Below are 461,373 nucleotides of genomic sequence, written 5' to 3' on the forward strand. Positions count from 1 at the left end.
AGGGTTGCCCGCAAAGTTGGTCGCCATCCAGCCATTTTCCGCCATCCAGCTAAATAGCCCCGTAGCGACTTCTCCAGAGAAAAGCGCCGCGAACCAATCTCCGGGGATATGATCCTGAACTCCCCCCACCTGAGTACGTCCTGTCAACAACCGACTAGTACCGATAGCCAAACCACGCAGAATGAACAGGAAGCCCAGAGTAACGATAAATGATGGCAACCCAGTTTTATTGACCAGATTGCCGTTAATCCAGCCCACCAGCCCCGCACAGGCGAACGCCAATAAAATGGCGGCCCATAGTGGCCAGCCATACTCCACCGCAGGAATAGCAATCAGAATGCCTGCCAGGCCAATCATTGAACCAATCGAAAGGTCGAACTCCCCGCCGATCATCAGCAATGCAGCCGCCGTGGCGATAATGCCGAGCTGAGCGGCGACTTCAAGAAAATTAATAATACCTGCTGGGGTAAACATCCCAGTGCCGCTGGAAGCAGCGATAAAAAAGGCAAGCACCAACACGGCACCGGCCAAAGCCCCCAGCTCTGGTCGATTAAGCGCCTTCTTCCAGAAAGAGACTCTCTGGATACGCTCATCTTGATCAGCCGCTGCTGGCGCAACCGATTGCTTCGTTTCAGTGGAATTCATGGCGATCGACTCCCAAGGCTCGACACCGTCGAGCCTTTTCCGATTAGCTCGTTATCAACGGATGCCCTGGCTACTCAGCTCAATGACCTGTGCTGCGTTTTCCTGAGTGACAAATCCTGGGCCGGTGGCAACATCCCCTGCGGGTAGTAGACCGTTCTTGACGAACTGATCTAGGAACATGACAGGCAAGTAGCCCTGCATGTACTGCTGTTGGTCAATCGCAAAGTTCAGCTCACCCGCATCCAAGGCTTCTAAAATACCGGGTGAAAGATCAAAGGTACCGAGGGTGAACATATCGGTAGCTCCCTGCTCACGCATGGCCTGAATCATCGGTTCAGCAGCCAATGCCCCCAAGGTCAGTACACCACGCACATCACTGTTCTCGTTGAGGTAAGCGACAATGGCATTGCGAATGTTGGTGGGGTCGTAGGTCGTCGCTAGCTGCTCCGCATTGCCGTCAAAACCCTCGACAAAGCCATCGCAGCGCTGATCAAGTCCCTGGTTTCCTTGTTCATGGTTAACGCAGACGCCTTTCTCGACGCCCATTTCTTGCATGCGTTCAGCAGCCTGCTTGCCTGCTTCGTATTCACTCTGCCCGATGTGCAGGCGGGCACCATAATCCCTCGCCACGTCGCCACCGGAGTTAATAGTGATCACTGGAATGCCGTTATCGACCGCATTTTGGACAGCGCCGCCCAGGGCATTTTCGTCGGTAAAAGAGAGGATCAAGCCATCGGGGTTAGAGGCTACCGCTGCCTCTACAAGTTGCTGCATTTTGGCCATATCAAAGGTAGACGGTGCACGGTACTCCAGCTCAGCGCCTACGAGATCCGCGGCCGCCTCTGCGCCGTTTTTCACCACTGACCAGAAAGGATCAGAGGGGACACCGTGGGTCACCATGACGAATCGGCTCGCGTCTTGCTGCGGTTCTTGTGCTAGTGCGGCTCCTGCCATTAATGCCGTGGTGGCGGCAGTAGCTAGAAGCCATTGAGATAGACATGCCATAAATAATTCCTCATAACGTTATCGTTGTTGGAAGGGAAGTGGCATTAAATGCCTTGGCGCTATGGAATATAGATTCCAAATAGTAATTACTGCAAATTATTTATTCTATACTTTGGTATAAATGGAATATTTATTCCACTCAACTAGACTGCATAGCAACTAGTAATTTCGCCTACTACTGATAACCCGTAGTGCATTAGCAAATGGGTGCTAAATGGGCCAACGCGAAGGAATTTGTATGCCTCAACCGCCACAAAGCTACCGTGAGCTGGAAACGCTTATCACTGCCGAATACGCCACTTTAAGCAAACGTTTGCAGCAAACAGCCCGTTTTATGCTTGATCACCCCCAAGAAGTTGCTTTAGCGACCGTGGCCAAAATTGCCGAACAGGCGGATGTCACTCCATCCACATTAATTCGCTTGGCCAATAGTTTGGGCTTTAAGGGCTTTTCAGAAATGCAGCAGCTGTTTCGCAGCCGCCTAGTCGATGAGTTGCCTAACTACACCGAGCGAATTCGCGCGGTACGCAGCGCCACCGGAGAAACACCGGATAGCACCCAGCTGTTATGGGAGTTCGCTGACGCCAACCGTGCCGTGCTTGAGCAGCTTCCCAGCCGCATTAATCCAGAGAGCCTGGAAAAAGCGTTAGATATTTTTGAGAAGGCGCACGCCATTCATGTGATGGGCGCAAGACGCAGCTTCATGATCGCCAGCTACATGACCTATGCCTTAGCGCATGTGGATAAGCCTGCGCTGTTGGTCAATGGTTTGGGCGGGATGTACGGCGAGCAGCTGCGCGCCATGAGCCAACACGACGCTCTGCTAACGATTAGCTTTTCTCCCTATGCCGAAGAGAGCCAAAAAGCCTGCGAAGACGCCCATCAGCGCGGTCTACCTAGTGTAGTGATTACCGATTCGAACCTTAGCCCACTGGCCCGCTTCGCGGATGTCGTCTTCGTGGTCAACGAAGCCGAAGTAAAAAGTTTCCGTAGTTTGACCGCGTCGCTCTGCTTGACCCAGACCTTGGCGATTGCCCTGGGCGTGCGGCAAGACAAAAAACGCAAGGCCTAAACAACCAAAGCAAGCAAACCAACAGCAAAAACAAAATAGGAGAGCTTATGAAACTCGCACTCATCGGCGCTGGACGTATCGGCAAGGTGCATGCCCAGGCCATTTATTCACACCCGGACGTAACCCTGGCCGCCGTGGCTGATTTTCATCAGCCTGCCGCAGAAACACTGGCCAAGCAGTACGCTAGCCGAGCGGCCTCTGTGGATGAAATCTTCGCGGATGACACCGTTGACGCGGTGCTGATTGCTTCAAGCACGCCCACTCACGCGGAGTATCTAGAAAGGGCTGCCCGCGCGGGTAAGGCGGTTCTGTGCGAAAAACCCATCGCCCTGGATCTAGCCCGCACTCGCGATGCCCTTCAAGTACTTAGCGAACACCCGGTGACCTGCGCATTAGGCTTTAACCGCCGCCACGATCCTCAGTTTTCGGCACTGAAAAAAGCGATTACCGAAGGGCGTATTGGCGCACTTGAAACGCTGACGATTATTAGCCGCGACCCCTCTCCCCCGCCTGCCGAGTACGTGGCTGAGTCCGGCGGCCTATTCCGCGACATGATGATTCATGACCTCGATATGGCCCGCTGGCTGCTCGATGAACCCATCGAAAGTGTCTTTGCCGTCGGCAGTAGCATCATCGACCCAGCGATTGGTGAAGCAGGCGATGTGGATACCGCCATGGTCACCCTTACCACCGCCAGTGGAAAGCTGTGCCAAATTAGCAACTCTCGACGTGCCAACTACGGCTACGACCAGCGTATTGAAGTCTTTGGCAGCCTAGGCATGCTGCAGGCCCAGAACGAGAGTGATACCCGGCTACGCTTTACCGGCGAGGCAGGGCAAGTGGAGGAGAAACCCAAGTGGTTCTTCCTGGAGCGTTATGCCGAGGCTTATCGATTAGAGATTGGCGACTTTGTCGAAGCTTGGCGAGAAAAGCGCGCCCCTCTAGCAGGCGCCCAAGATGGCCTAGAGGCGTTGCGCTTAGCCGACGCAGCGGAGCGCTCATTGCGGGAAGGTCGCAAAATCCTGCTTCAGGCTGATTCCAACCTTAATAAATAAAGGAGCAACGTATGGCTTCCCTACTGGTACGCCCCACCGCCCCAGATGCCCAGGGCACCGTGATTGACGTTACCCCTGAATCTGCTGGCTGGACGCACGTTGGCTTTCGGGTGCATAAACTCGCCAAGGGCCAGCGCCTGGAGGCCAGCAGCGATGATCAGGAAGTGTGCCTGGTGCTGCTCACCGGTCGCGCCACGGTAACCTGCGGCGAGCACCGCTTTGAAGATATCGGCCAGCGCATGGATATATTTGAACAGACCCCGCCCTATGCGGTTTACCTGCCTGACCATGTTAGCTACGCTGTGGAAGCGACAACGGACTTAGAGCTAGCCGTGTGCGCCGCCCCTGGGCATGGCAATCACGCCCCAAGGCTGATCGCGCCTAACAGCATCAAGCAGAGCACTCGTGGCCAGGGCACCAACACCCGCCATGTTCACGATATTCTGCCGGAAACCGAGCCCGCCGATAGCCTGCTGGTCGTCGAAGTATTCACACCCGCGGGCAATTGGTCGAGCTACCCGCCACACAAACACGATGTGGATAACTTACCCCAGGAATCACTCCTGGAAGAAACCTACTACCACCGCATTAACCCTGAACAAGGGTTCGCCTTTCAGCGCGTTTACACCGATGACCGCAGCCTTGATGAAACCATGGCGGTGGAAAACGGCTGCTGTGTGTTGGTACCCAAGGGCTACCACCCTGTGGGCGCCTCTCATGGCTACTCGCTTTACTACTTAAATGTGATGGCGGGGCCTAAGCGGGCATGGAAATTCCACAACGACCCGGATCACGAATGGCTAATGAACGCTGGATAGATCGACACTTCGCCCGCTAACGTTTATCTAATGCTATGCTAACTGGCCCCGCCGATGCGGGGCTTTTTTGTACATTACCTTTAATAAAAGACCATAGAGGCCCTATGCTCCCCGACTACTCCGCCATCGCCTGGTTGTTAATTGCATTTTCCGTTTACCTGACCGGCGTTTCAAAAGGTGGCTTTGCGGGTGGTTTTGGCACGCTCTCGGTACCGCTAATGGCGCTGGCGATCAGCCCCGCCCAGGCAGCGGGCTTACTACTGCCGCTACTGCTGGTGATGGACGTGTTTGCGGTGAAAGCATGGTGGGGCAAGCAGGACGCCACCGAGGTCTGGCGCTTTGTGCCGGGGCTGTTTATCGGCGTGACGGTAGGGACGCTGCTGTTTGGCAGTTTGAGTGAACAGGGCTTACGCCTGACTCTCGGCGTGATCACCCTGCTGTTCGCCGCTTACATGCTGCTCAAGCCCGTTGCCAAGAAACCGATCTCCCCCCGTTGGGCTTTGCCAGCGGCAAGCGTTTGCGGCTTTACCAGCTTTATGGCTCATGCGGGCGCGCCGCCGCTAAACGTTTATCTACTGCCGCGCAAACTATCGAAAGAGACCTTTATTGCCACCTGTGCGGTGACCTTTGCCGTAGTCAACGTGATCAAGCTAGTGCCCTATATGTGGCTTGGCGAAATCAACGTCACCAGCGCCTGGGCATCGCTGCTGCTCGTACCCATCGCCTGGATCGGTGTACGCAACGGCCTATGGCTGCAAAGCCGCGTCAACGAAACGCTGTTTTACCGTTTGGTGATTTTTGCCATGTTTTTAGTCGGTTTTAATCTGATTTGGCAGGCGCTGAAATAGGGTGGGATTCAGTACGGAGTGCAGCTCATTTTTCATACGATCATCCTTTAAGCGTTTAAGCTGTAAGACATCGCTTAAATTTTTGTAAGAGATCTCTTACAAACGTGTAAGAGATCCCTGTCACTTGCCCTCCAGGCCTTGCTCTCTGGCCCCGGCCCGCTACCCTGATCGTTTCTCAGTTACTTGATCCAAGGAGCGGCGCGATGGCAGACGGCACAGGCCTACAGTTTACCCTGACCCTACCCGGGGCCGATGATACCGCCGTGGTACGTTTTACCCATCGCGAGGCGCTGTCTGAGCCGTTTTCGCTCTCGGTTGAGTTTGCCAGCCGCACCCACGACCTGTCGCCCAGCGACTGCTTGGATCAAAACGCCACCCTGACCATTTGGCAGGACGGCGAGCCGCTGCGCCGGGTGCACGGGGTGATAACAGAGCTTCACCGGGGCGATCGTGGGCATCGGCGCAGCTTCTATCGGGTGGAGATTCGCCCGGCGCTGTGGCGGTTATCGCTGCGCCATAATTCGCGGATCTTTCATGACACCTCGCCCTATGACGCCATCAACACCCTGGCCAGCGAGCGCGGCCTGACCGATATCGGCTTTGCTACCACCCGCACGCCCTTGGATCGTGAGTATTTGGTGCAGTACCGGGAGACCGACCTGGCCTTTATCGAGCGTTTAGCCGCCGAAGAGGGCTGCTTCTATTTTCATGAATTTGAAAATGCCGAAGGTGGTAAACACCAGCTGGTGTTTGCCGATGCCACGGTGGTGCTGCCCAGCGTGGGCGAGCGCACCTACCACAGTCGCGCCGGGGGCACGCCGCCCCGACGCCACCTGCGTAAATTGCGTCAGGCCAACCGGGTGCGCCCTGCTTCGGCGATGCTCAAGGACTACACCTTTAAAAACCCGCCCTATGCGCAGATCCACGAGCACCTCGCTCCCAACTTGGGCGAACACGCCCAGCGGGAGGATTACGAGCACTTTGACTACCCCGGCCGCTATAAGAAGGACGCGTCCGGTAAGCCCTTTACCCGCCACCGCTTAGAGTCCCTGCGCGCCGACGCCACCACCGCTGAAGCGGAGAGTGATCTGCCTGAGCTCGCCCCCGGCGTCTGCTTTACCCTCACCGACCACGATATCGATAGCCTTAACCAAGCATGGCAGGTGGTCTCGGTGGTTCACCACGGCGAGCAGCCCCAGGCCCTGGAAGAGGACGGTATGGCGCGGGGTGGTAATGGGAGTGGAGCCAGCTCAGCGCAAGCAGGCGAGCTGATGACCCGCTACCACAACGACGTAGTGATCATGCCCCGGGATCAGACCTTTCGTCCGGTGCCCAACCCCAAGCCGCGGGTCGACGGCCCCCAGGTGGCCTTTGTGGTCGGCCCCGAAGGCGAGGAGATCTACTGCGACGAACACGGCCGGGTCAAGGTGCAGTTTCCCTGGGATCGTTATGCTGATCCTGATGAGACCGCCAGCTGTTGGATACGGGTCGCCCAGGGTTGGGCAGGCGGCGGCTACGGCAGCATGGCGATCCCGCGGATCGGCCATGAGGTCATTGTCTCGTTTTTAGAGGGCGACCCCGATCAACCGCTGGTCACTGGGCGCACTTACCACGCGGTGAATACCCCGCCCTACCCGCTGCCGGAGCACAAGACCCGCACGGTGATCCGCACCCAAAGCCATAAGTCGGAAGGCTTTAACGAACTGCGCTTTGAGGACGCCACCGGCGAAGAGCAGATCTGGCTCCACGCTCAGAAAGACCTGGAGCTGCTCACCCTTAACGACCGCACCGAGGAGATCCGCCGCGATAGCCACCTTAAGCTCCACCGCAACCGCTTGAGCGAAATCCATAACGACGACCACCTCACCGTACACGGCAAGCGCTACACCCAGATCAAGGGCGATGACCACCTCCAGGTCGATCAAACCCGCCATGAGGTCTACGGCGAGGCGCAGTTGGTCGAGACCGGCCGCGAGCTGCACCACAAGGCGGGCAGCCAGATCGTGTTGGAAGCGGGGAGCGAAATCACCCTGAAAGCCGGGGGGAGCTTTATCAAGCTCGACCCCGGCGGGGTGACCATTGTGGGCCCCCAGGTCAAGATCAACTCCGGCGGTAGCCCCGGGCGTGGCCAGGGCCACGCCATTGTACTGCCCCGCTTACCCTTTGAAGCCGAGCCCGAGGAGAGCGAGGACGTCACCCTCGAACCGCACCAGACGCCGCTGCTGAGCAGTGAGATTGCCGCGGCGACCCCGCTAGCACTGGACGATATCGATATCACCGATGGCCTGGCCGACGACTGCAGCGCCTGCCAACCCGCGGTGGGTAGCCCGGTGAACCCGCTGCTGGGCGCCAAGCTGCTGCCCGCAGAGACCGACTTTGCCCTCCCGGCGCCACGGCCGTTTGTGTTTAGCCGTGGCTACCTCTCCAGTAACGAACAAATAGGTGCCCTGGGTCAGGGCTGGTCACTCCCAGGCGAGTCCCTGGCAATTACCCTTAACGACGACGCCTGTATTGTCCATGATGCTCAGGGTCGTGCGATTACCTTTGGGCCACTGGCCCCCGGTCAGGCGCGCTTCTCGCCCACCGAACAGCTGTGGATTCGCCGTGGCGGTGCCTCAGTCGATGAAGAGAGCAACGCGCCCCGCTGGCAAGCTCTGGATGAGACATTGCGCAATGATCCTGAGCGTATCGTCCTTAGCGATGCCAGCGGCTTGTATTATGTCTTCGCGGATAATGCCTCTTCTGCGACAGAAAGCGCTGCTGCTGATTCCGGCCGCTGGCCCTTAATCGAAGAGCGCGACCGCAATGGCTACACCACCCAGTACCGCTGGGAGGGTGGTCTATTGGTGCGGGTCATCGACAGCGCCCAGCGCCACTACCAGCTGGTTTACGATGGCTTGCTACCCGCCATGCAGGACGATACCGGGCAACGCTTAACCGGCGTTAAGCTGGTGCAAGCCCACGACGGCGAAGCAGCGGACGAGTGGTTGGTACGCTACTCCTATAGTCCCGCCGGCGACCTGATTGCGGTACGCCACCGCCACGGCGAGGTAGTGCGGGAGTTTGAGTGGCAAGACCATATGCTCACCGCCCACCGGGTACCTGGGGGCATGGAAGCCCACTACACCTGGGATCGCCACGCCCCGGATGGTCGCGTGGTGGGCCAGCAGGAAGCCGGCGGTTTAGCGCGGACGTACAGCTACCAAGTGGATCACACCCTGGTCACCGACAGCCTGGGCCGGGAGGAGCGCTACCACTTTGTGGGCAGCGGCCCCGGCCGCCGCTGGACGGCCCACACCCGCGCCGACGGCTCGCGCATTGAGTTCCGCTATGATCGTGCGGGCCTCAAGGTAGCGACGGTAGATCCGCTGGGTCACGAGACGCTGATTGAACGGGATGACCACGGGCAAGTGATTGCACAGACCGGCCCAGACGGCACGCGCTGGGCCATTGAGCGCGATGCTCTGGGACAGCCGGTGAGTATCGAAGGGCCTGACAATCAAACGTGGAAAATTACGCGCAACGAACGGGGGCTTCCAGTGGACGTCACCGGGCCGGAGGGCACTACCGCCTTCGCCTATGATAATGAACAGTTACCTGACCGCCCGACTACTCTCACCGATGCGGGTGGCGCCACCCACCAGCGGGAGTGGAACGCTCTAGGCCAGATGACCGCCCAGATCGACTGCTCCCAGCAGCGCACCGAGTACGCCTACGACCGAAACGGCTATCTGGCCAGCGTCACCAACGCCCTAGGTGAAACCACCCGCACCCAGCACGACGAGATGGGCCGGCGTATCGCCACCCAGCTCCCCGACGGGCTCTACTGGCATCACCATATGGACTCTCTAGGACGCTTGGTAGAGCTGGAAGGCCCGCAAGGTTTTCGTCAGCAGTTCTTCTTCGATGACCACGGCCGCCCGGTGCAGCGCATCGAAGCCGACGGCAGCCAGCAGTTTACTGCCTATGATGACATTGGCCGCTTGAGCGAACTAACCCTGGGCAACGGCGCGGTCTACCGCTTTGCTTACGATGAGATGGATCGCTTAGCCAGCGAGACCGGCCCCGATGGCCGGGAGCAACAGTATCGTTACGATGAGTTCGGGCGCTTGATCGAGCGCATTGAGGCCAACCGTCCAGGCCCCGACGGCCAGCCGCTGGTCACCCGCTACGACTATGACCAAGCCGGTCGCCTGACGGCCCGGCACCTACCCGCCACAGAGCACGCCCCGGCCAGCACGGAGCAGTACCAGTGGGGTGCCAATGGTCAGCTACTTAGTGTCACCAACGATCATGGCGAGGTGAACTTCAGCTACGACGACGCCCAGCGCTTAATCGGCGAACAGCAGCAACATGCAGGAGAGAGTGGTTGGAGCTGGCAACACCAGCATAGCCTGACGGCTACCGGCGCGCCCAAGGCTAGTCAGTTCGGTGAACTACCGGCGCTCAACTGGCACACCTACGGCAGCGGCCATCTGCACGGTATGAGTGCCCCCGGCCTGGACCTTGAGATCGCCCTGGAGCCCGATGCCCTGCACCGGGAGACCCAGCGCCGTCTCAGCACCGGTGCCAATGCGCACAACCAGCCGCTGGTGCTGGAGCGCGGGTATACTAACCTGGGCCAGCTGGATCATCTCACCCTACGCAGCCCGGACACCACTAGCCAGCAGGACTATCAATACGACGCCCTGGGGCGGATGAGCTTCCGCAGCCTGCAAGGCGATCCAGCAGAAAAAGTGATTGCTTACAGCTACGACGCTGCCGGGCGCTTGATCGGCAGCCAACACGGCGACCACGCCCACCGCTATAGCGTGGACGCGGCCGGTAATCGGTTAGAAGGCCAACAGCCCCTTTCTGATAACCGTCTGGGGCAGTTAAACGGTACCCGCTACCGCTACGACGGCGCCGGTAACCTGATCGAACGCCAACAGCCCAACGGCGAACGCTTAACCCTGGGCTACGACGGCGCCAACCGCTTGGTACATCTCATCCACGCCAGCGAGCTGGGGGCGACCCGCGAAGCCACCTACCGCTACGATGGCCTGGGAAGACGCATCAGCAAAACCGTACGCCACCCCAGCGGCACTACCGCCACCACCCACTACGGCTGGGACGGCGACCGCATCGTGCGGGAAGAAACGGACAATCAGCGCGCTACCGTGGTCTACGAGCCGGGCAGTTTTGTGCCCATGCTACGTATTGATGATACTGAACAAGGCCAAGTGCTCAGCGCCTATATCACCGACGCCCTGGGCACCCCGATGCAACTAGTCGCCCCCAACGGCCAACCCCGCTGGCTGGCCGAACCCGACGACTGGGCAGCGGTCAAAAACCAGCGCGCCGTGCGCAACCTCACCCAACCGATCCGGTTCCAGGGTCAGTGGCACGATGAAGAGAGTGGGCTTTACTATAACCGTCACCGGTACTACGACCCGCAGCAGGGGCGGTATATTAGCCAGGATCCGATTGGGCTCAACGGTGGCACGAATTTGTATGGGTATGTGACGAATCCGACGGGGATGGTGGATCCGCTGGGGTTACTTGGGGCAAATATGCACCAGTTAGACCCGATTTCTGTCGCTATTCAGAATGGGCATACGCGCCCGCGACCGGAACCAGAGAGAATAACAGATGTTTTCAATCCTGCTGAAAGGGTTAGAGAAGGACTCTCTACGACTGCTGAGGCAGGTGGACAACTGGTTATTGGGGTCGGTGGGAGCACGTCGACAGGAGTAATTGTAAACCCAAGAACAGGCCTAGCATGCACCGTTCACACAATGTGTGCGATGGCGGGCCCCAGAATAGGAGCAGGTACAATTGCTAGTGCGACAGGTGCAACGGGGTCTTTTGAGCCGGGGGATGTTAGTTACAGCATTGCTGGAGAAGGGGCTTGGATATTTACAAAAGCTGATCTTGGTATAGCTAACACCGGCTCTGTATCCGCAAGTGCTGGGACGATTTTTGGAGCAGACTTTGGTGGTGCAATAAAAATGTGTCGCACAGAAGTCTCGAACACCTGCTGGAACGAAGGAAAAGAATGATGACAAAGCAGCGCAAATATTTCTTCATGGTTATTTCTTTGTTTCCACTTATACCGCTTTCAGCTTGGCTGTTTGGGCCAGGTTCACTTGCCTCTCAACTTGTGGGTTATGGCTATATGTTCATTTTTATATGCTACTGGCTTTGGAGTGCAAGCTTTGTAATAAAAGGTAACTCTCGCTTCTCTAAAAAAATAAAAAAAGAGAATAAAGATGAGAAAGAAATATGACATCATTTTTACTACTAACACCTGCTATTGCATGGTTTCTATCGTTGGCTATTTTTTTAACAATCCTGAAAGCAGAGCACCCTATAGCTTATCGTAAACTTAACCTGATTGGTGCATTACTTAAAGGAAAAGAAGACGATGCGGCAAGTATATTGTCTTTCTTTTGGCATCAGAAACACCAACGTTTAGGCAGAAAAGTAGCGTTAGCAGGAAAGGTGTTAAATGTCATTTTTATCTTATGCGTCATCGCTATGTTAGTGATTTTTTGGCTTGGTTGGGCAGGGCGCGTTTAAACGTTGAATTCAGTGAATGAGTGCAACATAAACATTATTCCATTGATTATAAGCCAGGGAGGGCAAAGTCTTTCTTCCCTGGCGGTAGCGTTGCCGATAACAAGCCCCCTGGCATGCCTACGGCCACCTACACGGCCTAAGCGCCCCCGGCCTGGATATTGAGATCGCCCTGGAACCCGATGCCCTGCACCGGGAGACCCAGCGTCGCCTTAGCACCGGTGCCAATGCGCACAATCAACCGCTGGCGCTGGAGCGCGGGTATACGAACCTGGGCCAGCTAGACCACCTCACGCTACGCAGCCCGGACTCCACCAGCCAGCAGGACTACCAATACGACGCCCTGGGCAGAATGAGCTTCCGCAGCATCGAAGGCGACCAAGCCTCCAAAGTGATTGCTTACAGTTTTGATGCCGCCGGACGCTTGACCGGCAGCCAGCACGGCGATAATGCCCACCGCTACTCTGTTGACGCGGCGGGTAATCGGCTAGAGCAGGGGGTAGACAAGCAGCAAGGACTGACTGATAACCGTCTCACTCAGCTCAACGGCACCCGCTACCGCTATGATGGTACAGGCAACCTGGTCGAACGCCAACAGCCCAACGGCGAACGCCTAACCCTGGGCTACGACGGCGCCAATCGCTTAGTGCACCTGATCTACGCCAGCGAGCTGGGGGCAACCCGCGAAGCCACTTACCGTTACGATGGTCTTGGCCGCCGCATCAGCAAAACCGTGCGCGATACCAACGGCACCACGGCCACCACCCACTACGGCTGGGACGGCGACCGCATCGTGCGCGAAGAGACCGACAATCAGCGCACCACGGTGGTCTACGAGCCGGGCAGTTTTGTGCCCATGCTCAGAATTGATGATACCCAGCAAGGCCAGCTAGTCAGCGCTTACATCACCGACGCCCTGGGCACCCCCATGCAACTGGTCACCCCCAACGGCCATCCCCGCTGGCTCGCCGAACCCGACGACTGGGCGGCCGTCAAAAACCAACGCGCCGTGCGCAACGTCACCCAACCGATCCGGTTCCAGGGCCAATGGCACGACGAAGAATCAGGTCTCTACTACAACCGCCACCGCTATTATGACCCGCAGCAGGGGCGGTATATTAGCCAGGATCCGATTGGACTGCGGGGTGGTACTAACATGTATCAATATGCGGTTGCTCCAAGCATCGAAGTAGACCCACAAGGGCTAAGTGGAGTCTATGGCCTGGGCAACGGACCTTATAGCCAATCCAACACTGTGAGTAGGGCTGCAGAAAATATTGTTATAACCGGCGAAGGAAATGCTTCTGCAGAAACATTCGGCGGTGTATTTGGCCAAACAGTGTCGACGGGCTTAAAGTTCGACAATGTTGGTAACGCTGCATGGGTAATGACTGAATGCCAACAGTATGGTCTAGGTATATTTAGAGGAGCAGGCGTTGGAGGAAATGCGAGTGTTGGCTCCGCTCCCCTTGAAGATGGTGTTTCAGAAACTTGGGGACCTTTTGTACGCGGTGCTGTTATTAAAGGAGGCGGTGCATCTATTGATGTTGGTGGAGGAGCTTTAGCTGGAGCGAGCGGCTGGCTTGGGCCTAGCTTAGGCCTAGCAGGTGGAATTCAGCACTGTAAAACAACAACTACAGTTTTAAGGAAAGGAGATAGTGAGCAATAATATGAATTTAATCCATAAAGTACGACTTTCATCTTTTGTGATTTTTTTTGCGAGTGGCGCCATACTAGCGCTTGGATCTGATAATAGTTCCGTAGTGGAGAAGTGGGAGCTACTAATGTGGATATTAAGGATCTCCGGCGTAATAGCGATTGGCACCACATTCATACTTCTCATACAAGGCTTCGGTGACTACCTAGATAAATATCAAAAAGGAAAAGACGTAAAAAGGGATAAAAAAAATCGCCGATAAGTCGCTCCTGAGCCTACGCAATAGACAATAGCAGCACGTATCGCTGTAGCTTGTTCGTCAGGGAGAGCCGAGCCTTCCTTTCATATTACCAGACGACAATATACCTACAAGCCAACTCACCCTAGCACCATGGCTCACACCATCGACCAAATACTCGCCGCCAACCGAGTAGCCGGTGACTTAGAGGCCTGCGACACTAGGGTTCGCTATGATCAAGCCCAGCGCTTAATTGGCGAACACCAGCGCCATGCGAGCCTAGCAGGTGAAAGTGGCTGGCAGTGGCAACATCAGCACACCCTCATCGCCAACGGCGCGCCCCAGGCCAGCCAGTTCGGCGACCTACCCGCGCTTAACTGGCATACCTATGGCAGCGGCCACCTGCACGGCATGAGCGCCCCCGGCCTGGATCTTGAGATCGCCCTGGAACCCGATGCCCTGCACCGGGAAACCCAGCGCCGACTCAGCACCGGTGCCAATGCGCACAATCAACCGCTGGTGCTGGAGCGCGGGTATACGAACCTGGGCCAGCTGGATCACCTCACCCTACGCAGCCCGGACACCACCAGCCAGCAGAGCTACCAATACGACGCCCTGGGCCGTATGAGCTTCCGCAGCCTGCAAGGTGATCCGGCAGAAAAGGTGATCGCCTACAGTTACGACGCCGCCGGGCGCTTGATCGGCAGCCAGCATGGCGACCACGCCCACCGCTACTCTGTGGACGCGGCGAGTAATCGGCTAGAGCAGGGGGTAGACAAGCAGCAAGGACTGACTGATAACCGCCTCACTCAGCTCAACGGCACCCGCTACCGCTATGATGGTGCAGGCAACCTGGTCGAACGCCAACAGCCCAACGGCGAACGCCTAACCCTGGGTTACGACGGTGCCAATCGCTTAGTGCACCTGATCCACGCCAGTGAGCTGGGGGCGACCCGCGAAGTCACCTACCGCTACGACGGCCTGGGAAGACGCATCAGCAAAACCGTGCGCCACCCCAACGGCACCACCGCCACCACCCACTACGGCTGGGACGGTGATCGCATCGTGCGCGAGGAAACGGACAACCAGCGCACGACGGTGGTCTACGAGCCGGGCAGTTTTGTACCCATGCTACGTATTGATGATACTAAACAAGGCCAAGTGCTCAGCGCCTACATCACCGATGCACTGGGTACGCCCATGCAACTGGTCACCCCCAACGGCCAACCCCGCTGGCTCGCCGAACCGGACGACTGGGCGGCAGTCAAAAACCAACGCGCTGTGCGCAACCTCACCCAACCGATCCGGTTCCAAGGCCAATATGTATTCACTGCTATTATCCTGACCAACTTATATTCCAATGCTTATCAACCAACTGTCAGCCCCCAAGCGGAATCAGTTGGGGATGCCCAATAGCGCCGCCAGCGTAATGGCCTAAAGCGCCACCAGCACCAGCCCCGCCAACATCACCAGCGTGCCGACGGCTTTTGCCCTGGATGCTGGCTCTTTCAGCCACAGCACACCCATTAGCACGCCGACTGGAATAGAGAGCTGGCGCAGCGCCACCACATAACTTACCTCGTCGGTAAGCGCCATGGCGATTAATACCAAGCCATAGGTGCAGGTCATCATCAGCCCGGTAACAACCAGCATGGTCAGCCCCTGCTGGCGAAGCGCAGGCAAGCGGCGTCGCTCTGCCGGTAGCAACGCCATTAGCGGTACTGACCAGGTTAGTGTCATCAGCGCTTGCAGCACCATAAACACCGCCCCGGCGGTTAACCCGCTGTGCCCTGCCCCCTGCATTAGCCCGAGGGCCTGCTTGTCGATCAGCGAATAGCCAACGGTGCCTGCTGCAGCTAGTAGCGCAAACCCCATGGCCGGGGTGAGATAGGTGGATATCCTGCGCGCCTGCGGATGGCTAAGCGGCAGGCAAAGCGCGCCTGCCACGACTAGCACCATGCCAAGGCCGTCCCAGCGATCCAGCACCCGACTACCCAACAGCACAATGGATACCAGCGGCACTAGCACTACCGGCAATGCCCGGGCGATTGGGTAGAGTACGCTAACGTCCCCTCTCGCATAGGCCCAGGCCAAGCCGCCCATGTAGAGCATTTGACACAGCCCAGAAAGCGCCAGCCAGCCCCAGAATGCACTTGGTAACGCAGTGAGCGACGGCCCAAACAACACCAGCGGCAGCATCACCGCCCCACCCGCGCCGTAAGCCAGGGTAAAAGAGGCTAACGACGGCGCATTGCGTTTGCCCAACACGTTCCATCCGGCGTGCATGCATACCGAGACTAACACCAGAGCAAGCGCGGCTGAACTCAAGGACGCTCTCTGTATTGAAGACGTGTATTGATGGCATCAGACATGCGCCGATTTTCCTGGCAGAGCATTAGGCGACGAAGCGCTTGTGGGCGTCCGCCAGTCTAAGCGCCGCCAACCTTCAACGCTAGCCACCTCAGCGAGTACTGGATCGGGGTTGACCGCTACAGGGCAATCCACGTACTGCAGCAGCGGAAGGTCGTTGCGGGAGTCTGAGTAGAAAGTCGTGTGGCTGGGGATGACCTGCTGTTCGGCCAACCACTGTTTTAAGCGCAGCACCTTACCGCCGCGATAAGAAAAAATACCCTCGCTGCCACCGGTGTAGCGCGCGTCTTCATTGATACCGTGTTCCACGCTCAACTCGACCGCCAGCACGTGCTCAATGCCTAGCGTGGTCGCTATCGGCTCGACCAGATGGCGTGACGAGGCAGAAATCAGTACCAGGGTATCGCCTGCCTGACGGTGCGCTTCCAGGCAGGCCCAGGCTTGTTCAAAAATACGCGGTTGCAGGTGTGTGGCCACAAAACGCTCGACCTCTTTTTGCACATCTTTCACCCGGCGCCCTCGCAGCGGCGCTAGGGTCATGGCCAAATACTCTTCAAGCTTTAGCTTCCCCGCGTGATAGGCCTGGTGCATTTGCTCCGCCCGCGCCATAAAGGCTTCGGCATCGCTGATCCAACCTTGCTCTATCATCCATAAATTCCAGCGGTCGCTGCAGTCTCCATCCAGGAGGGTATCGTCAAGATCAAACAGGGCCAGGCGCATGGGGCACTCCTTTCATCGCGGGTTGGCGGCGCGTAGGGTATGCCAAAGGTGATGACAAGACGATGACGCTAAGTGAAGGCTACGTCGTCAACCACTGCGCCGCGAACTTATCCGCCGGTAGCGGGCGACCAAACCAGTACCCTTGCGCCTCATTGCACCCCATTTCAGCAAGTAAACTCGCTTGGTCGCGGGTTTCAACGCCTTCCGCCACGGTTTTCATCTCTAGCGCTTGCGCCATGGCAATGATGGTCTGAACGATGGTGCGGTCATGGTGGTTATCGAGCATCTCGCGCACAAAGGAGATATCAATTTTTAGTGCGTCGGCAGCGAAGCGCCGTAGGTAGGAAAGCGATGAATAGCCGGTGCCGAAATCATCGATAGAGAGGGCATAGCCCGCTTGGCGCATGGTGTGGGTGATCTCAACGGCCTGATCCGGGTCGCGCATAAAATCACTTTCGGTGAGCTCCAGAGCGATAGCGCTCGGCGAAACGCCAGCGGTGAGTTGCCCGATGTGGCTGGTGAGTTCTGGGTCGGCAAACTGTTGTGCGGAAATATTGATCGATAGCCTCCCAGGCAGCCCGCCCTCAGGCTGTTCACGCCATGCCAGTAACTGCCTTGCCGACTCTTCCAGCACCCAGTCCCCCAGGGCACGTATCAAACCACGCTCTTCGGCCAGGGGAATAAACTCACCGGGGCTCACCCAGCCCCACTCGGCGTCGTGCCAGCGGCAAAGGGCTTCTGCGCCGGTCAGTTGACCGCTAGTAAGGTTTACCTGGGGCTGAAAGTAGAGCTCTAATCGATGTTCAGTGATAGCAGCGCTGAGTCGCTCAGTCATCCTTTGGCGTCGCTGCAACGCGTGGCGCATCGTTTGAGTATAGGGGCAGATACTATTTTCACGCCGCTTGGCGTGATGGAGGGCAATGCTGGCAGCGTTAAAGAGTTCGCCTGCTTCGCTTACATCCTGTGGATAATGAGCAAAACCGATACTAACATCGAGGTGAAAGACGCGGCGCTCCAGATGAAGTGGCGGTTTCACCGCTAATCGTAGCTGTTCCGCGAGGTCGCCTATGCCACTGGGGGTGGTATCGGCTACCAGCAGGGCAAACTCATCTCCTGATAAACGTGCCAGGGAGCCGTATGAACGGCTGAGCTTCGCTAAGCGATCGGCCACTGTCACCAGCAGTTGATCGCCCACCTGGTGGCCATGCAGGTCATTGACCTCTTTAAAACGGCGGATATCCAGCAACAGCAGCGAAAGCCCGCTCCCTGCTTGGTGGGCTTCTTTCCACATCTCCGCTAACAACTCCATAAAACGGATACGGTTCGGTAACCCAGTGGTGCTGTCGGTATAGGCCAGTTGATGCATGTGACGATGGTCGCGACGGCGTTCAAGCTCTGCCGCAGCACCGGTCGAAAGAATTTGCAGCACCGAAGTGGCAAACGCATTAGTGGTCAACGGCTGGCGATAAAACACCATCATCACGCCAATGGCTTCCCCATTGGCATTATCTAAACGCCGCCCAATCCATGCCTTTGTGGGTAACAGGGTGCCTGGCAATAGCAACGGTGGGCCATCATGCATAACCGCTTCACGCTCCAGCACTACCTGCTCGCTGGGCGAGCCTCTCAGCGCAAAGGTGTACGGTTCACGCTGAGCCCCGTCAACCACCATGCTGACGGTGGTTGCCTTTCCATAGACGCTTTCATTGCCCTGGGGTGAGGTGTGCAGCAACGCAATAAAGCCTGCGTCGGCTTCCAGTACCTTGACCAAGGTAGCAATCAACTGCTGAAAATAACCATCCCCCACCTGGGTAGTCACCGTAGAAGCCACTTGAGCCACCGCGTTTTGCACCCGCTGCGACTCTTGCTGATCGGTCATATCAGAGATAAAGCCTTCCAAGCATATGATATCGCCCGCCTCGTCCATGACGGCCTGACCCTGCTCCCACATCCAGCGGTAACCGCCGTCGCGATGGCGCAGTTGGTAAATCACACGGTAAGGGCGCCTGTTGGCAATAGCCGACTGTACCTCATGGAAGACCTTGTCTTGATCATCAGGATGAATCAGTGCCGCGAAGCTGATTAGCCGATTACCCTGTAGCTCGTCAGGCCGATATCCGGTTAGCACCTCCGCACCCTGGCTAACCAACTGCATCGTCCAAGCGCGGTCATTCAGACAGCGATAGGCCATTCCCGGCAGATGGTTGAGCAGCGTATCCAAACGGCGCTCGCTTTCCCGCGCGACCTCTTCGCTCTCTCTTAATGCCTGCTCCGCTTTTTGTCGGCTCAGCTCCGCCCCCGCCTGGGCGGCAGCGATGTGCAGTATTTCATTGGCTAACTCGCCCATCTGCATGGGGGAGTTTTTGAGCACAGCTAGCAGGCCTATCAGCGCGCCATCCGCCGCATAGAGCGCCCGCCCTAAGTAGCTTTCGGCTCCCAGCTCACACAGCAGTTTATCGTCAGGAAAGCGTGACTGAACATCACGGGAATAAAGGCAGCACTCGCGCCCCAACGCGGTCTCGCAAGGGGTGCCGGCCAGCGAATAAGTAATGTTGCTGACTAATCCCCCATCTGACCAGACAGCCAACGTCTCAGCCCGATGCAATTGAGTAACATCGGCGACTAGCACATGATCGACGCCCAGTATTGTTGCCAGGCGTTCCACCAGCGTTGCATAAAAGCGGGGGCTCCCGCTGTTACCTACGCCTTCTGCCAACTGACGAAATATATCGGCCGCGTCGTTCTTTGTGTGCATGGTTGCACTCACTTTTTTTGATTCTTGAGCAGTTGGGGCGCCTGCTACTCACCTCAGAAAGTATATATAGCGACCTACAAAGCATAAACCGCTCTTTTCCAACTATAACAACGTCAACACTAGCTGGGTATATGGTAAACTTAGGACATCACCTCATGATGGCTGGCAGCTACGCTACAAAGTGCGCAGGAGATAACGTGACTAAAACATCGACAAAGGATGAAGCACTGTATGTAATGCTAACTGAAGCACTGCCTGGTTTTCTGATCAGCGATTTTCTAAAGTGCCAGCGGTTGCCTTCGCTTCCCTCAATCGCATTACGCATCCTCAGGTTAACGCAATCTTCAAAAGCGACTATCAACGATGTTGCCGACACCATTGAACATGATCCAGCCTTAACCGCTCGGTTAATATCGCTCGCCAATAGCGTTCACCACACCCGCTCCGCCAATTCCACGCAAACGTGCCTTGAGGCGATCCAGCGTTTAGGGCTAGATGCCACATTGACCGTAGTGTTGAGCTTCAATCTTTTTCAGCACCCCATTAAGGGGCCACAGCATACGCATATTTGGCAGCGGTCTATTCTGTCTGCGCTGATAGCACGCCAGTTGGCTGAGCAAGCGTGCCCCAAACAGGCAGGTAATGCTTTTACGGCAGCACTGCTGCAGGATATTGGCATATTGGCCCTGAGTGCGACGTACCCTGAACAAGTAGACGAACTATATATCGATAGTGCTATTCCACATGCTCGTCTTATCGAGGAGGAGCAGCGTTACTTTGGTTGTGACCACACCATTATTGGGGCTTGGCTAGCCGCTAAATGGGGTATCCCATCGGCGATGGTTAACACCATACGCTTTAGCCATGCCGGTTATGCAAGCGATAGTTTGATGGAAACCTGCGTTCGCATATCCGGCCCCACGGCAGATGCCTGCTTATCAAGCGCACCAGAAGAGCAACTTGCCGCCCTGCTATACGATTTAAGCACGACCGCAGGTGTGCCCTCTTTCTCATTTAAAAGCGTTCTACAAGAAGTTCAGCCTAAAATGGAGTTGATCGCTAAAACGCTGATGATAGACACCCCCGCGACTATTGAACCCAAAGAGCTGCTGGAAAATGCTCAGCAACTCTTGCTAAACCATACGCTTATACTCAATAGCCGTAGAGAAGCCCAACACAAAGCATTAACGATGTTGCGTAAAGGGTACAGTGACCCTGATGGATTCAACAAAGATATTTTTTTCAAAAAACTCAATAAACAATCCCGTACTCAGTCTTAAATTGCTGGCCAGAGCATGCATGCCATCAAGCGCCCCGGCCAGAGCGTTTTTTTCTACTTCACGCTGAACACTTTTCCTTTTATAAACGCCTCACCGAGTCATTGCCTCAGGTAGATAGAGAGCGATACCCGGAAAGAGGTGCATTAAGGCAATCGCTAACAGCATTAATAGAAAGAACGGCAGCGTGGCTTTGGTGATGGTCAGAATATCTTTACCGGTTAGCCCCTGGATCACGAACAGGTTGAAGCCCACCGGCGGGGTAATCTGCGACATCTCGACCACCACGACCAGATAAATACCGAACCAGATCAGATCGAAACCGGCAGCACTCACCAGCGGCATGATAATCGCGGTGACGAGTAGAATCAGCGAGATACCGTCGAGAAAACAGCCCATCACCAGCAGCAGCAAGGTCAGCGCAATCAGCAGCATGGTCGGTGAAAGCCCCATCTCACCAATCGCCTGCGCCAGCTTCATCGGCACCTGGGTAAAGCCCATGGCCGAGGTCAAAAACGACGCACCGGCAATAATAAAAGCGATCATGCAGGCGGTACGCACGGCGGCAAATAGCGAGCTTTTAAAAATGTCGCGATCAAAGTGACCGTTAAAACGCGCAATGACAATCGACAGCACCACACCAACCGCCGCGGCCTCGGTGGGCGACGCCAACCCGCCATAGATCGAAAAGATAATCCCACCGATCAACAGCAGAATAGGCACCAGCGACCAGGTATTGCGAAGCTTTTCAGCAAAGCTCATACCGGATTCATCTTCGCCGGTAAGCCCTTCACGGTTGCCCTTGAGCAACGCCCACAAAATGAGGTAGCTCATGAACATGGCCAGGATCATCAGTCCCGGACCAATACCGGCCATAAACAGCCTGGAGATAGACTGCTCGGTGACCACGCCGTAGACGATGAGCACAATGGAGGGTGGAATCAAAAGCCCTAAGGTGGAGGCGCTGGCCAAGGTACCAATCGCCATATTGCTGTCGTAGCCCCGCCGCTCGAGCTCTGGCAGGGTCATTTTGCCCACCGTGGCACAGGTGGCCGCCGAGGAGCCACAGACCGCCGCAAACATGCCGCTGCCAATAATATTGGTATGCAGTAAACGTCCCGGCAGGCGGTTTAACCAGGGTGACAGACCACGAAACATATTGTCCGCAAGCCCAGAGCGAAACAGAATTTCCCCCATCCAGATAAACATAGGCAGCGCGGTGAGATCCCAACCATAGCTTGCGCCCCAAAAATCGGAGGCCAAAATAGAGCCCGGCGAGAACGAGCTAAAGAACTCTAGCGCTATCCAGGCAGTGCCGATTAGCGCAAAGGCGATCCACACCCCGCTCCCTAGAAGAACCACGAGGGTGAAAATAGTGGCGAGACTTAGTAGCAGCACGAGGATCTCTCCAGTTTATAAGGCAGAAGCAGCGTTAACAGTGATCCAGTTAACCGCGACGTACTCAACCAAGACGACGTACTCAACAACAACATAGCTAACGTCACCATTTAATCGCCCTCGCTTTCATCTGGGGCCGTCGCTTCACGAAAGCTCGCAGGGTCTCGAATGGCAATCCGTAGCGCCATAAACAAGGCTTCAGCCAGCGCCAAACAGAGCAGCCCTACGCTGGTCGCCAGCACAAGCTGGGGGATCCAGAGCGGAATCGACACAAAGCCCGAAGATACATCGTTGTATTGCACACTCTCCCTCGCCAACCCAATGAGGCCGTAACAGAGCATTAGGCTGATCGTCAGGGCGATGATCAAACCAAACACTTCAAACCACACACGGATTGCCGAAGGTAGCCGGGTAATCAACAGCGTCACGCGAATATGGGCGTGATGCACAAAGGTGTAGGCCAACCCCAGAAAGGTCGCCCCCACCAATAGATAAGAAGCGATTTCCGAAACACCGGTAATACTCAGGCCCAAGCGGCTCAGGCCCACGAGCACCAGCAGGGCGTCTACCAGACGAAAGGTCACCTGAAGCGCTATCAGCGCGCAAATAGCAACCATGCAGGCCGCCGCACCCCAAGCACCCAGGCGGTAGAGCTTGTCGAATTTAAACGTCATGTTCGCAGCCTCACGAAGCACATGGGAAAAAGCACGCGGGAACAGCAGCGGAGGCGTTGCCACCCCCGCTGTAAGAGACATTACAAGAGCGTTTAGCTGTCGCGCTGCTCGCGATAGGATTCCAGCGCCTGTTTGGCTTCGTCATCAGCACGCGACTGCCAATCTTCAAACAGTTTGTCACCGGCTGCCTGGAGTGCCTCTGAAACGGCGTCGTTAGGTTCTGAAACAGAGATACCGTTCTCTTGCAGAGCTTCTAGGCTCGCCTGATTATCTTCGCGGCTCATTTCCCAACCACGTTTTTCAGCCTCAGCGGCGGCTTCCATCAGAGCTTCCTGAGTCGCTTCATCCAGGGCATCAAAACTGCGTTGGCTAATGAAGACGATATTTTTGGGCAGCCATAGGTTAGCGTCGGTGTAATCAGTCACGTAATCCCACGCCGCCATGGAGTTGCCGGTAGAGCTTGAGGTAATCATGGCATCCACACGGCCAGTGCTGAACGCAGTGGGTATATCAGACTCTTCGGTTTCGGTAGGGCTACCGCCCAGGTTATCGACAAAACGCTGGGTATTGATGTTAGGAGCACGAACGCGCAAGCCTTCAAACTGCTCCGGTTCAGTAAGAGGTTCAGAGGTATAGATACCTTGCGCAGGCCAGGTGACGGCGTAGAGCGGAATCAAGCCTTCATAGGCAAACAGCTCTGTGATCATCGGCTTGGTGGCTTCCCACAGTGCATAGGCATCTTCGTAGCTGCCCGCCACACCGGGCAAGGTATCCACTTCGAAAATGGGATCATCGTTGGAAAGAACGGAGAGGAATACTTCACCCGCATCGATGGTGCCACGGCGAACCGACGGCTTGATTTCACCATGAGAAACCAGCGAGCCGCCGCTATGAACGGTAATGGTCAACTCCCCGTCGGTGGCTTCAGCCACATCCTCGGCAAACTGCTTGTTGTTTTGGGTATGAAAGCTGGCATCACCGTAAGGCGTGGCCATAGTCCATTCCGCAGCGTGAGCCGTCACCGTTAAACCGCACGCAGTTGCCAGTAGCAATGAAGTCGTTATTGTCTTGCGCATCATAAGAACCCTCTTATTTCTATTAATAGTATGGTGCTAATAGTGTGTTGCTTCGGTGGTACCAGAGGAGGCGCTGGCGGTAACCCAGCGCCCGGAGAAAAGTGTTGTTGTCATATCGGCACGGCGCGCCTGGGCATAGCTGCAGGCACACTGCTGGGCCAGGCGGGCCACCCCACGACAAAAGCGCGGGTGGTTAGCGTTGCGCCATATCACATCATAGTGCATGGCCGGTAACGGCACCGGTAGCGAGAGACGGTAGAGCTCCCCACGCTGCCACTCATCCAGCACGGTGGCGACGGGCAGCGCGCCAATCCCCAGCCCTTCGGTGGTCATGCGCACAATGGTCATTAGCGTGCTGACACTATGGATACGAGGATTAGCGACTCCCAGCTCTGCCAAATAACTCACCAATTCTGCATAGGGTCGAGCCTGCTTACCAAATGAAATAAACGGCAACTGCTTGCCCCAAGTGTCGGCACTCTCGCTCAGCACCTTGACGTGGCGCGGAGAGACAAACATGCCCATTTCATAGGGGCTCAAGGACTCGTACTCGATCTGCTTTTGCGGTGAATAACCATTCATCGCCAATACAATGTCCAGTTCGTTGCCCAATAGCCGCTCATTGAGCACCGGCGAATAATCCACTGTCAGTTCAATGGTCAAACGCGGATACCGTTCGGTTAAACGGCGCATAAATTCGGGAAACCAGCTATGGGCGATGGTTTCAATTGTGCCGAGCCGCAATGGTGCAGAAAACGCCTCTTCATCATCGAAAAGCTTCATCGCCTCGTCACGCTGGTGCAGCATCCGCTCGGCGTGCACAAAGAACTCCCGGCCTCGCATAGTCGGCTGAATAGGCCGGGCGGCTCGCTCCAGCAGCAGCTCTCCTACCGTGGTTTCCAAGCGTGAAATACGCTCAGAAACAGAGGGCTGAGTAAGGTGCAGGCGGGTCGCCGCCTTACGGAAGGAGCCGAGCCTCACTGCCCACACGAACGCCTCAAGTTCCTTAAAATCGAGCATAGTGACTCGCCTGCAAATGACTTTCTGGGGTAAAAAATCGCTGTCGAGCTGACACGTAAAGAGAGCTGCGGAGTGCTAACGCTCATGACGGTCTGATAGCTACGCAACTTGAAGAACACTATGCAACTTTAAGACCACTCCCAGCAGCGCTATTTCACCAACGTTATTATCACGCCCCGCTTCTAATGTGATAAGCGTATCGTGCCCAAGCGTCAACCCTTTTTCCAATAAATAACAATATGATAGAAGCGTCCGATAGTTAGTATCGTCAAAAACGATTGGCACTGGGCAAGCCATGTTCATATATTGGTGATGGTCTACAATCAGCGCTAACCCATCAAACGCACCACTGCATCGACACAGGAGTCGCTATGGCCATCCCCCTGCTTAATTGCGATATGGGCGAAAGTTTCGGCAACTGGCACCTCGGCCTGGATGCCGAGGCGATGCCTTTCGTCGACTGCGCCAACATCGCCTGCGGCTTCCATGCCTCAGACCCCCATGTGATGCGCCGCACCGTCAAGCTAGCGGTGCAAAATGGCGTTCGCATTGGCGCGCACCCAGGTTACCCGGATTTGATGGGCTTTGGCCGCCGCTCAATGGCCTGCTCGCCGGAAGAAGCGGAAGATATGGTGCTCTACCAAGTAGGGGCTTTGGCGGGCATCTGCCAAGCGGAAGGCACCCAACTGAGCTACATCAAGCCTCACGGTGCGCTGTACAACGACATGGCCGCCAACCCGGCGCTGCTCGAAGGCGTCATGCGCGCGGTGCGTGCTTATGATGCCAGCCTGCCGTTAATGATTATGTCCACCGCCGACCCCGAGCCGCACCGCGAGCTGGCCGCCAAAATGGGCATTACCCTCTGGTTCGAGACCTTTGCCGACCGTGCTTATGATGGCAACGGTCACTTGGCCTCACGACGCCTGCCTAACGCTGTACACCACGAACAGAACACCATCGTCGATCAAGCGATAATGCTGGCCAAAGGCGAGCCGCTCACCGCGCTTGATGGAACACCGCTGCACCTAGCCTGCGATACGCTCTGCGTTCATGGCGATAACCCCGAGTCAGTGGCCGCCGTACGCGCTATTCGCGAGGCCTTTCAGGCGCTGGAGCAGGCGTGAAAGCCAATATTGAAAAAAGCATTGAAACCGCCGCCATGGATGCCCTGATGGTGCGCCTGTTCGACGCCATCGACGAAGCCAATATGGCCTGGGTAATCGCCGCCGACCAGGCGCTGCGTAACGCCTTTGGAAGCATGTTAATTGACCTGGTGCCCTCTTACACCACGCTGTTGCTGCATTACGACTGCCAGCAGTTAACCCATAGCGAGGCGATTCAACTTATTCACAAGGCGCTTTCTGGTCTTACCCCTGTGGATACTCAAGCCGGTGAGCTGCACGATATCCCGGTGTGGTACGACGAAAGCGTGGGCCCCGAGTTGCCCCTGGTCGCCAAGCGCGCAGGTTTAAGTATTGACGAGCTTATCGAGCAGCACTGCAACCACGACTACTGCGTGTTCGCGCTGGGGTTTGCCCCCGGTTACGGCTTTATGGGCTTGGTAGACGAATCTCTCGCGACGCCGCGCTTGAAAACACCGCGCCGCAAAGTCGCCGCCGGTAGCGTGGGCATTGCCGATCGCCAAACTGCGATTTATCCGCTGCTTTCGCCGGGGGGCTGGAATATTCTGGGTCGCACCAACGTGCCGCTATTCGAGCATGCCAAACGCGGCGAGCCGCTGTTTCGTCCGGGCGACAAAGTGCGCTTTAGAGCGATCTCCCGGGAAGAGTTTGCAGCCGACGGTGGCGATACTACGCCCATGGAGGAGCGCCCATGAGCCAAGTCGCTATGAATGAAACACAGAAGGGGCTAGTGGTTAAGCAAGCGGGGCCGCTGGCGCTTATCCAAGATGCCGGTCGGTTTGGCGTCGGCCACTTAGGCGTTACTCAGGGCGGCGCTGCCGACTGGATCTCTTTTCGCTGGGCTAACTGGTTGCTGGGCAACGCTTTAAACAGCGCCGCTTTGGAAATCGTCATGGGCGGCGGCTTGAGCTTTGAAACCGAACGCGAGGTGCGCCTGGCGTTGACCGGCGCCGATCTAGACGCCCAGTTGGATGGCAAACCGCTAGCACCCAATACCAGCTTCAAGCTACTGCCGGGCCAGCGTCTGGAATTTCGCCAACCACGCCAGGGTTTGCGCGCCTATCTCGCCTTTCCCGGCGGACTAAATGCGCCTGAGGTGCTGGGCAGCCGCGCTTGCACCGCCCGCGAGCAACTGGGTGGCCTGGATGAAGATGGCAAGCCGCTAAAAGTGGGCGACCGGTTAATCTGGAAAGGCACCGCCCCTGCTGTACGCCGCATTCCTGAAAGCCAGGGCCCATGCATGCCTGCGTCTGGCTGTCGGTTACCCATCGTGCTCGGTTCGCAAATCGCCTCTTTCAGCGGCCGTGCGCTGTTCCAAGCGTTCAACCAACCCTGGACAGTGGATAATCGCGCCGATCGTATGGGCGTTCGCCTCACCGGCCCAGCCCTACACGGCTCACTCACGGGGATTATTTCCGAAGGCATTCCGCTGGGAGCGGTACAGGTTCCGCCAGACGGCCAGCCTATCGTGCTGATGAACGACCGCCAGACCATTGGCGGCTATCCGCGTTTAGGCGCCCTCACTCCCATCGCCTGCGCTGCGCTGGCCCAGTGTTTACCCGGCACTGAAGTGTGGTTAACCCCTTTTAGTGCCAGTCAGGCGCAGGAAGATTATCGTCAGCAGTTAATGGTTTGGAAGAAGTAGCCGCAAAAGCAACCCAACGGTCTGCACAACCCTACGCGGGGGCGCTGTGAACCCATCCATGGGCGCTACTTTCGCCATCCATGGCGAAAGACCCCCGCTACGGGTTGATTCCGACCTCAGTGAATAGTTAACGCTGGCTTTTTATCAGTATCACTACTTATTAGCGTATTAACCCCTAGCCATCTGCAGCTCTTTAACGACGATATCTCCATCAATAACAATGGGCTCATCGTCCAGGAAGAGCGAGCAGTTGCGCATGGGAATATCCAGATGGCAGGCGGTATCGTTGGATCCGCCCAGTTCGCTGTTAGGGCCGGTGGAGAACATCACGTTGCCATAGAAGCTGCGCGGTTCCATGCCCATACCTCCCGGGAACTCGCCGGGCACCATGCGGTGCCACTTGGCATTAGGGTTCATGCCCCAGCCCACGTGGCTCATGCCCATGCCGCGCGGATCGTTAAAGCTATCCATATAAGATTTCACTAGCTCCGCATCCAGCCCACCGCGTATGTCGGTAATCCAGCCCTTTTCAATGGTGTAGGTAATAGGCTCTCGAACATACATGTTCTGGGGTAGCAGAATATCGCCCGGCGCCACCACAATGGTGCCATCAACGCCATCATCATCACCGCCGGTGAACACAAAGCCAGAGGGCCAGTGATCCCAACGCCCCGGTTCGTCGGTACAGGCATACTCAGCAACGGTCTCATAAGTATTCAGTTGGTAGGTGACATCAGTGCCGTGGGGCGAGGTGATGCGCATCACTTTGGCTTTTTCCAGCAGCGCGGCGGCCAGTTCGACCTTTTCCCTTAGCTCCTTGGTGGGCAACATTCTGGCCAGCAGTTCTGGCGGTTCAACCGCCGTCAGTATGCGCGTACCTGCGGCTTGAATCGCCATTTGTTCGGGAGAGAACAGCAGGAAAATACAATCGATCAACATGTCGCAGTTTTTAAGCGCTTCCACCGCATCGGGCATACTGGCAAGCCCCGTTGTTCCCACGGCCCAGCCACCGGTAGGTAACGGCGCGGGCAACCGCATGTGGTACATATTGGCGCCTAAACGCTGCCCCGCCGCCATAAAGGCATCCGCATAATCAAGGCGTTCGCTGCCCTGGGTCAGTACAACGAGTTTTTCGCCTTCATGTACGCCGGACATTTTTAGCTGATGGAGGCAAATCTCGGCAAAGCTTGCGTGATCCATAAAGTCTCCTAACTTCCCAGGCCAAAGCACAGCTATACCGCACTGGGAAGTGTTAGCTGAGAGCGCTCGTGCTCGCCTTTGGGCACACCAAGCGCTCTATGGTGTTATCGGTTCAAAGCTGAACGTCAATTAGGCAGCCGCCTCTTTCGTCGCTTGATCGGTGGTAGTACGGCGCTTTTTACCCAGCTCTTCCGCTATGGCGGTAAAGAAGGCGTCCGAAGAGGCTTGATGAGGTTTGGTCATAAGGCTAACGCCAACAAACAGCACACTAGCGACCACAATGCCCCATACGCCAGCGGGCAGGCCCAGCAGTGAATTGCCAGTGGCATACATCAGCAGTACAAAGGCGCTGGTACCCACCACGCTTACCAGTGCACCGACGCCAGTACCGCGCTTCCAATAGAAGGCACCGATAAGGGCGGGCACCATGGCGACCAGACCAGAGGAAGCAGCCACCGACAGCACCGCAATAAGGTCAAGCTGCAGCTCGGCAAAGGCCAGCGCCAACAGTGCGATCACCGGCACCACGAACTTGCCCACCAGCAGTTGGCGCTTTTCACTGACGTTCGGTTTAACGTTCGCATAGACGTCCCGGGAGACCATGGACGCCAGCGTCAGCATGATCGAATCGATAGTAGAGACGGCAGCGGCCATGATTCCGATCATCACAATCACCCCTAATACTGGCGGAACAAACTCCGAGGCCAGCAGCGTAGGCGTGGCTAAATCTGCGCGCTCAAGACTTGGGAAAGCGGCTAAGGCAGAGAAGCCCCAAAGCACAGAGACCATGGTGTAGATAAAACCAAACACCAGGAAGCCAATCAGCATGTGGCGCATGGAGCGCAGCGAAGAGGGCATAAACAGGCGTTGACTGACCTGTGGGTTGGAGATACTAAAGAAGAACCAGGGAATGGTGAGCCCCAGGAAAGTGACAAAGCTGAACAGGCCAGGGCCGGGCACCGTCAGCGACTGCGGATGTTCCGTTGCCAGCGTATCGAATAGTGCGCCGAAACCACCCAAGCCCTGGATCACCAGGAAGGCCACCAAGGTTGAGGCGACAATCATCATGATGGCCTGGAGCGAGTCGGTCCACATTACCGAACGAATACCCGCGATATAGGAGAAGAAGATGGCGATGACCGTGGCCAGCACCACCCCGGTAGTAAAGGTAATCGCGCCGTCAGTAATACCCTGCAACAGGTAACCGACACCCGCGAGCTGAACGGCCGAGTAGGGAATCAGGAAGATACAGCTGGCAATGGAGACAGCCATGGCCACATGTTTGCTGTTGTAGCGGTGGCCGAGCATCTCACTGGGGGTTACAAAGCCAAACTTCTTGCCCACCGCCCAGAATTTGGGCCCGAAAATAGCCACCAGGGAAACCCCAGCAAAATAGATAATTTCAAAGCCTAGGGCGCCAACGCCGCCGGCATAGGTAAGGCCTGCCAGGCCCACCATCATGAATGCGCTATACGTCGTGGCACTGTAGCTCAGCGCGGAGACAAAGCCGTTCATTTGTCGGTTACCCAGGAAGTATCCCGACATACTTTCGGAAGGGCCTTGGCGAGACATAATCGCAATGCCAATAGCGATCAATAAGTAGATGGCAATGGACCACCAGATGAGTGACTCAGTCATTGCTGTGCTCCTCAAAATCTTTAGTGATAAACACATTCAGCGCAATGATGGCCAACCCTGCCAACATCCAAAACAGGAAGCTGCCGTACCAGAGCGCGACCCCGCTCAAGAGGGTGTAAGGCACTAAATAGCTCAGTAAGACGACGGCCCATACTAGCCATATCCATTTACTACGTTTCATAATCCACCTCGTTTTATTACGTCAGGGAGTAGAGTGAGTGTTGTTGTGGTGAGGCTGGCGTAACTCTGCGGTACGTTGTTCTACTTGTTGCCAAGGCGCTTTCTCTGGGGCAAAACGCGCTCGGAGGTAGGTCGTCAAATCAGCGACCTGGGTGTTACTAAAGCTGTCGGCAAAGCCTGGCATGCTACCGATACCGGGAACGTGTTCGGCGTGAACACCGCCCAAAATTGACTGAATAACGTTATCGGGATGATCGCTGTGCAAATTGGTATTCAGCGCCAGATTAGTGCTCGCCCTCGAAAAGGTAGGAACGCCAGAATCGACATGGCACGCCGCACAGGCGCCATCGAAGAGCCGCTCCCCTGCCTCCATCCCGGTTGAGCTAACGGCTGCACTGGTCACGCGCTGCGTAGCCTCCGCCATAGCCGCATCGCTATTACCTGTTGGCGCCTGCATCTGGGTGGCCACATAGTGAGCAATGGCCCGCACATCGTATTCAGGCAGCTCAGCCAGCCCCGCTACCACCGGGGCCATAGGGCCAGAGGCAACGCCGTGTAGCGCAGATTCGCCGTGGCGCAGATAGTCGTAAAGCGATGTTTCACTCCACGGGATGGGCGCACGCGACAGCGTATTAAGCGGTGGCGCTTCCCAACCATCTACAAAGGCACCGGCAAGGTACGACTCGCCGTTTTTCTCAGCGCCCATGGCATTGCGGGGACTATGGCAAGCGCTGCAGTGACCTAATCCTTCGGCAAGGTAGGCTCCCCGGTTATACAGCTCGCTTTGCATGGGGTCAGGCTGGAAAGGCGTTGCATCGTGATAAAGCGTATTCCAGCCTGCCATTAAGCTACGCACGCTGAAGGGGAAAGTGAGCGCATTGGCGTTTTTTTCAGTCTCTACAGGCGGCTGAGCCATTAAATAGGCGTAAAGCGCCTGTAAATCGGCATCACTGGTCTGGGCAAACGCCGTATAGGGGAAAGCGGGATAAAGGTGGCTGCCATCACGGCTAATGCCGTGGCGCATAGCGCGCTCGAAGGCTGCGTAAGACCACTGACCAATCCCCGTCGCCTCATCCGGCGTAATGTTAGTGCTGTAGAGCGTCCCGAAAGGGGTTTCAAACCCGCGCCCACCGGCATTGGTCACGCCACCTTCTGTGGTATGACACGCCGCGCAGTCGCCTGCAGCCGCAACGAGTCGCCCGCGCTCAATGGTCTCGGCGGAGTAGAGGTTGGCGGCTGGCCGTGAGACAGGCGCAATGGCCCCTTTCCACGGCCACGCCACGGCCGCAGTGCCCGCAATGGTGGTAAACGCTGCAGCGGCTAACCAGCGCCGGTTCATTGACCGCGGCGGTTTCAATTTAGATGGGCGCCCTGCCTTCTCGATGGACGAAGCTTCGAGAGCTTGGCGTACGCGATTGGCGGTAAACGGTGGTTGGCGAAAACGCAGGCCGGTGGCATCAAAAAGCGCATTGGCTATTACCGCAACACCCGGCGATAGCTCCGCACCGGTTAATACGTCTTCACCGACGGTTTTATTAGCACCGTCCTCAACAGGGCTTAAAGAAGGTGCGGTGGTTGGTAATCCTGCGGAATCTTCACGTTCAGTCAGCGTACGACTACCGTCACCCCACTCGTCGAAACTAGGCGCCTGCCCCAAAAGGGGGCGCGCTTCACCCAAGACCCGGGCCTGTAGCGTTCGCTGAAGGCGATTAGTATCCACATCAGGGCCAGCGTCCTGCCCCACCACCAAACGGGTAAGCTGAACATCGCCGGTAATACGATTGACCTCAACATCGGCAATCCAGGCAGAGCGCACTCCCGATTCTACGCGTTGTTCGCGGTCAGGTAGTTGGGAGTAGGCAAAACCCCGCCCGCGCAATAGATCCTGGGGTAAAGAGTCCGCTGATGGATTGGACGCCCTTTGCCACTCGGCCCGTTTAGCGACGGACTCAATCAGTTCAATACCACGCGCATCGTCAAGATGGCGAAGTCGCAGCGCGACAGGGTCTTGGTCACTCTCGCGGGCAACCTCATCTAAAAAAGATTCCCGAGCGAACGTCTGCTGTATACCCATCAAGGTGGAATTGGTGGAGAGCGAGTCTGGCTGGGAGCGTGCGGCAAGGTATTGATCGCGAAATATATAGGGCGAGAACGGCGTTGTGTCTTGCTCGCCGGCGGTGGCCTCAGCTCTAGGCGTTGCTATCGCGGCCCTACCACTTAACAACAATCCTACGGCAGCCACTTCACCGGTGAGATTGGCCTGCTGATAGTGATAACGGGCTATCTCACCACTACTGGCAATGTCCGCGTTTAGGGTAATTCGCTGCGCTTGGCCCAATGCCTGAACATCCTTGGCGTAGCGGGCATCGAGCCAAACGGCTACCGGGCCGCCCAACGCCCGCGACATCAACGCCGCATCCACGGCGGCATCGTCACCGCAATGGCGACCCAGCCCTGAGGCCTGACTTGATGCGTGCTTATCATCGGCGCTGTACAGCTCAATCTGGCTAATATCCAGCGCGGTTAACCGGCTTAGATCCTGTTTCAGCGCCGCTGGGGTGACGGTTTGCCCCCACACACTCAATTGTTGGTCGCGGCAATCGGCAATTACCCAGCTAGGGTGATTGCCCCAGCGCATGCGACTCGGCCATCCATACCCATGGTTCGAATGCGTGTATGACGGGCTAGACTTAACAAGAGGCGATTCAGAGGGCGCTTGATCGCTATCAGATTCGGGCGCTTGGTGAACGGCCTGCCACTCAACCTTCAGCTGTTTAGCGGCATCGGTTGCCAAGGCCAAACTATCGGCAACCACCCCCACAAAATCCCCTTCCACCACGACTTCAATAGATCCAGATAGTGAGGCAATGCTGCTGCTATCGACGCCCACTAAGCGATCACTCTCAAAACGCTCGCCATTCCACCGGTAGTACGCTGGGCGCACGACGACACCAAAACGTGCCTGCGCCAGCAGCGCGGGGGGGATGCCGGCCTGTTTTTGCTGGCCATGGAGCATCGTCCCTTCACTCATGAGGTGCCTCCTGCAACGCAGCCGCGTTAAGGATCACGGCACGTTCCGCTGCCTGCAGAATTTCAACATGGGTGCCACATCGGCAGAGGTTATGCTCTAAAGCGGTGCGAATCTGCTGCGCAGAGGGTTGAGTATTATGATTTAGCAGCGCACGAACAGTGATGATCATACCGTTCAAACAGTAGCCACACTGGGCTGCCTGAGCATCGATAAAGGCTTGTTGTACAGGGTCAAGCTCACCGTTCTGGGAAAGACCATCAAGGGTGGTTACCTCATGACCAACGGCAGCAGACACGGGCAGTACGCAGGAGCGTGCTGCCATGCCATCAATCAATACGCTGCATGCCCCACACTCGCCCAAACCACAGCCATACTTAGGCCCATTGAGCGCCGGGTCGTTACGCAACACATTGAGCAATGGTATCTGCGGCGGCACGGCCAGCTCATGTTCTTGCCCATTGATAGTTAGCTTTAGCGTCATAGGGGATCATCATCGTTATTGTTAAGCCCGCACTCTTGCTCTGGATAGGGCTTGGATATGACTTAGATTTTACTAATAAATACTGCCTGCCAAACACGCTTCGTAGCACCTTAAACCAGCCTATTTTCATCTCCCTTTCACATGCGGCCAATCGACTTGCACCAGCTAAGTGCAGAGCTAATACTCATCGAACATTAAAGGTGCATACGCCATAAAAACAAGACTAATAAACGTATATCACTCAATGGATGCGTTTTTCAAGTTTTTGCACAAAACCAAAAAAACAACGATAAATACATTAAATTCATATATTTAATTAAAAACAACGTCCCATTCTTGTTAAAAAATAATTTCGAAACTAATTCTTGACCAAAAAATAAATGGTGTATACGTTGTTTTATAGCATTCACGAACGCATTCAGAAACGAGTGATAGGCGAATAAAACAGCGAGGAAACCAGTATATGAACAACAAACCCACCATCGCCGTTATTGGCGCAGGCCTTGGCGGCGCCGCTGCAGGCGCGCTGCTGCAGCAAGCAGGTTACCCCACCAAGGTGTACGAACAGGCACCAGCGTTTGCGCGTCTTGGGGCAGGCATTCACCTTGGCCCCAACGTGATGAAAGTGATGCGCCGGATCGGCATTGAGGAGAAGCTCAATGCCATGGGCTCACATCCCGATTACTGGTTCAGCCGCAACGGCATGACCGGCGAGTATCAGTCGCGCATCCCGCTGGGCGAGTTTGCTCGCGAAAACTATGGGGCGGCCTACATCACCGTTCATCGTGGTGATCTGCACGAATTGATGGTCAGCACACTCGACCAGGACAATCTTCATTTCGATAAGCGTCTGGTCGATGTGGATGACAGCGGCGACAAGGTCGTTATGACCTTCGCCGATGGCTCAATCGAAGAAGCTGATTTGGTAATCGGCGCTGATGGCGTTAATTCACGCCTGCGCGAGAAGCTGCTCGGCCCTGAAGCCCCGATCTATAGCGGCTGGGTTGCCCACCGGGCAATTATATCAGCAGAAAAGCTCAAGGCTTATGACCTGGATTTTGAAGCCTGCGTGAAGTGGTGGTCGGAAGACCGTCACATGATGGTGTACTTCGTGACCGGCGACGAGAAGGAGTATTACTACGTGACTGGCGTGCCTGAACCCGATTGGAACCACGGCACTTCCTTCGTCGGCAGCTCACGGGAAGAGATGCGCAAGGCCTTCGAGGGTTACCACCCCACTGTGCAAGCGCTGATCGACTGCACCGAAAGCGTCACCAAGTGGCCGCTGTTGGAGCGCAACCCGCTGCCCCTGTGGCATGAAAACCGGCTAGTGCTGCTGGGCGATGCCTGCCACCCGATGAAGCCTCATATGGCCCAGGGCGCCGCTATGGCAATTGAAGATGCTGCCATGCTAGTGCGCTGCCTGGAGGAAGTGGGCGCCGAGAACTACCAGCAGGCATTCGAACTTTACCGCACCAACCGTTTTGAGCGCGCCTCGCGGGTTCAGCAGGTTTCCCACGACAATACCTGGTTACGGGAAGATGAAGACCCGGCCTGGGTATTCGCCTATGACCCCTTTGAAGTACCGCTGAAGCAACCAACCAGTCAAGGGAGTCCGGCATGAGCAGCACCTATCTCTATGGCGCCAACGTGCACGCCAATGGTATTCGTCAGCACTACCTGCGCTTCAGTAACAGCGCCGAGACTTGGCGCCAGCCGCTGGTGCTGATACCGGGCATTACCAGCCCGGCTATCACCTGGCGTTTTGTGGCCGAGCGGCTCGGTCAGCATTTCGACACTTATGTGCTGGATGTCCGTGGACGCGGCTTGTCGTCCACCGGGCCTGACCTCGCCTATGACACCGACACCTGCGCCGACGATGTGATCGCCTTTATCGATGCGCTGGGTCTAAGCGATGTCATTCTGGCGGGCCACTCCATGGGTGCGCGCTTTGCGCTACGCGCCATGAGTCGCGGCGCCAAAGGCATCGACAAACTGGTACTGATCGACCCACCGGTTTCAGGGCCAGGACGCCGTGAGTACCCCAGCAAGCTGCCCTGGTACGTGGATTCGATTCGCGATTGCACCCGGGGTGCCGATATCGAGACCATGCGCCACTACTGCCCCACCTGGAGCGACGAGCAGCTGCGATTACGCGCCGAGTGGTTACACACTTGCTTTGAGCCCGCCATCGTTCAGGCGTTTGAAGAGTTCCATAGCGTCGATATCCACCAGGATTTTCCCGGCATCAAGGTACCCACGCTGCTGATGTGTGCAGGCAAGGGCGGGGTTATCCAGGATGAGGATCGCGCCGAAATACGCACCCTGCTACCGACGGTTCGTATTTCTACCGCAGAACAAGCGGGTCACATGATTCCCTGGGATGACTTCGAGGGCTTTTTTGCCGCGTTTGAAGACTTCCTGGGCACACAACTCTAACAAAGGCCAATGATCATGACCTCCAGCACTACCACTAAAACATACCGTATCGGCCAGATCGTCCCCAGCTCCAATATCACCATGGAGACCGAGATACCTGCCATGCTCGCTGCACGGCAGTTGATTCGCCCGGAACGCTTTACCTACCACTCCAGCCGTATGCGCATGAAAACCGTCAGCAAGGACGAGCTGGCCGCTATGGATGCGGAGTCTGACCGCTGTGCCTTGGAGCTCTCCGATGCAGCAGTGGATGTGATGGGGTATGCCTGCCTAGTCGCCATTATGGCGATGGGGCCCGGCTACCACCGAGAGTCGCAAAAGCGTCTGCGCAGCCGCACCGAAGAGAACGGCTGCGATACGCCGGTGGTCACCAGCGCCGGTGCGCTGGTTGATGCTCTGGGTGTGATGAAAGCCAAACGTGTGGTGGTCGTGGCGCCTTACATGAAGCCGCTGACCGAAATGGTGGTCGACTACATCCGTCAGGAAGGCATTGACGTGCTCGACTATCGGGCGCTTGAGATCCCCAATAACCTGGATGTCGCTCGCCACGATCCCGCCAATCTTCCCGAGATCGTCGCCAGTCTTGATTTAAGTAACGTGGACGCTATCGTCTTGTCAGCCTGTGTGCAAATGCCGTCACTACCGGCCGTCGCCAAGGTAGAAGCCTTAACCGGAAAGCCCGTCGTGACCGCAGCTATCGCGACCACCTACGCCATGCTCAAGGCACTCGACCTGGAGCCCATCGTACCGGGCGCGGGCGCCCTCTTATCAGGGGCTTACTAGGAGATAGCACTATGACGACCCCCAGCCAGGCAGCCAGCGATATTGGTGGCAGCTTAGATGACAACTACAAGGGCGTGTGGGATGGACGCATAGGTTTTGGCAAAAGACCCGCGCTGCTGGTGGTTGATTTTATGCAGGGCTACACCACGCCCGGTTCGCCGTTATTTGCCCAGGGTGTGGTGGATGCGGTGGCCAATATGCCGCCGCTACTCCATACCGCACGGCGCACTGGCACGCCGGTTATCCACACCAACATCCTGTATCATGCCCCGGATCAAACCGATGGCGGCATTTGGGTCAAGAAGGCACCGGTCATGCGGGCAATGGTGGCGGGCAACCCCTATGCGGAGTTCTGCCCCGAAGTGGCACCCCGAGAAGATGAGCTGGTAATGACCAAGCAGTATGCCAGCGCCTTCTTTGGTACTTCGCTGGCCTCCACGCTGGTCGCCATGGGGATCGATACGCTGATCATTACCGGTTGCTCCACCAGCGGCTGCATTCGCGCCACCGCCGTTGACGGCGTACAGCACGGCTTTCGGGTGATGGTGGTGCGCGATTGCGTGGGCGACCGCCACCCCGCGCCCCATGAAGCTAACCTGTTTGATATCGATAGCAAGTATGGGGATGTGATTGGGCTGGATGAAACGCTGGGTTACTTAATGAAGCGTTAGGCGTACTCCGAAAGCGCGGGAGCGCGAGCCTCTCTTTTGGCTCACCCATCCGCGTTCATTTTTTCCAGCAGATGCATCAAAGCGATCCGCTCTGCCGGGTTGAGGTTTTTCATGGTCTGATCGCTAATTTGCTTGGCACTGGGCACCATGCCCTCGACTAATGCCGCACCGGGCTCGGTGATCACCACCATGACTTTGCGTTGATCATTGGGGTCGGTGGTAAGCGAGATCCACTCACGTGCTTTAAGGCGTTTAATGACGCCACGGATGGTGGCTGGATCAATCGCCGTGGCGTTGACGATATCGGTTAGCGAGCTGGGGCCTCGCTCCATCACCGTGCACAGCGTGACAAACTGAATGGCAGTGAGCTGTTTATCGCTGCTGTAGCGCTGAAAAATAGCCGTATGCCGCTGGTAGGCTTTACGCAGTAGATGGCCTACTTGCTCAGAAAAATCATACCCCTGCTCTGAAGGTGTGGGGTGTTCGCCGGTAGACGAGTGTTTGAGCGCACTATCCGTTGTCATTCCATATCCTTAATCTATTAGCGACGATGTGTATCGAGTATGGCACTGGTTAACAAAATGATGCATCAACGCTTTAAATACTGCTTGCGCTGGATCAATTCATCATGCTTTTATGGCGTACACGCTACAATTTTACCTTAGTTATCGCTCTTTGATCACCTCAAATTAATCTGCACTGATTACCTAAAACGCTAGCGTGGGAGGCAGGCATGGCTTATAAATCAGACTATACAAGAGAGTCACTGCTGTATGGGTCTGATGTTCTGGTGATCTATCGCGACCCGGTTACGCCCCCCAAGCCCGCGCCCGGACAGCCAGGTACACACTCAAACTTTACCCCTCATGAGCCTGAGATATTCATTGCCGTACTGAGCGATAGTCATATCGTGGCTTTCAACGGCCACGTAGACCTGGGCACTGGCATACGCACGGCGCTCGCTCAAATTGTTGCAGAAGAGCTGAGCGTCGCGTTCGACAGCGTCACCATGGTGCTGGGCAACTCCGTTGAAGCCCCCAACCAAGGCCCCACCATTGCCAGTGCGTCGATTCAGATCACTGCCGAGCCTTTACGTCGAGCTGCCGCTCAGGCGCGGGAGTACCTATTAACACTGGCAGCAAAGCACTTTGACACTGAGCGCTCACTACTTAGCTGCCAGAACGGCGCTATTACGCCAAGTGATAATAACCGCTCATCCGTTAGCTTTGGGGAGTTGCTGCGGGGCACCCGTCATGCATTAAAGCTTGCCGATGAGGTGCCGCTTAAGCCGGTCAGCCATTATACCCTGGTCGGCCAATCAACCTCCCGCGTGGATATACCCGCCAAGGCCACCGGGCAATTGACTTTTATCCACGACCTGCGGCTGCCCAACATGCTGCATGGGCGAGTGATTCGTCCGCCTTATGTAGGCCATGATAGCGGCGACTTTATTGGCAACAGTTTAATCGCGGTAGATGAAAGCTCTGTGGCTCATTTGCCAGGTGTGATAAGTGTCGTGGTGGTCGGTGACTTTGTTGGCGTGGTGGCCGAGCGTGAAGAGCAGGCTGCTGCCGCAGCCAAACAGCTAAAGATCCAGTGGCGCCCAATCGAAGGCTTGCCTCAGTTGGACAACATAGAGCAAGCACTGCTCGACCTGCCCAGCAAACAGCGCATACTCCTCGAAGAAGGTGATCTCGACAGCGCTCTGGCTGCCGCGCAACATCCGCTCCATCGTCACTATGTGTGGCCTTTCCAACTGCATGGCTCCATTGGCCCTTCGTGCTCTGTCGCCGATGCCAACGAAGATGGCCTGCACGTATGGTCGGGCACCCAAAATCCACACAGCCTGCGCGCCGACCTCGCCCGCCTTACCGGTTTGGATGAAGGCGTTATCACCATTACCCGCATGGAAACCTCGGGCTGCTATGGCCGCAACTGCGCCGACGACGTTGGCGCGGATGCAGTGCTGCTGTCTCAGGCGGTGGGTCGACCTGTTCGTGTGCAACTAACCCGTGAGCAGGAGCACACCTGGGAGCCTAAAGGGGCTGCTCAGTATATGGCCATCCAGGGCGGCTTGAACGCAGATGGCAGCCCGGCAGGCTATCGCTTTAATACGCGTTACCCCTCTAACAGTGCGCCCACTCTGGCACTGCTGCTGACCGGCGCCGCCTCACCCATTGATATCCCCTTTGAGATGGGAGATCGAACATCGGTGCCGCCCTACCGCTACCCTCATCGCCAAATAGTATGCGACGACGTCCCGACCCTGGTGCGTGCCTCCTGGCTGCGTGGTGTCTCGGCGCTGCCCAGCACTTTCGCCCACGAAAGCTATATTGATGAACTCGCCTACTTGGCGGGTGAAGATCCTGTCGCCTATCGGTTGCGCTACTTAGCCGATAACCGCGCCTGCGAGCTTGTCGAAGCGTTAGCCGAACATGCGAACTGGAAACCCTGTACCGCCAACACCAACCCGAGAAGCGATGGAGAGTGGCGCTACGGCCGAGGCTTCGCTTACGCCCAGTACGTACATAGTAAATTTCCAGGCTTTGGTGCCGCGCTCGCCGCCTGGGTGATTGAGCTAAAAGTCAATGTGAAGAGTGGGCGGGTTGTCATTGAGAACTTATATGTGGGTCAGGATGCGGGCTTGATGGTGAACCCCGCCGGCGTTCGCCATCAGGTGCATGGCAATGTGATCCAGATGCTCAGCCGCACATTAAAGGAGCGGGTAACCTTTGAGGATGGTTTACCGACCAGCAGAGAGTGGGGCGGCTACCCTATTCTACGTTTCTCGGAGCTTCCTCCCATCGACGTCATGCTGCTTGATCGCCCTGAACTGCCCCCACTCGGTGTTGGGGAGTCCGCCTCACTTCCCGGCGCTCCCGCGATTGCCAACGCGCTTTTTGATGCCACGGGGGTACGCTTTACCCATCCCCCTTTTACCCCTGACACCATTCGCGATGCACTGAAAGCCGCCCTTCGACTTCCCCTGGAGGCGGCGAGTTAATGCACCATCTTGATCTACAGGTTATCGAACGGGCGCTGAAGTGGGCCAACCAGGGGCTGACCGTTTGGCTGTGTACGGTGCTAAAAACCTTTGGCTCAGCCCCCCGGGAGCCGGGTGCCATGCTGGTAGCATGTTCGACAGGCGACTATCTGGGGTCACTGTCAGGTGGCTGTGTCGAAGAGGACTTTATCGCACGGCTTCAAAAGGGTGAGTTTAACGAACCGGTTCAACGGGTGCGCTATGGCGGGGATGCTGGTTCAGCGAATATTCGTTTACCCTGCGGTGGTAGCCTAGAAATACTGGTTGAACGGCTAGCGCCCAACACCGAAAACCTCACTCACCTAGAAGTGATGCATGCCACGTTACTGGGTCGCCAACCGCTAACCCGCTGTATCAAGTTGGATGGCAGCGGCAAGCGCTTTAACCTCTCGAATAACACCGAGCCCGCCGTTACCTTCGATACAGCTAGCGTCAATATTCGCATAGGCCCTGCGCTACGGCTGATCATCGCGGGGATCTCTGCGATCTCTGAGCCCTGTGCGCTGTTTGCCCAAACGCTGGGCTTTGAGGTGATTGTCTGCGATCCCAGAGACGAGGCTAGGCAAAATTTTGCTGTCGCGGGCGTGGAAGTGCAGGCGGTGCTGCCCTCCGTGTTTATCGCCTCGGGCGGTTGCCATGCCAATACCGCCGTTGTGGCCTTGACCCACGACCCGCGTATCGATGATTTAGCAATGATCGAAGCCGTCCGAACGGAAGCCTTTTACATTGGCGTTATGGGCTCCCAGCAAACCTCGCAACAGCGGGCAGAGCGGCTATTACGTTCCGGCGGCCTGACAGAAAGCCAGGTAGCAAGAATTGCCATGCCCATTGGGCTTAATCTGGGTAGTAAAACTCCGGCTGAAATTGCGCTAGCCGTGATGGCCGATATTGTTCGCCTCTCTCGCGGAAAAGAACGCCATGCCTTGTAGCGATATCATGGCCTTCGTGATGGCGGCAGACCAATCAAGCCGCTTTGGCAGCGCTAAAAGAGTCGCCACATTGAACAATGGGAACACACTACTTAGTTCCACTTTACTAGCTATTAAAGTGCACTTTCCCATTAGCCGCGTTGCCATTAAAACCGAAGGCTTAGTTCAATTAAAAATAATAAAACTAGCAAACATTAAGAGTCATCGGCTGTTAATGACTAGCGGCTGTAAAAAATTCCAGGGAACCATAAAACAGCCAGAACATGACACTCACCAATATTCTTGTGATCAGCTTCTGGCCAACATATCGAGGCAACAAATGAAAAAAATTTCTCGTCTCTCACTGACGCAGAAACTGCTGGTCGCTGTCGCTATTCCTCTCTTAGTGGTAGCCGTTATTTTAGGCTTTGTGGTCAATCAACAGCTTAACCAGGCTATTCCAGCGTTAATCGATAATGCCGGTAAGCGGCAAGTAGAAGCCCGGGCCGATGAAATCAGCCGGTGGATTACCGGGTACCGTAATTGGATCTCCGTACTTGCTCAGGATGAGCGTTTGGTGGAAGACGTGCCGCTTGCCTCTCACCGCGATTGGCTCGAAAAGCGCTACCCGCCGGGGGGCACCATCGAGTCACTGTTCTTCACTGATGCCACGGGTGCTACGTTAACGCACGCTGGCGTCAACTTGCAGATAGCCGAACGTCCTTATTTCAAAGCCTTAGTGACGGACGGCACCCAGGATAGTCTGCTCAGCGATCCGGTTATCTCCATGGTGAGCGGCCTGCCAACGGCTATTGTTGCTGATACTGTATTCGATGAACGCGGCAATCGAGCGGGACTGCTGGGCATGACTGTCTCAATGGCCGCCGTGTCTGATATCACCTCCGATATTAATGTTGGTGAAGGCAGCTACGGCTGGCTAATCGACAGCCAAGGGCAGGTCATTGCGCATCCGGTTGAAGAGTACCGCATGTCGCTCAATTACACCGATGCCGATCAGCAGGGCTATCAAGGGCTGGATGCGCTAAGTCAGCAGATACTCAGCGGCACGGCGGGCTCCGGTGAAATAACCATGCCCAGCGGCGAGCAGACCGTTCTCATGTGGAGCCCAGTGGAAGGCACTTCCTGGGTGGTCGGGGTCACCGTTCCTATCACTGCCTTTACGACCGTAACAAATAGCCTGCTGCAGTCGCTGCTGCTGGCGGGGGGCGTACTATTGGTATTGCTCCTGTTGGTAGTTGCCTATGCGGCGCGGCGTTCACTTGCGCCTATCAAGCATACCGCCAGTGCCATGGCCGATATTGCCAAAGGAAAAGGCGATTTAACGCGCCGTTTAGAAGCCAAAAGCCAGGATGAAATTGGCGACCTCGCCCACGGCTTTAATGCCTTTGTCGAGCGCATGCAGTCCACCCTGCAGGAGGTACGCCAAAACGCTCGTACGGTATTATCCGATGCCAGCGATATGGCGGATGGTACCCATGAGCTTTCATCGCGTACCGAACAAGCGGCGGCTAATCTCCAGGAAACCTCCGCCTCAATGGAACAAATTCATTCCACTGTAGCGCATACGTCCCAGGCCTCCGAGCAGGCAAATAGTCTGGCGCTAGAAGCCGCCAATGCCTCAGAGCGCGGCACCGAGTCCATGACTCAAATGGAAGCCAAGATGGCCGCTATCAGCGAGTCAGCCAATAAGATAAGCAACATTATTGGTTTGATTGACTCGATTGCATTTCAAACCAATATTTTGGCACTCAATGCGTCAGTAGAGGCTGCCCGCGCCGGCGAGCAGGGCCGTGGGTTCGCTGTGGTTGCCAGCGAAGTGCGCACGCTAGCCAGTCGATCAGCCTCTGCGGCGCATGATATTCGTGCGCTGATTGATATGTCCGTTAGCCACTCAAAAGAAGGCAGCGATATCGTCAAGGCGGCGGCTGAACGTATGAATGAGATTCGCCACAGCGTTACTCAGGTCTCGGATGTCATCGCCGAGATTGCCGCCGGCGCACGGGAACAAACCACAGGCATCCAACAGGTCAACACAGCAGTGGCAGAGATGGATATGATGACCCAGCAGAATGCTGCCATGGTCAGCCAGAGCGCCACGCTTGCCACCAATATGCGCGACAATGCGCAACGGCTGGATCAACTGATGAACGAGTTTGTGCTTAGTGAAGGTGGCGCTGAGAACGCTGCGCTACCCTATACGGCAGCACATAAAGCGCGGACAGGCACAGCACTACCTCAAGCGCCTAGCCGCCCTCCCCAGACCACTCAGCAAAAGCATACCGTAGCGGAGTGGGAGGAGTTCTAATGTTCCGCCGGGTATAAGACTAAAAAGCACCCTCTTGGGTGCTTTTTTAGTTTAGCTCAGCGACAACTACCTACAACCTCTCATAAATTTCGATGTAAGTAGCAAAACAGTAATGACTGACATTGCTTGTTCTTGCTCGCCCATAAAAACCACATGAGCTGCCATGTGAGCATTACGATAAAAATTAAAAAACTACCTAAATTAACATTAATATCTTATAAATTAGCCGCGATTAATGAATTGAGCATGATTGGCTGGCAATGACTGACAGCGGCAATAACTCATAGGGAAAAGCAACTTAGCTAAAGTACGGCATAAATCAGTGACCTATTACTGGTCAAATATCGAGGCAAAAAATGAAAAGAATTTCTCGTCTTTCGCTGACACAGAAACTGTTAGCCGCTGTCGCCATTCCACTGTTAGTGGTGGCCGTTATTCTAGGCATTGTCGTCAATCAGCAGCTTAATCAGGCTATTCCAGAACTGCTAGACAATGCCGGAGAGCGACAAGTAAAAGCGCGTTCGGATGAAATTAGCCGCTGGATTAGTGGATATCGTAACTGGCTGTCAGTGCTTGCGCTGGACGAACGTTTTGTCCCGGGCGCCCCCCTTGACACCCACGTTGAGTGGCTTGCCAAACGCTATACGTCAGACGGCACCATTGAGTCCCTGTTTATATCGGATACTGCTGGAAATACGATTAACCAAGAAGGGGCCAGACTGAATATTTCTGAGCGTCCCTATTTCAAAGCACTTGTTGTTGACGGCACTGCTGACAGCCTCATCCTAGACCCTTTCGTGTCAATGGCAACCAACCTTCCAGCAGCAATGATGGTCGAAACTCTCTTCGATGAACGTGGCAAACGTATCGGCTTGATAGGTATCGCCTTCTCGCTGTCATCATTGTCTGATATCACCTCCGGTATTAATGTTGGCAAAGGCAGCTACGGCTGGTTAATCGACAGCCAAGGGAAGGTCATTGCTCATCCGGTTGAAGAGTATCGCATGTCGCTTAATTACACCGATGCCGACCAGCAAGGCTATCAAGGGCTGGATGCGCTAAGTCAGCAGATACTCAGCGGCACGGCGGGCTCCGGCGAAATAACCATGCCTAGCGGTGAGCACACTATCCTGATGTGGAACCCCGTTGAAGGCACCTCGTGGGTAGTGGGAGTTACCGTTCCTATCGCCGCCTTTACCTCCGTAACCAACAGCCTGCTGCAGTCGCTGCTGCTGGCGGGGGGCGTGCTATTGGTCTTGCTGCTGGTAGTGGTTGCCTACGCGGCGCGGCGTTCACTTGCGCCTATCAAGCATACCGCCAGTGCCATGGCGGATATTGCCAAAGGAAAAGGCGATTTGACGCGCCGCTTAGAAGCCAAAAGCCAGGATGAAATTGGCGACCTCGCCCACGGCTTTAATGCCTTTGTGGAGCGCATGCAGTCCACCCTGCAGGAGGTGCGCCAAAACGCTCGCACGGTATTATCCGATGCCAGCGACATGGCGAATGGTACCCATGAGCTTTCATCGCGAACCGAACAAGCGGCGGCTAATCTCCAGGAAACCTCCGCCTCAATGGAGCAAATTCATTCCACGGTAGCGCATACTTCCCAAGCCTCCGAACAGGCGAATAGCCTCGCGCTAGAAGCCGCCAGTGCCTCAGAGCGTGGCACCGAGTCCATGAACCAAATGGAAGCTAAGATGGCCGCAATCAGTGATTCGGCCAATAAAATTAGCGATATTATCGGCTTGATTGACTCTATTGCGTTTCAAACCAATATTTTGGCACTCAATGCTTCTGTAGAAGCCGCCCGCGCCGGTGAGCAGGGCCGTGGGTTCGCAGTGGTGGCCAGCGAGGTTCGTACGCTCGCCAGTCGCTCCGCATCCGCGGCGCATGATATTCGTGCGCTGATTGATATGTCGGTGAGCCACTCAAGAGAAGGCGGCGATATCGTCAAGGAGGCAGCTGAACGTATGAATGAGATTCGCCACAGCGTGGCCCAGGTGTCGGATGTCATCGCCGAGATTGCCGCCGGCGCCCGGGAACAAACCACAGGGATTCAACAGGTCAATACCGCCGTAGCAGAAATGGACATGATGACCCAACAGAATGCTGCCATGGTCAGCCAGAGCGCTAATCTTGCCACTAATATGCGCGACAACGCGCGGCGGCTGGATCAACTGATGAGCGAGTTTGTGCTTAGTAAAGGTGGCGCTGAAAACTCTGCGCTACCCTATACGGCAGCACATAAAGCGCGGACAGGCACTGCACTACCTCAAGCGCCTAGCCGCCCTCCCCAGGCCACTCAGCAAAAGCATGCAGTAGCGGAGTGGGAAGAGTTCTAATTTCTCATCATGAATAAGGCTAAGAGGCACCCGCTTGGGTGCCTCTTAGTGAGCGCCCAATAAAAAGCCTGCATCCTAAGATGCAGGCTTACTTACACAAGAACTACAGTGCCCAGTACTTAGTGTGAGCGCTTAGGCGACGTCAAAGCGATCCGCGTTCATCACTTTCGTCCAGGCGGCGACAAAGTCTTTGACAAACTTCTCGTCGTTATCATCCTGGGCGTAGACTTCCGCGTAGGAGCGCAGCAGCGAGTTAGAGCCGAACACCAGGTCAACGCGGGTAGCCGTCCACTTCACGGCGTCGGTTTGACGGTCGCGGATCTCGTAGGCATTTTTGCCCACCGGCTTCCAGCTGTTGCCCATATCGGTCAAGTTGACAAAGAAGTCGTTGGTCAACTGGCCTTCACGGTCGGTGAATATGCCGTGCTTGGTGCCACCGTAGTTGGTGCCGAGTACACGCATACCGCCCAGTAGCACGACCATTTCCGGCCCGGTCAGCCCCATCAGTTGAGCGCGATCCAACAGCAGCTCTTCCGGCTTGACCACGTACTCTTTCTTCTGCCAGTTGCGGAAACCGTCAGCCAGCGGCTCTAGCGGCTCGAACGATTCGCCGTCGGTCATCTCGGCAGAAGCATCGCCACGCCCTTTCAGGAAAGGTACGCGAACGTCGTAGCCTGCGGCTTTAGCGGCTTTTTCGATCGCAAAACTGCCCGCTAGAACAATTACATCCGCAAGGCTGGCGCCGGTGTCAGCAGAAATCTTCTCGTATACGGCTAATACGCTGGCGAGGCGCGCAGGCTCGTTGCCTTCCCAGTCTTTCTGAGGCGCTAAACGAATGCGGGCACCGTTGGCGCCGCCACGCATGTCAGAGCCGCGGTAAGTGCGGGCACTGTCCCAGGCGGTGCTGACCATGTCACTGATGCTCAGGCCGGCCTCGGCGATTTTCTGCTTAACGACTTCTTCGCTGTAGTCGGTGCTGCCAGCCGGAATGGGATCCTGCCAGATCAAGTCTTCAGCGGGCACTTCCGGGCCGATGTAGCGCGCTTTCGGGCCTAAATCACGGTGGGTCAGTTTGAACCACGCTTTGGCGAACGTTTGCTTGAAGTACTCAGGATCCGCCATGAATTTTTCGCAAATGGCTCGATAGGTCGGATCCATTTTCATGGCCATATCCGCATCGGTCATGATCGGATTGTGGCGGATAGAGGGGTCACTGGCGTCAACCGGCTTATCCTCTTCCTTAATGTTCACCGGCTCCCACTGGTGAGCACCGGCCGGGCTCTTGCGCAGCTCCCACTCGTAGCCGAACAGCAGGTCAAAATAGCCCATGTCGAACTGGGTCGGATTGGTTGTCCAGGCGCCTTCAATGCCAGACGTTACGGCATTGCTCGCCTTGCCAGCCATGGTTGGGTTGCCCCAGCCAAAGCCCTGGTTTTCAACATCTGACGCTTCGGGCTCAGCCGCCAGCGCTGCCGCATCGCCGTTACCGTGACACTTACCTACCGTGTGGCCACCGGCTGTGAGTGCAGCGGTCTCTTCGTCGTTCATCGCCATACGGGCGAAGGTTTCACGTACCTGCTGGCCAGTTTTCAACGGGTCGGGCACACCATTAACACCTTCAGGGTTAACGTAGATAAGGCCCATCTGCACGGCAGCCAGCGGGTTTTCCATGGTTTCCGGCTTTTCAACGTCCGCGTAGCGCTCGTCGGAAGGTGCCAGCCACTCTTTCTCATCGCCCCAGTAGATGTCTTTTTCGGGTTCCCAGATATCCTCACGGCCAAATGAGAATCCGTAGGCAGGAAGCCCCATAGATTCATAGGCAACGGTGCCGGCCAGAATCATCAAGTCCGCCCAGCTAATTTTGTTGCCGTACTTCTTCTTGATCGGCCACAGTAGACGACGCGCCTTATCAAGGCTGACGTTATCCGGCCAGGAGTTGAGTGGTGCAAAACGCTGGCTGCCGGTACCACCGCCGCCGCGGCCGTCGGCAAGACGGTAGGTGCCCGCAGAGTGCCATGCCATGCGGATCATCAAGCCGCCGTAGTGACCCCAATCAGCTGGCCACCAGGACTGGCTGTCGGTCATCAGCGCGTGGACGTCTTGCTTGAGCGCGTCAAAATCGAGCTTTCTGACCTCTTCCCGATAGTCAAAATCAGCGTCCATCGGGTTTGATTTGCGGTCTTGCTGGTGCAAGATATCCAGGTTAATCCCTTCCGGCCACCAGTCTTTATTAGACGTGCCCGTGGAGGTATTACCACCATGCATTACAGGACATTTACCACTCATAGCTCTCTCCCTCTAACGTCATTTTGTCTTAACTGCTTTTGTCTTGGTTGCGTTCGTCTTGGTTATGGTGAAAGAGCCGCTACCAAGTCAACTGACGGTGAGCGCCCTTATCAGCGTGCTCAAACAGCAACGTGTGATAAAAGGACGCGTCACTCACTTGGTACATTTTTAGCCCACATCTATCATAGGCACAATTTGCTTTTAGTGACTGATCTAATAGTTTTTATACATCGCCAATTTACCTGCATTACTGTGACTCAAACTCTTCCGTATCGATGTCCGCTTGCTGCGCCTCACTGTATCGCGCCCCCGCAACTTGGTCTGGCGTCATCATGGCATTCAACTGAGACAGGGTGGTGACATCGAGATGTAGCGTTTCCGCGGCTAAATTTTCCCGCATATGATCAGGTGAGCGGGTGCCGGGAATGGGAATGACATCGCCGCCTTTGGCTTTTAGCCACGCCAGCGCCAGCTGCCCCGGCGTGACGCTTAAGGCCTGCGCCAGCGTCGCAAGGCGTTCAAATAGTTTTATATTATGCGGGTAGTTTTCGGCGCTGAAGCGCGGCATGTTACGGCGCATATCGCCCTCTTCAAGACGCGCGGGGTCTTGAATGGCGCCGGTTAGGAAGCCTCGTCCCAGAGGGCTAAACGCGACCAGGGCTGCTCCCACCTCGCGGCACGCATCAATCAGGGCGATTTCAGGGTTGCGCGTCCACAGCGAGTATTCCGACTGCACCGCTGCGATAGGATATTCAGCTGCCGCACGGCGCAATGTTAGCGCAGAAATTTCAGATAACCCCACACCACCGATTTTGCCTTCTTCCACCAGGCGCCCCAACGCACCCACGCTCTCTTCAATGGGGACTTGGCGATCCAAGCGGTGCAGGTAGTAGAGATCCAAATGGTCGGTACGTAGGCGTGCAAGGCTGGCTTCGCACTGCTTGCGCAGGGTTTCCGGGCGGCCATCAATGACCCGCTTGCCTGATTCAGGATCCATCGCCATACCGCATTTACTAGCTAGAAAGAGCTGATGCCGCTTACCCTCCAAAGCTCGCCCAACCACACTTTCATTGGCGGTGGCGCCATACAGCGTGGCGGTATCGAAGTGGCGATAGCCCATATCAAAGGCCTCATCCAGCGCCCGTAAGGCTGCGCTTTCCGGCACGATGCTACCGTAACCGTGGGAGAGGTTCATGCAGCCCAGGCCAATCGAAGGGGCATTAACGGCATTCAGGCGCTGAAAGAAACTCGACATCGGTATTCCCATCGTTAAAAGAACCGTTTTATAACGTTTCACCGCCAAACTGCAACGCGGCTAAATGACGATAGAGCGCGCTGGTGGTGATTAATTCAGCGTGGGTGCCCGCCGCTACCAGTTCCCCACCCTCCAGCACCAACAAGCGGTCAGCGGCGATGACAGTCGCCAACCGGTGGGCGATCACGATGCTGGTGCGGCCCACCATCAGCCGATCCAGCGCCTGCTGCACCAGCCGCTCGCTCTCCGCATCCAAGGCGCTGGTGGCTTCATCCAACAGCAGCACCGCGGGGTTTTTAAGTAGCGCCCGGGCAATAGCGAGCCGCTGACGCTGGCCACCGGAGAGCTGCACCCCACCTGGCCCCAGGGGCGTATCAAAGCCTTGGGGCAGCGCATCAATAAAGTCGAGGGTGCTGGCATCCTGGGCGGCAAGGCGCAATCTATCGATATCCGCCTCGGGGTCTCCGTAGCGCAGATTCTCGGCCACCGAGCCACTAAACAGCACCGGCTCCTGCGCCACCAACCCCATGGCACGGCGCAAGGCGGCAAGATCTAGCGTACGGACATCCCTATCATCCAAGGTAATGCGCCCCTGGCTGGGGTCATAAAAGCGTAGCAGCAGCGCCAGCAGCGTGCTTTTACCTGCCCCGGAAGGCCCCACCACCGCTACTCGTTCTCCCGGTTTAATGTGCAGGTCAAACCCGTTCAGCGCTGGGGTTTCCCGACCAGGGTAGGTAAACGTGACGTTCTCCAGGGTAATCTCACCACGCGAAGGGCTTGGCAAGCGCTGCGGATTTACCGGCGACTGGATAGCGGGCTGCGTATCGAGCAGCTCCAATAAGCGCTCTGCAGCTCCTGCCGCGCGCTGCACATCCCCGGCGACCTCGGCCAGGGTGGCAATTGCCCCTGCTGCCAGCACGGCGTAAAAGATAAACGCCGATAGCTCACCCGCGCTCATGGTGCCGTCTAGCACCGCCTGACCGCCCTGCCAGAGCATTAAGCCAACCGCCGTAAACACCACTAACATAGCGACACCGGTTAACCAGGCGCGCTGCTGAGTGCGCTCTACGGCGCTGCCAAACGCCTGTTCAACCCGCTGGCCATAGTGGCTTTTATCCACCGCCTCGTGGGTAAATGCCTGAAGCGTTTTAATACCGCTCAGCGCCTCCTCAGCATAGCGACCCAGTTCGGCCACGCGATCCTGACTGGTACGCGAAAGCCGCCGCACCCGACGGCCGTACCACACGATGGGCAGCAGAGTGGCGGGGATGCCAATCAGCACCATTGCCGAGAGCCACGGTTGAGTGACCAGCATGAGCACCACGGCGCCCACCAGCATGACCAGATTGCGCAGCGCCAGCGATACCGAGGAGCCAAACAGGCTCTGTAGTACGCTGGTGTCCGCCGTCAGGCGTGATGCGATCTCCCCCGCGGCACGGCCGTCGCTGGCGCTTTCAAAAAAGCTTGGCTCCAAGGTGAGCAAATGATCAAACACCCGCTGGCGCAGGTTGGCGGCCAAGCGCTCGCCAATCCAGGTCACTTGGTAGTAACGCAGTGCAGAGGCAAGCGCCAGCACCGTGACGACGGCAAGCATTAAACCCAGTGTTTGGGCCAACGCCTGCTGATCAGCGGCGAGAAAGCCTCTGTCGATGACCAGACGCAATCCATTCCCTAGCAGCAGCACGCTTCCCGAGGCCATGAGTAGCGCTAGGCCAGCCAGCGCCAACCGCGTGCGGTAGGGGCGCAGTAGACCCAGCAAACGCAGCAGTACTCGGGGGTTGGGGCGTTGATCCATAGTAGCCATTGCTCACCACATAAGGGGGTATTCGACCATAGCAGGAGTAGCCGCGCCCTGCACAGAAACTAAAAAGCCCGCGATTGCTCGCGGGCTCAGTACCTAATGGCTTTTAGTAGCCTAGCGTCCAGCTAAGTTGCATGGGTAGCTAAAACACAAAGGCCTAATCGATCAGCGGCAACAGCGTATTCAGGCTATCCCGGGCATCACCGTAGAACATCCGCGTGTTGTCTTTGAAGAACAGCGGGTTCTCGATACCGGAGTAACCGGTGCCCTGGCCGCGTTTGCTGACAAACACCTGCTTGGCTTCCCATACCTTCAATACCGGCATGCCAGCGATAGGACTATTGGGGTCTTCCTCGGCCGCAGGGTTCACGATGTCGTTGGAGCCAATCACGATGACCACATCGGTGGTGGCGAAATCGTCGTTGATTTCATCCATTTCCAGCACGATGTCGTAAGGCACTTTGGCTTCCGCCAGCAGCACGTTCATATGCCCTGGCAAGCGGCCCGCCACCGGGTGGATACCGAAGCGCACGGTCTTGCCCGCTGCACGCAGTTTACGCACCAAGTCGCTCACTGCGGTTTGCGCCTGGGCCACCGCCATGCCGTAACCCGGCACGATAATAACGCTGTCGGCGTCGTTCAAGGCGCTCGCTACACCACCGGCGTCTATGGCCACTTGCTCGCCTTCAATCTCTGCCGCGGGCCCAGTGCTTCCGCCAAAGCCGCCTAGAATCACATTGACGAAGTTGCGATTCATCGCCTTACACATGATGTAAGAGAGAATCGCACCGGATGAGCCCACCAATGCACCGGTCACAATCAGCAGGTCGTTGGAAAGCGTGAAGCCGATAGCTGCCGCCGCCCAGCCAGAGTAGCTGTTGAGCATGGAGACCACCACGGGCATATCGGCCCCGCCAATGCCCATAATCAGGTGGTAACCGATAAAGAACGCCAGCGCCGCAAGCACCAACAGCGTCCAGAAGCCAGCACCGTTCAGATAGAGAATCGCCAACAGCAGCGACAGTACCGCCGCCCCAGCATTCAGCATATGCCCGCCGGGCAGCTGACGTGGCTTGCCATCCACCTTGCCTGCGAGCTTGCCAAAGGCAATCACCGAGCCGGTAAAGGTCACCGCACCGATGAAGATACCCAGCACCACCTCAACCTGCAGGAACATCAGCTCATCAGGGGCTTTTGTGGCTACCAGCGCGGCAAAGGCGGAGAACTGATCCAAAGACGCTTCGGCGGCGCGCGCGGCCATAACACGGCGACGCTCCAAATCGGCGCTCCAGGCCACAAATACCGCTGCTAAGCCAACAAAACTGTGTAGCGCTGCCACTAGCTGAGGCATTTCGGTCATCTCGACCTTGCCCGCTACATAGGCGCCGATGCCTGCGCCGATCAGCATCATCGGGATCAGCCACCAGTAGCCGCCAATACCTGGGCCGAGGGCAGTAAAGAACACCGCCACCGCCATGCCCACGATGCCGTACCATACGGCCCGCTTGGCTTTCTCCTGGTTACTCAAGCCGCCTAGCGACAGAATAAACAGTACGCTCGCCGCGATTGCCGCGGCAGATACGAATCCTTGCTCTAACATATCGTCTCTCCGCCGCTTAGGATTTTTGGAACATGGCCAGCATCCGGCGTGTCACCAGGAAGCCACCCACGATATTGATTGACGCGATAAGCACTGAGATCGCCGCCAGCACGCTAACCACTGCGCTGCCGGAGCCAATTTGCAGAATCGCCCCCAAAATAATGATGCCCGAGATCGCATTGGTTACCGCCATTAGTGGCGTATGCAGCGAATGGCTCACTTTCCAAATCACCTGGAAGCCGATAAAGCAGGCAAGAACAAAGACAATAAAGTGCTGCATAAAGGACGCCGGCGCCACTTGGCCCAGCAGCAGCATCAGTACGCCGCCAACAGCCAGTAGACTCACCTGCCGCTTGGTTTGCGCTTTGAAGGCGGCCAGCTCAGTGGCCTTTTTCTCTTCCGGCGTGGGCTCTTTCTCTTTCTTCTTCGGCTTAGCGGCAGCAATCGCTTTTACTTTGGGCGGCGGTGGCGGGAAGGTTATTTCGCCTTCGTGAGTCACCGTGGCGCCACGAATCACGTCGTCTTCCATATTGTGATTGATCACGCCCTCTTTCTCGGGGGTGAGATCGGTCAGCATATGGCGAATATTGGTGGCGTAAAGCAGCGACGCCTGGGTGGCCATGCGCGAAGGGAAGTCGGTGTAGCCGATGACCACTACGCCATTATCCGATACCACTCGCTCGTCAGGCTTGGTCAGATCGCAGTTGCCGCCCTTCTCGGCGGCTAAGTCGATAACCACCGAGCCCGGCTTCATGGCCTCGACCATGTCTTCCAGCCAAAGCTTGGGCGCGGGCTTGCCGGGAATCAGCGCCGTGGTAATGACAATATCCACATCGGCTGCCTGCTCGCGGAAGCACTCAAGCTGTTTCTCGCGGAACTCCGGGCTTGAAGGCGAGGCGTAGCCACCGCTCTCAGAACCATCCTGGCTATCCTCAAAATCGAGGAACAGGAATTCAGCGCCCATGGACTCGATTTGTTCAGAGACCTCAGGGCGCACGTCAAAGGCTCGCACCACGGCGCCCAGGCTGGTAGCGGTACCGATCGCGGCCAACCCTGCCACGCCAGCGCCAATCACCAATACCTTGGCCGGGGGCACTTTACCTGCCGCCGTTACCTGGCCGGTAAAGAAGCGGCCAAAGTTGTTGCCCGCCTCAATCACCGCGCGGTAGCCAGCGATATTAGCCATGGAGGAGAGCGCGTCCATCTTCTGGGCGCGCGAGATCCGCGGCACCATATCCATGGCAATAACGGTGGCGCCCTGAGACTTGCACTTCTCAAGCAGCGCTTCGTTTTGCGCGGGCCAGAAGAAGGCAATCAAGGTTTGGCCTTGCCGCAGCCGCTCGGCCTCTTCATCCGAGGGCTCGCGGACTTTAATGACCACATCGGCGTCTTTCCAGAGCGCGTCGGCTCCTTCCACTACGGTAACGCCCGCATCGCGATAAGTGTCGTCATTAAAGCCCGCCGCTAGGCCCGCGCCGGATTCTACTAAGCACTCGTGGCCTAGCTTCTGGATTTGCTTGGCGCTCTCGGGGGTTAGCGCAACACGCGCTTCCCCCCGGGCACTCTCCTTCGGTGCACCTATTTTCACTCGTGTTCTCCCTTGCTTAACCTTATTGCAGTGCCGCAGTTGTTCAACGGGCACCGTACCTTTAGCGGCGTTAGTGATAACTCCTTAGTAGCAGTCTAGGATCTAACGGGGTGGCTGCCAGATACTATTCAACCTTTGATGCAACAGGGTTGTTTAATTACAACATGGGCTAGTGTGCATGATGGTTACCCTAACGTCTAAAGTCGTTAGCAAACTCAACAAGCACCTTATGGAGCCATGCATTAGCAGGATCATTGGCATAGAGTCCATGCTGAATCAATGTCATTTTTAGTGCGGGAAGCTCCTTAGGCGGCTCTACCAAACGCACTGGCAGCATAGCAACGAACCGTTCAGCCATTTGACGTGGGAGCGTCATGATCGCTTCCGTGAGCGCCACTACCCGCGCTGCGGCGATGTAGTTGAGGTTTTTAGAGATCACCCGGCGGGTTAATCCGTGCTGAACCAGGCAGCTATCAATATTACTGGGCCTTAGACCACTGATGTCAGCCAGCTCCACATGGGGCTCTTGAGCAAACTGAGCGATATCAAGCGCATCACCCACGCGGCCATTATGGGTAGCGACCAAGCAGACCAGTTCCTCATCCATCCAAGGCGTCTGAATCACGCCACTGGGCAACGCGCTTTGGCTATCCAGCCCTACCACCATATCAATTTGGCGCTGTTCCAGCCCCTCACTTAGCACGTCCGGGGTAATTAGCTCAATGGAAAAGCTAATGCCCGGCGCATAGGCCAACAGCTGACTTAAAAAGAGCGGGTACATGACCTCTTCAAAGTAATCCGTGGTGGCGAGCGTAAAGCGTCGCGTGCTGTTAGCAGGCGAAAACATCGCGGGGGGCGCAAGCCCTTGCCGCAGCATCGCCAGCGCCTGTTGCACCACGGGCAGCAGCGCGAGTGCCCGGGGGGTCGGCTGCATACCGTTTTCGGTGCGCACAAGCAGCGGATCATCCAGCGACTCACGCAGGCGTTTTAAGGCATGGCTCAAGGCGGGTTGGCTTAAATGCAGCGTTTCTGCCGCACGAGTGACGTGACGCTCGTGCATCAGCGTTTCAAATACCAGCAGCAGGTTTAAGTCGAAATGGCGTAGTGAGCGCATAGCCTCTCATTATTTACATCACGAATGACTAAATTCTAAACATTCATTTAATTTATCACTAGTAATTGCTTATTGTCTGCTGCTTATTCGCCCGCCCGCGACTATCAACGATAATCCAGCACGCAAGGAGAAGCACACCGGTGACCCACCCACAAACTCAAACCATGCCCAGCCTTTATGGCGATGTGATTTCTACCTTTATGGGCGTAGCAAAAGCAACGGATCCTAAGGCAACCGACGCCGACGTTGTGGTGAGTGGCGTTCCCTTTGACCTTGCTTGTTCTGGCCGTTCGGGCACCCGTATGGGGCCAAATGCTATTCGTCAAAGTACCGCCAACCTGATCTGGGAAGGCAAGCGCTGGCCATGGGACTTCGCCTTGGAAGATCGCCTCAAAGTATGCGATGCAGGCAACGTTGATTACGCATATGGCGAGCCCGAAAGCCTGGTCGATAACCTGGAAACCCACGCCAACCGCTGGTTAAAGGCGGGCAAAAAGATGCTCACCCTGGGCGGCGACCACTACATCAGTCTGCCGCTGCTGCGCGCCCACGCCCGAGAGCACGGCCCGCTGGCGCTGATCCATTTCGACGCCCACACAGACACCTACGAGCAAGGCACCCGCTTTGACCACGGCACCATTTTTCACCACGCTTTAAAGGAAGGCTTGGTAGTACCCGAGCACTCGCTGCAAATCGGTATTCGCACCAGTTACGACCGCCACAACCACCCTTACGAGGTATTGGATGCGGACTGGGTCAATGACCACGGTGCAGCGGCCGTGCTTGAGCGCATTCGTGCCCGCGTGGGTTATCACCCGGCCTACGTTACCTTGGATATTGACGGTCTCGACCCTGCCTTCGCCCCGGGCACCGGCACGCCGGTCTGCGGTGGCATGTCCACCGACCTGATGCTGAAAGTGATCCGTGGCATGGTAGGTATGGAACTGGTCGGCATGGACGTGGTGGAAGTGAACCCCGCCTATGACCACGGCGACATTACTTCGCTTGCCGCCGCGACGCTGGGGCTTGAGTTTTTGTATACGCTGGCAGCGTCCAAAGGCGTTTGATAGTTAGCCCCCGCCGTCTCTTGGCTTTTATGGCATTGAGATGGCGGGGGCGAAACAGCCTACCCTTGAGAGGCTGCCAGCGCTTGATCAATATCCGCCAGCAGATCATCGATATGCTCGATGCCGATCGACAAGCGCACCATATCCGGCGTGACACCAGCGGCTTTTAGCTCCTGCTCGTTGAGCTGGCGGTGTGTGGTTGAGGCGGGAATGGAAGAGCAGCTTTTGGCATCGCCGATATTCACCAGGCGGAGAATCAGCGCCAGCGCATCGTAGAAGCGCTCACCAGCGCCCTGCCCGCCTTCGATGCCAAAACTAAGAATCCCCGAAGCATGGCCATTCATATAACGCTGGGCCAGCGCATGATCCGGATGATTTTCCAAGCCAGCATAATGCACCCAGGTGACTAATGGATGGCTTTCCAGATGCTTGGCAACCGCTAAGGCATTGGCACAGATACGCTCGATCCTTAGTGACAGCGTTTCCAGCCCCTGGAGCAGGTTCCAGGCCGCCTGAGCAGAAAGCGCCGCGCCCATGTTGCGTAGTGGCACCACCCGGGCGCGGGCAATAAAGGCCGCATCGCCCACATCACGGGTATAGCTCACACCGTGATAGGAGACATCAGGCTCATTGAGCAGCGGAAAACGGCTGGTATTCTCGGCCCAGGGAAAGGTGCCCGAATCAACAATCACACCGCCCACCGTGGTGCCGTGGCCGCCAATATATTTGGTCGCCGAGTGGACGACAATATCCGCCCCGTGCTCAATCGGCCGACATAAGAACGGCGTCGCCGTGGTGTTATCGACTATTACCGGCACCCCATGACGATGCGCCGCTTCGGCCAGCTTTGTTAGGTCGACCACGCCACCCGAGGGGTTACCAATGCTTTCGCAGAAAACCGCTTTGGTACGCTCATCGATCAGCGCTTCGATGCCATCAATATCGTCTTTATCGGCAAAACGCACCTGAATGCCTTGACGCGGCAAGGTGTGGGCAAACAGATTGTAGGTACCGCCATACAGCTCGCTGATCGAGACAATGTTATCGCCCGCTTCGGCAATGGTCTGGATCGCATAGGTGATCGCAGCCATTCCCGATGCCACCGCTAGCCCGGCGATACCGCCTTCCAACGCGGCTACTCGCTGCTCCAACACGGCGCAGGTCGGGTTCATAATGCGCGAGTAAATGTTTCCTTCGACTTTAAGATCAAACAGATCCGCCGCGTGCTGCGCGTTATCGAATGAAAACGACGTGGTTTGATGAATCGGCACCGCCACGGCGTTTTGTGAATCAGGCGAATAGCCATGGTGAAGAGCAATGGTTTCTGGCTTCATGAGAACAGCTCGCTATTTTTTTGTTGAGATCCGCTAGTGATCCTAAACAAGCGCTGACGGGAAGGCCAACAATCGTTTAGCCTTCCGAGCCAACGTCATGTTTAAAAGTGAAGGCTCTCACCCATGCTGCGCGCCACTGCGTCATGGAGGTGGAGACTTTTGGCATGCGCGCTTTTAACGATGCACCATAGCCATGCCGAGCCTAAGAGGATTTCATGGCTGTACATTATGTGTTTAGTTTAGGATTAAAAGTATCGTGGCTAGCTGGGTTGATCTGCAATACGGGAAGCGACGGGAGGACTTTGTTATTTCTAGGTAGGTAGATATCACCATGATTAATCGTGAAGGCATTCATCAGCGACCAGACCAAGTGATTGATATCACGAGTTGGGATGTTCACCAAGATTATGAAGTCTTTCCAGTAGGCGCTCGCGATAAATCACTCCGCGTCTGTCCTGACCCAGCTCCTTATGATTTTTGTATGCCTGGGCACCGTTATTTATTTAAAGAAGCTATCAAAAGCGCGAAAAACTCAGATAAGCCTCGCTACCCTGACCAATACTGGTCTGAGGTGATCGCCTTTCATATTGGCCGATTAATGGGGCTTACGCTCCCTCCCGTTTTTATTGCCATTGACTCGTCTCGAAACGAACCAGGTACAGTCAACGAATGGTTCATTGGCTATGATGATAGTAGAGAAGATCGCTATGTTGCTGGCGTAGATTACTTGCAACGGCTGATACCCGCTTTTGATGTAGATAAAGGAAGGCAGCATAATTTAACATCAATTATCGAACTAAGCCGTGTGCTAGAGAGAGGCGGATGGCTTACCCATGATTGGCGACAATACTGGGGGCTTTGCCTATGTTTTGATGCGTTAATTGGCAACACTGATCGCCATCAAGAGAATTGGGGAGTGATTTGGGGAGAAAACGGCCCAACTGCCCGTTACACGCCCTACTTTGATAATGGCACTAGCCTCGGTCACGAGTTGCAGCCCCAGAAAATGCAGCGCATGATGCGCGACCATAACGAATTCAATGCCTACCTTAAAAGAGGGCAGCACCACATGCGCTGGGCCAAAGGCGACAAAAAGCGCCTACCGCTTATTCAGGGCGTAACTCAGTATTGTCAGCAATTCCCTGCTATTCGACCAATACTGATAGAACGCTTACAACGTTGGTGCGATGATGACCTTAGAGACATCCTGAATGACTTAACTTACTTTGACATCCCACATCCCATTACCCAACAGCGTGCTGACTTCATTGCGTTTTTGACTCTGACAAGGAGAGAGCGCCTTTTACAGGCTCTGGAGAACTGATATGACCCGCTTAATCGAACACTTGGTGGAACCACACCGGCTGCTGCTTTATTGGCAGGCACGAGAGAGCAAAATGCGCTCTCGCTATCTAGTGGGAGAATTGGTCAAGCGGGACAATAACGTGGTTCTGGTGTATGCCCTGGATAGCTCAGAGATGGCAGAAGCAAAGCTTTTGGGCTTTCGAGGCTACCCGGCATTTTCTATGAGGCAAGCAGAGCACAATCATCAAGTACTGGAAGCTTTCACTCGCCGCTTGCCGCCACGCAGTCGCCGTGATTTTGGGCGTTATCTGGAACTGCGCGCTATCCCAGAGGATGCCAACATTAGCGACTTCGCTTTACTGGGTTACAGTGGCGCCAAGCTACCCAATGACGGTTTTGAACTTGTTCACCCTTTCGACAATCCACCTGAAACCTTCGAGGTATTAATCGAAATAGCGGGGTTCCGTCATGAATCACAGCTTGAAGCAACCGATTTACCAGTAGGCAGCAGCATCCAACTTCTGCCCGAGCCTGAGAACCCTGTCGATGCTAGCGCCATCCGTATCGAAAGCACCGGTCACAAACTGGGCTATGTGCCGAGGGGGCACCTCGACATGCTTCACCGCATGTTAGAAGAAGGCGCTACCCTCGAAGGGGAAGTGTTCCGCATAAACGGCACATCAGAACGCCCGCTTGTCTATGTTTTGACACGTATTTCAAAGGGCAACCTACCCTTTCAAGTGTTGAAAATGCAGGCTTAGGCCCTATTGAGGTTTCGAACCTAACGTTTTCGAACGACTCTTCCCGCTGCTTGCGCTTTGCATAGAGCGGGTAGGTCAGAGCGGCCTACCCGCAATCACCAATTCCACTCACTGCGCGCCACCGCGTCATGGGCATGCAGGCTTTCAGCATGCACGACCTTGAGCTGAAACCCTGACACCCTCGGCGCTTGTCGTAGTACTTTATCCAGCCGCCTTGCCGCGTCTTCACAGAACATCAGGTTTTGCCCATTGGCGAGGGCAAAGGCCTGTTCATCGATACGTTTTACCGCGGTTTGCAGCGCGGTACCGAGTGCTCGTTCGATACGGTCAATCGAGTTTTCTATCGAATTCGCGAGGGGCCATTCTCCGTTTTCGCTTTCAGATAAACGCAAACTGCATTCGACACTGCTGCGCTGACTATGGGGCGTTGCGAGTATCCCTTCTTCGCTGCCTAGCCACGCAGATACCGCAGATTTGGTTAACGGGATTTCTGAAAAATCCTCCTCAAAGGCCTGCTGAATCAGCTGCCTTGCCAGCGCCGCCGAGCAGGGGCAGGTGGACGAATAGCCCACTGTAAGGTCGAGTTCAGCCTGAAAGCCAGCGGGCGTTAATTGGCAGCGCAAGGTGAAGGGGTAACTTTTCCACCCGGCTAAAGGGCTGATCAAGGCTTGCCGCTTAAGCGCAAGCTCGCCTTCGATGCTGAGATAAGCATTCTGAGATAAGCCCTCTTGGCTGGTTAAAAATGCATTCAATATGTCCTTAACCGCTGGAAGTGTCAGCGGTGCTTCTTCAAGCGGTGCCAGCGCCAAATACAGCCGGGACATATGGATTCCCCGTGCATCAGCGTCATCCAGGCTAACCCCTGCACTGAGCTTGGCCGTCACACTGCGGCTGCCTAGTCGGATGGGGAGTGCGATGCCCTCCATGCCCACCCAGGTCAAAGCGGCCGGAGAGCGGGCGGTTTGGCTGGCTACATCAGGCAGGGTTAAAACAGTCATTTCGTTACCTCTTGGGATAGACGTGAAGCGGCGAGCAAACGCAGCCATTGCTACCACCGCGCTATTTATCGGAATGACAGGACGCGGGCTGGAGGCGCTGACGCAACAAGCGCCAGCCTTGGGTTGCAACCGTGGCCAGGGTGAACAGCACGGCGGCTAGCGTGACAATCGTCGGGCCAGTCGGCGTATCCATCATATAGGCGGCTCTCAGCCCTGACGTCACCGCCAGCATTGCAATCCCCGCGGCCAGAAGCGCCATAGATTCTGGCGTACGGCAAAAAGGCCGGGCGGTGGCCGCCGGGATGATCAACAAGGCGGCTATCAGCAGCACGCCCACTACTTTCAGCGCCACGGCGACGACCACTGCGAGCGCCAGGGTGAGCACCAGCTGTTCGCGCCGGGGTTGGATGCCGCTGGCATAGGCAAGCTCGTCGCTTAACGTGGCGGTCAATAACGATGACCAGCGCCAGAAAAGCAGCGTCAGCACCAGCGCCACTCCGCCGCCGATAATCCAGATATCCGTTTTCCCAACGGCCAGAATATCGCCAAACAGATAGGCACTCAGGTCGATGCGCACCCCGGCAAGAAACGACACAGCGACCAGGCCGATGGCCAGGGCCGAGTGCGCCATTACCCCGAGCAGGGTATCCATGGCATAGCCACGCCCACTGAGCATCGACACACAGCTTGCCATCACCAGGGCGACCGTCAGTACGCCCAAGAAGATGGAGACGTCCAATAACAGCGCTAACGCCACGCCCAGAATGGCGGCGTGGGCGGTCGCATCGCCGAAGTAGGCCATGCGCCGCCACACCACGAAACACCCCAGGGGCGCGGCGGCCATGGCTACCAATACACCGGCGATCATCGCCCGCCACATAAAATCATCCAACATTAGCGGCCTCCTGATGATGGTGGCGGTAGAGGGCTAAGGTCTGGGCGGTCTGATCGCCAAACAGCGCCTGATAGTCCGGCGATGAGGCCACTTGCTCGGGCTTGCCCTCGCAACAGATAACGCGATTCAGGCACAGCACGTGGTCAGCGGTACGCATAACGACGTGGAGATCGTGACTGACCATCAACACGGCGCAGCCATAGGTGCGGCGCACGGTTTCGATATGCTGGTAGAATTCTGCGGTGCCTCGGTGGTCGAGCCCTTGTGTCGCTTCATCAAGAATCAGAATGTCGGGCCTTGTCAGCAGCGCCCGGGCCAGCAGCACGCGTTGAAACTGTCCCCCCGAAAGTTCGCTCATCGCCGCATTGATCAAAGCCCCGGCACCAGCATCTTCCAGCGCCTTTTGCACATTGCGATTCGGGTTGCGACGCGGCAAGTTGATAAAACGCTTAACCGTCATGGGCAGGGTGGGATCCAGGTGCAGCCGTTGGGGCACATAACCGATACGCTGCTGCGGGGCGATGGTCACCTGACCCGATGTGGGCCTTACCGCACCGATCAGCGTTTTCACCAGCGTGGATTTCCCCGAGCCATTGGGGCCAATCAGGGTCACCACCTGCTCTCGATATAAATCGAGACTGATATTCTCAAGGATATGCTGTCCGCCGAATCGAACGTTCAAGTGGCGAACGTTCAGAATCGCATCGCTATCAGGAGGCTGAGCAAGCCGCATAATCGGAGGTCGTCTTTTGTGTATTTGTTATGTTATATCATATGATTAAAATATAGGCGAGTGTCAATGCCGATGGTCGAACCGAGAAAGGTCATATTTGATGATGAGGAGAACCTTAATGAATAACCGTTTAGCTCGTTTGTCTTGGCCGCTATTAGCGGCTTTTCCGCTGGTTGCCGCCGCAGACGCGCCGCGTGTGGCGGTGGATATTCCACCCGTGTATTCGCTGGTCGCCAAGGTGATGGGGGAGCGCGGCGATCCTGAGCTGTTTATTCAGCCCGGTGCCTCGCCGCATGGTTATTCGCTACGGCCTTCCGAAGCACAATCCCTCGATGATGCGGATCTGGTGGTATGGGTAAGCGACGGGCTGACGCCCTGGCTATCAGGCCCCATTGACAACCTGGCGGGTGATGCACGCCACCTTGAGCTAATGGATGTGCCTGGCATCACCACATTGGAATACCGCGAAGGCACGACCTTTGCGCTCAACGATGGGGATGAACACGGTCACGGGCACCATGATCACGATCATCATGAGCATGATCACGGCGATCACGAACACCACCACCATGAAGACAGCCATGACGAAAGTGGGCACGATCATGACCACCACGGTCATGATCACAGCCATACTGGCATGAATCCCCATGCTTGGCTGGATCCTGCTAATGCCCGCCGTTGGCTGGATGCCATCGCCGAACAGTTAAGTGAGATCGACCCTGATAACGCCGCTTACTACCGCAACAAGGCCGCCCAGGGCAAGAAGGACTTAACCAGCCTTCAGGAGACTCTTCAAGACCGTTTAGCCAACAGCGCCGACACCCGCTTTATTGTCTTCCATGATGCTTACCAGTATTTCGAGGAAGCCTTTAACGTGCACGCGGCAGGCGCCATTTCCATCGGCGATGCATCGTCACCCAGCCCGGCACGTATTGAGGAACTACAAACGCTGGTGAATGACGAAAATATCCAGTGCGTTTTCAGTGAGCCCCAGTTCAATCCGCAGATGGTCAATAATGTCTTTGGCGATACGTCCGCTTATATCGGCGTCATGGATCCCTTGGGCGTGGGCCTGACGCTGGATGCTGGCCTTTACGAAGCGCTACTGGATCAGCTGGCTAATGAGATTGCGCGCTGCACCGATGCCTAAACAGCGGCTTCCTTAAACAGCTTTTTTATTAAATAGCTTTTTTCTTGAATAACTCTCCAAGTTGATAAAGGTCATGCATATACCGATCCAACGTTGAGATAAGGAAGGTCATGAAGATAAAGGCATAAATAACCAGCATGACGATCAGGGGTTCGTTTAGCCAGGCCAGAAAAGGCGTCGATATCGGATAGCTAATCGTGTAGACAGTCATGGCCGCTAATAGCTGAACCAGGAAACAATTAACAATCACCAGGGTAATCAACGCTGCTCGTATATTCACATTCGGCAGCGTTGTTTTCCAAAACGGCAAGTGGCGTACTGTTATGCGGTTTCGCTCAGCACTTTCTCTAACGCCGTTAAAACTCAATCTGTTTTTACGCCGCAGTAAAGGGATTGCATAGCTGCCTGCTTCCTCATCAGAAAACGCTGCCAAGGCGATATCCCGATCGAATTCAGCGCCCAAGGCATTGGCCGCCACTTGATCGAAATCTGCCCACGCATGGTTTTGTTGGGCGGTTTTAGCTTGGTCAGAAAGCGTTTTTAAGCGGCTTTTATCGGCCTTCGATAACTTCTTATCGTTGCCGACGTTTATATTGTAATGAATTTCGTAGACCTGATATAAAGCAACGGTCACACCCATAAAAATCATAAAAAACACAATATATATCAACATGCTAACAGGCACCTCCTAAACAGAACCGAATCAGCTAGGCGAAAACAATTTTGTTAGCCTTCAAACTAACTCAAGGACTATGCCTGTATACGGCTGATAAGTACAGGCTCAGAAAGCCTCAGAAAAAGCAGATCAGATCAACTGACGAGTGGTCGCCCCTCTACAAAAACGCCGGATTCCTGCCTCAGCAGGTATCCGGCGTTTGTCGCTACTCCAGCAGGCGCTGGTTAACACTCAACGGCATTAACCGCCAATCCACCTTTGGATGTCTCTTTATACTTATCCAACATATCTCTCCCCGTATCGCGCATGGTACGAATCACTTTATCTAGCGATATAAAGTGAGTGCCATCGCCGCGCAGTGCCATCTGAGCGGCATTGATCGCCTTTACCGTTGCGATAGCGTTGCGCTCAATACAAGGGACTTGAACCAACCCTCCAACGGGGTCACAGGTTAACCCTAAATTGTGCTCCAAGCCGATTTCGGCCGCATGCTCGACTTGTTCGGGAGTGCCCCCCATCACATCAGCCAAGCCAGCGGCTGCCATGGCACAAGCTGAGCCAACCTCCCCCTGGCAGCCCACTTCGGCGCCGGAGATTGAGGCATTTTTCTTACACAGAATGCCAATGGCGCCTGCCGCCAGCAAAAAATCCACCACGTTTTTCTCACAGGCGTTGGGCTGAAACTTCATATAGTAGTGTAAGACGGCGGGTATGATGCCTGCGGCACCATTGGTGGGCGCAGTGACCATGCGCCCACCTGCGGCGTTTTCTTCGTTGACGGCGAGGGCAAAGATATTCACCCACTCCATCGCTGAGAACGTCGAGGCTATCAGGCAATCATTCTGCTCTGTCGCTTGAAGACGCTGGTGAAGCAGCTTAGCCCTTCGCTTAACTTTTAACCCGCCCGGCAGTATCCCTTCGTGGGTTAATCCATTGTCGATGCATTCACACATCACTTGCCAGATACGCCACAGTTCGTTTCTGACCTCCTCCTCCGTCCGCCATACTTTCTCATTTTCCAACATCAGCCGACTGACACTTAGCTGCTCTTTTTTACATAGCGCCAAGAGCTCGTCTGCTGTATCGAAGTTATAAGGAATGGTTACGCCACCCAAATCGTCCAGCGGCATATCCACCTGGGCCTGTTCAACCACAAAGCCGCCGCCCACTGAGTAATAGGTATTTTCGTACACCAAGTCGCCCTGATGCGTAAAAGCCGCCAGCTTCATGGCATTGGGGTGATGAGGCAAACTCTCCTCATGAAAATAAAGGTCACTCTCCCAAACAAACTTCACTGCTTTTTGTCGACCCAGCTGTAATGACTGGCTCTCTTTAAGCGCTTCGATGGCTGGCTCAATAATCGAGGGATCTATTGTGCTAGGACGTTCCCCCATCAATCCCATAATAATGGCGTTATCGGTGGCATGTCCGATACCCGTGGCGGATAACGAGCCATAAAGATGGACTTCAAGATGCCCTACCTCATCGAGCAGGCTGTTTTCGCGCAGGGTTGTGACATACTTAAAAGCCGCCTGCATGGGCCCGACGGTATGGGAACTGGAGGGGCCTACTCCAATCTTAAAAAGGTCGAAAACACTGATAGGCATTGGAGCACCTCTTGACGTATAAACAGGGGAAAATCAGGCGAAGCCTGAACGTTTTTATAAGTTATTTGATGTGGTGATAAATAAAACTAAACTATCTTTTATTGACGATATATTTATGGCTTTTCGTTATTCGTATGGAATCATTTCTGCCAGCCTAATAGCAGACCTGTGGGAGGGAGCTTCAGCTCGCGAATATTTGAGCTTATCGCCCGCTGAAGCGGCCTCCCACAACAGGTAGCTGGCTTAGTGGCTGCGATCTGAACCGCGAGATACAAAAAAGCCGATCAATCTCAAATCTACATTAGATGACGAATAACCAAAATTAGTTACCAAACACCACCGTACGCCCTGAATAAAAGAACACACGGCGTTCCAAGTGGTAGCTAATCGCTCTCGCCAGCGTCAGGCACTCGATATCACGCCCCTTGGCAACCAGATCCTCTGGGTAGTGGGTGTGATCCACTGGCTCGACCCCTTGGGCAATAATGGGCCCTTCATCAAGGTCATTATTAATGTAGTGGGCCGTTGCGCCGACTAGCTTAACCCCTTTCTCATACGCCTGATGATAAGGCTTGGCGCCTTTAAAACCGGGCAGCAGTGAGTGGTGAATATTGATGGCCCGGCCGGCTAAGAGCTCACACATAGAGGGCGAAAGCACTTGCATATACCTTGCCAGCACCACCAGCTCAGCGTCGGTATCCGCGATGATTTCGCGTATCTGCGCTTCCTGCTGCAATTTCGTCTCGGGCGTGATCGGCAGGTAGTGGTAGGGCAAATCGTGCCATGCTGCCAACGGCTCCAGATCAGGATGATTGGAAATCACCGCCTTAATATCCAGCGGAAGCTGGCCCGTCCGATAACGGTAGAGAAGATCATTCAAGCAGTGATCGGCCTTGGAGACCATAATCACGGTGCCGGTGCGTTTGCCAGGGGCCGTCAATTCGAACTGCATATCGAATTCGTTGGCTCTTGCTGAAAAATCGGTGTGAAAGCGCTCTTCATGAAACTCATCTTGCTCTGGGCGAAACTCGGCGCGAATGAAAAAGCGTCCGCCGAGCCGATCATCGAAAGAGTTGAGTTCAGTGATATAGCACTGCTGCTCTTTTAGAAAGCGCGTGACGACGTCCACCGTTCCCAAGCGGCTGGGGCATTGGGCGGCCAGTATCCAGGTATCACTCATTCGGCTCATAGTGCATGCTTCTCAGTTAGCGGCAGACCGTTGCGGAAGATCATAGCGGCCGGAACAGCGTTCCGGCCTGCCCGCTTATTGTTGTACGTTGACGCCATACTCTGCCGCTGCATCCAGCAACCAGCGATAGCAGTAGTCGGCAAAGCTGCGCCGGATCACCAGCTCCCAGCGATCTTCACTGGGACGGCGAATGATGGTAGTTGCCTTGCCGAAGACGGTAGTGACACCCTTCCCCACCGGGAAATTGCTGGGATGAACGTCGTAGATCACCGTTTTCATCAACAGCTCTCGGGCCGCCTCGCCGGAAAGCTCTAGCACTGTTTGTCCACCACTAACGTCACTAATCGCGAAGTGGGCGTCTCCCAGACGCTCACGCAGCTGCGTCTCCAGTGGGAACTCTTCCCCACCGGGTACAATCACCAGCCACTCGTCCGGGGAAAGCCACTGAATGGAGCGCTCGCCGCTGGCATCAAGCACCAGCGCCTGGGGTTTGCCAGGCAGGCTGATCCCCAGTACCTCGCGCACCGCCTCATCAAGCACGATGGCGCCACCACGCAGGATCAGATGCCCCTGCATTGCCCGCTCGCGTAGCTTAAGACGGTAACCGCTGCCCCGAGGAGCGCCACTGTGACGATAGCTATAAGCTAACGGGGACTCTACCGGGATCGCGGTATCAGTACGTGTGTCGAAAGTAGCCGCGTTAGACATGCTGGCGCTCTCCCTTGGGATCGTAGAAAACAGTGCTGACGATTTCAGCTTCATGGGTCTGGCCGTCTGCCATGGGCAGGTAAACCGTTTCACCCAACTTCTGATGGCCACCCTTAACCACCGCTAGCGCAAAGCCTGAATCCAGAATCGGGCTGTAGTAGCTGGAGGTAACATGCCCCACCATCGGCATGGGAATCGCATGCTTGGGATCAAGCACAATCTGGGCCCCCTCTTCGAGGATCACCTTCGGATCCTTGGGCCGGAGCCCCACCAACTGCTTGCGGTTTTCGCGTTTGGTGTCACTGCGCGTCAGGGCCCGCTTACCAATCCATGAGTAGGGCTTGTCGTAGCCTACGCACCACTGCATACCCAAGTCTTCCGGCGTCACGGAGCCGTCGGTTTCCTGTCCCACGATGATGAAGCCCTTTTCAGCACGCAGAACGTGCATGGTTTCGGTGCCATAAGGCGTCAAGCCGTACTTCTCGCCATGTTTGAACAGGGTTTGCCACACGTGCATGGCATAATTGGCTTGCACGTTGATCTCGAAGGTCAGCTCGCCGGTAAAGGAGATGCGAAAGACCCGTGCCGGCACGCCCGCCACTTTCCCGGAGCGCCAATCCATGAACTTGAAGCTATCGCGGTCAAGATCGATATCACTGATCTCGGCGAGCAGCTTGCGCGCTTCCGGGCCAGTGATGGTCATGGTGGCCCAGTGGTCAGTCACCGAAGAGAAGTAGACATCCAGTTCCGGCCACTCGGTTTGATGCCACAGCTCCAGCCATTCCAGGATCGCGGCAGCGCCACCGGTAGTGGTGGTCATCAAAAAGTGGTTTTCAGCCAGGCAGCTGGTCACACCGTCGTCGGTGACCATGCCATCGTCTTTACACATCAGGCCGTAACGGCATTTACCAACCGCCAGTTTCTCCCACTTGTTGGTGTAGACCCGCGCCAGGAATTCACGCGCATCCGGCCCCTGGATATCGATCTTGCCAAGCGTTGAGGCATCGAGGATACCGACCTTCTCGCGCACTGCCAGACACTCGCGGGCAACCGCTTCATGCATCGTCTCGGTCTTGCCATTCACCTTCTCTGGGTAGTACCAGGGGCGCTTCCACTGACCGACGTCCTCGAACTCGGCGCCGCGCTCTACGTGCCACTGGTGCAGCGCGGTGTAGCGCTCGGGGTCGAACAGGTCACGGCAGTGGCGACCAACGATGGCGCCAAAGGTGACCGGGGTGTAGTTAGGACGGAACACCGTAGTGCCCACCTCGGGAATGGAGCGATTCAAGCAACGGGCGGCAATCGCCATGCCGTTAATGTTGCCCAGCTTGCCCTGATCCGTACCGAAGCCCATCGCGGTATAGCGCTTGATGTGCTCGATGGACTCGAAGCCTTCCCGGGTTGCCAGCTCGATACCCGCCGCGGTGACGTCGTTCTGCAGGTCGACGAACTGCTTGGGGCCGCGCAGCGTTGGCTTCTCGTGAGGCACCTGGAAGAGGGCCACCGCAGGCCCTTGCTGCAGACGCTCAGCGCTCGGCAGAGTGACCGTCTGAACGGCATGGCCCATGGCGGCCGCTGCCTTGATGCCCGCCTCGACACCTTCTGCCAGCACGTCACCCAGGGCATAGCAGCCGTTGGCACCGCCACAGGCCTGAACGCCCTTCACCAGCCCCGGCACGAAGCCAATAATATCGTCGCGCCAGTTAGGCCGCGCCCCGGTGTGAGAAGCCAGGTGAATCACCGGGCTGTAGCCGCCGGAGCTGGCGATGGTATCGCAGGCCAACTCCTGAACCGGGCCGCTCACTTTAAAAGCCTCAATATCGATCTTGGCGACTCGTGCCGCGGTGACCCGATTGCTGCCCTTCGCCTCGATAACGGCGCTGCCGGTAATAATTTTGATGCCCTGAGCGCGAGCGGCATCGACCCAGTCGCCCGCCGGCGCCTCACGGGCGTCCACGATAGCGACAACCTCGCAGCCGGACTCTTTCCAGTCCAGGGCAGCGCGGTAGCCGTAGTCGTTGCTGGTGGAGAGCACCATCTTGCGGCCCGGTGCCACGCCATAGCGGCGAATGTAGGTCGACACAGCGCCAGCCAGCAGGTTCCCCGGCACGTCATTGCCCGCGTATACCAGCGGACGCTCGTGGGCGCCCGTGGACAGGATCACCTGACCAGCGCGTACCCGGTGCAGGCGTGCGCGTACCTGACGGTGGCCATTTTCCACCGGTGCAGTATCGCCCAGGTGTTCGGTGCGCCGCTCATGCAGGGTAACGAAATTGTGATCGTGATAACCGTTGGCCGTAGTACGTGGCAGCAGCGTGACGTTCTCGCAGCCCGCCAACTCGTCCATCACCCGGGCAACCCACTGATCCGCTGGCTTGCCTTCCAGGGTTTCACGACTGGCCAGCAGCGAGCCGCCCATCTCTTCCTGCTCATCGGCAACGATCACCCGAGCGCCGCTGCGCGCGGCGGCCAGCGCCGCCGCAAGTCCTGCGGCGCCTGCGCCAACGACCAGCACATCGCAGTGCTGATTGAAGTGATCATAGTTATCCGGATCGGCTTCCATGGGGCTGCGACCCAGCCCCGCCGCCTTGCGGATGTACTTCTCGTAGGTCAGCCACATCGAGGCCGGTGCCATGAAGGTCTTGTAGTAGAAGCCCGGCGGCATGAACTGACCGCCCAGCTTGCCGAACAGGCCCATCAGGTCGCGCTGTACGTTCGGCCAGCCATTGGTGCTGCTGGCGGCCAGGCCGTCATATAGCGCCTGCTGGGTGGCGCGTACATTGGGCACCTGGGCCGCTTCACTGCTGCCTAGCTGTACGATGGCGTTGGGCTCCTCAGCACCCGCAGCGACAATGCCGCGGGGCCGGGAGTATTTAAAGCTGCGGTTAACGATATCCACACCGTTAGCTAGCAGCGCTGAGGCCAGAGTATCCCCAGGGTGCCCTTGGTAACGCTGGCCGTTAAAGGTAAAGCTCAACGTGCGGGAGCGATCGATACGGCCGCCCGTGTTAAGGCGGTACACTTGTTGCTTGGACTGACTCATGCCCGCACTCCTTCTTGTTGGCTTACCGCAGCGCCCTCGCGAGCCTGGCTCTGGCTGTCGGCGGTAATCGACGGCTGCTCGCCCATTTTGTAAGTCTCGAGAATTTCGTAGCTCACGGTGTGGCGCGTCACGTTGAAAAACTTGCGGCAACCCACCGCGTGCACCCACATTTCATGGTGAACACCACGGGGGTTGTCACGGAAGAACAGGTAGTCACCCCACTCTTCGTCACTACACGCCTCGGGCTCCTTGGGGCGCTCGATATGCGCCTGGCCCTTGGGGTGGAACTCCTCTTCCTCACGGTGTTCGCCGCAGTAGGGGCAGTAGATATAGAACATGCGGATATTCCTCTCGTATGAACCCTAGTGGGCCACGCCGGCAGCGCCGTGTTCGTCGATCAGCGCACCGCTATGGAAGCGGAACATGGAGAACGGCTCGGCAATGGGGTGCATCTCCCCCTTGGCTAGGCTGGCGGCAAACACATGCCCCGATCCCGGCGTCGCCTTGAAGCCGCCGGTGCCCCAACCGCAGTTGAAGTACAGGCCTTTCACTGGCGTTTTGGAGATAATCGGACAGGCATCCGGGCAGGTATCAACAATACCGCCCCACTGACGATTCATGCGCACCCGCGAGAAGATCGGGAACATCTCGACGATCGCCTGAAGCGTGTGCTCCACGGTGGGATAGCTGCCGCGTTGACCATAGCCGTTGTAGCCGTCGATGCCCGCGCCGATCACCAGGTCGCCCTTGTCGGACTGGCTGATGTAGCCATGCACCTGGTTCGACATCACCACCGTATCGAGAATCGGTTTGATCGGTTCAGACACCAAGGCTTGCAGCGGATGGGACTCTAACGGCAAGTTAAAGCCGCCCATCTTGGCCAGCACAGAGGAGTTACCGGCAGTCACACAACCGACGGTTTTGGCTTCAATATCGCCACGGTTGGTGTGTACACCGTAGATCTGGCCATCACGAATCTTGAAGCCAGTCACTTCAGTCTGCTGCAGAATGTCCACGCCGTGGGCATCGGCACCGCGGGCATAGCCCCAGGCCACCGCATCGTGGCGGGCCACGCCAGCACGCGGCTGCCAGGAGGCACCCATGACCGGGTAACGCGCGTTTTTGGAGCAGTCCATAATCGGCACCAGCTCCTGCACCCCTTTGGCGTCTAATACTTCGCCGTCAATGCCATTCAGCCGATTGGCATTCACCCGACGCTGGATATCGCGCATGTCCTGCAGGGTATGCCCCAGGTTGAGCACCCCCCGCTGGGAGAACATGACGTTGTAGTTAAGGTCTTGGGAAAGCCCTTCCCACAGTTTCATGGCGTGCTCATAGAGAGCGGCCGATTCGTCCCATAGGTAGTTGGAACGTACGATGGTGGTATTACGGGCGGTGTTACCACCGCCCAGCCAGCCTTTTTCGATCACTGCGACATTTTTGACGCCGAACTCTTTGGCCAGGTAGTAAGCCGTGGCCAAGCCATGACCACCACCGCCAACGATGATCACATCGTACTGCTTCTTGGGCGTTGGATTACGCCACTGGCGCTCCCAGTTCTCGTGGTGGCTCAGCGCGTGCTTGACCAGGCCGAAGCCGGAATAGCGTTGCATAGGTGTCTCCTCAGTTCAGCCGCGCCGGGCCCTGCCGGCAAGCCAATTCAAGCAATGGATTCGACGGCTTCAGCGGCGGACTCAGCGTAGACAGGGTGCTGGGCACACACGTCGGTCACTTTGGCCTGCACCTCAGCTTCAATGGAGGTCGTGTCTTTGCCTGCCGCCAATTCGTCTAAGATGTCGCAGATCCATCCAGCCAGCTCGCTACACTCCTCGGCATCGAAGCCACGCGTGGTGACCGCGGGGGTGCCAATACGCAGGCCAGAGGTCACAAAGGGGCTTTGCGGGTCGTTGGGCACCGTGTTTTTATTCACCGTGATATGTGCGCGGCCAAGGGCTGCATCCGCATCTTTACCGGTAATGCCTTGGCGTATAAGCGAAACCAAAAAGAGGTGGTCGTCGGTGCCGCCGGACACCACGTCGTAGCCGCGCTCCATAAACACTTTGGCCATGGCCTGGGCGTTATCGATCACCTGCTGCTGGTAGCGCACAAACTCCTGGTTCATGGCTTCCTTGAACGCTACCGCTTTGGCGGCAATCACATGCATCAGCGGGCCGCCCTGCTGCCCCGGAAATACCGCCCCATTGAGCTCCTTGTAAAGAGCCTCGTCACCATGGGCGGAGAGAATCAAACCACCCCGTGGGCCGCGCAGCGTTTTATGGGTGGTGGTGGTGACCACATGCGCAAAAGGGAGCGGGCTCGGATAGAGGCCAGCGGCCACCAAACCAGCCACGTGGGCCATATCGACCATCAACCAGGCGCCTACCTCATCGGCAATAGCGCGAAAACGGCGCCAATCCACCACGCGAGAGTAAGCGGAGAAGCCCGCGATGATCATCTTCGGCTGGTGCTCGCGAGCTAAGCGCTCGACTTCTTCGTAGTCGATCTCGCCGGTTTCTGGCTTGAGGCCATACTGTACGGCGTTGTAGTGCTTACCCGAGAAATTGGGGGCAGCACCATGGGTTAAGTGCCCACCGTGGGCAAGACTCATACCCAATACGGTATCGCCCGGCGATACCAGCGCCATAAACACAGCGGCATTGGCCTGGGCCCCGGAGTGCGGCTGCACATTGGCATAATTGGCACTAAAAAGGTGGCAGGCTCGCTCAATGGCCAAGGCTTCAACCTTGTCCACGAACTCACAACCACCGTAGTAACGGCGACCTGGATAGCCTTCTGCATACTTGTTGGTTAGCTGTGTACCTTGCGCTTCCATGACAAGTTTGCTGGTATAATTTTCGGAGGCGATTAATTCAATATGCGCTTCTTGGCGAGTCGTTTCTTCAGCAATTGCTTCCGCAAGCAAGGTGTCGTAACTAGCCAAACGTGCATTAGGGGAAAAATTATTTTGAAGCATTACCGCCTCCTCATTAGTCACTTTTTTATTAAGTGCTGGACATACTCTTTAATGCTGATAAACCCAGGTCGCTTTCAACCAAAGTCCCTATCAACGCGTTCTTACCGCGATACTATCGTTGGAGTCCGGGCCCAAGATGCTTGCCGACGTCACCACGCGATGTATTTGCGACATCGGCAACATTTAGCCGATACCACGCCTGACGCTGCCAAAAAAGCAAAGCGCCCTAGACGGACGAGTAACCGTTTAGGGCGCTTATAACTCAGCAGTTAGATGCTTGTATGGGCTAGAAATCGACGACCAGATCTCCTTTCGGCCGACTGCAGCAGGACAGAATGTAGCCTTCTTCAACATCCTCCTCCGTAATACCGCCGTTATGTTCCATTTCCACTTCACCCGACTTAAGCTCTACCCGGCAAGTACCGCAAATTCCCATACCACAAGCCTTGGGAATATGCAGCCCCAGCTTGGCCGCCGCCGCATGAACCGTCTCACCCGGCTGGATACGCACACTTTTCCCTGAAGAGGCGAATTCGATGCTGTGCAGATCGCTGACATCGACATTTTCGGCGTCGACCTCTGCCTGTTCGGCCAGTTCAAGTACATCTTCACGTACCTCAACCGGCGTAGCGCCAAACGACTCTTCATGGTAGTGATCCATATTGAAGTTGTTGGCACGAAGAATATTTTTGATGGCGTTCATGTAGGGGGTCGGGCCGCAGCAGAAGATTTCCCTCTCCATAAAGTCCGGCACAATGAGCTCGAACAGCGGCTGGGTCAGATAGCCACGGTAGCCGGCCCAGGCCTCGCCAATATCTTCCTTGCTCTCGCAGATGATATGCAGCTTGAACTCAGGAATGCGCGAAAACATATGCACCAGCTCGCGGTGATAAATCACATCACGGGGGGCTCGAGCGCTATGGATGAACTCAACGTCAACAGCGGCGTTGGTATCAAAAAGCCAGCGTGTCATGGACATCAAGGGGGTAATGCCCACACCGCCAGAGAGAAAAAGCACTTTTTCGGCAGGGAAATCGATAGAGTTGAAATTGCCTACCGGCCCGTGCACTACCAGCTCATCACCTACTTTTAAATTTGCGTGCAGCCAATTAGAGACTTTACCGCCCGGTACTTGTTTAACGGTGATGGAAAAGCTGTAAGGAATGGAGGGCGAGCTGGAAATCGTATAGGAGCGCATGATCGGCTGATTATCGATCTCAAGCTCGAGGGTCACGAACTGACCGGGCTTGAAGAAGAACAGCACAGGTTGCTCAGCCATAAAACAGAACGTGCGTACATCCTGGGTTTCCTGGATTACCTTAACGCAACGTACCTGATGGCGGCCGTTGGTCCAGGTTTGGGTCGTGACCGGATTGAAGAAATTAGTTGTCATTATCGCCTCTGCCTGACCAGCCTTCATCACTATTCATCACCGAGCCGTATTTGCTGTACGGCCAGCACCTTTGAGCTGCATTTTGAGGACGCGCCTCTTAGCCGACTTACCTGACAGCGACTCGCACTTACCTCGTGCCACTCTTTATCGTTTAGAAACCTCTTTTTGAGTCGCCACTACGCCACCTAATGTCGCGGGTAGATAACTGGCAGGGGCTAGCCTGCAACACAATCTCTCCCTGACGTCAGACCACATTTGAATAAAACGCCAGGTTACGCAACAGAACAACAAGATAAGAAATCTTGACTAACGGCCGTATCGCAGCCCTTGAGGGGGAAGCGGTGGTTTACGAGGATACTGGTATGGAAAAAAGTACTTTCACTATGATGGACGACCCACTTGCAGCAGCTCGTGAGTCAACGGCCCAGATGTTGCAAACACGGGGGCGCACCTTTTCGCTTCCGCAGCCGTTTTATAACGATGCCCGTCTGTTCGCTCTTGATATGCAAGAGGTCTTCGAAAAGGAGTGGCTGTTTGCCGGCATGACATGCGAGATCCCTACCAAGGGTAACTTCATGACATTGGATATTGGCAACAATCCCATCGTCATTGTGCGCGGCAATGAAGGCGTTATTCATGCATTTCACAATGTTTGCCGCCACCGCGGTTCGCGTCTTTGTGTAAAGGATAAGGGTAAAGTTGCAAAACTCGTCTGTCCGTATCACCAGTGGACCTACGAACTTGATGGTCGCTTGCTGTTTGCCGGCAGCGACATGGGCACTGACTTCGACCTCAACCAGTTTGGCCTCAAGCCGGTCAACGTGCGCACCGCCGGCGGCTTCATCTTTATCAACCTGAGCGATGAACCGCCCGCGATTGACGATTTTCTGCAAACGCTTGAGCATTACCTTGAGCCGTACCAGATGGACAACGTCAAGGTCGCCGTCGAATCCAGTATCGTCGAGCAAGCCAACTGGAAGCTCGTGATCGAAAACAACCGCGAGTGCTATCACTGCAACGGCGCGCACCCTGAGCTGCTGAATTCATTGCAAGAGTTTGATGACACTGAGGATCCGCGTGCAACGCCCGCCTACAAGGAACTGGTGGCATGCAAACAAGCAGATTGGGATGAGGAAAAAGTTCCCTATCAGTTGAAGCGCTTTGGCAAACGCAACCGCCTGACCCGCACGCCGCTGCTGGATGGCATTGTCTCCATGACAATGGACGGTAAACCCGGCTGCAAGAAGCTAATGGGTCGATTAACAAGCCCCGACATGGGCTCTCTGCGCATCCTGCATCTGCCCAATTCTTGGAATCACTTCATGGGCGATCACGCGGTGGTATTTCGCGTGCTACCGCTTGGCCCGCAGCAAACCGTGGTGACCACCAAGTGGCTGGTTCATAAAGATGCCGTAGAGGGCGTTGATTACGATCCCGACCAACTACGCCGGGTGTGGGATGCGACCAACGACCAGGATCGCCAACTGGCCGAAGAGAACCAGCGTGGCATTAACTCCAAGGCTTACCAGCCCGGCCCTTACTCTGAAACCTATGAGTTCGGTGTTATCGACTTTATCGATTGGTACGCCGCCCGGATGCTTGAGAATTTAGGACAAGACACCCCTTCGCTACAGTTAGCGCAAGGTTAAAACTTGAAAGATCAAGGCAGCGACGCTTACCGTCACTAGGACTTAAGCATAGTAGCTGGCAAGGTGTACACATAAGAGACACCTGTGTACACTTTGCCACACTATACCTAGACTATTCTTAGAGACCTGCTCAATGCCATCCACCGATATTCCCGCTGCCAAGGGTTCTCAAGACGTCTGGCTTGATGCGGCGTTTGAGCTGCTACTGGAATCGGGCGTCGATAGCGTGCGCATTCTTTCCCTGGCCAAGCGACTAAAGCTCTCTCGAACCAGCTTCTACTGGTTCTTCAAGGATCGCGAGGCCCTACTGGAGGCACTGATTGCACGCTGGCGTGAAAAGAATACCCAAGGGCTAGTGCATCAGACCGAAGCCTATGCCGAGAATATCGTCGAGGCGATGCTCAATGTCTTCGACTGCTGGCTGGATCCTAAACTGTTCGACTCCCCGCTAGAGTTCGCCATGCGCAGCTGGGCGCTCCAGTCAGCGTCAGTCGTGAGTGAAATCGATGCGGCTGATGCCACCCGTATCGAAGCACTGGCGCGCATGTTCCAGCGCTACGGCTATGATCCGCTGGCGGCCAACGTTCGTGGTCGCACCATCTACCTAACCCAGATCGGCTATATCTCGATGAAGACCCAGGAACCGCTCGAAGTGCGTATGCAGCGCATCCCCGCCTATGTCGAAATCTTCACCGGCCAGCCGCCTGGTTCCAGAGAATTGCAACGCTTCCATGCCCGCCATGGATATTATTCTCCTACCGGCACTTACTAGCCCACAGCAAGCCTGATCGGCTAACACCACCTACCTCCCAGCCGTACCAGCGGTTAAACATGCTCGCCTCGCAATGTACATCACTGAACATTTAATTGACAACAATGAACAGTAGCGCCTAGATTTATTAAATACACAATAAAATAGAGCGCTACCCATGGTTAACGATCCGCTGCTGCAGCCCTTCCAGCTCAAACATCTCACCCTGAAAAACAGGCTGATGATGACAGCCCATGAGCCTGCTTATCCTGAGGATGGGATGCCCAAGGCACTCTACCGTGCCTACCACGTCGAACGAGCCAAGGCAGGCCTTGGTCTGACCATGACTGCCGGATCCGCGGCGGTGGCCAAGGACAGCCCTCCCGTGTTCAACAACATCCTCGCCTATAAGGATGAAGTAGTGCCCTGGATGCGTGAGCTGACCGACGCCTGTCACGAGCACGGTACCGCAGTGATGATCCAACTCACCCACCTGGGCCGGCGCACCCGCTGGGACAAGGGCGACTGGCTGCCAGCGGTGTCGCCATCTCATCGTCGCGAGGCATCCCACCGCGCTTTTCCCAAGCAGGTCGAGGATTGGGATATCGAGCGCCTGATCCGCGACTACGCCGATACCGCCGAGCGAATGCACGCCGCCGGTCTCGATGGCATCGAGTTACAGGCCTATGGCCACCTGATGGATCAGTTCTGGTCGCCGCTGACCAACACCCTAGAGGCGCCCTACGGTGGCGATCTCGACAACCGGCTGCGCTTCACCTTCGAAGTGCTGCGCGCCATTCGCCAGCGGGTGGGTGAAGCGTTTATCGTAGGCGTGCGCTACACCGGCGACGAGATGCTGCCGGGCGGGCTGACCTCCGGCGATGGGATGGAGATATCGCGGCGCTTGAAGGGTAGCGGCCTGGTCGATTTCCTCAACGTGGTTCGCGGCCACATCGACACCGACGCAGGGCTCACCGACGTGATTCCCATCCAGGGCATGCCCAGCGCCCCGCACCTGGATTTTGCCGGTGAAATACGCCGTGAGATCGACTTCCCCACCTTCCATGGCGCCAAAATCCAGGATGTCGCCACTGCCCGTTATGCCATCGCCTCAGGCAAGGTCGACATGATCGGCATGACCCGTGCCCACATGGCCGACCCGCACATCGTACGCAAGATCGCCGAAGGGCGGGAGGAAGAGATTCGCCCCTGCGTCGGCGCCAACTACTGCCTTGATCGCATCTATCAAGGCGGTGCCGCCTACTGCATCCATAACGCCGCCACCGGGCGCGAAACCACCATGCCCCACACCATTCCCAAGGCGGCACAGCAACGGCGAGTCATCATTATCGGCGCAGGGCCAGCGGGGTTGGAAGCCGCTCGTGTTGCCGGTGAGCGTGGCCATTCGGTGGTGGTATTCGAAGCCGCCAGCGATGCTGGAGGGCAGGTACGTCTTACGGCGCAGAGTGAGCGACGTCGCGAGATGCTGGGCATCATCGATTGGCGCCTGGCGCGCTGTGAGGCACTCGGCGTCGAGATCCGCTACAACGTCTGGGCCGAGGCCGAGGACGTGCTCGCCGAAAAACCGGATGTGGTGATCGTGGCCACCGGTGGCTACCCCATGGAAGATCAACCCACGGACGGTAGCGACTTAGTCGTCAATACCTGGGATATTCTTTCCGGGCACGTACCACCGGGCAAACGGGTATTGCTGTTCGACGATGCAGGCGACCATGCAGCCCTGCAGGCGGCAGAGATCATTGCCGCCGCGGGGGCCGAGCTCGAGATTATGACGCCGGATCGCACCTTCTCCGCAGAGATTATGGCCATGAACCTAGTGCCCTACATGCGCTCCCTGCAGCGCTCCAACGTCACCTTCACGCCGACTTACCGGCTGAAGTCCGTGCAGCGCGACGGTAGCCAACTGCTCGCCGGAATCACCAGCGATTATGTGGTTCATGACCGGCAGGATATGGATCATGAGCGGCGTATCGACCAAGTGGTCGTCAACTACGGCATCACACCGATGGCCGATATCTATTTCGAGCTAAAACCGCACTCCAGCAACCGCGGCGAGGTGAATTACGATGACCTGATCGTGGGCGCCCCCCAGAGCGTGACTAGCAACCCGGATGGCCGCTTCCAGCTCTTCCGGATCGGCGATGCCGTCGAGTCTCGGAACACCCACGCGGCCATCTACGACGCGCTCAGGCTGGTTAAAGACATTTAGTTTTCGCATCAAACCAACACGGTATCAACGCTGTCTGGGCTCACCCGGGAGTGACTCCCCGAAGTCGCTCGCCGCGACGGCGTAACAGCTCAAGGGTGGTGAGCAGCAGCATCGACAGCAGTACCAGCAGGGTGGCCACGGCAAGGATCGTCGGGCTGATCTGCTCGCGAATGCCCGACCACATCTGGATCGGCATGGTGCGCTGTTCGGGCCCCGCAATGAACAGCACCACCACCACCTCGTCGAAGGACGTAATGAAGGCAAACAACGCCCCCGACACCACTCCCGGTGTGACCAGTGGCAGCACCACCTTGAAGAAGGTTCGCGTGGGATTGGCGCCGAGGCTGTGCGCGGCTCGGATCAACGTGGTGTCGAAGCTCGATAGCGTGGCCGTCACGGTGATGACCACGAAGGGAATGCCGAGCGCCGTATGCGCCAGGATCACGCCCACGTAGGTCTGGGCGAGATTGACCTTGGAAAAGAAGAAGAACATCGCCGCTGCGGAAATGATCAACGGCACGATCATCGGCGAAATCAACAGCGCCATGATCGCGCCACGCGCAGGCATATGCCGACTCGACAATCCCAGCGCCGCCACCGTCCCCAGCACCGTGGCCAGAAACGTCGACGCGATGCCGATGATGAAGCTGTTCTTGATGGCATTGAGCCACTCGCTCGAGGTAAAGAAATCCTGATACCAGCGCAACGAATAACCGGCCGGGTCGAAGGTCAGCATTTCCTTGCTGAAGGTGAAGTAGGGCTCCGCATTGAAGGACAGCGGTATGATCACCAGTAGCGGCCCGATCAGGAACAGGAAGACCAGGCCGCAGATAACCAGAAAGACATAGTGCCAGATGCGCTCGCCACGGGTGGCGTAGGAAGGAATGGCCATGATTTACCCCAGCTTGACCTTGTCGACGCCGATCAGACGATTGAACACCAGATAACAGATAATCACCACGAACAGCAGGATGGAGGCAATCGCGGCCGCCAGCCCCCAGTTGAGCGATGTCTGCATATGGTAGGCGATGTAATTAGTGATGAAGCGCCCCGATTGCCCGCCCACCAGCGCCGGCGTAATGTAGTAACCGATTGACAGGATGAACACCAGAATGCCACCGGCGGCAATACCCGGAATCGTCAGCGGGAAATAGACCCGGCGGAAGCTCAGAAACGGCTTGCCGCCCAACGAGCGTGCGGCCCGCATGTAGCTGGGGGGGATGGTCTTCATCACCGAGTAGAGCGGCAGAATCATAAAAGGCAGCAGAATATGCGTCATGGCAATGATCGTGCCCATCTTGTTGTGGATCATCTGCCAGCGAGCCTCATCGGCGATCACACCGAGGGCCACCATGACGTCATTGAGCACGCCCTGGGACTGCAGGATGGCGATCCAGGTGGTGGTGCGCACCAGCAGCGAGGTCCAGAACGGCAGCAGCACCAGAATCATCAGCAGGTTGGAGTGACGCATCGGCAGATTCGCCAGCAGGAAGGCCACCGGAAAGCCGAGCACCAGCGTCAGCCCCGTGATGACGGCGCTCATCCACAGCGTTCGCCAAAACAGCGTGGCGTGAATCTGCATATATTCCGGCACCTTGACGATCTCGCCGTCCGGGCTCAACTGGCGATCCATCGCCGCCAGATAATACGACATCGTGTAAGGAGACGCCTCGCGCTGGATCAGCTTCCAGGTATCGAGCTCTCCCCAGGTATCGTTGACCTCAATGAGCGACTCACGATAGGGCGGCTCCAGTGTGCCGACGCGGCGCGCCGTGCGGCTGATGGTCGAACGCATGCCCGACTTTTCGTAGTTCAGTCGGCTGGACAGAAGCCCCAGATTGCGTTCCTGCTGGCCTTCGCGGAGATCCTCGGCCAAGGCGGCAAAGACGGCTTCATCGGGTAACGACTCACCGTTCCAGCCTTCCAGCGCGGAAACGGTGCGGGATAAATGGGTAGACACTTCCGGGTTATCGACACTGCGCCAAAGCATTTCGAACAAGGGCATCAGAAAGGCGATAAACAGGAATACCAGTAGCGGTGCCACCAGCAACAGCGCCTTGATTTTCGAGCGTCGCACGGTACGACGCAGACTGACCTTGAGCGGCACACCATCGGCCGTTGTCAGAGGAGCGGCAGGCGGTTCGGACACGTAGGTATCTCCGTCAGGCGAAAGAAGCGACCAGCAACGGTCGGCTATCGGCAGGCCGCCGCCCGATGGTCACCGGGCGGCGGCAGCGCCTTACTGGGACAGCCAGGCGTTGAAGCGCTGGGTCAGCTCATCGTTGTAGTCGGCCCAGAACAGGTCGTCTTTCTGCAGTGCCGTTGCGAAGTTCGGCCCGTAGGTCGGCATGTGCGGCGTCATCTCAATACCGGTTTCGGCATGGGTGGACACCAGCTCAGAGGAAGACTTGCGCGCCGGGCCATAGGAGATGTACTGGGCCTGATCAGCAAGGCGCTGGGTATCGGTGGCGAAATGCAGGTAATCCTTCACCTTGTCGAGCTTGCCGGTGGGCACAACCCAGCCATCCAGCTCGAACACCTGCGCATCCCAAATGATCTCAAAGGGCTGGTCTTCGGTGACCATGGCATTGAAGATACGGCCATTATAGGCAGAGGCAAAGGCGACTTCCTGATCGGCTAGCAGCTGAGGCGGTTGGGCACCCTCTTCCCACCAGATGACTTCATCCTTGATGGTATCCAGCTTGGCGAAGGCACGCTGCACGCCTTCTTCGGTCTCAAGCATGGCGTAGACCTCATCACGATCGACGCCATCGGCGATCAAGGCCCATTCCATGTTGTTGATCGGCTTGCGCAGCAGGGCCCGCTTGCCGGGATAGTTTTCCAGGTCGAAGACATCCTCGATGGTGCTGGGCTGATCGTCCTCGGGGAACATCTCGCTGTTGAAGGCGACGATATTGGAATAGACGATAGAGGCCACGAAGCAGTCACCCAAGGCACCGTCGACGAAGTCCTCGCTGGGCGGCGTGCCATCCGGCGCGTCGGCCAGCAGTTCATCATGGTCGAGCGGCTCGATAAGGCCTTCGGCACAGGCGATCATGGCATCGGCGGGAAGCATGTCGACCAGATCCCAGGTCACGTTGCCGGCCTGGGATTGCGCGCGCAGTCCGGCCAGGGCATTACCGCTGCGGTCGATATTGACGATCTCGTCGCCGGTCTTCTCCATCCACGGCTTATCGTAGGCCTCGTGCTGGCTCATGCTGTAAGCACCGCCCCAGGACACAATGTTTAGCGTCTGCTGGGCATGGGCGCTGACCGCCACGGCCAGTGCCGAGACCCCCAGGGCAGCGACACCTGTCTTGACAATGCGATTGCTGATGTTGATTTTCATAATAATTCTCCGTTTATTGTTGCCATCGCCGCCGACACCATTAGGTGCCGATAAACGGCGTACTTGACTGCCGTCCTGCTCATGCATCCAGCGCGCGGCAATCGGAACTCGACCAGCCAACCTGAATGTGCTGGCCAGGACGCATAACGCCAAACCCTTGGGCATTGGGCGTTTTGAGAATAAATTCATCATTGCCGCACACCGAAAGGCGCGTGCGCAGGTGGTCGCCAAGGTAGATGACCTCTTGCACCGTGGCGGTGAACTGGTTGTCGAACTGCTCTGCGGCGTCGTTGCGCATAATGCTGACCCGCTCGGGACGCAGCGATAGCGTCGTCCGCGAGCCCACGCCGCTCACCGCCACCGGTTTAGCAATCACGGTGTCGCCGCTGTCGAGTCGCACCTTGCAATTATCGCCGATGCGCTCGATGACCTCGCCAACCAGCCGATTGTTCTCGCCGATGAAATACGCCACGAAGGCATTTTCCGGTCGTTCGTAGAGTTCATCCGGTGAGGCCAACTGCTGCACAATGCCGTCGTTGAAGACCGCTATGCGGTCGGACATGGTCAGTGCCTCGGTCTGGTCGTGGGTGACGTAGATCATGGTTACCCCGAGGCGGGCGTGAATGCGCTTGATCTCATACTGCATCTCTTCGCGAAGATTCTTGTCCAGCGCGCCCAGCGGCTCATCCATCAACACCAGCTCAGGCTCGAACACCAGCGCCCTGGCCAATGCCACGCGCTGCTGCTGGCCGCCGGAGAGCTGCGCAGGGCGGCGGTCACCAAACTCTTCAAGGCGCACCATGGCCAGTGCATTGGCGACTTTTTCCTTGATCTCCGCCTTGCTGAGGTGGCGCACCTCGAGCGGGAAAGCAAGGTTCTCGGCCACCGTCATGTGCGGGAACAGCGCATAGTTTTGAAAGACCATGCCAATGCCGCGCTTGTGCGGCGGCAAGCCACTGATCGGCTCGTCTTTGAGCAGAATCTCGCCGTGGGTAGGGGTTTCGAAGCCTGCCATCATCATCAGGCAGGTGGTCTTTCCGGAGCCCGAAGGCCCCAGCAGGGTGACGAATTCACCCTTTCGGATATCAAGATTGAAGTCCTTGACGACCAGTTCGACACCGTCATAGCTCTTCTGGACATTGACGAAGCGGGCAAAACTCGACGGCTCTTCCGTGGTTGCCGCACTCGCCTCCCCAGCGTCTGCAAGGGTCTCGTTCATGCACATTCCCCGTTAAAAGTTCCGTTGCGCCAAGGTCAGTGCGCGACTCCACATACCTGCCCCACGCACCCTTTGGAACTCTGTTGATTTATATTTTTTTACTAATGCTTGGTAACGACCATAAGGCGAGATTACATCGCATTACAATTTTTGAGGGGACAATTAGCGTTGAATATCAACCTGTCACAAGCGCAGCAACGTCAACTAGGGAAGCGGTTTGACCATGCCTGGAAATAAAAATGCCCATGGAATCTTCCTCCATGGGCAGGGGTGGGGAGTCGTGATCGATCAGGCCACGTCCGAGCGGCTCAGTCGGCAGGCGGCGTACTTGAACTCGGGAATTTTCCCGAACGGATCCAGCGCCGGATTGGTGAGTAGATTCGCCGCCGCTTCGCCGTAACAGAAGGGCACGAAAACCATGCCTTCGGGCATTCCCGGGTCGGTTCTCGCCTTGAGGGTGATGGATCCTCGCCGGGTGGCAATGGTCAGATCATCGCCCGGGGCGATACCCAGTCGGATAAACTCAGCGGGCGCCAGGCTCGCCACGGCTTCCGGCTCCAGGTCATCGAGCACTTTGGCACGGCGGGTCATGGAACCCGTGTGCCAGTGCTCCAGCTGGCGACCGGTGGTCAGCACCGTAGGATAGTCGTTATCTACCGGCTCATCCGGTGGCAGCGGGCGCGTAGGCGCGAACTTCGCACGACCACTGACGGTTGGGAAGGCCTCGCTGAAGACCACGTCGTGCCCAGGTGCGTCCTCCGCTGGGCAGGGATAGGTCACCGACTGCTCGCGCTCCAAACGCTCCCAGGAAATATGGTCGAGAGAGGCCATGCCTTGTTTCATCTCGGCGAAGACGTCCCGTGGATGCTGGTAATTCCAGTCCAGGCCAAAGCGTTTGGCGATTTCCTGGATAATCCACCAGTCCGGCTTGGCCTGGCCCGGTAGCGGCAACGCCGCACGTCCCATCTGCACTTGCCGATTGGTGTTGGTGACGGTGCCGTTTTTCTCAGGCCAGGCGGATGCAGGCAGGATGACATCGGCAAACTGGGCAGTCTCCGTGACAAACAGATCCTGCACCACCAGATGTTCCAGCTTGGCCAGGGCGGCCCGGGCATGGGCCAGATCCGGGTCGGACATCGCCGGGTTTTCGCCCTGGATATACATGCCGCGAATGGTGCCCGCGGTGATGGCATCCATGATTTCCACCACGGTGAGACCCGGCGTGGGATCCAGTTTGGTATTCCACAGCTCTTCGAACGCCGCACGAACCTGATCATCATTGACCGGCTGGTAGTCGGGCATGACCATGGGAATCAGGCCGGCATCAGAAGCCCCTTGAACGTTGTTCTGCCCCCGCAAAGGGTGCAGGCCGGTGCCAGGGCGACCGGTCTGGCCGCAGGCCAAGGCCAGCGAGATCAGGCAGCGGGCGTTATCGGTACCGTGGGTGTGCTGGGAAATGCCCATGCCCCAGAAAATCATTGCCCGCTCGGCGTTGGCATATAGCCTGGCCACTTCGCGAATGGTCTCGGGCTCAACGCCGCACAGGCCGCTCATCGCTTCGGGGGTCATGTCCACAGTATGCGTCTTCAATGCCTCAAAGCCTTCGGTATGCTCGGCGATATAGGCCGTGTCATAAAGCTCTTCGCTGATGATCACATTGAGAATGGCATTAAACAGCGCCACATCGGCGCCGGGTGAAAAGCGCACGCTCAGGTGGGCATAGGCATCCAGCGACTGACCACGGGGGTCGAGAATCACTATCTTGGTACCGCGTTTGGCGGCCTGTTTAAAGAAGGTGGCCGCCACCGGATGGTTTACCGCGGGATTACAGCCGGTAAGAATCACCACGTCGGCCTGGCTGGCCTGCATAAAGGAGGCGGTTACCGAGCCTGAACCAATACACTCCATGAGTGCCGCCACGGAGCTTGCGTGGCATAAGCGGGTACAGTGATCCACATGGTTGGAGCCAAAGCCGGTACGCACCAGCTTCTGGAACAGCCACGCCTCTTCGTTGGAACACTTGGCGCTGCCGAACCCCGCCAGGGCATCAGGGCCATGGGCCGCTTTAAGGTTCACAAGCCCGCTGGCGGCAGCCTCCAGGGCTTCGTCCCAGCTCGCCTCGCGGAAATGCGTCAAGGGCTTGGCTGGGTCGAAGTCCGGGTCGATTCCTTTTGCGACACCCTCGCGACGAATCAGCGGAGTAACAAGCCGGGATGGATGGCGCGGATAGTCATAGCCGAAGCGGCCTTTAACGCATAGCCGGTTCTCGTTAGAGGGGCCGTCGCGGCCCTCCACATAAAGGATCTCATCGTCCTTGATATGGTAGGTGAGCTGACAGCCAACCCCGCAGTAGGGGCATACCGAGTCGACCTTACGGTCGGCGACGGCAGAATCGCCGTGGCCCGCCTGATCGACCAGGGTAGCGGGCATCAGGGCGCCGGTGGGGCAGGCCTGAACGCACTCGCCACAGGCCACGCAGGTGCTATCCCCCATAGGGTCGTCGAAATCAAACACGATCTTGGACGCCGCCCCCCGGTGAGCCAAGCCAATCACGTCGTTAACCTGTACTTCGCGACAGGCGCGCACACACAGGTTGCACTCGATGCAGGCGTCAAGATTGACGCGCATGGCCGAGTGGCTGCTGTCCTGCGCCATGCTATCCGCCCGGGACGCCACATGGTGCACGGTGGGCGCCTCACGCTCTTCGCGCCTGGGCAGCTTGCGGCGCACCGCCGTGGCATCAATGGCGAGCTGGTCAGCCATGGCCCAGAAATGGCTTGAGCTGTCGGGGCTCGCTTCCCGCTCGGGCTGATCGACCACCAGCATTTCCATGACCATCTTGCGAGCGGTGTGCGCGCGTTCGGAGTTGGCGCTCTTGACCACCATACCGGGGGCCGCTTCGCGCAGACAGCTGGCGGCTAACGCCCGCTCGCCCTCGATTTCCACCATACAGGCGCGGCAGTTGCCGTCGGCGCGGTAGCCGCTGGCATCCTTGAAACACAGGTGGGGAATGGTCTCGCCGGCGCGCTTGGCTACCTGCCAGAGGCTTTCACCGGGGTAAGCGCTGATTTCAACGCCGTCCAGCGTCAGGGTAAAGCGGTTGTTTGCGTTCTGTTCGCTCATGCTGGCCTCCTTTATCCCTTGACGATGACGTTCTGGGCGGCAAGTTCGCCGCGAAAATCCTTGAGCAGCCCCAGCACCGGGTTAGGCGCCGCCTGGCCGAGCCCGCAAATGGAGGCATCGATCATTACCTGGGAAAGCTGCGTCATCAGCCCAGCATCCCATTCGTTGCGCTCAAGCAGGGAGAGCATTTTTTCCGTGCCCACCCGGCAGGGTGTGCATTGCCCACAGGACTCGTCAGCGAAGAACGCCAGCAGATTGGTCGCGACCCCGCGCAGATCGTCCTGATCGGAGAGTACGATTACCGCCGCGGAACCGATAAAACAGCCGTGCTCCTGAAGGGTGTCAAAGTCGAGGGGGATATTGGCCTTGGCCGCCGGCAGAATGCCACCCGAGGCACCGCCGGGCAGATACGCCGCTAGTCGGTGGCCGTCAGCCATGCCGCCACAATACTCGTCAACCAATTCGCTGAGCGTAATCCCCGCAGGCGCTAAATACACGCCTGGGCGCTTAACCCGGCCCGACACCGAGAAACTGCGCAGCCCTACGCGGCCGTGGCGCCCCTGACTGGAGAAAGCCTCAGCGCCGCGCTGCCAGATCATCGGGATCCAGTAGACGGTCTCGACGTTATTGACCAGCGTTGGGCGGTCAAAGAGCCCCTTCTGAGCCACAAACGGAGGACGATGGCGGGGCTTGCCCGGCTTGCCTTCCAGGGACTCGATCATCGCCGACTCTTCGCCGCAGATATAAGCCCCCGCGCCGCGGCGCAGCACGATGTAACCCGGCGTCACCAGGCCCGCGGCTTCAAGCTCGCCAATCGCCTCGCGCACCACGCTATGTAACGCTGGGTACTCATCGCGTAGGTAGATATACAGCGCCTCGGCGTCTACCGCCCAGGCACTGACCAAGGCCCCTTCAAGAAACTGGTGCGGTGAGCGCTCCAGGTAATAGCGATCCTTGAAGGTACCGGGCTCGCCTTCGTCGGCGTTGATAGCGCAGTAGCGGGGGCCGGCCTCCTGGCGCACGAAATACCATTTTTTGAAGGTAGGGAAACCCGCGCCCCCCAAGCCGCGCAGATTGGCCTGCTGCATCGCTTCCATCAACGCTTCTACTGTAACGCTGCCGTCGCGACAGGCCTGGAGCAACGCCATACCGCCCTCGCGGCGATAGTCATCCAATCGCTGCCAGTCGACGGGATCCGGGTGAAAGTGGCCCTTTTCGATCACCGACGCGATCTGCGCCTGGGTGGCGAACGGCACATGGTGGTGGCCTACTTCGACTACCGGCGCCGTGTCGCAGCGCCCCATGCAGGGCGCCCTCAACACCCGTACCTGCTCGATATCCACGTTCGCTTCAAGCTGTGCCTTAAGCGCCTCAGCACCGGCCAACTGGCAGGTGAGGGAGTCGCAAACGCGAATGGTCACTGCCGGCGGCGGCAGCTGATCGTCGTGGACGACGTCAAAGTGGGCATAGAAAGTGGCCGTTTCGTAGACGGTCGCCATGGGCAAGTTCATGTAAGCCGCCAGGGCTCGCAAATCCGCCAGCAGTAGATGGCCTCGGGTGTCCTGAATGTTGTGTAAATGTTCAATGAGTAGGTCGCGGCGGCGCAGCGTGGCGTTCTGTCGTTCGTCGCCCAGCAGTTCACGCAACCCCTCAAGAAGACTGGGATCGAGATCACGGCCGCGGGGCTTGCCGCGAAAGCGGCGCTTGGGGGTCACGGTCTGGACGGTCATGGGGTACTCATTATTATCTTGATCGGTTTTATACCGGATGAACAAAAACGGCACCCCGCGGGGCGCCGTCTAGGGTCGCACTAACCTGCCCTAAGCCTGGGGTCAGGGCTTGTTACTCAGGCCTTGTTGCTCAGTACTTACTTGCGCAGTACTTCTTAAATAAGCTATTAAGCCACGCTGCCATGGGGGTCAATGACGAATTTCTTAGCAGCGCCGCCATCGAAGTCGGCATAGCCCTGGGGTGCCTGATCCAGAGTAATCATCTGGACATTCACCGCATCGGCAATATTGACCTTGCCAAACAGGATTGCCTGCATCAACGGACGATGGTACTTCATCACCGGACACTGTCCAGTATGGAAGCTGTGAGACTTGGCCCAACCAAGACCAAAGCGCATGCTCAGAGCACCCTGCTTGGCGGCCTCGTCCTCCGCACCCGGGTCTTCGGTCACATAGAGGCCCGGAATGCCAATCTGGCCGCCCGCGCGGGTCAACGACATCGCCGAGTTGAGCACCGTGGCAGGCGCTTCCTTACCGTGATTGCAGCCACAGGCGTGAGCTTCGAAGCCGACGCAGTCGACAAAGGCATCGACCTCACGCTCGCCGAGGATCACCTCGATCTTGTCGGCCATATCGCCGTCCTGGGTCAGGTCGATGGTCTCACAACCAAAGCTGCGCGCCTGGGCCAGACGCTCTTCGACCATATCGCCGACGATCACACAGGCCGCCCCCAGCAGCTGAGCGGAAACCGCAGCCGCCAGACCTACGGGGCCAGCACCGGCAATATAGACAGTGCTGCCGGGGCCAACACCGGCAGTCACGCAGCCGTGGAACCCCGTGGGGAAGATATCGGAGAGCAGGGTCAGATCTTTGATCTTCTCCATGGCCTGATCGGCATCCGGGAACTTCAGCAGGTTAAAGTCGGCATAGGGAACCATGACATATTCGGTCTGGCCGCCTACCCAGCCGCCCATATCCACGTAGCCGTAGGCGGCGCCAGGACGGGCGGGATTGACGTTGAGGCAGATACCGGTGCGGCCTTCTTTACAGTTGCGGCAGCGACCGCAGGCAATGTTGAACGGCACAGAAACCAGGTCGCCGGGTTGAATAAACTCGACGTCGCGACCGCACTCGACGACCAGGCCGGTGATTTCGTGACCAAGCACCAGGCCCGATGGTGCAGTGGTACGGCCGCGTACCATATGCTGGTCGCTGCCACAGATGTTAGTGGTAACTACCTTGAGAATCACGCCGTGATCGCATTTGCGATTGCCGAGGGCGAGTTCAGGATAGGCAATGGACTCAACGGCGACCTCTCCCGGCCCCTTGTAGACCACTCCGCGGTTGGCTGCATTCATGGCTAGCTCCTGTGGCTTATTGTTCTGTTCATGATGGTTGATTGCGCTATCCCACCCTATCCCCTCCGCGCCTTGGGACTTACCCCAAAAAGGCACTCACATATCTATTCAAGACATCCTAGCCAAGATGAATAGATAGAGGTCGCTTTCACGACACTCCCCTTTTGCGACAGGCCCAACAATTCATAGCGTCGGCAATGTAATGCAACGCCGACATCTAACAAGAGCCACCAAGGAAACCCAATGAAAAACAATGACGACCCGGTTCTGTCGCCTGGACAGGACAATACCCAGATATTGGGGTTGGACTTTCATAACCCCGTTTTTCCGCTTTCCGCTCTAGCCATCTTACTGTTTATTATCTACGCGCTGGTCTATCCAGATGCTGCTAATACTCACCTAGGGCTTGCCAAAAACTGGTCGATCGAACACTTCGACTGGCTGTTTATGATTGCTGGCAATATTTTTGTGGTGTTTTGCCTTGTACTGATCTGCCTGCCACTCGGGCGGATTCGACTAGGCGGCAAAGATGCAAAGCCGGAATACTCGCGCACCTCCTGGTTTGCCATGCTGTTTGCGGCGGGCATGGGCATCGGTTTGATGTTCTGGAGCGTTGCTGAGCCCGTAGCCTACTACACCGACTGGTATGGAACGCCCTTGAATGTACCGGCTGGGACGCCGGAGGGCGCCAGCGCCGCCATGGGGGCGACGATGTTCCACTGGGGTCTGCACCCCTGGGCCATTTATGGCGTGGTGGCACTCTCGCTGGCCTTCTTTTCCTATAACAAGGGCTTGCCGCTGACGCTTCGCTCCGCTTTCTACCCCATCCTAGGCGAGCGAACGCGTGGCTGGGCAGGTCATATCATCGATATTCTTGCCGTACTGGCCACCATTTTTGGCTTGGCTACCTCACTCGGGTTTGGCGCTACCCAGGCAGCTGGCGGCCTCGCCTATCTGTTCGATGTCCCTAATACCATAGGTACCCAGCTGGCAATTATCGTGGTGGTCACGGTAATTGCGCTGATCTCGGTATGGCGGGGTATCGACGGTGGCGTTAAGCTGTTCTCGAATATCAACATGGTCATCGCGGCGGTGCTGCTGCTGTTTGTGGTTGTGGCGGGGCCGACCCTGATGATTCTGACGGGAATTGGCACCACGGCGCTGGACTACGTGAGCCACCTGCTGCCGCTGTCGAACTGGATTGGCCGCGAGGACGACACCTGGTACCACGGCTGGACCGTCTTCTATTGGGCTTGGTGGATCTCCTGGTCTCCGTTCGTCGGCATGTTCATTGCCCGCGTTTCCCGGGGACGCACGGTGCGTGAGTTCCTGATCGCGGTGCTGCTGGTACCCACAGTGGTCACTCTGGTGTGGATGAGCGCCTTTGGCGGCACGGCACTATTCCAGGCTGCAAACGGCGTAGGAGAACTGGCTAATGGCATTGGCGACGTTTCGCTTGCCATGTTCCATATGCTGGAACAGCTGCCCCTGACCAGCATCACGTCGACGCTGGCGATTATTCTGGTGCTGGTGTTCTTTATTACCTCGTCAGACTCCGGCTCGCTGGTCATCGACAACATCACCGCAGGTGGCAAGACCGATGCTCCCAAGAGCCAGCGGGTATTCTGGGCAACACTTGAAGGCGTGATTGCCGGCGTGCTGCTGTATGGCGGCGGAAGCACCGCACTTAGCGCACTGCAGGCGGGCGCAGTGGCTACGGGACTGCCCTTTACGTTGGTTCTCTTGCTGATGTGTTTCAGCCTCTATAAAGGGCTTCACAAGGAGTGGCAGCAGATCAACGCGGTGCCCAAAATCGCTAGCTAATCAACTCTAAACCGCCCGCCTATTCGGCGGGCGGTTTTCTTTTGTGTCAACCGGGAGTAAGACAATGCAGTCAAGCCCTTACCAGCGCGGTCTGCTCATGGTGGTTCTGGGCGTCGTGTTTCTCAGCTTTGACGGTTTGCTAATACGTCTTGCGCGCGCCGACGGTTGGACCATCGTGTTCTGGCGCGGTTTATTGATGTTCTGCGTGCTGGGGCTTTTATGCTGGGCGGGCAAACGGTTGGCGACACTGAGCAGCAACCCGTTCTCCTCACTGGCCTCGGCGCTGCTGCTGGGCCTGATATCCAGCCTGTTTGTGCTGGCGGTCATGAACGCCAACGTGGCCAATGTGGTGGTAATCCTAAGTACAGCGCCGCTGTTTGCCGCGCTGTTTTCACGGATTTTCCTGGGCGAAAAAGTCGCGCTGCGAACCCTGGTGGCCATTGCTGTCTGCATGTTTGGAATGGGCCTAGTGTTCATGGGCGACGGGGCCATGGGAATGCTGGTAGGTAATCTTTATGCCTTGGCGGCCGCGGCAGCTATCGGCGGCAACCTGACCCTGCTGCGCCGCTATCCAGCGATTGATCCTATGACGGTGATTGCCGGTGGTGGGTTGCTCTCGGCGGCGGTTGCCCTGCCCATGGCCTCGCCGCTGGAGCTGGATGCCCAGCGTTATGGCGTACTGGCGCTGATGGGGCTGGTGCAGATGCCCTTAGCCACGGTGCTGATCAACAGCGCCACCCGCTACCTGCCGTCTACTGAGGTGGCGCTGTTTTATTTGGTCGAAACCGCATTGGGCACGCTGTGGGTGTGGTGGTTGTTAGCGGAGACACCCACGACCTCGACACTACTCGGTGGTGGTGTGGTTATCCTGGTGCTGGTAGTGCATGCCTGGATAGGCTTGCGTCTGGAAAGACAGCGCCTGCGGCTTTATCCGGGCTTTACCGGTCAATAGAAAAACCCACCTGAAAAAGGTGGGCTTGAGTGATGGTTAGCGGCGTGATGCACAGGCTGGTTCAGCGCAGCACATCCTCTTCCTTGAGCAGCTTGTAGATCGCCTCGGCGCCCTGTTCGGGGGTAACGTCGGTGAGCACCTGCCCGCCTTTGCCCTCCGACTTGGAAGCTGCCGCCTTGAAGCGATCCCTGGCTGACGCAGCTTTAACGATTTTCAGACGCTTAGGCCGTTTACGTGCAGGGGCCAGATGCCACTGGGCCAGCTCGCTGTCGGCTTCGGAGGTAGTGGTCGTGATCGCAAAGGTGGCCCGGCGCGCCGGGCCGAAGGCACTCTGGCGCGCCACCGGCGCTGCCTCATCCACGCTAATGATGGCGGGCAGGCGCACCTTGAGACGGCGACGCTGGCCCCTTGGCAACGCCTGAAGCAGCGTTACCACGCCATTTTCCACCTTTTCTACCGACGCCAAACTATTAACCAATGGCCAACCGAGATGCTCTGCTAACGCATAGGGCAAAAGCCCAGAGCCTTCACCGCGCTCTGCCCGGGCGCCGGTGATCACGAGCTGAGGCGAGGTAGCGGCTAAATGTTCTACCAGGGGCAGAATGGCATCGCTGCCCTCGGGCTGTTCGAGCAGGGTCATGGACTCGAGCCCCATGCCCAGGTAGCCGCGCAGAGCCGCTTCGCTGCTATCGTCCTGGGAACCCGCGTGGAGCATGCTGATCCGGGTGCCCGGCAGCTCGGCCTCTATGGCCAGCGCAAGCTCCAGGCCCCGTGCGTCCTGTTCAGCACGCCTCGCACGGCCGGTGGTAGGGTGACGGCCGATGGAGACCAGCACCGCCACGTCGATTCCCTGTTGTTGCTTTTGGTGTAGATCAGGCTGCATCGCGCTGCCCTCCCCGCTGCTGTTCCACCATGGCCACTAGCGCGGCCAGAATTTGCGTGCTGTCACCAATCACCGCCAGGTCGGCACGCTTGATGATGTCGCACCCCGGATCGAGATTGATCGCCACCACCTTGTCGCAGCGCTGAATGCCCTGCAGGTGCTGGATAGCGCCTGAAATACCCACCGCCATATAAACTCGGGCGGTTACCCAGGTGCCGGTAGCGCCCACCTGGCGATCGCGGGCCATAAAGCCGTCGTCTACCGCGACACGCGAGGCCCCTTCGGTAGCGCCGAGGACTTTCGCAGCATGGTGGAAGGCGTCCCACTGCTTGACGCCGTTGCCACCGGAGAGGATGAACTCAGCCTCGGCCAGCGCCACGCCGGCGGGATCCACCGCCACCTGTCCCAGGTCTTCAATGCGCGATAGAGTGGTGGGAATTGACGCTGTCAGAGTCAGGTGCTCGGCCGCATGCCGGGTCTCATCCACCGGCTCGGCGCACTCGGCCAGCGCCAGGGCAACCCACGGCAGAGGGCGCTGGATATCCAGGCTCCCAGCGCCGCCACGGGCCGTGCAGCGCCAACCCAAAGAGGCCTCATTATCCGCTTCCACCTGCCACACCCCAGTGGCAGCGCGTTCACCCAGACGTAAGGCAAGCCGCCGCCCCAGATCGGCTCCGCCCAGGGGTGAGTCTGGCAATAGCCAGAAGCGCGGCGTCATCTCCCGCTCGACGGCGCTTAAAGCCGCCAGACGCGCTTCAGGCGCAAACCCTGCGTAAAACTCATCATCAAGATGCACGACGCGATCGATACCGGCGTCGCCCAGCGCTTCTTCCTTATGCTCACCAAACAGGATCGCCACCACGGCGCCGGGCTGTTCGGCGTCGGCATCCGCCACGCGCCGGGCTAGGCCCAGCAGATCCTTGTCATGCCCGGAGAGACGCCCGCCGGTCAGGTCGGGCACCACGGCCACCAGGAAGGCGGGCTGATCAATGGTCACCGTGCGGCGGCTATCGCGGGCCGCCGTGGTGGCCGCGGTGGCCTGCCCCCCTTGCTGGAGGCCACTACGATCAATCCGTTTGACGCCATTGGGGCCGATAAAGCCGACGGCACGAGGATCTTTGCGCACCACGCCGCTGGGGCCCATCCATTCGCTGACCGCTCCGCCGGCCCTGTTTACACCCAGGGCGGCCAGCACGGCGGCGTTGTCGGGGTGCAGACGGTTTCGGGCGATCCACTCACGACGTGGGTCGCGGCGAATAATTTCACTCATACGATCACCTCTTCAGCAGTCGTCGATGCAGTGGTGCGGCGGGATGCGCCGGACACATCGTCAGCGGAACGCTCAACCAGCGCATCGGCCACCAGTTCGGCGATATCGCGCACTTCGGCGCTGGCATCCACCACGCCTTCCAGCATGGCGGTACACTGCGGGCAGCCCACCGCCACCAGCTCAGCACCGCTCTCCTTGACATCGTTCATGCGCATATCGGGAATCCGCCGTTCACCGGGAATATCGGTAATCGGTGCCCCGCCGCCACCGCCGCAGCAGCGCGAGCGGAAGCCGGAGCGTTCCATCTCCTTGACCTCGATGCCCAGCGCCTTAAGCACGTTACGGGGGGCATCAAATTCACCGTTATAGCGCCCCAGGTAACACGGGTCGTGATAGGTAACGCTGCCACCTTTCCAAGGGGCAAAGGTCAACCGACCAGCATCAAATAGTTCGGCGATAAAGGTACTATGGTGACGTACCTCGTAATGTCCGCCTAGCTCTCCATACTCATTGCCCAGCACATGAAAGCTGTGGGGATCGCAGGTAACAATCTGCAGGAAGCGATACTTGGCCAGGGTGTCAATATTGCGCTTCGCCAGGGATTGGAACGTCGCCTCATCGCCCAGACGCCGGGCCACGTCGCCGCTATCGCGCTCTTCGGTACCCAACACCGCGAAATCGACTTCAGCGGCGCGCAGCACTTTGACCAGTGCGCGCAAGGTGCGCTGGTTGCGCATATCAAAGGCGCCATCCCCTAGCCACAGCAGCACATCGACCTGCTTAATATCTGACATGAGCGGTAGGTTAAGATCCGCCGCCCAGTTGAGTCGCGAGCCAGGATCGAAACCACCGGGATTGTCGGTGGCGATCAAATTGTCGAGCACCTCGGCACCTTTATTGGGCGTTTTGCCGCGCTCCAGGGTCAGGTAGCGGCGCATATCGACAATCGCATCCACGTGTTCGATCATCATCGGACACTCTTCCACGCAGGCGCGGCAGGTCGTACACGACCAGAGCGTATCGGCGTCGACCAACGCTTTTCCTTCCAGCGCCACGATGGGCCCATGAGGAGAGCCTGCGTGCTCACCTACCGGCTTGCCAGGGTAAGGGGAACCGGCATAGGCGGCATCGCTGCCCCCGGCCATACCCACCACCATGTCCTGGATCAGCTTCTTGGGGTTAAGCGGCTGACCGGCGGCAAATGCCGGGCACACCGCCTCGCAGCGACCGCACTGCACGCAGGCGTCGAAGCCCAACAGCTGGTTCCAGGTAAAGTCGGCAGGCTTTTCCACGCCTAGAGGCGCCGCTTCATCCTCAAGGTTGAGCGCCTTGAGGCCCGTTGAGCGGCCAGCGCCGCCTTTTTTCGTGGAGAAGCGCTCGGCGCGGCGATGGAAAGCCAGATGCAGGGCACCGGCAAAGGCGTGCTTCATGGGCCCGCCCCAGGTCATGCCAAAAAACATTTCCCCCAGGCCCCAGGCCACGACGCCCGCTAATACCAGCGCCAGCAGCCAACTACTGCCCCCTTCAAGCAAACCTTCGGGCAGCAGACCTACCGTGGGCAGCGTGATCAGGAAGACGCCTATCGAGAACGCCATCAGACTCTTGGGCAGGCGCATCCAGGGGCCCTTGGAGAGCCGGGCTGGAGGGTTAAGCCGCCGCCGTGCCACGAAGAGGCTACCAACGAACATGGAGGTGCTCGCCAGTAGCAGTAATCCGCCTAGCAATGGGTTGGCGATCCCCAGACCGTGCACCAGGATCATCAGCACGGCGGCGGCCACGAAGCCACCGGCGGTGGCCACGTGGGTGTTGGAGATCATTTTGTCGCGCCCCACCACATGGTGCAGATCCACCAAATAGCGGCGTGGCAGGGCCACCAATCCCTTGAACAGGTTCACCCGCGATGGGCGCCCCTGACGCCACAGGCGTATACGGCGTACAGCGCCGATTACTGCCAGGGCCAGGGCAGTAAAAATCAGTATCGGCAAGAGCGTTTCGAGCATGGTACTCACCTCTTCTTTCGCGGCGGGGCTGTTCCGGCGGCAGACCTCTGCGAGGGCGCTGTAAACCCATCCCTGGGCGCTACTTTTGCCATCTGACCGCCATGGATGGCGGAAATGCCGTAAACGTATGGAACTGTTTTACGGCCCTGGCAAAAGACCCTCGCTACGGCCTGCCCCCGGCGCCCCGGCTCTCGCTCAGGTCAAAAGTCCTTGCAGATTCGCAAGGCATCGTAGATGGCCGCATGGGTATTACGCGGTGCCGTGCAGTCGCCTAGTCGGAACAGCAGGAAACCATCTCCTGACTCGCTCAGACAAGGCTGCGGCTGGATTGCATAGAGTGCTTCCAGATCCACCTGCCCCCTGTTGCGGGACTGCTCTTTGAGGGCGTAGTAGAGCGCTTCATCAGGGCGCACGCCGTTCTCGACCACTACCTGATCCACCACACGCTCTTCCAAAGCGCCGGTGTACTCATTTTCAAGCACCGCCACCAGTCCGTCGCCCTCGCGGTAAACCTTATGCAGCATCAGGTCGGAGGACATGATCACCTCCTTCTCGTAGAGGCTGCGGTAGTAGGTGGGGAAGGTGGTACCGCCCACCGCCGCGCCGGGCTTGATATCGTCGGTGACGATCTCCACCTTGGCGCCCTTGTCGGCGAGAAAATCCGCCGCCGAGACGCCGGAGAATTCGCAAATGGCGTCATAAATCAGCACGTTCTTACCTGGCGCCACTTTGCCTGAGAGAATATCCCAGGTGCTGACCACCAGGCTCTCCTCGGCATTCTCCGAGTAGCCCCACTCTGGGTGCTGGCTAAGGAAGGGCTGGCCACCGGTGGCAAGCACCACGATATCCGGGCGCAGATCGAGCAGCGTCGCCTCATCGGCGCGGGTGCCCAGACGCAGGTCGACTTTCAGCCGCGCCAGCTCCAGCTGGAACCAGCGGGTGATACCGGCGATCTGGTCACGTTGGGGTGCCTGGGCGGCAATCGTGATCTGCCCGCCCAAGGCGTCAGCGGCCTCAAACAGAGTGACATCGTGACCGCGTTCAGCGGCTACCCTAGCTGCCTCCATACCGCCGGGGCCACCGCCTACTACGACGACTTTGCGTTTGGCGCCCTCGGTTTTCTCAATGATGTGGGGCAGCCCCATGTATTCACGGGATGTCGCGGCGTTTTGAATGCACAGTACGTCAAGCCCCTGGTACTGGCGGTCGATGCAGTAGTTAGCTCCCACGCACTGCTTGATTTGATCAATCTGGCCCATCTTGATCTTGGCGATCAGGTGAGGGTCGGCAATATGTGCTCGGGTCATGCCCACCAGGTCGACGTAGCCCCCTTCGAGGATACGCTGGGCCTGATTGGGGTCTTTAATGTTCTGGGCGTGGATCACCGGGACGTTCACCACTTCCTTGATCCCCGCCGCCAGGTGTAGGAAAGGCTCCGGCGGGTAGGACATATTAGGGATAACGTTGGCCAGGGTGTTGTGAGTGTCGCAGCCAGAACCGATAACGCCGAAGAAGTCCACCATACCGGTGGCATCGTAGTAGGCGGCGATCTGCTTCATATCGTCGTGAGAAAGACCGTCCGGGTGGAACTCGTCGCCGCAAATGCGCATACCGACGCAGAAGTCGTCGCCCACTTCAGCACGCACGGCTTTAAGCACTTCCATACCGAAGCGCATACGATTCTCGAAGCTACCGCCCCACTCGTCCTCACGCTTGTTGACCCGTGGGCTCCAGAACTGATCGATCAAATGCTGGTGCACGGCAGAGAGCTCAACACCGTCGAGGCCCCCTTCCTTAGCCCGGCGTGCGGCCTGGGCAAAGTCGCCGACAATACGCCAGATCTCTTCTTCCTCAATGGTCTTACAGGTCGAGCGGTGCACCGGCTCACGGATACCGGAGGGTGATACCAGGGTCGACCAGTCGAAACCGTCCCAGCGGGAGCGGCGCCCCATATGGGTAATCTGGATCATGATCTTGCCGCCATGCTTATGCACGGCATCGGCCAAATTCTGGAAGTGCGGAATAATGCGATCAGTAGACAGGTTTACCGAGCTCCACCAGCCCTGAGGGCTATCGATGGAGACCACCGATGAGCCACCACAAATACACAGGCCACAACCACCTTTGGCCTTCTCCTCGTAGTACCTGACGTAGCGCTCAGTAGTCATACCGCCGTCGGTGGCATGCACCTCGGCGTGAGCGGTGCTGACCACACGGTTGCGGATAGTCAGCTTACCGATCTCGATCGGCTCGAAAATTGCGTCGAATGCCATGTTTGTCTCTCCTCGTACCCCAGTTAGCGGGCAGCGTCGGTCAGCGGCTGGACGGCGAAGATGCCTACATCACAGCCAGGTTCGGCTGCACTCTGCGTCTGCTCAGCAACGGTACGCAGTGAACTTCCGCGGGCAGCGAGGATTTGATCCATGGCACCGGCGAACCAACCGGTGAACATGTACTCTTCCTTGTTCCCGGTTTTGCCAAGCTGGTAAACAAAAGCGCTGTGCTCAAGTCGTACTTGAGCAGTGCCCGAGTCGAGATCAATCTGTTCAGTAATGAATAGCCCCCAACCGCGCTGGGAAAGGCGGGTCATGTAGTGCTCAAATACCGCCTCTCCGCTAATGTCGTGTAGCTCGGCCTCTTTCTCACACCAGTGCCAGGCGCTCTTGTAGCCTGCGTGATAAAGAATTTCGGCATACTTCTCAGCACCTAGCGCCTCTTCTACGGCTACGTGGTTATTGATAAAGAAGTGCCGTGGCACATAGAGCATAGGCAGAGCATCGGTCGTCCAGACACCTGTTTCGCTATCCACTTCGATGGGCAGTGCGGGGGCCAGTTTGGTCACGGTTGTATTCCTCAAATCTTGATTGTTATGGAGTAGCTAAGCAGCCGTTCTGCAAGGCGAGCGCCGCCGGGGATAGGCCGTAGAGGGGGTCTTTTGCCATGGATGGCAAAAGTAGCGTCCAGGGAGGGATTCACAGCGCCCCCTCGTAGGCCTATCGCCGGTAAAGCCGCGTGAGTAGGACTCATCAGCTCCCCCACACATCCTTGAGTACGCGCACCCAGTTCTCTCCCATGATCTTGCGCACCTGGGTCTCACTTAAGCCGCGCTTGAGGAGTGCCTCGGTGAGATTGGGGAACTCCCCAATGGTGCGGATTCCTTTGGGATTGATGATCTTGCCAAAGTCAGTGAGACGACGGGCGTAGCCCTTGTCGTGGGTCAGCCACTCGAAAAACTCTTGACCATGCCCTTGGGTGAAATCGGTACCGATGCCGATAGCGTCCTCACCGACGATATTCATGACGTACTCGATCGCCTCGCAGTAGTCTTCGATGGTTGAGTCGATGCCCTTTTTGAGGAACGGCGCAAACATGGTGACACCAACAAAACCGCCGTGGTCGGCTATGAACTTCAGCTCTTGATCGGATTTGTTGCGCGGATGCTCTTTGAGGCCGGAGGGCAGGCAGTGGGAGTAGCAAACTGGCTTTTTGGACTCAAGAATGACCTCTTCAGAGGTCTTGGCACCGACGTGAGAAAGGTCGCACATGATGCCAACCCGGTTCATCTCGGCAACGATTTCGCGGCCGAAGCCAGACAGGCCGCCGTCACGCTCGTAGCAGCCGGTCCCCACCAGATTCTGGGTGTTGTAGCACATCTGTACGATACCCACGCCCAGCTGTTTGAAGATCTCAACGTAGCCAATTTGGTCTTCAAAGGCATGGGCATTCTGAAAGCCGAAGATGATGCCGGTTTTGCCCTCTTCTTTGGCGCGAGTGATGTCAGCGGTGGTGCGAACAGGGCGCACCAGGTCACTACACTCCGCCATCAACTGGTTGGACTTGACGATATTATCGACCGTGGCCTGAAAACCTTCCCACACTGAGACTGTGCAGTTGGCAGCGGTAAGACCGCCGCGACGCATGTCCTCAAGCAACTCACGATTCCATTTGGCGATGATCAGGCCATCAATGACGATAGCGTCATTGTGCAGTTCAGAGGGGGTCATAGCTAAGCTCCAACATTGGTTAATGTAGCGAGCATAGCGCTGACGTTGGGTTTAGCTGCTCTTGGAAACGACGGCGGAAATTCCAAAAGCGTCATGATGTCGAGAACACGACCACTACCCACGCACCCGCTAACCTTTGTAGAGGAGGAGGAGTACTTTAGTGATAGCAGCTACTAAAAAACCTGCTGCCCGGAGGTGGGCAACAGGTTTGAAATAGTGGCGACGAAGTACCTATCAGCGCAGTAGCGGCACGCTGGCAAAGGTAGGCTCACCCTGGGCATGGGCAAGCGCCTGCTGGGCACTCGAAAGAGGTTCGCTTTTGTAAGGCTCACCCCCCCATCGCTGAATTAACGATGGCGACTTAGCAAGGTTACTTCCTTGCCGGTCATGCACCCCCAAGCGCTCATTTCTCGGCGGTACACCAAAGTATTCACGATAACACTTGGAAAAATGGGGCGTGGACACAAAACCGCAAACAGAGGCAATCTCGATAATCGACAAGGGCGTTTGTTTGAGCAATTGCCGCGCGCGCACCAAACGCAGCTTGAGGTAATAGCGAGATGGTGAGCAAAGCAAATAACGCTGGAACAACCGCTCCAACTGGCGCCGTGAAACATTCACATAGCTTGCCAGTTCATCGAGCTCGATGGGCTCTTCCAGGTTGGATTCCATCAACGCCACAATCTCTAACAACTTAGGCTGAGTGGTGCCCAACACGTGCTTCAGAGGTACCCGCTGCTGATCCTGCTCGTTACGCACGCGTTCATAGATAAACATCTCGGAGATGCCTGCCGAAAGCTCGCGCCCATGGTCGTGAGCAATCAGGTTGAGCATCATATCGAGCGGCGCAGTGCCGCCAGAAGCGGTAAATCGATCACGATCAATAGAGAAAAGGTGCGGCGTCAGAATGACGTTGGGGAACGCCTCCTGCATGGATGCCAAACACTCCCAGTGCACACTGGTTTGATAGTGATCCAGCAATCCCGCCTGACCTAGCGCCCAACTGCCCGTACATACCGAGCCTAAGCGTTTTAACTGACGCGACTGCGACTGAAGCCAGCGCACATGCTCGCGATTGACACTGTGATGAGGGCCAACCCCGCCACAAACAACCACCCACTCAAGCGATAGAGGGGTATGCATAGAGGCATCCGGCGTCACCTGCAGCCCATCACTGGCGCGCACGGGCAGCCCGTCTTGGGTCAGGGTGTACCAGCGATACAGCTCGCGCCCAGCCAGTTGATTAGCCATCCGCAAAGGGTCTATTGCCGATGCCAGAGAAATCAGTGTGAAATTATCTAACAGTAGAAAGCCAAGGGTTTGCGGTTCGCCCGCACGATTGGTATTTGCTGTCGGGTCTTTTGCTTGATTTGATGTCATGGTTTTACCCTCCGTCACCTTTACATCATCGATTTTTTTCTTATTAGTATATAGGTGTCGCTGGCGTCTTTTAGTTTCCTATCACAGCAGTGAATACTCACTTGTGCAGGGGTGGCATTGCTCTTTGGTCGTATATTGGCATGAACAGGACGGAAAGCGACAACACTATCACGCGAATCTGGCGATCAGTCGCAAATGCAACACTGGAGGTCGCTTCCGAAACCATTGAGAGGGGAGGAAAGATACGCCTTGTAGGCGGTGTGGGAACAGAGCGCCTTGGTAATGGCGTCGTTAGCCTGCGAAGCGTCTCAGTAGGCAGTCTCCGTACATAATGAGCGGCAGACAATCGGCTAAACGACTGTCATCGCGCCTGCAAATGCCGGTGCGCTCCGAGCAACCGGCTCCTTTATTCAGCCTGCCATAAAATGAGGTAGCCAAAGCGCCACTTGAGGCCAAATACTTATGATAAGCGCAGCAACACACATTAGCAGGAAGAAGGGCAACGAGGCCCACGCAACCCGGCTGATGCTTTCGCCTGTCAGACTCTGTAACACAAATAGATTAAAACCAACCGGTGGCGTGATTTGGCCCAGTTCGATCATGATAATCAGGAAAATACCGAACCAAATTGGATCGAATCCTGCGAGCAGGACAATCGGCAGCGTGATCGGCAGGCTCATGACGGTGATGGAAATACCATCCAGAAACAGTCCCAATAAAATATAAAACACGGCCAATGCCAGCAGTAATAACATTGGGCTCAGGTTCTGTGCAGCAATCCAGCTAGCCAGCTCTCGCGGCAAGTGCAGATACCCCATCGCCGTTGATAACAGCATGGCTGTCACCAGCAGGCTGCATACCATAATGGTCGTCATCAGGGTTCCTCGAAAAGCCTCGATGAGCAAGGAAATATTGATTTGCCGCTCAATAGCCAGCAGAACCAAGGTAGCGGTCACGCCCACGGCAGCAGCCTCTGAGGGGGTCGCGATACCGCTGTAAATCGAGCCAATAACGATGAAAATCAGCACCAAAATGGGCAATAGCAGTAACAGTGACTGTAACAGCGTTTGTCCGGGAATTTCCTGCTTTGGAGCAAGCGAGGGGTTCTTCCACGCACACAGAATAATGTATCCACTATAAAGGGCGGCGATCAGCAGGCCTGGAACGACGCCAGCCATGAACAGTTGGCTTATCGATACTTCAGCCTGGACACCGTACACAATCATGACGATCGATGGAGGAATGAGTAAACCCAAGCTGCCTGCGCCAGCAAGTGAGCCGATCGACAGGTTGCGGTTATAACCTCGCGCTTTTAGCTCTTGGGTCGTGATTTTACCGATGGTTGCAGTGGTTGCCGCGCTGGAGCCGCTAACCGCTGCGAATAATGTGCACCCCAGAACATTGGTATGCAGTATGCCGCCTGGCAGGTGGCTAGTAATGGGCACCAGCCCCTTGAACAAACGCTCGGAGAGATTGGAGCGAAAGATCAACTCCCCCATAAGAATAAACAACGGGATTGCTGAAAGCTCCCAGCTATTGCTGGCGCGATACAGAATACGGGAAAAAATCAGGCCGATTCGATCCGCGTCAAAGTCCCCAAGCAGCCAGAGCGAGCCTATGGAAACCGCCAGCATCGAGGCAAAAATCCAAGTTCCCATCGACAGGAAAAACAGCAGTAGAGCAGCAACGCCGACGGCAACCCAAAAAATCTCCATGATCGCTACCTTGTCAGTTTGTGGTTATGGGGCGTTTGCTAAATAACGCGAGCGTAGTAAAACGATCTTGATTGCGCGGACGACCAGGGTTAGCGAGATTAACCACATGCCAATAAGAACCGCGCCCTCCGGCAACCAGATAGGGGTTTCAGCAAGGGTATCGCTGGTAACACCCCGGCTATAGCTGCGCTGTACGTTTTGCAACCAGAATAGGGAGATCCAGATAAAGCAGCTTGCCGTTATCACGCTGCTGAATAGCTCCAGCGGCCAGTGGTATTTCTGGGGAACGCGATCCAGGATCAGGGAGACCCGAATCAGACCTCCCCTTTCAAGGACATAGGGCAGGCCTAAAAACGTCATGATGGCGACGGCATAGCCGATGTATTCATCCATGATAAAGGTGGACTTACCCAGCGACCGCAGAAGTATCTCCAGCATGATATGGCCCAGCATATAGATGATCAGAACCACGGCAATCAATGCGCCGACACGGTTCAGCAGCATCGAAAGGCGCTCGGCAAATCGAAATAAGCCCATCATTCACCCCGGAACTGGCCCAAGATCTCCTGGCCCCTATCACCTGCAGATTCCAGCCAATTCTCCACAACGCTGGAGGCTGCCTGAGCAAGGGCATCGGTAAGCGCGGGCGAAACGGCATCATTGATAGTGACATCATGCTGACTGAGTGTTTGGTAGTTTTCAGCGGTGCGGGTTTCGACCGTTTCCCAGTTATGCAGGTCGGTCAGCCGGGCTGCTTCAAGAATGGCGTCCTGCTGCTCGGCACTTAATGCATCAAACACGCTCTTGTTCATATGAACCATGTTGAGCGGAATAGCATATTGAATGGCGGCAAAGTGATCCTGGTGCTCCCAGAAACTGCCATTGGCGCCGGCTTCGGCCGAGGTGAGAACAGCGGTAATTCCCCCGGTCGCCAACTGTGGAACCACATCCCCCCAGGAAAGGCTGACAGGGGCGGCCCCCACATTGCGGAAAGTTTCGGTTCCGTTACGATCAAAGGTGCGTATCTTCAGATTACTTAAATCAGCTTGGTCGTTGATGGCATTTTTTGACCAGATGCCACTGGGCGGCCAAGGCGAAGCATAGAGCAATATCTGATCATTCTCTTCGAACACGGCTTCGTAATGGGGTTTAGCGATTTCATAAAGGCGGCGCGCATCTTCAATGTCTTCGACGATAAAAGGGAGTGAGGAAAGCAGGAAAATGGAATCAATACCGCTCATGGTGCCAGACAGCGTATCGGCCATTTCAATCGCGCCATCGGCCACCGCGTAAAAATGGTCTCCGGAATTAAAGCCAAGCGCGCCGCCCGTATGCAGCGTGATGTTTACGTCATCGTTGGTAAGTTCGCGTACGCTATCGATAAAATACGCATCGCCCTGGGCATGTATCGAATTAGCGTTATATTCGTTGGAAAAGTCCATATTCACTGACTGGGAATAGGCTTGCCCGCTAACAAAACAGGCGCCTAAAACAACAGCGACACTGAAAATACTTTTAATATTACACTGGGCAGGGTGTTGTGAATTATGTGCCATCAGGAAAGTCCTAGCGTTGGATAAACACTTTTAGACTAACCAAATGTGCAAAAGCGGCCGCCATCAATACGACCTGTAGTTACTCTTATACGCCCTGAAACAGCCATTCCCTGACCAACTTATCCCCACCGCCTAGCTGGCAAGGGGTGGGGATAAGTTATCAACGCCTGCTTTGTAACGACCACGGCTGCCTTACAGCCAATCTCACCACTGTGTTTTATCGCGCCATTGCATTGACGGGTGGCAGCTTATTTGCCCAAGGGTGCGAGCTTTCCAACTGAGCGGCTAATGAAAGCAGCGTGCTCTCGTCCCCAAACCGAGCGGCAAAATGGCTGCCTATTGGCAGGCTGTCACTGGTCCAATATAACGGTACTGACATGGCCGGCTGACCGGTCGCGTTAAAAATAGCCGTAAAGGGTGAGTAGCTATGGAATTGGTTAATGATGTCCTCAAGGCACAGGGTATCGTCAAAGGCATCCAGTTCCCCAATGAGCGGCGGCTTACGCGTCAGGGTCGGGGTTAGAATCAGGTCGTAGTCCTCCATAAAACCTGCCAGCGAACGGCCTAGGGCATGCATGTATTCAATGGCGGCGACGTAGGTTGTTGCGTCGATCCGGCCCTTCTCCCTCAACATCACTCTGGTACGGGGCTCCAGTTCGCTATCCATTACAGGGGATCCACGCATCTCACCGAGGGTATTTATAAAATTCTGTGTATTGGGCGCGATGATGCTGAAGGTATTATGAATGAACTCAGGTAAGTTCACCGGCAGCGTTACCGATTCGACACGATGCCCCAGTGACTCGCACAACTTGGCAGTAAGCTGGACAGCTTCTCGAGCTTCGGCACCCGACTCCCAGGGCGTCATGCTTTCCACCAGTGCGATACGCAGCGTACCAGGCGATCTTCCTACGGCGCTCAAAAATGAGCTTCGTTGTTCCGGAGCGGCATAGGGTGCGCCTAGATCAGCACCGCTGGTAGCATCGAGTAACGCTGCGCTGTCGCGTACAGACACTGTCATCGCATGGGGCGTTCCCATGCCTCCCCAGCCCTCGCCCACCATCGGGCCTGATGGCATTCTGCCCCGCGTGGGCTTAAGGCCAAAAATGCCGCTGCAAGATGCCGGCACCCGGAGGGAGCCGCCGCCATCATTGCCGTGTGCAAAAGGCACCACTCTTGACGCCACCAGAGCAGCGGCCCCGCCACTCGAGCCCCCTACGCTTCTCTCCAGATTCCAGGGGTTACGGGTAGCCCCAAACCGGCTGGACTCAGTCGTGTAAGAAGTGCCGAATTCAGGCGAGGTACTAGTGCCCACAAAGATGCAGCCCGCCCGGCGCAGCCGCGCTACGGCCTCAGAATCGATTTCCGCGCGCGCCTCTCCCAAAGCAAAGGAGCCGCTGGCCATCCTGGCGCCATTAAGAGGCGAAAAAAGATCTTTCACAAAGGTAGGCACACCGCAAAATGGCTGCTGCGTATCGATCTCTCCTTTAGCAGCATTCAGCGCTTGCTCATATAGCGGCTCTGCTAATGCATTGAGTTTAGGATTGACGGCTTCCAAACGTTCGATGACCGCCTCTACCAGTTCAGTCGACTTGACTTCTTTTTGCCGCACCTTATCAGCCAGGCCAACGCCATCCTGGCTATCCATTATCGTGTGAATATCGCGTGTCATTTTAATATCACTTATGAGCTGTGGTAGTTAAAGGAGAAGTGCCGCTCTGCTTGGCAAACAAGGCGTAAATTAACCAAACTGCCCCTAACCCAAAACCGATGACTGCCAGCATGGCAATCGCATGCGTCAGGGTGCCGGTCAGCGAAATCAGCAGTGCCACACATAAAGGACTCACAAACTGGCCTAAATAAAGGCAGGAGGTGAACCCGCCCATTCCCCGCCCATTTTGGCGCTTGTTTAACGCATTCATTACCGGGGTAATCGCATTGGGGACTAACAACCCTGCGCCTAAACCATGTATGACCACCGCAACAAGAATCCCTGTAAGTGAGCCGGCGTTGATAAGGAGCATAAGCCCCGAGGACATGAACACGAGTAGCAAGGCGTTGGTGCATTTAATACCGATGGTTCTCCTGATAAGCGGCCACACCAGGGCGCCCATGAGCGATGCCAACAAGCCGGCGCCTGTCGCCATGCCAATCAGCGTGCTTGACATAATACCAAGCTGAACCATTAGTCTCGGCGTTTGCACTGGCACAACAAAGCTCAACACCATGCCACCAAAAATCAACAGGTAACCGACCACCAAAGCAACCACATCAATGCGTTTGTTATCGGGCTCAACCCCCTGTTCCGAACGCGAAACAGGCTCCCATAGCAGCTTCATCATGGGTATAACGAGCAGTAGAGGAAGCAGGTAAAGGTAGAAAGGCGTACGCCAGGATTGCTCACCCAAAGCGCCACCAATAACAAAGAACACAGACCCCACAAGCGCAATAGAGATTACCTGAGCGTTGATATAACGGAGCCTGCGCTCACCCTGCCAATAGTCGGCAATTAACGCCGTACAACAGGTCATCACCATGGCTTCGCTAATACCAAAAAGAAAGCGGGCAATAACGATCGACTGAAGATCATTGAGAAGCGCGGGTGCAGCGCCTAGCAGCGCATAAAGCAATGTAGCAAAGATCAGAATAAGCTTTCGACCAAAGCCGTCCGCCAGCCAACCCGCCAAAGGCGCGAATATGGCAATGGCTAATGCCGGGCCGGTGATCGCCAGCGGTGCAAGCACCTCGACGCGAGGTTCGCTGGCCGCAAACTCCGCGATCAGTTTCGGTATGATGGGCGCCACCATGACGGATCCCATGATGGTCAGGCTGCTACCCAGCACCAACACCGCCCCTTGAGACCGCCCCGCTTCCCGGGTTAAAGGTATATTGCTCATTAGAACCCCCTCAGAAACTGAATGACGTTGTTAAAGCAATGTTGTAGCCCTCGGTACGGTTCTGGGCACCAAACTCCTTATAAGCATGGAGTTTGATCGGCGGAATCGACGACCCTGGGTCAAAGAAGCCAATGGCAGGTCCAGCAGCAAAGACCGAAGCACGATTACCGCCTTCCAATCCTGGGGCATCATCATCGGTAATTTGCTGGTAGTGATAGCCACCGACACCGACTGTCCACGGACCAACACGCTTGCCAACCGCGAACTCATGGCGATACTCAGTACCACTCCGATAGTCGGTATCTTTATTACGCGTATTAAAGTCAAGCTGGAAAGAAGAAGAGACCTCATACCCCTGTTCGCTGACATAGGTAAACGCCGCTTGAGGCGTAAATGCCCAGCGATTTAATCCGGGAGAGACGAGACGCTCTGAGTCGTAGTCTCCTGTAGGCGTCTGAATCTGGAGTTGGGCAAAGATCGACAGGTTAGGGCTTGGTGTCCACTGCAGTAACATTGGTAAAATCTGGATATCCGCCAGTTCAAAGACATCTGCTTCGTCACTGAACAGCGTCATTCCGCCACGCTCTACCTGCAGATCGGCGTCCATTTTGAAAAAAGGGGCGACTGCCCCAAAGCCGTACCGAGCGCCTAGCACTTTTTGATCCGTCATATAGATATAGGCAAGCGAGAGCGAAAGGACATCTAACGAGAAATCATTACCCGTATCATTTCCATCGTTATCCTTTTGGGCATCCGTTGAGTAATACGCCGTTCTAAAACCCAGGGTTCCATTGTCGGTTGTGGGTGGTAGGTAGCCTGCGCCAAAATCAAGCAATCCCATTGCGGTCGTCGGCGAGCCATTCTCGGTTGCCAGGGAAGCCGCTGAATAGCCGAAGGTTAGTGTCAATAAAATGCGGGTTAGCATTGTTTTTCTTGGAGTCATGATATTGCCTCTATGTCTCTGAATGAGCCATTTCAGCTTATGACGACCCCAACAAGGGCGTTATCCGAGATTGGCAAACTTGCTTTTTGTTCTGCTGCGCGTATCCGAGGGGCGTTCCCCAAATAGGTTGCGGTACTCCGAGGTAAAGTGGCCCAAATGCCAGAACCCCCACTCTGCGGCAATATCCTGGATCTGCTTCTCTTCACCCCAAGTGCATAACGTTTTATGAACAGCATTGAGCCGGAGAATACGTAGGAACGACACTGGGCTAATGCCAAGTACATCCTGAAAACAGTATTGAAGCTTTCTTCGACTGGCCCCTACATGGTTGCATAAGTCCATGATGGAGAAGGGAGTGTCGCTATGCTCAATCGCGTAAATTCGAGCGCGATCAACCATCTGCTTTTTTCGTGTCGATGAAATGGGAGGCAAACAAGCCGTTTCACACGCATCCAGAAGGTGCAACAACAGTAAATCCTGAGCATTTTTCTTGTGTACCGGTTTTACGAGTTTTCCCTGCTTACTTAACAAGAAGATTCGCTCAGTGGCCTGGGCTATCACTTTCTGGCCTTGCGGATTATCGAAGGGGAAGAAATAGGGAGAACAGCCTGGCTCAAATGCCAAATTTTGCTTAACTATATACTCAATTAGCAAATCCTTTTGCACACTTAAGTTAAACACTCTCAACCCCGCAGGTGTTCTTAATTCAGGTAAATTCTGGGAATCGGAGACAAGAAGCCCGGGGGATGTAAAAACATTGCCGAGACAAACCAGGTCGGATGGGCTTTGATTAGTTGAAACACTAAAACAAATTGAGTTTTTAAAGGCTTCTCCACTTTTAATCATCGCCTGATTGGTTTTATCTTCGATAATTTGAATATTAGGTAGCTGTAATTGACACACTTGCCCTAAAAACTTACCGGCCGACACCTGTTCATAATTGAGCGTCCACCCGCTGGGCGTCTGTGCATGCTCAATTATATCGTGGGTTTGGCACTCGAAGAACGCGCCACTGGTTGCAGGTTCTTGGATAAGCAATTGCTCAACGCTCATCATGACTCTCCTTGACCGTAAGGTTATTGTAAGTTTTTTTAGTCAAGCAACTTACGCGCCATATTAACGGATTAGCTTTATATAATAAGAATATTTAACGCACATTCATCTTAGATATAAAGTATTTAAGCCGTAGATTCTTGTTGATACTTGCCAGCATTTTTGCTCTAGAGTGCTGTATGCAGAGCTCAGGATGCATGGCTCACTCCAGGACAATGACTCCACAACTTCCCGCAGATGTTGTGTGCACCTTAATTGCGCATTCCAAACCCAATTAGCAGGAACTCCCACTGCTTGCCTCGAACGGCTCAGGTTCCGAAACCCCGCTTGATGCACTTCCAGAATAATCGCAACCTTAAAGCTGAAGTACAGATCACTGGTAAGGTTTATGGTATGTCGATAATCACATCTATTACTTTATAACATCTTTATTTTCAAACAACTACACGAAATACAAGGTGTGTAAAGACGTAACATTACTTTCTTACCAATGAGTCACCAATTGCTTTTTTAGGTAAAGGCAATACCAAGACTCAAGTCATAAACCGCATTAAATATGCATGAAAAATAATGTAGAAAGTTCCGTATTCTCCTGTTACTCAGATCTACTTTTTTACAACTACAGGCTACCTGAATCAAGTTTTTGGCACGCTAAGACAAGAAACAAATATAGGCAAATGAGAAAAAGGACAAAATCGATTTTTATAAATAAAACGATAAAACCCGTTCTCATATATTTAAAACTTAAAAATCAACATATTAGGAGGCCTTATGTTCGGGGATTCACTTTACTATCCTAACTCGTCACGCCGCATGGTAAGCATGAGCAATCAAGGGATGGTTGCAACGTCTCAGCCCATAGCGGCTCAAGTTGGGCTGGAAATCCTTAAAAACGGCGGAAATGCCGTTGATGCAGCTATCGCGACAGCCGCAGCTCTTACCGTTGTTGAACCTACATCAAATGGTATCGGCGGAGATGCATTCGCCATCGTTTGGATAGATGGTGAAATGCATGGCTTAAACGCTAGCGGCAAGTCACCAGCGTCAATTTCAATTGATGCTGTTAAAGCACTGGGCCATAAGGAAATGCCCTTGCATGGTATGGTTCCCATTACGGTTCCGGGGGCTCCTGCCGCCTGGATTGGACTATCAAAACGGTTTGGAAACCTTCCGTTTAAAGAGTTGTTAACGCCTGCCATTGAAATAGCCCGTCGCGGCTTTCCCGTGTCTCCCACCGTTCATCAACTGTGGGAAGAAGCCTATGACGAGTACAAGGTTTACCAAGACCCAATATTTGACGCTTGGTATGCAACCTTTGCTCCCAATGGAAAAGCCCCATGTCCCGGTGAAGTTTGGAAGTCGGAAGATCATGCAAACACTCTCACCTTGATCGCAGAGACAGAGGCAAAGGCTTTTTACCAAGGGGAACTGGCAAACGAGATAGAAACTTTTTGTCAAAACAGTGGAGGGTTCCTAAGAAAAGATGACCTCATGAAAATGACCCCTGAGTGGGTAAGCCCTATATCTACCCGCTTTCGTGGTTACGACATTTGGGAGATCCCTCCCAATGGTAGTGGCATCATCGCTCTACAAGCACTAGCCATGTTAGATAGCCTGTCTGAGAAAGTCTCAGGTGATCCTGTAGAGACTTTGCATCAGCGTATAGAAGCCACAAAACTTGCATATTCTGACGGCTTAAAGTTCGTCACTGAACACTCAGCAATGGGAGTAAGCGTAGAGGATTTACTCTTACCGAGTTACTTAGAAAAAAGAAAAGAGTTGATTAGCCAGGAAGCAATTGACCCAGTCAATGGTAACCCCATCACAGGTGGCACGGTTTACTTAGCCACAGCAGATAAAGATGGCAACATGGTGTCGTTCATTCAAAGTAATTTTAAAAACTTCGGTTCCGGAGTGGTGGTACCAGGGACAGGCATCAGCCTGCAAAACAGAGGGTGGTCATTTTCGCTAGACTCCAATCACTATAACTCACTACAACCTGGCAAGAGAACTTATCACACTATTATACCTGGATTTATAACTAAAGCGGGAAAGGCTATCGGCCCATTTGGCGTCATGGGTGGTTTTATGCAGCCCCAAGGCCATGTTCAATTATTAGCAGGTATGTTTGTAGATGGTTTAAACCCCCAAGCTGCGCTAGATACTCCTCGATGGAAATGGGTTAAAGGCAAAACAATTGAAGTAGAGCCTCACTTTCCAGACCACCTGGCTCAAGCTCTTTCGAGGCGCGGGCACCATATAATCAAGAGTACGGATTCAATCACGTTTGGAAGAGGTCAGGTTATCTTACGAGACCCCAACACGGGCGTACTTTATGGGGGGACTGAGCCTAGAACCGACAGTTCTTTAGCAGTTTGGTAGAGGTTGTAAGTAAGCGCCAAATACCCAGCATGTATTGAATGCAACTCACCACCGGAAGAGTAAAAGCCATGACTTATAAAGACTATACAGAAAAAGAGCCAAAAAGTAGAGGGAGAGATTGGAGCTCGAGCCTCAAATCCCTAGGGCCCGGTCTACTCTTCGCAGGGGCTGCAGTAGGCACGTCTCATATTGTCCAATCCACACGAGCTGGTGCCGAGTATGGCCTAGCTCTTCTGCCCGTTATTATCTTGGCTATTGTCCTTAAATATCCCGCCTTCTGGTTTGGCCCCTTTTATGTAGGAACAACAGGCAATTCGCTCATTGAAGGTTACCAAAAGACATTTGGAAAGCCAGTTGTAGGTCTTTTTATCCTATTACAAGCGCCCATTATGACAATGATTACTGCCGCTATGGCAATCACCACGGCAGGGATAGCTGGGAGCATTTTTTCAATCTCACTTGAAGCCTCTTTCATCGGAACCACACTAATATTAGCGTGCTCTCTGCTGACATTTTTTGGAGGATACAAGGTAATTGAAAAATTAAATAAATTTTTCATTATCACCCTTTCCCTAGGGACTTTAACTGCGACAGCACTCGTTCTACCCAACATTCAATGGAGCTTTTCCACAAGCGATACGCCACTTTTTTTTAGTCTTGCTACTTTTGCCACTATTATAGCAGTGACAGGGCTAATGCCATCCGACATAACGCTTTCAATCAACAACTCACTCTGGTCAGCAGCAAAAAATAAGACACAAGGTCGAAAGCGCTCAGTATTAGAAGAAAAAATCGACTTCAATTCCGGCTATATTGGCACTGCGGTTTTGGCCGTGTGTTTTTTACTGATGGGATCGGGGTTACTGCATGGGCAAAATGTTGATCTTTCAGGAGGAGCAGTAGGATTCGCCAGCCAGGTTATTTCTATTTATTCTTCATTGCTAGGTAAGTGGATAGGGTACCTAGTCGCCTTATCTATGTTAGCCGTTATGTTTACCACATTAATGGCTGTATTGGATGGCTTCCCTAGGATTTTGACAGCTTCTTATTTCGCAATAACAAACTCCTCAGGGGACGATCATGAGACAAGATCTATTGACAAAAGCCTACCATTCTTTTTTATCTTGTTATCGATCGCAACGTTGGCATCGCTTGTTATAAATTTCATGATGGGTGAATTCATCACATTCATGAACTTTGTGATGACACTCGTATTTATCGCAAGTCCCATTTTAGCCACCCTAAATCATTTCACTGTCAATGGAAAAACAGTTGAAAAGCATAAGCGTCCAGGCAGGCTGATGAATTACTGGAGCCTACTTGCAATCATTTCACTAACGCTTCTTTCAATTGGTTTTTTTTATGTCAGACTATTCCTCTAACCGCTTAATGACGGCAGCTTGCTGGCGACACTATCTCTGCCCAAGAAAGCCTAATGGCGAGCTCACGGGCCATGACTTTCAGCCATTGCCTTTTTCTGGGTCAAATTCAAAATGAATACAGGCCTGTTCGAGCCGGATATGAGCGATTAAAGGCTACACCCGCCATTCAAGATAAAGAGCGCGCCCCTTATTAGTGGCGCGCTCTTTATTGCGGATGGTGCGTTGTTTATTGAGCGGCAATCAACAGATCCGCAGCTTTTTCAGCCACCGCAATGGTCGGGGCATTGGTGTTCCCCCGGGGTAAACGCGGGAAAACGGAGCAGTCGATAACGCGAAGACCCTCAATGCCATGGACACGCAGATCAAGATCCACCACTGAGCGCTCGGCATCAGGGCCCATTCGGCAGGTGCCTACCGGATGGTAAGTCGTTTTGCAGTATTGGCGGATAAACCCTTCAAGCGCCTCCTGGCTCCCGGCCACCCCCGCCTCTAGCAACTGACGCGCTTGTGGAGGGGAGAAAACCTCGTCAATAATGCTAGAGAGCGCAGGCGTTTCAAGAAACGCGAGCCCGGCGCGCAGCGAGCGCACCTGGTGCTGTAGGTCTTCAGGCGCCTCGAGGAAGTTGGCGTTGATCATCACCTTGCGGTCATGATGGGGGCCGCTGAGACGCACATTACCACGGGAAGCCGGTTGGAGATGGCCCACCTTAAGCGTGATGCCATGAGTGCGACCTTTACCAATACCGTTAGGGTCATCCCAAGTATCGAGTACCGGCATGAAATGGATCTGGGTATCGGGGCGCCCCTCGTTGGCCGTATCCAGAAAGGCCCCACCTTCCAGCACGTTCGAGGTCATAAGCCCTTGGCGATAAAGCAGCCACTCGGCACCGTGGCGCAATGCCTTGATTCCGACATCTTCACCGTACAGCGAATTAGGTGTTTTCAAGGTGGCGTTGATCGACATGTGGAGATGATCCTGGAGGTTGTCGCCAACGGGCAGATCTCTCAGACACTCAATCCCCAGCTCTTCCAAATGCGTCCGTGGGCCGATGCCCGAATGCATCAGGATCTTGGGGCTGCCAATCGCACCGGCGCTCAGAATAACCTGCTGGCGTGCATGTAACGTTAGGGCCCCCTTCTTGAGCTGGCGAGTAACCACTCCCGTGGCCCGACCGCTTTCGATGATCACGCGGTCTACTTCAGTGTCGGTCAGAATGGTCAGACGCGGGTGATGCCGCAGGCCGCTCAGATAGGCCTTGGAACTGCTGTAACGCTCGCCGTTGAAAGTGGTCGTCTGATAATAGCCGACGCCTTGGCGACCGTTGTCATTAAAATCGTTAACGTATGGCAGGCCGACCTCCTGCCCGGCGCGGATGAAGGCCTGGGACAGCGGGTGGCGATAGCGATTTTCACTCACCTTGAGCGGCCCCTGGGTACCGTGCAACGGATTGGATAATGATTCGTTACCCTCACTGCGCACAAAGTAAGGCAGCAAATCGTTGAACCCCCAGCCCTCACAGCCTTCGTCACGCACCCAGCCATCATAGTCTTCACGATGACCACGGATATAGACCATACCGTTAACAGAGCTACTGCCGCCCACCAGCTTGCCTTGCGCGATCGACATAGAGCGATCCTGCGTCGCGGCATGGGGCGTGGTCATGTAAGGCCAGGTTCGCGTGGGAATGACTTTGCCAACCGCTGCTGGCATGCGAATCAGCGGACTCGAGTCCTGGCCACCGGCTTCGATAAGCGCCACGCGGCCTTGGGTTTGCTCAATAAGCCGATGGGCAATCACACAGCCAGCCGAGCCCGCGCCAATAATGATGTAGTCGTACTGCTCTTGCATATTGTTGCTCCTGCCCGGGGTCGATACGTGCCGGGGTAGGCGTTAGCCTATGAAGCACAACACCACAAGAATTGACGCTTTGCGCCAATGGCTTGACTATCGCTGACATGGCTTTTTATTTATTAATTAACAGCGAATTAGCCGTTAGTGCTTTAGTCGAACAAACCAGCGTTACGGTCTGACGAAGGACTAGGGACTATGGGCGCGCTTACGGGTATCGGAAGGTAGTTCTTTGAACAAGCGGCAGTACTCACGGCTAAAGTAGCTATGGTGGAAAAACCCTTGAAGAGCCGCCGCATCCGCCACCCCGAGCCATGGTTCTTGCAAAAGGGAACGGCGAACGGCGTTAAGCCGCAAGGCACGCAGGTAGTGCACCGGCGACTGCCCCGTTTCAGCCTGGAAACTGTATTGAAGGGTGCGCCGGGAAATATTCAGTTGGTTGCAAAGCGTCATGATCGACGGTGGATCCTCCGCTTGGGCCTTGGTCAAGGTATGGCAGCGATCCACTATATAGCGCCGGGTTCGGTAACACTCCTCATCGTGTTTTAGCGACCTTATGTCGTTATTGAGTAATAAATCTATCCCCTCTTCCACCTGCTGCAAGAGCACCCTTTGAAGTGCGGGCGTTGGCTCTACGTTAGCCTGCTCCATCCGCAGATAGTTGGTCATGGCCTGCCACTGTTGGCGTACGGCAACCAAACATTGTGCGGGCACTTCCAGCGTACGCAAGCGCTGGTCATCGCGCTCCAGCCAGCCATAGCGGCTGCGGTCAACGGACACCACCATAAGATCGTAGTGAGCAGATGCCACGCTCCAGAACTGCTCGCAGCGCGGTAAGACCGTGACCGTATCAGATCGGTAAATCGAATTATTTGGCCAATGGATAGGAATAACGAGATGCCACTGATGAGGGGGAAACTGCATTGATTGGGATATGGCTAAATTAGCACTTTCACGAACAAGTCGTATCTGCTCTCCGGCGATGTCCACAATATCACCCGAAAATCGCCCTTCCTGGACTTGGTCAAACTCCTGCTGCCAGCCCGCCAGACTTAGAGCGTGCTCGGTAACATCCCCACAATGCTTAAGGGTAACGGTCATAAAGATAGCCCACGTAGTTCATGTTGTTAGCCGGGGCGAGTCCAGCCGCCATTATAACCTTACTCATTTTTTGAATAATAAAAGGTAGTGTATCTGCTTACTTTTGCCTAGAGTATAGGCATAGTCATTAAAATGTTAACAAAATTAAAAATGAGGAAAACCTCATGCAAACAGCGAACACAACAACACGCTCTTTTGATGCTTGGTTAGCCGCATTGCGTGACGTATGTGGCAGTTTTGACTCCAAACCGGAATGGCGGCAACGCTTTCAAGGCAGTGTTTCTAAACGCCATCAGGCGGGGATCGAAATTGCAGGTATCACCACTAACGTCGAGCGTATCTTCCATCGTCAGCCGCCTTCAACAAGCGATGAAACGGAACACTGCTTCCTGGTCGTCCAGAAACAGGGGCAGGCCACCCTGGTGCAAAATAACCAGCAACTCAAAATGCGCCCAGGCGAAATGGCGCTGCTGGATTCTGCGAAAGCGTGCGAAATACTGCCCCATGGCCTGATTGAGCACGACTCTTTCCACTTGCCCCGTGAAGAGTTGACACGGCATTTTGGGGAGCAGCCTATCCCCTTTATGAAAATTTCGGCTAACTGCGCTAGTGGCCAGATATTGCAGCTGATCGTTAGCCGCATGGTCACAGGGCAAATTACCGCCACTGAAACCGAATCGATCAGCCATAGCGTCACCAACTCATTAATTTCCCTGCTACCCGCGATCTACCAAAACCAGCAACCCTCAGCGATGCTTTTGGAACAGGCAGGCGATACCCTTTATGAGTGCATTTTGCGCTTCATTGACCATCACTTGCATGAAGATGAACTGGGCCCAGCCCTGATGGCAAAGCAGTTTCATATTTCAACCCGCCAGCTCTACCGACTTTTCGAACAGCACGACGAATCCGTCTGTCGCTACGTACAGTATCAACGCCTGGAACGCTGCGCGGAGGAGCTTGCCAGCCAGCAGAAATGCCAACAGTCGATCACCCAGATTGCTTATAAATGGGGCTTCACTGACTCTGCCCACTTCAGCCGTTCATTCAAGCGTCGCTTCAACAGCTCGCCCCGGGAATACCGGCGAATGAGTTTAAACAACGCTAGCTAGCCGATAAGCAGCGCCTGCTGCGGTACAGGCGCTGTTGTCGTTTTAGTAAGCGATACAAATGGACTTAAGCTTGGTATAGGAGTAGATCGCTTCCTGCCCAAACTCTTTACCAATGCCTGACTGTTTAAAGCCACCGAATGGCAGGCTGGGATCCAGGGTCACATGGGTGTTCACCCAAACGGTGCCCGCTTCAATCTCTGGCGTTAAGCGCATCGCTTCGGACAAACTCTCTGTCCATAGGCTGGCGGCTAGCCCCAGCTCGCTGTCGTTAACCATAGCCAGCGCCTCATTCACATCATCAAACGGAATCACTGTCAGGATCGGCCCAAACGCTTCCTCACGCACAATATCGAACGTTTGCTTGGCGTCACTGATGATGACCGGCGAAACATAGAAGCCCTCTTCGGGCACCTGGACGCCGTAATGTACGTTGGCGCCCTGAGCTTTGGCGCGCTCAAGATGCTGCAGGATACTGCGCTGATGGCGTTGCGAAACCACAGGGTTGACCTGCGCCTGAGGATCCATACCTGGGCCTACAGACATCTGGTCAACCACGCTGCGCAACCGGCTGCAGAATTCATCGTGCAGGCTACGGTGCACGTAAAAGCGTGACGCGGCGGCACACACCTGACCTTGATTAAGCAATCCGCCCATGAGCGCACCGTTGACCGCTTTCTCGATATCCGCATCTGCCAACACCAGCATGGGGTTTTTGCCACCCAGCTCCAGCGAGAATGAGGCCATATGATCAACCGCGGCATGACCAATCACTTTACCCACCTCAGTACTGCCGGTGAAAGTGACTTTGTCCACATCCGCATGGCCCGCTAAATGCTGCCCCACCACCGAGCCTGACCCCAGGATCACATTGAATACGCCCTTAGGCACACCCGCTTCAACGGCAAGTTCAGCCAGCCGAAGTACGGAAAGCGGAGTCTCAGAAGCAGGTTTTACAACCACAGAGCATCCGGCGGCCAGCGCTGGGATCGCTTTCCACAGCGCTATCATCATGGGGAAATTCCACGGCACGATCGCAGCGACGACACCAACAGGCTGGCGGAGGGTATAGGCGTTAAAGTTAGCGCCTTCAGGCATGCCAATCGACACGTCGCCGGTCTTGCCTTCCAGCTTCGTGGTCCAGCCCGCCATGTAGCGGATAAAATCAACTGAAAAGCCGGCATCGACGGCCCTGGAGATATTGATCGACTTCCCTTGGTTGAGCGTTTCAATCTGGGCAAGCTCTTCGCTGTGCTGTTCAACGAGGTCAGCAAATTTAAGCAAAATGCGCTCCCGTTGCGCCGGGCTCATACCTCGCCAGCGCCGATCATCAAAGCTGCCCTTGGTGATAGCGACCGCTTCGTCTGCCAGCGCCACATCGCCCTGGGCCACCGTGCTTAATTGACTGCCATCCGCCGGGTTAATAATGGCAATAGGATTTCCCTGCTCACGAAATCCTCCATCAATGAAAGACCCACGGGCACGCTGTAAAAAAGCCTCTACGTCAGGTAACGCTACGATTAACTTATTAGTCATATCAAAATCCTCTTGATCAATATTCAAAACGCTCAACCAATGGATGGCATGTAGCCCTCACGTGGGCACTGCCACCCAAGTTCTCCTCGCGTTTGTTACCTCAGAAATTAAATCCCAGCAGTAATTGGGTATACAGGTTAGCGCTGTCTCTGCCGATCTGGCTGCCACCGCCTGCGGCAGAAGTATCCGGGTCATAACGCCCGATCAAAGGCATCACCCACCAGCGTTCACTGGGCGCCCAAAAAGCGTAAAGATTGACCTCCTGCCCATCCACGTTGGGGCCTGCTTCGCTAGACAGGGTATGGAAGTCGTAAAGCATAGCGCCCAGACTCAAGCTGTCCGATGGTGTAAGCGTCACGTTAAGCTGCTGGACGCGGGAGTTCGAATTGAAGGGGCCGGCATAGTTGGCCGCCACCTCTCCCTGAAACCAGGTGCCCAACGCTCGGCCGTTACCATAGAATAACGGGTCGTACTGATCGGAGAAGCGGCTGAACCGGTAGCTAACGCTAGGCGTCCATGGCGCGTCTGAGAATGTCCAGCCTGCTTCCAGGTACCAGGCATTTTCGTCCTCTGAACTACCATTTCGCTGTAGTGCGTACTCACCAGAAAGAAACAGGTTTTCGACACCGACATTGCCTTGCCCCCGCACGCTATAGACCTTAACGTTTTCGCGGTCAGGGTAGAGAAAAGCATAGTCGTCGTCCGTACTCAGTACATCAAGATAGGTAACGCCAAGCGTGCCGTTGTCGGTCACACGCTCAAAATTCGCAATCCCCAGCGCCGGTTTGGCCTGAGCTGGATTGTCTGACTCCAGCCACATAACATCCCCGCGCCAGCCTTGCTCGCCCCCCAAGCGTAGAACAGCGGTTTTTTCAAACGCTTGTCGCCCAGCTAAATAGTAGGCACCTCCCCGGTCTAGGTCGCCACCTAGCACACCCTCACCAAAGCTGAGGGCATCCCCGGAAATCAAAAAACCATCGCCGAGCTGGATACGCTGACGGCCCAGTGAGAAATCAAGGCCGTCTTCACCCAGGGCGGCCACGGTATCGCCTGATTTCCAGCCGACATAAAGATTTTCAAGTCGCGTTTTGCGCTCGTCCCCGGTCGTAAAGCCAGCCGCGTCTCCTTGACCAAGCGTCGCGCTGGACACCCAGGCCACATTGGCATAAAGCGAGCTGCGTTGAAGCGAATGGGCGGCGTCCAGGCCGTATTTGGCGTACCCCTCCTGCCAGTCTCGCCCGCCAGCCTTGCTCGTTTCGGACTGCGCATAGCCCTGTTGACTATGAAAGGCGCCCACCACCACCTCAACGTTGGCCTCTATGTGGGTAGTCTCGTTATCGACCAGCTCAGCGGCACGGGCGCTGTTTAACGAAGCGGTTAGCGCGCCAGTGGCAATAGCGGTCACAGGCAGCAAGGCGGAATAGCGTAGCTTCATCATGAAGAGATCCCTTGTTATTTTGCACGGCTTGCTTGGATATTAGGCACTGCGTATTGGTTAACCTGACTCAGATTATTCAGTCACGCAGAGCATCTCTTGTCATTGTTTGACGAAAAACTGCCTCTCCTTGCCTGCGTCCTTTACTGGCGACCATGGGGAACAAAAAAACCGGCGCTGAGGCCGGTATAAAGGTTGGATGGAAGCGCGCTAAAGCAGCGTGGTTTTCATAGCCATGCTATAGCCACACCAAGGAGAGAGCGGGGACAAATACGACAATCGCAATACGCACCACGTCCGCCCCAATAAACGGCAAGATACCTCGATTGACGGTGGCCAAAGACGCGCCTCTGCTATATTTCTGCACGATAAACAAATTCATGCCCATCGGCGGTGTTATCAGGCCAATCTCCACCACCATCAGCGCGACGATACCGAACCAAATTGACTTTGCACTGGCGTCCAGACCAAATAGCTCCAGCCCCATGACAATGGGGTAAAAGATAGGGATGGTTAACATGATCATAGACAGCGAATCCATCACACAGCCCAGCAGCAGATATATAAGCAAGATGATCAGCAGCACCGCCAGCGGTGCCAAACCGCTGCTGAGTATCCACTCTGCCAGCGTACTCGGTAACTGCCCCAGCGCCAGGCCGCTGTTCAACAGGTCAGCGCCGATTACTACCAGATAGATCATGGCGGTCGCTTCCGCCGTCCCTACCAGGCTTTTATAGACTCCTTGCCAGCGCATGCCTCCACGCCATAGGGCATACAGACCACAGGCCGCCGCCCCAATGGAAGCGGCTTCGGTTAAATTTGCCCACCCCCCATACAGCCCAAAGATGACAACGACAAAGATAACCAGTATCGGCGCAATGTCGCGCAAACTGATTAACCGCTCGGCCCAGGAGTGGCGAGGGGCTCTGGCAACACCACGCATCGTCCTGATGGCCATGATACGAATAACCAGCAGATAGCCTGCCACCGCTAACAGCCCAGGCACGATCGCCGCCATAAAGAGCGCCGCAATCGATTCCTGGGTCAGTACCGCATAAACGATTAACGGCACAGAAGGGGGAATCAGGATGCCCAGGGTGCCGGCTGCTGCCACGGTACCCGTCGCGAGGCGCTGTCCATAGTGATAGCGCTCCAACTCTGGAAGAGCCACTTGACTCATGGTAGTGGCGGTCGCCAAAGAGGAGCCGCAAATGGCACCGAAGCCTGCACAAGCACCGGCCGCCGACATCGCCAAACCACCTCGCCAGTGGCCTATCCAACTAGCACAGGCCCGGAACAAGGCAGCGGATAAACCGCCGTGAATGGCAAACTGGCCCATCAAGATGAAAATCGGAATGACCGCCAGGTCATAGCTGGAGAAACGGGCGTAGACCAAATTGTTAAGCGTAAAGAGCAGTGACCGGGTATCACCGCCATTCACTAACCAGTAACAGATCGCACCGGCCACCAGCATGGCGACCCCAACGTGCCATCGCACCCCCAGCATCACCAATAAGATGCCCAGCGAGATAGCACCTATTTCAAGGCCGCCCATCATAGACTGTCCCCCTCTGACGCTGCCGCTTCCACATCGTGAGCAACGCAGTAAATGCCCTGATAAAGCGCGCACATGCCCAGCATGGCAATGCCAGGAAGCATGGCTGCCTGAGGAATCCACTGAGGGATACCAAGCTGAACGCTTTGGGCGTTATAGGTCAGGCTGTCGAGCGCTAACAGAGCCGTTCGCCAAACCAAGAGCCCGCTCACCAGAGCGAGCACTAAATGGGCAATCGCCAACAGGACGCGGTTAAATAGCGCTGGCAAGAACGTTCCGACGATATCCACGCGGATATGACGGTCGTTGATCTCACACAGCGGAAGAAAGCAGGCCACTGCGACAGCAATCAACATTTGCAGCAACTCAATATCCCCTGATATGGGGGCTGACCAAAGTCGCCGCCCTAACATCGACAGCAGAGAAATACCGATGGCCGACAGCAGTAACACACCGCCTGCCATCGCCATCGCAATGGCTAACCGTCTCAGTACTATTCTTGTCATCACCCTCTCCAAACGGCTCGACTCGCCCTACTGATCTGACGCTTTCAGGCGTAGGTCTGGAACCTGCTCGTCAACCATTGCGGCAAGCGCCTCCGCCAAGGCGCGACGATCAATACCGTCGTCGCTATTGTCCATCCACTCGGTAGCGATACCGCGCGTCGCTGAGTTCATTTCCTGCCAAGCCGCATCGTCCAGGGTGATAATCGTATGCGCCGGGTCAGCTTCAATGCTGCTTCGAGCGTCGCTGATGGCCGCATCCCAGGCGCTGCCGAAGCGTTCGGAGAGCACCTCACCGCTGAGCGAGTCAAGCACCTCCCGCGCCTCATCCGGCAAGCGGTCATAGCTGCGTTGATTCATCAACAGCGCCAGCACAGTCACGGTGGCAGTCGCCTGGTCGTCGGCATTTTCGGTGTGATAAAAAGTCACTTCATTTAGCTTGGTCGGTGGCACCACTTCCCATCCGGCCGTAGCTCCATCGATAACGCCTTTGGCCAGCGTATCGGCGATCTGTGCGGGCGGCATGCTGACTGCTGAGGCCCCCATTTCATCGATAATCCTGGATGCCATACGCGTAGGCGATCTGAGCCGTTGGCCACTCATACTCTCAAGGTTACGAATTGGGGTTTCCCGCGTATGGAGCACGCTGCCACCATCACTGTGCACCGCTAAGACTTTATAATCTTCAAAGTCTTCCGCAGCGTGCTCTTGGGAGAACTGCCAGGCAATGCGGCTCGCTTCAACGCCACCAGAAGGCAGTACAAAAGGCAGTTCCATCGCCTCGCTGCGAGGGAAACGACCAGCGGAGTACCCCAACGCCGTCCATGCGATATCAACCACGCCGTTACGAACGGTATCGGCAAGCTGGGCGGGCGTTCCCCCCAGTTGCATTGAGGGGTATATCTGACAGCGCAGCTCACCCTCAGATTGGGCCTCAAGATCTTCGCACCATGGTTCAATGACCTGCTGCTGAGCATTCGACATAGCAGGCAAGAAATGCATGATTCTTAAGGTTGTTGCCGCTTGAGCGGGCAGCGACGCGGCCATGGAAGCCACCACAGCTACGCCAAGGCTGAGACGTAGGCGACGGGGCAGGAACGGGGATTGAGGCATGACTTTCTCCATTACTTATTATAGATACCAGAGGTTTATTGGGGTGGTCACTGCTAAATCATCATTTTGTTAATATATAAACAAAAATAAGTGAGAGCGGGAAGCCATCCGTTAGTCGTAGACAATTAAAATATTGTTAATATTTTAACAATATCACAATCAACATCTTTAAAATAATCTAACGATGCCCCTTAAACGTGAAGGAGCCAGCGCTTAGCGCTGGCTCCTGGATTCAACTAGTAAGTGCAGCACCTGCGGTTTCTAGTGCTCCTAAGTATTCGCCTAAGAACACCTGCGCTGGGGTTCGGTATCCCAGTCGCTTCCTTGGTCTATCGTTTAGCTTATTGACGACACTTCGTAGCTCGGCATTGGTCACTTTGCGAAAGTCAGTACCTTTAGGAAAATACTGCCTAATCAGACCATTGGTGTTTTCATTAGTACCACGCTGGCATGAGCGGTACGGGTCGCAAAAATAGGTCTTAGCCGAGACGGCCTTGGCAACTTTCCGGTGCTCAGCGAATTCCGACCCATTATCCAAAGTGATGGAGTGCACTGCCCCTCGGCGTGGTGCCAATAACCGCGTCATTGCCTGAGCCGTTCTAGTGGCGGTGATTGTTGGCAGCCGCGCTGCCAAGAGGTAGCCACTGCGTCTTTCGACCAGGGTCACCAGTCCAGATTCTTTGTGGCCCTTAAGCACCGTGTCGCCTTCCCAATGGCCGATATGGCGCCGTTCTTCCACCTTGGCAGGGCGCTGCTCAATGCCTACTCGGTGCGGGATTTTGCCTAACCCCGCCCGCTTAGCCAATTGGCGCTGATAGCGCCGCTGGCGTGGCAGTCGGAGCCGTTTCCATAAGGTTCCACCGTGCTTCTTGTCGTCCCAGATTAACGCATAGATCCATTGATGGCTTACGCAGACCCCGTTGGCATTGGCCATGAAGCCACTGATTTGCTGAGGGCTCCATTCGTCCATCAATTGGTCAGTGACCCAGCGAATCAGGCTGGGCAGCCGCTTCGTCACTTTCCAGGCAGTGCGTCGACGCTGATCACTTGCCGATTGAGCCTGTTCAGGCGCATAACCACTGGTCAGACCGTTGCGCTTTATCTCGCGACTAATGGTACTGCTATGGACACCAATCGCCTTAGCTATCTTTCGCTGGCTAATGCCGGTCTCAAGATAGGCAAAAATTTGGTATCGTTGGCTCTGGGTCAGTTGTCGGTATCCCATGCTCTGCTTCACTTTGGTAGGTAAGGCAGAGAGGGTACCGGCGCTGACCCTCCTGCCTCTACCTTGTGGTCCAAAGTGCTGCGGTTATTCTATGAATCCAGGCTCACAGGCGGGATCATTCTGAGCGGCTACTATTCATACGCCAACGGTGAAGATGGGTTTAAAGAAAGCGGCGAGCTCTTCGGTGGCCGATAGCGGCAGAACATGGGCCACATATTGATCAGGGCGAACCACTACCACGGCACCATGACGGTCAATGCTACGCGCACTGAAAATATCGTCGTCCGGGAGACACCCGAAAACATTTTCTAAATTGACCAGCGCAAAGGGGCCGACTTCCGGCTTGAAAGCTTCAGGCACCCGTGTGATATCAATCTCCTCGTGCGGCTGCTGATAGATCACCTTGACATCAAACCAGGTACTCACGCCCTCAGTCTGCGGCGCCACCTGCAGCGGCGATTGTGGTGACGTCTTCAACCACGTGGCAAATTCATCGATGGCCGAAGGCGTATCGACTGCCGCTGAGTCGGCAAATACATACAGACGCCAGCGCCCATCGGCTTCAGCCAGATGCCCCAGCTGCAGCGGGTTAGCGTCACACACTCGGATCGCTGGCGCCGACTTAAAGCGTTTGCCGACTGGAAACCCAGCGGCAAGGGCTTGATAGGTTGTCTCCCCAATGATCATCGATGGCTGATATTCCGTCATAAAGCCAGCGGGGAACTCAATGGTCCGCATGTAGAAATCTTCCAGCTCGGACGGGTCTTCAAACTCCTCCGGGCGCTTGGCCATCATCGACGACCACTGTTTATCAAAGTCGATTAAGTTTTTAGCCACCACCTGGCGCTCGGCGGAGTAGGTAGATAACAGGCTGGCGGGGCTGACGCCGGTCAATACATGGCCTAGCTTCCAACCTAGGTTGAAACCATCCTGCATGGAAACATTCATGCCCTGCCCGGCCTTGGCACTGTGGGTGTGGCAGGCATCGCCAGTAATGAAAACCCGGGGCAGGCGACCAGCATCCGGATTCTCGACGTCATCGAAGCGGTCACTGAGGCGATGCCCCACTTCGTAAACGCTGTGCCAGGCCACATGGCGTACATCCAGTTGGTAGGGGTGCATGATTTCATTGGCTTTGGCGATGATGGTGTCAATCGGCGTTTCGCGCACTTTATTGCTGCCATCCGCCGGCACTTCACCGAGATCCACGTACATTCTGAACAAGTGACCACCTTCGCGGGGAATAAGTAGAATACTGCCCCCCGAGTGCGACTGAATGGCACATTTCGTACGGATATCGGGAAAGTCGGTGACCGCCAGTACATCCATGACCCCCCAGGCATGATTCGCCTGATCACCCGCCAGGGTGCAACCAATAGCTGAGCGTACACCGCTGCGCGCCCCATCACACCCGACTACGTATTTAGCCCGTACCGTTCGGCTAAGCCCCTCCTGCTCACCCGCGGTATGGCGTAACGTCACCGTGACCGGGTACTCATCATTTTCAGCGATATGCAGGCTATCAAAAGCAAAACCATAATCGGGACGAATGCGCGCAGGCCCGTTCATGGCGGCTTCGGCGAGATAATCAAGCACCCTTGCCTGATTAACGATTAGGTGAGGAAACTCGCTAATACCCGCAGGATCGTCAGGGGTACGCGCGGTGCGCGTAATGCAAGTCGGCTGACTGATATCCGGCTTCCAAAACGCCATCTCGGTGATGCGATAGGCTTCGGCAGTGATGCGATCAGCAAAACCAAAGGCTTGAAATGTTTCAACGCTGCGCGCCTGAATGCCATCTGCATGCCCAATTTCAAGTCGCCCCGCCCGTCTTTCGACAATGCGCGTTGTTACCTCGGGGAATTGAGCCAGCTGGGCCGCCATAATCATGCCAGCAGGCCCGGTGCCCACAATCAGTACATCCACTTCCTCAGGCAGCGATGCCGCACGGCTTACACCGCTACCCGCTGCAGGTTTGATACGTGGGTCGTGGGAAACATAGCCATAGTGGTGGAACTGCATAATATCTACCTCGTAAACGTGATGGCTTGGCATTTTTCTATACTGGATCAGGCAAACACTCGTGAGGATGTGTTTTACACAGCCTTCATTGTACTTTTCATAAATACCCCACCTACCTTAGTCGACAACCATTAATAAATTAAAAAATATTGTTAATCTATTAATACAATTCACAGCGGCAGTGTTAAAAAACCATCTACAAGAGATGGAGGTCTATGTCTTCGTGCTAAAAAAGGAGTCCGTGAATTTTCAATTTTCGCTCTCTTGGCTATACAAAAGGCTATGCGAAAGGCTATGTAAAATTCATCTTGACAGGCGCCTTTATTTTTTCGTTAATACATTAATGAAAATAAGCGTGTCATTTTAAAAACCACTGCGCTACTCAGGTCAGACTGCTTCTATGCGCTAGATAGCCCAGTATTTTCAAGGAGTTACAACGTGCCACACCTGCATATCGAGTATTCGCCCGAGGTGGCAACACTGGTTAACGTACAAGATGTATGCCTGGCCGCCCACAAGGCAATGAAAGAGAGCGGTATTTTTCCTATCGCGGGTATCCGGGTACGCGCCTTCGCCGCAGACCACTGCATCGTTGCCGATGACCACCCCGACAACAATTTTATGGCCATGACGCTCTCTGTGGGCGCAGGCCGAGAACGGAGTGCGCTTAAAGCTGCCGGCGACCTGGTGTTTGCAGGCGTACAGCAAGCTCTGGCCCAGCCGCTCGCCACGCCCTACTTCGCCTTATCACTGGAAATCCGCGAAATCAGCGCCGATTTGAGTTGGAAAGACACGCCTATTCACTCCCGACTGTCGTCATAACAGGAGCCTTCACTATGAGCACTTTGCAAGACAACATCGCCCGGGCGCAGCAGTATATGCAGCGCTTTAAAGAGCAAGGGGTACTCAACCACATCAACGGTGAGTCGGTACCCGCACAGTCGGGAGCCACCTTCGACACTATTTCTCCCGTTGACCTCAAGCCCTTAGCCAGCGTTGCCCGTGGTGGCAGCGAAGATATCGACCGCGCCGTCAAAGCCTCTCAGGAAGCCTTTAAAACCTGGAGTAAAACGCCAGGTAAAGAGCGCCGCGCTATTCTGATCAAGGTGGCCGAAGCCATCGAAGCCCGTGCAGAAGAGATCGCCTTCACGGAGTGCATGGATACCGGCCAAGCGCTGCGTTTTATGTCGAAGGCAGCTATTCGTGGTGCGGCTAATTTTCGCTACTTCGCAGACAAAGCCCCCGAGGCCGAGGATGGCCTGGCCCTGCGTAACGACACCCAAATGAACGTAACCTCCAAGCGCCCGCTTGGCCCAGTGGGAGTGATCACACCGTGGAACACGCCGTTTATGCTCTCCACCTGGAAGATAGCGCCCGCCCTGGCGTCCGGCTGCACAGTGGTACACAAACCCGCCGAATTTTCGCCGATGACAGCCAAGCTGCTTGTTGAGATCGCAGAAGAAGCCGGGTTACCGAAGGGCGTACTCAATCTGGTCAATGGTTTCGGCGAGGACGCGGGTAAAGCGCTAACAGAGCACAAAGGCATCAAGGCAGTGGCCTTTGTGGGTGAAAGTCGCACCGGGCAAATGATCATGGCCCAGGCAGCTCCCACGCTGAAGCGCTTCCATTTCGAGCTCGGCGGTAAAAATCCTGTCATTATTTTTGACGACGCGGATATTGAGCGTGCGATAGAAGCCGCCACCTTCATGATCTACTCGCTCAACGGTGAGCGCTGCACGTCCTCTTCACGCCTGTTGGTGCAAGACACTATCTACGGCGAGGTCACTCGCCGCGTTGCCGACATCGCCAACAACGTCAAGGTCGGCCACCCTCTTGACCCGGACACCGTCGTCGGCCCGCTGATTCACCCTGAGCACGAGAAAAAAGTGCTGTCCTATTTTGACAAGGCTCGCGCCCAAGGCGCCACCATTGCGGCCGGTGGCGAAAAGGTCGGCGAAGAGGGCTGCTTCGTGCGCCCAACGCTATTTACCCAGGCCAACAACGATATGGCCATCGCCCAGGAAGAGATTTTTGGCCCGGTGCTGACCGCCATTCCGTTCACAGACGAGGACGACGCTCTGCGCATCGCCAACGATACCGAGTACGGCCTGGCTGCCTACCTGTGGACCAATGGCCTCAACCGCGCCATGCGTTTAACCGATCAGCTTGAAGCCGGCATGATGTGGGTCAACTCCGAGAACGTGCGCCATTTGCCCGCACCCTTTGGTGGCGTTAAGTCCTCCGGCATTGGCAGGGACGGCGGGGACTGGTCTTTCGACTTTTATATGGAGACCGTCAACGTATCCTTCCCGCGCAAGGTGCATCAGGTTCCGAAACTCGGCTAATTAATGCCCGAGACGACACCTCTGGCTCACACCGCTTGTTTAGATGGTACATGGAGAAACACAATGCCCACACCAGCCCCTAACTTATATCCTGAATTCAACATTATACGCTTAAGCCATGTTGTATTCGGCGTGACCGATCTGGCCAAGAGCCGCCACTTTTATGTGGATACGCTCGGCCTTCAGGTCACCGACGAAGACGACCAGCGCATCTATCTACGGGCCATGGAAGAGCGCGGCCACCATTGCATGGTGCTCGAAAAAAGCGCTGAAGCTAACGTTCAGGCGCTCTCTTTCAAGGTTTTTGATGAGAGCGAATTAGACAAGGCGTACGCATGGTTTGAGCAGCAGGGTAAGCCCGTCGAGTGGGTAGAACGCCCCTATCAAGGTCGCACGCTGCGCACCGTGGACTGCTTTGACACCCCTATCGAGTTTTATTACCAGATGGAACGGCTAGCGCCTATCCATCAACAGTACGCTCTCTACCGGGGTGTCAAACCGCTACGCATCGACCACTTCAACCTGTTTTCTACCAGTGTCGATGACGCCGTGGCGTTCTATAACAGCATGGGATTCCGGGTCACTGAATATACCGAGGATGAAGAGAGCGGCAAGCTATGGGCGGCCTGGATGCATCGTAAGGGAGGTGTCCACGATATCGCCTTCACTAACGGTGAAGGCCCGCGCCTGCACCACACTGCATTCTGGGTGCCCACGCCACTCAATATCATCGATTTGTGCGACCTGATGGCCACCACCGGTTACGTCAGCAATATCGAACGTGGGCCCGGTCGCCACGGCATCTCCAATGCATTTTTCCTGTACATCCTCGACCCGGATGGCCACCGCATCGAAATCTACTGCTCTGATTATCAGACCGTTGACCCGGATCTAGAACCAATCAAGTGGGACTTGAAAGACCCCCAGCGGCAAACGCTATGGGGGGCGCCAGCGCCGCGCTCCTGGTTTGAGCACGGCTCGCTGTTTAAGGGTGTCGAGACCAAAGCATCTCAGCTAAAGGCCACGCCGATCATCGCCCCTTAACAGCGCCTGGTTGCATCTTCCAGGTTTCGCAGCAAACGGCCCGGCTCAGCCGGGCCCAGGAGAATATGTCATGAGTGCACCCCTGCCCCCACGGCTGGCCGCTTTTCACGCTAATGGCGCGGATCGTTACGGCGTTGTTACCGCTGACGGGATCATTGATCTACTGCCAGAGTTTGGTCATCGGTTCAAAGGTCTTAAAGAAGTTATTGAAGCGGGCGCGATCGACGAACTGTTGAACGCCGCAGAAGGCCGCCGCCCAAGCTATCGTGAAGAAGATGTCACTTATCTGATTCCCATCGCCAACCCTGAGAAACTGATCTGTGTCGGCGTTAATTTTCCGTCACGTAATGAAGAGTATAAAGACGGCCAGGCCGCCCCCAGCAAGCCTTCCTTGTTCATTCGCTTCCCGCGCAGTTTTGTCGGCCATCGCCAGAACCTGGTACGCCCTCCCGAGAGCGAGCAGCTCGACTATGAAGGTGAAGTGACCATCGTTATCGGCAAGGGCGGCCGGCGTATTTCAAAAGAGAAGGCTTACGAGCATATTGCCGCGCTTACCCTATGCAACGAGGGCACCATTCGTGATTGGGTACGACATGCCAAATTCAACGTCACCCAGGGGAAGAACTTTGACGCCACCGGCGCTATCGGGCCATGGCTGGTGCCGTTCCATAACGCCTCTCAGTTAGACGATATAGAGCTGACCACCCGGGTCAACGGCGAAGTACGCCAGAACGACCGCACCTCGCGCATGATGTTCGATTTTCGCTATATCGTGAACTACGTCTCCACGTTTACCACCCTGGTGCCCGGCGACGTTATCGTCTGTGGTACGCCTACCGGCGCCGGTGCGCGCTTCGATCCCCCTATCTGGCTGAAGCCTGGCGATGTCATTGAGGTCGAAGCGGAAGGCATCGGCAAACTGGTCAACGGCGTGGAGGATGAGAAAAATGCCATTAACTGACGCCCAGATATCCGCTGCCGCCGAAGCACTTCTGGCGGCGGAAAAAAACCGCGAGCAGATCGGCCTACTGTCGCGCCAATATCCCGACATGACGCTGGATGATGCCTATGCCATCCAGGCGGCTCAGCTACAAAAAAAGACCGAGCATGACGTCATTGGCTGGAAAATCGGCCTGACTTCCAAGGTAATGCAGGATGCCCTGGGGATCGATACACCTGATAGCGGCGTGCTGTATGACTACATGCGCTTTTCGACAGGGGCCGTGATTGCCAAGGATCACTTTATTCAACCCCGCATTGAAGCTGAAATAGCCTTCGTCATGAAAGCGCCCCTGGAAGGTGAAGTAACCCGAGAGGACGTGCTGGCGGCCACGGATTACGTTGTGCCCTCGCTGGAGATTCTGGATACGCGCATCGTTCGTCAGGATGCTGCTACCGGCCAGACACGCCTGATTGTCGATACGGTATCCGACAATGCGGCCAATGCGGGCATTGTGCTTGGCAACGAGCGTCACTTGCCGACGGCTTTTGACCTGCGCTGGGTGGGTGCCATCGTCAAGAAAGATGGCAACGTCGTGGCCACCGGCCTGGGAGCGGGCGTGCTGGACGATCCGGTAACCGGGTTAGTCTGGCTGGCCCGCCGCATGGCCACTTATGGCCAACGTATTGAAGCAGGGCAAGTGGTGCTGTCGGGCTCTTTTATCGGCCCGGTGGAATGCCCTTCCGGCAGCGACATTGACGCCGACTTTGGCCCCTTTGGAACGGTGAAGCTGCGCTTCGATTAAAGGATGCCTCGTCAACGCCTGCTCACGACTGGCTAAGCTGATGGTGGCGGTAATTTGAGGGAGTGGTATCGGCATGACGAGCAAAGAAGCGACAAAAGTAGGCGGGATCCTGGAAGCCCAACTGGTAGCCAATCTCGTTGACGGTCATACCGGTAAAGGTCAGCATCCGGCGAGCTTCCTGCATCAGCCGCTCATGCACCAGCCGCTTACTGGGCACCCCAGCGATACGACGGCACACGCTATTGAGCCGCGCCTCGGTCACGTTAAGGGCCGAGGCGTACGCCGACAGCGTCCAGTGCGCTTTGAAGTGGGCTTCGATTTCCAGATTGAAGCGGTGAAACAGCATCAGCTCGTCATGCCGTGCATGCTGCGCTTTGAGGGAGTTGGCCGAAAGCCGAAACAGGCTGATAAACAGCAACCGCGTCAGGGTCGTCAGCGCCACGTCACGCCCTTTACGCTCGGCAGCAAACTCCGCCCCCAGCTCATCGAAAAGCCGCTCAATGCGGGCAACCTCATGGCGGGCCTCCGAGCTGACGTGGCCGGTGGCAACGCAAACGGGCGTAATCTGCCCAATACTGCCAAGGTCAGGGCACTCATCAAGCAGCGACCATACCAGTTGCTGGCGCACCGTCAGCACATGGCCATCGCTGCCCTCTTCGGTGGTGAACGAATGGGGAATTCCGGGCGGCGTCAAAAAGAACATCGGCCCTTGCTGATGATACTGCCGGTTATCCAGGTAAACCCTGACCATGCCGCTGTTGATGTAGTGCACCTGAAAAAAGCGGTCATGGTGGTGAACCGGCATGTTGCGCCCGAAGAAGTCAGCCATCGGCCTGAGGGCATCGTAATGCACCGCCGCGTCAGCATACCGCTGATCGTACTCCTGACCGATCGTGATATTGGGAATGGGGGTCAACGCCATGTGTCTGCTCCTGGGTGGGCGCGTCTTAACCCTAAACGCTGTTCATATATTAACAAACTAACGAGGCAACTCTCCATGGCGACAAGCCACCCGCTGGAGATAGCCACTCGTATTTCAAGCGCCACGCCGCACTGAGAGGAATAAAATGGGCGAAATTGTTTTAGCCGCCAAGGTGACCCATGTCCCTTCGATGTACCTATCCGAACAGCCTGGCCAACACCACGGCTGCCGGGCTGAGGCCATTGCCGGGCACAAGGAGATCGGCCGTCGCGCCCGCGAATTAGGCGCAGACGTTGCGCTGGTGTTCGATACCCACTGGCTGGTCAACAGTGGGTATCACATTAACTGCAGCAATCACTTTGAAGGTATCTATACCAGCAACGAACTGCCCCACTTTATTCAAGACATGGCCTACAACTACGCAGGCTGCCCCGACCTCGGCGAGCTGATCGCCACGGAAGCGAACCGCTCAGACATTCGTACCATGGCGCACAATATCAAAAGCCTGAAGCTTGAGTACGGCACCCTGGTACCTATGCGCTATATGCACATGGGAGTCCCTGAGGAGCAGGCGCTCAAAGTGGTGTCGATTGCGGCCTGGGATGCCTGGCACGACCTGAATGAAAGCATCAAATTTGGCGAAGCCATACGCCGCGCCATCAAGGTCAGCAATCACAACGTCATGGTGTTGGCCTCAGGGTCTCTTTCCCACCGCTTTAGTGATAACAGCGATGCAATGGAAAACATGCACCGCTGGACGCGTGAATTTGACCGCCAGATGGATATACGTGTGGTTGAGATGTGGCGGCAGGGGCACTTCAAAGAATTCCGCACCATGCTGCCGGAATATGCCCAGCACTGCTACGGCGAAGGCGGTATGCATGATACCGCCATGCTGCTTGGCGTATTAGGCGAAGAGTACGACACGCCTGCCGAAATACTCACTGAGCCTTTTGGCAGTTCTGGCACCGGCCAAATCAACGCGATCTTTCCCCTTTAGGCAGTCTCGAGGTAACCGTCTGGCTGGTTCGGCGCCCGGGGCGGTAACGAGAGCCACTCATTACACAAGCAGGAGATATGGCATGGAGATACCTACCAATACGTTCAAGCAGGCGTTAGCCAATAATGAGCCGCAAATTGGTCTATGGCTGGGGCTAGCCAATGGATACTGTGCGGAGCTCTCTGCCAATGCGGGCTTCGACTGGCTATTAATCGACGGCGAGCATGCCCCCAACGACCTGCGCACAATACTGGCTCAGCTGCAGGCCGTCGCGCCTTACCAAGCTCACCCCATCGTGCGTCCGCCGGTCGGCGACACCGCGCTGATCAAGCAGTATCTGGATATCGGCGTACAAACGCTATTGATCCCCATGGTCGATAGCGCCGAACAGGCCCGCGAGTTGGTACGTGCCACTCGCTATCCGCCAGAAGGCATTCGCGGCGTCGGCAGTGCACTGGCACGCGCTTCGCGCTGGAACAGCATCCCCGGCTACCTGGATAAAGCGGATAACGAAATCTGCCTGTTAGTACAGATCGAAACCCAGGAAGGCCTTAAGCACCTTGATGAAATTGCCGCCGTCGAAGGGGTGGATGGGGTGTTCCTCGGCCCCGCCGACCTCAGCGCATCCCTAGGGCATCGCGGTAACCCGGGTCACGAAACGGTGCAAAACGCCATTGAAGACGCCATCCAGCGCATTCAGCAGTCAGGCAAAGCGGCCGGCATTTTATCGGCAGACCGCCAGCTCGCAGCACGCTATCTAACCTTAGGTTGCACCTTTGTCGCCGTCGGCGTCGACACCAGCGTCTTGATGAACTCACTGAAAGCGTTGGCCAGCAGCTTTAAAGACGACGGTGATACCGCACCAGCGGCGGCCACGCCCCCGTCGGTTTACTAACGTCACCTATCACCGCTTTTTTAACCCACTGCCTATTTTACGTTAGGAATCATTCATGAAACTGCACGACTCACGCCTACTGCGCCAACACGCTTTTATCAATGGCCAGTGGGTCAGCGCCGATAACGGCGAAACCTTCAGCGTCACCAGTCCCGCGGACAACACGCCGATCACCGACGTTGCCCGGGTTGGAGGCGTGGAAACACGCCGGGCAATAGAAGCCGCTGAAGCCGCGCTGCCAGCCTGGCGCGATAAAACGGCGAAGGAGCGCGCCGCTATTCTTCGCCAATGGTTCACCTTGATGCATGAACACAAAGAAGACTTGGCCCGCCTGTTGAGCTGGGAGCAGGGTAAGCCGCTTGCCGAGAGCCGAGGCGAGATCGACTACGGCGCCAGCTTTATCGAGTGGTTTGCCGAAGAAGGCAAACGCGTTTATGGCGATGTCATCCCTAACGATAAACCGGGTCGTCGCCTCGTCGTCATCAAACAGCCGGTGGGGGTAGTTGCCGCCATTACGCCGTGGAATTTCCCGGTGGCAATGATTACCCGCAAAGCTGGCCCAGCCCTGGCAGCCGGCTGTACCATGGTGCTCAAACCCGCCTCCGAAACGCCACTTTCGGCGCTGGCCTTGGCCGAACTTGGCGAACGGGCGGGTATCCCAGCAGGTGTGTTTAATGTGGTTACCGGCCGCGCCGGCGCTATCGGCAGCGAACTCACTCAACATGCAAGCGTGCGGAAACTGTCGTTTACCGGCTCCACGGAAATCGGCCGTCAGCTAATGGAAGAGTGCGCCGGTACGATTAAAAAAGTCAGTATGGAGCTGGGCGGCAATGCCCCCTTTATCGTCTTTGACGACGCCAACCTGGATGATGCCGTTGAAGGCGCTCTGGCGTCCAAATTCCGCAACAGCGGGCAAACCTGTGTCTGCACAAACCGCTTTCTGGTTCATGATGCTGTCTATGATGCCTTCAGTGAGAAATTGGTCGCCGCCGTTCGTAAACTGAAGGTTGCACCCGCAGAGGAAGAAGGTGCCCAGCAAGGCCCGCTTATTAATCTAAAAGCGGTCGATAAAGTGAAAAGCCATATTGAAAATGCGCTAAGCCAGGGCGCTAAAGTGTTATGCGGCGGACAATCCCACGCTTTGGGCGGTAACTTCTTTGAACCCACCGTGCTCGGCGATGCCACGCCAGCCATGGATGTCGCCAACGAAGAGACCTTTGGCCCCCTGGCGCCGCTGTTTCGCTTTGGTACAGAAGCAGAAGCGATAGCCATGGCCAACGACACTCCCTTTGGTCTCGCCGCCTACGTTTATACGCAAAACATTGGCCGTTGCTGGCGTGTAGGGGAGGCTCTTGAGTATGGTATGGTAGGAATTAACGAAGGTATTATCTCGACGGAAGTGGCTCCTTTTGGCGGCATCAAGGCCTCTGGCGTTGGCCGGGAAGGATCTCATTACGGTATTGAAGATTATCTCGAAATTAAATATATGTGCATGGGCATTAAGTAATACTCCCAGTGCCACCAGGCAGCTTGTCCTGGTGGCTATTTAGAAAAGGCAACGAATGGCACGCCCTACTCCCTCCTTAACGTTGGCGTTGATGCAAGCCCGTGAGTCCGCGATGGACTTCTTCAGGCCCCATCTCAACCGCCACAATATAACCGAACAGCAGTGGCGAGTGATTCGCATCCTGTGGCAGTCGGAAGATCAAACCCTGGAAAGCCACCGGCTGGCGAAACTCGCCTGTATACTGCCACCCAGTTTGACTGGCGTGCTGGTTAGACTTGAACAGAATGGCCTGGTGGAACGCTGGAAACCTGCCACCGACCAGCGCCGCCTGTGCGTCACGCTAACCGGAAAAGGCAATGCGCTATTCGAGGAAATGAAAGTTGAAATGATCAGTCAGTACAAGAAGATTCAGCGAGCGCTGGGGGAGGAGAAGTACCGTACCCTGATGAGCCTGCTGAAAGAAGTGCAAGAGCTTAATCCAGATCAACTGCCTTCCGACCCTGATACTTAACGTTCAATGGTAAGTTATCATCACGGCTGCGGGCCCTTTTATGCAATCCTCACTGCTTAAAAGGGCCTCCTTGTCTAAACGGCTCACCGTTAAACGTTTTGCTGCTCCTGAGATTCCAAGACTTCTTGAATGCGTTTCGTGGCATCCTGCGTTTGGTTGGCCAGTTTTTTGACTTCATCGGCGACGACCGAAAAGCCCCTGCCTGCCTCGCCTGCCCGTGCCGCTTCAACCGCAGCATTGAGCGCCAGTAGATTGGTTTGAGTGGCAATCTGGCTGATCACATCCACCACCTCTGACACCTGGTGGTAGGTCTTCTGATTGTTAACCACGATGGTTTCATGGGCAGACTTGGCCGACCGCTCATCCTCAATGTTACGAACCGCGCCAATGACGCGTAACAGTTGACCATCTTCGCCCCTGATCGCGCGGCCACGCTCCCTAAACCAGCAATAGCCATGGCGTTTATGGTACATACGGAATTCTTCTACATATTCGCCCGAGCCTGATGGCGAGAGAACTTCCCTTTCAAACGCTGCTAAAATATTGGGCAAATCATCTGGATGGGTGATATTCGCCTGGCTGTCCATCCCATTAGGCAGCTCCTCCCGGGTATAGCCCAAGAGGCTCCTAAACTGATCAGTGATGACCATCTCACTTGCCGGATCTTCTACATCACCGTGGTAGACGATAAAGTCCCATACGCCTTCGGTGAGCGTCAGTTGTATCATCTCCCATACCCTTTGCTCCCCCGTCAAGCGTTGGCACTCTGCTTCCAGCGAGCGAATACGGTCGTCTTTTTGGCGGACAAGCTCTGCATGGTGCCTTTCCATTTCTGTGAGGCTTTGCGACGCTGAGGCCAACTCGTTGGCAAGCGCATTTTCTGACTCGGATTTACGGTCAATAAATGATTGGATGGTTGAAAACAGGTCTGAATTGCGACGTAGTTCACTAAAAATGGAGCTATCAATGGCGCCTTGGCCACCCTCTAACTGACCAAAAAAACCCAGAATGTCATCCGCTAGCCTTTTGGAAGATCTTATATTTAACATTATCGCTACCCTCTCCAGATTTGGCGCACGAAAGCAGCACCTTATCGTCGGTTTTCATGCACCGAGTGATCACGGTGGGTAGCATTACTGTGAGCATTGAAGTCGAGAGTTTCTTGTTTATAGGTGACAATCATTTGTACCCTTCTGCCAGAAGGTCGAGACAAAAACCACCCATCCCCCTGAATGTGCACGCCCCCCGTTGAGGCGTACTGCCCCGCTCAATCTGCTTCCTCACCTAGCGTTTTGCCGGTGTGCCGGCGTCAAAGCGCTGCATTACTACTCCCCATAAGGCCCCAGGAAAGGTATTTTGTTTACGCTCGTAATCGCAGGGTCATCTAAAGCAATAAAGCGAAGCTCAATGGGCTGGCTGGGCTGAGTCAGGTCGGCCGCCTCTACCGTTAACCCTAGGCGTAGGCTGCGCGTCTCGTTTGCCAGCACCTCGATCGTGTCCATACCCTGTAGGCGAAGCCCTGGTAATCCCGCTACCGATAACGCATAGCGATGTGCCTGGCCATCTTGATTGCGCAGCGTCACGTTGTAGTAATTGATAATGCGACCCTCGGCCGTGCTTTCAAACAATGTCTGGCGGTCGCGCACAACATCGACATCGATGGGCACACGGGAATTCAAGAAACCGACCAATAACACCACCATAGAGAGTAGCGCCGCTGAGTAAGCCAGCAGCTGAGGTCGCCAAAAGCGGGTCGTTTTACCCTCCAGCTCGCGCTCGGTGGTGTAACGAATCAGCCCCAGCGGTTTATCGATCCGCGCCATCACGCTATCGCAGGCATCGATACACGCCGCGCAGCCAATACACTCGTACTGTAATCCATCGCGAATATCGATACCGGTGGGGCATACCTGAACGCAGAGTTCACAGTCGATGCAGTCACCGGCCCGAGTTGCCTCTACGCCCTTTTGAGGCGAGTTCCGACGCGGCTCGCCGCGGGCGGCATCGTAGGAAACAATCAGCGTATTGGCATCAAACATCGCCGACTGGAAGCGCGCATAGGGGCACATATGCAGACAAACCTGATGGCGAAGCCAACCGGCATTCAAGTAGGTAAACAGGGTAAAGAAACCGATCCAGAACAGCGCCAAAAGGTGCATATCCAGAGTAAACACATCCACTACTAACGCTCTTATCGGCGTGAAGTAACCAACAAAGGCTATTCCCGTTGCCAGCGCAATCAGTAACCAAGCCGCATGTTTGGCGGTTTTGCGCCATAGCGTATCCAAACTTCGGGGCGATTTATCGCGCCGAATGCGACGGTGCCGTGGCCCTTCCAGGCGATGCTCGAACCAGATAAACAGAAACGTCCAAACGCTTTGCGGGCAGCTGTAGCCACACCACACACGCCCCGCCACCACCGTGATCAAAAACAACCCAAAGGCGCACAGCACCAAAATCCAGGTGAGTAAGATAAAGTCCTGGGGGTAAAACGTCGCCGCAAACAGGTGGAACTCCTGGGCAGAGAGGTCAAACCACACCAGCGGCCGGTCACCCCAGTTGATCCACGGCAAACCGAAATAAAGCGCCATCAACAGCCAGTTAGAAAAACGCCGGATACGCTGGAAAAAACCGCCTATTTCCCGCACATAAATATGCCCCAGCTTAGTGGAGTGAGAGTTAGGCGGTTTATTATTGGAAGGCTTAGAGGAGGGCGATTGGTACTCAACCGCCGCCTCCGTGGCCAGGTCTTGCAGTGGAATGCGTTGCGTCATACCGAGATCCAGAAAAGAGGGAGTAGAGGTCTATGCGGTCGAGGGACGTCATCGAATTAGCCGCTACTATGCCTTTCTGGCCGACAACTAAAACAGACGCAGTTTTAGAGAAAAAAGCCATATCAGTTGGTAACTACCGCCGAATATGGCGCTATCTGATATGCTTTTAATTAAGAGTATCGAAGCTGTTTATTACCCTACGCACCGACGGTTTATGCCATGAAACGCTACGAACAGTTTGCCGATGAGATAGCCACGTTGATTCGCCAAGGCGTGCTTGGCCCTGGGGAGCGTATTCCTTCGGTGCGTCAGGCGAGCCGACACCACGGCATCAGCCCCTCTACGGTGTTTCAGGCTTACTACTTACTGGAAAACCAAGGGCTTATCACTGCACGGGCACGCTCGGGCTATTTTGTGCGCGAACACGCCCGACGCTTGCTGGACGAACCCCGCGTAACGCTGCAGCCCACCGCCCCGGCAGAGGTAGAAGTCAGCGAGTTGGTGTTCTCGGTGCTTGACTCGCTTCAGGATGACCAAACGGTGCCCTTTGGCTCGGCTTTTCCCAGCCCTGAGCTGTTTCCGCTTTCGCGCTTGAGTATCAGCATGACCCGGGGGCTGCGGGCGCTTTCGCCCCAGCAGGTGGTGGCCGATATGACCACCGGGCATACTGACCTGTGTCGGCAAATTGCCCTGCGCTACATGCTGGGCGGCATTCAACTGCCGATGGAAGAGCTGGTGATTACCAATGGCGCGATGGAGGGGCTTAACTTGGCCCTGCAGTGTGTTACCGAGCCGGGCGACCTGGTGGCGATTGAGTCCCCAGCGTTTTATGCCAGCCTGCAAGTGTTGGAGCGGTTGAAACTGCGCGCGGTGGAGATTCCGGTTCACCCACGGGAGGGGATCGACCTGGAGGTGCTGTCAGAGCGACTAGAGACACTGCCGATCAAAGCCTGCTGGTTTATGAGCCACCTGCAAAACCCAATCGGCGCCAGCCTGAGTAAAGAGCGCAAGCAAGCGCTTTATCAGCTGTTAAAACAGCACCAAATACCCATGCTAGAGGATGATGTGTATGCCGAGCTGTACTTTGGCAGCACGCCGCCTGCGCCCGTAAAAGCCTTCGATGATGAGGGTTTGGTCATCCACTGCAGCTCCTTCTCAAAGTGCTTGGCACCCGGCTACCGGGTGGGCTGGGTGGCAGGCGGTCGCTATGCCCAGGCTATCTCGCGGCTCAAACTAATGACCACGATTTCACCTTCCGTGCCCGCTCAGGCAGCCATCGCAGACTATTTGCAGCACGGCGGTTATGACCGCCATTTGCGTAAGCTCCGCCATGCCCTGGAAGCCCAGCAAAGCAGCATGCTGGCAGCGGCGGATCGCTACTTTCCTGCCCATACCCGTATTACCCGCCCTGCGGGCGGCTACTTTTTATGGGCGGAGTTTCCCGAGCAAGTGGATTCGCTGCGACTCTTCAATACGGCGCTCGAACATGGTGTGAGCTTAGCGCCAGGCCCGATCTTTTCCGCGACCCAGCAGTTTCGAAACTGCGTGCGCTTAAGCTATGGCCACCCCTGGACGCCACGCAGCGAGCGCGGCATGGAAACACTAGGCAAGCTATTAACCCTCTTTTAACGTGAACATCCAACGCAGCCTTTCGCCAAGCGCCTAGGCTGGCTAGCCGCACACGTCAGCTAAGGGTCTCGGCATCTTCAGCAACAGGTTCGATGGGGTCACCGTTTTCATCCAGCAACTGATGATCGTAAGCGGCCTGGAGGCCAGTATCTTCAGCCTCTGTCGGTTGCAGCTCTTCTTCCTCTGTCAAATAGTCGATATGGCCCGGATAAAGCGGTGATAGCACCGCGACCAGAATGCCGACCACCGAAAAGATCGCAAACGCATCCGCATACCCAAGCCTGTCGACCAGCACACCAGTCACCGGCGAGCCCACCGCCTGCCCAAGCGCGCAGGCCATAAAAGGTAATACCGGCCCCATCGATAGCCGCCCAGGCAGCAGCCGGATGCCGGTCATCAGGTACAGTCCTGTCAAACTCATGTAGGCAAGACCGAAAACCATCGCGGAAAACATCGCCAGCGCTAATTGACCAGGGCTAGCGGCCAGCAACACCAAGCTTGAAGACAGCATCATCAACATCAATGCCTGGGTAATGGGTGGGTTATTTCGGTCGGCTAAATCACTTATTACAGCGCCGCCGAGCCCGGCGACCCCTACCGCGAACCATAACCAACCGGTGTGTCCTGGGGACAACGCGCCAAGGGTAACCGCCAGATCCGGAGCAAAAAGCCAGTACGGCGCAGATACAAAGCCCATGGCGAAGGCAAAAATCGTCAGCCGAATGAGGCGCGACCATTGCGACCTAGTGATGGGCGGTGGTGGTGCAGCGTTGGCTGGAATGACTCGTGACACGGAAGGGATGAAGTACCATGCCGCCACGACTCCCATAGCGGTAAGCGCAGCAAATATCGTGTAGGTCAGTCGCCATGCATCCGACAAGAACACAACGGTCGGTACCGCCACGATGATACCGATGCTAGTACCGGCATTCATAATCGAGCTGACCCGCCCATGCATTGCGCGGCTCACCAGCGCCTGCATTGCAGCGGTCAGCGCGGGCATCATTAAACCGGTGCAGATACCGCAGATAAATACACCCATACCCAGCGATAGCGCGTCTGACGACTGGCTGATCAATGCTAAACCGCCAACACCGAAAGACCCAGAGAGAATGGCTAAGTTACGCGCACCGAGCCGATCAGCGGCAAGCGGCGCGACCAGTGTGGAAAGCACAAAACTAATAAACGGCAGCGCCCCGATAATGCCGACCAGGTAAGACGTCAGCGAAAGCTCGGCACTGATAGAAGGTACAAACAGACCAAAGGCAAAACGCGCAAGCCCGTAACTGATCGCCACCAGCGCGGCTCCAAATAGGGCAAACCCCATGCTCGACAACGCTTTCATACGGAGCCCTCCACTGCCATTGATTGCATGTATACAAGGTCGCTATGAGCATTGTCGTCGCAACTTCCGCTATGAGCAATGCAGATTTTGAACAGCTAGCGGGTAACCTCCAGTGATCATCTGGGCGATAAGTGGAGTTAAGCAGGCAGCCTTTGTTGAATGACCGCTTTCAGACTTAAGGAAGCCACCACCAAGCACTACCAGCCATCTCTGCTTTCCTTCACATAGGTGAGAAAATGAACACTGAACATAATTGCCACGCGGCGTTCCAGGGCTTACAACTATACGGCGAGATAAAGTTAATAATTCACCAACAGGAAGATTAGCGCTATGTCGATTGAGCTTTGGCTATCGTTTGTGTTGGCTTCGTTTTTGGTCATCGCGTCCCCCGGCCCCGCCGTTGCTCTACTGGTAGTGACCGGCATCAATCAAGGCCGCAAAGCTGCTCTGGCGATGTTGCCTGGCTTTTTCTTGGGTGACCTGGTGGCGATGTCACTTTCGTTTGCAGGCGTAGGCGCGCTGCTGATGGCATCGGCGGAGCTATTCGCCATGGTTAAATGGCTAGGGGTTCTCTATCTGCTTTACCTAGGCATCAAGATGTGGCGTGAATCCGGCCAGTTAAATGACCTGGAAGCCTCTGGGGTGAACGTTCAGCAAGGTACCGCAAAGGCATTTTGGGTGACGCTGCTAAACCCCAAAAGCATTCTATTCTTCATGGCATTCATGCCGCAGTTTATTAACCAAACCCAGCCTCTGGCGCCCCAGTTGGCGATTCTGTTTGCTACGTTTCTTGTGATCGGTGTCATCTCAGACCTCGGCTACACACTGTTGTCGACCACTAGCCGACAACTAATGACCGCCAATTTTCGCCGCCTGCTACACCGTTGCGGTGCAGGTAGTTTGATTGGCGCGGGGGTATTGATGACCTTAATGCGCCGCCCGACGGGTTAATATTAATTTGGGATGTAACAATATCTCTGTCGCTTTATATCAGGAGTGATCAGTGACTGACGAAACCCCGTCAGGAACTGATCGACTTACCCCGGATGCAGCCACTTTTCGAACGCCGCTGGAGATAGCGGCTTGGCGATAAGATAGCCCTGAGCCTCGTCACAGCCCAACTGAACGAGGCGGCGGTAAACAGCATCGCTCTCTACCCCTTCGGCCACCACGCGGTAGCCCAGATCATGGGCCATTAAAATCATCGAGTTGACCAGCGTCGCGGCACGCTCATCACTGTCTAGATGGGTGATGAAAAGGCGATCAATCTTCACGGTATGGGCGGGAATCTCGTGCAGGTAGGAGAGGCTGCTGTAGCCGGTACCGAAATCATCAATGGCGATCCGCACTCCAGCGCTTATCAGCGCTTTGAGCTGGTCAGTCGCCACGTCTCCCTGGCTAACCAACGCGCTTTCAGTCAGCTCCACCTCCAGGTTGGCTCTCGGTAGTCCCATGTGCGCCATCTCACCCAGTAGCTGTAGGGCAAAATGCTCTTCCTCAAGATTGGTCGCCGACACATTGACCGAAATCTGCAGTGTCTCGCCTTGCCGGTGCCACGCTGCTGCCTGACTAACGGTATGCCGCAACACCCATTGGGTGAATGGCCTAGCCATCGGCGTATGTTCGATCAATGGGATAAACTCGTCTGGCGATAAGTCCCCCAAGACTGGATGGCGCCAGCGCAACAACGCTTCTGCTCCCGAACACTCGCCGCTATCAAGGCGGACACGCGGTTGGAAGACCAGGTAAAGCTCATCCTCGTTTTCCAGCGCCCGGCCAATGTCGTTCAGCAGCATATAACGCCGCTGGTAATCGGCATCCAGCTCCGAGGAAAAGAGGCCCGCCCCTCTTCTCGCTTGGCGAGCATCCAGGCAAGCGGCATAGGCACTTCGCAAAATATCCACAGTCGCGATCTTGCCTAAACAAAATGGTGCGATACCCACGGTGGGCCGAACCAATACCGGCACTGCGCGGGCAGATTCAAGCGCGAGCAGCGCCTGACGAAGCCGCAGCGCCTCCTGGAGCAAGTGCGTATCGCTGGCGTGGTTCACCAGATGCACGAACTGGCAGCCACCCAGGTGGTAAATTTTCATTCCCGAACCGATGGCTTGTTGTAAACAGCGGGCGGAAACCCTTACCAGCTCGTCAAGGTAAGCGGGGCCCAGGGTACGGTGAAGCGCGCTTATCTCACTGACATCGACCACCTCGGTCAACAGCGCGACTCTCCACTCGTGTGGCGAGTCACGCTGCATATCCTGTAGGTCTTCAGCAAACTGGTTTCGGTTAGAAAGGCCAGTTAACGGGTCGACCCTGCCAAAAGCGTGCTGCAGCTCGATCTGGGCCATGACCATGGCGGCTAGATCGCGGAGCATTGTTTGCTCCTGCTCAGAGAGCTCGTTTGGCTGGGTGTCTAGTACGCACATCGCGCCCAGAGTGTGACCTTCTCGCGTGACCAACGGTGCACCCGCATAAAAACGGATACCTGACTTTGCCAGATAGCTATTTCGGTAGCAGTCCGAGGCAAGCAGATCGGGGATGACCAGGACTTCTTAGGCATCGCAGACCTCCCCGCAGGGAGCCGTTTCACGGGGAATCTCCCAATGATCGACCCCGACCCGGGACTTGAACCACTGGCGGTTCTCGTCGGTGAGCGATACGGCGGCGATCGGCAAACCGAATAGCTGGCTAGCCATCCGTGTTATGCGATCAAAACTCTCACTGGGGGAGGTATCCAGCAGGTTTAGCTGGCGGAGCGCGAACAGACGATCCTGTTCCTGGGCATTCATGTACGTAAACCTACGCCGAGATGAACACTGATTCTTTAATAATATATATCAGCCCCATAAAAAAATTGCATTTGATAGCGCTCATTTTTCTGATGCCATTATTTGTTTTTCAGGCTGAGAGCGCGATATTCACAGGCCAAGAACAACAAGCATAAGATCAAACCCAACATCACAATTGCGCAAGCATGATGACATGTACCTACCTTCCTTTATGGCCCAGCGATGAGTTCAGCGTTGACCGTCGACAGTTCGCTAATCAGGAGATTGCCATAAGATGGCAAAACGCATCTAAAGGATCAGATCCATGACAGACAACGTGTCATCAAGAGCTATTGCCGCGCTTAGAAACCTTTTTATTGGTGATTCACTGGCGATGCCGGTGCACTGGTTCTACAACGTTCACGATATCGACCGTGCGTTTCCAGACGGAATAACCACCTTTGAAACGCCGCCGGAATTCCATCCGTCATCGATTATGTCGCTGCACTCGACTAGCGGTGGGGGTCGCAAACGTGCGGATAGCCAAGCTCCGCGCGAGATCGTTGGCGATGTCATCCTTAAAGGCAAACAGTCGTACTGGAACCGCCCCAACGTTCACTACCACCAAGGCATGCAGCCTGGGGATAACACCCTTAACGCCTACTGCGCATTGACCCTAATGCAAACGATGGATGCGCCTGATAAACACTATGACCGCGACACCTTCCTGCAAGCCTATATCCGCCTAATGACCGCAGAGATACCGGCCCATCCAGACACCTACGCCGAGTCTTATCATCGCGGCTTTTTCGCTAATCTTGAAAAAGGCCTGCCGCCCCACAAGTGCGGCGCCGTCACCCATGACACACCTTCCATTGGTGGCCTGGTAACGATTGCCCCGCTAGCAATCGGTGAACGCTTAAGGGGTCTTTCGCTGGCCGATACCCGCAAGCTTTGCCGCAGCCACTTAGCACTGACCCATCCAGACAACTTTCTTGCCGACGTTTGCGACGCCTACGTTGAGCTAATCGACGCGCTACTGTTCCGCGATGACGATACCAACGTGCAGGAACTGCTGCTGAAGGCGACCCGCGGCTTATCCCGTAGGGAATTAACGAAGCTGGTGGAGAGCAATCGCCCCGAGCGAGAGGTAATAGGCAGGGAACTATCAACCGCTTGCTACATTACCGACGCGTGGCCTGCGGTGTTATACCTTGCCTGCAAACACCACCAAGAACCTTTGCGGGCTTTACAGATTAACGCAGAAGTTGGCGGCGATAGCGTACATAGAGGTGCCGTACTGGGCGTGTTGTTAGGCTTAATCAATGGCGAGGAGGCGGGCAACCTATTTGCCCGGTTAACCGAACAAACGTCGATTAACCGGGCCATTGAGGGTCTTGTTCTAATGAAAAGCTAGTTTTGAAAAGCTAGCTAAGAACGCCGCTCCCACAGCGTGACTTCCGAGAGGCTATGCTGATACTTATGCATAGTCTCACGGATCACGAAGGGCACTTTCTCGGGATCGCTGATCATCCGGAAGTGGGGTTCAAGCAATTCCTTCAGGCCATCCAGCGTGCTGAAGTTTTCGCCGTTTTTCTTGAAGCCCCCGATCCACTCCTCCATCGGCGTGTACTCTTCCAGCCAGGTATATGGCGACGCAATCATCAGGATGCCACCGGCATTGATACGCTGATGAATGGTCTGCAGGAACTGGGCAGGCTTATACAGCCGATCGATCAGGTTAGCTGCCAGCACCAAATCATAATTGCTGAACTGCGGCTTGAGATTGCACGCATCCCCCTGGTGGAAGCTAACGCGGTTGGCCGCTTCTTCCAACCCCAGGCTTGCCAGGGTGCGCTCCTGATAGCTAACCAGCTCGCCCTCTTCGGTGCGGGTGTAACGCAGCACTTTCTGCTCCGCCATTTCCACGCCCTGACGGATAAAGTTGGCCGAAAAGTCCACGCCATCGACATGCTCAAACTCGCGGGCCAGCTCAAAGCTGGAGCGCCCGCTGGCGCAACCTAAATCCAGAGCGCGTTTTTTCTGGCGGCCGGCCATGCTGGCTAACGCCTTGTTAGCCAGTACCTGCGGGAAGTTGGCAACACCAAACCACTCGTCGCCGTAATGGAATTCCGCGTACTCCGCCATGCGGGCATTACTTTCGTAATAAGCGCTGGGCAGCTTGACCTCCGCATCTGATACTACGTAGCGGAACCCCGCATGCTGAAAGAAGTGGCGCCGGAACGCGTAGCGCGCGCTAAGGCGGGTTTCGTTACCGCAGGATATCCAGGAGCCGCCTTTGATCAGGTTGTGCTGGTTGTCGAAAGTCGGCGTTGTGAAATCATCGTACAGTGGGTGCACATCAAACCCTGGGAATGGGTAGGTAGGCGTTTCCATCCACTGCCATACGTTGCCTACCACATCGAACCACTGGCCATGCTGGAATCGCGTGACCGGGCAGGAAGAGGCGCCGTGATCCAAATGCAGGTTGGCGTTGGCGGGCTTGTTACTCTCAATCTCAGAGACACCTGCTTCTTCCACCAGACGATGCCACTCATCTTCCGTTGGCATGCGCACGGGCTGACCCGTCTGCTGGCTTTTCCAGTTACAGAAGGCTTTGGCCTCGTGGAAATTGACCTCGACAGGCCAATCCCAAGGCATCTCAACCTCTTCGGTCATTAAGCGCAGCAACCATTCGTTTTTCCACACCCAGAAGGTGGGATGAGTCGCCTTGGCAAAATTACGCCACCCCAAACCTTCTTCTGACCAGAAGGCGTCGGTCAAGTAGCCACCGGCTTCGACGAACTCTAGGAACTCATTGTTGCTAACCAGAAACTGGCTGGCTTTAAACTCTTCCACGTCGGCGCGGTGATGGCCGTACTCGTTGTCCCAGCCATACCATGGGTCGTCAAACGACTTGCCTAACACCACCTCGCCTTGAGGCACCGTAATCAGCGTATTTTCCGGCGGCTCGCCGGTAGTGCGAATAGGCTCCCAAGCCGGCTGGGGCGTGACCAGATCGAGCGACTGCTGGCGAATCAGAACAGAAGAGGTTTCAAGGTGAATGCGTTCGTGCTCAATGCCCATCACGATAGGCCAGAATGGGCTATCCCAACCGATGGGCAGCGATACGGGCAGCTCGCGGATCAAATTAAGCACCGCCGCTCGCACCTTGGCGCGGTACTCCATTACCTCACTGACCGATGGCCATGAGTAGTGAGCTTCGTTGAGATCATCCCAGCTCATTTCATCGACACCCACCGCAAAGATAGACTCCATATTGGGGTCTATCCGGGCAGGCAAGAGCTTCGCCAGTACCAGCTTATTGACGAAAAACGTCGCGGTATGGCCGAGATAAAAAATCAGAGGATGCCTGAGAGCAATAGGCTTACGCACATAGGCTTCTTCGCTTGTCAGCGTGGTAAACAGTGACTCATAGCGGTCAAAGGTGGCAGTGAAGCAAGTCTCTATTTCTCGACGCGTTGCTTCAGGGTCGTTACCTGCCAACATCACAGTGCGGGGAAATAGGTCGGATGAGGTCGTGTCTTGTAGACCCAATGGCGAGCTTATGGAAGTCATAGGTTAGAGCGCCTTTATCTTTAAACGACGATGATTCGCCTAGGTAAACATATAAGGACATTAAAAACCAAAAACTCATACAAAAGCTACCATTAGTTGTACAAAACTGTTCCATCATGACCTTGCTCTTTGCGGATGAAGGGCGACAACCGGCTGAGTGTTAGACTGGGGCTAGCTAACCCGACTTCTTCTAATATGTTCATGAAAAGGCGAATTGATGACCACCGTTGCCATATTTGTTGATATTCAAAACGTCTATTACACCGTGCGCGAAGCCTATGGCCGAAACTTTGATTACAACAAGTTCTGGGCACGCGTAACCGCTAACAGAGAGGTTATTAAAGCTGTTTGCTATGCCATCGATAGGGGTGACCAAAAGCAGCGAGAGTTTCAAAATATACTCAGAGCGATTGGTTTTGATGTGAAATTAAAGCCCTTTATCCAGCGCTCAGACGGTTCCGCAAAAGGTGACTGGGATGTGGGCATCGCCCTCGATGCGATGGAGTATGCGGAACAGGCAGACGTTATCGTGCTGGTATCCGGCGATGGTGACTTCGATCTGCTAGTCCAAAAAATCCGTGCGAAGCACGGGAAAAAAGTCGAAGTGTATGGTGTTCCCCAACTGACGGCAGCGTCGCTGATAAATGCGGCCAGTGAATTTATAGCTATAGATAAAGGGCTTCTATTGAATTAATTATAGTTCGAAAAGAATCTAAACTGCTGTCGATAGCTATTTCGATAGAAGGCTGCCGCGAAGACATGGGGATTGACCAGGTTTCCGGCCGGTAGCACATCTATTTAGGCGCTATACAAAAATCCCAACCAATTCAAAACGTTTATCCATCGTTTATTAGATTTTTTGAAATAAGCGAGACGAACCTTTCAAACGCATACTTTAGTCTAACCACCCCATCATATTTACCCATACCGAACCGGCATAGGCTATGCACAGAAGCATGCTGCCAGTTAAATATTCTAACGCTCTGGCCAGCCAATACTCTGTTGAATAACCATGATGACATGCCCCGATGCCTTACGTTCACGATACGCTGACACGGCTTAATAAAAGCAGCCCTGCACAGTCAGAATTTTATCAAGCCACCGAAGAAGTGCTCGAATGCCTGCGCCCGCTACTCGAGCAGAGTGATTACTATCATCACCACAGCATTATTGAGCGAATAGTCGAGCCCGAACGGCAAATTATGTTCCGGATAAGCTGGGTAGATGATGCTGGCAAAGTGCGGGTCAACAAAGGCTATCGCGTGCAGTTCAACTCTGCCCTTGGCCCTTACAAGGGCGGCTTACGATTTCATCCCAGCGTTACCTCGGGCACCATCAAGTTTCTCGGCTTTGAGCAAATTTTCAAAAATGCGTTAACCGGCTTGCCGATCGGCGGCGGGAAAGGCGGAGCCGATTTTGACCCCAAAGGGAAATCAGATAACGAGATCATGCGCTTTTGTCAGGCGTTTATGAGCGAGCTCTACCGTCATATTGGCCCCCACTGCGATGTACCAGCAGGCGATATCGGCGTCGGTACGCGTGAAATTGGCTACCTCTTTGGTCAGTACAAGCGACTCACTGGCCACTATGAGGGCGTGCTCACAGGTAAGGGGCTAAATTGGGGAGGCTCGCTAGGCCGTAAAGAGGCCACCGGCTACGGTGCAGTGTACTTTGCACAAAACATGCTGGCTGCCCGGGGAGAAGAGCTGCGCGACAAGACCTGCCTCGTTTCCGGCGCTGGCAATGTAGCCATCTATACCATTGAGAAGTTATACGAACTGGGGGCTAGGCCAGTCACCTGCAGCGATTCACGTGGCACCATTCACGATGAAAACGGTATTGATTTAGGCTTACTCAAACAGCTCAAAGAAGTGCAGCGCACCTCTTTAGAAGCCTACTTACACGAACACCCTGACGCGCACTACATTTCTGCACGTGACTACCCTCAGGGCGGGAATGCCGTATGGCGTATTCAAGCCGACGTTGCTTTCCCCTGCGCGACGCAGAATGAACTGACCGAAAGCGATGCGGAAATCTTACTCGCTAATGGCATAACGTGTATCAGTGAAGGGGCCAACATGCCTTCTACCAAGGAGGCCGTCGACCTGCTTCTAGACGCTAAAATTGCCTATGGGCCCGGCAAGGCGGCTAATGCAGGTGGCGTTGCTACCAGTCAGTTAGAAATGGCACAAAATAGCAGCATGGAGCAGTGGCCACTGGAGAAAGTCGACCAAAAATTAAAACAGATTATGGCCAATATTCACCGCCAGTGCGCCGATACAGCCGAAGAGTTTGGTGATAAAACCAATTTGGTACTCGGCGCCAATATTGCAGGTTTCAGAAGGGTGGCTGATGCCATGATTGAACAAGGTGTCACCTGATCGTCTTTATTTTATAAATCGCTTATACTGTAAAAAGCACGCAGTCCTTCCTTTATTGGGGAAGGGCTGTTTTTTATTGGTTTAAACTTATTGCTTTCCAAGGAGAGTAATCATGGGACAACGTCCTGCTATTATTATTAATCGTCTTGATGCCGAACGCCTTCAGCGCTTGATCGACAATGCATCTGATAAAGACATGGCCGTGGCTCAGCTACTTGAGGAAGAGCTAGCACGAGGTGAAGTCTGCGATCCCGAGGATATTCCGGATGACGTGGTCAGCATGAATAGCCAGGTTCGCTTCACCGACCTTACCCGCGGGCTTAAGATGATTCGCACCTTGGTCTATCCGCACTCCCTGGAAAGCGTAGCGGACGGCATTTCGGTCATGGCGCCTATTGGTGCTGCATTGATCGGTCTTAAAGTGGGCGACATCATCGAATGGCCGTTACCCAACAATACCGAAGCACGGCTCCGCATCGATGCTATTTATTGGCAGCCCGAACGCGAAAAGCAATTCCATCGATAAGACGCGCTAAAGAGTGAGCTGGCTCCGCTAGCTCATGATTAAGTCAGCTATTATCTTCGCCCACTTATTTCACATAAAGGGAGTCTATTCAGAGCGCCCTTCGCTTTCACATACTTCCTTCGGAAGACGATACCTAAGCGGCTCTTTATCGCATTAAACATACCGTCCCTGCTATTAATCATAACCATGGCACTTTTCACAATTCTGCCAGTGATAATGTACACATTGGACGGTTACCTTAAAACCTGAATTGGCAAAGCATTACAGCGCTCATAGGCGCCCTTACGCCAGGAAGTGGACGCAGCGACTTCCGATCAAGAGAGGGTCGACTCAGGCCAAACGACAAAAAAACGTGATACGATAATCTTTTGTATTCGTCATATTTTCTGTCGTTTTTAGAGACAACCTCACCGCAAAGGGAATCAGCTTTCACCATGTCGTCAGCTAAAGAGTGCGTCGCTACGCTTATTGATGACTTTCAAAAGCGTCGGCCAATTCGCGCCGGTTCATTGATTATTACCGTCTATGGCGACTCTATCGTTCCGCGGGGCGGTACCGTTTGGTTAGGCAGTCTATCGAAACTGGTGGAGCCCATCGGTATCAACGAGCGGCTGGTGCGCACATCGGTTTACCGGCTGACCAATGAAACCTGGCTACGGGGAGAGAAGATTGGTCGTCGCAGCTACTATCGGTTGAGTGGCCCTGGTCGGCGTCGTTTCGAACAAGCCTTCAAGCGTGTCTATCACGGCGCCCAGCCAGCTTGGTCGGGACAGTGGACATTGGTATTGCTGACACAGCTTCCCCCAGACCGGCGCCAACAGATTCGTGATGAGCTCGAATGGCTAGGCTTTGGTAGTTTTGCTCAGGGTGTGCTGGCGCATCCCACGCTGTCATGTGCAGAGACCATGGCGGCCTTGCAAGAACTGGATGCAGCAGACGATACGATTGTAATGCAAACGCAGACCATGGAGCCCATGACCAGTAAGCCGCTGCGTCTCCAGGTCAGAGAGAGCTGGAACCTCGACGAATTAGCCGAGCTCTACCAACGTTTTCTGGTTAAGTTTCGCCCACTCTGGAATGCACTCAACGCAGAGAACCATTTGGGGCAGGAAGAGTGTTTCATTGCCCGCACTTTGCTTATTCACGAGTATCGCAAGGTTCAATTACGCGATCCCCTCCTGCCTGAGGAACTACTCCCCACGGCGTGGGAAGGACGCTACGCCCATCAGCTCTGCCGCAACCTTTATCGTTTGCTCTCCGAACGTGCAGAACGCTGGCTGGATCAACATCTGGAAAACGCCGAGGGCCCACTACCCGCCCCCGGCCCCAGCTTCTACCAGCGCTTCGGCGGGCTGGATTGAACGCCAAACGAGCACGATGAATCAGTCGTCACATCCAGTGGGGCTCACCCCAACCGTCGATAGAGCGTCGAGCGACTGATGCCTAGCGCCCGGGCGGCGGCAGTCATGTTGCCGTCGTGGGCTTCGAGCGTGCGCACCATATGGGCCCGCTCCATTTCGCGCAGCTCCTGGGAGCCGTTGCACACATCCTCCGATGTGGCCGTACTGTCGACACCACTCTCCATGGGCTGAGTCAGCTTGCGCTGCCAGCGTGGCGAAAGCCCTTCCATGGTCAGCCGTTGGCACTCTGGTTCGGCTCCCACCAGAGCCGCTTCCAGGCAGTGTTCCAGTTCCCGCCAGTTGCCAGGCCAAAGGTAGGCGGTCAAACGCTCTACCAAGGTCTCATCCAAAACCAAATGGCGGCCATGATGGCGGCATAGCGATGCCCAACGTTCATGAATCTGTCCAGCTAGATCGACCTGCTCGTTCAGCGTGGGAAGCTCTACTACTACTCCAGCCAGGCGGTAATAGAGATCCTCGCGGAAGTCACCGGCCGTCACCAGGATCTCTAGATCGCGATGGCTAGCGGCTATTACTCGGCAGTCGATAGGTACCTCGCGGTGATCGCCCAGCGGCGTCACCACTCTCTCCTGCAGCACCCGCAGTAGACGGGCCTGCAGCGCCAGCGGCATGTCACCGATCTCGTCGAGCATTAAAGTGCCACCATTAGCCTGCACCAGCCGCCCGCTGTAGCCCCCCTTACGGGCGCCGGTGAAGGCACCTTCCCCATAGCCAAACAGCTCTGCCTCGATAAGGCTTTCGGGCAGGGCTGCGCAGTTGAGTGCCACGAAGGGCCGCTGCTCACCAAGACTGATATGCAGCGCTCGGGCCAATTGCTCTTTTCCGGTACCAGTTTTGCCCTGCAGCAGTACTGGCAGGCCTACTTCCAGCGCCCGACTAGCCCGGCGTGCCTCCCGGGCCAGAGCCATGGGCCACTCCTCAACCAGCGCCTCAAGATCACGGCAGAGGGATGGTTCGGGCGAAACCGGCACCACAATGGCTTCGTTGCTCAGAGCCGCCGGCTGCCACTGGTCAGGGGGATTGAGTCGCCCTACCAGTTGGCCACCGGTGAGCGGCAGCCCCAGCAAGGCCGAACAACTTTCGCATTGGCGACAGATCTCCTTCCAGGAATTACCCAATAACTCTTCAATATGACGGCCGATTAATGCGGCGGAGGCCTCGCCAAGCCATTGGGCGGCCTGGGAATCAACCGCCAGGATCAGACCGGTCTCATTCAGTGCCACCAAACCGCAGCTCACGCTGTCCAGCTCGGCCAGCGATGCGTGCACCTGGAGCACCCAGTGCTGCTGGTAGTGGCGGAAAAAAAGCCGCTGCTCCAGCGCCCCGGTGAGCTGCTGCACTCGGCGTAGAAAAATTTCGGGGCGGGGGTGGTCGGCCTCGAAAGTGAGATCGATCAAGCCTAGACAGTCACCGTTGAGATCTAACAACGGGGCAGCCACACAGGAGACCGGGTTGTCGGGGAATAGCAAGTGCTCACAGGATTTGACCAATACCGGCGCCCGCTCGATGAGCGCCAGGGCCGGTGCATTGGTACCGAACCAGCGTTCGTCCAGGTTGATGCCGGCCCCGATGTGAAAACGATCATTAAGCACGAAGCGCTGACCATAGCTCTTGAGTACGGTGGCATCTGGGGTGGCCAGCAGCAACTGGCAGCCACGTAGATCCTCGGCCACTCGCCTGATCAGGGGATCAGCCAGTTCGATCAGACGACGATGCGTCTCACGCTGAGTGCGCAGTTCGCTACTATCGAGCCGCGGCAGCTCAGGCCGGGTACCAGGCTGCAGCCCGTGCTCCATACATCGCTGCCACGAACGGTCGATACAGGCATCGAGCATGCCTAACGGTAGCTGCTGGCCGCGGAGCAGATGCTCACGGGCCTGGCGAATCACGTCAGAGGTTCTCAGGGCTGCTCTGGAGATCATGGCTCTCTCCCCGCGAAGTTGGCGACCTGTCCCAGGATGCGACAGCTGTCGTGTCCGACGACAAAACGACGCAGGAACAACGACAGAGCATCTTCAAAACCGACCCGCAACTCGCTGATTTTGTTTTGATTATATTGTACCCCTGAGCTGGCACGGGGCTTGCTAGGGAGTATTGGAGGCGTGCAATGACTGGCACGCTCTCAAAACAATCATAAATCAGCCTAACAGGAGCACAACCATGACGCAGCACTCCACCGCCATTCAAGCTTGGCTTGACAAGAGCCACACCCTCTTTATCGGCGGCCAGTGGCGTCCTGCCACTAGCGGCCAGACCCTGGATGTCTATAATCCCGCCACCGCCGAGGTGATCAGTCGGGTTCCGGCGGGCGATGCCAACGATATCGACGCCGCGGTCAGTGCCGCCCGGGAGGCCTTCCGTGGCTGGCGCAAGTCGCGCCCCTCCCAGCGGGAGAAGCTGTTGCTGGATCTCGCCGACGCTCTAGAGGCCCGCGCCGATGACTTCGCCCTGCTCGAGACCCTGGACAACGGCAAGCCGGTGACCTTTTCACGCCATATGGACGTCGCCCTGGCCATCGACTACATCCGTTATACCGCGGGCTGGGCCACCAAGATCGAAGGCCGCAGCATGACCCCCTCCATGCCCTTCCTGCCCGAAGACAAGCAGATCGTCGCTTATACCCGCCGCGAGCCCATAGGCGTCGTGGGCGCCATCATCCCCTGGAATTTCCCGCTGTTGATGGCAGCCTGGAAGGTGGCCCCAGCCCTAGCCGCCGGCTGCAGCATCGTGCTCAAGCCCGCCGAGGACACCCCGCTCACCGCCCTGTTGCTGGCGGAGCTGGCCGAGCAAGTGGGCTTCCCGGCCGGCACTCTCAACGTGGTCACTGGTCTGGGTCATACCGCTGGAGCAGCGCTGGCTGGCCACCCAGGTATCAACAAGGTGGCCTTTACCGGGTCGACCCCTGTAGGCAAGCAGATCGGGCATTCCGCCATGGAGAACCTGACCCGGACCACCCTGGAACTGGGCGGCAAATCACCGGTGATGGTGCTGGCCGATGCCGATATTGAGGCAGCCGCTGCCGGCGCGGCTCAGGCGATCTTCTTCAACCAGGGGCAGGTCTGTACCGCCGGATCGCGGATCTATGTGCATGAGTCGATCCACGACGCCTTCGTCACCAAGCTAGCCGAACAGGCCCAGGGCCTGACGCTAGCGCCGGGTTGGGAACCCACTTGTACCCTTGGCCCGCTGGTCTCTGCCAAGCAGCAGCAGCGAGTACTGGCGTATATCGAGCAGGCGCGCAGCGACGGCGGCACCATCGTTACCGGCGGCGGTAAGGGCAGCGAAACGGGCTACTTCGTAGAGCCCACGGTGATCACCGGCTTGGCCCAGGAGAGCCGCTGCGTGCAGGAAGAAATCTTCGGCCCAGTAGTGGTGGTACAGACCTTCCGCGAGCTGGAAGAACTGGTGTTACTGGCCAACGACTCTCCCTATGGGCTGGCCGCGAGTATCTGGTCCAACGATCTTGCCGCGGTTAATCGTCTGGTGCCGGAGATTGAGTCCGGCAGCGTCTGGATCAATGGCCACAACCTACTGGATGCCTGCATGCCCTTCGGTGGCTTCAAACAGTCGGGCATTGGCCGCGAGCTCGGCGATTCACTGATCGAACATTACACAGAGCAGAAATCGGTTGTGATGATCGTTTGATGTAGCCCTGTCCTGGCATCGTGATTGGCCTTCCACCTCCAAGGGAATATCCAATGCATAAGAACAACTTTAACTCGCGTTTCTCCGGCTCCATAGGCGGACTGATGCTGGCCGCCACACTCCCTGCTCAGGCCTACGAGATGGCCGATCTCGGCCACTCCACCGTGAATATCGATATTCAGGCGTTGCTCGGTACTTTCCATAGCGACCGGGGGTATGCCACCGGGGCAGCCGAGGCGAAGCGTCACCGCTGGCAGGAAGGAGTGCTGACCCTGGGCGCCGAACTCGCCCCCAAGGCGGATGGTCTCTATGGCCGAGTTAGCACCGTAGGCACCGCCACCTGGGGCGACGGCGACGCCGCTGGCTTTACCTCTGGCAGCGAGCGTGAGCTCGATCTCGAGGACGCCTTTCTCGGCTACCGTAGCGAGTCACAGGGCGACTCCAGTTTGCCCTGGCGCGTGGATGTTTCCGCGGGACGCCAGCCGATTACCCTCGGCGACGGCTTCCTGGTGGCTGGCGATGCGGTCAGCCTGGGAGACTCCTTGGGCGATGAGCTGGATCGGGGCGGCGCCTACTACCTGGCGGGGCGCCAAGCCTTTGACCGCACCGCAGTGGTAGCCCTGGGTCACGCAGGCTGGCAAAGCCAAGTGGCCTGGTTCGAGTCGGACAATCCGGCACAAGCCAGCACCGAGATGGCCGCTCTCACCCTGGCCCACGATCACGGTAGTGGATTAGTGGAGGCGACCTATTTGCGCGGTCTGGGAGTTGACAAGGCCCAAGCTGACGACTTCCTGGCCCAGCGCGATGGTATGGATGTCTATGGACTGCGCTTCGAACAGCGCATGCTGGACGACGCCTTGACCCTGCGCGGAGAGCTCGCCCATCAGCGCAAGAACACCCGTGAGAACGCCTGGGCACTAGAGCCTGCCTGGACTTTCAGCGAGCTACCCGGTCAACCTACCCTGTCGCTGCGCTACAGCCGCTTTTCCGAAGAGTGGGATCCGCTCTTCTACGGTTTCACCCGGGGCTACGGAACCTGGTTCCAGGGCGAGGTAGCAGGAAACTATGCCGGCCCCTTCAATAGCAATACCGAGGTGTGGCGGCTGGGTCTGGAGGGCTCGTTGAATGAGAGCCTGCACCTGGGACTCCTGGCTTACGACTTCTCCAGCCGTGACACCACTAACCAGCCCGACATGGGCGGGCGTGAGTTCAATCTCTATGCCGAGTGGCTGCCCTCCGATTGGCTCTATGTCTCACCACTGCTCGGCTGGTACAGTCCGAACAAGAGTGCGGCCCAGGGCGGTATTCAGCTTGGCGACGACGACACCGCTTTCTATGCCCAACTACTCGTGGGATTCTTCTTCTGATGCGCCAAGACGTGGATAGCGAGATAGTGATCGCCGGAGGCGGCCCCGCCGGGGCAGCTCTGGCCATGCTGCTGCATCGCGCCGGTCGGCGAGTCACCCTGGTGGGGCGTGTCCGCTACTACCGGGCCATCGAGGGCATTGCCCGGCGCAGCCTCCAGGCCCTACACAGCCTGGGGCTGCACCGGGCCGCCGACTGCGCGGTGGGGCCCCTGCCGCGGCGGGTTATCTGGGGTGGTGAGATTCGGGCGCCCAACGCCGAGTGGCTGCTGCCGCGCCCGGCCTTCGATGCCGCCCTGCTGGAAGATCTTCACGAGGCAGGTATCCCGGTGATCAAGGCGCGGATCACGTTCCTGGAGAGCCTGAAAAGTAACGTTCGCCTTGGTTTGGCAGATGGTCGCATACTGACCGCCTCCTGGGGCGTGGAGGCCCGGGGTCGGGCGGCGGCGCGGCGCCAGTTCCGCGACGCCGCCCCCTGGTCAACCCCGGCCTGGATCCTACGCGGCGAGGCCGCCGACTCCGCCCCCGCCAGTGCCGCCCTGTCGTTGCCCGGCGGCGGCTGGGCCTGGTGGTCGCGGCTCAAGGGCCAGCAGTATCTGCAACTGGCCCTGACGGAAGCGTCGCTATGCCAGGCGCGCTGCGACCCCGACGCCTGGCTCGCCGCCCAGCCCGATCTGGCCCAGCTCTGGGGCCAAGCCAAGATTCGCCACCACTACCAGCGCCCCAGCCTGCTGGGGCGCACCCAGGTGAGAGAGGGGCGCCTCTGGCGCCTGGGGGATGCCGCCATGGCTATCGACCCCCTCTCTGGACAGGGCATTTTCAATGCGCTCTCCTCGGCCCACGGCTTGGCACCGGTTCTCAATAGCCTGTTCGAAGAAGCCCGCATCGCGCCCCTGGAGCGCTTCCATCAACGCCGCCAGGATGCCCAGTACTGGCGCTTCGCCCGGGCTGGCCGCGACTTCTATCGCCAGGCCGCCTACCAAGAGTCGATAGACATCGATCCGGCACCCTACTGGACAGCACGCTGTCACTGGCCCGATCATCAACCGCTGCATCTACCGGAGCCCTGGGCCCGGGTAAGAGTGGGCCGCGGCCTGGCCATCATCGGTACACGATTGGCTGAGCGGGAGCTGGTTTTTACCCCGGATCAGCCATTGGGGATCCAGGCAGTGGCGGGAACCCCCCTGGCGCCCCTGGTCAAGGCCATGCAGGAGGGCGACCACGACGCGGCCCGGGCGCTATTGGTGGCCGCTGGCCCCGCTGCCATGGCGGTGGCCCGCTGGTGGACCGATCACCCCGACTGGCCGACGCTACCCGAGCCCGCACTCCACTCTTCCGGCGTCACCGCCTCTTCACCGGTCGATTCCGCCAGCCAATAGCCCAGGGCATGGGCGACGGCGAAGCTTGACCCACCCAGCGATGGTGGCGTTCCCAACGGTGGTGCCCCCACCTGCCAGGGCTGCCAGACCTGGCCTTCCTCGGAGTGCCCTCGGCCCGCCCAGACGCAGGCGTACCAGCGGCCATCCCGGTCACGTTGGGGCGGGCCCGGCATCAGCCCCGCGGCGCCGCTCACCGCTATCACCCCGGGCCAGGCTGCAGGGTAGACCGGCGCCCCGAAACGCGGACTGGCAGCGACGATGCAGGTGCCCGCAGCCTGAAGCCTCTGCACCGCCGCCTGCAGCCGCGCATCAGGCCGGGTCAACCCCAGACTGCAGAGCACCCAGGCCGGTGGCACCTCAGCTTGCCACTCGAAGGCCGCTGCCAGGGAATCGGCGTTAGCGGTGAGACGCTCTTCGAATAGCTTGTAGAGGGCGATGTCCAGCCGCGTCAGCGGCAAATAATGCCCCAGGGTGGCGAGGACCGCCCGACCATGGCCAAGGCGATCCCCGGGGTCGGCACCACTGGGTGAGTGGAAACGCGCCAGTGCCGTACCAGGAGGTACCCCGCTATCGATCACGCCCAGGGTCGGACTGAGGGCCGATATTAGAGACATGATGCCGCCTCCACCGCAAACAGCTGCCCTTGCTGGAGTCGATAGCAGGTATCCAGATTGCCAAAGTGGTCGCTCTGGTGGCTGATGATCAGCCGGGTGGTATCCCCCAGCACCTCATCAAGCAGGACATCGAAGGCTCGGGCAGCCGCCGGATCCAGCGCCGCGGTGGGCTCGTCCAGCAGCACCAAGCGAGGCTTTTTTAGCAGTGCCCGAGCCAGGGCCAGGCGCGAGCGCTGGCCGCCAGAGACCTTGCCACCCAAATCGCCCAACTCGCTCTCTAACCCTTCTGGCAGGGCATCCAGCCAGTCGGCGAGTCCAACGCGGGAAAGCGCATCGATCAGTTCGGTGTCACTTGCCTCGGGGGCCAGGGCGCGCAGGGTCTCGGCCAGGCTACCGCGTAGCAGGCTGGGGTGTTGCTCCACCCAGGCAACCTGCTTGAGCCAGTGATGGCGGGAGAGCGCGCCGAGCGGCACGCCATCGACACGAATCTCACCCGACTCGGGCGACTCCAGCCCCAGCAGCAGGCGGATTAGGCTGCTCTTGCCGGCTCCGGAGGGACCGGCGATCAGCACCTTGCTGCCCGGCGGAAGCGCGAGATCGATGTCATCCAGAAGCCAATTGGCTTGGCCAGGGTGGCGGAAACGCACACCCTCCAAGCAAAGTTCACCAGGCCCGGCAGGACGGCTGCCCCGATAGGGATCACGCATGGCGGGCTCACTGAAGAGTTCGGCCAGGCGGCAAGCGCTGACCCGGGCCCGTTGCCAACCTCCATAGAGTCCCAGCAGGCCGCCGATGGGGGCCATCACCATACCGAGATACGCCAACAGGGCCACCAGCTCACCGAGTTGCAACTGCCCCTGAATCACCAGATAGCCGCCCAACAGCAGCACCCCGGCCCGGGCCAGGGAGAGGATCAGCTGGGGCCCCACGTCGCTGAGAAAGCCCACCTGACGCACCGCCAACAGGCGCCGCAGCTGTTCGTGGCCAAGCCCCTGGAGGCGATTGAGGCGCGACGGCTCCAGCGCCTGACCTTGAAACCAGGGGCCATGGGCCAGGGTATCCTGCCAGAAGCCGGAGAGTTCACCGCTCTGCTCACGGAGCGCCTGCTGACGACGAGTCAGGGCCGGGCGCCAGGCGCGCAGCCACAGCCACTGGATGGGTACCAGCACGGCAACCAGAGCCATCAGCATGGGGCTGAACAGGCCAATCATGGCCAGCGCCCCCACCAGCCCCAACAGGTTAGAGAGTCCGCTGAGCAGGCCGTCCAGGGCGAACCCCTGGAGGATAGACAGGTCGCCATCGAGACGGCTCATTAGATCGCCTCGCCCTCGGGCCTGCCAGCGGGCCGGAGCCAGGCGCAGCAGATGACGCAGCAAGGAGCGGCGCAGTGACAGCAATAGTCGGGCGGAGAGCGCCACATGCTGCAGCCGGGTTAGTCCCTGTAGAGCCAGGGCGGCGAGTCCCACCACCACCAGGGCGGCGACGTAGGTAGCAACCGTGTTGAAGTCCCCCTGCATCAGGCCGTGATCGATGAGCCTCTGGGTGAGCAGCGGCGGCAACAGCGCCAGCAGGGTCGCCACCAGGCTCAGCGTCAGCAGCCGGGCCAGGGCCAGGCGCCGCGCCTTGAGGGGGCGGTAGAGCCAGCCCCAGGGCAGCGCCCCTGTGTCGCGAGTGAAGTCAGGCTCACGCATCGACGCTCTCTTCATTCATCATTCATAGGGGCTGCCCCCAGCAAAAAGGGCCGGTCACTTTAGCAAGCGCCGGCCAGAAGGATCATGTAACGGCAACCTAGAAGCGTGCCACCTTCAGAGTTGCGGTGCTCATATCACCGGGCAGGCGGATGCGCCCCAGATCATTGAAGTCATCATCATAGATGGCGATATCGCTGGAGGCGCCGCCCAGGTAAATCCGCGAGCCGTCATAGGAAGTGTTGATGCTGTAGTAAGTATGATCAAGATCGATCACCTCCACGATCTCTTGGGTGCGGGCATCCAGTTTGCTGAGTTGGGTGTAGACGCCGTAAAAGACGTCCCTCTCCCGGGGATCAGAAACCATGGAGAAGATGATGAACTCGAAAGGGACAATCTCCTTGTTCTCAGTCTCGCCGGTGGCTAGGTCGACTCGGCTGACGCCCCAGTGCCAGGCCTCGTTCTCCTCGCCGGGATGCTCCGCCACCGTGTAGGGGCGCAGGAACTCGTTGGTTACCTCACCCATAGACCACACGGCTAAGGAATCTGGCGAGCTAAAACTGGGGCGATCCCAATTCCGGTTGGCGATGGCGATCTCAGTCTCGCCGCTTTCCGGGTCGACCCGATAGATATCAGCGCCAGCGAGATAGAGATAACCGTCCTCGGCGGCTCCCATGGTCGTCACCTGGCGCGGTGCCGGGAAGGTGGTCAGGGGCTCGGCAGCGAGACCCGCTGTCGTGTCATAGACCGCCAGCTGTGGCTCCAACACTTCGTAATGGTCGATACCTAGCCGCACCCGATCCCAGATGCTATAGAGTCGGCTACCGTCCGGGCTCACGGCCAGGGAGGCGATGGATTTAGCGCGTATTGAGTTGCCTGAGCCGCTGGCACGGAAGACTTCCTCACAACTGGTGAGGTCGATGCCCACCACGTCTTCCCAGCGGTTGTGCAGCACATAGGCGATCCGCTCATCCGGTGATAGCTGCAGAGTGCCGGAGCCGAAGTCGCCTTCTACGTCACAGGTGCGAACCACTTCCTGGGCCTCCGGGTCGATCACGTAGAGCTGGTTGGGACGGGCCATGGTTACCAGATACTCGCGTACTTCGTCAGCGCTGGCTTCACCGGCGACAGCAGCATTAAACACCAGGGGCTGGGCAGCGAAGGCCAACAGCCCTATTAGGGGCAGGGTGAGCCGCTTCATTTCTGAGGTATTCATCACTTCTCGTCTCCCGGATAGACGCTATCGAACTTGCGCCAATCATCCTCAGCGCGGTCGGCCCCATCCCCCCAGTGAGGGTAGGTGTTCATGGTGTCCGGTACCTGAGCAGGCCACCAGCAGGGGTCAGCGCAGCCATAGAGATCTGCCTCCATCGGTTGGCACAGCGATGCCACGCCGCCGAAGGGATCCACTTCCCAGCCCGGGTCGAAGCTGGAAGTGCACCCGGCGACAGTCTGCATGGCCTGCACTTCTTCCAGGGCCTCTGGGCTGGCAGCCCGCTCCATTTCGCGGGCCTTGCGGTTGAGGGGGGCCAACCCCAGTGCGGTCAAGTTCTTCTTGTTATTCGTCATGCTGTTTGCCTCCCGGCCAGGGGGCCGTCGAGAAAATCGGGGTTATGCCGCAGGATGCGAGCATAGGCCTGAATGCCGAAATCGACCCAGTCGCGCATCAGGTCGCAGTAGTGATAGGTGGGGGTCATGGGGTCGCCATAGCGAGCGTAGCTCTCGTGGTAGCAGCCACCGGAGCAGAGGTTGCGGATCCGACAGTTGCTGCAGCCACGCTCGGAGCGATCGCTCCTGGCTTCGATAAACTGCTTGAGACCAGCGTGATCAAGCCCCTCCTGGACGCTGCCGAAGGTAGGCATCTCTGAGCCAGTAAAGCGGTGACAGAGGTGTACATCGCCCGCATGATCCACCGAGACCAACCCTAGGCCTGCGCCGCAGGGCACCGCCTTGCTGCGTCCTTCCCAAAGATCGGTGAGCAGTTGGTTGAAGTTGCCGAAGCCGATATCGCGCCCCTGAATGGCGGCTGCCACGGCCCGCTCACCGAGCTCGACCATACCGTCGAAGACCCGCTTGAGCTCGTCGCCGGTAAGATTGTAGGCCGCCATATCACCAGAGGTGACGGGAGCGAAGCCCGCTTCGGCGAAACCCAGCTCATTGACCAGGTGGTCGTGGATACCGATGACGTCGGTGATGCCACGAGTCAGGGTCACCCTGGCCCCCACCGGCCGTGAGCGATAGCTGGCCAGCAGCGGTTTAATGCGCTTGGCCACCAGATCGTAGGTGCCCTGGCCGTTGACCGCAATGCGGTTCTTGTCGTGGATCGCTTTGGGGCCGTCCATGCTCACCGTGAGTCCAAAACGATGGGCGTCGAAGAAGGCGATTTTCTCCTCATTCAGCAGGGTGGCGTTGGTGGTCAGCGTGAAATCCACTGCCTTGCCGAGCCCGTGGATGCGCGCCTCGGCCCAGTCGACCACCTGGCGGATCAACGGCATGTTGCTGAGCGGCTCGCCGCCGAAGAAGACGATGTTGTAGCGATCCCGCTGGGGGGCCTCGCGCAGCATCATCTCGATGGAGGCCTGGGCGGTGGCCAGATCCATCTTTTTGCCGTCCCGGGGGGTATCCAGGTCTTCCTTATAGCAGTAGCTGCAGCTCAGGTTGCAGCCGGTATTGACGTTGAGCACCACGGTAGAGAGCGGGAACTGCTCCACCTTTACGCTGGGATTATAGGCCTGGACGACGCCATCAGTGATCAGCTTCAGCGCTTTGAGCTGTAGCAGCCGCTCCTGAATATCATCGCCGCTGACCTGATGTGTCAGATGTCCCGGCAGCGCCCCGCTGTCGAGCCCCTCCTTTCGCCCGGCCAGAGCCAGCAGCTCCTCGCTGAGGGCATCCGGGGCAAACAGGCTGGTGGTGGGGATATGGAACCACAGCGGCTGGCCTTCCACTTCCATCCGATGCAGGTTCTCGGGTATGGCTTGTAAGATTCCCATGGTGATCTCCTAGCGAAGCGGTGGGTTGTTCCAGCGTTGCACGGTAACGATCAGTTGGGCTTCGTCCTGCATCGCCTCCTGCCCCACCACGCTGGCGGTCACCCGCAGGTTGCCCACGCTGTTGGCGTTGTACTGGCGCAGCGGGTTGGGCCCGGCCCCGGCCGGCGAGAAGATCCCTGTGGCGGCGTCCAATATGCCAGCAAACCTGGCATCCTCGTCGCGTTCGGCGATCTCGTCCCAGGGGGACACGCTCCAACGTACCGGTACCTGACCCAGCGGGATGGCCTCATCGGCGCCATCCAGATAGCCGGCGGCGGTGAAGACGCCACTCACTGGCGGGGTCTTGTCGTTGCCGATGCGAGCCACTCCCAGCGCTGGACTCACCTCCAGGCGATCCACCGTGCGGTAGCCGGCGAGCAGTCTCTCAGCGCTGATCTCGCCAATCTGCATAGGCAACCAGCCGGGCGTAAGATCGGTGCTGGCCTCAACGTCCAGCACCAGGCGCATGTCGCTACGTTCGACCAGGTTACGCACGGTGACGCCCTCCCCCAGATTGATCTCTCCTTCCCCAAGGCCGTAGCCCAGCAGCACCAGCCGGCTGCGCTCGCCGGCCTTGAGCGAGGCGGGCAGGCTGGCCAACACCGCAGGCTCGGACGCTTCGTGAGGCACCATTTCCACCATCATGCCAAAAGCCTCGTCATGGTCGTCGAAGATGCGCCCGCTGGGCTGTGCGCCGGAGAAATCCAGCACCTGCTTGAGATCACGGCCGTTGAGGTTAAGGCTGGCGCGCCACTCGTAGCCGGTATAAACGATGGCCTGGCCCTCGCCACTGAGCGGACGACCGCTAGTGAAAGCACCGTCCAGGCTAAGGGAGTAGGCATCCTCGCCTTCAGCGGCGTTAATCGTCACATCTGCGTAAAAGTCGCCTTCTCCGGGCCAGTACCCCCAGAGCTGCCAGTCGCCCTCAGGAGAGGTCAGCTCGGCCTGCTGCCATGCCTCCCAGGCGTCATTTTCGAGACTTTGAGTCTCGGCCAGCCAGGGAGCGATCTCGTTCAGGGCGAGATCGAACCAGTCACGATCCCGTGCCATGGCCTGGTACTCAATGGTCTGGAACTGGCCCACATGGAAGTGCACCAGACTCTCCCACTCTTCCAGGGGACGGCGCTGAAGTTGGGCGCGGCCGCCAGTATGGCAGCGGGCACACATTTCCTGATAGCTGGGATGGTCGAAAGACTCGATACGGTTGAGGCGTCGCTCGATCAGCTCACGTTGGGGCGCGCTCTCCTCAGGGGCCAGGCCGCGGGTATCGGCGAGGAACTTGACGATATCCCGGCGCGCCTCCAGGGGCAGCTCCAGGCCGTGCATGGTCTGCATGCGCGCGATCGTCATGTCCCAGCCTTCCGGGGTCTTGCGCTGTGCACTAATGCGGCTCCAGCTCTGGGGGCCACTTTGGGTCTGGTGGCAGGCTGAACAGTGCCTGTCGATAGCTTCGCTGCCAGCAGAGGCCAAGACGATGCTCGTAGGCAGCAGCAGGGCTAAGCTACAGAGTCCTATGGGAAGTGCATGTCTCATCACGGAGAGTTCTCCACGCATTATTATTGTCGTGATGTTCGTCTGCGGTTGTCTTCGTAGGCGAACATCGAAGGTATGTGCCAGTACCATTCAACCTGCATTGACCGCGCCGACTATCAACAACTTCTTTTTATTCATGTGGTTGGAGTGATTTGCTTGCCCGAGCCTTGTTAGATTCTCGGTTCGCAGGAGACCAGCGGTGCCCCAACTTGCAACAGTCGCGTATGGTCTTGAAACACTTTGCCTCTGCGAATTTGGTCATCATTGACCGTGGCGGCAGCCGAATTTTCCGGCCGACTCAGGTTTGAGACTTGCCTCTCAAGGGGGATGGGGTTATGGGGCTGCCGACCAGAGTGCACTAGCGGTGTCGTCTAGTGCGGCGTAGCGGCCCCAGGGGAACCAGACATTGATCCGGCCGTGTTTGTGGCAGTGAATCTCTTCAACTTCAGGGGCGACCACAAAAGCCGTTTGGGGCCATCGACCCATGGTTGGGTGTGGGGGATGGCCCGCCAGGGGAGGACGTGGTTGTGGTGGCGAGCCATACCAACAGCCTCGCCTTGCCACGCTATGCTAAGGTCTGCTGCTTGGGTTGAGTATCACCAGCCAGCAAGGTTGGACGATCAGCATCGAGTTCTGCCAGCGGTTCACAGGGCTCCAGGCTGTCCCGACAACGGCCCACTAAGCGCTGATACTCCTGGGTACCCTGCTGTTTCCAGGCGAACTCTTCATCACTCAGCGCGCGCTTAACCTTTGCGGGCGCCCCCATCACAAGCGACTGGGGCTCACACTCGAAGCCCGCCTTGACGAACGCTGCTGCCGCAACGATAGAGCGTTCAGCAATATTGGCGCCATCCATCACGACGGCGTTCATACCAACCATGGCATCACGCCCAATCACGCAGCCATGCAGTACCGCGCCATGGCCGATATGACCATCCTTCTCAACCTTGGTGACGCAGCCAGGGAAGCCGTGCATCACACAGGTATCCTGAAGGTTAGATCCCTCTTCCAGCACCAACCGCCCGAAATCACCACGCATCACCGCGCCGGGGCCTACATAACAGTTAGGGCCCACGATTACGTCGCCAATTAACACCGCAGTAGGATGGACATAGGCGGTCGGGTGTACCACCGGCGTCACCCCTTCAAGTCGATAGTAAGGCATAACACTCTCCGTTAGCTTGATTGGCCGTGTGGGGTGCTGCCCCCATCGCCCGCTCCTCGAACTGTTCGGCCCCTGCCCCATCAGTTGTGTAGCACCTAGGGGTATCGCACCGTTGCTGCACTGATTGCGTCATGGGGCGCTCCTGTGCTCAATCCATCTTGATACGCAATATTATCGAAGATTATATTTTACGTAACAAAACATCAAACACTTTACCTGTCACCGTCTATTGAAGAATTGGCACAACGCTATCTAAAAACTCGACGCACCCTGCTGTAAGTCAGTCTTTGACGACCTTGGTTCTTTTATACCATCGTCTAACCATTATCTTATATTCGTAAAAAATCATCACAAGTCATTGTTAGCAATGCATAAATTATCAAAAACAACAACAAGCGACACACTACATACACCCATTCAATATTGATGTGTATCAAAATAAATCTATACTCGGCAGAGATTCACCCTGTGCACCACAGGCCGAACGGGCGCTGGCGGGCACCGCCGATCGCGAAAAGGGCATGTGCCTTCCAATAAAAACGACCTGCCACTTTTCAAGGGCACTGACACAAGGACATTACCCATGAGCCAAGCGCCCCTGCTTTACAGCGTGGAAGACGGCGTCGCCTGTATTACCCTGAACCGCCCCGAAAGCTTGAACAGCTTCAATACCGAAATGCATGCCGAGATGCGCAAGGTGCTAAAAGCCGTGCGCCAGGACTCAAGCGTTCGCGCTTTGTTACTGACGGGCAACGGCCGAGGTTTCTGCGCCGGTCAGGATCTTTCCGACCGTAGCGTCGCGCCCGGCGAGCAGGCCCCCGACCTCGGCGAGTCGCTGGAGAAACGCTACAACCCTATGCTGCGTGCTCTCAAGGACATGCCGTTCCCCACCATTTGTGCGGTGAACGGTGTAGCAGCTGGCGCTGGGGCCAATATCGCCCTGGCCTGCGACATCGTCTTGGCGGCCCGATCGGCAAACTTCATTCAAGCCTTCTGTAAAATCGGTTTGATTCCAGACTCTGGCGGCACCTGGACATTGCCTAACTTAGTGGGCATGGCTCGCGCCAAGGGCCTGGCGATGCTGGGCGACAAGCTCCCCGCCGAAACCGCCGAACAGTGGGGCATGATCTGGCGCTGCGTCGACGATGAGGCGCTCCAAGAAGAGGCCATGAACATGGCGCGCCACCTGGCCACTCAACCCACCCGTGGCCTGGCACTGATTAAGCGCGCTCTGCATGCCAGCAGCGATAACAGTTTCAACGAACAGCTCGACCTGGAACGCGACCTTCAGCGGCTGGCCGGGCGCTCTGAAGATTACCGCGAAGGTGTCAGCGCTTTTATGGAAAAACGTCGCCCCACCTTTAAGGGAGAGTGATATGCCAGCCCTTCTCTCTACCGCCACTATAAGCATCATCAGCACAGGCGCCATTAATGCCTTGACCGATAGCCGTTTGGTTATCGAGGCTATCGTCGAGCACCTTGAGGCCCAACGTCAGGTGTTTGCTCGTCTCGAAGCTCTACACGAGGAAAGCTTTCATGCATGATTCCCAACTGACCCCGCAGCAATTGGCGGAAGCCTGCGCCGAGGCAATGTTTTCCCGCGACCATGCCAGCCAAGGGTTGGGGATGCGCATTACTCGCGTGGCTCCCGGCTTCGCCGAACTGACCATGACCGTGCGTCAGGACATGGTGCAGGGGCACGGCAACTGCCATGGCGGATTTCTGTTTGCCCTGGCTGACTCAGCCTTCGCGTTTGCCTGCAACAGCTACGACGAAGCCACAGTAGCTTCCGGTTGCAGTATCGACTATCTCGGCCCCGGCCAGTTGGGCGACGAGATCACCGCCACCGCCGAAGAGCGCAGCCGCCGCGGGCGTACCGGCATTTACGACATTACGTTGCGCAATCAGCACGGCGATACCGTTGCCTTGTTCCGCGGGCGTTCCTACAAAATTCGCGGCAGCGTACGCCGCCTGGAAGACACCGCTGCTGGCGATAAACAATGAAAGACGCGCTGATCATTGAGCGCTTATAAGCCCATTACTAAAGCCATTTCATCGCCCATGGCGCATTTAGAAACTAGTCCAATAACAACTAGCTTGATCGGAGACCCCTGATGAATCAGCCCGCAACGCGTATCGACACTGCGACTCTCGATCCCCTGGAAACCGCCAGCGTCGACGAGCTGCGCGCCACTCAGGTCAAGCGCCTGAAGTGGAGCCTGAAGCACGCCTACGACAATGTGCCCTTCTACCGCCAGTCTTTCGCCAAGGCTGGGGTGCATCCCGACGATATCCAGACGCTAGCGGATCTCGCCAAACTGCCTTTTACCACCAAGGCAGATTTGCGCGACAACTACCCGTTCGGCATGTTGGCCACGCCGATGAGCGAGATCGTTCGCATCCATGCCTCCAGCGGCACCACCGGGCAACCGACGGTGGTGGGCTACACCCAGAGCGATATTGATGTGTGGTCTGATGTGATGGCACGCTCGATCCGCGCCGCCGGCGGCAGCCGCAACGACAAGGTGCATGTGGCCTACGGTTACGGCCTGTTCACCGGCGGTCTGGGTGCCCATTACGGCGCCGAGCGCCTGGGCTGCGCGGTGATCCCCATGTCGGGTGGCCAGACCGAGAAACAGGTGCAGTTGATCCGTGATTTCGAGCCGGACATCATCATGGTCACTCCCTCGTATATGCTCAATATCGCGGACGAGATGGAGCGCCAGGGCATCGATCCCCACACACTGCCGCTGCGTACCGGCATTTTCGGTGCCGAACCCTGGACCGACAGCATGCGTACTGCTCTTGAGAAGCGCCTGGGTATCGACGCATTGGATATCTATGGCCTGTCGGAAGTAATGGGGCCCGGCGTGGGCATGGAGTGCCTGGAAACAAAAGATGGCCCGACTATCTGGGAAGACCACTTCTATCCTGAGATCATCGACCCGGTCAGCGGTGACGTCTTGCCAGATGGCGAATATGGCGAGCTGGTGTTCACCACCTTGACCAAAGAAGGCCTACCGGTGATTCGCTACCGCACCCGTGACCTGACCCGCCTGCTGCCGGGCACCGCGCGCCCTATGCGACGCATCGACAAGATCACTGGCCGCAGCGACGACATGCTGATCATTCGCGGAGTGAACGTGTTCCCCACCCAGATCGAAGAACAACTGCTCAAGATCGCGTCGCTTTCTCCCCACTACGAGATCGAAGTCAGCCGCCAAGGCAATATGGACATGGTGCTTGTTCGTGTAGAGGCAAATCATCATGACATCGCCCGCGACCCCGTAGTTTGTGAAGAAGCCGCGCTACAGCTCCAGCATGCCATCAAAACGCACATTGGTATCAGCACCCAGGTCGAGGTGTGCCCAGTAGAAAGTGTTATGCGTTCGATGGGTAAGGCCAGGCGTGTAAAAGATCTTCGCTGATTCAGCCTCTCTAGCGCCTTGCCGCCGTTTAGCGCCCCCCTCTTGTCAGACAAAGCCCTTTAAAGAACTCCTTTAAGGGGGCTTTTTTGCCCTCAAACAGTCATCTCTGGCTAGAGAACGCGACACATTAAGAATCACTTATTCCTAGCCAATTTTCCCTTATAAATCAATAGTCTTAGATTTATATACTATCACAAAGTCTTAAAGTGACACACAAAAATACTTATTGATAAAATATTTCGTGTCACTATACTTTAGGGAAGATAAGCCACACTCCCTGATATGCCGACGCCGCGGAGGTATCTATGTACGCGCAGCTCGTTGAAACCGGTTCTAACAAACTCAAAACGCTTGATGAGATGAGCCCTGAGGAACGCCAGTTCCAGGAGCGCATCAATGATGAAATTAAAATAGAACCCAAGAACTGGATGCCGGACGCCTACCGCAAGACCTTGATCCGCCAGATCTCGCAACACGCCCACTCAGAAATCGTCGGTATGCTGCCGGAAGGCAACTGGCTGACACGGGCACCAACCCTCAAGCGCAAGCTGCAGCTAATGGCCAAAATTCAGGATGAGGCAGGTCACGGTCTGTACCTCTATAGCGCTATGGAAACCCTGGGTGCCGACCGCGACGAAGAGATCGACAAGCTTCACGACGGCCGCGCCAAGTACTCCAGCATCTTCAATTACCCAACGCTCAATTGGGCTGATATGGGCACCATCGGCTGGCTGGTTGATGGCGCTGCCATCGTCAATCAGGTACCGCTACAGCGCACCTCTTACGGCCCCTATGCACGTGCCATGATTCGTGTGTGCAAGGAAGAGAGCTTCCACCAGCGCCAGGGGTATCAGATTCTGCTGACCATGATGCAAGAGGGCACCGACGACCAGAAAGCCATGGTGCAGGACTCCATTAACCGCTTCTGGTGGCCCTCGCTAATGATGTTCGGGCCATCCGACGAAAATTCTCCCAACAGCGCTCAGTCGATGGCCTGGAAGATCAAACGCCATAGCAACGATGAGCTGCGCCAGCGCTTCCTCGACCAAACCGTACCGCAGCTGGAGCTGCTGGGCTGCACCGCCCCTGATCCGGATCTCAAATATAACCAAGAGACCGGCCACTACGAGTTCGGTGAAATCGATTGGCAAGAGTTCTTCGATGTGGTCAAGGGCAACGGCCCCTGCAACCGCGAGCGTGTAGAGGCACGCCGTAACGCCATCGATAACGGTGCCTGGGTACGTGAAGCTGCCGTGGCTCATGCCGCCAAACGTCAACGCCGAGCGGCCTGATTCTTAAGACCTGATTTTTGATTCTTAAAACAATCGAGAGCCCTGCGACACGGGGCTCCTTTGACCACAGAGGCTTTCCTCATGGCTGATTGGCCCCTCTTCGAAGTTTTTATACGCAGCAAGCACGGCCTTAATCACAAGCACGTTGGTAGCGTACACGCCGCCGATCGCCGCATGGCCATTGAAAACGCCCGCGAGCTGTACACCCGTCGCAATGAAGGGGTGAGCATCTGGGTGGTTCCGGCCAGCGAAATCACCGCCTCTTCTCCCGACGAGAAAGAGGCGCTGTTTGACCCGTCTAACGACAAGGTCTATCGCCACGCATCCTTCTACAAACTGCCGAAAGAAGTCGGCCACATGTAAGGGAGGCAGCAATGCAAAACATATCTCATCAAAGCGCGGCTCATCGAAGCTCGGCTCAGAAAAACACAGCTCAAAAAACACACCCCCCGTTGATCGATTACCTGCTACGCCTTGGCGATAACGACTTGGTACTCGGCCAGCGCCACGCACAACTGTGCGGCAAGGCACCCGCGCTGGAAGAGGAACTGGCCTTAATGAACGTGGGCCTCGACCTCTTCGGTCAGGCCCGCAACTGGCTGGGCTATGCTGCTGAACTGGAAGGCCAGGGCCATGATGCCGACTATTTAGCCTTTCGCCGCGATGCCCAGGATTTTCGCAACCTGTTGCTCGTTGAACAGCCCAACGGTGACTTCGCCGACATCATGGGGCGCCAGTTCCTGTTCGATGCATGGCACGTCCACCTGCTTGACAGCCTGTCTCACTCCAGCGACCCCCGCATTGCTGAAGTGGCCGCCAAGTCGCTTAAGGAAGCAACGTACCACCTACGTCGCTCCTCTGAATGGGTAATTCGCCTGGGCGATGGCACGGAAGAGAGCCACACCCGCATGCAGCGAGCGCTCGACAACCTCTGGCAGTTCACCGGTGAGCTACTGCAGGGCGACGAGGTTGATAAGGCCATGCTGGAAGCCGGTATTGCGCCAGCCCCAGACACGCTGGCCACCCGCTGGAAAGCAACCGTGGAAGAGGTACTTGAGGAAGCTACCCTGGCACGCCCTGCCTACGACTCCTGGATGTATACCGGCGGTAAAGTCGGTCATCACACCGAGCACCTGGGCTTTCTATTAGCGGAAATGCAATACCTGCCGAGGGCATATCCCGATGCAACCGTCTGGTAACCATCCGTCTGCGTCTAGCGATGACAAGCTTATCGATGACTGGCCCTCCAGCGACTTGATCGGCAGCGACCGCAGCGGCCTGCCGCCAGCCGGTGATGAAGGCGATGTCAACGCCGTGCTGGCTGTACTACAGGAAGTGCCAGACCCGGAAGTGCCGGTGGTTAGCGTGGTGGAGCTGGGCATTGTGCGTGATATCGACTGGCTGGATGGCAGGTTAGCGGTCAGCGTGACCCCGACCTACTCCGGCTGCCCGGCCACGGAAGTTATCGAACAGCATATCCATGAAGCGCTGGTGGCCGCTGGCTATTCAGACCCGCTGATTCAGCGCCGCCTGTCCCCCGCCTGGACTACCGATTGGCTTTCAGAGGCCGGGCGCGAAAAATTGCGCGCCTACGGCATCGCGCCACCGGTGGAAAGTGCTAGTAAGCGCAGCCTGACGGGCCAACCTGATCCGGTAGTGCCCTGCCCTTTATGTGGCAGCAACGCCACCGAACGCGTTAGCGAATTCGGCTCTACGGCTTGCAAGGCGCTCTACCGCTGCCGTGATTGCCTGGAGCCTTTCGATTATTTCAAGTGTCTGTAAAACGACGAGACCATTTCCCATGAGCCGATTTCACGCCCTGACCGTCAAGGATGTGCGCAAGGAAACCCATGATGCCGTTTCCATTGCCCTCGACGTGCCCGATGACCTGCTGGACGCCTTTCGCTTTACCCAAGGGCAGTACCTGACGCTACGCCGCGACATCGAAGGCGAGGATATCCGTCGTTCTTATTCGATTTGCACCGGCGTGCACGAACATGAGCTAAGAGTCGCCGTCAAGCTGGTGCCCGGCGGCAGCTTTTCCACCTTTGCCAATCAGCACTTGCAGCCCGGCGACCGCCTGGAAGTGATGCCACCCCAGGGTAAGTTCTTCGTGCCGCTCGACCCCAGCCGTGAAGGGCACTATTTGGCGGTGACCGCTGGCAGTGGCGTCACGCCCATTATGTCGATTGTTTCCACCACGCTGGAAAGCGAGCCAAAGAGCCGCTTTACCGTCATCTATGGCAATCGTTCCACCACGGGTACGCTGTTTCGCGAACGCCTTCAGGATCTCAAGGACCGCTACCTGGAACGCCTCAACATCATTTATGTGTTCAGCCGCGAACAACAGGAAATCGATCTATATAACGGGCGCATAGATGCCGACAAGTGCAATGCCCTGTTTGACCGCTGGGTAGACGTACCCAAGCTCGACGCCGCGTTTATCTGTGGCCCGCAGGAAATGACCGAGATCGTGCGTGGTGTTCTGAGCCAACATGGAATGCCGAAGGAAAAAGTGCACTTCGAGCTGTTCACCACTGGGCTACCGGCGGCAGGCGCCAAGCGCCGCCAGGCGACGAAAGCGGCCCAGGTGAAAGCAGAAACCTCGCACATCAAAGTGATCATCGACGGCCGCACCATTGAATACGACCTGCCCCGCAATACCCAGAGCATTCTGGACGCAGGTAACGAGCACGGCGCGGATATACCTTTCTCATGCAAGGCTGGGGTGTGCTCCACCTGCAAGTCAAAAGTCATCGAAGGCGAGGTGGAAATGGACGCCAATTACGCCCTGGAAGATTACGAAATCGATGCCGGCTACGTGCTGTCCTGCCAGTGCTATCCGATCAGCGACAGGGTGGTGCTTGACTATGACGAGGTATAAACCCTAACCCACCTACTTCCAAGCCGGCGACCGCGTCGGCTTAGTCTATGTTTTGCGGGAGAGTACGCAATGTCAGTTTTACAGAGTTACATCGCAGGCCAGTGGTTCGGAAAGACCGAATCCAAAGCACTGATTAGCGCCATTAACGGCACAACCGTTGCGCATACCCACCAAGAAGAGATCAACTTTCGTGAAGCGGTGGCGTATGCCCGCAACACCGGTGTGAGAAATATGCTGGCACTGGATTTCCAGCAGCGGGCCGCCACTCTTAAAGCGCTGGCCGCCTATATCCAAGAGCGTAAGCGTGAGCTGTATGCCATCTCTCACCACACTGGCTGCACCAAGGCCGACTCCTGGATCGACATCGACGGCGGTTTCGGCACCCTATTTACCTACGCCTCCACGGGCCGCAAGGAACTGCCCTCCGGCAATGTGGCCCACGAAGGCCCGGTGACTCAGCTAGGAAAAGAGAACCACTTCAATGGCACCCATATTCTGGTGCCCCGCCGCGGCGTCTCTGTACATATCAATGCGTTTAACTTTCCCATATGGGGCATGCTGGAGAAGTTCGCACCCGCCTTTTTGGCAGGCATGCCGTGTATCTTCAAACCGGCAACCGCCACTAGCTACTTGACCGAAGCAGCCGTGCGCGTCATCAACGACTCAGGCCTGCTGCCGGAAGGAGCGCTGCAACTGGTTATCGGCGGAGCCGGTGACTTACTGGATCATCTGGAAGAGCAGGACTTTGTCACCTTCACCGGCTCGGCAAGCACCGCCCTGAAGCTGAAAAGCCACCCTAACATCATGGCGAAGAGCATACCGTTCAACGCCGAGGCGGACTCGCTCAACAGCGCCATCATGGCCCCGGATGTTAGCCCGGAAGACGAAGAGTTCGAAATCTTTGCCAAAGAAGTGGTCAAGGAGATGACCGCCAAGGCAGGTCAGAAATGTACCGCGATCCGCCGAATTTTAGTGCCTGCCGAGCATCTGGATGCATTGGCGAACACGCTTAAGTCGCGGCTTGCCAACATTGTGGTCGGTGATCCTCATGAAGAAGGCGTACGCATGGGCGCGCTCTCTTCCCGTGACCAATTGAGAGACGTTAACCACGCAATTGAACAACTGTTAGAGACCAGTGAGTGCGTCTTCGGCAGAGACGGCAACTTCAAGCCTGTCGGCCAGGGTGTTGAAAACGGTGCCTTCATTACTCCCCACTTGCTGATCAATCGTAACCCGTTGAACGACGGCGGCGCTCACGACATTGAAGCCTTTGGCCCCGTCGCGACGCTAATGCCCTACAGCGGCATCGACGAAGCCCTGACCATCGCCGCCAAGGGCAAGGGCAGCTTAGTGACCACGCTGACCACGAAAGACCCTGCCATTGCGGCTGAAATGATCCCCGTTCTGGCCGCCCAGCACGGCCGCCTGCAGATTCTGGATGCTCAGGCAGCAAAGGAATCCACTGGCCACGGCTCTCCGCTACCGATGCTCAAGCATGGCGGGCCCGGCCGCGCAGGCGGCGGTGAGGAACTCGGCGGCATTCGTGCGGTTCACCACTATCTACAGCGCACCGCCATCCAGGGCTCTCCGAGCATGCTCGCGGCAGTCACAAAGGAGTATGTGCGTGGCGCCAAGGTGATCGAGACTGACGTTCACCCATTCCGCCGCCATTTCGACGACCTGCAGGTTGGGGAGTCACTGTTAACCCATCGCCGTACCGTCACTGAAGCCGACATCGTCAACTTTGGCTGCCTCTCCGGCGACCACTTCTATATGCACTTTGATGACATTGCCGCCAAAGAGACCCAGTTCGGCCAGCGCATTGCCCACGGCTACTTTGTGCTGTCTGCCGCTGCGGGTCTCTTCGTTTACCCAGGCGAAGGCCCCGTACTGGCGAACTACGGCCTGGATACACTGCGCTTTATTACACCGGTGTTGGTCGGCGACACTATCCGCGCCCGCCTAACCTGCAAGCGCAAGATTGATCAGGGCCGGACATCTCCTGACGGGCACCCACAAGGGGTGGTGATGTGGGACGTAGCGGTGACCAATCAAAACGATGAACTGGTCGCCAGCTACGACATTCTAACGCTGGTGGCAAAGCGGCAGTAACGCCTCAGCCGACACAGCCAGACAAAAAAGTAATACAAAAAAACGGATGACAGGACACTTACCCTGTCATCCGTTTGTTTAGCAAGGACGTTAATAGAACCGTATTAATAGCATCGTTTTAATACAGTAACTGCGGCAGGAAAAGCACGATCGCTGGGAATAGAAGCACGAGCAGTGCGCGTAGGGTACCCGCTACCCAGAAAGGGGTGACGCCGCGGAAGATAGTGCCGGTTGATACGTCCGGTAATACGGCACGTAGTACGAACACATTCATCCCGACAGGTGGCGTTATCAAACTGATCTCGATGACGATAACCACCAGTATGCCGAACCACACCAAATCATAGCCAAGCCCCGCCACGACCGGGAAGAAGACCGGCACGGTCAGCAGCATCATCGACATGCTTTCAAATACACAGCCCAATAGTACGTAAATGGCCAAGATGACGAGAATAACCACGAAGGGGGCCACGTTCAGCCCAGTGACCAACGCCAGGAGGTCATTGGGAAGCCCCGCGCGGTTAATGAAATTAGCAAAGATTAGCGCCGTCAACACCACTGCAAACAGCATCGCTGTTGTACGCACAGTGTCCATCAGGACATTCATGAGTATCGTCGGCGTCAAAGCACGTTTTAGTAGGGCAATCACAAAGGCGCCCATTGCGCCAATACCCGCCGCTTCGGTTGGGGTGAATATACCCAAATAGATGCCGCCGATAACCAATACAAACAGCGCCAGGGTACTCCCCACATTTTTTAGGGCCGCAAGGCGCTCGTTCCAGGGTACTTTTTCAGCCGCTGGCCCAGCGCTGGGATCACGCCACAAAACCCACTTGACCGCGCCGAGATACATCACAATGCCCAATATGCCGGGAATAAAGCCCGCCGCAAACAGTTCACGGATGCTGGTCTCAGTAATGATGCCGTAGATCACCAGCATCACGCTGGGAGGGATCAGTATCCCAAGGGTTCCGCCCGCGGCAATGGAGGCTGCCGCCAACGAGTCCTTGTAGCCATACTTACGCATCTGGGGCATGGCAACACGCCCCATGGTGGCACAGGTCGCAAGGCTCGACCCACAAATCGCGCTAAACCCACCACAAGCCACAATGGTGGCCATCGCCTGACCGCCCTTACGGTGACCAAGAAAACCGTTAGAGGCTCGGAATAACGCATCAGAGAGCCCCGCATGGGACACCAGGTTACCCATCAAGATAAACAGTGGTATCACCGACAGACCGTAGTCCCTAGCGGTGTCGACCACCCGCCGCGACGCCATGGCTTCAGCCGCGTTCCAGTTACCGGTCAGGTAGTAGAAGCCCACAAAACCTACGATCCCCATGGCAAACGCCAGAGGCATGCGCAGGAATACCAATATCAACAGCGCTGCAAACCCATAAAGTGCTTCAATCATGCTTATCTCCCTGGCTGACTGGTCCACCGCACTTAATCACACCCACGCCTTCTAGCAGGTAACTCACCGCTCGGCCGAGGGTAAGTAGAGCGGAAAGAAACAGCATGATGGCAATCAGGTAAATAAGGTAACCATCGGGAATGCGTAGAAACTCAGTGACATCGCCCCACTCGAAAGCGCGCACGCCCAGTGCCCAAACCCGTGTAGCGATCACCCACAAAGCCACTGCGATAATTGCGTTGACGATCATCTGGCGCAGCCATATCCAGCGCGCAGGAAATATGGCATCCAAGAGATCCACGCTAACGTGCTCTTCACGCCAGCATGCTACTGGCAGTGACAGAAACACCACAGCGGCCAGCATCTGCTGGGTCAACTCGACGGTTCCAAGGATAGGTAGATTAAAGAAATAACGGCCTACTACATCGGCAGTCGTCAGCAGCATCAAGGCAAAGAGGGTGGCACCCGCCACCCCCTCCAGCGCCAGCTGCATGACCCTACCGACATTTGACCAGCGAGTCGTCAGGATCTGCATAGTCGCCCTCCACTTGGCGAAGGGTAATTATGATTGTGGCACTAAGGATGCCACGCTCTCTTGTGTAGCAGCTTCTTCAAGCTGTTGGTGGAAGTAATCGAGCGCCGCCTGCGCATCGACACCCCGTTCACTTACGTTCTCGGACCAGGTGTCAACCAGGTCATTACTGATGCCGCGCAGCGTCTCAAGATCTTCGCCGCCAAGGGCTGTAAAGGTATGACCCTGCTCTTCGGCGAACTCGACGCCCCGCTCATCGGATACATCCATCATGTAGCCGAATAGTCGCGACAGACGCTCACCCGAGACTTCTTCCACAGCGGCACGATCTTCAGCAGACATCTCATCCCAGATACTCGGGTTAACCACGATGGTGAAGCTGCCTCGATAAAACCCACCATCCACCGTCAAGGTATAGGGAAATACCTCGGCTACCCGAAAGCTTCTAAGGCCTTCCGGCACCAGCATAGCGCCATCAATAACGCCCTGAGAGCCAGCTTCATAGACCCCGGTTGGCGGCAAAGCCACGCCGGTCAGGTTCAGGGCATTAGAGAGATCTCCCATCACCCCGCCACCGACGCGAATACGCTCATTCTCTAAATCAGCAAGGGTTTGGTACTGCTCGCTACTAAAGATCCAACCCGGGCCGTGCACACCCGCAGCCACTACATCAACGCCGCGGTGTTCATCAGCTTGGGCTAAGTGCTCCTGGTGAGTATGCCAATAAGCAGCAGATGCGTTCTCCGAGGAGAAGTCTTCAAAGGTAGGAAACTCGGGTAACTGGGTGGCCAGAAAACGCCCTGCGTTATAGCCATGGAACACCCAAGTGGCGTCAGCAATGCCGTCAGCGACCATCTCCATCTGTGAGGCGGGGGGGCCGAGATCGTGCACAACGTCTACGGTCACGCGCCCGTCAGTGGCCTCTTCAATCCACGCTTTCCACGTTGGCCATACCATGGTGTTGATGCCGTGATTAGGGCCAGCCCAGGTACTCACGGTGATTGTCGTTTGTGCAAAGGCGGAGGTGCTGAGGGTTGCAGCGGCAATAGCGCCGAGCATCAGGTTTGTTGTTTTATTCATTTCACTTTCCTCTGGTCGTCACGAACTGGAGCAAAAAACGTGACACTCTATTATTATAATTAAAAAAATATTCGAATCACGTTTATGTTCACAATGCCTCCAGATACGTGAGTCATGCAACGACTGATCGAGCAATAGATACTAATACTTAAGTAGCATCATGAAAAATATACATTAATTACATGTAGTTACTAAAAACACCATCTCCTTTGAAGAATTATCAATGACGGCAGGGGATAATTTACAGCCAGACCTTTCGTTACATAAATCATATCATTACCGACACCAATGACACGCTATTGACATAATGTAGCCTATCATCGGCCACCCTGACTCGACTTTCCTGCGTCAAGCCGCTAGCCAATTCTCTCCAATTGCCGTTCAAGCTTGCGCATTGTGTTAAGCAGATCACGATATTCACCAACGCTCAGGGTCGACACCAGATCGGCTTCCCACGCCTGGGCTTCGGGTACTAACTTATTGAGTAACGCTTGCCCGGCGTCTGTCAGCTGCAAGTCATGTAAGCGCTGGTCTTGCTGTGATGGCGTGCGGCTTATCAGTCCACGGTCTTCCAACGACTGAATCGCGCGAGACACGCGAGCCTTATCCATATTGGTGTAGGCACAGACCTTCTTAGCGGTTAAATCATCACAATGGCTAAGCCAGGCAAGTACGCGCCACTGGGCAATGTTGAGCTCATAAGACTCGGCATAAAGCTTCTCTAATGCCTGGCTGATTCGGTCAGCTAACCGATTGAGTTGGTAGGGTAAAAACTGATTGAGGTCTAACTCTGCCCTAGCTGAAGACACCAGTGATGCATCGCCGCCTGCTTTATCCATCGTCATTGTGTTTCTCCTAGAGCCACCGTTTATCAGGGGTCGTGATGACAAAAACCAGCACGATAGCTGGGAATATGGGCACCAGCAACGCGCCTATCACACTGACCATCAATGAGATGCAAACCAGCTCGCTGTAATGGGGCTTAGTATAGGAAGAACAGTGCCTCGACATAATCTCTCTTGCAACCAATTCAGCAATAAAAACCACCACACCAAAGTATCAAACTTCGATAAACAACTGATATTACGAAAATTGTTACCAAAACTTTTTAAAAGGTAGTCTACACGTCGCGCTGAATACTGGACTTTTAGTTTCACAAGAAACTATTCTATCTAACATATAGCTGGCAAGCACCGTAGGCATCATGAGCCAGAAGCTCGCATCTCATCCTGGGTTAGTGGGCGATAAGCAGCCGCCATCATTTATCAATATACGTTCAAATAAAGCAGGTCTTAACAATGACTGAACAATTGAAATATCAAAATGGCTTTCATAATCACTTTTCAACCGAAGCGCTGCCGGGAGCACTGCCGATTGGGCAAAACTCACCTCAACGCTGTGCTTACGGCTTATACGCGGAACAACTAACCGGCTCCGCATTCACAGCGCCACGTCATCAAAACTTTCGCAGCTGGCTTTACCGCATTCGCCCTTCTGTCGTTCAGAGCGCGTATCAGCCACTAGAAAATAACAGCGTACACACGGCCCCGTTAGACAAGCCAGCGGCGGACCCTAACCAAATGCGCTGGGATCCCGTCTCTCTACCGAGCGAACCGACTGATTTTATCGACGGCTTATTTACCATTGCCGTCAACGGGGATGCGGGTACCCAAGCGGGTGTGGGCGTGCATGTCTACACCTTTAATCAGGACATGACCCAGCGGTTTTTCTACAACGCTGATGGGGAACTGCTCTTCGTTCCGCAAATGGGGGCCATTCGTCTACGTACCGAATTTGGTGACATTGAGATCGATAACGGTGAGATTGCCGTTATTCCACGCGGTGTGAAATTCCAAGTGCGCAGAGCTCACGGGGTTGATGCTGCGCGGGGATATATATGCGAGAACTATGGTAGTCCTTTAGAGCTTCCAGGCCTCGGCCCCATCGGGTCTAACGGTTTAGCCAACCCGCGTGACTTCCAAAGCCCCGTGGCGGCCTATGAAGACCTAGAAGGCGACTACCGCTTAGTGGCTAAGTTCTCTGGTCGTTTCTGGGAGACAAAACTCAACCACTCGCCGTTAGATGTGGTGGCGTGGCACGGCAACTGCGCGCCTTATAAATATAATCTCGCCAACTTTAACACCATCAATACGGTGAGCTTCGATCATCCGGATCCGTCAATCTTCACCGTATTGTCGTCCCCCTCCGATACGCCGGGAATGGCGAATCTTGATTTTGTCATTTTCCCACCGCGCTGGATGGTTGCCGAGAATACCTTCAGGCCCCCCTGGTTCCATCGCAACCTAATGAGCGAGTTTATGGGGCTTATTCATGGTGAGTACGATGCAAAAGCGGAAGGCTTCACCCCTGGTGGCGCCAGTCTACATAACTCAATGTCGCCCCACGGCCCCGATGCTGAGACATTTGAGAAAGCCTCCAACGCTGAGCTTAAGCCCCATTTCATAGGCGATACACTGGCCTTCATGTTTGAGAGCCGCTACTTCTTTCACCCGACCCCTGCGGCTCTGAATGCTGACTTCCGTCAACGTGACTATGTGGATGTTTGGTCGACGCTGCGCTCCCACTTCAACCCAAGCCAGCCCTGAACCCTATACCACCCTGACGACAAGGATTGAATCACTATGAAACTGGCAACACTAAAGAAGGGGCGCGACGGAGAACTCATCATTGTCTCCCGTGACCTCTCCCGCGCTGCGAGCGCCGTTGATATTGCCCCCACACTTCAGGCTGCCCTTGAGAACTGGAAGGCGGTTAGCCCTCAGCTTGAAGAGCGCTATGCTCAGCTTAACAGTGGTGGTGCTGAAAACGCTTTTGAGCTTGATCAGAGTGCGCTGCACTCCCCTCTACCGCGTGCCTATCAGTGGGCTGACGGCTCCGCCTATCTGAACCATGTCCAGCTGGTACGCCAGGCGCGCAATGCCGAGATGCCTGACACCTTCTGGACAGACCCGCTCATGTATCAGGGCGGTAGCGACTGTTTCTTGGCACCCACGGACGATATCGAAGCGGTGAGCGAAGAGCATGGCATCGACTTTGAAGGTGAAATCGCCGTTATCACCGATGACGTCCCGATGGCAGTCACGTCAGAGGAAGCCGCCAAGCACATTAAGCTAGTAATGCTGGTCAACGACGTGAGTCTGCGTGGCCTCATCCCAGGTGAGCTCGCTAAGGGCTTCGGTTTTTTCCAAGCAAAGCCCGCCTCTTCGTTCTCGCCTATTGCGGTGACACCGGATGAGCTGGGCGATGCCTGGCAAGACGGTAAAGTGCACCTGCCACTGACCGTGCACCTGAATGACAAGAAGTTTGGCGAGCCTGAAGCCGGGCCAGATATGATTTTCAACTTCCCACAGCTGGTGGCCCATGCGGCCAAGACCCGCTATCTCGGCGCAGGTGCAGTTATTGGTTCAGGCACCGTTTCCAACCCGGATCCCGATGGCGGCCCTGGAAAGCCCGTGGCTGACGGTGGCGTTGGCTATAGCTGTCTAGCCGAAGTGCGCATGGTGGAGCAGATACTGTACGGCCAGGTAAAAACTCCCTTTATGCGCTTTGGCGACCGGGTGCGTATCGAGATGTTTGACCGCGATGGCAGCAACATATTTGGTACGATCGATCAGCAAGTAGTGCAGTACCAGCCCAAATAAAGGAAGGCAACATGACGACGCTTTACGGCTATTTTCGCTCGTCGGCTGCTTACCGGGTGCGTATTGCCTTAAACCTTAAGGGACTGGAGTACGACCAGATCCCGGTCAATCTGGTGAAAGGTGAGCAGCGTGGTGGCGAGCATCTGGCGCGCAACCCTCAGGGGCTAGTGCCTAGCCTGGTGTTGGACGATAGCTCGGTGGTTAACCAGTCACTGGCGATCTGTGAGTATCTCGATGAGGTACACCCAGAGCCCGCCCTGCTGCCGGTTAACGCGTTAGAGCGGGCTCGGGTTCGTGCGCTCGCTCAGTCGGTGGCCTGCGAGATTCACCCACTTAACAACCTGAGGGTACTCAAGTATCTAGTGGGTGAACTGGGAGCAGATGAAGCGGCTAAGCTAGCTTGGTACCACCACTGGATTGCCGAGGGTTTCACCGCCCTGGAAGCAACGCTCTCCAATGCCCCCTGCAGCGGCGATTTTTGCCATGGCGACACCCCTACGCTTGCGGATATATGCCTGATCCCCCAGGTGTACAACGCGGAACGCTTCGAGTGCGATTTGTCAGCCTATCCGACGACCCAACGTATCGTTGCCAATTGCCGTTCACTGCCCGCCTTCGAAAAGGCCGCACCAGCGGCGCAGCCTGACGCCAGTTAAGCCATCTTGAACAGGCCGTGCATTGCGCGGCCTGCATTTAGCTTGGTGGGCAGCCTCAGGCAGCTTCGACAGCGATGGTTTTCGAACGACCTTCGCGTAGTTCCTCCAGCAACTTCTCGCGGCGCTCACTGGCTTTCTCGGCAGCGGCTTCGCGGACTGGCCCGAAGCCACGAATCTCTTCCGGCAGCTTAGCCAGCGCCAAGGCAGTCCCATGATTAGTGCCATCAAGACGAGCCACTAACTCATCAATAAGCTGCTCGTAGTCAGCCAATAAGGCGCGGTCGAGCTTGCGGTCGGCGCTGAAGCGGAAAGGATCGAGAGCCGTGTTGCGCAAACCGCGCATCTTTGCCAGCGCGCCCATTGCCTTCAGCATCCAGGGGCCGAAGCGGCGCTTCACTGGGCGCCCCTGAGCATCCTTACGACCGCCTATAAGCGGCGGCGCCAAGTGGAAGGTTAGCTGGTAATCACCCGAGAACGTTGCTTTAACCTCATCCAGAAAATCGCTCTGGGTGTAAAGTCGTGCCACTTCATACTCATCTTTATACGCCATCAAACGATAGAGCTGATGGGCGACGGCTTCACTCAGTGATTGGCCACCGTTTAGCGCTGCTTCTGCGTCACGCATTTTAGTCACCTGGGTAACATAACGCTCAGCCCAGGCACGGTTCTGGTAGCGCTCCAGGTGGAGACGATTACGCGCTACCACGTCGTCCAGCGTGGCATTCGCGGACAGTGGCATCGTGTCCAGATGCTGCTGGAGGTAGTCGGGTTCTACCGCTGCCAAGCGCCCCCAGGCAAATGCCTGGCGGTTCTTTTCCACTGCGACGCCATTGAGTTCTAGAGCACGCTGCAGCGCAGCTTCAGAAAGCGGCACCAAACCTTGCTGCCAGGCAAACCCGAGCATCATCATATTGGAAAATACCGTATCCCCTAGCAGCTGTTCAGCCAGGCGATTGGCGTCCAAAGAGGCAAAGCGCTCATCTCCCACCGCTTCACGCAACATGTTGAGGCGTTTAATGGGCTGCATATCCGCATCGCGGTAAAGCACATAATCCGCCGTGGCTAGCTCGGCCAGATTAGCCACGATACGGGTGGTCGGCTGCAGCACATTCAGCGCTTTCTGGGAGCTAGCCACCACCATATCGCAAGCGATCATCGCATCGGCCTGCCCTGCCTCAATGCGAACCTGATTAAGCTCGCTGGGCTGTGACGCCAAGCGCACATAGCTAAGTACTGCCCCGCCTTTTTGCGCAAACCCCATAAAGTCGAGCACGCTGCTGCCCTTGCCTTCCAGGTGTGCTGCCATTGTGATCAGTTGCCCAACGGTCACCACCCCCGTGCCACCAACGCCACCCACCAGTAGGTCGTAAGGGGCCGTCAAATTGGCAATGGCAGGAGTAGGCAAATGCGCTATACGTTGCCAAAAGGCATCATCTGCCGCGACGCCTTGCCCCTTACGCAGCTCGCCACCTTCCACTGTGACAAAGCTGGGGCAAAAACCACTGACGCAGGACATGTCCTTGTTACAGGAGGACTGGTCGATTTTGCGCTTGCGACCTAGCTCGGTCTCGCGAGGCACCACCGATAAACAGTTGGACTGTACGGAACAATCACCACAGCCTTCGCAAACATGGTGGTTGATAAACACCCGACGGGCTGGGTCTTCCATCAAACCACGTTTGCGCCGACGGCGTTTCTCAGCCGCGCATGCCTGATCATAAATCAACACGGTGCAGCCGGGGATCTCGCGCAGTTCACGCTGCAGCGTATCCATCTCTTCACGGCCGTGGAAGGTAACCCCCTTAGGGAATTCCTTTTCATGCCCCCGGTACTTATCCGGTTCGTCACTCACCACCATGACCCGGCGAACGCCTTCATCCAGCGATTGCCGGGCGATCATCGGAACGCTTATTTGCCCGTCCACGGGTTGACCGCCCGTCATGGCGACAGCGTCGTTGAACAGAATTTTATAGGTAATATTAACGTTAGCCGCCACCGCCTGGCGCACCGCCATTGAGCCCGAGTGAAACCAGGTACCTTCGCCTAAGTTTTGGAAAATATGACCGTTTCCGGTAAAGCGGCTCCTGCCCACCCAGTTAACGCCTTCGCCACCCATCTGAATTAACGATTCGGTGCTGCGATCCATCCATGAAGCCATAAAGTGACAACCGATGCCCGCCAGGGCTTTGCTGCCTTCAGGCACCTTGGTCGAGCTATTGTGTGGGCAACCGGAGCAGAAATAGGGCATGCGGCGCACACCGCCGAGCTCTTTAACGCCGGCGCGGCAGGCATCAACGGTTGCCAGCTTGTCGCTAAAATCGATCTTGAAAAAGCGCTCTAAACGCTCTGCCACGAAGCCTGCCAAGAGACGCGGGCTAAGCTCTCCAACAAAGGGAATCAAGGGCTTGCCGGTTTCATCCTGCTTGCCGGTAACGATCACCTCGCCTGGATGATCGGGTTCCGACATGTACTCCTTCAACTGGCTTTCGATGATGCCGCGCTTCTCTTCAATGACCAGCACTTCGCGCTTGCCATGAATAAACTCAAGGATGCCGGGCCGATGGAGCGGCCACACCATCCCGACCTTGTATATTTCTACCCCCATTTCACGCAGCTTCGCTTCATCCAACCCCAACAAACGCAGCGCCTCAAGTAAATCCAGGTGGCCCTTGCCTGTGGTGACCAGCCCAAACGTCGACTGTTCCTGGCGAAATAGGTACTGATCAATCGGGTTGGCCGTGGCAAAGGCCTGAACGGCGGCCAGCTTGTGCTCAAGGCGAGTCTCAAGCTGTGGCCCCGGCAAATCGGGCCAGCGATAGTGCAGCCCGCCTTCCGGCATATCGAAATCCGGCGTCACATACTCAGGCAAGGGGGGCACGTCCACCGAAGCGCCACTCTCTACGGTTTCAGAAACGGCTTTGAAACCCACCCAACAGCCCGAAAAGCGCGAAAGCGCATAGCCCCACAGCCCAAAGCGTTCGTATTCCGCCAATGACGCAGGGCTCACAACCGGCATAAACCACGCCATAAAGGCGACATCAGACTGGTGTGGCATGGAGGACGACACACAGCCATGGTCATCACCCGCGACCACCAGCACACCGCCAGTGGGTGAGCTACCGTAGGCATTTCCGTGCTTTAAGGCATCGCCCGCGCGATCAACGCCTGGCCCTTTGCCGTACCACATGCCAAACACGCCATCTACTTGCTTATCGGGGTCTGTCTCGACTTGCTGGCAACCCAGCATCATGGTGGCGGCCAGGTCTTCGTTGATGGCAGGGACAAAATCGATGTGGTGCTCTTCCATGGCGGCTTTCGCCCGCCAAATCTCTTGGTCTACACCGCCTAATGGCGAGCCTCGATAACCGCTGATGAGTCCTGCCGTGTGTCGGCCATTGTGGCGATCAAGCTCGGCTTGGCGTAAGGCAATACGCACCAATGCCTGGGTGCCGGTGAGAAAGACACGACCTTCTCCGCGGGTATAGCGATCGGCCAGCGCATAGTCATCGAGAAGATTGTCATCAAGTGCGATATCGAGAGGCTGGGTAATAGAACCCGCCTGCTCAGCGATTGAGGGGGTTGTCATGGGAGTTCACCAGTACGGTCGAAGAGTTATGGTTGTAATACGCTTGAGTCTAGCCAACAGCGCGCTAAAGGTGCTTGCTAATTAACTCTTCAAACGTCTGGTTATTGATCATTACTTTCATTTTTTTAGTTTTGACGCAATGATATTCAACAAACCACAAATAAAAGAAATGGCACCATGAAAGAAACTACCAAAGAGATCGCCTTAGACAGGCATGACCAGCGCATTCTTACCCTGCTTCAGCAGCAGGGGCGCATCACCAACAATGAGCTCGCCGAACAGATCGGGCTATCCCCCGCGGCCTGCTGGCGACGCGTCAAGGCCTTGGAAGAGAGTGGCGTGATCCGCCGCTTTGCTGCGTTGGTGGAACCCAGCCTGGTGGGCCAGCCACTGTCGGCATTGGTGATGGTGACGCTGGTTCGCCACCACATCGACAACACCGTCGAGTTTGAAAATCGCATCCTGCAATACCCAGAAGTGCTGCAGTGCTATGCCACTACCGGCAACGCGGATTTCGTGTTGCGCGTGGTGATCGAAGATATGGCAGCTTATGACCGCTTTTTGAATGAGAAACTCTTCACCCTGGATGGCATTTCCCAGGTCAATTCCAATTTCGTGCTACGGAATATCAAAGAAGAGACCGCTATCCCTATTCGCTAGAACAGGTGATCGGGTTCATTACCGCCAATCCTATAGGCCGTTAGGTTTAACACTCCAAAGCCTCCAGAAAGTACGACCTAAGTATAGCAAAAGACCCTCTCAAATTAGTTGCTATTGAAACTACCTAAAGGCAAGGTTAAAGAGTGTGATTTACGCAAACCTGAGCAGGCGCTATTGACTCAGCGTTAGGCGTTACCAATAACAACACAGGCGCTAAGAGCGCCAGCTCTGGAGCTTCAAAATGCATAAACCAACTCGCTTGATAGTGGGTGCCATGGCTATTTCAAGCATGGCGTTCAGCATGTCGTCACTTGCACAGTCAACGATCACCGTCAGCACCTGGGGCGGCCCTAATCACGGTATTAATACCATTGTTTGGCCAACCTGGAAGGCATGGATTGAAGAAGCTACGGATGACCGGGTCACGGTGGAAGTGGTGCACGACATGGGCCCACCTCCTGCACAAATGGAGATCGTTGCTGATGGTATTGCGGACGCAAGCTGGATTTTCCACGCCCATATGGCGGGCCGTTTTCTAGCGACCCAGTTGCCTGAATTCCCTACGTTTGAGGAGTTCTCCTCAGAGGACGCTTCCGCTGCGTATTGGCATACCCATCAAGAGTATTTACAGCAAGCCAATGAGCACCGCGGCGTTGATGTGGTTGCTATGGGTGTACATGGCCCAGGTCAAATATTTACCCGCGATCAAATAAGCTCTATCGATGAGCTGGCGGGCAAACGACTGCGCGTAGGCGGCGGAGTGATGAGCGGCTTAGCCGAGGCAATGTCAGTGACAGGCGTCGCCATTCCGCCGACAGGCACCTACGAAGCGGCCTCCCAGGGCGTTGTTGACGGTGCGATGCTAACGCTTGAGAGCTTACGCAGCTTTCGCGTCGTTGAAGTAGCCCCGCATACCCTCACCGTAGACGGCGGTTTCTACCGCGGCAGTTTTGCAATCATTATGAACCCCATGTTCTGGGATCAAGTATCCGACGAAGACCGTGCGGCGATTGAAAGCGTCTCGGGTGAACGGCTTTCACGCTTGTTTGGTTACATGATGGATGTTTCCGACCAACGCGGCGTTGAGTTTGGTGAAGAAAATGGCGCTACCTTTACCCAAGCATCCGAGCAAGATATTGATTACCTAAGGGGCGTCGCTAGCAACTTACTGGACACATGGAGTGAATCTGTAAAGAGCCGTGATGTTGACGCGCCAGCAGCACTTTCCTTCTTTTATGAACAGCTAGCCAATGAAGCGGCCGAAGAAAGTATCGCTGCGAGCCTTGATAGTCACTGAGCCTGTTTGAACGTTCTCGCCGCTGCGCGTGATGAGCGGCGAGAACACCGCTTACTAGCCGATGAGGCTAACAACCCATCAACCTTTCGCGCTCCTTTTTCTTCCGCCCCCTCTTGTTTCACTTGAAACCAAATTGATCCGCGTCAAGGTAGTTCATCGCTCAGCGGTTGATACTGATGTCATCCTAAAACACCGCTGAGGGAGAATGGCCATGAATACTGCCCAGAACACCGACACCACCTCTTGGTGGGGACGTCTAATAGAACGCTGCTATGTAACGTCAACGACGACCTTGGCCCGCAGAGTAAAGCAGGAAGCTGGGGCTACGTTTAATGCGCTCATCAATGATCTGGAGAGACCGCTAGAACCGCATTTTGAGCAGGAAGTGGCAAGGCAACTGGCAGCAGGCAAACCGGCTCATTTCAGTCCAGCTAGAACCTTGATGCCAGTAATGATGCAACGCTTTGGTCTTCAGGAGGATGCGCTTCAGGAGAGCGGCCTGATTAATCATGTCGACTATGTAGTACTGCGTGACAACTGCAATGCCTGCGCAGCCGTGGGCGATTGTTGGAAAGCCATGCGAGCAAGTGCCGAGCTTGATGAGTGCCGCAAATTATGCCCCAACGCAAAGGCCTTTGATGCCTTAGTTTCACATGACGACAACCCTCGCACGGCTATCAATGCATCCTATTAACGTATTAACACGCATAGAAACCTCACGGCGCAAAGCAAATGCAGCTACTTAACCACCTTTCACCGGCAGCCCCTGCTCCTCTTTCATACTACGCAGTATGATTTCAGAGCGAACCTGGGTGACATTAGGATGAGGCAATAAATGATGATGGATAAAGTCCGAAAACTCAGTTAGATCCTTGGCGATAACGTGCAATACATAGTCTGCGTCCCCTGAGACTGAATATGCCTCACGCACCATGGCGTGCTTCGCCAGTAACGTCACAAAATCATCATCCATGCTTTCACCATGAGCTTTCAGATTAACTCTGGTGATAGCACGTAACCCAAAGCCCAGGCTGGCGGCATCAAGCCGAGCTGAATACCCCTTAATCACACCTTCGGTTTCTAACCGCGCTTTGCGTCGGGAGCACTGAGAGGGAGACAGGCTGACACGCTCGCCCAATTCTGAATTAGTGAGGGCTGAGTTCTTTTGCAACTCTGATAAAATTGCAAGATCGTAACGATCCAAGGAGATCCCGTGCATATAACACTCCATTTGCACACAAGCTGTGCACCATTTGGCTGCATCTTAGGTTAGTTTGCAACCTAATTGCACCGTCTCTTCCCTATACTGAATTGGTCGACCAACAAAACAATAAAGGAGAGACAGCGATGGGACCTTTTCCTCATGACGCACCTAAAGAAACCATAAGCGATACAAACCCAGCGGGTACAGATGGCTTTGAATTTGTTGAATTTGCGCACCCTGAACCTGAAAAGCTAGATAGCTTATTTAGGCAAATGGGTTTCGCCCCCGTTGCAAAACATCGTGACAAATCAATCACCGTTTATCGTCAGGGCGACATCAACTACCTTCTTAACAGTGAACCTAACTCGCATGCGTCAGCGTTTATCGAGGAACACGGCCCCTGTGCACCGGCAATGGCTTGGCGAGTCGTTAATGCTCAGCATGCCCTAAAACGCGCCGTCGACTTGGGGGCTGAAGAGTTCACCGGAAATAAATCAATTGATGCGCCTGCTGTAGTTGGCATTGGTGGCTCGCTTCTTTACTTTATTGATACTTATGGCGAAAAAGGTAGCTGTTACTCAAACGAGTTTGAATGGTTAGATGAGGTAGATCCTAACCCAAAAGGGTTTGGTTTTTACTATCTCGATCACCTCACCCATAACGTCATCCGCGGCAATATGGATACTTGGTATAAGTTTTACCACGACACCTTTAACTTCCGTGAAATACGCTACTTCGACATCTCCGGTAAAGTAACAGGACTTACCAGCCGCGCATTAACCTCCCCGGATGGTAAAATCCGAATCCCTATTAACGAAAGTGCCGACGATCACAGCCAGATTGAAGAGTACTTGCGCGAGTATAATGGCGAAGGCATTCAGCATATCGCCATTGCAACGAACGACATCTACACTGGCACAGACTTGATTGCGGCAGAGGGGCTAGAATTCATGCCAGGCCCGCCAAGCATCTATTATGAAAAGTCGTTGGAGCGCGTAAAAGATCACCAGGAGCCTCTCGATAAACTTCAAAACCGCGGCATTTTGATTGATGGTGAAGGTGTCGTGGGCGGTGGCGAAACCAGAATTTTGCTACAGATTTTCTCCAAAACGGTCATTGGCCCCATCTTCTTCGAGTTTATTCAGCGGAAAGGCGATGATGGTTTTGGTGAGGGCAATTTCAAAGCTCTTTTCGAATCCATCGAAGAGGATCAAATCAACCGAGGCGTGCTGCAAGGTGCTACTGAATAGCAGGAAGGCTGAATAACAACATTAGCGATGCCGAAAAGGAAACACTGTGCACGACGCTTGGCGTAACTATGCGAATGCCCCCAAAGAGGGGGCTATTATTTGCCCTTCTAACGACATAAAAGAAGGCAAAGCACACTATATGGAAATGATGAGCAACGATGAATCATTCCCCGTCATTGCAACGCGCCTCAATGGTAGGATTTATTGCTACGTTAATGCCTGCCCCCATCAATATTTACCTTTAAATTATCGGTCTGATAATATTATTTCGTCAGACGGTCAGCGCTTTTTATGCAGCGCACATGGGGCAGTGTTTGATATCAAAACAGGAAACTGCTTAACAGGCGACTGCGATAAACTTGATGCCCTACCTGTATTCCTGGATTCAACTAGTAAGTGCAGCACCTGCGGTTTCTAGTGCTCCTAAGTATTCGCCTAAGAACACCTGCGCTGGGGTTCGGTATCCCAGTCGCTTCCTTGGTCTATCGTTTAGCTTATTGACGACACTTCGTAGCTCGGCATTGGTCACTTTGCGAAAGTCAGTACCTTTAGGAAAATACTGCCTAATCAGACCATTGGTGTTTTCATTAGTACCACGCTGGCATGAGCGGTACGGGTCGCAAAAATAGGTCTTAGCCGAGACGGCCTTGGCAACTTTCCGGTGCTCAGCGAATTCCGACCCATTATCCAAAGTGATGGAGTGCACTGCCCCTCGGCGTGGTGCCAATAACCGCGTCATTGCCTGAGCCGTTCTAGTGGCGGTGATTGTTGGCAGCCGCGCTGCCAAGAGGTAGCCACTGCGTCTTTCGACCAGGGTCACCAGTCCAGATTCTTTGTGGCCCTTAAGCACCGTGTCGCCTTCCCAATGGCCGATATGGCGCCGTTCTTCCACCTTGGCAGGGCGCTGCTCAATGCCTACTCGGTGCGGGATTTTGCCTAACCCCGCCCGCTTAGCCAATTGGCGCTGATAGCGCCGCTGGCGTGGCAGTCGGAGCCGTTTCCATAAGGTTCCACCGTGCTTCTTGTCGTCCCAGATTAACGCATAGATCCATTGATGGCTTACGCAGACCCCGTTGGCATTGGCCATGAAGCCACTGATTTGCTGAGGGCTCCATTCGTCCATCAATTGGTCAGTGACCCAGCGAATCAGGCTGGGCAGCCGCTTCGTCACTTTCCAGGCAGTGCGTCGACGCTGATCACTTGCCGATTGAGCCTGTTCAGGCGCATAACCACTGGTCAGACCGTTGCGCTTTATCTCGCGACTAATGGTACTGCTATGGACACCAATCGCCTTAGCTATCTTTCGCTGGCTAATGCCGGTCTCAAGATAGGCAAAAATTTGGTATCGTTGGCTCTGGGTCAGTTGTCGGTATCCCATGCTCTGCTTCACTTTGGTAGGTAAGGCAGAGAGGGTACCGGCGCTGACCCTCCTGCCTCTACCTTGTGGTCCAAAGTGCTGCGGTTATTCTATGAATCCAGGTTTGAAGACTTAGCAGGCAACTTATGCATTGCGTATAGGAAATCTTAAAACAATAAATTCTGCTTTTTTATTAAATCCTAGCTAATAAACGGATAGTCATGCTGGAATCGAACGATGAATGCACAACTATTCGCTTATGAAGCTCCTCAAGCTCGACGGCGGTGCCTACCCTGGAACCTTCTAATCGATAGAGGCGCGATTAACCGTTAGGCAGCGTAATCTCTACCCTCCCCGAGTTTACCGCTGGGCGGGCGCTGCACAGCAGAATCTCCCCCTCTGGCGCGGATATGCCATTGGGGTAGGTAACCTCCCCCTGCACCAGCGTGCAGGCACACTCGCCACAGCTGCCGCTACGGCACCCATAGGAAGGCTGTAACCCCGCTTTTTCGGCGGTTTCCAGCAGGCTTTCGCCCGGCTGCCAGTGGGTGACCACGCTTGAGTTGGCAAAGCTAACCTCTACCGCTTGCTCTGCGACGGGCACTGCGTATGTTTGTGTCAACGCCGAGGGGCCGAACGCTTCTGTGTGTATTTGCCCGGGCGTGAGTCCGAGCTCCAGCGCCTCCTGGTGGTAGCGCTCTACAAAGGCGGCAGGGCCGCATAGGTAGAGCTGTACTTCTGTCAGCACCTGATCGGTAAACACCTGCCCCAGTGAAACCCGGCCTGCCATCCACCCTTTGAGGGCAGTTGTAGTTCTGGTGACATGCCGCTGCAAACGCAGCCCGCGCGCCTCAAGGTCGAGTAGCTCTGCACCGAAAGGTGCCTCGGCCACATCGCGCACGCTCTGCACTAACGTTACCGGGCCACGGCCTGCCCCGGTCACTTCATGTGCCAGGCTCAATAGTGGCGTAATACCGATACCTCCTCCCAGCAGCACCCAGTGGGCACGCTCTGAGCCGCTAGCCCCGGCTGTGAATGAGCCCGTTGGCATACTTACAGTTAGTTCGGTACCCACCTGCATCGCGCTGTGCAAGTAACGTGAGCCCTCACCGTCGGCCTTAATACTGATGCGATAGCCGGCCTGCTGGCTGTCACCCGAAAGCGTATAGCTGCGTACCAATGCCGTGCCATCCAGGCGCGGCACGTGTAGCGTAATAAACTGACCCGCTTCAAAAGGCGCCAGCGCCTGGTCTTGTTGGGCACTCTTTAAATAAAAAGAGCGGATCTCGGCTGTCTCCCGCACCACGGCGGCCACTTGAACACGCTGCCGTTTAGCAAGCGCAAGTGGCTGCCAGGGCCCATGGGGCGCCGCCTCATGGGCCACTGCGTTTGCTTGGCTACGCCAGCGTAGGGCCCCCGGCCGCCAAACAATATGCCGTGGCGTCAGGCACCAGTAGCGTTCAGCGCCAGGATAACGGGCCCCAGCGGTCTCCTCGTCCACAAGCCGCGCCTCCCCGGTCAGATGCAGCACATTCCCGCTGGCAAAGTCCGGTATCACCAAGGCCGCGCGACCACTGGCCAGCACATTGCCCAGGGTGTTGAAGAACTGGTTGCCTGCAAAATCGGGCAGGATCAGGTCATTCCTCTGGCGGCGAATAAACCCCGGTTGCCCACCGCGATGGGAGGCATCCACCTGAGCGCCCTGATCGGTATACGCATAACTACCCACGAAAGCCGTTAGCGCCTGATCAATATGCGCCAACAACTGCTCTGGCAACTGATCGAGGGTCGCCTCGCGCATGGTTAGCACGGGGCCAAGCTGGGGCTGCACCGACCTCATCGTCGACCAGTCGTGAATATACTGGGGGCAATTACCGAAGGCGTGAACGACTTCTAGCTGCCATCGGCTTGCTGAGCTCCGCAACACGCCATTGACCCGATTACGGCGGCGCGTGGGCAGCTCTATTCCCAACAGTCCCAGGCTAGCGCCGCTGGTAAGCAGCGGGGTAACGGGATCATCCGCAGACGGCGTTAAAGCGAGATCGAGCCGTGACTCATCCGGCGCATGAACAAAGCCCGGCGCGCCCTCCAACAGCGTGACCCAGGGCCAGCCGTCAACATCCACAGCCGCCGCAGCCACAAACGGCAGTTGAGGAAAGAAGTGCTGCAGCTGCGGCGTTAGAAAGGGACGCATTACCTTGCGACCAATCTGCGCCATCTGTTGCTCCACCCCGACCACGCGCTGCAGGGCAAGCTCACCCGCGTGCCACGGGCTGGTAGTGTCGGCGTTTTCCACTCTCGACTCCTGGCGAGTAATCAGTTCACTAGGCCTACTTTGGTGACAGCCATGGGTATAAAGCCTTCCAGCGCCTCTACGCGCTTCAGCCATGTACGAATATGGCGGTATGATTCCAGCGAGACATTGCCCTCGGGCGCGTGAGCGATGTAGCTGTAGAGCGAAATCTCCGCCAGCGTGGCGTGCTCACCCGCCAGGAAGGGCTGATGCGCCAAATGGGCATCAACAATCGCAAACAGCTCATGGGCATCAGCAATCAGCGGTTCAGGGTCGAATGGGGCATTAAAGACCGTGACCAAGCGCGCCTTCATCGCCGAGTTCGCCAAAGGCCCTGCCGCCACGGACAGCCAGCGCTGTACCTGGGCCTGAAGCAACGGGTCGTCCGGGAGCCAGCGACCAGAACCATAGCGGCGTTCCAGATAGACCAGAATGGCATTGGAATCCGCCAGGATAACTCCCTGGTCATCGAGCACCGGTACCTGTGCGAAGGCGTTCATATCAAGAAAAGGCGGCGCTTTGTGCTCGCCCGCGGCAAGATCGACATCGATAAAGGTGGCAGGCAAGCCGAGTAGCGAAAGCATCAGTTCGACCCGGTGGCAGTGGCCGGAAAGAGCGTGGCGGTAAACCTTGATAGCGTTAGACATGCGATTATCTCCTCGAGTTAGCTCCGTAAAGAACAAGTGGACGTCACAGCCGTTAGGCAACGTCACCTATCCTGGGCCAAAACAAGAACCGCAAGAATGGCGATTTTTAACAACAGATAATTACGCCAACTGAAATAATCAGTCGACCAACCGCCCCCGCAACCAAGGGGTCGCTAGCTCCAAAAACGCCATAACGCTGCCGGGCGCCCGAATACCGAGGGCGTAGGTCAATGCCAAAGGGTGCGCCGCTGGCCAGAGTGGTTCAGCGACGGGTTCGAGCAGCCCCTGGGCACAGGCGCGGCGCGCCTCTAGCTGATAGCAGCACACGATGCCCGCGCCCTCAATGGCTGCCCGCAGTGCCGCGCTAGAAGTGCTCATGCTAAGCCTGGGCTCAAAGCGTAGAGTTTGGCCTTCGGTCAGCCGCCACACGGGTGCCACTCCTTCCTGTGAGCAGTGAATAAGCGCATGGCGGGCCAGGCTACTCAGGCTATCCGGTCGTCCTGCCTTATTCAGATAGCGGGGGCTGGCAAACAGACCAATGCGTAAATCACCCAGGGGCCTGGCATAAACAGAAGCAGGCAGCGGCCCGCGCATCAGTCGTAGGTGCGCTGGTGCTCCAGCTCCCACATGACTCGGGTGCTCATCGCTCAGCAGGCAGACCGTTAACGCTGGGTGCCGCTCTTGCAGCCTCAGAACTAACGGCAGCAACAGGGGCTCCATTAACGCCCGGGGAGCCTGCAAACGTAGCGTGCCTTTGAGCTCTCGGTGCTCTTGGCGCGCACTGCTTTCGGCGTCGGTGACTGCGTGGATCAACGCGTCGGCGTAGGCGCGCAATCGCTCGCCCGCCGCCGTCAACGCGCTGCCTCTGGCCGAGGTAGTGACCAAAGCGACTCCCAGACGCTGCTCCTGAGCGCGCAGCAGGCGGTGGAGCTTCGCCGCCGACTGGCTGCTCGCTTCAGCCGCGGCTTGCACGCTGCCGTGCCTGGCAACGGAAGAAAGCGCCATTAAGGCCTCAAAGCGCAGCGGCGATTCAGGTGAGAGCGCCATGGTCAACCGTGGTAGGCGAGCGCCGGGTCGGCACGCAGCCGCTCGGCAAGAAAGTCAACGAAGGTGCGCACGCTGGCGGCACGCCCACGGCCTGCCGTCACCCAGATATTGATGGGAATGGCCACTGGCTCGAAACGCGTTAACACGCGCCGCACTCGACCTTCAGCTTCACTGGCAGCCACCTGGTAAGACAGCAGCCGAGTCAATCCAGCGCCCGCCTCGACCGCCGTTAACGCCGCGTGAATAGCGCTGATGCGCAGCCGTGGCGAGGGCGTTACTTCAATGCGTTTGCCCTCCTCCTCGAACCACCAGTGGCCGCTCAAGTTGCCGCCTTCGGCCACTACCGTAGGCAATGCCTCCAGCTCAAGGGGGTGTGTTGGTTCACCGTGCTGGGTCAGCCACTCGGGGCTAGCGCAAACAACTTGCCTCACTTCGCCGACGGGCACAGTAAAGTGCTGGCAATCCTGCGGCACATGGCCGATGCGCACCGCCACATCGACGCCCTCCTCGTGCAAATTAACCGGCCGATCGATCAGTTCGGCGCGAACCTGCACATCCGGGTAGTGATCCAGGTAATCGACGATGTGCGGGGTAACAAAGTATTCGCCGAACAGTACCGGCGCGGTCACGTGTAACAGGCCACGGGGAGTAAGGTAGCTACCGGTCGCAGCGGCCTCGGCCTCCGCAAGCTGGGCAAGCACCTGCTGAGCATCCTCTAAATACCGGCGTCCCGCTTCCGTTACGCGCACCTGTCGCGTGGTGCGCTGTAACAACGCCACACCCAAACGCGCCTCAAGCGCTGCCACCGCCCGGGTAACCCGAGGCGGTGACAGCGCAAGCTGCCGTGCGGCGTCCGCAAAGCTCTCCAGTTGCGCCACCGCTGCAAACACGCGCATCTCTTCGAATCTATCCAAGACAGCTCCAGAAACAGGGGTAGGTATCACTAACGGTACTCTACATAGCGATTAGCCTTCCCCCAAAGTTTTCAGATTTCTTTATCGTCCACTTCGCGATTGCTCTATAGTCGAGGAACGCTAACCGGATTATCCCTTGTCTATGGCCGTTGACCTGCAAGCCCTTTACCCCAAACTGATTCACCTGATGCTGGACACCGTCTTCGTGGTGGATAGGGACAACCAGATCGTCTTCGTAAGTGATGCCTGTGAGTCGCTGCTCGGTTACCTTCCTCAAGAGTTGATCGGCACTCTAATCACGAACTATATGCACCCTGACGATTTAGCCGCCACGCAGGACTCCATTGTGCGTGTGATGGACGGAAAGCCACACACGGATTTCCGCAACCGCTATATCCGCAAAGACGGCGGTATCGTGCATATTCTGTGGTCTGCCAGTTGGTACGAAGAAGAGGGCGTGCGGGTCGGTGTCGCGCGCAACGTCACGGCTCTTATGCAGGCCGAGGAAGAGTTACGCTACCGCGCCCATCATGATCCGCTGACAAAGTTGACCAACCGAGCGCTCTTCTATGACCGCCTGGCCTTGGGCCTGAGTATGGCCCATCGCCACCAAAACATCCTGGCATTGCTATTTCTGGATATTAACGATTTCAAAGGCGTCAATGACATTCATGGCCATGCGGCAGGCGACCGAGTGCTCTGCACAGTAGCCAGACGGCTGGAAGGCTGTGTTCGCGAGACGGATACGGTGGCCCGCATGGGCGGTGATGAATTCACGGTGCTGTTAACAGATATTCAGTCGCCAAATGCCGTAGCAGAAAAGGTGGAGCAGATACTCGCTGTCATGAACGAACCGCTAGGCGCTGAATTCGGCGAAGTTAAAATGCCATCCTGCAGCATCGGCGTAGCCTGTTATCCCGCCGATGGAAAAGACGCCGATACCTTGCTGAGGCATGCAGATAGCCATATGTATCAGATCAAAAGGCGTAGTCGTTAGTCGGTAACGCGCTCCTGCCAAGCTGTTAAGTGGCGCTGTACCGTACCCTGCAAACCCAGAATATCGCCAGTATCTAACGCCTCGACCATCGCATAGTGCTCTCGGATACTCCGCTCCACCCCGCCAGCTTTTGGCCATCCTGGCCCTGCACCACGCATGCCCTGCTCACGCAGCCAATTCACTTGATCGGCCAACGGCCGGTTGCCAGCAAGTACTGCCAGCGCTCGGTGAAAGGCATGATTGTTCAGGAACATGGCTTCACCATCGCCTTCAACCGCAGCGTGTTCAAACTGGGCACAAGCTTGCCTAACAGGCGCCATCAGTGCCTCTGTTCGGCGCGCCATCATCAATGGCGCCATCGCAAGCTCCACCACCAGGCGAGCCTCGGTGAGTTCCAGGCGCTCCTGGTGGCTCCAGCGTCTAACCCGGTAGCCCCGATGAGGCACATGCTCGATGGCCCCCGCTTCCGACAAACGCTCCAAGGCGCCTCTCACAACAAAGCGGCTGACGCCATATAGCTCCGCAAGAGCATCTTGGCGCAACCAGCTATCAGCGGGAAAACGCCCGCCCCCCATACCGATTCTAAGCTGCTCCTGTAGCCAGCTTTGGTCTTTATCTTGACGTACAGCCTCTTGACGTTCCGCAGCCCGACTCATTTTTAAGCTCTCCTGTGCCTTCACCATAATAACTTCTTGCAGATTGGCGCCAATTATTTATGATACCCCACTCGCTTATGATAATCATTAACAAAGGGACATCAGATGCATTACCTTCGTGTGCTGCCTTTGGCCATCGTAGCCGCCTCTCCACTGGCTTGGGCCCAGCAACCTGAAGCCAACAGTGAGCTGGAAACCTTAGTCGTCTCCAGCGACTGGTTGAGCGCCACTCGTACTAACCCACAAACGACGCCTGGCGCACGCCAGATATTGGAGGGAGAAGCGCTACACGGCGGCGATATCCGTCAGCTTGAAGATGCGTTAGCCCGGGTTCCAGGAATCCACGTACAGGATGAGACCGGCACGGGCGTGCTGCCAAACATTGGCATTCGCGGTTTATCACCACGCCGTAGCGAGCGGGTACAAATTTTAGTGGACGGTATTCCGGCTGCCTTGGGCCCCTACAGCAATATCGGTGTTTCACTATTCCCGGTAACGCTGCCCACACTAGAACAAGTTGACATCGTACGGGGCGGCGCGGCTGTTCACTACGGCCCAAACAATGTGGGCGGCGTGCTCAACTTCGTAACACGCGGCATCCCGGTAGAAAAGGAAGCCCAGTGGCGCGAACGCCTAACGCTGGATGACGCCACCGGCCATGTGCTCAGTGATCACTATCTGCGCGCAGGCGGCCAAGTGAGCGACAACCTGGGGCTCCAGTTTCAGGCCAACCTGATGCGTGGAAAGGGCGGGCGCGAGCGTAGCCAAACACAGGTCGATAATTTCATTTTAGATGCCGATTATCAGCTAAATGACACCCAATGGATCGATGGACAACTGCAGTACTACAGCGTAGACACGGATCTACCCGGCGCACTAACGCCAAGCGCCTACGCCCAAGACCGCAGCGATTCTCAGCGTCCCTACGACCGTTTCGAGGCGGACACATGGCGTGCCCACGCAACCTGGCATTGGCAACCGAGCAACGATATCGAGATAAGTTGGCGCCAATTTGGCCACCAGAGTGATCGAACCTTCTGGTTCGGCCAAAACCTGGGCGGTGCTAGCCATTGGTCTGACCCAGGCGAGCCAGCCACCCATGTCGCCGACTCGCCGCGCAGCTTCTCAGTATGGGCCAGCGAGCCCCGCGTTGCCTGGCAACTGGGGAACCACAAACTAATGATGGGTGCCCGCTATCTGGAAGAAGATGTCGACTTTGATGTGAACCGCCGCGCTGTTGGTAGTGAAACGGCCGCCCCGGTTCGTCGCTGGGACTTCGAGACCCGCGCAATGGCCGCTTACCTAAGCGACACCTGGCAGCTAGGCGGTGGCTGGGAAGTAACCCCTGGTATCCGCTACGAGCATGCAGAAATGGACTACGCCGATACCTTAAATGGCGGTCGCGATGAGAATGACGCCTCAGCTTGGCTGCCCGGCCTTACCGTCGGATATGCGGCCAACGAAGCGTGGTATTTGTTCACTTCCGCCCAACGGTCGTTAACCCCGGTGCAGCTCGCGCAGATCACCAATCCAGGCGATGTATCAAACGAGACAGCCTGGAACCATGAAATTGGCGCGCGTTATCAGTCCGGCCCCTGGCAAGCGGAGGCCACAGGCTTTTTGATTAACTACGAAGACCAGGTCGTCAAGCAGCCGGATAACAGCCTAAAGAACCTCGGAGAAACCCGCTACCAAGGTCTTGAAACGCGTTTGGCCTGGGCGCCGAATACCCTGCCCTTCAGCCTCGAAGGCACCTGGACTTGGCTCGATACTGAGCAGCGCAGTGGGGAGCTTGCCGGCAACGAGGTGCCCAACGCCCCGAATCACCTGCTCAACCTATTGGCTCGCTGGGAACAAGGTCGCTGGTTCGGCAATATCGGCGCCCGCTACGTGGATAAAAGCTTCGCCGATGCAGCCAACACCGCCCAAGAGACCGAGAACGGCAGCACCGGCCCACTGCCTGATTACTGGTTAGTCGATACCAGCTTAGGCTACCGCCTGCCGTTCGCCAGCGCGGCAAGCGTAACCCTGGGCGTGCATAACCTTACCGACGAGGATGCCTATTTCCGCGGGGTAGATACTAGCCCAGTGGGGCGTGTTCCGTTACCAGGGCGCGCCTACAGCTTAGGGTTGGATGTCACCTTTTAAGCCAGCCACCTTTTAAGCCAACGGCGGACTGCTGACTTCAGCCCGCCAGTTCGCGCCATGTTTTATACAAATCGTTCTATACAGGCCATGTTTGATTAAGGAGCGTGGGTATGCCCGCTTTGTTTAACCGTCGCCTAAGGCGGCGAATAGGGCATTTATGCCTGATGATGTTGACGATTAGCCTGACGATGCCAGCACTGGCGAATGCGTTTGAGGTGACCGACCTGGCTGGCCGCAAAGTTCTGTTGCCCGATGACCCGCAGCGGGTAATCCTGGGCGAAGGGCGGCTGCTGTATACCCTTGCCGCTCTCCAGCCTGACGACCCTTTCCAAGACCTTGTGGGTTGGCGTGATGAACTCATTCGCTTCGATGAAGACGTCTGGCACCGCCTTCGCCAGCGTTTCCCCCATGCCGAACAGTTAGCGCGTTTTGGCAAAGCGGCCACCGGCGAATTCGATCTCGAACACGCCATTGCGCTTAATCCAGACGTCATCGTTTTTGATCTGAGCGCCTGGCCAGCATTGCGTGAAGGCTCGGCGCTCGACACATTGGAGACAGCCGACGTAGCGGTGGTGTTCGTGGACTTCCTGACCCAAGCAGACCAGCATATGGTGCCCAGCCTGAGGCTGATGGGAAAAATCTTCGCTGCCGAAGCACGGGCCGAGACGCTGATTAACATGCGTCAGCAAGCACTCGAAGAAGTCGCCGAGCGTCTGCCTGAGCCACTACAGCGGCCTGATGTTTTGATCGAAACGGCGGCAGGGCTCCACCCTGAGTGCTGTCGAAGCGTCGGTGACGACAACCTAGGGCGCGTTGTGCGGCTGGCCGGTGGAAACAACATTGCCGCTGAGCGACTGCCGAACCTATTTGGGCAGCTGCACATAGAGTGGATACTGTCTCGAGATCCCGACGTCATCATTCAAACCGGGGGTGACTGGCAGGTACTAAGCAGCAGTTCAATTCCCCTGGGCTATGACGTTTCAGCGCAAGAAACCCGCGCCGCCATGCGGGAGCTGATTGCGGCGCGACCAGGGTGGTCAACCCTTAAAGCGGTGGAAGAAGGCCGCGTGCATGCGCTTTGGCACCTATTCTACAACACACCCTTTCAGTTTATCGCCGTTCAGCAAGTCACAAAGTGGCTGCACCCTGAGGCCATGGCAGACCTAGACCCTGCCGCAGCCTGGCAATCCATACACGAAACCTTACTGCCTTACTCGCTAGAAGGCACCTTCTGGGCTGATTTGGTACCCGCGCCATGATGCCTTGATGTGCTTTGGTATACCTGGGAGGCACACTATTCAACCGCGTATATTATTTTGCAGAACACTTGGAACGTTGAAAAAAAGCTTATGAGCTTCAGGCTAGGCTAGGCTAGGCTAGGCTAAACAAATGTAGCTGGCACATAAATCGATAACAAAAACCATGCCGCCAAAGCCAACATTATTTTAAATTCAAAAGTTAGCCACAAAAACACATAGATTTGGCCATTTATTGCGAGATTAATCAGCATGGCTAGAACCGTTTTAATGATTCGCCAGCAAATTAATCTCGGGTTTGCGCTGGTGCTGATCATGGCGCTCTTAATTATCTTCGTCGTCGTAGACTTAAGAGTAAAGCCTGATCTAATTCAGCAGCAACAGCAGCAGCTTGCCGTCAACCAGGATCAGTTGATCAGCCTTATCAGCGCCAAGTTAGGCCAAACAGAACTTCTCGCCAGTACGATCGCTCTTGCCGCCTCCCAGTTGCCTAAAGACGAGGCGCTGTTTAAGGCGCTGTTTCCTCCCATTATCAACAACCGCGGCGACTCGGTCATCGCCGGTGGCGGTATTTGGCCCGAGCCTGGCGCCTTTACGGAGGAAGCGCAACGACGCAGCTTCTTCTGGGCACGCTCAGCAGGCAACATGCGATACCTTGATGATTACAATGACCCAGACGGCGTGGGCTATCACACTCAACAATGGTACCAAGTCGGCCGCAATGCACCGATCGATCGCTGCAGCTGGTCAAAAGCCTATACCGATCCCTTCACCGATATACCCATGGTCACTTGCACTTTACCCATGCAGGAAAACGGCAGCTTTAGCGGCGTGGCCACCGTCGACATGAGGCTTGACGGTATCAAAGAGATACTCGCACGCTACGGCTCAGAGCAGGGTGGTTATGCCTTTGCGCTCGACTCCACAGGACAAATGCTCAGCTTTCCCCTGTCGGAAGCACAGCTTGAACATTCCGCTGGCTCACTAATGACCGCGCGCGAACTCGGCCAGCAACTGCCCTGGCTCAGCGAGACTTTAGACCGAGCCGCCGACCTGCAAAGCCCGACGGTCGTAGCGCTACGCAACGACGGCATTCTAGGCGAGGCAGCCTACGTTAACCTGGTAAAACATCCCCAAACCGGCTGGAGAATCGGACTCGTTGTGCCCCAGAGCCGCATGACGGCGTCGGCGGAAAGCATGGGACTCTTTTTGATGCTAGCCATTGGTGCGTTGCTGGTGATAGTAGGCATTGTGGCGGCCATCATCTCGCGCAACTTACTGGGATTGATTCAGCAAACGACGCAACAGATTAGAGAATTAACCCATGGTGAGACCGCTCAGGCACTCGATACCGGCACGATGAACGAAATTGGCGAGCTGCGCCAAGCGGTCAATGCCTATGGCGACAAACTCAAGTCACTGCTGACCCACTTGGAAAACGTTAAAGATGAGCTGGTGCAGAGTGAAAAACTCGCCTCGCTGGGATCGCTTGTGTCGGGCATTGCCCATGAGCTTAATACGCCGATTGGCAATGCAATGATGTCATCGACGGCAATCGCGGATGCCAAGCGGCATTTCTCCAGACAGCTTAGCCACCAGGTGACGCGCAACGACCTCAACAATTTCATTGAGGATGTCGGTGAAGGCGCGGAGATCATTGAACGCAATATGGCGCGTGCAGCTGAGCTGATCGGCGCGTTTAAACAGCTCGCGGTAGACCAAGAAAGCGCCAACAGACGAGAGTTTGACCTTTATAGCCTGGTAAAAGAAGTCAACCTATCGATGCGCCCAACACTGCAGCGAACCCCGTATCGACTCGATGTCGACGTGCCAGAGGGTTTGCACTTCGACAGCTATCCGGGTGCGCTTTCGCAGGTATTGATCAACTTGATTAACAATGCGGTTGTCCACGCTTTTAGCGAGCGTAGTCAGGGGTGTATCCAAATCACTGCCAGGGTCAGGCCCAACAATTGGGTATCCTTGAGCGTGAGCGATGATGGTTGTGGCATTCCCCTTGAGTTGCAAAAGCACATCTTTGATCCGTTTTATACTACCAAGCTAGGTCAAGGGGGCTCTGGGCTAGGGCTGCATATCACCTTCAACCTTATAACAGGTGTTCTTGGTGGCCGCATCGATGTTGATAGCGTAGAAGGAAGAGGCAGCCGTTTTACGGTCACCTTACCTAAAAGCGCCCCCCGCATCGTAGAGAGCGGATAATCTTTTAATGGCGCGCAGGTACAGCACCGGGCTTCAAACAGGCTAGCGCCGCCGCATATTGCTAGCCCGCTCATAAGTCACAAAAATTTACCTTTGAGTGTTAGAAACCATTAAAAATGTGCTAATTGGCGACTAAGTGGATGTTATGCTCAAATGTATTACTGCTCGCTTAATACGACCTACATGGTTGAATAGTGAGAAGCTTTTATTGAGTCTTGAAGAACCGGCATAGCCATGCGGCCCCGCCTTCTATCCATGTGTTCATAACGACGCTTATTATTTTCATGGGAGGGTATGAAGTATGGGCGACAACAATGAGCCACTGGTGTTTGCGGAGGATATTGCCGAACTCGCAAGCCCGATGCCAGCGCCCTGGAAAATATTGATCGTCGATGATGATCCAGACGTGCACGCCGCGACCAAGCTAGCACTAAAGGGCTCATTGATCGAGGAGCGCACGCTCTCCTTTGTAGATGCCTATTCGGCAGCAGAGGGGCTTTCCCTACTGGAGCAAAACGCGGATTTTGCCGTTGCCTTGATCGATGTGGTGATGGAAAGCGACGACTCTGGCCTTAATTTGGTGCAAAACATACGAGATAAGCTCAATAACCACAGCATTCGCTTAATTTTACGCACCGGACAGCCTGGATACGCCCCGGAAAGTGACACTATTCGTTTATACGATATCAATGACTATAAAACCAAAGCAGAGTTAACAAGGATTCGGCTATTTACCAGTGTTACCATCGCCATTCGCTCATATTCGCAGATTAAACAGCTCGAAGCTAAACGCGATGGTTTAAAGCAAATTTTAGCGGCAACGTCCGAACTGACCAGGCTAACCAACGGGCAAAATTTTTCCTCAGTCGTCATAAAGCAGCTTTGCGCCTTATTGAAAACGGAACGGGAGTGTCTAGTTTGTGCCGCCTCACATGGGCACAACGAACCGTCCTTTATAGTCGCCGCCACGGGGCACTTTTCCAGCTGGTTAAATATGCCTTTGGCATCCCTGCCCAACGAGCGCATCCGTACCCATCTGACCCAGGCACTTAATGAAAGGCAACATTTTTTCCATGACGGCGTCTGTGTTTATTTCCCGGGAAAAGATAACCAAGCGCTAGCCGCGTTTGTCGATATGCCGCGCGCTATTTCCAGCTCAGAGCAATATTTATTAGCCGTACTGTGTAGCAATATTGCCGTCGCCTATGAAAATTTTCAGCTATACAGATCGATTGAACAGCTCGCTTATCAAGACCCCTTAGTCTGCCTGCCCAACCGCAATGGGTTTGTTGCCGAGATAGAGCGTCAGATGAGATTAAACGCCACCACACCACAAGCCGTTGTTTTGGTGGATTTGGATAACTTTACCTATATCAACAGCGTGCTTGATGATGCCTATGGCGACGACATTCTACGTGCGGTTGCCCAGCGCCTATGCTCACAGCTCAGTAAAAGCCTGTGTATCGCACGCGTGAGTGGCGACGTATTTGGCATATTGGGCGATGCAAGCGATTTGACTCCAGAGAGTATCGAAACCGTCTTTGCGGAACCCTTCAGACTGCACCAGAACGAGCCGCTGCGGCTTTCCGCCACCAGCGGTTTAATTATTCTCGACAAGACATCGCGCCACGCCATGGAAATTCTCAAAAACGCAGGCGTGGCTTTAAAACAGGCCAAGCATTTTCACCGCGGTAAAACTGTCTTATTCGCCACAGAATTAGCCGATGCTGCCCGTGATCGTATGCAGCTGTTGAGCCGTTTGCGCGTGGCGTTCTCCAGTGAGCGTTTAACGTTACACTTCCAGCCATTTATTCGCTTACACGACGGTGCCGCGATGGGGGCGGAGTGTTTGTTACGCTGGCAGACAGCCGAGGGCCAGCATATCCCACCAGATCACTTTATTCCCCTGGCTGAACAATCCGGCATGATCGTCGCACTGGGCGACTGGGTGATTCGTACCGCGCTGCGTTGGCGGGCAGGCTTAATAGGGCGCGTGGACGATACGTTCCGTGTGGCGATCAACGTCTCGCTTGTGCAACTGATAGAAGATAACTTCGTCGCCAATATACTTCATTATATTCACACGCAAGGCTTGCAGGGATATCACGTTGAAATTGAGCTAACCGAATCGATGGCGGCACATGATATTAACAGTGTTATACAAAAACTTAAGCAGATGCGAGAGCACGGTATTAGTATTGCGATTGATGACTTTGGCACGGGCTATTCGTCGCTAAGTATTTTGAGCAGCCTACCGATTGATCGACTTAAAATTGACCGTAGCTTCGTGAGTGGCGATGCTGCCAACCAACCCCATTTTGGAATAGCGCATACCGTCATAGAGCTGGCGACTAATTTGCAGATGCACACGATTGCAGAGGGCATCGAAACCGAGAGCCAGCGTGATACCCTGCGGCAGAACGGCTGCCTGGAAGGACAAGGTTACTTATTTTCACGGCCACTTGATGAAGCGCAGTTCAACCAATGGCTGGCGCAACAATAATAGCGTTTAACCCAGTTGAGCAGTCAAAACTCTTGGGTGCGCCACGCCTATCTCACACAGTTCCATTCTCAGACTGAAAGAAAGCATTCCATACTGAATGACGAAGAACCAACAAAGCGCTGGTCACTATGCTAATTAACGGATGACTGATGGACTTACTCGCTGCTTTTCTTTTCCAGCACAGCGATTAAATACTTTTTCGCTCACTGAGCAGACTCAGTGAGCATTTTAAGGGGTAACTTTGCCATGCTGGCGCTGCCACCCCGAAGTAAATATCAGTTTTATTACTCGGTTACTTTCACAACCCAACTGACAACTTCTTCATTACCAAATTCAGCCTTCCACTCTTGGATGACTTTGTTATTGCCGCCACGGGTTTCTACCGTTTCGCCAGTGTGTGGGTTTTTGTATACCTTCAAAGGGCGTTTTTTACGACCATCTGTACTGCTTGTGCTTACCTTGCCAGCTTTTGCTGGTTTAGAGCGGTAAGATGGGTCAAGCATTTCACATACATCGCGCGCTAATTTGCCGTGCTCCGTCATAAGTGCTTGTAGTCTTTCTTTGAATTCAAGCTCTGCTTTTAGCTCACTGTTATTTTCCAACGCTTGCAGCTCTTCCTGCAGTTGCTTCAACATCTGTTCTTTTTTGAGATAATCACTCAGTACTGACGCCATAGTCTACATTCCTATATTTTTTTAAAATTTAAGATAAACCTTAAATATATATCCTGAGCATTATAGCTTTAATATCGTCTTTGAGAAAAGGAAAGCTCAAGTTTGAACGTTGAAGATGGGCCGCGCCATTTGGTCACACCCCATATAGGGCCTGTGAGAAATCGCAGATCCTTTTTGTAATCTGGCGCGCCCTGGAGAAGCTAACCTGCAACTCTCGTATCGGAGACTGGTTTCAGCCGCTAGCGGCTGAACCGTTCTACACAGGTTGCATACAAAAAAGCCCCAATAAGGCTGAGGAACGATACTGGATAAACTATAAACCGGTAGCCGACCTTACTTTGCCACTAAAGTCCACCAACACACTCATTCATCAAAAACGATCCAAGACGTCGACTGACGTCTTGGATCGTGGCTTGATGTTCAGAGGTAGTGTGCAAACTACCGATGCTATGCCCAATCCCAGATAAGGCCTACTCAAATCGAATACTGAGCCTCAAGTAGCATAATATTGATTCGATCTTTCGTAGCAAAATAGCGATAGCAATGACGCTTGCCAAATCCTGCGCGCCTCAGAGATCAGGCGTCTCAATATGCAGATACCGCTCGGCATCTAAGCGCTTATCAGCAGTGGCACTGGGAGCTTCACCAAAGCGTTTCCGGTAGGCTCGAGTGAAATGTGCAGGCTGGGTAAAGCCGGTGGCCAAGGCCGCCTCGGTCACCAGGATGCGGCTATCGGCGAGTAACTGGCGTGCCCGGTCTAGCCTCATTCCTAGGTAACACTGCTGAGGAGTCTCGTCAAAGTGGCGCCTAAATAACCGTGTTAGTTGACGCTGCGATTGCCCTACCAATTTACACACCTCTGGGATAGGTAGCGCCTGAAACAAGTTGGCCTCCATTACCGCCAGCGACTGCACCACACTGCGCGGCAGATCCCCGTAGTGTTGCCGTGGAGTCTCAACGCCATTGCCGCTTGGCCTCTCGTGAATCAATTGCCGTCCCACAGCATCGGCCAGGGCAGGGCCATAGGCATTCTCTATCCATGCTAGCATCATGTCGATGCTCCCCGCTCCACCAGAGCCAGTCAGACGCATAGCGTCGAACTCGTAATGGGCCGGACTAATCTCCAACGCTGGGAACTCTCGACGAAAGCCCGGCACGCTCTCCCAATGCAATGCCACACGATGACCGGCCAATACGCCCGCTCGCGCCAATATGAAGGGCGCCGTATCCAGCCCACCCAGCCAACCACCGTGAGCGGCAATTCGGCGCAGCACAGCGCGATCCTGTGAGCGCACCGTTGCCTCCGCATCGTAAGAAGAAACCACCATCAGGTGTGACGAGTCCTCCAGCGACGATAATGCGCCGTCTACGTCGATGCGAACCCCGTTACTGGCCACCACAGCATCGCCATCGGCAGAGAGCAGCCTCCAGGCAACGAGGTCGCGGCCGAAACGATTAGCCACACGCAGCGGCTCAAGTAGGCCGAATAGTGTCAGCATGGAGAAACGCGGTACTAGCCATACATTCAGAGTGTGCTCGGCTTGCTCTGGGGTCAGCAGGGGTGGCGAATCAGGGCGCGGATATGGCCATGGGGCGTTAGTAACATCAATCATGACCAATATAATCAAACATATGGCCAATACTATCAAGTCATGTTGAATTGGGGCAGTTACCATAGATTTAGTTCCATTAACATAAACTATGGATGCGCTGCCATGACTCATGTCATTACTCAGGCCAATCGCCAACGCCTCGTCCTTAACCACCAGGATCATAAGTACGAATTTACTGCCTTATGGCTACGCGAACGCAGCCCCGATGATGCAACCAGAGACCCCTATACCGGCCAACGCCTGATCGAAGCTGCTGAGATACCGCTTGATTTGGCCATTGAGAGAGCCGAAGCCTCTGATGAAGAGCTAACACTGAATTTCAGTGATGGTCACAGCACTACGTTTACGCTTGCAACACTGTTTGACAAGCAGACCAGCGATTCACCCCGGCAACTTTGGGATGCCGCGCAGGCGCCAATCTCCGAGGCCAACTTCGCCACCGCCCTTGAGGATGACTCGGCGCTGCTGGACATGCTCGATGCGCTACATCGAAACGGCTTTGTCATCGTCTCGGGAGTGCCCGCCGATAGCGACGGCATGCAACCACTCATCGATCGCATTGGCCCGCTAAGACGCACCAACTGGGGCGGCATCGCCGACGTCAAGTCGGTGGCCAACGCCTACGACCTGACCATGACTCAGCGCGGCTTAGAGCCCCATACCGACAACCCCTACCGGGATCCTATTCCCGGCTATATTTGGTTGCATTGCCTGGCCAATGCCGCCGAGGGCGGCGACAGCACCTTGGCCGATGGCTTTATGGCGGCGCGCCTGCTTCGCCAGCGCGACCCAAGCGCCTACGCCTGTCTCACTCGGGTAACACCCAGCTTTCGCTATTGCGACGCCGATACCTATCTGGAAAGTGAAGGCCCTTTGATCGAGCTGGACAGCAGAGGCGAGCCCGTCCGGGTGCGCTACTCCAACCGTACCGAATACATTCCAGCGCTGCTCGCGAAAGAGTTAGAGGCTTACTATGCCGCCCGCAAAGCCTTCTATGAGTTGATCACTGGCGAAGAACTAACCCTGCACCTGAAGCTCGATCCAGGCCAGATGCTGATTATCGATAACTATCGTCTGTTGCACGGGCGCAGCGCTTTCCAACTCGCCGGCGGCGTACGCCATATGCGTCAAGGTTATGTCGATCGCGACAGCACCACCAGCCGTCGTCGCGTGCTGCAACAGCGGCTCACCAACCCACAGAGCCAAGGAGAACCCGCATGAATCAAGCTCGCTTTCGCTACTTCGGCGAGGCCCAGCGCGATGACTGGGCACTGATTGATGCCCGCTTTCGCGACTATCTCTCCGATACCCCGCGCCGGGTACTCGCCCATCTGCATAACTTGGCCGGTGATCACCACGGCTATCCGGTGGATCGCTATGAACATAGCCTGCAGACCGCCACCCGGGCGCTGCGCGACGGAGCCGACGAGGAAATGGTCGTCTGCGCACTGCTTCACGATATCGGCGACGACCTGACCCCGGCTAATCACGCCGAGATCGCCGCGGCTATCCTTGAACCCTTCGTCGATCCGCTCAACGCCTGGATGATCCGTCACCACGAACTCTTCCAGGGGTATCACTACCGGCATTTCTTCGGGCAGGATCCCCACGCTCGGGAGCAATACCGCGACCACCCTGCCTATGAGCGCACAGTTCGCTTCTGCGACCGCTGGGATCAAGCCAGCTTTGATCCCGATTATGACACCCTGCCCCTGGAACACTTTGTCCCCATGGTTGAGAGAGTACTGGGGCGCACGCCCCGCGGTGGTCTCCCCGAACCGCTCTCCGAGGAGGCGTTACGATGAGCCAGACCTGCGCCCAGTTGCTGCTGCGCCTGCTGGAAGCCTACGAGGTGGACACCGTGTTCGGTATCCCTGGGGTACATACGATTGAGCTCTACCGCGCGTTAGGCGAAGGGCCAATACGCCACATCACCCCGCGTCATGAGCAGGGCGCAGGCTTTATGGCCGACGGCTACGCTCGCGCCAGCGGTCGGCCCGCCGCCTGCTTTATCATCACCGGCCCCGGCATGACCAACATCGCCACGGCAATGGGTCAAGCACTGGCGGACTCGGTGCCCATGCTGGTGATCTCCAGCGTTAACCGCCGCAACACGCTTGGGCGTGGCCAGGGGCGGCTCCATGAGCTGCCTAACCAGCAACAAACCCTGGCAGGCGTCAGTGTTTTTAGCCACACCTTGCACGACCCGGCCGCCCTGCCGGAGATCATGGCCCGCGCTTTTGCCATCTTTCGCGGTGCACGACCAGGGCCGGTGCACATCGAGATTCCTATCGACCTGTTTGACGCACCGGTTGCCGATAACCTGCCGCGTCCGATCGAGGTGTTCCCCCCAGCCCCGGCGCCCGCCGCCATTGCTCGCGCCGCCGAGTGGTTAAGCCAGGCCGAGCGCCCACTGTTGCTGCTGGGTGGCGGCTGCGTGGCGGCCCCCGAGGCCGCCCGCGCCTTGGTTGATCGGCTGCAGGCCCCGGCGCTAACGACGATCAACGCCAAGGGCGTGCTGGGGCTAGACCACCCGCTTGATCTGGGGGCCACCATGAGCCTGCCCGCTGCGCGTGCCCTGGCAGCCGATGCCGATATCATTCTGGCGCTGGGCACCGAGCTGGGCGAAACCGACTACGACCTAGTGTTTGACGAGGGCTTCCACCTCAACGGACGGCTAATTCGGGTAGACATCGACCCTCAGCAATTGGGCCGCAACCAGTGTGCCGATCTGGCTATGGTCGCCGATGCTAGCGAGACCATAGCAGCATTGTTGCAGGCACTGCCCGAGCGCCGCGAGGCCGATGGACGCGCCGTCGGTACTCGTCAGGCGTTGGCACTGCATAAAGATCCCGATCTGGCCCCCTATGTGCCACTCTACGCCACTCTGCAGGCCACACTTCCCAATGCCATCTTGGTCGGCGACTCCACCGGGCCAGTGTATGCAGGCAATTTTTTGGCTTCGCTACCCACGCCACGCCGCTGGTTCAACTCAGCCACCGGCTACGGCACATTGGGCTATGGCCTGCCTGCTGCTCTCGGCGCTGCCCTGGCCTGCCCAGAACAACCCGTGGTTGCCTTAGTGGGCGACGGCGGGGTGCAGTTTGTTCTCGGTGAGCTGGGCACTGCCCGTGACCTGTCCTACCCAGTGGCAGTGCTGATCTGGAACAACCAAGGCTATGACGAAATTCGCCGCTACATGGCCATGCATGCGGTGCCGCAGTTAGGCGTCGACTTGACGGCCCCAGACTTTGCCGACCTGGCCAGTGCGTTCAACTGCCGCTATCGCGCAGTGGGTAACCCCGCGTCCCTCGGCGAGGCGCTTGCCCAACTGGGCGAAGAGACCTCACCTCTACTGATTGAGGTAGACGCCGCCGCCTGGATGAGCACTTTGCAATAACCAAAATAGATCGATTAATCGATACACAAGGATCCTGACATGCTGAGACTTAATATGCGTAGACCTGATATGCGTAGACCCGCCTTACTGGCCCTCTTGGCTCTCACTGGTCTGCTGCCGTTCGCTGCCCAAGCGGCTCAAGACGTCAGCGACGAACTGCGTCTAGTAGCTCCCCCCTGGCCCGGGGTAACGGTCAAGAGCGAAATTCTCGCCCAGCTAGCAGAGCCACTGGGATATCGCGTTGAGATACTTGAAGTCAGTTCCACAGTGGGCTACCAGACACTGCAGAGCGACGAGGCTGATGCCTTCCTGGCCGGCTGGCTGCCTGCCCAACAGGAAAGCTATGACGCTTCCATGGCGGCCGGTGCGATTGTCGATCTGGGTAACAACGTGGAAGGTGCCCGCATGGGTTTCGCGGTGCCGGGCTATGTCTATGCGGCGGGTGTGACCAGCGCCGAGCAGTTGGCCGATCCTGAAACTGCCGAACGCTTTAACCACCGTGTCTACAGCATTGAGAGTGGCTCCACCGTCACCGACATGATCGAGAGCGCCATCGCGGCCGATACCTATGGTCTTGGTGATTGGAAAGGGATGCCGTCTTCCACACCGGGTATGCTCAGCGAGGTGGCAGCCGCCGTAGACGAGAACCGCTGGATTCTTTTTTACGGCTGGACGCCCCACTGGATGATCCCCGAGTACGACGTGCATATCCTGGATGATCCAGAGGGCGTTTTCGGCAAGAACAACGGCCAAAGCGATGTAAAAACCATCGTTGCTAAACGTTACACCGAGGCTAACCCCAACCTGACCCGCCTGCTTGATCAGTTCACCTTCTCCGCCGATGAGCAGAGCGAATTCATCAGCGCCTTCAGCCTAGAGGAGCGGGATCTTGATGCGGTGGCCAGAGAGTGGATCAAACAACACCCTGAGCGTGTCGCTAGCTTCCTGGAGGGTGTCACCACCTACAACGGCATGGACGCCCAGGCGGCAGTAGAGGCCAGCCTATGAGTACCTATGCCTCTCAGGAGGATGAGGTTCGCCGGGACTTGGCCGCTGCCTATCGGTTGATCGCTTTGGACGGCATGGACGACGGTATCGATACGCATATCTCGGCGCGCCTGCCTGGCGAGCGCTTTCTTCTCAACGCCTACGGCCTGCGTTTCGACGAAGTACGCGCCGAGTCACTGGTGACGGTAGATGCTGACGGCAAGGTGATTGACGACCCTACCGGACTGGGCATCAACCCGGCCGGCTTCACCATACACAGCGCTCTCCACACCGCCCGACCCGACGTTAACTGTGTACTGCACACCCATACCGTGGCTGGCGTTGCGCTCTCCTGTCTTGAAGAAGGCCTCCTGCCGCTCAACCAGTGGTCGCTGGCGTTCTACGAACGGCTGGCCTACCACGACTTCGAAGGCATTGCGCTGGCGCTTGATGAACGTCAACGCCTGGCTGACGACCTGGGCGATCATTCGGCGATGATCTTGCGTCAGCACGGTTTACTGACCTGTGGCCAAAACGTTGGTGACGCTTTCTTGCGCATGCGCAACCTGGAGCGCAGCTGCCAGGCACAGTTAGCAGCTCAGGCCACCGGCCAGACGCTGCGCTTGGCATCGCCCTCCTTGGCCGAACACGTCGCCCAACAATACGAAACTTGGGCGGCCAGCCCCGCTGGCAGTGACCGAGCCTGGCAAGCCGAAAAACGGCGGCTGGATGGCGCTGACGATTCCTTCTCACCAGACCCCAAATAGGAACCCTATGCACTATTCAAAACTCACCGGCCGCATCGCTGGCGAAGGAGCAGCAGCCTGGGATATTCACTACCGCGCCCTGGCCCGCCAAGCCGCTGGTGAGGAGATCACCGTGCTGTCGGTGGGGGATCCTGACTTTGCCACTCCGGCGCCGATTGTCGAGAGCGCTGTGGCTAGCCTACGCGGTGGCGCTACCCACTACCCGGATGTTCAGGGCAAGCGGGCGCTGCGCCAGGCGATCGCCGAGGGCTACCGCCGCCAAGGCATTGATGCAGGCCCGGATAACGTTATTGTCATGGCCGGTGCTCAGTGCGGTCTCTATGCCGCCGCCCAGTGCTTGCTAGATCCCGGCGACGAAGTGCTGGTGCCCGAGCCGAGCTATGTCACCTACGAGGCAGTGCTGCGTGCAACTGGTGCCGAGCTCGTACAGGTGCCACTGCAGCCCGAAGAAGACTTTCGCCTCGACCCAGCGGCTCTCGCGGACGCCATCACACCCCGCACTAGGGCGATATTACTGAACAGCCCCCACAACCCCACCGGTCAGTTGATTGATGCCGACACCTGGGACGCCATCGCCGCATTGTGTCGACACCACGACCTCTGGTTGATCGCCGACGAGGTCTACGCCGAGCTCATCTTCGAGGGCGAACACCTATGCCCTGCAACGCTTCCGCACATGGCCGAGCGAAGCGTAATTGTCAGCAGCCTTTCCAAATCCCATGCCATGACCGGCTGGCGCTTGGGCTGGGTGTTGGGCCCCGCGGCGCTGATTGAGCACCTCACCCATTTGGCGCTGTGCATGCTCTATGGATGCCCGGACTTTATTCAAGATGCCGCCTGTGAGGCCCTTCAAACGCCCCCTGTCGAGCTGCACGCCATGCGCGAAGCCTACCGGCAACGCCGCGACGCTGTTTGCGAGGCACTCGCCGAGAGTACCGCGGTGACCGCTATCCGCCCGCCAGCAGGAATGTTTCTGATGGTGGATGTTCGTGCCACCGGCCTCTCCTCCCAAGCCTTTGCTGATCGACTGCTTGACGAGGAGGGCATCTCGGTACTCTCCGGCGAAGCATTTGGGCCTTCAGCAGCGGGCTTTGTGCGACTCAGCCTGACCATCGAGGCCGAGCACCTCACCACGGCTAGCCTACGCCTGGCGGCCTGTGCTGAGCGTGCCCGAGCCGAACTGTCACCCACCCCGGCTACGGAGGCCGGTTGCCTATGACATCATCATTTCCGCCTGTTTCCAGCTCACGCGCCACCACCGCTCCGGCGGTAGTCGCTAACCACCTCATCAAACATTTCGGCGATCTTGAGGTACTCAAAGGGGTCTCCCTTGAAGTGCCCGAAGGAAGCGTCACGTCTATTATCGGCGCCAGCGGCTCAGGAAAGAGCACCTTGTTACGCTGCATGAACCTGTTGGAAAGACCCGACCAGGGCGAGCTGGGGATTGCCGATGAAGCGATTCGCTTCACCCGCAATCCCCAGGGCGACATCACCGGTCTGGATCGGCGCCAACTGCAACGGTTGCGCGCCAAAGTGGCGATGGTCTTCCAGCAGTTCAATCTTTGGCCCCACTTAACCGTGCTGGGCAACGTCATTGAGGCCCCTATGCGAGTCAAGGGGCTCTCCCGCAAACGCGCAACTGCCCTGGGCGAGCACTATCTAGCGCGCGTCGGCATGGCCGACCGGCGCGACGCTTACCCTGCCTTCCTTTCCGGCGGGCAGCAGCAGCGGGTGGCTATTGCTCGGGCACTGACGATGGAACCGCGGCTGCTGCTCTTCGATGAACCTACCTCAGCGCTGGATCCTGAGCGAGTCAACGAGGTACTGGGGGTGATCCGCGGCCTCGCCGACGAGGGTCGCACCATGCTGCTGGTCACCCACGAGATGCACTTTGCCCGAGAGGTTTCCGACCAGTTGGTCTATCTCGACCAGGGGCGTATCGCCGCCGAAGGCACACCGGAAGAAGTTTTTGATGATCCTCGCTGCCGCCAGTTCATGGCCCCTGCGGCTTGACGACGCCACATCGCCATAACAAGAACCACCATCACAAGAACCGATCTAACAGGAGAAGACCATGAAATTCCCCATGATGATTACCGCCGTGACTGCGCTTGCCCTCGGCCACACTGCCCAGGCCGCCGAGCCTCTAAAGGTGGGTATCTCCGGTGAACCCTACCCACCTTTCACCTACAAGGCCGCAAGCGGTGACTGGACGGGCTTTGAGGTGGAGTTGGCCCATGCTTTTTGTGACGCCATGGGCCGCGAATGTGACATTGTGCCCACCGGTTGGAGTGGCATTATTCCCTCGTTAAATGCCGGACGCATCGACATGATCATGAACTCCATGTCAATCACCGAGCAGCGCCAGCAAGTCATCGACTTCACTCGCCCCTACTACTTCACACCCGGCGCTTATGTGGCAGCAATCAATGCAACGCTCGATATCCCCGAGGGCCTGGACGGCTTGACGATGGGGGTTCAAGGGGCCACCACCAACGCCACCTACGCCCGCCGTGAACTACGCGATAGCGGCGTGGATATCAGGCTCTACAATCAGGCCGAGCAGGTCAATAACGACCTGCTTTCAGGGCGCCTGGACGTCATTTTGGCGGATGAGATTGCCATGCTGCAGTTCCTTGATCGCGACGAGGCGGAAGGATTCGAGATCAAAGCCACCGCCCCCCGGCATGAGGCTTATGGCGCAGGCATCGGTATTGGCCTTCGCCAAGCGGATGACGAACTGGGCGAGGCCCTTAATACCGCCATCGCCACGGTGATTGAAGAAGGTACCTGCGCCAGCCTTTCCGAGCGGTACCTGGGCACCGATGTCTGCGTCTACGACTGAGTAATAACTGGCTGTTAACGTCTTCCCCCGGTGCCATAGATATCGGGGGTTCGTTCTGTGACCAAGGAAATAGTCGATCATGACTGCCATGACACCGGAGGGGCTCGGCGAATGGGCCGGCCCCATTCTTAGCGGCGCGCTGACCACGGTAGAGATTGCCGTGCTGGCCTATGCCATCGGACTACTGCTGGGACTACTGGGCGCTGGCGCAAAGCTCAGCCCTTGGGCGCCTTTACGTGGCCTGGCTACCGCCTACTCCACGTTGATCCGGGCGGTGCCCGAACTGCTATTGATCCTTCTGCTCTACTATGCCGGTGGGCAGGCGCTGGATGCCCTACTAGCGTATCTAGGCATGGCGGGTGCCGTGCAGATCACCGGCTTCGCCACCGCAGTGGGCGTACTGGCCTTCGTTCAGGGCGCCTATATGACCGAGGTATTCCGCGGCGCCATCCTGGCCATTCCCCGTGGTCAGCTGGAGGCCGCTAGCGCCTTTGGCTTCTCACGCTGGGCCCGTTTCCATCGCATTGTGCTACCAGGCATGCTACCCAACGCCCTGCCAGGCATGTCCAACCTGTGGTTGATCTTAATCAAAGATACCGCGCTGATCAGTGTGATCGGCTTCAACGAGCTGTTTTTCACTATCCAGCAAGCCGCCGCCAGTAGCCGCGCCTACTTCCTCTTCTACGCTGCCGCGGGGGTTATTTACCTGCTAATGACGCTTAGCTCCACAGCACTGTTCGCGCGCCTTGAGCGTTATGTGCGGCGCGGCCAACCCACGGAGGCCTGATATGGATTTTTCCTGGCTGAGCGATCCTTTCTATCAGGGCTACCTGTGGGAGGGGTTTATCAATACCCTTTGGCTACTGCTGGTCTCGGCGGTGGGCGGCCTGTTGCTAGCAGTGGGGGTGGCGCTGGCACGGATCCGCGGGCCCCGTCCCCTGGCTTGGCTGACTTGGGCTTTTACCACCGTAATACGCGGTACACCGCTACTGGTGCAGCTGTTCTTCTTCTACTATGGCGTAGGACGCCTGCTGGAGGGAGTTCCAGGCATTCGCGACAGCTTATTCTGGCCGCTGCTACGCGACCCCTTCTTCTTCGCTGCGGTGACCTTCATCCTCAGCGTGGGCGCTTACTCCGGCGAGGTAATCCGCGGCGCGATGCAGAGCGTTCCCCAGGGCGAATTAGAGGCTGGCCGCGCCTTCGGCCTCTCAGGTTTCCAGGTGCTTACCCGGCTATGGCTGCCGCGAGCCATACAGCTCTGTCTACCCACGCTTACCGGCGAGATGATCCTGTTGCTCAAGTCGGTTCCGTTGGTTTCCACTATTGCCCTGATGGATCTATTACAAGCGGCCAATATCATCCGCGACGAGACCTTCCTGGTCTACGAACCCCTACTGCTGATCGCCGGTATTTACCTGGCCACCACGGTGGTGCTAACGCTGGCGCTACGTCTTGTAGAGCTCAATTTTCCCGGCATGCGGCCAACGCGACGCCGCTGGCTGCCTCTTCGCTGAACAGGAAACACTCCATGCCTGCTTCCATAAACGCTTGCAAAGACATCCTGAACGAACAGTTTATTGACAACGCCTGGGTACCGAGCCGAAGCCAGACGTGTCGGCCGGTGCTCAACCCCTATAACGAATCCCTCCTGGCCGAGGTGACCTGCGGTGACTCGGCAGACGTCGATATCGCCGTGGCAGCGGCTCGGCGCGCCCTACCCGGCTGGCGAGCCATGCCGGAGGTAAGTCGAGGCGAGTACCTGGTGGCCATCGCGGCGGGGCTTGAAACCCGCCGTCAGGCCCTCGCCGAACTTTCCTGCCGCAACAACGGCAAACCTTTGGTAGAGGCGCACCAGGATCTGGACGATGCCATTGCCTGTTACCGCTACTACGCCAAGGCCGCCGTAGCCCTGGGGCAACGCCAGGGGACCGTTGCAGATGCGGGTCAAGCCGACCTGGAAGCGCGCCACTACTGGGATGCCATCGGCGTGGTGGGGCTGATCACCCCTTGGAACTTCCCGTTGGTCAGTAGTGCCTGGAAACTGGCGCCAGCGCTCGCCGCTGGCTGCGCGGTGGTGTTCAAACCCTCCGAGGTCACCCCCCTGCCCGAGCGAATACTGGCGGAGATTGTTATAGAGGCTGGCCTGCCACCGGGGGTATTCAATCTACTGCTGGGCGACGGCGAGGGGATCGGCGCCCCGCTGAGCCGACATCCCGGTATCGACAAATTATCCTTCACTGGCAGCAATGCGGTGGGCGAAGCGGTGATGCACGCGGCTGCCCAGGGTGTCAGGCCGGTCTCCCTGGAACTGGGCGGCAAGTCACCGATTCTTGTCACCGAGGATGCCGATCTCGGCCTTGCTCGGGATCTGGTGATGGCCGGCATTTGCTATAACGCTGGCCAAATGTGCTCGGCCACCAGCCGGCTATTGGTTCATGAGAGTGTGGCGGACGACCTCTATGCAGCCATTGACGCCGCCATCTCAGAGCTCCATTTGGGCGACCCCATGACGAAAGGAACCGATATGGGACCGCTGGTCAGCGCTACCCAGCGTGAACGGGTCCAGGGCTATATGGTTCTAGCCAATGAGGAGGGTCTCAGTAGTAAAACACCCACCATCGCCTTGCCTGGGTGTGGCTTCTTTGTGGCGCCGCGCCTCTACCGAGAAGTGCCCACCACCAGCCGCCTGTGGCAGGAGGAGATCTTTGGCCCGTTGCTCTGCGCACGCCGCGTTGCCGACGACGCAGAGGCCATTGGCCTGGCCAACGGCAGCGACTTCGGCTTAGCGGCCACCGTTGTAACTGGCGACGCTGACCGCGCCGAGGCCATCGCCCGGCGCCTTGAGGCAGGCAACGTCTGGTGCAACAGCGATCAGGTAGCGCCGCCCCAAGGGAGCTGGGGTGGTATGAAGCGCAGTGGCATAGGTCGCGAACTGGGCGATTTGGGACTGGGCGCTTACCTGGAACTCAAGCGCATTACACGCCCCTTGAAGACTTGATTAATGGCGCTCACAACGTTGTGACGAACACTCAAGAGTTATGGGCTTTCGGTTTACCGGGACTTCGCGATTATGAGACTCCAGCCCTCTGATACCCTCCCCGAACGCATTGGATTTCTTCTCCTACCGCGCTTCGCCATGGTGGCCTTCTTCTCTGCTATTGAGCCGCTACGTATTGCCAATCGTATCGATGGGCGCCCTCTCTTTAGGTGGGATGTGATTAGCCGCGATGGCGAGCCGGTGGTGGCCTCCAACGGCATGACACTCATTGCCAGCGGCTCCCTTCACACAGCCCCTCAAGTTCCTAGCCTGGCCGTTTGTGCAAGCTTTGACCCAGAGAGTGCTATTGATGGCGAACTGATTGACTGGTTACGGGCGCGCGCTTACGAAGGTTGTGTGCTTGGCGGCATCGATACCGGCTGCTATGCGCTAGCCGCTGCGGGCCTTCTCGATGACAAAACGGTGACCCTGCATTGGGAGTGCCTAGCTGACTTCAGCACACGCTTTCCCCGAGTTGACGTCGTTGAGTCAATATACGAGGTTACCGACGAGGGGTTCTCCTGTGCCGGTGGCAGTGCAGCCATCGATATGAGCCTTGACCTAATCCGGCGCCGACACGGTGATGCGCTCGCCAAACAGGTACGCGATCAGCTCATCCATGAGCAGGGGCGGCGTCCAGCCAGTCGACAGCGCAATCCAGCGATTCCCCAAGAACCCATGCTTCAACGGGCCATCACCTTAATGGATGACCACCTGGAGTCACCGCTAAGCATCCGTGCACTGGCTAATGAACTAGGCATTACCTGGCGACGTCTCGACCGGCTCTTCGCCCGCCATTTAGCGATATCGCCTCAAAAAACGTACTTGGCCCGGCGTTTAGACCATGCCTACTGGCTGCTGAGTGAAACACCCCATAGCATTATGGACATCAGTCTGGCCTGTGGCTTTGCCTCGGCTTCAAGCTTCAGCCGTGCCTTTCGTCACCATTACGGCTCCACCCCCAGCCAACTACGCCAGCAAGCAGTGTCGAATCGTGCATAGTTAGTGTCGAATCCTGCCGCGAATCACATGCTCCTGACAGGCATTCTATGCGCTATAGCCAATCGCCTAGGAGGCCAACATGTCCCAAGCACTTCCTCTAACACCTGATTACAATGTTTGGCCCATTGAGGCTAGCCTCAAAAAGGTATCCTTCAAGCCACGCGTACTAACAGTATGCTGGAGTGACGGACGCGAGAGTCGCTACCATAGCATCTGGTTGCGTGAGAACGCCGCTGACGAGACGACCGTCAATCCGGCGACTCGTGAGCGTATTCTCGATCTTTCCACCTTACCCAGCTGGCCTGAAATTGCCGCAGCTGACATCGATGAAGCTGGCGCATTGTGCATAGATTTTGCGCCTGAAGGACGGCGCTTGCGCTTCCACCCCGGCTGGCTTCGAGCTCACGACTACGACAATACTGGCGATCCCGCAGCACCGCTCGTGTCGGTAAAGACATGGAAGAGAAACTCAGCAGACGGCCCAGACAGCCTGGACGCCACAGGGCTCCTCGACACCGAAGCGGGCAGTGAGGCAGAAGAGGCCATTCTCGCTCCTGCTCTTTCAAGTATTTTGGGCAAGGGTCTAATACGCCTTTGCAACTTGCCCATCAAGCCCGACTCGCTCAAAGCGATAGCCCAGCGCATCGGCCCAGTAAGACCCACTAATTTCGGTATGCTATTTGACGTCAAAGCCAAACCTAACCCTGACTCTAACGCTTACACGTCTATCGCTCTGCCCCCCCATGTCGACTTGCCGACCAGGGAGTATCAGCCGGGAATGCAGATGCTGCACTGCCTAGAAAACAGCGTAGAAGGCGGCGAGGCGGTAATGCTTGATGGTTTTGCCGTGGCCGAGGCTCTGCGTGAGCATCATTCAGAGGCCTTTACCACCCTGACCCGAGTGCGTTGGTGCTTTGCTAATACCGCCAAGAACACCGACTACGTTTGGTACTCGCCGATCATTCGCATTGATGAGCGCGGAGAGCTGTGTGAAGTTCGCATTGCTGACTTCCTGCGTGGACCGTTGCAAACCGACTTCGAGGAGGTAGAACCTGCCTACGAAGCGCTAATGGTTTTACAGAAAGTGCTGCAAGATCCCCAATTCGCCATCCGCTTCACCTACCAACCAGGCGACCTAGTAATATTTGATAACCGGCGGCTGCTCCATGCTCGCGATGCCTTTGAGGGCACAAGCGGTCATCGCTGGTTACAGGGCTGTTATATGGAGCGTGACGAGATCCGCTCCCGCTATCGTATGATTAAGCGTGCCTGCCAACAGCGCAAAGCGACCGGCGAGGCATCATTAGCTTGAATGACATCAAGGGTTTTACGAGACGCCTTGACACGGAGCAGGCAGAACTATAAGACGGCAGATAGTTCGAAGCACATCGCCGCTAAAGCGGAACCGCTTAAATGCCAAGCTTCCGTTCCGGCTGATAGAAAAAAAGGGGCCTGTGATTTCTCGCAGGCCCCTTTTTTTTGCAATTTGGCGCGCCCTAACTAGGGCCTATTGACGTTTTGAAGGATAGCATTGGCAGGATATGGACAAAATCGCAGAATACAGGTTCCGGCACCAACAAACTGCGAGCTTGCCATGCCCCGACTGATGCTCACGGATGAACACTGGTCGAAGCTAAAACCTATCCTGCTTCAACAACGTATCTATGACAAGGCTGATCTTCGGATGACAGTAGAAGGCATACTTTACCGAATCCGTACCGGCTGCCAGTGGCGCGATTTACCGGACGCCTTTGGGCACTGGAATACGGTCTATACGCCTGGTCGGCCGCGGACAAGCTGGTGACTGTTTTTAATCGGTTAGTGGAAGATCCAGATACGGAGTGGCTCTTCATTGATGGCTCCTATATCAAGGCGCATCAAGACTGCACAGGGGCTGCCACAAAGGAAGTAGAAGCCATTGGTAAAAGACGTGCGGGCAATACAAGCAAGATACACCTAGCCGTTGACGCTTATGGACTATCGATTGCATTCAGAATCACCGGAGGTGACGTACACGACAGCACCGAGGCACAGGCGCTGATTGATGAGTTGCCAACAGGCGGGGCATTAGTGGCTGACAAGGGGTATGACAGTGAGCGTATCCGCGAGCAGGTTGACGCCTAAGGGATGGACTCGGTGACCCCACGCAAACGCAACTCAAAGACAGGAAATGGCAGTTTAGACAGAGAGTTATATCGCTATCGTCATCTGGTGGAAAATGCCTTTGCTCGGTTGAAGCCGTATCGCGCCATAGCGACGCGTTACGACAAGCTCAAGCGAAACTACGAAAGCACGGTGGCCTTAGCTTGTGGTTTTTTATGGCTGCCTATGTGAAACGTCAACAGGCCCTAGTTGAATTCAGGAGAGCAAGAAAAGCGTGTTTAACCTATCAGTGAAGCCAGCACTTTCTGCTTGGACATTCGCTCGCGTTCAGCATAGAGCGATAGCTCATCCGTTACTTGAGCACCCAACGCTTCTTCAAAGGCATCGCGATTGGCATTTCCAGCATAGGCTTCGCTCTCTGCACCGCCCAGGTTTGACTGGAAAATACCCGCCGCGCTGACCGGCAGGAAGTCTTCATAGGTAATCGGCTGTGCTTCTACCAAGCCCTGGGCGATTAACGCCTCAATATCGGCACTATCAACACCTTTAGCGGCCTGACCCTTCTCGGTCAGATGATAGTGAAAATACGCTAACGACTCACGGCGCATGGCTTCATCGTTATCAGGGAACTTGGCAAAAACGTTATTCATAACCGTCTGGTGGGCGTCGTTATCCAACCCTGCGGTTTGCTTGCGACCCTCAGTAAGCAACTGATCATAAAGCGCACGACCTTTCGGTGTTAGCGCCACTCCACGCTGCTCAATTTCACCAAAGCGAGCCGTGTGAGTACCTTGCGCGTCACCAGCAAAGTGAATTGACTCTTCTAACGCTTTAAAGCTGGTTTGGCGCAGCAAAATGGGGCATTCACGACGCGGCGGCCCTTCAATGACGGCTTTGGGGTTCATGCCCATCTCCGGCATGCGGCGCTGTACTACGTCGATATCCAGGGTGCGTGGCGTCAGGTGATTAATATGCGGCCCACGGAAGCACACTACATCAGCAATCAAACGGTGCTCATCATGTAGGGCCTGATAAGTCTCCAGATCGACCGTCGCATCCTGGTGCCAACGGAAAGTTTCCAGAGCTTCTTTAACGAACTGGTCAGCCTCTTCGCTGGATAGTCCCCCCTGGGTTTCGTGACGCTCAATAAGTTCGCGCGCCCTTGGGGTAAAGATATCGCGCTTGGCTAGAATTTCTTCTGAACGCTGACGTAGCGCCTCGCTTTCAATAAGCTCTAAACGCAATAGCGAGGTAAAAACGCGGAAAGGGTTCATCGCCAACGCATCATCGTCGATTGGCCGGAAGGCGGTTGAGTGGACCGGCACGCCTGCTTCAGAAAGGTCGTAATAACCGACCGGATACATGCCCATAACGGCAAACAGGCGGCACAGCATGGAAAGCTCTGTAGCGGTTCCCACGCGAATGGCTCCGTGGCGCTCTACGCTCAAACGCGCCAACTCACCCTGTGCCTCCAAGCGGCGATGAAGTTCGGGCTGCTGACTAAGCGTTTCTTGATTAACGCGCTCGACAAGTTCAAGCAGCGTGCCGTACTGCGGCACTTCGGCTTGATACATAGCCGACATCGCCTTAGAGAAACGGTCGCGAACATCATTGGTTGAAAGAAGGTTCGGTTGAGTCATTTCGTTGCTCTCTCTTGCATATGGTTGGGATAAGGATGAGATACCGACGTCAATTGCGCCAATAGCGCCTGAAGCGGGTGCGGCAAAGTTTGCCCAGAATAGCGTTTTACCTGGCTGCGACAGGAGTAGCCTGTCGCGAGAAGCTTGCCCGCGTTTTCATCGGCTTCCACTTGGGGCTGCCAGGATTGGGCGTAGATGGTTTGGGAGGTCTCGACATTACGGGTTTCATGCCCGTAGGTGCCGGACATACCGCAGCAGCCGGTTGCCATTAACTCAAGCTCTAAGCCAAACGCCGCAAATAGCTGCTGCCAGACCCGGGGGCTGCCCGGTGCGTTGGTTTTTTCGGTGCAATGGGACAGCAGCTTAAAGCCAGGATTGGTTAGGTTCAGTTGGCTAGGCGCTAGCGTATTAATACGGGTGGCCAGCCACTCTTGCAGCATCAACACATTGGGCACTTGCTCGGCCCCCAGGGCTTTGACGTACTCCTGGCGGTAGGTCAGCGTCATGGCAGGGTCGATACCCACCATGGGTACTTCGAACTCTGACAGTGCCCGCAGGCGCTTAGCCTGTTTTTCCGCCGTACGCTCAAAGGCGCCTAAAAAGCCCTGTACTTGCAGCGGTTTGCCGTTGGCAGAAAACGGCATCACAAACACCCTCAGATTCAACCGCGACAGCAGTTCTACCACGTCCATCACCAGCTTGGCTTCAAAGTGGCTGGTGAACGCGTCCTGGACAATAATCACGCTGTTGGCGCGCTGTTGTTCGGTAAGCAGTGCCAGCGAGGTGGGGGTGGCTTCTGCAACGTCCCAAGCCCTTAGCTGTTTTTTCACGCTGGCGCGGGAAAGCTTCGGGGAGTCGCTCATTCCCAGCCCTTTACTCATCAGGCTATCTACCCAGCGCTGATTGAGTAGGGCGTTATACAGCGGCGCGACTTTGGCAAGGGTTGGCAACATAAATTCGGTGCCACCGATGATGTAATCGCGCAGCGGGCGTAAATAGCGGCCATGGTAGACCTCTAAAAACTGCGAACGGAACTGCGGCACGTTGACCTTAATCGGGCACTGGCCCGCACAGGATTTACACGCCAAACAACCCACCATGACATCGTAAACTTCGTGAGAATAGTCGTGGTGTTGCTTGCGGCTGAGCGTATTGGCAACGCGCAGCGGAAAACTTTTAATAAAGCCCCAACCGTTTTCGGCTTTCTTTTTGCGCGACTCCTCCACCACATCGATACCTGCCTGGGACTGCAGGCGCAGCCACTCACGCATCAAGCTGGCCCGGCCTTTGGGCGAATGACGTCGATCGCGGGTGGCCTTCCAGGAAGGGCACATCGGGTCATCAAGGTCGTAGTTGTAACAGGCACCATTGCCATTGCAGTAGACCGCCGCGTCGTAGGCCTGCCAAGCCCGTTCATCAATGGTGCGGTCCAACTGGCCGCGCATGGTGACGCCATCAACCGTTAATAGCTCAGGGTCACTGTCTTTGGCGATTAGTTCATGGTTTTCGGATCTACCCACGGCTTCGGGCAGGTTAGACAACGGCGACGCGATTTTGCCGGGATTTAGCTGGTTATGCGGATCAAACGCGGCTTTGACGCGCTTCAGGCTGGGATAGAGTTCACCAAAGAATTTAGGGCCGTACTCCGAACGCACGCCTTTGCCGTGTTCCCCCCATAATAGCCCGCCGTACTTCTGGGTCAGGGCCGCTACTTCATCAGAAATCTCACGAATCAGTTTTTCCTGTTCGGGATCTTTGATATCTAGCGCTGGACGCACGTGCAGCACCCCTGCATCCACATGGCCAAACATCCCGTAGGAGAGCTTTCGGGCATCCAGCGCGGCGCGAAACTCAGTAATAAAGTCAGCCAAGTGCTCCGGTGGTACGGCGGTATCTTCCACAAAGGCAATCGGCCGCTTTTCGCCCTGCACATTGCCTAGCAAACCCACCGAGCGTTTGCGCATGGCGTAAACTTTTTGGATCTGCGGGCGACCCTGCGCCAGGGTGTAGCCTAAACGCTCGACGGTCACATCAAGGCCAAGGTGCTCGGTAAAGGAGCGAACCCGGTTGGCCAAGCGCTCAGAATCATTGTCGCTAAATTCGATCAGGTTAATGCCGCGAATCGGCGTACTACCGGTGGAGGGGAAAAACGCTGCCACGCTATCCCAAACAAAGTCATCCATGGCCAGCTGCAGCACGGTGTCGTCAATGGTTTCAATCGAGGTCGGGCGAGCGCTGGCGGCCATGAGAGCTTTGGCATCGCGCAGCGCGTCCATAAAGCTGGCATAGCGCACATTGACCAAGGTGGCGTACTTGGGAATCGGCAGCACATTGAGTACCGCTTCATTCAAAAAGCCTAACGTGCCTTCCGAGCCGCACAGCAGGCTGTTCAGGTTCAACTGGCCTTGCGCTTCCCGCAGGTGCACCAGATCATAGCCAGTTAAACAGCGGTTGAGCGGTGGAAATTTCGCCTCAATCAGCCCGCGCTGCTGGTCGATAATCTCAGCGGCGATGGAGTGTACACGGCCAAGAATGCCGGATTGGGCAACGGCCTGCTGCTCCTCGTCAGCGCTAAGCGGGCGGCTATGCAGATGCTGGCCCCCCAGTAGAACCGTATCCAGTTCCAGCACGTGGTCACGGGTTTTACCGTACTCGCAGCTGCCCTGGCCGCTGGCATCAGTGGAGATCATCCCGCCGATAGTGGCGCGGTTAGAGGTGGATAACTCAGGGGCGAAAAACAGCCCATGAGGCTTCAGCGCCGCGTTGAGTTGATCCTTCACCACGCCCGCCTGAACGCGCACTCGCCGTGCCTCTACATCAATCGCTAGGATCTGGTTCATGTGGCGGGAAACATCCACCACGATACCGTCGGTCAGCGACTGGCCGTTAGTCCCCGTGCCACCGCCCCGAGGCGTTAGCACGATATCGCGGTGTGGCAGCTCTGCAGCCAATTTAGCTAGGCGCTCAAGATCTTCTGCGTGCTTAGGAAACACAGCCGCCTGGGGCAGGCGTTGGTAAATCGAGTTATCCGTCGCCAGCACCGTGCGATTGGCGTAGTCAGGGGCAATCTCACCTTCAAAGCCGCGAGCGCGCAAGGCGTCGAGAAACGTCACATACCCACGCCGAACTGCCACCTCGCTGACCAATGCGATCATGCCTTAAGCGTCTCCAGCGCCTGCTCGATGAGCCCTAACCCTTCTTCCATGACGTCTGGTTCAGTGGTCAACGGCGGCAATAAGCGTAAGACGTTACGTTTGCGGCCACTGGGCATTAATAAGACACCGGCATCACGACCGGCTACTAACAGATTGGCTAAGTGCTCCGCACCCGTGGCGTTTTCGGTGTCTTCAAAGACGATGCCGCGCATAGCGCCAATACCTGTCATAGCGCCTACCATCGGGAAACGCTCACTTGCCTTCCAGCGCCGATAAGCATTTACAATCGCCGCTTCTTGGACATTACCCCATTCACTTAGCGCCTCATCTTGCATGATATCCATTACTGCTAATGCAGCTGCACACGCAACCGCATTACCTGAATAGGTACCTCCTAGCGCGCCTTTGGGTAAGGCATCCATTAACTCTTTACGCCCTACCAAGGCGGCAAGAGGGAGACCCGAGGCAATACTTTTTCCTAACAGAAGTAGGTCGGGCTCAATACCGAGGTGACTAAAACCAAAGCGTTTACCGGTTCTTCCGAAGCCCGATTGAATTTCGTCACAAATCAATAAAATGCCGTGCTGATCGCAGATTGCCCGCAGCGCTTTGGCAAACTGGGGGCAAAGTAAGCGAAAACCGCCTTCCCCTTGAATGGGTTCAACGACGACACAGGCTACTTCACTGGGAGCAATCTCTACGTCAAATACACGCTCTAGGGCGGCCAGCGACTGCTCAGAGGATATCCCACTGTCCTGGCTAGGAAACGGCACGTGATAAACCGGGCCAGGCAGCGCGCCTAAACCAGCTTTATAGGGCTTAACTTTGCCGTTCAAATTGAGTGCTGCCAGCGTGCGGCCATGAAAAGCATCGTCAAAGGCAATCACTCCTTGACGCCCCGTAACACCACGGGCCACTTTCAGGGAATTTTCGGTCGCTTCCGCTCCACTGTTTGTCAGCATGCATCCCAGCGGATAAGGCAATGGCACAAACTGGTCAAGACGCTCGACAACTGAGAGGTAGGCACGGTGAGGCACGGCATTAAACGCTGAATGCATGAGGGTATCGACTTGGGCTTTGACGGCCTCGACCACCACTGGATGGCAATGCCCCAAGTTAAGCACACCAATACCGCCAATAAAGTCGATATAGCGTTGCCCCGCCTCATCCCATACCTCTGCATTACGCCCTTTAGTGATACAGACGGGATGGAGGATGCCTAATGCACTGCTGACGTTGGGAAGGTCCATCGTCGGAAACGCTCCTGAAATAGCCATGTGTTTCCTTATCAAACAGGTTCATATGGCAGATCACAAACGAAAAAAAATGCTAAATACATGCCAAGCAGGAATGCACTGAGTGTGAACACTTGATCAGAAGCAGAATCAGCAGCCGCACAGCATAGCCCAACCATTACTAGCGCATATTCCAATAGGCCAGCTATAAAAAGAAAACGCTATGCCGGGGATGCAGATAAAAAGCATAAACCATCTCTTACATAAGGGATTTCTTAATAGCCTATGGCATGACAAAATGGAATACGTACGCAACTTAATTTCTTTTGCCTGTCGAGCTGCATACGTGAACAATAGCCAGCTATCTTTTTCGCGACCTTTTTCACTGATCGATCCCCAGACAGTCGGATTGCGAAAATTGCTAAGCAAAATTTTATTATAAATAATTTAATTAGCAGGAGTTAATATGAAAAATATCCCCTCAAAAGTGCTGTGCAGCGTAGGCGCTACTCTTCTGTTGGCGGGCTGTGGTGGCGAGAGCAAACCTAATATCGCTATTGGCCCTCCTGCCAGCACCACTCAAAGCGTTTCTCAACTACTTTTTGATGCCTATGGTATTGGTAGCGACAAGTACAATACCTATCAAGAGGGGTTTGGTGCTGCACTCGATGGCGTACAAGATGGCAACATTGATATTTCTATCGGCATTCTTGGTTTGCCTTCTGGCAGCATCGAGAACTTACAAGCCTCGAGTGGCGATGCACGTCTGATCAGCTTAAGCGATGATGCTATTGACTATATTGAAGAGAATAGTGCCTATCAGCGCTTTACAATTCCTGCTAATAGTTATGCCTTTCAAAATGAAGATGTAAATACTATTACGGCTTATGCCATTTTAGTAGGCAACACGAATACGATTGATGAAGACCTAGGTTATGAACTAGCGCGCTTAATGCATGAGCATGCTGAAGAAAACACACATTCTCAATCTGCGTTTATCACCCTTGAAAATGCACTGAATGGCTCAGAAGGTCTGCCCATTCATCCCGGTGCTAAAAAATATTACGAAGAACAAGGCCTCACCGTAGATAACCCGGTCGCTGAGCTTGGCGAAACTAAAGCCAAAGAAGAATTTATTCTAGGCACCGGTAGCCAAGGTGGCACTTACTACCCTCTGGGCGGTGAGATGGCCACTATTTGGAACCGCTACCTGGAAAACCAAAACTTCACCAATATTGAAACAGGCGCCTCAATCGAGAACTTAGTGAGTATCCGTGATAACAATATGGATCTTGGGATGACTGTGCACGCACCTGCGCAAGATGCCATTGCGGGGAGAGGTGAGTTCGAAAGCGGTACTATTGATAATGTCGCCTTTATCGGACACATCTATCCTGAAGTCATTCAGATTATCACCCGTGAACGCTCCAACATTGACAGTCTAAGTGATCTAACCGATTGATGTTCCCTTTTCGCCGCTGGCTAAGCCAGCGGCGTTATATGTATGAGGTTTAATCGTGGATAAAAAAAAACTCCTGACGAAGCGGCGCTTTTAGAAAAGTATGATCGTGAGTCACAAGTACGTTCGGCACTACAGCTAGGCAAGTGGGGATGGCTGATCACCTTAATGGGTGTATCACTGACATGCTTTCATCTCTACACCGCATATTTTGGTACGCTACCTTCACAGCAGCAAGGCGCTGTCCACTTGGGCATTGCTTTGGGGATGATCTTTATCCTATTCCCTGCAACCCGCGGCGCAGGCCGTCGCAATGAAGTGCCGTGGTACGATGTACTACTCGCCTTCGCAGCAACTTTTGCCGCCTATTATAAAATCCTATTTTATGAAGAAGTACTACGTGCAAGGGTCACGGGCTATTCAGCCTTTGATCTAACGATTGCGGCACTCGGCGTGCTGTTTGTACTCGAAGCGACTCGCCGTACCGTTGGTATGCCAATCGTTGTCATGGCCACACTGGCAATTCTATATGCGCTGTTTGGCAATCTAATCCCAAGCCCTTTGCTTTCCCATCCTGGCTTCTCTCTTGAGCAGGTGTCTCCATACTTATGGTTCAGGGAAAGCGGCGTTTTCGGTACGCCTCTACAAATATCGGCGCGCTTTATCTTCTTGTTTTTATTTTTCGGCGTTGTCCTGATGCATACCGGAGTAGGTCGATTCTTTAATGACTTAGCCTTTGCATTAACCGGGCGATTTACCGGTGGTGCCGGCAAAGCCGCTGTCATAGCAAGTTCGCTGCAGGGCATGATTTCGGGGAGCTCTATCGGCAACACTGTAGCCTCTGGCTCTTTCACTATACCCATGATGAAAAATGCACGCTTTAAGCCCGAGGTAGCGGGAGCAGTCGAAGCGTCAGCCTCTACTGGTGGTCAGATTATGCCCCCTTTGATGGGCGCGGCTGCCTTTATCATGGTGGAGTATGTAGGTGTTTCTTATCGCGAAATCATGTTCTCAGCGCTGATTCCCGCCATTCTCTATTTTGCTAGCATTTTTATCGGCGTGCATTTCGAAGCTAAACGTCATCGCATTCTAGGCCTGCCTAAAGATCAGCTGCCCAGCAAACGTAAGCTCATGCTGTCAAAAGGCTACATGCTGCTGCCTTTGCTCGTCATTATTACGACCATTAGCGTTGGCTTTACCGCTCAACGAGCAGCGCTACTGGGGATAGCATGTGCTTTTGCCGTCAGTTTGGCGCGTAAAGAAACACGTCCCTCATTAAAAGATATATTGGTGATTTTTGAAAAAGGAGCGCGCGTGGCACTACCAGTGATCGCTGCAGTCGCTTGCGCGGGTATTATTGCCGGCGTGGTAGGCATGACAGGAATGGGGTCAAAATTTGCCGCCGGCATTATTAGTTTGGCTGATGGCGTTTTGATACTTGCGCTGTTATTCACGATGATCGCCTGTATTGTTCTAGGCATGGGATTACCCACAACGGCAAACTATGTGGTCACCGCTACGATTGCCGCACCGGCGCTTATTAATGAGTTTGGCCTCCCGCCAATGGCGGTGCATTTGTTTGTCTTTTATTTCGGCATTATTGCCGATATTACGCCCCCCGTTTGTTTGGCCGCGTTCGCTGGCGCCGGCATTGCGCGAGCCAACCCAATGAAGACGGGCTTTACGGCGGTTAAATTGGCCATTGGTGCGTTCATTATTCCTTACGCCTTCATTTATAACCCCATGCTGGTATTGGTTGAACCTACGCCGCTAGGGCTTTTAAGCGCATTGTTCTTTTCACTTGTAGGGATCATGGGCGTTAGCAGCGCGCTACTAGGTTACTTTATACGCGATTCCTTCTTCTTGGAGCGTCTGGTACTGTTAGTTGCAGGGCTTGCCATGGTGGTTCCTGAGTTGCTAACCAGCGGCTTAGGCCTACTTGCCATGGTGACGGTAGGCTGGCTTCAATCGCGCCGCCCTGACAAATATCAGGAAGCCGCGTCGCTCGCCCAATGAGCCATTATAAAAGCCTAGCTTCCCCCCGGTGTTTAGTCACCGGGGCGGCTTTCAGGTCATCAGGAGCGCCTGGTTTGGCATCACGCAATCTTCCTTCTACGGCGGCTATGCAGTGCTTTGAAGCGGCCGCACGCCATATGAGTTTCACTCGGGCCGCAGACGAGCTAAACCTCACGCAAAGTGCTGTCAGCAAACAAGTCGCGCAGCTCGAAACCACCTTGCAACACAAGCTATTTCGTCGCGTGCGACGCAGCCTACTGCTAACCCCTGAAGGTGCCATTTTTTTAAGTGACGTACGTAAAGTGCTCACTCAAATTGAGATGTCGACACAAGCGATAATGACCTACAGCGGTAATAGCGAGGTTCTTAAAATCGCGACGTTACCGAGCTTCGGTAGCCGTTGGTTGGCAAATAAATTGCCAGCGTTTCTAGCGGACAATCCAGGCATTAGCTTGGAGTTTCATGACCGAGTGAAAGATTTCGATCTTGAACAACAAGATATCGATATTGCTCTGTTTTATGGGCATGGCAGTTGGCCAAGCCTTGCTTGTCATAAGCTTATTGATGAGGACATGGTCGCGGTTGCTTCTCCAGAATTACTGGCTCAGCACCCCATCCATTCAGTGGATGACTTAACACAACTACCGCTGCTTCACCTCTCGACACGCCCTGACGCGTGGCACCATTGGTTTGCAAACCAAGAGATCATCACTGACCGTAGCTATCATGGCACTCGCTTCGAGACTTTTCCTATGCTGGTACGAACGGCAATGGCAGGCGGCGGGGTTGCACTGGTACCTCACTTTACCGTCGATGAAGAGTTGGAAGGCGGCCGACTGACCGTCGCTTGGCCATATCGGTTGCTCAGTGAGAGTGCTTATTATCTTGTTTACCCTGAACACTTAGGGGAACTCGCCAAAGTACGACGCTTTGTAGAGCATGTTACCCAGCTTAGTGATTGATACTGGTACAAATGCTACGCACTGCTATATTATAGCTAAACAACTAGATATTGCTTTGTGCCAACAATTACCTCATTTAATCTCTATTAAAAGATTAGTGCTATTTATATGCTTATATATTCATACGTTTGATATTTTATAGCGGCATTAATAAGTGTCTACTCAAAATCCTGAATTCATAGAATAACTACAGCACTTTGGATCATACGGTAGAGGCAGGAGGGCCAGCAGCGGTACCCTCTCTGACTTACCAATGGGATGGAGTCCGTCCCACCCTACATCAGCGTTGCTGCTCCATAATAGATAGAGTGAGAGGGCTACGGCCTTGCCTATCGCTTAGGAGCACATCCCATAACCATTTCCCGAGTCGGTGTTGATATTGCTAAGTCTGTCTTCCATGTCCACGGTGTCGACCGTCATGATCAGGTGCAGTGGCGAGGCAAGTACGCCCGTGACAAGTGGCTGGACGCGATCGCCATTGGTGTGAGCTGTGTCGTTTGTACTCAAAAGCACGAAGGTTAGTAAGAGCATCCAGCATTATCGGATAAGGAAAAGCACCAGCAGTACGATAGCCCACATGCCAATAATGACGTTGACCATGGTGTTGCCTTTCTCGCCTTCGTTATCAACCCCCTTGGTGATAAGTACCGCTGTCACAATGATAACGACACCTATGATCCAGAACTTCGCATGCATAGCCTTAACCTATTTTATGACGACATGAGCACCGAGCATTGATTAGGCTCCCGCTGGTAGCAAACTGTCAAAACGCACGAGAGAACAATAGGGATAAGGTGGTGCGATTCGGCCTAACGCGCGGCATGCTATCCAAGGCATATTATGAAAAGCACATGAGCTGGATAACGAATGGGCAAAGCTAGCCATATACGCCAGAGAAAACGGAAAAAGGAGTAACTTAGTGGATAGGAAAGAGGCATACCTAGCGTTTCATACTGCCAATAAAAGCAGTGGCTTGCACGAGCATTTGCGCAACAAAACTAAGTTTAATGCACGAATTTATCTTGCTCTATTTCTAGTGGTAATTGCGGGGTTTATGCCCTATCTACATTTCGAGGCATTTTTATACTTTGATCACCTGCAAGCAGAAGGTGCTGGAGAGTGGATTAAACGCTCTGGATCTATTGTTATCGTGTTGGCGATTGCTGCCGAGTTCTCTGCAATAGACGCTAAAGACATAGCTGGCCTTGGTGGGCACACCGGATTCGGGCCTTACGGACCGGCACTGATTAAGTATGAATCAAGGCATACAGTTAGCTTGACCACTATTGGCGTTATTGTTCAGGTACTGATGGGCACACTGATCACGTCTCATGGGGATATAATTTTCAATGCTATGCCGATCCAAGTTTGGATGGCTCCAGCTATAGCTGCTATTGCGGCTTGTTTGGCAGTGACATTCTCAATGCATAGGATGCGGCCAATCAGTTATAACAAGTTAGCCATTGATCAAGAATAAGTCTTATAAATCCATTATAATTCAACGCCTTAATCTTAACGGGCGTTCTCATATGAGGCCCCGCGAATGCCGCCGTTGCTGACAGAGTATCTAAGCCAACCATTACAAATTGTTGTTGAAGCGCCACCGACCGATTGGAACGCAGTGCTTGCTGGAGGCTTGTTTACTCTAATCGGCGCCGGAATAGGTGCTGGTCTCGGCGCCTATTTTAGCTACATGGCTGCTACAAGGGCGCAAAAGAAAGCTGCACTTGAAGAGAAAAGAGAGCTAGCTTTATTTATTTGTGAAGAATGCAAGCACTACGCTGCGGTAATTAAAAGAAAAGAACACGAAAATTACGTTATCCAAAGAACTCAACCAAATAAGCCTCTTCCTAATAATCTTAGAAGAGATCAGGAAGAAGCTCTTAGTAAGGGTCGTGAGCTGTCCCTGTTATTGCATCATCACTTTCCGCAGGTTCCTAATGGTCTGCAAAATCATCTTGATGAATGGGGAAAAAGTGCTGGCAACAATTTAGTAATCGAAGAACTGATACCAGAGATCGAAGCTATCATTCAACGCCTTATCAAATTATAGCCCTGCTACTTGGCAAGTCCTTTCACTTTCTACTGCTGTGAACGACAGCCCTACTCACTCAACCTGGATTCATAGAATAACCGCAGCACTTTGGATCACACAGTAGAGGAAGGAGGGACAGCGCCGGTACCCTCTCGACTTTACCGACCAAAGTGAAGCAGAGCATGGGATACCGACAACTGACCCAGGCCCAACGATACCAAATTTTTGCTTATCTTGAGACTGGCATCAGCCAGCGACAAATAGCCAAGGCTATCGGGGTTCACAGCAGTACCATTAGCCGGGAGATAAAGCGCAATGGGCTTAAGACTGGCTATGCGACTGAACAGGCGCAATCGAGAAGTGATCAGCGCCGACGCACCGCCTGGAAAGTGACGAAGCGCCTGCCAAGCCTGATTTGATGGGTCACTGATCAACTGATGGACGAATGGAGCCCCCAGCAAATTAGTGGCTTCATGGCGAATGCCAACGGCGTTTGCGTCAGCCATCAGTGGATCTATGCGCTAATCTGGGACGACAAGAAACGCGGCGGCGAATTATGGAGGCGACTCCGGCTACCACGCCAGCGGCGCTATCAGCGCCGATTGGCCAAGCATGCGGGATTGGGCAAAATTCCACACCGGGTAGGCATTGAATAGCGTCCCGCTGAAGCGGAAGAAAGGCGCCATATCGGCCATTGGGAGGGCGATACGGTGCTCAAAGGCCACAAAGAATCTGGCTTGGTGACCCTGGCCGAGAGACGCAGCGGTTACCTCTTGGCAGCGCGCCTGTCGAGGATCACGGCCACTGGAACGGCTAAAGCGATGACCCGTTTATTAAAACCACGCCGAGGCGCAGTGCAGACCATCACCTTGGATAACGGGTCGGAATTCGCCGAGCACCGACAGGTTGCCAAGGCTGTCTCGGCCAAGACCTATTTTTGCGACCCGTACCGCTCATGCCAGCGTGGCACTAATGAAAACACCAACGGCCTGATTCGCCAATATTTCCCGAAAGGGACGGACTTCCGAAAGGTGAGCGACTCAGAACTGAGGAGAGTCGTTGCCAAGTTGAACAACCGCCCCAGAAAACGTTTGGGGTATCGGACACCGGCACAAGTGTTCCTGGGAGAGTATTCAGGGGCGCTAAAAACCGCAGGTGCTGCACTTATTAGTTGAATTCAGGAAGAAAAGACCAGTTATCAAGCTAATTAGTATAAAGAAGGTTACGAGAACTACTGAGCTGATTCAGTGGATTTATCGCTAGTACGGTCACGCTCAAATGATCAAAACGCAACAACTGTAGAGAAGTGCAACGACAGGTCTACTGTGAAATCTTCAGAGTAAGCAGAGCTAGCGAATAAAACCGCTTAACACCGTTTGGGATTGCCTTTTGTGGTTACTAGTGTGGTTATAGCAACCTTCACCACAAAACAAAAAGGCTTACGCGTTAACGGTAAGCCCTTTTTAAATTTGGCGCGCCCGGCAGGATTTGAACCTGCGACCCTCGGCTTCGGAGGCTAATTTCAAGCCTTGTGAATTAGCTTACCTATCGAACCTTCCCATCGATAAATGCCTATTTAATTCAATAAAAACAGCTATTTATTAAATATATAAGTGTTTGTAGTGCTTCCCGCTTTATCCCGTTTTACACCGACCGTTGCCCATCGCCACCATAATAAGGGTCACATGGCGTGATTTTAAAATGTCTGTTTTTTGGACAATTTTGACCTTTGGCGGTAGTGCCTTACCTGTGTTTAATAACACATCTTTATGATGACTTTGGAAAAGCGTCTCCTCTCCCCGCACGATTCGTCGACAGCGATACTATTACTGCATCAAACCGCTCTTTACTTAAAACAGCTTATTTTCTCAGCGCATTACGACGGTGAACGCTGACCGGGCTTTTTGTTGCTGATTGATGACGCTCTAACGCCTAGCCTGGATATTGCATAAGACATGAAAAAGGCGGCTGAAAATCGGTTATAATTCAAGCTCCTACACAAGAACCAACCGCCTCAGCCGCCATGACAAAATGTACCACGCCGTCCGCTTCCTTTCCACGCTGCAAAGGCCGTCAGGTCATCGCCCGTTTCGATGGCGGTGATCTCACTTCCGACGGCGGTATCCTGCTGCTGCGGCAGCTCGATCGCGAGATGGGCCTGACCCGCGCCGTCGCTCGCCGGCTCAGCGACGAGCGCGACGCTCAGCGCTGCCTGCATCGCACCGAAACCCTGGTCCGGCAGCGCGTGTTCGGCCTGGCGCTGGGCTATGAGGATCTCAATGACCACCAGGCCCTGCGTCACGATATCGCCCTGCAGACCGCCGTCGATACCGATGGCGTGCTGGCCAGTCAGTCCACCTTGTGCCGCTTCGAGCAGCAAGCCGACCGGGACTGGGCGATCACCATCCACGAAGAGATGATCGAGCAGTTCATCCGCTCGTTCCGGCGGCCACCCAAGAAACCGCTCTACCTCGACTTCGATGCCACCGACGATCGGGTGCATGGCCAGCAGCTCGGGCGGCACTTCAACGGCTACTACAACCACTACATCTTCCTGCCGCTGTTCGTATTCTGTGGCGACCAGCTGCTGGTCAGCTATCTGCGTCCGGCCTCGCTGGATGCCGCTCACCACGCCGGTGCCATCCTCGCCCTGTTGGTCCGGCGGCTGCGCCAGGCGTGGCCTGAGGTGAAGATCGTCTTCCGAGGCGACAGCGGCTTCTGCCGTCCACTGATCCTCAACTGGTGTGACCGCCACGGCGTCGATTACATCATCGGCCTCGCCGGCAACAAGCGCTTGGCCAAGCTGGCTCTGAACATCGACTACGCGTCGGCCATCCGCTTCGAGAAGACCTGGGAGAAGGAGCGTGTCTTCGGCTTCATCGAGTACGCTGCCAAGAGCTGGAAGGAGCGTCGACGAAAGGTCATCGTCAAGTCCGAGACCAGCCGGCGTGGCTTCAACACCCGCTATGTGGTCACCAGCCTGCGCGGCTGCAGCGCCGAGTGGCTCTATGACCACCGCTACTGTGCTCGGGGCGAGATGGAGAACCGTATCAAGGAGCAGCAGTTCCTGTTCTCCGACCGCACCAGCTGCCACGAATGGTGGCCCAACCAGTACCGACTGCTGCTGTCGGGGTTGGCCTACCTGCTGCTGGAGCGGCTGCGCCGGGTCTACCTCAAGCGCACCGCCTTCGCCCAGGCCCAGGTCAACACCCTCCGCCTGAAGCTGCTGAAGATCGGCGCTGTCATCACCCGCAACACGCGCACGATTCGGCTGATGTTGAGCAGCCAGTACCCGGAGCAGGACCTCTTCCTGAAGCTGGCCAGCAAGCTGGTGCCGGGATAGCGCCGCGGCGTGCTGTCCCCGGCACAGAAAACACATGGGGGTAGGGGGAAATGCGCCTTGAGCTCAGGAAATTGATCAATATATAGCCAACTTCCAGCTCTGGGCGGCATCATCGCCACCAAACCTGGCATTTGGGTGCTGCTGACCAACCCGATGCAACATCCGGGCTAGCCTTGAAAGCGCGTAGCCGCGGCGGATTTTGAGGCGCTATATCGCGTAACGACGGTGACAGGATTGCAAGCACTGCACGACCGACGGGCAACAAGTTTTAATACACGCATGGGTGCCGGGGATATGGCCCGTGATACCGCTTTACTTGAGAAGCGCCATAGGCCTTATTTATCACCACCACTACCTAACCGTGGTGCCATTACGGCCATCACATCGTGGGGTAATCCCCCCATCTTCAGAGGGCTTCAAAAGTAGACTTCAGACCACAGCGGCCAGTTTCTGTTGAGGGCTGATCCCTCCAAGCCCCATATTAGGGCGCTCGTGATTGTAGTGCCAGAGCCAACGAGTGGCGTAATCCTGAACCTCTTCGGTACTTTCGAACAGGTATTGGGCCAACCAGTCATAGCGCACTGTTCGATTGTAGCGTTCTATAAACGCATTCTGCTGGGGCTTTCCTGGCTGGATAAACATCAGTTGAATACCTCGACCTTCCGCCCATGCTGATAACTTACCGCTGACATATTCTGGCCCGTTGTCACAACGAATAGAGCGCGGCTTACCACGCCATTCAATGATCTGGTCTAGCGCCCGGATAACGCGTTCAGTCGGCAACGAGATGTCTACTTCGATACCAAGACCTTCTCGGTTAAAGCCGTCGATCACGTTCAGAAGGCGGTAGCGACGACCATCGCTCAGTTGGTCATGCATAAAATCCATAGACCAACTGTTATTAATCGTTTCGGGAACCGTTAAAGGCTCAGGCTTCTCGCGGAATAACCGTTTCTTCGGTTTGATGCGCAGATGCAGCTCCAGCTCGCGGTAAATCCGGTAGACCCGCTTATGGTTCCAACGAAAGCCTTTCACATTACGCAGGTGCAGGAAGCACAAGCCAAAGCCCCAGTTTCTCGGGTTATGCGTCAGCGTGATCAACCAGTCGGCGATTTGATCGTTCTCGCCGCTGAGATTCGCATGGTATCGATAGCCACTTTTACTGATGCTAAACATCCAGCAGGACAGGCGGATGCTGGCGTGCTTTTCCATGACGGCTTACTGGGCCATCTCACGGCAACGGGACGGCTTCACCACTTTTTTTCGATGGTTTCCTTGAGGATGTCCGCTTTCAATCGTTCCTCGGCATACATCTTCTTGAGCCGTCAGTTTTCATACTCTAGCTCTTTCAGCCGTGCCACCATGGATGCATCCATACCACCGAATTTAGCTCGCCACTTATAGAAGGACGCGCTGCTCATGCCGTGCTCACGACATAGCTCCGGAACCGGGGCACCGCCTTCGGCTTGCTTAAGGATTGACAGTATTTGGCTGTCTGAAAAACGTGATTTTTTCATGCAGAATCTCCCTTCGTTTAGCTTACGGAAAATTCTACTTCTGAGCATCCTGGTTTTTCGGGGGGATTACCGCATGACGCGCGTCGGGCTCAAGTGCCTGCGCGCGAGAACACAGTTGTCGTTGGCACTAGAAGCCTAGTCATAATTAACGAAGTGCGGTACGTTCGCTATTGGGGTAACTAAACAGGGAATTTTTATGTCAGCACAAAATATGCCGGATAGAGAGCGTTGGAGCGGCTGGGTCGCGCTTGCGTGGACATTTGCACTGCTCGCAATTGTGGGAGGTATTGCAGTTATTGCTACCACTGGCTTTATTGAAGTGCCACGCCTTAATAGTTTTGACCGGACAGAAACCTCTACAGAGCCAAACGTATTTATATGGACGATTGCAATAGGGCAAGCAGTAAGCTTTACGATGCTAGCAGCCATTTTTAGCATGATTAATAGTATTTATCAGAACTCATGTGATCAGTTGGAGGAGGTCGATTTATCTCAGCCTTCCTCAAAACAGGTGAACACTCCAAAAAACAGTGTTCTAAGGTTAACATCGGTGCCCGCAACAAGCTCTCTCTCTAAAACCCTTTCCACCGGGGACATAATCATTACCTTTAACGGTCAGCCCGTCACATCGTTAGAAAATGATGTAGTCGATCGTATCGTTACAGGTGAAAATTCAATTACATTTTTGACGCTTGAAGGTGAAGAAAAAACAGTTACTTTATTCCTTAATCATACTTCTTTTAATGGCATTCAAGGGCAGATGGATCAGCTTCGGACTTCTATGAACACCGGTGATGGGCTGAAAGTTGTCAGTATACACTCCGCTTCACAGCTAGAGGGGATACTACATCCGAACTATGTGCTACTAAGTATCAATGACCAGCTAGCGTTATCAGAAATGGATGCGGCTAAAGCAGTAGTGAATGGCGAGAACAAGATTGAGTTTATAAACTCAAAAGGGGATCATCAGGTAAATTTTAGAAACATGAAACCAGGCCCTCTTCATATTCAGTTTGAAACGTAAAAGCGAACAGCTAGCAAAAAACCGCTAATTTGAACTGCACCCGTCACTTGGAAGATCTGAGAGAGCTGATAAGTTTGGATCCGTCGATGGTTAGACGGGATTTGTCATGTCCTGAATCAAGTGGGAGGCGAAATAATGCTCGACGCTTCGGCTACCACCTGGTTGCGGCCACCTTTCTTAGCCTGGTACATCGACTGATCTGCTCGGGCGACCAGGCTCTTGCGACTGTCGCCGGGTCGCCAGACGGCGACGCCAATGCTGATGGTTACAACACCCAGTTTGCTTAGGTCCAGTGCCTCTTCTTGCGCAAGTGTGAGGCCCTTAAGCTGACTCAGCTGCAATACATTATGAACCGCCCCGGCTTTACCGGAGACTCCATATCTTGAGAGGATGGAGTTATGAACTCACCAAAACGATATTCCCCAGAAGTCCGGGAGCGAGCTGTTCGATTAGTCCTTGAACAGCAAGGCGAATACCCGTCCAAGTGGGCGGCGATCTGCTCCATTGCCAGCAAGTTCGGCTGTACACCAGAGACTTTGAGAGCCTGGTGCAAACGCACAGAACTCACGCAGGAAAACAGCTCGGTTAACCTGTCTGAACATGAACGGCTCAAGCAGCTAGAGCGTGAAAACACCGAATTGAAGCGTGCCAATGAAATTCTCCGTAAGGCGGCTGCTTTTTTCGCCCAGGCGGAGCTCGACCGCAAACCCAATTGATGGTGTCATTTATCGACGAGCATCGTGCTCAGTTCGGGGTCGAGTCGATTTGTAGTCAACTGCCAATCGCCCCATCGACGTATTACCACCACAAGGCACTTGAAGCTGATCCTGAACGGCGGGCAGACCGGTATCGGCAGGATGCGTTTCTTACCGCTGAGATTCAGCGCGTGTGGGAAGAAAACTTCTGCGTCTACGGTGCCCGTAAGGTCTGGCGGCAACTCCGCCGTGAAGGCGTTAATGTTGCTCGTTGCACTGTAGAACGGCTCATGCGCCGCCTAGGAATTCGCGGCGTGGTGCGAGGCCAACGCCCCTTCACGACCCTCAGTGATCCCGGCCAGAAACGGGCACCTGATTTAGTGAAACGTGACTTTACGGCTATGCGTCCTAATCAGCTTTGGGTGGCCGATTTTACCTATGTCGCTACCTGGTCTGGCTTCGTTTACGTTGCGTTCGTTATCGATGTTTATGCACGCTGTATCGTGGGTTGGCGTGTAGCGACGTCGATGAGAACGGCACTGGTGCTGGACGCTCTGGAGCAAGCTCTGTGGGCACGAAAACACAGACAAGGGTTGATCCATCATAGTGATAGGGGAAGCCAATATCTCTCGATCCGCTACACCGAGCGTATGGCTGACGAGGGTATCAATGCCTCAGTCGGCACCACCGGCGACTCCTACGACAATGCGCTGGCTGAAACCATCATCGGCTTGTTCAAAACGGAGGTGATCCATCATCGTGGCCCATGGAGGGGACTGGATGCCGTTGAGTATGCCACGCTGGAGTGGGTTGACTGGTTCAACAACCGCCGACTGCTGGAACCCATCGGAAACGTTCCACCAGCAGAACGAGAAAGGACGTATTATCGTCAACTGGAAGAGTCGGGTGAAGCTGCCTGACTCAAACAAACCGGTCTCCGGAATAACCGGGGCGGTTCAACCAGCCTTCCAAGGCACTCATGTGTCTCTTTGAGAAGATGGCTGCAGTAAATATTATCAGTGGTCGCATTATCCTTTTGACTAAGCAATAGGATAGCCCCGAAAACGCGACAAGGCTTGGAGGTGGCTCCTATAAGTCAAGCCAATATATCTATGAACGCGGTCAAGAGCAGGGTGGGGCAATGCAGGCCCGACAAAAATCAAGAAATGTCGCCGAAAGTCTTGCGCCAATCGCGTGGGCTAACCCGATGACGCTGCCTAAAATGTTGCCGGAAAGACGTCGCTGTGTGAAAGCCAGTCTTTTCTGCAATCGCTTCTACCGACAAAGAGGTGGTTTCCAAAAGCTCGCGCCCACGCCGTAACCGCTCGCTCACCAGCCACGCCACTACGGTCATGCCGGTGGCTTTTTGGAAATTTCGCGTAAAGGTACGTCGGCTCATGGCGGTGCGAGCAGCAAGCTCATCGATAGTGTGCGATGCCGACAAGTTTTCTCGCAGATAGTCGAGCAGGCGATTGATATGAGCATCTTGTGTTGAGGCGGCTACAGGCTGCTCTATGAACTGCGCCTGCCCACCTTCCCGATGTGGTGGGACTATCATGGCACGAGCTACCTTGTTGGCAACCTGCGCGCTATAGTATTCGCGTACCAGGAATAAGCAACAGTCCAGGCCAGCAGCGGTACCGGCAGACGTCACTAGACGATCTTCCTCCACATAGAGCGCATTGGTGTCCAGCTTAACTTTAGGAAAGCGGCCACTAAAGTCCTGCTCGGCCATCCAGTGGGTTGACGCCCGCCTGCCATCCAATAGCCCGGCGTAAGCCAGTGCATAGGTGCCGTAACACAGCCCCACTACGTGGGCGCCTCGCTCATGACAGCGGACGAGCGCCTCACACAACTCTTGTGGCGGTGCTTCATTCAGGTCATGCCATCCAGGCACTATCGCAATATCCATCTTATCCAACAGTTCTAAACCGCCATCGGGCCTCACTGTCATCGCCCGTTCGCCCTCCATGGACTTTCCCCCAGGTGCCACAATGGACAGATTGAACAGCGTGCGATCGGACAACGCTATACCAAACACCATATAGGGCACGGAGAAATGGAAGGGACTGAAGCGCGGGTGGAGGATTAGGCCGACGTTGGGTAGAGACAAAGCGCGACTCCTGCTATGTATTTTATAAACGATAGCATCATGGCCCAAAAGTTTCGATAACTGTCATTCAGGCCAATTTTCTTGTTAGTTGAGCCTCTCTAAACTACTTACCATTAACCCAGCAACGAATTGAAGGAAGTATAGAGATGCTAATTAAGACCCTCGCTAGTTCTACCGTCCTAGCCACGGCACTCATCGCCGGTAGTGCATCTGCTGACTTGAGCGCTAAAGAATCAACGCATCAGGTGCAGCAGGTTCGCAATGCGACTGTGAAGATCACCTATGGGGATACCACCTTCCTGATCGATCCTATGCTGGCCGAACAGGGCGCCTATCCAGGCTTCGAGGATACTTACCGTAGCGAGCTGCGTAATCCGCTGGTTGAGCTGACAATGCCGGCAGAGGAAGTGGTCGACGACACAGACGCCGTAATAGTCACTCATACACACCTCGACCACTGGGATGCCGCCGCGCAGGAGCTATTGCCGAAGAACATCCCCTTATTCGCTCAGAATGCCACCGATGCCGAGCTAATTCGCTCTCAGGGTTTTAGCGATGTGCGCATCCTTGATGTAGGAGCCGAATTCGGCGGAGTGCAGCTTCACAAGACGGGTGGCCAGCATGGCTCCGATACCCTCTATGCCGTTCCCGAACTGGCGCAATCGCTCGGTGACGTCATGGGCGTAGTCTTCGAAGCCCCTGGGCAAAAAACCACTTATGTGGTCGGCGATAGCGTATGGCGTGACGAAGTCGAGCAGGCACTGGAGCGCTACAACCCTGAGGTGATCGTGTTGAATACAGGCGCCGCTGAGGTAACCGGCTTCGAAGGTGATCCCATCATTATGGGTAAAGAAGATACGCTACGTACCCATAAGACGACCCCCAACGCCACCATCATCGCGGTGCATATGGATGCCGTGAATCATATGACATTAAGCCGTGACGAACTGGCCGATTACGTGCAGAAAGAGGGAATTCAAGATCACGTATTGATTCCTTCCGATGGCGAAGTCACCTCCTTTTAATCTCAAGGGCCGCTTCTTTTATGACGGCCCGCTTCTTCCTATCAGCTTATTGAAGGCTTGCTCGTCTACCTACCGCCTTCTTTGCCAAAGCGCAAACGCACTGGCAAACACTACAGAAAAAGGATTGATAACATGAGTAACCGCGCAATCATTGTCGTCGATATTCAGAATGAATATTTCCCTGGCGGCCAGCTGCCACTAGAAGGTATTGAGAAGGCAGTAACGAATGCAGCCAAAGTCATTGAGCATGCTCGGTCGGTAAAAGATCTCGTCGTCTATTTTCAACATGAATCTGCTGATTCAGAAATCCCTTTCTTCACCCCCGGTACGCAAGAGGTAGCCATTCATCCCGTGGTCGCGCCGTTGGACCAGGAAACGGTACTAGTGAAGCATTTTCCTAACTCGTTTCGTGAGACCGGTTTGAAAGCGCTATTGGATCAGCAAAATATTGAGGAGGTTGTCATTATCGGCGCAATGAGCCACATGTGCATCGATGCAACCAGCCGTGCAGCTTCGGATTTGGGTTACAAGACGACGATTGTCCACGATGCCTGCGCCACGCTGGACCTTGAATTCGATGGCGTGATGGTGCCGGCGACTCAGGTTCATGCAACGATAATGGCAGCCTTGGCATTCGCTTATGGCACGGTAACTGCAACGGAGCACTATATCGGGTAATGCCATAGCCCGATGCGACGTGGCCACCTCATCGCCGCCTTAGAAGCACCACGGATGGAAGGCGGCACTCGGGAACCGGATCACCCCTGATGGCTTCCCGCGCGAATCGACTTGAACGAGCTGAGCAATCTCGGTTTTGATCTTTGCGCAAGCGCTGACGCAAAGGTGGGATCCCTAAGCCACGAGTGCTGGGTGGATTTAAATTAGAATTAACTGAAAGTCCGCTGTTGGCCGGGTAACGACGGCCCGATATCGGCCGTCGTTTGTCCATATCAAACTTCTGTCTGTTCTGCCATTTCCAAAGCATCATCTACTTCAATCCCAAGATATCTGACGGTGCTTTCCAGCTTCGTATGACCTAGGAGCAGCTGCACGGCCCTTAAGTTTTTCGTGCGACGGTATATCAGCGACGCTTTGGTGCGGCGCATCGTGTGCGTGCCATAAATTGACGCATCTAGACCTATTTCGGTGACCCAGGCTTTCACAATACGGGCATATTGGCGCGTCGAAAGATGCTTTGCGCTATTGATTCTGCTGGGAAATAAGAAGTCTTCGTTTCGGAGCTGAGCCAGCTGTATCCAGTCGATAATAGCGATGCGCGTTTGCTCGGTTATTTCGAACTGGACAGGTCGATGCGTTTTTTGCTGCATCACAATCGCTCGTGGGGATATACACGCACCATGAGCTATATCCCGTACTCGTAAATTGACGAGGTCGCAGCCTCGTAATTTACTATCGATGGCTAAATTGAAGAGGGCGAGGTCTCTCGTCTTTTTAGCAAGCTGTAGGCGAACACGTATAGCCCAGATATCGCGAAGACGCAGAGGCGCCTTCTGTCCAACCAACTTGCCTTTATTCCAAGGTGTAGGTTTACAGGAGATTTCAGTCAAAACGTTCATGGCATGTTCCTCCATCAGGTGGAGGTCAAAGAATGGCTCAATTCATGCTCATCATGTGCTAAGATTAATTTATAGTCGGTGCTCGACCCAAAGCGGTCTTTTCGGAAAATGCAGCTGGCGACGCTAACTCGGGATCAAGCGAGAAAAGCATGAGTAAAATAGAAACCCAGCCGTGGGGCTGGGTTTCAACACTAACTAACGATAACCTGCCTTTGAGTTAGGCTCTTACTTAAAACTCTTCCCACTCCAGCTCTGCCGTTTTAGAGCTAGCCAGTCTTCCACTTGGAGCACGAGCCTTTATAGCAGGTGAGACTGTCCTAGATACGGGTTTGCCGGCAGGAAGGTGCCCTCGAACCTCTCCCTCCGACAGCTTAAAGGTTGAGACTGCTGATTCAAGCTGCGCTGCTTGCTCTTCAAGAGACGATGCCGCTGTAGCAGATTCCTGAACGAGAGCTGCGTTCTGCTGAGTAACCTCGTCCATCTGTGACACAGCTTGATTGACCTGCTCAATCCCGTCGCTTTGCTCCATCGAAGCGGCAGAAATTTCATCCATAATATCGGCAACACGCTTCACAGCAGCCATAATATCTTCCATCGTTTGGCCTGCTCCTTCCACTAGGGTTGAGCCCTGGTCAACCTGACCAGCCGATGTTTCGATTAACGCCCTAATTTCTTTAGCTGCATCAGCACTACGGCTAGCGAGATTGCGAACTTCAGTCGCTACAACGGCGAAACCTCGTCCTTGCTCCCCCGCACGGGCTGCTTCAACAGAGGCATTGAGCGCCAGAATATTGGTCTGAAAGGCAATCGAGTCGATCACGCCAATGATGTCTCTTACCTTTTTAGAGCTTTCCGCTATGCCGTGCATTGTCACGACCACTTGATCAACGGCATCTCCACCACGTGCTGCTGTAGCAGAAGCCTCACTAGCTAAAGTGCTTCCCTGTCGAGCGTTATCTGAGTTTTGTTTCACTGTGGCGGTTAGCTGTTCCATGCTGGCAGCCGTCTCTTCTAGTGAAGCTGCTTGCTGCTCAGTACGCGATGATAGGTCGGCATTGCCACCGGAAATTTCACGTGCGCCGATGTGGATGGACTCACTACTGTCACGCACAGTTGAAACGGTTTGATAAAGCCCTGTCTGCATATGCTGCATGGCTGCGAACAGTTGGCCAATTTCGTTTCGACCACGATCGGCGATCTTGTGCGAAAGGTCTCCCTTAGCAATCTGCTCAAAATGCTGCACGGCTTCATGAAGGGGACGAATGACAACACGCATCATGCCTACCCGAACCAAGACGACACAAAAGACAACCAGTAGCAATGCAGCCAGTCCAATATAACTATACGTGGATATGGTTGATCGGTAGTCGACCATAAGGTTCTGACCACGTGAACTGGCATAATCGATGAAGGCTTCATTAGCTTGTATATAGGCTAGGTTGAGCTGGTCACCTTCACGTTTAGCCGCACGAAAGGCGCTTTCACTATTACGCTCCAATGCCTCGTACTGTGGTTCTAAACCGAGGGTCAATAGCTGATTAAAAGCAGCTTCTATCGCTTCGGCATAGGGTTTACCTAGCTCTGACTTCGGTACCGCTGCGAAGGCTTCAAAACGCTGTTGGGCTCGTTGCAGCATTTGGCCTGCTTTTTCTAGATGGGCTTCCGCCAGAGCCCGTTCCCCTTCGTTCAAAGCGTCGAGGTGATTCATGAAAAAAAGCTGGGTGTCAGCGATATTCACTTGAGCACGGTTAATCGCGTTCAACTGCTTAACATTGATGCTGTTAAGTTCATCAATCGAACTAGCACCTAGAGAGCTGGATTGGTAGCCCAACGCAGCGACAAGCAGGATCAGGGCAGTAAACAAGCCAAGAACAGTCGTTAATCCTGACTTAACGGAGAGGTTTTTCAATACGTTATTCATTTTCCGCTCTTAGATAGGGGATCAATCGGTAACGAATGTATCCAGCCAAGGGAAGGTGCAATTCAATAACATGCAATTGAAACGCGTTTTTTATGCAAGTAAATTCACTATCGGCAGGAGCCATCCGAACATGAATAATTAAAAAACAATAATTTTGTATTTTTGATCTAGGTCAATTTTTCATTGGTTTTTCGGGCGGGGCGTTTGGTTGGATTCAATAAACAAACTCACCAAGAAAACGGTGCGTTTAGTGATGGCAATAGGTGTTGGGTTTCAAATTTCTAAATTTTTCTTTACCACATTGCAGAGCTGCTGCTGTCGAGTACTAAGGAAGCTCTGAAAAAGTCACTGCCATCAGTGATAATACGGCTATCGTCAACTGCATAGGATTCAGTGCTGCCATGGATCAAATCACCTTCTCCGAAGCCGAGTACCAGAACAAGAAGAGAAAGACTCGCCGCGAACTCTTTCTGGAGCGGATGGACAAGCTGATCCCCTGGACGCAGCTGGAGAAGAAGATAGCCCGTTATTACCCCAAGGGCGAGAGCGGGCGGCCTCCGTATCCGTTGTCTGCCATGCTCCGCGTCCATTGCATGCAGTTGTTTTACAACCTGAGCGATCCGGCCATGGAAGACGCCCTCTACGAGATCGAGTCCATGCGCCAATTCGCCGGTTTGAAACTAGACCGATTGCCGGACGAAACCACGATTCTCAAGTTTCGCCATTTTCTGGAACACCACGGCCTTGGCAAGGTGCTGTTCCAGGAAGTGAACAACCACCTAGAGAAAAATGGCCTGATGCTGCGCGAAGGGAGCATTGTCGATGCCACTATCATCTCTGCGCCTAGTTCCACCAAAAACAAAAAAGGCGAGCGCGATCCGGAAATGCACCAGACTAAAAAAGGTAGCTCTTGGCACTTTGGCATGAAAATGCATATAGGTGTCGACGATAAGCTTGGGTTGATTCACAGCATCGAGACCACGGCTGCCAATGTCCATGACATTGTGCCTGCCGATAAGCTCCTTCACGGTGAAGAGCAACGCGTCTTCGGTGATGCCGGTTACCTGGGTATTCAAAAACGCGACGAGCACAAGCACCGCAACGATATCTCTTGGTATATTGCCAAACGGCCTGGCACCCGCAAGAAGCTAGATGCCAGGCGACAGAAAGTCGAAAACATCAAAGCCAGTATCCGTGCCAAGGTGGAGCACCCCTTTCGGTACATCAAACAAGTTTTTGGTTATGGCAAGGCTCGCTATCGTGGACTGGCCAAAAACACTCAGCGCCTGCACTTGCTGGCGGCGTTCAGCAACCTGCTGATCAGTGAGAAATACCTATGGGAATAAGGCGATTGCGCTCCTTTCCCGCTCAATGAGCGGGAAAGGAGCAAAAATACACAAAGAAAGGGAGAAGAGTGTCTGAATTTTCGATTTTTTGTCGGCTCAAGTAAGCGTTGATGAATATCGGCAGTTATTCAGACCTTCCCTAGGCTTCGGTTTTATCGGCTACTTTATGGACAAACTGAAGTTCCCATTGCCCCCCGTCGTGCTGGGCCTAATTCTCGGGGGCTTCGCCGAGCAGAACCTGCGACTGGCTCTGCGTATTGGTGGCGGCGATTGGACAGCCTTGGCAGCGAATACAACGTCGAAGGTGCTTATTGTCATGATTCTACTGGTCATTCTTACGCCACTCTTTTCACGACTGTCCCGCCGCAAGAAGAGTCAGTCGACGGCATAGAAACCCGGTAATAATTTATGTCCTCCGGTCTGATAAAGCATACAAGCGCGGCGCCCCTGCCGCGCTCTTCTTTTGGGGAGCCCGCCACGGCTTCGCCCAGGAAACCAATGATCTGTTCTTCGCTAAAACGCTTCTTCATGTCCAATCTCCTTACGCATAGGATCGGACTCTAAAGTGTAGCGCTACTCAATCAGGGGGTGGCGTCGGCGCCACCACATACGCCATCCGAACGGAAATAGAGCGATCGACGAAATCAATCGCTACGTTGGGTCGACGTACGGCGTCAGCCCCTAGACCGTGTGCAAGTGGTGTCACCGAGATGCTGTCGAGGAAACTCGCATGGGACCAACAACACTTCGTTCCACGTCGCTTACGCCATTGGGAGAAACTGCTGCTGTCACTTTTCGGCAATAAGCGCTGCTACCGCTGGATGACTGTCTCCATGCGCTTCAGCGGGAATTCCCCTCACCGCCCCGAATGAGCCTGCACCGCCTTTACCAGCGATAAAGAGTTAGCCAACTGCAGAGAAATTGCCACCAAAAGCGTGAGTAGAAGCCCTTCAAGCGGTACCCAACCGGCTACCTGAACGATCAATGAGATCCGTAACGGCGTGGGCAAAGCCTATCTGTTTGTCGCAGTGGTTCAGACATCCAAGCATGTACATGCACGCCTGTATCGCCAAATGACTAGATCGATCGTCGCTTTTTCTCGAAGCGACGCTGGGGTATTGCCTGACGAGTCCACACCATGCTGGCCGATAATGGGGGTCAGTCCTGTGAGGACGCTTTGCACCGTCAGTGACAAACAACAAATACGTCTCATGATTAACCATCACACCCTGAGACGCCGCTTCGCTAGACAAATTGTAATACAGTAGTACAATTTCTAGTGAAGGACAGTTGCACAACAATTTCTTAGTTTCAGCTCAACCCCGATAGGTGACAGAATGACAACTCCGGCTTTGTGGAGTGCGCAAGCACACATGCCCTCGGTGATCGGCCGACAGATCCAGGTGGTCTCCGCGAAAGGCTCCTACCTCACTACGGATACGGGCGCCAAACTCTTCGATGGCACCGCTTCTCTGTGGTATGCCAATATCGGCCACGGTCGCGAAGAGATGGCGAAAGTCGCCTACGAGCAGATGAAGACGCTCGACTCCTACCATGTGTTTGGTCGCTACACGAATAACCGGGCCGTAGAGCTTGCGGAAATGCTCGTTAGCATGGCCCCCATCGACGATGCCAAAATGATCTTGAACAGCGGCGGTTCTGATTCCATTGACGTGGCGTTGAAGTTGGCGCGCCGCTACTGGAACCAGGTAGGCTGCACATCGAAGAAGGTCATCATCAGCCGGGAGCACTCCTACCATGGGCTCCACGCTTATGGCACCAGCGTCGCCGGCCTCGACTTTAACCGTGAAGGTTACGGTTCGGATTCTCTGGTCGATGGCACCGAGCGGATCGACAAGCACTCCACAGAGGCATTTGCCGAGGCAATCGAACGTATCGGTGCGGAAAACATCGCTGCCTATATCGCAGAGCCAGTGATGGGAACCGGAGGGGTGCACCCCCCGCACGAAGGCTACTTCGCGGAAATTCAGCGGCTGTGCCATGAGAACAATATTCTGTTTATCGCCGATGAGGTGATCACCGGCTTCGGGCGAACCGGCACTATGTTTGCCTCATCCCGCTATGCGCTGCAGCCGGATATCATCACTTTTGCTAAAGGCGTAACCTCCGGCTATGCCGCTCTGGGCGGGGTATTCGTTGCCCCTCGCGTGTGGCAGCCGTTCTTTGAACAAGGGGCCGCCTCACCGATATACCGTCATGGCACTACTTATTCAGGCCATCCCGTTACCGCCGCATTAGCGATGAAAAACCTAGAAATCCTTGAACGCGAAGGTTTGGTGGAGCGCTCGGCAGCGCTTGAACGAATACTGGCCGGTGAGCTCGCGGCAATCGAATCTCATGACCTCGTGGCAACCACACGTGTCGGTGGCTTTCTGGGCGCAATCGAGCTGCATGATGAAGTCCAGGCGGAATGGGTCACCGACCAGATTCTCGACCTAGGCTTCATTACTCGCCCGTTGCGGGGTAACGCCGTGCAGATCAGTCCGCCCTTTATCACTACAGATCAGGAAGTGCGCGACCTCGTCAACGGAGTTCGACATGTACTTGACGACATTCGGTCAGGCAAGGCCCGGGCCTCGGCATAAGTTAAAAACTAAGAGGTTAATACCATGCAGCTACCAACCCCATCACCGGAGCGCCTAGCCGCTTCCGATGAAGCACTGAAGAGCTTGCCCGGCTATAGCAAGCATGCACCCGGCGACAATGAATTTGCCGTCCTCGACCCTTCCACGGAGGAGCGCATCGCTACCCTGCCCAGCATGACGCCACAAGAAGCCCTGGCTGAGGTAGCGATAGCCGACAAGGCGGGCCGCACTTGGGCGAAGACGACGCCACGGCTGCGTTCCGACACCCTGCACAACGTCTATTCGGTACTTATCGCCAACCAGCAGCGCCTGGCCTATGTCATCAGTCGCGAGATGGGAAAACCGCTGGCAGAGGCCCAAGGCGAGGTGCAGTATGCCGCCGATTACGTACGATGGTATGCTGAAGAGTTGCTGCGCCCGGCCGGAGAGTATCGTGAGAATCCAGCTGGAGGCTCGACGATACTGACACGACGCGCTCCTGTGGGCCTGGCACTGCTCATTGCTCCGTGGAATTTCCCCATGGCGATGATCACGCGCAAGATCGCTCCAGCAATTGCCACCGGTTGCGCATCCGTGATCAAGCCAGCGGCCCTGACTCCATTGACCACCCTGCTGACCGTCGAGCTGATGGCGGAAGCCGGCGTGCCGCGTGAGCTGATGCGCGTGGTCACCACAGCGAACCCTGCCGCTTTCAGCGAAGCGGTACTCTCAGACCCTCGGGTCCGGAAGATTTCGTTCACCGGCTCCACCAGTGTGGGCAGCACTCTTATGGGGCTTGCGGCTAAAAACATCGTCAAGAGCTCGATGGAACTAGGGGGTAATGCCCCGCTCATCGTCTTCGACGACGCCGACCTCGAGCGCGCCGTGGACGGGGCGATACTGGCGAAACTGCGCAATGGGGGGCAATCCTGCGTGGCGGCAAACCGCTTCTATGTGCAAGACGGTATTGCCGACGCTTTCGTCGAGGCCTTCAGTAAGCGGATGTCCGAGGTCGTGGTCGGCAATGCCATCGCCGAGGGGGTTGGTCTGGGGCCGGTGATCAACCGTAATGCTGTCAACAACTTTCAGCATCTTGTCAGTGATGCCATTGCGCACGGTGCCAATCTGCGCACCGGAGGACAAGCCCCTGAAGGCAACGGCTACTTCTTTGCCCCGACTGTGCTCGATAACGTGCCAGCTGAGGCCAGAATCGCGAACACTGAAATCTTCGGCCCCATCGCGGCCATTTCCCGCTTCTCAACGCAGGAAGAGGTGGTATCGCGAGCAAACGATACGCCGTTCGGGCTGGCCGGCTACGTTTTCACAGAAAACCTCGACCGTGCACTCAATGTTGCCGACGAACTGGAAACCGGGCTGGTTGGCATCAACAACGGGGTACCCTCCAATCCGGCTGCGCCGTTTGGTGGCATGAAGCAGTCCGGTCTTGGCCGCGAAGGCAGCCACGAAGGGCTAGAAGAGTACCAGGAGATTCGTTACTACAATATAGCGCGGCGACCCACCGTGTAAGCACTTCCCGTGAACAAGGTCCTGACTACCATCAGGACCTTGTTCTTCCCGGGTACCCTGCATAGGATTACATGGATGCAAGGCGATACTCAGGCCCGGTATCATCATGTTTCATTCACCCAGGAAACAGGAGAAGGGAGATCGCGCCACTACCGGCTAAAGGGATTGGCAACCCACCCTAGTTCCCCAACTCAAGGTATCTCCCACCCCCCATGAGTACACCTAAGCTTCGCACTATCTCAGTCGTGGATGCGGTTGCCGAGCAACTCAGTGAGGCGATTTTCGATGGTACCTTTCGTCCCGGTGACGTGCTGGTGGAATCGCAACTCGCGGACCGCTACCAAGTACCTCGGCAAACGATCCGCTCTGCGGTCGTGGTGCTGATACATGATGGCATCCTTCGGCGTGAGCCCAACAAGAGCGTATACGTTCCACAGTTCTCGGAAGATGATCTTCACGACCTTTTTGCTGCACGCCGACTACTCGAGATTGAAACAGCTCGCATCCTCGCATCACGAAAGACAGTTCCCAAAAGCGCCGAGAGCGCTGTACGGTTCATGGAAGTGCTATGTGATGGCAACGACTGGGACGAAGTCTTGAAGCTTGACTTTCAGTTCCATCAAGCTCTTATTGAAGCCACCGACAGTCCACGCCTGCAGCGATTCTATCGCAGCATTTCGGCCGAAAAACGTCTGGCTCTCTCCTATTACCGCTCAGGAAACTCTTCACCCCAGGTAATCGCTCAGGAGCACCGGGAACTGTTGGATGCCCTTCGTACTGGAGATCCTGACATGGCCGCAAAAGCTAGCCGCATCCATATAGAAGAGTCAGAAGCGTTCATCAAGCGGGCGATACAAGCGCAACGCGAATCTCAGTCCGGTAATCAAAGTGCCCAGACCTCTAAAAAGGAAGCGGAAAAATGAGAGTTGCGGTCATCGGACTAGGAGCCATCGGCGCGCAGGTACTTTGGCAGTTAAGCCGCGTTGACGGAGTCGAGGTGCATGGCTTCGATAAGGAGTACCCCGGCCACCCTTCAGCGGGTGTTGGAGGAGAGAGCCGGCTCTTCTGGAACCTAGAGATGACCGAGCCTGCCTACGTCCCCCTGATCGAGCGTGCCGCGGTGGCATGGCGTGAGCTGGAAGCCTCTAGCGGCCAGACGCTGCGCGATCCTAATGGCGTGCTGATATACGGTGGAGAGCAAGACGCCCAGATGCAGTGCGCGCTCAACTCCGCCAAAGCACTAGAAGTACCCGTAGAGCTCCTGGAGACATCCGTACTGCGTAGGCGCTTTCCCCACTTTGCGTTCGATGATCATTCCTTCGGTCTCTGGGACATCAATGGGGCCGTCATTCGGCCAGAGCGTACAGTGGAAGTCACCGTTGAACTGGCCCGTCGAAACGGCGCAATCGTTCATGAATTTAACCCTGTCACAGCGCTAGATGTTACAGGTTCCACGGTCAGCGTACTCTCACCGTCTGGTAAGCAGACATTCGATCGGGTGGTGATGTGTTGTGGCGGTTGGACCTCGAAACTGGTGCCCCATATCCAGGACGAGGTGGTGACAAGACGCTTGACCTCATTGTGGTTTAATGCACGCCAAGACGACTTCATTGACCTGCCACCATTCCTGAGGACGGCTCCTCAATACTGCTATGGTATTCCCAGCCAGGATCGGCGCTCAATCAAGCTCGGGCTTGGGTTCAATGATCATTACGTCACTGGCGATGCCGACACGCTACCTCGACAGCTTGAAGGAGCTGAGCTCGCGGCGGAGCTGAACAAGTTCGAATGGATTCGCGAGGGAATGCTGCCGTGGCTCAGCCGCCGACCCTACCGTGTCGAAACGTATGTCGAAAGCTATACGCGCTCAATGCTCGAGTATATCCGCCCACATGTAGAGAATCCGAATGTCATTATCATGACAGGGTTCTCGGGACATGGCTTCCGTGTCTCTCCCGCCATCGGCGAGATCGGTTGCCAACTAGTGGTCGATGGGAAAACCTGTGTGGATATCGGCTTCATGGAAAGGGCAAGCCCGCTCTTCTCCATTCTTGACCCTAAACAAGGCACCACAACTCATAACTCAGCCATGGCCAGCGGCCCTTCGCGAGTTTGAGTCTATCCATTTCCTCTTCCTGCCCGAGCCGGTCATGCGTCGGTCGCGAACCTAGCTGTGTATGCATATCGAGGCCACGACCGCTTGAAACCGGCCCAGTTGGGCAAGACCGTACACCACCACACTAAGGGAGTGCTGGACGCCGAACGGATGCCGACGACGACCAACCACGTTCACCAAAAATACGTTATCCCAACAAATTGGGTAAGAAGAGAGATATCTGTGGCACATAAGCCACCAGGAACAGGATAGCAACAAGAGCCGCCACGAACGGCAGCGCCGCTATACTCACTTTTTCGATCGACAAGCCGCTAATGGCACTGGCCACATTGAGGTTGTCACCCACTGGTGGAGTGGCAAACCCAATCATTGACGCCATGATCATTACAATGCCGAAATGAACTGGGTCCATTCCCATCTGCATAACCACCGGAACGAGAATGGGAGCCAGAAGGATAATACCCGCTATGGTCTCCATAAACATTCCAACGAAGAGCAACAGCAGAACGATCACTGCGAGAACAATCCAGAACGGTACAGGCAGCGCACCGAGAAAGCTGGCAATAAGTGTGGGGATGCGTTCAAGCGTCAAGATTCTGGCATAAGTGGACGCAGTAGCGATGATCACCAGAATCATTCCAGAAATGAGGAATGTGGTTTTCAGCATCAAAGGTATCTGTGATATCTGAGCCTCACGATACAGTATTGCAAGAACCAGACTGTAGGCCACGGCGATACCCGATGCCTCAGTCGGAGTGAACACACCGCCATAAATGCCGCCCAACACCACCAAAGGCATCATCAGCGTCCACTTAGCTCGCCATATCGCTTTGCGACGTTCACCCCAGTTCGCTTTGGGTGACTTGATTCCGTAGCCCTTTTTCTTACAGATGTAACGACTAACGATATAGAGAGTCAGTACGATGACAATACCGGGAATGAGGCCGGCAAGAAAAAGGTCTCCAATAGAAGTGTTCGTGGTTATTCCGTATATGATGAGCGGAATGCTGGGTGGGATCACAATGCCCACACCCCCACTAGTCGCCAGTATGCCAGCACTAAAGCCTCGACCGTATCCTTCCCGGATCATCGCAGGGATCATGATGCCACCGATAGCGGCAACCGTTGCCGGACCAGAGCCACTCAACATGGCAAAAACGGTGGTCCCCAGCAAGGTAACGGCCGGCAATCCACCGGTGATATGACCAACAAATGCCTTGGCAGCATCAATCAGTCTTTTGGAGAGCCCCCCATACTCCATAATGACGCCGGATAATACGAAGAGAGGTACCGCAAGCAACGAGTATGAGTCAACAGCTCCAAACATCGTTTGCGTGAGATAGTTGACAGGAACGACCTCAGTAATGATTACCGAGAGCATAGAGGAAATGCCAAGCGCAAAGGCAACTGGCATGCCCATGATGAGAAGCACGATAAAGCTTATTGCCAGAATACTGATGCCCATGTCTTAATCACCTTCGGGCTGTGATGGAGGAATAGGTGCCCAGGGGTTCCGAATGAGATCGATGAGTGAACGCACCATATGCTGCAACACCCGAAACGACATTAGGGATAGGCCAAGGGGAAGCCCTACATACACGAGATACATGGGAATCTGTGAACCTGGGGACAACTGCCCAGTAATCATTTGCCTCCTGACCATCTCAATCGACAGAGTGAACATGTAGATAAGAAAGGCTAGCCAGGTAATAAATACGAAAAGGCGAATAATCCGTTGCACGAATGGCATTTTTTTGCCGATCAGATCGACTACAACACCAAATCTTACATGTCGCTGATATTTGATGGCATAACTTCCACTCAAATAGACGAACCAGACGAGAGCATAGCGCGCAATCTCTTCAGACCATGAGGATGGACTGTTAAAGAAGTAGCGCATCACGACCTGATAAATCACCAAGGATGCAAACACGACTAGGGCTATTGTGGCTAAGTAGGTTTCTATGTGATCGTCGAAATGTGAATATATCCACTTCAGCATGGGGTTATCATCCATTCTGCGACAAAGACAACGAGCCCCTACCCAAGCCTTGTTGACTCAGATAGGGGCACTTTCAGCCTAAATTACTGAATAGCTTCAAGAAAGGTGGTATTGCCTGCCGCTTCCAGTATCGCTTTAAGCTTGTCTGTATCCACTTCAGAAGCGTTATCTGCATAGAACGGAACAGCAGAGTCAATCCATGCTTGCCGCTCTTCTTCCGTCAGGTCAGTGACTGTGCCGCCTGCGGCCTCAATCTCGGCACGGATCTCATCACTCACGGTTTTCTTGAGCGAGCGAATTTTGTCGATCGCTGCATCCGCTGCAGACTGAATGATTTCCTGATCCTCGTCGGACAGACTTTCATAGAAATCCTTGTTGATGAGCAGGACTTCAGGATCATAAATGTGCCGGGTTTCGGTCAGGTAGCTCGCAGGCTCGGTCAAGCGAGCAGAGTAGAGAAGTTCGTAAGGGTTCTCAACACCATCCACGACTCCCTGTTGCAAGGAGGTAAAAACCTCGGGAAAGGAGAGGGGAGTGGGCGCCGCACCGACGCTCTCCCAGTAAGCAATGTGCATTGGCACCTGCATGGTACGCAGTTTGACGCCTTCCATATCCTCAGGGACTCGAACCGTGCCATCTGTCATGGCCAGATTACGGAAACCATTCTCTCCCCAGCCGAGCGCGATCAAGCCGCTGTCGGCCAGACCTGCCAGCATTTCGTCACCGAGTTCGCTGTCAAGTACTTCATAGGCGGTCTCGGCATCTTCAAATATGAAGGGAAAGTCGAAGACCTGGAGTGACTTGTCGAAATTAGCAAGCACACCGACCGAAGGCGCTGTCATCTCAATATCGCCGAACTGGGTAGCTTCGATCATTTCCCGTTCACCACCGAGCTGACTATCGGGGTACACCTCGACCGTAATTCGCCCGTCGGTACGTTCGGCCACCTGCTCAGCGAACAGTTCGTAACCCTGGTTTTGTGTGTCACCAGCCGAGATCACATTCCCGAATTTGATGGTGTGGCTGTCACTGGCGACGACGACGCCCGACCAGGCAGTGAGGCCGAAGGCAGCGACGGCTCCAGCGGTGATGAGGTTTGTAGTGCGGATCATAAAGCACTCCTGTTATTGGAAAATTATTTGGGAGCAACTGCACGTGGGCTGGTGTCTGGTGCCATTTTCACCAATCATGCACACCCACATTGTATTACAGTAACACAATATGCTTCTACCGCAACTCACGCGACTACTACCCCTCGAAGGTTGGTGTTGATGCCCTAAGTGCTTCACTGCTAGCCGTGTGGTGGGGAAGAAACCAAATTCTTTTGGTCAAGGTTCCTGAATCATAGCTGTGGCAACCTTGCTCCAGCCCGCAAGGTCTATTTCCATTGCCAGAGAAGCTCATACTGAGGTCATCCCACTTCGCTCAAAGTCAGTGGTACCTCAACGTTGGCTATCTCGACCACAACGTAGATTGCAGCTCCGGCATACACATCGCTTGGCATGTGGTTAAAAACTCAGTGTTTCCGGCCTGAGGTAATGGGATAGATCGCACTCTCAGCTGGGTTGATGTTCGTAGCAGGCGTGAGCCCATCTACCGTAAGCTCTAACAGCGTAACCTTTCAGCCCCCCAATATGAGGCACTACCCCGCCTCACACTAAAAGTATGACATATACCTCGCAACATCTAATGGGGCGGGCATCGTTACGCAGTAATTGTCCACGACTCCATTTATAGGCTGAGTAATTAGCTGTTTTGCGGGTCTCCTGATGTGGGTTTGTACTGTGTGAGCACTAAAATAGAATCGCTACTTGATGTGCATACTGCATCCTAGTGAAGCATCCTGTGCGTGTCGGATATATATAAAGGGGGATGGTATGAATCTCAGCGAACAAGACAATTGTGTTACCCGTATGCTGGGTGATATCGGCCTCCCTCTTGAAGTGTATGCCGATCAGGTGGCTTTCATTAGGACTGTGCGAGAAGGCTTGCCTGGCCGCGTACTCCAAAAAGCGGTAAATGCACTGCGTGGTGATCGAGATGTCTTCGTGCGACTACTAGAAACTGACTCAGGAAACCTGCATCGTTTGTACAAGCGTAAGGCCCTGGGCCGTGTTCAGAGCGAGGAAGTCCTGGATACACTGAAGCTGTATGTCCACGCCGGAAAGGTCTTCGGTGATCGCGATAGCGCCCAGGAGTGGCTGCACAGCGAGGTTCGAGCGCTGAATGGGTCTCAGCCCATCGATCTTTTCGATACCTTCGCTGGCCGCAAAATGGTGAGGGATGTGCTGGGCAAGATTAAATTCGGGGAGTTCAGCTAATAATATTTTAGATGCGGTGAGTCAAATCAGCTCGCAAAACCGCATAAATACCCTTAGCACTTACCAAAACTAAGGGTATCCGAGTGAAGTTATATCGAATCAAAAAAGTACGCTATTTGACCACCCTTTCCGGCCAGGATGGAAGCTACCGAGACGGCGGACGCTGAAACAAAGCCGGTAGCCTGTCCTGTATTTCAGCCTGTCAGCTGCGGCCGTCATGCTCGAAATGGGGAACTACACCTCGAATCTCCGGCTGTTGCTCTAGACATGATGCTCAGCATTTACGAAGTCGACGCCACCTCAATTCAAAGCCTCGATCTCTCAGATCTGCCCGCAGGTGAAACCGGTTCCCCTGCCCCGCTTGCACACACCCCCTAAGTACCGACTTTCTAGGAAAGCCAGAAAATGCTGGCCTCTTTATTCCTCGCGACCAATTCGCCTCGATGCACGCCATTCGATGACCTCCTCCATCTCAGGGGCAGTTGAATCGCATTGGGTGAGAAGCTGATCCAGCGTGTATCTTGGTGTCTCACTGAGCGCCTCCCACTCGTCGTCCATGGGTGTGAGGAGATCCCTCTGAGAGGTAACACTGCCACGCAGCTTATTTAGTGGGGAAGTCATGCTGTATTGACCTCTCTTAAACCTAGTGAGTATAGGTGTGGGTGGGTAATTATTATCTAACGTAATCGCCGATGCTGAAGAGATCGAGATATTTCGTTCTATTTATATTTAGCACTTGAATCAGCTATTCTTGGTATGGCGGTGCTCTACCTACGCAACAGCTTCATGAATTGCGATCTTTATGCCTAGCCCACAATATGAGTAGGACTGACATCACAACGGTAATAACAATAATGCCTAGAAGGCCATAGACCTCGACAGGTATCACCATATATAAACCCCTAATTTGAGCCGAGTTTCTCAAGCTTGAGTATTGACTCGATCATTGGCGAGATTTATTTCTTCGCTTAAGAGTCACATGAGCGGCAACTAATGTCCCGAACATAATAACCAAAATCGGAGAAACACCGATTAAAAACTGCGCTAAATCACCCATAACGCCTCCGCCTGCTTGCTGAATTGCTGCAACATTTCTAACTATAGCACCAAGCGGTATCACCTGCCGAGCCAGCCACATTCGTTAGGTCAATCGCTGACTTAATGTTCCAACTGACTGTGCCTGAGGAGATCGTTGTCTGTGCAATGTCAGTGATTGATCGATTCCTTACATGAGTATTTGAAGAGCACTTTATCAGCAGGAAACGCGAAGCTACTAGACCTGAAAAAACAGAGACTTCTAATATAAGTCTATTCAATCACATTTTCCATATCACTGAGTTCGAACATGTCTGTCAAGCGTTGAGCCTGTAGAAAAAACCCGCTGACGGCTAAGTTTTGGTAGGATCGAGAAAACAGACGAGGAGTGGTCAGCATGCCGCGCTTCAAGCCTTATAACTACGATCAAAATGCCATGGTGGTGATTAACTACCAAGATCAACTCCAACCCGGTACCTTTGAGCACGCAGTGCATTACCTGATCGAGCATAAACTCGACTTGTCCGTTTTCCACCCCAAGTACCGCAACGATGCGACCGGCCGGCTGGCCTATGATCCGGCCATCCTGCTTAAGATTATCCTGTTTGCTTACTCAAAAGGCATCACCTCCAGCCGTGAAATGCAGTGGTGCTGCGAGACCAATATTATTTTTAAAGCTCTTTCCTGCGATACCGTTCCCCACTTCACCACACTGGCCAGCTTCGTCAGTCGCCATGCCGATGAGATTGAAGCGCTATTCGAACAAGTGCTGCTGGTGTGCCACGAACAAGGCTTGCTGGGTAACGAACTCTTTGCCATTGACGGCTGCAAGATGTCCTCCGATGCCTCTAAGGAATGGTCGGGTACGTTCAAAGAATTGGGCGAGAAACGGGAGAAACTGAGAGGCCTGATTCGGCATCACCTACTGGAGCACTACGCGCGTGATGAAGCTGAAACGGAAGCCGACCTGGATCGGGACATTCGCCGCGCCAAGACGATTCTCTCGCTAGATGCGGCCATGAACAAAGTTGACCGTTTCCTAAAGACGCACAGCCCAAGGATGGGCCGGGGGAAGCGCATCAAGGAAGTGAAGAGCAATCTGACCGATAACGAAAGTGCCAAAATGACGACAAGCAAGGGCACGATCCAGGGCTATAACGGCGTAGCCACGGTGGATAAAAAGCACCAGATCGTCATTGACGCTCAAGCCTTCGACGAAGGCCAGGAGCATCACACCCTGAAGCCAGTTCTGGAGCAGGTAGAAGCCCGTTTTAAGAAACTGGGCATTGCGGAAAACATCTACCAGAAAGGCACCGTCGTCACCGCGGATACAGGCTTTGCCAACGAAGCCAATATGAAGTATCTGCACGAACAGCAGATCAACGGCTACATCCCCGATAACCAGTTCCGCAGCCGAGATCCGAAGTTCGCCGATCAGAAAGACAAATACGGCAAGCGCCACCAGAACTTACCAGATAAAGGCTGGCGAGAGACGACGCCAGCCAGCGCGTTCCAGTTTGATCCGGTAGAACTAACGTGTATCTGCCCAACCGGCGAAAAGCTGTCCTATCGTGGGCAAGGAGAAACGGACAATGGCAAGATCCGGGTACACTTTGAAGGGCGTTTGCTGCAATGTCGGCACTGTCCAAAGAAATACCGATGCATGCAGACCCCGAGTTCTGCCGACCATCGCAAGGGTGCTGGTCGACAAGTGTCTTTTATTATCGAGAACAAACGCTTACCCAATTATACCGACTGGATGAAACACCGAGTTGATAGCCCGAAGGGCAAAGAAATTTACAGCCATCGTATGTCTGTCGTGGAACCCGTCTTTGGCAACATTGGCACGACGAAAAGACTGAACCGCTTCAGCCTTCGGGGTAAGAAAAAGGTGCAAGGTCAGTGGCAGCTTTACTGCTTAGTGCACAATATTGAGAAGTTAGCGAATTATGGTCATTTGGCCGCGTCATGAAGGGCTTGGAGCAGGGTATGTCGCTTCATAAGTGAAAAATAGCTCTCTTAACTGGCATTAGGCGCGCACCTTAGCGGCTGAATGGCGATATTAGGATGACTCAGCCATATGACTGACTGAGCCAAAAGATTAAGACGACAGGCGATAGAAGTGCTCGAAATCGGGTTTTTCTACAGCCTCGTTGGACGATTTTATGTCTTCGGCACTACTAGTCATGGTGAAAAGATAACGATACATGAGCTAAATTCATGATAGCTACAGATACCGTGAAAATGGTGAGTTACCGCTGCGTTTGTTTTTGAGACTGCCTACTATACGGATGCTTAAACCACACATGCGCATCATGAATTGCGATCTTTATACCTAGCCCACCAGATTAGTAGGACTGATATTATAAAAGCAGCAATAATAATACCTAGAACCCCATAAACTTCACTTGTCATCATCAGCTTTCTCGCTTAAGGCTGGTTATATAAATATACCGACATTAGCTTGTGACTGGCAATTATTCATTTTCTGCAAAAAAACAATCTTTCAATAAGAGTAAATAACATACAGAGTCAGATAAGTGAAAAATCCATTAAGACCTGTGACGTATCATATATAACCCCTCTCTTATATATTTACAACTCTAGAATTAAAAATAGCAATATGTATTACATAATTTACGCTTTTAACCGTCTGGCTTTGACAATTATCTGTAAACTGGTAAAAATCATAAGATTGATAAAACGTAGGCTGCCAAATTTCACATAGGCTTGCGATCATTATTAAGACAAAATACTGTGAGTATTTCCCTGCAACTAGGCTGATCTACCGCTGTGCTGTACAAATGTCAGTATGTTCATTCATACTTAATATGCCATGAGCGAATCTCGACCTTAGCCTCAACCTTTCCACATAGCTCGTATTAATCAAAAACTATCAACAATTCACCTATTGCACTCTTTCCTAGAACTATTTTGAGCCGATTTAGCTGCTTCTAAGCGATTCTTAAAGCATATAACCTGCCAACGATTTGAATCATAACTTAAACTATTTTTTCACAAAATATCCCTGTCTCCTTTAACACATTTATAAAGCTAGCTTTTACCATATTGCCTGCCTTAACTTAAGTCAACAAATAGCTAAAAACCACGACTTCAGCAAACAACCAGTATTATTATAAATAATTTTATATAAGTCTCAAACATTAAAATATATGCAGCCAAGTTCCAGCTACGATACTACGATACTATCGTAATATGATAGCGACATAGCATTTTAGGCATCCCAGCCGAGCCTCCAGGCTCACTTAACCGCGAACTTAAATCGCCTAAAATTATTTGAAAAATACACTTGCACATCTATAAAAAACTAATTAACTTATCAGCATCAAAAGTAATTTACGAAACTAGGCGCCTCAGTTAATGATCAACGTTATCGGCTCTCGAGTGGTTCTCACTTCTCAAATAAAGATCTCAGAACAGATAGCGAGCACTGTTAGAAAAACATTATTTGGGCGCCCTCCCTTATTGCAAGATGCACGCGACTTAACTGACGAAGCCATCATTATGGCAATTCTTCTATCACCGCCAATTGTTTATGAGAAAAAGAGCCTAGTCGGCAAAAGGCTCTATATATGTATTGCCAACTTCCGATCTCTTCAGCTTGCTGGACTACTACCTGGCTCTTCAAAAATCAGAGTCAATCTTATTGAGCCACCCTCTCATTTTAATATTGACTCGGTGTCACTCATGTTAAATATGATCAGTGATCTGGCTTTATCTTTAGATCCCGATAAAGCAGGACCATATTTTTTAGAGCTTCGAAACCATGCTATCGACTACTCGCCGGACGTACTAAGTTCCATCTCGACTAAATGTCGATTTAAAAAATCGTTTCTAGAAGCTATTGGCATAAACCGAAAAAAATACTGATAACGATAAGGGCTTCAAAATGATATTTAAAATAAAAATGAAATCGCTCCTTGAGGATGCGATACAGCCACGCTCCGACTATTTTTATTTTATACAGCTCCAATCAGCATTGATTTACACGCTTCAGCATCTTATGCTTATAGGTGATGACTGCTGGAATGAAGCAGCGATCAAAGATTTGATCACAGGCATTGAGAATAAAGACATTGAGTTTCAAGTTGAGTCAGGTAAAGGCGAGAAGGGCATTTACGGCACTAACCCAATTCACGGTGCACTGTATAAAACATCTCAAAATATCGATACGGAAAATAGGTTCAAGCTTATCGCCCACATTATCAATGCGGCTTTTCAATGGCGAAAAGAGATTGAAGCATTACCCGTTAATCAAACTCTAACAGACCATAATAACAAACGTCTCAATATAGCTACTTATCAAAAAAACCTCGAAGCAGCTTGCAAAGTTGCCCGGCGCATGAAGGCTGATGAGCTAGCCCAGCTTGCACCATGGAATCAATCCACCCATGCATTATTAAAATCCTGTCAAAGACTTATCGAAAAAAAGGTAGCAGGTAGTGAAGCCTATATACAAGAACTAGAGCGCTTTTTTGCGTACGCTCTCAATGCTCGGCAGCCGCGAAAAAATTATCGCACTGAGCAAGAGAGTACCGATAATTATTTACTGCCTCAACGCACTCGGCCGATCGATATTGATCCTGAAGAGCCATGGCAAGAACTATCAAGTTCAGTTATAACGTTTCCATCTCAAGCAGTAGATTACAGCGCGTTACGCCAAGCTGGCCTCTCTGCTAATGAAGAAAGCTCGTCAATTGAATTAATACAGAGCGAAAAGCCATTAGCGTTAGCGAGAGGCGACTCGTCGCTTCAATCTGTTTTTCGCGCGCGTTCTCAACAGCTGCATTTAGCTAAAGCAGCACAGTTATTGCCTGGGCGATGGGAACACCTCGCTGCATATGATTTATTTCATTTACAGATACAGCTTAATCACACAAAGCAAAACCAACCCTTCCTGAGCTGTATTATTGGGCTATTGCTATTAACGGGCCGTAGTTTGAGTAGCATACTTGAGGCTCATGTCGTTAAGCGCATTGAACAAATTCCCAAAAATACCCTTCAAGATCAATCGCTGTATCTATTATCTGACGCGACAGGCTGGATAACAGGCGTTATTAGACCGCCCGATAGTCGCCAATCGAGCAGCCAATGGCGTTCGAACATGCGTAAAACACAAACACATCTCATATTCCCGCTTCCCAGTTTTTTACAACCGATCGTCGCTTTACTTACTAAGTATAAAGGACACAGGATACGAAAGAGGTCAGTCGCCTTATTTTCCGACCAATTTAAACATCAATTTACGGCTGAGCTTAAACAATTGCTAGCGGATACTAATCGTAAAGAGGGTACGCGACTGACAATACATCGATTAGGGATGCATTTGTTCAATACGCTCAATACGGGTGATGCTGATCTAACTGCTGCCTGCCTGATTACAGCGCGCGTACCCTCTTTTGGCCAACAGGCATCACTCTACTACTTTGCGCCCAGTCTTGATTACTTAACACAACGTTACCTGGAAGCAATGCGCATCATTGAGCAACAGTGGCAAGGCTCACTAGCTGAAAAGAACCAACAAACTACCAAAAAAACTCACTCAGGTTTGCTCCCCTATTCGCAACGAGAAACAGCTCACTACGTAGGTTCTCAGCTTGTACCCACTAGAGCTTATGTTGAGAAGCTAGTATCTCATATGCAGCAACAATTAACGGAAGCCGATCAGAGCGGTTCGCTGTTTGAGAAAATTGTGAGTGTACATAACTGCTACACGTCTTACACCATTGCGATGCTGATGTTTTGTACTGGGTATCGCAGCATTCGCGACCCATTACCCCGATGGAACCAGCTTTCGTTATCACGCAGCTTAATCGTCATCGCTGATAAAACTGATGATACACAAAGCCACGCTCGCTTTTTGCCGCTGCCCACGCTAATGGTGACACAGCTCAACCATTATTTACGTCATCGCGAGGCCGTGGTGGGCCGTCTACAACTATATCTTGAACAAAAATGGGACACCCCTTTTCTTTTTCTTGATACACACGGCCATCCTAAACAAGTCTCTCCCAAACGTCTTCAAAAGCAATTAAATTGGCCTGGCTCTCCGCCACTGAATATCAACCGTCACTTTCTTCATACACAGCTTAAAGAAAGCGGCAGCTCCTCTGAACTAGTGGATGCATTCATGGGCCACTGGGATGCTGGCCAAGAACCTTGGTCGAAACATTCTACATTTTGCCCACGGAAATATCGTGAGCACATTAGCTCAGCCATGGAGTCGTTGATGCAAAAACAAGGGTGGAAAGCAATTGAAGGGTCAGTGTTATGAGTGAACACATAATTTGGAAAGGCTGGAAATTAACGCCTCCGATACAAGCAAGTACTGACGGCGAAGCGTCTCGTAGCTATCAACGCGCACGCGAAAAATACAAAGAGCTGTCCTCAGCACTTGAACAGATAGAGGCACTTGTGCCAGGTGCCGCTGAAGGGTGCCATGGATTAGTCTTTTCAGAACGAGCTATCAGCGATGCGTTTGAGTCGATTCATTCGATCACAAGTCCACAAAAACTACGCCAGCAACATAATTTTCTAGTGAGCGGTTTGGAGCGCGGCGCGCGCGAGCTAAATTGGCAAGTCAGCATCCCGAGCCCGATGGTCACTCTGCCACGCAAATCGCCGCAAGTAACGACTGGCACTTTTAGTCAGCTACATGGCTGGGATACCGCTGTAAACATCCACGATCAATTATTGCCCCCAACCAAGCTTCATCAGAATAAATTAAAAGAATGGTTGGCGGGACGCTTTTTATTTCAGCTAGTTCGGGAAGGCGCCCTGCTAAATAAAGAGTGGCTAAGGCAGGTTCCCTTAGCAGTTAGCGACGGTATTACGTTTGTAGGTGATATTGGTTATCTAACGCTAAAAAAAGAGCTGAATTCTGAACAACCTAGCAGCAAAAATAAACCTATTTTCAAAAATTTCAATGTAAATGAGTCACCTGAACACCTTTTTGAGTATGAGCGTCAATATCAATATAGACGGCTCTTTCTAAGTCCTATGAGCCACCTATTGCTACTGAGTTACTATCAACAATACAGCCTAAGTTGGCCACAGAATGCAGGTGCCGAAAAAGCGCTACTGCACTATGCCAACAGTATCTCTAAAGAATTTTCTAATGCAAATTTGGCCTCCATTTTATCTGTGGCAAAAACGTCATCTTCACTGGAAATGATGCCCTTACTGACACATTATGCTAGCCAGTTTGACGTCTCATTATCGCTTCGCCCCACCACATGGCAACGACTTGTACATCGGCAAGTGTTGGTTAAACAACCCGAAGATGCCTCACTCGAACCAGCTTATATTCCCATCCAACCTTTGCCGAAGCGGAAGGGAAAGTATCCAGATCAATTAGTGCAGCTCATTAAATTACAGCGCTGTATCCCAGCCTCCCTCATTGGCCAAGCGGGTAGAAATAAGGCCATCGCGAATATCGATAACTTTTTGTCGTCAGAGGAAGGAAATGGAGTACTCGTTACACTATTAGCGGCCTGGGCTAAAAGACTCATGCAAAAAGGGGGACGGGTTAAATCAAAGCTTACTCCGAGCACGGTCAGAACCTATCGTTCCCATATAGCCCGCCCGCTGGTGATACACGGCTATGATATACACGATATTCAAGCGCTGGATGCGAGTGAATGGCAGAAGCTTTACGAAAATGTACTGAATGATGCTAAGACCACGGGAAGCCGTTCAAGGGCACAAAACCGTTTACGAGATTTCCACGATTTTGTTATGGATACTTACTCGGTTCCAGACGTAGAACTCGGTGGAAACGATGGGATAGCAGGACGTGTTGATGTAAACATCATCACACCAGCAGAATACGGGCGGGCCACCGCTATCATCGTAAGCTCTAAACAGTCGAATAGATTGCGTAAGATGCAGGCATTAGCGCTAATACTTGGCTATCGTCTCGGTTTACGTCGCAGTGAATGTGCCTTACTTATGCGCCGGGATATAGCGTTTATACAGCATTCTGAGGATATATTTGGTGAAGTTATTGTTCGCGCTAATCCATACCGACGCGGTAAAAGCTATTCAGCAACCAGACGTTTACCTCTCTGGCTATTATCGCCCCTAGAGCGAAAATTACTTGTTTGGTGCTATAACCAAACTTATAAAGACAGCAAGGTTCGGACGGTGCATAAACAGCTTCTGTTTTGTCCCGGTGTCAGTAGTCATGACATACTAAGTGATAACGAACTTTTCCAGCCTATCCAAACGGCACTAAAAGTGGCAAGTGGCGATACTTCAGTTCGCTATCATCACTTACGACATACCTTTGTTACGCAAAACATCTTACGTTTCCTAGAAAATAATCCCAACGAACTGCTGCCTAAAGAGTGGTTAGAGGGTGAGAGTGCCGACAAAGAACCTTATATTACGAATTTTGACTTCTCTACACTAGCGGGTCTTCCTTCACAAAATCGCCCGTCACGCAAGCGATTGTGGCAGCTATCATTATTGACTGGCCATGCCAGCCCTGATGAAACACTTAGCTCTTATACACACTTGTTAGATTGGGTGATGGGGCATTATCTTCGCGAACGCTTTAATCCGGTTGTTTCATCTGACATGCAGTCGGTCTTATTTAAAAATCAGTCAAAAACAGCGGTGACTAGTTGGCGAAATCGTAAAGGTTTAAAAGGACAAACACGGGCTAGTGATATCTTGAACCAATTGAAATCTGAAGGGCAGGACTATCTCGCTGATAATCGCTTGGAGCCTTTCTTCCAGCTATATGAGTCCCCCGCCATAAACCCGCTAGATAACGCAACTGCACTATTTACATGGCCGAATGCCACAACGATCTATCAATGCCTGCGATTGATCGAACAGCAAGAACACCAGGGGGTCTCGCTAGGTAATGCTATTCAGTATGCCGCAAGGAGCTTTTTGTTCGCTCCTAACCAGCTCGACCGCTGGGTAAAAAGCGGTGAGAAGCTTATGACCCGAAGGACCCGACGGACGAATTCGGCATTTAGTCGAGGAGACAATGTAAATCGGCGAAGTGAGCTTGCCGCCTCTCAAGTTGTTTATATGCCCGAGCTTCGACGGTGTATGGCACCTCCGTTAAAGCCGCAGGTATTGAAGGAGGCTGATCAATTTTTTCATAAACTACTAGATTGGTGTCGAGCAAACCCCGAAAAAGCGGAAAAAAGCTTTGTCACATTTCGCAATCATATGCAACGCAGTACGGGCCATATTAAGCTTCCAGATGCAGTAGCTATAAACACCGTCCGCGATATTCTTCGTCCATTGGGCTGTCTACAGCACGCCTACCTAGTAGTTGAAGTGGAAACAAACGCTGTTGAGAAGAAAGTAAAGCGGCATTGGGCACAGGCAACTGATATCCCAGTAAAACGCATAATATCGATACCAACCCCCTCCCGCTCTGGGCGAACGCGTCATTGGTACGGTAATGCTCATCTCAAAATCACCCGCGGCGATTATAAAGATGCGGAGCAGCCACTGTGGGAGGCAATACGTTTTGCATCATTTATGATACTCCTCGTAGCAGATATAACTGACCAATACGAGTGATGGGAAGTATCCCATCACAGCACTTATCCCCACTCTCTCGACTAAAAGGGGTGTGGGTAAGTTATACTTGTTAGCAGAAGTGAATTTAGACGTTCAATACCTCATAAGCCGTGATGAAACACAGCTTTTGGCTGACAAAGTTGGCCCAGCGTATTGTTACCAGAAGGCGCTGACCCATTTTCGGAACTCCCTTCTCGCCCACCTGACGGTCGGTCAAGAAGACACGGAGGTTGCCTTTAGGGCCAATCAGATAAAGCGACCACACCTGATGCTGCATTAACCATTCTGGCCCCTCCACTCCTGCTACGTAAACCTCACCTTCGAACTGATAATCTGCTTTCTGAGTGGTTCGTTGCGATGTTACTGCCATGCTTGATCCTCCCAAGCCCACAGCGTGCGCTCTAGTTCCGCAAGAAGACGCGGGATCGCTTGACGGTTAGCGTCAAGGCCAAGTTGTTGAAGGGTGCGCGCTACCCAGGTCGTTAACGCATCCAGGTTGCTGTTCTCTTGCCCATCACCAAGCCACATCACGAGCGCGCAGCCAGAAGTCAAGCTGGTGGCGGCGGCCAAGGACTCTGCCAAGCGGCGTTCTAGGCGGCGCTGTGATTGGATAGCTGCCGTGACGCGCAGGGAGTGTTCGATATCGTCGCGGTTCAATTTTAGAGTATTGAGCTGTTTCATCGTCTTCTCCTAGGCGCGTTTCTGGTTAAGCATGCGCTCAAACGCAGAGCCGTCTTGGCGCGTTAGGTTGGGCACAAAGCGTGAGTAAACACGGAAAAGCATTTCCGTTGTGGTATGACCCATCTGGCGTGCAATCCACTCGGGGCTCTCGCCTGCCGCCAACCATAATGTCGCCGCGGTATGGCGTGTCTGGTAGGGCCGACGCTTATTCATCCCCAGCTCTTCTAGCAACGGATACCAGACGCGCTTAGTGACGTTATGATGCGATAGCGCGGTGCCTTTACGCGTCGTGAAGACCAGACCTGTCTTCCCAGTGACTTCAAACTGAGCTTTCAAGGCATCAAAGACCGGCTGCGACATATCAATCGCACGAAAGGACCCATCGTTCTTAGTGGGCACAACCTTGCCGTTCACCATCGCTTGATGCACTAGAATCTGACGTCGGGAGAAATCCACATGCTCCCAGGTTAAGCCGTCAATCTCGCCGGTTCGCATGCCCGTGAAGAAGCGCACGGTGTAGTACTGACGAAAGTCGTCGCGGACGTTACTGATGATCCGCTGCACCTCATCTAGGGAAAACGGTTCCACATCGGTACGTGGCACATTGAGCGATTTAATCCCGCGGTACGGTGAGCTAAACTCATAGCGGTCGGCGGCTTCATTCAACATCATGCGCAATGGCGTCATGATGTGGTTGATACGGCTAGCAGAGAGTTTCTTGCCGCTCCGGGTATTTACTTTGGCGAGTGACGCCCGGAACTCAAGAATTTCTGCACGGGTGATGCTGCCGACTTCTTTATGCCCTAACGCTGGCAAAATATGTCGATCCAGACACCCCTGCACGGTGACGATCTGTGACTCGCGCCACTCAATCTCTTTCTCCGCAAACCACGTCTCAGCAAAGCCGCGCAGTAATGGCGTCGCTTGATAACCTCCTAAGGTAGTCAGTGCACGCTTGCTTAACGTCTTTGCTCGCGGGCTATCCGGGAAGTAGCGACCATAATCGAACGTGCCCAGCGTAATCTCCGCTTCGATTTTCTCCAGAATCCGCTCTAACTTTTTACGGTTAGCAGCTATGTTGTCTAGGGTGGTTTGCTCGCGACACCGTTTACCTAGATACCGAAAATCAAAAAAGAGTTTATTCGTTTTCTCTCGCACTCGAATCTTACCCATAGCAAACACCCCCTCCAGCCATCGGTACGCCAATACTTTCTTCTTTCGAGTGCAGCTGCATATCGCGCTCGATTGGCTCCCACAAATAAAGAATCTTGCGGCCGCCAAACGGACGTATGTAATGAATACCTTCCAGCAACACGCTGTCCTTCAGGCGTTCGCGAATAGTGCGCGAGTCATATTTGATGCGCTCGGCAAGCTCTGCGGTTGTTAGATAGCAATAAGACATTTTCTCTCTCCTCGTGGTAGAGTCTTAGAAGCTCATTAGGACTTACCAAGAAACTTAATGATCTCCTGAAGAACAGGATAGGCTATAAAAGACCTTTTGCAAGCCTTTTAGATCTACAGGAGAACAAATAAATTTATAGAGAGTCATTATGATCAAGTGTCACTTATCTCGGATCATGGGAGAGAGAAAGCTGAAAATCGTTGATGTGGCCCGTGAAACCGGTATTAACCGGGGCACCATTACACGGCTGTATCACGAAACAGCTAGCCGAATAGAGCTTGAGGCCGTAGAGGCGCTATGCCATTACTTTGGCTGCCAGGTAGGAGATTTATTCGAGTATCAGACAAACAGCGATGACTGAGCTTTCCAAAAGATAGGTTGCAGCGTCCCGTCCAGCGACGGCACATCACACCAACGATGGCGATCGACTCACAAAGTTTCTGACCCGTTTATTCGCAGCACCGACTGATGCAATCGCAAGGCAAGCGGAAGCCATCGGCACATAAGGGAGAGAAAGATGAAAGTGACTGAAAAAGTAGAAGTCGATACAGTTACCGACGTACGCTGTGATATATGTCTAACTTCTACGCAAGTAGCAGACGGAGGGCTTGAATTCGCAACGCTTCAAGCGCACTGGGGCTACGGATCTCAACACGATGGCGAACGATATGAGCTGCACCTGTGCGAAAGCTGTTTCTTCAGCACCCTAGCCTACTTTAAGCAGGAACGCCGCGTGCAAAACTTATTCAGTGAAGATGGCTGTACTGTTGCCTTGAAAACAGATGGAACCTTGGGTCTTGTGGCAACCGATGACTACTTCGGAGATAAAGGTGGCAACGAAGCGCAATAGGTACTCGCTGCATTATCTAGTGGTGGCGATTGCGTACGACAGCAGACGACCCAAAGCGGCCCTTCCGGCGAAAGCGGAGTGCTAATTCAGCCATGTTATGCTGCCTGTTTATAATTAATTTAATTTCAATGGCTTAGATGGTGAATGATAGGCTGCACAATCTGAATGAATGCGCCGCCGGGTTCATTCAGGTTATTTAGAGGAGTGTATAATCACTGTTAGGCTTACTTTCGCATGTTATGGAGATGGAGTTGAAACTCAATTACGAATTATTAAAGGATGAGCAATTCAGCAGTTATCCTCTAGATTATAAGAGTTGCTTCAACGCTAGAGGTTTGTATCATTCGATGCAATTTGTATTGAGGCTTCGTCCGGATCTACATAGGTTGCTAGATGCTACAGAAAACGGAATTCACTCGTCTGATAAATACGATTTTGAAACAGTTCAAGCCTTCTCGACATATTTACATGAAACGATTCACTGGTGGCAACATGTTGGATCAACATCGGGATTATTGTTAAGCTTATCCTATCCAGTACAGGCGCATATAAACCATTATTTCTTAAAAAAATACATACAACATACTGGGCTTAAGAAGCCGATTATTAGATACAATGAGTTAAACGCCAAATATTGCAAGCCTGAAGACAAAGAGTTCTTAGCAATAAACCCAATATTAAATAATTTTCATGATATTGAGTTTTTTAAATGTTTGCTTATTCAACCAAAGTCAGCCTCTTCGGTGGTTAACGACAAATTATTTGAGTCGGTAGGCCATTCATTTCACATTATTTACTCATCATTTGTCTCTGTTTTATCGTCAACCTTCGATAAAGACTTGAACTTTTTGCCTAAAGGTAACGTTTGGCACAAGGGTTTTTCTGAATTAAGGAATAGAAAGTATCCTAATCATAGTTATGGTGAGCCTGCACATATTTGTCCCATAGGGTTGATTGATTTATATGAGGGACAAGCTCGTTTTTCTCAAATGCAGTATTTATATTACTCTTCAGGGAAAAGCCTTAAATGGACTGATTTCGATAATTTAGGGATGTTGAATGGAGTTTATTACTCTGCTTTTGAGTACTTTTTAGCATTCACTGAGTCTGAAAAACCAAAAGATTTAGATAGTCCATTAATAGCTTTGTATTTATTGATTTTAGATGTTGCAATCAATCCCGCAGAGGGATTCCCGTTTGACATCAAGGATTACGAAAACTTTATTGATTCAACGCATCCTGGATTGCGATTTGTCAACTTATGCCGTGCTGTTAAAGAAAAACATCCAGAGTTTAAAACACTTATCGTAGACTTTTCATCTTCTGAATATTATCAAGTATCCACAGCGCTTTCAGCTGCTATTAATAGCCCATCACCACTCGAAGTGGCTGAGGAGCTCTGTCGTTGGTCTAAAGATGAAAAGCCAATAGTAGAGTTAATGAGGGAAGAAAAAACATTCGAATTTACAGAAGAGAACCAACCTATCAGGCTACTTTTTTCTCAGTTTTTAAAATACCAGAAAGATAAGCTGAAAAATCCTTCTTATTTCTGTTGGACTGGAGTTTATAGTGCTGGCGAAAAAGTATCTGATGAAAGCCTAAATCTATTCTTAAAGCATCAGTCCTTATTTTCAGATAAAGAGGATGGAGATATATACCCTAGGAAGTTTCCCGACAAAGATGAAGCTAAAGTACAAATAGCTTTCGATACTTTTTATACGTGGGTTGCAACTTATGACTTGAGTAGGCAATGGATCGTAGGTGATGGAGAATTCGATTATGACTATTTTTGGCTGTCCAGTAAGCACTCTATGACAGATCTGGAAAGTTGGGCCCGGCATCACTTTATACTTGCGTACGGAGTGGACCCCACTGATTTCGATGTTATCAGGTAGGCCTAACAAAGTGCTGCTACGGAAAATTTATCTGCTGCGCTCCCAAATTTCCGCAGAGCACGGCGTTATGCCGCAAAAAAATAAGGGTTTTGGATGAATCGTTATATTAATATTGCGCTTAATAAGTTTGAATCCGTACCAGTTTCGTTGCGGTTAGATCCAGACCAAGATATTGCAGCCGAGAAGTGCCTAGTTGATTTAGCCCGGCTTTACCATCATTACTACTTAGACTCTTATGGAAGAAGACCTCCATATCCTGAGCCATCACAATTTGAGTATTTGCGGTTCCTAGCTGAAACAAGGGACTTTCGTATACTAGGTGGTGGAATAGGTGATTCTACTGCAAAAAAAAGAAATGCATCCACTGAGCTAGGCCAAGCGTTTTGCAGGTGGTTCCTGAGCGAACATCTAAACATTACGTACTTTGCTCATATGGATAAAGTGCTTGATAAAGATCCAGTTGATGAATTTGAAGGCTTCAAAGTGCTACGAGTTGAAAATGGAGATGCCCCTGATTACCTGTGTGCAGAAAATATGTACTCTGTATACCTTGCTGAGGCAAAGGGTCGCTACAAATCTATAAATTTTAAAAATAGAGAATTTGAAGCGTGGCGTAAGCAATTTTCAAGAGTTGAAGTCAGAGATAAAGATAATACACTTCGTAGTGTTAAAGGTTATGTTGTCGGAACAAGGTTTGCCACAGAGGAAAACTCCAGTTCAGTTAATTCGGGTATTTTTGCAGAAGATCCCCAAAGCCCAGGCGATCTCAAACTTGATGATTTTACTGCGAGTCAAGTTTATAGAAAAATTCAAAAGGTTCACTTTGCCGATATTTTTGAAAAGCTGAATCAGCCTCTGGTTGCTGCTGCGTTGATCATGAACTCTGTAATTTCTGATCAATTGAGAATTCAAGCAGTTACATGGAGGCTAGCCTTGGATTCTGTTGGGCAGATGGAGTTTGTAGGTGGCTACTGGAAGACTTCTCCGGGAGATTTACCTTTCAGTTTAAAACAAGATGGTTCTATAAGTACTTATCCACCTGATCCATTTAGATTGGATCATGGTAGAGGTGTATTTATCGGATTAGAGCGAAAGGTATTTGAATCCGTGTGTCGCTCTGTTAGAACCAATGAAGCTGAGAAGAGACCAATCGCACAGCCTATCGAGGATATCCCGCCATTCTACAGCGCTATCAGCTTGCTTCGTGATGGTTCGATTCTTGGACCAGCGGAATTTTTTATACCGACGGGCTTTATAGAAGTATAAAGGATATGAGCATAACAAATGAATGAAGCCGACCAAATTTACGCTGCCGCTCCAAACTGGCAGCTTATTCAAGCGTTAGGCTAAGGAGATAGAGATTGAAGTCAACTCTTCCTCATCGAGATAGTGACGTAGTCATGATGCTCTATGCTCACTATTTCTTGGCAAGCGAACTAATGCAAAAGAACTATCGAAAGCTCAAGGAAAAAAGTAATAAGCATAATCGAATTTGTCAGAGTGACCGGGTAAACCTCTCAATATATTTTTGTACATGGCTTGGATTCCTTGCGGTAACTTCTGAAGGATTTAAAAAGTTGAGTATGCGTATGCTAATCCTAAATGAACGTCCACATGATTTTATCGAGCTGATCCCTAAGGTCGATGAGCTAGGATCATTAATGAAAAAGCATAGCAATCAATTAAGAAGGTTTAGGAACAATATATTTCACCTACGTGAAAATCATAGGGAGGTAGAGCAATTCTTAGAAGGCCAGCATAATCGGCTCAAGTGGGCAGAGGAACTTCAAATTGTATTCGGTGAATTTTTCTCAGAGTATAGGGTTCTTTGCCAATTTTACTACATAATTGAAGACAGAAAAGAAGAATTTTTAATGTAGTGGCATTGTTTCCATTAATTGTTGAGTTTATGATAGTTGAAATTATTTAAAGATAAGAGCCTAACGAGCGGTTGCTTCCGTTCCGGCCTGTGGATTTCACCGGACTCGTGGCGCTCGCCGATGACCGGGCGTTAGCTACTTGCACCTCCAGCGGGTTAATCAAAGATATATGAATGAAGAATATAAAAAGTCATGTGAAGATGAAATTGAACTTATAGAAATTCAGCAGCTTCATGAAGCAACACTTCAAATAAGTAAAAGCTGCTTTGAATTTAAGAAGCTATGTGTTGGGTTAATTGGTGCTGGGTTAGCTGTTTTAGTGAAGTTGTCAGGTAATGAAATTAACCATTCCCTATTTTTTATACCGCTACTCATTTGCTTTGGCTTTTGGATTGCTGATTTTACGGCGTACTATTATCAGCGTTCTACACGCTCTGTCATGAATAGTAAACTATCATCAATTGCTCAAAGAAATAACATTGATGATTTTCAAAGAGCTAATGTTACTGCAGGCTGGTTTAAGTCTGCATTTAATCTATCAATGTCGTTATACTACGTGATTGGGTTGCTTGTCATAGCTGGTTGGGTAAGCTATATTTGTGATTGGATTAAGCTATAAATGAATATATTTGTTAGCTATACAACTAGAGACAGCTACATAGATAAAGAGTTTTTGGCTTTTATTTCTAACAATGTTTCTATTTTTGGTTTGCCATATATCGATCTTCTAGATAATTATGCAACTGACAAGCAAACTCATGTAGAGACAATGCTACATTCTTCAGATTTAGTGCTTTTGTTATCATCAAAATTAATCAATGAATCTCATTGGGTTCATTGGGAGTTAACACAAGCAAAAAAACTAAATATCCCTATTCTTGAAGTTTGTGTCAAAGAGAATAATAAAGGCCAAGTAAGTGAAGAAATATTTTCGAGGTTTAAGCTGTATACAGAAGCTAACAAAAAAATTCCAGCAGACGCCTAAGGCACAGCTGAATTAGGCATTATATCAGAAACGACTAAAAGGCAGCTTCTTGGCCGAAACAGGAACACTCATGCATAAGGCGCTATCGACCCAAAGCGGCCCTTCCGGCGAAAGCGGCATGCTGATTCAGCCGTGTATGCAGCTGGCACGGTAATCTATGTTATGCTGCCTATGTATAATTAATTTATTTTAATTCCAATGGGATAGATCGTGAATGATGGGCTGTATAACCTCAATGAACACGGCGGCGCGTTCATTGAGGTTATGTAGAGAGGTGTTATGTTCTCAACGTATATGGGATTTTGAATGAAAGCTGATAAAGGTCAGATTGGGTTAGCTGGGGAGTTCAGGGTTGCATCTGAAATTTTGCGGCGTGGTTATTTTGCAAATATCACCTTCGGAAACGCCAAGGCGACGGATATAGTTGTTCTGGGTAGCAGAAATCGATTCATTCGTATTGAGGTAAAAACGAGCAAAAATAACCGCAACTTCGTGACCGGCTTCTTCCCCAAATACGCTGAACCAGGTGAATTAGAGCCTGATCTATGGGTGTTGTATTTGCCCAACAAAGGTGGGGCGTCAGATGGTGATAGGTTTTTCTTGCTGACCCATGAAGAGATCGGAGAGTTGCAACTGATAGTTAATAAAGGCAACAAAACAGAGAAGGGCAAAGGGGTTGATAACATCCCTCTCAAAGTGCTTCTGGAAAATAGACCGGATAGTGAGGATCGATGGACTCTGCTATCTGAACTTTTGTGATTGAGCTGAAACCGTGGAAAAGCATAACAAGTCATTCCAGTTCGTTCCGGCCTGCGGCCTGCGGCCTGCGGCCTGCGGCCTGCGGTCTCCACCGGACACCCTTGTCAGGGCGCCGCTGAATATTAGCGTTAGCCACTGAACATTCCATCCTGTTCTATAAGAAATAATCCTGAAACAGGATTATATATTGACATGGTTGGAGATAAATCCTAATATGGGATTTATCGCATGTGAAGGCTGGGGTATATAGCTGTGAGAACGTCTCGGGAATCCGCTTTATTATTAGCACTTCTATTTAAACGTTCCGAAAAAACTAGGGTGCGGTTAAGCACGGTTACAGTAAAGAAACTGTCAAAAAGGAAGCATCTCCGTACAGCTTTTATTGAAAAGCTAACTGACCAACTAGATGACATAGGGCTAGTCCTAATAGAGCTAGAAAGAGGAGGTTTCGGTCTTATACCTGCTAGTGCATTGAATGGAGCGCCATCCGTTACTGCTAAGAAATACTTAATCGAGGATCTTAAAAAACTTCGATCTGGTAAACTAACTTTCGACGATATACTCAATGAACTGGCTCCGGAAGTAGACGCAGACGATGACGAAGACTACTAATTATGGCTAATGAATGAGGGTAGTATTGTGAAAAACTTTAATTGCAGTTTGACCGTGGATTTACGAGGCTTGTCAGGCAAACAGTTTAAGGTTACTGCCGATCTCATTCGCTCTGCTATAAAGCAAGAACATGGCTATAACGGAACAAAGGGATTAAAGGATACAAGGCTGAGCATGTGGCCGGTTGCTATTCGATTCCAAGGGAAGCAGAGCAGAGAGAATTTCAAAATGACATTGTCAGGTATTCTTTCAACAACTTTATTCGGCAGTATAATGAAGGATACGCGTCCTGTGACCAGATATTCAAAACCTATACGAATCATTCGATGTACGGCTTAGTCAGACTGCAAAAATTTTAATTTGTGGCAGACAATCCAAATTTTTGGCTAACAAAGCGCTCTTACGGACTGCTTTTCCGCTGGCGCTCCAAAGCAGCCGCAAAGCACGGCGTTAAAGTGCTATATCAATGGCTCCTAAAAGACCGCTCCTGGCCGATTCTTGCCTTCTAAAGGGAAGTTTGCTGGCTGATCAAGCCATCCCTTTCAGAGCTGAGTAAAGGTCTATTTTCGTGAAGAAAAACTCCCTCTGCTTCACTTGATCGGTAAAGCAGAGGGGAGGGCTGTAACGTGAAGGCTTGTATTGCCAGAGGATAATCTTGCAAATACATATAAAAAATTGCTTATGATCAGAGTTTTTATGCTTATGCGCAATTTTCAGAGACGGGTGATAATGTTGAAGTGCATGCGCATTTTTCTAACGAGCCTTACTAGCAGGAAATGGTATTTACCCCATTTATATCAGTGGATTAGATGATTTTTGGCAAGGTAGGGCTTCCCAGATAAAACTCGCATGCGCATGAAAAAGTTTGTTAAATTACCTGAGAGGTCTTAAGCATGCACGAATGGGATGACGATATCGAGGCGCTTGATATGAGCGCTGCCGAAAAAAATGGCCTGCAGGTTTCTCGAAATTATATAAAGGCAGCGCAAGACGGAGAAATAAGTGATGAACAAATGGGGGCTTATAGCTATGCTAATGAGTTTAATAATTGTTTCGTTAGTCATGATCTGGAACCAGTTTCGAGAGGACCTTGATAAACCGCCACTTCATTCCTTGGCGTTTCACTGGCTTTTGAATCGCTTGCCCCCAAAATAAATACTGTCCTAGCAAGCGCTCATTCAACGTTAATTGCATGATCAGTTCCATAGCTACTCAATGGCCGGTGTATCTCATCACAGATGCGATCACATGAGAGGAAAGCGCTTAACAGTGGCTTTACATACCTCATCTGACGACTCAATATCTCACTCAGGATTCAACTCTGGCGAGTAGGTCGAACATATGCAAACGGTGTGCATTCACTCAACGACTTTTTGCCTGAAAGGTGTATCCTGGCGTTATCGAGCACTACAAAGTGAGAATACAGTTTTTTGCGCACTTAAAACTCGTCAAACGCTTTGATCACCGTCTTAGCTGTCACTGACCTCGTTGTGGTATGGCAGATCATTTTCGGCTCTTCGACGTTGGGTGTGGAATTCGCCCCCTGAGCTGGGCCAGAATATGACCTCCACAGCGGCAGGAGGTATGACATGGACGGCACCCAGATTCTAACACTCGGCCTGGGCTTGGAAGCGCCCTGGATCCTCAAGAACCAGTACCTGGATACCGCCGTGTCGCCCCACCGCCTGGACCTCTATGTCGAGGCGGAGCGAGGCAGTCTCTATCCCTGCCCAGAATGTGGTAAGGCCTGCCAAGCTCATGACTTTGCCGACAAAACCTGGCGGCATCTGAACTTCTTTCAGCATCACTGTTACCTGCATGCTCGCGTGCCGCGCACGAAGTGTCCTGACCATGGCGTCAAGCGCATAGAGGTGCCCTGGGCCCGGCCGGGCAGCGACTTTACCCTGCTGTTCGAGCAAGCGGCCATGTCACTGGTCAAGGAGATGCCGGTACTGGCCGTCTCCCGCCAGTTGGAGATTTCCGACAAACGACTATGGCGCATCGTGCACCACTACGTTGGCCGCATGTTGGGGGAACTGGATCTGTCCAAGGTGGTGACGGTCGGCGTGGACGAAACCGCCTCCCGGCGCGGTCATCGCTATGTCACGGTGTTCCTCGACATGCAGCGCAAGCGGGAACCGGTTATCTTTGCCGTCCCAGGCTGCGGCAAGGATGCCATCCAGGCTTTCAGCGCCTTCCTGGCGGCCCATGGCGGCGACCCGAATAATGTGGTCGAGGTCGTCTGCGATATGTCGCCAGCCTTCCTTAGCGGCGTGACCGAGCACCTTCCCAAGGCCGAGGTAACGGTCGACTGGTTCCATATCGTACAGACCTTCACCAAGCGGCTGGACGAGGTACGCAAGAAAGAGCGCCGGGAGCAGGGGCACCCCAAGTCGCTGCGCTGGGCCCTGCTGAAGAACCTGGATAACAAGAACCTGACACCCAAACAGCTTTCGGCGCTCCAGGAGTTGGTGGCCGATCAGAGCGCCACGGCCGATGCCTGGGTGATCAAGGAGAAGCTACGCTGGATCCAGAAGGCTCCAACGCCCAGAGCGGCTCGGTGGCGCATCACGGATCACGAACTACCTCAAGGTCATGCAGGCGGCGGTGTCTGAAAAGCCACTGCTGAAGCCGATGGGGAAAGCCCTGGCGACGCTTGAGCGGCACGCCGACGCGGTGGTCAGACGCTGGCTCTCGGGACTGACGAACGCAAGACTGGAAGGAATGAATGGTCTGTTCCAAGCGGCTCGGTCACGGGCACGTGGCTACCGTAACGAGGCCAACTTTATCGCCATGATCTACCTGATTGGCAGCCCGGTGGGCCGCCTATTCGATCAGGCCAAATCCACGTGAAGTGACGAAGAACCTTACTTAATAGCAATCATCCTAAGTCGTAAAGCATTGCCAATCACGCTCACTGAAGAGAGTGACATCGCCGCCGCCGCGATAATCGGTGATAACAGCATACCTGTGAAGGGGTACAAAATCCCTGCGGCAATGGGGATGCCTGCCGCGTTGTAAGCAAAGGCAAAAAAGAGATTTTGGCGAATATTACGCATGGTGGCTTTTGAGAGCTTATGCGCCGTGGCAATACCGGTAAGATCTCCTCGCAGTAGAGTAACCCCAGCGCTTTCTATCGCCACATCGGTGCCGGTTCCCATGGCAATGCCGACATCCGCTGTAGCCAGCGCAGGTGCATCGTTCACGCCGTCGCCGGCCATGACAACAATGCGCCCTTCATCACGGAGACGCTGAATCACTCGGCCTTTATCCTCTGGAAGCACTTCAGCTTCGACCTCATCAATGCCTAGCCGACGTGCCACAGCGTTGGCGGAGGTGCGATTATCGCCTGTCAGCATCACCACTCGAATGCCGTCAGCCTGGAGTGAACGAATGGCTTCTTCGGTGGTTTCCTTGACCGGATCGGCAATGGCGAGCAGCCCAGCTAAATTCCCGTCGATGCTCGCAAAGATGACAGTAGCACCGTCGCTGCGCAATTGATCGGCATGTGTGTCTTGAGACTGGGTGTTAACGCCCTCGCTTTCCATCAATAGCCGGTTGCCCAGGGCAATACGCTTGCCATCTATCTGGCCTATAACGCCCATGCCATTGGGAGCCTCGAAGTCCAACGCTTCTGTTAATTTTACCTCTGCCTCTTTAGCCTTTTCGACTATTGCATGGGCCAAGGGGTGCTCGCTGCCTCGCTCAAGACTAGCTGCCAAGCGCAAAAGCTCCGATTCAGCAATGCCTTCAGTGAGAATCAACTCGGTCACTCGTGGTTTGCCTTCGGTAAGCGTGCCGGTTTTGTCGACGACGACGGTGTCGACCTTCTCTAGACGTTCAAGAGCTTCGGCATCGCGAATCAACACGCCTAACTGGGCACCGCGCCCTACACCGACCATAATTGACATGGGGGTAGCAAGACCTAGCGCGCACGGGCAGGCAATGATCAGAACACTAACCGCCGCAATAAGGCCAAACGCCATCGGCGGGGTAGGGCCCCACAATGACCAGGCGATGAAAGCCACAACAGCAATGAGAATAACGACGGGTACAAAGATGCTGGCGACTTTGTCGGCAAGCCCTTGAATGGGTGCGCGGCTGCGCTGGGCGCTGGCGACCATTTGCACAATCTGCGACAGCATCGTGTCCTGGCCCACCTTGTCAGCGCGCATGACAAAGGATCCTTGACCATTGATGCTGCCGCCAATGACGCCATCGCCGACTTCCTTTTTCACCGCTAGTGGTTCACCGGTAACCATGGATTCGTCAACGTTGGAGCGACCTTCCATCACTTCGCCATCTAATGGCACCTTATCGCCGGGGCGCACCCGGAGACGATCCCCTACCTGAACCTGGTCAAGAGAGATATCTTCCTCATTGCCCTGATCATCAAGGCGTCGAGCGGTAGCAGGCGCCAAGTCGAGCAGAGCACGAATAGCGCCAGAGGTTTTTTCACGAGCGCGTAGCTCTAATACTTGTCCCAGTAAAACTAAAACGACAATCACTGCCGCTGCTTCGAAATAAACGGCCACCGAACCATCGGCTAGACGGAAGGCGTCGGGAAAGATGCCCGGTGTGAGGGTGGCCAGCAAACTGTAGAGCAACGCGGTGCCGGTACCGATCGCGATTAGCGTGAACATATTAAGGCTGCGATGCACTAGCGAACGCCATCCGCGTACAAAGAATGGCCAACCTGCCCAGACGACTACCGGCGTTGCCAGCAGCAGTTGAATCCAGTTAGAGGTTTGCTGGGAAATAAAATGCATAAGGCCAAACACGTGGCCACCCATTTCTAGGGCAAACACGGGGAGGGTCAGTACTAGGCCGATCCAGAAACGCCTGGTCATGTCCTTGAGTTCGTCCGAAGGGCCGGTGTCAGCAGAGACGGTCTCAGGTTCCAGCGCCATGCCACAGATTGGACAGTCGCCTGGGCCTTCTCGTCGAACTTCTGGGTGCATCGGGCAAGTATAAATAGACCCCGAGGGTACTGACGCTTGTGACTGTTTGCTTGGCTCAAGATACGCATCAGGCTTGGCAATAAACTTTTCCTGACACTTTTCTGAGCAGAAGTACCAAGTCTTACCCGCGTGATCGGCACGGTGGCGGGAGGTATGGGGATCAACGTCCATGCCACAAACAGGGTCTTTCACCTTTGTCTCGTTATGGTCTTCAGACATCGTTCATTCTCCCCGTTTGGCGAACAAGGCGCATGGCTTCGTGCTCTTCAAGTGCTAAAAGGGAATCTAAGAGCTCTTTAGCCTCAGGAATTTCCGCTTTGCCAACGAGGGTTCGATAAAGGTTTATCGTTTGTTCATGGAAATCAAAAACCTCTCGGCAAATGTCGTCAACACTTAGCGTGGAATAGGGCGCATCGCAGGTACGATGCGTACGGATAGGTTTATGCTCCAAATAGTCATAAACGTAGGTTTTTAATGCTTTCGCGTCAGCAGTCTGTTCAAAGCGCGCCACAACGCGCTGCATTTCCGCTTCCTGTGCAGCTAAGTAATTGAGCAACATGCGAGCGCGCTCTTCTTCGTGTATATCGGCGCAATGAGCAAGGCAAGCTGCAAGATGCTCGTGTAACTGACGGGTCCAATCGATCAATTCACCAAAGGTTCTAACGTCCATTTGGTACCTCCTATAACGCTATTAACGTTAATGAGTGTGAGAGTGCTCGCTATCGTTTGAAGCGTCGCGTTTGGATAGGAAAATCCATTCGCCGAGTAAAAGAGTAGCCATTACTACGCCAGCAACGATGAGCACCATGGGGTCCGAGATGGCTTTTACCCATAAAAAGCCGATTAACACGACAGCATCTAGTAGTATGGCAATGCTAGGAATAACAGGATTAGCCCCCACTCTGTCCTTGAGATGACGAAGCACACCCCAGTGGATGGCCATATCCATGATCAGGTAGAAAATGATGCCTAATGCTGCGATGCGGCTCAGGTCAAAAAAAGCGGTGAGCACTAAGCCAAATACGATGGTGTACACCAGCGTATGCTTTTGTACACTGCCGGGCATGTGGAAATGGCGGTGAGGAACCAGCTTCATTTCTGTCAGCATGGCGAGCATGCGTGAAACGGCAAAGACGCTGGCGATGATACCGCCCGCCGTTGCCAACATGGCGAGAATGACGGTAAACGCAACTGCCGCTTCACCCAGTGCGGGACGGGCAGCGGCGGCCAGGGAGTAGTCTTGGGTTTCGATAATTTCAGGCAAAGATAGGTTGCTGGCAACGGCAAAACCGACAAGGGCATAGATCACCACGCATAGCGCAATCGAGATCGTGATAGCTTTGCCAAGATTCCGCTTAGGATCTTTAAGCTCCGAACCACTATTGGTAATCGTCGTGAAGCCTTTAAATGCCAGTATGCCGAGCGCCGTAGCACCTAAAAAGCCCGTTATCGTAGGCGTAGGTGCATCGTTGCCAGCACCCATTTCGATGGAGTCGGCAATAAACACGCCGACAATACCAAACACTATAATGCCACCTATTTTGATAAATCCGAGCACCGAGGCGACGGTCTCGATCAAGCGGTTGGCGGATAAATTGATCAAAAAGGCTATTAGCAGTAAACCAACCCCGAGTAGGGGCACAAATAGTGAACGATCCCCCAGGTCAAACAACTCAAGCGTGTAGGAACCAAACGTTCTCGCCAAAAAACTCTGTGCGATCACCATGGAAAAATACATCAGGAGGGCATGAAAGGCGGTGGGAAGCGTCGGGCCATACGCTTTCTGTAAATACATGCCAATCCCACCTGCTGATGGGAAGGTATTGGACATTTTAACGTAAGAATAAGCGCTGAAAGAGACAATGACGGCAGCGGCCAGAAAGGCTAGAGGAAATAGCCGACCAGTCATTTCGGCCATTTGGCCGGTTAGCGCAAAAATACCGGCCCCAATCATCACGCCGGTGCCTAATGCAACGGCACCGACCAACGAAAGACTGTTTTCTTTATATTGTGGCGCTCTATCCTGCCCAACCATGAAAGCGACTCCTTGTATTAACGGCAACCACAGCAGCAATAACTGCCGAGGACTCCTGTGCGGTGTTTTTTGATGCTATATAAATTAAATATAGAACCTATGTGCAGCCACATGGCAAATGACTAACGGAAGGTCTGATTTTGCGAGGCCACAGGCAAGCAGCTCTTACCCTAAACTAGCTAGTCTTGCTCCTGGTTGTGTCATGTAGCCGTTATGACTATTAATGACAGCTCCAAGGTTCCTGTTTAGCGTTGTCTTTAACGTTCTGATCGACGAAACGGTAATACTCCTTCTTAAAGCGGTTCCACCGATCAGCGCTGACCTGTATGTCATGGAGCTTGAGAATTTTTTCAACGTCATCGATGCAGAGCCTCAGCGCATCGTAAGCAAGGCTGATATTTCGGTTTTTCTCGTTGTAGACCACCTTATCCATTCCATAGAGTCGGTCGATATCTGACAGCGCTTCTTCAATGCGTTTGGATTTACTAGGCTTGATTTTTAAATTCCGAGTCACCAGTGTGTTTTTGGAAACACCCAAGCGGTGCTCTTGTTGTGTCGTTTTCATGGTCTTTCTCCCAGGCGCGTACATGTATATATAGAGTGGTTCAGTCCTTGTCTATTTTGTTCTTATGACCGCCGTGGTGTTTATGCATGAAAATATGCATCAGTGGGCATGCTGCCAAAAAGAGGAAAGGTAAGAACTGAAATAGGTGGAGACGGTGCTCGGTTCCAATCAGGTATCCCGCCCAAATGACAAACCCAGCAAGTGGCACCCACAACATCAGCAAACGACTACTTGTACTGTTACTCATAATCACCTCAGTAACTCGCCCAAAGAGCCAACAGCAGTTAAGGCCGTTGGTTTGGGAAAAATCAAATAAATAACCCCAATAACAGCATGGATGATTTGTCTGAACGCAACCTGAACAGCATCGGAGGGAAATATGATCCTGATCAAGCGCCTCGCAAAAAGTAGGCGATAATTACCCAAGCGGTATCCATAGCCTCATTCCCATCATCATTAGGTTTTCGGTGAGCGATACAAAGCTTAATGGGTATTTGAATCGCCCCGAGTATTCTAGACACCCGTTAGGCTCTTAAAGTAACGCCTTTCATACTCAACCGGTGATAAGTTATCACTTGTCCCGTGTCGGCGCTTTGGGTTATAGAACATTTCAATGTAATTGAACACGTCACGTCTAGCCGCTTCGCGTGTCGAATAAATCTGTCGCTTGATTCGCTCTCGCTTGAGGAGTTGAAAGAAGCTTTCAGCAACGGCGTTGTCATGACAGTTACCACGTCGACTCATGCTGCCCACCAACTGATTAGCTTTCAGAAAGCTTTGCCAGTCTCCACTGCTGAACTGGCTTCCTTGATCCGAATGCACCATCACCGATCCTTGCGGCTTGCGTCGCCAGACTGCCGATAACAAAGCATCCAGCACTAATTCCGAGGTCATACGAGACTTCATCGACCAGCCAACCACTTGACGAGAAAACAGGTCGATAACCACCGCTAAGTAAAGCCAGCCTTCGTATGTTCGGATGTACGTGATATCCGTCACCCAAGCAACATTTGGCGCTGTTACTTCAAACTGACGGTCTAAATGGTTAGGTGATACAACAGCCGGTTTTCCACCGCCATAGCAGCCAGGGCGTCGTCGGTAGCCCGTCTGGGAGCGTAAACCTTCCCTACGCATCAGGCGGGCCACTCGGTGCTTACCGCAGGCTTCGCCAGCCTCACGCAAATCCTGGTAGACCTTGCGATAACCATATACACCGCCGCTTTCAAGCCACGCATGCTTGACCAATCCCAAGAGACGCTGATCATCCCGGTCTCGATTAGACAGTACTTTTTTGCACCATGCGTAGTAGCCGCTAGGATGCACGGCCATCATGCGGCACAAACGCCGTATCGGATATTGGCTCGCATGGTTTTGAATAAACGCGTACCTCAGTCGGACTCCCTGGCGAAGTACGCGGTGGCCTTTTTTAATATATCTCGCTCTTCTGACACGCGCTTTAGTTCAGCCTTCAAACGACGGTTTTCAGCGTGGAGATCATCATCTTCTTGTCGTTGTTCTACCGGCTTATCGTAGCGCTTGATCCAGTGGTACAAGCTGTGGCCTGACACGCCTAACCGCTCAGCGACTTCGGCAACGCGATGGCCGCGCTCTACCACCTGTTTAACGGCTTCGATTTTGAATTCTTCAGTGTAACGGGGACGGTTCATGGATCCTCCTAGATGCCTTTAGTATAAGGCCTAGAGGTGTCTACGAAACCCGGGGCGATTCAATTACTGTTGCCGACACAGGCGCACTTGAGCTCACGTTTATCGAGGTATATCGCTTTAAAGACAGAACCTGTCACACGGTGCCAACGAATAGCGCCAGTGGCGCAGCCAGCCAGATAAGCGTATCGGCCAGCAATTAGTAGCTTCGGAAGTATCTAGGCGTGAAGGTAAACGTAACTGAAGGGGACTTGGCGCTGGGCGTGCAGGTCATAGTTGAGAAACATGGCGCTAAAGCTCGCTACGCCCTGCAGCTTTTGCAGACCCGGGGGTATGATCGCTGTGGCTACGGCATACTCTAGCACGCGTGCAGTGAATATTATGCACTGAACCTCCCAACTGGCAGAAAAATCGATGAGTAACGCAGTGGCAAAAATTGCCAGCACAGGGCGATAGGTGGTCGCATTAGGGTCTGAAACGCTAACTCCCAGGTGCTCATGAAGCTCTTCATAGCCGCCAATACGTTCATAGCCCAGATATCCCTGGGAAATCGTATCGACATGTTCCTGCTCTGTAAACGCGTCAATCTCTTATCGCGAAGTCAGCAGGTTTACGTTCACCTAAGGCCCATGTGCACGAGCAGGTCAACGATCTACAAGCCAAACGGACATATGTACTCTCCTGTTTGCAACCATAAGCGCGAGCGCTGGAGTGAGTCGTTGTCACCGTTATGAACCTCTTAGTTGTTTATTAACACTATATTGCTTACCTAACATAATAATCTAACTCCCTTCCACAGCCTTCAGATCAAATATGTGGCGCGACGAAAACTTTATTGTGAAGTGAGCCAGTCGATCTTACTAAGCCTGAAGGCGCCTCAGTCGTTAGGTAATAAGTTTATTTTATATGAAATTTGTTAACTTCCATGTCTCAATGTCATTTCCAACAATTGTTGCGACTAAACAATAATTGCTGCGACAATCTCTATGTTGAGTTTACATAGAGTGCGCCTTTGTGACCGTTTCTCTTAAACAATCCAGAACCTTTAGCTTCCATGATGGCACCCTAAAAAACGAGGCAGAGCGCTTGGTCGTTTGGTGGTACGGGCCTATATTTAAGAACAATCGCTTACGAAGCGTCCCTAAAATCCATATCTTCTTAAGAACCATCGACCATGAAAATAACTTAGGAGGCGTGATGAGACGTGAGACTGTCTTAACGCATCTTGGGCTATTGAGAATAGGGTCAGTATGGGAAAAGGGCGTGAGTAGCTCGCGTATTGCCTACGAGGAAAGAAAATTCTCCGTTTCTTTTTCTCCAGGCGGCTGGCGAATTGTCACCTTAGATGATTTACGACAATCAGGACGAAGCCTCTATACCGCTTTTCATGACTCGAACTACTTACCCCAGAAAAATCAGCACAAAACATACCTGATTGAATTTGACCTTCCAGATGGCAAACACTTGCTCATCCCTTGCACAGAATTTTTTATTCGCGTTTACGGCCGATCTTCTGAAATCAAGCGAGTGCTCGCCACTTACCCTTGGGAAGAAGTCAAAAAACGTCTTTATCGACCGCTTGATGCGCCTGCATCCCCAGGTACGTGGCCTGTCAAATTTACCTATCATGTTCATAAACACGATGCCATTTTGCTCGCGCATATGTTGTACGATCCGTATGCCAAGCGCGCTGCAAAATATATATATTCACAATTTGAAACCAGCTCCACGCCAGATGAGATGCTTTTAAAAGCCACCCCATGGTTTCAAGGCAGCGGGGAAATCTCTGTTTCTGGCGTTCCAATTGATGGTGGCAACACATTCCTAGGCTTGCAGATATTAGGCTGTACGCAGCCCGATGGTGCCACGATCCACCGCGAAAGAGAGAAGTCAACGACAGTACCAGCCACCGATGGCGATGATGCTCCCACTCAATTTCCCTATCATCAGCTTCAAGACATCCCCGATGTCATTGACCTGACGGATGATGAAGAGCCCGACCATGGCTCTTCTTGGCTAGACCTTCCTGAGGACGAATTCGTTATTTTAGGTAAGCCTCGCGCCGTCTTGGATAAACGATATACTCGAAAAAATGTGCCCGATACACGAGGCGTCCCCGTTCCGGGTGACGAAACTATTTTCTCCACTGGGGAGCCGCATGGATCAGGAAAAGGGGTCGGACAGGCCTCTATTCATGCTCCTATTACACTGGAATCACAGGGCTTTCTACGTGATATGTGGAATGCGCTTCTCTATTTGCAATCGGCCTATCCCGAAACGATTCGTGGCGTTAGCTGGTTTACCTTTGAAGACGGCTTTAGCACTTCCCCCGACCCTCGGTTGATCAGCCTCGAACCTTTCGAAATAGACGAGGAGGTGGAAACGTCAGTCGCTAATTGGGTTTACATTGATACTCAGACCAAGGTACCTCGCGGGGTGCTCGTCGTTCGGGTGCATGTGTTAGATCAAACGCTCTATCTCATGGAGATCCAACGACGCCCTCCAAAACCCAGAGCTGGCGGTAGCGAGGAGGCATCCAAGCCTCCTTCCTATAAAGGTTTAGTCTTCACGCTGAGCCACCAAGGCAGCTTCGAGCAGTGGTTACGCCAAGTGCTGTCTAACGTGCGGCACGTAGAAGGTGTTGTCCAAAAACTAGTTGGTCACTGCCCAGGATTCGCCGATACGTTCAAGCACCCTAAATCCAAAAAGGAACAGATACCCTGCGAAGCCTCTGTGTTAAATGCTTTTAGCAAGGTCAGTATTGGTCGCAGTGACTTAGCATAGGTACTATTTGCCACCTTTATGAGTAGCGGTGTCTGTTTTGTCGCTAAGAGCAACCTGTACACCCCGTGTGCAGGTTGCTCTTCTGACGAAGAGCCGATACGGCCATCCCTTCAGTGGCGGGCGAGGATCTTCGCTGCGATGGGCGAAGTGATCATTTGAATCACGGCAAAAAAAGCGGCTGGAATCGCGATCTCTGATGGCAAGCCGGAAACAGCGACAAACGCTGCAGCGATGCTGAATTCCTTTTTACTGACCGTGAAAAGATAGGTAATCACCTCTTTGCGATCAGAGGTGAGTAACCGTGAGGACATACCTACCAGGTACCCAATCAAATTGAGGCACAGGGCCGCGCCCGCAATCACAAACGCATACCAGCCATAGCCAATGATCGTGGTGGCATTCGGCCCGACCACGGCGAGTAGGATCAGCAGATACAGAATCGACCCTATCCCTGCATACGCTGAATCATGCCGTGCAAAGAAAGCCGAGAACTTTGTACGCAAGCTGACCCCAATCACGGTAGGAAGAAGCACGATTAGTGTTAATTCAAGAATAATTGATCCAAGCGGCACGTCTAACTGAAGGCCGGTGAGCCATAAAAACAGGGGGTATCCGGATTATCTGGTTGGTATGCGAGAGAGAAAGGTGGCCGACAAACTCAACCCACAACGGATTAGCTGGTTGATGGCTCGCTCAGTACGCTCACTTGCTAGAGAGCAGATACTTCACCAAACAGGCGATGCCCAGGACCAGCAGCAATAGTAGGGCAATTCCGATCACTGGCATTATCCAGCCCATCGCCCCCATCATCCCGCAATCGGGTAGTGTCGTGTTCATCGTGACAGAGCTCCCTGTGGTGTCCATGCCCAAAACCCGTGGTGCCGCCGCCCAGTGGCACCACGGTCGCGCTCATATCGTTCACCCGGCACAGCAGGACAACTGCGTCACATCCTTGGTGAAAGTCTGGGCACAGAGCTTGAGCCCTTCCACCATGGTCAGGTAGGGAAATAGCTCATTGGCGATGTCGTGTACGGTCATGCGTGCGCGTAGCGCCATCACCGCCGTCTGGATCAGCTCACCGGCTTCCCCCGCCACCGCCTGCACCCCCAGCAACCGGCCCGAGTCGCGTTCGGCCACCAGCTTGATGAAACCACCGGTGTCGAAATTCACCAGCGCACGCGGCACGTTTTCCAGGTCCAGCTCGCGGGTATCGACGCTGAAGCCTTGCTCGATGGCCTCGGCTTCCGTCAGGCCGACGGTGGCCACCTGGGGGTCGGTGAAGATCACCGCCGGCATGGCGCTCAGGTCCAGGGTGGCTTCGCCCCCGGTCATGTTGACGGCAGCCCGGCTGCCCCCGGCGGCGGCGACATAGACGAACTCCGGCTGATCGGTGCAGTCACCGGCGGCATAGAGCCCCGGCACCGTGGTGTGCAGATGCTCATCGACCAGAATCGCCCCACGTGCGGTTTCCACGCCGAGGCTCGCCAGGTTCAGGGCCTCGGTATTGGGTGTCCGTCCGGTGGCCACCAGCAGTTGATCCGCCCGCAAGGTGCCGGCGTTGGTATCGACAATGAATTCATTGTCGGTGTAGTCCACGCGGCTCGCCTGGGTCTGCTTGAGGACCTCGATGCTCTCGCGGCGAAACGCCGCCTCCACCGCATCCCCTACCGCCGGGTCTTCCTGGGAGAGCAGGCGGCTGCGGGCCAGCACCGTGACCCGGCTGCCCAGCCGGGCGAAGGCCTGGGCCAGTTCCAGGGCCACCACCGAGGCGCCGATCACAATCAGCCGCTCGGGAAGGGTGTCCAGGGCCAGCGCACTGGTAGAGGTCAGGTAGGGGGTGTCGGCAAGACCCGGGATCGGCGGTACTGCCGGTCGGGCGCCAGTACCGATTAAGGCGCGGTCGAAGTGGACGACCTGCTCGCCGCCCTCGTTCAGCTTGACCATCAGGCTATGGGCATCGATAAACCGGGCCTCGCCGTGCAGGACCGTGATGGCCGGGTGGTCGCGCAGAATCCCCTCGTACTTGGCGTCACGCAGTTCCTCGACACGTCGCTGCTGCTGCTCGAGCAGCTTGGCCCGATCCACCACCGGCGCCTGGGCGCTCAGGCCTGCATCGAAGGGACTTTCCGTACGCAAGTGGGCAATATGGGCCGCGCGAATCATGATCTTCGAAGGCACACAGCCTGTATTGACACAGGTACCGCCGACGGTGCCGCGTTCGATCAGGGTGATCCGGGCGCCGCGCTCGGCGGCTTTCAGGGCCGCCGCCATGGCGGCGCCGCCGCTGCCGATCACCGCGATGTGCGGGGCGTCTTCATCACGGCCCTTGGACACCGATGCGCCTGCCGGGGAAGTGGGCCCACTGTTGGCCAGTCGAGCTTGGTAGCCAAGTCGGGTCACGGCAAACGTCAACGCCGAGGCCGGTGTCTCCGGATCAACGGCTACCGATGCCGTCCCCTGAGGATAGGATACCTCCACCGACTGCACGCCGGGCAGCTTCTCCAGGGCTTCCCTGACATGATCCGCACAGCGGTCACAGGTCATGCCACTCACGTTGAGTTCAATCATCACGTTTCTCCGAGTCTTCATTAGTAAAGCCGGCATCCTGCTTCCGCTTGTGGTATCGCGCGTAGAGAGGTAAGCCGATGGCCAGGGCGGCAAACAGCAGGTAATCGAGATAGCCTGCCAACGCGGCCAGGCCCGCCGTACCGAATAGCACCAGGGCGATTGGCGCGGCGCAACACAGCACCATCAACCCGGTGCCAAGCACGACGCTTAAAAATTTCTGCGAATCTTTCACGCTTATTCCTTCACCGTGGCGGGCAAGCTCGTAAACAACTCACCCGATGACCGCGATGTGCAGCTGCTTGATGTCACTCAGGGGGCGTATTCCTTGATTTGATAGAGCCGTTGTCACAACAGGCGTCGAACTGCTTCTTACGCCAAATCGCATAAATGGTCAGGCCGATGAAGAAGGCCAGGGCCGGCAATAACACAACGTCGAGATAGCCCGTCAGCCCCGCCAGGCCCACCGTGCCAAGCAGGATCACCAGGATCGGCGTAAAGACAATGCCACCAGGACGGTGCCGATCACGCTCACGCGCAGCAGGGGCTTGGGATTCTTCATGATCACTCTCGATCCGCTTGCGAGGATGTCGGGGTTGATGGATACCCAGCGTTGATGGTGGCCTCGGTCAATGCCTCCACCGACGTTCGGGCGTCGTCAAAGGTGACCACGGCCTCGAGATCCGCGTAGCTCACGTCGACTTGCGAGACGCCGTCCACCTTGTTGAGGGCGGCCTTGACGGTGATCGGGCAGGCGGCACAGGTCATGCCCGGCACCGACAGCGTCACGGTCTGCAGGGCCGCTAAGGCGGGCGTGCTGAGCAGGGCGAGTAGCGCGATGAAGGCGAAACGAGCTTTCATGGTAGATCTCCTTTTAATAGAACAGGGGCAAGATGTAGGGGAATACCAGGGCGATTAGCACCAGCAGCGATACGAGCCAGAAGATCGCCTTGTAGCCCGTCCTGACCCGTGGCACGGCACACACCTCTCCCGGCTGGCACTTTTCCACTGGCCGAAAGACGCGACGCCAGGCGAAGAACATCGCCACCAGCGCGACGCCGATAAAGAGCGGGCGATAGGGCTCCAACGCCGCCAGATTGCTGATCCAGGCGCCGGAAACGCCCAGCGTGATCAGCACCAGCGGGCCGAGGCAACACGCCGAGGCCAGGAGGGCCGCGACTCCTCCGGCGGCCAGGGGCCCTCGCCCCGTTTTAGATGTCCGCATTGACGATTCTCCTTTCGGGATGGGGGGAGCTACGATAAGGTTACTTCCGTAGCTTGGTACGGAGTCAAGCATCATGAAGAGACATGCAGATAAAGTGGCGGACACCATGACCATTGGCGGCCTGGCCAAGGCGGCCGGCGTCAATGTCGAGACAATCCGCTATTACCAGCGACGAGGGCTATTATCGGAGCCCGAACGCCCTCCCGGAGGTATTCGACGCTATAGTGCCGCCGATATCGACAGGTTGACGTTCGTGAAAACGGCGCAGCAGCTGGGCTTTAGTCTGGATGAGATCAGTGACCTACTTCGGCTGGAAGATGGCGCCCACTGTCAAGAAGCCAGTGCTCTCGCAGAGCACAAGTTAGGGGACGTTCGCGAGAAGATCGACAGGCTTGAAAGAATTGAGAAGGTGCTGAGCGAAATGGTCGACAGATGCCATGCACAACAAGGCAATATCACTTGCCCGCTAATTGCGTCATTGCATGAAGGGCTCAGAGAAGCAGAAGACCCAAGGGAGTAACTCACCTTCAGTTCGTTGAAAACAACGCGGTCAAAGAGTCGCGATCATCTATGGACCATGTCGACAAGGAAAGTTTGCATGACTAGCTTGCCTGACAACATCCTTCACCTTCCCGAGTACCACGTCCTAGGCACCAAGATGGAAGAGCATGATCTCCACTACCAGGTCGAAGCTCCTGAGCCTCTAGCTTGCGAGGAATGCGGCGTTGAGAGTGAGTTTGTCAGGTTCGGCAAGCGCGATGTGGCCTATCGCGACCTACCCATCCACGGAAAGCGGGTCACCCTCTGGGTGGTCCGTCGCCGCTACACCTGCCGGGCGTGTGGAAGGACGTTCCGGCCAGCTCTTCCGGAAATGGTAGACGATCACCGCATGACGCGGAGGCTTTACAACCACGTCGAGAAGGAAGCCTTCAATCACCCCTACGCCTACGTGGCTGATACCACGGGCCTCGACGAGAAGACTGTCCGCGAGATATTCAAGAAGAAGGCTGAGTTCCTGGCAGCCTGGCATCGTTTCGAGACACCCCGCTGCCTGGGGATCGACGAGCTGTACCTGAACCGCCGCTACCGCTGCATCCTGACCAACCTGGAGGAGCGTACCCTACTGGACCTGCTGCCCGGTCGCCAGCAGGACGCGGTGACGAGGCGCCTCATGAGCATGACCGAGCGCCACCAGGTCGAGATCGTCAGCATGGATATGTGGAAACCCTACCGCCGTGCTGTCCAGGCGGTACTGCCGCAGGCTCGCATTGTGGTCGATAAGTTCCATGTGGTGCGGATGGCCAACGAAGCCCTGGAGAAGGTGCGTAAGGGACTCAGGAAGGATCTGAAGCCAAACCAGCGGCGGACCCTCAAGGGCGATAGGAAGATCCTGCTGAAGCGTGCCCACGACGTTTCAGATCGCGAGCAGCTTATCATGGAGACATGGACAGGGGCCTTCCCTCAGCTCCTGGCGGCCTACGAGCACAAGGAGCGGTTCTACCACATCTGGGACAGCACCACCCGGCGTGATGCCGAAAAGGCGCTGGCCCGCTGGATTGACGACATTCCACAGGGGCAGAAAGAGGTGTGGAAGGATCTCGTCAGCGCCGTCAGCGGATGGCGCGAGGAGGTGCTGGCCTACTTCGAAACCGACACCCCAATCACCAACGCCTTCACGGAGTCGATCAATCGGCTGGCCAAGGACAAGAACCGCGATGGCCGGGGCTACTCATTCGAGGTGATGCGGGCCCGGATGCTCTACACCACCAAGCACAAGAAGAAGGTGCCGCAGATCAAGGAATCCCCCTTCCTGGGCAAGGCCACCATGACCTACAGCATGGGTCTTCCCGAGCCTGAGAAAAACTACGGCGTCGATCTATCAACCTTCTGGGAGAGTTAAGGGTTCGAAGGAGCAAGGGGGCTCCATCTACCACTTAATCCGGATACCCAAAACAGGAAGGGAACAATAAACGGACATAACGCGGTGTTGACTGCGTTGAAAACAGCGGCAAGCGCCACATTGCCTTTTGCCATCAGTACCAAAAGAGGAGAGGACACATCTGTCGGCAGCGTGCCGAGCAAGGTTTGGCCAGCAGCCAGCGGGCCGCTTCCAAAAAATAGACGGCCCGTTAGCCACCCGGCAATCGACATAGGCCCATAGACCAGCCCCAATGCCAACAACTGCCGTGACGGCTTTCGGAACACGATGCGCACTGCATGCGCATCGAATGTGAGGCTGATAATCAACATCAGTAATGCCAGTAATGGCCCAATCGCGAACTTAAGCATTATTCCGGTGGCCGGAAAGAGTAAGCCTCCCCCCGCGACGACGATTACAAACCAGACAAGGTGCGCCTCGACAAAATAAATGAATCTACCCATGGTGGATTAGACGTTACCGGTTGAAGTGGATTGAGCCCCGCACCTAAAACATGATCACCTTCGGCCCAGCGCGCCATGGCTCGCTTGGTAGCTAGGGACGTGCTTCCCAATCCAGCGATGCAAATAGATAATGCTCAAGGGTTGAAGCTTTAGTTGCTAGAGGTTTTATAGTACCAAGAACAGATAATTCGAGAGAAGGTAACAGATGGGACATCATCATGATCATCCCCACATTGATCCTGCCTCTGGCGACCGGCGCGTCAGCATCTCCATTTGGGCCAATGGGCTCTTAACCATCGCTCAAATCGTCGGTGGCATTATGGCGGGGAGCCTATCGCTGATCGCTGATGCGTTACATAACTTTTCTGACATGGCAGCATTAGTCATTGCCTTTGCTGCTCGTAAAATCGCCAGACGGCCTGCCGATGTGCATATGACCTTTGGCTATGGCCGCATCGAGATAGTGGCAGCACTCATCAATTACACCACCCTCATTATTGTCGGTGTCTACCTGATTTACGAAGGCGCTATGCGGATGGTCGATCCCCCTGAGATAGAGGGATGGACGATCGTGATTATTGGTGGCGTCGCGCTCGTCGTCGATGCCCTTACCGCCATGCTCACGTGGTCAATGCAAAAAGAGAGTGTCAATATCCGCGCCCTTTTTCTGCATAACTTATCGGATGCGTTTGCCTCCATCGCCGTGATTATCGGTGGTTCGCTTATTTTACTGTACGACATGCGCTGGGTAGACCCCGCGATCACGATAGGGATTGCGCTATATATTCTTTACCTAGCCTTCTCTGAAATTGGCGGCCCTATCCGTACGCTAATGCTGGGATCTCCCCCGGACATTGACGGGCAGGCAGTCGTTGAGACCGTACGAGATATCGAGGGAGTCCAGGATATTCACCATGTGCATCTATGGCAGATGCAGGAAAACATGGCAGCCCTTGACTGCCACGTGGTTCTGACAGAAACCGGCTGGCAGCAGCTTGAATCCGTCAAAGCAGAGATCAAGGAGCAGCTTAAAATGCGCTTCAGTATTGCTCATTCCAGCCTAGAGTTTGAGCATAGTGACCACGCGCATCAAAATGCCAATCTATATGGGCATGAGTGACAGACCGAGGCCGGCTCCCAGCTCAGGTAGATAGCGAGCAGCTTACTCCCATAGCGATTGGCTTATTTTTCAACCCTACTTTTCCACCCCATCGTTGAGACAGAGAGAGAAACATGTTCAAAAAAGCGTCTTTTATATTGGCCGGTACGTTAATGCTGACCGCTGCGATCGTCGCCGTATCGAAGCCTGCCCTCTTAGACATGCAAGCTCAGGCAGCAAAAGAGAGCGGTGTCCAGGCCGAGGACTCCTTGGTGCGTTCACACTCCCCCATCTTGGGACGAGAAGACGCGCCGGTGACGATTGTGGAATTCTTCGATCCGGCTTGCGAAGCCTGCCGTGCTTTCTATCCCCTGACAAAAAGTATTCTGGAAACCTACCCAGAAAAAGTGCGGCTCATCGTGCGCTACACTCCTTTCCACGGCGACGTATCGGACAAGGCCATTCGGGTATTAGAAGTTGCTCGTCGTCAGGGCGTCTTTGAACCGGTACTGGAGAGGCTGCTGGCTCGCCAGGATCAATGGGCTTCACATGGCAGTTTTGATGAATCCGCTATCCTCGATATCGCGAGCCAAGGAGGCCTTGATTTAGCGGCTGCCGAAGAGCAACTGACTTCTGCTGAGGTGCAGGCGGTGATTGACCAAGACATGGCGGATGTCAGAGCCAATCAGATTCGCCAAACACCTACCTTTTTTGTCAATGGCGAGCCTTTAGACCCCTTTGGTATGCAAGAGCTGATTGATGCCGTCGAGAGTGAAGTAGCGGAGATCTCTGGGGAAGAGGATGGCCAGTGATGCAGCGCTGGTGGTTACTAGGCTTGGTGGGCTTTTACCCCTTGCTAGCCGAAGCCAATTGGCAAACGCATCTGTCATTGCCTCCGTCTGAACTTAGCCCTGTCAAGTTACAGGCGGCTAGCGAGCAAGAAGGCACATTACCGCTCGATAGCGTTGATACCCTAACCTTTGGGCGTGATGTCGTCATTGATACCACCCTCTACGAGGCCTTGGCAGCAGAAGGTGTCCCAACGCGTTTCGCCACTAAACTGGAAACACTGCTCAGCGAGTTTATCGCAGCGCCGCTGGAGTTTTCTGGCAGTGAACGTATTCAATTAGTGTGGGAGGAAGATCGACGCCAGGACGGCGCCCGTGTTGGGCCACCACGCCTCAGTTATGCCGCTCTGCCTGATCAGGCAGAGCCCTTGGAGGTCATATGGCCGGTCACCCAAAAGGGGGACGTAGCTCTTTTCAAAAGCGACACCCTGCTAGGCACGTTGCGGTTGCCCGTGCTTAGTGCCCGCTTAACGTCTCGCTTTGGGAATCGGCGACATCCTGTGTATGGAGGGATGCGTCCTCATAATGGAATTGACTTGGCTGCGCCGACAGGAACGCCGGTCATTGCCACCGCACCTGGGCGCGTATCCTTTATGGGTCGCCAAGGGGGATATGGGCAGGTGATCGAGGTGGAGCACGACACAGGGGCAATCAGTCGCTACACACACCTTAGCCGATTTTCCCCACAGCTAGTGGTTGGGGATTTAGTCAATGCGGGAGAGTCGCTCGGAGAGGTAGGTGCCTCTGGGGTCGCCACGGGGCCCAACCTACATTACGAAGTGAGAGTCAATAACCAGCCTGTTGACCCCCTTGGTCAAGGTCAACGCATCATGCTAGGCGAACAGCCGACTCAAAGTGAATATCAAGCGTCACTTTACGAGGCAAGAGATCGCTTAGAACAAGCTATCGGTACGGCGTCACTTTATGACTTGATCTCGTTTAACGAGCCGTAACCACTCGTGCTTAACAACGTTGCATGGGGGTTAGTAACGTGAACGTGCGCTTGTCTCGTTATGGAACCCAAGCCGTGTAATCACTCATCTATCACAACACAGGTAATCGGTATGGAAGAGGTTTCTCCCGTCACCATGGGGGTATTGGCAAGCCTTGCGGCGGGCTTGATGACGGCTGTAGGGGCGCTTCCTGTCTTGTTTACCAAAACACCGAATCGTGGTGTTCGCGATTTAGCGTTGGGGTTCGCCGCTGGTGTCATGCTAGCGGCCTCTTTCTTCTCACTGATCATACCCTCCTTAGAAGCCTCGGAGCTGCGTTATGGCGGTAGCGTGGTACCTGCTGCCATTGCTTGTGCGGCCATTTTGCTAGGGATTGGAATGGTCGCACTACTGAACGAGCTCTTACCTCATGAGCACTTCGAACAGGGGCGAGAAGGGCCAGAGGCTGCCTCACTACGCCGTATCTGGTTGTTTATTATTGCCATTACGATACACAACCTGCCAGAAGGGCTGGCCGTTGGCGTGGCCTTTGGCGCAGGGGGAAGCGAAGGAGGCATGCCGCTAGCGATTGGCATTGGACTTCAGAATGCCCCAGAAGGACTGGCCGTAGCAGTATCACTGCTAAGCGTGGGCTATTCACGTTGGCGGTCATGGACGATTGCCGCCCTTACGGGGCTTGTTGAGCCGTTGGGTGGCTTATTAGGCGCTGGAGTCATCAGCATGTCACAAGCGCTACTGCCCTGGGGGTTGGCCTTTGCAGCGGGGGCGATGTTGTATGTGATCAGTCATGAGATTATTCCCGAAACTCATCGGAGCGGGCACCAAAAAAAGGCCACGCTGGGCCTCTCCATCGGATTGGTACTCATGCTGTTTTTGGATGTTTCGCTGGGCTAACCATTGGGCGTGGGGCGTAGCGTTAGTGCTAACCCAAGTCGTGAGCCCCTCCGTGCGATTTTTCAGTGATACAGAGCTGATGATCACTGATGACCTCAATGATTCGGCAGCTTTCCACTTTACCACCGGCACACTGTGTGACCATCCGTTGAAGCTCCTCACGCAGTATGGACAGTCGTTGAAGGCGGGACTCCACTTTCTTTAGGTGATGCGTGGCGATGGCATCGACTTCTTGGCAAGGCATATCAGGTTGATCTGACATGGCCAAAAGCTCTCGCACTGACTCCACCGAAAAGCCAAAGTCACGGGCATGACGAATAAAGGTCAAGCGCCGCACAGCGTCGTCTCCATAGCGGCGCTGTCCTCCGCCGGTTCGTGTCGCATCGCGCAACAGCCCAATACGCTCGTAATAGCGAACCGTTTCAGGTTTGCAATCGGCTCGTCGTGCTAACTCACCAATGCTGATACTTTGCCCCATCATCGACATGGTAAAACTCCTTACGCAGGGCTTGAAGCTGTAGTTGCTACAAGGTTTACACTTCAAAACCATAGCTCATTGGGAGAAGAGGCACCATGAAAACATCAACGCAGGCGACAGCGCCTACCGTCTTGACACTGCGTGTTGAAGGCATGGACTGCGGCGGTTGTGAGCGCAAGGTTGTGTCGGCGCTAGAGCGGCTGGACGGCATTGAGGAAGTCACGGCAAGCTCCGTCACAGGATCGGTGAAGATTCACCAGCGCGATCATGGAGGCCCCTCGCAACAGACCATTGAGGGCATCCTGAACGAACTAGGCTATCAAGTGACTTCCCCTGCTGGCCAAACACGCGCATCTGGTGCTTCATCCTCTTGGTGGCAAACCGCTAAAGGGCGCTTGGTCATTATCACGGGAAATCTGCTGATCGTAGCCTTCGCGCTTCGTTTAGCATGGCCTGCGCTGGGTAATGTGCCGTTCATTCTGGCCACGCTGGTCGGCTTAATGCCCATTGCGCAGAGTGCCTGGGGCGCCCTCAAAATGCGCAACCCCTTTACCATCGAGATGCTGATGTGCATCGCTGCGGTTGGCGCATTGGCCATCAATGCTGCTGCTGAAGCTGCGATGGTCGTGTTCTTGTTCGCCGTAGGTGAGCTACTCGAAGGGGTAGCTGCGTCACGGGCGCGCCGCAGTATCTCAGCCTTGGCAAACTTAACACCCTCAACGGCGAGGCTGATGGACAACGGCCATCTGCGTGATGTCTCGGCGGAGTCACTTAAACCCGGTCAGCGTGTGCTGGTGCGGCCCGGTGATCGCGTACCCTGCGATGGACGCATCCTGGTGGGCACCTCCGACATTGACGAGTCGCCGGTAAACGGCGAGTCCATACCTCGTTCGCGAGCGCCTGGTGATGACATTTTTGCTGGCACAGTGAATCTTGATGCCGCCCTGGAGGTGGAGGTAACACGAGGCGCTGATGACAATACGATCGCACGCGTTATTCGTCTGGTTGAAGAAGCACAGGCCGCCAAGGCACCGATAGCACGCTTTATTGATCGTTTTGCGTATTACTATATGCCCGCCGTCGTCTTACTCGCCCTACTGATGGCGATAGTGCCACCGCTGGTATCGACCATGGCATGGTCGGAGTCGATTTACCGTGCGTTAGCATTGCTGTTAATCGCATGCCCCTGCGCGTTAGTCATTTCCACCCCTGCCGCCATCGCCGCCGGTCTCTCGGCGGGAGCTCGGCGCGGACTACTGATCAAAGGGGGAGCCGTTCTTGAACAGTTAGGTAAGCTTCGCTTGGTGGCATTAGATAAAACGGGCACCCTCACTGCGGGTACCCCAAGAGTCACAGATGTGGAGTCTTGGATTGCTGAGGAAGACGATAACAGCGTATTGCGGCTCGCCGCCGCAATAGAGCGGGATTCCAGTCACCCTATCGCCACGGCTATCGTTGAGCATGCCCGACAGTCGGGCATCAACCTCCCCACCGTCACCGGCGGCCGCGCTCTGGCGGGGCGCGGTGTTTCCGGCCAGGTGGAGGGTCGCGAGCTGAGCTTAATGACGCCTCGTCACCTTCACGAGAAAGTCATCCTTGAGGAAAGTCTCAGTGCTCGGATTGTCGCGTTAGAAGAAGCCGGTAAGAGCCTCGCTCTCCTCGTCGAAGGCGAGCGTTTACTGGGCTTGATCGCGGTTCGCGATGAGCCACGCGAAGATGCCATGGAAGGCCTAGCGGCGCTATCCCGTTTAGGCGTACAGGCGGTCATGCTCAGCGGTGATAATGCCCGCACCGTCGCTGCCACGGGGGGTCGCTTAGGCATTGAAGCGTACGGCGAACTAATGCCTGAAGACAAGGCAGCGTATGTTCGAGACTGGCAAGCGGCAGGCCGTGGCCCCATCGGTAAAGTAGGCGATGGCATCAACGATGCACCGGCACTCGCGGCAGCAGATGTGGGTATCGCGATGGGGGGTGGCACGGATGTGGCGTTGGAAACCGCCGATGCAGCCTTGCTCAAGAACCGCGTTACCGGCATCGCTGAGCTGATAGACCTCTCTCGTGCCACGCTGCGCAATGTGAAAACCAACGTTGTTCTCGCCCTTGGCTTAAAAGCCATTTTCCTAGTTACAACGGCGCTGGGTATTACCGGCATGTGGATTGCGGTGATGGCCGATACCGGTGCTACCGTCCTGGTGACGTTGAACGCCATGCGACTGCTGGGTTACCGCTTTTCGCCCAGTACCGCAATGACAGGCCTGTCACAAGGAAAAACAACGTCATGAGAACAGCGCCAAACGATAGCCCTTCACGTCGCTGGCCATGGTTCACATTAGCTTGCGTGATGGCTCTAGCCGATCAACTGGTCAAGGAAATTGTGCATGCCCAGATGTCGTTTGGCCAAGTCATTCCGCTAACGCCGTTTTTTAACTGGGTTTATACCGGGAACACAGGAGCCGCTTTCAGCTTTCTCGCAGAAGCAGGGGGTTGGCAGCGCTACCTCTTTCTTGGTTTAGCGTTGGTGGTGGTCGTCGTATTGGTTGTGCAGCTATGCAAACCCCTGTCGCGCTTGGAGGCCTGTGCGTACAGCCTGATTCTTGGCGGCGCGCTCGGTAATACTGTTGATCGCTTAGCGCGAGGGTACGTCGTCGACTATCTGGACATTTACTGGGGCGAATGGCATTGGCCCGCCTTTAACATGGCCGATATCGCGCTATTTGCCGGTGTATTGATGTTCGCGGTGGCGTTATGGCGTGAAAGTCCTGCTTTTAAGCGCTCTGAGTAACGCTATGGATGTGGTCGATAAAGATAAAGAATATACGCTTTTTGCTGGGCGCTCCTCACCAATAGTCGATTGCGTTGTAGCGCTCGCCGCTGGGGTGCTGACCACCTTGAGTGCCGCCCCCTTTTCCCTATGGTGGCTTGGCCCAGTGAGCGTGGCACTGGTCTATTGGAGAATAGCGTCGCTAACGCCCGCCATGGCCACCCTGCGTGGGTGGTGCTATGGGGTAGGCCTGTTCGGTTCAGGCACGTCGTGGGTCTTCGTTGCTATTCACGATTTCAGTGGCACCGGGGCCTTGGTGGCGATGCTCCTCACCACTCTTTTTGTCAGCGTCCTGGCGCTCTTCTTTGCAGTCCCCTTTGGGCTCTATCGACGCATCACGGGGCCACGGTTCGCCTTTCTTAGCTTTGCCGGTATGTGGGTGGTGAGCGAATGGCTACGCACTTGGATGCTCACCGGCTTTCCCTGGTTATTGCTGGGCACCTCTCAGATTGATTCTCCACTAGCCCCATGGGCGCCCGTTGGTGGTGTGTACTTGCTGTCACTCATGACCGCGCTGACAGGTACGTTAGGGGTAGAGGTACTGCGTCGCCGCTGGAGTTTCCTTGTCCCAATGGCCGCCTTGTGGATCGTTCCATTCCTATTGCCCGCCCAATGGACAACCCCGGCTGGCAAGCCCATCCGGGTGGCATTGCTGCAAGGGAATCTTGACCAGCGCATTAAGTGGACTGCCCAAGGGCAGCGCGAAGCGATCAGTATCTACACGACGATGACACGGGAGCAAGCAAGGGATATCGATCTCATCGTTTGGCCTGAGGCAGCCCTTCCCATGCTTGAGCAGGAAGCACAGCAAATACTTGAGCAAGTAGCGTCCGACCTGGGGCCTGACACCGCCTTGTTGACCGGCATTTTGCAACGCGACAGTGAAGGGCGCTCTTATAACAGCGTCATAGGGCTAAATGATGTGCAGGGCGAATACCAGAAGGCGCACTTGGTGCCCTTTGGCGAGTATTTGCCATTCCAAAGTCTCCTCGCTGGCACCCTTGCTTTTTTCGACTTGCCAGTACCTCGCCTGACCCCAGGGTCAGGCGAACAGGCTCCGTTACACGTGGCTGGAGCCACCATTGGCAATGCCATTTGTTACGAAATCATTTTTGCCGACCATGTCGCCCAACAGGCGCGTAATGCCGAGCTGCTATTAACGGTTTCCAACGATACGTGGTTTGGGCGCTCCATTGGCCCACACCAACATCTTCAAATGGCGCGTCTACGTGCCTTAGAAAATGGTCGTCACCTACTTCGAGCTACCAGTAATGGCGTGACGGCCATCATCGATTCACAAGGTCACGTCACAGCCCGTGCCCCACAGTTTGAACAGGCCAGTTTAACGGGCGAGGTGACCCCGATGCAGGGCCTAACTCCTTTCACACGCACCGGTAGTGGCCCCGCTTGGATACTCGCTGCGGTGCTGACACTGCTCGGGTTACAACTGAACTTATCTCGATCAAAAAACGACGCATTAGATGAAAAAGGAACCTAGCGATGCTCTTGGCAAAGAACGCAGCAATACTTAAGAGATTCCTCCCATGGCCAATGCAGATCGGCTTCATCGTGAGTGTGATGGTTTCGTTTCTGGCATGGCTCCCTGTCGCCATGGCGGCACAACCTTCCACTGCCCAGGAGACGGAATGGCCCAAGGGGCATTACCCGCTACCTGAGGAAGGCAATATTATCGGAGAGGCTGACACCTTCATCGTGAAGAATTACGAGGATACTCTGATTGATATTGCCAGACGTCACAACCTTGGCTACCAGGAGATTGTACGTGCTAACCCAGAGGTCAGTATTTGGGTGCCCGGAGTGGGTACTGAAGTAACCATTCCAGGACGCTTCATCCTGCCGAATGTCGAGCGTACTGGGGTCGTCATCAATATCGCCGAGCTGCGGCTTTACTACTACCCAGATGTCAAAACCGGTGAGACACCGCGCGTTGAGACCTATCCTATCGGCATCGGTCGCGAAGGGTTTGATACACCCCTTGGTGTGACCGAGACTACCATGAACATTAAAAACCCCGCATGGTACCCGCCTGAGTCGGTAAAACGTGAAGCGGAAGCACGCGGCGAAACCGCACCAAGCGTTGTACCGCCCGGCCCCGATAACCCGCTAGGAGACCATGCCATCATCCTAGGCTTCGATGGCTATTTGATTCACGGCACCAACCAGCCCGATGGCATTGGCATGCGCGCAAGCCGAGGTTGTATCCGCATGTTACCCAAAGACATCGAATCTATATTTGACCGCATTCCACCCGGCACCCAAGTCAACATCATCAATCAGCCGATCAAGATAGGTTGGGAAGGCGGTCAGCCGCTGATTCAAGCCTTTCCGCCGCTTGGAGAAGAAGAGCACAGTATGACCGCACTCACAGAGACCATGACACGCCTTAACCAATACAATGTCGATAACGTAAACCTCGATTACGAGCAGCTCAGCGATGTCCTGTCACTCTCTAACGGGCTTATAACCCCACTACATCCAAAGCAGGAACAGGAGCCACAGCGCCACAGCCCAGAAGAGAAGGCTATCAAGGGCATTTATGAAGACCTGGTTTTGACGTCATCTCAACGGTCATGACACGCCTTTTGGCACCCCGTTGAGCCCTGGCATATAGGTAGAGAGCCATAGCCCCGTCCAAACGGCGGGGCGACATTCGCCTACAGAGTCGCGGGGCCCTCCAAGTGACTGCGCGCTATCAGTGTCTTAGCACTCAATATCCAGAGGCAGCCAGTAGGTAACGCCACCCACTACCACCTGTATCCCGTCTGTCGTCCGCTCTACGGTCTGTTGTCGAAGCATTTTCTGCGTTAATTTTGTGTCATGGAAATACTCCATGGCAGCAACGATCCATGCCTCCCTCCAGGCCTCTCCTTGATCAGCACACCGGGCCATCGTCATCAGGGTGCGGGCTAGTGTTTCTTTTCGCCGCTTTCTTGCCCGTTTTACATCCACCCGAGGAGCCAACGTGGTGGCATGTTGGCGATTTAAGAAATTAGTAAACCCCGTGACCGAGGCTGCTTGTCCGGGCACCGCATGCAAATAGTTGTCCACATCGCCCTGTTGAGGCAGTCGCTGCCCCTCCCGGTCAGTAGCGAGTAGCAATGCGGCTGCCGCTCTTAGTGCAAGTCGTGCGGAGGTGTGGGACGTTTTGCCCGCCTCTATACGGGTTTCCAATTGCAGCCAATAGGCTTGCAGCACTTGGTCTGATAGCGAAGCGAACGGCATAGAACTGAGACACGCTTGAATACGTCTTTTCTCTGAGTCGATCCGCTTTGCTTGGTGATCCGGCTCTACCCCTTGCTCTTCATGCAACCATCGCATGGGAAGCCTCACACGCCGCAAGCCCTCCGCCCCGAAGTGATGAAGTAGCTCCGAATAGCTCGGTATCCGTGACCATGCCTGGTCGAGCTCAAGGAAGAACGAGAAGAAATGATTGATCTTGAGGGCAGCCTTATGCGGCCCAGTGATACGAATCAGCCATTCACCAAATTCCCCAAAGGCCTCACTTAACGCTTTGGTAGTGATACCGGCTTGGCCAATGGTGATGCGTTTACGGCATGTTCGCGTCCAATAGCAGGGCTCACAGGCATCACCTCGACCCGCTGGCATGGGATTACCACACGATGGGCAGGCAATTTCCCCTTGCTCATTACAGGCTTTGCACAACGCATCCCCGTTGGGTGCCACCACCAATAAACGATGTCGACGACATGCAGAACAGGTACCGTGGTCTGCTGTCGAACAGCGTGGACATAAGCGATGATCATGCCCCATACGCGCCACTCGGGTAAGACGTTGAGATGCTTTCCCACACGCCTCGCAGGGCTCTGGTTCTTTGAAATAGGGAGCGCAGGCGATACAGACAGGGCCGTAGGGAGTGACCTTGCCGATGTTGTAGTCTGAACTGGCTTTTCCACATCGTGCACACGGTTTGTCAACGTTGCACTGACGACAGACGGCGTCTGGGTCATTCTTAGGCAGACGGGCTAACTCACCACATCGTGGGCACATCCGCCGCTTAAACACACGAGCATAGCAAGTTGAACAGTAGCCGTGCCCTTTATGGCGTCGCCACAATTTGGAGACTTCTCGGCCACACTCATCGCAGTCGACCGTTTGGTGTTGATTCAAGAGGTTGGCTCCGCTTTCATTCTGCGTTTTAAACGCGCCCATGAGGCTCTAACAGCGCGTTCCGACATGGGGCGACAAGCCGGGGGAACACGGCGGCGATGCGGCCCATGAGGGTGGTGAGATAACCGTGATAGCAGCGGCAACAACACAACGGGGGGCGACCTTCGGGGATCATGAAGCGCGCTCGTTTTGACATTGCACGCGACCAGAACGCTGAACGTTTCTTCAAGGCCCATACTGAGCAAGCGTTCCAACGCTACCAATAAGGCACTACGCTCGCTGACAGCCAGCAGCTCAAACGCCAGGCCAGACACAGGCATTCGGCAATCCGTAACCGAAATGCCCAATGAAAGAAGCGCATCGGCCAGGGGTGACACAGGCCGCCGACTTGCACGCCGTATAACGCCAATAAAAAAGGCCACCATAGAAAACCAATCGGCGGGTGCGATAGAGGCCTGCCTAAACGTCACCTTATCCTGTTCTAACACACGATCAGCCATCACTTGAACACTGAACGCTTCAGGTAAAGGCGACGTGCATACCGCCTTTCTAAAATCGTTATGACACCGGCTGCATTGAGCTAAATGTTGATCTTCCGCTGTCAGGCGATGGGGCTCTATAGGGGCCTTGCATGCTGGGCACTCATCTACCAGCTGCACCCCATGAAAGCGGCACCCAGTGTGCCAAGCGAATCGCCAGTGCCGGCGCAAGTAGGGGGTTGAGTCCTCTGCCAAGCACAACGTGCATACCTGTTGTCCTCCATGGCGGGTTCGATTTCGGCTGCCGAGTGCCAACAACCAGGGCCAAGTCCGGGTTTCCGGTAACGAGTAACCGACCACTTTCTCACAATCGTCCCGCATCCCCGCTTTCTGAAACTTAGCGGAAGATATCCCCGAGGCATTCACTAATGGGCGCATTCTTGCGAGGGGTATTTCCCTATCAATGTCCCTCGTCCATATACGCCATGTTGGCCAAATAGCCCCGGTGAGCGACAAAGGATCACACCCCTGTCGCAACGCCGCCCGAACGAGCCATGATGAAAGGGACTCCTCAGGCAGCAGGGGCACACTCAGCGCCCAGGTCATTACAGCATCACTTCCCTAATGCCACGGGTGGGCCGCACCCATGATTTACTCTGAATAATTTTCTCATCGATGCACTCAGCTCCAGACAAAATAGCGGCATTTGCACACTCAATCAGCAGCCGGTGCAGGTCACCCAAATTACCGCCAGAAATCGCGTGGAGCTGGGTCGCCAATTGGGGCTCATGCAGTTGGGAAGGATGTTTGAGAGGTAATATCTTCTCAAAGCCAGCGAGCAGCTTCTGAAACTCCTGATTGAGCTCCCACTTTGGTAACGCGACCACATCAAAGCGACTCGCATGCTGTGGGTCTGAATGCAGCACACGCACAGCATCTTGCGTCCCCACACCAACGATGGGAATCATTAGCTCATTGCATAAAAGCTTAATGGCATTCATCGTTTCGCGCTGCTTAACAGCACCACCGGTTAACAGAGAGTGAAACTCATCGATGATCAGTAAGCGCGTATGGCAAGCACGCAGTTGATGAATCACCTGGTAGCGCAGCTTGGGAACAGGATCTGTAGGCCGGTAGGGAGCCCAGAAACTCTCTAGCACTGCGATATACAGACTTTTCTCATCGGCACTCGGGGGAGCCTGAGTGACAACAACAGGCTTCACGGGCTCTACGTCTTCATTCACGTAGCCTTCACCGTACTGCTTACGAAACCGTTGAACGATGGTTGTCTTTCCGTTGTTGGAGTCACCCACGAGCAAGAGGTTAGGCATACGAGGACGACTGGGCTTCTCCATCAACCCACGCATGACCTCAATGACACGATTGGCCAATGGATAGCCCAACCAGCGCGGTTGATCCATAAACTCCATTCGCTCTTTAGCGGACAGCCCCAAGACGTGACGAAGATCAGGATGAAGGTGTGTGCTCATGCTATGTCCCAGTTCACATCGATATCACCCGTTAAAAGACCGTCCCCTTGAGCGGGTGTCTCTTTAGGGGCCGCAGTTGAGGGCGCATGTAAAAGGGGATCTGCAGGCGTCACCTTCTTCTCATGCTCTTTACGTCGTTGTGCCTGACGGCGACTTCGCTTAGTACGTGCTTGCGACTCCTCCACATGGGTTCGCAGCTCACTAATAGCGCGTAGAATTTCAGTCTCATTGACCGAGTTTCTTCCTTCCTGCCGAAGGCGCGCTTTAGCTTGGGCATACTCCCAAACACTCATCGAGGGGAGGGCAAGATTGGCAAAGGGCACGCGAAAATAGTGCCCGAGCTCCGGGTCTTTGAACCAAATGACACTAATGTCGCGAGGGTCGCGCCGGAAAACAAAGGTGCGTTTCTTGTCTGGCATGTCTGGATCTTTGGCATTGATCCAAGGTCTTAGCGCTTCATCGTAATAGTTTATGCCATCGATGGTCACACCAAAGGTCTGGATCGTACGCTGAAAGCTGGGCAAAAAATCGAGCAATACAGAGAGCCTGTCAGCAGGCCTCGGCGCTAATCCCACTCCCTGCACATCCGCATTGCCAAACACACCAATTTCCCACTTTTTCATCGGCGACATACCAATCCCAGAATGAAGGCGCTGGTGGTAAACCTTGCAAATCAACGTCACCAGCCACTCTTCAAACTCGCTTTTCGTCATGGCCGCGTGCTTCTCTGGATCGTATCCCTCTTTCTCTTTAATGGAGGAGAAGGTCGTCCCAGGCAGGTTATGGATTTCCTTTAGAAGAGAGCCCAGTACCCGCTCAATGTGGCCACCATAACGAGGCTGCTTAACAGGCCGAAACTCAAGGTTGACCCCATAGGCTAGGCATGAGCGCCGAAACGTCTCAGAGCGAAAATCTGGGCCGTTATCGACATGAATCGTGGCGGGTGTGCCCCATACCGGCCACTCAGCCTCCACATTATGCAGTAGCAACCACTCATCTTTAGGAAGCATGGAGTGCGCCACACACATGCCGACAGATGTTTCAGAGGGCGGGTCAAACGACAAGTAATACCCCGTGACCATGCGAGTAAACACGTCCATGGCCAACGTAATCCATGGGCGACCAATCGGCTTGCGATACACGTCATCGACCAAAATAATATCGGCAGGCGTGTGGTCAATCTGCATAACGGCTAACGGATAGTCCGCATTGGGAAATTTTCCGGCAGCCGGCTGGAACTTGTTAATGGCTTTGTCTCTAAAACCATGGCCACGCAACCGGTCACGCTCTGGGATATCACGCAGACGAGCACGAACGGTACCAGGGCTCGGCGGGTCGATGCGCCGTTCATGGCAGCGCCGCATGACTTCCTGTACCGCTTTTTGTGCGGACGGACGCTGCAGCGTCAAATACACCTCTTTGATGACTTCCTGAATCACTGCCTCGGCATGCGCGGGAATACGCGACTTTCCCTTCTTCCACCCTGGCTTTTGAGGAATCAATGCGAGCACCGAGCCCGTCGCTTTATACCGCTTCAACCAACGGTAGATCGTAGCCGTATCAACCCCCGTTTGTTTCGCACGCTCCTCCGCTGCATCCCGCCCCACCGTATGGCGATCCACCAAGGGCTTAATGATGGAAAAGCGATGCTCGGCCTCCCGCCAATCGGCATCCCCAATCTCGGACATATCCTGCTCAGGGGATACGGACCCGCTATTGAGAGGCGCTAGTTCTTTGATGCGAAGCGGGCAACTACGCCCGGACTCAACGGCAATGCCAATGACTGTCTCAAAATCGAGCACCTGGGAAATTCGGTAAACGGTGCCATCTTTCTGAACCTGCTCACCCACCATAATCTGCAAGTGTTGGCGTGTTTGGGCGACGCCGTTATTGGGTTCAGTTGCGCTGCCACGATGGTTATTCATAATCGGGTACCCATACCTCCGATAGAGGACTGAAGGATTGGGCCATATCGCAATCTAACTGCCGAGTCGCCAGTAGATGCCATAAATGCGCAATCCCCTCTGCCCGGTAAATATCGCCCATAAAGTGCCGAGAAAGCAGGTAATCCAAGGTCGCCACCCCCATTTCCCTCACCGTGTTGAGGACTGCCTGGCTTTCGACAGAGGGAAACACCATCCGCTTGTAGCGCGCTAGGAAGGTAATGTTGTCCAAGGTCTTATCACGAATGCGGCTTTCATCATGAATGCGAAACGCCCAGCCCTCATTGTTGGCATGCCGTATCGCCGCCTTCCATTTAGGCGACCATTCACGCCAATGTGCTTGCCACTTTTCCCGTGGTTTGACCTCCACCAGGAGAGGTTTTGGGTAATCCCTGTAATGACGGTTACCGAGACGGTAATAAACCAAATAGTCAGGTGTGTAGGTGTAGCGCCTACCGGTCACGGGATGATGAAACGGGATCTCGCACGGCTGGGATATCACACCAAGGACGCTCACATCAAAGTCAGCCTTGATGAGGAAATCACGTTCGAGCGTCGACTCGAACGCAATAGACTCCTCCCCGCGAAAGGCATAGTAGCCAGACACACTTCGTCGGGTAGGGCCGATTTTACGAACGGATGTAGGCAGTGGCATGGGCAGTCGCACCAAATGTTGAATAAAACAAGACCTGTCGCATCAATTGCTATTAATTCTGTCGCACTCAATCCTGTACAGACTACCATAATAGCCCGATATTACGCCCTGAGGGTCGCACTAATTGCTGAAAATGACACTCAACATAAACATTTGAGATTCGCTAAAGTGTATATTTATTCGCTGACAATGCGAAGTTGGTTTTCTAAGTAAGGGCTAGCATTCGCCGGGAGCAGGTTTGTCGGAGTTAAAAGGACCAAGAGGTTGTTTTCTACTTAATAACACAAGTGGGCGGTTGAGACGGTAGCTAACAGTGTGGTGACCCATAAGGTGACTAAGAAAATTTGTTATAGGGCATAGACACTATTATTTACTCTGGGGGTATTCCAGTTTGTATTGGAAAGGGGTTCTCAATACTTTCGTCTGCTTGGTGACGCCTTTGCTCTTGTGTCCATAATGTCTTGAGATAATTCACCACATCTCGTATCTCGCTGGGAGCCAAAACTTCCTGATACGCTGGCATCGTTAGCCTATCGGTTTTATTCCAGGGGTCGCGCCAACCCTCGGCAATAATTCGGTAGAGCATGGCATCAGAGTGTTTCCAGGTATGGCCCTCTGGCCCATGTGGTGGAGCAGGTAACTCGCCTAGAGCATTTTGCTCTTCCCAGTTGGGCATGCCTTCGCCTTGTGTACCGTGGCAACTAGCACAGTATTGTCGGTAAACTCTTTTTCCGTCTTCCAGCTGAGGAGTATCGCTTGAAAAAGGACGGTCCTCAGCCATGGCGTGCCCCACAACCATTAGCGTCAGCCATGAGGCAGTGAAAAAACAGTGCTTACGCATCGGGATAAGTCCAGGATTGGCCTTCATCTTCACTGTGTAGAAGTTCCCCTTTCTGGTTTAAACCATAGAGAGTGTCTTTGGCGGAGAGTGTGAGTGCAACGAGCTCTGTGCCGTCACCAGCTACTTGTTGCCACTCTTGACCACCCGTTTCACTACGCCATAGTCCTTGCTGTGTAACCACATAGACTCGCTTTGGGTTGCCAAGGCTATAAGCCACATCATAGACGCTGCCAGCATCAAGTGCTCCGGTCGGTCTCCAACCGCAAAAGCAGTCCATCGATAGACGCACCGCATCGTCCGATACCCCGTAGAGCCAGCCGGTCTGCATGCTGCCTTCCATGTCAGAGTGGACGAGTCGGTTAATCTTTTGTGAAGGACCACTGTCCATTTTTTTCCAGGTGGTGCCAGCATCCTCGCTTTGGTAGATGCCGTCTTCTTCAATTACCGCATAAAGTGTTTCGTTCTGACGGCGATGTACAGCTAGCGCAGTAACCTCTCGGCTAGGTAGGTTAGCGCTAAGCTCTTGCCAGGTTTCTCCATTGTCGGTGCTACGCTGCACCCCGATTGAGGGGCCTGCGATATAGAGCGCTTGCGGATCAGTGGAGGGGACCGATACCGCGCGCAACTGGCCTTCATTCACGTCTTCGGGCAAGGGAATCGCATTCCAGGTCATGCCTTCATCGGCACGCTGGAATAGTTGGTTAGCCTCAATTTTAAACAGTCGTTTGCCTGTTACGTCATATTGCAGTGCAAGCAACCCTTCTTCAGTTGCCAAGGCCGTAATGGCGCTGCCAAAGCTGACTGCGGCCAAGCCTGTCAGTAAGAAGACACGTAAAAAACGACTCACGATCATGTGCATTTCAATATTTCCTTAAATAACGATTAGCCGATAACACCTAGGGCAGGGAAAGTACGCAATAACCAATATGACAGCTCGGATAGTTTGCCTGTGATCATTAAGCTACCCATCAGGATCATGATCAACCCAGCCGCTATATGTATGAAATGCCCCCAGCGACGCAGGAATTTCTGGTGCTTTATGAAGCGATCAAGTGAAAGGGCACTCAGCATGAAGGGCACACCCAGACCCAAAGAATAAACGCCGAGCAACGCCATGCCGCTCCAGGCGTTGGCCGTGGAAGCGCTGACGGTAAGAATGGCACCTAGAATCGGGCCAATGCAGGGGGTCCAGCCAAATGCAAACGCTAAACCAAGCAGATAAGCCGCACTGCGGCTTCCGCCGACGTCCTTCAGTCGACCCATAAACCGCCATTCTTGATGAAACCAGCGCCATGGCATGAGCCCGGTCATGAAGGCACCAAACAGTATAACGATAAGGCCACCGACTAGGTTTGCTTCTTGGCGATACACCAATAGCAGACGACCAATGGCGGTGGAGCTGGCTCCCAGCAACAAAAAAACGGTTGAAAAACCGAGCACGAACCATATCGACTGGGTTAACACCCGGAGTCGCTCTCGTCTATCCGCCTTCTGTAATTGTCCGAGCGAGCGGCCGGTCATGAAAGAAAGATAGCCAGGCACAAGTGGCAAAACACAGGGTGAAATGAACGAGATCAGGCCTGCCAGAAAGGCAGTGACCAGTCCTATATTGGCTACTTCAAGCATTACCCTTTACCCATGGCTAGGCTTGGAAATTTGATGAGGAATGCTTGATTGACTCGTTTTGATCTACTATTTGGCGAGTGGTGGACGCTGTGCCAGCATTCACTTCTGAAGCGTCTTCTACCCGAGCCTGAACATTGTTAGCGTCGCTTTGCTCGGTCGCTTCACTTTTTTTGTCTTTGCACTTCATCATGCATAGGCCTAATCCGCACATAATGAGACATGGCAATAGGCTCAATAGTATAGGCGCGATGCCCAGCAAAACCAGGTTATCCCAGCCAAAAGCAAGGCCGCCAGCCACTGCCACGCCACCCAGCAACATCAGGCCGCGTGGCCCTGTCAACAGGCCTTGTAGCCCCGATTTTTGTTTGTTCTGTTGGGTTTTGTCGTCACAACAACTCATGGTGCTACCTCATTATCTGGTTGCAATCATTTCGGCAAGAAAGTCGATCATGTCTTGAGTGTTCCACTCGGCTTCCCCCACGAGGCGCCCAATTTCTTTGCCTTGGCGGTCAAGTAGCAGCGTCGTGGGAATACCTACGGCCCCAAGATCTGCACTGGCCATCCCGGTTTTATCTATATAGGGAGCCAGATGTTCAATGCCTATCTCTTGATAAAATTCATTAACAATCTCGACCCCCTTACGGTCGATCGATAAGGCGACCACTTCAAAGTCATCGCTGCCAAGCTCAGCTTGCAGGGCATCTAAAGTGGGCATTTCCTCTCGGCAAGGCCCACACCATGTTGCCCAGATGTTGAGTAGAATCAGTTTCCCTTCAAAGTCAGCCAGTGTTAAAGGGGTACCGCCACTATCCTCGAAACTGATTTGTGCCACGTCGTTGGGGGTGGCCCAGAGAAGAAACCCTTGTGGCCCTGAGCTTTCTGACGGGGCGGCCATGGCAAGGGAGGTGGCCGTCATCAGAAATACGGCTACGAGATGTCCTGCCAGGATGGGTAGTTTCATCGCCACACTACCCCTTAGTGAGTCGCGTAAATGTCGGGGCTATCGGTCGGTTGCGAGGCTATGACATAGACCTCCAGCGGGCCGCGTTTTTCTCCCGACATGCCCGGTGAACCAAGCGGCATTCCCGGCACACTCAGCCCTATGATAGAGGGCTTTGCATCAAGCACTTGGGTCACGCTCTCAACAGGCACATGCCCTTCGAAGAGATAGTCTTCTACGACCGTGGTATGGCAGCCATGCAGTTCTTCAGGGACGTTATACTCGGCTTTCATTTCAACGAGGTCATGGGTGTCGACCGTCTCCACGTCGAAGCCGTTTTGTTCCAAATACTTGGCATATTCGGCACAACACCCGCAATTGGGATTTTTGTAGAGGGTCGCTGATATATCAGCCGCCAATCCCGATACGGGAAAAGCCAGTAAAGACGTAACGGCTAGCGCTTTCCAATGTTTCATATGTTGAGTGTCCGGTGAGATAACAGTGAGGAAGGTCTAAGCGACGCTACCCGCATAAGTGAAAAGGTTGCTTGCGTACAACGTACAAGCAACCCTATCCGAGCCGCTTTAAGCGTCATCGTTCTCATGCTGCATGTTTTCCATCATGGCGTTACATTTTTCCATCATGGACTTCATATCGCCCATCATGTCGTGCATACCACCTGCTTGCATCATATTGCTATGCATGTCATTGCCCTCCATCGGCTTCTGCTGATTCTCTTCTTGGGCAAGAAGCGAGCTAGCTCCGAAGCTACTGGCAGCAACAATGGCGGTAAACAGGATCGCAGTATTACGTTTACGCATGACACTCTCCTTTGTGTGTGAATCACTCTGCCAAACGAGCTGAGGGTAGGACGTGATGAAGGTTTTTAACCTGTGGCAGAGCAGCTTTTGTAAGATATTCTTAAAGCAGACTTCAAGGTCAAGGCCTCATTTTAAATTTCGATGTACAACCGAAAGGTTTGCCATAAGCGCCCGTTGAAGACTTGACCTTTGGGCAGCCTGGCGGTTGTAAGCTGGCTACGAGTAAACAAATGAGGGTAAGCCAATGCGAGTCTCCGAGCTGGCTCAGACGGGAGGGGTAACGGCAGAAACGGTACGTCACTATACAAGGGAAGGGTTGTTGCAACCGCACCGCGACCCGCGCAACGGTTATCAACTCTACGATATAGAGTCCTTGGGGCGCCTACGTTTTATCGACTGCCTGCGTTCGCTGGGCGTTAGTCTTCCAGAGATCAAACAAATATTATCTTGGGCGGATCAAGGCACCGTAGAGTTTAATGAACCAGTACCACTCGCCACTCAAAGGCGACGTCTTCACTTGCGGACCCAAGAACTCCAGGTGATAGCGCGATGGTTAGATAACATGAACCAAGACAAGATGACTGAAAGCTTCAGGCTGAAGGAACTAATCGAATCGCTTGGGACAGGTAAATTAGTTTTCGAGGCTAATGATTCGCGAAGTAATCATTAGTGATGCTGCGAAGTCATGGCACTGTGCGTATCCACCATCCCTATCATGGATTGCAGATGCCAGAGTTACCAGACGGCAAACGTAATAATCAGCAGCGCTGCTAGCGTACGAGTCGCAGGACTACGTATCCATATTGAGACGCGGCGCGCTGCCACACCGGTCGCTAGGACGGCAGGCAGGGTGCCGAGCCCGAAGGCCCCCATCATCGCGGCGGCACGCAATGGCTCGGCTACGGCCAGACTCCAGGCCAGCATCGAATAGATTAGCCCACAAGGCATCCAGCCCCATAGCGAGCCAAGTGCGAACGCTTGGGGCACTTTTACAACAGGCATCAAGCGACGTCCTATTGGTTCGATGCGGCGCCACAGAACGCGCCCTAGTGCCTCGATACGTAGCAAGCCCTTCCACCAGTTGGCGATATAAAGCGCCATCAGTATCAACATGACCGCCGCCAGGATACGCAATACCAGGGCGAAGCTGTCCAATGCATGGTTGAGCACGGAACCGAGCAGGGCCACCAAGGCACCCGCGATCATGTAGCTGCTGATACGGCCTAAATTATAGCCGAGCAACAGAGCTGCTAAACGGCTAGGTTGTCGCATGCTGGGGGGCACAGCAAAGGTCAGGGCACTCATGATGCCGCCACACATGCCGATACAGTGCGCGCCTCCCAGCAAGCCGAAGACGAAGGCCGCCGCCAGCGGCGGCAGGCTCAGGTCGGCGGGATTCATTTAAGGAGCGCCTTTGGTGCTATCCGCCGTACCAAGGGAGGGGCTGGTGGCGAAGGTCGCCGGAGGGGAGCCGTACGGTGAGATAAGTTCGACCTGTTCGGGTGGATAGCAAAGTCCTTGATCGGAACAGCCCTGAAAGGTCACCACGACGGCCAACGGTCCGATCACGGTCTCGCTCGCCTCGATGGGCGCACTCACCAACACCTGATTGTAGAAAACATTAATGTCCCCCAAAGATGCGTGCGACATTGGCTCACCAGGTGGCAAAGCCAGCTCTCCGAAATTGATACTTCGAGAGAGACTCTCAATCGCAAACTGATGCCGATGAAGGTAATAGTCTTCGGCGACGGTGAAACCGACATAAACCCGATCATCGTCTCGCCAAGCGGTGGTTCGGAAGGCTTCTGTAGCCGGTAGAAAGTCACGTTGCGTCGAACGGTTAAAAGGGGAGCTTTTGTCACCAACCCCAAATATCTCTTCACGTGCCGCTACCGGTGTGACTATAAAGAGTGCCACCATTAGAAAAGCGAAGACTTGTTTCATGAGTTTAACGCCGCCTTTGGCTTATCCACTGGCTGACGTCTGGACCAAGCGACCAGAGCAAAACCCGCTATGAGCATCGGTAGTGTCAACAGCTGCCCCATGGTCAACCAGCCAAAAGCGATGAATCCCAACTGAGGGTCTGGGAGGCGCACGAACTCCACGATGAAGCGAAAGGCTCCGTACAGAAGCAGGAACAACCCAGAGATGAGGCCTCGCTGACGCGGTCGGCGCGATAGCCACCACAGCACGGCAAACAACACGACACCTTCAAGGGCAAACTCGTAGAGAGCCGAAGGATGGCGTGGCTCTGGGCCCAGCTCCATCATGGATGGAAACACCATTGCCCAAGGTACATCACTAACTCTTCCCGGTAACTCGTGATTGATGAAGTTACCGAGGCGACCCGCTCCCAGGCCGATCGGGACTAACGGAGCAATGAAGTCAGTCAGTTGAATAAAAGCCAGTTGATGTTTGCGAGCAAACAGCCAGGCAGCCACTAATACACCGGCAAGGCCGCCATGAAAGCTCATGCCTCCTTCCCAGATTTTTAATAACCAAAGGGGGTTTGCTTGCAGTTGTTCGAGCCCGTAAAACAGCGCATAGCCAAGACGGCCGCCAACGATGATGCCGATGGCGCCGTAGAAGATCAGGTCGCCCATATCATCGTGGCTTAGGCCGAGTCGGTGGGCTCGATGCCGACCCAACCACCAAGCAGCGACTAGCCCGATGACATACATTAAGCCATACCAGTGGATCTGAAGAGGGCCTATGGCGATGGCGATCGGATCAATTTGAGGGTATTGCAACATATACCTTCCTTAACTTAGCGTTACAGATGGAGTCATTAATAAAAAAATAATGCGTTTTCATAACCGTTTTATCGTTTCCACTTCTCGACTTCTTGGATGACTCGCTCAACATCTTCAGACGTTATGTAACCTGTATGTTTGTAACGAATAGTGCCTTCGGTATCGACCAGATAGCTTTCTGGGGCGCCATACACACCTAGCTCAAAACCTAGGTTACCCTCTGGATCAAAGATGTTGACTTCAAAAGGGTTCCCGAACTCGTCAAGAAACTCGAGCCCCTTTGCCTGGGTATCCTTGTAGTTGATCCCAACCAAGCGGACGCCTCGCGCGGCTAAATCCAATAACTGCGGCATTTCATGTTTGCAAGTCGGACACCACTCTCCCCACACATTGACTAATGTCACCTTTCCTTTAAAAAGAGATTCATCAACGAGCCTTGAGGGGTCTTCCAGCGTTGTCAGGCTGAATGGCGGAAACGGCTGAGCTAACAAGGGTGAATCTCTGGCACTAGGATCCATTGATAAGCCCTGATAAAAGAAAAAGCTCAAACCAAAAAAGCCCAATAGGGGTAAAAATAGCAATGTCCGAAATTTCACGTGTACGTCTCACAGGTAGTAGCGGGTAAGTGCCTGCTGAGCATTGTTAATGCTTACGAAAGTTGATTTAGAGCACTCGGTTGCTATCGGTCATGGCTGTCGAGCCCATAAGCGTTTCGCCAGCAGAGGCAGCAATGTAATGCCACTGATGAGAATCAGCGCGATTGTGAGGCCACGGGAGTCGGCCGTAATCAGCACTTCGCCGAACATGACGATTAGATACGCCGTGGGGATCACGCCGGCCAGTGTGGCGATCAAAAAGCGCCAGAAAGACAGGGGGGTGATACCTGCCGCATAGCTGACGGCATCAAACGAAAGGAAGGGCACCAATCGGGATGCAAAAACGATGAGCATCAAGCCTGTCTGAGAGCGCTCCTTTCCCAGCCAGTTGAGGATGGGCCGCGTACGCGGCCAGCGTTGCATCACTTCATAGCCGAGCAAACGAGCAATGCAGAAAGCGAGCAGAGCACCGGCTTCGGCACCGATAACGACATAGATCGTCCCCCAAACTGGGCCGTAAAGCGCACCAGCCACCATCGCAATTGGGCCACTGGGAATCGGGCTCATGACAATGGCCGCCATCATCATAAAGATGATGGCCAACGGCCCCCAGACGCCCAGCCTATCAAGCCACTCACGCAAGGCCTGCTTGTCGGTCAAGACCGACAAGGCGCCGGTCTCCATCAGAATCCAATAAAGGGCCGCCAAGCCCATCAATAGAGTGAGCCCCAAAAAGAGCGTTTGCTTTACGCTAAGCTTGGTTGCCATGTGCATCTCAGTGGTCGTGATTGGGGAGACTCGCATCTCAGCCCTGTACCGTTATGGTGTATCATTCAACGCCCAATATTTCGCGAAACTGGTCGGTCGACACTGCGCCATTGATACGCTGAACTTTCCCGGCTTCATCACGGTAGTAGCTGGTTGGCGTTCCCGTAGCACCGGCCTCACGCATGATCTGGGCGTGATTTCTAAGAAGCGCTTGACTCTCCTCCGACGGCTCCACCGGCCTTATGCCGCCATTGCGAAATTCCAGTTCATGAGTTTCGAGAGCACTGGCCGGATTGTCGGATTCAAGGATTGCAGCAGCTTTGCGAAGACTGTCCTCTGATAGCACACCGACCAGCACGTGACGAAGCTGTAACACGCCTTGCTCAATGAGCGGGCGCGAATTTTTCCAGAGTGCATTGCAGTAGGGGCAGTTGGGGTCTGTTAGTGTGTACACAATATGCGAAGCATCATCATTCCCCTCCGAGATAAAACGAGTGTTTTCAAACGCACTCCAGGTAGCTTCCAGCATGGGGTCCAGCACCAGAGCCTGAAGCTGGCTTTCCATAACGGCATTGCCCTGCGGGTCGATTAACGTACCAATGACGGCGTAGTCGGAAGAGGAGGAGATATAAGCTGCCATAGGCTCATTATCATAAGACAAGGCATAGCCTTGGAGACCGTCAGGCGCTTCGAAGCTGCCATGGAAGGTGAACCCTTGATCCACCAATGCGGTAATCGATTTGGGCAAGGGAGACTCAGTATTCGTGGCACTGCTGGCCTGACGACTCTCAGTGGCATCAGTACTTGCTTCCTGCGCCAACGCAGGCAACGTTATAAGACCTAACAGACCTGCAGCAGCTAGGCAATAAGTGATAGGTAGGATATATCTCATGGATGCTCTCTTTATTAGTTTCTGATCTACCCAAGGGGGACGATTGTATTCGGTTGCCAGCTTCATCACTTCTTATTAAAAAACAGGTATTTGATGAGCGCAGCAACACCAAGCCCCAGCGCAATAATCAACAAGATCGCTATTAGGCCCATCCCTGCCATACCCCACATGCAGCTTTCACTTCCCATCATTTTGAATTCCTCGTTAACACGACATTGTTTGGTTTAGGCGCGATGAACAGCATCGTTTGGACGTGGTGTGGCATTGCCGGTATCCGATGTGAAACGGCGTAGCCGCAACGAGTTAGTCAGCACAAAAACACTGGAAATGCTCATGGCCGCCGCCGCCAGCATGGGGCTGAGCAATACGCCGATGAACGGATAGAGCACGCCCGCCGCCACGGGGATCAACGCTACGTTGTAGCCATAGGCCCAAACGAAATTGCCGATAATGGTCCGGTGGGTACGCTTGGAGAGCGCCGTGGCATTGACGATGCCTCGCAAATCGCCACTCATCAGCACCACATCGCCGGACTCGATGGCAATATCGGTGCCAGTGCCGATCGCAATGCCCACGTCGGCCTGGGCCAAAGCGGGCGCATCATTGATCCCGTCCCCCACAAAAGCGACGCGCTTGCCCTCCGCCTGGAGACGCCGGATCTCTGCCGCTTTCTGGTCGGGCAGTACCTCAGCGAGAATCTGCTGGATGCCAACCTGTCGGGCGATAGCATCGGCAGTGGCACGGTTATCGCCGGTGAGCATGGCCACTTCCAGCCCTTGCGCTTTGAGTGCTGCGATAGCGTCGGCAGAGCCCTCCTTGAGGGGATCCGCCACCGCGATGACTGCAGCAAGCTGACCGTCTACCGCGGCATAGAGCGGGCTCTTGGCGTTCTCGGCCAACACCTTGGCGCGTGTTTCTGCCTGGCCGAGGTCGATTTCCAGCCGACGCATGTAACGATCAGCCCCTACATGTACCAAGTGGCCGTCGACCTCGGCTTCAATGCCGTAGCCTGGCTCGGCACTAAAGCGACTGACAGGGGGTAATTCCAGCCCACGGGTCTTGGCGCCCTGCACAATAGCCTCAGCGATGGGGTGCTCGCTTTGAGCTTCCACCGCCGCGACCAGTCGCAGCACCTCGTTCTCATGGCCGTTGATCGCTTCGAAGTCGGTCAGCTCGGGGCGCCCCTGGGTCAAAGTGCCGGTCTTGTCCAGCACCACCGTATTCATTTTGGCCAGCGTCTCAAGCGCCGCCCCTTTACGAAATAGCACTCCCATCTCGGCCCCTTTCCCGGTACTGACCATGATGGCCGTTGGGGTGGCTAGGCCCATCGCACAGGGGCAGGCAATTAGCAGTACGCTAACGGTAGTGACGAAAGCAAACGACAAAGACGGCGCCGGTCCGAAAGCGAACCAGAGTGCAAAGGTCATCGTGGCGATAGCGATGACCACGGGAACAAATACACCAGCAACCTTGTCGGCCAACTGCTGGATGGGGGGCTTCTCCGCTTGGGCCGTTTCCACCATCTTGACGATCTGCGACAAGACAGTGTCGGCACCGACTCGCGTGGCCCGAAAGGTAAGTGCACCGTTCTTGTTGATAGTGCCACCGACGACTTCGGAATCCTTCTGTTTGGCGACCGGCACGGGCTCACCGCTGATCATCGACTCATCAACGTAAGAGTGACCCTCCTCGACGATGCCATCGACTGGAACACGCTCCCCTGGGCGAACCAAAATACGATCGCCCGTGACGACGGCGTCGATAGGCAGCTCGACGGTTTCATCCTCGCGTATGACGCGGGCAGTTTTCGCCTGTAATTGCAGAAGCTTCTTGATCGCCTCGGAGGTGCGGCCCTTGGCAATGTGTTCAAAATAACGACCGAGCAGGATTAGCGTCACGATCACCGCCGCCGCTTCGAAATAGCTCACGGCGGTTCCGACGGGAAAGAGCGTGGGCACCAGCAGGGCGGCGACCGAATAAAAATAGGCAGCGCTCGATCCGATCATAACGAGGCTGTTCATGCCTGGATTAAAATGCCGGAGTTCGGCGAAGCCGGCACGATAGAAGCGTGCACCTGCATAAAACTGCACCGGTGTAGCCAATAACCACTCGACGCCCATCCAGCCGCGATGCGGCATTAGACTCGTTAACAGCGTGTCAAAAGCGGGAATCATTTTTCCCATGGCGATGATGACTACCGGAATCGTAAATATTGCCGCGAGCACGACTCGGCGGCGAAGCTCGGCTCTCTCCCAGTCCTCGCTGTCCGTTGGTGGCGGCGTATCGGTATCCTGAGGTTCATAGCCTGCCTCGCGGATGGCATGCTGAATACGCGTTAACGAAACGGCTCCCGGCAGGAAGCGAACGAAGGCCTTCTGGGTAGCAAGGTTAACACTCACTTCCACCATGCCGGGCAGCTTCGTTAGCGTTCGCTCTATCCGAGAGACACACGATCCACAACTCATGCCGGTGATGGGAATGTCGAGACTTTCCACCACAGGTTGATAGCCCGCTGTTTCAATGGCGTTGAGTAGGCTAGTGGTCGTGGTACCTGCTTCGACCTGGATAGCCGCCTTCTGGGTGGCGAGGTTCACTTGAGCGTTGATCACGCCTGGCTGCTGGCTGAGTGCACGTTCCACACGTCCAACACAGGAAGCACAGGACATACCACGAATCTCGATATCGACGTTTTGCGCCATAATGAAGATCTCCTGTTAATTTATCGACGACCTGATATGCGAGCTTGATTCCCCATGTTCGCTGTCGAGAAAGTGCTGATCATTCAGCCTGCTCAGCGATAGCTTCAACAATCGGGCAGCCTTCCTGCATAGGCCCTTCGCCTGCACACTCGCCCAGTGTTTTCGATAATACGGCTTCAATCCGCGTGAGGTGTTTGATCTGCTCGCGCACCTTGTGCAGCTTCTCCCCGGCGATGCGTTTAGCTTGCGCCCGGTCGCCATTAGCATCCTGAAGCATTAGCAGCTCCCGAATCTCTTGCAGCGTGAAGCCCCACTGCTTGGCATGGACGATAAACTGCAACCGATCCACAGCTTCCAGTGGGTAACGCCGATAGTTGGCATCGGTCCTCCTCGGAGGTGGCATAAGTTTCTCTTTTTCGTAGAATCGAATCGCCTGGCTAGCGACCCCGCTTCGTTCGGCAAGCTCGCCGATACTTAGTGTTTGCATAGCGTTACCTCACGACATTATTAATCTAAGCTTCTGGCAGCCTGACTCAACGAATCTACCGGTCGGGGCTCCTATTGCTCCGGTTGGCGCACGACCCTAAGGTAGGGCGTCTTGGTGTTCCAGCCTTCGGGAAAGTGTTGCCTAGCGTCATCATTCGATAGCGATGGCGAGATGATGACATCGTCACCGTTTTGCCAGTCAACGGGGGTGGCCACTTTGTGCTTGTCAGTTAGCTGAAGCGAATCGAGAACCCGCAGTATCTCGTCGACATTACGTCCTGTGCTGGGTGGATACGTCAAAGTGAGACGAATTTTCTTGTCAGAATCGATGATGAAGACCGTACGCACCGTCAGTTTGGGGTCGGCTTTGGGATGGATCATTCCATAAAGCTTCGCTACCACCTGATCTTCGTCAGCCAGCAAGGGGTAGTTCAGGGCCGTGCCTTGAGTCTGTTCAATATCCCCCAGCCAGTCGTGGTGAGAGCTGAGGGGATCCACCGAAACCCCAACCAGTTTGGCACCCCGCTGGGTGAATTCGTTCTTTCGCTTGGCAAACGCGCCCAGCTCTGTGGTGCATACTGGCGTAAAATCAGCGGGGTGCGAGAACAGCACCGCCCAGCTGTCGTCAAGCCATTGGTGAAAGTTGACCGTGCCTTGTGTGGATTCGATCGTGAAGTTTGGTGCTGTCTCGCCCAGTTGTAGCGCCATGGAAATGTCCTCATGTCATTCATTGAGTAGCCACCATAACTTTGAAGTCAACTTTAAGGTCAAGCCTGATGTGTAATATTTGCAATTCGATAGGAGACAAATAATTTGTCAATAAAGGTTGACCTTAAAGCAGCTGTAAGCCTTAAAATTCTTACGGCGTTAAAATGGATATGATAGGAGGTAGCACCATGGGATTGGTATCAATACCCTTGTTGGCCGTCTCCATAACTTAAGTTGCGATAACACATTGGAATCTCTCTCTTCCATCGGCTTGGTCGGCGCCTTTATCGGCGGATTGGTCTCCTTCTTCTCGCCCTGCACGCTGCCCCTGTTACCGGCCTACCTGTCGGTGGTCACAGGCGGTAGTGCCGGTAAAGCCGACAGGCGGTTAGAGGCATTGACCCTCAGTGCCTTCTTCGTCTTCGGCTTCAGCATCGTGTTCATCCTACTCGGGCTCGGCGCCAGTAGTATCGGGCAACTGATGCGAGGGTATCGCCAAGAATTCAACTGGGTTGCCGGCTCGGCGGTGATCGTGCTGGGCCTCTTTATGACCGGCGTGTTCCGATTGCCGCTATTCCAGCGTACCTTTCAGTTCACACCCAACGTCCAGGGTGGCTCCCCGCTGTCGGCGACAGTGTTCGGGGTCTCTTTTGCCATCGGTTGGACCCCCTGTATCGGCCCCATCCTGGGCGCCATCCTGATGGCCACGTCCAACGCTGCTAGTGCTCAGGCTGGAATGATATATCTCAGTGCCTACTCGGCTGGCCTAGCGCTACCTTTTCTTGCCAGCACTTTACTGATTAACCGATTCGCTCTGCATCGGCAAAGCCTAGGAAGGTGGAGCGCCTATGCTCGCCCCGTGGCGGGCACGGTTGTGATCCTGATGGGCATCGCCATCGTCTCGGGTACCATGACGCGGCTTTCCAGTATCATGGTCGACCTTTTTCCCTCCCTGGCGACCCTAGGGTAGCCAGGCCGTCAGAGAAGTAGAGCTTGATTTTCATCCGGCCCCCTTAAGAAGCTCGTTAGCCTGAGCTAGCCTCTTAAAAGGAGATGGTTTTTATAAAGCTTAGAACTTTATTCCTCTCATTATTAATTTAGTTTTTCACTACTAGCTTTATTAAGAGCTCGTGGCGGGCTAACTTTCAAGCGCTGCAGTATTTTTGAAAAAAATTTATTATAGAAAGTCTTCCTGAATCCTAACTGAAAAATAAAAATTATGAGAAAATAACGTACAGCTGCTTGTTTTAAATGCATTTTCAAAGGATGGATGCCTGGTTCCCTTTCCTTGATTTTTCTTCTAGGTTGTTCTAGCTTTATTATGCTAAGCAATAACTATGGTGAATAAAATCTGGTTTAATAAATGGAGAATCGAGATGGATTTCAAAAAATATGAAAATTGCATTGAAGCTTGTCATATATGCGCTGCTTATTGCGAAAAGTGTGCAACTGAGTGCCTAAAAGAAGACGACGTAAAAATGATGGCGGAATGTATTCGCCTTGACATGCAATGTGCTCAAATTTGTCGGTTAGCCGCCTCATTTATGGCACAAGAAAGTGAGTTTGCGCACGAGATCTGCCGTCTATGTGCCGACATTTGTAAGAAATGTGGTGATGAGTGTGCAAAACATGATGCAACCCATTGCCAAGAGTGTGCTCAAGCTTGTCATCGCTGCGCTGAAGAATGTGCCGCAATGGCCAGCTAAGCTTCAAGCCAGCCGGGGCAAGCGCTCCGGCTCGACGTGAACTTCTATGGAGAAATTCATTTGCTTTAACTCAGGCTTTCAAATTATTGAGGTAATTATTTTGAAATAAACTCTAGTAGAAGCAAGCCTACTGCGAGCCTCTTTTAAGGAAACGCTGCATAAATACGACCGTTGCTGCCTAAGTGCCACCGGCAGGGCAAAATACAGTTTTCCACTACCCGCCAGAGTTCTCGATGAAACAGATCTCGTTTGCTCAGGCTGAGCACCAGAACAATAAGAAGGTCACCCGCCGGGAACGGTTCCTGGGACAGATGTTGCGGATCTACTTCCTTCAGCAATGGTATGCACTGGTCGACGAAGCGCTTGAAGATGCCATCTATGACAGCCAGGCCATGCGCGACTTCATCTGTATCGATTTGGTCATCAAAAGTGTTCCCGACGCGACTGATCTTTCTTATTCAGTTTAGTGACAGTGGTATTGTGGGTCGCCTGTTCGATCAGGCCCCACATGAAGTGACGAAGAACCATAAAAAAGCTTGGGCATACGCCCAAGCAATCGATCAAAACAGCTTCTCTGCTATGCTACTAACTCACCCTAGAAACTATACTGGGCAGCCACCATCACACGGCTCGCATCTTCTTCACGGCCATCGGCCAACTCCGTTTCGAAATAGCCGTACTCAATTCCGTACATCAAGCGTTCGTTGGGAGTCCACATCAGATTAAGAAATGTATTCTTGTTCTTTCTACCTGCATTCCCACCTACGGTAGGGTCGCCCAATTCGACATCGGTATAGCCATGGGACGCGTTCAGTGAATACTGTGGTGATATTTGATAAGAAAGACCAAGGGCTCCGCCATCGCCAGATAGCGTTTGCAGCTTACCGTTGGTATCGACGTAGGCACCGGCACCGTTGAAGTAATCGCCAGACAGATAGAGGTAACTGTTCGCCCCCTCGCTGGCGTTCACGATCGCTCTCAAGGTCACCGGTCCGGCATGGTAGGCACCTGCGGCGAAGGCCCCATAGCCCATTTCCGTATCCTTTTCGCTTCCGGTATCGTACTTCAGCTGCCGGGCGATGCCGGCGATTGAGTAGGAAAAGTCACCCATACTATCTTCATAGCGCAGGCTCAACGCGGGCATCGATGATACGGCATCGTCATTATCCGGTAGCAAATCATCTTCTGGCACTGAGCCATCTATATTCTCAGCCAATTGAGCTTGAGGGTCTTCCGCGGCTATCGAGAATCCTCCCATGGTGTAGCGCAACTGGGCTAGGCGCGACCCATAGCCATTGCTTCCCGCCGTGCCGAGGAAATCCAGTGTGGGCGTGGCGGCGACGAAGGTGGTGTAATTCGACCAGGTTTGCCCTGCCAGAATGCCATTCCAGGACCCATAGGCATGCCGTAGTCTGAAGCGCGTATTATCATCGTTGTAGGATCAGAAATCCCCTTCGATAACGGTGTCTAGCGTGCCCCCCTCGACAGGCGTACTGGTCCGAAAGCCGATGCGGCTTTGTGTCGCGGTGACTTGAAACTGATCCCCGACATCCCTCTCATCTTCCGATCCTGCGACTTCAGCAAAGTAACCTTCGTTAGCTGATCCGGCATCCCGATCGAAGTTGTAAGCCATGTTCAGCCTGGCGTAGCCATAAAGCCCCACGGTGGTCTCTCCCACTTGGGTTTCCAGGGCCGAAACATACGTCGAGCCGATTGCCAAGGCCATAACCGTCATGCTGACCAAGGGAATCTTCTTGTTATTCCACATGATGACACCTCTTTATGAATTGTCTTGTTTTTACGCCGATTGCGGCACTATAAAGTTAGGGAAGCTCTGAAAAAGTCACTGCCATCAGTGATAATACGGCTATCGTCAACTGCATAGGATTCAGTGCTGCCATGGATCAAATCACCTTCTCCGAAGCCGAGTACCAGAACAAGAAGAGAAAGACTCGCCGCGAACTCTTTCTGGAGCGGATGGACAAGCTGATCCCCTGGACGCAGCTGGAGAAGAAGATAGCCCGTTATTACCCCAAGGGCGAGAGCGGGCGGCCTCCGTATCCATTGTCTGCCATGCTCCGCGTCCATTGCATGCAGTTGTTTTACAACCTGAGCGATCCGGCCATGGAAGACGCCCTCTACGAGATCGAGTCCATGCGCCAATTCGCCGGTTTGAAACTAGACCGATTGCCGGACGAAACCACGATTCTCAAGTTTCGCCATTTTCTGGAACACCACGGCCTTGGCAAGGTGCTGTTCCAGGAAGTGAACAACCACCTAGAGAAAAATGGCCTGATGCTGCGCGAAGGGAGCATTGTCGATGCCACTATCATCTCTGCGCCTAGTTCCACCAAAAACAAAAAAGGCGAGCGCGATCCGGAAATGCACCAGACTAAAAAAGGTAGCTCTTGGCACTTTGGCATGAAAATGCATATAGGTGTCGACGATAAGCTTGGGTTGATTCACAGCATCGAGACCACGGCTGCCAATGTCCATGACATTGTGCCTGCCGATAAGCTCCTTCACGGTGAAGAGCAACGCGTCTTCGGTGATGCCGGTTACCTGGGTATTCAAAAACGCGACGAGCACAAGCACCGCAACGATATCTCTTGGTATATTGCCAAACGGCCTGGCACCCGCAAGAAGCTAGATGCCAGGCGACAGAAAGTCGAAAACATCAAAGCCAGTATCCGTGCCAAGGTGGAGCACCCCTTTCGGTACATCAAACAAGTTTTTGGTTATGGCAAGGCTCGCTATCGTGGACTGGCCAAAAACACTCAGCGCCTGCACTTGCTGGCGGCGTTCAGCAACCTGCTGATCAGTGAGAAATACCTATGGGAATAAGGCGATTGCGCTCCTTTCCCGCTCAATGAGCGGGAAAGGAGCAAAAATACACAAAGAAAGGGAGAAGAGTGTCTGAATTTTCGATTTTTTGTCGGCTCAAGTAAGCGTTGATGAATATCGGCAGTTATTCAGACCTTCCTTAGCGAAAATTCCTGAATTAAAGCTGAATTTGTTTGCCGAGATACTAGTTTTTCATAAAAAAGGTCAGCTCATGGCTGACCTTCTTAATTCATGTCAAGACTAAAGGATATCAATAGGCGACATGTAGTTCATAATAACGGTTATCATCACTGCCTCCCCTTGATCTTCCTGTTACCTCAAGCTGATAATTACCCGGTTGCAGCTGACGAACAAGTTCGAAGTGCCCCCGTGGGCTGGAAGCTTCTGCTACCTGCTGTCCCGCCTCATTATAAAGAACAGCTGAAATGCGGTTGCCAGTGCTGGTAAATCCTGGAAAGTGCTCACTCACTACTTTCAGTGTAGTCGCTTGTTCAATGTTAATATTGAAACGCTTAGGTTGCCCCTGGGCAAGCATCTGTGTAGAAGATACGCCTCTTTCTAGTAAGGGAAGATTCTGTGTTGTATTGCCTAAGCTCGCTAATACAGGTGTAGAGAGGATACTTGCTACTACTGCACTAAAAACAATTGATTTAACTTTCATGATAACTACTCCAGTGGTTGGTTACATGGTTATATTAGCTGTGGTTTTTGAAATGAAGCTGAATTTAAAAATAAAATTAATAAAAAACGCCACCTTTTGGTGACGTTAAAAGTTACCCAATGTCAAAATCGTTAGAACATTAATTTAACACCGGCAACAACTCCGGTGTCTTCCGTGTTGTCGCCACTGGCTCGGGAGAGATCTGCAGTGTCGCCGTACTCTTTCTCCCAATAGGCACCGACGTAGGGGGCGAAGCGTCGGGTCACTTCGTAGCCTAGCCGTAGGCCAGCACGAACGGAGTTAAGCCCTTCGCCCACGCCAAATTCTTCAACTTCGCTGGCAGCCACAGCAATTTCGGTGCGCGGCTGTAGGTAGAGCCGCTGCGTCAGGCGCAGATCGTATTCCCCTTCAAAACTGGCGGATATGTCGCCATCTTCACTCACTTGTAATGCCACGTCGGTTTCAATGCCGTAGGGCATTACGCCTTGCAGGCCGACAACCCCATAGGTGCGTTCGGCGTGATCATCGGAGAAAACACCGCCTTGATAACCGATCCCCCCCTGTAACTCCCAAAAATCAGCCACTAAACGACTATAGAGTAGTTCCAAAGACTCAAACTCAGCATCTTCGCCGTCGCCCTGGACATTTTCGCCTTCTGACTTTAGGTAAATGCGGTTGATATCGCCGCCGTACCAGCCTTGAAAGTCCCATACCACGGCTTCTGGGCCTTTATCAGGCACGCTATATTCGAGCCGATCAAACAGTGCCATACCCATATTATGTTCCTCAGTGGGCGCTGGCCAACTGTCTGGTGCCGCATAGCCATCTTCGGCTTGAGCGGTCGTGGCGGCGGCCATGCCAAGGGCGGCGCTGGCGAGGGTTAAGTAGCGCTTAATTTTCATACTGCCTCCTTAAGAAACTTGAACAACGCGGAACATGCCAGCATCCATGTGATAGAGCAGGTGGCAGTGGAACGCCCAACTGCCCTCTGCATCTGCGGTGATCAACGCAGATACGCGCTCACCGGGCTTCACATTTAGGGTGTGTTTGCGTGGTATCAATTCCCCTTGGCCGTTTTCTAGCTCCATCCACATACCGTGGAGGTGAATAGGATGCTCCATCATGGTGTCGTTAATCAGAATTAGGCGCAGCCGCTCATCTTTCTCAAAATGAATAGGGCCGGTCACTTCGCTAAACTTCTTACCGTCGAACGACCACATATAACGCTCCATATTGCCGGTCAGGTGCAGCTCAAGCTCACGGCCTGGCTCACGGCGATCAGGCCATGGTGTGAACGCTTTGAGATCCCGGTAAACCAATACGCGTCGTTCGTCAGGATCAATGCCGATTCCCGCCTGGTTATAGCGAGAGCCCGGCTGAGCTTCACCGGCGAGAAGCAAACCATTTGCGCCTATTTTGGCCTGCTCGGCTGCCATCCCCCCCATAGTAGAGTGATCCATGCCTTGCATGTTGGACATACCGGAGTGATCCATCCCAGCCATGCTGGAATGATCCATCCCCGACATGTTGGACATGCCAGAGTGATCCATCCCCGCCATGTTGGAGTGATCCATACCGCCCATACCGTGGGCACCCATGGCTTCCATACCGCGGTCTGCAATTTGACGGCGTTCAGGAATCTCCGCCTGCATGCCTTCACGTGGAGCTAGCGTGGCGCGTGCATAGCCGCTCCGATCCATGGCTTCGGCGAAGATGGTGTATGCCCGGTCGTCTTCAGGTGAAACCAGCACATCGTAGGTTTCAGCCACGCCAATACGGAACTCATCAACAGGAACGGGTTGCACCGGTTGTCCATCAGCGGCCACCACGGTCATCTTCAGGCCAGGTATACGAACATCGAAAAAAGACATGGCTGAGCCGTTAATCACGCGTAGTCGTATCCGCTCACCAGCTTTGAACAAGGCATTCCAGTTTTCTTGAGGAGAATAGCCGTTGAGAAGATAAGTATAAGTACTACCGGTGACATCGGCGATATCCCGCGAACTCATGCGCATTTGAGCCCACATGCCGCGCATTTCAGCGGTCTGAGCAAAACCGTTGTTACGAACATCGGCAAAGAAGTCAGCAATCGTGCGCTCTTGGAAGTTGTAATAGCCTTCCATGGTTTTCAGATTACGGAACACCGACATCGGGTCTTCAAAAGTCCAGTCGGTGAGCAGTAACACATGCTCACGGTCGTAACGGATAGGCTCACGCTCGGCAGCGTCGATAATCAATGGCCCTGCATGGCCAAGCTGCTCCTGCATACCGGAATGACTGTGGTACCAGTAGGTACCGTTCTGACGGACGGGAAAACGGTAGGTAAAGGTTTCACCAGGGGCGATACCTGCAAAGCTAACGCCAGGCACACCATCCATTTCCGGCGGTAGAATGAGACCATGCCAGTGGATGGAGGTGGGCTCGTCCAGCAGGTTGGTGACACGCAGTACTGCGTCTTGACCTTCTTTCAAACGAATCAGCGGGCCAGGACTGGTACCGTTAATGGTAATTGGTTGGGCTTCTTGTCCGTCAATAGGCAACGATTCACGGCGGATCGCCAGCGATACCTCGGGCCCTTCTTCAACGCCCTGAGCATAGACGTTGGTACGGCCCCAGGGGTTTGCCCAGGCGGGAGTTAACCCCATTGCCGCAGCAGAACCTAAGCCTAAGGCAGCGCCTCCTTTTAACACTTGCCGACGAGAAAGAGGGTGAGAAATGATACTTGAGCGTGCCATGTGTAACTCCCATCAATGATGAATGACACCATCTTGATGGAAGAACCTGAAACAAAGCTGAATAATGATTAATTAGCTACTTCACCCGCTAGAGGCAGGATAATCGTAACGCGCAGTCCACCCAGTGGACTGCGCTCAAAATACGAGTGCCCTGAGTAGCGGGCAATTAGCTGCGCAAGAATCGACAGGCCTAAGCCGTAGCCGGGACGGCGTTCATCCAGTCGTGTGCCACGCTCTCCCAAGCGCGAAAGATCCTCTTCTGCAACGCCGAGGCCGTCATCATCAATGGTGAGCGTGAGTGTGGTTGCGGAGACGGCAATATCGCAAAGAACGCGCCTGCTCGACCATTTTCCTGCGTTATCAAGCACGATGCCTAATATTTCTGAAAAATCGTGAGATTCAATGGGAACTTGTTCTTCCTCACGTGCTGAGTGAGTCAGGTCGAACATACGCTCAGGATAGAGGCTACGGAACATCTCAATCAGCCGTAAGCTATCACGAGTAACGTTGGCCATTCGTCCCGCATTAGGGCCTGCAATACGTGAACGACGCAGCTCCGCATCCAACTGGGCGTTAATGTCTTCAATACGGCTGAGTAGTTTATGGCGCCGGTTGTCATCAATGGGCCGGTTGCCACGCAGTACTTGAGTAACGGCTGCCAGCGGGGTTTTTAATGCGTGTGATAGGTTGGCGACCGATTCTCGCGAGCGCTTCAGACGAAGATCAATGTCGTCCATGAACCAGTTCAACTGGTCGACTAATTCATCTAGCTCCGAAGGGGCTACTAATGACAAGCGATCACGTTTGCCTGATCGCAATGCTTCAAGTTGTTGGCGCAGTTGCCAGAGTGGTATGAGTCCACGGTTAACCGCTAGCATGTTGAGTATGATGAGCATCCCTAAAAGCACGGCGGCGATCCCACCGACCCACCAGTGTAAAGTTGCAAGCCCTGATTCTACTTGGGAAAAATCCTCGCCCACCAATAGCACACCCTGCGTGCCCTGCCACTCAAAATGGCGGCGATAGACGAGCATGTGCTGTGTTCCGCGATTCACATCTATTAGGGCATCGCCGCTCTCATCTAGCAACGGAGCCAGCTGTTGCTGCCATTGCGGGTCAGAAGCGCTGACCGAGCCATTGAAACGGAGTACGTAGAGATGATGAAAGACTTGATAGCCTTGGCTAACCGAGTCGAGCGCAGTCGGTACAGTCGTTTGGTCTTGCTCTAGCTGCGCGACCGCGTGGTTTGCTTCACGTTGTAAGCGATCACCTAAAAAATCCCTTGCCAGGCTCTGTAAAAAGATCCCGTGCAATAGCCACGTGGTGACCACCACCAGTAGCGCGACGCCGCCTAACCATGCGAGTAGCCGAATGCGTAAACTGCGTCTATCAATGTGAAGCAAAGAAATACCCCTGACCACGTCGCGTTTGAATGACTGATTTACCGAGATAACGACGCAGACGAGCGATGTAGACTTCCACCAAGTTAGGTGCTGCAGCGTCCTGCTCCAAGGCATAGAGCTGCTCTAGTAGCTGATCTTTCGAGTGAATACGGTCTGGATGCAGCATTAAGTAGCGTAGTAATCGAAACTCCGTCGCCGTGAGCGAACGCCAAGTTTCTCCCTCTAGACATACTCGTTGGCCTGCTTTATCCAGCGATACGCCATTGAGCGTCACGACTTGAGATAACTGACCAGACTGCCTGCGCAGCAGTGCCTTCAAACGGGCCATAAGCTCGGCTTCATGGAAGGGTTTTGCTAGGTAATCATCGGCACCCGTTTCAAGACCAATGACTTTATCTTCCCAAGTATCGCGCGCCGTCAAGATCAAGATAGGCGTGCTGCGTTTTTGCTTGCGCCACTGGGCTAGTAGATCTAGTCCCGAGCCATCGGGCAAACCGAGATCTAAGATAGCCAGCTCGTAATGCTCGGTTGCCATGAGCGACTTGGCCGCTTTCAATGAAGCGGCCAAGTCGACAAGGTAACCGTTGTCCTTGAGACTCTCTGCCAAGCTTTCTGCCAGCAAATCATCATCTTCGAGTAGCAACAGTTTCATGGGTAAACGTCAGATTAGAAAGTAAAATTGCCGTACATGCCGGATTCGTAATGGCCGGGAATGTTACAAGCATACTCTAGCTCGTTAGTATTATCAGGAACACTCCATAATAGAGTCCCGGTCTCACCAGGTGCAATTGTGACGCCTGCCATGCTCATATTGGCCATATCGTGGCCTTCACCTTGTGACATGTTTGACATGTCATGACCTTCGCCATTTGCCATGTCTAGCATCATTTGACGATGCTCTTCCTGGGCTTCTTTACTGCCAATCACAAATTCATGCTCTAAATTGCCGGTGTTGGTGATTTCAAATTTAACCACCTCCCCAGCCGCCAGTTCTAGCTCTTCAGGGTCGAACCACATATCGCCAGCCTCAAGGCTGATCGTGCGGTCAACGTCAGCCTCGGTTAGGTTATTGCCACCACCGCCGTGGCCGGGTGCAGCCAGCGCCGCGCCCGTGATCAGACTTAATGAAAGGGCAAACAAAGACGTTGTTAAAAGAGTGTAGCGCATGGTCATTTACCTCAGAGGTTATTGTCACCCGTTCTTTATACGGTGTTAACCTGAAACGAGCCTGAACCTACAGTAAAAATATGGGTATACGGATTTAATGGTTGATGGGGCACCTTCACCCCATCAATCTGATACCACCCTCAGATGGTTGATAGATCGACTCCGTAGTTGAGTTCCTCTGCGAAGTCCGGCAGTCCGTAACCGATGGTTTTCTTGTAGAAAGGAGAGACCTTCGCAGTCGGTGCCTTCTTCTTGTGCTTCGTGGTGTAGAGCATTCGTGCCCGCATCACCTCGAAGGAGTAACCGCGCCCTTCACGGTTCTTGTCCTTGGCCAGTCGGTTGATGGACTCCGTGTAAGCGTTGGTGACGGGCATGTCCGTCTCGAAGTAGGTCATGGTCTCTTCGCGCCAGTTTCCCACTGCCCTGACCAGATCGCTCCAGACTTCCTTTTGGCCCTTCGGGATGGTGGCTATCCACTCGTCCAGGGCGGCTTCTGCCTGGAGCCGTGTGGTGGCGTCCCAGATGCCGTAGAAGCGCTCCTTGTGCTCGTAGGCGGCCAGCAGTTGCGGGAACGCGCCTGTTCAGGTCTCCATAATGAGGCGCTCCCGGTCTGAGACTTCGTGAGCGCGTTTCAGCAGGATTTTCCGGTCTCCCTTGAGAGTCCGGCTCTGGGACGGTTTCAGCTCCTTTCTGAGGCCCTTGCGCACTCTCTCTAGGGCATCGTTGGCCATGCGCACCACATGGAACTTATCGACCACGATACGGGCCTGGGGCAGCACAGCCTTGACCGCTGCCCGGTAGGGGTTCCACATGTCCATGCTGACGATCTCGACCTTCTGCCGGTCTTTCAGCTTCATCAGGTAGTTGGTCACCACGTCCTGGCGGCGGGTGGCCAGCAGGTCGAGCAGGGTTCGCTCCTCAATGTTGGTCAGAATGCAGCGGTAGCGCTTGTTCAGGTATAGCTCGTCAATGCCCAGGATGCGGGGCGTCTCGAAGCGGTGCCAGCGCCCCAGGAACTCGGCGCGGGCGTTGAAGATGTCGCGCACCGTCTTCTCGTCCAGGCCGGTCTGTGCCGCCACAAAGGTGTAGGGGTGGTTGAAGGATTCCTTCTCCACGTACTCATGCAGCCGCAGTGTCATACGGAATCCGTCCACCATCTCCGGTAGCTGGGGCCTGAATGTTGTCTTGCAGGCCCGGCAGGTGTATCGGCGGCGGACCACCCAGAGAGTGACCCGCTTGCCGTGGATGGGCAGATCACGATAGGGAACGTCACGCTTGCCGAACCGTACGAACTCACCCTGCACGCCGCATTCCTCGCAGGCGATGGGATCGGGCACGTCCACCTGGAAGTGCATTTCGTCGTCGGTTGATTTGCAGCCCAGTACTTGGTATTGCGGCAGGTGAAGGATGTTGTCGGGAAGTTCGGTCATGGTGTTGTATAGGCGTAGGTGTCAGTCAGATCCATCCGGCTCGGCATTGGTGTTTGCTTTTTTACCCAACAAGCTGCTGGAAACGAAAAGTAAGGCACCGAGGACAATTGCAATATCAGCCAGGTTGAAGGCCGGCCAATGCCAGTCTCGCCAATAGAAATCAAAGGAATCCACAACATAGCCGCGAAAGACCCGGTCAATCAGGTTGCCCATGGCGCCACCGAGGATAAGACTGTAAGCGATGGCTTCTCCTTTATGACGATTTTCAAGGATCAGCTTGATCAGAAAAATCGAGACCACTACCGCGATTCCGATAAAAAAGTAGCGCTGCCAGCCTCCACCATTCGCAAAAAGACTGAATGCGGCACCGGTGTTCCATAGGTGCACCCAGTTAAAGAACGGGGTCACCGAAACATACTCGCCATAGGCCATTGATTGCTGCACCAGCCACTTTACAGCCTGATCAGACGCTGCCAGCAGGCCCGATATGGACAATAGGGCATACGGCGAGAGCTTTTTGCCAATAATGAGCATTATTTAACCCTTCAACGCCAAAATGCGTCTGGCACCGTTAAGTACAATGCCCCCCGCGATGGTGCCGATAATCAGATCCGGATAATTGGAACCGGTCCACGCGACCAGGGCGCCGGCGGTGATGACCCCCAGGTTGATCACCACGTCGTTGGCCGAGAATATCCAGCTTGCCTTCATGTGCGCCCCGCCTTCCCGATGTTTGGATATGAGCAGCAGACAACTGGTATTGGCAATCAATGCGACGAATGCGATAGCCATCATCACCAGCGATTCAGGCTCACTACCGAATACAAAGCGTCTCACCACCTCTACGAGCACGCCCACAGCCAAGATCAGTTGCAGTACACCAGCAAGATGCGCGGCACGTACCTGCATTTTCACGCTATGTCCAACCGCATAAAGGGCAAGCCCGTACACCGCCGCATCGGCAAAATTGTCCAGGGATTCTCCAATCAGGCCGGTGGACTGGGCGATCAGACCGGCAGTCATTTCCACCACGAACAGAAGTGCATTGATGCCGAGCAACCAGCGCAGGGTCCCGGATTCTTGCTTAGCAGAAGCTGCCGAAAACTCGGCGGCCTTGATGGTCTCCGGATTTGCAGCGACGGTTTCCTGAAGCGAGGCGCCTAGCCCCAAGGTCTTCAGTTTCGAGGTGACGGGCTCGACCTCGCCGTCATGCACGACCTTCAGCCGGCGGTTCGACAAGTCGAAGGACAGCGCCCGAATCTCCTCAAAGCCGTTCAGGGCTAGGCGAATCATTCGTTCTTCTGATGGACAGTCCATCTTCGGCACGGCATAAACACTGACCCATCTCCCTGGCGCCTCGGAGGAGGCCTGTATATCGGTATCCGCTGCGGACGTTGCATCACCGCCACAGGCGCCACCACAGGATTTGCTCATGATACGACTCCACTTGAACAATGTTGTGGTACCATTTAAAACTATAAAGCTACTATAAGGTCAATAGAGTAAAGAATCCGTTGGGGAGGAGGCTGATGCGCATTGGTCAGTTGGCGCAGTTGGTAGGGGTCGAAACACAGACGATCCGCTTCTATGAACAGCAGGGCTTGTTGCCGCCGCCTGATCGGCAGGACAACGGTTACCGTGTCTATACCGAGAAGCATGGTGAGGGGCTGGCCTTCATCCGTCGCTGCAGAATCCTGGGCCTGTCACTGGCTGAGATTCACGAACTACAGAGCTATCAGGACGACCCTCATCAGCCTTGTACCGCCGTCAACGCCTTGCTCGATGATCACATCTCTCATGTGCGGTCGCAGATAACCGCTCTGCAAGCGCTTGAGAAACAACTCGTTTCACTGAGAGCGAGTTGCAACGATGACCGGGAAGTTGAGGCGTGTGGGGTTCTTGCTGGAATTAGCGAAGGAAACATGCACCAGCAGTAGGTGAAGCATCAACCAGATAATCCGATGAGATGCCGGTCTGTCTCACTCTCATGCAAAGGTAAGATCAACCATTTAATCCGCTTACCCTTTTTTCTCCAGTTGCGTCCAGGGGATCAGATTGTCCATCCGCTCCAGAAAGAGTTCGCGGCGGGTCTTTCTCTTCTTGTTCTGGTACTCGGCTTCGGAAAAGGTGATTTGATCCATGGCAGCACTGAATCCTAGTCAGTTGACGATGGCCGTATTATCGCTGATGGCAGGGACTTTTTCAGAGCTTCCTTAGGTATTGGGATCGGTTTCTCCTTTACCTTTGGGCCACCTATAGGTTGTAGGCTTATAACGAAAGCTAACTCCGCCTTCTTCCATTTTTAATGGATAAGGCGATGTCTCGACCAGCAACATGATAAGAGGAAATATCATGGTTAAGCACAAGATGATCTTTGCCATTGGTCTGGCTGCAAGCCTCAGTGTCCCCAGCAGCGCCATCTTCGCTCAAGGTATGAGCCAAGGCGCCCAAGGTCAGGGCAATATGATGGACGGCCAAGTCGGTATGGGTTCGGGCATGATGATGGGCAGTCAAGAAGGCATGTACCCAGGAATGATGATGGGAGGGCAAAGCGGGATGATGCCTTGTCCAATGATGGAAGGCATGGGGAGTATGTCCGGCATTGGCGGTATGCTCGACGAGCAGCAGATGAGTACCATGCGTGAGATGCGCCAAGAACACCGCGCGGCCCAGCTTGAGCGGATGGGCGAATTGATGAACCTGCGCGACGACATGATGCAAACCATGCAGACTGAACGCCCTGAACCAGAGGAAATAAAGGCGCTGCATGCTCAAATGGCCAACCTTCATGGCGATATGATGGCTGATAACGTGCGCATGCATAATCAGATGCAGGACTTACTGACCGATGAGCAGCGTGAACAGATGAGAGGAAGCATGCCCAGCCACCATGGCCCGCAATAAGCCTTGGCGATTGCCTCTTTTTTTAGGAGTGATGGCATGATGAACGCGGAATGTTTTGCTTTTATGGGGTCAATGGGGTGGCTAGGCTGGTTGATGCCCCTGGCCATGCTGTTATTAATTGGCTTGGCGATCGCTTCGCTGGCCAAGTACCTCTTCAGTCGTTCACGCTAAGGAGTTGAAAATAATGCAACATATGAGCACCAAGCTTTTACTCTCTGGTTCCATGCTGCTTGGGGCGGTCTCCGCCCAGGCGGCGTTACCGCCAGAGGCAACATTGTATAAAAACCCCCAGTGCGGCTGCTGTGACGCTTATGCACGCCATCTTGAAGAGCTCGGCGTAGAAGTGACGATTATTGACGATGTAGAGCTGGGTGATATTAAGCAGCAGGCAGGCGTGCCCTATGGCCTGGGTTCATGCCATACCATTGAGATGGGCGAGTATTGGATCGAAGGCCACGTTCCAATGGAAGCCGTGCAGGCGCTGTTTGAGGAACAACCCGATATTGACGGTATCGGTTTGGCGGGTATGCCCATTGGCACACCGGGTATGCCGGGGCCACAAGAAAGCCCTTACAATGTGTACACGTTTACAGGCCAGGAAGATGAGCCATTTATGACCCTTTAGTAGGGTGATAAAAGCTCGCCTGCTGTCTGCACGCCGTTCTAACGGACTCTTGTAGTACAGCAGGCGCATTCAAGTCATACATTACTAAAACGAAAGCGCTGTATTAAACTTAGGATTTACTTTGCTAGTGCGTTACGGGTCGATTCGTTACGGTAAGCTAAAAATAAGATTGCGTCGTTTTCTTTACACCTACACATTGCCACACTAGCAAGCCTGTTAAAGCTTACTTTGCGCAAAAACCTCCTATTAATATTACGCCTTAATAAAAGGTGAGCATGTTGTATACCCGCGTTATTAAGATTGGCAGTTCGCATCCCACGTTTATTTCCCAAGCCCGCGTCCTTACTCGTTTTACGATGGCCAATGGGAATGGTGGTCATCGATAACAAAGACGTGCCCATGTGAGCCTGGGGAATGATGGTGGGAATGGCGATGAGGTTCCGGCCCCTCCCATCCCTCATGTTCGTGCTGATGATGTTCATCGTGGTAGTGCAGGTGGGTGTGACTTTGGGCAGCGTGCTCGTGCTCAAGAGCCATCGGGTCATGTGCGTGCCAGATAAGGGCCGCGAGCCCCGTTGCCGCCAGGGCCACCGTTCCCAGCAAAGCGAACGTACCCGTCAGTCCCAGGTTCACTCCCAGCCAGCCTGCCAACGGATAGGTGACTAGCCAACAGCTGTGTGACAACGAGAACTGGGCAGCAAACAGCGCTGGACGCTCCTCCGGCTGGCATGAACGTTTGAGCAGGCGCCCGGTGGGGGTCATGACCAACGAGGCCCCAGCGCCCAGCAGTAACCATAGCCCGACAAGCCCCGCAAACGATGGGCCCAGCCAGCCCAGGTAGAGGCTGAGTGCCATCATAACGCCACCCAGCAGCATGACTGGCCGCTCGGACACCCGTTCCAGCACCTTGGGCAGCAGTAAGGCTATTAGCATGGAGCCCCCGCCTGCGGCGGCAAAGGCCAGTGCGACTTCTTTCTCGCCCAAATTCAACACCGAGCGTACGAGTACCACCGTGTTGACGATCTGCATGGTCCCGGCGGCTGAAACAGCCAGGTTCAACGCCAGTAGCCCGCGCAACCGGGGCGTCTTCAGGTAAATCCGCATGCCGCGGGTAACACGACGCCAGACGCTAGGGGCTTCCTCTAGGGCAAGAGGCGCAGGCAGGGTTACCGATATAACCAGGGCGGCAGAGATAACGAACGCCAGAGCGTTGAGTACAAACAGGACATCAAACCCCATCACCATCAGCAGTGCCGCCGCCACCATCGGGCTAAGAAGGTTCTCTAAATCATAGGCGAGACGCGACAGGGATAATGCACGTGTGTACTTCTCCTCGTCTTCGAGAATGTCAGGTATCGTCGCCTGGAAAACGGGCGTAAAGCCAGCTGAACAAGCATTGAGTAGAAAGATCAGCACATAGATCTGCCACACTTCGGTAACAAAAGGCAGTGCACAAACCACGGCTGCACGCATCAAGTCCAGACTAACCAGCAAGGTGCGCCGAGGCAGGCGTGATGCATAAGCGCCGACCAGAGGGGCAATGCCCACGTAAGCGACCATCTTGATCGCCAGCGCCGTGCCTAGCACAACACCTGCCTGACCTTCAGCAAGATCGTGAGCCAGTAACGCCAGCGCAACCGTGGTCAGGCCAGTGCCGATCAGTGCAATGACCTGAGCTAAAAAGAGATGGCGGTAGATGCGGTGGGCGAGTACATCGAGCATAGAACTTCCTCAAATGAGGGGAGCCTAAAAGTACTTACAGGTAGCGTGCAATCGTCTTGAACTCTTCAGCCCGTGCCCGTTGCGTTTGATTCTGAGTACCCAGGGCTTCGTCTAGGCAGTGGTCGATGTGATCCAGCACTAAGGTGCGTTTAGCTTGCTGAATGGCTTTTTCTACCGCATGGAGTTGTTGAGCGATGTCCAGACAGTGGCGTCCATCCTCTACCATCTGGGTCACACTCGAAAGGTGCCCCCGAGCGCGGTTCAGGCGCTTGACGATATCGGGATGTGACTGGTGAGTATGCATTGTCATTTTCTTTTCCCTTATTATATTCCTATCCCCCCGGAGGGGATGGTAATCTATCGCCGTTATTCTGCCAACGCTATGGTTCAAGGCAGACGGTTATCTATTTTTATGATTTTTACTTTTATCCTGGTTGCTCTACATGCTCAATCGGCTGCGCCACCGCCTTGGCTATCTGACCTTTCTGTTGCTGTTCCTGCCTAGCCTGGTAATCACCAGTGTGGGTGAGGCGCGTGCGCATGGGGCGGCGAGCATGGTTAGCGTTGAGTTGTCTCTCCATGAGAATGTGCAGAAGGGCCATGGGCATACCCATGGCCACGAGCACGAAGATAGTCGCCACCTCCATAATGAGAGTGGCAGTCACTTTCACGAAAAAGCGGATCGGCCTGGGACGGGCATTGCCGTCGAGCCGAACTTCCGCGACGCCCTGCGGCTAGGCGAACGCAGCGGCCTACCGCTGCGTCGTGTCTACCGCTTGGAGCGTCCTCCACGGCCGGTCATCGCTGGATGACTGGGGCCGTCCACTGGACGGCCAACACTTAATGACAAACCCGTGGAGGTTTTATGTTTCCATCCCAACTAGGGGGTGCGTTCGGCTTGCCTGTTTTGGCCCGACGCCACGCGCTGACCCTTTTCACACTGCTGGTGATGCTCCTGGGAGCCAGTGGTGAAGCCCTTGCCCACGCCGTTGCTGAAGGCGACAAAGGGTACATCCAAGAGATCTATGGCGTTCACCTGATCTCTTTCGTCTATCTCGGTGCCAAGCACATGGTGACGGGGTATGACCACATCCTGTTTTTGCTAGGGGTGATCTTTTTCCTCTATCGAATGCAGCATATCGCCATCTACGTCAGCCTCTTCGCCATCGGTCACTCTACGACCATGCTGCTAGGGGTGTACTTTAATATCGGCATCAATAGCTACCTTATCGATGCCATCATCGGTCTCTCCGTTGTCTACAAGGCGCTCGATAACATCGGGGCGTATCAGCGCTGGTTCGGCTTTCAGCCCAACACCAAGGTCGCCACACTGGTGTTCGGTCTGTTTCACGGCTTTGGCCTGTCGAGCAAGATCATTGAGTACGATATCGCTTCTGATGGATTAGTCCCCAATCTCCTGGCGTTCAACGTCGGGGTAGAAATCGGCCAGCTACTAGCCCTGAGTGCCATCCTTATCGTGATGGGTTTCTGGCGACGCACCAATGGCTTCTTACGCCACGCCTACACCGCTAACGTCGCCATGATGTGCGCTGGCTTTATGCTGGTTGGTTATCAGCTCACCGGCTATTTCATTGCCTAATTGAGGGAGTCCCTAATGTATAACACTGATCTTCCAACCCGTGCCGAACTACCGTCAACGGGTAAGTTACTTCGCTCTACGCTGATGGCCGCCGTTATTGCTGTCGCTTTGCTGATCACCGTCGTGTTACCTGCCGAGTATGCCATTGACCCCACCGGTGCTGGGCGCTTGTTGGGGCTGACTGAGATGGGCGAAATCAAGACCCAGTTGGCTGAGGAAGCCGAACTCGACCAAGCCAACGATCAAGCCATGGCCCAACAGGCGTCTCAACCCTCGGCATCTCAAGGAATCGTCAGTGATCGCCAGTCTGCGCCGGTAAACGATGCTGATGCTCAGACTGCGACGTCCGAGGCAGAGATAGCTCCCCAAACAGCCAATTCAGCCTCAGCGAGTGATCCCGTAGCACCTTCACTCGAAGATTCTGACAGGGTGATGACCGATGCCAGCATGGCACTGGCGGAGGCATTAGCGACGGAGGAAGCTGCTTCACAGACGGCGCAAGCGGAAGAAGCGTCCCCGTGGAGCGATGAGGTGAGCTTTACCCTGACGCCAGGAGAAGGCACGGAGTACAAACTCACCATGCAAGAAGGGGCGGTTGCTACCTTTGCCTGGGTATCCGAAGGTGGCCCTGTCAACTTTGACACACACGGTGATGGCAATGGGAACTCCATTAGCTACGAAAAAGGCCGTGGCGTGCCCGAAGATGAAGGTGAGCTAGAAGCCGCTTTCACTGGCAACCATGGCTGGTTCTTCCGTAACCGCAATGACAACGATGTGATCATTGTCTTGCGTGTGGGTGGCGAATACGGGGAGTTAGTTAAGGCCCTTTAACGGATTAGCCTCTAGCGCTCTCTTGAGTGCTAGAGGTTTTCTTCGAACCAGTGTCATTAAGTATTTATAGCTGTATTGGTTTATTGATATACCACTTGATATAAAAATCATCTTCAAGCGCATGAGATGATGCAATAGCTCAGTTAGCAAAACCATTTAGGCGTATATGCGAAATATCTAAAAGACCGCTTCTGGCCGTTAGTTGCCCCCTGCTTTTCTCTAAATACCTGACATGCACGAAGCTGGTAAGGTAAGCATATTGGCTATTTACTGCTTACCAAGGATTCAGCATGGCTTCATCTTTCAAGGCTAGCCCTGCCAGTCGTTTTTACGACGATCACGCTCAACGATTGTTTGAGCAGTATCAATCGATAAGTTTCGACCTTATCCATGGTGAATGGTTGCACCATCTATCTAGTCAACCTGGCTTAGCGCTAGACGTTGGTGCGGGCAGTGGTCGCGATGCGGAAGCTCTAGCCAAGCGTGGCTGGCAGGTTATAGCTGTGGAACCTGCCGACCGTTTGAGAGGGCTAGGGCAGGCGCATACGGTTGGTGATGATATCTCATGGCTAAACGACACTCTGCCTTCATTGAACCTCGTGCGTCACCTATCGCAACGATTTCAATTGATATTGGTATCTGCTGTCTGGATGCATCTTGATCATGACGAGCAACAGCGAGCTTTGCGGGTTCTTTCGTCACTGCTAGCCCCCGGTGGAATTCTTGTTATTACCTGCCGTGAAGGCCCAAGTTGTGATGAACGCCAATTCCAAGCAGTGAACCTGTCAGCATTAGAGCATTGGGCACAAAACTTAGCGCTTCTGCCGATACAAACAAGCCACAATGACGATCAACTCGGCCGGGATCGTATCGCTTGGCATTTACGTGTCTTCAAATTACCGGACGATGGCTCAGGTGCATTACCCACATTACGACACATCATCGTCAATGATGATAAAGCATCGTCTTACAAGCTGGGGTTATTACGTACTTTGACGCGCTTAGCCGACAGCGCGCCTGGTATCGTGATCTCTCGTACGGAAGAGTGGGTAACAGTACCATTGGGTGCGGTAGGACTTTTTTGGCTAAAGCTATACCGCCCGTTGGTAATAGACCACCAATTGCGCCAAGCACCCGGTAACAGAGGCTATGGCTTTGCTAAAGACGACTTTTATCGCCTAAAGCTGGTTTCTCCACATGACTTACGTATCGGGTCCCCTTTTTACGACCCTCGAGTCGCGGCCACGGTGATGCGCGCAATTCGAGATGCTTGTCTGACCATCCTTAAGATGCCCACACACTTCACTACGTGGCCAGGAAGCCAGCGCCCTATCTTCGACGGAAATAGCCAGAGCCTTCGTATCCGTGAGCAAGCGATTCGCCTCGATAGCGACACACTAGCCTCATTCGGGACGTATAGCATTCCGACTCAGCTGTGGGATTCTATGAGCCGCTACGCTTGTTGGCTAGAACCGGCAATAGTTCATGAGTGGGTTCAGCTAATGCAGCGCTACGACGCAAATTATGATATTGGCAAACTACATCAAGCCTTACAGTGGCAGGAAAGCCGACGTGATACACAACAGGTACGTTTGCTAATGAATCAACGCCTGAAAGATCCTACACCGTTACCCTGCGTTTGGTCCCAGAATGATTTACACCATTGGGCCTATGCAGTAGATCACTGCTTCCCTTGGTCGCGTTGGAACAATAACGATCTGTGGAATCTATTACCAACCACCGAAAAAGTTAATCAAGCAAAGTCCGATCGCTTACCTTCAGCTAGCGTTATGCAGAATGCCAGACAAGATATTTTACAATGGTGGCGCTACCTGGATGATGACAGGTCTATACGGCAGCAATTTCGTGACGAGGCTGCCGTTGCGCTTCCTCTTGCCAACTCAAAGGCTTCACTCGATATGTTGTTTGATAGCGTCTTACTTCAACGCCAACGATTGAAGGCCAACCAGCAATTAGCGGAGTGGATGGGTATTGCCCAATAACGACGTGCCCAACATGGTGCCCTGAAAAAGCCGATAGTCATTGAAGAGGAGTAAGCCAAAGCGTAAGAATTGGGCAAAGGGGGCACGAGATGGGCACCATTTGGGCACACGCAAAAAATAAGGGCCTACGTATTAACGTAAGCCCTTGAAATTATGGCGCGCCCGGCAGGATTTGAACCTGCGACCCTCGGCTTCGGAGGACTAAACTCTTTAACTTTCACATATCCCAATAGACAATAAAAACCCCATAAAACAAGGCATCTATCATTTTTTATTGTTAGCGCTTGTCTATTTACGTCTGTGGTTATAGACTCAAATTGCAGTTACCAGAGTGGTACTGAACAGGAGTCAGCCATGATAACCACAGATCGCCAGCTTCAGGCACTAAAGCCCAAAGGCACCGTTTATTGGGAAAGCGTGAAGTCACCTCATGGTGGCGGCTTGGCTATTCGTGTGCAGCCCACTGGATCAAAGGCGTGGTATTACCGCTACCGCTTCAATGGTAAGCAAGACACCTACAGCCTTGGCCGATACCCAAGCGTGGGCTTGCTGGAAGCGAGGGAAAGCCACGGTGAAGCCGTAGCGCTACACGCTCAAGGCATTAACCCAAAGCACGCACAGCGCGATGAAAAGGCACGCAATGAGTCAGCCTGGACAATGGCCGAGCTGTTCGAGCGTTGGCTTCATAGTTATGCAAAGACGCCCACGGTACGTACTAGACGTACACCTTCACCGCTTGTTGTAGAGCAAGCGCGCTGGCGTTGGGGCCACTACCTAAAGGGGCGTGTAGGTTCATTGCTGGTCAAGCGAATTGATGCCCGCACGGTAAAAAGCACGGTTAAAGAAATAGCCGAACGCCAGAGCCGCAACCAAGCAAGCAAGTGCTTAACCATGCTGCGTGCAATGCTGACTCATGCGGAAGGGCATGGTCAGATCGACGCCAACCCCGCTCAAGGCATCCAGCCAAGCCAACTAGGCGCAACTAAGTCAGCGCCGCGTGACCGTGTGCTAAGCCTTTCAGAGATCAAGCGCTTATGGGATGCGATAGAAAGCGCTCGCCTGGACACTAGCGCCGCCGCTGCACTCAAGCTGCTAATACTGACCGGGCAACGCCGGGGGGAGCTACTGCAAGCCAAGTGGGATCATATCGACCTAGATGGTGCCTGCTGGACACTGCCAGCCATAACCACCAAGTCACGCCGGGAGCATACCGTTTACCTTTCAAGCGCCGCTATTGACTTGTTAAGGGAGCAGCAAGCCGTAACGGGCAACCTGGAATACGTGTTTGAAAGCCAGCGTGCCAGCGGCCAACCGATTGGTGACGCCAGCCTAACCACTGCCATTGCGCGCTTACAGGGGCGCAAGCTGGCAAAGCAGGATATGAAAGCACCGCTTGCCGATATGCCACGCTTCAGCGTTCACGACCTACGCCGCTCGATGGCTACTGGTCTGCTAAAGCACTTTGGCACCGCACCGCACGTTGTCGAGCAAATGCTGAACCACTCGCCAACGGATCGCTTAATTGAAACCTACCAGCGCCACGACTACGCCAAAGAGCAACGCTTGGCTTGGCAGGCATGGGGGCAGTTAATCACTGATGCAGAGGCAGCCGAGCAAACTAACGTGGTGCTTCTCAAAAAGAAAAAATCTTCATGAAAAATAAACATCTTCATGTATTTATTTGTGAGATTTATTCATTTATTAGAGCGGAAATAAACAGCAAACAAGAGACAACATGAGACATTGGAAGACACTAGGAAACACTACGCATCACTGTGCAACATTGCCGAACCAGTAAGACAGAATTAAAAAGCTGTGAAACATATTTGTGAAACACATGCTTAGTTTGCATTGTTGTAAAATGCGGTTAGCATTACAGAGGAGATCACTGTTTGCCTATACAGACATAGACATACAGCGATTAAAGAAAAGGCCAGAACCCGGTGAAAGTTTGGCGACCGAAACCGAACCCTGGCCTGCAACCCCAAGCCAGTGAGACTGACAAGGGAAAAGCGGATGCTCAGCAACACGAAAACGCACCACTCCCTAATGCTTGACGCGTCAACGTCATGCGGAGCAGTGCGTAGTCGAGTTAAAGAGCGAACCTATATAGCGCTGAGCTATATGGGTGTCCTCATATTAGGACAAGTTATCCACACGGTGCAAGTATTGCTTGTATCTGTGGTTATCACTTCCCGCCTATTCCTGTTAGTCAAACTGGCCTTTTTAAAGGCAAGTTATTATGACTACTGCAATTCCGAGAAAGCTACTCACCGAACGCGAAGCCGCCGAATATCTTGGCTATCGCCCCGCCACTTTCCGCCAATCCCGCTGTATGGGGATTCTCGCCGGAACCAAACCACCTAAACACCAAAAATTGGGCCGTGCCGTTCGTTACGACATTGCAGACCTAGACGCCTGGATCGAGCAAGTGACCAAGGGGGCAACGGCATGATAGTTACTCGCGACCAACTCGCCCGCCTTACGGCCATTCTCGCCCCCTACCGTGGGGAAAAGTTGTCACGCCCGGTTGTTGAGCTTGCCCTGGCACTTGCTAAGGAGGCGCGCTCATGAGCAATGCAAAGAGCAATCTCGAAACCCTAGAAAGCCGCATCGGTTTAATGGCCGCCCTCGCCAAGATTATCGACATTGATCGAGGATGTGCTGCTAACGAAGGCGAATCCCCCAACCTTAACGACTTCCACTACGGCGCGCTGGTAGAGGCCATCGAGATAGTGGCACAGAGCTGCTATGGAGAGCTTGGCCAGCTTGATGACGCCTTTAAAAAGGAGGCAGTCAAATGATGCCCATAGCCATTAACTGCGACCTGCGTACCCGAACTATTCGCTTTCACTTCACCAACCCGGATCGCTTCTTAACAGCCGAGCAGGCGCTTGCTAGCGGTTTAGTCAATCGCCTTGAGTTCGAGGAGATTCAGCGCGAAGCCCAGGCATTTAGCAAGGAGACAGGTCTATGACTCCTCAAGATCAAACCTACCTGCTGAAAGCCGCCCTTACGGGTGACGTTCGTCAAATGGATCAAGCGTCAAAAATCCTTGCAGGCGTGGCGATGCTGCTTAATGACCATGACCTTGATGGCCTGAAACGTGAGGCACTGATTGAAACGCTGTGGCTGCTATCCAGCACCTTTGAGGAGCGCCGTGACTGGCTTCAAGAGGAGGGCTATGTATGCAGCGAGCAATAAAAACGCCCAGCCTTGGGGGGGCGTGGGCGCTATCGAAGGTCGTTTCTGAACAGATCGCCATAGAGAACAAACTGGCTGAAAGCATTGTCGCCTATTACGGCCTCAGTGTCAGCCCTATTGGTGATGGCGAGATTCACCGACACGACCACCCTGAAGGCCGCAAGGGCAATAACCGCCTTTGGTACGTACTGCATCATGATTTTGGCGTACATGGCGATTGGTCTACCGGGGAACAGCACAGCGTATTTGCCAGCGATACCCCAGACCCGAAGGCAGCCGAGAAGGCCAGAAAGGAGGCCGACAAGCGCCGCGCTGAGCGACAGGCAGAGCGCGAACGTGGCTATGCCCTGGTAGCCAGCCAGACGCGCCAAGAATGGCCGCTGCTGACACCTGCAAGCGTTACCCATGCCTACCTAGCCACCAAGGGCGTCAAGCCCCACAACCTGCGCCAAATGCGCGGCCTGCTGGTAGTTCCGCTTACCGATGGGCAACGCCTGGTTAACTGGCAGACCATCGCGGCGGATGGGGCCAAATACTTTAAGACAGGGGGCAAGGTAAAAGGCTGCTATTCCCCCATAGGAAGTATTGAGCCACATCAACCGCTGCTAATCGCTGAAGGCTGGGCGACCGCTGCCACGCTGCATGAGGCAACAGGCTACGCGGTGGCCGCTGCCATGAATGCGGGCAACCTACTACCCGTGGCGAAAAGCCTACGCGAACGCTACCCCACTCAACCCATCATCGTTTGCGCTGATAACGACCATGGCACCGCTGGCAATCCTGGCGTTACCAAGGGCAAGGAAGCCGCCTCAGCCATTGGGGCGCGTTGTGTCTGGCCTGAGACTCACGAGGGAGTGACTGACTTTAATGACCTAGCGCGGCTAGGTGGAGGGCTGGCGCTATGAGTCAGCCCAACATCAAAGAAGTGGTCGATAATGCGCCCGAGCCACTAAAACCGATGGACATAGTGCAGAGCGCTATTGATGTTGCTTTGGATGATCCCGGCGCGCTTTTCGAGCAGAGCATTCTCGACCATATCACCAGCATTAGACAGAGCAGCCCTGCTGATTGGCAACGTATCCGAGCCGCTGCCAAAAAGGCAAAAGTACAGGTTGCCGAGCTGGATAAACTGACCCGGACGTTATCAAGCGGTGAAGGTGGGGAGCTATTCCCCACTATCGAGCCTTGGCAAGACCACGTAGACGGTGCAGCGCTGGTAAGGGAGTTATCGGACACCCTACGACAGTATGTTATCTGTGAGCCTGAAGTAGCCGATGCCGCCGCGCTATGGATCGCCTTTACGTGGTTCATTGATGAAGTTCACGTTGCGCCATTAGCCAATATCACGGCCCCCTTGCCCAACTGTGGCAAGTCAACGCTACTGGAATTCCTAGAGACGTTCGCATTCCAGCCGCTCAAGTGCGACGGCATAAGCCCGGCTGCGCTGTTTCGTTCCATGGACAAGTGGACACCCACGCTGCTGATTGACGAGGTAGATACCTTCCTGCGTGATAACGAGGATGCCAGAGGTGTGCTCAATTCGGGCCACCGTCGCAATGGCTTCATTATTCGCGTGGTGGGTGAAGATCATGAGCCTAAGCGCTTCGCTACTTGGGGCGCTAAAGCGTTGTGTGGCATCGGCAGCATTGCTAACACACTGGCCAGTAGGTCTATTCGACTAGAGCTACGCCGCAAGCTGCCCCATGAAACAGTCGAGAACATCCGATTCATGCCCCAAGGTCTGCGCGACCGGCTCAAGCGTCAATTGTCACGGCTACAGGATGATTTAGCCGAGACGGTATCTAGTACACGGCCTGAACCTATCCCCGGCCTCAGCAACCGCGCCGCTGATAACTGGGAACCGCTACAGCAAATTGCCGTGGCTATCGGTGGGGAGTGGCCGGAGCGCGTTAGGCGTATCGCCATGAGCATTACTCGGATGGATGATGCCGAGCAAGCCTCAGATGTGGGCACTGAACTACTCAAGGATATAAAGGAGGCATTTGAGGAGAAAGGCGTTGATCGACTGTTTAGCGCTGAACTAGTTAACGCGCTACATGCCGACAGCGAAGCCCCCTGGAACTCATGGAACAGAGGGCAGCCAATCACTGCTCGCCAAGTAGCGTCAAAGCTAGGTGACTTCGGTATCAAGTCGAAACAGCTACGCATCGGCTACGAAACCAAAAAAGGGTATGACCGGAAAGACTTTGCCGAAGCATTCCGGCGCTATCTTTCGCCCACAACCCCCCAGCAAAGCGAAACAACGAAACAAACCAGCAACCACGCGGATTACAGCGACATTCCAAACGAAACAGAAAGCCACAGTGTTTCGCAAAGGAAACCCCGCGAGCCCAGCAACCACGCGGGTTGTTTCGATGTTTCGGATAAATCACCCCGCCAGCTTGCAAGTAATGGGGAGGAATTCTAATGGCCGCGCTCGACTACCTCAGAAATCACGACTTGCACGCCGAGCCGCTTCCCGGCGAACGGCTTTACGTATGGCCTAGCGAAAACATTACTGATGACATCCGTATATGGATCAAGTCACACAAAGCCGCCCTTCTGCGTGAACTGATTCCCGCTAACGATAATCGCCGCATGGCTTGGCGGGTACTCAGGGATGGCAAGCCCTTCACCACCCTGGTTGGCCGCTTGATTACACAAGAGGAGGCGCTACTAGCAGCACAATGCCGCTGGCCTAATTGGAAAATCGAGGTGATGCCCAATGGGTAACGTAGTCACGATTCCAGAAGCCGCACGGGCTTATGGTGCGAGTGACAGCACAGTACGCCGCTGGATTGCCAGCGGCTGCCCTGTGGAGCGCTGTGGAGGGAGGGGGCGCGGTCATAGCACCTTGCTGAATATCGATGCTGTAAACGGCTGGTTGAATTCGTGTGATGGAGATAGCGGTGACGCGCTTGCTGAGTTTTATGGGCGCGTCCCTGAGCTAGTCGCCAGTGCTGTATGGCAAACGTTCGTGGCTATGGAAGGGCCACACAAAAGAGCGTGCGCTGGAACATTGGCTTACAACTGGTATCAGGTGTGCGCCGCCCTGGCTGACGAGCTTGGAACAGAACCGCCCACGACTCGACCGGAAACTATTGAGCGCCTTGTTAAAATAGCCAGAAACTGAGGATTTTTACAGTATTTAGATAGCCTGTGTAGGAACCCACAAAACACAGGTTATTTAAATATGGATCCCATCGTTCGCGCCCAACTCCACCGCGCCCAATCTGCACTCGCCAACGCCTCACGCCCCAACTACGCCAAAGATTTTATCCAGGCGGTTCAATGTTTGGCCCTATCGGATAGCCCGAGCGAGGCGTCATTTCTTGCCAGTAACCGTTTTGCTGGAAGCAAGGCCGCCAACTTCCTAGAGCGTGGCCTAATCAGCACCGGAAGCGTGACCGGAGCGGATGCTGACTTTGATATTGCCCAGCATGATTTTTTAGCCCTGGTCGCCAAGCGATCAATCATTGGTAAAATTAACGCCGTTCGCCCACTTCGCCGCACCCAATTCCACCAACGTGAATTAATCCAGACTGAGCGCTCAAAGGCGGCTTGGGTTGGCGAGGGTAAAGCGATCCCGACCACTGGCGGCAAATTCGCAATCAAAACGTTAGAGCCTGCAAAAATCGGCGCTCTACTACCTATCACGCGAGAGGTGGCTGGCAGTCGCTTTGAAGACGGCTTGGAACGCGACCTTACACGCGCCATTGCCACCGCAGAAAGCACCGGATTTATTGACCCTGGTAACGCAGGCGACGAATTTGAACCCGCCTCAGTCACCTACAATGCCCCCACAATCCCCTCCAGCGGCAATACGGCTGATGATGTACGAGCTGACATTGCTGCCCTATTTAAGCTTTATCAAGGCGACATCGACAGCGCCGTTATCGTGATGCACAGCAGCGATGCGGTGCAGCTAGGGCTTATGCAGAGCGTGCTGGGCCAAGCCAACATCACCCTGGATGGTGGAGACCTGTTCGGAATCCCGCTTGTGACAAGCGACTACGTACCCACCGATTCAAGCGGCACGAGCGTCACCATGCTTGACGCTGATCAAGTTTTATTTGCTGACGAAGGCTTAGCGATCGATACCAGCGAGGTAGCGGCGATAGAAGTTGATGACGGCATATGGAACGCATTTCAACAAAATCTAGCCGTGTTGCGTGCTATCCGCCGGGTGAGCTGGGAGCGTGTTCGAGATAACGCAGTCGCCGTTCTCACTGGCGTTAACTGGGGAGCTTGAACCATGGACAATCATTATCCGCAGCTAATGGACTTCGCAGAACAGGTGGCCGAGCTGTACACCGAGACCGGCGACCGTACCCTAAGCGTAACGGCACGCCGAGAAAATGGTGTTATCTGGATGACTGCCAGCATGACCGGCGGTGATCCAACCGTTGTGATTGACGAGGACGCTGTTAGCTCGCTTGAGCACACCCGTCTCATGTTTGAAACCTACGCGGCCATTGCCATCTCTATGGCCGACCTAGTCGCTTTGGCTCATGCCGCACGGGAGCGCCCGAAGACCATCAAAGTGGTGGCAGGGGGGCATTCATGGGATTGATCGCCGGTATCCGAAAATGGATGACCCCAGTTTCTCAAAGCGGTAATGGTGGTGGCTGGGTTACTATCCACGAGCCGTACACCGGAGCGTGGCAACGGAATGAATCCGAAACGGTCGGATCGGTTGCCGCTCAAAGCACTATCTTTGCTTGCTTGAGTCGAATTAGTCAGGACGTTGGAAAGCTGCCATTCAAGCTTCAGGCACGCGATGCCAACGGCTTATGGCAGACGACCACCAGCCCAGCGTATTCACCGTTGCTGCGCAGACCGAACCACTACCAGACGCCCCAGCAGTTCCGTGAGGCTTGGGTACTCAGTCGGCTGCAATTCGGCAACACCTATGCCCTCAAAGAGCGCGACAGTCGGCATGTGGTGACGAGCCTTCATATCCTCGACCCAAGCCGCGTGATGGTGAAGGTAAGCGACAGCGGCGATGTTTATTACGAACTGGCGACTGACGCGCTTAATGGTCTTTCACAGGGGATCACTGTTCCCGCCCGCGAGATCATTCACGACAGGGAATCGACTTGCTTACACCACCCGTTAATCGGTGTGCCACCGCTGTTGGCGTCAACGCTGGCAGCAACTAAAAACCTCAAAGTGGATCGCTCACAACTATCGTTCTTCGCGAACTATGCGCAGCCTGGCGGCATTCTGACCGCACCGGCTGGAATGACGGATGACGATGCCAAGTCATTGAAGGAGTATTGGAACGAGAACTTCAGTGGGAAGAATAGCGGTAAGATCAGCGTAATAGGTGCTGATATGAAATTCACCAGCCTGTCGTTTAACGCCGTCGACAGCCAACTGGTCGAGCAGGTGAAGTACAACGATGAGCAGATATGCCACGCTTTCGGTATCCCGCTATGGAAAATCGGCTTACAACAACTGCCGGTCGGCACCAATCCCGATGGCATGAACAGCATGTATTTAGCAGACGCCTTGCAATCACGCATTCAGGGTATGGAGGAGTCGCTAAACCGTGGACTTGGCATTGGTGAGCAGTACCGTATTGAGATCGATGTATCAGCCCTGATTCGCCTTGATGAAAGCCAGCAAGTCGAGATCGTCGGCAATATGATTAAGAGCGGTATCTATTCACCAAACGAAGCACGGCGACGCTTCAATCTACCCCCAATTACTGGCGGTGACTCGGTTTACCTGCAAGAGCAAAACCACTCACTGGAAGCCCTGGCACGACGCGATGAAAGCGCCGATCCGTTCGGTACTGGGCAAGTCGAAGAACGCGCCATGAGCCCCGGCCTACGTCGCTTGCAAGATGTGACACAAAAGCACCTCAAGAAACGGCTTCGGTTCGATTGGGATGCCGGTAAGTGGAAGGAAAGGTAGGGGGGGAGGGGCATTATGGAATATAGGCACCTCTCCTGACCTCACGCTGCACGCATTCAGAGATTTTACCGACTTAACAAAAGGCGTTAACCCACTGTGTTAACACTGAACGTTAACTAAACCTTTGAAGGTGACGGCAATAGGCACTTCAAGCCCTGGCTAACGCTGGGGCTTTTTCATTTGAAATCAGAGCAGTTTAATTACCAGAAAACCTGGTATTTACTCAGCATGAGTAAAAGCGCGGGAATTTGTCGGTTTGAAACCGGAAAAGGGGGAGGATTCGCCTCTTTTAATTGTGAGCCTGAGTCACTTCTAGCCGTACCCGGGCCAGGTACACCCCACAACGCCAAATTGGCCGCCCCGGCGATGCCCGGTTATTGGGTAACGCTAATGGGCGCAATTTTGCGCTGATTGGCTAGATCCCACGCCGATTGCCCAGGCGCTAACAGAGTCGCTTAAAGACACTCTGTCTTGATATGGGGAGGTTATTCGATCTAATCCCCCAATGCCGGGTATTACGAAAATTTCGTAGTGCTAGCTTTCCCACACTTCCCCCAGCTTAAAAAAAGAGCGCGCAACGGCCAAGGCAACAAAACACAACACCAAACAAGGCCGATTCAAAACGCTTTGGGATTGCCGCTTGTGGTTACTAGCGTGGTTATAGCCACTGGCAGACCAAAACAAAAGGGCTCACGATTTAACGTAAGCCCTTGATATATTTGGCGCGCCCGGCAGGATTTGAACCTGCGACCCTCGGCTTCGGAGGCCGATACTCTATCCAACTGAGCTACGGGCGCTTGTGGGTGCGTATCGTAACTGTGCAGGGGCGCTGTGTCCAGCCGTATGGCGCTTGAGTACCTTTAGTCAATTGACCGTTTTCCCTCGTGTGGTGCATGCTTTGGGAGCACTTCTGCACCTTAGTCCATTGGGAACACAATAATATGAAAACATTTGCACGTAGCACGCTGGCATTGGGCATCTCACTGGCGCTGGTAAGCGCCGCGAACGCCGCTGATTTTGCTGATATGGATCCCGTCACCCTTCGCCTGGCCCATGTGGTCAATGAGCAGGATGGTTTCCACATCGCCGCCACCAAATTTGAAGAGCTGGTAGAAGAGCGCACCGACGGCAAGGTAGATATCGAGATCTACCCCAACGCCACCTTGGGTGACGAACGCACGCTGCTGGAAGGCATGCAGATCGGCACCGTGGATATGGGCGTGATCACCAACGGCCCGGTGGCCAACTTTGTCGAAGAGATGGCGGTATTCGAACTGCCGTTCCTGTTCCCCTCCCCGGAAGCCGCTTACGAAGTGCTCGATGGCCCGATTGGCCAGGAGCTGCTCGACAAGCTTTCCGAGGTGAACCTGAAAGGTATGGCCTACGCTGAACGCGGTTTCCGCAACCTGACCAACAGCGAACGCGCCGTAAACTCGCCGGAAGATCTGGACGGCCTGCGCATCCGCGTGATGGAAAACCCGGTCTACACCGACACCTTCCGCGAGCTGGGCGCCAACGCGATTCCCATGGCGTGGACGGAAGCACTCACCGCCATGCAGCAGGGCACTATCGACGGTCAGGAGAACCCGGTGAACGTGATTCACTCGTTCAACCTGGATGAAACCCAGAACTACATGACCCTCTCCCGCCATACCTACGCCCCGGCGATTTTTGTGATGGGTATGCCCGCCTGGAACCAACTGCCTGAAAATGCCCAAGAGGTACTGCTAGCAGCGGCACAGGAAGCAGCGGAGCATGAGCGCCAGGTGAATGCAGAGATGGAGAGCGAACAGCTGCAGGCCCTGCGCGATGCGGGCATGGAGATCAACGACGATCCGGATATGGAGGCCTTCCAAGCCGCCGTCGCGCCGGTGTATGAGAAGTACGGCGAACAGTTCGGTGATTACCTGCCGCGCATCCAGGAAGAGCTCAAGTAATTCGCTTCCCATCGAGGCAAGCCCGACAGTAGATACAGTGCTTTTACAGCAGTGGCTGAGGGCTGTTCCCGCACCGGAGCGGCCCTTCCAACCAAGAGACACGCCTGATGGCTGACACCACCCATACGAAGCTGGCGAACAGGCTCAATAAGATCAATCTCAATTTACTACTGGTTTTTCACACGCTGTATTGGAAAAGGAGTTTAACGCTCACCGCACAAGCGCTCTGCCTGACGCAACCGGCCGTCAGCCACTCGCTGAAAAAGCTCCGCCTGTTAATGGACGACCCGCTTTTCATCAAGACGTTGGAGGGCATGCAACCGACCCCGCTTGCCCGGCAGATGGATGCCGCCGTAGCCAAAGGGCTGTTCTACCTCGATCAGGCAGTTCACAGTAGTAACGAGTTTTCGCCTGCCACGTCAAAGCGGGAGTTTCGGGTCAGCTTGGTGGACTATGTCAGCCAACAGCTACAACCCAAGCTTATCCAGCACTGCTTGGAACACGCGCCAGACTTATGTTTCAACATGCTCTCCACGCGCATCGCGAGCGCAGAAGGTGCTCAACAAGTCCTTCAAGAGCACGATATCGACCTGGCGGTGGTGCAGTTCGAAACCTTGCCGCTCACCTCTCATCATGAGTACCTGTTTGACGATGTGATTGGCTGTGTGGGTGATGCGACATTTCATGGCGAGAGCAGCGCCATTACCCTTGAAGCTTTTTTAAACTCCCCCCAGGTCGCTTTGTCCCATCGCGAGGACAGCCCGCTGTTAATCAATGAAAAGCTGAGGGAGCTGGGGTTAGAGCGGAAAATCGTCGCCAAGACGCCCTACATCAATCCACTGCAGGAAATATTGGTGTCCACAGCACTGCTTTGCGTGGTGACAGAGAGCGCGGCCAGGGTCATTTGCCGCAACAATAGCTTGAAGTTCTACGCTCTGCCCCTGGACGTACCGGCGTTCAAAGTCTGCCTGTGCTGGGATGAAAGGAAGGATCACGATCCTGGCATACACTGGTTGCGGCAGTTAACCCGGGAGCTGATGACACCAGCCCCCACCGCCCTGGGCGACCCTTAATCAAACCGCCAAACTCACTCCACTGCCACGACTTTGCCTCGATTCAACAGTAGCTTGGGATCCAAAGCGACTTTCATGCGCTTCATTAAAGCGATCTCCTCGCTGGAGCGGGAAATACTTAGGTAATCGCGTTTTTCGAGGCCAATGCCGTGTTCGGCAGAGATCGAGCCGCCGTACTCTTTCAGGGGTGAGTAAACCAACTGCTCAACTTGGCGGCGGCTTTGCGAGCTGTCGTCGCGCACCGTGATCATGATGTGCAGGTTGCCATCGCCGAGATGACCGAACACGATCATTTTTCCTGTTTGCGGAAACTGCGCCTTGAGGTTTTGCTCTAGGGTAGCAACGTAGGCGTCCATATGGGGAATCGGCAGGCTGATATCATAGGAGAACATCGGCTTCAGCTGGTGCACCAGCACTTCGATATCCTCTCGGATAGCCCAGATGCCCTGGCGCTGGGCACCGGAACTGGCTAGCACGGCATCGGTGATCAAGCCGTCTTCCATCGCCTTTTGCAGAATCTCAGAGAAATGCTCCGCATCCTGGGCGTCATCTAGCCCCAGGGTTTCGATGATCGCGTAGAAAGGCGAGTCGTCGGCCAACGGGGGCGCGTGCTTGCCGCTCTCGGTGGTCACCAGCCTGTAGTGGCTATTCCACAACGCCTCGAAAGCGCTAAGGCTATTGGCGAGCTCTTGAGAGACCCTGCGTAACAGCTGGGTCAAGGCATCGAAGGAGGGCACCGCGACCAGCGCGGTTTGCTCGCTGGGCATATGGGGCTGCAGCCGGAGCACTGCGCGGGTGACGATACCCAGCGTGCCTTCGCTACCGATAAATAGCTGTTTGAGGTCGTAGCCAGCGTTATTCTTGAGCATTTTGTTCAGCGAGCTGACCACGGTGCCGTCGCTAAGTACGGCCTCCAGCCCCAGCACTTGCTGGCGCATCATGCCGTAGCGAATGACCCGTATGCCGCCTGCATTGGTGGCGATATTGCCGCCAATGGTGCACGAGCCCCGGGCGCCAAGATCGAGCGGAAACTGCATATCGATCTCCGCCGCGGCTTCCTGCACACGCTGGAGCGTCACCCCGGCCTGAACCTGAATGGTAGAGCCGACCAGATCAACCTCTTCGATCTGGTTCATCAGTTCCAGAGAAACCACCAGCTCCTCGGGGCTGGCTTCCCCACCGTGCACAATGCCGGTCATGCCGCCATGGGTCACTACGAGCTGGTCGGCCTGGTAACACAGAGCCATCACTTTGCTGAGCTGTTCGGTGTTGCGGGGCCTTACAATGGCCTTGGCACGACAGGGCGCCCCGGTAAACCAGTCGACGCTACGCTGGGAGACATCTTCACCGAGCAGCACGCCTTCTGGGCCGACTACCGCTACTAGGTCGTTAAGCAACTTATCCATTGGTTATTCCTGTTTTAGCTGGCGTTGCCATGGTTAGTAAGACTTAACCACCGACTAAGCCTTACAATTACCTTCCAAGGCATTTAATCAATCGTAATGCTTGCAGGCTATCGCTAACCTTTAAATCACTCAAGCCCAAGATCTATAAAGATTTTTTGGATTATTATCGCGAATAGTGGAATGAAAATAAGTAATTTGCCCTGTTAGTTCGATGTGATATAGATGAAGCCCAACAAGATAATAAGAACAGCCACCACTAGGAGATAATGTGAATCACAACGCCCGTTTTACCGCTCACGCTGCATCCTGTTATACAAGTAAATTCAAACAGTTAAACTTGACATTGCTATGCGCTGGCCTGCTTGGTTTACCACTCATGGCCCACGCCGAGGAAATAACGCCTACCAATCTGCGCTTAGCGACCGTGGTAAATACAGAAGATACTTACCATATCGCCGCTGAACGCTTTCAGCAGTTAGTCAGCGAACAGACCGACGGCGCGGTCTCCGTTGAGATTTTCCCCAACGCTTCTCTAGGAGACGAGCGCACCATTCTGGAAGGCATGCAGATCGGCACCGTCGATATGGGCGTGATCACCAACGGGCCCGTGGCCAACTTCGTTGATGAGTTCTCGGTTTTTGAGCTGCCTTTCCTCTTCCCTTCCGCCGAATCTGCCTACTCCGTGCTGGATGGTGAGATCGGCCAGGAAATACTGGGCAAATTAGAGGATGTGAACCTTAAAGGGCTGGCGTTTGCTGAGCGCGGTTTTCGCAATATCACCAATAGTCAGCACGCGATTAATGCGCCTGAGGATCTCGAAGGCTTGACACTGCGCGTCATCGAGAACGAGGTCTATGTGGATACGTTCCGGGAACTCGGTGCCAATGCCGTGCCCATGGCGTGGACAGAAGCGCTGACCGCCCTGCAACAAGGCACGATTGATGGCCAGGAAAACCCGGTTAACGCTATCCATGCCTTTAACCTGGCGGAAACCCAGGACTACCTCACCATGACGCGGCATATCTATGCGCCAGCGATTTTCATTATGAGCTTACCCGCCTGGAACGGCCTTCAAGAAGAGGTTCAGGAGATCGTACTCGATGCCGCCAGCGAAGCTTCTAGCTATGCCCGAGAACAAAATGCCATTATGGAAGCCGAGCAGTTAGCCGAACTGGCTGAGGCAGGCATGGAAATTAATGAGTCGCCCGATATCGCCGCCTTCCAGGAAGCCGTTGCCCCGGTGTATGAGAAGTACGGTGACCAGTTCGGCGATTACCTGCAACGCATCCAGGAGGAAGTGAAGTAAGTGCCCACTCACACGCATCCATTGGTAACGCTGCTACAGCGTACTGAACGCTTTCTGGACGCCATTCTACAGCCCGTGGTCTTTGCGGGCATGGCGGCGCTGATTGCGGTGATTACCCTGCAGATCGTCTCCCGGGTGCTATTCACCGCGGTGGGCTGGACTGAGGAGGTCGCTCGCTTTCTGCTGGTGTGGATCACCTTCTTAGCCGGCACCCTGGCGTTTCAGCGCGGGCGACATATTGCCGTGACCTTTGCGGTGGATGCCCTGCCCGGCCGCCTGCGCCAAATCGCCCGGCTTGCCGCCCTGCTGGTGGTGCTGGCGTTTATGATCACGCTGATCGTGATCGGCTACCGCTATATGCAGGTGCAGAGCTTCCAGAAATCCGCCTCGCTGAGGCTTTCGATGACCTACGTCTACGCAGTGATGCCGATCTGCGCAGCGATTATGGCCTGGTACGCGCTGGTCGATATCATTGAGCTGCTGATTAACGGTGAAACCTCCCAGCCCCAGGAGGAGTCGCTATGACGCTGCTGCTGTTTGGGCTGTTCTTCCTGTTTATGCTACTGGGCGTGCCAATTGCCTTTGCCATTGGCGCCAGCACGCTCTATGCGCTCTATCAATCCGGCGTGCCGCTCATGGTGGTCACCCAGCAGATGTTCCAGGGCATCAACTCCTTTGCCCTGGTGGCTATCCCGATGTTTATCCTCGCTGGGGATTTAATGGCCCAGGGTAAGGTGAGCGAGAAGCTGGTCAGTTTTGCCGATTCACTGGTCGGTTTTATGCGTGGCGGGCTGTCGGTGGTCTCGGTGATGGCGGGCATGTTCTTTGCGGCAATCTCCGGTTCTGGCGCCGCGACGACCGCCGCGGTGGGTTCCAGCCTGGTGCCGGAGCTCAAGCGCAAAGGCTACGACCCGGCCTCGGCGGCCAGCTTAATTGCTGCCAGCGGCACGATAGGGGTGGTGATTCCGCCCTCGGTGCCGATGATCATCTACGCGGTGATCGCTCAGCAGTCGGTCTCCAAGCTGTTTCTAAACGGCTTTTTGCCGGGTTTGGCGATGGGGCTAGGGTTAATGGCCATTGCCATTGCTCAGGCGTATAAGCGCCAATACCCCAAAGGCACGCCGCTCGCGCTGGCAACCATCTGGACGACCTTTAAAGATGCCAGCTGGGGCTTGATGACGCCGGTAATTATCCTCGGGGGTATCTTCTCCGGCATCTTCACGCCTTCAGAGGCGGCGGTAGTGGCGGTGAACTACGCCATGCTGGTGTCGCTGTTTGTGTATCGTGACCTTAACCTGCCGCAGATTTACAAGCTGCTGATCCGCTCAGCGATGACCACCGCGGTGATTATGCTGGTGATTGCCATGTCGGCGGTGCTGAGCTGGACGCTGTCTAGCTGGCAGGTGCCGGGGGCGATTGCCCAGGCCGTGTTGTCGCTGTCTACCAACCCTTATGTGATTATGCTGCTGATTGTAGGGATTATTCTGCTCACCGGGGTGTTTATCGAAACCGCCAGTGCGCTGATTATCCTCACCCCGGTGCTGCTACCGCTGGTGCTGCAGTTGGGGATTGATCCGATCCACTTTGGTTTGATTATCGTGGTGGGGCTCTCGATCGGCATGATTACCCCGCCGGTGGCGATCAACCTCTATGTGGCCTCCTCGATCACCCAGCTACCGCTGGAGCGCATTACCCGCGCGATCATTCCTTACCTGCTGGGGCTGATCGGGGTGCTGCTGTTAGTGGTTTACGTGCCGATTATGTTGGGTTGGTCGGGCAATTAGCGACGCTCACCTGTACCAGCGTTAACGCAATGGGGCTTGCCAAGGGGCAGGCCCCATTGCCAACCAGCACCACCTTATAAAAAACTGCCAATATCGATCACGCTGCCACACTGGCTGGGGCTATAACCCGGCAGGCGCTGAACCGCCTCCTGGAATGAGCTGCTGCGCAGCGCTTGCAAAAAGTCGGCAAATTTAGGCTCTTTCAGGGAGCGGCTGTGGCAGGCCAACAAATAGTCTTCCGTGGCCAGCGGCACAAAATCAAGCCCAAACCGCTGCGCAGCCGCCTCGACACCAAACCCTGCATCCGCCATTCCCGCCGCCACATAGGCCGCTACCGCTGAGTGGGTGTACTCCTCAATCTCGTAACCGTTCACTTTGGATGTAGCAATACCTGCCTCGGCCAGCAAGCTATCCAGCAGTTCCCGGGTTCCCGATGATGCCTGCCGGTTGATAAACGTGACCGGCCTATCGGCCAGTGCTGCAACGCCATCAATGCCCAGCGGGTTACCTGACGCCACCATTAGCCCCTGCTGGCGGGCGATAAATCCTACCAGCCGATGATAGCGGGGCTTAAGCAGGCGGCGGTATTTACACCGAGCCTTCTCGCCTACCACTCCTCGGGGCAGATGACAGCCCGCCAGGTCGCAGCCATCGCGGTTAAGCGCGGCCAGTGCTTCCAGCGGGCTGCAGTACTGCAGGTCAAGCTGCAACTCTCCCAGATGCTGCGGCAGCAGCTCTATCGCAAACCCGTGGCTGGCGTGAAGACGCAGTAAAGGGTGCACACCTTCCTGGTGCTGCTGAATGGCAAGATTCAGCTCGGAGCTCAGGCTATCAAGCTGCGGGCTTAACCGAGCGGTGGCGCGCTGTTCGGCCCACAGCAGCTTCTCACCCAACGGCGATAACCGCGCCCCGCGCCCACGCGCCATTTCTACCAAAGTGACACCAAAAAAATCCCCGCCCTGGCGCAGTAAATTCCACGCGTGACGATAGGAAATACCCGCTTCCTCGGCGGCATGGGTCAACTTGCCGTGGCGATGAACCGCCCCGAGCAGGCGCAAAAGATTGCTATCGAGACGATGCCCCTCTTCATCGCTAAAGCACCAGGTGGGCGTTACCTTGATCCGCTTCATAGGCACACTATTTCATATTTTTAAGTCGATAACTTGATGCTAGCGTTGTCTTAACCGTGATGCACGTCTTTTTAAATATGAAAAGTAGTGCATATTTAAAACATAAAAAGCAGTCGTGAGGAGGGCATCATGAACCAATCCCAGGAGTGGGCGCCGCAGGCAATTCAGGCCGAGGTCGACGCCCTGAAGGACAAGCCCGGCGCCCTACTGCCGATCCTCCACGCCCTTCAGGATCGCATCGGCTTCATCCCCGAGGCAGCGGTGCCCATCATCGCCGATGCCCTCCACCAGACACGTGCCGAAGTGCACGGTGTCATCAGCTTCTACCACCACTTTCGCACCACGCCGCCGGGGCGCCACGTCGTGCAGATCTGCCGTGCCGAGGCGTGTCAGTCGGTAGGGGCGCGCCAGCTCGAAGTCCACGCCAAGGCGCGTTTAGGAGTCGACTACCACCAGACTACGGCGGATCGCGAGATCACCCTCGAAGCCGTTTACTGCCTGGGCAACTGCGCCTGCGGCCCATCGATCCGCGTGGACAACAGCATACGCGGCCGCGTCACGCCGGAAGCCTTCGATGAGTTGATGGATGAGCTACAAACCCGGCCGCTGGAGGTGATGGGATGAGCATTCGCGTTTTTGTCCCCCGCGATACCACCGCGCTTTCACTGGGTGCCGATGTGATCGCCAGCCGACTGATAAGAGAGGCAACCGCACGCGGCCAGTCAATCACGCTGGTACGTAACGGATCCCGCGGTCTTGCTTGGCTTGAGCCGCTGGTGGAAGTGGAAACCCCCATCGGGCGGTTCGCCTACGGCCCGGTAACACCGGGGGATGTAACGACGCTGCTCGACAGCGGCCTACTCGAAGGTAGCGTCAGCCATCCCCTGGCGCTGGGCCCCACGGAAGAGATTGACTACCTTGCCAAGCAGCAGCGCCTGACCTTCGCGCGTATCGGCATTACCGACCCGTTGTCGATTGACGACTATCGCGCCCACAGCGGTTTTTGCGGCCTGGAGGCAGCGCTGCAACGCGAGCCCCAGGACATCGTCGAGGAAGTCAAAGCCTCCGGCCTGCGCGGGCGCGGCGGGGCCGCCTTTCCGACCGGCATCAAGTGGCAGACCGTGCTCGACACGCCCGCCGACCAGAAATATATCGTCTGCAACGCCGACGAAGGCGACTCCGGCACCTTCGCTGACCGGCTAGCGATGGAGTGCGACCCCTACATGCTGATTGAGGGGATGACCATCGCCGGGCTTGCCGTTGAGGCAACCCAGGGCTACATCTACCTGCGCTCGGAGTACCCACTGGCGAAACAGGTGCTCGACGAAGCCATTGCCCGCGCCGAGCAGGCCGGTTACCTGGGCGACAATCTTTGTGGCAGTGGCCGTACCTTCCACCTGGAAGTACGTCTCGGTGCCGGTGCTTATATCTGTGGTGAAGAAACCTCGCTACTCGAAAGCCTCGAAGGCAAGCGGGGCCTGGTGCGTTTCAAGCCACCGCTGCCCGCCATCGAGGGGCTGTTTGGCCGCCCTACGGTGGTCAACAACGTGCTCTCGCTAGCCGCCGTGCCGTTCATTCTGGCTGAAGGCGCCGAGGCCTACGCCAACCACGGTATGGGCCGCTCGCGAGGCACCCTGGCCCTCCAACTGGCGGGCAACGTCAAGCGTGGCGGTCTGGTGGAGCTGGCCTTTGGCACCACCCTGCGCACGCTGATGGAGGAGTTTGGCGGCGGTACGCTCACCGGCAAGCCTTTGCGCGCTGTCCAGGTGGGCGGGCCACTGTGCGCCTACCTGCCCGAAAGCCAGTGGGACATGCCGCTGGATTACGAAACCTTCGCTGAGGTGGGCGCAGGCGTGGGCCACGGCGGCGTGGTGATGTTCGACGAGAGCGTCGATATGGCCGAGCAGGCGCGCTTTTCGATGGAGTTCTGCAAGGTGGAGTCCTGCGGCAAGTGTACGCCCTGCCGAATTGGCTCGACCCGGGGCGTGGAGGTGATCGACCGCATCCGCGCCAATGACAATCGCGAGGCCAACCTCACTCTACTCCACGACCTCTGCGAAACGATGGTGGATGGCTCGCTCTGCGCCATGGGCGGCATGACCCCCTTCCCGGTGCAGAGCGCGCTCAAACACTTCCCCGACGACTTCCAGCGGGCGGCGAACGGAGACAGATCATGATTGAACATTACGATCCACGGCGTCAGGCCAACAGCGTCGATTTTTCCAAGGACTATGGCACGCCCTCCCCCTACCCGGGCGCCGCCACAGTCAACTTGGAGATCGACGGCGTATCCATCAGCGTGCCGGAGGGCACCTCGGTACTGCGCGCCGCGGCGCTGGCGGATATCAACATTCCCAAGCTGTGCGCCACCGATAGCCTCGAGGCGTTCGGCTCTTGCCGCCTGTGCGCCGTGCAGGTAGAGGGGCGCCGGGGCTTTCCCGCCTCGTGCACCACGCCGGTGGTGGAGGGCATGAAGGTGACCACCCAGAACGAGCGACTGGCCAAGCTGCGCCGCAACGTGATGGAGCTGTACATCTCCGACCACCCGCTGGACTGCCTGACCTGCCCGGCCAACGGCGACTGCGAACTGCAGGACATGGCCGGTAGCGTGGGGCTGCGCGAAGTGCGCTATGGCTTTACTGGCGAGAACCACCTGGATGCCGTCAAAGACGAATCCAATCCCTACTTCACCTTCGATCCCAGCAAGTGCATCCTCTGCTCGCGCTGCGTGCGCGCCTGCGACGAAGTCCAGGGCACCTTCGCGCTAACCATCGATGGCCGCGGGTTCGAATCCAAAGTATCAGCAGGCCAGAACGACGCCTTCATGGACTCGGACTGCGTCTCCTGCGGGGCCTGCGTGCAGGCCTGTCCCACGGCCACGCTGATGGAAAAAAGCGTGATCGACCACGGCGTGCCGGATCGCAGCGTAGTCACCACCTGCGCCTACTGCGGCGTGGGCTGCTCGTTTGAAGCCCAGATGAAGGGCGACCAGCTGGTGCGCATGGTGCCCTACAAGGGCGGCGATGCTAACCACGGCCACTCCTGCGTGAAGGGGCGCTTTGCCTTCGGCTACACCACCCACCCGGATCGCCTGACCACGCCGATGATCCGCGACAGCATCGACCAACCCTGGCGGGAAGTCAGTTGGGAAGAAGCCATCACCTTTGCCTCCAGCCGCCTGAAAGCGATTCAGGCCGAGCACGGTCGCGAGAGCATCGGCGGCATTACTTCCTCGCGCTGCACCAACGAAGAGACCTACCTGGTACAGAAACTGATTCGCGCTGCATTCGGCAACAACAACACCGACACCTGCGCGCGGGTCTGCCACTCGCCCACCGGCTACGGCCTGAAGACCACGCTGGGCGAATCGGCGGGCACCCAGACGTTTGATTCAGTGATGAAGGCCGACGCGATCATCGTGATCGGTGCCAACCCCACCGACGCCCACCCGGTGTTCGGCTCAATGATGCGCAAGCGCCTGCGCCAGGGGGCGAAGCTGATCGTCGCCGACCCGCGCCGCATCGACCTGTTGAAAACACCCCACCTGGGCGAGGCCCAGCACCTGCCGCTGCGCCCGGGCACCAACGTGGCGCTGGTCAACGCGCTGGGCCACGTGGTGGTGACCGAAGGTCTGGAAGACAAGGCGTTCGTCGCCAGGCGCTGCGACACCGATGCCTATAACCGATGGCGTGAGTTCATTGCTGAACCGCGCCACTCCCCGGAGGCCAGCGAAGCGATTACCGGCGTGCCCGCCGAGGCCGTGCGTCAGGCAGCCCGTACCTATGCCACGGCAGGCAACGGTGCCATCTACTATGGGCTGGGCGTCACCGAACACAGCCAGGGCTCGACCATGGTAATGGGGATTGCCAACCTGGCCCTGGCCACCGGCAACATTGGCCGCGAAGGCGTGGGCGTGAACCCGCTGCGCGGCCAGAACAACGTCCAGGGTTCCTGTGACATGGGCTCCTTTCCCCACGAGCTGCCAGGCTACCAGCACGTGGCCGACCCCATCGCCCGGGGCCGCTTTGAGTCGGTGTGGGGCGTCAAGCTGGACGACGAGCCGGGGCTGCGCATTCCCAACATGTTCGATGCCGCCATCGAAGGCACCTTTAAAGCGCTTTACGTTCAGGGCGAAGATATCGCCCAGTCCGACCCCAACACCCAGCACGTCGAGGCGGCGCTCACGTCGCTGGACTGCCTGATCGTGCAGGATATTTTCCTCAACGAAACGGCCAAGTTCGCCCACGTGCTGCTGCCGGGTTCAAGCTTTTTGGAGAAGAACGGCACCTTCACCAACGCCGAACGACGTATCAACCGGGTACGCAAGGTAACACCCCCGGTGGCCGGCAAGGAGGATTGGGAAGTCACCCAGGATCTGGCCAACGCGCTGGGCTACCCGATGCACTATACCCATCCGTCCGAAATCATGGACGAGATCGCCCAGTTGACGCCAAGCTTCGCGGGGGTCAGCTACGCCAAGCTGGAGGAGCGCGGCAGCCTGCAGTGGCCCTGCAACGCCGAGTACCCGCTGGGCATGCCGACCATGCACGAGGTCGAGTTCCCCATTGGCCTGGGGCGCTTTGCGATTACCGAGTACGTGGCCACCGAGGAGCGGGCCAACCGCCGCTTCCCGCTGCTGCTCACCACCGGGCGGATTCTCAGCCAGTACAACGTGGGCGCCCAGACCCGGCGCACCGACAACCAGCGCTGGCACGACGAGGACGTGTTGGAGCTACACCCTTCTGACGCCGAGCTGCGCGGCGTGCGTGACGGCGACTGGCTGGGCATCACCAGCCGCTCGGGCCAGACAGTACTTCGCGCGCGACTCAGCGAACGCATGCAGCCTGGGGTGGTCTACACCACCTTCCACCACCCCGGCAGCGGCGCCAACGTTATCACGACGGACAACTCGGACTGGGCCACCAACTGCCCGGAGTACAAGGTCACGGCGGTGCAGGTGGAAAAAGTCAGCCAACCCTCCGCCTGGCAGCAGCGCTTTAGCACTTTCGACCTGATCCAGCGTGACCACCTGGCCAACGCTCATCAGGAGGCGCCATGAGCACCCACCACACCCGCGATGCGGTAGCGCGCCAGCCGGTGGAGGTGCGCCGCGGCGCTAACGGCTGGTACAACGATACCCAGGAGGATCTACTGGCCTTGGAAAGGCCGGTAGCCCTGGTCTACAACGGCATCTCCCATGCGGTGATGATGGCAAGCCCCGCCGACCTTGAGGATTTTGCCCTCGGCTTCAGCCTTTCCGAAGGCATTCTGGCCAGTACCGATGAGTGCTACGACCTTGAGATCCACGAAGCACCTCAGGGCCTCACCGTTCACCTCACCATTGCCAGCCAACGGATGGCTGAGCTCAAACAGCGGCGGCGCAGCCTGACGGGGCGAACCGGCTGCGGCCTGTGCGGCACCGAAGCCCTGGAGCAGGCCATACGCCCGATTCCCCATGTCATGGCGCCGCCGTTGAGTGACGCCGCCATCCAGCGCTCCCTGCAGGAACTATCCGCCCACCAACCGCTGCAAGCGGCCACTGGCGCCAGCCACGGTGCCGCCTGGTGCGATGCGTGGGGGAATATTAAACAACTGCGCGAGGATGTCGGTCGCCACAACGCTCTGGACAAACTGATTGGTGCCCTTGCCCGCGAGGCCAGCCCGCTAGGCGAGGGGTTCGCGCTGGTCACCAGTCGCGCCAGTTATGAGATGGTTCATAAATGCGCCAGTGCCGGCATTGGCGCCCTGGTAGCGGTCTCGGCGGCCACCGCCCTGGCTGTGGAACAGGCCCAGGCGTCAGGGCTGCTGCTGGCAGGCTTTGCTCGGCCCGGTCGCCATTTGATCTACCATCGACCTGCCACGGCGGCAATGGCCACGGCTTAGGAGACACGCAATGTCGTCGCACCACGATACCCACCTGATTCACATGACCAACCAGATCGCCGCTAACCTGGGCGGCGGTCGTGATGAAGAAACAGCGGCAGCGGCCACCTGCCGCCACCTGGAAACCTTCTGGGCACGCTCCATGAAGCATCGCCTGGTCGCCACACTGGAACGCGAGGATGCTGGGCTTTCACCACTGGCAAAACGCGCCGTCACCTTGCTGGCGGAAAGATTGGTCAGGCACCATACCGGATAAACATCGCTGGCGTTAACGCAACGGGGCTTGCCATCTGGCAAGCCCCGTTTTTATGCCCCTATTTCCCAGGCGCTGATATCACAGGCACAGGTAGTGAGCGTTAGAACTCTTCCCACTCATCGGCGGCATGCTTTGCCGGTGAGGGCTTTGAAGATGGCTGTGATGAGGCGTGTGACGAAAGCGCAGGACGCTTCAGTCCGCTATCACCACCCCGTTGCTGAGGCGCCGGAGAAGCTAGCGCTTCGTGCCGCTGCGTAGGCTCATCGTCGCCGAGTACGAAGGAGTTGATTAACTGATTCAGGTGCTCCGCATGGCGGCGCATATTGGCGGCGGCAGTGGTCGACTCTTGCACCATGGCGGCGTTCTGCTGGGTCATGGTGTCCATTTCGGCCACGGCGGTGTTGATCTGGCCAATACCGCTGCTCTGCTCTTTAGCGCCAGCGGTGATCTCACCGATCACATCGGTGACTTTCGCCACGCTGGAGACGATCTCACGCATGGTATCGCCTGCGCTGCGCACCAGCTTCGCGCCGGAGTTAGTGTGCTGAACCGATGCATCGATAAGCGCACGAATCTCTTTGGAAGCATCGCTGGAGCGACTGGCCAGAACCCTAACTTCTTGCGCCACCACGGCAAAGCCGCGGCCATGTTCACCGGCCCTTGCGGCTTCCACCGAGGCATTCAGCGCCAAAATATTGGTTTGGAAGGCAATCGCATCAATCATGCTGATGATGTCGCTAATGCGCGATGCGGAGTCGTTAATATCGCGCATGGTGCTCTCAACCTGCCCCATCGAGGTCTCGCCTTCGCGGGCTACATCGGCAGTCGATTGCACCAGCGTATTGGCCTGCTGGGCATTGTCGGCGCTGTGATTAACCGTCGAGGTGATCTCTTCCATGGAGGCTGAGGTTTGTTGCAGGTTCGCAGCCGCCTGCTCGGTACGGGTGGCAAGCTCATCAGAGCTTTGTGAGATCTCCCCCGCGGCCTGGTGCACACTGAGCGTACTGCGGCGTACATCACGCAGCGTGTCTTGCATACGTGCCACAAAGGCGTTGAACTGAACGCTAAGATCTCCAATCTCATCGCCGCTTTCGACTGTCAAGCGGCGGGTTAGATCACCGCGCCCCTGGGCGATATCGTGCATAGCCGCAGTAGTACGCTTGATCGGCCCCAGCGTGCGACGCACCAAGCCATACGCTACCAGAGCGATGATAATAAACAGCCCCAAGCCCAGCAGAGAGGCAAACATAATATCTTTGCGCAAATCGGCGGCAGCGGCGGCTTCCACCTCGGCAATGGTGTCGTCAACATCGGTAACGTAAACACCGGCACCAATCAGCCAGCCCCATTTTTCAAGGCGATCAACGTAGGAGTGCTTGGGCTCAATTCTGTCGGTACCTGGGTAATCCCACATATAGCTATAGAAGCCCCCGCCGCTTTGAGCGACCTTAATGATCTCGCGAATCAGATAAGTGCCATCAGGGGTTTGCGCGTCGATCATGTTGGTACCTTCACGCTCTGGCGCAGGTGCCGTGACGATATTGTTACCGTCATAGTCGTAGATAAAAATGTAGTTGTTGTCTTCAAAGCGCATGGAGCGCACCAGCTCCGCTACCCGCTGCTTGGCGGCCTCGTCGTTGGCACCGGCCTGTTCGTAAATAGGCGCGATGGCGGTGGTAGCAATTTCGACGATGTCGCGCACCGCGTTGCGGCGCTCTTCAATCATCATTTCGCGCTGGCTTGCCAACGTTTCGCGGGTGTCTTGGGCGTTGCTGTAGGCTTTAAACCCGACCAGCACAACCGTCACTAATAGAAGGGGGAGCAGTACAAGCATCAGCACCTTGGTTTGTAAACCAAGGGTTCGTTTGGGAGCAGAAGGAGTGGCCATTTGTGAGCAAGTTCCAGAGTCAGTCTTGAGTGAATAGTTTTTAGTAGTTATAGGGGCCTTATCGGCTTAAAATGCACAAACTTTAACCAGTTTTTTTGTTTTTTCACTTAATATTCAAATAATTAGCAATTAATAATTAGGTTCATAACCTAAGTTAAGGTTATTCAAGGAGTAAAGGTCCAAGGTGGAGGTGTGGTGGCCAGGGATGGCCCGTTTTAGCATGAAGCTAAACCACGAACTTCGGTTGCCCTGACCTTCCTACCGCCTGGTCAGGGCGACCTTTTTGTTTGCAAGGCGGTTGTTTAGTTCCTGCCTTTTACTACTCTCTCTCCTAAAGCCAAATCAGACAATTCGTGACTTCCTTGTTATTTGCTATCGCCATCAGCGTATCATGGCGATAGGGCCTGATGTCCAAGGAGAATAGCAAGCATGGTTCGAAACCACCCCTTTATTAGCGCTGTCTTGCTCCTGCTCCCTCGGCTGGCTCACTTTGCTTGGCGCGTATTACGCAATTTCCTGAAAAATCACGGTGTCCTGCTGGCAGGCGGAGTGGGTTACAACATCCTGCTCTCTATCGTGCCGCTTTTTGCCGTGCTCGTTGTGCTGTTAACCCAAGTGGTGGATCAGCAACATCTACTCAATGTGCTGGCCGTACAGGCGCGCCATATGGCGCCTGCCCATGCCGAGGTGTTGCTAGAAGCCGTTCGCAGCCTGCTGGATTCTCGGGATGTGATCGGCATTCTGAGCTTTCCCATTCTGCTCCTGTTCAGCTCATTTGCCTTTCGTATGCTCGAAGACGCTCTGGCAATCATTTTCCATGCGCCAGATAGCCCGCATATCAAGCGCAGCGTTTGGGTTTCGGTGATGTTGCCCTATGCCTTTATGGTGGTACTTGGGGCGGCGCTGATGGTTCTCACACTGGTGGTCACTCTGGCCAGTTCGCTCAACACACTGGTAATGCTGCTATTTGAACGGGAACTGCCGCTGGCGGGGTTTTCAGAGCCGGTGCTTAACCTGGCCAGTTTCACTGGTGTGTTCTTGCTGTTCAGCGCTATCTACAAAGTGCTGCCGGTGGTGCGCATCGCCTTACGCCGGGCGATCGTAGGAGGCTTTGTGGCAGCACTGCTGTGGGAGGGGGTTCGGCTGTTGTTGGTTTACTATTTCGCTAATCTCTCGTTCGTCAACGCCGTTTATGGCTCGCTGGCGGCGCTGGTAGTAGTACTGATTAGCCTGGAAGTGGGCGCCATCATTTTACTGTTGGGCGCCCAGGTGATAGCCGAACTGGAACGTAATACCCGCCTTGGCCTGCCCTGGCACGTCGACCCCAATCGCCAGCCGATTACGCGGGTCAATTGACGTTAGCTAGCGGCCACTTCGGCCTGCGGACGCCGCTCATCAAGCATCCCTTTATCGAGAATAAAGCGGATGATCTCCTCAAGCCCTACCCCGTCATACAGATTGGTAAATACGAAAGGGCGTTCGCCGCGCATTTTCTTCGAGTCGCGCTCCATCACGTCTAAAGAAGCGTGAACATACTCGGCGATATCGATTTTATTAATGATCAGCAGGTCTGATTTGGTGATGCCCGGCCCGCCTTTACGAGGAATTTTGTCCCCGGCAGAAACATCGATCACATAGAGCGTCAGGTCGGAGAGCTCGGGGCTAAAGGTGGCCGATAGGTTGTCGCCGCCCGACTCCACCATGACCAGTTCCAGCTTCGGGTGACGAGTCTGAAGCTCATCGATGGCCGCCAGGTTCATCGAGGCGTCTTCGCGAATCGCGGTATGCGGGCAACCGCCGGTCTCCACGCCCAGAATACGATCCGCCGGCAGCGCATCGTGCTTGAGCAAAAAATCGGCGTCTTCGCGGGTGTAGATGTCGTTGGTGACCACGGCGATATCGTAGTAATCGCGCAGCGCTAAACAGAGTTGCTTGAGCAGTGCAGTTTTACCGGATCCAACCGGGCCACCCACGCCAACGCGTAAACAGTGAGTCATTGTTCTCTCCTCAATCGATAAGCTGATTAACTTCTAAGCTAGTTAACGTCTAAACCTTTAACTTCTAAACAGGCGCGAATACTGGGTTTCGTGTAGCGCACTGGCCAGGGCCAATCCAGGTAGCACCGGGCCTAGTTCTTCATCCTCAAGCACCAGCGCCTGATTAACGGCATTTACTAGCGCTGGGCGCAGTTGTTCAATTACTCGCTGGGCAGCCGTATGCCCTAGCGGCAAAGCTTTACAGGCCACCGCTAGTTGGTTTTCCAGCCAGGCCCAGGCAAAGCCCAGCAGGGTTTGGCGTACAGACACGCCACGAGTGTGCGCCGTATAGGCAAAGAGTGTCACATAGCCAGCATGAGACGGTAGCAAGGGCAGTAGTAAGCCCTCACTTGGCATCAAGTCTAGGCTTTTCAACAGGCGCTTAAGCGAGGCGCCCAGGCGGCTATCTTCCGCGGCGAGCTCGGCGGTTTCCCGGGTGGCGGCCAGCCACTCGTCCCACTCACCAATTGATTGGCGATCTGCTTGGCTAAACGCTTCGTGCAACCGCGCCAGCACCGGCAGTTCGCAGCGGGTTAAGCCATCTTCCAGCACGCCGTTTAGCCACTCGGCAAGGCTCGCTTCATCGCGCACCCAGTCCAGCTCAAAGGCGCTTTCCAGGCCTTGTGAGAAGGCAAAGGCGCCAATCGGCAGCGCAGGGCTCACCAACTGCATCAGCCCCAGCAGCGCGAGTTCATCACTTTGGCTTTCTAGCGCGGCGAGTTCAGTGGGCATGGTGATGCTCATGCGAGTGGTCGTGGTCGTGGTCGTGGTCGTGGTCGTGGTCGTGTGAATGATCGTGAGGATGGCCATGACCATGTGAATGAGAGTGCCCGCCACCCACTTGGTTATAAGCGCCTGGTTCCGGGTCGAAGGTGGCGTTGTGGTGCTCTAGTTCTGCACCTAACAGCTCGGCGAGCTCTTCCAGCACATGATCCGGCGGGAAGCGCACCCAGCCGCCGTTGTCATCTTCCCCCAGCGCCAGCTGCACGTGGCGATTACCCAGATGGTAGGCCAGCCTCGCCAGCGGTAAGCCAGTACTCACTCGCGCGGTAACCACCGGTTCTACGGCGGCGCAGACGCGTACCACTTCGCCGCTTTCGGCTTTCAGGCCCTCACCGCTGCGCAGCACCGGGCCACGATCCAGAAACAGCCCCAGCTCGCGACCGCTATCGCTTTGGGCTTTTAAGCGCCCGCGAATACGTAGCTCAAAGGGCAGCGTGAGTGTGTCGCTAGCGACGCTCTCCTCCACTGGCCCTAAACGTTCTATTAGTCTCAGCATTAATATCGTCCCCTTGAAATGGGTTGTCAGGCTGGAAGCCAAAATAGTCGCGAGCTAAAGCTACCTCCCACAGTTGCAACTATCAGGCTGACAGAAATAACTCCATCTTGATTGACGTTGTGGGAGGCCGCTTTAGCGGGCGAATGGTGCCGCAGGCACCCCGGTTATCAGGCTGAAAGCCTCAATCGTCGCGAGCTAAAGCTACCTCCCACAGGTGTCACCATCAGGCTGTCAGACATAGTTCCACACTGAGTAACGACAAAGTTGTATAAGTCACCCGGCTACCCTTTCAGTGGAAGTGGCAATCCGCAGGTTCAAAACAAGTGATAACGCTGAGCCAGCGGCAGTTCAGTGGCGGGCTCGCAGGTTAAAATTTCACCATCGCAGCGCACTTCGTAGGTTTGCGGGTCGACGGTGAGTTCTGGGCAGGCATCGTTTAGCTTCATATCCTGCTTGCGCACCTGGCGCACGTTTTTGCACGCCGCGAGTTCGCTATTTAGCCCCAGTTTCTCTTTGATACCCGCATCCAGCGCGGCCTGGCTGACAAAGCTGAGCCGGGTTTGACTTGCCGCACGGCCAAAAGCACCGAACATATAGCGGTAATGCACCGGCTGCGGCGTAGGAATCGAGGCGTTAGGGTCGCCCATGGGCGCTGCCGCAATCATGCCGCCTTTGATCATCATCGCCGGTTTCACGCCAAAGAAGGCCGGCTTCCAAAGCACCAGATCCGCCAGCTTACCCACTTCGATGGAACCAACTTCGTGGGCGATGCCGTGGGTGATCGCCGGGTTAATGGTGTACTTGGCAATATAGCGCTTGGCGCGAAGGTTATCGGCGCCCAGGGCTTCATCTTCCGGCAGCAGGCCGCGCTGTACCTTCATTTTATGGGCGGTTTGCCAGGTGCGGCAGACCACTTCGCCTACCCGCCCCATCGCTTGGGAGTCCGAGGCGATCATCGAGATCACGCCCAGGTCGTGGAGGATATCCTCGGCGGCGATGGTTTCCCGGCGAATGCGTGAGTCGGCGAAGGCCACATCTTCGGGGATATTGGGATCCAGGTGGTGGCACACCATCAGCATATCGAGGTGTTCGTCGATGGTGTTGACCGTGTAGGGCCGCGTTGGGTTAGTGGATGACGGCAGCACGTAGGCTTTCGAGCAGGCGGTGAGGATATCTGGGGCGTGGCCGCCGCCCGCGCCTTCGGTGTGGTAGGTGTGGATGCAGCGCTCTTTGAACGCGGCCAGGGTGTCTTCCACAAAGCCCGATTCGTTCAGGGTATCGGTGTGGATCGCCACCTGCACATCGTAGGCATCCGCCACGTTGAGGCAGTTGTTGATTGAGGCGGGTGTGGTGCCCCAATCTTCGTGCAGTTTGAGGCCCATGGCACCCGCTTGGAGCTGGAGCTCCAGGGATTCGGGCAGGCTGGCGTTACCTTTGCCCAGAAAGCCGATATTCATGGGCATATCGTCGACCGCCTGGAGCATTTTGCCAATGTGCCAGGGGCCGGGGGTGCAGGTGGTAGCGTTGGTGCCAGTCGCCGGGCCGGTGCCGCCGCCGAGCATGGTGGTGACACCGCTCATAAGCGCTTCTTCGACCTGCTGAGGGCAGATAAAGTGAATATGGGAATCGATACCGCCCGCGGTCAGGATCTTGCCTTCGCCGGAGATGATTTCGGTGCCGGGGCCAATGACGATTTCAACATCAGGCTGTACGTCAGGATTGCCCGCCTTGCCAATCGCGGCGATGCGGCCGTTTTGAATGCCCACGTCGGCTTTGACGATACCCCACCAGTCTAGAATCAGTGCGTTGGTAATCACGGTATCCATGACCGTGTCGTCAGCGCGCTGACTTTGACCCATGCCGTCGCGGATGACCTTGCCGCCGCCGAATTTTACTTCATCGCCATAGTGGGTAGCGTCTTTTTCGACTTCAATCCAAAGCTCGGTATCGCCCAGGCGCACACGGTCGCCCACCGTGGGGCCGTACATATCGGCGTAGGCTTGCCGACTGATCTTGTTAACCGGTTTCATTGTTTACCTCCATCGAGCGCACCCATAACATCGCCACGGAAGCCGTAAATTTCCCGCTTGCCCACATAGGGAATCAGCGTGACTTCGCGGGTCTGGCCGGGCTCAAAGCGAATTGCCGTGCCTGCGGCCACGTCCAGGCGAAAGCCTCGGGTTTTGTCGCGATCAAACACCAGCGCCGGGTTGGCTTCGGCGAAGTGGTAGTGGGAGCCGATCTGGATCGGACGGTCGCCGGTATTGGCCACCTCGACGCTAATCCGCTCACGCCCCGCGCACAGCTCGATTTCACCTTCTTTTAACTTGTACTCACCGGGAATCATTTGGTTGCTCCTTTCAATCGCCCCTCAAACAATAGGCGTATGGACAGTGACCAGCTTGGTGCCGTCGGGGAAAGTGGCTTCCACCTGCACTTCGTCGACCATCTCGGCGACGCCGTCCATCACATCCTCACGGCTAAGGATCTCGCGGCCATAGCTCATTAAGTCCGCCACGCTGCGGCCATCCCGGGCGCCTTCCATAATCTCGAAGCTGATCAGCGCCACCGCTTCCGGGTAGCTGAGCTTTAAACCACGCGCCTTGCGGCGCTCCGCCAGTTGGGCGGCGGAGAACAGCAGCAGTTTGTCTTTGTCTCTCGGGGTTAATTCCATGGAACGTGTCTCCAGCAGGGCATCGCAGTGATGCCAATTAGGTTAGCCAAATTCGTGGTGTATGCGCTTCACGCTCGATCCACCGGGGGCGCAGCAGTTGCCAGGCCTGTTCGCATAACGCCCAGGCTTCGTTGCGCGAGTTGCCCAAATAGCGCAGCAGCAGAACACCGTGGCGGACGGTAACAGCCCAGTGCGGGTTATCCGGCAGCGCTTCACGCAAGGCTTCAATGGCCGCAGGCGCGTCGGCAATCCCCACCGCCCAGAGCGTGGCCTGCACCGTGGCACCGCCCTGACCCCAGCGCCCGGCAAAGCGTGGGTGTAGTGGGTCTAGCGGCTGGCGCTCTAGCCACAACGGCTTGCCATCCAGGGTTAAGCGGAAGTGCTGCTCAATGCGCCCGGAAACATAGGGTAAGTCGCTAGCGGGGCGGCCTAGCGCCATCACTTCCCAGCCCAGGCAGCGAGCGCTGCCGTGAAGATCAATTTGGGTGCGCTGCTCGCCCTTGGAGCCATCAAAGGCGATGGTCTCCTGAGGTAGCCATTCAAGTGTCGCGTCATCTTCAACGCTCAACCGGGTGTGCTGCGTCCAGGCCACGCCCTGGCTGTCGGCTTTATAGAGTTTATTGGCGGCCGGGGTCGTCAGGAGCGCATGGGCACCGCTCTCTACATGAGCACTAATGGTAAGCGCATCGCCGCTGACTAATCCGCCAGGCGGGTGAAGCACATAAACATGGCAAGCCTCACTACGCCCTTCGGGATAGAAAGGGCGCTGCACCCGCAGCGGCCCCTGATGGCGCGCCTGCACCATGCGAGTGGCGCCGTCGCGATGGGCAAAGGTGAGCGCTAACGAAGCCGCCCAGTGGCGGCCTGCATCGAAGCGGTGGCCGGAGGCAATGTGTGGTTTGGCGAGTTCGCACAGGATCATGGGTTGCTATCGCTTCCTTTTCACTAAGCCTTTAACTTATAGAAGCAATTAATGCGCCAAAATGGTGAAAAGCCCTACTGTGCGGTCAATGGTATGGATGAAAGGCGATGACTGGCAGTGCTACGCACCCGCGCGCACCAAAACGGCGCGAAAACAGACCTTTAATGCACCAAATAAATGCATTCGCTGCTGTTTTAGCGCTCAGCCTGCACTCACTCTTCACACCATTACTGCACAACGACCCGGTCACGCCCACCGCGCTTAGCTTCATAAAGGGCTTGATCAGCCCGCTGCAGGGAGTGGTGATAGTCCGGATGGCCATCGTGAAGCGTTACACCCACGCTAACCGTCACGTTAAGCAGCGTATCGGCACCGGCGAGCATCGGCTCCTTAGCCACCGATTGGCGCAAACGCTCAGCAAATAACCGGCTGCCGTCGTGGTCAGTATTGACCAGTACAATCAAAAACTCCTCGCCACCCATGCGAAACACGTAATCTCCCCCACGGGTGGAGCGATCAAGGATGCTTGCCACCTGCTGCAGTACGTTGTCGCCAGCGTCATGCCCATGGGTATCGTTGATCGATTTGAAGTGATCGATATCGACCATCAACAGCGCAAAGCAGTGCTCCGAGTGGCGGGCAATGTCTATTTCGCGGCTAAGCACCACTGACAAAAACTTGCGGTTGAGTAACCGGGTCAAGCTGTCGCGTCCTGCGTCCAAACCTGAGGCGCGCTGCAACACATCGTCGAGTAGCATCAACACCGTACGGGCAGCGTCACGAATCTCGCCGAGTGCTTTCAGCCGCTGGCTAGGATCTTCATGAAGCAGCACTTCCAGCCATTCACAATCCACTTGCTTTATATGACGTGAGATAGTGGCAATTTCCGGCGCGCCCTCAAACGCATGGCAAGCTTTATGTAAGTACCACAGCCCAAAATCGGAATTCGATAACCGCGGCAGCGTGGCGATATCCTGCTGGGCGGCGACGGCAAACATCAGTGCGTTTTCCCAGTTCAGCAGCGCCGAACGCTGGCGTTCACGCTCGTCGCCAATGTTCTGGGTGAGTGAAAACAGCTTGTACGCTTCTTCAGTGCGCGCATTACGGTCACTGGCCACCGAGTAGGCGTGGCTCATGATTTCCATGGCCATATCGATATGGTCGGAGACGTACACCGACGCATCCCCAGGCGATAGCGGGCTTTTGAACGTGGCGTTGATCTGCTCATAAAACGCCTGCTTAAGCTGCCGTGCTCCGCTTAGCACCAGGTTGACCGGTATATCGATACGGGCATGCACCTGCCCCACTTTTTCCTGCTGCTCAACCAGGGACTCAAAATCGGCGTGCTCGACGGCAAACATGGCCTTCAGCCAGCGCTGCATTGAGGGGTGTAAACGCTGCTCCACTTGAGCGTTGGAGAGGAACAGCGAAGCATGGGGGTCTTCCAGCATCACCCGATAAAAGTGGTCAGCAAAGTTTTGGCCGTGGTGCTCTACCAACGTCTCTATTGCTTGCCGCAACGGTTTGGGCGTGCGCTCCAGAAGCGTCTGCCACTCGGCGGCGAGCTGATGTTTATCTTTATAGCGCATACCCACCTGCTTCTTATTGCGAAATCAATCAATGTTACAGGCAAAAAATCGCCTGCAACCGGACACAGAACAGGGTTTTAGCGAATAAGCTCGCCAAGGGGGTAAGTGACTGGTTTGATGACCGGGTGTGAGTAACTTAACCGTCAGATACGATGCTGTTTGAAATTTTCCGCCTGCTCAAATACATCCCGATAGACCTCGGCATGGGTCACCGGCGGGTAGCCGTTCTTGGATAACAGCATGATCAACTCAACGCGCAGCGCTGCTTTAATATCCTGACGATTGTTCCAATCTGGGTATTTGGTCTTATCATCGACCACGGCCTTCACGTCTGCTGCCAGTGCCAACAGCCGCTCTTCTTCATAGGCAAACTGATACCTCAACGCCACCGCCTTCAGAATGTCGTAAAACGCCTTCTCCTCAACGGTGATACCCAGCTCTTCAAAGGAGCCCATTTCCTCTTTGAGCTGTGTCATCAAGTTCAGAAAGCTATCAACCGCTTCCTGGTGAACCTCGCTGGTAAAGGCGTCTTCCTCCTTGCGCTCGTTATAGAGTTCCACCAGAGAACGAAACTTTCTCGAGAACTCAATCGCCTTGTGTTGGTTGGTTTTTTTAAGCTCACTCAGCGCTTTTGCCAGCAGCTGTTTCAACAGTTCGATCTTGGTGTTGGGCAGCTTGATCTTTTCCAGGCGCGCCAGGTAATCCTCATCAAAGATATCGATGGTATCGTCGCTCTCCTCGCCCAGCGCAAACACCGCCTCGACACCATCGGCGCGTAGCGCTTCGCTAATCATCTCACGCACCTTAGCGTTCATCTGTGCGGTATCTGGCGCATCGCCTTTAGTCAGCTTGTAGACAATTGAACGTACGGCGAGATAGAAGTGCACACGGTCACGTTCAACCTGACTAAGCGTTTCGCTACCACAGCAAACGTCATACGCTGCCTTGAGTCGTTTCACCAATGCCATGAAGCGCTTCTCACGCTTGCCCACGCTCAGCACAAATTCGGCCGCGCGGTTGAGACAATCAAGCTGCGCCAGCGGCTCACCCTTGAAGTAGGCGCTATCATCAAAGCCGTGCATCAGCTTTGCCAATAGATCCAGGTCGTTTTTCACCGCAATCAGTGACGTCTGGATATCCTCGAAGCTGGTTTCATCGGCTTTCGAAAACTGAGCGAGCGCCTGATTCATTTGGCGCTTGATGCCGATGTAATCCACCACCAGTCCCTTATCCTTGCCCGCATAGTTGCGATTGACTCGGGAAATCGTCTGAATCAGGTTGTGCCGCTGTACCGGTTTATCGATATAGAGCGTGTCCAGGCTTGGCACATCAAAGCCGGTGAGCCACATATCCACTACAATCGCGATCTTGAAATTGGATTGATCCTTCTTGAACTGCTGATCTAGCGTCTTGCGGTACTCCTTACTGCCCAGCAAATCGTAAAGCGCTTTTTCATCATCCTTGCCCCGTGTCATCACCATATTGACCCGTGCCATCGGCTTGAGCTTGTCGCGCTCGGTCTTGGTGGGTTCGCAGCCTTCCTCATGGGCCTTGATCTCAAACCATTCGGGCCGAATCGCCTTGATGGCCTGGTAAAGCTGCCATGCGATCTCGCGGCTGCTGGAGACGAACATCGCCTTGCCACACACGGTCGAGCCTTCTTCCAGGCGGCGCTCGTAGTGGGCGACGAAATCCTCAGCGAGTACTCGAATGCGATCAGGGTCACCCAGAATCGAGTTCATCGAGGCCATTACCTTTTTGCTCTCTTCGATCTGGTGTTCGTTGCTACCCGCCTTGGCACACTCATCGTAGTAGTTCTCGATCTCACGAAGCCGGGCATCGTCCAGCGTTACCTTAGCGGCGCGGCCCTCGTAGACGATACGCACGGTGATCTCATCGTTGACCGACTCGCTCATGGTGTAGCTGTCGACCACCTCACCGAACACATCGAGCGTGGCGTCGATCGGCGTGCCGGTAAAGCCCACGTAAGTGGCGTTGGGCAGCGAACGGTGTAGGTAAAAGGCAAACCCATAAGCCTTGCGCACACCCTTTTCAGTGATCTGTACTTTCTGATCTAGATTGATCTGGCTACGGTGCGCTTCATCCGAGATACAAATAACATTGCTGCGTTCGGTGAGCTGGTGGGTGTCTTCGGTAAACTTGTGAATCGTGGTGAGAAAAACCCCGCCACTGCGCCGACCGGCCAGCAGCTCGCGCAGGTGCGTACGGCTCTCCACTTCGACAATGGTGTTGTCACCGATATAACCGCGTGCATTGGTAAACTGCCTTGAGAGCTGGTCATCCAAATCGGTGCGGTCAGTAATGAGCACAATGGTGGGGCTTTCAAATGCCAGGCTCTTCATCAAGCGCCGAGCAAGAAACTGCATGGTATAGCTCTTGCCGCAGCCCGTGGCGCCAAAATAAGTGCCGCCCTTGCCATCCCCTTTGGGGCGCTGCGCCGCCATGATGCTGTGATAGAGCTTATTGACCGCGTAAAACTGCGGGTATCGGCACACGAACTTCTCTTGCTGGGGGGACTTATCCGGGAAGAAGATAAAGTCGCGTAGCACCAGCCGCAGCCGATCCCGATCAAACAACCCCTGAATCATCGCATGCAGCGAATCGATGCCGTCCTTGTCGGCAGGCTCGAAGCCCGTCACCTTGCGCCAGCTATAAAAGAACTCGTAAGCGGCAAAGAGACTACCCATGCGCGAATTCACGCCATCGCTGATCACACAGAGCGCGTTGAAGACGAAAAGCTGCGGGATATCGCGCCGGTAGCGGACGGTAAGCTGCTTCCAGGCCTCATGAATCGAGGTTTGATGTTCCCCAATGGCACTTTTGAACTCGAACACCACCAGCGGCAGGCCGTTGATATAGAGAATCGCATCGGGAATACGGATATTCTCCTTGCCCTCGATCTTCATTTGGCTGACCAAGGCATACCGGTTGGCATCCGTTGCGTACGCCCCTAGCGGCTCGGCCACCTGAGCCAGGGGTTCGGCCGCAGGCTGAGCACCGAGCTGTTCCAACCCAGTGTCATCGAACAGCTGAATATGTAAGTCTTTTTCGGAAGGGTCTTCACGCTTGAGCAGAAAGCCATCCGCCAGCCAGCCACAGAAGGTTTTATTGCTCTCGTAAAGATCACCGGGCGAGAGCCCTCGAAGGCGTACGACGATCGAATCGATCTCGCTGGTCGTAATGCCGACATCGCCGTAGCGAAGCTGTAGAAAAGCACGCAGATCGGCTTCGATCAACACGTCATTCGGTGCACGTTCAATGGTTGCGCCTAGCCGATGGGGATACCCCTGCTCGCCGAGCAGGGCAATAATGGCAGCTTCCAGCTTCGCTTCGGTAAACTTCATGCAGTCACGCCGTCGTTTTTTCACTCAACATATCATGATCGGCTGATAGACGCCTGCCTTGAAGGCGGTCGTTCAACGGGAGCGCGGGTCTATTTATTCCACACACTCTTGGTCAGCTTACCGGTCTGCTGGTAAATCCCCACCTGCTCAATGAAGTGGTGGAAATCGCGGTTTTCCTCGACGATGCGATTGACCGACTGCCAATCGACGGCGAGCTTTTCCCGCGCAGGAATGAGAATTTGGCTATCGAACAACGACTCTGTATTGAGCAGCAATACGCCGATACCGTGAAGCGCGCAGAGCATTTGTAGCTCTTCTTCCACATTACCCAGCTCAGTGGCGACTAAATAGCCAAAGTGCGCCCAGCTAGAGTTGGACACCGCCTGGAAGAAACACTGGCGCACGTTGCCCGGCAAGAGCGCCTTCTTCACCTCGAACGACCACAGCCGCACCGTGCTGTCGTTACCGTGCCGCACGCAGTCACGCACTGCTGAATTCCACGCTTTATCAAGCGGTTGCAGCGCCACGATATCGGGATGTAGCCACTGATTGCCGCCCTTGCCTTTGCTGTTCTTGGAGGTTTTCTCGTTAATGCGCTGGCAGTGCAACCCCAGCTCTTCGTTCAAGAACTCGATCAGCAGCGGATAAAGCGCCTGCTCGCTCAGCGTCTCTTCCTGGCTAGGCAAACTCGCCGCAACGGGCGCGGGCTCAGGAACAGGTGCCTCAGCAATAGCGTCAGCCTTAGCCGGGTTGGGCTCCCAATAGTAGAGGCGTGGGCGCGGTTTATCGCGGGTCGCGACATTAGCGCAAAGTTGCTTGGCTTTTATCGTGCGGTCACCGCCAATTTCTGCCGCCACCTGGGCAATCAGCTTCTCTTCGGTGGCGTAATTGGGGTTCTGCTGTTTCTCCGCCATCGCTTCTGGGTAGCGATCAAGAAATTCCAGTGCCAGCTCCCGCGCCGTAAACTTCTGCTCTGGGCGGGCTTTAAGTGTCTCGATAATCATTTGAGCGCGGGTGGGCTGACTCATGCGAATTCGGTCTCCAGGGCGGTATCAACAGCAGCTTCGGCCTCCGGCAGTTTGAGTTCGCCGGAGAGAAGTTTGGGGAGCAAGGTATCGCGGAGCTGGGTTAGCTCTTCACTTTCTAAACGACTACTCAACATTTTCTCAATCAGAGGTCTTATGGATTCGCCTGCTTTACTTATCAACTGTTCCTCTGGAACCAAGCAAAATGCTTCCGCAAGGTGCTGTCGTTTTATATGCCCCATAGTTACTGCTTTATCAGCAGCGATCCTTTGAAAAAGCTCTAGATGCCGTTGAGTCCAAAGAAAATAAAACCATTTCGGATATTGATCAGACGTCACCTTAAATAGATGCTGATTGAGAGCCGCTTTGCCACCACTCCATATATCAATCATCAAAGTTCCCGACCAAGAAAAAACAACATCACCATTATGAACAATACACTCAGGCTTTATATTTACTGAAGCTTTCTCAACGCCATCTGTTTTTCTAGCTCTCAACTGTGCAATCTTTAGGACAGGTAAGAATTCTTCCCCTTCGTTGGGCCTAAATTTTTGTAAAGCCAAGCCGTTCTGGTAGCGTGCGACCTGATCCAAGGGCTTTATTGTCCACCCCGCTGGTACCCAACCCAGCACCTCATCCTCCTCAAACCTATCTGGAAATAGTCGCCGTGTCTCAGCCGGCAAACGTGCGGGAGCCTTTTCACTGCCTGCTGCCCACATCGCCTTCCGACGCGCGGCGCGCTTGGCTAGCGGTTCGGGGATGGGGTTGCCCACTTCCAGCGCGTTATCGATTACCGGATCGAAATCGACGAACCAGCTTTTGAAAATGGCCTGGGCCATCTGTTCGAGGGTTTGGTTGATTTGGGTGTTGAGGGTTATTTTTTTAGCAATATATGAAAGGATATCTGCTATTTCACTTTCACACTCGTGACGAGGTATTTTTAGGTCTTTAAGAACAGGAATGCGCACGTTACTGACAGTAGTGCCCGTTCCTTCATTCCACGATATCTGACTCTGAACATATTTTGATTGCAACGCCCAAAACAAATACCGCGAATCAACCTCCGGTTTTGCGCGAAGCAACACTTGTCTTTGTCCGAGACAGCACTTCAAATTTTCAGAGATCAAACATACTTCGCCCATAGGGGCTTCTCGAGTAAAGACTATATCACCAGCGCGCGGCAAAGCACGCCTAACTCTTGAACGAAAATGTTCTTCATCGGTGAAACTAGGATTACTTAGATCAAGCTCGCCGTTACGGATATTTTGATTACGAAGGACGATTATTCCAGTATCAGTCCACTTTGGAGTTGAATGAGGGCAATCAATAACTAGCTCGCACATGTCCTCCAGTCGGTCATACGCTACCTCACAGCTCATAACCCAGCCCCACCAGATTCTTTCTGATCTGATTCTCTAGCGTCGCCGATTCGGCAAACTGTTTACTCAGCTGGGTCGTCAATTCGGCCATCTTCGTTTCAAATGGAATTCCGTCATCCTCGACCTCGACAGCACCAACATAACGCCCGGGAGTGAGCACGAAGTCGTGGCTTTTGATCTCGTCGAAACTCGCGCTCTTGCAGAAGCCGAGAATATCTTCATAGCTTCCCGCCTCCGGCTGGCCGCGCCAGGCGTGGAAGGTGCGGGCGATGGTGGCGATATCGTCATCGGTCAGGTCTTTCTGTTTACGGCTGATCATAGTGCCCATGTGGCGGGCATCGATGAAGAGCGTTTCATCCTCGCGGTGGCGATAACCTTTCGGCGTGTTGGCTTTCTTACTGTTGGTAAGAAACCACAGGCAAACCGGAATCTGGGTGGTAAAGAAGAGCTGGCCCGGCAGCGCAATCATGCACTCGACCAAGTCATCCTCAATCAGTTGCTGGCGGATTTTACCCTCGCCGCTGGTGTTCGAACTCATCGAGCCGTTGGCCATCACGAAGCCCGCTGCGCCTTGGTGGCTGAGCTTGGAGAGCATGTGCAAAATCCAGGCGTAGTTGGCGTTGCCGGTGGGCGGCACATCATAGTCAGCCCAACGCGGGTCGTCGGTCAGCTCGGCGGGCGCACGCCATTGGCTCTGGTTGAAAGGCGGATTGGCCAAGATGAAATCAGCCTTCAAGTCCGGGTGCTGGTCACGAAAGAAGCTGTCTGCCGCGGTTTCGCCCAGGTTGCCCGAAATACCGCGAATCGCCAGGTTCATCTTGGCCAGCTTGCGGGTGGTGTTGGCGTACTCCTGCCCGTAAATCGAAATTTCCCGGCGGCTACCTTCATGGGCCTCGATAAACTTGAGCGACTGCACGAACATGCCACCCGATCCGCAGCAGGGGTCATAAATCTTGCCCTGATAAGGTTCGAGCATCTCCACCAGCAGCGTCACTACACTTTTGGGCGTGTAGTACTCGCCGCCTCTCTGGCCTTCATTAGAGGCAAATTTACCTAGAAAATACTCGTAGACCCGGCCGACGATATCTTCCTCGCTCTGACCCTGCTCTTCGGTCACCGTGTCGATGTCGTTGATGGTGTCGATCAACGAGCCGAGTTTGCCAGCGCTCAGATCGAGCCGAGAGAAGTAGTTGTCCGGCAAGGCACCGGCCAGCGAGGCGTTGTTCTTCTCCACCGTGCTCATGGCGGTGTCGATCACCAGGGCCAGGTTGTCCTGCTTGGCGTGTTTTTGAATGTGGCTCCAGCGCGCCTCTTCCGGCAGGTAGAAGACGTTATCCTTGGCGTAGAAATCCACCATGTCGACGTATTCAGCGCCAAACTCTTGCACGATTTTCTTCTGCTGCTGCACAAACTTGTCGCTGATGAACTTCAAAAAGATCAGGCTCAATACCACGTGCTTGTATTCGGCCGATTCCACGCTGCCGCGAAGCTTGTTGGCGCTATCCCAAAGGGATTCTTCGAAGCCTTTAACGGCCCCTTTTTTTGCCTGCGCTTTTGCCATTTTGATCTCTGCCTTACTCAACATGAACCCGGCGTAAACGCCGAAAAAATGTAAAGGAGTATAGCGAATACCCGCCTGCCCTCGGTAGGGCTATTCCTAGAACGATTTCATTACCGCTCATCGCTTGACGTTTGCTTGCATACTCGGTATATCAATTGATACATCCTTGAACTATCAAGCGAGCATGGCGTCATGGATATTCACTTCTCCCAATATCAACCCACCAAAGCCGTGGCCTCCGGCTTCTGGCAACAGATTGGCCTGCCTGCCCGTGGCCGAAAGCTGCATGAGTTATTGCATGAAGGCGTGGAGTACCGGGTTTACCCCCGGCTAGCCAAGGTATCAGGTATCGAGCAGAAGGCGCTGGCTGGCTATGTCGATATCCCCCCGGCCACGCTCAGCCGTCGCGCCAAATCGGGCCGCTTCAAGATGGCGGAAAGTGACCGGCTGTATCGCTTTGCTGAGCTTTTCAAGGCGGCGCTGGATCTATTCGAGGGTGACGCTGAAAGTGCTCGCGCCTGGCTGCTCAAACCCAATGCCGGGCTAGGCGGGCGGCGCCCCGTCGAAATGAGCGCCACATCGGCAGAGTATCAAACGGTGTTGAACCTGATCGGACGGCTGGAGCACGGGGTCTCGGTATGAACGAGGTCACCGCCTATCGACTGGTTAAGCGTAAGTTTCAGGAAACAGCGTTTGATGGCGAAGGCGCACGGCTTTACGGTGGGCGCTGGAACAGTCCCGGTAACGCCTGTGTGTATGTGGCAAGCTCCGAGTCGTTGGCGCTGCTGGAAATCATGGTGCATCTGGAGAGCTATCGGCTGCTCAACGCCTATGCGCTACTGCGTTTGACGCTGCCAGCAGAGAGTATTTTAAGCGTTGGCGAAGAAGATCTACCGGAAAACTGGCAGGAAGCCCCAGCGCCCGCAGAGACTGCTGAACTTGGCGATGGCTGGTTGGCATCCAAGCAAAGCCTGGCACTGGCAGTGCCGAGCGTGGTCGTGCCGAGAGAGCTCAACTACATGCTCAATCCGGCGGATCCTTTATTCGATCAAATCGTCACGACGGCCGAGGCACTGCCATTTCAACCCGATCCAAGACTTTGAACCGGGAGTGGATAACTTAAACCGTTCTTAGCAGACTTCAACGGCGCGTTAGTAGCCCGTCTTACGTTTATTCCCGCAATACTCAAATACCCTTTTCAGCCCACCTCAGCGCCTTTTATCCGCTTGACATTGCATGGATAGCGTCACAAACTTAGCCAAGGCTATACTTCTTTCCCTAGGACAATCAGTTTACACAAAGCAACTTCAACCCATCTACCTCATGACGAGTCTGGAGCTAAATAATGGCAACAAAATATGCCGTGATTCTATTGGGAACGCTGCCTTTTAGTGCGTTGGCAACTGCCGATGAAACGCCCTTAAACGTGGTGGCAACGATTGGGATGATTGCCGATGTAGCGCAGGAAGTAGGCGGCGAATGCGTTAATGTGGAAGCCATGATGGGCCCCGGCGTAGACCCCCATCTCTATCAGGCAAGCGCTAGCGACGTGGCCTTGCTGCGGGGCGCCGAACACATTCTCTATTCAGGCTACTCATTGGAAGGACAGCTGGGGAGTGTGCTGGAGAATTTCTCGGCACGAACACCTACGCTTGCCGTGGCGCCCGCTTCCATTGATCCGGCGTCGTTGATCACCGCTCAGGATGTCTACGGGGTCGACCCTCACCTGTGGATGGATGTCTCTTTATGGACCCAAACACTGCCCACCCTGAGCGATGCATTGAGCGAAGCGCGCCCTGAGTGCGCCACGACGATTGAAACCAATACCGAGCGTTATCAAGCTCAGTTGCTAGCCCTGCATGAGTGGGTTAAAGAGAGCATTGCCAGCATCCCCGAAGAGCAGCGTATTCTTGTCACTGCCCACGACGCTTTCAGCTACTTTGGCCGTGCCTATGACATTGAGGTGGAAGGGATTCAGGGCATCAGTACCGAAACCGAAACCGGGATCGCCGATATTCGCAGCATGGCGGATAGCGTCGTTGCACATAACGTGCCTGCGGTATTTATCGAGAGCACGATCAACCCGCGCACCATTCAGGCAGTGATCGATGCTGCAAGGCAGCGCGGCCATGATGTGACCATCGGCGGCCAGCTTTATTCCGACGCCATGGGCGATGAAGGCACGGTAGATGGTACCTATATGGGCATGATCTACCGTAATACCCAGCACATTGTCGAGGCGCTAGGCGGTTCCTTGGCGCCGCTGCCAAAGGCACTAGATGACTGGGCCAGCGAGTGGCAACTCGCTCAATAAGCATTCTATAAGGCAGTGCATCCATGGCGACATCCGACCTTACAGACACCGCACTGAGCATTAAAAACCTGACGGTGAGCTACCATAACCAACCCGTGCTTTGGGATATCGATCTGGATATCCCTGCCGGTGTCATGGCGGGCATTGTCGGCCCTAACGGGGCGGGCAAGAGCACGTTGATCAAAAGCCTACTGGGGCTGGTGCCGTCGTTGTCAGGCGAGGTGATGGTGCATGGGCGGCCCTACGCCACGCAGCGTAAACGAGTGGGCTACGTGCCCCAGCGCTCAAGCGTTGATTGGGATTTTCCCACCACTGCGCTGGATGTGGTCACCATGGGGCTTTACGGGCGCTTGGGTTGGCTCAGAAGACCGGGGCGAAAAGAGCGCCACGAGGCGCAGGAAGCACTTGAGATGGTCGGTATGAGTGCTTTGGCTGAGCGCCAGATTAGCCAGCTCTCAGGTGGCCAGCAGCAGCGCGTATTTTTGGCCCGTGCGCTAGTGCAGCAAGCCGATGTGTATTTTCTTGATGAACCCATGGCGGGCGTCGATGCCACCACCGAGCGGGCCATTATCGATATCCTGCGCCGCCTGCGCGACGCGGGTAAGACGCTGATCGTGGTACACCACGATCTGCAAACGGTGCGCACCTACTTTGACTGGCTACTGCTACTCAACGTGCGAGTCATCGCCAGCGGCAAGGCCGAGGAGGTGTTCAAGATCGATCACCTGCGCCAGGCTTACGGCGGCCAAATCGCGCTACTTAATGATAATGAATCGTTAATGTTTTCCGCCTCAAAGGTGAAGTAACCCATGGTGTGGCTTGAGCTTTTATCTGACTACACCTTTCAGAATGTAGTCATTGGCGCCTCGCTGCTGGGGCTGATCAGCGGCCCGCTGGGCTGTTTTGCGGTGCTGCGTCGCCAAAGCCTGCTAGGAGACGCGATTTCCCACGCAGCCCTTCCCGGCATCTGTTTAAGCTTTATCATCACCGGCAGCCGAGATATTGGCGGGATTATTATGGGTTCACTGATCACCGGCTCCGCCGCCGCGCTGATTATGCTGATGCTGACGCGCTTAAGCCGCCTGAAAACTGACGCAGCCCTAGGAGCCTGCCTGAGTATCTTTTTTGCCGTGGGTATCGTTCTGCTCACTTATATCCAGAGTACCAATAACGCCTCCCAGGGCGGTCTTGAGGCCTTTCTTTTCGGCCAGGCCGCCGCGACGCTGCGCTCCGACTTATGGGTGATGGGCAGCATTACGCTGGTCACGCTGCTACTGCTTGCCGTCTTCTGGAAACAGGCCAAGCTGGTCACCTTTGATGCGGAGTACGCCCGCACGCTCGGCATGCCTATCACCGTGATTGAAGCATCGCTCACCGCTATGGTGGCGCTAGCGGTCGTCGTCGGCCTGCAGATGGTCGGTGTGATTTTGATGGCCGCCATGATCGTGGCGCCCGCGGCCGCCGCGCGACAGTGGAGCCGCCACCTGGGCGGCATGCTCACCATTGCCGCAGGCGTCGGTATTGTCAGTGGCGTGTCAGGGGCGACCATTAGCACCCTATCGCGGGGCCTGGCAACCGGCCCGCTGATTGTCCTTACCGCAACCGCCATCGTGCTGATATCGTTGGCTTTGGCGCCCGGCCGTGGCCTGCTGTGGGGTGTGATAAAGCACTATCGCCAGAAGTCAGCGCTGCAGAAACAGCAGCTACTTTATGCGCTATATAAACACTCGGCTGATCCCTCATGCGCCCCCTCAACACTCGGTTCACGCAGGATGCTCAACAAGCTTAAGCAGCAAGGCTACCTAACCCGCTCTCCACGCGGTGCCACCCCAAGCGACGACGGCTGGGGGCTAACGGCACAGGGCCAGGCGGAGGCTAGAAGAGTAATCGCGGCTTTTGAGGAATTAGCATCATGATGGCCGAGCTACTGACCACAACTGCCCTGCCCATTATGCTAGTGGGCGCGATGGTAGGCATCGCCTCCTCGGCGGTGGGCACCTTTTTAGTGCTGCGCGGCAACAGCATGTTATCCGACGCAATCAGCCATTCGATTGTGTTTGGCATCGTCATCGTCTGGCTGCTGACCAAGCAACAGAGCGGGCCGGTACAACTGATTGGGGCCGCCCTCACCGGGCTGTTAACCGTGCTGCTCACCGAAGCCTTAGCAAGCACCAAACGGGTCAAGCAGGATACCGCTATCGGCCTGGTCTTCCCGGCGCTGTTCTCTATCGGCGTGCTGCTGTTGAATATTTATGCCAATGATGTGCATATCGACACGCATACTGTGCTGCTCGGTGAGATCGGTTTTGTCTGGCTGGATACAGTCGACATCTTCGGCCTGCCCATCCCCCAGGCGCTGGTATCGATGAGCGTGATGACGGTGCTCAACTACGCGTTTATCGGACTCTTTTATAAGGAGCTGAAGCTGGCCACCTTCGATCCGGCGCTGGCCAAAACGTTCGGTTTTATGCCCTCGATTCTTTTCTATGTGCTGCTAATGCTAACAAGCTCCACTGCCGTGGCGGCCTTTGATGCGGTAGGCGCGGTGCTGTTTATCGCCTTTGCCATTGTGCCCGCCTCCGCCGCCTATTTGCTGACCGACCGGCTGTGGATGATGTTTATCATCGGTGCGCTAATTTCTATCGCCTCGAGTATTTCTGGCTACTACCTCGCAGTGTATCTCAACGTCTCCATTGGCGGCATGATGGCCGTCATGACCGGTGTATTCCTGATGCTCGCCTTTCTGGCAGGGCCACGCTACGGCGTGATTACCCAACGGGTCAAACGCCAACGGGCACGCCAGGCGCCGGTGGAGCCGCCGCCCAGCGTTTGAAGCCCAGCTTTTGGAAACAACACCGCTCATCCGCGCGCAAAAAAGCGACCGCCTTTCGACAGCCGCTTGGCCGGGCAGGCGGTAACCGGGTGTGGATAACTTAAACCGTCAGATGCTGCTTGATCAGCTCATTGGAGAGCTCGCTGATCTCACCTTTGGCCACCGGTCGGCCGCGATCCATGATCACAAAGCGATCGGCGTACTTACGGGCAAAGGGCAGCTTCTGCTCTACCAGTAGCACCGTAAGGCCATCCTCGTTGATCAACTGACGGATCACTTGGCCGATTTGAGCGACGATATTGGGCTGAATGCCCTCACCTGGCTCGTCCAAAATCAGCAGTTTGGGTTCGATGACCAGCGCACGGCCAATGGCCAGCTGCTGCTGTTGCCCGCCGGAAAGGTCGCCGCCACGGCGGTGTTTCATCTCTTTAAGCACTGGGAACAGTTCATAGACCCGCTCAGGAATCTTTTTCAGCCCGTCGCTGCGGGCGGCAAGGCCGGTGCGCAGGTTCTCCTCCACGGTCAGCAGCGGAAATATCTGCCGCCCCTGGGGCACGTAACCAATTCCCAACCGCGAGCGCGCCTCAACGGCTTTTTTAGTCAGCTCGATCTCGCCGGTCTCGGCGGTGTAGCGTAACTCGCCACTTTTGACGGCCACTTCGCCCATTACGGCTTTCAGCAGCGTGGTTTTACCCACGCCGTTGCGTCCCATCACGCAGGTGCACTGGCCAGCAGGCACCTCAAGATCGAGATCCCAGAGGGTGTGGCTTTCGCCGTAAAACTGGTTAAGCTTTTCGATCGCTAGCATCAGGCAGCCTCCTCGTCGTCAGCACCCAGGTAGACCTCGATGACTTTGGGGTCGCTGGAGACTTGATCCATGGTGCCTTCCGCCAGCACGCTGCCCTGGTGCAGCACGGTCACCTGGCGAGCGATGGAGCGCACAAAGCCCATATCGTGCTCCACCACCACCACGGACTGTTTACCGGCCAGCCCGGTGAGCAACTCGGCAGTGCGCTCCATCTCCTGCTCGGTCATGCCCGCCACCGGTTCATCCACCAGCAGTAGACGCGGGCGCTGCATCAGCAGCATGCCGATTTCCAGCCACTGCTTCTGGCCGTGGGAAAGAATCCCGGCGGGCTGATGACGCAACTCCGTCAGGCCGATCGTTTCCAGCACTTCGTTAATACGGTCTTTGATCTCGCCGGTCATGCGGGCAGTCAGGGTAGGAAAAATCCGCTTGTCCGCCGCCATGGCCAGCTCCAGATTTTCAAACACCGAGAGCGCTTCGAAGACCGTGGGCTTTTGAAACTTGCGGCCAATACCCAGGCTGGCAATATCGGGCTCGTTCATGTGCAGCAGGTTATGGCGGCTACCGAACCAAACGCTGCCGCTGGTGGGGCGGGTTTTGCCGGTGATGATATCCATCATGGTGGTTTTACCCGCCCCGTTGGGGCCGATAATGCAGCGCAGCTCACCGTCGTTGATGGTCAGGTTGAGGTTATTGATGGCTTTAAAACCATCGAAGCTCACGGTGACATCTTCCATATAGAGAATCGGCCCGTGGCGAACGTCCACCGGTGAGGCTTGGGGCGCCATAAAATCGAAAACCCGGTCACGCTGGGACAGCGATTGCAGCAAACTCATGCGGAGGCCTCCTTGGATGTCTGTTGATGGTCAGGATCCGTCGTCTGATCCTCGCGCTTACGGCGCTTGAGGTAGCCAAACAGCCCCGCCACACCCTTGGGCAGAAACACCGTGACCAGTACGAACATTGCACCTAACGCAAACAGCCAGGCATCGGGCATGACGCCGGTAAAGATGGTTTTGGCGTAGTTAACTAAAATAGCGCCAATCACCGCACCATACAGCGTGGCGCGACCGCCTAACGCTACCCACAGCACAATCTCGATGGAGAAAATCGGCGAGAACTCGCTGGGGTTGATAATCCCCACTTGCGGCACGTAGAGCGCCCCCGCCAGGCCCGCCAGCATCGCCGAGACCACAAACACAAACAGCTGAAAGCGTTCGACCCGATAGCCGAGAAAGCGCGTGCGCGCCTCGGCGTCGCGGGTGGCCACGCTCACACGGCCCAGCTTACTGGTGACAATCGCGCGACAGAGAATAAAGCCCAGTGCCAGCGCCACACCGGTGGCCAGAAAAAGCCCTAGACGCGTGGCGTCGCTGCGTAGATCAAAACCGACGATCTCACGGAAGTCAGTCAGGCCGTTATTACCGCCGAAGCCCATCTCATTGCGGAAGAAGGCCAGCATCAAGGCAAAGGTCAGCGCCTGGGTAATGATCGACAGATACACCCCGGTAACCCGTGAGCGAAACGCCAAGAAGCCGAACACCAGAGCCAGTAGGCCGGGGGCCAGCAGCACCATGGCAAAGGCGAACCAGGCCATATCGAAGCCGTGCCAGAACCACGGCAAGCTGTCCCAGTTGAGGAACACCATAAAGTCGGGCAGTACCGGATGGCCGTAGGTACCGCGATCGCCAATCTGGCGCATCAGGTACATGCCCATGGCGTAACCGCCGATAGCAAAAAACGCACCGTGGCCGAGGCTTAAAATGCCCAGATAGCCCCACACCAGATCCACCGCCACCGCCAGCAGCGCGTAGCTTAGGTACTTACCGAAAAGGTTAACCGTATAAGCCCCCACATGCAGCGGGTTATCCGGCGGCACTGCCACATGCAGGAGGGTGACCAGCGCCAGAGCGGCAAGTAGCACGCCGAGAAAAATCTGCGTAGAGCGTTCGCTGAATGGGCGTGTTAGCCAAAAATTTGTCGATGATTCTGTCGTTAGTGACATCGCTTAGCCCTCCGCAGCCCGGCCCTTCTGCGGGAAGAGTCCACGCGGGCGTTTTTGAATGAATAGGATGATGAAGACCAGCACGATAATTTTGGCCAGTACCGCGCCTGCCCAGGGTTCCAGCACCTGGTTGATCACCCCCAGCGATAGCCCGGCCACCAGCGTGCCCCACAGGTTGCCCACGCCGCCGAACACCACCACCATAAAAGAGTCGATGATGTAGTTCTGCCCCAGGTTGGGGCCGACGTTGGTAAGCTGGGAGAGCGCGACACCGGCAAGACCGGCCACGCCGGAGCCCAGTGCAAAGGTCATGATATCCACGCGAGTAGCACGAATGCCCATGGAGCGCGCCATGGCACGGTTTTGGGTCACTGCGCGCACCTCAAGCCCTAGCCGGGTGCGACGCATAATCAGCATCAGGCCAGCAAACACCACCAGCGCAAAGCCAAGCACGTACATGCGGTTGAGCGTTAGCGACAGCGCATCGTTAACCACCAATGAGCCACTCATCCATTCCGGCGTAATCACGGTACGGTTAAGCGGTGAAATCACCGTGCGCACCAACTGCTGCAGAATCAAGCTGATACCAAAGGTCGCCAGCAGCGTCTCCAGCGGGCGGCCTTTCAGGAACTGGATAACACCGCGCTCGATCGCCACACCCGCCAGAGCGGCGACCATAAAGCCTGCGGGAATCGATAGAATCAACGCCAGCCCCGGCTGGCCGGGCAGCAGTTGCTGCATCGCCCAGGTGGTGTAGGCACCTAGCATCATCAGCTCGCCATGAGCCATGTTGATGACGCCCATGACCCCGAAGGTGATCGCCAAGCCAATGGCAGCTAGTACCAGCACCGAGCCAAGGCTCAAGCCGAAATAGAGGGTTTCCAGGCCGCGATTGATTTTTAGCTGCTGCTCGATACCCGCCAGGGAAGCGGCAGCGGCGTTGGCAACAACGGGATCATCGCTATTGGCTGCCCGGCTCAACGCCACACGCGAACGCGGATGCAGGCTGCCATCCAGCGCTTCGACCCCGACTATTTCACCCGCTTCAGCGCGATAAATCGCCACTGCCTGGGTCAGGCGATAGCGCACCTGCTCGTCCTCTTCCTGTTCGATCAAGTCGTCGAGGGTGGGCACCAGCTCTCCGTCTACTTCACCCAACAGTCGCTCGGCCGAGGTGCGGCGGCGCTCCACGTTAGGCGAGTAGAGGTCAACTACCGCGATAGCGCTGCGCAGCTGATTACGCAGGTTGTTGTTGATGCCGATACGCTCCAGGTCACGGCGGGACATCTCGCCCAGCGCTTCGCCGGTTAGAACATCGGCCACCGGCCAGTCGCGGCCACGGTTTTCCAACACTAATACAAAGCGGCCGTCTTCAGTGCGCTGCAAGCGGCCATCCAAAAGGGCTTGCAGCCAATCACGGGCGCGCTCGTCATCGCTTTGTAAAATAGCGGTGATGGCTTCACCTTTGGCGCTATAAGACTCAACGTCCAGCGCCTTTAACAGCTCAAGCGCGGTGGCATCATTAGTGGAACTGCTGGCGGCATCTGTTGATTGTGCCTGTGCGGTGAAGGTGGTACCCAACAGCAGGAAACAGAGCATCGCCAAGGAAAGGAAACGCCTCATGGGGTTCTTCCTTTGGTTATCTAAGAGGGAAAGATAGCGTGCTCCTTGCCGCGCCAACCATCGAACCGCGGCGCGGCAAGGGGTGTTATTCGTTACTCAGCGAGTGCCGCTTCGGCTTCTTCTACTGCGGTACTACCACCGCACGAGCCGTTCACGACGTTGAAGTTGCCGCACTCCATCGGCTTACGCCAATCGGCAATCAGGTCACGGGAGCCAGGCAGGTAGTCAGACCAGGCGTCGCCGGCCACGGTAGACGGCGTCTGCCAAACGATATCGAACTGGCCGTTGTCCTGGATCTCACCGATCAGCACCGGCTTGGTGATGTGGTGGTTGGGCATCATCGCCGCATAGCCGCCGGAGAGGTTAGGCACCGTCACACCGATAATGGCGTCTTTAACGGTATCGACATCCGTGGTGCCCGCTTTGCGAACCGCTTCGGCCCACATGTTGAAGCCAATGTAGTGCGCTTCCATTGGGTCGTTAGTGACGGCCATATCGTCGCCGGTGTACTCGATCCAGGCATCGATAAAGTCGTAGTTGTCATCGTTATCGACGCTCATGAAGTAGTTCCAGGCAGCCAAGTGGCCCACCAGCGGGCCGGTATCGATACCGGTCAGTTCCTGCTCACCCACCGAGAAGGCGATGACCGGAATATCGGCCGCATCGATGCCCTGGTTGGAAAGCTCGGTGTAGAACGGTACGTTGGCGTCGCCGTTCACGGTCGAGATCACCGCAGTGGGTTTACCCTCTTCACCGAAACGGCGAATTTCGGCCACGATGTTCTGCCAATCGGAGTGACCGAACGGCGTGTAGTTGACCATGATGTCCTCATCCGCGATGCCGTGCTCATCTTTGAGGAACGCTTCGAGGATACGGTTAGTGGTGCGCGGGTAGACATAGTCGGTACCCACCAGCGCAAAGCGCTCGATACCGACTTCGTTGATAAGGTATTCAACCGCAGGAATCGCCTGCTGGTTAGGCGCCGCGCCGGTGTAAAAGACGTTTTCAGAGGATTCTTCGCCTTCATACTGCACCGGATAGAACAGCAGGCCGTTGAGCTCCTCTACGACGGGCAGTACGGATTTACGCGAAACCGACGTCCAGTTGCCGAAAATAACGTCCACTTCTTCCTGATCCAGCAGCTCCCGGGCGCGTTCGGCAAACAGCGGCCAGTTAGACGCCGGGTCAACCACCACGGCTTCTAACTGACGGCCCAGTAAACCACCGGCTTCGTTCTGTTGCTCGATAAGCATTTCGACGGTGTCTTTAAGCACCGTTTCACTAATCGCCATGGTGCCGGAGAGGGAGTGCAGGATACCGACTTTGATCGGGTCGTCGTCCTGGGCGATGGCCTGGGTGCTGGCACTCATGATGGCAGCGGTGAGTAAAGCGGTCGCGAAACGGCCACTTGAAAGGAAGGGGCGAGGGTGTGTCGAGCGTTTGAGAGTGTTCATTGTTAATCTCCTTGCACCCCTTATGATTGGGGCTTGATGGTTGGCTTCGCGCTTGGGGCTGTTGTGTTAGCTCCCCCAATACGTCCACTAGCCATTAACACCTGCAAGGGGTGCGCCAGATTGACACAAAGTTGCTTTATAGCTATTTAATCAGCCACTTAATAATCAACAGAAAATCTCAACACTCACCGTATGCACCAAAATAAAGCGCAAGAACGCAGCTAAAGCACCCTCACAATGCACCAATAAAAGACAGTGCACCAACTAAGAACTTGAACTTTTGAAATACAGAGCATTAACGCATTAGTTACTTATTGACTACAAAGCCATTCTTTATTATTAGTTAAAAAAATAGGTAAGAAAGAGCAGATAACAGAAGCCTTGGACTTCTTCTATAGATGTTGCCTATAAAAAAGGGGCGTCGACTTTCGTCGACGCCCAGGTGATTGTGATTGATCTATTCGGGTATTAATCGCTTTCAGGCGAACCTGAATTGGGGGTTGCCTTCATCCCGCGTCGCAAAAGGGGACCCAAGATATAAGGCAAGATCAAGCCCAACCCAGCAAAGACCCAAAGGCCGATAGCCAGACCGCTGTCCCATAGGATCATCCAGTCGCCATCGGAGATATCCATGGCATGGCGAAGGTTCTTCTCCATCTCAGGCCCCAGCAACAAGCCAAGAATCACTGGCACCAGCGGAATCTCAAGCTTACGCAGGACGTAACCACCCACTCCAAAGGCCACCATGAAGTAGAGGTCAAAGATGGTGTTACTGATCGAGTAGATACCCACGAAAGCGATCATCGTGACGATCGGCAGTAGGTACATCGGCGGTACGGACAGCAGCTTGACGAAGATGCCCACCAACGGAATGTTTAGAATCAGCAGCAAAAAGTTACCGATCAGCAGCGCCGCGATCACGCCCCAGACGATGTCGGCATTCTGGGTGAACATCAAAGGTCCTGGTGTGATATTCAATGAAATCAACAGCGCCAGCAGCACCGCCGTGGTACCACTACCCGGCACGCCTAGCGTCAACATAGGGACTAAAGCACCGCTGGACGCACCATTGTTACCCGCTTCAGGCGCCGCCACACCGCGCGGATCACCTTGTCCAAAATAGCCTTTCTTACCCAACACACGTTTTTCAAGGGTATAGCTGATAAAGCTACCCAACGAAGCACCGGCACCCGGTAGCACACCGGCGACAAAACCCAGCACCCCGCCACGGAAACTGGTGGGTAGAATATCGCGGATATCTTTCCAAGAGAGCGAAAGCTTATTGACCTTCATCTTTTCCTTACCACCACCTGCCCGCTCCTCAATGAAAAACAGCAGTTCAGAAATGGCAAACAGACCGACGATAGCAATGATGAAGTCCACGCCTTCAAAAAGTTCGAGCACCCCGAAGGTGTAGCGCTGCACGCCGGTATTGTCGATACCCACCGTGGCGATCATTAGGCCAATACTGGCGGCGACTACTGTTTTAACAGGGTTTTTGCCGGTGATGCCACCTAAGGTAGCGAACGCCAGCAGGAAGAGCGCGAAATACTCCGCAGGGCCGAACGTCAGAGCGAAATTAGCCAGCAGCGGCGCCAGCAGGATCAAACCGACGGTGGCCACCAGGCTGCCAATGAAGGAGGCCACCGCCGAGATAGCGAGCGCCTCCGACGCCTTGCCTTTTTGGGCCATAGGATAGCCGTCAAGACAGGTCATCATGGCCGGTTCATCGCCCGGAATATTCAACAGAATCGATGAAATACGCCCACCGTACATGGCACCCGCATACACCGAGGTCAGCATAATCAGGGCGGTTTCTGGTGCGAGTCCCAAACTGAACGCCAGCGGAATCAGGATGGCCACACCATTGGCCGGGCCTAATCCCGGCAAGGCGCCGATCAAGGTGCCTAGAAAAGCACCCAGCAGGGCGAACATTAGGTTATGGGGCTGCAGAGCAACGCCAAAACCATCCATCAAATAACCTAGAGTTTCCATTAGTTCACCTCCAGGAATGACAACAGACCCAGCGGCAAGGCGAGATCAAGTGCAAAACTAAATAGGAAGTACACCACCACTGCCGAGACTGCCCCAGTAATGTAAGCATTGAGTGGACGAGCCCCCATTCGCCAGCAAAGCGTCCCCACCGCCAACGTGGTGCTAATAATGAAGCCCAGCGGCTGAAGCAGCATGGCGTAAAAGATCAGCACCACCACGGCGATAATGAGCTCGACACCCGTACGGCTCCAAGGCCAGGCGTTGTCGGGATCAGGGCGTACAATCAGATAAAGGCTGGAAATTGCCAGTACCACGGCCAGCAGCTTCGGAAAAGTGTCAGGGCCGACGGCTTCGGCCCCACCAAACGGCTCCGGGAACTGAGTCGCGGCCCAGCCGTACGCAACGGCCAGGACGATCATCAAGACCCCAAAGATGCGGTCATTGAAAGTCATTACTGAATCAATCCAATATCTTTAGAGAGCTGTTCAATGTCACTGATCTGGTTGAGTACAAACTCTTCAAACTCACCAGCGGTCATGTGGAAAGGCATCAAACCGTTTTGAGCCATGACATTCTGCCACTCTTCACTCTGGTAAATAGTGTCCATGGCATCGGTCCAATACGCTTTAGCTTCTTCGGAGACATCCGCAGGCATATAAAAGCCGCGCCAGTTGGGGCCAAGGGCGTCGATGCCTTGCTCACGTGCGGTGGGGATATCAGACAGGTCGCCCGGTAGGCGCTCTTCGGAGAGTACCGCTAGGACGCGCAAGTCGCCAGACTCCATAAACCCTTGGGCTTCGGTGATATCACCGGTAAAGGCGTCTACGTGCCCGCCGATCACTTGGGTTAACGCTTCACCACCATTGTTGTACGAAAGGTAGGCAATGCGCGGAAGATTCTCGACATCGGCTGCCTGAGCAGCAATCAACACTTTAAGATGATCCCAACCGCCCTTAGCGCTACCGCCGGCGAACTTGACACTACGCGGGTCTTCCTTAAGTGAGTCCATCAATTCATTCAGGTCATCGATCTCGGAATCAGCGGCTACGGCGATAATCCCGTAATCCGCACCTAGAGCACCGATCCAATTGACCTGATCGGCGGTCAGCCCAGGGAATTGTCCTTGAGCCAGACGAGTCGTAGTAGCCGTGGACGCCGCTACCAGCAGATGGTCGTCACCGGCGCGCTTGCTTACAGTATGAGCAAACGCCACGCCGCCACCAGCGCCAGCCATATTGATGGTTTGTACATTCGCCGGTACTAGATCAAGCTCCTGCATGACATTCCCCACGCTGCGGCAGGTAAAGTCCCAGCCGCCGCCTGGGTCGGACGGAGCGATACACTCCACCTTACCCTCCGGTTCGAAGGCAGCGGCAGTGCTAGAGAAGGTTGTAACTGCCGCCAGTGGAAGGGCCAGCAGGGTTATATATTTAAAGGCAGGCTTGAGAATCATGGCGTTCTCCACGTATCAGTTTTGTTGTGTGATGAGTTTGCTGTGTAGAGCTTCTTATTGTGAGACTGCACGCCGCGAACGTTAGAAGACCACTACCCTGACCGACAAGCTTGTGCGCATAAAAGACAAAATGTTCTTTATGGCTATTTTGTTCATTTTGTTCACGCCCGCTTACTTACAACATTACTTCATAGAGTGTTGAGCCACTCGTGTGCCGCCTCCAACAGCCGATAGCGACGCTCGGGCCGCCCTACATCACCATAGCCTAGCTCGGCACTGACTGCCTGCTCGGCGACTAAAAACTCTAAATAGCGGCGTGCGGTTGAGCGGCTGGCGCCCATGGTACGTGCCATCTGCATGGCGGTGAGGGAGTCGGGAGCATCGGCCAGGGCATCAATCACCCGGCGCAGCGTCAGCCGATCAATACCCTTAGGCAGGGTTTGAGACGAGGTTTGGCTTTTAGCACGCAACGGCTCGCCAGGCTTCAGGCGCGCTAGCACGGAGTCCAGTTCATCCTGATTCATCTCGGCGCGGTTGGCCAACGCTTCACGCTCGCGCCGGAAGCGAGTCAGCATTTGCGTCATTCGCACGGCCTCAATCGGTTTGATCAGGTAGTCGAATACACCGCCGCGCAGCGCCTCGCTGATGGTTTCCACTTCCCGGGCAGCGGTGACCATGACGATATCCACATGCACGTAGTCGCGGCGAATTGCCCATAGCAGCTCCAAGCCTTCAACATCGGGAAGGTAGGCGTCTAGCAAAATCAAATGGATACTGGCAGCCTGCTCCGCCATGATAGCCTTGGCTTCACTGCCGTTGCGCGCCATGCCCACTACATAAAAGCCATCGCTCTGTTCAATGAAGGCTCTGTGGATATCGGCAATGCGAAAATCATCTTCAACGACCAAAATGCCATACTGCCCATCAGACATTGCGTTCCCCCTAGCCGTCGTGGTCACTATTTTCGAGACTGTTTTGAAATTGTTGTTGAGACTGTTGTTGAGACTGTTGTTTTTAAGAGTATCCGAGAGACTGCTGTTGGTCTTGCTGCGCGCACAGCGAGCGGTCGAGCACCGCGATAAAGCACGCGCCGCCCAGTTCGCTCTCCTCCAGGGTCACGGCGCCGCCGTGCTGACGGCACAGCCTGGCCACCAGCGCCAGGCCAATGCCCTGGTGTTTACCCGTTTTGGTCGAAAAGCCTTCCTGGAAAATCGACTCAGCTAACTGAGCAGGCACTCCGGGCCCGTTGTCCTCCACTTCGATCAGCAGTTGCTCGCCCAAATCAGTAAAAAACAGGCGTACTTTGGGCTCGTTACTCGGCCCATTCAGCGCTGCGTGGCAGGCGTTGTCCAGCAGGTTACCCACCACGCTCATCATCACCTCTTGGCCAGTGGGCGTTAGCGGGCAGGAGAGCGAGCTTTGCTCATCGATTTCCAGCGATACGCCCAGTTCCCGCGCGCGGGTAAGTTTACCCAGTAGCGTACCGCTAAGCACGGCGTCGGCAACGTTGCGCATTAAAAAGCTCATCTGCGCCTGGGCTCGTTCGGTTTCCTGATGGATCAGCGCCAAGGCTTCCTCGATGCGCTCTAATTGCAGTAACCCAGAGATGGTGTAGAGCTTATTGGAAAACTCGTGGGCCTGAGCGCGCAGCATATCCACGTCACGGCTGGCTTGGGTTAGCGCGTGAGATAGATCCACGATCTCGCGACGGCTGCGGAAAGTGGCCACCGCCCCCTCAATCTCACCTTCGTGCAGAATCGGCACGCGGTTAACCACTACCGGGTGATCGCCCAGCCACATCTCCTGGTCGAACTCCTGCTCACCACGTCGGAGCACCTCCAGCAGCCGCGAATTAGGCACGACCTCACGGATGGGCTGCCCCAGCAGCACGTGCTCATCGTCTAAGTTGAGAAAGCGCCGCGCCTGCTGGTTGACCAAGGTAATATGACCTTCACGATTAACCGCCAGAATGCCCTCGTGGATCGACTGCAAAATGGCCTCTTTTTCCATGGCCAAGCGGGCAATTTCGTAGGGTTCCAGGCCCAAAATGACCTTTTTAAGATGCTGCGATAGCCAGTAGGCACCGGCAAAGCCGAGACAAATCATCAGCGCCACCAGCGCCCAGCCAAAGCTGTTGTAGCGGGCTACGTCCATGGCCACGCGATCCATCATAAAACCGACGGAGACCAAGCCAATGATATTGCCCTCTTCGTCCCAAATGGGCGCTTTGCCACGAATGGCGGTGCCCAATGACCCGGTTGCCTCGGATACATAGTACTGGCCATGAATCAGCGCCTGATCATTATCGCCCCCCACCATCGGCTGCCCAATCCGCTCCGGTACGGGGTGGGAATAGCGAATACTTTGGGCGTTGCCCACAACGACATAGCGCGCTCCCGTTTCATGGCGAACGCGCTCTGCGAGGGGCTGAATAATGAAAGATGGGTCGGGGATCGCGAAGGCATTAATAATTTGCGGCATCGACGCCACCGTTTTGGCCACTGCCAGCGCTCGCTCGCCCATCTGCTGGCTAATAATTTCCGCCTTGCGGTGATTGAGATACGTACCCTGTGCCAGTAGCATGCCAGCCAGCAGTAGCCCGACTAACAGCATCACCTGGACGCGAAAGCTGCGTTTGTACCAGCTGCGTCTTGCGCGGGTTCGGCGCCAGCGCTGCAGGTCGGCTAACGTTCGGGGGCGGGAAGCGCTCATAGGTAGACTCGAAATGCGTGACCACGCCATTATGGCACGCGCCAGCCAACGGCGTTAATCGCCGTCACCCCTGAGTCATCGTTCGCTGATATAATGGCCTAATGCCGAAACCAAGGAGGGATGTAGTGGCAATCGTTAGATGGATACTCTTGCTGGCCTGCTGGCCTCTATGGCTAACCGCGGCTTATGCCTACCCGTTCTACGCCCCACCGCCTCCCCAGGAAGATGCCCCCGTATTCAGCGGCGATGCTGAGTTGGGCTTCACCCGCCTTTCAGGCAACACCAACAGCCAAACGTTGATTGGCAAAACGCGGCTGACGTGGCTTACCGGAAACTTCACCTACTCGCTACGAGGTGAAGTGAGAAACGTTACCAAGGATAATGAAACCAGCGCCGAGCAGTACCTAGTCGCCGGACGCGAACGCTATGAGCTGGATGGCCCCCACTACCTGTTTGGCTTTGCCCGCTGGGAAAAGGATCGCTTTGCCGGTTACGATCAGCAGCTCTCCGCGATTGGTGGCTACGGGCGCCAAATTCTGGAGAACGGCACCCATACGTTGTCGCTGGAAGCGGGCCCGGGTTATCGTCATGACCGGCTGCGCGAGTACGATGATGAACGCTTAATGGTGACTTACACCGCGCTGGACTATCGCTGGTGGTTCTCGGACTACGCTGATATTCAGCAGGAAATGTCGGTGGAGTATACCGATAAAAACATCACCTCTCGGTCGCTGACAGCGCTTACAGCGAGGCTTAACTCAAAGTTATCGCTGCGCTTATCGCACGAAATCAAGCACAACTCACAGCCACCTGATGAAACCAACGTACGCACAGATACGACCACCAGTGCGTCTTTGCTCTACCGTTGGTAAGTCCAAGACTGGCTTAACGATTCTGCCCTCGGTGTGCCCACCCGGTCATGCGTTTTTCCAACTGCGCAAATAGCTCGTACATCACCATCGCCATGGCGCTGATCACCAGCAGCCCGGCAAAGACCAGCCCCATGCGCATTTGTGAACCGGCGCTCATCATTAGGTAGCCAATGCCCTGATTGGAGGCGACGGTTTCTGACACCACCGTACCCACGAATGCCAACGTGATAGCGACTTTCAGTGAGGCAAAGAAATACGGCAGCGAGCGCGGCAGACCTACTTTCAGCAGCACGTCCATACGCCGCGCGCCCAGTACCCGCAGCACGTCTTCCATCTCGGGCTCCAGCGTGGCTAAACCGGTAGCCACGTTCACCACGATGGGGAAGAAACAGATTAAAAAGGCGGTGAGTATCGCCGGCACCGAACCAATCCCAAACCAGACGACCAGAATGGGCACAAAAGCCACTTTGGGAATCGCGTTAAAGCCCACCAGCAGCGGGTAGCAGGCGTTATACAGAAAGCGTGAAGAGCCGATAATAAACCCCAACACCAGCCCAACGGCAACGCCCAGACCAAAGCCAATCAGCGTTGTCCAGAAGGTTTGCCAGGAGTGCATGGCGATAGGCCCGGAATAAGTTACCAGCGCCTGGGCAGTTTCCAAGGCACTTGGGAAGATAAAGCTGGGCACGTCAAACACCCGCACCGTGACTTCCCAGATGATGACCAGCGCCACCACCGCTATCCACGGCGCCAGTCGTTCAATTAACGGGGGATTCTGTGCCATAAATGTACCTTTTATTTAGTACTGATATTAAGTAGGTTTCTTGTAACTAAGCGTGCAATTGGCTTTGCCAGCCTGATAACAGCCTTCGGTGGGAGGTAGCTTTAGCTCGCGACCATTGAGGCTGCCAGCTTTATAGCCGGGGGTGCCTGCGGCACCCTTCGCCCGCTGGAAGCGGCCTTCCACATAAGCTGATGAATAAACATTAAGTGCGGGTATCAAGTGCTGCGCACTTCGCCAATTTGAGCCCGCAGCTCCTGAACCAGATCAATAAAGGGTTTTTGGTAGGTGGTTTCCAGTGCTCGGGGTCGCGGCAGCTCTATTTGACGGCGCTCAATCACTCGGCCAGGGCGGCGGCTCATGATGTAGACGGTATCGGCCAGAAACGCCGCCTCGCGTAGGTCGTGGGTCACCAGCACTACCGTAAAACGCTGTGCCTCCCACAGGTCACGCAGCACGCACCACAGCTCTTCGCGGGTAAAGGCATCCAGCGCACCGAAGGGTTCATCCAGCATTAGTAAACGCGGCTGGTGAATCAGCGCCCGGCAGATCGACGCCCGCTGCTGCATACCACCAGAAAGCTGCCACGGGTACTGATCTTCGTAGCCTTCAAGCCCTACAGTCTTGAGCAGCTTGCGTGCCCAGCCGACAAACTCTTCGCGCCGCTTACGAAACTGTTGGCGGTAAGGTTTGACGATCTCCAGCGGCAGCAAGACGTTATCCAAGGTGGTGCGCCAGGGCAGCAGGTTGGCATTTTGAAACGCCATGCCGGAGATCTTCAGTGGGCCTGTAACCGGCTCTCCATCCACTCGCACGGCACCAGTGGTAGGCGCATGCAGACCGGTGCAGAGCTTCATAAAGGTCGATTTACCGCAGCCGGAGGGGCCCACGAATGCGACGAACTCGCCTTCGTGGATACTCAGGTTGATGTCTTCAATGGCGTTGCCCGACTTATCGTAGGCCAGGCTAACGTCATCGAAGGTGACGAACGCTGCCGACATGCTTATTCGCCCTCTGCCGAAAACAGCCTGCGCTCTTCCTGAGTAGGTAAGTAGCTTGAGTTAAACACCTGCTCTGGCGAAGGCACGGCGGGCAGGTCATAGGCGTCGGCGACCAGTTGAATGGCCTGAGCCAAACGCGCTTCATCCACACCACCCACGCCGTGCTCCCGGGCATCGGGGGTATCGACGACGCTCTCCAAGGCAAGCTTCAGGCGCCGGGTTTCCATCTCTACATCAATCAGGCCATCGCGATTTTTGACGTACTCAATGGCGCCATCAGGATCCGCAATGGTCTCCCCCAAGGCGCGGTTGAAGGCGCGTAGAAAGCCCTGCACGGCGTCGGGATTAGCCTCTGCAAAGGCCTCACTGGCGATGATCGCATTACCATAAAGCGGCACGCCGTATTCGGGGAACGGCATGATGGTGAGTTCCTCTTCACTCATCCCCCGCTCTTCAAGGTTGAGCAGGCTGGTAAAGTAAAAACCGGTGATGGCATCCACATCGCCCCGGGTGAGCAGCGTTTCACGCAGCGTGGGGTCGACGTTCTGCCACTCAACTGCGTCGGCTTCCAGATCATTAGCGGCGGCAAACACGCCCCAGGCGCGGTAACCGGTGTCAAAGGCGGGGGCGGCGATGGTTTTACCGGCTAAGTCAGCCGGGCTCTCTATACCGCTCTCTTTACGCGCAAACACTGCAGCGGGTGTGCCGTCGTAGACGATATAGACGCCCTGAATACCAGGGCCATCGGGATTTTCAGCGAGAAACTCGACCAGCGCATTCAGATCGCCAAAGCCCATTTCGTAGGCCCCAGACGCCACGCGGTTAATCGCCCCCGCCGAGCCGCTGCCGGAATCGATCTGAACGTCCAGCCCTTCATCAGCGAAGTAGCCTTTCTCAGCAGCCATTAAAAACGGCGCGGAGGGGCCCTCAAAGCGCCAATCCAGCTGAAAACGTATTTGGGTGTCGTTGGCATGGCTAACAGCCGGAAATAAAACCAACGCTGTCGCGCAGCCAGTCAGCAGGCGCGCAGGAGAAAAACGGCGTTTCGAAGTGGAGGTCATCATCGTGAGCATACCTTGTATACAAAATATGCTTTAGCATTGCAGCAATACTGCCATTATTGGATTTTTACTTTATTTTCAAACCGTTATATTTCCACCCAGGTATCACCACCTACCGCCGCATGGCCAAAACAGTGCATTTGCACCTGGACTATGCACCAAGTTAAAACATATTAGACGTTGGTCTAAATTGTCGATATACTACGCTCAGTTTCCTGTCTTGCGCCATTCCTTGAATGGCGCTTTTTTTTATCCGTTATTTCACCAGCATCAATCAGTAACTACCTTGACGACTATGCGCCGTTAAACAGCTTAACGGCGCGCTTTGATAGGCTGTTATCTCCACTTCCCCCGCTCCCCATAAGGTATTTGACATGCCCCAGCCTAGCCCCAACGTAGAGGGCTCCCAAAGGTTTTCGCTCGGCGATCCAATTGTGCTGATATTCAGTATTGGCTTCATCGTCGCCTTTCTCGCTTTGTCGCTTTACGACCTAACGCTAGTCGCTGACAGTATCAGCGCGGGTTTCGCCTGGACCGCGTTAGTATTAGGAAGCTACTTTCAACTGCTACTCCTATTGACCTTCTTCATCGCCATCGGCTTGGCTATGACACCCGCCGCTAAAGCGAAAATCGGCAATCTCGATGCACCAGAAATGAGCACGTTTAAGTGGCTTTCGATTATTCTGTGTACTCTGCTGGCAGGCGGCGGGGTGTTCTTTGCAGCTGGCGAGCCGGTATACCACTTTGTGGTAACACCTCCCGCCTTTGAGAGCGAAGCAGGCACGGCTGAGGCCGTTTCCGGCGCCCTGGGACAGTCCTTTATGCACTGGGGCTTTATGGCTTGGGCAGTACTAGGATCGTTAACGGCAGTGGTTCTCGCCCACGCCCATTACGTGAAGGGGCAACCTCTTCAGCCGCGTACCCTGCTCTACCCAGTACTAGGGGAGCGCCTAATGCGCGGCCCACTTGGTGGCATTGTCGATGCCTGCTGCGTGATTGCTTTAGTTGCGGGCACCGTGGGCCCGATTGGCTTTCTGGCTACCCAGGTCAGCTTCGGCCTGCACGAACTGTTTGGCTTACCAGAAGGTTATCCCGGTCAGTTGATCATTCTTGCCGTGCTCGGCAGCATCTATGTGCTCTCTTCCATGAGCGGTGTCCACAAAGGTATTCAACTGCTTAGCCGCTTTAATGTACTACTGGCGCTAGCCATTGGTGCGGTCATTATTGTCTTTGGCCCGACGCTGTTTTTAGTCAATAGCTACGTTTCAGGTATGGGCGCGTATATCAGCGAATTCTTTACCATGGCCACAATGACCGCAGAGACCGCTCCGGCATGGTGGATGCAGTGGTGGACAGTATTTTTCTTTGCTTGGTTTATTGGCTACGCGCCACTGATGGCTATTTTTGTGGCACGTATTTCCCGCGGTCGCAGCATCCGCGAAATGATCATCGCGGTAGCGATCCTGGCGCCGATTGCCACCACCGTTTGGTTTACCCTGCTCGGCGGCTCAGGTATCTATTATCAGCTCACCGGCGTGATTGACCTGACCGAAGCGCTCAACAACTTCCAGTTTGATGTAGCTACCTTAACCGTTGCCCAGGCACTGCCCGGCGGTACCTGGATGGCACTGGCGATCCTGATGCTGACCACCATTTTCGTTGCCACCACCGGAGACTCGATGAGCTACGCCATTGCGGTAGTAGGCGCGGGCCATGATAACCCCAGCCCGGTCATGCGGGCGTTTTGGGGAATCGCCATGGCGCTGATGGCTGCGGTACTGCTGTATATGGGCGCAGGTCAAATTGGCGCGCTACAGCAGTTCATTGTGATTACTGCGATTCCGGTCTCGTTGATACTAATGCCGTCACTCTGGAATGGTCCGCAGGCAGCCTACGCCATGGCCCGTGAACAGGGGATTATTGACTAGCTCAGCAGTCCAGTCTGATTGAAAGCCCTATCAATTTTATAACCTTTCCAGAAGCCGCAGAATCATCTGCGGCTGCTGGTTGGCCTGGGCTAACATAGCGATGCCTACCTGCTGCAGGATCTGTGCACGAATAAGATTGGAGACTTCCTTAGCGTAGTCGGCATCCTGAATGCGCGACCGGGCAGCGGAACTGTTGATAATGTTGGTATTAAGCCCATCAATCACGCTTTCAAAGCGATTCTGCACGGCGCCCATATAGCTGCGCTGACGATCTACGCGCTTGATAGCGTCATCCATGGCCGCCAGCGGGCTCTCTGTCGCGCTTCCTTCCAAAACGCTAAAGCCCTCCAGGCCCAGCGCCAGCAAGCTCATCCCTTCAAAACGCACCGCAATGACATTGCCATCGTTAGCACCCACCTGAATATTTAACGATTTTGACTCATCAATCAGCCCAATGCCGTTGAAATTACTCTGCTCGGCGATGCGCTCAATCTCTTCTAAACGTTGATCGATTTCGTCTTGGATAGAAACAAGGTCATCGGAAGAGTTCGTGCCGTTAGCCGCTTGTACACTCAGCTCACGGATACGCTGCAGGTTGTCGTTAATCTGATTGAGTGAGCCTTCCGCCGTCTGCACCATTGAAATGCCATCATTGGTGTTACGGATCGCCTGGGTCATGCCTTTGATTTGCGCGGTCATACGATTGGCAATCGCCTGACCGGCGGCATCATCCTTGGCGCTATTAATACGCAGCCCTGAAGAGAGACGCTGCATGGCTGTCTGCATGGCCTGCTGACTGCCGCGCAGATTGTTCTGCACGATAAGCGACATCACATTGGTATTTAGGCTGAGCAACGCACGCCTCCGGAGGAAGTTAGCCCACCTAAAACCTGGTGGCTATGGCGTTATTATCGGCCTGTAAACAAAAATCATAAGTGCTTTGAAGGTTCCAGGGTGCGGCCGCTGCTAATCAGTACTTCATCGATCGGTTTTCTCACGTAGTCGTGCTGGAAGTAGCCATCATCAACGATCTCCCCATCCCACGCCACGATATCTAGATCCATAGTCCGCGGGCCCGATTTAATTGCACCTCGCACACGGCCCAGACGATCTTCTACCCCTTTGAGATAATTGCGAAACGCTTCACGTTCAAGCGGCGTGTTCACCAACAGTGCGGCGTTCAAGAAATCGGGCTGATGCTGGTACCCCACAGGCGCTGTACGAATAGCTTTTGAACGTGCCAACAACACGCACTCGCGGCTGATAATCTCAAGTGCTTGAACGAAATAGTGGTCAGGGTCGATATTGGATCCCAGTGAGATAAAACACTCATGAAGCTGAGCGGCATGTTCGGAAGGTAAAGACATGGGTGGCATAGCGACATCCTGTTCAAAGTGACGCCTTGTAGAACTACCCTAGAGTAGGGCACTTTTTTAACACCTCCAAATCTAGCGCCTCGTGTAAGCTCTGTATAAGTTATTGACAAACGCTGCACTCACGCAGAAAGTCCTCCTATACCAATAAAACTGTAGGGAACGCTTTATGCACCAACAAGCTGCTCTGGTAACCGGCGGTGCTACCCGCTTGGGCCGATTCTTCTCCGAAGCGTTGGCTGATGCCGGTTTCGATATTGCACTACACGTTAATCGCTCCCGCGAAGAGGCGGAAGAGGTCGCCAACAGCATTCGCACAAAAGGACGGGAGTGTGAAATATTTCACTGCGATTTTTTAAGCGATGAACCGCGAGATTTAATTCAGGCAGCAAAAAGCCGTTTTCCTGGGCTTAATTTGCTGCTGAACAGCGCCTCTGCCTACGAACCTGCGCTGATCGCGGCGACCGAGCTGGCGATGCTGGAGACGCAGTTTAGGGTCAATATGTTTACCCCACTACTGCTGACACGCCACTTTGCCAAAGAGGTGAAAGAGGGCCAGGTGATTAATATCATCGATAACAAAGTGGCCTACCACCAATACCCTTACGCGGCGTATCTGCTATCTAAAAAAAGCCTGGCGGAGATGACTCGTATGGCGGCTCTGGAGTTCGCACCGCGCATTCGCATTAACGGCATCGCCCCCGGCGTGGTACTGCCCGCTTCCCAGCGCACTAGCGCCTATATCGAGTGGCGTATTGAAGGCATTCCGCTCAAGCGCCAGGGTCACCCCGACCATCTTGTACAAGCTTTGCACTACTTGTTGGACAATCCCTTTGTAGCGGGGCAGATTCTGTTTGTCGATGGCGGGGAGTCAATCAATTTAGAGGGGCGTCACTCGGAAAATTACTCTGCTTGAATAACTAGGCTTAAGAACTCTGCTTAATGACTCGGCTTAAAATTGCTTCTGCTCCAAACGCAGCAGGGCCGCCCGAAGGCGGCCCTGCTGAAGGTTAAGATGAACACCGTTTAGGTTTCATCGACATCATCGTGGTCGGGTTTCAGATGATCAGGCTCGTTGGTTTGCTGCACTCCTTCTGGAGTGTCGCTCTTAGCAGCTGGCGTAGCAACTGCTGACTCCTCCACCTTCTTCTCTTTAGCAGTCGACTCCAATACCCGCACATGGGCAGGCGGTGGATTGCCGTTTTTGTTATCGCCAAAGTAGAGCGTGGTGTGCGGGAAGGGGATCTCGATACCCGCCTCATCAAAGCGCAGTTTAACCAGACGATTGTAGGCGCGGCCGACGGCCCACTGATCACCCGGCGTGGTTTTAATCACCACACGGATGTTCACAGAGCTATCTGCCAGGGCGGTAACCCCCGCAACGGTGAGATCAGCCAGCAGCTTGGTACCGAACTCTTCGCTGGCTTTGAGATCCTCAAAGGCCAGTTTGAGCTGCTCAATGGCTTCGTCAATGCTCTCGTTATAGCCAATGCCGTATTCGCCCACATGGTTGCCGTACTCGCGCATGTAGTTAGATACGGTATCCACGCTGGAGAACGGCACGATGTGATAAGTCCCGGACAAATCGCGAATCCCTACAGAGCGGATACTAAGCCGCTCGGCGGTGCCCGTCACGCCACCGACCGTTACCACATCCCCGGTATTCATGGCATTTTCAACCTGGATAAACACCCCGGTGATAACGTCCTGCACCAGCTTCTGGGCGCCAAAACCAATCGCCAAACCAAGCACACCGGCACCGGCAATGAGCGGGCCGATATTGATGCCAATTTCCGACAGCACGATCATGCCGGTTATCGTCACCATGGCGATCGCCAGGGCATTGCGAAATAGGCTGAGAAGGGTTTTCGCCCGCGCCGACGGCTCTCCGTAGCCGGTTTCCGGATTGAGCTTATGCTCAATAAGGCTCGCCAGCCCCAGCCAAACGGCGAGCGCCACGATCAAAATCACCGCCACGCTGGTCAGATTGCCGACCAGCACGGCACCGCCTTCAGAAGCATACCAAGCAGCAAGATCAAAGGCGCCCCAGGCGTTCAGCACCAACATGATGACCACGATCAGAATGATCGTACGCAGCACGCGAAGTGCATTGGGTACATAGCTGTTCAAGCGCTTTTCAAGCAGCGGTAGTTTTCGCCGCAGATCGTCCGACAGAGTAATCCGACGGCCAATGGTCTGGGTGAGGAAAGACGACACCAAGAGCCCAACGACAATAGCGGCCAGCGACTTCAGAGTGGCGTACATTACAAACGGCAGCGCATCGCCGGGTCGCGTTAACGTCAGCACAAATACGATCAAGAAATAGAGCAGCGCGAACAGGTGCCAGGTACGCGCAAATAGCTGCAGCGAGACGCGGCTGGCAGTCAGCGTTGATTTTGCCGCCATCTCGTTCAGGTTGTCGCGCAGGCGGGTGCGGTTTCTTAGTACTACGACCACTGCGTAGATAAATGCTAACAGCATAATCAGCGTGCCGACCGCTTGCCCCAGCGAGGCCGCCACGTAGAAGTTAACCAGCGGTACTACCACCATCAGACCGTAACCAACCATGCCGATCAAACGGGCTAGCCAGCGATTCCAGTAGGAGGCTTCCTGAGCAGAAATAGGCAGTAAGCGCAGCCCTTCGTAGCGCGAAGAGAACAGCATCCGCACACCGGCTTTGAGCAGTTCAATAATCAAGAACGCATTTAAAAACAAAGAGGCACGGGTCGAAAGCTCCCCGGCTTCACCAATCGCAAAGGTGGCCAGCAGATTACCACCCACATAGGCCAAGCCGACAAGCAGCACATCGATGACCGCCGCAATTGCAACGCAGACAACCAAACGTAAAACGGGGGTTAAATTGTTGCCATTCAGCGACCAGCCGCTGATTTTAGTAAACAGCGGCTTAGCTAACCGTCGAACAATCATAAACAGCGCAAAGGTGGCGACAATCACCATGCCTAAATTAATCGCCGCACTGGTGAACGCGCCCATATCAAAGACACTGTCGCCCTCTTGACCCGCCAACAGCCCACCAACAATGCCTACCACTTGCTCGAACTGGCCTCCCACATCGCTGACCACACGACTGGTGAGCTCAGCGAGTTGGCGCGGCAGCGAAACATCCTCCGGTGCTATCTCACTGCCTTGAGCAGCCGCTTCCGGGGAGAGTTCTGTAGCAACACCTTCGGGCAGCGCTGAGGCTTGATTACGCAACATTTCAATCAATTCTTGCCGCGACTGCTCATCCTCCAGCAGGTTTGCCAGCGCCTCGTAGGACGTCGGCGCTGCCTCAGATGAGGATGCCGCATCGGCGCTGGCCGACTCACTTGACGTGCTCTGCGCCATTGCTGGCGTGGCCATGATGGCAACCATTGCCAACAGCCAGACACCTAGCCAGGGTAATAAACGAAGTGGCTTCACACCTAAACCTCCTTTTGGGTGAGTGTTGTGTTCAATCTAACGGCTGCCTGGTTTTACGCAAGCTAACGTTAGGCAACTTATGTTGCTTACACTCTACACTGCCTGCACAGCTTGTTAAAAAGTTGTACAGGGTAACATGACTTGATTAATAAGGCGTTTCACTGGCATAGCGGGACTAGCCACTGCTGTGCCAGCAGTAACACCACGGCGTAACGCGCGCCTTTAGCGACCACGATCCAGGTCAGTGCCCGCCACCAGGGCAGCCGAAACACGCCGGCCAACACGGTGAGGGGGTCGCCAATAATCGGCGCCCAGGAAATCAACAGGCTCAGCTCGCCAAAGCGGTGATACCAGCCTTCTGCGCGAGCCAAGCTACGTGGCGATGCGGGGAACCAACGGCGATCCTGAAACTGACGTGCATAGCGGCCCATTACTACGTTGATCATGCTGCCAAGGGTGTTACCCGCCGTGGCCACTAACCACAGCCCTAACGGAGGCTCACCGAGACACCACAGCCGCGCTAACCACACTTCCGACCCACCGGGCAGCAGCGTTGCGCTGACCAGGGCAACAAAAAACAGGCTTAGCATAGGCTTACCATAACCTCAGCGACCCACGTTAACGCGGCACCTGCCCACCCAACTGTAGGGTTATCTCATCGGCCGTTTGGCGGACTAGCGCCCCTAGGGTTAGTAAGCGGGCTTCCGGAATTCGCGCCACCGGGCCTGAAACCGAGATCGCTGCCAGCGGCACGCCGTGCTCATCAAACACACAGGCAGCCACGCAATGTAGGCCAACGGCATGCTCTTCCCGGTCGCAGGCAAAGCCTTGAGCGCGAATCTGCTCTATTTCCACACCCAGAGTATCGGGCTGATAGAGCGTATTGGCGGTCACTCTTGCCAGCTCACGACCATCCAGCAGTTGCGCACGTTCGTCATCGGGCATCCACGCCAGCAGTGCTTTACCTACCCCAGAGGCATGCAGCGGCGCGCGGGAGCCTAAGCGGGTGATCATGCGCATCATCTGCGGTGACTCGTGCTGGGCTAGAAACACCGCCGTGGCCCCATCACGGATGCCTAAGTTGGCCGTTTCACCGGTTTCAGCGGTTAAGCGGCGCAGAAAGGGCCGACTTGTGGCCACTACGTCGCGGGCTTCTAGAAAGCTATTGCCGATACGGAAGGTTTTAACATCGATTCGCCATAGCCCCTGCTCGTTCTCCTGGGTCACAAACCCCTGGCTCTGCAAGGCTTGCAGCAAACGGTGGGTGGTAGAAGGCGCCAATTCGGCCATCTCTGCCACTTCTGAAAGGGCCAACCCAAGCGGGCTGGCCGCAAGGTACTCCAACAGTGTTAAGCCACGCACCAGCGACTGGCTGTGGCCTCCGCTAGCTTTGGCGGTACTCGCCGGACGTCCGACCGTCCTGCGTTTGGCTTCACTCACCTGGCTCTCTCCAAAAAGGCGCTCCTAAAATAAGCTCCCAAAAGCGCTTCTAATACGTACTAACAGCGCCTTTTCTGACGGCGCCTTCCCTGAAAACATAAAGGGCGTCAGGATAACGTGACAGCACGGCGATTGTCGCGTTTACGGAAACGAATTCCATTCATTCAGCGATGGTGCGTCAGCGGTAGCACGTCAGCGATGTCGCCAATGCGGTGGCCGCTTGGCAATAAACGCATCAATCCCCTCGCTTACATCCTCGGCCAACATATTGCAGGCCATGGTTTCCCCGGCAAAGGCGTAGGCTTCGTCGAGCGGCATGGCAAGCTGGCGGGCAAACATGGCTTTTCCGGTGCGCACCGCCACGGCGCTTTTAGCGCAGATACTGGCTGTCAGCTCTTGAATTGCCTCATCCAGCGCACCGTCTTCTGCCACGCGGTTAATCAAGCCCCACTCGGCGGCCTGCTCGGCACTGACAAATTCGCCGGTAAGCAGCATCTCCATGGCACGCTTACGGGCAACGTTGCGGGAAAGTGCTACCGCCGGGGTGGAGCAAAACAGGCCAACGTTGATACCGGAAACGGCAAAGCGGGCGCTGCGCGCGGCGACGGCCAGATCACAGCTCGCGACGAGTTGGCAGCCCGCGGCGGTGGCGATGCCCTGCACTTTGGCAATCACTGGCACCGGCAAATGCACAATGGCCTGCATGACGTCGCTACAGCGGGTAAACAGTGCTTGGTAGTAGGCTTTATCGGGGTTGGCGCGCATCTGCTTCAGGTCATGCCCAGCGCAGAAGGCTTTTCCTTCGGCGGCAATGACCACGCAGCGTACGCTGCTATCGTCGGCAATATCGGCTAACGCGTCATGAAGCGCTTCCAGCATGGCTTCCGAGAGCGCATTAAAGCGCTCCGGTGTGCCCATCGTCAGCGTTGTTATGCCCTGGTGGTCAAGGCGCTGCAGAGGGGAAGCCGTTGACGATAGACCGTCAGAGGGGATAGGCATGGTGAACTCCTGAGGTTGAGTAACACTTTGCCCATCAGTCTAGCGCACAAGCTTTACGTACGTTTCTTGTTTAAAAATCTTACCTGCTGTGCGCTACTTCATTTCTTCATCAGGCGGGTATCGCGGCCTAAGGGGTGCGGCTCGCCACGCTGTTTGGCTAGATCGATTTGGCGCTGGCGCTCGCGAGCGGCGGCGCGGGTCTTCTCTGGCAACGAATCAATGCAGTGTGGGCAGCTAATGCCCGGCTCATAAGCGGAAGACTGCATATCCTCGGCGGAGATCGGCATGCGGCAGGCGTGGCACTGCTCGAATTCGCCTTTGCTTAAGTCGTGGCGCACCGTCACGCGGTTATCGAATACAAAACACTCACCTTTCCATAGCGACTGCTCTTCCGGGACTTTTTCCAGGTAGTTCAGCACGCCACCTTTCAGATGATAGACCTCTTCAAAGCCCTCTTTCAGCATAAAGCTGGAGGCTTTTTCACAGCGGATGCCACCGGTGCAGAACATCGCTACTTTTTTATGTTTTTCCGGGTCGTAGTGCTCGCGCACGTACTCGGGAAACTCTCGGAATGTGGTGGTTTTAGGATCGATCGCCCGCTCGAAGCTGCCAATCGCCACTTCGTAATCATTGCGGGTATCGATCACCAGCACTTCCGGGTCGGCAATGATGTCGTTCCAGTTTTCCGGCTCGACGTAGGTGCCCACGGTGTCGTTAGGGTCGATATCCGGTACGCCGAGGGTGACGATCTCTTTTTTGAGCTTGACCTTGGTGCGGTAGAACGGCGTTTCGTCGCAATAAGACTCTTTGTGATCAATATCAGCCAAGCGCGGATCAGCGGTCAGCCAAGTAAGCAGCGCGTCAATACCTTCACGGTTGCCCGCCACCGTGCCGTTAATGCCCTCTTTGGCGAGTAGCAGCGTGCCCTTTACGTCGTTATCGAGCATGGTTTGGCGCAGCGGCTCGCGCAGCGCTTCGAAGTCGTTCAGGGTGACAAACTTATAGAGCGCCGCGACCACAATGGGCGGCATTGGGGTTGAGGCCGTGTTGGATACAGACATGCAAAGCTCCTGGTAGTCACCCTCGCAAAGGGCGGACCGGGTTAACAGAGGCGGGGATTTTACTCGAAAGCTAGCCAAAAGCCGAGGGCAAAGCGCCATGTCTGCCCCGAGAATGGCTTGCCCTGGCTCTTCAAACAGTCCTCCCAGCCCGGCATTTAATACATCGATTTATTCGACAGAAACGTGCTGAAAGCTTCACCCCACAAGGCGTCAGCAAGGCGTATATTGTCATTATTCAATCTCACGCAACCTGCGGAGCACACCATGATTATTCGTCGTTCAAACGAGCGGGGCTACGCCGACCACGGCTGGCTACGCTCATTCCATACCTTTTCGTTTGCCAACTACGTTGACCCCAACCATATGGGATTTCGCGCCCTGCGCGTGATCAACGAAGACCGCGTTGCTGGCGGCCATGGTTTTGGCGCCCACCCTCACCGCAATATGGAGATCATCTCCTACGTATTGGATGGTGAGATGGAGCACAAAGACAACATGGGCAACGGCGAGGTGATGCGCCCGGGCGATGTGCAGCGCATGTCGGCAGGCACCGGGGTACTGCACAGCGAGTTCAATCACTCCAAGGAGAATGAGCTGCACTTTCTACAGATCTGGATTGAACCCAAGCAGCTCGGCATCAAACCCAGCTACGAGCAGAAGGCTTTCCCTGTCGCTGAGCGTCAAGGGCGATGGCGTTTAGTGGCTTCTGAAGAAGGCCGCGACGGGTCTGTGAGCATCAACCAGGATGTGAATCTTTACGCAGGCTTGTTTAACGCTGGCGAACAGGCAACTGCGCCTCCTTCCCGCTACGCTTGGCTGCATGTGGTGAATGGTGAAATGGAGGTTAACGGTGAGACGCTGAGCGCAGGCGACGCCGCGGCGTTCCAACCGGATGAGGCGATCAACCTTACCGGCAAAGAGGCAGGCGAAGTGCTGCTGTTTGATCTTGCTTAAACACTGGGCGAGCCCACTAGACCACCCTAACAGAAACGGCGCCTCGCAAGAGGCGCCGTTTTTACAACACGCTTATTTTAATAAACTGCTTTAGTTGTTTTGCGCCGAATAAAGGGCACGAATCTTCAGCGTATGCTCCACCTGCTTCAATGCTTCCAGCGCCTGGGGGCCGTAGGCTTTATCCACATCAATAACTACATAACCGACTTTTTCATTGGTCTGCAGGTATTGACCGGAGATGTTGATGTCATTTTCAGACAGCACGCGGTTAATCTGCGACAGCACGCCCGGCACGTTATCGTGAATATGCAGCAAACGGTGCTTGTCCGGGTGAGCGGGCAGCGCGACTTCTGGGAAATTGACCGAGGTCACGGTGGTGCCGTTATCGGAGTAAGTGATCAGTTTTTCTGACACTTCGATACCGATGTTCTCCTGAGCTTCCAGGGTGGAGCCACCGATATGCGGGGTCAGAATCACATTTTCCAGGCCGCGTAGCGGGCTCTGGAACTCCTCGTTGTTGCCTTTCGGCTCAACTGGGAAGACATCAATCGCGGCGCCGTTAAGCTTGCCAGCCTTAATCGCCTCAGCCAGCGCATCAATTTCAACCACGCTGCCGCGGGCAGCGTTAATCAAGATAGCGCCTTGCTTCATGGCAGCGATCTCTTTCGCGCCGATCATCCAGCGGGTAGAGGCAAGGTCTGGCACGTGCAGGCTGACCACATCGGCCCGGCCCAGAAGCTCTTCAAGGCTGCCTACTTGGCTGGCATTGCCCATGCCCAGCTTGGCGACGACATCGTAGTAAATGACGTTAAAGCCCAGCGATTCGGCCAGCACCGAAAGCTGCGCGCCGATGCTGCCGTAGCCCACGATGCCCAGGGTTTTACCCCGTGCTTCATGGGAGTTTTTCGCGGACTTCAGCCAGCCGCCCTGGTGGGCGCGGGCGTTCTTCTCTGGGATACCGCGCAGCAGCATAATCGCTTCTGCCAGTACCAGTTCTGCCACCGAACGGGTATTGGAGTACGGCGCGTTAAATACCGCGATGCCACGGGTAAGGGCAGCGGTTAAATCGACCTGATTGGTGCCGATACAGAAACAGCCCACGCCGACCAGCTTCTCCGCCGCCTCGAACACGCGCTCCGTCAACTGGGTGCGGGAACGAATACCGATGAAGTGAACATCGCGGATCTTTTCGATCAGCGCATCCTCATCAAGGGACGTCGGCAGGTGCTCAATATTGGCGTATCCTGACGTGTGAAAATTGTCCACCGCACTTTGGTGGACGCCCTCGAGTAGCAGGATCTTGATCTTGCTCTTTTCCAGGGACGTTTTGGCCATGGCTGAATCAACCTCTATGGTCGGCGGCATGCGCCGTGTATCGGTTCACGGGAGGCGCATATCGTAGCACAACCCGCGTCGTTCAGGCCGGTTGTGAATGATGAAAAGTCTGCGTGGTGACGATGAATGGATCGCAAGTCGCGCAACAAGCGGTATTCGAAGAGGGCAGACGCCGCCCCCCAGCCTCGGTGTATACTGTGGGCTTATTTAAGCTTATTTAAAAACATACCGGTTTGCAGGCATACCCCAATGAGCGACACGACATCACCCCCGCAGGACTTTGCCGCGACGGTTGAACAACTTGAAACCATCGTTGAACGTCTCGAGTCAGGCGAGCTCTCATTGGAAGATGCACTGACCGCGTTTGAACAGGGCGTGCGGCTAACCCGCGATGCCCAACAACGCCTGGATAGCGCCGAGCTTAAGGTGCGGGCGCTGAGTGAAGACAGCGAAGGGCGTTTAAACGTAACGCCTTTTACTGGCCCCGACGACCCCAAGGAGGCGGCCGAGGATGACAGCAAGGAGACGCCACCATGGTAGCCATGCAGCCTAGCCAGCTTGCCACCCTGCGCCAGACCAGCAATGCCCGCGTGGACGCCACGCTAGCGGCGCTGTTTGATAGCCGCCCAGCGGTAGCACCTCGGCTTGAGGCCGCCATGCGCCATGGTCTGCTGGCCGGTGGTAAACGCCTGCGCCCGCTACTGGTGTATATGGCCGGGCAGGCACTCGGTGCTACAAACGACGCCCTGGACGCCCCCGCCGCGGCCATTGAGTTAATCCACGCCTACTCGTTAATCCATGATGACTTACCCGCCATGGATGACGATGACCTTCGCCGTGGTCAGCCTACTGTGCATAAAGCCTTTGATGAAGCGAGTGCGATTCTGGCCGGTGACGCACTGCAGGCGCTGGCCTTCGAAGTGCTGGCCAGCAATGCACATCCGCGACTGGGCCATTTGGTGCACACCCTGGCCTCCGCCTCTGGACGTGATGGCATGGTGGCGGGGCAGGCGCTGGATTTAGACGCCGTCGGCGGCCACCCGGATGTGGACGCCCTGGCCCATATGCACGCCCATAAAACTGGCGCCCTCATTGTTGCCGCTGTGCGCTTGGGGGGACTGGTAGCCGTTGAAGACACAGACCCTCGCTTAACGGCGCTTACTCGCTACGCCCGCGCCATTGGTCTAGCCTTTCAGATTCACGACGACATCCTGGATGTGACCGGCGACACCGTTACCCTAGGCAAAACGTCAGGCGCCGATGCTGCACGCGCCAAGCCCACTTACCCCAGCCTGCTGGGGTTAGAGGGCGCTCAACGCAAAGCACACAGCCTGATTGACGAGGCCATTGCCGCGCTCGCCCCACTGGGCGAACGTGCTGCACCGCTGGCCGACTTAGCCCACTATATGATCGAGCGCGACCACTAAAGATGCCCATGAAGCTGTTCGACGAAATCCCCCGCGAGCGCCCCACGACGCCGCTGCTCGACTCCTTTGACCATCCCGCCGCGCTGCGGGCCATGAATGCCTCCCAGCTCGCCCAACTAGCCGACGAGCTACGCGCCTACCTGCTTTATAGCGTGGGTGTTTCCGGCGGTCACTTTGGCGCCGGGCTCGGCGTGGTCGAGTTGAGCGTTGCCCTGCACCACGCCTTTAATACGCCCCACGACCGTTTAGTCTGGGACGTTGGCCACCAGGCTTATCCGCATAAAATCCTCACCGGCCGCCGCGAGACGATGCTCAGTATTCGCCAGCACGGCGGCCTGGCGGCGTTTCCTCGCCGCGCCGAGTCAGAGTACGACACCTTCGGCGTGGGTCACTCCAGCACGTCGATTTCAGCTGCGTTGGGCATGGCACTGGCAGCGAAGGCACAGGGCGAAAAGCGACACGTATGTGCGATTATCGGCGACGGTGCGCTCACCGCCGGAATGGCCTTTGAAGCTCTTGCCCATGCGGGGCACGTGGATGCCAATTTACTGGTCGTACTCAACGACAACGAGATGTCGATTTCCGAGAACGTCGGCGGCATGGCGACCTACCTTGCCCGGGTGCTCTCCAGCAAGCCCTACCTGAAAATACGCGAAGAGGGCAAAAAAGTGCTTTCGCACCTGCCCGGCGCACTGGAACTTGCCCGGCGCACTGAAGAGCATATGAAAGGCATGGTCAGCCCCGCCACGCTGTTTGAAGAGATGGGCTTTAACTACGTGGGCCCCATCGATGGCCATGACCTCGACGCATTAACCCATACGCTAGAAAACCTGCGCGACCTCGACGGCCCACAGTTTCTGCACATCAAAACGGTGAAAGGCAAAGGCTTCCTGCCCGCCGAGGCGGATCAGATTGGCTACCACGCTATTACCAAGCTGGAAAAACCCGACACGTTAGCCAACGCGACGACGGTCAAGAAACCGCTGGCTACCCCTCCACCAGCGAAGAAAAAATACTGCAATGTGTTCGGCGACTGGCTGTGCGATATGGCGGCAAGCGACCCGCGCCTGATGGGCATTACCCCTGCCATGCGCGAAGGCTCCGACCTGATTCGCTTCTCTAAAGAGTACCCTCAGCGCTACTTCGATGTGGCGATTGCCGAGCAGCACGCGGTAACGCTTGCGGCGGGTATGGCCTGCGAAGGCATGAAGCCCGTGGTGGCAATTTACTCCACCTTTCTGCAGCGCGGTTACGACCAGTTGATTCATGACGTCGCGGTGCAGAATCTGGACGTCACCTTCGCCATTGATCGCGCGGGCCTGGTCGGCGAAGACGGCCCCACGCACCACGGCAGCATGGATCTCTCCTTCTTGCGATGCGTGCCCGGCATGGTGATTCTGGCCCCGGCGGATGAAGCCGAGTGCCGCGCCATGCTGAGTGCGGCCTATCACCACCCTGGCCCTGCCGCGGTGCGCTACCCCCGAGGCACCGGCCCTGGTGCGGAAATTCCCGCGCATCTTGAGCCACTCGCCATTGGCAAAGCGGAAGTGCGCCGCCATGCCGCCAACGACGGCGTGCGTATTGCGCTACTCGCCTTTGGCAGCCTCAATAGCGCCGCCGCTGAAGTCGCAGAACGACTCAATGCGACCCACATCAATATGCGCTCAATTAAGCCGCTGGATCGCGATGCAGTGCTGCACGCTGCCGACGAGCACGAACTGTTGGTGACCCTGGAAGAGAACGTGGTAGCCGGTGGCGCAGGTAGCGCCGTGAATGAGCTGCTCCACGCCGAAGGCGTTCAGGTGGAAGTGCTCAACCTCGGCCTGCCGGACGCTTTTGTGGAGCATGGCACACCCCCGCAGCTGCTTGCCGACTGCCAGCTGGATAGCGATGGCATCGAGCGCGCCATCCGCTCCCGATTACCCTAAGTCATTATCTTTAAACCACTTTTGAGATTGCTATGCTATTGCTTATTGTTATTTTCGGCCTGATCGGTCTTGCGTTCGGTGGCCCGGTAGGGCTGCTGATTGGCGGCGGTCTGGGCTGGTGGCTGGGACGCTGGATCAGCCGTCGCCTGAATATCGCCCGAATGCGCATTCAGGAAGGCTTTCTGGAGTCGATTTTTTCAGTGATGGGCTGCCTGTGCCAAGCCGACGGCAAAGTGACCGATGGCGAGTTGGACGTTGCCGAAAAGCTATTTGACCAGATGCATCTGCAGGGCGAACAGCGGGCCAAGGCTCGCGCTGCCTTTGAGCGTGGCCGCGCCGATGACTTCAATCTGGACGCCGAGCTGGCCAACGTTAACCGCCTTACCCAGCGCCAGCCGGTTTTACGCCAAGTGTTTATCCAGGTGCAGTTAACCGCCATAGCGGCAGACGGGGTACTTCATCCTGCTGAGCACGAAATGATCTTGCGCGTTGCTCGCGGTGTTGGCTGCAGCGATGCCGAAGTTCAGCAGATCGAAGCGATGCTGCACGGTGCCGCCGCTAACTCCCAGGGCTCCAGCGAAGAGGCTCTCAAAGACGCTTACCGCGTACTAGGGGTTTCTGAAGACGCCAGCGATGCTGAAATCAAAAAAGCCTACCGCCGCCTGATGAGCCAAAACCATCCGGACAAACTCGCCGGCAAAGGCCTCCCCGAAAGCATGCGCGATGTCGCCCAAGCGCGTACCAGCGAAATCGGTAACGCTTACGAGCGGATCCGTGAGGCGCGGGGTAGCGCTTAGAGGTAGCTCTAATTGATAGCATCTAGATAATCGACAGCGACGTTCACGCCCGCTAATTAAAGCATCGATTTTTCGCCAGGAGCACGCCATGATCACGCTATACACTTTCCCCCACTCCCGCTCGCTACGGGCAGCGTGGACGCTTGAAGAGTTAGGCCTTGAGTATCAATGCCAGCATGTAGCGCTGGATAAAGGCGAGGGGCAAACCGCCGAGCATTTGGCGCGTCACCCGGATGGCAAGGTGCCGGTGATTGAGGATGGGGAAGTATCGCTATTTGAATCGGCGCCGATTTGCCGTTACCTAGCGGAGCAGTATGGCGATGGTACGCTGCTGCCTAGCGACCCCGCAGCCCGCGCTCAGGTCGACCAGTGGCTCAGCTTTATCGTTACCGAAATTGAGCAGCCACTGTGGAATCAGGCCAAGCATAAATTTGCCCTGCCCACTGACAAGCGCGTTCCCGCTATTTTGCCGGTCTGCGCCTGGGAGTTTCAGCGTGCGCTAAGCGCGCTAGAGCGCCGCTACAACGGGCAAGAAAACTTGGTGGGTAATGCCTTTACCCTTGCGGATCTGTTTTTAACCCATACCTTGTCGTGGGCGATCAGCATGAAGCACCGCTTACCCGAACCGCTGATGGCCTATCGCGAACGCCACATTCAGCGCGCCGCGATGGCTAGAGCAATCGAAAAAGAGCAGGCTGCCGCAGAGAGCTAATCAACGCAGAAAGCATCCAAAACGCTTTAAAAACCGTTGTCGGCAGTGCATGGCAACGGTTTTTAACTAGTTGGCTTTGCCTAAAAGCCAAGCTCATCAAGCAAATCATCTACCTGATCCTGTCCTGACACTGCATCAACCTTGCTTTCGCCTACCTGCGGACCATTGCGCAGTTTGGCGTGCTCATCCCGGTCATCTTCCAACTTAACGCCGTCGGTGACATGAGGAACATTATCCACCAGCACCTGAACAAGCTGCTCTTCGATGAGTTTGATGACTTCCATCATTTTCTTAATCACCTGGCCGGTGAGATCCTGGAAGTCCTGAGCCATCATGATTTCAAGCAGCTCTTTTTGAGTAGCCCCGGTTGCGCTGGGAAGCTTACTGCTAAAAAAGTTCTGCGTATCCTCGACGAGATTAGCATCACCTTCTACCGCCGCGAGCTTGGCTGCCGCTGCCTGCCAGCGCTTATTAAGCGCAGCACCTTCTTCTTCAAGGCTGTCTTGCACCGGTTGAGCGCGCTCAACGGCATTCAATGCCCGCTCTGCGGCCTGCTCGGTCATTGAGGCCACATAGTTGAGACGGTCGTTAGCATCAGGTATTGCTTGCGCCGCCTGTGTTATCTGCTGATCTAAGCCCAGTTCTTTCATGCTGTCCCGCAGCAGGCGCGTTAAGTGGCCTATGCGGTGCACCATTTCATCAGTACTGTCTTTTTTGCCCAGTACCGACGGCATGGTCGTGTCGTGGGCGTTGTTAACAGTGCTCATGACAATCCTCTTGTTGGAAAATCTTATTGAATGTCGTTTTGGGTCTGGCGATAGACATCACTATACGAACCCACTATGTTTTTCAGACTGTTCGGCGCTCAATACATCAAGCTTGTATCTCACCTGATACTACTGTCGGCTAAATAGGCTAAAACTTAAGTTTAACGTTTAGTCTACAGAGTGAATCAGTGACTTACAGGTATTTGTCATACCTTTAAAAGCCATCTAATTGGCATGCCGGCTCACGCGGGCAATGATCCGAAGTCGAGCTATTACCCCTTAAACAGCCGAGACGTGCGGAAGAACGGCGCTATAAACGGCAAAGTAGTGACAGATGCTGCCCGCAACGACAAACAGATGCCAGATTGCATGGTTGTAGGGGATAGCGCGCACGGCATAGAAGATCACCCCTAGCGTATAGGTAATCCCTCCCGCGGCCAGCAAGACGATGCCGGTTGTCGATAAACTCGCCGCCATCTCTCCTGACGCCAGCACTATCATCCAGCCCATGACCAGATAAATCGCCACGCGTAATATCGAAAAGCGCTGGGGCCATAGCAGTATGCAAGCAATCCCCACCAACGCCAGCGACCACACGGCGGTAAACAATACCCAGCCCGTAGGGCCGCGCATATTGACGAGTAAAAAGGGCGTGTAAGTACCTGCGATGAGTAGATAAATTGCGCAGTGATCAAGTAACTGAAAGCGCTGCTTCCAGCGCCGATGAGGGATGCCATGGTAAAGAGTCGAAGCGGTATACAGCAGCACTAGCGTGGTACCGTACATGCTCAGGCTAACGATTTTCCACGGATCGACATGGGCAGCGTAGCTCGCCACTATCAGCAACACGACCATTCCCACCAGGCTTAGCACGGCACCAATACCGTGGGTGATGCTGTGCAGATACTCTTCAACAACGCTGAACTCACCTTCTTCTTCGGATGGCTTTTCACGCTGCTGTTTATACTGCTGGTAATGCTCCTTACTAACGGCGTTCATCCTGGGGCGCTCCTGGCATGCCATACCCCACTCATATCACCCCTTACGTTCAATATCTACATCGCTGGCCTGAGTGAAGTCATCCAGGGCCATCATATGGCCAAGCTTGCCCGCTTTGGTTGAGAGATACTGTTCGTTATGGGGGTTCAGACCAGTGGTGATCGGCAGGCGTTCGACGACATTGACGCCGTCGCGGGTGAGGGCATCCACCTTGCGCGGGTTATTGGTCATTAACCTTAACGATGTGATGCCCAAATGATTAAGCATCGGTACGCACAGATCATAGCGGCGCATGTCGGCGCCAAATCCGAGCTGCTCATTGGCCTCGACCGTATCCGCACCTTGATCCTGCAGGTGATAGGCACGAATTTTGTTTAACAGACCAATTCCGCGCCCCTCTTGGCGCAGATAAAAAAGGACGCCGCGGCCCTCTTCAGCGATGCGTTTCAGCGCTTCCTGGAGCTGATAGCCACAGTCGCAGCGCATGGAGAAAAGCGCATCGCCGGTCAAACACTCGGAGTGCACCCGCCCCAACACCGGCTCGTCGCCTGTCACATCGCCCAGCGTTAAGGCGATATGATCCTTGCCGGTGGCTTCATCTTCGAAGCCATGCATAGTAAATGTTGCCCAGGGCGTGGGCAGCCGGGAAGCGGCAATGAAGCGAATGGTCACAGGTTACCTCGCTGATTGACCAAACCAGTTAACCACACCAGTGTTGGCAAAGTGGGTCAGTATTCTAACAGGAAGCGGCGCAGGCCTCACGCTGGGGAAGAAGCTAAAATCGGCTTATTAGGCGAGAAAAATTGTCCGGGTGCGACGATTTTTGCCATCTAGTACGCCGCCCTAGCGCCTATCTTCAAGTACAATTGCTCCCATACGATCCCCGATACGGTTTCAAGTACGCTCCCAAGTACGGTTTCCAATACGATGCGGGCAAATTTCCTAAGAGCAAGTGTCTATGACCACTACACCTTTGCAAAATGATCGCTTTCTTCGCGCACTAGCGCGCCAGCCCGTCGACCGCACCCCGGTGTGGATGATGCGCCAAGCGGGCCGCTACCTGCCGGAATACCGCGCCAGCCGCGCCGATGCGGGCAGTTTTATGGATCTGTGCCGCAACCATGACCTAGCCTGCGAAGTCACCCTGCAGCCCTTGGAGCGTTACCCGCTGGATGCGGCCATTCTGTTTTCAGATATTTTAACCATTCCCGATGCCATGGGCTTGGGACTCTATTTTGAAACTGGCGAAGGCCCCAAATTCCGCAAAACGGTGCGCACTCAAGAAGAGGTTGCCGCACTCAGCGTGCCCGACGCCGAGCGCGATCTGGACTACGTGATGCGTGCAGTTTCCACCATTCGCCGCGAGCTGAACGGCCGCATGCCGCTAATCGGCTTCTCAGGCAGCCCCTGGACGCTGGCGACTTACATGGTGGAGGGCGGTTCCAGCAAGGACTTCCGCCATCTGAAAACCATGCTTTACGATACCCCGGATACCATGCACCAGTTGCTGGATACGCTGGCGCATGCGGTAACTGACTACCTGAACGCCCAAATTCGCGCGGGCGCCCAAGCAGTGCAGATTTTTGATACCTGGGGCGGCGCGCTCTCTACCCCTGCTTACCTGGAGTTCTCACTCCGCTACATGGAGCAGATCGTCTCCGGGCTGATCCGCGAGCACGACGGCCGCCGGGTACCGGTGATTTTGTTCACCAAAAACGGCGGCCAGTGGCTCGAGCATATCGCTTGCGCCGGTGCCGACGCGCTGGGTATCGACTGGTCTACCGAACTTTCCGACGCCCGTGCTCGAGTTGGACATAAAGTGGCGCTACAAGGCAACCTGGATCCCAACGTATTGTTTGCCCGCCCCTCGGCTATCCGCGCCGAAGTGGCCCGGGTGCTGGAGAGCTACGGCCACGGCCCTGGTCACGTATTTAACCTGGGCCACGGTATCAGCCAATTCACCAACCCCGATAACGTCACCGCCTTTATGGAGGCGCTGCACGAGCTAAGCCCGCAGTATCACCGCGATATTCCGACTCACACCAATGCACAGTATTCAGGAGCCAATTGATGAGCGATTTACGCGACGACCAGTGGTTTACCGAAGTCTTTGACAGCCACGGCAGCGCTTTCTCACTGAAGATCTCTGAAAAACTCTTGGATGTGCAGAGCCAGTACCAGCATCTGGAGGTCTACGCTACCGAGACCTACGGTAACCTAATGGTGCTGGATGGCTGCGTGATGCTGACCGACCGCGACAACTTTCTCTATCACGAGATGATTGCGCATCCGGCGCTGTTTACCCACCAAGAGCCCAAACGGGTGGTGATCATTGGCGGTGGCGACTGCGGCACCTTAAAAGAGGTGCTGCGTCACTCGAGTGTCGAGAAAGTGACCCAAATTGATATCGACGAAGAGGTCACCAAGGCTTCTGAGCGCTTTTTCCCGTCGTTAGTGGAATCGAATAACGATCCCCGCGCCGAGCTGCTGTTCGCCGATGGCGTGAAGTGGGTGGACGATGCACCTGATGAGAGCATCGATGTGCTGATTATCGACTCCACCGACCCGGTTGGGCCCGCTGAAGGGCTGTTTAAAACCGATTTTCTCAAGCGCTGCCACCGTATCTTGAAAAGCGGCGGCGTGATGGTGCAGCAGAGCGAATCACCGCTTTACCACAGTGGCTCGATTATCCGTGAGCTGCGCAACGACATGCTAAAAGCCGGTTTTGACAGCGTTGCCACGCTACCCTTCCCGCAGCCTGTCTATCCCTCAGGCTGGTGGAGCGTGACGTTGGCGGGTAAAGCCACTGACGTAAATGCGTTCCGCGAGCAGGCAGCCGCTAACCACGACCTGCCCCTTGAGTACTACAGCGTTGACGCTCACCGTGGCGCTCTCGCCCTACCGCCATTTATGCGCAAGGCCTTTGCGGCCGAGTAACCCCACGCTTCACACCTGCCTGTATGTTACCGCCCACCTCATCTCGCCCCATAAAGGTGCAAAGCGAGGTGGGCGGTAACCTTTTTTGCACCTAGACCTTCGTCTCGAATTCGTTGAGTAGCGTTGAAAAGCGCTGAATTAGCGCCTGTACCCCTGTTGGCATCTTCCTTGCTAGGTTTAGTGACATGCTGCGGCATGCAGAACTATTTCAGTGACTGAATTTCAATAACCAATTTCAAGAACTTCGAGGGAAACTAAATGTTCAATAAAAAACACCTAGCGCTTCTGGCGTCCGCTGGCTCACTTAGCCTAGCGGGCATGGCGACTGCTCAAGCCGACACCCTGGAAGATACCATTGAGCGTGGCGCCGTTCAGTGTGGTGTGAGCGATGGTTTGCCGGGCTTTTCAGCACCGGATGACGACGGTAACTGGCAGGGCCTGGACGTTGATGTTTGTCGTGCAGTAGCAGCTGCGGTACTGGGTGATGCAGATGCGGTTAACTACATTTCCCTCAACGCCGTTGAACGCTTTACCGCACTACAGTCGGGCGAGGTCGATGTACTGTCACGCAACACCACTTGGACGACTACCCGCGATACAACTCTGGGCCTGAACTTCACCGGCGTTAACTTTTACGACGGCCAAGGCTTCATGGTCGCCCGCGATCTAGGTATCACCGGTGCCGATGAGCTCGACGGTGCCTCTATCTGTATCCAGTCCGGCACTACCACCGAGTTGAACCTGGCCGACTACTTCCGTGCTAACGACATGGAGTTCAACCCGATTGTTTTTGATACTTCTGAGCAAACCGTAGGTGGCTATCAGGCTGGTCGTTGTGACGTGCTAACCTCCGATACATCTCAGTTGGCGGCGCTACGTATACAGCTAGACGATCCCTCTGCCTCGATGATCCTTTCAGACGTTATCTCCAAAGAGCCGCTAGGCCCTGTGGTTCGCCAAGGTGACGATCTATGGTTCAACATCGTGAAATGGTCACTGTTTGCCATGATTAATGCCGAAGAGTACGGCGTCACCAGTGAAAACGCTGAAGAAATGCTTAACTCTGAAGATCCCAACATCGCTCGCCTGCTGGGCCAAGACGGCAACTACGGCGAAGGCATGAACCTTGAAGCAGACTGGGCTTACAACATTATTAGCCAAGTCGGTAACTACGCTGAAAGCTTTGAACGTAACGTGGGTATGGACTCTCCGCTGGAAATTGAGCGCGGTGTCAACGCCCTGTGGAACGACGGTGGCTTCCAGTACGCTCCCCCGATTCGCTAAGCGTCTCGCTTGACCCCGGCCCGCCGCCCTCTACACAGATTTCTGTTTTAAGGGAATGGCGGGCCATTTGATTGACCTTCCGTGTAGCGGAGACGCCACCCATGTCTGTAAGACCCAACATTCGCCCCGCCGGCCACAAGCCGCCGTTTTGGCGAGACCGCGCTAAGCGCGCACTTATTTTTCAGCTCATTTTAGTCGCCGTTGTGGCGGCTTTCCTGATCTATATTATCGGCAATACCCAAGCCAACCTGAACGCCCGCGGCATCACCACTGGCTTCGGCTTCCTGGGCAACACAGCCGGCTTTGGTATTGGTCAAACCTTAATCGAATACTCTTCCCAGAGCACCTACGGCCGCACCTTTGTGATTGGCTTGCTCAATACGCTGCTGGTCGGTGGACTAGGGGTGCTAGCTGCTTCGATTATTGGTTTTATCGTCGGTATCGCACGACTATCGCCCAACTGGCTGATCGCCAAGTTGGCCAACGCTTATATCGAAACCTTTCGTAATATCCCGCTACTGCTGCAAATTTTCTTCTGGTACTTTGCGGTACTGCGTACCTTACCCAGTGCCAGAGAGAGCATGGCGTTTGGCGAAGCCATTTTCCTCAACGTGCGTGGGCTCTACCTGCCTCAACCGCTGTTTGAATCAGGGTTTGGACTGATTCCTGCAACCTTTGTGTTGGCCATCATTGCCAGCATTGCACTGGTTATCTGGAACAAGCGCCGTCACGAAGCCACTGGCAAACGCCTGCCGGTTTTCTGGATGTCGCTGGTGATTATCTTTGGCCTACCGCTGCTGGTATTGGTCGCTACCGGTGTACCGGTGACCTGGGAGATGCCGGTACTGCGGGGCTTTAACTTCGGCGGTGGCATCACCATTATCCCTGAGTTCCTGGCCCTATGGCTGGCGCTGTCTATCTATACGGCCTCCTTCATTGCTGAGATTGTGCGCTCGGGCATCCAAGCCATTCCCCATGGCCAAACGGAAGCCGCCCAGGCGCTGAGCTTGCCACGCAACCTGGTTCTACGCCTCGTCGTCATTCCGCAAGCCATGCGCGTCATCATCCCGCCGCTCACCAGCCAATATCTTAACCTAATTAAAAACTCGTCCCTGGCCACCGCCATCGGCTACCCCGACCTGGTATCGGTTTTCGCCGGCACCACGCTCAACCAGACCGGTCAGGCCATCGAAGTTATTGCCATGACCATGGCGGTTTATCTGATCATCAGCTTGCTGGTGTCCATGTTCATGAACTGGTTCAACGCTCGCGTTGCGCTGGTCGAACGCTAGGCCGGAGGCAACCCCATGATTCACAATAAAGAAACCATACCTCAGCGCCCGGCCCCTAAAGGCACCATTGGCCCGATTGCCTGGCTACGCGGCAATCTGTTCAACGGCCCCATCAATAGCATTTTCACGCTATTGGGCCTCTACGTGCTGTACCTACTCGTGGTACCCACTGTTCAGTGGGCATTCATTGATGCCAACTGGGTGGGCGATAGCCGCGAAGACTGCACACAGGCGGGCGCCTGCTGGGTATTCGTTAACGCACGCTTCTCCCAGTTCATGTATGGCCTCTACCCCAGCGAGGAGTACTGGCGGGCCAATATCGTGTTCGCCATGTTCGCAGGCATTATTGCCTGGATGGTCATTCCGCGCCTTCCGTTCAAGCGCTGGATGGCGCTGTTTGCCCTGCTGATTTTCCCGGTGATCGCCTACGTACTGCTCCACGGCGGCTATTTTGATCTACCGCGGGTTTCCACCCACCGCTGGGGCGGCTTGATGCTGACGCTGCTACTGGCAAGCGTAGGGATGATTGGTGCGCTTCCTATCGGCATCGTACTCGCCCTTGGGCGACGCTCGAACATGCCCATCGTCAAAACCTTCTGCGTGATTTTTATCGAGTTTTGGCGCGGCGTGCCGCTCATCACCATTCTGTTTATGGCCTCGGTGATGCTGCCGCTATTCCTACCGTCTGAACTTAGCGTGGATCGCCTGGTACGCGCCTTGATTGGCCTGACGCTGTTCCAAAGTGCCTATATGGCCGAAGTGATACGCGGTGGTTTGCAGGCGATCCCTAAAGGGCAGGATGAGGCCGCCGCAGCGCTGGGGATGACGTATTGGAAGCGCATGGGGCTGATTGTGATGCCGCAGGCGCTAAAAATGATGATTCCCGGTATCGTCAATACGTTTATCTCACTGTTTAAAGACACCACCCTGGTCATGATCATCGGGCTGTTTGACCTGTTGGGCATAGTGCAAGCGGCGCTTTCCGACTCGCGCTGGCTGGGCTTCTCGATAGAGGGGTATGTATTTGCCGCGTTCGTGTTCTGGATTTTCTGTTTCAGCATGTCGCGCTACAGCCAGTACTTAGAGCGCAAGCTAAACACCGGCCATAAGCGCTAGTTCGAGTTTAAGTACGAGCGCCGCATCTCATTACGTTTTAAGTAGGATATCAACATGACACAAGCAGCCACCAACACCTCGGACACCAGTACTTCTGACCTGATGGTCGAGATGCGCAACGTCAATAAGTGGTACGGCGATTTTCACGTACTGCGGGACATCTACCTTGAAGTAAAACGCGGTGAGCGTATCGTGGTTTGCGGCCCTTCGGGTTCGGGTAAATCAACGCTGATTCGCTGCATTAACCACCTTGAAGAGCACCAGAAAGGTGAAATTGTGGTGGGTGGCGTACCGCTGACCCAAGACGTTAAGCGTATTGAGCAGATTCGTCGCAGTGTCGGCATGGTATTTCAGCACTTCAATCTATTCCCGCATTTAACGGTGCTGGAAAACTGCTGTATCGCGCCAATGTGGGTACAAAAGAAGCCCCGCAAAGAGGCCGAAGCGCTGGCCATGGAGTATCTGGAGCGCGTGCGCATTGCCGAGCAGGCGACTAAGTACCCAGGGCAGCTCTCCGGTGGTCAGCAGCAGCGTGTAGCGATTGCCCGCTCACTGTGCATGCACCCTGACGTCATGCTGTTTGACGAACCCACCTCCGCCCTCGACCCCGAGATGATCAAGGAAGTACTCGACGTTATGGTGGAGCTTGCGGAAGAAGGCATGACCATGATCTGTGTAACCCACGAAATGGGCTTCGCCAAAAAAGTGGCTGACCGGGTCATCTTTATGGATCAAGGTCAAATCATTGAAGAGAATGCGCCAGAGCCGTTCTTTAATGACCCGCAGTCTGAGCGTACCAAACTGTTCCTTAGCCAGATTCTGGGGCACTAATACACAGCCCAAGCAATAAAGTAGTGTGGATAAGTCAATCATCATGGGCCTCACTTGAGGCCCATGATGGTTAACAACTTTAAAAAAACAGCCAGTAAAAACAGTTAACTAAGGATAAAAGCATGATTGAAAAACTGTTTATCGACCGCGCGCCCCAGCCCATTGCGCCTTTTTCCCACGCCTGTCGCGTAGGTGATCTGGTCTTTATCACCGGGCAAATGCCGACGGTGCCAGAAACCAACGAGATGCTTTTGGGCACCTTCACTGAACAGACCCATCGGGTAATGCAAAACCTGGCGATTGTGCTGGAAGAAGTCGGCAGTGCCTTCGAGTATGTGGTTCAGTCCCGGGTGTTTATTACCAATATGGGCCACTTCGAGGAAGTCAATAAAGTCTACGCCAGCTACTTTCCACAGCCGCTACCTACCCGTACCTGCATCGGGGTGACCGGCTTAGCCGGTGGTGCCGATGTGGAAGTCGATATGATTGCCTGGATCCCGCCTGCGCAAGACGGCGCCTAATCGCCCACTTGCGTAATGCTCGCGGGAAGTAACGCGGGCTGCTCACGGTGCTGGGTAAGGGGCTTATTCGCCAGCGCCGTTAATAGGATTTGCAGCGGATCGCCGTGACTCACCAACAAGATGGTTTCACCGCTAACCTGCTGCTCCCACTCCGCTATCACCGCCTGCATACGGCTCACCACTCCGCTCAACGCTTCTACCTGATAGTGACGATGCTCGGCATCCTCGGCATCCAAAGCCCACACGCTGGGATAGTGATCGTCTCCCTGCCCCTCTAATTCACCAAAATTTCGCTCTCGCAAGCGCGTATCCACGCTGGGCACCAACCCAAACCTAGCTGCCACATGGGCGGCGGTTTGACGAGTGCGCAAAAAATCTGAATGCACCACGCGGGTCGGCACCGGCCACTGCCAATCGGCAACTAATTGGGCAAGCTGTTGCTCGCCATGTTCAGAAAGACCGAAGCGTTCTATTCCCCGCTCTGGCGAGCTGACAATCACGCCCTGCTGATTGGCCTGACTATGGCCGTGGCGCATTAATAAATAGCGGTTGCGCCAATGGTCGGAGAGGGGCTGTAAAGTATTTGACATAAGTTTGTCACAAACCCTAGATTGAAGGTGTCTGCTTTCGAAAATAACCATCCTTGGCGCGGAATGTCCACTTACGAAACATTTTTCGTTTTCAGTAGTGGCAAAACGCAGCAAAGGAAACACAGTTCGACCCAGAGCAAGAACACAACAATAACGCACAAACGAGGCTTACCATGGCAACTTCGCTCTTCCGCAAGTGCCCGCTTGCGATGCTTACCGCCGCATCTCTATTACCGCTCGCCCTGCTCACTACGCCCGCTTTCGCTGAGTGCGAACGCGGCGATTTAGATACTATTTACTGTGATGAAAATGGCGATATGGTCGCCGACCGCCCTGCCGATGAGTCTGAGTGGGCTAATCCAGACACGCTGATTTTTGCTTATACCCCCGTAGAAGACCCGGCCATCTATTCAGATATTTGGCAGCCCTTTATCGATCACTTAGCTGAGGTTACCGAGCGGGATGTGCGCTTCTTTGCTGTGCAGTCCAACGCTGCTCAAGTTGAAGCTATGCGAAGCGGGCGCTTACATATCGCCGGTTTCTCCACTGGCCCTACGCCTTTTGCGGTGAACTTGGCCGGGGCCGTGCCGTTTGCGTTAATGGGCTCTGATGACGGCCAATTCGGCTATACCCTGCAGTTGTTTACCCATGTCGACTCTGATATCCATGAGGTAGAGGATCTCAAAGGCAAACGCGTCGCCCATACTTCTCCAACGTCCAACTCGGGTAACCTAGCCCCTCGCGCTCTGCTGCCCGAACTCGGCATTACCCCCGATGAGGATTATGAAGTGGTCTACTCGGGCAGCCACGACCAATCCATGCTGGGCGTCGTGGCTAAAGACTACGATGCGGCTCCGGTCGCTTCCGAAGTAGTCGAGCGGATGGCGGCGCGCGGACTTTACGATGAAGAGGACGTGCGCCTGATATTTGAGTCCGATCGTTTCCCCACCACCTCGTACAATTACGCGCACAACCTGCACCCCGATCTGGTCGAAAAAATTGAAGAAGCCTTCTTCAGCTTTGATTTTATCGGCACCGAGCTAGGCGAAGAGTTTGAAGGCGTCGAAAAATTCATCCCCATCAACTACCAAGACAACTGGAAGGTGATTCGTACCATCCAAGCGGCCAATAACGTGAGCTATACGCCCGAAAATTTGGAAGAGTAAACGTAGCGCACCGCCGCCGGCGGTGCGGTTATTGTCTCGACGATGGAAGCGGACACATGCTGGAAATTACCAATCTGGTCAAACGCTATGGCCACGATGAAGCCGTGCTGAAAGGGCTTGACCTCAAGGTAGAGGGAAACAGCGTTGTTTCTATCGTAGGTGCCTCGGGTGCAGGTAAAAGCACCATGCTGAGATGTATCAATCGCCTGGTCGAACCAACCTCGGGCTCGATCAAGCTCAATGGCAATGAGCTGGTAAACCTGAAAGGCGGCGACCTACGCCGTGCCCGACGCAAAATAGGTATGGTTTTCCAAGGCTTTAACCTGCTCGACCGATTAACGGTAATGGAGAACGTGCTGGCCGGGCGATTAGGCTACGTCAATCTCTATCAAGCGATCTCACGCCGCTACCCCCAGGCCGATATCGAGCGCGCCTTTGTGCTGATGGAGCGAGTCGGTATTGCCCACTACGCCAACAAGCGCGCTGATGAGCTTTCCGGCGGTGAGCGCCAGCGGGTAGGCGTTGTGCGTGCGTTGATGCAGGAACCGGAAGTACTGCTGGCCGATGAACCCACCGCCTCGCTTGACCCACGCACCTCTGAACAAATCATGATTCTACTGCAAAGCCTGGCCAGCGAGCTGTCGCTGCCGGTGCTGATTAATATCCACAACGTTGCTCAGGCCAAAACCTATACCGAACGCATTGTGGGTCTACGCCACGGCAAGATGATCTTTGATGGGTTGCCTGCCGATTTCAATAAAGACGCGTTAGACGCCATCTACGGTGGCATTGAAGCGCCGGACGATGCAATTACCGATACGCCAGCGGAGGAGCGCTCCCATGACTCCGCCTGAGCCCCCTTCAACGGCGCCACGCACCTGGAGAAAACCGCCGTTTATTGCCAACCCGTTGCTACGCTATGGGTTAATCGTAGTTGCCGTGGTTTATCTGGTCTGGGCCTTCGGTTCACTGCCGTTCAACTGGGCGCGGATCTCTGAAGGGCTGCCCCGCGCAGCACGCATTTTTAGCGGCGGTTTTCCACCTAGCCTAGAGCGCTACGAGTTGCTTTTAACGGGCTTTAAAGAGAGCTTCCAGATCGCCATTTTGGCTACCCTGTTAGGGGTTTTTCTATCGATCCCGTTTGCCGTCATGGCGGCCCGTAATATTGCCCCAATGCCCATCTATGTCATTGGCCGGGCAGTGATTATTGTGTCGCGCAGCTTTCACCCGGTGATTGTCGCCATTCTATTTGTTGCCGCCGTTGGGTTTGGTCCGCTAGCGGGCATTCTCACCTTAACGCTCTACTCAATCGGCTTCGTGGGTAAGCTGCTTGCCGAAGAGATAGAAGAGATTGACTGGGGTCAGGTAGAGGCCATGAAAGCCGCTGGGGCCGGGTATGTAGCAATTCTGTTCTATGCCGTTTTTCCCCAGATACTGCCACGCCAAGTAGGGCTTTCCATGTACCAACTTGACAGTAATCTACGTGCCTCGGCGGTGGTCGGGATTGTCGGTGCAGGCGGTATTGGCGGCACGCTGATGAACGCCTTTGGGCGCTACGACTACGACTTCGCCTTTGCGATTCTGCTCATTATCATCGCGGTCATTTTGCTCAGCGAAGGTGTCAGCGGCTGGGTAAGGAAAAAAATATGGTAGATCACGCACAGCAGCTTGCCGACCGGGTTTGGCAACGCTACGACCGCAAACAGCGCCTTATCCGTTATGGCGTACTTTTAGCCACCTTGATGGTGGTGGTATGGGCAGTACGCGATATTGATATTTTCTGGCCGTGGGTATGGGATGCGCCCAATCAAATTTCTGGACTTGGGGCACGCATGTGGCCGCCCAGCCCGGCTGGGCTGAACGGTATTATCGCAGCGCTGATCGAGACTGTGCATATCGCTACGCTGGCCACTTTCTTAACCATCTTTTTGGCGCTACCGGTGGCCTACATTGCTGCCCAGAACACCACGCCTAACCGGGCCTGTCTGTGGCTGGGCCGCTTCATTCTGGTCTCCAGCCGTTCGGTAAATACCATTATCTGGGCGTTGCTTTTCGTGGCAATTTTTGGCCCTGGCGTGCTTGCGGGCATTCTCGCCATCGTGTTTCGCTCCATTGGCTTTATCGGCAAGCTAATGGGTGAAGCGATAGAGGAGATTGACCGGCGACCGGTAGAGGCCATGGAGGCCACCGGGGCTTCCAAGGCCAAAGTGGTCGCTTACGCGATTGTGCCCCAAGTCATGCCCGCGTTTTTTGCCATCGTCATTCTGCGCTGGGATATCAATATCCGCGAATCGACCGTGCTAGGGCTAGTGGGCGCCGGGGGGATCGGCGTTATTTTACAGGGAGCGATTGATACCTTCGCCTGGCCTACCGTAGCAACCATTTTGATTGCCATTATTGTGCTGGTGCTGATTGGTGAAGCCGTCACCAGCCTGCTGCGTAGCAAGGTGCTGTAACCCAGCTTGTTCAAGCCATGGCAAGCGTTTGACCTAACGCCAAACGCTTGCCATGGTTAGATGACCATCAACGACATGGAGTATGCACAGCGATGACAACTTATATCGTGGTAGCCGACGCCGCTCGCGCACGTATTTTTACCCGAGATGCCTTAACGCTGGCGGAGCAAGAGAGCCTGGTTCACGCAGAAGGACGGCTGCATGAAGGTGACTTGGTCACCGATGGTCGAGGCGATGTGCATGAGTCGATGTCCACTACCTCGCGCTCGGCTGGCGAAGAGGGGACGGCTAGTAAGCACGAAAATGAGCTGTTTGCGAAAGAGGTCGCTCAGCGACTTTATAGCGCTCGAGTAGACAATAGTATGGAGAAGCTGATTATGGTCGCGCCACCCAAATTTTTAGGCCTACTACGGGATAAGCTTGATGGCCCCACACAAAAGCTTGTTATTCACTCCCTCTCAAAAGACCTCAGTAAAGCCTCACTGAACGACATCCAACATGCGGTTAGCGACCTACGCTAACCTTTTCAACGATATTTAAACTTTAGTACTAAAGATAAAGTCGCTCTCGTCGATAGCTAAATGGCCTCCCTTTTATCTTGTGCGGTCGCAACGCGCGGATACAAACTTCGACCCAGAGAGCGACTATGATATCGACCCTCCGAGCAAGCACCCACTTGGCCGCAGTAGTAACGATTCCTACCGCCCTGGTGATTAACGACACTGCTACTCACATCACCGTAAAAAACAATAATAGCCAACAAATAACGCGTCATCACAGTGCCGCAGTGTTAACTCCCGCTACTAAAAAATTGAACGAGCAAGCTAACCACTTGGCCAGAGTCCTAGCTTCCTTCCCTCTGTCAAGCAGCTCAGTGCACCTAAGTGGCCATCTTATGGTGCCTACTCCCCTGCCGCAATATGTGGCTACCGCGCATAGTGAGAGATAACAAAAATGCACTTTAAATCTGTCCGTACGTTAATAACTACCCTCGTCGGGGGGTGTATTTTGTTAGTAGTGGCTGCGCTTGTCATCTATTCAGTGATTGCCAACGCGCGCTCCCAGGCGCTGGTTGAAAGTCAGACGAAGGAATTGCTCGAACGCAACATCGAAGCGCGCCTGACGGCGATCGCCTCCGCCCAAACCGAAGAAATCAAAGGAGAGCTCGAACACGCTCTAACCCTTGCCACTAGCTTGGCTAACACCAATGCCATGATAGGTCAGGAGGACGAAAACGGGCGGCCTTTAATGACCATGAGTCGCCGCGAGCTTTCGCTGCTTGTGCGTCAAACCGTTGTGGATAATACCGAACTACTTGATGCTTTTATTGGCTGGGAGCCTAACGCCTTTGGTAGTGATGCACGTTATACCGGGCGCGAAGATCAAGGTTATGGCCCTGACGGCCGCTTTATGCCCTGGTGGTATCGCACCGAAAGCGGCGATATTGAAGTTTTGGCGCTGGGCAGCGACATGGAAAACCAAGAGCGCGATGCTGATGGAATCCGGCGCGGGGAGTACTATCTATGCACCAAAGAAACGAAGCGTAGCTGTGTTGTCGACCCCCACCTATACGATTATAACGGCGAGACATTACTGGTTACTTCGTTTAATGCGCCCATCCTGGTAGACAATGAGTTTCGCGGCAGCGCCGGCGTCGACCTGTCTGTTGAATTTATTCAGAGTCTGCTGGAAGAGGCCAATGCATCGCTCTATGACGGCGCTGGAGAAATCGCGCTGATCGCTTCCCAAGGTGCTCTGGCGGCCTATACCAGCTCGCCTGACCTGCTAGGCAAACATGTTGAAAACGTGCTCGATGCTGACCTTCAGGCTGGCATCGCTCAAGCACAGCAAGGCGAGAAGGTGCGCAGGCTCGACACAGAGCAGGGCATGACCGAACTTTACTGGCCCTTTTCCATTGATGAGAGTGGTAACCCCTGGGTATTGATGATCCGGCTACCTGAAAGCGCCGTGCTTGCCGGTCTAAATAACTTACAAGAGCAAATGCAAAGCCAACGTGAGACTTCGACACTCGGTATGATTGGCATGGGTCTGGTGATCGCCTTTTTGGGTCTGATTGCCAGTTGGCTGCTGGGAAACAGCATCTCTCGCCCGCTGAAACAACTGGCCGATCGCATGCGCGAGATCGCCTCTGGAGATGGCGACTTAACCCAGCGGCTACCGGTGCGTGGGCGTGACGAAGGGGCAGAGCTGGCGATTCAGTTCAATGCCTTTGCGGTCAAGATCCACGATGTACTGGTTGATGTACGCACCAGTAGTGAATCTGTTCACCACGCGGCCAATGAGATCGCCATGGGCGGCCAGGACTTGTCTCGCCGCACCGATAATGCAGCCGCAAGCCTGCAGCAGACCTCTGCCTCGATCGAGGAAATCACCAGCACGGTTCAGCACACGGCGGCCTCGGCCAAAGAAGCCAACAAACTGTCTCAGACCGCTTCAGAAGTAGCCAGAGAAGGCGGGCAAGTCGTGGCGAATGTGGTCACTACCATGGAAGACATTACCCACGCGTCGGACAAGATCGGTGAAATCGTCACGTTAATGAACAGCATTTCGTTCCAGACCAACCTGTTGGCGCTCAACGCCTCAGTGGAAGCTGCCCGGGCGGGTGAGCATGGTCGCGGCTTTGCCGTGGTGGCCGACGAGGTACGCAAGCTGGCAGGGCGCAGCAGCGAAGCGGCCAACGATATCCAGAAACTGATTGAGGATTCCCAAAGCAAGGTCAATAACGGCACCACGTTGGTGCGTAATGCTGGGTCTACTATGAAGGAGATCGTGGCGCATATTACCCGCGTGACCGATGTTCTGGAGGAGATCAACGCCGCCACCAGCGAGCAAAGCGAAGGCATCAAACAAGTCAACATCGCCGTCGCGGAGCTGGATCGCATGACCCAGGAGAACGCGGCCATGGTGGAAGAGTCCACTACCGCTGCCGAGCAGTTAAAAGAGCAAGCCGACCATTTAGCGGTCACCATAGGCAGCTTCAAACTGTCTCAACACCCACCGGCTCCGCTAACGTTAAAGTCTGCCAAAGCGTTGCCATCGTTTTGAGGAATTAAGGAATCGGCGGCAGCGCTATATCGTCACTGCGCTTGGCCCCAGCCGTCATCTCACGGCACAGGCGCAGAAACTCGCGCACGCCGGTGGTGAGGTATTTGTGCCGGTGCCAAATAAACGTGAACTGACGCTTTAGATCCAACTCCGGCGTGGGCAGCGGCACCAAGCTGCCGCGCCGGAAGGCATCGCGTAACGCCAGGCGCGAGACACAGCCGATCCCCAGTCCTGACTCCACCGCGCGTTTAATGCCTTCCGTGTGCTCGAGCTCTAGCAGGGTGTTAAACCGGCTGCGGCGGTGGCGGGCGGCATGCTCTAGGGTCATACGCGTACCGGAACCCTCTTCACGCATTATCCAATCTTCACGCAGCAATTGCTCAAGCTCAAGGTGCTCGCGACCTGCTAGTGGGTGTCGCGGCGAGCAAAACACGCACAGCTCATCTTCCACCCAGGGTTGGCTGATGATCATGTCATCGTCGCACTGCCCCTCGATCAAGCCTAGATCCAGCGAGTGCTGGCGCACGCCTTCGATAATATGGCGCGTATTGCGCACCGCCAAGCGTACCCGGCTGCCGGGGTGGCGCTGCATAAAGTCGCTGATCAGCAGCGTGGCGAGGTAGTTACCGATGGTCAGCGTGGCCCCTACATCCAGCGAGCCAACCCCTTTCTGGCCTCGTAGAAGCTCTTCAATCTCTTCCCCGCGATCTAGCAGCGCCACCGCTTTGGGCAACAGCTGAAACCCCAGCGCGTTGAGTTTTAAGCGTTTACCAATCCGATCCAGCAGTTGGCAGTCGAACTGCCGCTCAAGCTCCGCAAGCGCCGTGCTGGTCGCCGACTGAGACATGGCCAGCGCCCGCGCCGCATGGGAGACGCTCTCATGCTGAGCAACCGCCACAAAGACTTCCAACTGCCGCAGGGTGTAGTGCATAGAGACTAGCCTTTATTTGATCTATATCTATTTTTCAGATAACCGTTATCAATATAATTCGCTTAACAGATATACCACCCTTTGCTTAGACTTGCTGGCAACATATTTAATCATTTTTATTCTTTTTAAGAATATGACCGATGCGGACTAGCGCCAGCATCGACTAATGGAGAAAACGGCATGAGTAAGTTTGCTCTGGAAGAAGTGCTTAGCGTTCATCACTGGAACGATACCCTGTTCAGCTTCCGCACCACCCGCGAACGCAGCCTGCGCTTCAAAACCGGTCAGTTTGTGATGATTGGTTTGGAAGTGAACGGCAAACCGCTGATGCGCGCTTACTCCATTGCCAGCCCCAACTACGAAGACCATCTTGAGTTCTTCAGCATTAAGGTACCCGACGGCCCGCTCACTTCACGCCTTCAGCACCTGAAAGTAGGCGATCAGATCATGGTCAGCCGCAAGCCCACTGGCACGCTGGTATGCGATGACCTACTGCCGGGCCGTAACCTCTACATGCTCTCCACCGGTACCGGCTTGGCGCCGTTTATGAGTTTGATCCAGGATCCTGAGGTGTACGAGCGCTTCGAGAAAGTCGTGCTGGTTCACGGCGTACGGGAAGTTTCTGAATTGGCCTACGCCGATTTCATCACCAAAGAGCTGCCAGCCCATGAATACCTGGGTGAAGACATCGCTGAAAAGCTGGTCTACTACCCCACCGTTACGCGGGAAGAGTTCCACACCATGGGACGCCTGACCGACCATATTCGCTCAGGCAAGCTGTTTGAAGATACCGGCCTACCGCCCATCGACCCACGTCAGGATCGCGCGATGATCTGCGGCAGCCCTGCCATGCTGGACGATACCAGCGCGCTACTTGACGAGTTGGGCCTTAATATTTCGCCGCGCATGGGCGAACCGGGCGACTACGTCATTGAGCGCGCCTTTGTTGAGAAATAAGGTTGAGAAATAAGACAAAATCGCCTTCTCCTCACAGTGTGGAATTTTCTCTGCCATCCAGGTAGCTACTCCAGTGGGAGGGAGCTTTAGCTCGCGACCCATGAGGGTGCATGAGGCACTCTTCGCAGATGATAAAAACCCCCGCCGCTCGGCTTGAGTATTTCAACCGAGCGGCGGGGGTTTTTAATGCCTAATCTGCCTATCAGACGGCATCTTTGCCCGTCTCACCAGTACGGATACGAATCACCTGCTCCAGCGGCATCACAAAGATTTTGCCGTCGCCGATTTTGCCCGTGTTCGCCACCTGGGTGATGGCATCAATCACCTGCTCGGCCATGTCATCGTCCACGGCAACTTCCAGCTTCACCTTGGGTAGGAAGTCCACCACATACTCAGCGCCACGATACAGCTCGGTATGCCCTTTCTGTCGCCCAAAGCCTTTCACTTCCGTCACCGTAATACCCTGAACGCCGATATCGGAGAGCGACTCGCGTACATCGTCGAGCTTAAACGGCTTGATAATCGCTGTGATCAATTTCATTACCATATCCTCTAACTGGGTGGCCGTGATGGGGGACGGGTTGAACGGAAGCGAATGTCGCAACCGGTAACCGCTAACCATCAGCATACACCGCTATCGGCAGAGAATAAAAAAGCCTCCCACTAAGGGGAGGCCATAAGGAGCACGCCAGCTCACTAGTTCAGCATTAAATTATTTCTTAATGCCGCTATTTACTTCTTAATTCCAAATTCGGGATAGGCTTCAAGACCGCACTCAGCGATATCTACGCCTTCATACTCTTCTTCTTCGCTAACCCGGATGCCCATGATGGCTTTCAGGATGAGCCATACCACCAGGCTTGCCACGAAGACCCAACCGAAGATACCGGCGATACCGATGACTTGGGCACCAAACGACGCCCCGTCGTTAGTCAACGGTACTGCCAGCACGCCCCAGATACCCACAACGCCGTGAACCGAGATCGCGCCGACCGGATCATCCAACTTCAGTTTATCGAGGGTAACGATGGCAGCTACTACGATGATGCCGCCAACGGCACCAATAATAGTGGCACCCAGCGCAGTCGGGGAGAGTGGATCAGCAGTAATGGCGACCAAACCTGCCAGTGCACCGTTCAACGCCATGGTCAGATCCGCTTTGCGGAACCACAGTTTGGCCAGGATCAAGGCGGCAATCACACCACCCGCAGCAGCAGCGTTAGTGTTTACAAATACTTGCGCCACATTGTTTGCAGAATCGACAGCCGCCAGCTTGAGCTCAGAGCCGCCGTTGAAACCGAACCAACCCATCCACAGGATGAAGGTACCCAGCGTTGCCAGCGGCATGTTGGCACCAGGAATAGCGTGGATAGAACCGTCTTTACCGTATTTGCCTTTACGTGGGCCGAGCACGATCACACCCGCTAGCGCAGCCGCCGCACCGGCAAGGTGCACAATGCCTGAACCCGCATAGTCCGAGTAGCCCACTTCAGACAACCAGCCGCCACCCCAAGTCCAGTAGCCAGACACCGGATAGATAAATGCGGTCATGACCACAGCAAAGGCCAGGAAGGCCCACAGTTTCATACGCTCAGCCACGGCACCCGACACAATCGACATGGCGGTTGCCACGAACACGACCTGGAAGAAGAAGTCAGAACGCATGGAGTAGTAAGGCGCGTCATCGCCGCCCGCAGTCACCGCATCCACACTGTTTTCAGCGCCAATCAAGAACCCCAGATTGGGCAGGAAGCCGCCAGCGCTGCTGGAGTACATGATGTAGTAGCCCACCAGCAAATACATGGTGCAGGCAATGGCGAACAGCGCGATATTCTTGGTCAGGATCTCAGCGGTGTTTTTGGAGCGTACCAAGCCCGCTTCTAACATGGAGAAGCCTGCCGCCATCCACATGACGAGCACACCGCAAATTAGAAAGTAGAACGTATCGAGCGCGTAGCTCAGATCAGTCAACTCATTCATTGTAAGTTCCCCGTTGAACTATAGAAATGATCCGAAAAAGCAGCGTTAAACGGCGTCCGCACCGCGCTCGCCTGTCCGAATCCGAATAACGTCTTCAAGCGGTGTCACAAACACCTTGCCGTCACCGATCTTGCCGCTGTTAGCCGCACTACAGATCGCATCCAATACGCTCTCTAAACGGGCGTCATCTACGGCCACTTCCACTTTTACCTTGGGTAGAAAGTCGACCACGTACTCCGCGCCACGATACAGCTCGGTATGCCCTTTCTGACGGCCAAAACCTTTAACTTCAGTGACCGTAATGCCCTGAACGCCGTTGTCGGCCAGTGCCTCACGAACGTCGTCGAGCTTAAATGGCTTGATGATAGCGGTGATGAGTTTCATCCCGGATCTCCCCTGCTGGATAAGTCCTGCTAGATTGGTAGCGGCACAGCCGCCAGAATAAGCACCTGAACTGATAATGCGCATACTGTGCCAGCTGTCTTTTTTTACTTATAAGTCAGTTGATTAGCCGCCACCCATAGTGGTCTTCAGGGCTAAATCCGAGGAAATCCAATGCCATGCCACCGCTATTGCACCAAAAAAGAGCGTAAGCAAAAGTTGCCTGCTCTGTTTCGATGCAAACCATGCGTAAGCAGTAAAATCACGCGATACATGCGAATTCGCCAACTGTTGCGTATCCTTACCGGTAAGCACTTTTAAATATGTTCATTTAGCGAGTTATTAGGAGAGAGCAGCTATGGCGCCTCAAGACCGCATCAGCCGACTGGCCCAGCAGATTGGCGACCGTTTACAAAACGCCTCCCAGGCGCCGGAAGATATTCAGAAGGGCGTGCAGCAAGTCGTGCGTGGCGCCTTTGACCGCCTGGAGCTTGTCTCACGGGAGGATTTCGACATTTTAATGGACGTACTACAGCGCACCCGTTCACGGGTAGAGGCATTGGAGCGTCAAGTCGCTAGCCTTGAAGCCGCCGTTGAGGCCTCTGCTTCAACAATGCCCACGCCAACAACGGCCACGCCATTAGAAGCAGAAGCTCCACCGGTTCCAGAGCCGCATGAGCCGGAATCAGATGCAGAAGAAGAGAAGAACAAACCCGATAACGTTTAAGCTTCATTAGCAGCAGCAATAGGGCGATGGCCTATTGCTGCACACGCCTCAAAATAAATACGAATCACTATCGTTGACTTTGTTTTTCGTGGTGATACTCTCCGCCTTTGATTTCCTTACCGTCTGCGGATTGTTCACTATGCACGCCCCGTCATTATCAAAGCTGTCTTTTGCAAAGCTGCCTTTTACAAAGCCGTTTTCTTCGCCGTCGTTTGTTTCACTATCGAGTCTTATTGGCACAGGTCTGTTACTGAGCTTCTCCAACGGCGTTTCCGCCCAAAACACTGCCTCTGGTACTTCGTCTAGCGCCAGCGCCGACGACACCATGGTGGTCGTAGGGTCGCGTACCCCCAGCCAGATCAGCCAGATTCCGGGTGCTGTATGGGTCATTGATAAAGAGATGCTGCAACAGCAGACCCGCAATGGTGCAGACCTAAAGACAGCATTGGGGCATCTGGTGCCGGGGCTGGATCTAGCGCCTCAAGGGCGCACCAATTATGGGCAAAACATGCGTGGCCGGGGCGTGCAGGTGCTCATCGATGGTGTGTCGCTAAACAGTTCCCGGGGGCTTTCCCGACAGTTCGATGCCATTGATCCCTTCAATATTGAGCGCGTGGAGGTGCTTTCCGGCGCCAGCAGCCTGTATGGCGGCGGTGCGACGGGGGGCTTGATCAATATCATTACCCGCAAAGGTGAAGAAGGCCTGAACTGGCGTACCGAAGCTGGCATCACCTCTGGCTTCAATAACAGCGATGATATGGATCGGCGTCTGTCACAATCGATCAGCGGCGGCAATGAGCGGGTTCAAGGCTATCTGGGTACCGCCATTGGTGACAACGGCCGCCACTATGACGGCAGCGGCCAGGAAATATTCCCCGATATCGCCCAGACCGACCTGCAGGACAATCGCAGCATTGATGTTTTGGGCAATCTCTCTTTTAGTTTGACCGATGAACAGAGCCTGGAGCTGGGCGCCCAGCTGTACCGTTCAGGCTATGAAGGTGATCGGGGTGTTTATTTTCCCAATCTCGACGCGGCCACGCCCAACTTGAACGATGCCGAAATTCGCGATGGCTACCGTTCACAGCGCGATCCGGAAACCGACCGTAAGCTCGTCAACGTCAACTATCACCACGCCAACCTGTGGGGGCAAAACTTCTACCTGCAGGCGTTTCACCGCGAGGAGGAGTCCAGCTTCCAGGCCTTTCCCTACCCAGTCGCCGACGGCCTGCAATTTCGCGCCTCACAGCAAAACACCGATTTAAGCGGCATCAAAGCGCTGTTTGAATCGCGCCTGGGTGATGACGTTTCGCTAACTTACGGCCTCGATCTGGATCGTGAAACCTTCGATGCCAGCCAGATGCTGTTCGATACCGACATCTCGGATGCCTCCGGCGGCCTGGTTCAGCAGGCATCAGGGGTTGAACCCCGCTACCCCGGTTATCAGGTAGACGGGCTTTCAGGCTTCCTCCAGGGCGACTGGCAGGCCACCCAGGCGCTCAAGCTCTCCGCAGGGTTGCGGCAGCAGCATATGGACGTCGAGGTGGATGAATTTAAAGGGATTCCTGGCGGCAAGAATGACTACGAAGCGACGCTCTTCAATGCCAGCGCCCTCTACGACTACCGCAACGGACACCAGAACTGGCTGCAGTTTAGCCAGGGCTTCGAACTGCCAGATCCCGCCAAATACTACGGCAAGAGCCCCGACGTCAGTGTCGATAACAACCCGTTATCTGCCATCGAGACAGATCAAGTAGAGCTAGGCTGGCGCTACCAGGGGGGCAACTGGACGGCCCAAACAGCGCTTTACTACGCCTGGTCGGACAAGGCAGTAGAGAACGCCGAGGATTTAAGCGTCAGCGTTGTGGATGAGAAGAAGCGCGACTTCGGCCTGGAAAGCGCCGTGACCCGTTACTTCGATAATGGCCTGGAGGCCGGGGGCACTCTGCACCTGGTGCGTTCCGAGCAGGAGAACGACCAAGGGGAGTGGGAGAAACGTGACGCCCGCTATGCCTCGCTCTCTTCAGCCACCGCCTTTATTGGCTGGACGGACTATGTACGTTCAGCTCGCTTGCAGGCCAACCACAACTTCGACTTAAAAGACGATGCCGACCGGGAGATCGATGGCAATACCACCCTCGACTTATCGCTCAGCCAGGAAACCAATTTTGGCACCTTAAGCCTGGGCGTGCAGAACCTGCTGGATGATCAGTACTCCACCGTCTGGGGACAACGAGCCGCCATGTTCTATTCGCCCTACTACGGCCCAGAGTACCTCTACGACTACCAGGGCCGCGGGCGCACTTACACCCTGAACTGGTCGATGGCGTACTGAGTGCTGGTTCGCTGCTCGCTGACAACCGCTCAAGGGTGAGGTAACGGGGATGGCTACACTCGGCTCGATAACGCCATCTTGCGTACCAATCACCACCCATGACCTGCTGGCTATTGGTCAGCGCTTCGGGATCGACTACCGCTTTCCCGAAGCGCCCGACCGCTCCCAGCCAGCGCTTTGTGTTGCCCGCGGGCGAGTAATGGACGTCGAGATAGACCCCACACTTCGCGTGACACACTCTGATCTTGATGTCCTGCACGCTTACGCTTCCACTTCCAGGCGTGCCACGCCGTGGTTTCTCAGCGTGATACTCGAAGGCCATATCCAAGTCGGCCTAGGGCACCAGTCGTTTCAGTTGCAGGCTGGCGACGCTTTCAGCGCGCATTTCAACGAGCAGACCGGGCTTGAGGTCTTCCAGCCCGCGCCACAACGATTGCGCATTCTCAACGTATCGCTTCTGGCTTGCACAGAGCTGCCCTCTTTCTCGTCCATTAACTGTTCGCCTATCAATGTTGCCCCTTCGGCAACACCCGTACTGCATACCTGGCAGGTGCCGCATTTCCTTATTAATAGTCTGGAGGCAGCACTGGCTTCGAACTGGTCAGTAGAGCGCCAGCGCCTGCTATGGCAGGGGCTCGCGCTCCAGTTATTAGCTCATGGGCTGCCAGCTGCCTCCCATGAATCCAGCGACGAAGGTAAAGCAGTTAGCCTGAGGTCGGGCCTAACCCAGCGGGACTACCAACGCCTAGAGCGCTTGCGTCAGCAGCTCGAACACTCCCCCAACCAGGATTATCGGCTTGAGCAGTTGGCCCGCAACGCCGCGATGAGCCCGAGCAGCCTACGCACCAAATTTCACCGCTGTTACGGCTGCTCGATATTCGACTATCTACGACGTTGTCGCCTGACCCAAGCTCAAGCGTACTTACGCAAAGGCTATAGCGTGCAGCAAACCGCTCACGCCTGTGGCTACCGCCACGCCACCAATTTTGCCACCGCCTTTAAGCGCGCTTTTGGCATTGCGCCCCACGAAGTTTTCCATCGTCATTAAAAGCCGCGGGTTGTTTTTGGGGCGCTAAGTTCCTCTGTTGGGCGTTTTTTGACAGCACCCATACGCCTTTTGTCATTGCGCATACCTTTCAATCGCCATTAAGCGCAATAATTCTCATTACCACATTAGTTAATTGATGCTTATTGCAGGTGCCTCCATGTTCATCCCCCATCACCGCTTTCTACGCTCTCCGCTTAGCGCCGCCGTTCTCTCGGCACTGGCTGTTTCTCCGCTATACGCTCAAGAAAGCACCGAGTTAGCCACCGTCACGGTGACTGCCCAGCAGGCTGCCACCAAAGTGGAAACGCCGACGATCGAAATACCCCAGAGCGTTTCCACGATTACCCGCGAACAGATGGATAACCGCGGCGTAAGTACCGTGCAGCGCGCCACCGACTACACACCCGGTGTTTACAGCAATCAGGTCGGCGCCTCCAATCGCTTCGACTACCTGGTACTGCGCGGGTTTTCTGACGGCAGCTTGAGCAATACCTTCCTGGATGGCCTGAAAGTGATGGGCGATGCCAACTCCCATAGCAGCATGCGCATTGACCCATGGTTTCTGGAGAGCATTGAAGTGGTGCGCGGGCCCGCCTCGGTGCTCTATGGTCGCGCCTCCCCTGGCGGTGTGGTGGCCCTGAACAGTAAGCGGCCAGAGTTTGAACAGGGCGGTGAGCTGCGTTTCCGGGTCGGCAATAACAACCAACGCAGCGCCGCTTTTGACCTCACCGGGCCTATTGGCGAAGAGCAACGGGTGGCCTTTCGCCTGACCGGTATTGCCAGCGCCGCGGATACCCAGTTTGGCCCGGCAGAAGAGGAACGCTATGCCATTGCGCCCCGGCTCACCTGGGATATCACCGATGACACCAGCCTAACCGTAGAAGCCTACCTACAGGATGAACCCGAAGGCGGCTACCACTCCGGCGTACCCTATGAGGGGGCCGTGGTCGCCCATAACGGGCGCAAAATCAGCAATAACTTCTTTGATGGTGAAGAGGATTTCGACACCTATGAGCGCACTCAGCGCATGTTCGGCTACGCCCTTGAGCACCGCTTCAATGACCAAGTGACTGGCCGCCAATTGATGCGCTACCTCAATTCCGACGTGGTGCTCAATCAGGTCTACGGCTTTGGCTGGGTATCACCGGAATCTGACGAACTCACCCGCTACTACTCCGGCAGCGATGAATCGCTGGAAGCCTGGACGCTCGACAACCAGCTAGAAGCCAACATCAGTAGCGGCTTTATGGATCACACGCTGCTGTTCGGGGTTGATTACCAGCAGCGGGAAAACGATGTGTCATGGCCATCGGGGTATTTCCAGCCGCTCAATGCCTTTAGCCCCGTCTATGGCAGCGACCCCATCGAGTTTTACGCCCCTATACGCGAACGCCATGAGATCGATCAGACCGGGATTTACCTGCAAGACCAGATAGCCCTCGATAACTGGCGCTTCACTCTGGGCGGCCGCTACGACTGGGTGAATATCGACAATGCCAACCGCGACAGCGGTGATACCAGCTCCCTCAGCGACACCCAGTTCAGTGGCCGCGCCGGGGTGGTCTACCTGTTCGATAACGGCGTAGCCCCCTACCTGAGCTACTCCACCGCGTTCACCCCCACCAGTTTCGTGGATGAGAGTGGCGATCTGCTCCAGCCCATGGAGGGCGAACAGTGGGAAACCGGCATTAAATACCAGCCTAATGGTAGCCAAAGCCAATACAGTGCGGCGCTGTTTCATATCAGCCAGGAGAACGTCGCCACCAAAGAGCAGCCCACCGACCCATACCGCGCTGTAGGGGAGATCGAATCCCAAGGGCTGGAGCTGGAAGCGCAAACCCAGCTAACGGATACCCTCTCGGTTCAGGCAGGCTATAGCTTCACCGACATCACCTACGTCAAAAGCGATGATGGCAACCAGGGCAACAACGCGATTTACTCCCCACGGCACCAAGTGCAGCTCTGGGGCCACTACGAGGCCAACAAGGGCTGGCTAAATGGCGTAGATATGGGTGTCGGCGTGCGTCACTACGCGGATATCGCCGCTGACCGGGCCAACACCGAAACCGTGCCCGACTACACCCTGGTGGATGCCACCATCGGCTACGACCTCAGCCAACTCGGCGTA

General features: G+C 55.0%; 397 protein-coding genes, 1 tRNA gene, 11 pseudogenes and 1 other annotated feature (2 of these 410 cut by a window edge). Of the genes and pseudogenes, 204 read left to right on the forward strand and 205 right to left on the reverse strand.

Annotated features, from left to right (window positions below):
• A protein-coding gene (locus SR894_RS18855; RefSeq protein WP_133731503.1) for an ABC transporter permease crosses the window boundary here: on the reverse strand, nucleotides 1–645 show its 5' portion. 486 nt of this gene lie to the left of the window's left edge; the window shows 645 of its 1,131 coding nt (coding positions 1–645); it begins with the start codon at nucleotides 643–645; the stop codon falls past the left edge of the window.
• Nucleotides 646–699: 54 nt separating this feature from the next.
• A complete protein-coding gene (locus tag SR894_RS18860; protein WP_223288511.1) occupies nucleotides 700–1,650 on the reverse strand; it encodes a sugar ABC transporter substrate-binding protein in 951 nt (316 codons plus the stop codon).
• Between the two features lie 238 nt (nucleotides 1,651–1,888).
• On the opposite strand from SR894_RS18860, the gene SR894_RS18865 reads away from it, so the two are divergent.
• The 10 genes and pseudogenes from SR894_RS18865 to SR894_RS18910 all read left to right on the forward strand — a co-directional run bounded on the left by SR894_RS18865 (nucleotide 1,889) and on the right by SR894_RS18910 (nucleotide 15,312).
• On the forward strand, nucleotides 1,889–2,722 hold the full coding sequence (locus SR894_RS18865) for a MurR/RpiR family transcriptional regulator (protein ID WP_133731505.1): 834 nt from the start codon (nucleotides 1,889–1,891) through the stop codon (nucleotides 2,720–2,722).
• A 47-nt stretch (nucleotides 2,723–2,769) separates the two neighbouring features.
• A complete protein-coding gene (gene iolG / locus SR894_RS18870; protein WP_223288512.1) occupies nucleotides 2,770–3,777 on the forward strand; it encodes an inositol 2-dehydrogenase in 1,008 nt (335 codons plus the stop codon).
• 11 nt (nucleotides 3,778–3,788) lie between these two features.
• On the forward strand, nucleotides 3,789–4,595 hold the full coding sequence (iolB, locus tag SR894_RS18875) for a 5-deoxy-glucuronate isomerase (protein WP_223288513.1): 807 nt from the start codon (nucleotides 3,789–3,791) through the stop codon (nucleotides 4,593–4,595).
• A gap of 104 nt (nucleotides 4,596–4,699) precedes the next feature.
• The gene (locus SR894_RS18880; RefSeq protein ID WP_223288514.1) at nucleotides 4,700–5,443 is read left to right on the forward strand and encodes a sulfite exporter TauE/SafE family protein; all 744 of its coding nucleotides are present in this window, start codon (nucleotides 4,700–4,702) and stop codon (nucleotides 5,441–5,443) included.
• 203 nt (nucleotides 5,444–5,646) lie between these two features.
• Nucleotides 5,647–7,665 (forward strand): annotated as a pseudogene (locus tag SR894_RS18885) (type VI secretion system Vgr family protein); the annotation flags it as partial.
• A 108-nt stretch (nucleotides 7,666–7,773) separates the two neighbouring features.
• Nucleotides 7,774–11,484, forward strand: coding sequence for an RHS repeat-associated core domain-containing protein (locus SR894_RS18890; RefSeq protein ID WP_322535547.1), 3,711 nt, complete (start codon nucleotides 7,774–7,776; stop codon nucleotides 11,482–11,484).
• Nucleotides 11,484–11,711 (forward strand): hypothetical protein, encoded by a 228-nt coding sequence (locus SR894_RS18895; RefSeq protein ID WP_223288516.1) that lies wholly within the window; start codon nucleotides 11,484–11,486, stop codon nucleotides 11,709–11,711. Before SR894_RS18890 ends, SR894_RS18895 begins: the two co-directional genes overlap by 1 nt.
• A complete protein-coding gene (locus tag SR894_RS18900; protein WP_223288517.1) occupies nucleotides 11,708–12,004 on the forward strand; it encodes a hypothetical protein in 297 nt (98 codons plus the stop codon). The genes SR894_RS18895 and SR894_RS18900 overlap by 4 nt, the downstream gene beginning before the upstream one ends.
• Before the next feature lie 247 nt (nucleotides 12,005–12,251).
• Nucleotides 12,252–13,670 (forward strand): RHS repeat-associated core domain-containing protein, encoded by a 1,419-nt coding sequence (locus tag SR894_RS18905; protein WP_479694299.1) that lies wholly within the window; start codon nucleotides 12,252–12,254, stop codon nucleotides 13,668–13,670.
• A gap of 379 nt (nucleotides 13,671–14,049) precedes the next feature.
• Nucleotides 14,050–15,312: an RHS domain-containing protein gene (locus SR894_RS18910; protein WP_223288519.1), complete on the forward strand. Its 1,263-nt coding sequence runs from the start codon at nucleotides 14,050–14,052 to the stop codon at nucleotides 15,310–15,312.
• A gap of 18 nt (nucleotides 15,313–15,330) precedes the next feature.
• Here SR894_RS18910 and SR894_RS18915 read toward each other — a convergent pair whose 3' ends face one another.
• From SR894_RS18915 to SR894_RS18925, 3 genes are all read right to left on the reverse strand, one after another.
• Complete coding sequence (locus SR894_RS18915) at nucleotides 15,331–16,224, reverse strand: EamA family transporter (RefSeq protein ID WP_223288520.1); 894 nt, start codon at nucleotides 16,222–16,224, stop codon at nucleotides 15,331–15,333.
• Nucleotides 16,225–16,260: 36 nt separating this feature from the next.
• Nucleotides 16,261–16,986, reverse strand: a complete 726-nt coding sequence (locus SR894_RS18920) for an HAD family hydrolase (RefSeq protein WP_223288521.1) — start codon at nucleotides 16,984–16,986, stop codon at nucleotides 16,261–16,263.
• A 79-nt stretch (nucleotides 16,987–17,065) separates the two neighbouring features.
• Complete coding sequence (locus SR894_RS18925) at nucleotides 17,066–19,741, reverse strand: bifunctional diguanylate cyclase/phosphodiesterase (protein ID WP_223288522.1); 2,676 nt, start codon at nucleotides 19,739–19,741, stop codon at nucleotides 17,066–17,068.
• Between the two features lie 197 nt (nucleotides 19,742–19,938).
• Between SR894_RS18925 and SR894_RS18930 the strand changes: the two genes are divergently transcribed.
• Nucleotides 19,939–21,021: an HDOD domain-containing protein gene (locus SR894_RS18930; RefSeq protein WP_290279295.1), complete on the forward strand. Its 1,083-nt coding sequence runs from the start codon at nucleotides 19,939–19,941 to the stop codon at nucleotides 21,019–21,021.
• Nucleotides 21,022–21,111: 90 nt separating this feature from the next.
• Here the strand turns inward: SR894_RS18930 and SR894_RS18935 are convergent, their stop codons facing one another.
• From SR894_RS18935 to SR894_RS18950, 4 genes are all read right to left on the reverse strand, one after another.
• Entirely contained in the window at nucleotides 21,112–22,416 is a 1,305-nt protein-coding gene (locus SR894_RS18935) for a TRAP transporter large permease (RefSeq protein WP_223288523.1), read from the reverse strand.
• Nucleotides 22,417–22,526: 110 nt separating this feature from the next.
• On the reverse strand, nucleotides 22,527–23,090 hold the full coding sequence (locus SR894_RS18940) for a TRAP transporter small permease (protein WP_223288581.1): 564 nt from the start codon (nucleotides 23,088–23,090) through the stop codon (nucleotides 22,527–22,529).
• Between the two features lie 92 nt (nucleotides 23,091–23,182).
• Nucleotides 23,183–24,166, reverse strand: coding sequence for a TRAP transporter substrate-binding protein (locus SR894_RS18945; protein WP_223288582.1), 984 nt, complete (start codon nucleotides 24,164–24,166; stop codon nucleotides 23,183–23,185).
• A 36-nt stretch (nucleotides 24,167–24,202) separates the two neighbouring features.
• Nucleotides 24,203–25,186: a LysR family transcriptional regulator gene (locus tag SR894_RS18950; RefSeq protein ID WP_223288524.1), complete on the reverse strand. Its 984-nt coding sequence runs from the start codon at nucleotides 25,184–25,186 to the stop codon at nucleotides 24,203–24,205.
• Nucleotides 25,187–25,557: 371 nt separating this feature from the next.
• Between SR894_RS18950 and SR894_RS18955 the strand changes: the two genes are divergently transcribed.
• The 3 genes from SR894_RS18955 to SR894_RS18965 are packed head-to-tail and all read left to right on the forward strand — an operon-like array spanning nucleotide 25,558 to nucleotide 27,973.
• Nucleotides 25,558–26,310, forward strand: a complete 753-nt coding sequence (locus SR894_RS18955) for a 5-oxoprolinase subunit PxpA (protein ID WP_133731515.1) — start codon at nucleotides 25,558–25,560, stop codon at nucleotides 26,308–26,310.
• Complete coding sequence (gene pxpB, locus SR894_RS18960; protein WP_413614123.1) at nucleotides 26,307–27,023, forward strand: 5-oxoprolinase subunit PxpB; 717 nt, start codon at nucleotides 26,307–26,309, stop codon at nucleotides 27,021–27,023. Before SR894_RS18955 ends, pxpB begins: the two co-directional genes overlap by 4 nt.
• Nucleotides 27,020–27,973 carry a 5-oxoprolinase subunit C family protein gene (locus tag SR894_RS18965; RefSeq protein WP_133731516.1) on the forward strand — a complete coding sequence of 318 codons (954 nt, stop codon included), beginning with the start codon at nucleotides 27,020–27,022 and terminating at the stop codon, nucleotides 27,971–27,973. Before pxpB ends, SR894_RS18965 begins: the two co-directional genes overlap by 4 nt.
• Before the next feature lie 168 nt (nucleotides 27,974–28,141).
• On the opposite strand, the gene SR894_RS18970 is transcribed toward SR894_RS18965, so the two are convergent.
• The 5 genes from SR894_RS18970 to SR894_RS18990 form a co-directional block, all read right to left on the reverse strand.
• The gene (locus SR894_RS18970; RefSeq protein WP_133731517.1) at nucleotides 28,142–29,173 is read right to left on the reverse strand and encodes a 2,5-dihydroxypyridine 5,6-dioxygenase NicX family protein; all 1,032 of its coding nucleotides are present in this window, start codon (nucleotides 29,171–29,173) and stop codon (nucleotides 28,142–28,144) included.
• Nucleotides 29,174–29,302: 129 nt separating this feature from the next.
• Complete coding sequence (locus SR894_RS18975) at nucleotides 29,303–30,811, reverse strand: sodium:solute symporter family protein (RefSeq protein WP_133731518.1); 1,509 nt, start codon at nucleotides 30,809–30,811, stop codon at nucleotides 29,303–29,305.
• A complete protein-coding gene (locus SR894_RS18980; RefSeq protein WP_022521540.1) occupies nucleotides 30,804–30,992 on the reverse strand; it encodes a hypothetical protein in 189 nt (62 codons plus the stop codon). The genes SR894_RS18975 and SR894_RS18980 overlap by 8 nt, the downstream gene beginning before the upstream one ends.
• 21 nt (nucleotides 30,993–31,013) lie before the next feature.
• Nucleotides 31,014–34,022: a c-type cytochrome gene (locus SR894_RS18985; RefSeq protein WP_246638174.1), complete on the reverse strand. Its 3,009-nt coding sequence runs from the start codon at nucleotides 34,020–34,022 to the stop codon at nucleotides 31,014–31,016.
• A complete protein-coding gene (locus tag SR894_RS18990; protein WP_223288525.1) occupies nucleotides 34,015–34,503 on the reverse strand; it encodes a (2Fe-2S)-binding protein in 489 nt (162 codons plus the stop codon). Before SR894_RS18990 ends, SR894_RS18985 begins: the two co-directional genes overlap by 8 nt.
• 463 nt (nucleotides 34,504–34,966) lie before the next feature.
• Here SR894_RS18990 and SR894_RS18995 point away from each other — a divergent pair, with 463 nt between their 5' ends.
• From SR894_RS18995 to SR894_RS19010, 4 genes are read left to right on the forward strand one after another with little or no spacing between them, the layout of a single operon-like run.
• On the forward strand, nucleotides 34,967–36,127 hold the full coding sequence (locus tag SR894_RS18995) for an FAD-dependent monooxygenase (protein ID WP_223288526.1): 1,161 nt from the start codon (nucleotides 34,967–34,969) through the stop codon (nucleotides 36,125–36,127).
• Complete coding sequence (locus SR894_RS19000; RefSeq protein WP_223288527.1) at nucleotides 36,124–36,942, forward strand: alpha/beta fold hydrolase; 819 nt, start codon at nucleotides 36,124–36,126, stop codon at nucleotides 36,940–36,942. The genes SR894_RS18995 and SR894_RS19000 overlap by 4 nt, the downstream gene beginning before the upstream one ends.
• Before the next feature lie 15 nt (nucleotides 36,943–36,957).
• Nucleotides 36,958–37,725, forward strand: a complete 768-nt coding sequence (locus SR894_RS19005; protein ID WP_275951312.1) for a maleate cis-trans isomerase family protein — start codon at nucleotides 36,958–36,960, stop codon at nucleotides 37,723–37,725.
• An 11-nt stretch (nucleotides 37,726–37,736) separates the two neighbouring features.
• Complete coding sequence (locus SR894_RS19010; protein WP_223288528.1) at nucleotides 37,737–38,396, forward strand: N-carbamoylsarcosine amidohydrolase; 660 nt, start codon at nucleotides 37,737–37,739, stop codon at nucleotides 38,394–38,396.
• Nucleotides 38,397–38,437: 41 nt separating this feature from the next.
• On the opposite strand, the gene SR894_RS19015 is transcribed toward SR894_RS19010, so the two are convergent.
• Nucleotides 38,438–38,920 (reverse strand): MarR family winged helix-turn-helix transcriptional regulator, encoded by a 483-nt coding sequence (locus tag SR894_RS19015; RefSeq protein WP_223288529.1) that lies wholly within the window; start codon nucleotides 38,918–38,920, stop codon nucleotides 38,438–38,440.
• Between the two features lie 209 nt (nucleotides 38,921–39,129).
• On the opposite strand from SR894_RS19015, the gene SR894_RS19020 reads away from it, so the two are divergent.
• From SR894_RS19020 to SR894_RS19035, 4 genes are all read left to right on the forward strand, one after another.
• The gene (locus SR894_RS19020) at nucleotides 39,130–41,400 is read left to right on the forward strand and encodes a xanthine dehydrogenase family protein molybdopterin-binding subunit (protein WP_223288530.1); all 2,271 of its coding nucleotides are present in this window, start codon (nucleotides 39,130–39,132) and stop codon (nucleotides 41,398–41,400) included.
• Entirely contained in the window at nucleotides 41,400–42,368 is a 969-nt protein-coding gene (locus SR894_RS19025; RefSeq protein ID WP_223288531.1) for an XdhC family protein, read from the forward strand. Before SR894_RS19020 ends, SR894_RS19025 begins: the two co-directional genes overlap by 1 nt.
• A 319-nt stretch (nucleotides 42,369–42,687) precedes the next feature.
• Nucleotides 42,688–44,673: a methyl-accepting chemotaxis protein Htc1 gene (gene htc1, locus SR894_RS19030; protein WP_246638175.1), complete on the forward strand. Its 1,986-nt coding sequence runs from the start codon at nucleotides 42,688–42,690 to the stop codon at nucleotides 44,671–44,673.
• Nucleotides 44,674–45,029: 356 nt separating this feature from the next.
• Nucleotides 45,030–47,015, forward strand: a complete 1,986-nt coding sequence (locus SR894_RS19035; RefSeq protein ID WP_223288533.1) for a methyl-accepting chemotaxis protein — start codon at nucleotides 45,030–45,032, stop codon at nucleotides 47,013–47,015.
• Between the two features lie 132 nt (nucleotides 47,016–47,147).
• Here SR894_RS19035 and katG read toward each other — a convergent pair whose 3' ends face one another.
• From katG to SR894_RS19065, 6 genes are all read right to left on the reverse strand, one after another.
• On the reverse strand, nucleotides 47,148–49,301 hold the full coding sequence (gene katG / locus SR894_RS19040; protein WP_223288534.1) for a catalase/peroxidase HPI: 2,154 nt from the start codon (nucleotides 49,299–49,301) through the stop codon (nucleotides 47,148–47,150).
• A 247-nt stretch (nucleotides 49,302–49,548) separates the two neighbouring features.
• Nucleotides 49,549–50,556: an aldo/keto reductase gene (locus SR894_RS19045; protein WP_223288535.1), complete on the reverse strand. Its 1,008-nt coding sequence runs from the start codon at nucleotides 50,554–50,556 to the stop codon at nucleotides 49,549–49,551.
• A gap of 28 nt (nucleotides 50,557–50,584) precedes the next feature.
• On the reverse strand, nucleotides 50,585–52,351 hold the full coding sequence (locus SR894_RS19050; protein WP_223288536.1) for an ABC transporter transmembrane domain-containing protein: 1,767 nt from the start codon (nucleotides 52,349–52,351) through the stop codon (nucleotides 50,585–50,587).
• 163 nt (nucleotides 52,352–52,514) lie between these two features.
• On the reverse strand, nucleotides 52,515–53,957 hold the full coding sequence (locus SR894_RS19055) for an NAD(P)(+) transhydrogenase (Re/Si-specific) subunit beta (protein WP_133731533.1): 1,443 nt from the start codon (nucleotides 53,955–53,957) through the stop codon (nucleotides 52,515–52,517).
• A gap of 16 nt (nucleotides 53,958–53,973) precedes the next feature.
• Nucleotides 53,974–55,545, reverse strand: coding sequence for a Re/Si-specific NAD(P)(+) transhydrogenase subunit alpha (locus SR894_RS19060; protein ID WP_133731534.1), 1,572 nt, complete (start codon nucleotides 55,543–55,545; stop codon nucleotides 53,974–53,976).
• A gap of 190 nt (nucleotides 55,546–55,735) precedes the next feature.
• Nucleotides 55,736–56,659, reverse strand: a complete 924-nt coding sequence (locus tag SR894_RS19065; protein WP_223288537.1) for a LysR family transcriptional regulator — start codon at nucleotides 56,657–56,659, stop codon at nucleotides 55,736–55,738.
• A 164-nt stretch (nucleotides 56,660–56,823) separates the two neighbouring features.
• Between SR894_RS19065 and speB the strand changes: the two genes are divergently transcribed.
• Nucleotides 56,824–57,726 carry an agmatinase gene (gene speB / locus SR894_RS19070; RefSeq protein WP_223288585.1) on the forward strand — a complete coding sequence of 301 codons (903 nt, stop codon included), beginning with the start codon at nucleotides 56,824–56,826 and terminating at the stop codon, nucleotides 57,724–57,726.
• A 59-nt stretch (nucleotides 57,727–57,785) separates the two neighbouring features.
• On the opposite strand, the gene SR894_RS19075 is transcribed toward speB, so the two are convergent.
• Nucleotides 57,786–59,060, reverse strand: a complete 1,275-nt coding sequence (locus tag SR894_RS19075; RefSeq protein WP_223288538.1) for an O-acetylhomoserine aminocarboxypropyltransferase/cysteine synthase family protein — start codon at nucleotides 59,058–59,060, stop codon at nucleotides 57,786–57,788.
• A 331-nt stretch (nucleotides 59,061–59,391) separates the two neighbouring features.
• Between SR894_RS19075 and SR894_RS19080 the strand changes: the two genes are divergently transcribed.
• Together SR894_RS19080 and SR894_RS19085 are read left to right on the forward strand one after the other, a co-directional pair.
• A complete protein-coding gene (locus SR894_RS19080) occupies nucleotides 59,392–60,384 on the forward strand; it encodes a HipA domain-containing protein (RefSeq protein WP_223288539.1) in 993 nt (330 codons plus the stop codon).
• A 1-nt stretch (nucleotide 60,385) separates the two neighbouring features.
• Nucleotides 60,386–61,126: an HIRAN domain-containing protein gene (locus SR894_RS19085; protein WP_223288540.1), complete on the forward strand. Its 741-nt coding sequence runs from the start codon at nucleotides 60,386–60,388 to the stop codon at nucleotides 61,124–61,126.
• Nucleotides 61,127–61,221: 95 nt separating this feature from the next.
• On the opposite strand, the gene folE2 is transcribed toward SR894_RS19085, so the two are convergent.
• The 3 genes from folE2 to SR894_RS19100 all read right to left on the reverse strand — a co-directional run bounded on the left by folE2 (nucleotide 61,222) and on the right by SR894_RS19100 (nucleotide 63,752).
• On the reverse strand, nucleotides 61,222–62,124 hold the full coding sequence (gene folE2 / locus SR894_RS19090) for a GTP cyclohydrolase FolE2 (RefSeq protein WP_223288541.1): 903 nt from the start codon (nucleotides 62,122–62,124) through the stop codon (nucleotides 61,222–61,224).
• A 61-nt stretch (nucleotides 62,125–62,185) separates the two neighbouring features.
• On the reverse strand, nucleotides 62,186–63,019 hold the full coding sequence (locus tag SR894_RS19095; protein ID WP_223288542.1) for a metal ABC transporter permease: 834 nt from the start codon (nucleotides 63,017–63,019) through the stop codon (nucleotides 62,186–62,188).
• On the reverse strand, nucleotides 63,009–63,752 hold the full coding sequence (locus SR894_RS19100) for a metal ABC transporter ATP-binding protein (RefSeq protein WP_223288543.1): 744 nt from the start codon (nucleotides 63,750–63,752) through the stop codon (nucleotides 63,009–63,011). Before SR894_RS19100 ends, SR894_RS19095 begins: the two co-directional genes overlap by 11 nt.
• Before the next feature lie 118 nt (nucleotides 63,753–63,870).
• Here SR894_RS19100 and SR894_RS19105 point away from each other — a divergent pair, with 118 nt between their 5' ends.
• Nucleotides 63,871–64,902: a zinc ABC transporter substrate-binding protein gene (locus SR894_RS19105; RefSeq protein WP_223288544.1), complete on the forward strand. Its 1,032-nt coding sequence runs from the start codon at nucleotides 63,871–63,873 to the stop codon at nucleotides 64,900–64,902.
• A 28-nt stretch (nucleotides 64,903–64,930) separates the two neighbouring features.
• Here the strand turns inward: SR894_RS19105 and SR894_RS19110 are convergent, their stop codons facing one another.
• The 9 genes from SR894_RS19110 to SR894_RS19150 form a co-directional block, all read right to left on the reverse strand.
• A complete protein-coding gene (locus SR894_RS19110; RefSeq protein WP_223288545.1) occupies nucleotides 64,931–65,575 on the reverse strand; it encodes a hypothetical protein in 645 nt (214 codons plus the stop codon).
• Between the two features lie 227 nt (nucleotides 65,576–65,802).
• Nucleotides 65,803–67,185, reverse strand: a complete 1,383-nt coding sequence (locus SR894_RS19115; protein ID WP_223288546.1) for an L-serine ammonia-lyase — start codon at nucleotides 67,183–67,185, stop codon at nucleotides 65,803–65,805.
• Nucleotides 67,186–67,507: 322 nt separating this feature from the next.
• Nucleotides 67,508–68,374 carry a formyltetrahydrofolate deformylase gene (gene purU, locus SR894_RS19120; protein WP_223288547.1) on the reverse strand — a complete coding sequence of 289 codons (867 nt, stop codon included), beginning with the start codon at nucleotides 68,372–68,374 and terminating at the stop codon, nucleotides 67,508–67,510.
• A 75-nt stretch (nucleotides 68,375–68,449) separates the two neighbouring features.
• The gene (locus tag SR894_RS19125; RefSeq protein ID WP_223288548.1) at nucleotides 68,450–69,082 is read right to left on the reverse strand and encodes a sarcosine oxidase subunit gamma; all 633 of its coding nucleotides are present in this window, start codon (nucleotides 69,080–69,082) and stop codon (nucleotides 68,450–68,452) included.
• Nucleotides 69,075–72,125, reverse strand: a complete 3,051-nt coding sequence (locus SR894_RS19130; protein WP_223288549.1) for a sarcosine oxidase subunit alpha family protein — start codon at nucleotides 72,123–72,125, stop codon at nucleotides 69,075–69,077. Before SR894_RS19130 ends, SR894_RS19125 begins: the two co-directional genes overlap by 8 nt.
• Nucleotides 72,122–72,463 (reverse strand): sarcosine oxidase subunit delta, encoded by a 342-nt coding sequence (locus tag SR894_RS19135; RefSeq protein WP_022521483.1) that lies wholly within the window; start codon nucleotides 72,461–72,463, stop codon nucleotides 72,122–72,124. Before SR894_RS19135 ends, SR894_RS19130 begins: the two co-directional genes overlap by 4 nt.
• A gap of 24 nt (nucleotides 72,464–72,487) precedes the next feature.
• On the reverse strand, nucleotides 72,488–73,738 hold the full coding sequence (locus SR894_RS19140) for a sarcosine oxidase subunit beta family protein (RefSeq protein WP_009286043.1): 1,251 nt from the start codon (nucleotides 73,736–73,738) through the stop codon (nucleotides 72,488–72,490).
• Between the two features lie 47 nt (nucleotides 73,739–73,785).
• Nucleotides 73,786–75,099 carry a serine hydroxymethyltransferase gene (gene glyA, locus SR894_RS19145; protein ID WP_223288550.1) on the reverse strand — a complete coding sequence of 438 codons (1,314 nt, stop codon included), beginning with the start codon at nucleotides 75,097–75,099 and terminating at the stop codon, nucleotides 73,786–73,788.
• A gap of 286 nt (nucleotides 75,100–75,385) precedes the next feature.
• Complete coding sequence (locus tag SR894_RS19150) at nucleotides 75,386–76,492, reverse strand: FAD-binding oxidoreductase (protein WP_223288551.1); 1,107 nt, start codon at nucleotides 76,490–76,492, stop codon at nucleotides 75,386–75,388.
• Nucleotides 76,493–76,854: 362 nt separating this feature from the next.
• Here SR894_RS19150 and SR894_RS19155 point away from each other — a divergent pair, with 362 nt between their 5' ends.
• The 3 genes from SR894_RS19155 (at nucleotide 76,855) to SR894_RS19165 (ending at nucleotide 81,122) form a co-directional block, all read left to right on the forward strand.
• A complete protein-coding gene (locus tag SR894_RS19155; protein ID WP_133732025.1) occupies nucleotides 76,855–78,141 on the forward strand; it encodes an aromatic ring-hydroxylating oxygenase subunit alpha in 1,287 nt (428 codons plus the stop codon).
• 133 nt (nucleotides 78,142–78,274) lie between these two features.
• Nucleotides 78,275–78,913 carry a TetR/AcrR family transcriptional regulator gene (locus SR894_RS19160; protein WP_027958318.1) on the forward strand — a complete coding sequence of 213 codons (639 nt, stop codon included), beginning with the start codon at nucleotides 78,275–78,277 and terminating at the stop codon, nucleotides 78,911–78,913.
• A 157-nt stretch (nucleotides 78,914–79,070) separates the two neighbouring features.
• Complete coding sequence (locus tag SR894_RS19165; RefSeq protein ID WP_223288552.1) at nucleotides 79,071–81,122, forward strand: NADH:flavin oxidoreductase; 2,052 nt, start codon at nucleotides 79,071–79,073, stop codon at nucleotides 81,120–81,122.
• 40 nt (nucleotides 81,123–81,162) lie between these two features.
• Here the strand turns inward: SR894_RS19165 and SR894_RS19170 are convergent, their stop codons facing one another.
• The 7 genes from SR894_RS19170 to fdhA all read right to left on the reverse strand — a co-directional run bounded on the left by SR894_RS19170 (nucleotide 81,163) and on the right by fdhA (nucleotide 91,901).
• A complete protein-coding gene (locus SR894_RS19170; protein ID WP_133732023.1) occupies nucleotides 81,163–82,014 on the reverse strand; it encodes an ABC transporter permease in 852 nt (283 codons plus the stop codon).
• A 3-nt stretch (nucleotides 82,015–82,017) separates the two neighbouring features.
• Nucleotides 82,018–83,271: an ABC transporter permease gene (locus tag SR894_RS19175; RefSeq protein WP_166650391.1), complete on the reverse strand. Its 1,254-nt coding sequence runs from the start codon at nucleotides 83,269–83,271 to the stop codon at nucleotides 82,018–82,020.
• A gap of 90 nt (nucleotides 83,272–83,361) precedes the next feature.
• Nucleotides 83,362–84,471 carry an extracellular solute-binding protein gene (locus tag SR894_RS19180; RefSeq protein WP_223288553.1) on the reverse strand — a complete coding sequence of 370 codons (1,110 nt, stop codon included), beginning with the start codon at nucleotides 84,469–84,471 and terminating at the stop codon, nucleotides 83,362–83,364.
• Between the two features lie 79 nt (nucleotides 84,472–84,550).
• On the reverse strand, nucleotides 84,551–85,690 hold the full coding sequence (locus SR894_RS19185; protein ID WP_223288554.1) for an ABC transporter ATP-binding protein: 1,140 nt from the start codon (nucleotides 85,688–85,690) through the stop codon (nucleotides 84,551–84,553).
• A 288-nt stretch (nucleotides 85,691–85,978) separates the two neighbouring features.
• The gene (gene fdhF / locus SR894_RS19190; RefSeq protein WP_223288555.1) at nucleotides 85,979–88,813 is read right to left on the reverse strand and encodes a formate dehydrogenase subunit alpha; all 2,835 of its coding nucleotides are present in this window, start codon (nucleotides 88,811–88,813) and stop codon (nucleotides 85,979–85,981) included.
• Nucleotides 88,814–88,824: 11 nt separating this feature from the next.
• Entirely contained in the window at nucleotides 88,825–90,543 is a 1,719-nt protein-coding gene (locus SR894_RS19195) for an NAD(P)H-dependent oxidoreductase subunit E (protein ID WP_133732019.1), read from the reverse strand.
• Between the two features lie 167 nt (nucleotides 90,544–90,710).
• Nucleotides 90,711–91,901, reverse strand: a complete 1,191-nt coding sequence (fdhA, locus tag SR894_RS19200) for a formaldehyde dehydrogenase, glutathione-independent (RefSeq protein WP_041159045.1) — start codon at nucleotides 91,899–91,901, stop codon at nucleotides 90,711–90,713.
• A 243-nt stretch (nucleotides 91,902–92,144) separates the two neighbouring features.
• Here fdhA and SR894_RS19205 point away from each other — a divergent pair, with 243 nt between their 5' ends.
• Both SR894_RS19205 and SR894_RS19210 read left to right on the forward strand, forming a co-directional pair.
• Nucleotides 92,145–93,725 (forward strand): BCCT family transporter, encoded by a 1,581-nt coding sequence (locus tag SR894_RS19205; protein WP_223288556.1) that lies wholly within the window; start codon nucleotides 92,145–92,147, stop codon nucleotides 93,723–93,725.
• A gap of 64 nt (nucleotides 93,726–93,789) precedes the next feature.
• A complete protein-coding gene (locus SR894_RS19210) occupies nucleotides 93,790–94,677 on the forward strand; it encodes a DMT family transporter (RefSeq protein WP_223288557.1) in 888 nt (295 codons plus the stop codon).
• A 61-nt stretch (nucleotides 94,678–94,738) separates the two neighbouring features.
• Here the strand turns inward: SR894_RS19210 and etfB are convergent, their stop codons facing one another.
• The 14 genes from etfB to SR894_RS19280 all read right to left on the reverse strand — a co-directional run bounded on the left by etfB (nucleotide 94,739) and on the right by SR894_RS19280 (nucleotide 112,381).
• A complete protein-coding gene (gene etfB, locus SR894_RS19215) occupies nucleotides 94,739–95,560 on the reverse strand; it encodes an electron transfer flavoprotein subunit beta (protein WP_223288558.1) in 822 nt (273 codons plus the stop codon).
• Nucleotides 95,550–96,830 carry an electron transfer flavoprotein subunit alpha gene (gene etfA / locus SR894_RS19220; protein WP_223288559.1) on the reverse strand — a complete coding sequence of 427 codons (1,281 nt, stop codon included), beginning with the start codon at nucleotides 96,828–96,830 and terminating at the stop codon, nucleotides 95,550–95,552. Before etfA ends, etfB begins: the two co-directional genes overlap by 11 nt.
• Entirely contained in the window at nucleotides 96,827–98,830 is a 2,004-nt protein-coding gene (locus SR894_RS19225) for a (Fe-S)-binding protein (protein ID WP_223288560.1), read from the reverse strand. Before SR894_RS19225 ends, etfA begins: the two co-directional genes overlap by 4 nt.
• A 200-nt stretch (nucleotides 98,831–99,030) precedes the next feature.
• Nucleotides 99,031–101,103: a dimethylglycine demethylation protein DgcA gene (gene dgcA, locus SR894_RS19230; protein ID WP_223288561.1), complete on the reverse strand. Its 2,073-nt coding sequence runs from the start codon at nucleotides 101,101–101,103 to the stop codon at nucleotides 99,031–99,033.
• A gap of 23 nt (nucleotides 101,104–101,126) precedes the next feature.
• Complete coding sequence (locus tag SR894_RS19235; protein ID WP_133732011.1) at nucleotides 101,127–101,672, reverse strand: DUF5943 domain-containing protein; 546 nt, start codon at nucleotides 101,670–101,672, stop codon at nucleotides 101,127–101,129.
• 184 nt (nucleotides 101,673–101,856) lie between these two features.
• A complete protein-coding gene (locus SR894_RS19240; RefSeq protein ID WP_223288562.1) occupies nucleotides 101,857–102,834 on the reverse strand; it encodes a dipeptidase in 978 nt (325 codons plus the stop codon).
• 234 nt (nucleotides 102,835–103,068) lie between these two features.
• Nucleotides 103,069–104,214 (reverse strand): choline metabolism transcriptional regulator GbdR, encoded by a 1,146-nt coding sequence (gene gbdR / locus SR894_RS19245; protein ID WP_133732010.1) that lies wholly within the window; start codon nucleotides 104,212–104,214, stop codon nucleotides 103,069–103,071.
• A gap of 410 nt (nucleotides 104,215–104,624) precedes the next feature.
• Nucleotides 104,625–105,929 carry a TRAP transporter large permease gene (locus SR894_RS19250; protein WP_133732009.1) on the reverse strand — a complete coding sequence of 435 codons (1,305 nt, stop codon included), beginning with the start codon at nucleotides 105,927–105,929 and terminating at the stop codon, nucleotides 104,625–104,627.
• A 24-nt stretch (nucleotides 105,930–105,953) separates the two neighbouring features.
• On the reverse strand, nucleotides 105,954–106,466 hold the full coding sequence (locus tag SR894_RS19255; RefSeq protein WP_133732008.1) for a TRAP transporter small permease: 513 nt from the start codon (nucleotides 106,464–106,466) through the stop codon (nucleotides 105,954–105,956).
• Nucleotides 106,466–107,485 carry a TRAP transporter substrate-binding protein gene (locus SR894_RS19260; protein ID WP_223288563.1) on the reverse strand — a complete coding sequence of 340 codons (1,020 nt, stop codon included), beginning with the start codon at nucleotides 107,483–107,485 and terminating at the stop codon, nucleotides 106,466–106,468. The genes SR894_RS19255 and SR894_RS19260 overlap by 1 nt, the downstream gene beginning before the upstream one ends.
• A 217-nt stretch (nucleotides 107,486–107,702) precedes the next feature.
• The gene (locus tag SR894_RS19265) at nucleotides 107,703–109,157 is read right to left on the reverse strand and encodes an amidase (protein WP_223288564.1); all 1,455 of its coding nucleotides are present in this window, start codon (nucleotides 109,155–109,157) and stop codon (nucleotides 107,703–107,705) included.
• A gap of 7 nt (nucleotides 109,158–109,164) precedes the next feature.
• The gene (locus SR894_RS19270) at nucleotides 109,165–110,382 is read right to left on the reverse strand and encodes an MFS transporter (RefSeq protein ID WP_223288565.1); all 1,218 of its coding nucleotides are present in this window, start codon (nucleotides 110,380–110,382) and stop codon (nucleotides 109,165–109,167) included.
• 10 nt (nucleotides 110,383–110,392) lie between these two features.
• Nucleotides 110,393–111,307 (reverse strand): SphA family protein, encoded by a 915-nt coding sequence (locus tag SR894_RS19275; protein WP_246638176.1) that lies wholly within the window; start codon nucleotides 111,305–111,307, stop codon nucleotides 110,393–110,395.
• A 78-nt stretch (nucleotides 111,308–111,385) separates the two neighbouring features.
• Nucleotides 111,386–112,381, reverse strand: coding sequence for a helix-turn-helix domain-containing protein (locus SR894_RS19280; RefSeq protein ID WP_287018379.1), 996 nt, complete (start codon nucleotides 112,379–112,381; stop codon nucleotides 111,386–111,388).
• A gap of 768 nt (nucleotides 112,382–113,149) precedes the next feature.
• Here SR894_RS19280 and SR894_RS19285 point away from each other — a divergent pair.
• Both SR894_RS19285 and SR894_RS19290 read left to right on the forward strand, forming a co-directional pair.
• A complete protein-coding gene (locus SR894_RS19285; RefSeq protein WP_223288568.1) occupies nucleotides 113,150–114,760 on the forward strand; it encodes a gamma-glutamyltransferase family protein in 1,611 nt (536 codons plus the stop codon).
• A gap of 38 nt (nucleotides 114,761–114,798) precedes the next feature.
• Nucleotides 114,799–116,142, forward strand: a complete 1,344-nt coding sequence (locus SR894_RS19290) for an NRAMP family divalent metal transporter (protein WP_223288569.1) — start codon at nucleotides 114,799–114,801, stop codon at nucleotides 116,140–116,142.
• A 226-nt stretch (nucleotides 116,143–116,368) separates the two neighbouring features.
• Here the strand turns inward: SR894_RS19290 and SR894_RS19295 are convergent, their stop codons facing one another.
• Both SR894_RS19295 and SR894_RS19300 read right to left on the reverse strand, forming a co-directional pair.
• The gene (locus SR894_RS19295; RefSeq protein ID WP_223288570.1) at nucleotides 116,369–117,991 is read right to left on the reverse strand and encodes a GMC family oxidoreductase; all 1,623 of its coding nucleotides are present in this window, start codon (nucleotides 117,989–117,991) and stop codon (nucleotides 116,369–116,371) included.
• 189 nt (nucleotides 117,992–118,180) lie between these two features.
• Nucleotides 118,181–119,092, reverse strand: coding sequence for a helix-turn-helix domain-containing protein (locus SR894_RS19300; RefSeq protein WP_223288571.1), 912 nt, complete (start codon nucleotides 119,090–119,092; stop codon nucleotides 118,181–118,183).
• Nucleotides 119,093–119,256: 164 nt separating this feature from the next.
• Here SR894_RS19300 and feaR point away from each other — a divergent pair, with 164 nt between their 5' ends.
• Nucleotides 119,257–120,204 carry a transcriptional regulator FeaR gene (gene feaR, locus SR894_RS19305; protein WP_223288572.1) on the forward strand — a complete coding sequence of 316 codons (948 nt, stop codon included), beginning with the start codon at nucleotides 119,257–119,259 and terminating at the stop codon, nucleotides 120,202–120,204.
• Nucleotides 120,205–120,246: 42 nt separating this feature from the next.
• On the opposite strand, the gene SR894_RS19310 is transcribed toward feaR, so the two are convergent.
• The 7 genes from SR894_RS19310 to SR894_RS19340 form a co-directional block, all read right to left on the reverse strand.
• Nucleotides 120,247–121,737, reverse strand: coding sequence for an aldehyde dehydrogenase family protein (locus tag SR894_RS19310; RefSeq protein WP_223288573.1), 1,491 nt, complete (start codon nucleotides 121,735–121,737; stop codon nucleotides 120,247–120,249).
• 100 nt (nucleotides 121,738–121,837) lie between these two features.
• Nucleotides 121,838–123,175 (reverse strand): alginate export family protein, encoded by a 1,338-nt coding sequence (locus tag SR894_RS19315; RefSeq protein WP_246638177.1) that lies wholly within the window; start codon nucleotides 123,173–123,175, stop codon nucleotides 121,838–121,840.
• A 235-nt stretch (nucleotides 123,176–123,410) separates the two neighbouring features.
• Nucleotides 123,411–124,730: a TRAP transporter large permease gene (locus SR894_RS19320; protein ID WP_227406035.1), complete on the reverse strand. Its 1,320-nt coding sequence runs from the start codon at nucleotides 124,728–124,730 to the stop codon at nucleotides 123,411–123,413.
• Nucleotides 124,727–125,233, reverse strand: coding sequence for a TRAP transporter small permease (locus SR894_RS19325; protein ID WP_223288574.1), 507 nt, complete (start codon nucleotides 125,231–125,233; stop codon nucleotides 124,727–124,729). The genes SR894_RS19320 and SR894_RS19325 overlap by 4 nt, the downstream gene beginning before the upstream one ends.
• Nucleotides 125,234–125,260: 27 nt before the next feature.
• The gene (locus SR894_RS19330) at nucleotides 125,261–126,343 is read right to left on the reverse strand and encodes a TRAP transporter substrate-binding protein (RefSeq protein ID WP_227406036.1); all 1,083 of its coding nucleotides are present in this window, start codon (nucleotides 126,341–126,343) and stop codon (nucleotides 125,261–125,263) included.
• Between the two features lie 232 nt (nucleotides 126,344–126,575).
• Nucleotides 126,576–127,568: an IS30 family transposase gene (locus SR894_RS19335; RefSeq protein ID WP_223289247.1), complete on the reverse strand. Its 993-nt coding sequence runs from the start codon at nucleotides 127,566–127,568 to the stop codon at nucleotides 126,576–126,578.
• 135 nt (nucleotides 127,569–127,703) lie between these two features.
• A complete protein-coding gene (locus SR894_RS19340; RefSeq protein ID WP_223289008.1) occupies nucleotides 127,704–129,590 on the reverse strand; it encodes an FAD-binding monooxygenase in 1,887 nt (628 codons plus the stop codon).
• A 438-nt stretch (nucleotides 129,591–130,028) separates the two neighbouring features.
• Here SR894_RS19340 and SR894_RS19345 point away from each other — a divergent pair, with 438 nt between their 5' ends.
• From SR894_RS19345 to SR894_RS19365, 5 genes are all read left to right on the forward strand, one after another.
• Complete coding sequence (locus SR894_RS19345; protein ID WP_133731993.1) at nucleotides 130,029–130,412, forward strand: 5-carboxymethyl-2-hydroxymuconate Delta-isomerase; 384 nt, start codon at nucleotides 130,029–130,031, stop codon at nucleotides 130,410–130,412.
• A 14-nt stretch (nucleotides 130,413–130,426) separates the two neighbouring features.
• Nucleotides 130,427–131,935 (forward strand): 5-carboxymethyl-2-hydroxymuconate semialdehyde dehydrogenase, encoded by a 1,509-nt coding sequence (hpaE, locus tag SR894_RS19350; protein ID WP_223289007.1) that lies wholly within the window; start codon nucleotides 130,427–130,429, stop codon nucleotides 131,933–131,935.
• A gap of 63 nt (nucleotides 131,936–131,998) precedes the next feature.
• Nucleotides 131,999–132,979, forward strand: a complete 981-nt coding sequence (gene hpaD / locus SR894_RS19355) for a 3,4-dihydroxyphenylacetate 2,3-dioxygenase (RefSeq protein ID WP_133731991.1) — start codon at nucleotides 131,999–132,001, stop codon at nucleotides 132,977–132,979.
• A 70-nt stretch (nucleotides 132,980–133,049) separates the two neighbouring features.
• On the forward strand, nucleotides 133,050–133,940 hold the full coding sequence (locus tag SR894_RS19360; protein WP_223289006.1) for a fumarylacetoacetate hydrolase family protein: 891 nt from the start codon (nucleotides 133,050–133,052) through the stop codon (nucleotides 133,938–133,940).
• Nucleotides 133,927–134,724 carry an FAA hydrolase family protein gene (locus SR894_RS19365; RefSeq protein WP_223289005.1) on the forward strand — a complete coding sequence of 266 codons (798 nt, stop codon included), beginning with the start codon at nucleotides 133,927–133,929 and terminating at the stop codon, nucleotides 134,722–134,724. The genes SR894_RS19360 and SR894_RS19365 overlap by 14 nt, the downstream gene beginning before the upstream one ends.
• A 22-nt stretch (nucleotides 134,725–134,746) precedes the next feature.
• Here SR894_RS19365 and hpaA read toward each other — a convergent pair whose 3' ends face one another.
• On the reverse strand, nucleotides 134,747–135,646 hold the full coding sequence (gene hpaA, locus SR894_RS19370) for a 4-hydroxyphenylacetate catabolism regulatory protein HpaA (protein ID WP_223289004.1): 900 nt from the start codon (nucleotides 135,644–135,646) through the stop codon (nucleotides 134,747–134,749).
• A 145-nt stretch (nucleotides 135,647–135,791) separates the two neighbouring features.
• Here hpaA and hpaD (SR894_RS19375) point away from each other — a divergent pair, with 145 nt between their 5' ends.
• The 4 genes from hpaD (SR894_RS19375) to hpaR all read left to right on the forward strand — a co-directional run bounded on the left by hpaD (SR894_RS19375) (nucleotide 135,792) and on the right by hpaR (nucleotide 139,559).
• Nucleotides 135,792–136,646 carry a 3,4-dihydroxyphenylacetate 2,3-dioxygenase gene (hpaD, locus tag SR894_RS19375; protein WP_223289003.1) on the forward strand — a complete coding sequence of 285 codons (855 nt, stop codon included), beginning with the start codon at nucleotides 135,792–135,794 and terminating at the stop codon, nucleotides 136,644–136,646.
• 82 nt (nucleotides 136,647–136,728) lie between these two features.
• Entirely contained in the window at nucleotides 136,729–137,541 is an 813-nt protein-coding gene (hpaI, locus tag SR894_RS19380) for a 4-hydroxy-2-oxoheptanedioate aldolase (protein ID WP_133731986.1), read from the forward strand.
• Between the two features lie 55 nt (nucleotides 137,542–137,596).
• Entirely contained in the window at nucleotides 137,597–139,048 is a 1,452-nt protein-coding gene (gene gabD, locus SR894_RS19385; protein ID WP_223289002.1) for an NADP-dependent succinate-semialdehyde dehydrogenase, read from the forward strand.
• Nucleotides 139,049–139,103: 55 nt separating this feature from the next.
• A complete protein-coding gene (gene hpaR, locus SR894_RS19390; protein WP_223289001.1) occupies nucleotides 139,104–139,559 on the forward strand; it encodes a homoprotocatechuate degradation operon regulator HpaR in 456 nt (151 codons plus the stop codon).
• A gap of 89 nt (nucleotides 139,560–139,648) precedes the next feature.
• Here hpaR and SR894_RS19395 read toward each other — a convergent pair whose 3' ends face one another.
• Nucleotides 139,649–140,608 (reverse strand): methyl-accepting chemotaxis protein, encoded by a 960-nt coding sequence (locus SR894_RS19395; protein WP_223289000.1) that lies wholly within the window; start codon nucleotides 140,606–140,608, stop codon nucleotides 139,649–139,651.
• A gap of 276 nt (nucleotides 140,609–140,884) precedes the next feature.
• Complete coding sequence (gene ccoG / locus SR894_RS19400; protein WP_223288999.1) at nucleotides 140,885–142,333, reverse strand: cytochrome c oxidase accessory protein CcoG; 1,449 nt, start codon at nucleotides 142,331–142,333, stop codon at nucleotides 140,885–140,887.
• 219 nt (nucleotides 142,334–142,552) lie between these two features.
• Here ccoG and mapR point away from each other — a divergent pair, with 219 nt between their 5' ends.
• Nucleotides 142,553–143,962, forward strand: a complete 1,410-nt coding sequence (gene mapR / locus SR894_RS19405; RefSeq protein ID WP_223288998.1) for an aminotransferase-like domain-containing protein — start codon at nucleotides 142,553–142,555, stop codon at nucleotides 143,960–143,962.
• A 55-nt stretch (nucleotides 143,963–144,017) separates the two neighbouring features.
• On the opposite strand, the gene SR894_RS19410 is transcribed toward mapR, so the two are convergent.
• A complete protein-coding gene (locus tag SR894_RS19410) occupies nucleotides 144,018–145,307 on the reverse strand; it encodes an MFS transporter (protein WP_223288997.1) in 1,290 nt (429 codons plus the stop codon).
• Between the two features lie 330 nt (nucleotides 145,308–145,637).
• Between SR894_RS19410 and SR894_RS19415 the strand changes: the two genes are divergently transcribed.
• The gene (locus tag SR894_RS19415) at nucleotides 145,638–146,258 is read left to right on the forward strand and encodes a LysE family translocator (RefSeq protein WP_223288996.1); all 621 of its coding nucleotides are present in this window, start codon (nucleotides 145,638–145,640) and stop codon (nucleotides 146,256–146,258) included.
• An 86-nt stretch (nucleotides 146,259–146,344) separates the two neighbouring features.
• Here the strand turns inward: SR894_RS19415 and SR894_RS19420 are convergent, their stop codons facing one another.
• Both SR894_RS19420 and SR894_RS19425 read right to left on the reverse strand, forming a co-directional pair.
• Complete coding sequence (locus SR894_RS19420) at nucleotides 146,345–147,850, reverse strand: sensor domain-containing phosphodiesterase (RefSeq protein WP_275951333.1); 1,506 nt, start codon at nucleotides 147,848–147,850, stop codon at nucleotides 146,345–146,347.
• A 6-nt stretch (nucleotides 147,851–147,856) separates the two neighbouring features.
• Entirely contained in the window at nucleotides 147,857–148,093 is a 237-nt protein-coding gene (locus SR894_RS19425) for a hypothetical protein (protein ID WP_246638284.1), read from the reverse strand.
• Between the two features lie 304 nt (nucleotides 148,094–148,397).
• Here SR894_RS19425 and SR894_RS19430 point away from each other — a divergent pair, with 304 nt between their 5' ends.
• On the forward strand, nucleotides 148,398–149,489 hold the full coding sequence (locus SR894_RS19430) for an ADP-ribosylglycohydrolase family protein (protein WP_223288995.1): 1,092 nt from the start codon (nucleotides 148,398–148,400) through the stop codon (nucleotides 149,487–149,489).
• 14 nt (nucleotides 149,490–149,503) lie between these two features.
• Here the strand turns inward: SR894_RS19430 and ovoA are convergent, their stop codons facing one another.
• Entirely contained in the window at nucleotides 149,504–151,651 is a 2,148-nt protein-coding gene (gene ovoA / locus SR894_RS19435; protein WP_133731975.1) for a 5-histidylcysteine sulfoxide synthase, read from the reverse strand.
• A gap of 217 nt (nucleotides 151,652–151,868) precedes the next feature.
• Between ovoA and SR894_RS19440 the strand changes: the two genes are divergently transcribed.
• The 4 genes from SR894_RS19440 to paaX all read left to right on the forward strand — a co-directional run bounded on the left by SR894_RS19440 (nucleotide 151,869) and on the right by paaX (nucleotide 155,919).
• A complete protein-coding gene (locus SR894_RS19440; protein ID WP_133731974.1) occupies nucleotides 151,869–152,345 on the forward strand; it encodes an NYN domain-containing protein in 477 nt (158 codons plus the stop codon).
• A gap of 334 nt (nucleotides 152,346–152,679) precedes the next feature.
• The gene (gdhA, locus tag SR894_RS19445; protein ID WP_133731973.1) at nucleotides 152,680–154,032 is read left to right on the forward strand and encodes an NADP-specific glutamate dehydrogenase; all 1,353 of its coding nucleotides are present in this window, start codon (nucleotides 152,680–152,682) and stop codon (nucleotides 154,030–154,032) included.
• 112 nt (nucleotides 154,033–154,144) lie between these two features.
• On the forward strand, nucleotides 154,145–154,558 hold the full coding sequence (gene rnk / locus SR894_RS19450) for a nucleoside diphosphate kinase regulator (protein ID WP_133731972.1): 414 nt from the start codon (nucleotides 154,145–154,147) through the stop codon (nucleotides 154,556–154,558).
• A gap of 434 nt (nucleotides 154,559–154,992) precedes the next feature.
• Nucleotides 154,993–155,919 carry a phenylacetic acid degradation operon negative regulatory protein PaaX gene (paaX, locus tag SR894_RS19455; RefSeq protein WP_133731971.1) on the forward strand — a complete coding sequence of 309 codons (927 nt, stop codon included), beginning with the start codon at nucleotides 154,993–154,995 and terminating at the stop codon, nucleotides 155,917–155,919.
• Nucleotides 155,920–155,963: 44 nt separating this feature from the next.
• Here paaX and SR894_RS19460 read toward each other — a convergent pair whose 3' ends face one another.
• On the reverse strand, nucleotides 155,964–157,901 hold the full coding sequence (locus tag SR894_RS19460; protein WP_133731970.1) for a sigma-54-dependent Fis family transcriptional regulator: 1,938 nt from the start codon (nucleotides 157,899–157,901) through the stop codon (nucleotides 155,964–155,966).
• 238 nt (nucleotides 157,902–158,139) lie between these two features.
• Between SR894_RS19460 and SR894_RS19465 the strand changes: the two genes are divergently transcribed.
• The 3 genes from SR894_RS19465 to qhpG are packed head-to-tail and all read left to right on the forward strand — an operon-like array spanning nucleotide 158,140 to nucleotide 162,367.
• Entirely contained in the window at nucleotides 158,140–159,624 is a 1,485-nt protein-coding gene (locus SR894_RS19465) for an aldehyde dehydrogenase family protein (RefSeq protein WP_133731969.1), read from the forward strand.
• A 53-nt stretch (nucleotides 159,625–159,677) separates the two neighbouring features.
• Nucleotides 159,678–160,991 (forward strand): alginate export family protein, encoded by a 1,314-nt coding sequence (locus SR894_RS19470; RefSeq protein ID WP_244286556.1) that lies wholly within the window; start codon nucleotides 159,678–159,680, stop codon nucleotides 160,989–160,991.
• Nucleotides 160,991–162,367, forward strand: a complete 1,377-nt coding sequence (gene qhpG / locus SR894_RS19475) for a flavin-dependent monooxygenase QhpG (RefSeq protein WP_275951332.1) — start codon at nucleotides 160,991–160,993, stop codon at nucleotides 162,365–162,367. The genes SR894_RS19470 and qhpG overlap by 1 nt, the downstream gene beginning before the upstream one ends.
• Here the strand turns inward: qhpG and SR894_RS19480 are convergent.
• The 7 genes from SR894_RS19480 to paaY all read right to left on the reverse strand — a co-directional run bounded on the left by SR894_RS19480 (nucleotide 162,280) and on the right by paaY (nucleotide 170,399).
• Entirely contained in the window at nucleotides 162,280–162,981 is a 702-nt protein-coding gene (locus SR894_RS19480) for a S8/S53 family peptidase (RefSeq protein WP_133731967.1), read from the reverse strand. The two genes, qhpG and SR894_RS19480, sit on opposite strands and share 88 nt — an antisense overlap.
• Entirely contained in the window at nucleotides 162,972–164,672 is a 1,701-nt protein-coding gene (locus tag SR894_RS19485; RefSeq protein ID WP_166650390.1) for an ATP-binding cassette domain-containing protein, read from the reverse strand. The genes SR894_RS19480 and SR894_RS19485 overlap by 10 nt, the downstream gene beginning before the upstream one ends.
• 97 nt (nucleotides 164,673–164,769) lie before the next feature.
• Nucleotides 164,770–165,885 (reverse strand): quinohemoprotein amine dehydrogenase subunit beta, encoded by a 1,116-nt coding sequence (gene peaD, locus SR894_RS19490; protein ID WP_133731965.1) that lies wholly within the window; start codon nucleotides 165,883–165,885, stop codon nucleotides 164,770–164,772.
• Complete coding sequence (gene qhpC, locus SR894_RS19495; RefSeq protein ID WP_133731964.1) at nucleotides 165,885–166,238, reverse strand: quinohemoprotein amine dehydrogenase subunit gamma; 354 nt, start codon at nucleotides 166,236–166,238, stop codon at nucleotides 165,885–165,887. The genes peaD and qhpC overlap by 1 nt, the downstream gene beginning before the upstream one ends.
• Nucleotides 166,235–167,662: a quinohemoprotein amine dehydrogenase maturation protein gene (peaB, locus tag SR894_RS19500; RefSeq protein ID WP_133731963.1), complete on the reverse strand. Its 1,428-nt coding sequence runs from the start codon at nucleotides 167,660–167,662 to the stop codon at nucleotides 166,235–166,237. The genes qhpC and peaB overlap by 4 nt, the downstream gene beginning before the upstream one ends.
• Before the next feature lie 9 nt (nucleotides 167,663–167,671).
• Nucleotides 167,672–169,234: a quinohemoprotein amine dehydrogenase subunit alpha gene (gene peaA, locus SR894_RS19505; RefSeq protein ID WP_223288994.1), complete on the reverse strand. Its 1,563-nt coding sequence runs from the start codon at nucleotides 169,232–169,234 to the stop codon at nucleotides 167,672–167,674.
• 565 nt (nucleotides 169,235–169,799) lie between these two features.
• A complete protein-coding gene (gene paaY / locus SR894_RS19510) occupies nucleotides 169,800–170,399 on the reverse strand; it encodes a phenylacetic acid degradation protein PaaY (RefSeq protein WP_133731961.1) in 600 nt (199 codons plus the stop codon).
• Between the two features lie 583 nt (nucleotides 170,400–170,982).
• On the opposite strand from paaY, the gene paaG reads away from it, so the two are divergent.
• The 10 genes from paaG to paaZ all read left to right on the forward strand — a co-directional run bounded on the left by paaG (nucleotide 170,983) and on the right by paaZ (nucleotide 180,115).
• Complete coding sequence (gene paaG / locus SR894_RS19515; protein ID WP_133731960.1) at nucleotides 170,983–171,774, forward strand: 2-(1,2-epoxy-1,2-dihydrophenyl)acetyl-CoA isomerase PaaG; 792 nt, start codon at nucleotides 170,983–170,985, stop codon at nucleotides 171,772–171,774.
• Between the two features lies 1 nt (nucleotide 171,775).
• On the forward strand, nucleotides 171,776–171,943 hold the full coding sequence (locus SR894_RS19520; RefSeq protein ID WP_227406068.1) for a 3-hydroxyacyl-CoA dehydrogenase NAD-binding domain-containing protein: 168 nt from the start codon (nucleotides 171,776–171,778) through the stop codon (nucleotides 171,941–171,943).
• On the forward strand, nucleotides 171,936–172,403 hold the full coding sequence (gene paaI / locus SR894_RS19525; RefSeq protein ID WP_223288993.1) for a hydroxyphenylacetyl-CoA thioesterase PaaI: 468 nt from the start codon (nucleotides 171,936–171,938) through the stop codon (nucleotides 172,401–172,403). The genes SR894_RS19520 and paaI overlap by 8 nt, the downstream gene beginning before the upstream one ends.
• A 110-nt stretch (nucleotides 172,404–172,513) precedes the next feature.
• Nucleotides 172,514–173,827, forward strand: coding sequence for a phenylacetate--CoA ligase PaaK (paaK, locus tag SR894_RS19530; protein ID WP_223288992.1), 1,314 nt, complete (start codon nucleotides 172,514–172,516; stop codon nucleotides 173,825–173,827).
• Nucleotides 173,828–174,132: 305 nt separating this feature from the next.
• Entirely contained in the window at nucleotides 174,133–175,119 is a 987-nt protein-coding gene (gene paaA / locus SR894_RS19535) for a 1,2-phenylacetyl-CoA epoxidase subunit PaaA (protein ID WP_133731957.1), read from the forward strand.
• Nucleotides 175,120–175,200: 81 nt separating this feature from the next.
• Entirely contained in the window at nucleotides 175,201–175,482 is a 282-nt protein-coding gene (gene paaB / locus SR894_RS19540) for a 1,2-phenylacetyl-CoA epoxidase subunit PaaB (protein ID WP_133731956.1), read from the forward strand.
• Between the two features lie 11 nt (nucleotides 175,483–175,493).
• Nucleotides 175,494–176,318 carry a 1,2-phenylacetyl-CoA epoxidase subunit PaaC gene (gene paaC, locus SR894_RS19545; RefSeq protein ID WP_133731955.1) on the forward strand — a complete coding sequence of 275 codons (825 nt, stop codon included), beginning with the start codon at nucleotides 175,494–175,496 and terminating at the stop codon, nucleotides 176,316–176,318.
• On the forward strand, nucleotides 176,302–176,901 hold the full coding sequence (gene paaD, locus SR894_RS19550) for a 1,2-phenylacetyl-CoA epoxidase subunit PaaD (protein ID WP_208862689.1): 600 nt from the start codon (nucleotides 176,302–176,304) through the stop codon (nucleotides 176,899–176,901). The genes paaC and paaD overlap by 17 nt, the downstream gene beginning before the upstream one ends.
• 19 nt (nucleotides 176,902–176,920) lie before the next feature.
• Nucleotides 176,921–178,003 carry a 1,2-phenylacetyl-CoA epoxidase subunit PaaE gene (gene paaE / locus SR894_RS19555; protein ID WP_133731954.1) on the forward strand — a complete coding sequence of 361 codons (1,083 nt, stop codon included), beginning with the start codon at nucleotides 176,921–176,923 and terminating at the stop codon, nucleotides 178,001–178,003.
• Between the two features lie 69 nt (nucleotides 178,004–178,072).
• Nucleotides 178,073–180,115, forward strand: coding sequence for a phenylacetic acid degradation bifunctional protein PaaZ (paaZ, locus tag SR894_RS19560; protein ID WP_133731953.1), 2,043 nt, complete (start codon nucleotides 178,073–178,075; stop codon nucleotides 180,113–180,115).
• Nucleotides 180,116–180,233: 118 nt separating this feature from the next.
• Here paaZ and SR894_RS19565 read toward each other — a convergent pair whose 3' ends face one another.
• The 4 genes from SR894_RS19565 to SR894_RS19580 form a co-directional block, all read right to left on the reverse strand.
• On the reverse strand, nucleotides 180,234–181,529 hold the full coding sequence (locus tag SR894_RS19565; protein ID WP_133731952.1) for a TRAP transporter large permease: 1,296 nt from the start codon (nucleotides 181,527–181,529) through the stop codon (nucleotides 180,234–180,236).
• A complete protein-coding gene (locus SR894_RS19570) occupies nucleotides 181,522–182,064 on the reverse strand; it encodes a TRAP transporter small permease (RefSeq protein WP_133731951.1) in 543 nt (180 codons plus the stop codon). Before SR894_RS19570 ends, SR894_RS19565 begins: the two co-directional genes overlap by 8 nt.
• Nucleotides 182,065–182,091: 27 nt before the next feature.
• Nucleotides 182,092–183,141 carry a TRAP transporter substrate-binding protein gene (locus SR894_RS19575; protein WP_133731950.1) on the reverse strand — a complete coding sequence of 350 codons (1,050 nt, stop codon included), beginning with the start codon at nucleotides 183,139–183,141 and terminating at the stop codon, nucleotides 182,092–182,094.
• Nucleotides 183,142–183,497: 356 nt separating this feature from the next.
• Entirely contained in the window at nucleotides 183,498–183,986 is a 489-nt protein-coding gene (locus tag SR894_RS19580; protein ID WP_133731949.1) for a MarR family winged helix-turn-helix transcriptional regulator, read from the reverse strand.
• Nucleotides 183,987–184,439: 453 nt separating this feature from the next.
• Here SR894_RS19580 and hmgA point away from each other — a divergent pair, with 453 nt between their 5' ends.
• Genes hmgA through maiA form a run of 3 tightly spaced genes read left to right on the forward strand, consistent with a single transcriptional unit; the run spans nucleotide 184,440 to nucleotide 187,459 of the window.
• Nucleotides 184,440–185,747 (forward strand): homogentisate 1,2-dioxygenase, encoded by a 1,308-nt coding sequence (gene hmgA, locus SR894_RS19585; RefSeq protein ID WP_133731948.1) that lies wholly within the window; start codon nucleotides 184,440–184,442, stop codon nucleotides 185,745–185,747.
• Nucleotides 185,748–185,783: 36 nt separating this feature from the next.
• Nucleotides 185,784–186,803, forward strand: coding sequence for a fumarylacetoacetate hydrolase family protein (locus tag SR894_RS19590; protein ID WP_223288991.1), 1,020 nt, complete (start codon nucleotides 185,784–185,786; stop codon nucleotides 186,801–186,803).
• An 11-nt stretch (nucleotides 186,804–186,814) separates the two neighbouring features.
• Nucleotides 186,815–187,459: a maleylacetoacetate isomerase gene (gene maiA, locus SR894_RS19595; protein WP_133731946.1), complete on the forward strand. Its 645-nt coding sequence runs from the start codon at nucleotides 186,815–186,817 to the stop codon at nucleotides 187,457–187,459.
• 55 nt (nucleotides 187,460–187,514) lie between these two features.
• On the opposite strand, the gene SR894_RS19600 is transcribed toward maiA, so the two are convergent.
• Nucleotides 187,515–191,045 carry an indolepyruvate ferredoxin oxidoreductase family protein gene (locus tag SR894_RS19600; RefSeq protein ID WP_133731945.1) on the reverse strand — a complete coding sequence of 1,177 codons (3,531 nt, stop codon included), beginning with the start codon at nucleotides 191,043–191,045 and terminating at the stop codon, nucleotides 187,515–187,517.
• A 177-nt stretch (nucleotides 191,046–191,222) separates the two neighbouring features.
• On the opposite strand from SR894_RS19600, the gene SR894_RS19605 reads away from it, so the two are divergent.
• The 3 genes from SR894_RS19605 to SR894_RS19615 all read left to right on the forward strand — a co-directional run bounded on the left by SR894_RS19605 (nucleotide 191,223) and on the right by SR894_RS19615 (nucleotide 193,696).
• Entirely contained in the window at nucleotides 191,223–191,705 is a 483-nt protein-coding gene (locus SR894_RS19605; protein WP_133731944.1) for an Lrp/AsnC family transcriptional regulator, read from the forward strand.
• Nucleotides 191,706–191,946: 241 nt separating this feature from the next.
• Complete coding sequence (locus SR894_RS19610; RefSeq protein ID WP_133731943.1) at nucleotides 191,947–193,002, forward strand: TRAP transporter substrate-binding protein; 1,056 nt, start codon at nucleotides 191,947–191,949, stop codon at nucleotides 193,000–193,002.
• Nucleotides 193,003–193,213: 211 nt separating this feature from the next.
• Nucleotides 193,214–193,696 (forward strand): DUF6455 family protein, encoded by a 483-nt coding sequence (locus tag SR894_RS19615; RefSeq protein WP_133731942.1) that lies wholly within the window; start codon nucleotides 193,214–193,216, stop codon nucleotides 193,694–193,696.
• 48 nt (nucleotides 193,697–193,744) lie between these two features.
• Here the strand turns inward: SR894_RS19615 and SR894_RS19620 are convergent, their stop codons facing one another.
• Complete coding sequence (locus SR894_RS19620; protein WP_244286555.1) at nucleotides 193,745–194,206, reverse strand: Lrp/AsnC family transcriptional regulator; 462 nt, start codon at nucleotides 194,204–194,206, stop codon at nucleotides 193,745–193,747.
• A 143-nt stretch (nucleotides 194,207–194,349) separates the two neighbouring features.
• Here SR894_RS19620 and hppD point away from each other — a divergent pair, with 143 nt between their 5' ends.
• Together hppD and SR894_RS19630 are read left to right on the forward strand one after the other, a co-directional pair.
• A complete protein-coding gene (gene hppD / locus SR894_RS19625) occupies nucleotides 194,350–195,456 on the forward strand; it encodes a 4-hydroxyphenylpyruvate dioxygenase (RefSeq protein ID WP_133731940.1) in 1,107 nt (368 codons plus the stop codon).
• Nucleotides 195,457–195,502: 46 nt separating this feature from the next.
• Entirely contained in the window at nucleotides 195,503–195,874 is a 372-nt protein-coding gene (locus SR894_RS19630) for a Rieske (2Fe-2S) protein (protein WP_223288990.1), read from the forward strand.
• Here SR894_RS19630 and SR894_RS19635 read toward each other — a convergent pair.
• The 5 genes from SR894_RS19635 to SR894_RS19655 all read right to left on the reverse strand — a co-directional run bounded on the left by SR894_RS19635 (nucleotide 195,842) and on the right by SR894_RS19655 (nucleotide 201,714).
• Nucleotides 195,842–196,834 (reverse strand): IS30 family transposase, encoded by a 993-nt coding sequence (locus SR894_RS19635; protein ID WP_223289247.1) that lies wholly within the window; start codon nucleotides 196,832–196,834, stop codon nucleotides 195,842–195,844. The genes SR894_RS19630 and SR894_RS19635 overlap by 33 nt on opposite strands.
• 301 nt (nucleotides 196,835–197,135) lie before the next feature.
• Nucleotides 197,136–199,109 carry a 2Fe-2S iron-sulfur cluster-binding protein gene (locus tag SR894_RS19640; RefSeq protein WP_166650387.1) on the reverse strand — a complete coding sequence of 658 codons (1,974 nt, stop codon included), beginning with the start codon at nucleotides 199,107–199,109 and terminating at the stop codon, nucleotides 197,136–197,138.
• 20 nt (nucleotides 199,110–199,129) lie between these two features.
• Nucleotides 199,130–199,753 carry a glutathione S-transferase family protein gene (locus SR894_RS19645; protein ID WP_133731937.1) on the reverse strand — a complete coding sequence of 208 codons (624 nt, stop codon included), beginning with the start codon at nucleotides 199,751–199,753 and terminating at the stop codon, nucleotides 199,130–199,132.
• A 138-nt stretch (nucleotides 199,754–199,891) separates the two neighbouring features.
• Nucleotides 199,892–200,800, reverse strand: coding sequence for a LysR family transcriptional regulator (locus SR894_RS19650; protein WP_133731936.1), 909 nt, complete (start codon nucleotides 200,798–200,800; stop codon nucleotides 199,892–199,894).
• Nucleotides 200,801–200,802: 2 nt separating this feature from the next.
• Nucleotides 200,803–201,714, reverse strand: coding sequence for a LysR family transcriptional regulator (locus SR894_RS19655; protein WP_133731935.1), 912 nt, complete (start codon nucleotides 201,712–201,714; stop codon nucleotides 200,803–200,805).
• Nucleotides 201,715–201,856: 142 nt separating this feature from the next.
• On the opposite strand from SR894_RS19655, the gene SR894_RS19660 reads away from it, so the two are divergent.
• Nucleotides 201,857–202,711, forward strand: a complete 855-nt coding sequence (locus SR894_RS19660; protein WP_133732039.1) for a sensor domain-containing diguanylate cyclase — start codon at nucleotides 201,857–201,859, stop codon at nucleotides 202,709–202,711.
• Here the strand turns inward: SR894_RS19660 and SR894_RS19665 are convergent.
• Entirely contained in the window at nucleotides 202,708–203,367 is a 660-nt protein-coding gene (locus SR894_RS19665; protein ID WP_166650386.1) for a GntR family transcriptional regulator, read from the reverse strand. The two genes, SR894_RS19660 and SR894_RS19665, sit on opposite strands and share 4 nt — an antisense overlap.
• Before the next feature lie 105 nt (nucleotides 203,368–203,472).
• On the opposite strand from SR894_RS19665, the gene SR894_RS19670 reads away from it, so the two are divergent.
• From SR894_RS19670 to SR894_RS19685, 4 genes are all read left to right on the forward strand, one after another.
• The gene (locus SR894_RS19670; RefSeq protein ID WP_133731933.1) at nucleotides 203,473–205,515 is read left to right on the forward strand and encodes a TonB-dependent receptor family protein; all 2,043 of its coding nucleotides are present in this window, start codon (nucleotides 203,473–203,475) and stop codon (nucleotides 205,513–205,515) included.
• 110 nt (nucleotides 205,516–205,625) lie between these two features.
• Nucleotides 205,626–206,774 (forward strand): ABC transporter substrate-binding protein, encoded by a 1,149-nt coding sequence (locus SR894_RS19675; protein ID WP_244286554.1) that lies wholly within the window; start codon nucleotides 205,626–205,628, stop codon nucleotides 206,772–206,774.
• Nucleotides 206,775–207,023: 249 nt separating this feature from the next.
• Nucleotides 207,024–208,988, forward strand: a complete 1,965-nt coding sequence (locus SR894_RS19680; RefSeq protein ID WP_133731932.1) for an ATP-binding protein — start codon at nucleotides 207,024–207,026, stop codon at nucleotides 208,986–208,988.
• A 301-nt stretch (nucleotides 208,989–209,289) separates the two neighbouring features.
• Nucleotides 209,290–211,491, forward strand: coding sequence for a bifunctional diguanylate cyclase/phosphodiesterase (locus SR894_RS19685; RefSeq protein WP_133731931.1), 2,202 nt, complete (start codon nucleotides 209,290–209,292; stop codon nucleotides 211,489–211,491).
• Nucleotides 211,492–211,775: 284 nt separating this feature from the next.
• Here SR894_RS19685 and SR894_RS19690 read toward each other — a convergent pair whose 3' ends face one another.
• Both SR894_RS19690 and SR894_RS19695 read right to left on the reverse strand, forming a co-directional pair.
• A complete protein-coding gene (locus SR894_RS19690; RefSeq protein ID WP_133731930.1) occupies nucleotides 211,776–212,165 on the reverse strand; it encodes a histone-like nucleoid-structuring protein, MvaT/MvaU family in 390 nt (129 codons plus the stop codon).
• Nucleotides 212,166–212,734: 569 nt separating this feature from the next.
• The gene (locus SR894_RS19695) at nucleotides 212,735–213,778 is read right to left on the reverse strand and encodes a GlxA family transcriptional regulator (protein ID WP_244286553.1); all 1,044 of its coding nucleotides are present in this window, start codon (nucleotides 213,776–213,778) and stop codon (nucleotides 212,735–212,737) included.
• A gap of 102 nt (nucleotides 213,779–213,880) precedes the next feature.
• On the opposite strand from SR894_RS19695, the gene tmpA reads away from it, so the two are divergent.
• The 14 genes and pseudogenes from tmpA to SR894_RS19765 all read left to right on the forward strand — a co-directional run bounded on the left by tmpA (nucleotide 213,881) and on the right by SR894_RS19765 (nucleotide 228,150).
• A complete protein-coding gene (gene tmpA, locus SR894_RS19700) occupies nucleotides 213,881–214,999 on the forward strand; it encodes a 2-trimethylaminoethylphosphonate dioxygenase (RefSeq protein WP_133731928.1) in 1,119 nt (372 codons plus the stop codon).
• Complete coding sequence (locus SR894_RS19705; RefSeq protein WP_133731927.1) at nucleotides 214,996–215,583, forward strand: HD domain-containing protein; 588 nt, start codon at nucleotides 214,996–214,998, stop codon at nucleotides 215,581–215,583. Before tmpA ends, SR894_RS19705 begins: the two co-directional genes overlap by 4 nt.
• Nucleotides 215,580–217,178, forward strand: coding sequence for a 5-guanidino-2-oxopentanoate decarboxylase (locus SR894_RS19710; RefSeq protein ID WP_133731926.1), 1,599 nt, complete (start codon nucleotides 215,580–215,582; stop codon nucleotides 217,176–217,178). Before SR894_RS19705 ends, SR894_RS19710 begins: the two co-directional genes overlap by 4 nt.
• Before the next feature lie 39 nt (nucleotides 217,179–217,217).
• On the forward strand, nucleotides 217,218–218,186 hold the full coding sequence (locus SR894_RS19715) for an ABC transporter substrate-binding protein (protein ID WP_422822672.1): 969 nt from the start codon (nucleotides 217,218–217,220) through the stop codon (nucleotides 218,184–218,186).
• A complete protein-coding gene (locus SR894_RS19720; protein WP_133731925.1) occupies nucleotides 218,183–218,932 on the forward strand; it encodes a class II aldolase/adducin family protein in 750 nt (249 codons plus the stop codon). Before SR894_RS19715 ends, SR894_RS19720 begins: the two co-directional genes overlap by 4 nt.
• 7 nt (nucleotides 218,933–218,939) lie before the next feature.
• Nucleotides 218,940–220,151 carry a pyridoxal phosphate-dependent aminotransferase gene (locus SR894_RS19725; RefSeq protein WP_133731924.1) on the forward strand — a complete coding sequence of 404 codons (1,212 nt, stop codon included), beginning with the start codon at nucleotides 218,940–218,942 and terminating at the stop codon, nucleotides 220,149–220,151.
• Entirely contained in the window at nucleotides 220,148–220,945 is a 798-nt protein-coding gene (locus SR894_RS19730) for an ABC transporter ATP-binding protein (RefSeq protein WP_133731923.1), read from the forward strand. Before SR894_RS19725 ends, SR894_RS19730 begins: the two co-directional genes overlap by 4 nt.
• Nucleotides 220,946–221,006: 61 nt before the next feature.
• A complete protein-coding gene (locus SR894_RS19735; RefSeq protein WP_244286552.1) occupies nucleotides 221,007–221,777 on the forward strand; it encodes a transporter substrate-binding domain-containing protein in 771 nt (256 codons plus the stop codon).
• Nucleotides 221,778–221,856: 79 nt separating this feature from the next.
• Nucleotides 221,857–222,564 (forward strand): ABC transporter permease, encoded by a 708-nt coding sequence (locus tag SR894_RS19740; protein WP_133731922.1) that lies wholly within the window; start codon nucleotides 221,857–221,859, stop codon nucleotides 222,562–222,564.
• Nucleotide 222,565: 1 nt separating this feature from the next.
• Nucleotides 222,566–223,291, forward strand: a complete 726-nt coding sequence (locus tag SR894_RS19745; RefSeq protein WP_133731921.1) for an ABC transporter permease — start codon at nucleotides 222,566–222,568, stop codon at nucleotides 223,289–223,291.
• A 14-nt stretch (nucleotides 223,292–223,305) separates the two neighbouring features.
• Complete coding sequence (locus tag SR894_RS19750) at nucleotides 223,306–224,775, forward strand: aldehyde dehydrogenase family protein (protein WP_223289166.1); 1,470 nt, start codon at nucleotides 223,306–223,308, stop codon at nucleotides 224,773–224,775.
• A gap of 72 nt (nucleotides 224,776–224,847) precedes the next feature.
• On the forward strand, nucleotides 224,848–225,816 hold the full coding sequence (locus SR894_RS19755; RefSeq protein WP_166650385.1) for a GlxA family transcriptional regulator: 969 nt from the start codon (nucleotides 224,848–224,850) through the stop codon (nucleotides 225,814–225,816).
• A 79-nt stretch (nucleotides 225,817–225,895) separates the two neighbouring features.
• Nucleotides 225,896–227,128: a TauD/TfdA family dioxygenase gene (locus tag SR894_RS19760; protein WP_133731919.1), complete on the forward strand. Its 1,233-nt coding sequence runs from the start codon at nucleotides 225,896–225,898 to the stop codon at nucleotides 227,126–227,128.
• A 282-nt stretch (nucleotides 227,129–227,410) separates the two neighbouring features.
• Nucleotides 227,411–228,150 (forward strand): annotated as a pseudogene (locus SR894_RS19765) (IS5 family transposase).
• 47 nt (nucleotides 228,151–228,197) lie between these two features.
• Here SR894_RS19765 and hglS read toward each other — a convergent pair.
• From hglS to SR894_RS19780, 3 genes are read right to left on the reverse strand one after another with little or no spacing between them, the layout of a single operon-like run.
• Nucleotides 228,198–229,559 carry a 2-oxoadipate dioxygenase/decarboxylase HglS gene (gene hglS / locus SR894_RS19770; protein WP_133731918.1) on the reverse strand — a complete coding sequence of 454 codons (1,362 nt, stop codon included), beginning with the start codon at nucleotides 229,557–229,559 and terminating at the stop codon, nucleotides 228,198–228,200.
• On the reverse strand, nucleotides 229,556–232,714 hold the full coding sequence (gene ydiJ, locus SR894_RS19775; protein WP_166650384.1) for a D-2-hydroxyglutarate dehydrogenase YdiJ: 3,159 nt from the start codon (nucleotides 232,712–232,714) through the stop codon (nucleotides 229,556–229,558). The genes hglS and ydiJ overlap by 4 nt, the downstream gene beginning before the upstream one ends.
• Entirely contained in the window at nucleotides 232,711–233,991 is a 1,281-nt protein-coding gene (locus tag SR894_RS19780) for a 2-aminoadipate transaminase (protein ID WP_244286551.1), read from the reverse strand. Before SR894_RS19780 ends, ydiJ begins: the two co-directional genes overlap by 4 nt.
• 424 nt (nucleotides 233,992–234,415) lie before the next feature.
• Between SR894_RS19780 and SR894_RS19785 the strand changes: the two genes are divergently transcribed.
• From SR894_RS19785 to SR894_RS19795, 3 genes are all read left to right on the forward strand, one after another.
• The gene (locus SR894_RS19785; protein ID WP_133731917.1) at nucleotides 234,416–235,411 is read left to right on the forward strand and encodes a TAXI family TRAP transporter solute-binding subunit; all 996 of its coding nucleotides are present in this window, start codon (nucleotides 234,416–234,418) and stop codon (nucleotides 235,409–235,411) included.
• Between the two features lie 156 nt (nucleotides 235,412–235,567).
• The gene (locus tag SR894_RS19790) at nucleotides 235,568–237,424 is read left to right on the forward strand and encodes a TRAP transporter permease (protein WP_280070432.1); all 1,857 of its coding nucleotides are present in this window, start codon (nucleotides 235,568–235,570) and stop codon (nucleotides 237,422–237,424) included.
• A gap of 74 nt (nucleotides 237,425–237,498) precedes the next feature.
• Nucleotides 237,499–238,386, forward strand: a complete 888-nt coding sequence (locus SR894_RS19795; protein WP_133731915.1) for a LysR substrate-binding domain-containing protein — start codon at nucleotides 237,499–237,501, stop codon at nucleotides 238,384–238,386.
• A 537-nt stretch (nucleotides 238,387–238,923) separates the two neighbouring features.
• On the opposite strand, the gene SR894_RS19800 is transcribed toward SR894_RS19795, so the two are convergent.
• Complete coding sequence (locus tag SR894_RS19800) at nucleotides 238,924–239,082, reverse strand: hypothetical protein (RefSeq protein ID WP_166650383.1); 159 nt, start codon at nucleotides 239,080–239,082, stop codon at nucleotides 238,924–238,926.
• A 223-nt stretch (nucleotides 239,083–239,305) separates the two neighbouring features.
• Between SR894_RS19800 and SR894_RS19805 the strand changes: the two genes are divergently transcribed.
• The 4 genes and pseudogenes from SR894_RS19805 (at nucleotide 239,306) to SR894_RS19830 (ending at nucleotide 243,764) form a co-directional block, all read left to right on the forward strand.
• Nucleotides 239,306–239,863, forward strand: a complete 558-nt coding sequence (locus tag SR894_RS19805; protein ID WP_133731914.1) for a hypothetical protein — start codon at nucleotides 239,306–239,308, stop codon at nucleotides 239,861–239,863.
• Between the two features lie 66 nt (nucleotides 239,864–239,929).
• Complete coding sequence (locus SR894_RS19810) at nucleotides 239,930–240,439, forward strand: hypothetical protein (RefSeq protein ID WP_133731913.1); 510 nt, start codon at nucleotides 239,930–239,932, stop codon at nucleotides 240,437–240,439.
• A gap of 164 nt (nucleotides 240,440–240,603) precedes the next feature.
• A pseudogene (locus tag SR894_RS22990) lies at nucleotides 240,604–241,596 on the forward strand (IS30 family transposase).
• An 848-nt stretch (nucleotides 241,597–242,444) separates the two neighbouring features.
• Nucleotides 242,445–243,764, forward strand: a complete 1,320-nt coding sequence (locus tag SR894_RS19830; protein WP_031218338.1) for an IS1380 family transposase — start codon at nucleotides 242,445–242,447, stop codon at nucleotides 243,762–243,764.
• A 429-nt stretch (nucleotides 243,765–244,193) separates the two neighbouring features.
• Here SR894_RS19830 and SR894_RS19835 read toward each other — a convergent pair.
• Nucleotides 244,194–245,281 (reverse strand): annotated as a pseudogene (locus SR894_RS19835) (IS3 family transposase).
• Between the two features lie 196 nt (nucleotides 245,282–245,477).
• On the opposite strand from SR894_RS19835, the gene SR894_RS19840 reads away from it, so the two are divergent.
• Nucleotides 245,478–246,305 carry a PDZ domain-containing protein gene (locus SR894_RS19840; protein WP_223289243.1) on the forward strand — a complete coding sequence of 276 codons (828 nt, stop codon included), beginning with the start codon at nucleotides 245,478–245,480 and terminating at the stop codon, nucleotides 246,303–246,305.
• A gap of 116 nt (nucleotides 246,306–246,421) precedes the next feature.
• On the opposite strand, the gene SR894_RS22995 is transcribed toward SR894_RS19840, so the two are convergent.
• A complete protein-coding gene (locus SR894_RS22995) occupies nucleotides 246,422–246,646 on the reverse strand; it encodes a diguanylate cyclase domain-containing protein (RefSeq protein ID WP_246638328.1) in 225 nt (74 codons plus the stop codon).
• Nucleotides 246,647–246,703: 57 nt separating this feature from the next.
• On the opposite strand from SR894_RS22995, the gene SR894_RS19845 reads away from it, so the two are divergent.
• Nucleotides 246,704–247,920, forward strand: a protein-coding gene (locus tag SR894_RS19845; RefSeq protein ID WP_159342931.1) for an IS3 family transposase whose coding sequence is annotated in 2 segments (ribosomal slippage) — nucleotides 246,704–246,989 and nucleotides 246,989–247,920 — 1,218 coding nt in all. Because the reading frame shifts where the segments join, the coding sequence is not laid out codon by codon here.
• Nucleotides 246,979–247,095 (forward strand) — a sequence feature (AL1L pseudoknot). It overlaps the preceding gene by 117 nt.
• Before the next feature lie 239 nt (nucleotides 247,921–248,159).
• On the opposite strand, the gene SR894_RS19850 is transcribed toward SR894_RS19845, so the two are convergent.
• Entirely contained in the window at nucleotides 248,160–249,113 is a 954-nt protein-coding gene (locus tag SR894_RS19850) for a GlxA family transcriptional regulator (RefSeq protein ID WP_223289238.1), read from the reverse strand.
• 146 nt (nucleotides 249,114–249,259) lie between these two features.
• On the opposite strand from SR894_RS19850, the gene SR894_RS19855 reads away from it, so the two are divergent.
• From SR894_RS19855 to SR894_RS23015, 3 genes are all read left to right on the forward strand, one after another.
• Entirely contained in the window at nucleotides 249,260–250,138 is an 879-nt protein-coding gene (locus SR894_RS19855; protein WP_223289237.1) for an MBL fold metallo-hydrolase, read from the forward strand.
• A 132-nt stretch (nucleotides 250,139–250,270) separates the two neighbouring features.
• Nucleotides 250,271–250,816, forward strand: coding sequence for a cysteine hydrolase family protein (locus SR894_RS19860; protein WP_223289236.1), 546 nt, complete (start codon nucleotides 250,271–250,273; stop codon nucleotides 250,814–250,816).
• A 263-nt stretch (nucleotides 250,817–251,079) separates the two neighbouring features.
• A complete protein-coding gene (locus SR894_RS23015; protein WP_479694301.1) occupies nucleotides 251,080–251,178 on the forward strand; it encodes a hypothetical protein in 99 nt (32 codons plus the stop codon).
• Here SR894_RS23015 and SR894_RS19865 read toward each other — a convergent pair.
• Together SR894_RS19865 and SR894_RS19870 are read right to left on the reverse strand one after the other, a co-directional pair.
• Nucleotides 251,152–251,730 (reverse strand): annotated as a pseudogene (locus SR894_RS19865) (tyrosine-type recombinase/integrase); the annotation flags it as partial. The gene SR894_RS23015 and the pseudogene SR894_RS19865 overlap by 27 nt on opposite strands.
• A gap of 214 nt (nucleotides 251,731–251,944) precedes the next feature.
• A complete protein-coding gene (locus SR894_RS19870; RefSeq protein ID WP_223289234.1) occupies nucleotides 251,945–253,636 on the reverse strand; it encodes a methyl-accepting chemotaxis protein in 1,692 nt (563 codons plus the stop codon).
• A 401-nt stretch (nucleotides 253,637–254,037) separates the two neighbouring features.
• Here SR894_RS19870 and SR894_RS19875 point away from each other — a divergent pair, with 401 nt between their 5' ends.
• The 6 genes from SR894_RS19875 to SR894_RS19900 all read left to right on the forward strand — a co-directional run bounded on the left by SR894_RS19875 (nucleotide 254,038) and on the right by SR894_RS19900 (nucleotide 261,210).
• Nucleotides 254,038–254,982, forward strand: coding sequence for an IS5 family transposase (locus SR894_RS19875; protein WP_153844212.1), 945 nt, complete (start codon nucleotides 254,038–254,040; stop codon nucleotides 254,980–254,982).
• A gap of 166 nt (nucleotides 254,983–255,148) precedes the next feature.
• A complete protein-coding gene (locus SR894_RS19880; protein WP_246638321.1) occupies nucleotides 255,149–255,373 on the forward strand; it encodes a hypothetical protein in 225 nt (74 codons plus the stop codon).
• A 946-nt stretch (nucleotides 255,374–256,319) separates the two neighbouring features.
• On the forward strand, nucleotides 256,320–257,588 hold the full coding sequence (locus SR894_RS19885; protein WP_223289197.1) for an aminotransferase family protein: 1,269 nt from the start codon (nucleotides 256,320–256,322) through the stop codon (nucleotides 257,586–257,588).
• A 24-nt stretch (nucleotides 257,589–257,612) separates the two neighbouring features.
• Complete coding sequence (locus SR894_RS19890; protein WP_223289196.1) at nucleotides 257,613–259,094, forward strand: NAD-dependent succinate-semialdehyde dehydrogenase; 1,482 nt, start codon at nucleotides 257,613–257,615, stop codon at nucleotides 259,092–259,094.
• 212 nt (nucleotides 259,095–259,306) lie between these two features.
• The gene (locus tag SR894_RS19895; protein WP_022520260.1) at nucleotides 259,307–260,017 is read left to right on the forward strand and encodes a GntR family transcriptional regulator; all 711 of its coding nucleotides are present in this window, start codon (nucleotides 259,307–259,309) and stop codon (nucleotides 260,015–260,017) included.
• Nucleotides 260,014–261,210, forward strand: a complete 1,197-nt coding sequence (locus SR894_RS19900; RefSeq protein WP_223289195.1) for an FAD-dependent oxidoreductase — start codon at nucleotides 260,014–260,016, stop codon at nucleotides 261,208–261,210. Before SR894_RS19895 ends, SR894_RS19900 begins: the two co-directional genes overlap by 4 nt.
• Nucleotides 261,211–261,397: 187 nt before the next feature.
• Here the strand turns inward: SR894_RS19900 and SR894_RS19905 are convergent, their stop codons facing one another.
• From SR894_RS19905 to SR894_RS19915, 3 genes are all read right to left on the reverse strand, one after another.
• The gene (locus tag SR894_RS19905) at nucleotides 261,398–262,675 is read right to left on the reverse strand and encodes a TRAP transporter large permease (protein WP_022520258.1); all 1,278 of its coding nucleotides are present in this window, start codon (nucleotides 262,673–262,675) and stop codon (nucleotides 261,398–261,400) included.
• Between the two features lie 3 nt (nucleotides 262,676–262,678).
• Nucleotides 262,679–263,212 carry a TRAP transporter small permease gene (locus SR894_RS19910; RefSeq protein ID WP_022520257.1) on the reverse strand — a complete coding sequence of 178 codons (534 nt, stop codon included), beginning with the start codon at nucleotides 263,210–263,212 and terminating at the stop codon, nucleotides 262,679–262,681.
• A gap of 83 nt (nucleotides 263,213–263,295) precedes the next feature.
• A complete protein-coding gene (locus SR894_RS19915) occupies nucleotides 263,296–264,324 on the reverse strand; it encodes a TRAP transporter substrate-binding protein (RefSeq protein WP_223289194.1) in 1,029 nt (342 codons plus the stop codon).
• Nucleotides 264,325–265,089: 765 nt separating this feature from the next.
• Here SR894_RS19915 and SR894_RS19920 point away from each other — a divergent pair.
• A complete protein-coding gene (locus tag SR894_RS19920) occupies nucleotides 265,090–265,533 on the forward strand; it encodes an antitoxin Xre/MbcA/ParS toxin-binding domain-containing protein (RefSeq protein WP_223289193.1) in 444 nt (147 codons plus the stop codon).
• Between the two features lie 417 nt (nucleotides 265,534–265,950).
• Here the strand turns inward: SR894_RS19920 and SR894_RS19925 are convergent, their stop codons facing one another.
• Nucleotides 265,951–266,154, reverse strand: a complete 204-nt coding sequence (locus tag SR894_RS19925) for an AbrB/MazE/SpoVT family DNA-binding domain-containing protein (protein WP_223289192.1) — start codon at nucleotides 266,152–266,154, stop codon at nucleotides 265,951–265,953.
• Nucleotides 266,155–266,965: 811 nt separating this feature from the next.
• Between SR894_RS19925 and SR894_RS19930 the strand changes: the two genes are divergently transcribed.
• The 4 genes from SR894_RS19930 (at nucleotide 266,966) to SR894_RS19945 (ending at nucleotide 276,138) form a co-directional block, all read left to right on the forward strand.
• Nucleotides 266,966–268,540, forward strand: coding sequence for a transposase (locus SR894_RS19930; RefSeq protein WP_223289191.1), 1,575 nt, complete (start codon nucleotides 266,966–266,968; stop codon nucleotides 268,538–268,540).
• A gap of 1,409 nt (nucleotides 268,541–269,949) precedes the next feature.
• On the forward strand, nucleotides 269,950–270,459 hold the full coding sequence (locus SR894_RS19935; protein ID WP_223289190.1) for a hypothetical protein: 510 nt from the start codon (nucleotides 269,950–269,952) through the stop codon (nucleotides 270,457–270,459).
• A 19-nt stretch (nucleotides 270,460–270,478) separates the two neighbouring features.
• Nucleotides 270,479–272,863 carry a hypothetical protein gene (locus SR894_RS19940; protein WP_223289189.1) on the forward strand — a complete coding sequence of 795 codons (2,385 nt, stop codon included), beginning with the start codon at nucleotides 270,479–270,481 and terminating at the stop codon, nucleotides 272,861–272,863.
• Nucleotides 272,860–276,138 carry a site-specific integrase gene (locus SR894_RS19945; RefSeq protein ID WP_223289188.1) on the forward strand — a complete coding sequence of 1,093 codons (3,279 nt, stop codon included), beginning with the start codon at nucleotides 272,860–272,862 and terminating at the stop codon, nucleotides 276,136–276,138. The genes SR894_RS19940 and SR894_RS19945 overlap by 4 nt, the downstream gene beginning before the upstream one ends.
• Before the next feature lie 85 nt (nucleotides 276,139–276,223).
• Here the strand turns inward: SR894_RS19945 and SR894_RS19950 are convergent, their stop codons facing one another.
• The 4 genes from SR894_RS19950 to SR894_RS19965 are packed head-to-tail and all read right to left on the reverse strand — an operon-like array spanning nucleotide 276,224 to nucleotide 278,221.
• Nucleotides 276,224–276,508, reverse strand: a complete 285-nt coding sequence (locus SR894_RS19950) for a hypothetical protein (protein WP_223289187.1) — start codon at nucleotides 276,506–276,508, stop codon at nucleotides 276,224–276,226.
• Nucleotides 276,499–276,819 carry a hypothetical protein gene (locus SR894_RS19955; RefSeq protein ID WP_223289186.1) on the reverse strand — a complete coding sequence of 107 codons (321 nt, stop codon included), beginning with the start codon at nucleotides 276,817–276,819 and terminating at the stop codon, nucleotides 276,499–276,501. The genes SR894_RS19950 and SR894_RS19955 overlap by 10 nt, the downstream gene beginning before the upstream one ends.
• A gap of 9 nt (nucleotides 276,820–276,828) precedes the next feature.
• Nucleotides 276,829–277,992 carry a site-specific integrase gene (locus tag SR894_RS19960; RefSeq protein WP_223289185.1) on the reverse strand — a complete coding sequence of 388 codons (1,164 nt, stop codon included), beginning with the start codon at nucleotides 277,990–277,992 and terminating at the stop codon, nucleotides 276,829–276,831.
• A complete protein-coding gene (locus SR894_RS19965; RefSeq protein WP_133731789.1) occupies nucleotides 277,985–278,221 on the reverse strand; it encodes a hypothetical protein in 237 nt (78 codons plus the stop codon). The genes SR894_RS19960 and SR894_RS19965 overlap by 8 nt, the downstream gene beginning before the upstream one ends.
• Nucleotides 278,222–278,369: 148 nt before the next feature.
• Between SR894_RS19965 and SR894_RS19970 the strand changes: the two genes are divergently transcribed.
• The 10 genes and pseudogenes from SR894_RS19970 (at nucleotide 278,370) to SR894_RS20015 (ending at nucleotide 288,055) form a co-directional block, all read left to right on the forward strand.
• Nucleotides 278,370–278,582, forward strand: a complete 213-nt coding sequence (locus SR894_RS19970; RefSeq protein ID WP_133731790.1) for a helix-turn-helix domain-containing protein — start codon at nucleotides 278,370–278,372, stop codon at nucleotides 278,580–278,582.
• A gap of 156 nt (nucleotides 278,583–278,738) precedes the next feature.
• On the forward strand, nucleotides 278,739–279,071 hold the full coding sequence (locus SR894_RS19975; protein WP_223289184.1) for a hypothetical protein: 333 nt from the start codon (nucleotides 278,739–278,741) through the stop codon (nucleotides 279,069–279,071).
• Nucleotides 279,072–279,322: 251 nt separating this feature from the next.
• The gene (locus SR894_RS19980) at nucleotides 279,323–280,966 is read left to right on the forward strand and encodes a hypothetical protein (RefSeq protein WP_133730566.1); all 1,644 of its coding nucleotides are present in this window, start codon (nucleotides 279,323–279,325) and stop codon (nucleotides 280,964–280,966) included.
• Between the two features lie 93 nt (nucleotides 280,967–281,059).
• A complete protein-coding gene (locus tag SR894_RS19985; protein WP_133730567.1) occupies nucleotides 281,060–282,232 on the forward strand; it encodes a hypothetical protein in 1,173 nt (390 codons plus the stop codon).
• A gap of 95 nt (nucleotides 282,233–282,327) precedes the next feature.
• Nucleotides 282,328–282,846 carry a hypothetical protein gene (locus SR894_RS19990; protein WP_133730568.1) on the forward strand — a complete coding sequence of 173 codons (519 nt, stop codon included), beginning with the start codon at nucleotides 282,328–282,330 and terminating at the stop codon, nucleotides 282,844–282,846.
• 169 nt (nucleotides 282,847–283,015) lie between these two features.
• A complete protein-coding gene (locus tag SR894_RS19995) occupies nucleotides 283,016–283,465 on the forward strand; it encodes a hypothetical protein (protein ID WP_133730569.1) in 450 nt (149 codons plus the stop codon).
• Complete coding sequence (locus SR894_RS20000; RefSeq protein WP_133730570.1) at nucleotides 283,466–283,831, forward strand: TIR domain-containing protein; 366 nt, start codon at nucleotides 283,466–283,468, stop codon at nucleotides 283,829–283,831.
• 306 nt (nucleotides 283,832–284,137) lie between these two features.
• Nucleotides 284,138–284,590: a PDDEXK-like family protein gene (locus SR894_RS20005; RefSeq protein ID WP_133730571.1), complete on the forward strand. Its 453-nt coding sequence runs from the start codon at nucleotides 284,138–284,140 to the stop codon at nucleotides 284,588–284,590.
• Between the two features lie 1,505 nt (nucleotides 284,591–286,095).
• Entirely contained in the window at nucleotides 286,096–286,296 is a 201-nt protein-coding gene (locus SR894_RS20010) for a hypothetical protein (RefSeq protein ID WP_092490835.1), read from the forward strand.
• Nucleotides 286,297–286,791: 495 nt separating this feature from the next.
• A pseudogene (locus SR894_RS20015) lies at nucleotides 286,792–288,055 on the forward strand (ISL3 family transposase).
• 14 nt (nucleotides 288,056–288,069) lie between these two features.
• Here SR894_RS20015 and SR894_RS20020 read toward each other — a convergent pair.
• The 6 genes from SR894_RS20020 to SR894_RS20045 all read right to left on the reverse strand — a co-directional run bounded on the left by SR894_RS20020 (nucleotide 288,070) and on the right by SR894_RS20045 (nucleotide 294,430).
• Nucleotides 288,070–290,382, reverse strand: a complete 2,313-nt coding sequence (locus tag SR894_RS20020) for a heavy metal translocating P-type ATPase (RefSeq protein WP_223289183.1) — start codon at nucleotides 290,380–290,382, stop codon at nucleotides 288,070–288,072.
• Nucleotides 290,375–290,833 carry a hypothetical protein gene (locus SR894_RS20025; RefSeq protein WP_008958467.1) on the reverse strand — a complete coding sequence of 153 codons (459 nt, stop codon included), beginning with the start codon at nucleotides 290,831–290,833 and terminating at the stop codon, nucleotides 290,375–290,377. Before SR894_RS20025 ends, SR894_RS20020 begins: the two co-directional genes overlap by 8 nt.
• Nucleotides 290,834–290,860: 27 nt before the next feature.
• A complete protein-coding gene (locus SR894_RS20030) occupies nucleotides 290,861–292,198 on the reverse strand; it encodes an APC family permease (RefSeq protein WP_223289182.1) in 1,338 nt (445 codons plus the stop codon).
• A gap of 220 nt (nucleotides 292,199–292,418) precedes the next feature.
• Nucleotides 292,419–292,763 (reverse strand): hypothetical protein, encoded by a 345-nt coding sequence (locus SR894_RS20035; protein ID WP_022522184.1) that lies wholly within the window; start codon nucleotides 292,761–292,763, stop codon nucleotides 292,419–292,421.
• Between the two features lie 40 nt (nucleotides 292,764–292,803).
• On the reverse strand, nucleotides 292,804–293,010 hold the full coding sequence (locus SR894_RS20040) for a DUF2933 domain-containing protein (protein WP_153844206.1): 207 nt from the start codon (nucleotides 293,008–293,010) through the stop codon (nucleotides 292,804–292,806).
• A 266-nt stretch (nucleotides 293,011–293,276) separates the two neighbouring features.
• Nucleotides 293,277–294,430 (reverse strand): IS3 family transposase gene (locus tag SR894_RS20045; RefSeq protein ID WP_223289246.1). Its coding sequence is split into 2 segments (ribosomal slippage): nucleotides 293,277–294,193 and nucleotides 294,193–294,430, totalling 1,155 coding nucleotides; the frame shifts between segments, so codons are not numbered across the junction.
• Nucleotides 294,431–295,441: 1,011 nt separating this feature from the next.
• Here SR894_RS20045 and SR894_RS20050 point away from each other — a divergent pair.
• The gene (locus SR894_RS20050) at nucleotides 295,442–297,211 is read left to right on the forward strand and encodes a hypothetical protein (protein WP_128082404.1); all 1,770 of its coding nucleotides are present in this window, start codon (nucleotides 295,442–295,444) and stop codon (nucleotides 297,209–297,211) included.
• Between the two features lie 110 nt (nucleotides 297,212–297,321).
• Here SR894_RS20050 and SR894_RS20055 read toward each other — a convergent pair whose 3' ends face one another.
• The 7 genes from SR894_RS20055 to merT all read right to left on the reverse strand — a co-directional run bounded on the left by SR894_RS20055 (nucleotide 297,322) and on the right by merT (nucleotide 301,001).
• Nucleotides 297,322–297,816, reverse strand: coding sequence for a bile acid:sodium symporter family protein (locus tag SR894_RS20055; protein ID WP_246638315.1), 495 nt, complete (start codon nucleotides 297,814–297,816; stop codon nucleotides 297,322–297,324).
• 104 nt (nucleotides 297,817–297,920) lie between these two features.
• Nucleotides 297,921–298,124, reverse strand: coding sequence for a hypothetical protein (locus SR894_RS20060; protein WP_169516148.1), 204 nt, complete (start codon nucleotides 298,122–298,124; stop codon nucleotides 297,921–297,923).
• A gap of 5 nt (nucleotides 298,125–298,129) precedes the next feature.
• A complete protein-coding gene (merA, locus tag SR894_RS20065) occupies nucleotides 298,130–299,779 on the reverse strand; it encodes a mercury(II) reductase (protein ID WP_082051506.1) in 1,650 nt (549 codons plus the stop codon).
• Nucleotides 299,772–300,011 (reverse strand): mercury resistance system transport protein MerF, encoded by a 240-nt coding sequence (merF, locus tag SR894_RS20070; RefSeq protein ID WP_027965777.1) that lies wholly within the window; start codon nucleotides 300,009–300,011, stop codon nucleotides 299,772–299,774. The genes merA and merF (SR894_RS20070) overlap by 8 nt, the downstream gene beginning before the upstream one ends.
• A gap of 73 nt (nucleotides 300,012–300,084) precedes the next feature.
• Complete coding sequence (gene merF, locus SR894_RS20075) at nucleotides 300,085–300,261, reverse strand: mercury resistance system transport protein MerF (protein WP_240470511.1); 177 nt, start codon at nucleotides 300,259–300,261, stop codon at nucleotides 300,085–300,087.
• A 79-nt stretch (nucleotides 300,262–300,340) separates the two neighbouring features.
• Entirely contained in the window at nucleotides 300,341–300,637 is a 297-nt protein-coding gene (gene merP, locus SR894_RS20080; protein ID WP_022519794.1) for a mercury resistance system periplasmic binding protein MerP, read from the reverse strand.
• Between the two features lie 13 nt (nucleotides 300,638–300,650).
• Complete coding sequence (gene merT, locus SR894_RS20085) at nucleotides 300,651–301,001, reverse strand: mercuric ion transporter MerT (RefSeq protein ID WP_027965778.1); 351 nt, start codon at nucleotides 300,999–301,001, stop codon at nucleotides 300,651–300,653.
• Nucleotides 301,002–301,074: 73 nt separating this feature from the next.
• On the opposite strand from merT, the gene merR reads away from it, so the two are divergent.
• Complete coding sequence (merR, locus tag SR894_RS20090) at nucleotides 301,075–301,521, forward strand: Hg(II)-responsive transcriptional regulator (protein WP_006911920.1); 447 nt, start codon at nucleotides 301,075–301,077, stop codon at nucleotides 301,519–301,521.
• Nucleotides 301,522–301,599: 78 nt separating this feature from the next.
• Nucleotides 301,600–302,901 (forward strand): ISL3 family transposase, encoded by a 1,302-nt coding sequence (locus SR894_RS20095; RefSeq protein ID WP_027965779.1) that lies wholly within the window; start codon nucleotides 301,600–301,602, stop codon nucleotides 302,899–302,901.
• Here SR894_RS20095 and SR894_RS20100 read toward each other — a convergent pair.
• Nucleotides 302,898–303,383, reverse strand: a complete 486-nt coding sequence (locus SR894_RS20100; RefSeq protein WP_231125682.1) for a hypothetical protein — start codon at nucleotides 303,381–303,383, stop codon at nucleotides 302,898–302,900. The two genes, SR894_RS20095 and SR894_RS20100, sit on opposite strands and share 4 nt — an antisense overlap.
• A gap of 205 nt (nucleotides 303,384–303,588) precedes the next feature.
• Between SR894_RS20100 and SR894_RS20105 the strand changes: the two genes are divergently transcribed.
• The 4 genes from SR894_RS20105 (at nucleotide 303,589) to SR894_RS20120 (ending at nucleotide 307,177) form a co-directional block, all read left to right on the forward strand.
• Nucleotides 303,589–304,503: a cation diffusion facilitator family transporter gene (locus SR894_RS20105; RefSeq protein WP_027965780.1), complete on the forward strand. Its 915-nt coding sequence runs from the start codon at nucleotides 303,589–303,591 to the stop codon at nucleotides 304,501–304,503.
• Between the two features lie 113 nt (nucleotides 304,504–304,616).
• Complete coding sequence (locus SR894_RS20110) at nucleotides 304,617–305,294, forward strand: DsbA family protein (protein ID WP_022521292.1); 678 nt, start codon at nucleotides 304,617–304,619, stop codon at nucleotides 305,292–305,294.
• On the forward strand, nucleotides 305,294–306,283 hold the full coding sequence (locus SR894_RS20115; protein ID WP_051233885.1) for a M23 family metallopeptidase: 990 nt from the start codon (nucleotides 305,294–305,296) through the stop codon (nucleotides 306,281–306,283). The genes SR894_RS20110 and SR894_RS20115 overlap by 1 nt, the downstream gene beginning before the upstream one ends.
• 111 nt (nucleotides 306,284–306,394) lie before the next feature.
• Nucleotides 306,395–307,177: a ZIP family metal transporter gene (locus tag SR894_RS20120; RefSeq protein WP_027965781.1), complete on the forward strand. Its 783-nt coding sequence runs from the start codon at nucleotides 306,395–306,397 to the stop codon at nucleotides 307,175–307,177.
• Nucleotides 307,178–307,205: 28 nt separating this feature from the next.
• Here SR894_RS20120 and SR894_RS20125 read toward each other — a convergent pair whose 3' ends face one another.
• Nucleotides 307,206–307,664, reverse strand: coding sequence for a MerR family transcriptional regulator (locus tag SR894_RS20125; protein ID WP_082051477.1), 459 nt, complete (start codon nucleotides 307,662–307,664; stop codon nucleotides 307,206–307,208).
• 86 nt (nucleotides 307,665–307,750) lie between these two features.
• Here SR894_RS20125 and SR894_RS20130 point away from each other — a divergent pair, with 86 nt between their 5' ends.
• From SR894_RS20130 to SR894_RS20145, 4 genes are read left to right on the forward strand one after another with little or no spacing between them, the layout of a single operon-like run.
• Complete coding sequence (locus SR894_RS20130) at nucleotides 307,751–309,937, forward strand: heavy metal translocating P-type ATPase (RefSeq protein ID WP_027965783.1); 2,187 nt, start codon at nucleotides 307,751–307,753, stop codon at nucleotides 309,935–309,937.
• On the forward strand, nucleotides 309,934–310,437 hold the full coding sequence (gene lspA, locus SR894_RS20135) for a signal peptidase II (protein ID WP_016916426.1): 504 nt from the start codon (nucleotides 309,934–309,936) through the stop codon (nucleotides 310,435–310,437). The genes SR894_RS20130 and lspA (SR894_RS20135) overlap by 4 nt, the downstream gene beginning before the upstream one ends.
• Before the next feature lie 4 nt (nucleotides 310,438–310,441).
• A complete protein-coding gene (gene lnt / locus SR894_RS20140) occupies nucleotides 310,442–311,974 on the forward strand; it encodes an apolipoprotein N-acyltransferase (protein WP_016916425.1) in 1,533 nt (510 codons plus the stop codon).
• 53 nt (nucleotides 311,975–312,027) lie between these two features.
• Complete coding sequence (locus SR894_RS20145) at nucleotides 312,028–313,071, forward strand: L,D-transpeptidase family protein (protein ID WP_016916424.1); 1,044 nt, start codon at nucleotides 312,028–312,030, stop codon at nucleotides 313,069–313,071.
• A 126-nt stretch (nucleotides 313,072–313,197) separates the two neighbouring features.
• On the opposite strand, the gene SR894_RS20150 is transcribed toward SR894_RS20145, so the two are convergent.
• The 11 genes from SR894_RS20150 to SR894_RS20195 form a co-directional block, all read right to left on the reverse strand.
• On the reverse strand, nucleotides 313,198–314,103 hold the full coding sequence (locus tag SR894_RS20150) for a hypothetical protein (RefSeq protein ID WP_016916423.1): 906 nt from the start codon (nucleotides 314,101–314,103) through the stop codon (nucleotides 313,198–313,200).
• Nucleotides 314,104–314,621: 518 nt separating this feature from the next.
• Nucleotides 314,622–315,710, reverse strand: a complete 1,089-nt coding sequence (locus tag SR894_RS23000; RefSeq protein WP_081139052.1) for a TniQ family protein — start codon at nucleotides 315,708–315,710, stop codon at nucleotides 314,622–314,624.
• Nucleotides 315,710–316,594 (reverse strand): TniB family NTP-binding protein, encoded by an 885-nt coding sequence (locus tag SR894_RS20155; protein WP_022521282.1) that lies wholly within the window; start codon nucleotides 316,592–316,594, stop codon nucleotides 315,710–315,712. Before SR894_RS20155 ends, SR894_RS23000 begins: the two co-directional genes overlap by 1 nt.
• On the reverse strand, nucleotides 316,591–318,519 hold the full coding sequence (locus SR894_RS20160; protein WP_016916422.1) for a Mu transposase C-terminal domain-containing protein: 1,929 nt from the start codon (nucleotides 318,517–318,519) through the stop codon (nucleotides 316,591–316,593). Before SR894_RS20160 ends, SR894_RS20155 begins: the two co-directional genes overlap by 4 nt.
• Complete coding sequence (locus SR894_RS20165; RefSeq protein WP_022521280.1) at nucleotides 318,512–319,192, reverse strand: heteromeric transposase endonuclease subunit TnsA; 681 nt, start codon at nucleotides 319,190–319,192, stop codon at nucleotides 318,512–318,514. The genes SR894_RS20160 and SR894_RS20165 overlap by 8 nt, the downstream gene beginning before the upstream one ends.
• 370 nt (nucleotides 319,193–319,562) lie before the next feature.
• The gene (locus SR894_RS20170; protein ID WP_231125686.1) at nucleotides 319,563–319,973 is read right to left on the reverse strand and encodes a c-type cytochrome; all 411 of its coding nucleotides are present in this window, start codon (nucleotides 319,971–319,973) and stop codon (nucleotides 319,563–319,565) included.
• A gap of 52 nt (nucleotides 319,974–320,025) precedes the next feature.
• The gene (locus tag SR894_RS20175) at nucleotides 320,026–320,892 is read right to left on the reverse strand and encodes a WD40/YVTN/BNR-like repeat-containing protein (protein ID WP_008958473.1); all 867 of its coding nucleotides are present in this window, start codon (nucleotides 320,890–320,892) and stop codon (nucleotides 320,026–320,028) included.
• A 23-nt stretch (nucleotides 320,893–320,915) separates the two neighbouring features.
• Nucleotides 320,916–321,659, reverse strand: coding sequence for a cytochrome c biogenesis CcdA family protein (locus tag SR894_RS20180; protein ID WP_044630813.1), 744 nt, complete (start codon nucleotides 321,657–321,659; stop codon nucleotides 320,916–320,918).
• A 412-nt stretch (nucleotides 321,660–322,071) separates the two neighbouring features.
• Nucleotides 322,072–322,620 (reverse strand): TlpA family protein disulfide reductase, encoded by a 549-nt coding sequence (locus SR894_RS20185; protein WP_044630815.1) that lies wholly within the window; start codon nucleotides 322,618–322,620, stop codon nucleotides 322,072–322,074.
• Nucleotides 322,621–322,634: 14 nt separating this feature from the next.
• Nucleotides 322,635–323,075 carry a DUF411 domain-containing protein gene (locus SR894_RS20190; RefSeq protein WP_082051507.1) on the reverse strand — a complete coding sequence of 147 codons (441 nt, stop codon included), beginning with the start codon at nucleotides 323,073–323,075 and terminating at the stop codon, nucleotides 322,635–322,637.
• Between the two features lie 108 nt (nucleotides 323,076–323,183).
• On the reverse strand, nucleotides 323,184–323,420 hold the full coding sequence (locus SR894_RS20195; protein WP_044630872.1) for a hypothetical protein: 237 nt from the start codon (nucleotides 323,418–323,420) through the stop codon (nucleotides 323,184–323,186).
• A gap of 244 nt (nucleotides 323,421–323,664) precedes the next feature.
• Here SR894_RS20195 and SR894_RS20200 point away from each other — a divergent pair, with 244 nt between their 5' ends.
• Nucleotides 323,665–324,090, forward strand: a complete 426-nt coding sequence (locus SR894_RS20200; protein WP_044630842.1) for a MerR family transcriptional regulator — start codon at nucleotides 323,665–323,667, stop codon at nucleotides 324,088–324,090.
• Nucleotides 324,091–324,158: 68 nt separating this feature from the next.
• Here SR894_RS20200 and SR894_RS20205 read toward each other — a convergent pair.
• The 10 genes and pseudogenes from SR894_RS20205 to SR894_RS20250 form a co-directional block, all read right to left on the reverse strand.
• Nucleotides 324,159–324,821 (reverse strand): annotated as a pseudogene (locus SR894_RS20205) (sulfite exporter TauE/SafE family protein); the annotation flags it as partial.
• Nucleotides 324,822–325,364: a protein-disulfide reductase DsbD domain-containing protein gene (locus SR894_RS20210; RefSeq protein ID WP_022522186.1), complete on the reverse strand. Its 543-nt coding sequence runs from the start codon at nucleotides 325,362–325,364 to the stop codon at nucleotides 324,822–324,824. It lies immediately after the preceding pseudogene.
• Nucleotides 325,361–326,173 carry a prolipoprotein diacylglyceryl transferase gene (gene lgt, locus SR894_RS20215; protein WP_022522187.1) on the reverse strand — a complete coding sequence of 271 codons (813 nt, stop codon included), beginning with the start codon at nucleotides 326,171–326,173 and terminating at the stop codon, nucleotides 325,361–325,363. The genes SR894_RS20210 and lgt overlap by 4 nt, the downstream gene beginning before the upstream one ends.
• Before the next feature lie 68 nt (nucleotides 326,174–326,241).
• Nucleotides 326,242–326,769 carry a DsbE family thiol:disulfide interchange protein gene (locus SR894_RS20220; RefSeq protein WP_053856991.1) on the reverse strand — a complete coding sequence of 176 codons (528 nt, stop codon included), beginning with the start codon at nucleotides 326,767–326,769 and terminating at the stop codon, nucleotides 326,242–326,244.
• A 90-nt stretch (nucleotides 326,770–326,859) separates the two neighbouring features.
• Nucleotides 326,860–327,537, reverse strand: a complete 678-nt coding sequence (locus SR894_RS20225; RefSeq protein ID WP_053856992.1) for a TVP38/TMEM64 family protein — start codon at nucleotides 327,535–327,537, stop codon at nucleotides 326,860–326,862.
• Between the two features lie 61 nt (nucleotides 327,538–327,598).
• Nucleotides 327,599–328,429: a thiol:disulfide interchange protein DsbG gene (gene dsbG / locus SR894_RS20230; protein ID WP_022522190.1), complete on the reverse strand. Its 831-nt coding sequence runs from the start codon at nucleotides 328,427–328,429 to the stop codon at nucleotides 327,599–327,601.
• A gap of 65 nt (nucleotides 328,430–328,494) precedes the next feature.
• Nucleotides 328,495–328,620 (reverse strand): hypothetical protein, encoded by a 126-nt coding sequence (locus SR894_RS20235; RefSeq protein ID WP_258955997.1) that lies wholly within the window; start codon nucleotides 328,618–328,620, stop codon nucleotides 328,495–328,497.
• Between the two features lie 33 nt (nucleotides 328,621–328,653).
• On the reverse strand, nucleotides 328,654–331,128 hold the full coding sequence (locus SR894_RS20240; protein ID WP_223289168.1) for a heavy metal translocating P-type ATPase: 2,475 nt from the start codon (nucleotides 331,126–331,128) through the stop codon (nucleotides 328,654–328,656).
• A 79-nt stretch (nucleotides 331,129–331,207) separates the two neighbouring features.
• Entirely contained in the window at nucleotides 331,208–331,615 is a 408-nt protein-coding gene (locus tag SR894_RS20245) for a heavy metal-responsive transcriptional regulator (RefSeq protein ID WP_138801703.1), read from the reverse strand.
• 71 nt (nucleotides 331,616–331,686) lie between these two features.
• Entirely contained in the window at nucleotides 331,687–332,322 is a 636-nt protein-coding gene (locus SR894_RS20250; protein WP_138801704.1) for a peroxiredoxin, read from the reverse strand.
• A gap of 247 nt (nucleotides 332,323–332,569) precedes the next feature.
• Between SR894_RS20250 and SR894_RS20255 the strand changes: the two genes are divergently transcribed.
• The 3 genes and pseudogenes from SR894_RS20255 to SR894_RS20265 all read left to right on the forward strand — a co-directional run.
• Nucleotides 332,570–333,292, forward strand: a complete 723-nt coding sequence (locus tag SR894_RS20255) for a cytochrome c biogenesis CcdA family protein (RefSeq protein ID WP_022522193.1) — start codon at nucleotides 332,570–332,572, stop codon at nucleotides 333,290–333,292.
• Nucleotides 333,293–333,698: 406 nt separating this feature from the next.
• Nucleotides 333,699–334,028, forward strand: coding sequence for a four-helix bundle copper-binding protein (locus tag SR894_RS20260; protein ID WP_022522194.1), 330 nt, complete (start codon nucleotides 333,699–333,701; stop codon nucleotides 334,026–334,028).
• A gap of 233 nt (nucleotides 334,029–334,261) precedes the next feature.
• Nucleotides 334,262–334,480, forward strand: a pseudogene (locus SR894_RS20265) (transposase); the annotation flags it as partial.
• Between the two features lie 143 nt (nucleotides 334,481–334,623).
• Here SR894_RS20265 and SR894_RS20270 read toward each other — a convergent pair.
• Nucleotides 334,624–335,448 (reverse strand): annotated as a pseudogene (locus SR894_RS20270) (DcaP family trimeric outer membrane transporter); the annotation flags it as partial.
• Between the two features lie 21 nt (nucleotides 335,449–335,469).
• A complete protein-coding gene (locus SR894_RS20275; RefSeq protein WP_223289169.1) occupies nucleotides 335,470–335,796 on the reverse strand; it encodes a hypothetical protein in 327 nt (108 codons plus the stop codon).
• 131 nt (nucleotides 335,797–335,927) lie between these two features.
• Between SR894_RS20275 and SR894_RS20280 the strand changes: the two genes are divergently transcribed.
• Entirely contained in the window at nucleotides 335,928–336,872 is a 945-nt protein-coding gene (locus tag SR894_RS20280; protein WP_153844212.1) for an IS5 family transposase, read from the forward strand.
• Nucleotides 336,873–337,122: 250 nt separating this feature from the next.
• On the opposite strand, the gene SR894_RS20285 is transcribed toward SR894_RS20280, so the two are convergent.
• From SR894_RS20285 to SR894_RS20325, 9 genes and pseudogenes are all read right to left on the reverse strand, one after another.
• Complete coding sequence (locus SR894_RS20285) at nucleotides 337,123–337,533, reverse strand: hypothetical protein (RefSeq protein WP_223288712.1); 411 nt, start codon at nucleotides 337,531–337,533, stop codon at nucleotides 337,123–337,125.
• A 131-nt stretch (nucleotides 337,534–337,664) separates the two neighbouring features.
• Nucleotides 337,665–338,435, reverse strand: coding sequence for a copper resistance protein B (locus SR894_RS20290; protein ID WP_223288713.1), 771 nt, complete (start codon nucleotides 338,433–338,435; stop codon nucleotides 337,665–337,667).
• A gap of 9 nt (nucleotides 338,436–338,444) precedes the next feature.
• A complete protein-coding gene (locus SR894_RS20295) occupies nucleotides 338,445–340,268 on the reverse strand; it encodes a copper resistance system multicopper oxidase (RefSeq protein WP_026001905.1) in 1,824 nt (607 codons plus the stop codon).
• Nucleotides 340,269–340,336: 68 nt separating this feature from the next.
• Nucleotides 340,337–341,671 carry a sensor histidine kinase gene (locus tag SR894_RS20300; RefSeq protein ID WP_246638232.1) on the reverse strand — a complete coding sequence of 445 codons (1,335 nt, stop codon included), beginning with the start codon at nucleotides 341,669–341,671 and terminating at the stop codon, nucleotides 340,337–340,339.
• A complete protein-coding gene (locus SR894_RS20305; RefSeq protein ID WP_223288715.1) occupies nucleotides 341,658–342,323 on the reverse strand; it encodes a response regulator transcription factor in 666 nt (221 codons plus the stop codon). The genes SR894_RS20300 and SR894_RS20305 overlap by 14 nt, the downstream gene beginning before the upstream one ends.
• A 14-nt stretch (nucleotides 342,324–342,337) precedes the next feature.
• A complete protein-coding gene (locus SR894_RS20310) occupies nucleotides 342,338–342,838 on the reverse strand; it encodes a cupredoxin domain-containing protein (protein WP_022522201.1) in 501 nt (166 codons plus the stop codon).
• A gap of 140 nt (nucleotides 342,839–342,978) precedes the next feature.
• Nucleotides 342,979–344,268 (reverse strand): annotated as a pseudogene (locus tag SR894_RS20315) (ISL3-like element ISPpu12 family transposase).
• Nucleotides 344,269–344,289: 21 nt separating this feature from the next.
• Complete coding sequence (gene lspA, locus SR894_RS20320) at nucleotides 344,290–344,802, reverse strand: signal peptidase II (RefSeq protein ID WP_004863699.1); 513 nt, start codon at nucleotides 344,800–344,802, stop codon at nucleotides 344,290–344,292.
• A 3-nt stretch (nucleotides 344,803–344,805) separates the two neighbouring features.
• Nucleotides 344,806–345,702 carry a cation efflux transmembrane domain-containing protein gene (locus SR894_RS20325; protein ID WP_004574643.1) on the reverse strand — a complete coding sequence of 299 codons (897 nt, stop codon included), beginning with the start codon at nucleotides 345,700–345,702 and terminating at the stop codon, nucleotides 344,806–344,808.
• 95 nt (nucleotides 345,703–345,797) lie between these two features.
• Here SR894_RS20325 and cadR point away from each other — a divergent pair, with 95 nt between their 5' ends.
• The gene (gene cadR, locus SR894_RS20330) at nucleotides 345,798–346,205 is read left to right on the forward strand and encodes a Cd(II)/Pb(II)-responsive transcriptional regulator (protein WP_004364961.1); all 408 of its coding nucleotides are present in this window, start codon (nucleotides 345,798–345,800) and stop codon (nucleotides 346,203–346,205) included.
• Nucleotides 346,206–346,301: 96 nt separating this feature from the next.
• On the opposite strand, the pseudogene SR894_RS20335 reads toward cadR, so the two are convergent.
• Nucleotides 346,302–346,409, reverse strand: a pseudogene (locus tag SR894_RS20335) (IS5/IS1182 family transposase); the annotation flags it as partial.
• A gap of 211 nt (nucleotides 346,410–346,620) precedes the next feature.
• Between SR894_RS20335 and SR894_RS20340 the strand changes: the two are divergent.
• Genes SR894_RS20340 through SR894_RS20350 form a run of 3 tightly spaced genes read left to right on the forward strand, consistent with a single transcriptional unit; the run spans nucleotide 346,621 to nucleotide 347,797 of the window.
• Nucleotides 346,621–347,172 (forward strand): hypothetical protein, encoded by a 552-nt coding sequence (locus SR894_RS20340; RefSeq protein ID WP_008957444.1) that lies wholly within the window; start codon nucleotides 346,621–346,623, stop codon nucleotides 347,170–347,172.
• Nucleotides 347,173–347,208: 36 nt separating this feature from the next.
• Nucleotides 347,209–347,343 carry a hypothetical protein gene (locus SR894_RS20345; protein ID WP_008957443.1) on the forward strand — a complete coding sequence of 45 codons (135 nt, stop codon included), beginning with the start codon at nucleotides 347,209–347,211 and terminating at the stop codon, nucleotides 347,341–347,343.
• A 13-nt stretch (nucleotides 347,344–347,356) separates the two neighbouring features.
• Nucleotides 347,357–347,797 (forward strand): DUF411 domain-containing protein, encoded by a 441-nt coding sequence (locus tag SR894_RS20350; protein WP_008957442.1) that lies wholly within the window; start codon nucleotides 347,357–347,359, stop codon nucleotides 347,795–347,797.
• Nucleotides 347,798–348,148: 351 nt separating this feature from the next.
• Here SR894_RS20350 and SR894_RS20355 read toward each other — a convergent pair whose 3' ends face one another.
• Both SR894_RS20355 and SR894_RS20360 read right to left on the reverse strand, forming a co-directional pair.
• Complete coding sequence (locus tag SR894_RS20355) at nucleotides 348,149–349,519, reverse strand: MFS transporter (RefSeq protein WP_223288716.1); 1,371 nt, start codon at nucleotides 349,517–349,519, stop codon at nucleotides 348,149–348,151.
• 34 nt (nucleotides 349,520–349,553) lie between these two features.
• Nucleotides 349,554–349,829: a metal-sensing transcriptional repressor gene (locus SR894_RS20360; protein ID WP_008957440.1), complete on the reverse strand. Its 276-nt coding sequence runs from the start codon at nucleotides 349,827–349,829 to the stop codon at nucleotides 349,554–349,556.
• A gap of 133 nt (nucleotides 349,830–349,962) precedes the next feature.
• On the opposite strand from SR894_RS20360, the gene SR894_RS20365 reads away from it, so the two are divergent.
• The 17 genes from SR894_RS20365 (at nucleotide 349,963) to SR894_RS20445 (ending at nucleotide 363,079) form a co-directional block, all read left to right on the forward strand.
• Nucleotides 349,963–350,331 (forward strand): hypothetical protein, encoded by a 369-nt coding sequence (locus SR894_RS20365; protein ID WP_022522208.1) that lies wholly within the window; start codon nucleotides 349,963–349,965, stop codon nucleotides 350,329–350,331.
• A 53-nt stretch (nucleotides 350,332–350,384) separates the two neighbouring features.
• Nucleotides 350,385–351,119: a HupE/UreJ family protein gene (locus SR894_RS20370; protein WP_176304976.1), complete on the forward strand. Its 735-nt coding sequence runs from the start codon at nucleotides 350,385–350,387 to the stop codon at nucleotides 351,117–351,119.
• 15 nt (nucleotides 351,120–351,134) lie between these two features.
• Nucleotides 351,135–351,950: a hypothetical protein gene (locus SR894_RS20375; protein WP_044630691.1), complete on the forward strand. Its 816-nt coding sequence runs from the start codon at nucleotides 351,135–351,137 to the stop codon at nucleotides 351,948–351,950.
• A gap of 290 nt (nucleotides 351,951–352,240) precedes the next feature.
• Nucleotides 352,241–353,953 carry a class I SAM-dependent methyltransferase gene (locus SR894_RS20380; protein WP_223288717.1) on the forward strand — a complete coding sequence of 571 codons (1,713 nt, stop codon included), beginning with the start codon at nucleotides 352,241–352,243 and terminating at the stop codon, nucleotides 353,951–353,953.
• A gap of 354 nt (nucleotides 353,954–354,307) precedes the next feature.
• Nucleotides 354,308–355,609 (forward strand): tyrosine-type recombinase/integrase, encoded by a 1,302-nt coding sequence (locus tag SR894_RS20385; protein WP_223288718.1) that lies wholly within the window; start codon nucleotides 354,308–354,310, stop codon nucleotides 355,607–355,609.
• A gap of 586 nt (nucleotides 355,610–356,195) precedes the next feature.
• Nucleotides 356,196–356,408, forward strand: coding sequence for a helix-turn-helix transcriptional regulator (locus tag SR894_RS20390; protein ID WP_035536438.1), 213 nt, complete (start codon nucleotides 356,196–356,198; stop codon nucleotides 356,406–356,408).
• On the forward strand, nucleotides 356,405–356,527 hold the full coding sequence (locus SR894_RS20395; protein ID WP_275951319.1) for a hypothetical protein: 123 nt from the start codon (nucleotides 356,405–356,407) through the stop codon (nucleotides 356,525–356,527). Before SR894_RS20390 ends, SR894_RS20395 begins: the two co-directional genes overlap by 4 nt.
• Nucleotides 356,524–356,757: a hypothetical protein gene (locus SR894_RS20400; protein ID WP_223288719.1), complete on the forward strand. Its 234-nt coding sequence runs from the start codon at nucleotides 356,524–356,526 to the stop codon at nucleotides 356,755–356,757. Before SR894_RS20395 ends, SR894_RS20400 begins: the two co-directional genes overlap by 4 nt.
• On the forward strand, nucleotides 356,754–356,930 hold the full coding sequence (locus SR894_RS20405; protein ID WP_223288720.1) for a hypothetical protein: 177 nt from the start codon (nucleotides 356,754–356,756) through the stop codon (nucleotides 356,928–356,930). Before SR894_RS20400 ends, SR894_RS20405 begins: the two co-directional genes overlap by 4 nt.
• On the forward strand, nucleotides 356,927–357,157 hold the full coding sequence (locus SR894_RS20410) for a hypothetical protein (protein WP_223288721.1): 231 nt from the start codon (nucleotides 356,927–356,929) through the stop codon (nucleotides 357,155–357,157). Before SR894_RS20405 ends, SR894_RS20410 begins: the two co-directional genes overlap by 4 nt.
• Nucleotides 357,142–358,062, forward strand: a complete 921-nt coding sequence (locus SR894_RS20415) for a toprim domain-containing protein (protein WP_223288722.1) — start codon at nucleotides 357,142–357,144, stop codon at nucleotides 358,060–358,062. Before SR894_RS20410 ends, SR894_RS20415 begins: the two co-directional genes overlap by 16 nt.
• Nucleotides 358,059–359,585 carry a DUF3631 domain-containing protein gene (locus SR894_RS20420; RefSeq protein ID WP_223288723.1) on the forward strand — a complete coding sequence of 509 codons (1,527 nt, stop codon included), beginning with the start codon at nucleotides 358,059–358,061 and terminating at the stop codon, nucleotides 359,583–359,585. Before SR894_RS20415 ends, SR894_RS20420 begins: the two co-directional genes overlap by 4 nt.
• A complete protein-coding gene (locus tag SR894_RS20425; protein ID WP_223288724.1) occupies nucleotides 359,585–359,890 on the forward strand; it encodes a hypothetical protein in 306 nt (101 codons plus the stop codon). Before SR894_RS20420 ends, SR894_RS20425 begins: the two co-directional genes overlap by 1 nt.
• On the forward strand, nucleotides 359,883–360,290 hold the full coding sequence (locus SR894_RS20430) for a hypothetical protein (RefSeq protein ID WP_223288725.1): 408 nt from the start codon (nucleotides 359,883–359,885) through the stop codon (nucleotides 360,288–360,290). The genes SR894_RS20425 and SR894_RS20430 overlap by 8 nt, the downstream gene beginning before the upstream one ends.
• Nucleotides 360,291–360,350: 60 nt before the next feature.
• Nucleotides 360,351–361,409: a phage major capsid protein gene (locus tag SR894_RS20435; RefSeq protein ID WP_223288726.1), complete on the forward strand. Its 1,059-nt coding sequence runs from the start codon at nucleotides 360,351–360,353 to the stop codon at nucleotides 361,407–361,409.
• A gap of 3 nt (nucleotides 361,410–361,412) precedes the next feature.
• On the forward strand, nucleotides 361,413–361,730 hold the full coding sequence (locus tag SR894_RS20440; protein WP_223288727.1) for a hypothetical protein: 318 nt from the start codon (nucleotides 361,413–361,415) through the stop codon (nucleotides 361,728–361,730).
• On the forward strand, nucleotides 361,721–363,079 hold the full coding sequence (locus SR894_RS20445) for a phage portal protein (protein WP_223288728.1): 1,359 nt from the start codon (nucleotides 361,721–361,723) through the stop codon (nucleotides 363,077–363,079). The genes SR894_RS20440 and SR894_RS20445 overlap by 10 nt, the downstream gene beginning before the upstream one ends.
• A 720-nt stretch (nucleotides 363,080–363,799) precedes the next feature.
• On the opposite strand, the gene SR894_RS20450 is transcribed toward SR894_RS20445, so the two are convergent.
• Nucleotides 363,800–363,876 (reverse strand) — tRNA-Arg (locus SR894_RS20450).
• A gap of 144 nt (nucleotides 363,877–364,020) precedes the next feature.
• On the opposite strand from SR894_RS20450, the gene SR894_RS20455 reads away from it, so the two are divergent.
• Nucleotides 364,021–365,016 (forward strand): TRAP transporter substrate-binding protein, encoded by a 996-nt coding sequence (locus tag SR894_RS20455; RefSeq protein ID WP_133731801.1) that lies wholly within the window; start codon nucleotides 364,021–364,023, stop codon nucleotides 365,014–365,016.
• A 107-nt stretch (nucleotides 365,017–365,123) separates the two neighbouring features.
• Nucleotides 365,124–366,089: a LysR family transcriptional regulator gene (locus SR894_RS20460; RefSeq protein WP_223288729.1), complete on the forward strand. Its 966-nt coding sequence runs from the start codon at nucleotides 365,124–365,126 to the stop codon at nucleotides 366,087–366,089.
• Nucleotides 366,090–366,103: 14 nt separating this feature from the next.
• Here SR894_RS20460 and SR894_RS20465 read toward each other — a convergent pair whose 3' ends face one another.
• Entirely contained in the window at nucleotides 366,104–367,495 is a 1,392-nt protein-coding gene (locus SR894_RS20465) for an FAD-binding oxidoreductase (protein WP_133731803.1), read from the reverse strand.
• A gap of 268 nt (nucleotides 367,496–367,763) precedes the next feature.
• On the opposite strand from SR894_RS20465, the gene SR894_RS20470 reads away from it, so the two are divergent.
• Genes SR894_RS20470 through SR894_RS20480 form a run of 3 tightly spaced genes read left to right on the forward strand, consistent with a single transcriptional unit; the run spans nucleotide 367,764 to nucleotide 370,585 of the window.
• Nucleotides 367,764–368,801 carry a TRAP transporter substrate-binding protein gene (locus SR894_RS20470; RefSeq protein WP_133731804.1) on the forward strand — a complete coding sequence of 346 codons (1,038 nt, stop codon included), beginning with the start codon at nucleotides 367,764–367,766 and terminating at the stop codon, nucleotides 368,799–368,801.
• Nucleotides 368,802–369,326, forward strand: a complete 525-nt coding sequence (locus SR894_RS20475) for a TRAP transporter small permease (RefSeq protein ID WP_244286542.1) — start codon at nucleotides 368,802–368,804, stop codon at nucleotides 369,324–369,326.
• Nucleotides 369,323–370,585 carry a TRAP transporter large permease gene (locus tag SR894_RS20480; RefSeq protein ID WP_133731805.1) on the forward strand — a complete coding sequence of 421 codons (1,263 nt, stop codon included), beginning with the start codon at nucleotides 369,323–369,325 and terminating at the stop codon, nucleotides 370,583–370,585. Before SR894_RS20475 ends, SR894_RS20480 begins: the two co-directional genes overlap by 4 nt.
• Nucleotides 370,586–370,659: 74 nt before the next feature.
• Here the strand turns inward: SR894_RS20480 and SR894_RS20485 are convergent, their stop codons facing one another.
• Nucleotides 370,660–371,715 carry a substrate-binding domain-containing protein gene (locus SR894_RS20485; RefSeq protein ID WP_133731806.1) on the reverse strand — a complete coding sequence of 352 codons (1,056 nt, stop codon included), beginning with the start codon at nucleotides 371,713–371,715 and terminating at the stop codon, nucleotides 370,660–370,662.
• Between the two features lie 129 nt (nucleotides 371,716–371,844).
• Between SR894_RS20485 and SR894_RS20490 the strand changes: the two genes are divergently transcribed.
• From SR894_RS20490 to SR894_RS20510, 5 genes are read left to right on the forward strand one after another with little or no spacing between them, the layout of a single operon-like run.
• Nucleotides 371,845–372,339 carry a formate dehydrogenase subunit gamma gene (locus tag SR894_RS20490; RefSeq protein WP_133731807.1) on the forward strand — a complete coding sequence of 165 codons (495 nt, stop codon included), beginning with the start codon at nucleotides 371,845–371,847 and terminating at the stop codon, nucleotides 372,337–372,339.
• Nucleotides 372,336–373,892 carry a formate dehydrogenase beta subunit gene (locus tag SR894_RS20495; protein WP_133731808.1) on the forward strand — a complete coding sequence of 519 codons (1,557 nt, stop codon included), beginning with the start codon at nucleotides 372,336–372,338 and terminating at the stop codon, nucleotides 373,890–373,892. The genes SR894_RS20490 and SR894_RS20495 overlap by 4 nt, the downstream gene beginning before the upstream one ends.
• A complete protein-coding gene (gene fdhF / locus SR894_RS20500; RefSeq protein ID WP_133731809.1) occupies nucleotides 373,889–376,774 on the forward strand; it encodes a formate dehydrogenase subunit alpha in 2,886 nt (961 codons plus the stop codon). Before SR894_RS20495 ends, fdhF (SR894_RS20500) begins: the two co-directional genes overlap by 4 nt.
• On the forward strand, nucleotides 376,771–377,598 hold the full coding sequence (fdhD, locus tag SR894_RS20505) for a formate dehydrogenase accessory sulfurtransferase FdhD (protein WP_133731810.1): 828 nt from the start codon (nucleotides 376,771–376,773) through the stop codon (nucleotides 377,596–377,598). The genes fdhF (SR894_RS20500) and fdhD overlap by 4 nt, the downstream gene beginning before the upstream one ends.
• 10 nt (nucleotides 377,599–377,608) lie before the next feature.
• A complete protein-coding gene (locus SR894_RS20510) occupies nucleotides 377,609–377,854 on the forward strand; it encodes a formate dehydrogenase subunit delta (RefSeq protein WP_133731811.1) in 246 nt (81 codons plus the stop codon).
• Nucleotides 377,855–377,954: 100 nt separating this feature from the next.
• Here SR894_RS20510 and SR894_RS20515 read toward each other — a convergent pair whose 3' ends face one another.
• Nucleotides 377,955–379,742, reverse strand: a complete 1,788-nt coding sequence (locus SR894_RS20515; protein WP_133731812.1) for a methyl-accepting chemotaxis protein — start codon at nucleotides 379,740–379,742, stop codon at nucleotides 377,955–377,957.
• Between the two features lie 429 nt (nucleotides 379,743–380,171).
• Between SR894_RS20515 and SR894_RS20520 the strand changes: the two genes are divergently transcribed.
• On the forward strand, nucleotides 380,172–381,098 hold the full coding sequence (locus SR894_RS20520) for a YihY/virulence factor BrkB family protein (protein ID WP_133731813.1): 927 nt from the start codon (nucleotides 380,172–380,174) through the stop codon (nucleotides 381,096–381,098).
• 2 nt (nucleotides 381,099–381,100) lie between these two features.
• On the opposite strand, the gene ureG is transcribed toward SR894_RS20520, so the two are convergent.
• The 12 genes from ureG to SR894_RS20580 all read right to left on the reverse strand — a co-directional run bounded on the left by ureG (nucleotide 381,101) and on the right by SR894_RS20580 (nucleotide 395,572).
• Nucleotides 381,101–381,739, reverse strand: coding sequence for an urease accessory protein UreG (gene ureG / locus SR894_RS20525; protein ID WP_133731814.1), 639 nt, complete (start codon nucleotides 381,737–381,739; stop codon nucleotides 381,101–381,103).
• A gap of 57 nt (nucleotides 381,740–381,796) precedes the next feature.
• The gene (locus SR894_RS20530; protein ID WP_133731815.1) at nucleotides 381,797–382,510 is read right to left on the reverse strand and encodes an urease accessory protein UreF; all 714 of its coding nucleotides are present in this window, start codon (nucleotides 382,508–382,510) and stop codon (nucleotides 381,797–381,799) included.
• Nucleotides 382,500–383,057, reverse strand: coding sequence for an urease accessory protein UreE (gene ureE / locus SR894_RS20535; RefSeq protein ID WP_223288730.1), 558 nt, complete (start codon nucleotides 383,055–383,057; stop codon nucleotides 382,500–382,502). Before ureE ends, SR894_RS20530 begins: the two co-directional genes overlap by 11 nt.
• Nucleotides 383,058–383,371: 314 nt before the next feature.
• Nucleotides 383,372–385,087 (reverse strand): urease subunit alpha, encoded by a 1,716-nt coding sequence (ureC, locus tag SR894_RS20540; protein WP_133731817.1) that lies wholly within the window; start codon nucleotides 385,085–385,087, stop codon nucleotides 383,372–383,374.
• Nucleotides 385,084–385,404 (reverse strand): urease subunit beta, encoded by a 321-nt coding sequence (locus SR894_RS20545; RefSeq protein WP_133731818.1) that lies wholly within the window; start codon nucleotides 385,402–385,404, stop codon nucleotides 385,084–385,086. Before SR894_RS20545 ends, ureC begins: the two co-directional genes overlap by 4 nt.
• A 24-nt stretch (nucleotides 385,405–385,428) precedes the next feature.
• Nucleotides 385,429–385,731: an urease subunit gamma gene (locus SR894_RS20550; protein WP_133731819.1), complete on the reverse strand. Its 303-nt coding sequence runs from the start codon at nucleotides 385,729–385,731 to the stop codon at nucleotides 385,429–385,431.
• Nucleotides 385,732–385,768: 37 nt separating this feature from the next.
• The gene (locus tag SR894_RS20555) at nucleotides 385,769–386,653 is read right to left on the reverse strand and encodes an urease accessory protein UreD (RefSeq protein WP_133731820.1); all 885 of its coding nucleotides are present in this window, start codon (nucleotides 386,651–386,653) and stop codon (nucleotides 385,769–385,771) included.
• 227 nt (nucleotides 386,654–386,880) lie between these two features.
• Nucleotides 386,881–388,242, reverse strand: a complete 1,362-nt coding sequence (locus SR894_RS20560) for a diguanylate cyclase (RefSeq protein WP_133731821.1) — start codon at nucleotides 388,240–388,242, stop codon at nucleotides 386,881–386,883.
• A gap of 143 nt (nucleotides 388,243–388,385) precedes the next feature.
• Entirely contained in the window at nucleotides 388,386–391,607 is a 3,222-nt protein-coding gene (locus SR894_RS20565; protein WP_133731822.1) for a type I restriction endonuclease subunit R, read from the reverse strand.
• Between the two features lie 89 nt (nucleotides 391,608–391,696).
• The gene (locus SR894_RS20570; RefSeq protein WP_133731823.1) at nucleotides 391,697–392,635 is read right to left on the reverse strand and encodes a COG2958 family protein; all 939 of its coding nucleotides are present in this window, start codon (nucleotides 392,633–392,635) and stop codon (nucleotides 391,697–391,699) included.
• A complete protein-coding gene (locus SR894_RS20575) occupies nucleotides 392,632–394,011 on the reverse strand; it encodes a restriction endonuclease subunit S (protein WP_133731824.1) in 1,380 nt (459 codons plus the stop codon). Before SR894_RS20575 ends, SR894_RS20570 begins: the two co-directional genes overlap by 4 nt.
• Nucleotides 394,001–395,572 carry a type I restriction-modification system subunit M gene (locus SR894_RS20580; RefSeq protein ID WP_133731825.1) on the reverse strand — a complete coding sequence of 524 codons (1,572 nt, stop codon included), beginning with the start codon at nucleotides 395,570–395,572 and terminating at the stop codon, nucleotides 394,001–394,003. The genes SR894_RS20575 and SR894_RS20580 overlap by 11 nt, the downstream gene beginning before the upstream one ends.
• Before the next feature lie 192 nt (nucleotides 395,573–395,764).
• Between SR894_RS20580 and parS the strand changes: the two genes are divergently transcribed.
• The 6 genes from parS to SR894_RS20610 all read left to right on the forward strand — a co-directional run bounded on the left by parS (nucleotide 395,765) and on the right by SR894_RS20610 (nucleotide 400,719).
• Entirely contained in the window at nucleotides 395,765–396,214 is a 450-nt protein-coding gene (parS, locus tag SR894_RS20585; RefSeq protein ID WP_133731826.1) for a type II RES/Xre toxin-antitoxin system antitoxin, read from the forward strand.
• Nucleotides 396,211–396,675: an RES family NAD+ phosphorylase gene (locus SR894_RS20590; RefSeq protein ID WP_133731827.1), complete on the forward strand. Its 465-nt coding sequence runs from the start codon at nucleotides 396,211–396,213 to the stop codon at nucleotides 396,673–396,675. Before parS ends, SR894_RS20590 begins: the two co-directional genes overlap by 4 nt.
• 242 nt (nucleotides 396,676–396,917) lie before the next feature.
• The gene (locus SR894_RS20595; RefSeq protein WP_133731828.1) at nucleotides 396,918–397,886 is read left to right on the forward strand and encodes a metal ABC transporter solute-binding protein, Zn/Mn family; all 969 of its coding nucleotides are present in this window, start codon (nucleotides 396,918–396,920) and stop codon (nucleotides 397,884–397,886) included.
• A 23-nt stretch (nucleotides 397,887–397,909) separates the two neighbouring features.
• A complete protein-coding gene (locus SR894_RS20600; protein ID WP_133731829.1) occupies nucleotides 397,910–398,692 on the forward strand; it encodes a metal ABC transporter ATP-binding protein in 783 nt (260 codons plus the stop codon).
• Between the two features lie 3 nt (nucleotides 398,693–398,695).
• Nucleotides 398,696–399,802: a metal ABC transporter permease gene (locus SR894_RS20605; protein ID WP_133731830.1), complete on the forward strand. Its 1,107-nt coding sequence runs from the start codon at nucleotides 398,696–398,698 to the stop codon at nucleotides 399,800–399,802.
• Complete coding sequence (locus tag SR894_RS20610; RefSeq protein ID WP_133731831.1) at nucleotides 399,799–400,719, forward strand: metal ABC transporter permease; 921 nt, start codon at nucleotides 399,799–399,801, stop codon at nucleotides 400,717–400,719. Before SR894_RS20605 ends, SR894_RS20610 begins: the two co-directional genes overlap by 4 nt.
• A gap of 100 nt (nucleotides 400,720–400,819) precedes the next feature.
• Here the strand turns inward: SR894_RS20610 and urtE are convergent, their stop codons facing one another.
• The 10 genes from urtE to SR894_RS20660 form a co-directional block, all read right to left on the reverse strand.
• A complete protein-coding gene (urtE, locus tag SR894_RS20615; protein ID WP_022521346.1) occupies nucleotides 400,820–401,527 on the reverse strand; it encodes an urea ABC transporter ATP-binding subunit UrtE in 708 nt (235 codons plus the stop codon).
• Entirely contained in the window at nucleotides 401,527–402,363 is an 837-nt protein-coding gene (gene urtD / locus SR894_RS20620; RefSeq protein ID WP_133731832.1) for an urea ABC transporter ATP-binding protein UrtD, read from the reverse strand. Before urtD ends, urtE begins: the two co-directional genes overlap by 1 nt.
• A complete protein-coding gene (gene urtC, locus SR894_RS20625) occupies nucleotides 402,360–403,532 on the reverse strand; it encodes an urea ABC transporter permease subunit UrtC (protein WP_133731833.1) in 1,173 nt (390 codons plus the stop codon). The genes urtD and urtC overlap by 4 nt, the downstream gene beginning before the upstream one ends.
• Before the next feature lie 3 nt (nucleotides 403,533–403,535).
• The gene (gene urtB, locus SR894_RS20630) at nucleotides 403,536–405,155 is read right to left on the reverse strand and encodes an urea ABC transporter permease subunit UrtB (RefSeq protein WP_133731834.1); all 1,620 of its coding nucleotides are present in this window, start codon (nucleotides 405,153–405,155) and stop codon (nucleotides 403,536–403,538) included.
• Between the two features lie 92 nt (nucleotides 405,156–405,247).
• Complete coding sequence (urtA, locus tag SR894_RS20635; protein ID WP_133731835.1) at nucleotides 405,248–406,609, reverse strand: urea ABC transporter substrate-binding protein; 1,362 nt, start codon at nucleotides 406,607–406,609, stop codon at nucleotides 405,248–405,250.
• Between the two features lie 468 nt (nucleotides 406,610–407,077).
• Entirely contained in the window at nucleotides 407,078–408,604 is a 1,527-nt protein-coding gene (locus SR894_RS20640; protein WP_133731836.1) for a tripartite tricarboxylate transporter permease, read from the reverse strand.
• Nucleotides 408,604–409,056, reverse strand: coding sequence for a tripartite tricarboxylate transporter TctB family protein (locus tag SR894_RS20645; RefSeq protein WP_133731837.1), 453 nt, complete (start codon nucleotides 409,054–409,056; stop codon nucleotides 408,604–408,606). Before SR894_RS20645 ends, SR894_RS20640 begins: the two co-directional genes overlap by 1 nt.
• A complete protein-coding gene (locus SR894_RS20650; RefSeq protein WP_133731838.1) occupies nucleotides 409,056–410,057 on the reverse strand; it encodes a Bug family tripartite tricarboxylate transporter substrate binding protein in 1,002 nt (333 codons plus the stop codon). Before SR894_RS20650 ends, SR894_RS20645 begins: the two co-directional genes overlap by 1 nt.
• Nucleotides 410,058–410,245: 188 nt before the next feature.
• Nucleotides 410,246–410,989, reverse strand: a complete 744-nt coding sequence (locus SR894_RS20655) for a response regulator (RefSeq protein ID WP_133731839.1) — start codon at nucleotides 410,987–410,989, stop codon at nucleotides 410,246–410,248.
• Between the two features lie 82 nt (nucleotides 410,990–411,071).
• Nucleotides 411,072–412,769: an ATP-binding protein gene (locus tag SR894_RS20660; RefSeq protein ID WP_223288731.1), complete on the reverse strand. Its 1,698-nt coding sequence runs from the start codon at nucleotides 412,767–412,769 to the stop codon at nucleotides 411,072–411,074.
• Between the two features lie 101 nt (nucleotides 412,770–412,870).
• Here SR894_RS20660 and SR894_RS20665 point away from each other — a divergent pair, with 101 nt between their 5' ends.
• Nucleotides 412,871–413,641, forward strand: coding sequence for a DUF481 domain-containing protein (locus SR894_RS20665; RefSeq protein WP_133731841.1), 771 nt, complete (start codon nucleotides 412,871–412,873; stop codon nucleotides 413,639–413,641).
• Between the two features lie 13 nt (nucleotides 413,642–413,654).
• Here the strand turns inward: SR894_RS20665 and SR894_RS20670 are convergent, their stop codons facing one another.
• From SR894_RS20670 to SR894_RS20680, 3 genes are all read right to left on the reverse strand, one after another.
• The gene (locus SR894_RS20670) at nucleotides 413,655–414,425 is read right to left on the reverse strand and encodes an ABC transporter permease (RefSeq protein ID WP_133731842.1); all 771 of its coding nucleotides are present in this window, start codon (nucleotides 414,423–414,425) and stop codon (nucleotides 413,655–413,657) included.
• A 215-nt stretch (nucleotides 414,426–414,640) separates the two neighbouring features.
• Nucleotides 414,641–415,423 carry an ABC transporter ATP-binding protein gene (locus SR894_RS20675; RefSeq protein WP_133731843.1) on the reverse strand — a complete coding sequence of 261 codons (783 nt, stop codon included), beginning with the start codon at nucleotides 415,421–415,423 and terminating at the stop codon, nucleotides 414,641–414,643.
• Nucleotides 415,424–415,425: 2 nt separating this feature from the next.
• Nucleotides 415,426–416,487 (reverse strand): ABC transporter substrate-binding protein, encoded by a 1,062-nt coding sequence (locus SR894_RS20680; RefSeq protein WP_244286543.1) that lies wholly within the window; start codon nucleotides 416,485–416,487, stop codon nucleotides 415,426–415,428.
• 371 nt (nucleotides 416,488–416,858) lie between these two features.
• On the opposite strand from SR894_RS20680, the gene SR894_RS20685 reads away from it, so the two are divergent.
• On the forward strand, nucleotides 416,859–418,412 hold the full coding sequence (locus SR894_RS20685) for a BCCT family transporter (RefSeq protein WP_133731844.1): 1,554 nt from the start codon (nucleotides 416,859–416,861) through the stop codon (nucleotides 418,410–418,412).
• 36 nt (nucleotides 418,413–418,448) lie between these two features.
• Here SR894_RS20685 and SR894_RS20690 read toward each other — a convergent pair whose 3' ends face one another.
• Nucleotides 418,449–419,267: a flagellin N-terminal helical domain-containing protein gene (locus SR894_RS20690; protein WP_133731845.1), complete on the reverse strand. Its 819-nt coding sequence runs from the start codon at nucleotides 419,265–419,267 to the stop codon at nucleotides 418,449–418,451.
• A gap of 74 nt (nucleotides 419,268–419,341) precedes the next feature.
• Nucleotides 419,342–419,788, reverse strand: coding sequence for a 2-amino-4-hydroxy-6-hydroxymethyldihydropteridine diphosphokinase (gene folK, locus SR894_RS20695; RefSeq protein WP_133731846.1), 447 nt, complete (start codon nucleotides 419,786–419,788; stop codon nucleotides 419,342–419,344).
• Nucleotides 419,789–419,954: 166 nt separating this feature from the next.
• On the opposite strand from folK, the gene SR894_RS20700 reads away from it, so the two are divergent.
• Complete coding sequence (locus SR894_RS20700; protein ID WP_133731847.1) at nucleotides 419,955–420,701, forward strand: SDR family NAD(P)-dependent oxidoreductase; 747 nt, start codon at nucleotides 419,955–419,957, stop codon at nucleotides 420,699–420,701.
• A 110-nt stretch (nucleotides 420,702–420,811) separates the two neighbouring features.
• Here the strand turns inward: SR894_RS20700 and ybiO are convergent, their stop codons facing one another.
• The 5 genes from ybiO to trhO all read right to left on the reverse strand — a co-directional run bounded on the left by ybiO (nucleotide 420,812) and on the right by trhO (nucleotide 426,708).
• The gene (gene ybiO, locus SR894_RS20705) at nucleotides 420,812–423,208 is read right to left on the reverse strand and encodes a mechanosensitive channel protein (RefSeq protein ID WP_133731848.1); all 2,397 of its coding nucleotides are present in this window, start codon (nucleotides 423,206–423,208) and stop codon (nucleotides 420,812–420,814) included.
• 158 nt (nucleotides 423,209–423,366) lie between these two features.
• Complete coding sequence (locus SR894_RS20710; RefSeq protein WP_133731849.1) at nucleotides 423,367–423,798, reverse strand: YqaA family protein; 432 nt, start codon at nucleotides 423,796–423,798, stop codon at nucleotides 423,367–423,369.
• Nucleotides 423,799–423,826: 28 nt separating this feature from the next.
• Nucleotides 423,827–424,648, reverse strand: coding sequence for an IclR family transcriptional regulator domain-containing protein (locus SR894_RS20715; protein WP_133731850.1), 822 nt, complete (start codon nucleotides 424,646–424,648; stop codon nucleotides 423,827–423,829).
• A 192-nt stretch (nucleotides 424,649–424,840) separates the two neighbouring features.
• The gene (locus SR894_RS20720; RefSeq protein WP_133731851.1) at nucleotides 424,841–425,647 is read right to left on the reverse strand and encodes an enoyl-CoA hydratase; all 807 of its coding nucleotides are present in this window, start codon (nucleotides 425,645–425,647) and stop codon (nucleotides 424,841–424,843) included.
• A 98-nt stretch (nucleotides 425,648–425,745) separates the two neighbouring features.
• Nucleotides 425,746–426,708 carry an oxygen-dependent tRNA uridine(34) hydroxylase TrhO gene (gene trhO / locus SR894_RS20725; protein WP_208862684.1) on the reverse strand — a complete coding sequence of 321 codons (963 nt, stop codon included), beginning with the start codon at nucleotides 426,706–426,708 and terminating at the stop codon, nucleotides 425,746–425,748.
• A gap of 264 nt (nucleotides 426,709–426,972) precedes the next feature.
• Here trhO and SR894_RS20730 point away from each other — a divergent pair, with 264 nt between their 5' ends.
• Nucleotides 426,973–427,662, forward strand: a complete 690-nt coding sequence (locus SR894_RS20730; protein WP_133731852.1) for a pirin family protein — start codon at nucleotides 426,973–426,975, stop codon at nucleotides 427,660–427,662.
• A 90-nt stretch (nucleotides 427,663–427,752) separates the two neighbouring features.
• On the opposite strand, the gene serA is transcribed toward SR894_RS20730, so the two are convergent.
• Nucleotides 427,753–428,997 carry a phosphoglycerate dehydrogenase gene (gene serA, locus SR894_RS20735; protein ID WP_133731853.1) on the reverse strand — a complete coding sequence of 415 codons (1,245 nt, stop codon included), beginning with the start codon at nucleotides 428,995–428,997 and terminating at the stop codon, nucleotides 427,753–427,755.
• 249 nt (nucleotides 428,998–429,246) lie between these two features.
• Between serA and SR894_RS20740 the strand changes: the two genes are divergently transcribed.
• The 5 genes from SR894_RS20740 to SR894_RS20760 all read left to right on the forward strand — a co-directional run bounded on the left by SR894_RS20740 (nucleotide 429,247) and on the right by SR894_RS20760 (nucleotide 433,861).
• A complete protein-coding gene (locus tag SR894_RS20740; protein ID WP_133731854.1) occupies nucleotides 429,247–429,537 on the forward strand; it encodes an exodeoxyribonuclease VII small subunit in 291 nt (96 codons plus the stop codon).
• The gene (gene ispA, locus SR894_RS20745; protein WP_133731855.1) at nucleotides 429,531–430,424 is read left to right on the forward strand and encodes a (2E,6E)-farnesyl diphosphate synthase; all 894 of its coding nucleotides are present in this window, start codon (nucleotides 429,531–429,533) and stop codon (nucleotides 430,422–430,424) included. Before SR894_RS20740 ends, ispA begins: the two co-directional genes overlap by 7 nt.
• Nucleotides 430,425–430,426: 2 nt before the next feature.
• Entirely contained in the window at nucleotides 430,427–432,352 is a 1,926-nt protein-coding gene (gene dxs, locus SR894_RS20750; protein ID WP_133731856.1) for a 1-deoxy-D-xylulose-5-phosphate synthase, read from the forward strand.
• 32 nt (nucleotides 432,353–432,384) lie between these two features.
• Nucleotides 432,385–433,149 (forward strand): co-chaperone DjlA, encoded by a 765-nt coding sequence (gene djlA, locus SR894_RS20755; protein ID WP_133731857.1) that lies wholly within the window; start codon nucleotides 432,385–432,387, stop codon nucleotides 433,147–433,149.
• A gap of 88 nt (nucleotides 433,150–433,237) precedes the next feature.
• A complete protein-coding gene (locus SR894_RS20760; RefSeq protein ID WP_133731858.1) occupies nucleotides 433,238–433,861 on the forward strand; it encodes a glutathione S-transferase family protein in 624 nt (207 codons plus the stop codon).
• Nucleotides 433,862–433,941: 80 nt separating this feature from the next.
• On the opposite strand, the gene cheZ is transcribed toward SR894_RS20760, so the two are convergent.
• The 3 genes from cheZ to ribA form a co-directional block, all read right to left on the reverse strand.
• Entirely contained in the window at nucleotides 433,942–434,628 is a 687-nt protein-coding gene (gene cheZ / locus SR894_RS20765; protein ID WP_223288732.1) for a protein phosphatase CheZ, read from the reverse strand.
• Between the two features lie 279 nt (nucleotides 434,629–434,907).
• Nucleotides 434,908–435,627, reverse strand: coding sequence for a PAQR family membrane homeostasis protein TrhA (gene trhA, locus SR894_RS20770; RefSeq protein WP_223288733.1), 720 nt, complete (start codon nucleotides 435,625–435,627; stop codon nucleotides 434,908–434,910).
• 36 nt (nucleotides 435,628–435,663) lie between these two features.
• Nucleotides 435,664–436,299 carry a GTP cyclohydrolase II gene (gene ribA, locus SR894_RS20775; protein WP_133731861.1) on the reverse strand — a complete coding sequence of 212 codons (636 nt, stop codon included), beginning with the start codon at nucleotides 436,297–436,299 and terminating at the stop codon, nucleotides 435,664–435,666.
• Between the two features lie 286 nt (nucleotides 436,300–436,585).
• Here ribA and hemE point away from each other — a divergent pair, with 286 nt between their 5' ends.
• The 7 genes from hemE to SR894_RS20810 all read left to right on the forward strand — a co-directional run bounded on the left by hemE (nucleotide 436,586) and on the right by SR894_RS20810 (nucleotide 443,608).
• Nucleotides 436,586–437,698: a uroporphyrinogen decarboxylase gene (gene hemE / locus SR894_RS20780; protein WP_133731862.1), complete on the forward strand. Its 1,113-nt coding sequence runs from the start codon at nucleotides 436,586–436,588 to the stop codon at nucleotides 437,696–437,698.
• Entirely contained in the window at nucleotides 437,698–438,564 is an 867-nt protein-coding gene (gene speE / locus SR894_RS20785) for a polyamine aminopropyltransferase (RefSeq protein WP_133731863.1), read from the forward strand. The genes hemE and speE overlap by 1 nt, the downstream gene beginning before the upstream one ends.
• A 258-nt stretch (nucleotides 438,565–438,822) precedes the next feature.
• Nucleotides 438,823–439,848, forward strand: coding sequence for an amino acid ABC transporter substrate-binding protein (locus SR894_RS20790; RefSeq protein WP_133731864.1), 1,026 nt, complete (start codon nucleotides 438,823–438,825; stop codon nucleotides 439,846–439,848).
• Between the two features lie 101 nt (nucleotides 439,849–439,949).
• A complete protein-coding gene (locus SR894_RS20795) occupies nucleotides 439,950–441,140 on the forward strand; it encodes an amino acid ABC transporter permease (protein WP_223288734.1) in 1,191 nt (396 codons plus the stop codon).
• A gap of 15 nt (nucleotides 441,141–441,155) precedes the next feature.
• Nucleotides 441,156–442,256 (forward strand): amino acid ABC transporter permease, encoded by a 1,101-nt coding sequence (locus SR894_RS20800; protein WP_133731866.1) that lies wholly within the window; start codon nucleotides 441,156–441,158, stop codon nucleotides 442,254–442,256.
• 102 nt (nucleotides 442,257–442,358) lie between these two features.
• On the forward strand, nucleotides 442,359–443,087 hold the full coding sequence (locus SR894_RS20805; protein ID WP_133731895.1) for an amino acid ABC transporter ATP-binding protein: 729 nt from the start codon (nucleotides 442,359–442,361) through the stop codon (nucleotides 443,085–443,087).
• Nucleotides 443,088–443,209: 122 nt separating this feature from the next.
• The gene (locus tag SR894_RS20810) at nucleotides 443,210–443,608 is read left to right on the forward strand and encodes a RidA family protein (RefSeq protein WP_133731867.1); all 399 of its coding nucleotides are present in this window, start codon (nucleotides 443,210–443,212) and stop codon (nucleotides 443,606–443,608) included.
• Here SR894_RS20810 and SR894_RS20815 read toward each other — a convergent pair.
• Complete coding sequence (locus SR894_RS20815) at nucleotides 443,605–444,198, reverse strand: histidine phosphatase family protein (RefSeq protein WP_223288735.1); 594 nt, start codon at nucleotides 444,196–444,198, stop codon at nucleotides 443,605–443,607. The genes SR894_RS20810 and SR894_RS20815 overlap by 4 nt on opposite strands.
• Before the next feature lie 173 nt (nucleotides 444,199–444,371).
• On the opposite strand from SR894_RS20815, the gene phnD reads away from it, so the two are divergent.
• The 6 genes from phnD to SR894_RS20845 all read left to right on the forward strand — a co-directional run bounded on the left by phnD (nucleotide 444,372) and on the right by SR894_RS20845 (nucleotide 450,886).
• Nucleotides 444,372–445,364 (forward strand): phosphate/phosphite/phosphonate ABC transporter substrate-binding protein, encoded by a 993-nt coding sequence (gene phnD / locus SR894_RS20820; RefSeq protein WP_223288736.1) that lies wholly within the window; start codon nucleotides 444,372–444,374, stop codon nucleotides 445,362–445,364.
• 56 nt (nucleotides 445,365–445,420) lie between these two features.
• Complete coding sequence (phnC, locus tag SR894_RS20825; RefSeq protein WP_223288737.1) at nucleotides 445,421–446,218, forward strand: phosphonate ABC transporter ATP-binding protein; 798 nt, start codon at nucleotides 445,421–445,423, stop codon at nucleotides 446,216–446,218.
• Entirely contained in the window at nucleotides 446,205–447,017 is an 813-nt protein-coding gene (gene phnE, locus SR894_RS20830) for a phosphonate ABC transporter, permease protein PhnE (RefSeq protein ID WP_223288738.1), read from the forward strand. Before phnC ends, phnE (SR894_RS20830) begins: the two co-directional genes overlap by 14 nt.
• On the forward strand, nucleotides 447,011–447,820 hold the full coding sequence (gene phnE / locus SR894_RS20835) for a phosphonate ABC transporter, permease protein PhnE (protein WP_223288739.1): 810 nt from the start codon (nucleotides 447,011–447,013) through the stop codon (nucleotides 447,818–447,820). Before phnE (SR894_RS20830) ends, phnE (SR894_RS20835) begins: the two co-directional genes overlap by 7 nt.
• A gap of 92 nt (nucleotides 447,821–447,912) precedes the next feature.
• Complete coding sequence (locus SR894_RS20840) at nucleotides 447,913–448,341, forward strand: host attachment protein (RefSeq protein WP_223288740.1); 429 nt, start codon at nucleotides 447,913–447,915, stop codon at nucleotides 448,339–448,341.
• Between the two features lie 433 nt (nucleotides 448,342–448,774).
• Nucleotides 448,775–450,886 (forward strand): methyl-accepting chemotaxis protein, encoded by a 2,112-nt coding sequence (locus tag SR894_RS20845; protein ID WP_223288741.1) that lies wholly within the window; start codon nucleotides 448,775–448,777, stop codon nucleotides 450,884–450,886.
• Between the two features lie 4 nt (nucleotides 450,887–450,890).
• Here the strand turns inward: SR894_RS20845 and SR894_RS20850 are convergent, their stop codons facing one another.
• Nucleotides 450,891–451,817 (reverse strand): LysR family transcriptional regulator, encoded by a 927-nt coding sequence (locus tag SR894_RS20850; RefSeq protein ID WP_009286188.1) that lies wholly within the window; start codon nucleotides 451,815–451,817, stop codon nucleotides 450,891–450,893.
• 180 nt (nucleotides 451,818–451,997) lie between these two features.
• On the opposite strand from SR894_RS20850, the gene SR894_RS20855 reads away from it, so the two are divergent.
• Nucleotides 451,998–452,774 carry a ferredoxin--NADP reductase gene (locus tag SR894_RS20855; protein WP_133731876.1) on the forward strand — a complete coding sequence of 259 codons (777 nt, stop codon included), beginning with the start codon at nucleotides 451,998–452,000 and terminating at the stop codon, nucleotides 452,772–452,774.
• A 202-nt stretch (nucleotides 452,775–452,976) separates the two neighbouring features.
• Here the strand turns inward: SR894_RS20855 and glnK are convergent, their stop codons facing one another.
• The 3 genes from glnK to SR894_RS20870 all read right to left on the reverse strand — a co-directional run bounded on the left by glnK (nucleotide 452,977) and on the right by SR894_RS20870 (nucleotide 455,138).
• Nucleotides 452,977–453,315, reverse strand: coding sequence for a P-II family nitrogen regulator (gene glnK, locus SR894_RS20860; protein ID WP_007112362.1), 339 nt, complete (start codon nucleotides 453,313–453,315; stop codon nucleotides 452,977–452,979).
• A gap of 191 nt (nucleotides 453,316–453,506) precedes the next feature.
• Nucleotides 453,507–454,754, reverse strand: a complete 1,248-nt coding sequence (locus SR894_RS20865) for an ammonium transporter (RefSeq protein ID WP_133731877.1) — start codon at nucleotides 454,752–454,754, stop codon at nucleotides 453,507–453,509.
• A gap of 45 nt (nucleotides 454,755–454,799) precedes the next feature.
• Nucleotides 454,800–455,138, reverse strand: coding sequence for a P-II family nitrogen regulator (locus SR894_RS20870; RefSeq protein ID WP_007112359.1), 339 nt, complete (start codon nucleotides 455,136–455,138; stop codon nucleotides 454,800–454,802).
• A gap of 355 nt (nucleotides 455,139–455,493) precedes the next feature.
• Between SR894_RS20870 and SR894_RS20875 the strand changes: the two genes are divergently transcribed.
• The 4 genes from SR894_RS20875 to SR894_RS20890 form a co-directional block, all read left to right on the forward strand.
• The gene (locus SR894_RS20875; protein WP_223288742.1) at nucleotides 455,494–455,862 is read left to right on the forward strand and encodes an accessory factor UbiK family protein; all 369 of its coding nucleotides are present in this window, start codon (nucleotides 455,494–455,496) and stop codon (nucleotides 455,860–455,862) included.
• A 139-nt stretch (nucleotides 455,863–456,001) separates the two neighbouring features.
• Nucleotides 456,002–458,197 (forward strand): TonB-dependent receptor, encoded by a 2,196-nt coding sequence (locus SR894_RS20880; protein WP_246638234.1) that lies wholly within the window; start codon nucleotides 456,002–456,004, stop codon nucleotides 458,195–458,197.
• Between the two features lie 49 nt (nucleotides 458,198–458,246).
• A complete protein-coding gene (locus tag SR894_RS20885; protein WP_133731880.1) occupies nucleotides 458,247–459,245 on the forward strand; it encodes a helix-turn-helix transcriptional regulator in 999 nt (332 codons plus the stop codon).
• 157 nt (nucleotides 459,246–459,402) lie between these two features.
• On the forward strand, nucleotides 459,403–461,373 hold the 5' portion of the coding sequence (locus tag SR894_RS20890; RefSeq protein WP_133731881.1) for a TonB-dependent siderophore receptor. It continues 132 nt past the right edge of the window; 1,971 of the gene's 2,103 nt are visible here — the first part of the coding sequence; it begins with the start codon at nucleotides 459,403–459,405; its stop codon lies off the right edge, out of view.

This window comes from Vreelandella neptunia (assembly GCF_034479615.1).
Taxonomy (GTDB): Bacteria; Pseudomonadota; Gammaproteobacteria; order Pseudomonadales; family Halomonadaceae; genus Vreelandella; species Vreelandella neptunia.

Coding starts and splice junctions, on each gene's coding strand:
- hglS (WP_133731918.1), bottom strand. CDS start 229,559: ATGACTCAACCGAACCTTCTTTCAACCAATGATGTTCGCGACCGTTTC.
- SR894_RS19325 (WP_223288574.1), bottom strand. CDS start 125,233: ATGACAAGAATAGTACTGAGACGGTTAGCCATTGCGATGGCGATGGCA.
- SR894_RS20740 (WP_133731854.1), top strand. CDS start 429,247: ATGAGCGACACGACATCACCCCCGCAGGACTTTGCCGCGACGGTTGAA.
- SR894_RS19180 (WP_223288553.1), bottom strand. CDS start 84,471: ATGAAAATCAACATCAGCAATCGCATTGTCAAGACAGGTGTCGCTGCC.
- SR894_RS19830 (WP_031218338.1), top strand. CDS start 242,445: ATGACAAAATGTACCACGCCGTCCGCTTCCTTTCCACGCTGCAAAGGC.
- SR894_RS19910 (WP_022520257.1), bottom strand. CDS start 263,212: ATGCTGAAGTGGATATATTCACATTTCGACGATCACATAGAAACCTAC.
- paaK (WP_223288992.1), top strand. CDS start 172,514: ATGAATCAGCCCGCAACGCGTATCGACACTGCGACTCTCGATCCCCTG.
- SR894_RS20810 (WP_133731867.1), top strand. CDS start 443,210: ATGATTGAAAAACTGTTTATCGACCGCGCGCCCCAGCCCATTGCGCCT.
- SR894_RS20145 (WP_016916424.1), top strand. CDS start 312,028: ATGCAGATCGGCTTCATCGTGAGTGTGATGGTTTCGTTTCTGGCATGG.
- SR894_RS20235 (WP_258955997.1), bottom strand. CDS start 328,620: ATGATGGGAAGTGAAAGCTGCATGTGGGGTATGGCAGGGATGGGCCTA.
- SR894_RS19010 (WP_223288528.1), top strand. CDS start 37,737: ATGACGACCCCCAGCCAGGCAGCCAGCGATATTGGTGGCAGCTTAGAT.
- SR894_RS19730 (WP_133731923.1), top strand. CDS start 220,148: ATGACATCATCATTTCCGCCTGTTTCCAGCTCACGCGCCACCACCGCT.
- SR894_RS20040 (WP_153844206.1), bottom strand. CDS start 293,010: ATGAGTAACAGTACAAGTAGTCGTTTGCTGATGTTGTGGGTGCCACTT.
- SR894_RS19015 (WP_223288529.1), bottom strand. CDS start 38,920: ATGACAACGGATAGTGCGCTCAAACACTCGTCTACCGGCGAACACCCC.
- SR894_RS20380 (WP_223288717.1), top strand. CDS start 352,241: ATGGCTTCATCTTTCAAGGCTAGCCCTGCCAGTCGTTTTTACGACGAT.
- SR894_RS19575 (WP_133731950.1), bottom strand. CDS start 183,141: ATGAATAAAACAACAAACCTGATGCTCGGCGCTATTGCCGCTGCAACC.
- SR894_RS19225 (WP_223288560.1), bottom strand. CDS start 98,830: ATGCTCGAAACGCTCTTGCCGATACTGATTTTTACTGCCCTGGCCCTG.
- SR894_RS20790 (WP_133731864.1), top strand. CDS start 438,823: ATGTTCAATAAAAAACACCTAGCGCTTCTGGCGTCCGCTGGCTCACTT.
- SR894_RS20710 (WP_133731849.1), bottom strand. CDS start 423,798: ATGCTAAGCCTGTTTTTTGTTGCCCTGGTCAGCGCAACGCTGCTGCCC.
- SR894_RS20480 (WP_133731805.1), top strand. CDS start 369,323: ATGACGCTGCTGCTGTTTGGGCTGTTCTTCCTGTTTATGCTACTGGGC.
- urtC (WP_133731833.1), bottom strand. CDS start 403,532: ATGTCACTAACGACAGAATCATCGACAAATTTTTGGCTAACACGCCCA.
- SR894_RS19335 (WP_223289247.1), bottom strand. CDS start 127,568: ATGGGATACCGACAACTGACCCAGAGCCAACGATACCAAATTTTTGCC.
- SR894_RS20515 (WP_133731812.1), bottom strand. CDS start 379,742: ATGGCCACTCCTTCTGCTCCCAAACGAACCCTTGGTTTACAAACCAAG.
- SR894_RS18900 (WP_223288517.1), top strand. CDS start 11,708: ATGACATCATTTTTACTACTAACACCTGCTATTGCATGGTTTCTATCG.
- cheZ (WP_223288732.1), bottom strand. CDS start 434,628: ATGAGCACTGTTAACAACGCCCACGACACGACCATGCCGTCGGTACTG.
- serA (WP_133731853.1), bottom strand. CDS start 428,997: ATGGCCAAAACGTCCCTGGAAAAGAGCAAGATCAAGATCCTGCTACTC.
- SR894_RS19170 (WP_133732023.1), bottom strand. CDS start 82,014: ATGGCCATTCCTTCCTACGCCACCCGTGGCGAGCGCATCTGGCACTAT.
- SR894_RS19075 (WP_223288538.1), bottom strand. CDS start 59,060: ATGAAGCCAGAAACCATTGCTCTTCACCATGGCTATTCGCCTGATTCA.
- SR894_RS19615 (WP_133731942.1), top strand. CDS start 193,214: ATGAATACTGCCCAGAACACCGACACCACCTCTTGGTGGGGACGTCTA.
- ureE (WP_223288730.1), bottom strand. CDS start 383,057: ATGCTGAGACTAATAGAACGTTTAGGGCCAGTGGAGGAGAGCGTCGCT.
- SR894_RS20030 (WP_223289182.1), bottom strand. CDS start 292,198: ATGGTTGGGCAGGATAGAGCGCCACAATATAAAGAAAACAGTCTTTCG.
- SR894_RS19285 (WP_223288568.1), top strand. CDS start 113,150: ATGTTCGGGGATTCACTTTACTATCCTAACTCGTCACGCCGCATGGTA.
- SR894_RS20545 (WP_133731818.1), bottom strand. CDS start 385,404: ATGATTCCCGGTGAGTACAAGTTAAAAGAAGGTGAAATCGAGCTGTGC.
- hpaD (WP_223289003.1), top strand. CDS start 135,792: ATGGGCGAAATTGTTTTAGCCGCCAAGGTGACCCATGTCCCTTCGATG.
- SR894_RS20665 (WP_133731841.1), top strand. CDS start 412,871: ATGCCGAAACCAAGGAGGGATGTAGTGGCAATCGTTAGATGGATACTC.
- SR894_RS19000 (WP_223288527.1), top strand. CDS start 36,124: ATGAGCAGCACCTATCTCTATGGCGCCAACGTGCACGCCAATGGTATT.
- SR894_RS19710 (WP_133731926.1), top strand. CDS start 215,580: ATGAGCCAGACCTGCGCCCAGTTGCTGCTGCGCCTGCTGGAAGCCTAC.
- SR894_RS19520 (WP_227406068.1), top strand. CDS start 171,776: ATGCCAGCCCTTCTCTCTACCGCCACTATAAGCATCATCAGCACAGGC.
- trhO (WP_208862684.1), bottom strand. CDS start 426,708: ATGTCTGTATCCAACACGGCCTCAACCCCAATGCCGCCCATTGTGGTC.
- SR894_RS19995 (WP_133730569.1), top strand. CDS start 283,016: ATGAATGAAGAATATAAAAAGTCATGTGAAGATGAAATTGAACTTATA.
- SR894_RS20875 (WP_223288742.1), top strand. CDS start 455,494: ATGGCGCCTCAAGACCGCATCAGCCGACTGGCCCAGCAGATTGGCGAC.
- SR894_RS19260 (WP_223288563.1), bottom strand. CDS start 107,485: ATGGCACATAATTCACAACACCCTGCCCAGTGTAATATTAAAAGTATT.
- hpaE (WP_223289007.1), top strand. CDS start 130,427: ATGAGCACTTTGCAAGACAACATCGCCCGGGCGCAGCAGTATATGCAG.
- trhA (WP_223288733.1), bottom strand. CDS start 435,627: ATGAACGCCGTTAGTAAGGAGCATTACCAGCAGTATAAACAGCAGCGT.
- SR894_RS20870 (WP_007112359.1), bottom strand. CDS start 455,138: ATGAAACTCATCACCGCTATCATCAAGCCATTTAAGCTCGACGACGTT.
- dxs (WP_133731856.1), top strand. CDS start 430,427: ATGCCCATGAAGCTGTTCGACGAAATCCCCCGCGAGCGCCCCACGACG.
- SR894_RS19265 (WP_223288564.1), bottom strand. CDS start 109,157: ATGACACGCGATATTCACACGATAATGGATAGCCAGGATGGCGTTGGC.
- SR894_RS20115 (WP_051233885.1), top strand. CDS start 305,294: ATGCAGCGCTGGTGGTTACTAGGCTTGGTGGGCTTTTACCCCTTGCTA.
- SR894_RS19185 (WP_223288554.1), bottom strand. CDS start 85,690: ATGAACGAGACCCTTGCAGACGCTGGGGAGGCGAGTGCGGCAACCACG.
- SR894_RS20865 (WP_133731877.1), bottom strand. CDS start 454,754: ATGAATGAGTTGACTGATCTGAGCTACGCGCTCGATACGTTCTACTTT.
- SR894_RS20720 (WP_133731851.1), bottom strand. CDS start 425,647: ATGCCTATCCCCTCTGACGGTCTATCGTCAACGGCTTCCCCTCTGCAG.
- SR894_RS19045 (WP_223288535.1), bottom strand. CDS start 50,556: ATGTCGAGTTTCTTTCAGCGCCTGAATGCCGTTAATGCCCCTTCGATT.
- ureC (WP_133731817.1), bottom strand. CDS start 385,087: ATGAAACCGGTTAACAAGATCAGTCGGCAAGCCTACGCCGATATGTAC.
- SR894_RS20855 (WP_133731876.1), top strand. CDS start 451,998: ATGAGTAAGTTTGCTCTGGAAGAAGTGCTTAGCGTTCATCACTGGAAC.
- SR894_RS19675 (WP_244286554.1), top strand. CDS start 205,626: ATGCCCGCTTTGTTTAACCGTCGCCTAAGGCGGCGAATAGGGCATTTA.
- urtD (WP_133731832.1), bottom strand. CDS start 402,363: ATGAGTTTGCTGCAATCGCTGTCCCAGCGTGACCGGGTTTTCGATTTT.
- iolG (WP_223288512.1), top strand. CDS start 2,770: ATGAAACTCGCACTCATCGGCGCTGGACGTATCGGCAAGGTGCATGCC.
- SR894_RS20305 (WP_223288715.1), bottom strand. CDS start 342,323: ATGAAACTGTTGCTACTCGAAGATGATGATTTGCTGGCAGAAAGCTTG.
- ydiJ (WP_166650384.1), bottom strand. CDS start 232,714: ATGATCGCATTGGTCAGCGAGGTGGCAGTTCGGCGTGGGTATGTGACG.
- SR894_RS20555 (WP_133731820.1), bottom strand. CDS start 386,653: ATGATCCTGTGCGAACTCGCCAAACCACACATTGCCTCCGGCCACCGC.
- SR894_RS20465 (WP_133731803.1), bottom strand. CDS start 367,495: ATGGATAAGTTGCTTAACGACCTAGTAGCGGTAGTCGGCCCAGAAGGC.
- SR894_RS20595 (WP_133731828.1), top strand. CDS start 396,918: ATGGCAACAAAATATGCCGTGATTCTATTGGGAACGCTGCCTTTTAGT.
- SR894_RS20000 (WP_133730570.1), top strand. CDS start 283,466: ATGAATATATTTGTTAGCTATACAACTAGAGACAGCTACATAGATAAA.
- SR894_RS19360 (WP_223289006.1), top strand. CDS start 133,050: ATGAGTGCACCCCTGCCCCCACGGCTGGCCGCTTTTCACGCTAATGGC.
- etfA (WP_223288559.1), bottom strand. CDS start 96,830: ATGAGTGAAATTATTCGCCGCGACCCACGTCGTGAGTGGATCGCCCGA.
- etfB (WP_223288558.1), bottom strand. CDS start 95,560: ATGCAGCCTGATCTACACCAAAAGCAACAACAGGGAATCGACGTGGCG.
- SR894_RS20760 (WP_133731858.1), top strand. CDS start 433,238: ATGATCACGCTATACACTTTCCCCCACTCCCGCTCGCTACGGGCAGCG.
- folE2 (WP_223288541.1), bottom strand. CDS start 62,124: ATGACTGTTTTAACCCTGCCTGATGTAGCCAGCCAAACCGCCCGCTCT.
- SR894_RS19760 (WP_133731919.1), top strand. CDS start 225,896: ATGTCCCAAGCACTTCCTCTAACACCTGATTACAATGTTTGGCCCATT.
- SR894_RS20530 (WP_133731815.1), bottom strand. CDS start 382,510: ATGCCCACTGAACTCGCCGCGCTAGAAAGCCAAAGTGATGAACTCGCG.
- qhpC (WP_133731964.1), bottom strand. CDS start 166,238: ATGACGAATAACAAGAAGAACTTGACCGCACTGGGGTTGGCCCCCCTC.
- SR894_RS20180 (WP_044630813.1), bottom strand. CDS start 321,659: ATGCTTGAAGTAGCCAATATAGGACTGGTCACTGCCTTTCTGGCAGGC.
- SR894_RS20260 (WP_022522194.1), top strand. CDS start 333,699: ATGGATTTCAAAAAATATGAAAATTGCATTGAAGCTTGTCATATATGC.
- SR894_RS20060 (WP_169516148.1), bottom strand. CDS start 298,124: ATGAGCGCGACCGTGGTGCCACTGGGCGGCGGCACCACGGGTTTTGGG.
- SR894_RS20175 (WP_008958473.1), bottom strand. CDS start 320,892: ATGCACATGATCGTGAGTCGTTTTTTACGTGTCTTCTTACTGACAGGC.
- SR894_RS20005 (WP_133730571.1), top strand. CDS start 284,138: ATGAAAGCTGATAAAGGTCAGATTGGGTTAGCTGGGGAGTTCAGGGTT.
- SR894_RS19085 (WP_223288540.1), top strand. CDS start 60,386: ATGACCCGCTTAATCGAACACTTGGTGGAACCACACCGGCTGCTGCTT.
- SR894_RS19975 (WP_223289184.1), top strand. CDS start 278,739: ATGAAAGTGACTGAAAAAGTAGAAGTCGATACAGTTACCGACGTACGC.
- SR894_RS19930 (WP_223289191.1), top strand. CDS start 266,966: ATGCCGCGCTTCAAGCCTTATAACTACGATCAAAATGCCATGGTGGTG.
- merP (WP_022519794.1), bottom strand. CDS start 300,637: ATGAAAGCTCGTTTCGCCTTCATCGCGCTACTCGCCCTGCTCAGCACG.
- SR894_RS19665 (WP_166650386.1), bottom strand. CDS start 203,367: ATGAGTCGGGCTGCGGAACGTCAAGAGGCTGTACGTCAAGATAAAGAC.
- SR894_RS20350 (WP_008957442.1), top strand. CDS start 347,357: ATGCAACATATGAGCACCAAGCTTTTACTCTCTGGTTCCATGCTGCTT.
- SR894_RS19300 (WP_223288571.1), bottom strand. CDS start 119,092: ATGACCGTTACCCTTAAGCATTGTGGGGATGTTACCGAGCACGCTCTA.
- SR894_RS19950 (WP_223289187.1), bottom strand. CDS start 276,508: ATGGCAGTAACATCGCAACGAACCACTCAGAAAGCAGATTATCAGTTC.
- SR894_RS19160 (WP_027958318.1), top strand. CDS start 78,275: ATGCCATCCACCGATATTCCCGCTGCCAAGGGTTCTCAAGACGTCTGG.
- fdhD (WP_133731810.1), top strand. CDS start 376,771: ATGAGCACCCACCACACCCGCGATGCGGTAGCGCGCCAGCCGGTGGAG.
- SR894_RS19600 (WP_133731945.1), bottom strand. CDS start 191,045: ATGACAACCCCCTCAATCGCTGAGCAGGCGGGTTCTATTACCCAGCCT.
- maiA (WP_133731946.1), top strand. CDS start 186,815: ATGACGACGCTTTACGGCTATTTTCGCTCGTCGGCTGCTTACCGGGTG.
- SR894_RS19695 (WP_244286553.1), bottom strand. CDS start 213,778: ATGATTGATGTTACTAACGCCCCATGGCCATATCCGCGCCCTGATTCG.
- SR894_RS19250 (WP_133732009.1), bottom strand. CDS start 105,929: ATGGAGATTTTTTGGGTTGCCGTCGGCGTTGCTGCTCTACTGCTGTTT.
- gdhA (WP_133731973.1), top strand. CDS start 152,680: ATGCCTTACGTTCACGATACGCTGACACGGCTTAATAAAAGCAGCCCT.
- SR894_RS19460 (WP_133731970.1), bottom strand. CDS start 157,901: ATGATCTCCAGAGCAGCCCTGAGAACCTCTGACGTGATTCGCCAGGCC.
- hpaI (WP_133731986.1), top strand. CDS start 136,729: ATGGAGATACCTACCAATACGTTCAAGCAGGCGTTAGCCAATAATGAG.
- SR894_RS19415 (WP_223288996.1), top strand. CDS start 145,638: ATGTCGATTGAGCTTTGGCTATCGTTTGTGTTGGCTTCGTTTTTGGTC.
- SR894_RS18860 (WP_223288511.1), bottom strand. CDS start 1,650: ATGGCATGTCTATCTCAATGGCTTCTAGCTACTGCCGCCACCACGGCA.
- SR894_RS19365 (WP_223289005.1), top strand. CDS start 133,927: ATGCCATTAACTGACGCCCAGATATCCGCTGCCGCCGAAGCACTTCTG.
- SR894_RS20685 (WP_133731844.1), top strand. CDS start 416,859: ATGCCCCAGCCTAGCCCCAACGTAGAGGGCTCCCAAAGGTTTTCGCTC.
- SR894_RS20485 (WP_133731806.1), bottom strand. CDS start 371,715: ATGAAGCGGATCAAGGTAACGCCCACCTGGTGCTTTAGCGATGAAGAG.
- gbdR (WP_133732010.1), bottom strand. CDS start 104,214: ATGACATCAAATCAAGCAAAAGACCCGACAGCAAATACCAATCGTGCG.
- SR894_RS20245 (WP_138801703.1), bottom strand. CDS start 331,615: ATGCAAACACTAAGTATCGGCGAGCTTGCCGAACGAAGCGGGGTCGCT.
- SR894_RS20190 (WP_082051507.1), bottom strand. CDS start 323,075: ATGAAACATTGGAAAGCGCTAGCCGTTACGTCTTTACTGGCTTTTCCC.
- fdhA (WP_041159045.1), bottom strand. CDS start 91,901: ATGAATGCAGCCAACCGCGGAGTGGTCTACAAGGGGCCGGGAGAGGTC.
- SR894_RS19680 (WP_133731932.1), top strand. CDS start 207,024: ATGGCTAGAACCGTTTTAATGATTCGCCAGCAAATTAATCTCGGGTTT.
- SR894_RS19720 (WP_133731925.1), top strand. CDS start 218,183: ATGAGTACCTATGCCTCTCAGGAGGATGAGGTTCGCCGGGACTTGGCC.
- SR894_RS20410 (WP_223288721.1), top strand. CDS start 356,927: ATGACTCCTCAAGATCAAACCTACCTGCTGAAAGCCGCCCTTACGGGT.
- SR894_RS19740 (WP_133731922.1), top strand. CDS start 221,857: ATGACTGCCATGACACCGGAGGGGCTCGGCGAATGGGCCGGCCCCATT.
- SR894_RS20610 (WP_133731831.1), top strand. CDS start 399,799: ATGATGGCCGAGCTACTGACCACAACTGCCCTGCCCATTATGCTAGTG.
- peaA (WP_223288994.1), bottom strand. CDS start 169,234: ATGAGACATGCACTTCCCATAGGACTCTGTAGCTTAGCCCTGCTGCTG.
- SR894_RS19255 (WP_133732008.1), bottom strand. CDS start 106,466: ATGGGCTTATTTCGATTTGCCGAGCGCCTTTCGATGCTGCTGAACCGT.
- phnD (WP_223288736.1), top strand. CDS start 444,372: ATGGCAACTTCGCTCTTCCGCAAGTGCCCGCTTGCGATGCTTACCGCC.
- ccoG (WP_223288999.1), bottom strand. CDS start 142,333: ATGACGCAACGCATTCCACTGCAAGACCTGGCCACGGAGGCGGCGGTT.
- SR894_RS19645 (WP_133731937.1), bottom strand. CDS start 199,753: ATGTCTAACGCTATCAAGGTTTACCGCCACGCTCTTTCCGGCCACTGC.
- SR894_RS20370 (WP_176304976.1), top strand. CDS start 350,385: ATGTTTCCATCCCAACTAGGGGGTGCGTTCGGCTTGCCTGTTTTGGCC.
- SR894_RS19875 (WP_153844212.1), top strand. CDS start 254,038: ATGGATCAAATCACCTTCTCCGAAGCCGAGTACCAGAACAAGAAGAGA.
- peaB (WP_133731963.1), bottom strand. CDS start 167,662: ATGGGAATCTTACAAGCCATACCCGAGAACCTGCATCGGATGGAAGTG.
- SR894_RS20360 (WP_008957440.1), bottom strand. CDS start 349,829: ATGACAATGCATACTCACCAGTCACATCCCGATATCGTCAAGCGCCTG.
- SR894_RS19125 (WP_223288548.1), bottom strand. CDS start 69,082: ATGTCTAACGCGGCTACTTTCGACACACGTACTGATACCGCGATCCCG.
- SR894_RS20605 (WP_133731830.1), top strand. CDS start 398,696: ATGGTGTGGCTTGAGCTTTTATCTGACTACACCTTTCAGAATGTAGTC.
- SR894_RS20105 (WP_027965780.1), top strand. CDS start 303,589: ATGGGACATCATCATGATCATCCCCACATTGATCCTGCCTCTGGCGAC.
- SR894_RS19055 (WP_133731533.1), bottom strand. CDS start 53,957: ATGTTAGAGCAAGGATTCGTATCTGCCGCGGCAATCGCGGCGAGCGTA.
- SR894_RS19115 (WP_223288546.1), bottom strand. CDS start 67,185: ATGCCTATCAGTGTTTTCGACCTTTTTAAGATTGGAGTAGGCCCCTCC.
- SR894_RS19755 (WP_166650385.1), top strand. CDS start 224,848: ATGAGACTCCAGCCCTCTGATACCCTCCCCGAACGCATTGGATTTCTT.
- SR894_RS19900 (WP_223289195.1), top strand. CDS start 260,014: ATGAGAGTTGCGGTCATCGGACTAGGAGCCATCGGCGCGCAGGTACTT.
- SR894_RS18990 (WP_223288525.1), bottom strand. CDS start 34,503: ATGACGCTAAAGCTAACTATCAATGGGCAAGAACATGAGCTGGCCGTG.
- SR894_RS20580 (WP_133731825.1), bottom strand. CDS start 395,572: ATGGCAAAAGCGCAGGCAAAAAAAGGGGCCGTTAAAGGCTTCGAAGAA.
- qhpG (WP_275951332.1), top strand. CDS start 160,991: ATGCGCCAAGACGTGGATAGCGAGATAGTGATCGCCGGAGGCGGCCCC.
- SR894_RS19935 (WP_223289190.1), top strand. CDS start 269,950: ATGATCAACGTTATCGGCTCTCGAGTGGTTCTCACTTCTCAAATAAAG.
- hpaD (WP_133731991.1), top strand. CDS start 131,999: ATGCCCACACCAGCCCCTAACTTATATCCTGAATTCAACATTATACGC.
- SR894_RS20560 (WP_133731821.1), bottom strand. CDS start 388,242: ATGCGCTATAAAGATAAACATCAGCTCGCCGCCGAGTGGCAGACGCTT.
- rnk (WP_133731972.1), top strand. CDS start 154,145: ATGGGACAACGTCCTGCTATTATTATTAATCGTCTTGATGCCGAACGC.
- SR894_RS19905 (WP_022520258.1), bottom strand. CDS start 262,675: ATGGGCATCAGTATTCTGGCAATAAGCTTTATCGTGCTTCTCATCATG.
- SR894_RS20510 (WP_133731811.1), top strand. CDS start 377,609: ATGTCGTCGCACCACGATACCCACCTGATTCACATGACCAACCAGATC.
- SR894_RS20445 (WP_223288728.1), top strand. CDS start 361,721: ATGGGATTGATCGCCGGTATCCGAAAATGGATGACCCCAGTTTCTCAA.
- SR894_RS19660 (WP_133732039.1), top strand. CDS start 201,857: ATGGCCGTTGACCTGCAAGCCCTTTACCCCAAACTGATTCACCTGATG.
- SR894_RS19955 (WP_223289186.1), bottom strand. CDS start 276,819: ATGAAACAGCTCAATACTCTAAAATTGAACCGCGACGATATCGAACAC.
- paaI (WP_223288993.1), top strand. CDS start 171,936: ATGCATGATTCCCAACTGACCCCGCAGCAATTGGCGGAAGCCTGCGCC.
- SR894_RS20290 (WP_223288713.1), bottom strand. CDS start 338,435: ATGAAAATTAAGCGCTACTTAACCCTCGCCAGCGCCGCCCTTGGCATG.
- phnE (WP_223288738.1), top strand. CDS start 446,205: ATGACTCCGCCTGAGCCCCCTTCAACGGCGCCACGCACCTGGAGAAAA.
- SR894_RS19330 (WP_227406036.1), bottom strand. CDS start 126,343: ATGCCTCAATCCCCGTTCCTGCCCCGTCGCCTACGTCTCAGCCTTGGC.
- SR894_RS20200 (WP_044630842.1), top strand. CDS start 323,665: ATGCGAGTCTCCGAGCTGGCTCAGACGGGAGGGGTAACGGCAGAAACG.
- lspA (WP_004863699.1), bottom strand. CDS start 344,802: ATGCTCATTATTGGCAAAAAGCTCTCGCCGTATGCCCTATTGTCCATA.
- SR894_RS20375 (WP_044630691.1), top strand. CDS start 351,135: ATGTATAACACTGATCTTCCAACCCGTGCCGAACTACCGTCAACGGGT.
- SR894_RS18910 (WP_223288519.1), top strand. CDS start 14,050: ATGGCTCACACCATCGACCAAATACTCGCCGCCAACCGAGTAGCCGGT.
- SR894_RS18865 (WP_133731505.1), top strand. CDS start 1,889: ATGCCTCAACCGCCACAAAGCTACCGTGAGCTGGAAACGCTTATCACT.
- SR894_RS19135 (WP_022521483.1), bottom strand. CDS start 72,463: ATGTTCTATATCTACTGCCCCTACTGCGGCGAACACCGTGAGGAAGAG.
- SR894_RS20110 (WP_022521292.1), top strand. CDS start 304,617: ATGTTCAAAAAAGCGTCTTTTATATTGGCCGGTACGTTAATGCTGACC.
- SR894_RS20600 (WP_133731829.1), top strand. CDS start 397,910: ATGGCGACATCCGACCTTACAGACACCGCACTGAGCATTAAAAACCTG.
- SR894_RS20840 (WP_223288740.1), top strand. CDS start 447,913: ATGACAACTTATATCGTGGTAGCCGACGCCGCTCGCGCACGTATTTTT.
- SR894_RS20590 (WP_133731827.1), top strand. CDS start 396,211: ATGAACGAGGTCACCGCCTATCGACTGGTTAAGCGTAAGTTTCAGGAA.
- SR894_RS19035 (WP_223288533.1), top strand. CDS start 45,030: ATGAAAAGAATTTCTCGTCTTTCGCTGACACAGAAACTGTTAGCCGCT.
- SR894_RS20440 (WP_223288727.1), top strand. CDS start 361,413: ATGGACAATCATTATCCGCAGCTAATGGACTTCGCAGAACAGGTGGCC.
- SR894_RS19410 (WP_223288997.1), bottom strand. CDS start 145,307: ATGAAAGCGTTGTCGAGCATGGGGTTTGCCCTATTTGGAGCCGCGCTG.
- SR894_RS20185 (WP_044630815.1), bottom strand. CDS start 322,620: ATGAAACTACCCATCCTGGCAGGACATCTCGTAGCCGTATTTCTGATG.
- SR894_RS20495 (WP_133731808.1), top strand. CDS start 372,336: ATGAGCATTCGCGTTTTTGTCCCCCGCGATACCACCGCGCTTTCACTG.
- paaG (WP_133731960.1), top strand. CDS start 170,983: ATGAGCCAAGCGCCCCTGCTTTACAGCGTGGAAGACGGCGTCGCCTGT.
- SR894_RS19165 (WP_223288552.1), top strand. CDS start 79,071: ATGGTTAACGATCCGCTGCTGCAGCCCTTCCAGCTCAAACATCTCACC.
- SR894_RS20020 (WP_223289183.1), bottom strand. CDS start 290,382: ATGTCTGAAGACCATAACGAGACAAAGGTGAAAGACCCTGTTTGTGGC.
- peaD (WP_133731965.1), bottom strand. CDS start 165,885: ATGAATACCTCAGAAATGAAGCGGCTCACCCTGCCCCTAATAGGGCTG.
- SR894_RS19425 (WP_246638284.1), bottom strand. CDS start 148,093: ATGAATGCCCAGGAACAGGATCGTCTGTTCGCGCTCCGCCAGCTAAAC.
- hpaR (WP_223289001.1), top strand. CDS start 139,104: ATGGCACGCCCTACTCCCTCCTTAACGTTGGCGTTGATGCAAGCCCGT.
- SR894_RS19960 (WP_223289185.1), bottom strand. CDS start 277,992: ATGGGTAAGATTCGAGTGCGAGAGAAAACGAATAAACTCTTTTTTGAT.
- SR894_RS19280 (WP_287018379.1), bottom strand. CDS start 112,381: ATGATGAGCGTTGAGCAATTGCTTATCCAAGAACCTGCAACCAGTGGC.
- SR894_RS19130 (WP_223288549.1), bottom strand. CDS start 72,125: ATGAGTCAGTCCAAGCAACAAGTGTACCGCCTTAACACGGGCGGCCGT.
- ispA (WP_133731855.1), top strand. CDS start 429,531: ATGGTAGCCATGCAGCCTAGCCAGCTTGCCACCCTGCGCCAGACCAGC.
- SR894_RS20885 (WP_133731880.1), top strand. CDS start 458,247: ATGGCTACACTCGGCTCGATAACGCCATCTTGCGTACCAATCACCACC.
- SR894_RS19650 (WP_133731936.1), bottom strand. CDS start 200,800: ATGGCGCTCTCACCTGAATCGCCGCTGCGCTTTGAGGCCTTAATGGCG.
- paaB (WP_133731956.1), top strand. CDS start 175,201: ATGGCTGATTGGCCCCTCTTCGAAGTTTTTATACGCAGCAAGCACGGC.
- SR894_RS20845 (WP_223288741.1), top strand. CDS start 448,775: ATGCACTTTAAATCTGTCCGTACGTTAATAACTACCCTCGTCGGGGGG.
- SR894_RS20225 (WP_053856992.1), bottom strand. CDS start 327,537: ATGGCAACCAAGCTTAGCGTAAAGCAAACGCTCTTTTTGGGGCTCACT.
- SR894_RS19155 (WP_133732025.1), top strand. CDS start 76,855: ATGGAAAAAAGTACTTTCACTATGATGGACGACCCACTTGCAGCAGCT.
- SR894_RS20700 (WP_133731847.1), top strand. CDS start 419,955: ATGCACCAACAAGCTGCTCTGGTAACCGGCGGTGCTACCCGCTTGGGC.
- hmgA (WP_133731948.1), top strand. CDS start 184,440: ATGACTGAACAATTGAAATATCAAAATGGCTTTCATAATCACTTTTCA.
- SR894_RS18970 (WP_133731517.1), bottom strand. CDS start 29,173: ATGGATCACGCAAGCTTTGCCGAGATTTGCCTCCATCAGCTAAAAATG.
- SR894_RS20345 (WP_008957443.1), top strand. CDS start 347,209: ATGATGAACGCGGAATGTTTTGCTTTTATGGGGTCAATGGGGTGGCTA.
- SR894_RS19440 (WP_133731974.1), top strand. CDS start 151,869: ATGACCACCGTTGCCATATTTGTTGATATTCAAAACGTCTATTACACC.
- SR894_RS20310 (WP_022522201.1), bottom strand. CDS start 342,838: ATGCGCTACACTCTTTTAACAACGTCTTTGTTTGCCCTTTCATTAAGT.
- SR894_RS20170 (WP_231125686.1), bottom strand. CDS start 319,973: ATGGCTGAGGACCGTCCTTTTTCAAGCGATACTCCTCAGCTGGAAGAC.
- SR894_RS19340 (WP_223289008.1), bottom strand. CDS start 129,590: ATGCAGTTCCACCACTATGGCTATGTTTCCCACGACCCACGTATCAAA.
- urtE (WP_022521346.1), bottom strand. CDS start 401,527: ATGCTAGCGATCGAAAAGCTTAACCAGTTTTACGGCGAAAGCCACACC.
- SR894_RS20010 (WP_092490835.1), top strand. CDS start 286,096: ATGCACGAATGGGATGACGATATCGAGGCGCTTGATATGAGCGCTGCC.
- SR894_RS19580 (WP_133731949.1), bottom strand. CDS start 183,986: ATGACGATGGATAAAGCAGGCGGCGATGCATCACTGGTGTCTTCAGCT.
- SR894_RS19005 (WP_275951312.1), top strand. CDS start 36,958: ATGACCTCCAGCACTACCACTAAAACATACCGTATCGGCCAGATCGTC.
- SR894_RS19985 (WP_133730567.1), top strand. CDS start 281,060: ATGAATCGTTATATTAATATTGCGCTTAATAAGTTTGAATCCGTACCA.
- SR894_RS20730 (WP_133731852.1), top strand. CDS start 426,973: ATGATTATTCGTCGTTCAAACGAGCGGGGCTACGCCGACCACGGCTGG.
- SR894_RS19065 (WP_223288537.1), bottom strand. CDS start 56,659: ATGCGCTCACTACGCCATTTCGACTTAAACCTGCTGCTGGTATTTGAA.
- SR894_RS20155 (WP_022521282.1), bottom strand. CDS start 316,594: ATGAGCACACACCTTCATCCTGATCTTCGTCACGTCTTGGGGCTGTCC.
- iolB (WP_223288513.1), top strand. CDS start 3,789: ATGGCTTCCCTACTGGTACGCCCCACCGCCCCAGATGCCCAGGGCACC.
- SR894_RS18965 (WP_133731516.1), top strand. CDS start 27,020: ATGAGCCAAGTCGCTATGAATGAAACACAGAAGGGGCTAGTGGTTAAG.
- SR894_RS19100 (WP_223288543.1), bottom strand. CDS start 63,752: ATGCGGCTTGCTCAGCCTCCTGATAGCGATGCGATTCTGAACGTTCGC.
- SR894_RS19080 (WP_223288539.1), top strand. CDS start 59,392: ATGATTAATCGTGAAGGCATTCATCAGCGACCAGACCAAGTGATTGAT.
- SR894_RS20655 (WP_133731839.1), bottom strand. CDS start 410,989: ATGTCTGATGGGCAGTATGGCATTTTGGTCGTTGAAGATGATTTTCGC.
- SR894_RS19840 (WP_223289243.1), top strand. CDS start 245,478: ATGTCAGCACAAAATATGCCGGATAGAGAGCGTTGGAGCGGCTGGGTC.
- SR894_RS20125 (WP_082051477.1), bottom strand. CDS start 307,664: ATGTCGATGATGGGGCAAAGTATCAGCATTGGTGAGTTAGCACGACGA.
- SR894_RS20645 (WP_133731837.1), bottom strand. CDS start 409,056: ATGACTTTCAATGACCGCATCTTTGGGGTCTTGATGATCGTCCTGGCC.
- SR894_RS20340 (WP_008957444.1), top strand. CDS start 346,621: ATGGTTAAGCACAAGATGATCTTTGCCATTGGTCTGGCTGCAAGCCTC.
- SR894_RS19860 (WP_223289236.1), top strand. CDS start 250,271: ATGAGTAACCGCGCAATCATTGTCGTCGATATTCAGAATGAATATTTC.
- SR894_RS20240 (WP_223289168.1), bottom strand. CDS start 331,128: ATGGCGCAAAACGTCGATATCGAGATTCGTGGTATGTCCTGTGCTTCC.
- folK (WP_133731846.1), bottom strand. CDS start 419,788: ATGCCACCCATGTCTTTACCTTCCGAACATGCCGCTCAGCTTCATGAG.
- SR894_RS19945 (WP_223289188.1), top strand. CDS start 272,860: ATGAGTGAACACATAATTTGGAAAGGCTGGAAATTAACGCCTCCGATA.
- SR894_RS20650 (WP_133731838.1), bottom strand. CDS start 410,057: ATGATTCTCAAGCCTGCCTTTAAATATATAACCCTGCTGGCCCTTCCA.
- SR894_RS20420 (WP_223288723.1), top strand. CDS start 358,059: ATGAGTCAGCCCAACATCAAAGAAGTGGTCGATAATGCGCCCGAGCCA.
- SR894_RS19465 (WP_133731969.1), top strand. CDS start 158,140: ATGACGCAGCACTCCACCGCCATTCAAGCTTGGCTTGACAAGAGCCAC.
- SR894_RS19205 (WP_223288556.1), top strand. CDS start 92,145: ATGAAAAACAATGACGACCCGGTTCTGTCGCCTGGACAGGACAATACC.
- SR894_RS20355 (WP_223288716.1), bottom strand. CDS start 349,519: ATGCTCGATGTACTCGCCCACCGCATCTACCGCCATCTCTTTTTAGCT.
- SR894_RS20385 (WP_223288718.1), top strand. CDS start 354,308: ATGATAACCACAGATCGCCAGCTTCAGGCACTAAAGCCCAAAGGCACC.
- SR894_RS18945 (WP_223288582.1), bottom strand. CDS start 24,166: ATGCGCAAGACAATAACGACTTCATTGCTACTGGCAACTGCGTGCGGT.
- SR894_RS19240 (WP_223288562.1), bottom strand. CDS start 102,834: ATGACCCCCTCTGAACTGCACAATGACGCTATCGTCATTGATGGCCTG.
- lspA (WP_016916426.1), top strand. CDS start 309,934: ATGAGAACAGCGCCAAACGATAGCCCTTCACGTCGCTGGCCATGGTTC.
- SR894_RS19570 (WP_133731951.1), bottom strand. CDS start 182,064: ATGCAGATCCTGACGACTCGCTGGTCAAATGTCGGTAGGGTCATGCAG.
- SR894_RS18995 (WP_223288526.1), top strand. CDS start 34,967: ATGAACAACAAACCCACCATCGCCGTTATTGGCGCAGGCCTTGGCGGC.
- SR894_RS19210 (WP_223288557.1), top strand. CDS start 93,790: ATGCAGTCAAGCCCTTACCAGCGCGGTCTGCTCATGGTGGTTCTGGGC.
- merA (WP_082051506.1), bottom strand. CDS start 299,779: ATGATTGAACTCAACGTGAGTGGCATGACCTGTGACCGCTGTGCGGAT.
- SR894_RS19800 (WP_166650383.1), bottom strand. CDS start 239,082: ATGCATGCGAAGTTCTGGATCATAGGTGTCGTTATCATTGTGACAGCG.
- SR894_RS19290 (WP_223288569.1), top strand. CDS start 114,799: ATGCAACTCACCACCGGAAGAGTAAAAGCCATGACTTATAAAGACTAT.
- speE (WP_133731863.1), top strand. CDS start 437,698: ATGAGCGATTTACGCGACGACCAGTGGTTTACCGAAGTCTTTGACAGC.
- parS (WP_133731826.1), top strand. CDS start 395,765: ATGGATATTCACTTCTCCCAATATCAACCCACCAAAGCCGTGGCCTCC.
- SR894_RS18975 (WP_133731518.1), bottom strand. CDS start 30,811: ATGACTGAGTCACTCATCTGGTGGTCCATTGCCATCTACTTATTGATC.
- paaY (WP_133731961.1), bottom strand. CDS start 170,399: ATGCCTTACTATCGACTTGAAGGGGTGACGCCGGTGGTACACCCGACC.
- purU (WP_223288547.1), bottom strand. CDS start 68,374: ATGAGCCGAATGAGTGATACCTGGATACTGGCCGCCCAATGCCCCAGC.
- SR894_RS20460 (WP_223288729.1), top strand. CDS start 365,124: ATGGCTGACACCACCCATACGAAGCTGGCGAACAGGCTCAATAAGATC.
- SR894_RS19855 (WP_223289237.1), top strand. CDS start 249,260: ATGCTAATTAAGACCCTCGCTAGTTCTACCGTCCTAGCCACGGCACTC.
- paaX (WP_133731971.1), top strand. CDS start 154,993: ATGTCGTCAGCTAAAGAGTGCGTCGCTACGCTTATTGATGACTTTCAA.
- SR894_RS19485 (WP_166650390.1), bottom strand. CDS start 164,672: ATGCGTGAGCCTGACTTCACTCGCGACACAGGGGCGCTGCCCTGGGGC.
- SR894_RS20150 (WP_016916423.1), bottom strand. CDS start 314,103: ATGCCAGCGGGTCGAGGTGATGCCTGTGAGCCCTGCTATTGGACGCGA.
- SR894_RS19920 (WP_223289193.1), top strand. CDS start 265,090: ATGAATCTCAGCGAACAAGACAATTGTGTTACCCGTATGCTGGGTGAT.
- SR894_RS20520 (WP_133731813.1), top strand. CDS start 380,172: ATGGTTCGAAACCACCCCTTTATTAGCGCTGTCTTGCTCCTGCTCCCT.
- lgt (WP_022522187.1), bottom strand. CDS start 326,173: ATGTTGCAATACCCTCAAATTGATCCGATCGCCATCGCCATAGGCCCT.
- ureG (WP_133731814.1), bottom strand. CDS start 381,739: ATGACTCACTGTTTACGCGTTGGCGTGGGTGGCCCGGTTGGATCCGGT.
- SR894_RS19670 (WP_133731933.1), top strand. CDS start 203,473: ATGCATTACCTTCGTGTGCTGCCTTTGGCCATCGTAGCCGCCTCTCCA.
- SR894_RS20025 (WP_008958467.1), bottom strand. CDS start 290,833: ATGGACGTTAGAACCTTTGGTGAATTGATCGATTGGACCCGTCAGTTA.
- SR894_RS20405 (WP_223288720.1), top strand. CDS start 356,754: ATGATGCCCATAGCCATTAACTGCGACCTGCGTACCCGAACTATTCGC.
- SR894_RS19020 (WP_223288530.1), top strand. CDS start 39,130: ATGGCTTATAAATCAGACTATACAAGAGAGTCACTGCTGTATGGGTCT.
- SR894_RS19885 (WP_223289197.1), top strand. CDS start 256,320: ATGACAACTCCGGCTTTGTGGAGTGCGCAAGCACACATGCCCTCGGTG.
- SR894_RS19685 (WP_133731931.1), top strand. CDS start 209,290: ATGGGCGACAACAATGAGCCACTGGTGTTTGCGGAGGATATTGCCGAA.
- SR894_RS20575 (WP_133731824.1), bottom strand. CDS start 394,011: ATGAGCTGTGAGGTAGCGTATGACCGACTGGAGGACATGTGCGAGCTA.
- SR894_RS19315 (WP_246638177.1), bottom strand. CDS start 123,175: ATGATGAAGCTACGCTATTCCGCCTTGCTGCCTGTGACCGCTATTGCC.
- SR894_RS19925 (WP_223289192.1), bottom strand. CDS start 266,154: ATGACTTCCCCACTAAATAAGCTGCGTGGCAGTGTTACCTCTCAGAGG.
- SR894_RS20800 (WP_133731866.1), top strand. CDS start 441,156: ATGATTCACAATAAAGAAACCATACCTCAGCGCCCGGCCCCTAAAGGC.
- SR894_RS19310 (WP_223288573.1), bottom strand. CDS start 121,737: ATGACTAATAAGTTAATCGTAGCGTTACCTGACGTAGAGGCTTTTTTA.
- SR894_RS18895 (WP_223288516.1), top strand. CDS start 11,484: ATGACAAAGCAGCGCAAATATTTCTTCATGGTTATTTCTTTGTTTCCA.
- SR894_RS20565 (WP_133731822.1), bottom strand. CDS start 391,607: ATGAAGTTTACCGAAGCGAAGCTGGAAGCTGCCATTATTGCCCTGCTC.
- SR894_RS19915 (WP_223289194.1), bottom strand. CDS start 264,324: ATGATCCGCACTACAAACCTCATCACCGCTGGAGCCGTCGCTGCCTTC.
- SR894_RS20165 (WP_022521280.1), bottom strand. CDS start 319,192: ATGCCACTGCCTACATCCGTTCGTAAAATCGGCCCTACCCGACGAAGT.
- paaZ (WP_133731953.1), top strand. CDS start 178,073: ATGTCAGTTTTACAGAGTTACATCGCAGGCCAGTGGTTCGGAAAGACC.
- katG (WP_223288534.1), bottom strand. CDS start 49,301: ATGAGTGGTAAATGTCCTGTAATGCATGGTGGTAATACCTCCACGGGC.
- hpaA (WP_223289004.1), bottom strand. CDS start 135,646: ATGGCGTTGACCCCCATTCCCAATATCACGATCGGTCAGGAGTACGAT.
- SR894_RS19110 (WP_223288545.1), bottom strand. CDS start 65,575: ATGTTGATATATATTGTGTTTTTTATGATTTTTATGGGTGTGACCGTT.
- hemE (WP_133731862.1), top strand. CDS start 436,586: ATGACCACTACACCTTTGCAAAATGATCGCTTTCTTCGCGCACTAGCG.
- SR894_RS20430 (WP_223288725.1), top strand. CDS start 359,883: ATGGGTAACGTAGTCACGATTCCAGAAGCCGCACGGGCTTATGGTGCG.
- SR894_RS18880 (WP_223288514.1), top strand. CDS start 4,700: ATGCTCCCCGACTACTCCGCCATCGCCTGGTTGTTAATTGCATTTTCC.
- SR894_RS20675 (WP_133731843.1), bottom strand. CDS start 415,423: ATGTCGGCAGCGTTCGTCACCTTCGATGACGTTAGCCTGGCCTACGAT.
- SR894_RS19725 (WP_133731924.1), top strand. CDS start 218,940: ATGCACTATTCAAAACTCACCGGCCGCATCGCTGGCGAAGGAGCAGCA.
- SR894_RS20285 (WP_223288712.1), bottom strand. CDS start 337,533: ATGAAAGTTAAATCAATTGTTTTTAGTGCAGTAGTAGCAAGTATCCTC.
- htc1 (WP_246638175.1), top strand. CDS start 42,688: ATGAAAAAAATTTCTCGTCTCTCACTGACGCAGAAACTGCTGGTCGCT.
- SR894_RS20095 (WP_027965779.1), top strand. CDS start 301,600: ATGACTAGCTTGCCTGACAACATCCTTCACCTTCCCGAGTACCACGTC.
- feaR (WP_223288572.1), top strand. CDS start 119,257: ATGCAAACAGCGAACACAACAACACGCTCTTTTGATGCTTGGTTAGCC.
- dgcA (WP_223288561.1), bottom strand. CDS start 101,103: ATGGCATTCGACGCAATTTTCGAGCCGATCGAGATCGGTAAGCTGACT.
- SR894_RS19745 (WP_133731921.1), top strand. CDS start 222,566: ATGGATTTTTCCTGGCTGAGCGATCCTTTCTATCAGGGCTACCTGTGG.
- SR894_RS18940 (WP_223288581.1), bottom strand. CDS start 23,090: ATGACGTTTAAATTCGACAAGCTCTACCGCCTGGGTGCTTGGGGTGCG.
- lnt (WP_016916425.1), top strand. CDS start 310,442: ATGGATGTGGTCGATAAAGATAAAGAATATACGCTTTTTGCTGGGCGC.
- SR894_RS20295 (WP_026001905.1), bottom strand. CDS start 340,268: ATGGCACGCTCAAGTATCATTTCTCACCCTCTTTCTCGTCGGCAAGTG.
- SR894_RS19870 (WP_223289234.1), bottom strand. CDS start 253,636: ATGAATAACGTATTGAAAAACCTCTCCGTTAAGTCAGGATTAACGACT.
- SR894_RS19395 (WP_223289000.1), bottom strand. CDS start 140,608: ATGTTAAATATAAGATCTTCCAAAAGGCTAGCGGATGACATTCTGGGT.
- SR894_RS20035 (WP_022522184.1), bottom strand. CDS start 292,763: ATGAAAACGACACAACAAGAGCACCGCTTGGGTGTTTCCAAAAACACA.
- SR894_RS19150 (WP_223288551.1), bottom strand. CDS start 76,492: ATGACAACTAATTTCTTCAATCCGGTCACGACCCAAACCTGGACCAAC.
- SR894_RS19295 (WP_223288570.1), bottom strand. CDS start 117,991: ATGCAAGAGCAGTACGACTACATCATTATTGGCGCGGGCTCGGCTGGC.
- SR894_RS18980 (WP_022521540.1), bottom strand. CDS start 30,992: ATGAAACGTAGTAAATGGATATGGCTAGTATGGGCCGTCGTCTTACTG.
- fdhF (WP_133731809.1), top strand. CDS start 373,889: ATGATTGAACATTACGATCCACGGCGTCAGGCCAACAGCGTCGATTTT.
- paaE (WP_133731954.1), top strand. CDS start 176,921: ATGAGCCGATTTCACGCCCTGACCGTCAAGGATGTGCGCAAGGAAACC.
- SR894_RS18955 (WP_133731515.1), top strand. CDS start 25,558: ATGGCCATCCCCCTGCTTAATTGCGATATGGGCGAAAGTTTCGGCAAC.
- SR894_RS20815 (WP_223288735.1), bottom strand. CDS start 444,198: ATGTCAAATACTTTACAGCCCCTCTCCGACCATTGGCGCAACCGCTAT.
- SR894_RS19195 (WP_133732019.1), bottom strand. CDS start 90,543: ATGACCGTCCAGACCGTGACCCCCAAGCGCCGCTTTCGCGGCAAGCCC.
- paaC (WP_133731955.1), top strand. CDS start 175,494: ATGCAAAACATATCTCATCAAAGCGCGGCTCATCGAAGCTCGGCTCAG.
- SR894_RS20100 (WP_231125682.1), bottom strand. CDS start 303,383: ATGGGTAGATTCATTTATTTTGTCGAGGCGCACCTTGTCTGGTTTGTA.
- SR894_RS19880 (WP_246638321.1), top strand. CDS start 255,149: ATGGACAAACTGAAGTTCCCATTGCCCCCCGTCGTGCTGGGCCTAATT.
- SR894_RS19690 (WP_133731930.1), bottom strand. CDS start 212,165: ATGGCGTCAGTACTGAGTGATTATCTCAAAAAAGAACAGATGTTGAAG.
- SR894_RS19565 (WP_133731952.1), bottom strand. CDS start 181,529: ATGATTGAAGCACTTTATGGGTTTGCAGCGCTGTTGATATTGGTATTC.
- SR894_RS19270 (WP_223288565.1), bottom strand. CDS start 110,382: ATGAGCAATATACCTTTAACCCGGGAAGCGGGGCGGTCTCAAGGGGCG.
- hppD (WP_133731940.1), top strand. CDS start 194,350: ATGGGACCTTTTCCTCATGACGCACCTAAAGAAACCATAAGCGATACA.
- SR894_RS19605 (WP_133731944.1), top strand. CDS start 191,223: ATGAAAGAAACTACCAAAGAGATCGCCTTAGACAGGCATGACCAGCGC.
- ovoA (WP_133731975.1), bottom strand. CDS start 151,651: ATGACTTCCATAAGCTCGCCATTGGGTCTACAAGACACGACCTCATCC.
- SR894_RS20195 (WP_044630872.1), bottom strand. CDS start 323,420: ATGCGTAAACGTAATACTGCGATCCTGTTTACCGCCATTGTTGCTGCC.
- SR894_RS19735 (WP_244286552.1), top strand. CDS start 221,007: ATGAAATTCCCCATGATGATTACCGCCGTGACTGCGCTTGCCCTCGGC.
- SR894_RS19810 (WP_133731913.1), top strand. CDS start 239,930: ATGCCGCCGTTGCTGACAGAGTATCTAAGCCAACCATTACAAATTGTT.
- SR894_RS19785 (WP_133731917.1), top strand. CDS start 234,416: ATGAAAAATATCCCCTCAAAAGTGCTGTGCAGCGTAGGCGCTACTCTT.
- SR894_RS19610 (WP_133731943.1), top strand. CDS start 191,947: ATGCATAAACCAACTCGCTTGATAGTGGGTGCCATGGCTATTTCAAGC.
- SR894_RS19635 (WP_223289247.1), bottom strand. CDS start 196,834: ATGGGATACCGACAACTGACCCAGAGCCAACGATACCAAATTTTTGCC.
- SR894_RS18985 (WP_246638174.1), bottom strand. CDS start 34,022: ATGAGTGAAGGGACGATGCTCCATGGCCAGCAAAAACAGGCCGGCATC.
- SR894_RS20365 (WP_022522208.1), top strand. CDS start 349,963: ATGCTCAATCGGCTGCGCCACCGCCTTGGCTATCTGACCTTTCTGTTG.
- SR894_RS20455 (WP_133731801.1), top strand. CDS start 364,021: ATGAAAACATTTGCACGTAGCACGCTGGCATTGGGCATCTCACTGGCG.
- urtA (WP_133731835.1), bottom strand. CDS start 406,609: ATGAACACTCTCAAACGCTCGACACACCCTCGCCCCTTCCTTTCAAGT.
- SR894_RS19750 (WP_223289166.1), top strand. CDS start 223,306: ATGCCTGCTTCCATAAACGCTTGCAAAGACATCCTGAACGAACAGTTT.
- SR894_RS19940 (WP_223289189.1), top strand. CDS start 270,479: ATGATATTTAAAATAAAAATGAAATCGCTCCTTGAGGATGCGATACAG.
- cadR (WP_004364961.1), top strand. CDS start 345,798: ATGCGCATTGGTCAGTTGGCGCAGTTGGTAGGGGTCGAAACACAGACG.
- SR894_RS19780 (WP_244286551.1), bottom strand. CDS start 233,991: ATGGCTATTTCAGGAGCGTTTCCGACGATGGACCTTCCCAACGTCAGC.
- mapR (WP_223288998.1), top strand. CDS start 142,553: ATGAAACGCTACGAACAGTTTGCCGATGAGATAGCCACGTTGATTCGC.
- SR894_RS20550 (WP_133731819.1), bottom strand. CDS start 385,731: ATGGAATTAACCCCGAGAGACAAAGACAAACTGCTGCTGTTCTCCGCC.
- SR894_RS20795 (WP_223288734.1), top strand. CDS start 439,950: ATGTCTGTAAGACCCAACATTCGCCCCGCCGGCCACAAGCCGCCGTTT.
- paaD (WP_208862689.1), top strand. CDS start 176,302: ATGCAACCGTCTGGTAACCATCCGTCTGCGTCTAGCGATGACAAGCTT.
- djlA (WP_133731857.1), top strand. CDS start 432,385: ATGCTATTGCTTATTGTTATTTTCGGCCTGATCGGTCTTGCGTTCGGT.
- dsbG (WP_022522190.1), bottom strand. CDS start 328,429: ATGAGATATATCCTACCTATCACTTATTGCCTAGCTGCTGCAGGTCTG.
- merR (WP_006911920.1), top strand. CDS start 301,075: ATGAAGAGACATGCAGATAAAGTGGCGGACACCATGACCATTGGCGGC.
- SR894_RS19705 (WP_133731927.1), top strand. CDS start 214,996: ATGAATCAAGCTCGCTTTCGCTACTTCGGCGAGGCCCAGCGCGATGAC.
- glyA (WP_223288550.1), bottom strand. CDS start 75,099: ATGCTTCAAAATAATTTTTCCCCTAATGCACGTTTGGCTAGTTACGAC.
- SR894_RS19890 (WP_223289196.1), top strand. CDS start 257,613: ATGCAGCTACCAACCCCATCACCGGAGCGCCTAGCCGCTTCCGATGAA.
- SR894_RS20670 (WP_133731842.1), bottom strand. CDS start 414,425: ATGGCACAGAATCCCCCGTTAATTGAACGACTGGCGCCGTGGATAGCG.
- SR894_RS20415 (WP_223288722.1), top strand. CDS start 357,142: ATGCAGCGAGCAATAAAAACGCCCAGCCTTGGGGGGGCGTGGGCGCTA.
- SR894_RS18950 (WP_223288524.1), bottom strand. CDS start 25,186: ATGCTCGATTTTAAGGAACTTGAGGCGTTCGTGTGGGCAGTGAGGCTC.
- SR894_RS19480 (WP_133731967.1), bottom strand. CDS start 162,981: ATGTCTCTAATATCGGCCCTCAGTCCGACCCTGGGCGTGATCGATAGC.
- SR894_RS19430 (WP_223288995.1), top strand. CDS start 148,398: ATGACAGACAACGTGTCATCAAGAGCTATTGCCGCGCTTAGAAACCTT.
- SR894_RS19895 (WP_022520260.1), top strand. CDS start 259,307: ATGAGTACACCTAAGCTTCGCACTATCTCAGTCGTGGATGCGGTTGCC.
- merT (WP_027965778.1), bottom strand. CDS start 301,001: ATGCGGACATCTAAAACGGGGCGAGGGCCCCTGGCCGCCGGAGGAGTC.
- SR894_RS19050 (WP_223288536.1), bottom strand. CDS start 52,351: ATGGATCAACGCCCCAACCCCCGAGTACTGCTGCGTTTGCTGGGTCTA.
- urtB (WP_133731834.1), bottom strand. CDS start 405,155: ATGAGGCGTTTCCTTTCCTTGGCGATGCTCTGTTTCCTGCTGTTGGGT.
- SR894_RS18920 (WP_223288521.1), bottom strand. CDS start 16,986: ATGCGCCTGGCCCTGTTTGATCTTGACGATACCCTCCTGGATGGAGAC.
- SR894_RS20395 (WP_275951319.1), top strand. CDS start 356,405: ATGATAGTTACTCGCGACCAACTCGCCCGCCTTACGGCCATTCTCGCC.
- SR894_RS20390 (WP_035536438.1), top strand. CDS start 356,196: ATGACTACTGCAATTCCGAGAAAGCTACTCACCGAACGCGAAGCCGCC.
- SR894_RS20160 (WP_016916422.1), bottom strand. CDS start 318,519: ATGAATAACCATCGTGGCAGCGCAACTGAACCCAATAACGGCGTCGCC.
- SR894_RS20660 (WP_223288731.1), bottom strand. CDS start 412,769: ATGAGCGCTTCCCGCCCCCGAACGTTAGCCGACCTGCAGCGCTGGCGC.
- SR894_RS19140 (WP_009286043.1), bottom strand. CDS start 73,738: ATGCAACGCTATTCCGGCTTCGGCCTGGTCAAGCACGCGCTGAGCCAC.
- SR894_RS19095 (WP_223288542.1), bottom strand. CDS start 63,019: ATGTTGGATGATTTTATGTGGCGGGCGATGATCGCCGGTGTATTGGTA.
- SR894_RS20850 (WP_009286188.1), bottom strand. CDS start 451,817: ATGCACTACACCCTGCGGCAGTTGGAAGTCTTTGTGGCGGTTGCTCAG.
- tmpA (WP_133731928.1), top strand. CDS start 213,881: ATGACTCATGTCATTACTCAGGCCAATCGCCAACGCCTCGTCCTTAAC.
- speB (WP_223288585.1), top strand. CDS start 56,824: ATGCCCAGCCTTTATGGCGATGTGATTTCTACCTTTATGGGCGTAGCA.
- SR894_RS18925 (WP_223288522.1), bottom strand. CDS start 19,741: ATGCACACAAAGAACGACGCGGCCGATATATTTCGTCAGTTGGCAGAA.
- glnK (WP_007112362.1), bottom strand. CDS start 453,315: ATGAAATTGATCACAGCGATTATCAAGCCGTTTAAGCTCGACGATGTA.
- SR894_RS20275 (WP_223289169.1), bottom strand. CDS start 335,796: ATGTGGAATAACAAGAAGATTCCCTTGGTCAGCATGACGGTTATGGCC.
- SR894_RS19025 (WP_223288531.1), top strand. CDS start 41,400: ATGCACCATCTTGATCTACAGGTTATCGAACGGGCGCTGAAGTGGGCC.
- SR894_RS19590 (WP_223288991.1), top strand. CDS start 185,784: ATGAAACTGGCAACACTAAAGAAGGGGCGCGACGGAGAACTCATCATT.
- SR894_RS20680 (WP_244286543.1), bottom strand. CDS start 416,487: ATGATGACCTCCACTTCGAAACGCCGTTTTTCTCCTGCGCGCCTGCTG.
- SR894_RS19970 (WP_133731790.1), top strand. CDS start 278,370: ATGATCAAGTGTCACTTATCTCGGATCATGGGAGAGAGAAAGCTGAAA.
- SR894_RS19320 (WP_227406035.1), bottom strand. CDS start 124,730: ATGATGGGCGGCCTTGAAATAGGTGCTATCTCGCTGGGCATCTTATTG.
- SR894_RS20425 (WP_223288724.1), top strand. CDS start 359,585: ATGGCCGCGCTCGACTACCTCAGAAATCACGACTTGCACGCCGAGCCG.
- SR894_RS23000 (WP_081139052.1), bottom strand. CDS start 315,710: ATGACCTGGGCGCTGAGTGTGCCCCTGCTGCCTGAGGAGTCCCTTTCA.
- SR894_RS19965 (WP_133731789.1), bottom strand. CDS start 278,221: ATGTCTTATTGCTATCTAACAACCGCAGAGCTTGCCGAGCGCATCAAA.
- fdhF (WP_223288555.1), bottom strand. CDS start 88,813: ATGAGCGAACAGAACGCAAACAACCGCTTTACCCTGACGCTGGACGGC.
- SR894_RS20570 (WP_133731823.1), bottom strand. CDS start 392,635: ATGAGTCAGCCCACCCGCGCTCAAATGATTATCGAGACACTTAAAGCC.
- gabD (WP_223289002.1), top strand. CDS start 137,597: ATGAAACTGCACGACTCACGCCTACTGCGCCAACACGCTTTTATCAAT.
- SR894_RS20490 (WP_133731807.1), top strand. CDS start 371,845: ATGAACCAATCCCAGGAGTGGGCGCCGCAGGCAATTCAGGCCGAGGTC.
- SR894_RS19715 (WP_422822672.1), top strand. CDS start 217,218: ATGCTGAGACTTAATATGCGTAGACCTGATATGCGTAGACCCGCCTTA.
- SR894_RS20805 (WP_133731895.1), top strand. CDS start 442,359: ATGGTCGAGATGCGCAACGTCAATAAGTGGTACGGCGATTTTCACGTA.
- phnC (WP_223288737.1), top strand. CDS start 445,421: ATGCTGGAAATTACCAATCTGGTCAAACGCTATGGCCACGATGAAGCC.
- paaA (WP_133731957.1), top strand. CDS start 174,133: ATGTACGCGCAGCTCGTTGAAACCGGTTCTAACAAACTCAAAACGCTT.
- SR894_RS20280 (WP_153844212.1), top strand. CDS start 335,928: ATGGATCAAATCACCTTCTCCGAAGCCGAGTACCAGAACAAGAAGAGA.
- SR894_RS20250 (WP_138801704.1), bottom strand. CDS start 332,322: ATGGCGCTACAACTGGGCGAGACAGCACCAAACTTCACGATCGAATCC.
- SR894_RS19470 (WP_244286556.1), top strand. CDS start 159,678: ATGCATAAGAACAACTTTAACTCGCGTTTCTCCGGCTCCATAGGCGGA.
- SR894_RS20130 (WP_027965783.1), top strand. CDS start 307,751: ATGAAAACATCAACGCAGGCGACAGCGCCTACCGTCTTGACACTGCGT.
- SR894_RS19105 (WP_223288544.1), top strand. CDS start 63,871: ATGAATAACCGTTTAGCTCGTTTGTCTTGGCCGCTATTAGCGGCTTTT.
- SR894_RS20210 (WP_022522186.1), bottom strand. CDS start 325,364: ATGAAACAAGTCTTCGCTTTTCTAATGGTGGCACTCTTTATAGTCACA.
- SR894_RS20325 (WP_004574643.1), bottom strand. CDS start 345,702: ATGAGCAAATCCTGTGGTGGCGCCTGTGGCGGTGATGCAACGTCCGCA.
- SR894_RS19275 (WP_246638176.1), bottom strand. CDS start 111,307: ATGCTAACCCGCATTTTATTGACACTAACCTTCGGCTATTCAGCGGCT.
- SR894_RS20880 (WP_246638234.1), top strand. CDS start 456,002: ATGCACGCCCCGTCATTATCAAAGCTGTCTTTTGCAAAGCTGCCTTTT.
- SR894_RS20435 (WP_223288726.1), top strand. CDS start 360,351: ATGGATCCCATCGTTCGCGCCCAACTCCACCGCGCCCAATCTGCACTC.
- SR894_RS20120 (WP_027965781.1), top strand. CDS start 306,395: ATGGAAGAGGTTTCTCCCGTCACCATGGGGGTATTGGCAAGCCTTGCG.
- SR894_RS20400 (WP_223288719.1), top strand. CDS start 356,524: ATGAGCAATGCAAAGAGCAATCTCGAAACCCTAGAAAGCCGCATCGGT.
- phnE (WP_223288739.1), top strand. CDS start 447,011: ATGGTAGATCACGCACAGCAGCTTGCCGACCGGGTTTGGCAACGCTAC.
- SR894_RS20640 (WP_133731836.1), bottom strand. CDS start 408,604: ATGGAAACTCTAGGTTATTTGATGGATGGTTTTGGCGTTGCTCTGCAG.